The organism is Algoriphagus formosus (assembly GCF_002807035.1).
GTDB lineage: Bacteria > Bacteroidota > Bacteroidia > Cytophagales > Cyclobacteriaceae > Algoriphagus > Algoriphagus formosus.
This window is the reverse complement of record NZ_NIUC01000001.1, coordinates 807400-1268772: the sequence shown is the minus strand read 5'-3', so window position 1 is coordinate 1268772 and position 461373 is coordinate 807400. Positions and strand designations below refer to the sequence as shown.

Below are 461373 nucleotides of genomic sequence, written 5' to 3'. Positions count from 1 at the left end.
AACTCGTAATCTACTCCATAAACCTGAGTCAATAGGGTAGCAGGAGCATCCAAAGCTACAGCCGATTTTGGTGGAATAGGCGTCACAGGAGAGTGCTCAGCCAAATAGTTTTTTACCGCTTGATGGAGTGTGTACTCTGTGTTCTCGGTATCCATTACACCGGTAAAGCGACAAAGCATATCATCAGGATCCCCATCTCGCTCACAGGCACAGATGCTGTATACACGATCCATTTCCAAAGGTTTGTCATGTACAGTGACCTTTTGAACTCTATTTCCTTCCTCTCCAAAGGCTAGAAACTCTACTTCCATTCCTCGGAACTTAATTACCCAACCTCCAAATCGCTTCGAAGCTTCCTTCGCAAAAACATTGTTCAGTTCTTTTTCCAGCCAAGCAGCAATCTGAGAGCCTTTAACCTTTCCTGTTCGGATAAGTGAATCGACCGGTAGCATATCGAAGATATAACCATTTGTGATTGGGATATTTCCGGTTTCGTCCGGAGTAGTCCGTGGAGGACAGAATCGAAAACCATTGGAAAGAACAATGTCGATTTCCGGAACTTGCCAGCTAATGGCGTCCAAAATCATCGTATCGATGGGGTTTTCAATTACAAAATATCGATAAAGTGGCACGGTACTGTATCCTGCTATTTTGTAAATGTCCTCTTCAAATGGGTCTTCATTTTGATCAACGATTTCTGTTACCACTGGGCAAGGCGTAATCTTATCTGAGGTGACTTCCAGGAGCTCATAATCATCTTGGACTACCTTACCATCTTCGATAGTGAGTTCAAGCTTTCCTACAAAAGAGCCAAAAGCTCCCGGTTCCACTACTTTAGCATACGTACCTTGGATAGGTTTCCTTACGCGCTCGTGGGTGTCACCACCCAAAATGTAATCAACACCCTCACACTCGGGAAGATTTGCCAAGTTGATTTGTTGGGAGAGACCCAAGTGGGCAATGATACAAACGAAGGCACATTTTTCTTGATTTCGCAGTACATCTACATAGTGAGCCAAGTTTTCCTCAGGCTTGGTATATAGAATTCCCTTTGAATAATTGGGTGATTGCCTTTTTGGAACCAAGTGATCCGTGTATCCCAAAAATCCAATCTTTACCCCATTTACCGACCAAATATGATAAGGGTTGAAGATCAATTCACCTCTTTTGCCTTCTCCTAAATCATGGTACATATTCGCGCAGATTTTAGGAGCATGTAGTGATCCCAGAAGGTGCTGCATGGCCTGCTTGTAATACACTACCTCCCAGTTTCCAGGAAGGTAAAGGTCGTATCCAATTTCATTCAGGATGGGCACCATCGCCTCACCGGTGGTTCTTACGGAAAGCTCCGAACCTTGAAACATGTCTCCTGTATCCATGACTAGGCAATGCTCGGCTTTTTCTCTTTCTTGGTCCAAAAAGGCCTTCAGATGCGCATATCCACCCGTTTTGCGATATACAGCTTTTCCATTTTCCCAGAAAAGCTCATCATGCGGATGAATCTGACAATGGACATCAGTAGTTTGTAGAATGGTAAGCTTAAATGATTTTGGCTTAAGTTTTTTTGCTTCTGCTTGGGCCACTTGAGGAGAAAGGCTCAAAAGCCCTGTTCCAGCACCTAGCGCACCAAGTTGAGACATAAATTTCCTTCGAGAATACTTCATGAATAGATGGGTTTATTGCAATTAATATTTGGCAAGTTTCTGATTTTGAGAAAGAAAATTCTCTTCCATTATGCCATGAAGATACTTATTGGAAAAAAAATAAATTGGTGACAGTGGTCACAAAAGAAAAATCACTCAAAAAAAATCTGTGAGAGGAACAAGCCTCAGAATCAAAATTAGCTGCAGGTTTTGTGTCTGACTCGAATTAGGCTTATTTTTCATAACAATATCAAATCGAAAAAACCAAAATTAAATCCACCTTAAATGAAGAAGCTCATTCTTTTCTTAATTACACTGATTCCAGTATTGGTCTTAGCTCAGGAGTCATCAGTGATTCAAGAACTTGATTCAAAAACTGATCAATACACTAAAATTGCCATGCAGATCTGGGAAAACCCAGAATTGGGATACCTCGAGAGCGAAAGCTCTGCTTTACATCAAAAAACACTTTCCGAAGCTGGATTTGAAGTTAAGGCTGGGGTAGCCGGAATACCTACTGCATTTGTGGCTGAGTTTGGTTCGGGAAAGCCAGTCATTGGAATTATGGCTGAATTCGACGCGCTACCAGGGGTATCGCAGAAAGCATCTCCTTTTCGCGAAGCAGTAGTTGAGGGTGGAGCGGGTCATGCATGTGGACACCATTTGTTTGGTACTGCCTCAGTAGCTGCTGGGATTGCTGTCAAAAACTGGTTAGACGCTAACGGAGGTCAAGGAACTATCCGAGTTTATGGAACACCAGCTGAAGAAGGTGGTGGAGGCAAGGTCTACATGGCCCGAGCTGGATTGATGGATGATGTAGATATCATGCTTCATTGGCACCCAAGTTCCAGAAATAATGCCGGAGCTAATTCCTCCCTGGCAAATATTTCCACAAAATTTCGATTCTATGGAGTAGCTTCTCATGCCGCAGCCGCTCCGGAGCGCGGAAAGTCTGCACTGGACGGAGTAGAGGCGATGAATTTCATGGTCAATCTCATGCGTGAGCATGTGCCTCAGGAGACTCGAATGCACTATGTGATCACCCGCGGAGGTGAAGCACCTAACGTTGTTCCTGCCTTTGCAGAATCCTATCATTACGTCCGTCATCCAGATGTAAAAGTGGTGAAGGATATTTTCCAAAAAATGGTGGCAGCAGCTGAGGGAGCTGCAAAAGGAACACAGACTACCATGGAGTATGAAATCATTAATGGTGTTTATAACCTTTTACCCAATGAAACCCTTGCTCGGGTGATGCATAAGAATTTGGAAATCATTGGTGGTGTCCAATACAGTGAAGAGGATAAGAAGTTTGCAGAAGAACTGATCAAAAGCTACCCTGACCTATCAATCAATCCGGCAGAGGATGCGATGAAAATTGATCCGTTTATGGTGCGGGAAACTGGAACCGGAGGATCAACCGATGTCGGGGATGTAAGTTGGTTGGTTCCCACAGCCGGGTTGGGAGTAGCTACTTGGGTACCTGGTACAAGTGCCCACACTTGGCAAGCAGTAGCTGCCGGTGGAACCCCAATCGGTGCGAAGGGTATGATGGTTGCTGCAAAAACATTGGCCTTGACAGCTTTGGATGTAATTAAAAATCCAGAAATCGCTACCAAGGCAAATGAAGAATTGAACCGACGCAGAGGTGCAGGTTTCAATTATGAGGCTTTGGTTGGAGATAGAGAGGCACCGTTAGATTATAGAAAGTGATCTCTTCTAGGATTTCTCTACCGATAATTTTTCTGATAGGCATCCTTGCGGGGATGCCTTTGTCTTCATTTTGCCAAGAATCAGATGAAGAGAGAATCAAAATAGGCCTCGTATTAAGTGGTGGAGGAGCAAAAGGAATAGCTCATGTAGGAATCATCCGAGCGATGGAAGAGGCAGGTATCAGGCCAGACTATGTGGTTGGTACCAGTATGGGTTCAGTCGTAGGCGGTCTTTACGCTTTAGGTTACAGTGCTGACCAATTGGAGGAAATCATTCGATCTATTGACTGGGATTTGATTATTTCAAACCGGGTTGATTTCAAGGATATTTCCTTCGAAGAGAAAGAATACTATAATCGGTACTTGTTAGAAATCCCCCTAGAAAACTGGAAGCCGTCAGTTCCATCCGGCCTAATTGAAGGTCAAGTGCTTTCTGAAGTCCTTCATTATTATTCTTGGCCCTCCAATGCCTATGACTCATTTGATGAGTTTCCGATACCTTTTAGGTGTATTGCCACTGATATCAAGGGGGGGCGCCCCGTGATTTTTAAGGATGGATATTTGCATGATGCTATACGATCCAGCATTGCAATCCCGACGGCTTTTACAGCATTCGAATTTGATACGACCGCTGTGGTAGATGGTGGTATAGTTGATAATTTTCCGGTGGATGTGGTCAGGGAAATGGGAGCAGACTTTGTGATTGGAGTCAATGTAAGTGATGAAGATTTTCTAGATTATGAGGACTTAAATGGATTTGCAGCGATACTCACTCAGCTCGCTATGGCCGAATCTCTAAGACTGACCAAAGAGAATATCGACCAAACAGATCTTTACATTAAACCAGATTTGGGGCCTTATTCCACCGGGAGTTTTGGAGCCTATGAAGCTATTTTAAAACTTGGTGACGAAACAGGTCAGTTGTACTTGGCTGATTTTCAGGGTGTGGCTGATAGTTTGAATTTGCCTCCAATAGAAAAGTATTCAACTCCGGATAATCGTTCTGTTCGGTTGAGCGAGATTGAAATAAAAGGAAATAGCCTTTTTTCGGATTCCTTTATCAAATCAAAACTAGACTTAGATCCTGGAGATACGATCACTCCATCCATGGCTAAAGAGTCGATTAGACATGTATTTGGAATCAATGGATTTTACAAAGTAGACTACTCCCTCAATAAGGCTCAAAATGGAGACTACAAAATGGTCGTTCGTACCAAAGAGAAACCCTCCCATACACTTTCGACCTCACTCCATTACGATAATATTTTTTCAGCAGGCCTGCTATTCAATCTTACCATTAGAAATTGGATAGGGAATTCCTCAAGGGCAGTCATCCTTACTGATATTTCAAAAAATCCAAAAATCAGGTTTGACTACTACAAATACCTTGGCCAAGAAAAAAAGGTCCTTTTTAACTTTCGGTCTGATTATATCAGGCAAGAATTTCCCAGCTATGAAAATGGCAGGCCCAGTCAGCTAAACATCATTCGTAATTCACGTGTGGAAGCACAGTTGATGACTGTGAATTCTTTGAAAGAATCCTGGTCATTTGGAGCTGTTTATGATTTGGAAAGGTCCCGTATAAGGTTCAATTCTTCGATTCCAGAGGACATTAGGAACTCTACGGATTATTATTTTGGAATTAGAGGACGCTATTATAGAAATAGTCAGAATGACAGAAATTTCCCAACCAAAGGCGCGGAAGGCTTGCTTGAAGCGAATTTTAGATTTGAATCTAAGCTATCACTCAATCTTCGCTCTGGAGTTGATACGCTTTTTCTAAACACTGATTTTGGTGAGGATATTGGTATTCCAAAGGATGATTTAGAAGAGTTGATCAAAGGCTTTATCCCGAATCCGTATTTCTCAGTTTACGGAAGGTATTCCAGATTTTTTACAATTTCTAGAAATCTTCAACTACTTCCACAAGGTGCTGTAGGATTGGTCTTGTCAAATGAAGAAGCAAGCAAGTTTTTCCGAGAGTATCTTGTTGGTGGATATCAGACCGTACGCTTTGGAGACACCCAGTTATATGGATTGAATTATGGTGAAATTTCAACTCCAAACTTTGCCAAGCTTGGGCTGGCCTTGCAATATTTGCCGGTCAAAAAGCTATACCTGCGTTCGGGATTGAATTTTCTCGGCTATTCAGAACATGTTCCACTCACTGATTGGGGAAATATGAAAGGGCAGTCGCTATGGGGTTATGGGGTCGATGCCTCCTACCAGTCTATTTTGGGGCCGATCACAATAGGTGTTGGGTCTAATTCCTTAGATGAAAAAATCAGATTCCATCTATCCTTGGGGCTATCCTTCAATTTTACAGACCGATGATGGATTTTTTGAAATTCTCCGAGGAAGGGTCGTGAAAAAACTCTAATTTATCCCAAAATAGAAGCCCATGGACCGTAGGAAATCGCTAAAAATATTAGGTGCCGGAGGAATAGGCATCGCAGGGTTGATCCTAGCTGATTGGAAATGGCAGTTGGCAGACCAACTCACCCATCAAGGTTTTTTTAGCTACAAGCAAGAGAAATTAATGAGCGCAGTAGCGGATACCATCATACCTGAAGGCATTCCGTCGATTGCTCCTGAAAATGCACAGCCGATAGGTGCGCTCAGTACGGGAACTGATAAGTTTTTATTGCGTCTTTTTGAGCATTGCTACGAAAGTGAAGATCAGGAGATAATCAAAAGAGGACTTGACCATTTAGGAAAGTTGGACTTCCTGAGCTCGGATCAACAAACAAGAGAAGAGCTTCTCCTCAGTATGTCTAATTCGGACAACGAGAAGGATCAGCGATTCTTTCAACTGATGAAATCACAAACGATCTATGGATTTACCACCGTGAGAGAAGTTATGGTGGATTATCATGGGTACAAGGTAGCTGCTGGAGGTTTCAAAGGTTGTGTACCTGCCAAAGAAGGATTAGTTTAATTTACACGATATGAAATCGAGCATTTAGCAATCGGTATAGGATAGTATGATTGTAAATGCGACCTGCCTACCGCAGGCAGGGATTCCATGTGACCTTTAAGAAAAAATTATAAACACATGAAATTCTGGAAATATTTCTATGGCTTTTGGATAGTGGCTTTTGCATTATTCTCCTATTGGCAGTTCAACGATCCTGACCCTGAGGTTTGGGTGAGTGTGTATGCAGTCGCGATTATTTTCTGTTTGATGGGCATTAGAGGGATCTTCCCTAGGTATCCTTTGACTATCGTTGTCATAGCGTGTTTTGTTGGAGCTATTTACTTTTGGCCTGAGTCCGTATCGGGTTGGATTGGTCAAGAAATCGAACAAGGAGACCTTACCATGAAAACTCCCGAAATGGAAGAAGGGCGAGAGTCTTTTGGATTATTGATTGTAGCATTGGTGATGCTTCCGGGATTAATCTGGTCTTGGAAGAAATAAAACATAAAAGCTGGCCAGATTTTAATTGGCCAGCTTTTTTTATAAGTTTTTAAGCTCTGCTATCAGCTTTTCAAGCGAATCTTTTGCATCTCCAAATAGCATTCGGTTTTTCGGGTGGAAGAATAGTTCGTTTTCAATCCCCGCATAGCCCTTACCCATGGAGCGTTTCAGTACAATGATATTTTTAGCATTCCAGACTTTGACAACTGGCATTCCATAAATAGGACTGGAAGGATCATTTTCAGCAGCCGGGTTGACCACATCATTGGCTCCAATGACCAAGACCACATCAGTACTTCCCATATCTTCATTGGCATCCTCCATTTCCAAAAGCTTAGGATAGGGGACATCTGCTTCGGCTAGAAGTACATTCATGTGGCCAGGCATTCTACCTGCTACCGGGTGGATTGCATAGTTTAAGTCAACTCCCTTGTCTTCCAGTATTTTTTCCAGATTATGAACCGTATGTTGAGCCTGTGCTACTGCCAAACCATAGCCAGGTACAACACTTACTTTATTGGCATAGGCAAGTAGAATCGCTGCATCTGTTACGCTGATTTCTTTGATGGTTCCCTGCTCACCAGATTTGGTGCTTGCAGCCCCACCACCTCCAAATGACCCAATAATCACATTTGTAAGGGATCTGTTCATGGCAGTACACATCAACACAGTTAAGATCGTTCCAGCTGATCCCACCAAAATACCACCGGTAAGCATGGCCTGATTTCCATAAAGAAAGCCTCCAAAGGCAGCGGCCATTCCTGTGAAACTATTCAATAGGGAGATCACAACCGGCATATCTGCACCGCCAATTGGCATCACAAATAATACTCCGTACAATAAGGAAAGGATAAGCAGTGTGTACATCAGCGGCATGCTCAAGTGTCCTGAAAAAGCTAAATATCCAGCCAATCCAAAAATTGCGACTAGCAAACCTATGTTGATGATTTGACCTGCTGGAAGTGCTTTATCTGCTATTTTTCCTTCAAGTTTCCCATAGGCGATCATAGAACCTGAGAAGGATACCGAGCCAATAATCAATCCAAGTAAAATCACGATCAGCATTCCTGCTGAGATTTCCCCTCCGTGCCGCAGTTGATCAAATTCCACCAAGGAAATTACCCCCGCACAGGCACCACCCATTCCGTTGAAGAAGGAGACCATTTGAGGCATGGCGGTCATCTTCACTTTGATGGCCATGCGCATTCCGATTACTGTCCCAATTACCAATCCCGCTAAAATCAAGCTGTAATTCAGCCATTTATCGGCGGAAAATTCTTCTTTGAATAAGATGGTCGCTGCAATGGCAAGTCCCATTCCGTATCCGGCAATCAGATTGCCTTTACGTGCTTTATCTGGGCTGGAGAGCATCTTGAGTCCCAAGATAAAAGTGACCGATGCAACAATATATGATAGCTCCAGAATGCTAAGTCCAAGTATAGTTGTATTCATATTACTTGGCTTTTTTCTTAAACATTTCCAACATTCGATTGGTGACCACAAAACCACCAACTACATTCAAGGTCCCCAGAATCACAGCTAGAAACCCTAAAATCAATGCATAATAATTGCTAGGGTCGGCCTGAAGCATAATGATAATGGAGCCGATAATGACTACGCCGTGGATGGCGTTAGCCCCGGACATCAGCGGAGTGTGCAATACCGCGGGGACATTGGAAATCACCTCGATACCGAGGAAAATCGAAACGATGATCAGAAAGATAAACTCTCTGTTTTCATAAAATAAACTCAGTATTTCTTCCATTTATCAATTGATTTCGGATGGGTAAAGGATTTTTTTAACGCGTTCGCTTCGGATTTCTCCTTGATGTGTCACGCAGGTATTTTGTACGATGTCATCTTCCCAATTCAGCATGAGTTCGCCTTCCTTACCGATGATGAGTTTAAGGAAATTTACCATGTTTTTGCCATACATCTTACTGGCATCCATGGGCATAGTTCCCGGTAAATTCGAGTCACCGATAATGGTAACCCCATGTTTTTCGATGATTTGATTATTCTCGGTAAGTTCACAATTCCCCCCTGTGGAGGCAGCAAGATCTACAATCACTGATCCAGGAGCCATTTCCGCTACGGTCTCCTTGGTGATTAATACAGGGGCCTTTCTTCCGGGTATTTGAGCAGTGCAAATGATGATGTTTGATTTCTTAGCATGCTCTTGAATGAGAGCCTGCTGCTTGGCTTTATATTCCTCACTTTGCTCCACAGCATATCCCCCTGCACTTGCTTCATCCTTGGCACCTTCCACTTTGACGAATTTAGCGCCGAGACTTTTCACTTCTTCTTCCGCTGCTGCCCGCACATCGAAGGCCTCTACCACTGCACCCAATCTTCGTGCGGAGGCTATCGCTTGAAGCCCAGCCACTCCTGCTCCGAGTATCAAGACTTTGGAAGGAATAATGCTACCTGCAGCAGTCATAAACATGGGAAAAAATCTAGGCGAATGGCTAGCTGCCATCAGCACTGCCTTGTAGCCTGCTACCGTAGCCATGGACGAGAGGACATCCATCGCCTGGGCTCTGGTGGTACGAGGTACATTGTCCATTGAGAAGCTGGTGATTTTTTTGTCCAAAAAGCGTTCTACGAGCTCCTTATTGGATAAAGGCTGAAAAAGGCAGACAAGGACCTGTCTATCTTTGAGGGAAAGTTGTTCCTCCTCAGAGGGGGGTTGGATTCCTAGAATCAAGTCTGCTTGAAGTACTTCAGCGCGGGAATGGATACTTGCTCCTATCGCTTCATAATCTTTGTCTGAGGCGAAAGCTTTTTCGCCGGCACGACTTTCTACGATTATTTGAACTTGTAGCTGAATGAGGGCTTTGGCACTTTCTGGCAGAAGTGCGACCCGATTTTCCCCCTCGGGTTCTTTCAAAAGGCCAATGGTCATGGACAGGTGGTTAAAACTGAATTATCTAAAGTTAAAAGTTTATTTGGCAAATGAAAATCATCAGAATAAGCAAATCGTTTAAGAATGGCTAACTTGACTATTAATGACTTATTCTCTGATATGTATACATACATCAGCAATATGTATAATTTGATTAATCGGGTATATCAGAACTTTGTATCTATCAAAAAATACTGAAATGGAAAATATAGATAAAAGTAAACCTGTATTGGTGACAGGAGCCACGGGATATGTTGCGGGCTGGATTGTCAAAAAACTGCTAGATGAGGGATTGATTGTGCATGCAGCCGTCAGAAACCCCGATAATAAATCTAAAATTGGTCATTTGGAGAAGCTTGCAGCAGATAGTCCTGGGAGTATCCGTTTTTTTAAGGCAGACCTTTTAGATGAAGGTAGCTATGCGGAAGCAATGGAAAACTGCGAATTGGTCTATCATACCGCATCTCCCTTTACCTTGGATGTCAAAGATCCCCAGAAAGAATTAATAGACCCGGCCTTGAAAGGAACTAGAAATGTGCTGAACCAAGCCACGAAAACCCTTTCAGTAAAGCGAGTTGTAGTGACTAGTAGCTGTGCTGCTATCTACACAGATGCAAGTGATGTTCACCAAACGCCAAATGGAATTCTTACAGAAGAGATTTGGAATACCACAGCTACGCTTGAGTACCAGCCTTATTCTTATTCTAAAACTTTGGCAGAAAAAGAGGCTTGGAAGATTGCTGAATCGCAAAATCAATGGGATTTAGTCACGCTCAACCCTTGTTTGGTTTTGGGACCCGCTACCAATCCTAAGACTGCGACCTCAGAGAGCTTCACAATCCTCAAGCAATTGGGTGATGGTACCTTAAAAATGGGCGTGCCAAACCTAGGACTTGGGGTGGTTGATGTTCGGGATTTGGCTCAAGCTCATTTCAATGCGGGCTTTTTGCCGGAGGCAAATGGAAGAAATATCATCTGTGCGCATAGTTCGTCCATGCTTGAAATGGCGAAAATTCTTCATCAAGAATACGGAGACAAATACAAGGTCCCCAGCGGTGCGCTTCCAAAGTGGCTTTTGATGCTCATCGGTCCGCTTGTGAATAAAAGCATCACCAGGAAATTTATCCGAAACAATGTCAATATTACTTGGAAAGTAGATAATTCTAAGGGAAGGAAAGAACTGAATATGAGCTACAGACCGCTTCAGGAGACTTTGCATGATTCCTTCCAGGATATGATTGATCACCAGCTAATCTGATATGAAAGATATTCTAGTTTTGGATTCAGTGGCAGACGCCCACGAGTTCTTAGGTCTTCCCAAGCCTAGCCACCCATTGGTCTCGGTGATTCGTACGACTGATATCCAGTTTAAGGAGCTGACTGAAAGTGTGAGATTACGAATCGACCTATTCCAAATTTGGATGAAGGAAGGGGCTGATTGTGAATTTGGGTATGGCAGAAGTACCTATGATTTCAAGGAAGGAACTTTGGCTTTTATCAAGGCAGGGCAGGTGATTACAGCAGATAATCATGAATTCAACCCCAAGCCGGATAATTACCTGCTTTTGTTTCATCCTGACCTTATTCGAAAAAGCGCTCTAAGTGAGAATATCCAAGAGTATGGCTTTTTTGACTATGAAACTGATGAAGCGCTTCATGTCTCGGAGGCAGAGCGGAAGGCTCTTTTGGATATTATTCAAAAAATCGAATGGGAAATCCAGCATCCGATCGACCGTCATAGTCAGCGATTAATCGTCAATAGTATTGAGCTATTTTTGGATTATGCTTTGCGGTACTACGACCGACAGTTTTTTGTTCGGACCAATAGGAATCAGGAAGTTGTCGGAAAGGTGGAAAAACTGCTCCAAAAGTTTTTTGAGTCCGATGATTTGATAGGAAAAGGGTTGCCGACAGTCAAGTATTTAGGGGAAAACCTGAATATGTCACCAAGCTATTTGAGTGATATGCTACGAAAAGAGACTGGCCGAAATGCACAGGAGTTTATCCATCATGCCCTTTTGGAAAAAGCCAAAAATCAGCTACTTGGATCGACTGATCCGGTATCTCAGATAGCATACGATCTTGGATTCGAATATCCTCAGCATTTTAGTAAGTTATTTAAGAGTAAAACAGGATTGACTCCTCTGGAGTATAGAAATCAAAATTAAGAATATGCCCTTTCATCAATTTGGCGGTAAAGTGACCCCCGACTTAGTAGATCACTACAGTAAATCTGAAAACTGGAAAAACGGGAGGTTTCAAAACTTGCAGGCAACTAGTATGAATATAGATCTGAAGGACTTTCCCAAGGTTCTCGTCCAACAGTTCAAAGGAAGATCCTCAAGACAGCCCAACCGTCAGATTCCGATGGAATCTTTTGATCAAGGAAAGTTTTTGGAGGGAAGTTCTAGCGCTAAGTTTTCCTGGTACGGACATTCCGCCATCTTACTCCGAATGAGCGGAATGACGATTTTTATAGATCCGATGATGGGACCGGATGCTTCACCGATTGCTCCATTTCAGACCAAGCGATTTTCGGATGGAACCTTGGACATGATCGATGATCTGCCGGAGATAGACTTGCTGATGATGACGCATGACCACTATGATCATTTGGATCTGGAGAGCATTCGGAAACTCAAAGCTAAGACCAAGCGCTATGCGGTGGCTTTGGGAGTGAAAAGGCACTTGGTGAAATGGGGAGTAGATGCCGATTTGATCGATGAATTTGACTGGTGGCAGGATCGGATGATTGGTCCAATCCAAGTTACTTTTACCCCAACCAGACATTTTTCCGGAAGAGGACTGACGGATCGGGCTCAGACGCTCTGGGGTGGTTGGGTTTTTCAGAGTTCTGGAGAATCTATTTGGTTTAGTGGGGACGGAGGCTTTGGTGATCATTTTGAAGAGATCGGTCGACGATTTGGCGGCTTTGATTTTGCCTTTATGGAATGTGGCCAATACAATGAGCATTGGCGACAACTGCATTTGTTTCCTGATGAATCGGTCATCGCATCACAGAAAGGCCTCGCTAAAAAGATCATGCCTGTTCACTGGGCCGGCTTTACGCTAGCACCTCATCATTGGAAAGAACCCGTAGAGCATTTTGTCCAGAAAGCTAGGGAGTTGGAAGTGGATTTTATCATTCCTCAGATAGGTCAGGTGAGATCGGTCTCAGATATAGATTGGGAAGAATGGTGGCTTGAATATTGAATCCTAACAAGCGCATTCTTATCTTCAATCAAAAAACATGGATAGCTGCTTTACTGGCAGTAATTACCTAGTACGCTCTTAGAGTTTTAAAATCCGGAAGCTTCGTTCTTCGGGCTTCCGACTTTCAGCCGGTTAAGCAATGAAAAAAGGTAAAGGCATTATTATGGATATTTAGATCGAATTACTTCACTTATGACCCTTTCCTACCTCCGCGACTTTTGCCTTTCCAAGCCTGGAACTTCAGAAGATACTCCTTTTGATGCCAATACGCTTTGTTTTCGAGTGGGAGGAAAAATATTTGCAATCAAAGATTTGGAAGTTTTCGAATATATCAATTTGAAGTGTGACCCGGAGCGATCCGCTGAATTGAGGGAGAAGTTTGAGGGGATCACGCCAGGCTATCATATGAATAAAAAATGGTGGAATTCAGTTTCGGTACTCGGAAATGTACCCGATCAGCTGATTTTGGATTTGGTAGATCATTCCTATGAACTGATCTTTGCCTCACTTCCCAAAAAGCTTCAAACCGAAATCCGTCCATGAGTTTTTTCACTATCCAGCAAATCCGGAAAACTTATCCCGATCAAGTCGCTCTTCATGATTTTTCTCTCAATATCCAAAAGGGTTCGCTTTTATCCATCGTAGGAGAGAGTGGTTCTGGGAAATCCACCTTACTTCGGATTTTGGCGGGGTTGGAAAAGCAAGATTCTGGATCGGTCTATTTGAAAGGGGAGAAAATCCTCAATCCCAGTGAAAAATTGGTGGCAGGGTATGACGAGATTAAGCTGATTCATCAGGATTATCATTTGTATCCCAATAGCACTGTGGAGGAGAATATTGCTCGACCGCTCCTGCTTTATGATAAAAAATACGCCCAAGAGCGCGTTAAGACCTTACTTAAGCAGTTTCGGCTAAATAAACTAGCAGATCGATTTCCAAGGCAACTTTCTGGAGGGCAGCAGCAAAAAGTAGCTATTGCCGCAGCTTTGGCTATCGAACCTGAGGTTTTGCTTTTGGACGAGCCTTTTTCCTCCCTGGATACGATTCAGACTCATCAGCTGATAGGAGAATTGGCTGATAGTTTTAAAGAAGCTCAAACTACCGTGATTTTTGTGACCCATGATTTGGATGATGCGCTACGCTTGACAGATGACTTGTTGATTTTGCAAAAAGGAAAAATCGTGCAGCAAGGAAGCTCTCGGGAGCTTTGTGAACATCCAAAAAGCCGATATATCGCCCGGCTTTTTTCTCCAATCAATGCCATTCCCAATACTGATAACTGTTTTATTCGCCCGACGGATGTCAAACTTCGGACAAAAGGAGGACTACTTGCCCATGTAGTCGATTCCCGGTATTTGGTTCATTTCAATTCACTTCAAATCAGACTAAAAGAAAGCGGATTGATTTGGGAAGTCGATGATCCCCAGCGGAGATTCGAAAAAGGGGATCGAGTCTATTTGAGTTGGGATACTGAAAAAGAACTTCAATTAGCTAGATAAAATAAGAGGCTTCCTGATTCAGAAAGCCTCTTATAGTTTTAACCCGAAATATGCATTAGACTTCTTATTACTAGTCCAAACCACTTCAAAATCAATCGCTTTGCTGCATTTAGCTCAATCACCGTAGCGGTGCTATGCCTCATTCGCTAAATGCTTGATTTTATTGCGGTTTGATCTCTCACTACAGATTCTAATGCATAATCCGGGTTTAATCGTGTGATTCGCCGTCAGCGCCATGCACATGCCCGTGGTCCAGTTCTTCCTGGGTTGCTTCCCGAACTTCAAGAACCTTTCCTTCAAAATGTAAGTCAAATCCCACCAATGGATGATTGAAGTCAAGCAACAAACTATCCCCAAAATCCTTCAAAACTTTTGCCTGCATAGGATAGCCATTTTCATCCATCAAGGGTAGAAACTCACCTTCTTTTAGCATATTCTCTTCAAATCCTCGCTCCTTGGAGAATTGATCCTTAGGAAGGTTGATCAAAAGCTCGTCATCAGCCTCGCCATAGGCTTCAGCCACTTTGAGCACAAAGTCGAAGGAATCGCCTTCCTTTTTTCCGGTTAGCAGTTCTTCAAATTTTTCGGGAAGCCCACTTTGTCCAAACAAGAAATAAAAAGGATCGTCCTCATCCCGGACTTCTACACTGAATGGTACTGATTCGATTTCATCTTCGATTTTGCTGACTTTAAGTTCGTAAGTCAGCCCTACGACGGCTTGGTTTTCGATATTCATAGATTAATTGATTAAGCCGTATTTCAGGCGGATTCGAATTCGTTCTTTTAGTATGTCCCACTTGGATAGTGGAGTGGATTTTCCCAGTGGTTTGGAAGATCGGAAGACAAAATACTGGTAGTCTTTTTCAGCAAAAAAGATGGAATAGGTTTCCATTTTTTCCAAATAAAACCCCGCATTATTTAAGCTCTTGATAAGGTCTCCTGAGTCTAAAGGCTGGTCGATCACTTGTAGCTTCTCAGGCTCGTGGTCGATCATCCACTGTAGGTATCTCGGGGCGGGAATGTGTACAAAGACCACAGAGTCTTGATGTGCGTGTTTTTGGACTTTTTGAAACAGGGCCTGATGCTGATCAACGGGGATATGCTCCAGCACATCCGGAAATACAAAGAAATCGAATTGCTGATCGCCCTTGTCGAAGTCCGACATGTCTGATACCTCGAAACTTAGATTTTCCTGACTTTTCCAGATTTTCTTCGCCTTGCTGATGCTTTCGGGAGAAATATCCACTGCCAGCACTTTTCCTTTTGGTACCTGTCTGGCGAGGAGTGATGATACCGTACCTATCCCACAGCCAACCTCCAAGACATGATGGTCAGGACGCAATCCTGCTCCCATGACCTTGTCAAGTATGGATAGGTGGCGCGAATTGATGCCCGTCTTTTCCTGTTTGTCAGCGAATTGATCGTAAAAGCTGACTACTTTGTCTTCATCCTCTGGGTTCATTCTCTTGCTTGTAAGTGATGAAAATTCCTGCCAAAAGGGTGGCCAAAATCAAATATTGGAAAATGATCATGGGAGTCTTTGTGGCATAGTAGCTGGATGGCTCAAAGGTAAAAATTACTTCATGACTTCCTGTCGGTACTTCCAAGCCTCTCAGTAAGTAATTCACACGCAAAATTTCCTGCTCTGCTCCGTCAATCGTCGCCTTCCAGCCTTTGGGGTAGTGAATCTCCGAAAAAACCACCAAACCTGCATTTTCCATATTCACAGAATACCGGAGTTCGTTCGGACTTTGGGAGGTTAATGCAACATTTCCCGAGCCAGCGGAGATGTTACCAAATTCCTCCGTGTTGACCGTAGCTTGCGTCTTGGTGTCAATTTCTCCGATTTCGGTAATCTCTTCCTCATTGCTTTGTACGGGGACGATTTCCGATGGGATCCAGGCAGCACCATTTGCAGCTGGGTTTTCAAAAACCGAGTTGGCATCTTGTCCAGCGATCAGATATTTAGTATTCAGCATATTGATGACTGAAATGCCTTGCCAGTCAAAATTCCCTTCCTGCGCTTTACTGACAAAATCCTGGATTTCGGACTGAAGTTGAAAGTCGATCAGGTCTTGATAGCGTCGTAACTTTGCTCCATGATAGCCCCCAAGACTGTAAAAGCGGTAGCTTGTACGCGCACCCTGAGTTAAGCCTTCTGTCAAACTCAATACTCGGAAATAATCTGAGTCCTGAGCAATTTCCTTTTCTGCGGGAGTTTCGGTGAAGTATTGTCGGGATGGGTTTGCCTGAAATGACTCGGAATTGAGATACTGTCGATTGACAGAAATCAAATCCACCGCAATCAGCGCAATCAGTCCACCACCCAAAATCAAATCGGAGATTTTTCCCTTCAAATTCAAAAAGACCAATGCCGCTCCTGCGATGATAAAACCAAAACTTTTCCAGGCCGAAGCTGAAAGCATGGCTTTTCGATCTGTCTGCATGGCAGAGGCAAGCCATTCTGGAAGATTGGCATCAACAGGGGCCTCAAATCTGAAAAAGGCTCCCGAAGCAACAGCGAGAATCAACGTAAGACCTGCTACAATCCCACCTCCTAGAAATAGTGGTTTCAAATCATTTTTTTGAACCAATCGTTCCAAGGAAATCATTCCCAAAACCGGAATGGCGAAAAGCGTCACGCCCAAAGCCATGGAGACAGCGCGGAATTTATTGTATCCGGGTAAAATGTCGAAAAGCGCATAGTTGAACCAGGCTAGGTTTTTACCCCAACTCAGGAGAAGGGAAAAGATGATAATCGCTCCAAAGGTGTACAAACTCTCCTTTGGTGCTGCCCAGATTCCCAAAAAAGCCAGAAAAACCAAAATAGCTCCTCCGTAAATTGGTCCTCCCGTGAAGGTTTGATCTCCCCAATAAGTGGGAGCTTTTTTGACAAAACCATTGATTTGCGCGGCATCCACCCCATTTGCTCTAAGGGCTTTTTCTGAAGCAGAATTGTCTGGAAGTGGTGTTTGGCTGCCGCCACCGTAGAAATCGGGAATCAAGAGTGTCAGAGTTTCCAGTTTTCCGTTTGACCAGGAGAATGCATATTCCCGGTCCAGTCCGCTGGATTCTGTCTCCAAGGTAGCTTGCCCACGGGTAGAGTAGGGGCTGTATTCCAAGGCCGTGGCTAGCCTTCCAATATTTCCTCCCACTGCCAAGAGGGCTCCGAGGGTCAGAAAGGCTAAGCTTTTTCCTAATTCAGCTATTCCATCTTTTTTCCAATGGAAAATCAATCGTACCATCACATAAATCACTGAAACGATCAGCGTGTAATAGGTAATTTGCAGGTGATTGAATTTGAGTTGAAGGAGTAGACCCAAGGCCAAGAGTGCCGCTCCTAATATTCGCTTTCGCTCAAAAGCCAGATGAATTCCTGCCAAAATGATGGGAATCAGGCATACTGCCCAGATTTTGGCATTGTGGCCTGCTTCCAAAGAAAGCAAGTTGAAGGTGTTGAAAGCAAAGGCAATGGCTCCTGCAATCGCAAAGATGGGGCGCACTCGAAAACTCAATAGTAAAATATAAATGCCCACCATACCAAAAAAGAGCCCATTGATCGGATGTGGGAGTCCTACCGTCAATACCTTAATCAGAAAATTGGTAATGTCGCCAGGGAACTCCAAACTGATGAAATAGGCTGGCATTCCTCCAAACATGGAATTGGTCCAAAGCGCTTGCTCACCCGTACTTTCCCGATAGTCGAGCACTTCTTTGGCGGAGCCTTCCCATTGTAGGATATCACCTTGGAAGATGACTTTTCCGTCAAAAACCATCGGGGAAAAGTAAAAGACGATCAGGAGGTAGAAAACAAGAATTCCGAGGAGATGTGGAAGGATGTCTTTTTGAAAATTCAGCTTCATGCAGAAATTACGTTCGGGATTGAAACAAAGGCTGCAAATTAGGAATTAAACCCGAAATACGCATTAGACTTCCTATTACGAGCACAAACCGCTTCAAAATCAACCGCGTTGCTGCATTTAGCTCAATCGACGTAGCGGTGCTATGCCTCAATCGCAAAATGCTTGATTTTTTTGCGTTTTGAACTCTTCCCGATTTTCGGGACAGGCTATTAAGGACTCTAATGCATAATCCGGGTTAATAATCAAACCTTTGACCTGAATGAATGGTATTCGAGGCTTTTAAGCTTTCTTGCAGGCGCTAAAATCATTACTTTTGCAGCAAATCGAAAAAATCACATGTTTGATAATTTAAGTTCGAAACTAGACCGGGCCTTTAAAACGCTGAAAGGAACCGGGAAAATCACCGAAATCAACGTCGCCACTACCGTCAAGGAGATTCGCAGAGCTTTGATCGATGCCGACGTCAACTATAAAGTGGCCAAAGAAGTCACTGATAAAATCAAAACAGAAGCATTGGGACGGGATGTCCTGATCTCCGTTTCTCCAGGGCAGCTTTTGGTGAAAATCACCCAAGAAGAGCTCACCAAGCTTATGGGTGGGACCAAAGCCGATATCAAACTCAGCGGAGAGCCCGCAGTAGTTTTGATCTCAGGTTTGCAGGGTTCGGGTAAAACTACTTTCACCGGAAAATTGGGAAGCTACCTGAAGAAGCAAGGCCGTCAGGTGCTCTTGGTAGCCTGCGATATCTACCGCCCTGCTGCGATTGATCAGTTGAAAGTACTGGGCGAGCAGATCGGGGTGGAGGTCTATGCGGAGCCTGAGAATAAGAATGCGCTGGAGATTGCCAACAATGCGATCGCCTACGCCAAGAAGACAGGTAAGAAAACGGTCATTGTCGATACCGCAGGTCGATTGGCAGTGGATGAGCAAATGATGAATGAGATTGAGGCGCTGAAAAAGGCCCTGAATCCTTCTGAGACACTTTTTGTGGTGGATTCCATGACCGGTCAGGATGCGGTAAATACAGCCCGTACTTTCGATGAGCGATTGGATTTTGACGGAGTGGTCCTGACCAAGTTGGATGGGGATACCCGAGGTGGTGCGGCTATTTCGATTCGTCATGTAGTCGAGAAGCCGATCAAATTTATCTCCACGGGAGAGAAGATGGAGAATTTGGATGTCTTTCATCCCGATCGTATGGCTCAACGGATCCTCGGAATGGGCGATGTCATTTCCTTGGTGGAGCGTGCCCAGCAATCCTTCGATGAGGACGAAGCCAAGCGGATCAATGCAAAGATCCGAAAGAATAACTTTGACTTCGAAGACTTTCTTTCCCAACTGGAGCAAGTCAAAAAGATGGGAAATATCAAGGACCTGATGGGGATGATTCCCGGAATGGGAAAAGCCATGAAGGGATTGGATATCGATGATGATTCCTTTAAGCCAATCGAAGCCATCATCCAAAGTATGACCCCTTACGAGCGCCAAAATCCTGATGTTTTGGATGGAAGCCGTAGAAAGCGTATTGCGAATGGTTCAGGAAGATCAATCACCGAAGTGAACAATCTGATGAAGCAATTTGCCGATATGCGGAAGATGATGAAGCAGATGAATAAAATGGGCGGCGCTAAAGCTGCCATGGGTAAATTGATGCCCGGAATGGGAAGAAGGTAGTCGATTAAGAATGAAGAATTAGGAATTAAGAATGAGCCCGGTCCGAAAGGATCGGGTTTTTTCTTGCTTCTAGCCTCTCGCTTCTAATCTCTAATACACCTTCTTATCCTCTTTCTTTTTCCAAATCTCAAAGACTTTCTGAGAATCTTCCCGCATTCCATTGAGCATAGGTATTTTTCGATCGGCAGGTTCTATTTTGATTTCTTCATAAATAAAATCATCGTCGAATCCTGCATCAGCCGCATCTTCTTTGGTGCAGGCATAAAAAACTTTACTCGGCCTAGCCCAGAAAATAGCTCCCAAACACATGGGGCAGGGTTCACAGGAAGTATAAACTTCGCAGCCTTCGAGCTGAAAATGGTTGAGTGTTTTGCAGGCATCTCGGATCGCCACTACTTCTGCATGGGCTGTGGGGTCATTGTTCTTGAGCACATTGTTGGATCCCTTACCAATGATTTTCCCGTCTTTGACAATCACGCAGCCAAAAGGGCCGCCCTTTTCCGCTTCCATTCCTGCCTGGGCGAGCGTAATCGCCATTTTCATAAATTCTTTTTGCGAATCGGTCATCAAGTGAAGTTACAGTTTTTTGTTTGGAAGAATGTAGCTATAAACTTTTTAAGAAAAGAAGAATAAAGTTTTATAAAACTTGGTTTTCATTCTAAGATCTAAAAAAAATTTGAGGCTGTTCCAAAAGGTTTTTGACCTTGCGATCCTGACAAGGTTGGAACAAATAGTAAATCCTAATTTATTTTTAAATCAATATTGAGATCGCTTCACCCGACCTTGTCGGGCTCGCGATGACGGAACACCATACTTTTAGGATAGCCTTTTACTTCTAGTTTCTAATTTCTTTCAACTCATCCACCGACTCATAAATGCCAGAAAAGCCTCTTTGTAATTTTCTCCGATAGAGATTTCATGATTTCCGATATGGACGCTGTTTTTGGAAACAGATTCGATATGATCCAAGGAGATGATAAAAGAGCGATGAATTCGCATAAACTTACCCTCGGGAAGGAGTTCCTCCATGTTTTTCAGGGTGGTAAGGGAGAGTAGGGGACTACTTTTGGATCGCAGGTGTACCTTCACGTAGTCCTTGTAGGCTTCTACATGGGTGATATCATCGAGCATTACCTTGACAAGTTGGTATTCTACTTTCAGAAAAATGTAGTCTAATGGCTGCTCAGTCTTAGCAGACCCAATCACTTGTGATCGGCTTTTCCGCTCGAAATAATTATAGGCTTTGGTCGCTGCGTTCAAAAAATCCTCATAGCTGTAAGGCTTCAAAAGATAATCCAAGGCATCGACTTTATAACCTTCGATGGCAAACTGATGATAGGCGGTCGCAAAAATAATCCGAGTCTGATCTGAATCCTTTTTCCCATCCAAGACCCGGGCAAGTTCCATTCCGGAGAGGTCGGGCATCTGAATATCCATGAATATCAATTGTACATCATGCTGATTGATAAATCCCAAGGCTTCGATCGCGCTGGAAAACTGGCCAATCAGCTCCAAAAAGGAGGTTTGCTCGATGTACTTACAAACCAACTGAAGTGCCAGAGGCTCGTCATCTACGGCAATGCATTTGAGTTTCATTCCAGATTGAGGGTCAGGTTTACATAATATTCCTGATTATCGTCGGATTTGCCAAATTTCAGGCGATGTTTGCCCGGATATAAAAGACTCAGTCTTCGTTGTGTATTGACTAGCCCTATGCCATGCTCTTTGGCTTCGGGACTTTCGGTATTTACCGGGAAAATATGGTTTCGGGTCTCAAAAAAGACCGTTTTTCCCATGATTTCCAGTTTGACATGAATGCTGCTTTCGGCTTGAGAACTGATGCCATGCTTGAAGCAATTTTCTAAAAAGGGCAAAAGCAACATCGGTGATATGGTGTGATTATCTGTAGGTTCGTCCAATTGGATATGCAGCTTCACCTTATCTGTCAGTCGCATTTTCATCAACTCAATATAATCTCTAATAAAATCAACTTCCTTGCTTAGCAGCGTGGTTTCCTTTTGGTTTTCATAAAGCACATAGCGCATCATTCGCGAAAGCTTCAGCAAGGCTTCCTGTGCTTTTTTGATATCCAAATTGGTGAGGGAATAGATATTATTGAGCGTATTGAAGAAGAAGTGAGGGTTGATTTGAGCCTTTAGATAGGAAAGCTCGGTTTTGATCCGCTGCTTTTCCAGCTCTTGCCGATGTTCTTCATCGTTTTGCCATTTCTGCACCAGAGCCAAGGAGGTACTCAGTCCAATTGAGACCAAGTAAAGCATAGCCTGAAACATGTCACCATAAATCCATCTTCTTCCCGGATCGAAAGGTCTGTCCGGATTAAAAGTTTCATGCATTCGAAGCGGATATTGTATCAGCTGCTCAAAAGTGACTACGGTGTAAAAAAACAGAACTCCGCCTCCCAAGACCAAGAAAAGATAAATGTAGGTTTTACCCTTCAGTAAGATTCTAGGGACGATAAGGAATTGATTAGCATAAAAGATAGCGATAAGCGAAATCACCAAAAACACCTGTTTCCACCAATACTCTACCGGTAGGTCGATTTCTCCCATTCTCCAGGATAGGGGCGAGAGGAGCATCAAGACGACGCATAGCATGACCCATCCAAGGGTATGTATAAGGATTGAGAGATTTTTACGGGAGTTGTTTATTGCCATATCACTGATATTCAACGCAAACTAATAGAAAGTTTGGCTTTCCTAGCTCAATAATCTACCAAACCAAACTTTCTACCGATAAAAAGCTATTCAAAACCGATGAATCCTGAATAGGAAATTCATCTGATGTATTTAAGTCTTTGTCGATTATTACTTGGGTTTGGTCTATTGTACACTTTTATCAAGAACAAAGCTATTTGTTTTGGGGTATTGAATGAGTGACAGCTCTTTATTTGAAAACAAAACCATGAAAAAACTACTCAATTTATTATTTATTCTTCTTCTCCTTGCCGGCAATAATTTAGTGTTGGCTCAACAAGACGGAAAAGAACCCGCCAGGATCGTAGGGATCGCCAAGGATGCAAAAACTGGAGACCCTGTAGGCTATGCGACAGCTGCCCTTTACAAAAAAGGGATGAACGTCAGCATGGCAGGTGCCGTGGCTGATGGCGATGGCAAATTTTTTATCACAGGTTTTGAACTGGGAGAATATACGCTTCAACTCACCTTCATAGGATATGAAACACTTGTAGTAGATAATATTAATGTCGAAAGCTTAACCGGTGATATCAATTTAGGTGAATTGACTATGTCTGATGAAGGCCTCGCGCTAGAGGAAGTTACCGTTCAAGGGCAACGTGAATTGATCGAAGAGCGGGTAGATCGTACGATTTACAAAGCTGAAAACGATAAAACAGTAGCTGGTGGTGATGCAACAGATGTTCTTCGTCGGGTTCCGATGCTTTCCGTAGACTTGGATGGAAATGTTTCCATGCGAGGAAGTAGCAATATTACCGTATTGATAGACAATAGACCTTCTGCTATTGCTGCAAGCTCTATCACAGATGCCCTTCGTCAGATTCCAGCAGATGAGATCAAAGAGGTGGAAGTGATTACTTCTCCATCAGCCAGATTTGATGCAGAGGGTACCTCAGGTGTCATTAATATCGTCACCAAAAAGAATAACTTGGAAGGAATGACTCTTAGCATCAATAGCGGAGTGGGTCTTCGAGGATCAAACCTAGGATTGAATGGTGGAGCTAGAGTAGGTAAATTCGGTTTCTCTTTGGGTGGATTTGGTCGTGCCGGCTACAATACCTTCGGTAGTTTTGATAATACTCAGTTGCTTTTAAACTCAGATGGTTCTCAAACTCGTCTGACCCAATCGGCAGATACGGAGCGTAATTTCATGTTTGGCCGATACAACTTCGGAGTTGACTACGAAATTGACAAATACAACTTCATCACAGGTTCTGCCAATTTTGGTCTAAGAAACTCCGATAATCTTCAAAATGATTTCCTAACTCAGCGATTTGACGGACAAACGCTCTTGAGTTCAGCGCTTCGTGAGACCAACTCAGAAGATCGATCCAATTCACTTGATGTGAGTTTGAACTACACCAGAACTTTTGACAAAAAAGGAAAGGAAATCAGCCTCTTGACTTTGTATAGCCGTGACAATCGGGAAAACTTCTTCATCAATACGCTTTTTGAAGAGGACTTTCAGACTATCGATTCCAGACTAAAAAATGATAACCCAAGCAGAAATGAGGAATTCACCGCTCAGTTGGATTTCGTAACTCCGATGGGTGAAAATGGTGAGCAGATCCTAGAGTACGGAGCCAAGACAATTACACGTAGAGCTTTCTCTGACTTTGCTTATTTCAGAGGAGAAGGAGCTGATGGGGAATTTATCGAGTTGGTTGATCCTACTTTGAGTAATGAATTTAGCTATGATCAAAATGTGACAGCAGGATATATCTCCTATACTTTCAACTTCTTAAAGAATTACACCTTGAAGCCAGGGGTGAGATATGAGTATACTACGATTAATGCGGATTTCTCCAATGAATTTGACGTGGATATCCCTTCTTATGGATCGTTGGTTCCTAGCTTAAATGCAAGCCGGAAATTAAAAAATGGCAATTTGATCAAAGCTGCTTACAATCGTAGATTGGCACGTCCTTCTTTACGATTCCTGAATCCAAACATCGAAGCAGTCAACCCACAGCAGATTACCCAGGGTAACCCAGTATTGGATCCTGAGTTCACTGATAATTTTGAATTGGGATACAGCACCTTTATCAAAGGTACAATGCTAAACTTCACCGGGTTTTACCGAAATACAACCGGATCAATTCAGGCTGTACAAACCCTACAGGAAAATGATGTGATCTATACCACATTCGAAAACATCGGTCAAGAGCAGGCGGTCGGTACAAACATTTTCGCCAATGTGAATATTAGCAACAAATTCTCACTTAATGGAGGAATGGACCTCTTCTACAGCATGCTTGACAATGGGTTGTCCGATCCAATGACAGCTGCGAAGAATGAAGGATGGGTAATCAGTGGTCGGATGTTCGCAAACTATACCTTGCCGAAAGACTGGCAGGCCCAGCTTTTTACCTTCGCCAGAGGTAGAAGAGTGCAATTGCAAGGAACTAGTGGAGGTTTTGCGGCCTATGGACTTAGCTTTAACAAGCAATTCCAAGAAAAGCGAGGAAGCATTGGTTTTGGTGTTGAAAACTTTCTGGCACGTGAATTCATCATTCGAAATGAAACAATCACGCCTACCATCATTCAGAACAGTACGAATGCAATTCGAAACATGAACTTCAAGATCAACTTTAGCTACCGAATCGGAAAGCTATCAATGAACGATCGAAAAAGAAAGAAAAAGTCAATCAGCAATGATGACTTGAAAGGCGGCGATGACGGTGGTATGAATAATATGAATCAAAACCGTTAAGATAATCCAGAATCAAAATAATCGGGGCTGGCTCAATTTGAACCAGCCCTTTTTTTGTAGATAGATAGATTGGGTAACAAAAAACCCTGACTTGTAGGTCAGGGCTTTTTTATGCTTACTATTTTTTGATAGGATTAGTCCTTGTAAGTAACTTTTTTGATAGCTGCTATTGTTCGCTCTACATTTGGAATGGTCGCATCGATGTAGGTAGGTGCATAGCTAAGAGGAATGTCCATTGAATTCACTCGAATCACTGGAGAATCCAAGTAGTCAAATGCATAACGCTGGAAATGATAGGTCAATTCAGAAGAGATAGCGGCTACTGGATTGGCTTCCTCTACTACGACTGCTCTGTTTGTTTTCTTAAGTGATTCTACACAGGTAGCATAATCGATCGGACGTACACTTCTCAGGTCAATCACTTCGCAATCAACTCCTTCCTTGGCCATTTGCTCAGCAGCTTCTAGAGCCACTTTCATCATTTTACCAAAAGAAATCAAAGTTACGTCTTTTCCTTTTCGCTTGATATCTGCTACTCCGATAGGAAGAAGGTATTCTGACTCAGGTACTTCACCTTTGTCGGAATACATCAATTCAGATTCCATGAAAATCACTGGATCTGGGTCCCGAATTGCGGATTTGAGCAATCCTTTTGCGTCATGAGGGTTAGAAGGTACGACTACTTTCAAACCTGGAGTGTTAGCAAACCAGTTTTCGAAATTGGAAGAGTGGGTAGCACCTAGCTGACCGGCATTTCCGGTAGGACCTCGGAAGACAATCGGAACGGAGTAAGCTCCGCCAGACATGGCATACATCTTTGCAGCCGAGTTGATGATCTGATCGATGGCTACCAAAGAAAAGTTGAAGGTCATGAATTCGATGATCGGACGAAGGCCATTCATGGCTGCTCCGACACCGAGACCTGCAAATCCCAACTCAGAAATAGGAGTGTCATAAACGCGCTCAGGACCGAACTCGTCAAGCATTCCTTGAGACACTTTGTAGGCTCCGTTGTACTCTGCTACTTCCTCACCCATCAAAAAGACGTTTTTATCACGTCTCATCTCTTCAGACATGGCCTCTCTGAGGGCTTCTCGAAACTGTATTTCTCTCATTTTTTAGGTCAAAATTATGGCTCGTAAAAATAGGAAGGAATCCCTCAAAAGCAAAAATAGCTGAGGCTATTGTGGCATTAAATCAGCCAAGGAAGACGGTTTTTGCATTTACAAACTCCCGAATGCCTTCCTGACTTAATTCTCGCCCATATCCAGATTTTTTGACTCCTCCAAAAGGTAGGTGTGGGTTGGATGCGGTCATGGAATTAATAAAGACTGCTCCTGTCTCAATTTCTGCCGCCAAAAGCTCTGCCCGCTTGAGGTCTTGAGACCAGAGGGACCCGCCCAGGCCAAATTCGGAGTCATTGGCAAGTGCAATGGCTTCCTTTTCATTTTTCACCCTGAAAATTGTCGACACAGGCCCAAATAGCTCTTCTGAATAAGCGGGACAGTTTTTTGGGATGTCAATCAGAATGGTTGGTTCAAAGGCTGCTTTGCCCTCAGCCGGCTTGCCGCCACCCAAAATAATTTTCGCGCCGGCATCTTCACTTTTCTTGACTTGCTCGTAAAGTTCCTTCGCCAAATCAGGCCTTGCCATGCAGGCAAAGTCAGCATCATCGTCTTCAGGGTTTCCGGATTTGAGTTTTTTCATTTCTTCAGTAAAAGCTTCCAAAAAAGATTCAAAAACATCCTCGACGACGATAAATCGCTTAGCAGCAATGCAGCTTTGCCCAAAATTGATCATTCTTGCTTTGACGGCTGTTTTGGCAGCTTCCTCTACATTGGCATCTTCGAGCACTATAAATGGATCACTTCCCCCCAATTCAAGCAGTGATTTTTTGATGTGCATGCTTGCACTTGAGGCTACGGCCGCGCCTGCTTTTTCACTTCCAGTGAGCGTGACTGCTTTAATTCTAGGGTCTGCTATCAATTCATTAGTAGCTTTAGAATCGATCAGAAGGGACTGAAAAGTACCTTTTGGGAAGCCTGCATTTTCAAAAACCCGCTGGATTGCTAAAGCACATTGCGGTACATTGGATGCATGTTTCAAGATCCCTACGTTTCCTGCCATCAGGGTCGGTGCTGCGAATCTGAAAACTTGCCAAAACGGAAAATTCCAAGGCATAACCGCTAAGACTATTCCCAATGGCTGGTATAAAACCTTGGCTTTTTTGCCGTCAGGCAAGGAAATAGCTCTAGCTGATAAAAATTCTTCGGCTTTCTCGGCATAATACTCGCATACCCAAGCACACTTTTCGATTTCAGCTCGGGATTCCTGGATTACTTTGCCCATCTCCCTGGTGATCAAAAGCGCATATTCCTCCAGGTTTTCCCGAAGCTCAGCGGCTGCAGCAAGCATTAATTCTTTTCGCTTCTTGAATTCCTCTTTCCGCCAACCTTGAAAAGTTTCTTGGCCAAGGGATAAGGCTGTTTCTATTCGTTTTTCATCATATAAATCGTATTCCTTTAAAAGTTTTCCTGTGAAGGGATTGATAGATTGAATGCTCATTCTTTGACGGGTTTGTTTTCTTCTTTCCATGCCGTAATTCCGCCATCTAGCATGATGACCTTTTTGAATCCAGCTGCTTTCATTGCAGCTCCGGCTTTGGCAGTGCGCTTACCTGTTCGACAGTAGAGTAAGTAGGTCTTGGATTTGTCTAGTTCTTGAATTTTTTCATTAAAATCCTCGGCAAGAAAATCCACATTTCCAGCTCCTGGAATATGACCTTCTGCCATTTCCTCTGGTGTTCGAATATCAAGTAGCGTCGTTTTTTTCTTACTTATAAGTTTATCAAACTTTTCTACAGAGACAACTTTCGCTGAATCTTTGGCAGTTTGTGCCTGTGAGAAAAAGACGGTGCCCATGAATAAAAGGGCGATAAAAAGAGTTTTTTGATAAATTTTCATGGTGTTGAATTTTTGAGTGCGGTACTTTCCATACATATTCGAGGAGAATTTAATTCCTTTCTCCACAAATGTCCACTAAAATCGCGCTGATTTCTGATTCCCACAGTTACATTGATCACAAAACACTCCAATACTTGGAAAGTGTCGATGAAATATGGCACGCAGGAGATATTGGAGCCCTAGAGGTGATGGAGCAATTGCCTGAAGGGAAAAAGGTTCGAGCAGTCTATGGAAATATAGATGATGTAGACTGCCGGGCTCGCTATCCTGAGTGGGATGCTTTTGAGGTGGAAGGGGTAAAAGTGCTCATGACCCACATAGGGGGAAAACCACCCCGCTACGCAAAAGGGGTTCTACCTAGGATCAAAGCCGAAATGCCTCAGGTATTTATTTGCGGGCATTCTCACATTTGCAAGGTAGAGTTAGATCAAAAGCTTAATTGCCTGTATATGAACCCAGGAGCAATTGGTCAGCAGGGATTTCATCAGATGCGCACCATGTTGCTTTTTGAGCTGTCTGATGGGAAAATCAAAAACCTTCAAGTAGTGGAGCTCGGGAGGAGAGGAAGGTAGGTTTGGCGAATGCCAAAAATATTATCAATAATCAGGCTTTCTCTACTGATTTAGCTGGAAGCGTGAATACCGAAGTCTCCGGATTTTAATTATTGGCCTTACTCGTTTCTTTCTGGAAAAAATGGAGATAAAAAATGGATTTCCTCAGAAAATTTGATGCAAAAAAAAGCGGCAAAAAGCCGCTTTCAAAATGTGGTTTAGTTTTATTATTTGTCGAAAGACTTTTTCAATTCTTCCACGTCTACATTTTTGATGACAGGCTTCGCAGTCAGCTGCTTGATTTGAGCGACGCGTGTATTTTGACTCTGTCTTTTTCTTCGAAGTTTTCTTTTAAGAGTAGTAACTGCCATGACAATATATTTTAATGTGTTAGATCCGAATCGGACGGCAAAGGTAGAAAAACATTTCTTCAAAGCCTAAAACCCTAAAGGAAATAATTTGGGAATTCCTTGATTCGTCGGGTGTTTCCGTAATTTTTTGGGTAAATTTGGCTTTTCAATCACCAAAGAGTTCCATGCAGAAACCAACTTTGCCCAAAGGCACGCGAGATTTTGGCCCTGTTCAAATGGCCAAACGAAATTTTATTTTGGATACCATCAAGGAAACCTTCCGCCTATTTGGCTACGAACAATTGGAAACTCCGGCGATGGAAAATCTCAGCACCCTGACAGGAAAGTATGGTGATGAAGGAGATCAATTGCTATTTAAAATTCTAAACAGCGGGGATTTTCTCAAAAAAGTAACTCCACAAGATATTCAAGAGGGAGCGTCAGCCACCTTATCAAAAGTGGCTGAAAAAGGCCTTCGATATGATTTGACGGTTCCGTTTGCCCGTTATGTGGTGATGAATCGGCATGAATTGACATTTCCGTTCAAGCGCTTTCAGATTCAGCCTGTTTGGAGAGCAGATAGGCCACAGAAGGGACGGTACAGAGAGTTTTATCAGTGCGATGCCGATGTGATCGGAACCGACAGTCTGCTTTGCGAAGCAGAGATTATTTTGATGATTCGACGGGTTTTCGAAAAGTTGGGAATTCAGGACTACAGCATTAAGCTCAACAATCGAAAAGTGCTGACAGGAATCGCAGGGGTCATCGGTGAGGCTGGAAAAGAAGGACCGCTATGTGTGGCGATTGATAAATTGGATAAAATTGGCCGGGAGAAAGTAGAGGAGGAGTTATTAGAAAGAGGTTTTGGTCCGGCCGCGATTCAAAAGCTTGCGCCTTTATTTGAAAGCAATGCAGAGAGTATCTCTGAAGTACTGAACTTCTTGGAGGACTTTCTTCAAGCGAGTGAGATTGGGTTACAAGGGATCAAAGAGCTTCAAGAGATGCTTCAGCTACTAAATAGTCTTGGTGCAAATCAGGAGCATTTGGTATTGGATTTTCTTCTGGCAAGAGGGCTTTCCTACTACACGGGAGCTATTTTCGAAGTGAAAGCCCACGGAGTACAGATTGGTTCTGTGAGTGGAGGCGGACGCTACGATGATCTGACCGGGGTATTTGGGATGCCGAACATGTCAGGGGTAGGCTTTTCCTTTGGCGTTGACAGGATTTATGATGTCATGGAGGAATTGGGATTATTCCCGGATCAGACGCTGACAGGTTCTCAGGTTCTATTGGCACATTTCGATGGAAAGGCTTTTGGATATGCCTTGGGAGTTTTGAGTAAGTTCAGAGCTCAAGGAATCCGGGCAGAAGTATACCCGGACCTGACAAAAATGAAGAAACAGCTCGACTACGCAAGCAAAAAAGGAATACCATTCGTGGCGATTTGTGGTGACGATGAAATCAAAAATGAGACCATCGCTTTCAAAAATCTTGAAACTGGAGAGCAGGAATCCATGAAAGTGGAGGATGCGATTAATCGATTGATCTAATTATTCCACTCGAAGGATGGAGCGAATAGGTATTGTAACTCCTCCTTTAAGAACCACAAAGTCCGAACCTACAGCCCAAACGGTCGTATGGACTTCGTAAACTTGCTCGTCGATGGACCGAAAAGTCAATCGGACTTTCGTCTGAAGTAGATTGCCGAGCGTTTGGGAACGATGAAGGTCTGCCATTCTCAGTTTAATGGCTTGAGGGTCAGAAAGAACGTCCTGCTTGGCAAAATTGATCATGCTGACTTGCTCCTTTTCGATTTGTTCTATTGTTCTCATGATGGATAATTTGGTTACAAATAATAGAAACAGAGAAAATTAGGCTAGGGTTACAGAAAATTTACTTATAGGTTATATAAAAATCATTTTTATAGAATATTATTCTGTATTTAGAAATAAAAAAGAATTTAAATAGAAGAGCTATGTTTGATTTCATGAATATGATGAATAAGGTCAAGGAAGTACAGGCCAAGGTCAAAGAGGTACAGGGCCGATTGGTACACTTGACTGCCGAAGGAGAAGCAGGAGCAGGAATGGTAAAGGTGACCGTCAATGGAGATCGCAAAGTGGTCAAGATCGATATGGATGAATCATTGATTACTCCTCAGGACAAAGAGATGCTGAGTGATTTGATAGTAGCCGCTACCAACATCGCCATGGAGCAAATCGAAGGTAAAATCAAGGAAGAGATGAAATCGGCCACAGAAGGAATGATGCCAAATATTCCTGGAATGGACTTGGGAGGAATGTTTCGATGAAATCGAAACACTGAGGGATGCCCCGATGCATCGGGGTCACCATGCGAGATTCTTCCAGATAGCTATCAGGATGACCATTAAAAATCAAATTATAAACAGATGAAACATTGCGCCATTGTAATTCTCAACTACAATGGAGCTGAGATGCTCAAGCGATTCCTGCCGGGAGTTGTAGAGCATTCTACTTTTGATCTGTGGGTGATTGACAATGCCAGTCAGGACGACTCGATTGCCATCCTTGAGCAGGAATTTCCTCAGATTTCGGTAATTCGCCTTAGTCAGAACTTTGGCTATGCCGGTGGATACAATCAGGGCCTGGAGCAGCTGAAAGGTGACTATCAATATTATATTTTGCTCAATTCAGATGTGGAAGTTACTTCCCACTGGGATCAAGATTTAGTCCAATTTTTGGAGACCAATCGGCAGTTTGTTGCTGCCCAACCAAAAATTCTATCGGCGAAGGACAAGAGACTTTTCGACTATGCCGGTGCAGGGGGAGGTTTTTTAGACCACCTTTTTTACCCGTACTGCAGAGGTAGGATTTGGAACGAGGTAGAAGAAGATCAAGGTCAGTATGACGATGATTTGGAGGTTGACTGGACCTCAGGAGCCTGTTTTGTGATCAAAAGTGATCTATTTCATCAATTCCAGGGCTTTGATGAACACTTTTTTGCCCATATGGAAGAAATAGATCTTTGTGTGCGCATGAGACAGGAAGGCTTTAGAATGGGTTACACTGGAAAAGTTACAGTATATCATTTGGGAGGCGCGACCCTTGATAGAAGTAGTCCGCGAAAGTTGGAATTGAATATCAGAAATAACCTGGCCATGATCTACAAAAATGAAAGCAGATCAAGATTCTGGTGGATTTTTGGGCAAAAGGCCATTTTAGAAGGACTTGCTTCTCTTGGTTATTTGCTAAAAGGTCAAAGGGATTCTGCTCATGCAGTTTGGAAAGGGTACACTGGATTTTTTAAAATGAGGGATGAATTCCTCCAAAGAAGTGCTACAAAAAAAGCCCCATTCCTGGGGCCTTCTAAGTATGTTTTTCTGGATTTCTTTTTCAGAGGAAAAAAGAAATTCTCTGACCTTTAATCAAAAAGAACCGGGTTATTCATTTTTCTGAAGTACTTTCGAATCTTCATCATCATGGCCATCGACACGTAGATAATGATCGGTGAACCCATAGTGACGAAAGATGAATATATAAAGAAGAGTCTGATACTATCAATGGGAAAATTGAGTTTTTCACCCAATCGAGAGCAAACTCCGAATGCTCTTTCTTCGAAAAACAGTTTTAATTTTTCCATTTTTGTGTTGATTTAGTATTCGAATGTATAAAAAAATTATTTAGGAACTATAAAGCAAAATGCCTGCCCGATTGTTTCAAAACTGTAAAAAAATCATCTTTCTCCTCTTTTTTTTCTTAGGATGGTCAGCTTCTGCTCAAGAATACCGCTTTATCGAAGAAGTAAACCTAAGACCAGCTAAACTGGAATATTTTCGAGATTCAGTAAGGTTTCAACTCGAAGGGAATATTCCGATAGAATCTGTAGTCACGCCCCGAAATCCTAGGTTGACGCTTTCCCTGAAAGCTGCAGGAAATATTTTAGAATTGGGAGAAATATCCTTAGAAAAAAACCTCTCGAAATATACTTACAGCGAATCCTATCGGTTTGCTTTTGAGCCTTGGATGCAGGAGAGTTTTCTAGAGTTGTCGTTTTTTCAGGGAAAAAGAGAACAGTCCGAACCATTTGAAAAACGGGTATTGGCTAAAGGAATCATTACCACTCCCTTTTTAGCGAAAGTTGGTCGGTTTGCTCCCAGTGAAGAGATTCAAGATGTTGGACTATTCATTCCCGGAGGAGTCGCAGACCGAGGAAATGATCAGACGGTGACATACCTGATCCAGTTTCGGCCAGGATCTTCTGATTTTGAGGCTACTCGAGCGAATGAATTTCAGCTAAGCGAGTTGCGCGAGTTTGTAACAGCGAATCCTGACATAACTTCCATAAAAATTACTGGGATTCAATCTCCGGAAACTCAAGAGGGCAAATCAAGCCGGCTAGGAATGGAACGAGCGGAAGCAGTAAAGTCCGCGATTTTGAACAAGAACATCATTTTGAGGGACTCTCTGATAGACTTAGAAGCCAGGTGGAACGATTGGTTTGACTTTAGACTACTGCTGAGGGATTATGAACAAGTTTCAACCTCGGTCAAAGATCAGTTATATGATATTTTGATGAATGGAGAAGATTACCTGACTCAGCAGGAAAGCCTCAAAAGAGTCAGGGGATTTGATCAAGTATCGAGACAGTTATACCCTAAACTTAGAGCTGCCAAAATAGAAGTCAGAGCCAAACCCGGGAGGGGGATAGGCATGCAGAAGATGGCTATTTTAGAAAAAGAGCTGACCGGCAATTCATCAGTCAGTGAATTGAGTTTTGTGGATTGGGCTACCGCAGCAGAATCTTCTGCCAGGATGAACGAGAAGACTGAAATTTATACCAAAATGACAGAGCTTTTTCGCTCGGTATTACCTTATAATAATCTAGCGGTAATAAAAATGAGGGAAGCCCAGCGAACTTTTGATGAGGATATCAAAGAGAATCTATGGACGGAGGCAGAATGGCTTCTCAACCAAGCTATTCGATTGGAGCCTAATGGGTACTCTCTACATAATAAAGGTCAAATAGCAGCCTTGAGAGGAAACTTCTGGGAGGCTTACAGATTGCTTTCGGAGGCATCCACTCTCACGAAGAATGCAGACTTCTTAAAAAGGAATGAAGCTCTACGGGGAGCTCTGGATATTATTCGTGGAGATTACAAGCTTGCTACCTTACGATTTGATTATTCTTTTGATAATGCAAAAGACCTTTTCAATAAAGGACTGGCATTCTTTCTTGCTGGTGATTTTGCCCAGGCCTCGATCGCATTTGAAGAATCTGTGATTCAGAATAGATCCTTCGGGTATGGATACTATGGATTGGCGCTGCTGGCAATAAATGCCGGTCAAAAGGAAGTGGCCTTGATTCAATTGCAGCGGGCAGTTTCACTCAATGAAGAGCTCTATCGATGGATGCTTTACGATCCAAGCTTCGAGGAAATCCGGGAAATGGATGATTTTTTTGAACCTGAGCAAAAAACCCAATCCTAGGAAATTTTATATTCTAGAACTTCGATTTATTCAAAAATTGACACCTTTTTTTGTGAAAGGCACTGTTTTTCACTGAAATACTGAAAGAACAATGTCTAATTTTCAAAAATTGACGAATTAGGTTTCGTGCGGATAAAATTTTTCGATAGAATATTTATTAAAAGAAATTTGAATTTTGTTTTAGATTCTTTAACATTGATGATTAAGAACAGTCCTAAAACCTAATATTAGCCTATGGAAATTAAAACTTAGAGAAAAAACTTTACCCAAAGCATCTCATGATGCGCTCAAACCTTCAGGCTTTAAGCCTATTTGCAGGTATTCGTACCACGGTATAGCGGCAATAGACCTTCCAGAGTATTCGGAAATTATCTATTGCAATTATTTTAAGAATAATCGCAAACGATTGCACAATCAATTAACAGACAAGTTATTGAGATTAATCTTGTTACCCAATCTATCTATGTTTATGAAAAATGTTTACAAAAGTCTAAGTGCACTTCTTGTGCTCTTGGTATTAGCCAGTTCCGCAGCAATGGCGCAGCGGGTCGTAACTGGTACAGTGCTAGACGAATTTGATGTGGGCTTGCCGGGTGTTTCTGTTTTAGTAAAAGGAACCACCACGGGAACTGCCACAGACATTGACGGGAAATACTCCCTCAATGTACCCAATGACCAAGCAGTCTTGGTTTTCTCATTTATTGGTTATGGAACCATGGAGCAAGTTGTCGGAAACCGAAGTGTTGTCGACGTGAAATTGACTCCAGATGAGCAAACACTGACTGAGTTGGTTGTAACCGGTTATACAATTGATAGCCGAAGAGAAACGACTGGTGCGATTGCCACTGTAGATCCAAAGGATTTAACAGTCATTCCGACCGGTAATATTGAGCAAACTCTACAAGGACGTGTTTCCGGTGTGACCGTAATTACTAACGGACAGCCTGGTACCACATCCATTATCCGTGTTCGTGGTTTCGGTGCCTTCGGAGGTAACCAACCATTGTACATTGTAGATGGTGTGCCAGTTGGATCTACTGACTTCTTGAACCCAGATGATATCGAATCAACTACCGTATTGAAAGATGCCGCAGCTGCTTCTATCTATGGTGCTCGTGCGGCAAACGGGGTTATTATTTACACCACCAAGCGAGGAAGAAAAGGAAATCAGAAGCTTCGAGTAGATTACAATGGTATGTTTGGTGTTACTACACCAGGTCAAGGTCTGGATATGATGAACCCTGCGGATTTCGCAGAGTACACATGGTTGGCTGAAACTAATCAGGCTAGAATTGATGGAAGAGCTCCAAATTATGAGCATCCTCAGTTCGGAACAGGCTCTACTCCCGTACTTCCATACTACATCAACGTAGGTGGCCAAGCTGGCGTACCAGGACCATTTACTCCTGCTCAGATTGAAGAGCAAAGAGCCCTTTATAATGTAGATCCTACTAAGGGTCCTATCCATCAATTGGTAAGAGCCGCTACTGGAGAAGGAACGGACTGGTATGGTGCTGTTACCCGTAACGCACCTCTTAATAGACATTCCATCGGTTTGAGTGGTGGTTCTGAGACAAGTAGATTCTTTCTTGGACTAGGTATTCAGGACCAGGCCGGTATTTTGCTTAATAATGACTTCAGAAGAATTAGTTTCCGTGCTAATTCAGAGTTTGATGTAACCAAGCGTTTGAGAATCGGAGAGAACTTCCAAGCTACTTATAGAAGAGCTCTAGGAATTACTGGTGGCTCGGGTGGTGCAGGTAGTTCAGCTGAAGAAAATGATATTCTTTCTGCTTTCCGTATGCCTTCTATCATTCCTGTTTATGATGAGTTTGGTGGATATGCAGGTACTGCAGCTAGAGGATTTAATAACCCTAGAAACCCTGTAGCATCCCGTGATGGTTTAGTTGATAATAGAAACTTTAATGCCAATATTTTTGGTAATGTGTATGCTGAATACGATATCCTAGATGATTTAAGATTCAGAACATCCATTGGTGGTCAGTATAACAATTATTACTTCTACGGATACTCTAGACTTCAATACGAAAACTCTGAGAATAACTCAGCTTTTGGATATAACGAAGGAGCAGGTTATGTATTTGGATGGACTTTCACCAATACCCTTTCTTGGAAGCGTACCTTCGGAAAGAATGCATTTGATGTAATTGTAGGTCAGGAAGCTTTGAATACCGGAGCAGGTAGAAATATCTCTGCTTCTGGTCAGAATCCATTCTCTCAGGATCCAGACTTCATCAATATTTCTAATTTGCCTGTTTCTTCAAGGATTGTGAATTCAGACCTTTTCAGAGGGGTAAACTTTAGCTCTTATTTTGGTCGTGTGAATTATACATTCAATGATAAGTATCTATTCAGTGCAGTACTTCGTCGTGATGGATCTTCTCGATTTGGTGCGAATGCTCGATATGGTACTTTCCCTGCATTCTCTGCAGCTTGGAGAATTTCATCTGAAGACTTCCTTTCCAGCGCTACTTGGATTGATGACTTGAAAATCCGAGGTGGTTGGGGACAAATGGGTAACTCCAATAACGTAGACCCGAACAACCAGTTCTCACTATTCGGTGGTACTGTAGGAGCTTCTTCTTACGATATTACAGGTTCTAACTCTTCTGCACAGATTGGTTTTAGAAGAACTCGTATTGGTAACCCGAATGCACAGTGGGAAACTGCTGTAACTCAGAATATTGGATTTGACGGTACATTCTTCAACGGAAGATTAGATGTAATCTTTGACTGGTGGAAAAAAGATACCAAGGATCTATTGTTCCAAGTTCCAATTCCTTTGACTGCAGGTAGTAATGCTGCACCTCCTTCAGTAAATATCGGTCAAATGTTGAATAGAGGTCTAGATCTTTTGGTGACTACTAGAGGTAATCTTTCTTCAGAGTTTACTTACGAGTTGACAGTTACTGGTTCGACTTTGAAGAATGAGATTGTTTCTTTGGCTCCAGGCCTTGATTTCATTACTTCTATCAACCCTTCATTCAGAGGTATTCAGCCAATTCGTAACCAAGTAGGTCAGTCACTTTCTGCTTTCTTTGGATACAGACAGATTGGATTGTTCCAAAGCGATGAAGATGTAGCTTCTCACGCTACTCAGGTTGGTGCCGCTCCAGGTCGTTTGAAGTTTGAGGATATCAACGGTGATGGAGTTATTGATCCAGATGACCGTACATTCTTAGGTTCTCCAGTTCCTGATTTCACAGGTGGTGTCAATTTCACTGTAGGTTACAAAGGATTTGACCTTTCTGCTTACCTGTACACTTCTATCGGAAATGAGGTATGGAACCAGTCTAGATGGTTTACTGATTTCTTCCAAACCTTTGAAGGCGCTGCTATTTCTGAGCGTTTGAAGAACTCTTGGTCTCCACAGAATCCAAATGGTACTGTGCCGATTGTAGAAAGAACAACTAACTTCTCTACTTCAGAGCAAGCTAACTCTTACTACATGGAAGATGGATCTTATTTGAGACTTCAGAACGTAACTTTCGGATATACCCTTCCTCAAAATCTTCTTGAGAAGTGGAATCTTCAAAGATTGCGTGTATTCGCTTCTGCAAACAACCTATTTACTATTACAGGTTATGAGGGTCTAGATCCAGCAGTAGGTGGTGCAGCTGATACCAACTTTGGTATCGATGTGGGTAACTATCCAGTTACTAGAGGTTACACTTTCGGTCTGAATCTCAGCTTCTAAGCGTAACAAATCCATACGAATCGAGTTATAGAAATTATAATAGATTAACAAATGAAAAATTTTAAATTAAAAATCGGAGCCCTATCATTATCAGCAATGATGATGGTAGCAGTGAGTTGTAGCGACGAGTTCCTCGAGGTACCGCCTACAGGTTTGCTTGCAGAAGCCCAGCTGTCATCTTTGGCAGGTATTGAAGCTTCTCTTATCGCAGCCTATTCGCAGGTAAACGGTCGAGGTAACCGTCTTGGTTCTCCATCCAACTGGGTATGGGGAAGTATTAGAGGGGGAGAGGCTAATAAAGGTACTGACCCTGGAGATTTTGCGACAATTAACCCTATTCAACGTTTTGAGAACAATTCCGCCTCAGGAGAAATGGGATCAAAGTGGAATGTTGCTTATGAGGGAATTGCTCGTGCTAACAACGTGTTGAGATTATTGCAAAATCCAGGTCCGGATGTCACTGAATCTGATGCAGTAAGACTTGCAGCACAAGCACGTTTCTTGAGAGCACACTTTTACTTTGAGTTGAAGCGTGACTACGGAGATACTCCTTATGTGGATGAGAACATCGATTATGGTTCTGGTCTTGAGGAAGTAAGCAATAATCAGGATTTGTATCCATTCATTGAAGCTGATTTCCAGTATGCAGTGGATAACTTGCCGCCTACACAAGGTCAAGTTGGCCGTGTAAATTCATGGGCAGCAAAAACATATCTTGCTAAAGTATACCTCTATCAGAATAAGTACGCTCAAGCAAAAACATTGTTTGATGATGTGATTGCAAATGGTGTTACTTCTAATGGATTGAAATACGACTTGGTACCTTATTACGATGACATGTTCCGTGGAGCAAATGATAACCACCAAGAGTCTGTTTGGGCATACCAAGCGGCTGCTGGAACTGGTTCGGTATTGAATGCTAACCCTGAGTTTGACTTGAACTTCCCATACAATACTGGTCCTGCTGGTCCAGGTAACTGTTGCGGATTCTTCCAGCCAAGCTTTACATTTGTAAATGCTTTTAGAACGGATGCAAATGGTCTTCCTTTATTGGATAAGTCCTACAATGATCCTGCTAACAGAGTGAAGAATGATCAAGGGTTACAATCAGCAGATCCATTTACTCCTGATGCTGGAAATCTAGATCCACGTTTGGATCACACTGTAGGTCGTAGAGGTATTCCTTACCTAGATTGGCAAGATCATCCAGGTACTGCTTGGATTCGTAACCAACCTAATGGAGGCCCTTACTCTCCTAAGAAGTATGTATATGCTCGTTCTGAGCAAGGTTCCTTCCAGGATAACTCTTCTTGGACTCCAGGTTACACTGGTATTAACTTCATGATCATTCGATTTGCTGATGTCTTGTTGATGTCTGCAGAGGTTGATATCGAAACTGGAAACTTGGAAAGTGCTCGTGCTAAGGTAAACCGTGTACGAGAAAGAGCTATCAACTCTGAATTATTGAGAGAAGATGGTACTCCTGCCGCTAACTATGTGATTTCAACTTACGATCAGCCTTGGACAGACGCAAACGTTGCTAGAACTGCTGTTCAAATGGAGCGTATGCTAGAACTAGGAATGGAAGGTCATAGATTCTATGACTTAGTAAGATGGAACACTGTACAGGAAGAGCTAGACTTCTACTTTGCACTTGATGGAACTATCCTGACCGGTGCTTTGGGTGGAGCTAGATTTACTGATCAATACAGATTAGTTCCAATTCCACAAGATCAAATTGACTTGGTTGGAGCCGATATTTTGATTCAAAATCCTGGTTTCTAATCAACCGATTAAATACTTTAAAAGAGGCCCTAGAGGCCTCTTTTTTTTTGCTTTTTTTAAAAGGTATATTTTTCAAAGCATCAGTAAAATTGTAATTTCAAATCATCAATATACCCGCTAATCCCTATGAAAATCACCCAATATTTACTTCTGATTTTATCTTTTTACCTCCTGGTTTCTTGTCAAAAATCAGATACACTTTTTGAGTTAAAACCATCCAATCAAACGGGTATTGATTTCAATAATGAAATCATAGAAAGCGACTCATTTAATATTTTGACTGATGAATATATTTTCAATGGGGGAGGTGTAGCCGCTGCGGATTTTGATCAAAATGGCCTTGTTGATTTGTTTTTTACAGGGAATCAGGTTCCTAATAAGCTTTACCTAAATCAAGGCAATTTCAAGTTTACTGATGTGTCAGATGAGACTGGGATTTCAGCAACTGAAAAGTGGTGTACGGGGGTAACGGTAGCAGATGTCAATGGAGATGGCTGGATGGATATCTATGTGGTAGCAGCCATGAAAACGGGAGAAGGGGAGCGAAATAACTTGTTGTTTATCAATCAGGGGAAAGATGATCAAGGTAAGATTTCCTTCGTTGAAAAAGCTGGAGAATTCGGAATAGCAGATCCAGGAAACGGAATGGGAGCTGCCTTTGTGGACTATGACTTGGATGGCGATTTAGATTTATATGTGCTCAATAATGAGCAGAGTAAAATTGTTCCTTCCAACTATCGAGAAAAAATCACGAATGGTTCAGCTATCAACAATGATGCTTTTTACCGAAATAATGGTGATGGGACATTTACGAATGTTACTGTAGAAGCGGGAATTACTATCGAGGGCTTTGGTTTAGGCTTGTTGATTTCAGACTTGAATAATGACGGCTGGCCTGATATTCATGTTTCCAATGATTATGTCACAAATGATATTTTATATATCAATAATCAAGATGGCACTTTTTCCAATCAGATATCTCAGAAGCTCAAGCACCAAAGTCAATTTTCTATGGGCTCTGATATTGCGGATTTCAATAATGACATGATGCCTGATATTATCACTTTGGATATGTTGGGTGAGGATAACTATAGAAAGAAAACTACTATCGGCAAGAACTCCTATCAGGTCTACATCAGTAATGAACAATGGGGCTATGAGTATCAGCATGTGCGAAACATGTTGCATATGAACAATGGTCCGGAAGCTCCATTTAGTGAAATAGGCATGCTCGCAGGTATGTATCAAACTGATTGGTCTTGGTCTCCACTTTTTGGAGACGTCGATCATGATGGATGGAGAGACCTTTTGGTCACGAATGGATTTCCACGAGATATTACTGATAAAGACTTTGCTAATTACAGGGCAGACGTAGGAAGTATTGCCACCGTAAGGCAGCTTTTGGATTCTATTCCAATTGTCAAAATTCCAAATTATGCTTTCAAGAATGCAGGAGACCTGACTTTCAAAGATAGTGGTGAGGCATGGGGTTTGGATAGGCCTTCATTTTCCAATGGTGCAGTACTAGTCGATTTGGATAATGATGGGGATTTGGATTATGTAATTAACAATATCAATGATCCCGCTTTTGTCTTCGAAAATCATCTAGAAAAGCGGCAAGAGAAAGGATCATACCTTAGAATTGATCTTTCCGGACCTCAATCCAATCCACAAGGCCTGGGAGCTAAAGTGGTTTTGACACTGAATGATGGGCAAAAATTATTTCAAGAACAACAGCTAGTCAGAGGTTATATGTCAACCTTGGAACCTACCATGCATTTTGGTGTTGGACCAGGTAAAACTGTTGAAGATCTTTTGATCATTTGGCCAGATGGAAAGGAGAGTAAATTAGCAAACCCAGAACTTAATTCAACTTTTAAGGTGGCCTATTCGGAGGCAAATCAAGGCAAAAACGCACTGGCGATCTTGGATTTTGGTAGCTCCGAGCAATTATTTGAAAACGTTTCTGAAGCGGTAGGTCTCAACTTTGTGCATGAAGAGCAGGATAAAATCGATTATAACGTACAGCGGACTTTACCTCATAAATTGACCCAGTTTGGGCCTGCATTGGCTGTTGGGGATATAAATGGGGATCAAATGGAAGACTTGGTGATAGGTTCCTCTTCCGGTTTTATGCCTCAAGTATTTTTTCAAAATGCGGACGGTACGTTTAATCAAAGACAGCTATTGGATGATAATTCAGCCAATTTTGAGGAGATGGGAATTCTACTTTTTGATGTAGATAATGACGGAGACTTAGATATGTATTTGGTGGGAGGAAGCAATGAATTTTTACCTAATTCTCAAGAATATAATGATCGCTTGTATCTGAACGATGGAAGTGGGAATTTTCTGAAAGATGAGAGTTTTAATCAAGTAAAAGCCAGTGGAAGTGTAGTAAGAGCTGCTGATTTTAATCAGGATGGTTTTCTGGATCTTTTCGTTGGAGGGAGAACTCCTTTTGCACAATACCCCTATCCTGAGAAGAGTTTTCTTTTGATCAATGAGAACGGAAGTCTAAAAGATAAAACTGAGGAATTGGCTCCTGAGCTTCAGAAAATCGGGATGATAACTGATGCCATTTGGTCAGATGTAGATTTGGATGGGGATATGGATTTGGTAGTGGTAGGGGAATTGATGGCTATTCAGATATTCCAAAATAACTCTGGTAAACTGACTCCTATGAATGAAACGGGTCTTCAGCAACACTTAGGATGGTGGAATTCCATTGCTTCAGGAGACTTTGATCAAGATGGGGATGTCGACTTTGTAGTGGGGAATTTAGGAGCTAATAATCACTATCACCCTACGGCTGAAATGCCCTATAAAGTTTATGCAAAAGACTTTGATAAAAATGGAAGTGTAGACCCTGTGATATTTTCTTGGTATAAGGATCGGGCAGGGAATTTCAATTCATTTCCAAGCCATTTCTGGGATGATTTGTATGGGCAGAGCACGCTTTTTAGGAGGAAGTTTGAGCGGTATAAAACCTACGCAACGGCCACAGAGCAAACTCTTTTCACAGAGGAAGAACTTCAGGAAGCTTTGATCTTAGAAGGTAATTTTGATCGTTCGTCTTACGTGGAGAATTTAGGTGATGGAATGTTCAAGATTCATGAACTACCAATCGAGGCCCAGCTAGCTCCCGTAAATGGTTTGGTAGCTGATGATGTCAATGGAGATGGTATTCTGGATATTCTACTGGTAGGAAATGACTTTGGGAATGAGATATTCATCGGTAGATTGGATGCATTGAATGGTTTGATCCTTCTTGGAGATGGTAAAGGGAATTTTGATCCAATGAATGCTTCTGAGAGTGGATTTATTGTTCCAGGAGATGCCAAAGCATTGGTAAAGCTAGCTCGAAATTCAGGTAGTCCTTTGTATATAGCTTCGCAAAATAGAGGCGAGTTGAAAGCATTTCATTCCAATCAAACCGTCGAACAAACTATAGAGCCTGGTCAGGAAATAACTGCTATACTCATCGAAACGACCGATGGAAGATCTATCCGTCACGAACCTGTAATGGGTTCTGGTTTTCTCTCTCAAAGTTCGCGGGAAGTTCGACTTCCTGCTAACTTGAAATCGCTCAAAGTGATTGATTACAAAGGGGATAGTAAGGATATAGATTTAAGTATCTTGAACTAGCGGTAGAGCTCATCAGGTTTTGCTGCGCAGATATCTACCATAAGTTCGGCAACTTTGTCCGTCACTGCATCAAAATAGTGCTGTCCTTTTTCAGGGCTTGCTTTTTTGGGGTTTCCAATGCCAGTATCCTCAGTCACCTGAGACCATTTGCGTTCTGCCCAAGCCCATTTTTCCCGAATACCTTTAATGGTGGATTTCTTTTCGTGTCCGTCACCAGCTTCTTCAAGAGGTAAGACCAATTCGGGGTGAAGGTATTGGATTAATGCGGTTTCCATTTCGTCAGCATGATCTCCCGCTTCTTCGAAAAACTGGCTTTTATCCAAGGCCTGAAACCAATTGCAGGTGAAAAGAAGCATATTCGGAAACTTTAGGCCTAATTCCCGTAGCGCTGTTTTAAAGTCATTTCCTCCGTGCGAATTGAGAATCAAAAATTTGCGCACCCCTTGTCTATCCATCATTTCTAAGATGTCTCTAATGATGGCCATTTGTGTGCTTGGATTCATATTAATATCCAGATAAATGTCTGCTTGTCCTGTATTGACCCCAAATGGAATAGTCGGGAGTATCACCACATTGGCACCTTTGTCCCAAGCCTTTCTTCCAGCCTCTGCACCGATAGCATCTGCTTCATAGACATCCGTACCGTAAGGCATGTGATAATTGTGAGCCTCCGTCGCTCCCCAGGGCAATACGGCGAGTTCATAGCGATGCTTTTTTAAATATTTCCAGTTTGTTTCTTTAAGCAGATAAGGCTTCATAAAAATTTGGTAGGGTTTACTTTAATTTTTGATTAAATAGACCTGAAATTGATAATTTCAAGAATTAACCCAATTTAGTTTCCATGTCTCAAAGAAGAAAATTTATCAAGAAAACACTTTTAGGCTCGGCAGTTTTAATCCCGGGTGTGAACCAGGCTTTGCCGATTTTTCAATCATCATCAAAACCTGCAGATGGCCCACTTATTCTATCCACTTGGAATCATGGAATTCCCGCCAACGCCGCTGCTATCAGTGCATACAAGCAGACGGGGAGCATAGTTGATGCAGTGGAGATTGGTGTAAAAGACACAGAGCTTGATATGGAAAATCTATCAGTGGGTCTTCAAGGACTTCCTGACCGCGAAGGTATCACCACGCTCGATGCTTCGATTATGACTGGTGATGGATCTTGTGGGTCAGTTGCTTTTGTCAGGCAGGTGAAGCATCCGATCTCGCTTGCAAGGGCAGTGATGGAAAAGACTCCCCACGTGATGCTGGCAGGGGAAGGAGCGAGACAATTTGCCATTTCGCAAGGTTTTCCCATCGAGGAGGAAAAACTCAGTCCAAAGGCTCAAAAAGCTTACGATGAATGGAAAAAAACCAGTAAATACAAGCCTGTCATCAATATTGAGAATCATGATACCATTGGAATGATTGGAATGGATGATAAAGGGAATTTTGCAGGAAGCTGTACGACAAGTGGCTTAGCCTACAAGATGCACGGGAGAGTGGGAGATAGCCCGATTATCGGGGCAGGTCTCTATGTAGACAATGAAGTTGGTGCAGCAACTGCCACCGGTTTGGGTGAGTCTATTATTCGTATCTGTGGTAGCTTTTTGATTGTTGAGTTGATGCGCCAAGGCAGAACTCCTCAGGAAGCATGCGAAGAGGCTGTAAGAAGATTGATTTCCAAAAACAGGAAGGATATTGCTGGTATTCAAGCAGGCTTTCTCGCTATCAATAAAGAGGGGCAAGTCGGAGCTTTTGCCGTGCAACCCGGATTCAACTTTGCCCAAGCTACTCTTTCCAATAATGAATTGATTGACTCCAAAAGTCACTTTTGATGTCCATATTACTAGAAGCACCCGTTTTTAATATACAATCAGCTCTAGATGCAGCCCGATTTGGGGTACATCGCTTGGAGTTATGTGCTAATTTTCCCGAGGGGGGTGAAACACCGAGCGTAGGAATGCTGGAAGTTCTGAAAAGTGAGCTGGATATTCCAGTTTTTGTAATGATACGCCCCCGAGGAGGAGATTTTTGCTATTCGCCAAAAGAACTCTTGGTGATGAAGCGTGATATCGAGGCCCTTGGAAAAGCTGGTGCCGATGGCTTTGTATTTGGAGTATTGGACCCGAAAGGTGCTATTCAAAATGATGCATGTGAGAGCCTGCTTCGAGCAGCTTCAGGCAAGCCCTGTACCTTTCACCGAGCCTTCGATGCATGCCAAGATCCTGAAAGAAGTCTTGAGGCCATTATTCAGCTAGGTTTTCAACGTATTTTGACCTCGGGTGCTCGAAATTCCGTCACGGAAGGAATGGATTTGATCGAGAAGCTGATGCAAATGGCGGGTGATCGAATTATCATCATGCCTGGTGGTGGGTCAAAGCCTGAGCATGTAAGTCATCTTCAGAAGTATTCAAACTTTCAAGAGATTCATGCTTCATGCAAAACAAAAGTACTTTCCCCCAATCAATTTATAAATCCTGAGGTTAGTTTTACGAGTAATCCAGATGATTTCAAATACCATCTGGGAATAGACGCTAATTTGGTAAAGGAATTTTTGGAGGCAGGGAAATGAAGGGAAGATTAATAGTTTTATTTTTTCTAGTACTTAACTGGGCTTGTGAGCCTATTTCTGAGCGAAAGCAACCTGTCCCTAGTCTTTATCAGCTTTCTCAAATGGATCTGAATTTGGACGGGGAAAAATTAGCCGAATTGTACTGTGGTAATTGCCATTTGATGCCAGATCCATCCATTTTGGATAAGGTAACCTGGAAAGAAAGTGTGCTGCCGGATATGCGAATGCGAATGGGGCTATACCTAGAGGAGGATTTTGGGGTTACGCTACCTCAAGACCGAGGAGTTCCTTCAGGGATTTATTCTGACATTCCACTTATTAAGAAGGATGATTGGGAGAAGTTGCGGGATTATTATCTCTCCAAAGCACCGGATTTTCCTCTTCCACAGAAAGAAAAGATAGCACCTGAATTGGGAATTCCTGGCTTTGAGGTGTTGATGCCAGCCTTTGATTTTGTTTATCCTGATTTGACCACGATGATTCATGTGGACAGCGATTCGAGGATTTGGCTAGGACATCGATTCAAAAAACTCTTTCATTTGGAAGTTTCAGAAAACCCTACGCTTCTTGACTCCTTGAATACCGGCATTGCCCCAGTCTCGATATCAAAGAGTGGGAATTCTTTCGAGCTCTTGACTATGGGTTTGATGGACCCATCAAATGACTCGCTGGGTAATATTGTTCGATTTGATCCCAATGAGGGAGAATGGATGAAGGATATTATTCAGGAAAAATTAATGCGTCCGGTTCATGTTTCCTGGGGGGATTTAAATGGGGATGGCCTTCAAGATCGTGTGATTTCGCAATTTGGAAATCACCTGGGAAAGCTTAGTGTGTTTTTCGGTGGGGATGAAGAAAACGAGGAAGTAGTATTGAAGGCACTGCCTGGTGCCCGAAAGACAGAGTTGGTTGATTGGGACGGGGATGGAGATTTGGACATTGTAGGGATGATGACACAGGCGGCTGAAGGTATTTTTCTTTGGGAAAATCAAGGAGAAGGAAGGTTTTTCGAAAGGATTTTGCTCCAGTTCCAGCCTGCCTTCGGCTCCAGTGATTTTCAGCTCCTCGATATGAATAATGATGGGAAACTGGATCTTGTCCTCGTCAATGGCGACAATGCAGACCAATCCCAGATTTTGAAAAACTATCATGGTGTGCGAATTTTCATTAATCTTGGTGAAAATGAATTTGAGGAAAGTTGGTTTTATCCCATGTATGGTGCAAGTGGAGTGGAAGTCGCTGATTTTGATCAAGATGGGGACTTGGATATCGTAGCGATTTCCTTTTTTCCGGATAAAAGTCAAAAACCAAAAGAGGATCTGATTTTCTTTGAAAATAAGGGCAAGAATCAGTTTAAACCCTATTTACCAAAAGTTCAATTTGATACCAATTATCTGATTCTTTCAAAAGGAGATGTTGATGCGGATGGAGATTTGGATATTTTGGTAGGTAGTTTTGATTTTAATGACCTTTACAAAGGACCTTCTGAAAAGTGGCGACCAATTTTATTGATAAAGAATAAAATTTTTAATTAATCAATTATATCAAAATAAAAGTCTGAAAATATATATTTTTTAGTTTAATGATTGGATTTCAAGCTTAAATTCAGTAGTTTATAAGTTCGCTTTAAAAAAATCTCAATCATGGTTAAAAGTTTTCAAGGAGTAAGACTAGCGGAGCCAAAAAGAAATACTCCGGCTCCCATTTTGGTCAGAGATCACATGAGTACCAATTTGGTGACTTTTCATCCGGAAGACACCATTGACCAGGTACTTGAGGTGCTGACAAAAAGAAAAATATCCGGAGCCCCGGTGGTGGATGAATCAGGGGGCTTGGTAGGAATCATTTCCGAGGTAGATTGTCTGAAAGAAATCATCAAAGGGAAATACACCAATACACCGAAGTTTCCTGCAAAGGTAAAAGAGCACATGAGCACAGATGTGATGACTTTATCACCGGATCTATCGCTTTTTGATGCAGCAGGAAAGTTTTTAGAGCTTAAGATACGTCGTTTTCCAGTTTTGAAGGATAATAGATTAGTAGGGCAAATCAGTCTCAGTGATATTATTCGGGCCTTTCCTAAACTCAAGCATACGACTTGGTGAAATTTTAAGCGACTCTAAGTCGCTTTTTTATTTGGATCCTTCCAAGGCTCGTTCCACATCCTTTACAATATCCTCAGGATGTTCTAATCCAACTGAAAGCCTGATAAGTCCAGGGTGAATGCCTACTTTTTCCCGCTCCTCTTCAGTAAGCTTGCTATGTGTGGTAGAGGCAGGGTGCGTAATGATACTTCGGCTATCTCCAAGATTTGCAGTGATAGAGATCATTTGTAGTTGATCAATGAATCGTTGTGCCCGACTGATGCCACCCTCGAGATTTAAGGTTACTATTCCTCCTCCCTGACTCATTTGTTTTTGAGCAAGGTGATGTTGAGGGTGAGATTTTAGGAATGGGTACTTTACTTCATTTATGCCCGATTTCCCCTCAAAGTAGCTGGCAATTTTTAATGCGCTTTCACAATGCCTGTCCATACGAACAGCCAGTGTTTCCATGCTCTTTGATAGCATCCAAGCATTGAAAGGTGAGATAGCAGGACCCGTATGTCGGGTAAAAAACTGAACCTCTTTGATCAGGTCTTTTTTGCCTAAAATCAGTCCACCTAAGACGCGTCCTTGCCCATCGATGTATTTCGTAGCACTGTGCGTGACGATATGGGCACCCCATTTGGCAGGCTGCTGCAAATAGGGAGTCGCAAAGCAATTGTCCACTACCAAAATCAGATTGTGTGCAGCGGCGAACTTTCCTGCCCACTCCAGGTCGATGATTTCCAGACCTGGGTTGGAAGGGGTTTCCAAAAAGAGCATTTTCGTATTCGGCTGTAAAAGCTTTTCCCAGTTTTGATAGTCCGAAATATCTCCATAAGTGGAGGTGATTCCCCATTTTGGAAAGACTCGAGTGAGTAATTGATGAGTAGAGCCAAAAAGTGAGCGTGCCGCCAAGACATGGTCTCCTTGCTGGAGGAGAGAGGCTATACTTCCAAACATCGCTGCCATTCCGGAGGCAGTAGCTACCCCATCTTCAGTTCCCTCTGCTCGACAGACCTTTTCGATCAATTCTGAGGAATTGGGATTAGCGTATCGGGAATAAATATTTCCTGGGGTTTCATCAGCAAAAGTCGCTCTAGCTTCTTCAGCAGAATCGAATGTAAAGCTTGATGTCAGAAAAATAGGGGCTGAGTGTTCCCGCTCGTTGGTTCGGGATTGGGTTCGGATTGACTCTGTTTCGAAATGTGCCATAGATTAATTTTTTTGGAAAAATCAGGCTATGCGACTGATAAAGATTTTCCCAAAAATTCACACCGAACCAGAAATAGGGGTAGATTTTACGCCAACTTATAGTTCCCAATTTGGGTAGGATTTGGCACCTTTCCCGAAGAAATTTCGGGATGGTTGCCAGAGGGTCATGGAGCCTATTCTCTCGCCTCTTCTTTATAAATCAGTTGCCTGAAGTGATACAAATAAAGAGGGAGATTTGGTCATTTCCAAATCTCCCTTTTAAATCAGTCATTAAATTGGGTCATAGTTTGGGATATGCCTATGGTACAGAACCCAAAAATCATTTCTATGGCTTTGTCCATCATAATGGGTAACTCATCAAACTCATTTTGAGTAAATCTACCTAAGACATAATCTACCTGTCGCCCTTTTGGGAAGTCATCTCCAATCCCCATTCTTAGTCTCGGATAGTCTTGCCCTCCGCACAGCGCTTCAATGTTTTTTAGTCCATTATGACCGGCAGAGCTCCCTTTGGCACGCATTCGTAATTTGCCGAATGGAATAGCAACGTCATCGACTAGAACGAGTATATTTTCCTTCGATACGTTGAGCTCTTTCATCCAATAGTTGACAGCCTTACCACTGAGATTCATGTAAGTGGTAGGTTTGATTAAATGTAGTGTTCGCCCTTTATGCTTGATTTCAGTTTTGAAGGCTAAGCGGTCACTTTTCCAGTCTGCACCTGTTTTTTCAGCTAGTCTATCCAAAGTCAGAAACCCAATATTATGCCTTGTGAGCTCGTATTCCGGTCCAATATTACCTAGTCCTACTATTAGATATTTCATGCTTATGCTGTCCTGTATGAAAATAAAAAAATCCTGCCCTTTGGAGGCAGGATTTGATCAAGATTCTAATTGATTATTCCTCATCGCCACCTTTTTTGCCACGAAGTGCTCTTGGAATTCCGATAGTCACGATGGATACATTTGGACTCGTTAGAATTTCAAAGTTCTCAGGCTTCAATTCGCCTACTTTGAAAGACTTTCCAAGATCAAGCTTAGAAATATCAACCTCAATGAAATCAGGGAAATCCTTTGCAAGTCCCTTTACTTTCAATGATCTGGTTTTCAATTCTAGTTTACCACCTTTTGTGATACCAGGAGAGTTACCTACTACTTTCACTGGAATCTCAAACTTGATAGGTCTGTCTTCAGTGTAAGCCATGAAGTCCACGTGAAGTAAAACTTCACTGACTGGATGGAACTGCGCATCTTTCAACACAGCCTTGATGTGAGTTCCTTCAACGTTAAGGTCTACCAAGTGAACCTCAGGAGTGTAGATCAAGTCTCTGAAAAGGATAGCAGGACTGTGGAAGTGAATCTGCTCAGGGATACCTGGTCCGTACACTACGCAAGGTACGCTACCTGATTCTCTGATTTCTTTCAAACTCGCACTGTCGAGATTTGCTCTTTTAAACCCTATAATCTCTAGTGTTTTCATGTGTATTTGTATTTAAAATTGGTTTTTAGATAAATAAGGAGCTGATAGAAGTATTACCTGTCACAGCGTGGATTGCCTTTGAAAAAAGGTCCGCTACAGTGAGTACATGTATTTTGGATGATTTCTGTTTTAGTGGAATCGTGTCTGTAATGACTAATTCTGCTAAAGCGGAGTTTTCGATATTTTCATAAGCCTTTCCAGAAAGAACTCCGTGCGTTGCAATTGCTCTGACTGATTTAGCTCCTTTGTCCATGATTATTTGGGCAGCTTTGCAAAGTGTACCTGCTGTGTCTACCAAATCATCTACTAAAACCACATCCTTTCCTTCTACATCTCCAATCACCTGCATAGAGGCGATTTCGTTGGCTCTTTTTCTATGCTTATCACAGACGACCATTTCTACTTCAAAATGCTTTGCGTAAGCCCTTGCTCTAGCTACACCACCCACATCAGGAGAGGCGAAAATGAGATCCGGCAGGTTCAGCATTTGCAAATAGGGCACAAAGATAGCTGATCCATTCAAATGATCCAATGGTATGTCAAAAAATCCTTGAATTTGACCAGCATGTAGATCACAGGTCATGATTCTGTCCGCACCAGCTGAAGTGAGCATATTGGCTATTAATTTTGCCGCGATAGATACCCGAGGTCGATCTTTACGGTCTTGTCGGGCATATCCAAAGTAAGGGATAACTGCACAGACCTTGTAAGCACTGGCGCGCTTGGCCGCATCGATCATGAGGCAAAGTTCCAGAATATTATCACTAGGAGGATTGGTTCCTTGGATAATAAAAACATTGCATCCACGAATGGATTCATTGTAGCTTGGAGACATTTCCCCATCGCTGAATCTCGATAGGGTTAAATCGCCAAGATTTTTTCCAAAATTCTTTGAAATTTTCTTGGCAAGATCTGTACTGTTTGATCCTGCAAATATTTTGACCTCGGACATGAATGGGTTGATTTAGAAGGAAGCGGTTTTGTTTTGATTTGAAACAAAAGTAAGAATTTTTGATGGGGATGGGAAAGGACAAAGATTTTCTAAATGGTTTGTTGATTTTCCGGATGTTTAAAAAAAATGCTCAGGTTTTTTTATGAACCTTAATGAATCTGTATCTTTAAGAATATCAGCTTTTTAAAACTCTTTTTGACATGAATCATTCAAAACCTCTTCACTTAACTATAAGTCTAAATGACGCTGATGGGAATCCTGTCCCTATAGAAACAATTGAAATCAATGGGAAAATTTTTTCGGCTGAGTTTTCAGATAAAAAGGAAACTCAGGAGGAAAAAGTGATTGAAGATGCGGTCGTGGTACCGATTGTGACTGACGTTGTAGAAGATGAAAAAAATACACCAAAAGAAAAGGATAAGATAGGAATCCAAGAAATCAAACCAGTTGACTCTTCTGATGAATTTGATACTCTAGAAAAATTTGGAGGGAACGCCTTCCATCGGATGTTTTGGGGTACTCTGAAATATGAGACTCAAGACAACAATCGCTGCAAAGTTACTTATCAAGGAGAAGAGGGCGTTTTTTCATCCGAATATATCGGAATGTGGTTAGAGCCTTCCCGCGTACATAGGAGTAGTTTTGAATATCCAGAGAGAGGGCGAAATTATTTTCCAGGTGCCCTTACGGTTGTTTACTCACGAGTTTTGGAAGTTTTGGATGATAAAAATCTACTCGTTGATTTCCCTTACAATGGAGGGGACCTTGAAAGCCCCAAGGTGATGGAAAAGCAAGATGGAATCTTCTTTTTTGACAATCGATTTGCTATTGAGTCATGGGCGTCCTCAATCAATAGAAAATCCACCCTCAAAGCTAGGGCGGGACAAGTTTATGGAGTATTGGGGATGCCGAAAATAGTGGTGCCTCCCGATAGTACGTGGAACTTTGAAACTCTAGGGGAAGGACCTTCAGCAGCTATTCATTTAATGTGGTCTGACGCTTTCAATGGTGATAAATTTGGGAGAGGTTTGGAGCAGCCGGGCAGTTTTAGTGAAACCTTTGGCGAAAATGGAGCGCTATTCCATTTACCGGACATGGGAAAAGTGGATATAAATTTTGAATGGCAATTTTTGCCTTCTAATTATTCACAGCGAGTAGTGCAATTTGGGTCTCCTAATGGCTTGATTTTTTCTGATTCTTCCGCATTCAGTTATCAATACGGGCTTAAAAGGTTTAGAAACACAGATCAATATCGTATTCGAAAGGCAATGGAAGATGCTTTGGGATTCGTTCGGCCGGGTACTTCCTTTTCAATGCCCAACCAAGGATATTGTAATGGTGGAGGTATTCATGACGAAAGAGATGTCAAGGAGTTTTGCACCTATCGCTTTGAAGGGGACTGGTTTTCGAAAGATTTAAATAATATGAAAGCCAGGCAAAGCGGTGGACTACGTATAGAGTGGGAAGGAGTTAGCCCTGTTCAGCGAGGGAGATTCATAGAATTGGAATCCCTAAAACCCTTTAGGTTTGAAGGAATCAGGCTTAGAATGCTTGATCATCAAACTATCGAACTTGATGATCCGAATTTTAGCTGGTATCATTTGGCATGTCAGGAATGGACAGGAGGAACAAGTACAAGTTCGGAAACTGTCCATTTAATTGTAGATGGATTTAGAGTTGGATTGAACTCTAATGGGGATCATTGGTTGGTTCACGGAGATGAAGACTTGTCAGGTGTCTCCTTTTCTGCAAGGCAGGTCAAGACCTTTGATAAAATTCCTACAAAAGGCGATATAATTTCCCAAGATCTAGATGACTTTTCAAAAAATGGAATCATAGGTAAAAAAGGCCCTAATGTCTTAGAAATCTGGGGGTGGAGCGTCCAAAAGGGAGATGTATTCACGTTTGCAGGCCAAAAGTTTGAAATAATCAAAACCAATCGGAAATGGAAGACTTGGGCACAATTTGCCGAGCAGTATTCTTCTCCTCCTTCTAGGTTAAAAAGAGGAGATCGAAGAGTGACTTATACTGAAATTGAATTGGATAAGCCTATAGATGATCCGGTTTCGTCAATTGAGCTGAAAGTAGAAAAAAGTGCCCTAGAACACCTTCTGGATGGAAGAGTAATTGAAGGGTGCCAAGCCGTTTGGAACTTTGGTAATGACTCCCCGGGGCATTTGATGTATACTGACTACAATGTAAACATGGTCATGAAGAATGTGGAAATTCATGGAATGATCCGTAGTACGTCCCGGCCTCTTTGGACCGAAATAAGTGAAGAGCTATCTGGAACTGTAAAGTCCCTTTCGGTTGGAAGTTTGGGAAGCGATAGTTGGAAAAAAGGAATGTCTGTAGTTCTCTTCGATCCCCATTCAGGGATAAAAGAAGAGCTTGTTTTGTCAAAAAGCTATTCTGGTAAGGCAGAGAGAATTTATGTGGAGCCTAAAGAGTTATCTAGGACTTTTCCCAAAGGTTCTATTTTAACTTGTATGTATTCATTATGCTCTGAAGCCCGTTTTGAGAATGTGTTTTTTGTAAATGAGGATTTAAGTCCATGCTATTCAGAGCGTATTGATTATCGACCACAGGGGCTTCGACTTCGCCAATTATTGACAGATAATGATAGTTTTCGAGTTAAAATAAAAGGGGGTAGAATAAGTTGGTATAGCAATTTGGATAATTTGTTTGAGCCAGAAGTGGAGCTTTCGAATCATCCTCATTTGGTCAATCCAAAATCTGTGGTACCTGTAATCCTTAACCCAATTTTTATAGATAAAAAAGGTGCCCGGTTTGGCTTTCAACAAAAAGGAACTAAAATACAGGAGCTTTATTTTCCCAATAGAGTAGTTGTACGGGATCAGTTTGAGGTTGATTTGAGCAATTCTGAGATTCAGGCAGACCTTTGGATAGAGGGGAATGGGAAGATTATTCTGGATGGATTCAAATCACTCAATTTTGAAGAAAATAATCAAGAAATGGCCTACGGATTCAATCTGACAATTCAAGAGAGATTCTCTAAAATTCAGAAATTGATATTAAAAGGTAAAGAAGGATCATCGGCCTTAAACGTTGCTTCAAAAATACCTATAGGAGCTCTCGAGATAGATTTAAAAGATTGGGAGCTTCAACCAGGGATTTTTAATGCAGGCGGTTTTCAGACTCAGCAGAATAAAAATGATCCTGATTATAAAAAGTATATTAAAATCGAATCCTAATTTTTCCGATCCTGTAAAAATTCCGATAAAGAGGTTACTTACTACAAGGACCTCTTTTTTTTAGTTTATTTTAGAGAAATGATCAATCGCAAATCACGCTTATGACAAAAAATTTATTAAAACTGTTTCTAGTCGTTTTACTCTTCTCAGGGATAAAACTTCAAGCCCAGCAAGTGCCCACACCTCAATCTCATTTTGGGTTTGAAATAGGGGATGATTATATGCTGGCAAACTTTACCCAAGCTGAGGCTTACTTCAAGAAGGTATCAGAGGCCTCTGATCGAGTCATGTTGACCAGTATTGGCAAGACTGAATTTGGGCGGGATCAACCCATGATGATAGTTACAGCACCTGAGAATTTTGCAGAACTGGATCGCTACAAAGAAATTTCTCAAAAACTCGCTCGGGCTGAAATGACGAGGGAGGAAGCAGAGGAACTCATCAAACAAGGGAAGCCTGTGGTTTGGATTGACGGTGGCCTTCATGCGAATGAAGTGGTAGGAGCACATCAACTCATCCAAACACTGTATGAACTCGCATCTGGAAATGATGAGGAGACGCTTAAAATTCTTGACAATGTCATCATTCTATTAGTTCATGCTAACCCAGATGGAATGGAGATCATGTCGGATTGGTATATGAGAAAGGAAGACCCGACAAAAAGAGATCAAAACATCCCAGTTCTTTATCAAAAGTATGTTGGGCATGATAATAACCGGGATTTTTACATGAACAATATGTCTGAGGCTACCAATATTTCGCTTCAGCAATATGTAGAGTGGATCCCACAGATTATCTACAATCACCATCAGTCAGGCCCTCCAGGATCTGTAGTGGCAGGCCCTCCATACCGAGATCCATTTAATCATGTTTTTGACCCATTGATCATCACCAGCCTAGATGCAGTAGGTGCTGCGATGATCAACCGAATGCATCAGGAAGACAAGCCTGGATACACCCGCTTAGATGGCTCAGTTTTTTCTACTTGGTGGAACGGTGGACTTCGTACAACACCATATTATCACAATCAGATAGGTATTCTTACCGAAATTATCGGGAATCCCACACCATCTCAGGTGCCTTTGGTTCCAGAGCGATTGATTCCGAATAATGGTACTCCATACCCTGTCACACCAAGAGATTGGCACTTCAAGACTTCTATTGATTATTCTGTGTCGCTGAATTATGCGATTCTCAATCACGCGGTTCGGCATGGGGATGAATTGCTGAGGAATATCTATCTCATGGGTAGAAGATCCATAGAGAAAGGCCAAAAGGATACTTGGACTCCTTATCCAAAATATGCGCAAGCTGTAGAAGATGCTTATGAGAAAGCTCGTGATGAAGGAAAGGTGCAGGCTTCCAGAAATTGGCGTTCAGGTTTGCCTCGTGAATTTTATGAGGAGGTTTACCAAGATCAGGAACGCAAGGATCCCTATGGCTATATTTTGCCTGCAGATCAGGCAGATTTTCCTACTGCGATTAAGTTTTTAAATGCTTTGATCAAATCAGGGATAAAAGTTCACAAAGCCACACAAGATTTCAACGTCAATGGAAAGTCATATCCAGCTGGTTCATACATTGTGAAAACGGCACAAGCATTTCGTCCACATGTGATTGATATGTTTGAACCCCAAGATCACCCCAATGATTTCTTGTACCCTGGAGGACCTCCAATTCGCCCTTATGATGCTGCAGGATGGACACTTGCCTTTCAGATGGGTTCAGAAATTGATCGGATTATGGAAGATTTTGATGGGCCTTTTGAGGCAGTTCCTTATGGTGAAATACAGACTCCACCAGCCAAGTCTTTAGCTAATGGCTCAGGATACCTGATTGATATTCGAGGAAATAATGCCTTCATGGCTGTAAATGATCTATTGAAAGCGAAAGTGAAGGTTTTCAGAACTACCGATACTGTGGATGGTTTACCAGCAGGGTCGTTTTATGTGGGATCAGCTGGTAAGACTATTTTGCAGAAGGCTGCCCAAGAGTATGGTGTCTATGGCAAGCCTAGCTCCAAGCCACGAGAACTGAAAGAAATAAGCCCCGCAAGAATAGGTTTGTATGATTATTATGGTGGATCTATGCCGTCAGGTTGGGTAAGATGGATGCTAGAGCAGTTTCATTTTGATTTTAAGCAGGTGTTTGCACAAGAAATCAATGCGGGCAACCTGAATGAAAACTATGACGTGCTGCTCTTCATCGGGCCTGGAATCCCATCAGTCGGAAGTCGTGGGGGAGGTCGTTCTCAGCCAGATGCTTCTGAAATCGATGAGCAGTATCATCATATGCTTGGTAATTTCACCGCTCAAGAGTCAGTTCCTGCAGTCAGAGAGTTTATTGAGAATGGAGGGCAAGTGATCACTGTCGGGTCAGCTACAGAGTTAGCTTTTCACTTGAATCTACCAGTCAAAGATGCGCTCGTAGAAATGAATTCTGATGGAGAAGAGCGTCCGCTTAGTGGAGAGAAATACTATATACCGGGGTCAGTTTTGGAAATGAATGTAGATAACACCCAGCCTATCAATTATGGAATGGGATCAACATCCTATATCATGTTCAACCGATCTCCAGTATTCAAGCTTACTCCTGAAGCAAGTAATAAAGGAGTAAAAGCGATCGCTTGGTTTGGTGAAGAAGAGCCGCTTCGAAGTGGCTGGGCTTGGGGTCAATCTTATCTTAGAAACGGAGTGACAGCTTTTGAAGCAGGCTTAGGAAAGGGTAAATTCTATGCCTTTGGACCTGAAATCACCTTCCGTGCACAGTCTCATGGGACATTCAAAATGTTGTTTAACGGGCTCTATAAGTAATAATTAAGATTCCGAATTGAAAGGCCATATTCTAATTAGGATATGGCTTTTTTTTTCAGCAAAGTTTAAACTCCTCTCATCAATTTCGTTTATTGAGGTATGGATACTTATCAGCACTATGTTCAAGCAGAACTTACATCATGGCTATATATGATGAAAAAACCACCTTCCATAGGAGGTAGGCTGACTCACGGTGTGCAGCGAAAAATTAATCAGATTATCCCGGACAAAATTCACAAGGTAGTTACTGCTGCCATTGAGAATATAGTCAAAGCGGTCATTACGGGATCCTCTTGGATTGTACCGAAAGCTTCTGAAAGCCTTTCTTTGAAAGAGCGTGAAATGAAAGTGCGAACCCGAATCAAATGGTACCGGAATTCGGCTTCTGCAGAGGGGGCTATCACGGGGGCAGGAGGGATTTTAATGGGTTTTGCGGATTTTCCAGCTTTTCTGGCGATCAAGATGAAAATGCTCTTCGATATAGCTGCTCTCTATGGATTTGATACCAAGAATTATCAGGAGAGGCTTTTTTTGCTCTATGTTTTTCAGCTAAGCTTCTCCTCCCAAAAACGTCGGAACGAACTGATCGAGCGTATAGAAAATTGGGATTCGTTTAAAGAGAATCTTCCTAAGACTTATGATGAGTTTGATTGGCGTACTTTTCAGCTAGACTATCGCGATTATATTGACCTAGCTAAGCTTGCCCAGCTCATTCCTCTCGTAGGAGCACCTGTCGGAGCATTGGCTAATTATAAGCTAAGTGAGCAGCTTGGAAGGAATGCGATGAATGCTTATCGCCTGAGGATGCTAGAAGCAAAAAAGCCCTAAATCTCTCGAAATAGGGCTTTTTGTTGGTCTACTAGGGCTCGAACCTAGACTCTTCTGAACCAAAATCAGACGTGTTGCCAGTTACACCATAGACCAGTTTGGGATGGAAGTCCTTGCGACCTCCCTTAAAGTGACACAAAGGTAGAATTCTGTATTTTTTTTTCCAAGCTAGACATGAAAGATTTTTCAATTATTTATTTAAACTAAAGACTTTTTCATTACGTCAATAAAAAAATTATGAAAAAAAATCGCTTAATTTTTTCTTCGCAATCGATTGAAAAATTACAATACTGTTAATATTCAGTTACTTATGTTGATAAAATGAAAATATTTACCTTGTTTTGCTTCGAATTTTAAGAAAACACAACTCGAAAGCTATGAAAGTAGAAAAAATGGAAAAGACTGTAATCGAAACAGTCAACAAGCTTGAGAAGCTGAAGGTGGGAGAATCTTTGGCTGCTGAATTGTCTTGGTGCTGGTTTAGCTACAAGAATGACCAAAATCCAGTGGGACTTGTAGAGAAGTCTGAGAAAGCCTTAGAATTGTTTAAGGCAGCCCGTGAGAAAAACAGCCGTGCTGTTTCCAAGAAATTGGTAGAGGATCTCGAGAAGATCTTGGTACTTAACTAAACAAAAAAAGGGCTGATTATTCAGCCCTTTTTTATTGATGCCTAGTCGAGATTATTCAGCGACTACTACGAATTTTACGTCAGTTTTTACTTCTCTGTGAAGGTCAACCTCTGCTACAAATTCACCAGCACCGTCGACAGGAGTATTGATAGCGATCTTCTTTCGATCAATATCAAATCCTTGTGCTGCCAAGGCGTCAGAAATTTGAAGTGTGGTTACTTTTCCGAAGATTTTTCCAGTTTCACCGATTTTAGCTTTGATTTCAAGCGTTACGCCAGAAAGCTTGCTTGCGATCTCCTCAGCATCTGCTTTGATTTTCTCAGCTTTGTGAGCGGCTTGCTTGATGTTTTCAGCTAGGATCTTCTTATTAGAAGAAGTGGCCAAAACGGCATATCCTTGAGGGATGAGGTAATTGCGTCCATATCCAGGCTTCACACTTACCAAATCATTTTTATAGCCGAGACCTTTGATGTCTGTTTTTAGTATAATTTCCATTTCTGTTTAGCTTTTAGAATGATAGGATGATGTGAATTACTTCAATCCGTCAGTTACAAATGGTAGTAAAGCTAAGTGTCTAGCTTTTTTCACTGCTTGTGCAACTTTACGCTGATACTTTGCAGAGTTACCAGTCAATCTTCTTGGAAGGATCTTTCCTTGCTCATTGACAAATTTTAAAAGGAAGTTAGGGTCTTTGTAATCGATATACTTGATCCCGTGCTTCTTGAATCGGCAGTATTTTTTCTTTACTTCGCCTCTGTTGATTGGTTCGTTGAATAGTGTCATTGGGCAGCTTCCTCCTTAGCTTCGGATTTTTTGTTAAACTCTCCTTTTCTTCTTCTGTCGCCGTAAGCGATCGCATGCTTGTCCAATACGGTAGTCAAGAATCGCATTACTTTCTCGTCGCGTCGGAATTCAGTCTCCAACTTTTTGATCACTGTAGGATCCGCCTTGTACTCAACCAATACGTAAAAACCGGTTGTCTTCTTCTGAATAGCGTAAGCCATCTTCTTAAGACCCCAATTTTCCACATTGATCACATCTGCCCCCTCTTCTTTTAACAAGTTTACAAACTTGTCGACAGTATCCTTCATCTGAACATCAGACAAAACGGGAGTTAAAATGAATACCGTCTCGTAATTTCTTTGGAACATTTTGAATGTGTTTGTGTGAAATTTATTAAACAGACCGCAAAAGTAGGTTGATTTTAGGTTTTATCCAAATAACCTTTGTTAACTATTTTTCTCACCCAATAAAAAAAGCCTCTCTGATTTTGAGAGGCTTAAAAGACATGTCTGTGATGATTTACTTCACTGAGAATGTTCTGGACCCAATCTGATAATCATCCACAAAGATACGGACTTCATGATCTCCTGAGACATAGTCAGAACCCTTTTCGTAGTAGAAGGTCAGCGGTTCTCCGGTATTATCAAAAAGGACGTCCTGCTTGACAGTGTAGAACTGCTCGGCTCCATTCACAGTGAATGTGCCTGATCCTTTGGCCACATCAAAGATCGGTTGCTCATTTGGAGCAAGAATCTGAACATAAACGTTTCTAGGGCCTGGCTGAGCTACCTTGTTATCAGAGAAATTGAAACTGATTTTGATCCGTTCGATCTGTCGGTTTCTAAAGTCTTTGGTGGTCTCTACCCGTTCTTTACCTCTTCTGTTGATAGCTGCAATAGTGATATTTTCTGCTTTCAGCATGGAGGCAACGTTGACCTTGGCCTGAAGATCTTCTTTTTGAAGGTTCAGTTGAGCAACTTCTTCTTCGATTTCAGCTTGGGTCGTTTTGAGATCTTGATTCTCAGCATAGAGCTGCTGATTCATCGCTCTCAATTCTAGGATTTCCTGATCCTTTTCCTGAAGCATACCATTGTATGACTGAATTCGACGATTGAGTTCGGCGATTTCATTGGCTGTGCGCTGTCTATTGGAGTTTCGCTCGGCTATCAATTGGTCGCGTACTTCTTCAAGCGCGGCGATATCTCCACCCAACTTCTCGATTTCCTGAATACGCAGATTCAACTGATAAGTCACGGAGTCTAGGCGTTGATTCAGCTGATTGTTTTCGGTAGATAAGAGTAGGATTTCTTCCGTCTTTTTGGTCCTGTCCACGTAATCAGTGTAAAGCTTGATCCCACTGATGATTACAAGTAGCACCAAGACAATGATGATGATATTTTTGCCTTGGTCTTTTTTTGGTTGAGAATCTTTTTCAAAATTTGAGTCCATAAATCTTAGGGCTTGATGAATTATTTGGATGAGAGCTACTGGACCCAGCGCTATGAACAAGGTGCCACGGGCTGGGATATCGGTTACGCTTCTACACCGCTAGTACAATATTTAGACCAAATTGAGAATCGGGATATCAAAGTCTTGATACCAGGCGGAGGGAATGGGCATGAAGCTGCTTATGCATTTGAAAAAGGCTTCCAGAATACTTTTTTGCTGGATTTCGCCAAAATCCCTTTAACAAAATTTAGTAAGTCCAACCCTCAATTTCCAGATGAAAACTTATTAAACGAAGATTTTTTCACCCACGAAGGAGTTTATGACCTGATTTTAGAACAGACTTTCTTTTGTGCTTTGCATCCGGACCAGCGGGAGGCCTATTGTAAAAAAATGAAAACCCTATTGAAACCAAATGGAAAGATTGTCGGAGTGTTATTTTCTATAGAATTTGAAAAGCAAGGTCCGCCATTTGGAGGGAATATCAGTGACTATGAAAAGTTATTCTCTAAATACTTCCATATAATAAAAATGGAGCCCTGCTACAATTCCATTCCTCCGAGAAGGGGGGCAGAGTTTTTTGTTATGCTTCAAAATCAATAATCCAAGATCAAGTGAGTTTTCTCTCCGGGATAATCAAAAATCAAAATCCCACATTCATAAAAGTCCAGACTCAATTGGACTTCTTTTCGTGATTTCAGCTCCTGCCAAGCTCGATTCATCCCCTTGGACCAATAGATATCAGCTATCGCCAAAATACTTTTTGAGTCACAATGCTTTATCAGTAAATCTGTAAATTCTATTGTTTTTTGATAAGTATGTGATGAATCTACCAAAGCAAAGTCCACTTGATTATTTTCCGACAAATATCTTGGCAGGGTATCGCTAATATCTCCAAGAATAAATTCTACTTGGCTGCTTTCCAGGCCTCTTTTAGCAGTGTTTTGGATAGCTTCTGAGCCTTCGAAGGTAGCTAACTTTCCCTTCGCAACCCGGTGTAGGTATCGGGTAGTGAGACCCATGCAGGTTCCCAGTTCCAAAAGGTGATTAGCTGGTGTGAGTGAGGCAAAGTATTGGTAGAGTTGGGCGAATTTTCTTCCCGATGTAGAGTATTTTGTGATTGCGGAGATTTTTCGTCGATTAGACGGTACTTTTTTAGAACCTGCTCCCAGATCTAAGACCTCAATAGTTTGATGATTTTGAAGTAACTGAGCCCGCCAATCTTCAATGTCAAGATCCAAGTGTTTTCTTTCCTCAAGAAAAATTTCCAACTCAGAAACTAAAGAAACAAGATGAGGGTTTTGTAAAGAGGCTTTGTTTTTTTTTTCAAGCCAATGTTGAAAATACCCTTTTAATGGAAATAGACTCTTGATCAAGAAATCTTAATTGTGAAAAATATTAGCAATCATTTGAAATTCAGGAACTTCTACATCAAACTCCTTCTCATTATAGACTTTTCGCATGGTGTAGCTTCCCTTCATTTTACCCAAGCCAGAACGAAGATTACATCCTGATACATAGCTATGACTTTGTCCGGGTTCTAGTGTGGGCTGCTGTCCGACCACGCCATCACCTTCCACAATTTTTCGGTTTTCCGCTGCATCAGAAATTTCCCATCTCCTTCGCAACAATTGAACGGTAATGTCACTTTTATTATGAATGGTTACCTTGTAGGTGAAAACATAATGATGTTGTAGAGGGCTAGAAAATTCGGCCTGATAGGTGACTTCTATACTGACTTCTATTCCCTGAGTGATTGCTGTGACCATTCTTAATAATATTAAAAGTTTCCAAATATACAATGAAGCCTTTGAAAATCAATACTTTTACCTATGAAAGTAAAAATTGAAAATTCCTGGAATAATGTTTTGAACGACATTTTTGATGAAGAGTTTTTCAAAAAACTAGTGACATTTGTAAAGTCTGAATACGAGAAAGGGCCAGTTTTTCCACCAGGAAAATTTATTTTCAACGCGTTTGACCAGTGTCCTTTTGATCAAGTGAAAGTCGTCATACTAGGACAAGATCCATATCATGGCCCGGGTCAGGCGCATGGGCTTTCCTTTTCGGTAAAGCCCGGAGTTCCTTTTCCTCCAAGTCTTCTAAATATTTTCAAAGAAATCCAGTCTGACATAGGAAAAGCTATGCCTCCAAATGGAGATTTAACCCGTTGGGCTCAACAAGGTGTTTTCCTGCTGAATGCCACACTTACTGTCAGAGCGCGAGAGGCGGGTTCTCATCAAAAACAAGGTTGGGAGGAATTTACAGATCGGGTGATCCAACGGATCAGCGATGGCAAATCAAATGTGGTATTCTTGCTGTGGGGAGCCTATGCGGGGAAAAAGGCTGATTTGATCGATCAGTCAAAGCATCTGGTATTGAAAGCTCCTCACCCGAGCCCGCTTTCGGCCCATCGTGGGTTTTTAGGTTGTCGCCATTTCTCACAGGCGAATGAATATTTAGAAAAGCAAGGATTGAAAACAATCGACTGGTGAAATAAACAGCAAAAGAAAAAGGCCCTCAAAGGGCCTTTTCTTTATTCGATACTTTTAAATATTCTGCTCCAACGGATTTTGTTGAAGAATGACTCGAACTCATCCAGTGAAAGCCAAAGGAACCAGGCTTTTCCTACCACGTGATCCTCAGGAACAAAACCCCAATAGCGTGAATCAAGCGAATCATGACGATTGTCTCCCATCATGAAGTAATAGTTTTGTTTGAAGGTATAGCTATCAACTTTTTGTCCATTGATCAAAAGTTCATCTTCTCTTATCTCTACCTGCTCGTGGCCTTCATAGTTTTTGATGGTGGAGCCATATCGCAAGATATTATCTGCATTCAATTCGATCGTTGTACCTTCTCCTGGAATGGTCAATGGTCCATATTGGTCTCTGTTCCAACCCATCTTCATTCCATCAGGGAAAATTCTGTCTTCGCCTCTTGGTGACATGATTCGCTTTCTTACTGTTGTGACCAGAGGAGATTCCTTTAGTCTGTCAATTACCAAATCAGTAGCAAACACAATATACCCTGAGCCATCTGATAAAGCCATGAAGCTTGCCGGGTTAATTCCATAATCAGCGAAAAAATCTGCATTTAGCATTCTACTAGTCAGGACATCGTAGGAAAATTGCATTTCTTCGGGTTTCATGGCCAGTTCGCCATTGATGTAGAGATCCCCATCTTTGATTTCCAATTCATCACCCGGAACAGCGACTGCCCGTTTAATATAATTGGTCTTCAGGTCATTTGGATATTCAAATTCGACAGGGTAGTTAAACACCACTACATCATTTCGCTCCACATCTGCAAAGCCCGGAAGCCTATAATAGGGGAGTTGGATGGCATCAGAGTAGGATGGAATTTCCGTTCCCCAAATCTTTTGATGAGTAAGGGGTACCTGCAGTGGGGTTTTGGGAATACGGGTCCCATAGTGCATTTTACTTACAAAAAGGAAGTCTCCCACCAATAGGGACTTTTCCATAGAAGCTGTAGGAATGGTAAAAGGCTCCAGCAATAACCAGCGGATCAAACTGGCCGCTACTACTGCAAAAACTAAGGCATCGAGCCATTCCCTCGCAGCAGATTTTTTCTTTTTATTCTTCGAACTCATACTTTAATATTCAAAAAGACAGAAAATCATTCATATTCAATACTCCACTTTTTCCAGGTATCCATTCGGCAACTAAAACCGCGCCAAGCGCAAATCCCTGTCTACTGTGAGCCGTGTGTTTAATCTCAATATCATCGATTTCAGATTGATAGCGTATGATATGTGTACCAGGTGCCGGATCAATGCGCTTAGAAATGATCGGAAGTTTTTGTCCATTTTCGGGCGCTTCCCCGGACAGGTACCAGTCCTTCAGGTCACTCTGGGCGTCCAAGATTGCTTCAGCTAAGGTGATGGCTGTGCCAGACGGTGCATCTTTTTTAGCTGTGTGATGAATTTCTTCTATTTCTACTTGATAGCCAGCTGTTTCACCCATCAGTTTGGCAAGATACTGATTGACTTTAAAAAATATGTTTACACCGATACTAAAATTTGAGGCATAGAAAAAGGGAGTACCTTTCTCGATTGCTAATTTCTCTATGTTTGGCTTGTGTTCCAACCAGCCAGTGGTACCTGATACAATTGGGATTCCATTCTCTAGACACCAAGTTATATTGGTGACGGCAGCTTCAGGTTGGCTGAACTCGATCGCTACATCGACTTTGGATAGATCCAAGTCATTGAGCGTTTCTCGGTTGTTTTCGTCAATTTTTGCAAGGATAGAATGGCCTCGGGATTCGGCTATTTCACCGATTATTTTTCCCATTTTCCCATATCCTAGAATAATAATGTTCATTTATTTGAATTTCAATTTTACACTTAGGCCCAAGGCTTGGTTTTGGGCTGCGAATTGTTGCATGCTTGGTTCAATAGCAAGACTGAGCTCGTCTGAGATATCAAAGCCGGAAAGGTGAGCATCGACATTGGCATCGATGATATTCAAAGCGTAAATGACTCCAAGAAGCAAGATAGTCAAGTCTCTATTTCGTCTCCAGTAATCTACATTTCGGACTAAAGCATCCCGATTCAGACTAGGGAATAAATTGGGTTCTCCATCATCAAAGGCAAATAGCGCTTCTCTGAAAACTTGGTATCTTCTATTATTATAGCCAATGAAATAAATATCAGCCATGAATCCTGCATAAAGGATTGGTACCTTCCATGCTTTACCATTGTAAACCTGTCCAGCTCCAGGTAAAATAGCCGATAGCCTAGTGGCTTTTCTTGGGTTTTTTGGTAGTGAAGAGTAATCAGGTTTTTCCTTTTTACTTTTTCGCTCTTCTACTCGTATGGTATCCTGCTGTGCGAAGGCTGCGGAATAGGCCAAAAGCCAAAAGAGAACCCCCATCGCTCCAATGCGACTTAAGTTGGAGAGGATTCTTTTACAAAGTAGATGGCTACGCAAAATCAAATGATTTCAAGAATTTCGAGAATTCTATTGAGGTCAGATGCTGAATGAAAAGGGATTTTGATTTCTCCCCGGTTTTTTGGGTCAGATTTGAGGGCCACTTTCGTCCCAAAATGAGATGCTAATCGCTGCTGAAGCTTGTTCAACTCATATTTTTTGACAGGATCTAATTCGGGCTTTTCCTTTTTACTTGGTTGTGCCTCATTCAATGCTTTGACAAGGGCTTCTACTTTTCTTACACTTAGCTCTTCATCAATTGCCTTCTTAAAGATCGCCAATTGCTTATCAATGTCTTCCACATTAATAAGTGCCCGGGCATGGCCCATTGATAGTTTTTGATCTCGAATAGCTGCTTGAATCGATGGAGGAAGTTTCAGTAATCGTAGATAATTATTGACAGTAGTCCTGTTTTTTCCTACCCGGTCGCCTAGTTCTTCTTGCTTGAGATTGCACTCAGCTAAAAGTCGCTGATAGGATTGTGCGATTTCTAGCGCATTAAGATTTTCCCGCTGAATATTTTCGATCAAGGCCATTTCCAGCATTTGCTGATCATTGGCTGTCCTTACGTATGCAGGTATCTTTTCCAAGCCGGCAAGCTTGGATGCTTGAAATCTCCGCTCACCTGAGATCAGTTGATACTCGTTCTGATCCAGTTTTCGAACTGTGATTGGCTGGATAATTCCCTGGACGCGAATGGATTCTGCAAGTTCTTCAAGCGCTTCTTTGTCGAAGTGGGTTCGAGGTTGAAAAGGATTGACTTGAATTTGAGAAAGCTCCAATTCAAAGATACCGGTCTTCTGAACTTCAGGAAGGATCTCTTCCCCTTTATTTTTGGCAGGACTATCCTGAAGAAGGGCTCCTAGGCCGCGACCAAGTGCACTTTTCTTTCGGTTGGGTTTATTATCAGCCATGAGCTTGTTCTGGTTTTTTTAGTCCGTTTTTCTCAGCAATCTCATTAGCCAAGTTGAGGTAAGCAATGGATCCTTTTCCTTCTGCATCAAAAGCAATAGCCGGTAATCCAAAGCTTGGTGCCTCGCCCAATCGCACATTTCTTGGAATGATGGTTTCGAATACCATGTTTTTGAAATGGAGGCGAACTTCCTCTACAACCTGATTGGATAGGCGGAGTCTCACATCATACATGGTCAAAAGAATTCCTTCGATCTCCAAGTCAGGGTTGAGTCTGGTTTGGATGATCTTGATCGTATTCAAAAGCTTACCTAAACCTTCCAATGCGAAATATTCACATTGCACAGGGATAATTACCGAATTGGCCGCAGTCAGTGCATTAATCGTTATCAAACCTAAGGAAGGAGAGCAGTCGATGATGATAAAGTCATATTTCTCTCTCAAACCAGAGATGACTTCCTTCATCTTTTCCTCACGGTTTTCCATATTGATCATTTCCACTTCTGCACCGACCAAGTCTATGTGAGAAGGGACAAGATCTAAGTATTCGATTTCGGTATGGATGATGATTTCCTCGACGGGAATTCCATCCACCATGCACTCATAGATGCTGGTACTGATGGATTTTGGGTCTTGCCCGAGGCCTGAAGTTGTATTTGCCTGTGGATCAGCATCAATCACCAAGGTTTTGTACTCCAAAACCGCCAAACTGGCAGCAAGATTCATCGCGGTAGTAGTTTTTCCTACTCCACCTTTTTGGTTGGCGATTGCAATGATTTTTCCCATGATGATACAATAAATTTAACCTCAATATTAAACAAAATCCCGGCTCTGCCGACTCATTTTTTTCTTTTTTCTAGGAAGCAGTCCAAATAATTACTTGGTTTTTTGAATGCTGTTCTAGGCTAGATTATTTGTTTTGATTGAAGATCAAGAAGATAACAAAGTTAGCGGAGAATGGTATGCCTGATTGTTAAAGTTTCTCAAGTGATACTCAATTTGATTCGAAACACGAATCAGCCTAATCCACAAAAAAAGGGCCGAAGCCCTTTCTTATTTATTTTTTCCGATTTGCATCGGCAGCCTTCATGGCATCTTCTAGTCTTTGTTGGAACTTGGACTTCTTCTTATTTGCGTTTTTGACCTTATTGGCTTCTACTTTTTGGCGAATCTTTTCATCGTCTACAAACAGCTTGATCAATGCCTGCTGACCAAAAGTCACCATATTGGAAACAAAGTAGTAAAAGCTCAAGCCTGCTGGATATGAGTTCAAGATAAACATGAACATTACTGGCATGATGTATCCTAAATTTTTCATCGGGCCAGTGGCCGTAGTCAGCTGATTGTTGAAGTGGGTGTAAACAATCTGCGAAATGGTCATCAGCAAAGTAAATAAACTGACGTGAGAACCATAAAATGGGATAGTAAATGGCAGTTTGATAAACTCATCGTAGGTAGAAAGATCATTGGCCCACAGGAAGGATTCCTGTCTAAGTTCGATTGAGTTCGGGAAAAAGAAGAACATCGCGAATAGAAAGGGCATCTGGAAGAGTAAAGGAAGACAACCCGCTACTGGCGAAACGCCAAGTTGCGAAAATAGCTTCATTTGCTCTTGCTGCATCTTGGTAGGATCTTCTCCGTATTTTTCCTTAAGCTCGTCGATTTCAGGCTTTATCACCCTCATCTTCGCCATTCCGATGTAGGACTTATAGGTTAGAGGAGATAAGGCCAACTTAATAATCAATACGATCAAAATGATGATTACTCCGTAATTGCTGAAGTATTTCTCAAGAAATGCGAATAGATTAACAATGATGTACTTATTCACCCAGCTGACAAAGAAGTACCCCATGTCAACGTTTTTCTCAAACCCTTCTGTTACTTGCTTAAGTACTTTGTATCGATCTGGTCCAAAGTAAAAGGTGTAATCAGCCTTTCCCTCTGTCAAAGGAACGTCAAAGCTCGCTTCCATTTGTCTGACAAAGGCACTGTCAGTAGGGGTGCTTTGAGCTACATTAACATTGGAGAAATTTTGGTCAGCTATAATCCCTGCCGTGAAAAAGCGCTGGCTAAAACCTATCCACTTTACAGCTTCGGTTGGGCTCTCGGCCTCTGGAGAATCTCCTACGCCAAGGTTTTCATAGGAACCTTCAGCTGTATAGTAGTTGACTTCTGTTTTTCTACGAGACTCAGCCAAATCCTGCTCATGGGCTCTCGCCACATCATTCCAAGAAATGCTCAAGTGGTTTTGGGTAAACACCCCTTGATAATAGTCAATTTCAAAGGACTTTTTGACTTGATATGAACCTTCTTCTAATTGAAATCGGTGTAATAATGTACCACTTTCCGTCCCGGCTTGTAGTGTGAGAACTTGAATCTGCTTGCCATCCTCTGAAGTCTCTGAAGTCAGTTCGGGAAAGAAATAGAAATCTTCCAAAAGGACAGGCCCTTTGGTAGTCTCTAGCTGTTGAGACATGGAGGAGGACTCTTCATCCAAAAGAAGGAGGGGCTTACCTTCCCATGTTTTGTACTCCTTTAGCTCTACATTTTTGATGGTACCGCCTTTGGTAGATACATCGACTTTGATGACATCATTTTCCAAAGTGACTATTTCCTCCTTACCGAGAGTAAGTGTGGCTAAGACACCGTATCTGTTGATTTTGTCCTCTGATAGGGAGTCAGTTTCCTCTTTTTGGATCGGCGGAAATTCTTCAACACTTCCCTGATTGGGAGTTTCAGTATTTTCTACTGCGATGCTTTCTTCACTTGGATCAATTTCAGGCCCTGAGGCAAAGAAAATCGAGTAAATAAGGATGACTGCTGCAAATAATATCAGTCCTGTCGCTTGATTTCTATCCATAAATGCTATTGCCCGGAATTACCGGGACTACTTACTTATATTTTTTATTTTCTATCGCCGCTTCAATAAATTTCACGAAAAGTGGCTGTGGGTTCAAGACGGTGCTTCGGTACTCGGGATGAAATTGAACGCCTACAAACCAAGGATGGTTTTTGATCTCCATAATTTCTACAAGACCGGTGTCAGGATTTTTACCCGTAGCAAGCATTCCTGCTCTTTCTATCTGCTCTAAGTATTTGTTGTTAAACTCATAGCGATGTCTATGTCGTTCTTGAATTTTTTTGGTTCCGTAGGCCTGATAGGCCTTACTTCCTCTTTTGAGTTCGCAAGTATACGCACCTAATCGCATTGTTCCACCCATTTGCTCGATCTGTTTCTGCTCTTCCATCAAATCTATGACAGGATGCGGGGTGTTTTCGTCCATTTCCGTACTGTTTGCATTTGGTAGCTGTAGGACATTTCTTGCAAATTCTATCACTGCCACCTGCATGCCCAGGCAGATTCCAAAAAATGGAATTTTCTCTTCCCGTGCATAGCGGACCGTTTCGATTTTGCCTTCAAATCCTCTTTCACCAAATCCGGGTGCTACCAAAATCCCATCCAAGTCACTGAGCTTTGATTTGAAATTGTCCAGATTGATTTCTTCGGATGAGATCAGCTTTAAGTTTACATGACATTCTACGGAGGCCCCTGCATGTGTGAAGGCTTCGATAATGGATTTATAGGAATCGGGTAAGGAAACATATTTTCCTATAAGCCCGATAGTGACTTCTTGCGTTGGGTTTTTGAGTTTGCCCAAAAAGTCCTTCCATTCATCCAAGTCTGTATTTTGTTTGGACGAAAGCTTAAGCTTTGACAATACGCGTTCGTCTAGCTTTTCTTTCTTCATCAAAAGCGGCACATCATAAATAGTATCAGCGTCCATCGCTTCAATGACACTATTTAGCTGTACGTTGCAGAAAAGCGCCAATTTCTTCTTCACTTCAGCAGGAAGATGATATTCGGTTCGGCATACCAAGATGTCAGGTTGAATACCAGCCTCTAGGAGTTGTTTTACGGAGTGCTGAGTCGGTTTTGTCTTGAGCTCTTTCGCAGCCTTCAGGTAGGGGATGAGCGTCAAATGAATAACCAAGAAATTATTGGGTCCAAGATCCCATCGAGCTTGTCGAACTGCCTCAATGAATGGCAATGATTCAATATCGCCGACGCATCCTCCGATTTCGGTGATGATCACATCATACTTCCCCTCTTGGCCAAGCTTGTAAAAGTTGTTTTTGATTTCGTCGGTAATATGAGGAATGACCTGGACGGTTTTTCCCAAAAACTCCCCTTTACGTTCTTTGGTAATGACATTGTTGTAAATCCTCCCTGTAGTGACATTATTGCTTTGGGAAGTAGAGGTGTTTAGAAATCGCTCATAGTGGCCAAGGTCCAAATCAGTTTCCGCTCCATCGTCTGTCACATAGCATTCTCCATGTTCGTATGGGTTGAGAGTGCCTGGATCAATGTTTAGATAGGGGTCGAATTTCTGGATAGTGACAGAAAAGCCACGGGACTGGAGTAATTTACCTAGAGAAGCGGCAATAATACCCTTTCCTAATGAGGAGGTTACTCCTCCGGTGATGAAAATGTATTTGGTTGATGAGGCCATAAGAATGGGGTGAGCGTGTTGTTTCTATTTGGATTCTTATGGGGCTCAAAATTACGGAAAATATCCGAGAAAGAACTGAATGGAGATTTTTTCTGAGCTAAAAAATCCAACTACGATTGCCTAATCTTTTCTTTTGTTTCGTGATTGGTCAAACAGTATTTTTAGCTTTAGATATAAAATGTAATTCAACGAATTTGTAATATAAGCCAACCTATCTATGTTAAAACTTTTTAATTTTATCCTTTAGAGTAAACTTTTTGGTTTAGCATTTTACCTCTTTTGTTGTTCAATGATTAGTGCTAATACTCTATTAAGAAATAAATAGTAAATATTTTTAATTATTTTTATATAAAATATCAGAAAGCTTTTTCATTCTCATTATGAAATAATATATTGCTCCATCATTTTTACCTAAAAACAAAAACGATTATGAGAGAACTTATTAAAGAGGCAATTGCAGATCTTAAAAAGAATGATGGTTTTATTTATGTAACTTCTGAGGGTAAAAGAGTAGATCTTCACGAAGCTGCTGCCAGAGGTATTGCAGTTACTCCTGTAAACCCAAAAGATGATGTTATTAAAAAATTGGAGAATGCAGGATTGCATCTAACAGACGGACGTTTTTTAAATGACCTAAATGAACTAATTGGTTTAATTACAGGACAGTCAAGTGCTAAAACATCCAAAAGAAGAACTTTCTCTGATCAAGAAAAATCAAAAATTCTTGAAGAGTGGAAGAAGGTAGAAGCTACAGGTAAAAAGACTAAAGCTGCCTTTGCTAGAGAGATCGGTATTGGTTATCAGACATTTATCAACTGGCTAAGAGGTTAAATATCACCTGTTTATTTTAATAAAAGCGGACTAGTTCCGCTTTTTTTATTACTTCATTTTCGTTTATTTTCATGTGTTTAGGAACATTTCTCTTTTTCTAATCGGGTAATTTATTCTTTTTAAGGAGTACATTTTTTCTATTAATCTGTAAGCTCTCAGATATCTGATTAATTTTGCAAAAAATCAATAGAAATTGGATTACAAACCATTACTCGAAACATTAAAAACCAAGGGCAGTCTTTTCATCAAGGAAGGAAATGGAAGCCTCATTCATTTCCAATATGCAGACACTTGGCAGGAGGATTTGGGGTCTGACTGGGTATTTCTTTTGTTTGATGTTTTTCAGATTAGATCGGTAGCAGAGCAGTTTTCGGAGGTATCTTTAGATATCGTAGATTATGCTTCCAAACCAACCATCTATCACAGCCCGGCATCTGACTTACTTCCCAAAGGCTTGCCTGAAAATGGAAAGATTCGCTTTGCATTGATCAGGGATAAGGCCTGGAATGGTTTTTTGTTTCAAGCTAGTAAACTCCTCATGGCTAGATGGGAGAATGTAAAAAGCCCTGTGGACTTTCAGGTGAAGGAGCTTTTTCCGCTATTTAGTCCTAATTTGAAAGAGCTATTTTTGAGCCCAGAAGGGGATGTGAAAATCATCAAGGGATGAATTTTAAAGAGAAATTAGATCAAAATTCAATTTTCAAAATTGTAGGAGAGGCAGGTCAAAGACTGGGGCTTCCTACTTACGTAGTAGGCGGATACGTTCGTGATCTACTTTTGGAAAGAGAAAATAAAGATATCGATTTTACCTGCGTGGGTAGTGGAATTGCACTTGCCAAAGAAGTTTCAAAGGCTTTGGGAAAAGATGTTCCTGTATCAATCTTCAAGAATTTTGGTACTGCGATGATCAATTGGGAGGACTATGAACTCGAGTTTGTGGGAGCCCGGAAGGAATCTTATCGATCCGAAAGCAGAAAGCCAATCGTAGAAGATGGTACACTGATGGAAGACTTGGAGCGGAGGGACTTCACGATTAACGCGATGGCTATTTCCCTCAATCAAGAGGATTTTGGGGAGTTATTGGACCCTTTCAACGGACAAAAAGACCTGAAAAGAAAAAACATTCAAACACCCTTAGAGCCCAATGTAACTTTCTCGGATGATCCTCTTCGAATGATGCGGGCGGTACGATTTGCAGCTCAACTTAATTTCGATATCGAAGCAGATACCTTTTTTGCTATTCAAGACAATGCAGCCCGCCTTAAGATTGTATCCGCTGAAAGAATCATTACCGAGCTAAATAAAATCATTGAAACGTCTACTCCTTCCTACGGCTTTAAATTGCTTTTTGCAGGTAAATTGATCCATGAGTTTTTTCCTGAGATGGTCGAGCTTCAAGGTGTAGATACTGTTGACGATAAGTCTCACAAGGATAATTTCTATCATACACTTCAAGTACTCGACAACGTAGCGAAAGTGAGTGATGATCTTTGGCTGAGATGGGCGGCTATTTTGCATGATATTGCCAAGCCTGCCACTAAGCGGTTTAATCCTAAAGTTGGCTGGACCTTTCATGGGCATGAAGATAAAGGCGCACGGATGGTGCCGGGGATATTTAAGCGTCTCAAATTGCCGATGGATGAGCGAATGAAGTTTGTCCAGAAATTGGTGCGCCTTCACCTTCGGCCGATAGCTTTGGTCAAGGATGAAGTCACAGATTCTGCCTTGCGACGCCTACTCTTTGATGCGGGAGATGCGATCGACGAATTGATGATGCTTTGCCGGGCAGATATCACATCTAAGAATGATAAAAAGGTAAAACGCTACCTGGAAAACTTCGATAAAGTAGAGCGTAAATTGCAAGAGGTAGAAGAGAAAGATCAAGTTAGAAACTTTCAGCCACCGATTAGTGGGGAGGAAATTATGTCAACCTTCCATCTGAAGCCTTCCAAAATAGTAGGTGATATTAAAGAGGAGATCAAAGAAGCTATATTAGAGGGCAAAATCAAAAATAATCCTGAAGAAGCTAGGGGCCTGATGCACGACATCGCAAAACGGATGGGGATTTCCGATAAATAAAAGATCTTAAAATCTGTTTAAGTCAAATCAAAAGAATAAATAGAATTAGAAAAAAGCATTTACTTTCCGACTTAATTCAAAGAAATATACCACAACAGAAAGTTTAATAATATGAAACGTTTACTCACCCTATTTGCCTTTGTCCTCTCAATAGGATACGCACAAGCACAAAGTGCTGACTCCACAGTACAAATGGATCCCAAAGACAAAATTGCTCTTAATATTCAGGATCAGGCTTCCTACCAGCTAGCAATGCGATACAATGATCCTGAACTTGCTAAATCTGCTTTATACAGATTAATCGTTAGAAATCCGGAAAACTTGAGATATCAAGAGCTTTTGGGATCATTATATTTCGAATTGGGCCAATCCACCTCTGCAGCCCTCGTTGCAATGGATATATTAGAAGTGAATGACCGAAATATTGGCGCATTAGAAATAGCCGCCTATTCTTTGGAGCAGGTAGGGGCTCTTGATAGAGCACTCCCGCATTATGAGAGTTTACACCTTTTGACGGGAGATAACTTCAGCCTATATAAGTCAGCATTTTTACAATATTCCTTAAAGAGATACGAGGAAGCACTCAATTCTACCAATATGCTGATCAAGAATGCTAAAGCGGATGAAAAAATTGGATTTCCAAAGTCTCAGACAGAAACTCAGGAAGTCAGTATCAAGGCAGCAGCACTTAATTTAAAAGGAATGATCTATTTGGATCAGGGATCTAAATCTGAGGCAACTACCGCTTTTCAAGAAGCAATCGAATTGGATCCTGCCTTTGATCTAGCGAAAGAAAATTTGAAGAAGGCACAATCATAATAAGGTCAGGCCGCATTGAAGAACAGCTCTCTTTTAGGGAGCTGTTTTTTTTTAGATAAAAAGGTAGTAAGCGAGAGCGGTGGTTAAAAGAGCCAATAGGAAGCTGACGGCTAGGATTTTCCCGTAATTGACGGGTACTCTAACCATTTCTCGGGAATTCTTTCTAAAGTTGATGTACTTCGGATTGGAGACTTCTTGAACGATGGCCAATATTCCCAGGAAGTATACCGCCAAAATCAAGACAAAGCTAGCGATCTCTTGCATAGGCTCGAAATAACTTAAAATTAAGCGCTTTTGAAACCGTGGATTCAAATGTTAACGATTTGATAATAAAGCAAAAAAGCAAGCTCAAGGAGCTTGCTTCTGATTCGGAGGTTTAAAAATTTTATATTATTCAAACTTGATGTTTTCGATCATTCGTCCAGTTCTGACTTTATGATCTAATGTACTTCCCAAGTCCGATCTGGAAAGCTTTTGAATACGGCCAGATGGAGACTGTCCGGTTATTTCTGAAATGGCTGTTCTTAGTAGCTGTTCGTTGATATCTCCGAAAGGCCTTAAGCGCTCTTCCACTTCCCGTGCCGAAATATTGGGTGTAAATCCATTTGTATAATCAGACTCATCCTGGCTATTGGCACTTTGGGTGACGATGGGTAGGATGCCGTAAGTATTTTGTGGGTTTTCCTCATCCTCGAAAGGTATAGAACCTACATTTTTTCCTGTAGTCACATCACCAATTAGAAACACATCCATGTAAGGACGAAGCCCATTTATTATTAATTCTGAAGCCGAAGCCGTACGACTTGAGGTTAAAATATATACCCGATTTCCGCTCAAGATATTTCCTAGATTTTGTGCTTTGGTTCGGAATGGTGTCTGTACATTTTGGAAATCGTCGAAGCCACTCAGGAAACTATTGTATTTTGTCTTCGAGAAAATATCATTCTGAGTGACTCCAGGGGCGATAAGACTCGCTAGATTAACAGCAGATGAAACAAAGCCACCACCGTTATATCGAAAGTCCACAATCAGGTGATTGATTGATTCTGCCTTGAATTTTGCAAAGATTGCATCCATTTCTTGATCATATGCAGTACTGCCACTCCCAGGACCTGGAGCGAAGAAATGATAAACTACATATCCTATTTTCTGATTATCGATTGTATAGATCGTGTCAAGGAAATTAGGATCTTCTGCTAGCTGTACTGCATTTAGCTCTACATCTCCCTGGTCTTCAAAGGCCTCAGTTTCTTCATTGAATCGGAGAAAATTGACTGTGTGAGTGGAGGATATATCTTCCAAAACATCTCGGAAATTTTCCACAGTCATTTGTTGACCATTTATCGTCCGGATGATGTCACCACGTCTTAATCCCGCCGATGCAGCTGGACTATTCTTCTTGATATAAGTTATCTCGGCGATGACGTTGTCAGAGTTTTGACTTTCTCTAAAGAGAATAAATTCATAGCCTGACTCTAAAGTCACCCCATTGAGTGAATTGATAAGCTCTTGGTAATCAGGATAAATAGCTGAAAATCGATCGGTCGGTCTGAAAAGCAGAGATTCGAAGTAATCTTCGGGTGCCGATGTCTCAGCGACAGGAGTACGCATATCATCAAGCCAAAAGTAAACTTGATCCATAACCTCTTGAATCCATCGGTTCACAGCTACCTCACTTCCCGGATCCACCGGTGGAGGATTTTGATCTTCACTATTACAAGCACCTAGTGCAATGAAAGCTATCAGATAGATAGCTTTCTGGATTCTTATTTTTTTCATACTCAAGTGATATATAACTATCTGGGTCTTGGGACTCGAATCTCCATAAAATTACCCCTTCTCAAGAGATAAAAGTCTAAAGATCGAAATCTTCCGAAATTGTTTCTTTACGGAAACTTAGAACGGCAAATAGTTCTTTTGGTATTAAAGCGAATATATTTATCTGATAACGTAACAGAGCTAGGCCTTGTTATAATTAGTAACTCGATCCGAAAGAAACGTCGTGTGTCTGACTATCAAGTAGTTTGCCTTTTTCGCATTTGAGTACTCGATAGGGGTACTTACGTAGCAAGTCGTGATTATGGGTTGCCATCAAAATAGCTGTTCCTTTTTTATTGATCTCTTGGAAGAGTTTGAAAATGCCATCTGCCACATCTGGATCTAGGTTTCCTGTAGGTTCATCTGCAAGCAGAATAGAAGGCTCATTTAGCAAAGCTCTTGCAATCACCACACGCTGCTGTTCTCCGCCACTGAGTTGATGAGGCATTTTGCTCGAGGAATTATGCAACCCCACAAGTAATAATACCTCGGCCATTCGCTCTTTGATCTTCACTTTGTCTTTCCAGCCGGTAGCCTTCATGACAAAGGCCAAATTCTCTGCGACTGTTCTATCATTGAAGAGTTGAAAATCTTGGAAAATAATTCCAAGTTTTCTTCTCAAGAAAGGAACTTCATTGGATTTTATCTTATTCAGGTCGAATCCTGCAATCTCAACCGAGCCTGACTTCAAAGGCAAATCAGCATAGAGTGTTTTGAGAAGGGAACTTTTACCACTTCCTGTCTGCCCGATTAGAAATACAAATTCATGTTGCTCGACAGCAAATGTGACATCAGAGAGGACTGGGTCAACTCCCTGAAAAACAGTCACATGGTCTACTTTGAGTACAGGGTCTTTGCTAAAATCCATTGATTACAAATCCAGTTTTTGAAGTTTTCCAAAAGGCAACTCATCAATCAACTTTTGAAGAGCATCTTCCTTCCCTTCTAATCCAAATTTCTCTGGATTTTTCATAGGTCTATCAGCACGGAAGTAGGCCACTAGAACGAAATTTTCATCCCGAATTTGTATATAATCCGGAATCTTGGCCTTGCCTTTTACTTTGATGATGTACATGGATCGCTTCCTTGGTTGTTCAATTTATTTTCCGGCTGCCTTTGCATGGTCTGCCAGAAACTGTGCCAGACCCTTATCCGTCAATGGGTGATTTAATAGACCGGTGATTACCTTCAGGGGACAAGTGACTACATCTGCACCGATTTCAGCACATTTGATCAAGTGCATTGTGTGGCGGATACTTGCTGCAAGCACTTCAGTCTGAAAATCATAGGTTCGATAGATGTGAACGATTTGCTGGATAAGCTCCAGTCCATCAAAGGAGATATCATCCAGGCGCCCGATGAAGGGAGAAAGGTAAGATGCTCCTGCCTTGGCAGCTAAAAGTGCCTGACCAGCTGAGAAAACCAAGGTGCAATTGGTTCTGATTCCTTCACTGTGAAAGTATTTGATGGCTTTGACCCCTTCTTTGATCATAGGGATTTTCACCACGATTTTGTCATCGATTTTAGCTAGCTCTTTTCCTTCACGAATCATTCCGTCAAAATCGGTAGCAATCACTTCTGCACTTACTTTATCATCTACGATATTGCAGATTGCTTTGTAATGAGCTTTTACGGCTTCATCCCCAGATATGCCTTCTTTGGCCATCAGTGAGGGATTGGTGGTGACACCGTCTAATACACCAAGGTCATAAGCTTCTTGAATTTCGGAAAGATTGGCGGTATCAATAAAGAATTTCATAGGATAATGGTTTTCGAATTAGTTTTAGGCTATCTGACAAAGTTAAAATTTAAATCAGGATAAGGAACTGAAATCCTAAAATCTACAGCCAAAAAAGGGCAAAAAAAGAAGCGGCATCGCACCGCTACAACCGCCTACCCTTGCTTCCTTCCGGACCTGGGGGATTTGGCAGGAGCTGGTCGTGCCGCTAGGGCGCAAAGATACGGCAAATTCCACTCAATCCAATATTTTCTTCTAAGATTATCCCTGAAAAACCTGAACAGGAATCTAGTAAGCTGAGGCTCTTTATGTTGGGGATAAATGAAATCTTCGTGTTTATGAAATTGAATTTTTTTGAATCGAAAATTCAGGTAATCTCAGCTTTTCTAACTGAATATATCTGATCAAGTTGAAATGAAAGCAGTGATATGACTAAGCCGATTAATGAGAGTGCTAAGCCAATCCATATTTGGTGAAAAGACACCGAAATAGCCAAAAATTGAAGAACTAAGCCTAAAAACCATATAGCGTCTCCAAATAGGGTTTTATTTCTATTAAAGCGAAGTCTTTTATCCCCATTACCTTCATGTAAAAGTACATTCCAAAAATCTCGGTAGTGCCAAAGGATAAGACCATTTAAAAAAAGAAGAAAGCCCAATACATAAGGAGTGCCTCTCCATTCAAGCGAAATCGTAATCATTAATATATTCAAAAGCATAGGAACCAGCATGACTGCCCCAATCAATTTGTATCGGGTAGTGATCAGCATATAGCCAATGATTACCTGTGAGTAGGCTATGAACTTCCCATAAAAACCCAATCCGTACTCTTCGAGGCGCTCCACCAGCCAAGTCGGACCTATCCAGCCGATAAACTTATGATCAGCAAAAAGCTTACTCATACCTGCACCGAAAAAGGTAAAGCCTAGAAGAATAGCAATTAGATTGAGCAGAATTCTTTTTTGTCTGGGCTTCATAAATCTGTTTTTCCAAGAAATGATTGAGATTCCAAAATGTTACTTATTGAAGGTAAACTTGATATTAGAAAACCAATTTATTTCTATTTTAGTCCACTTCAAACACAATAATCTAAGATATGTCCACCAGTGAACTCGCTCCAGGAAGCAAATTACGACATCCTAAGTTTGGACTTGGGATGATTTTATCAGCGGATGAAAGCTATTACAAGATCTATTTTTACAATACGGAGGAAATAAAAACACTCGCAAGGGATTACGATGGCTTTGAAATCGAAGAGGCCAAAAAACCGGATTTTCCAATGTTGACACAAAAAGATGTCGAAAAAGCCATCAGAGAGGCACTGATTCAGACTTCAGAGCGAATGCCTATCGTGCCATTGGGAGGAAAATGGATTGGAGGCAAAGTGGTGATTCTTCCGGGTGATGAAGATTTGCAGAATAAGGAAATTCCTATTGATACTTTTTTCCATAAGGTAGTCATGGTCCGGGAAAAGCTTCGGGTTTTAGAGCAAAACATCAATAATCACCCTAAACTAGACGATGAAGATCGGGTTCATTTACAGCAATACATTACTCGATGCTATGGCTCATTGACTACTTTCAATGTGCTTTTTGCCTACAAGGAAGATCAATTTAAAGGAAGTGGAGGTAAGGAATCTTGAGGACTTAAGGCTTTCCAAATACCCGTTGGATGATAAAACGAATCAGAAAAATAACGGTCAGGATGATGCCGCCTACGATTATGAATTCCATGATTTGACTTTCCGGTTTAACTCTGCTATTCATTAATAGTTTGAGAAGGGATGCGAATCTTTACAAGCGGTATAAAATCCGTAATTTGCAGTCCGATTCCTCAAACCTATCTTATGAAGTCTTTATTGCGTCGCCGCATTGCTTTAGGCAGCATGTTTTTCTTCTTGGGCCTCTGTTTTGCCAGCTGGGCAGCCCGTATTCCTGATATTCAGGCAAAGTTTGATCTTTCCGAAGGACAGCTAGGAAGTATTTTGCTTTTTCTGCCCATAGGGTCCATGATAGGTTTACCGATTGCGGGATGGGTGGTCCATCACTATGGGAGCCGTTCGGTTATTCTTTGGGGTAGTTTTTTATATGCATTCAGTTTGCCCCTGATAGGGCTTAGTCCTTCACTCTGGATGCTGATTGTCGTTTTGGTATTCTTTGGTATGCTTGGGAATATCATGAACATTGCCCTTAACACCCAAGCACTAGATTTCGAAGATGAAATGGGTAGAAGTATTTTGGCTTCTTTTCATGGACTTTGGAGTACAGCAGGATTTGTAGGGGCAGGGATTGGAGCGGTGATGATTGGCCTAGGCTGGATTCCTTTTTACCATTATTTGTTTGTGGCATTTATATCTGCTGCTATCATTTTGAGTACTCGACCATACATCAAGGAGGAAAAATCCAGAGGAGATGGTGGAGGACTTGTATTGAAAAGACCGGATGCGCTATTGCTAAGAGTGGGCCTGATTTCATTTCTAGGAATGATGACAGAGGGATGCATGTTTGATTGGAGTGGGGTGTACTTCAAAAAAGTAGTGGAAGCGCCTGCCGAATGGATCACTTTAGGATATGTTGCCTTTATGGGAACGATGGCATCTGGGCGTTTTATTTCTGATCGGATTATTCAGCGTTATGGAAAAGTACCCGTTTTGAGATTCAGCGGTGTTTTGATTTTCTCGGGTCTTTTGATTTCGGTGTTAGCACCGGTATTGCTTTGGGCTACGATAGGTTTTTTATTGGTTGGTTTTGGAGTCGCTTCCATAGTCCCTATTTCCTACAGCGTCGCCGGAAGATCAACTCTTTATTCACCTGGAGTGGCTTTGGCAATAGTGTCGACGCTTTCATTTTTCGGCTTTTTGATAGGTCCTCCTTTGATTGGATTTATTGCCGATCTTTTCAATTTAAAGACATCCTTTTCATTAATAGCGGTTAATGGATTGGGAATCGCACTTTTATCAACGATCAGAACCGAGGTTTTTAATCCAAAACCATTTATGCATGAGTAGCAAGTCCGAGTCATTTCAGTTTAGTAAAGTGTTCGAAATCGGGTCATTCCAAGTCAACCCCGATGGAAAGCTTCGATGGAAGGATTTGGCGGATCTCTTTCAGGAAGTAGCGTGGAGGCATGCTGATTCAGCTGATTTTGGTAGAATACTTCAAGAAGCTAATCAGATGTGGGTTCTTTCCCGCTTTGAAATCAAATGTGAAGATTTACCGAGTTGGGGAGATCAGGTAGAAATTTTCACGGCTGGTCGGGGAGTGGAAGGGCTCTTTGCTTTTCGGGAGTTTTTGATGCTAGGGGATAAAGGAAAACCACTAGCCGCAGGGATGAGTAGTTGGCTTTTGCTGGATAGTCAAAGCAAAAAAATCATTGCTCCTGAAAAGGCTTTGCCTGATCATCTTTTCAAAATCAATTCGAAACCCGCATGGATTCCTGAGCGACATCGGTTGAAATCTCTTGAGAAGTCTGCAATCGGAGTCAAGGTACGTGCATCAGATTTAGACTTGCAAAATCACGTCAATAACACAAGCTATATCAGGTGGGTGGAGGATTTCATACAGGAAGAAGGTTTAAAAATTGAATCACTATCCATCAACTATTTAGCGGAATGCTTTCTGGGAGATCAAGTTGATTTTTTCATCAAAAGGCTGGATTCTGAGCTTCAGATTTTGGGGCAGGTATGCGAAAAGAAGGTGTTTTCAGCTGTAGTTAAGATTTGATTTTATGATATCTATCTGATCATGTGATCCAAGTCACAGCACCAATAGGGAATGATTCTCGATTTTTGTTTTTAGATTAGAAATGAAAATGGATCAACTCGGCAAAACATTCATAAAATTAATCGGCCTGATGGTCGGATTATTGGCTTTGATTACTTCCCTTGTGGGAGTTATTGGCTTAGTTATTTATTTATCCTATGCTGGTGTGCAATTGCCTGAATTTGGAACAGGGGATGAGCAAATTTTAGCAGCAGCAGTAGCTCCAGAGCCCAAAAGTAAAGCTCTGATGGATCCTGTCGGAATGTGGACAGCTCCTGATTGGTCAACTGTTGATGCGGAAGCTAATGCGGCGGATATCAAATATGGTCGGGAATTGATTGCAAATACAGCAGCTTACTTGGGGCCAAATGGAAGTGTACGGAAGATATCCAATGGTCTTAATTGCCAAAACTGTCATCTCAATGCAGGGACCGCTCCATTAGGAAATAACTATGGGGCAGTATTAGCCACATATCCCAAAGTAAGAGCTCGATCAGGGAAATCTGAAGATATTCCGAAGCGAATCAATGATTGCTTTGAGCGGAGCTTGAATGGTCAAGGCCTTGAGCGTAATTCCAAAGAAATGATCGCCATGGTAGCTTATATGGAATGGCTGGGACAGGGTGTGCCTAAGGGTGAAAAGCCGAAAGGAGCCGGAATCTATGCATTACCGCTCTTGGATCGGGCCGCTGATCCTGTGAGAGGTAAAACCGTCTATGACAGTCAATGCCAAAGCTGCCATCAAGCGGATGGTCAGGGAATCGCAAAGGCTGATGGAAGTGGTTATATCTATCCTCCGCTTTGGGGTCCAAATAGCTACAATCAAGGCGCCGGGCTTTACAGATTATCCAGATTTGCGGGCTATGTCAAGGCCAATATGCCACTTGGAGCGACTTATGAAAATCCCTTGATGTCAGATGAGGATGCTTGGGATGTGGCTGCTTATGTCAATAGCCTTGAGCGACCTAGTAAAGATTTGACTGGTGATTGGCCCGATATCTCCAAAAAACCCATGGATCATCCGTTTGGGCCATACAGCGATCCGTTCTCAGAGCAGCAGCACAAATACGGTCCATTTAAACCTATTCAAGAAGCAAAAGCTTCCACTCAATGAGGTTTAACGCTTACCTGATTTTATTCTTCCTTCCTTTTTTATCCTACAGTCAAGTCAAAGAAAATAAGCTGGATATTCAGCCGACAGTTCATTGGCGGACTTTTTGGATGAGTACTTCGTATTCCAGTGAGTTCAAGGATGACTATGCCTTAGGTTCTTCCCTTTCTGTAGGAATCAAAGGGACATTTTCAGGTCGATGGAAGTTTCAAGCCGCGTATCGTGGTTTTGCCAATATTTGGAGTTCGGATATTTGGGAGGTCGATCCTATTTCCGGCCAATCTAATCGCTACGAAACAGGTCTTTTCAATTATTTGGAGCCTGGACAGGATCTTTTTGGGACCTTAGAACTTTTAAATGTAAGCTACCAAACTGAGAAGTGGCATTTAGCTATTGGGCGGATGGGGATTAATACCGCTTGGGTCAATCCTGCTGATGGACGATTGGCTCCTACACTGATGGAAGGGGCTTCGGCCAGTTTTACGCCCAATTCCAAATGGAAATTCTCCGGCTGGTATATCAATCGTTTTCTCGTCAGGGGTACAAACCGGTATCTTCCCATCGGAGAGTCAATCGGGATCTATGGAAGTGGTCGCGGCCTGAATGGATCCCCCTCACAATATGTAGGAAACACCCAAAGTGATTTTGTCAGCGTTTTCCAGGTGGACTTTCATACGAAAGGCCACAAGCTTAGCTTGTCACAAACATTAGCTCAAAATATCTCCTCTACTTTTTGGGCTGAGTGGAATTATAATTTGACTAATTCTTCAAAGGAGCTAAATTGGATATTGGGTGCTCAGGCAGGTTTTCAACATGGAATAGGGGAGGGAGGAAATCCTGATCCGATCCTGAGGTATAAAGATCCATTGGATCAAAATTGGGCATTTTCTGCTCAGGGAGGTTTGAAAATCAAAAAATGGAAACTGATTTCGGCTTTCACAAAAACTGGTGGAAATGGCAGGTGGCTAAGTCCTAGAGAGTGGGGTAAAGACGCTTGGTTTACCTTTATTCCAAGGGAGCGAAACGAAGGCTTTGAAAGTTTGACTGCGACCACCTTGTTAGCTGAGTTTTACCCTTCGGCTAATTGGACGGTTTATGGCCATTTGGGATTTCATTGGTTGCCTGAAGTTCAGAATGCAGCGGAAAATAAATATGCTTTACCCTCTTATCGGCAGATTAATCTTGGTGTGAAATACAGACCATCAAGCAAACCAAAGATGGATTTCCATTTGCTCATGATGAATAAGGAAGCCTTGAATGCTGATGGTTTGACAGCGGGTCAGCGATACAATAAAGTGGGCTTACTTCATGTCAACTTAATCGCAAATTTTAGAATTCAATAAACACTGAATCTTTTGTCTTTCAGGGAGTTTGGGAAAAATTAGATTTTTTTAAAAATTAGGAAAAACAAAAACTTCTGCTGACATTTGAAATCAGAAGTTCCGCCAAGATAGGACCTTCACGTTGAAATAGTTTAGTAATTGGTTTTTAAACCTGCCTGAGTAGTATCCCTCGGCGTAAGTGCCCCCAAGGTTTTCGCTTTCTGATCTACTTTTTCTGTATCAGAATAAACAGTGCCCTCTTAAATTCCCGTTTCTTGTTATTCAATTTGAAAAGTCTGGAGCTTCTGCCTTGACCAGATGGTTAATGGCTCTTTCTGTAACCTAAAACTAATACATGTCAAAAAATCAGAACACCTTTATCAAAAAGCAAAAAGCTGAACTGAAAAGACGAAAAAAGAAAGAAAAGAAAGAAAAAATGCAAGCCCGAAAGGATCAGCCGAAAAGTGGAAAGCTTGAGGACATGATTATGTATGTAGATGAGTTCGGCAATTTCTCCGAAACTCCTCCCGATCCCGAAGATCCAAAAGGCAAAAAAAGTAATCAACAAAACTCCAATAAATCACAGTAAACAGTAGTAATCATGAATGAAGGAACAGTAAAATTCTTTAACACAACCAAAGGCTTTGGTTTTATTACACCAGCTGACAATGGCGATGATGTATTTGTACATCACACTGGCTTGGTACATGAGATCAGAGAAAATGACAAGGTTACCTTTGATGTCATCGAAGGGAAAAAAGGAATGAATGCCGTCAATGTAAAGGTGGTAAGATAATTTCCAATACAATGAGCGAAGCCTTGGACTTTCTAGTTCAGGGCTTTTTTTATGCTTTTACCTCATTTACAAGCTCGGAGTCTGAAGCAAAAGCGGCTATATTTTCGAGGGTGGTGAAGGCGATTTGATTAAGGGCTTCCTTGGTCAAAAAGGCCTGATGACCTGTAATTAATACATTGGGAAAAGTCATAAGGCGGGAAATCTGATCGTCTTTAAGAATCTGTTCGGATAGATTTTGAAAAAAGAGGTCCTCCTCCTGCTCATAGACATCGATTCCCAAAAAGCCCACTTTGCCGTGCTTTAGAGCTGAAATGACTGCCTTCGTATCAATAAGTGCACCTCTTGAAGTATTGATCAGCATGGTGCCGTCCTTCATTTTTTCCATCGCCTTCTTATTGATAATGTGATGGGTGTCAGGAGTCAAGGGGCAATGTAGGGATATGATTTGGGAGCGGGCAAATAGCTCGTCCAACGAACAATATTGAACACCGATTTTTTTCATTTCGGCATTTTCCATGACATCGAAGGCCAATACTTTGCAGCCAAATCCTAGTGCGATTTTACAAAATGCTCTACCAATTGCTCCTGTACCGATGACTCCGACGGTTTTTTGAAAAATATTAAATCCTGTCAACCCTTCTAGGGAAAAGTTTGATTCTCGGACTCGGTTATAGGCTTTATGAGTTTTGCGACTCAGGGTCAGGATGAGTGCAAAAGTATGCTCGGCGACTGCCTCGGGACTGTAGGCAGGTACTCTGACTATTCGGATTCCCAGTTCCTTCGCTTTTTCTAGATCCACCTGATTATATCCTGCACATCGAAGCGCAATCAATTTGACTCCTTCCTTCGAGAGTATTTCTAGCGTTTTGGAATCGATTTGATCATTGACAAATGCACATACTACATCATGTCCTTGTGCTAGTATAGCTGATTGATGATCGAGTTTTGCCTCCAGAAAATCGATCTGAAAACCATAATCTTTGACCAAAGAGGAGAAGCTGTCCCTGTCGTATTTTTTGGTGCTAAAGAAGGCTATACGCATGATTATGAACTTTTGATTTGATAGATTGAAAAGCGGGTTTTTTCTTCCTCTACTTCTTGATTTTCAGGTTCCTGAACCAAAAACTTGCCATCGCCCAGACCAAATAAAATACTTCCTGCAATTCCTGAAAGCTCCTGACTTACTTGCTCACCATTTTTGATGATCAATATGGCCTGCTCTTCAGGGTCAGAGCTAGGAATATAAGTAGCATCATTCGCAATTCTAGTTTGATATTCAGCTTCGGATACTCCTGTAAAATATTTGATCAGGTAAGTATCGGAGTCTACTTTGATCAAACTTTGATTTCGCCCTGCCATGAAGCGTAGCGGTTTGATTCGGTCATCATTTCCCATGGTTCCTAATGGCACAGGGGAATATTCAACAAATTCTGAGTGGGTAATTGGTATGCTTCGGGAAAAATCCAAGTCAGGTAAGTTGTAGACTTCTATTTCCTTCGAGAGAGCATGTAGGATAAGTAGTTCCTGCCTTTCATGATCGACCAGAAAGCTTTTAGTCATCAATTCTTGATAGACATCCTGAGTCTGTCGGTAGGGACTTGATTCACGATAGGGGATGATGGATTTCATATCCCCTGATTGGATGTGGATTTTGTAAAAGTTCTTCAAGGTGTCTCGACCTTCTTCATTTTGAATCAAGTAATGGGAAGAAAGATAATTGCTAGGCCCAACTAGGTAAAAGGTGCTGTCAGAATTTTGGAAGTATTCCGTTCGGCCCATAGGACCAAAGGTTCGAATCGGCAGCGGTGACTGGATGCGCTGACTATGAATCACAGAGTACGTAGAATCATAGGAAAGAATCTGAAATGGCAGCTCTACGATTCGTTCTTGCTCTGGTCCAAAACTGATTCCAATTGGATTCCAGTTACCATAAAGGCCAGGACCGTCACCTTTTTTATGAGTTCGTTTGATGATTTCACCCTCACGAGAAATCTCCAAAAGATCATCTTCGACCATGGCATAGCCAAAATACCTGTCTAGTTCTGCTGAGTAATCCCGAATAAATACTCGGGTTAAATTATTTACTTCGAACGAATCAATTTTTGTAATTGAATACTCGGAAATACTCGTTTCGGTTTCCTTTGTCTCATTTTGGCCGCAAGAAGCTAAAAAAATCAAAGACAAGAAGCAGAGGAGGGTGTTTTTCATATGTTTTTATCGGTTTTAGTCAGACTTAACCTCTCCCTGATAGGAGGGAGGTTTTAACTTATATCTATTTATAAAATAGTTTTACTATTTAAATTTAATTTAAGGTAATTAGACTTACTTCAAAAACCAAGATGGCGGATTAATATTTTTGATTAATTTGATCTTGCTTTTGCTCACAATACCTGAATTATTAAAATGTTTGGGGGTGAGTTTGAAACCTATCCATGAAAAACCTAACAAAGAAAACCCCATAAAATGAAGAATCTTGGATTAATTGCCTTTCTGCTATTAGCTTTTGCTTGTCAAAACCCTGAAAACAATTCCGATCAAATGAGTGAAAATCAAGTTACCGTTCAAAATGAACCGGATTCTGTATTAAGACATGCGGTTTACTTTTCATTTAAAGACTCTTCTTCTGCAGAAGATGTCCAAATGGTAATTGATGCTTTTCGAAATCTTCAAAATGAGATTCCTGGTATCCAATCCTTTGAATGGGGAGAAAATTCAAGTCCTGAGGGGTTGAACAGAGGATTGACGCATGCCTTTACGCTCACTTTTCACTCCAACGAAGACAGAGATGCCTACTTACCGCATCCTGCGCATCAGAAGTTTGGTGAAATACTAGGTCCGCACCTAAAGGAGGTTTTGGTAGTAGACTACTGGACTCGGCCTTGATTTATTGATCGAAAGGTACCCCTGAGGTAGAGGCCTTGCCTGACTCTTTTATGTCCAGCACTTCTGTGACGACAAAATTACTGGCTCCTCTCCAGGGTAGCGTTCCGTTGTATTCTTTGTATCTGAGTTCCACGAATTTTCCGGAGGAGCGCTCAAGCTGTAGTGCTACCTCTTCGTCAATCACGGAAAACCGAAACTCATTACTTTGTAATGCGCCTGCGGTTGGGCTTTGAAAGCCCTCTTGTACTACTCTGCCCTCATAAGTTTTGAAAACCACTCCTTTCTTTACGAAATAATTTAGAGATCCGGCTTTGACACCTTCTCCAAAAACGAAAAAGTATTTCCACCACATGAATACAGAAAGGAAAACGATGAGGAAAATTCCTACAATCCAGCCAAATTTCTTCATAACACTGATTTTTATCAAATATAATCAGTCTGTCGAAAAATTATTTTCTGAAGGTATTTTTAAACAGGCTAATTGATATCGAGTTTGAGCATTATGATGGCCAACTTGTTTCCTTTTGATACAAAAAACTTATTACCTCACAGTGGGGAAGCGCTTTACTTTGATAGTCTTTTTGAATTAAAAAAAGCTGATGAGTATTTCAAAATCCTCAGAGATGATATTTCCTGGAAGCATGAGGCCATTTGGATGTTTGGAAAGAAAGTGATGCAGCCTCGGTTAACAGCCCTCTATGGTGACAAGGGTATTTCTTACAGCTATTCAGGGATTACGATGGAGCCGATTCCTTGGTCCAAAACTCTTCTTGAAATCAAAGGTAAAGTAGAGGAAGTGGCTGAAGCGAGATTTTCTCATGTCTTGCTGAATTTCTACCGCGATGGTCAAGATTCCATGGGATGGCATCGAGATAACGAAGCAAGTCTAGGGCCTGAGCCTGTAATCGCTTCGGTAAGCTTTGGGGTTTCCCGCAGATTTCAATTTCGAAACTATGTGGACAAAAAAGAAAAGCGACAAATTGAGCTTGGACATGGAAGTCTTTTGCTCATGAAGGGGGCTTGTCAGGATCATTGGGAGCATCAAATCCCCAAATCAAAAAAAGTATCAGGCGAAAGAATTAATCTGACCTTCCGCCTGATTCGTTAATTAGAATAGGAATTGATTTTTCAGCATTCGAAGGTAATCTTCGACAAGTGGCTTTTCAATATATTCGATTACACTTACATAATCCATGGCCTTGACTTTATCACTCTTATTGACCGAAGATGTGATTAAGATAACCTTGATTGATTCAGGTTTTTTGAGCTCTTCGATATAGTCTAGCACTGCCCAACCATCCACTACTGGCATAAAGATGTCAAGAAGGAGGAGTTTGTTGCCGCTGGGATTAGACTCTAGGTATTCTATTGTTGTTTGGCCATTTTCTAGTAGAACAGGGGCATCATGGAATTCTGAACGTCTAACGAGTGCTTCGTGGATTTTTCGAAAAGCAGGATCATCGTCGACGATCAAGAGGTCAAAATTTGTCATGTGTGGGTATTAAAATTCTGCACTATTTACCAAAATCGAATTAAAAAAAATAAAATTGAAAGATTTTTTATAAAATAAAACTAGGAAAAGATAAGAGTGAAAAAATTTGTTCATAATACAAAAAAGGGTGATGACCACCCTTTTCTGTGTTGTGCCTAGTAACCCGAAGCTCTAATCTACCAACCAAAGATATTCCCCATATCCAGCTGATTCCATTTCTGATTTAGGGATGAATTTCATGGCTGCTGAATTCATGCAGTAACGCAAACCAGTTGGGGCAGGACCGTCGTAAAACACATGTCCCACGTGGCTATTTCCCAGTTTACTTCTGACTTCTACACGAGTCATCCCTAGGCTTTTGTCAATTGGTTTATCAATAAGGCGAGCATCGATTGGCTTTGTAAAACTTGGCCAACCCGAGCCAGATTCATATTTATCCTTGGAACTGAAAAGCGGAGCACCGGATACTATACAAACGTAAATTCCTTCCTCCTTATTCCCATTGTATTCATTTTGGAAAGCATATTCGGTAGCGTCTTCCATAGTTACCTCATACTGAAGAGGAGTGAGTTTTTCTTTCAGCTCAACTTTCGGAGTGGCAGGATATTTCTCTGCGCTTAATTCAGGCCAATGCTTTTTGATAAAAGCATCTCTTCCACTTCCTTTTCGATAGGCGTAGTAATCAGCCGGATTCTTTTTGTAGTAATCCTGATGGTACTCTTCTGCTGGGTAGAAATTGGTGTATTTGATTATTGGGGTAGCAATTGGCTTTTCGAATCTCCCTGATTCATCCAATAGCTTTTTGGAGTCTTCAGCTACTCTTTTTTGCTCGGCAGAGTGAAAGAAAATAGCGGACTCGTATTGAGATCCCCGATCATAAAAAGAGCCCCCTACATCTGTAGGATCGAAAGTTTGCCAAAAGATATCCACTAATTCGGAATAGCTGATGACTTCGGGGTCATAGGTAATCTGGACTGATTCGCGGTGGGAAGTTTTACCGCTACTTACTTCTCCGTAGGTAGGGTTCTTTTCCTTACCTCCTGCATACCCTGAGATCACGGTGATGACTCCGTCCAGATCTTCAAATGGCGCTTCCACGCACCAAAAGCAACCACCTGCGAAAGTAGCTAACTCTGTTTTACCTGAAAATTGGGCTAGTTTTTGGCTGTCTTCTTCTGTGAGCTCTTGAATTTCGGTAGACTCTTGTGGGCTGCTGCAAGCCATAAAGAGTCCTAAAATGAAAGTAAGCATAATGCTGTATTTGGATTTTAAGTGATACATTCTGATGGATTTATTCTGTTCGGTTCGGTTTTTGTAATTCTAAGTCTTGAACCAACTCTAAAACCAAACAATCTGGTTTCTGTTTTGATTCATTGATCTCAGATACGTAAAAAAATCCTAAAAAGGATTGTCTGACAAATTACAAAAAGAGATTCTGTACCGACTTCTTACAAAACCTTCTAGCCATGGCAAAGCTGAATTATCTATTTATCCTCGTATTTGTTTTCATAGCTCCACTCCAATTGCATGCTCAGCAAGGTTCAGGTCTAGGCTTGAAGTTTGGTACTAATTACAATACCTCTGGTAAATATTTTAAAGATGCCGGACAGGTTTGGAAAGAGCCTTTTGGAAATGTAGGCTATCATGCGGGGCTTTTTTACACCATGAACTCCTATGATATCTATTTGCGACCTGAGGCGGTATTTACTGAGACTCGATTCCAAACGGTCAATGGAGAGGCATTTACCCAACGGATAGATGTGCCTGTTTTGGTGGGGATTCGCTTATTTAAGCTCCTGACTGCTTTTGGAGGACCTTCAGTGCATTATACCTTAGAGGATAATTTTTTACCCTCCCAATCAGCAGAATTCAATAAGCGACTTAGACTTGGATATCAGTTTGGCTTCGGAGTAGCGATAGGCCCTGTTGGTCTGGATCTTCGCTATGAGCGGGAATTCAATGACCAGCGAATCAATCTGGATAGGATTCTGGGCGCAGACAAAAGCTTTCGTTCAGAGCAGATTGTTTTGGCACTTTCCCTACGTGTTTTTGGGCCGTAATTACTGGGGAGTTTCTTCAGGGAAATATTTTGCAAAAATTTCTCTCCAAATATCATATCCAGTCTTATTCATATGAAGTTGATCCTGTAGAAATATGTCGGATTTAGGATTCCCGTCTTCGTCAAGCATAGGAGTCCAAACATCTACAAAACCTACATTTTCTTTTTTTTCGGTGTAGGACTTCATAGCTTCATTCAGTGCCAAGTATTGTTCTTTTTTGTCCCATCTCGAAGGGCTTGGTTTTGCACTGATTAGGTAGACCTGGCAATTTGGATCCACAACTTGAATCCGCATTACGATCTGCTCGAGGTCAGACATGATTTCATCGATCGGTGTACCATTGTTGATGTCATTGTCTCCCTCGTAAATAAATACTCGTGCGGGTCGCAATTGTAAAACCAAGGGGTATAAATGCCTCTTTAGATCTGCTGCAGTAGATCCGCCAAAGCCCGTATTGATGATGGGTTTTTGAGGGAAATCTTCCTGGAGGCTGACCCACATCCGTATCGAAGAGCTTCCAGTGAAAAGCGTGCTTCCCACCTGATAACCATCGCGTTTTAGTCTGTCGGTAATTAGTTTGACTTCCTTCTCAAAAGGGACAGTCTGAGATTGGACTTCTCCAATGAAAAAGCCGATCAAAAGGAAAAGGGAGACTAAGGTCGTTTTCATTTTCCAAACATAATTCAAAAAAGCCCTGATCCAAAACCGATCATCCCCTGAACGTAATCGAACAATTCGCGCACTTTTCAAGATTGTCCATTTTTAGGGTTTTGACACCAAAATCAAGCTTTCTACCCCCATTCTAGGCATTTCGGCCCAAAGAGATTGCAGTGTATCTGTTTTGCATGCATTTTGGCGTTAGGTATAAGACAGATCACCAAATCCCTTTCTTATGAATCAATTGACTAGATTTTTTTGGTTTTGCAGCGGAGCCAATTTTTCCATTTTGAAGCGAACTCCCACCGAATGCAATAAGTACTTTGGTATTGGAGCGACTGTGTTTTTTACCGGGGTTTTGGCAGCTTTGGCCGCGGGCTATGCACTACACACGGTATTTCAAAGTCTTTTGCCTGCTGTTTTATTCGGGATGCTTTGGGGTTTGATGATTTTCAACCTCGATCGATTTATCGTATCAAGTATGCGTAAAAAAGAGCGTGCTTGGGAAGAATGGAGGCTGGCAATTCCAAGATTGGTCTTGGCCGTTTTATTGGCCTTAGTTATTTCTAAGCCTTTGGAATTGAAAATGTTTGAGCGGGAAATCAACCGGAAATTAGACGAAAGGAAAACTGAATTCATCGCTCAATCCAAAGCTAATTTGGCTAAAGGTTTTCCTGAAATTCAAGAATTGGAATCTAGGATAGAGGCGCTAAAAGCAGAGGTTTCTGAGGCGGAGGCTTTTCGCGATCAACTTCAGAAAGAATATGATGCAGAACGATTCGGCGAAAAGACCTCAGGCACAAGTGGGATTGTAGGGCTTGGTACAAATGCCAAGAAAAAGGAACAGCAGCTGGATGCAGCGCAACTTGCTTTGAATACTTTGCGAAGTAGAAACCAAGTTCGAATTGACACGCTAGAGGCCCAGATTCGGGAGTTTATGGCTTTGCGTCAGGTAGAGTTTGAAAAGCAGCAACCGGGTATCGAGGGCTTTGATGGACTAGCCGCACGGATGGATGGGCTCTCAGGTTTGACTAGCGAAAGTTCGGCTATGGCTTTAGCCAACATTTTCATTATGCTGCTTTTCATCGCGATCGAGACGGCACCTATTTTTGTCAAATTAATCTCACCTCGTGGGCCTTATGACGAACTTCTAGAACTTCATGAGGAAAAGGTAAAGCTATTCAAAGGAGAAAAATGGGTCATTGCCAAAGGTGAATCCGATGCTCGGGTTGGTTATTTTCAGGACACGCATTTCTACGCTACTGACCTAAAAAAGGAAAAAACCAACCGGAAAAACCGTGCTGAAACTGATCGGGAATTGGCAAATTGGGATTGAAAAGCGAAGAAAATCAGGGATTTGCTTTGGATTACGTGTAAATTTAATTTTTTTTACGGCAAGGTTTAGATATAAGGAGCCATGGATACTAAAATCACTTTGTCTTTTAATAAAGATATTATAGACCGAGCCAAGGATTTTGCCGACCAAAATAACATCAGTCTTTCCAGACTGACGGAGTTTCTTTATGCTCAGATGACTTCCAAAAATTACCAATCGTTGGAGGAGCTTCCGATTGCTGATTGGGTAAATATGGTGTCTGAGGGTGAGGTAGAATACAAGCGCACGTCATCGAGTAGAAAGGAAATGAAAGATGAGTTTTTTGGTAGCAAAAAATGAAGGTTTTTCTCGATGCGAATGTTCTGGTTTCTGTGTTAAATAAGGAATATCCGCTTTTTCCGCATTCGGCGCGAATATTAAGTTTGGCTGATAAGCGAGGATTTCAACTTTACACCACACCTATTTGCTTGGCTATTGCATTCTATTTTTCAGAGAAGAAGAGTGGCGCAGGCCTTGCTAAACGAAAAATGGAAGTCCTTTCTTCCAAGCTATATATTGCTTCAGTCGATTCGATAGTGGTTTCTCGAGCAGTTTCTGATCCAAGTGTGGTGGATTTCGAGGATGGCTTGGAGTATTATTCGGCTTTGCAACATGAATGTCAAGCCATCATCACCGAGGACTCGGAAGGTTTTTATTTTTCGGAGATTCCAGTTTATGATTGTAAGAAATTCCTGGATGAAGTTGTATTTTAAACCTTCTACTGGTTCAAATTTTTTTTAGGGTTTCAGCTGCTACTTGATCCAACTGATCCATCGTTTTACTTACCGACTTCCATTCTGCGAATCCCACGATTTTGATGAGAAATCCAAGGAATTTTCCCGGATTGATTAGCTTTTTTGCGAGAGCAGCAATGTTTTTATCTCGGTTCTGAATCTGATAGTTTTTATTTGGATCAATGTGATATTCTCCAGCATACTTCCAGGCACCATCTCTGGCAATTTGAATCGAAAAGTTAAGAAGCATCTCATCCCGACCTTTCGCCAAGGGGATCAACCAACCAAAAATTGGAGAAACCTTACTGATGTTAGCTTTCACGTCGTCAACCAGCTCTGAAAGAATGAAATTGATTTGGTCAAAATCACTTTTGATCGCTTGAAGCTCTTTCCCTTTCATAGTTTCAGAGGCAGCGATCCCAAGGTCCAAATTGATGTGAGCATTGATCCCTAAGAGTAAATGTTGCAATACGAGATGATTGGTGTTTTTGCTGGCCTCAAAAGCCAATCTCCAGCTTTCAGTGATGGCTTGACTTTGTACCCAATCTTCATACGCGTCGATAAATCGCTTGGCAAAAAGCACATCTAGGACTTCCATTCGTGGATTGTCTTCAAATTCTCCTGCTAGAATTCCATCTCTGACCCTGCGCGTGACTTGCCTGTAAAGAATCGCAAAATATCCTATCCGGCTTTGCTTGGAACGGCATTCAGAAATGATTTGATCCAATTTTTCAAGAACCTCTTCGATTTTTGTCATTTACCTATTTGATAAAAAATCCTTCTAATAAATCACCCACATAAAAGGCAACCATTGCGGCCAATAAACCTAGGGCTAGTGTTTCGAAAATACTTCTTCCAACTGCAGTCTGATTAACCCAGCTTTTCATCCAGCCTATGATCATAAAGGCCACACCGGTAAGAATACTGGTGTATAAAAATAGATGTTTTTCGATGGGGCTAAAGAAATCAATCAAATATACCAATAGGGGTATAAACCCGACAAGAATGAACGAAATCAAGGTGGCTAGTCCGATCTTAAAAGGACTTTTGTTCTCTTCCATCATTTCGAGCTCATCCTTCATCATCTCGGCTACCCAAAGATCCTTGTCCGAGCAGATTTGGTCTACGACTTTTTCTAATAGCTCACCTTTGAAACCTTTTGCCTCATAGATTTCGCGGATTTCTTCCCGTTCCTTTTCAGGTATATTCTCTACCTCCCAATATTCGATTTTCTCATGTTTTTTGAAATTCTCCCGGTCGGTTTTGGCAGAAAGATAGGCCCCTACAGACATAGAGAAACCATCAGCAAGAAGATTTGCAAAGCCAAGAATTATGATGATTCCTGTGTCTAGATTGGCTCCAAAGCCTCCTGCTACTACTGCAAAAGTGGTAACTGCTCCGTCTATACCTCCGTAGACAAACTCTCGCATGTATTCCTGAAGTTTGCCAAAGCGTTCAGATTCCTGATGTAATACTTTCTCATTCATGATTAGCGGAGATTTTTTAAGAGAAACTGCTTGACATTCTCCCCCATTACAGCCCGTATTTCAGATTCGGAAAATCCTGCCTCTAGAAGTCCTTCCACGATCAGCGGTAATCCTGTAATATCAAATGGAACAGCAACCGAGCCATCGTAATCAGAACCTAAGGCCACATACTCAATTCCTACCAAATCCCGCACGTGTTTGATAGAGGCGATAATGTTGGGGATCTCTGGAGTGCCGACTGCCATATCAAAAAAAGCAATCCCGATGATTCCTCCATTTTTTGCAATTCTTTGAATTTGCTCATCGCTAAGGTTTCGCTGGGAGTCCAATACCCCCCTGACTCCCGTATGGGAAACAATCACAGGTTCATTACTTAGATTAAGCACATCTTCGACAATTGCAGGGGATGAATGGGCAAGGTCAATGAAGATACCCAATTCATTCATTCGCTTGACGGCAGCTTTTCCAAAGTCTGAGAGACCTTCTCCGCTTTCTCCATGAGCCGAACCCCCCAATTCATTGTCAAAAAAGTGCGTAGGTCCAATCATCCGGATTCCTGCTTCGTACACGGCATCAATATTTTCGAGATTACCCTCCAAGGCATGTCCGCCTTCGATTCCGAGCATACCACCAATTACTTTTGGGTTGGATTCGCGCATTTGTAGAAGTTTCTCAAAGTCAGCCTTTGTCTTAATCAGGATGGCATTTTCACCTTCTTTGGAAATAAAGCCATCCAAGGCCTGAGCCTGGGAAAGGGTGCGATTGATCAGACTAAACCAGTTCGATGGGCTTTCACCTTTTGCAATGGTAAGCGGGGTAATATTGTCAAAAGCGTCGGCACTATTTTCCTGCATGTTTTGCCCAGCCGGAGATTTAGATACGATTGTAAACATCTCAAAAGCCACATTTCCTTCCCGCATTCGAGGGAAGTCTACATGACCTCGATCTCCTCGCTTGGTCAGGTCTCTTCCCCAAAGCAATGCATCACAATGAAGATCAGCGATAAAATCCAGTCGGTCATATAGCTCTTGAGCTTCTGCTGAGACGACATAAGGACCAGGGATTTTTACTGGATTTCTCTGCGCTTCGATGTAAGAAGGCACGGTGTTGATCCCGATCAGATAGATCAAAAATAGGGATAAAAGGAAAATCAGAATTTTCTTCATAAGCTGGGTAAATTCTGATTAAGATAGTAAAAGAATGAGTATTTAGAAATGAGGCTGCTAAGCAAAGTTTCCTTTCCAAATGGATGGAATCAGGAAATTTAGAAAAAAGAGCTTTGTTCGAGTTTCTGAGAGAATCGTATTTCATGGAGAGCCTTAGAGGTCTGAAACCATACAGGCTTATCAAGCTTCCTGTTCCAAATACTCTTCTCCGGTTAGGATAGGTTCCAGGTTTTCAAGCTCTTCCATGGTGAATATCCTGGATCGAATGATGAATCGGATTCCCATGGGAATTTCGATCGAGAAGCTACTGCCTCGACCTGGAGTAATGTCTAAAGTTAATTGGGTGTGTTTCCAGTACTCAAACTGATCGGCTGACATAAAAAAGTCACATCCATAGACTTTCCCCATCCAAACATCTTGAGAGCCTACCTTAAAATCTCCCTTTTCGAAGCACATGGGAGAAGAGCCATCACAGCAACCTCCGCTTTGGTGAAACATCAATTCGTTACCAAATCGCTTTCGTAGGGTATCGATGGTTTCTTTCGCCGCATCAGTGATCAAGATTCTTTTGGTTTGAGGCATGGTTTTTTGGGTTTAGGTTTAAAGCAAATAAAGGCGGGGAAAAGTTCTCCCCGCCTTTGAATCATAGAAATCGTTAATTCTAGAAGAATCCTAATTTCTGCTTGCTGTAGGAGATCAACATGTTTTTGGTCTGGCGATAATGATTGAGCATCATCGCATGGTTTTCACGTCCAAATCCTGATTTTTTGTACCCTCCAAACGGCGCATGCGCTGGATAGGCGTGGTAGCAATTGACCCAAACTCGTCCAGCCTTGATGGCACGCGGTACTTGATAAAGCTCATGAGCATCTCTAGACCAAAGGCCTGCACCTAGTCCGTACATGGTGTCATTGGCGATTTCAATTGCCTCTTCGGTAGTTTTGAACGTAGTCACACAAGTGACCGGCCCAAATATTTCCTCTTGGAAGACACGCATCTTGTTGTGTCCCTTTAGGATAGTTGGTTGAATGTAATAGCCAGTTTCCAAACCGGAATTCAATCCTGCTTTGGCGCCTCCAGTGAGGACTGATGCTCCTTCTTGTTTCCCGATTTCGATATAAGAAAGAATTTTTTCATACTGATCGTTGGAAGCCTGAGCACCCATCATGGTGTCTTCGGCCAAAGGATGTCCCATTTTGATAGCCTTGGTCCGAGCAATGACTCGCTCCATGAATACGTCATAGATGTCTTCATGAACCAAAATTCGAGAAGGACAGGTACAAACTTCACCTTGGTTGAGCGCAAACATCACAGCACCTTCCACACACTTGTCAAAGAAATCATCATCGGCATCTGCGATTGACTTCATGAAGATATTTGGAGATTTTCCTCCCAGTTCCATGGTGACTGGAATAAGGTTTTCAGAAGCATATTGCATGATCAGTCTACCCGTGGTGGTCTCTCCGGTGAAGGCTACTTTAGCTACTCTTGGAGAAGTCGCTAATGGCTTTCCAGCTTCCGGTCCAAATCCAGAAACTACGTTTAGGACACCTGCAGGTAAAATGTCTCCGATCAATTCCATCAATACCATGATGCTTGTTGGAGTTTGCTCAGCTGGCTTTACCACAGTGCAGCAGCCTGCAGCTAGTGCCGGTGCGATTTTCCAGGTAGCCATCAGAAGCGGGAAGTTCCAAGGAATGATTTGTCCTACTACACCAAGTGGCTCATGAAGGGCGATGCTTACAGTATGCTCATCATGTTCTGAGATAGTACTTTCATCAGCACGGATGACCCCGGCAAAATATCTGAAGTGATCCACACAAAGTGGAAGATCGGCAGCTCTTGTTTCTCGTAGTGCCTTACCATTGTCCATGGTTTCGATTCTTGCTAGCATTTCGAGATTTTCCTCGATGACGTCAGCGATCTTGTTTAGGATTCTTGATCGCTCAGTAGGGGAGGTTTTGGACCAAGAGGGAAATGCTGCGTGCGCTGCATCGAGAGCCATGTCTATATCCTGCTTATTTCCTCGGGCTGCTTTTGCAATCGGCTTTCCATCTATTGGAGAAATATTCTCGAAATATTCTCCTGAGCTCGGAGCTACCCACTTGCCTCCTATGAAGTGGTCGTATTTTTCTTTCAGTTGAGGTCTTTCTACAGGCTGAGCCTGTGATAATGTCAGATTTTCCATTTGTTAAAAGGTTATTTTTGGTTTATTCTCAAAATTCTTATTTATTCAAAATAAAAAATTGCACAGAATGATCACATCATGCACTTATATTGATATTTTGAAATAAAAAAGAAATTTCATTTGTTATTATAAGTTAATATTTTTTTTTAATTTATTGATTATTAGAAAATTACCGAATGTCCCAAAATAACTTCATTGCCGGTGTCCCTTGGAGAAATCCAAGAGATCTAAAGACCCTGGTTGAAAATCGAACTACCTATACACTCGACAGCTGCGAGCTAAATATTTTTGAAACGCATCAGGAAGCTTCTGATGTCAATCTTGTTTTTGGGGATTTGGTCTTGACTACCATGCTGAAAGGCAAGAAGGTTATGCATTTATTTGACCGGCCTGGATTTGATTACTTGCCAGGGGAGTCTGTGATAGTTCCTCCCAATGAAGTGATGAAGATTGATTTTCCGGAAGCACAATGGGATAATCCTACCCAGTGTATTGCTTTATCAATCTCCAAGGAGATGATAGAAAACACCTTCAATATGCTGAATGAGCGTTTGCCGGATAAGGTGTTGTCTCAAGAATGGGGCTTGGACCTGAGCTATTTCCATTTGATTAATACGCAAGATCTCTCTGAAATAATCAATCGTTTCATCAAAATTGGAGTAAAAGAGCGATCAAAAGAAAAGGATTTAATCGCCTCCCTTGCGCTCAAAGAGCTTTTGATTCGATTAAATCAAACGCAAGCCCGTGAAATGCTTCAAAAGACTTACAAGGAGCTTTCATCTGGAAACAGGCTAGCACATGTCGTGGATTTTATCAAAAAAAATATTAGAGAAAATCTCACGCTGGAGCAATTGGCTTCCCAAGCCTGTATGAGTAAAGCACACTTTGTACGAACCTTTAAGCAAGAACTTGGACAGACCCCAGTGGAATTCATCCTTTCTGAAAGGCTCAAGCTAGCACGATACTATTTACAGATTGGGGGATTTCAGGTAAAAGAAGTAGCAGTCATGTCTGGATTCAATTCTATCGGGTATTTCATTCGAGCATTTAAGCAAGAATACGGTGCCACTCCGAAATCTTTTCAAAAACAGTGATTATATTTTCTCCTGTATTTGGTTATTTGTCAGCAATTTTTGTATGTTTAAGAAATTTTGGTGATTCAAAATTTAATCTTATTGCCCAATCGCCGAAGTTTATTTGGTTTTACTTAATCAACAATAGACCCATGAAAGAAGCCTGTTTTTAGAAACAGGCTTTCTTTTTTACTAGATATTGTATTTTATTTTGTTTGATTTATAAATACTGGTTTAAAATTCTACTCATTTTTTAAAATATTTTGTAGAAATAATAAATATAGGTTTATAAACATACTATGAATATTATTTTAATTTCTGAAGCTATTAATTCCCAAAACCAAAAAAACCTCTCCGAAAGCTCAGAGAGGTTTTATCATCAATTAACCCTTTAATCCAAAAAATCTTAGTCTTTTGGCAGATCTTTCTTAGCTAAATAAAAATCTACCATTTCATAGTCACTTGCTTCTCGCTCTTGCATTTCAGCTACAGTCTTTGGTGGAGGGACGATTGCTTTTTCTCCAGGGGTCCAGTTCAATGGAAGCGCCACTTTATGCTTGTCGGCCGTTTGCAAAGCAATCAATGCTCTTTTGATCTCATCCATATTTCTTCCCACATTGAGTGGATAGTACATGATCAACCTGATCTTTCCGGCAGGATCGATAAAGAAGACTGCACGAACTGCCGCAGTCTCGCTCTCACCAGGCTGAAGCATACCGTATAGCTTCGAAACACTCATGTCGATATCTGCGATGATCGGAAACTCGAAAAGGACGCCAGTATTCTTTTTTACATTATTCACCCAAGCAATGTGGGCGTGGATGGAATCAATACTCAATCCCACCAATTTGGTCTGATGCTCATCAAAGAATTTTTGGTCCAATGCAAATCCACTCATTTCAGTAGTACAAACCGGCGTAAAATCCGCTGGGTGAGAGAATAGAATGGTCCAGCTGTCTTTGATATATTCGGAAAACTTCATTTTTCCGGTAGTGGTCATCGCTTCAAAATCAGGAGCTAAATCTCCTATTCTTGGCATAGTTGGAATTTGATTTTCTGTATCCATTATTAAATCGTTTTTGTTATTTGATAGAACAAATCTAACTCACTCCTTCCGCTCAGGACGTGACCTTGGTCACCTCAAGCCGCCTGATTTATTTTTTTTCTGATTGTCTTTTTCTATGTGCCATGCGGGATTTTCGATTTCATTAGCGTAGATGTAGCTTACTATTTTTTGTAGATCTTCATTGGACACTGCGGGTTTTGGCATCAATCCGAAACGCTTGATTGGTCCCTTCATAAGTGCCTTCTCCTCAGTTGGATTTTGAATGAAATTCATCATAGCTTTTTCGAATTCAGCCTTTTCTGGATAAGCTTCTAAGTAATGTTTTTTCATTCCCCAAAGTGGAGGAGCTATTATTTCATCATGAGATTTTGACTTGGGATTATGGCAGGCGTAACAGTGTTTTTGAAGTAAAACCAAGCCTTCATCCGATATTAATTCTTCTCGAATGTCAATAGGAGAGCTGGTGAACTCTAAATCTTTGGCTGGTACTTCTGGAGAGTTGACCAGTAATTGTAGAAGAAATAGTATAGAGATCATAAATTAGTTGGGTTGACAAGTGGTGTTGCTGGAGTTTACAATGCGATCAAATTCTTCTATGCTGATATAGCTGGGATTATAGGTTACCCCTAGAGAATTGGCTTGATTATAGAAGGCTCGCATATGATTTTCTGAACCACATTTGAGCTTTTCGTAGAGTTGAATCAACTCTGGCTTTTGAGTAGATGCAATAGCAAGTTGCAGGTCCAAAATATCCATATCCTCTATCAAAAGTCCGACTTTAGTAGCCTCTTCCAATGAAATATCAACTTTGGATGTAAGCTCAGAATAAAGGTTTTGAAGTGTGGGATCGGTGAACTCTCCAAGTGAGATGCTTCCATCCAAAGGGTCTGATAGCTGATAAGATTCCATCACTTGGAGGACAGAATTGGTATGCTGGGTTTCGCTTCTGGATATATTTTGGAATATCGATACTCCATACTTTTCAAATGCATAAGTATATACATCGTGGGCCAGTTTTTCTTCCTCCCGAGTAAAGAGAAGATCAGATAATTCGGCTTCAGAAAGACTTGTTTTTACGGCAGGATTTATTTCTTCTTGGCATCCTACAATTGGCAGGATCAAAAAACCAAGGGCGTAGAGTAGCTTTTTCATTTCCTCTTTTTTTAAGGTGTATGAAAATTCGCTATATCCTCAGCTAAAAACAGTGATATTTCTCACCTAGACAAGTTATCTTATCATAGCTTAAAGCTTCGGATTATTCCCACGCTGAATCGGTTTTGATTTTGAATCTGATTTCCGTTTAGAGTTTGAAAAACCGGACTCTGAACCAATACGGAAAAAGTGGTCTGTACCCAATTGATATCCAAGCCAAGCTGGGCAAAGCCAACCTTTCCACCGGTCAGTTCCTGAAGCTCTCCCTGATACAGGTCCATTTCAGATCGCTCGTAGTAAAATCCGGCATTGGGTACGAGTAGAAGTCCGCTTTTCAGTTCAAACTGGCGAAAATACAGCGCATAGGCATTGAAGCTGTTTCCAAACTCGTAAGTCTGCTCTCCTTCAGTGCTCCATTGGTAGCTGAGCCCTACATTGACTCCCTGATTGTCGAGAAACCATTGATAATTCAATCGCGGGGTAAAGGAAAAAGCACCTTTTCCGGGCTGAATGATCGGATCAAATAGATCCTGATTTTCATTGTTCGAAGTTACCAAAGCCTGCCCGGTCGGTAATGTCAGGGCCAAGCCGGGTCGCAAGGTGTGCCGGGACTTGGTATTGTAGATAAGGTGAATATATTCTGCAGTCACAGTCAGGTCTCCCCAGCCCTGCACGTACAGGGTGGTGTCCCGTGTAGGATTTGGCAGGTCCAGGTATTTTTCATAGTAGACTCTATTAAACTCGTAAGGCAGAAGAAAAGTAAAATTCCATTTGTTGTCCAGCGTGAAATTCCCTCGAGCTTCTATTGTTTGATAGGTTTCAAAATCTTGCTTGGTTTTTTGGACAAAGAGTCCATTTCCTTCCGGTTCGTGCATAACTGAAGGCCCGTCCCAAGGCCTTAGATTGGTGCTGAGCTGAGCGGGGAAATTCCTGATTTGCGAAGTAGTAGAGCTAGAGTAGGATTTGTAATCGTCAAACCCGCGGAACCGATAGAAAAGACCAAAGTAACTTTTGTTTTCCAAAAGGCTGTATTCGAAGAAATTACAACTATCGCAGGCCATTCCTCGGTTGGAAAAGGCTAGCGAAAAGAGAATTAGGAAGACTATTTTTTTCATTTTTCTGAATCTTGAATATGGGACAGGACAAAGGCATCATCCTGTAGGGTTTTGAGAAAAGATAAAAGCGCCTTTCGTTCATCTGGGGATAAATTGATTCCTTCTTTGAGTTGAGGAGCTAATGAATAATTGACTTGAATTCCGGACTGATAGTGATCCAAAACCTCCTCCAAACTCTCAAATCGCCCATCGTGCATGTAAGGAGCAGTGAGTGTGACATTCCGAAGGCTGGGAGTTTTGTAAGCACCCAAATCCAGAGAATCAAAGCTGATTCTGAACCGACCAAGAAAGAGTCCTTCCAAAGCAGGAGGGTCAGGGTAAATCAAGTCCAGGCCATTGTTGTGATAATCCAAATCGGTAAATAGACCTTCTTGATGACAGCTTGAGCAATGGTTCTGGTAGAGCTGATAGCCTTGCAGTTCCAATGAATTCAAGGTAGCCTCGCCTCTTTTCCAATCATCATACTTTGAGGTCTGGGAAATCAATGTCCGCGTGTATTGGGAAAGGGCACGGGAGATGGTTGCGCTTTGGATGGGATTTTTTGGAAAAGCTTGGGCAAAGAGCTCTGGGTAGGTTTTGTCCTGAATCAGATAGGCTACAATTTCCTCCAGGTCTGCTGCCATTTCATCAGGATGGGTAAGCGGGCCGAAATTCAGGGACTCCAGGTCATTGGCTCCGCCATCCCAAAACAGGCCGGTGGTATGCCAAGCCAAATTGAAAAGTGGGGAAGAGTGCCGGTGCAAGGCATTGCCGGACACGCCTTTTTTGCTCAAGGCCACCCCATCGGTAAATGCCTTGGAGGGCAGGTGACAGGATGCACAAGAGATCTTGCCGTTGGCGGAAAGCTTGGGGTCGAAGAAGAGTCTTTTGCCCAGCTTCACACCTTCCTTGGATAGGGGATTGCGTTCAGGCTGAGGAAAATCTCCCACCTGAAGGCTGGAAGACAATTCGGGAATGAAGGTCTCCGGTACTACTTCCACGGGAGATTCGGGAAGCAGATTCTCATCCTGACAGCTCCAAAAGCTCCAAACCAAGGCCAATACAAGCAATCGCGATGTTTTCATGGGAAAAAGGGGCCGCCTCCAAAGGTTTATTTTCAGGGGAAATGGGGTCGAAACTTTGGATCTCACCAAAAATGGGTTTCAACTTTTCTCCAATCCCGTTGAGGCAAATCTTCGAGGCGGCCTTTTTAGGTTTTATTCAATCGTAATAAATCCGTTGGCGTAGTTTTCGCCGATCTTATCTGCGAGTTCGCCTCCCATGATGGTCGTACTTGGCAATTCACTTGCATTAAGCGCATTAGGGCTTAAGAAAAGCTGATCTACCACAGTTTTGAGCTGGATTTGAGCAGCCCTTCCGGCACGGATTCCTGTCAGCGACTGAGTGACGGTTTTGTAGTTTTGGTTTCTCCCAATGTGGAGTACCAGTCCTGTCCGCTCTCCCGTGGTTTTGTGAGTAAATTCTCCCTCCAGCACCACAAACTTGTATCCAGAATTCCAGTTCCAAGCCATGTCATTATTAGGGTCTAAGTCACCGGTTTGGTCGGTTTTAGCATTGGCTTCTGCATCCACTCCGATCGAAAAGGTAATTTGATCATAATTGGCCGATGGGATCATTCCCAATTCCACGGTTGACTTGAAGTCTTCACCTAGTAGGTGATAACTGTTTGGCACGTTGTAGATAGCTCCACTTTGTGTATCAGTCAGGACTACATTGGAGATGTAGTACTTCAGTTTTTTGGCAATGAAGGGTTCTCCTGAAGGAAGGGTAAAGGTTTCTGAATTCAGCTGCAAGGGTTTTCCGTTGAGCGTGTTTTCAAAGTTGAGTTCCACGGTCATTTGTGCCGGGATTTCTTCTTCGGAACAGGAACTGAAAATCAGAACAAAAGCCAAGAATAGATATGCGATATTTTTCATTGTGTTTTTTACTTAAATGGATTTGAAAATTTGGGATTGGTGACAAACTCCTGATCGGTAAGCGTATTCAGAAAGGCGATAATGGCTTTCTTTTCCTGCTCCGAAAGGTGGAGTTTGACGGGGTCATTTGGGTTTTGGGGTTCATTGCTCGCCTCCAGAATGAGGACATCCAGCGTTTCACTGTTTTGGATGTGATCATTGTAGTGATCCAGCACTTCCTCTAGGCTGGAGAATCTGCCATCGTGCATGTAGGGTGCAGTCAGAGCAATATTCCGTAGCCCAGGTGCTTTGAATTTTCCTCGGTCAAAAGCATTTCCTGTGACGGACTGAAGTCCACTTTTTAGCCTTTCATCGGGATCTAGGCCGTTGTTGTGAAAGCCTGAAAAGCCATTGGGATCTCCTGCAGTGAGAAAACCCAGGTGGCAATCCCCACAATTTCCTCCTCTGAGCTGAATGGACGGTTCGGGATGGGTAAAGAAAAGCTCCAAACCCAACTGCTCCTCGGGAGTAAGTTCTACTTCACCCCGTATCCATCTGTCAAACTTAGAATTGGCAGAGATAAGTGTCCGTTCAAACTGCGCCAAAGCTTTTCCGATCCGCTCTGCAGTGACTTCTTCAGTGCCGAAAGCTGCCGAAAACAGCTTGGGATAATCCGAGTCATTTTGGAGCCTGCTGATCGCTTCTTGGATAGGGAGGTTCATTTCCATAGGATCCTCAATGGGAATGATGGCCTGTTCCTCCAGAGTAACCGAACGTCCGTTCCAGAAGAAACGGGTTTGCCAGTGAAGATTGGCCAAGGACATGGCATTCATGGTACCCTGAGCACCGCCAACGCCCGGACTGACACGTAATCCATCACTGAAGCCTTTTTCCTGTTGATGACAGGATGCACAGGAAATTGTCCCGTCTTTGGAAAGCTTTTTTTCATAGAAAAGCATTCTTCCAAGACGGACTCCTTCCTCGGTCAAGGGATTAGCTGCGGGCATAGGTTGCTCTGCCGGGAAATAATCCGGCTTTTCCAAAGAAATCAGCGTAGGTCCTTCTTGAATTGGACTTTCCTCTGCTCCACAGGAGAAAAGCAACACTCCGCACAGGCATATCCCTGACCCTAGGATCAGAAATCGCATGATTAGAATTTTAAGTGAGAGAAATTAAACCGAGTGAAAAATCATCCCTTTGGAGGGTGCTCGATGGTGAAAAATACGTTTTGGCCAAAACGATTAAAGTACATACTCGAATGCATCAGATAAGGATTGAAGCTTAGTGCTACTTCCGAAATTTCAAAAGAAGGGGAAATAAATACACCAAAATCCTTATTGAAAGTGAATGCAGGAAGTGATTCCTGTCTTTCTTTCTCCTCGTTTATTTTCTGCATCAAAAAGCACTTTCCATCACAAGCAAGTTCTGGTTTGTCTTTGTTGATACAGAAATTTTCGATGATGTATTTGCGGTTGATCGAAAAGTTTACTTTGATCACCGAATACACCATGCTATTCAATACCATAGTCCAGGCAAGTGTGATATAGATAAGGCTTCTAAGCATTACGTTGCAAAGATATTTTATTCCATTTTGTTTTTATAGAAAAAACTGAAATAATGTTGCATTTAATAGCTGCTCTCATCCAACCTTACTTTTCCCCGGTAGGTCCAGTAAATAATAATGGTGTAGGAGGCGACAAAAGGAAGCCCAAAAGCTGCCAAAATAGCCATGGTCTTGAGTGTGTACCCCGAAGATGCAGCATTGTAAATGTCCAGATTGAATGCAGGGTCTAGATTGGACACCATCAGATTGGGGAAAATTCCAAGTGCAAAAAGCATCACGATTGCTGCAATCATGCTACCAGAAGAAATAAAGGCCCATCCCTCACGACCTTTGGCCATCATCCGTGGGATATTCATGATGGCAAGAATATTCAGAAGTACAATGGTCCAAGCAAAAACAGAGATTAAGATCTGATGATTTTCTACCAATTCATGTTTGTTGCCCGGAAGCTCTATTTGTCCAAAAGAGAAATTGGCAATCATCTCCGGCTTCAGGTAAAGAGTAAATCCTGAAAACACGAGATAAAACAATACAAAAATCCAATAGTTGACTTTGATCCAGCCTTGGATTTGCTTCTGCAAATCTCCTTCGGTTTTCATATTTAGGTAGATGCCTCCGTGCAGTGCAAACATAGACAGGGAGAAAAAACCAGCCATCAGGGAGTAAGGATTGAGTAGGTCAAAGAAATTACCCTGATACTCCATGTCACTTCCTATCGGAAAGCCAATCACCACATTGCCGATGGCTATTCCGAAAAGTAAAGCTGCTACAATAGATCCAAGGCTGAATCCCCAATCCCAGAAATTTCGCCAGCGGGGATTTTCTTCTTTAGAGCGAAACTCGATGGAAACGGCCCGAAAAATCAAGGCAATAAGCAACAACATAAAAGGTAGATAAAAACCCGAAAATGCAGTCGCATATACATTTGGGAAGGCAGCAAACAAAGCCCCTCCTGCAGTGATCAGCCAAACTTCATTTCCATCCCAAACTGGGCCGATGGCATTCATCATAATTCGACGGTTGTAGTCTCCTTTGCTTCGCAAGTGAAGAATCCCAACGCCCAGATCGAATCCATCCAAAATCGCATAACCGATTAACAGTACGCCAACAAGTATGTACCAAACAATATTGTAATCCATGATCAATGAGGTTTTAGAGCGTCCATTCTTTCTGATTTCTTTTTGTAGCCAGCTTCTACTGTTGCCACGTGGTCTGGGCCATGCTTGATTTCCCTGTCTAAGACGTAGAGCCAAACAAAGAATAAGAGAATGTAAACTAGGACGAAAAGAATTAATGATATCATGACTTCCGGTGCGGAAATAGATTTGGAGACTCCTTCACTTGTCCTCAGCAGCCCTTGCACAATCCACGGTTGGCGACCTCGCTCAGCTGAGACCCAACCCAATTGATTGGCCATTACCGGGAGTGCTACGGCAGGAATGTAAAGTTTGATTAGCCAGGACCAACTAGGGGTAAAGAGCTTTTTCTTCCAAAGCAGAAACAAACTCAGTATGGTCGCAGCGATAAAAAGCATCCCTAATGCTACCATTAAGTGATAACTCTGGAAAACTCCGTTTACTGCAGGCCAGTCTTCTTCGGGAAATTCTTCCAAGCCTTTGACTTCCCCCTCAAAATCTCCATGAACCAAGAAACTTAGCATTCCGGGAATGGCAATTCCTGAGGTCTCACGAGTTTCGGGATCTGTCCAGCCTATCAGGTAAAGCGGAGCATTCGATTGGGTTTCGTAAAGTCCTTCAAAGGCGGCGAGTTTCGCAGGTTGCCATTCATTAACGATTTTGGCGTGTTCGTGGCCGACAAAAGGCTGTGCCAAAGAGGCAATGGCTGCTAATCCCAAAGCAATGGCGAAGGATTTTTTGGCAAATTCAACGTATTTATTTTTGATCAGGTAGTAAGCGGAGACACTCAAAACCAAAAAGGCTCCCTGAATCCAAGCTCCCAAGATCACATGCGTAAAACGAACCATGGCAGAAGGATTGAAGACCATTTCCCAGAAATCCGTGATCACTGCTCGCCGAATTCCATAATCCACGACGATTTCATAAGCCACAGGTGTTTGTTGCCAGCTATTAGCAACTACGATCCAGAAGCCGGATAGCATACTGCCTACAGCCACCATGATGGTAGCAAAGAGGTGCATTCCAGGCTTCACCCGGTTCCAACCAAAAAGTAGAATAGCCAAGAAGCCTGACTCTAGGAAAAAGGCAAAAATCCCCTCAGCAGCCAATGGCGAACCGAAAATATCCCCGACAAATCTAGAATAGGTGGACCAATTGGTGCCAAACTCAAATTCCATCACGATTCCGGATGCTACCCCTACCGAAAAATTAGCTGCGAAAATCTTGATCCAAAATCGCGTGATTTTTTCATAGATTTTCTTTTTGGTGATTAAGTAAAGCGATTCATATATCACCAATAGCAATCCCAGACCAATACTGAAAGGTGGGAAGATATAATGAAACATGATGGTGAAAGCAAACTGTATCCGCGAAAGCGTCTCTACATCCCAGGTCATGATACTTGGTTTTTAGATTTCTTATAGATGAGAAAAGTCGTCACTATAAATACCAGGCCGACTATAATTTTTAAAAGTTTGCCTCCATCAAAACCTGCAATTTCACCTTCGAAAAAAGGGATTTTTGAAATTATTCTAAAAGCCACCATCAAGCCCAGTCCAAGCAGAAAAATTAATTGGCTTTTTGACTTCATGATTTTTTAATTTTTTGTTTTGGAACAAACTTTCTCAAAAGTACCTTTCGTAAAATACAAAAAGGTGATTGATGTCACCTTTTCAATTAACAAAAAATTTCGTTTATGAAGAAGGAGATCGGTAATTATTTGGATTTTTGTTTTAAGGATTTTGAGCCGGAATTGAAAGAGGAAATTCTCGACTGTGCGGACTTGCTGGTACTTCCTGCCGATGATTTGATGATGGATATTGGCCAAAAAGTGGAGGTTATTCCTTTGATCGTTTCAGGTCAGGTCAAGGTATTTCGGGAAGATGAGGATGATCATGAGTTATTTATGTACTACCTCGGCCCTGGAGAGGCTTGTGCCATTACCATGATCTGTTCCGCTCGTGAAGGCTATTCAAAGATTAAGGCTATTCCAGAGGAAGAAACTACCGTGATTGTGGTACCGATCTCTAAGCTCGACGAGTGGATGCCAAAGTACAAGTCTTGGTACTATTTTGTGATGGATACCTATCAGGATCGTTTTGAAGAGTTACTGAAAGTGGTCGATGGTATTGCTTTTCATCGCATGGATGAGCGATTAATCGAGTACTTGGAGAAAAATGCCGAAGCCAGCCAAAGTAACTCCATTCACAAAACCCATCAGCAAATTGCACAGGAGCTGAACTCCAGCAGGGAGGTCATTACCCGGTTGCTCAAAAAACTGGAGCAGCGGGGAGTAGTGAAGGTGAATCGGAATCAGATTCAACTACTCAGCTGACCAAATCCAAGGCCTTCAAAAGGGCCTTTTTTCTTTTTTCAAAGTTGAAAAGTTGCTGGATTCTTTTTGAGGCTGCCTCTGAAAAGTGGTTCAGGTCCAACTTGGCAAAATCTTGAATTGCTGATTCAAGCAGATCTAGATTCTTTTCTTTCAAAATCAAACCAGAATTTCCGACAATTTCCGGAATCGCCCCAACTGCCGAACCAATCGGAATGCAGCCAGAGGACATAGCTTCCCCAAGGGCATTTGGGAAGCCTTCGGAAGTCGAGAGCTGAAGGTAGAACTGATGGGAATTGTAGAGTTCCAGAAGTTCTTTTGGATGCATTTTTCCCAAAACCTGTACGTTTGGATTAAGTGAGATGTATTCGGAGTCACCTACCAAAGTGAAGGTCCAATTGGGATGAATGCTGGCTAATTCCTCAATTAAATCATAGCCTTTGACAATTGCTCTTGAGGGATTTGAGGTTCCAGTGGCGACAGAAATAAAGCTGAAAGACTTCTGGGTATTGCCCAAATTTTTCCAAAAATCGGTGTCAAAGCCGTTGGGAATGACTTCAATTGGAGTGGCCAAATCAGGGATCAAATTCAAAAGTCCCTGTTTGGAGGAGATCCTCGAATCGTAGGAATAGTCCTGCTTTATCAGAGCTTCGGCCACGGGCAAAATGAGTGAACAGTTTTTAAATGAATAGACCGTAGCTTTTCGAAGCCATTTCTTTCGGAAGTTTCCATATCCGATTTCAGGCATATTGATGCAGTCTGTGCCGCCGGCTTGGATGGTGCATTTTTTTCCAAATACTTTCCCAAACCAAACAGGTAAGACACTATGATAGCCTCCAAAGAAACAGAGGTATTGGGTGGTTTTGGGTAAGTACCAAAGCAATTGAAAAAACTGAAGAATAAAGTAAAATGGAAGTTTGACCGGGCTTTGGGTAAATTCCAGGGGTTTGATTTCAGCCATCGGTTGGATCATTTCCAAGTCGCGGTCAATAAAGGAGGTGTGGACGGGAAAGGTATAGAGGATCATTTTTAGATTCCAAAATCCGAAGTAAGGTATATCAGAAAAAGAAAAAGGGGAAGCAAAGCCTCCCCTTATTTTTTTATTTCGTCGTAATTAAACCACCAAGTTTACAATCTTTCCTGGAACCACAATCACCTTCTTAGGCGCTTTGCCTTCCAGCCATTTTTGAACGTTTGAGTCAGCCAAAGCTGCCTTTTCGATCTCATCCTTTCCTAGATCCAGGGGAAGTGAAATTTTCGAACGTATCTTGCCATTGATCATGACCGGATACTCGAAATCGCTTTCTACCAAATATTCCTCCTTGAATTCGGGGAAAGTGGCGTTGGTGATTGACTCCGCATGACCTAAAAGCGACCAGAGTTCCTCAGCAATATGGGGTGCGTATGGAGAGATCAAAACCGCCAAAGGCTCCAATACCTCCCGCTTGTTGCACTTCAATGCAGTCAACTCATTGACGCAAATCATAAAGCTGGACACAGAGGTGTTGAAGGAGTAATTCTCCATATCCTCTTCCATCTTTTTGATGGCTTTATGCAATGCCTTCAATTCCTCTTTGCTTGCTTTTTCGTCTGAAACCGCGAATTCTCCGGATGCATTATGATACAGGTTCCAAAGCTTTCTTAGGAATTTAAAAACTCCATCGATACCATTCGTATTCCAAGGTTTGAATTGCTCCAAAGGACCCAAGAACATCTCATAAAGTCGAAGGGTATCGGCCCCGTAGCGCTCGATGATATCATCCGGATTGACGACGTTGTATTTGGATTTGGACATTTTTTCTACCTCAGCTCCGCAGAGGTACTTCCCATCTTCGAGGATAAATTCCGCATCCGCCAAATCCGGTCTCCAAGCCTTAAACTTGTCCAAATTCAGCTGGTCATTGTAAACGATATTCACGTCAACATGCATGGCTGAGGTATCGTATTGATCCTTCAATCCGTAACTGACGAATTGATTTGTTCCTTTGATTCTATACACAAAATTTGATCTCCCTTGGATCATTCCTTGATTGATCATCTTTTGGAAAGGTTCGTCAATGCTCACCACGCCCAGGTCAAACAAGAATTTGGTCCAAAAACGGGAATATAGCAAGTGGCCTGTAGCATGTTCGGAACCTCCGATATATAAATCCACGGCTCCCCAGTAGTCTGTTTTGGCTTTATCTGCGAAAACTTCCTCGTTTTTCGGATCCATGTAGCGGAAAAAGTACCAGCTGGATCCCGCCCAACCCGGCATGGTTGAGAGTTCCAGTGGATATTCTCCATCAGCCGTTTTATACGTCCAATCTTTTGCTCTACCAAGTGGCGGCTCACCGTCTTCAGTTGGGAGGTATTTATCCACCTCAGGAAGTACCAAAGGCAGGTCTTTCTCCTCAATCAAATAGGGAAGACCATCCTTGAAATAAACCGGTAATGGTTCCCCCCAGTATCGCTGACGAGTGAAAATCGCATCCCTCATTCGGTACTGAATCTTGCCTTTTCCGATTCCTTTTTCTTCCAAAAACTCAATAGCTTTCTCCATGGCCTCCTTCATGTATAGCCCTGAAAGAAATCCTGAATTAATGATTAGACCACCTTTGCCGGGGAAAGAGCCATTTTCCATTGATCCTTCGATGACCTGGCGGATTTCCAACCCGAAATGCTTCGCAAAGTTGTAGTCCCGCTCATCATGTGCAGGGACGGCCATCACAGCACCAGTTCCATAGCCTGCCAAAACGTAGTCTGCTACCCAAATTTGGATTTCCTCACCGTTGAATGGATTGATGGCATAGGAACCTGTGAAGGCTCCGGAAATGGTTTTGACATCACTCATGCGCTCACGCTCTGAGCGGTTTTTGGCGACTTGGATATAGGCTTCTGCAGTTTCCCGTTGATCTTCAGTGATGAGTTCAGCAGCTAGATCAGATTCTGGAGCCAAAGCCAAATAGGTCACACCATAAATCGTATCTACACGGGTGGTGAAAACCTTAATTTTTTTATCAGAATCTTTGACCTGAAAGACCATTTCTGCACCAATGGACTTTCCGATCCAGTTTCTTTGCATTTCTTTGATCGGTTCGGACCAATCTACTTTGTCTAGGCCTTTCAACAATCTATCAGCATAAGCAGTGATTCGCATGGACCACTGCATCATTTTCTTGCGCTCTACAGGATGTCCACCTCTTTCCGAGAATCCATCCTTCACCTCGTCATTAGAAAGAACAGTTCCTAATGCTGGACACCAATTGACGGTCGTCTCAGCTAGGAAAGTCAATCGATACCTTAGGAGCATTTCCTGCTTTTCTTTTTCCGAAAAGCCATTCCAGTCCGAGCTGCTAAAAGTTGGTGTTTCCTCATCGCAGACAGCTTTTACTGAAGCATTACCTTCTTTTTCAAATCGGGAAACCAAAGAATCAATGGAAACTGCTTTGTCTGCATCCAAATCATAGTAGCTATTGAAAAGCTGCATGAAAATCCACTGTGTCCACTTATAATATGATGGGTCAGAAGTACGGACTTCCCGATCCCAATCGAAGGCAAAGCCAATATTTTTTAGCTGCTCTGTATAGCGGGCGATGTTTTGCTCAGTAGTGATAGCGGGATGCTGTCCAGTCTGAATGGCATATTGCTCTGCTGGCAATCCAAAGGAGTCGTAACCCATTGGGTGAAGGACATTGAATCCTTTGAGCATTTTAAACCTTGAGACAATGTCAGAAGCAATATATCCCAGCGGATGGCCTACGTGCAAACCTGCACCAGATGGATAAGGAAACATGTCCAGAGAATAAAACTTAGGACGATTAGGGTCCACCTCTGCTTTGAAGGTTCCCTTTTCTTTCCAGTACCCTTGCCACTTTTGCTCGATATCCCTGAACTTGTAATCCGCCATGATTATGTTTTCTTGAAATTTTAGCTAAACGCCTGCAAAAATAGAAAAATAAGGCGGCTTTGGTAGGCTAATTTCCAAAACCTCTGAATACTCATATTTTCCCATTGGTCAATTTTTTGTCTTAGTTTTTATGCTTTTCTGTAAATTCCAAAAAATCAACCACCAACACACATGCGAAAATCAATTGGAATTGGGCTCCTCATGCTACTCGGGAGTAGTTTGGGAAGCTTGGCACAGCAAAAATTTTCCCCCAAAAAGATCCAAGCACTTAAAGAAGAAGCGGCACAAATCGTAGAAGCCAATCACAAACAAAGTCAAGTGATGGTAGACAAGATCTTTTCCTTTGCCGAACTGGGTTTTCAGGAAATCGAGTCTTCTAACTATTTAACAGGAATTTTGGAAGCAAATGGTTTTACTATTGAAACCGGAATCTCAGGAATCCCCACAGCTTGGTGGGCTACTTGGTCCAATGGAGAGGGGCCTGTGATTGCATTAGGATCAGATGTAGATAATATCCCTAAAGCATCTCAATATCCGGGAGTGGCGTATCACAAGCCTATGGTCGAGGGTGCCCCCGGTCATGGAGAAGGTCACAATGCTGGGATTCCTTTGAATATCACAGCTGCCTTGGCTGTCAAGCAGATTATGGAAAGAGAAAATATCGGAGGCACGCTCATTTTATGGCCCGGTATTGCGGAGGAATTGGTAGCTGCAAAGGCTTGGTACACACGGGACGGTATTTTTGACGGAGTAGATCTCTGTATTTTCACGCATGTGGCCAATAACCTCGGGGTAAGTTGGGGTCAGGCGAATGGAACTGGCTTGATTTCGGTAGAATATAGTTTCGAAGGCGAAGCAGCACATGGAGCAGGAGCGCCCTGGAGAGGCAGATCAGCAGCTGATGCCGTGGAATTGATGAATATCGGATGGAATTATAAAAGAGAGCATCTCCATCCGCTTAAGCGCTCACATTCAGTAATCACGGATGGGGGAGATCAGCCGAATGTAGTTCCTTCCAAAGCTTCGATCTGGTACTATTTCCGGGATGTGAAGTATGACGGTATCATGGAAATGTATGAGCAGGCGACTAATATCGCAAAGGGTGCAGCCTTGATGACAGAGACTGAAATGAGCTATAAAGTGCTTGGCACCGCTTGGCCGAGACACTTTAATAAAGTGATAGCTGAGACGATGTATGAAAACATCCAAAAAGTGGGTCTCCCCGAATGGGATGAAAAAGACCAAACCTTAGCTAAAGCAGTTCAAAAGGAAATGGGTTCGGAAGAAAGGGGACTTGCAACCGAATTAAGTGAATTAGGGAAACCGACTGAAGAAATAAGAAGTGGGGGTTCGGATGATATTGGAGATGTGTCTTGGGTGGTGCCGACGGTGACGCTTAGATTTCCATCCAACATTCCCGGACTTCCCGGTCACCACTGGGCGAATGCGATCGCTATGGCCACACCGATTGCCCATAAAGGGGTAACTGCCGGTGCCAAAGCTGAAGCCATGACTATTTTGGACTTTTTGCTTCAGCCCGAACTAGTTGATCAGGCATGGGATTACTTTAATAATGTGCAGACAAAGGAAGAAACCTACAAGCCTATGATTACCGCTGATGATGCACCTCCGATTTACCTGAATGAAGGGATTATGAAGCAGTTCCGTCCTCAGCTGGAGAAATTCTATTACGACGAGACGAAGTACGATACCTATTTGGAGCAATTGGGAGTGACGTATCCGACGGTGAAGAAGTAATGTGAAAAACTTGCAAAGTGGAAAGGTCTGGCAACTCAACCTTCCATCTTTTCCACTTTGCAACCTTCCAACTTTCGTCCTACCTTTGCACCTTCATTCAGCGGTGGAATCACCCGCTTTACCAAAAATTCACAATGACTACCCAAGAACTCGTAGCCGAAGGGTTGCAGCTTCCTGTCATGGAGGCGTTTTATACTATACAAGGTGAAGGTAAATTCACTGGACACCCCGCCTATTTTATCCGTCTAGGAGGCTGTGATGTGGGATGCGTTTGGTGCGATGTAAAAGAATCCTGGGAAGCTGGAAAGTGGCCGGTTTTGTCCATAGAAAAAATTGTGGAGGAAGCTTGCTCATTCCCTGGACGACTGGTGGTCATCACAGGAGGAGAGCCTTTGATGTACAATCTGAATCCATTGACCAAGCTTTTAAAGGAAAAAGGATTCACTACTAATATCGAAACATCAGGAGCTTATCCCTATTCCGGAGATTTCGACTGGGTTTGCTTTTCACCGAAAAAATTCAAAAAACCGCATCCTTCGATCTATAATGAAGCGGATGAACTGAAGGTGGTTATTTTTCATCCAAGTGATTTTGCTTTTGCAGAGAAACACGCTGAATTGGTCAGAAAGGACTGTGAACTGCGTCTTCAACCCGAGTGGAGCAAGGCTGAAAAATTCACTCCGGAGATCATAAACTATGTGAAAAATCATCCAACTTGGAATATTTCGCTGCAAACCCATAAATTTATGGACATTCCTTAAGTCCATGCGCCCTCTTCTTATCCTTTTTGCAATGTTTATGATTAATGCTACTGCCTTTGGTCAGGAGTTTTCGATCATTGACGGAAGGGCGATTAAATTTTACAAAGAAGGAGAGCAACTGATATTGGAGAGAAAATATCCTGAAGCCATAGCCCGATTTCAGGATGCCATCAATCGGGAAGGATCTTTTTTGGAGGCCTATGTCAAGCTTTCGCAGCTCTACATTACTTTGGGGGATTTAGAGTTGGCAGAACAAACTGCAGCAAAAGGAAAGAGTAGACTGGCTGGTAAAAACGCCAAACCTAAGCATGCTGCTGATATCGGTTGGGTCTATTCAAACATTTATTTGAAGAAAGGTGAGTTCCAGAAAGCATACGATCAATTCATGGAGGTTGACCCTTTGCTGGATGATTCATTCCGGTCTCATATGTACTATAAGGAAATGAAAGCCCAGATGGAATTTCTCAAGGGGCAACTCGGGAAAGAAATGTCCATTGGCAAAGAGATGCTTTCAGACCCGTTGAATCGGTTTAAACTGCAATATTTCCCTGTACTCACTGCCGATGGGAAGCAAATTTTATTTACCAAGCGAGACGGTACTGGCAATTTTGACAAGGAAGATATTTTTACCTCTTTTTTAAATGAAAGTGGAGAGTGGTCCCTACCAGTAGGAATTTCAGATAATATCAACTCAGGCTTTAATGAAGGGACTTGCTCGGTCACTGCCGATGGAAATATATTAATTTACACTTCCTGTGATGCGCCAGACTCTCAGGGAAGCTGTGATTTATATGTGGCCTACAAAGTCAATGATCGATGGCAGCGTCCTCAAAACATGGGTAAAAATGTCAACTCCCGATCCTGGGACTCTCAACCTTCCCTTTCGGCTGATGGTCGGGTCTTGTTTTTTTCTTCGAATAGGAGAGGAGGCTTTGGAGGAAATGATATTTGGTACTCGGTAAGAATGAGCGATGGATCTTGGTCGGAGGCCAAAAATCTAGGGGAAGTGATCAATACTCCCAAAGATGAGATATCGCCTTTTATGTTTTTTAATAATGAGATCCTATTCTTTGCATCCAATGGCCATCAAGGATTTGGTGGGATGGATATTTTTCTTTCGAGAGTTAAGGATGGAGAATTTTCAGAGCCAGAAAATCTTGGTTTACCCATCAACGATCAATTGGAGCAAGTTGCCTTATTTATCACGGCTCAGAAAGACTATGCCTACTTTACAGAGTTGACTTCAAAAGAAAGTGATAATGACAGGGCATTGCTTTACCGCTTTAATTTCCCAAAAGAGATTTATCTGGGTGATAATCTCACCGTAACGGGCGGAAAAGTCTTTAATTCCAAAACAGGCGAGCCTATCGATGCGACTTTGTCTTTGGTCTCATTGACTAATGATAGTACGCTTTACGAGTTTCGCGCCGATGGTAAAACCGGGGAATTCATGATGCTTTATCCTGAGAAGTCTATTTCAGGTCTTTATGTAGAAAAAAAGGGCTATTTGCCCAAAATATATAATGTGCAGCGAGATAGTCTTCAGAATGTAGAGGATATGGAAATTTCCCTCACACCGGTCGAATCAGGAGAAGAGTTTGTTTTCGAAAACATATTTTTTGACTTCGATAAATTTGATCTCAAACCCGAATCTTTGAGTTCCTTACGTCGATTGGTGAAGTTTTTAGATGAGAACCCTAATGTAAACATCATGATCACAGGGCACACGGATAATGTCGGAAGCTCCGCCTATAATCAGAAGCTAAGTTTGCAAAGGGCAGAGAGTGTTCGAGATTACCTTGTAGAGCATGGTGTATTGTCAGGAAGGGCGATGGTAGAGGGAAAAGGAGATCGTGAGCCGATGGTTCCAAATACCAATTCAAAAAATCAGGCACTAAACCGTAGGATTACAATACGGATTCTATAGTTTTCTTACGAGTTATTCCTAGAATTTTATTTTGTAATAAATAAAAAAACCTATTTTACATTTTTAGAGTATTAAAATACATTTTTAAAAGTTTTATAAAAGTGTATAAAAACATGAGTAAAAAGATATAATTACCAATATTTTATAATAAAATTCTGTAAAATAATTCTTTTGAAGAATAAAGAATTGATGAGCTGGTTTTTCAAAGATTTTTTAAACTTTTTTAGCAGGCTGATTTGGGAAATTAACTTTTGTTAACATGAGGATAACAAAAACAATATTTTGATCACCTGTTAATATCAACGGTAATTTAAAATTTTATTCTGGTTTAAGGAGTCTTGACCATATTTACCATTGGTCTTTTTACTAAAACAATTATGATTTTTCTAAGTAATGCTCTTGGGATATTCAAAGATATCGAATATCATTGAGTCTATTTTAAACCATAATCAAACCAAATATGAGGAAAGTTTTACTTCTAGGACTCATGCTATTCTTGGGCAGCGCTGTGGTGTTTGCTCAAAATCGCGTGATCACTGGTACGGTTACCTCTTCGGAGGATAACTTAGGAGTACCAGGTGCGACTGTTCTGGTGAAGGGAACGACAATCGGTACAGCTACCGATTTAGATGGTAATTTCTCCATCTCCGTCCCTGCCGGAAGCAATGTATTGGTCTTTAGCTTTGTAGGCTTAAGACAACAGGAAGTGACCATTGGAAACCAAACCACTATCAATGTGGTGATGGATCCAGATGTTCAGGCCCTATCAGAGTTTGTGATCACCTCTTATGGTGACCAATCTAAAAGAGAAATTACCGGTGCGATTGCCTCTGTAAAAGGAGAGGTATTCGAAAACCTTCCGGTACAATCATTCGACCGTGCGATGCAAGGTCGTATCGCTGGTGTACAGGTAACATCAACTTCTGGAGCTCCAGGTAGTACACTTAACGTACGTATTCGTGGTGTTGGATCAGTGAACGCTGGTAACGAGCCGCTTTACATCGTTGATGGTGTGCAATTAGGAACTGGTTCACTTTCAGGACAAGGATCTCAAAACGCATTGGCATCTATTAACCCTAATGACATCGAGTCTATTGAGGTATTGAAGGATGCAGCAGCAGCTTCCATTTATGGAGCTCAAGCAGCAAACGGTGTAGTTTTGATTACTACCAAAAAAGGTAAAAGAGGAGCTACACAAACCAAAGTAACAGTACAGGAAGGTATTGTGCAGCCATTGAACCTTTATGAAGTAATGGACGCAAGACAACTTGCAGGCATCAAAAGACAAGCCTTTATCAATGCTGGTTTGAACCCTGCTAGTGCAGCTGCTACTTTCGGTGATCCTGAGGATCCAAATTTGCAATCATACGATTGGGTAGACGAATTGTATAGAAATGCTCGTCTGTCTGTTTATGACCTAGCGGTTTCAGGTGGTGACGAAAAGACTCAATTCTATCTTTCTGGATCATACACTGATCAAGAAGGACAAATTATCCAGTCTGACTATCAAAGAGCTACTGGTCGTTTGAATGTGACTCACAGACCAAACAAGAAGTTGACAATCGCAGCAAACTTGTCTTTGGCATACCAGAGAACATTCGGTACGATTGCCAATGGTAACTTCGTAAACGGTCCATTCTCAGCTGGTTTCACCATGCGTCCAAATGTTCCGATTTACAATGAAGATGGATCTTTCAAAGCTGATTATCCTTCAAACCACAACTTCGGATATAACATCGTTCAAGGTGTTTATGAAGAATTGAGAAGAGGTACTTCCGTTCAGACTGTTTCTAATTTGCAGTTGAACTATCAAATCACTCCTTGGTTGTCTTGGACTTCTTACTTCGGTATTGACTTTGCTGATAACAGAGACGAAAACAACCGTCCATCTACTATCCCAGTATTCTCTTCTTACGGAGGTCAGTCTTTCTATGCGGATAGAAGAACCAACAACTTCAACACAAACCATAACTTGAACTTCAACAAGAAATTCAATGATGTGCACACTGTTACAGGTTTGTTAGGTTACGAATACAAAGGATTCCAAACTGAAGAGACTACAGCTACAGGTCGTGGATTTGCTAATCCTACCTTGAGATATCTTCAAAATGCTGCAACTCCATTTGGAGTAGGTGGCTTCTTCACTGAATTTAAGCGTGTTGGTTTCTTTGGTCAGGTTAAGTATGACTACGATGACAGATATACTGCTGACTTTACAGTACGTAGAGATGGTCACTCTCGATTCGGTGCTCAGAATCAGTGGGGTACTTTCGGTGCGGCTTCTGTTGGATGGAGAATTTCATCTGAGAGCTTTATGCAAGACTTGACTTGGTTGGATAACTTGAGACTACGTGCATCATTTGGTGTGACTGGTAACTCAAACATTGCCAACTTTGCATCCAGAACTCTAGTTGGAAATACTGGACAGTATCTTGGATTTGGTACTTTAGGTCTTTCTCAGTTGGGTAACGACTTGTTGACATGGGAAGAGTCAGTAACTACCAATATTGGTTTGGATTGGACATTGTTCAATGGCCGAATCATTGGTACTGTTGACTTCTGGAGAAGAGATTCTGAAGCCCTTCTTTTCAACACGCCACTTCCAATTGACTCTGGATTTGGAGGAATTACCAGAAACACTGGTAAGTTGAGAAACCAAGGTATCGATATTGACTTGCAGACTGTAAACGTCGTAGCAGGTAAGTTCCAGTGGAGCACGGCATTCAACATTACTTTCTTGGAGAACGAACTTCTTGAACTTTATGATGGGCTAGACAGACTTGGAAATAACCTTATTGTAGGCAGACCAATCTCTTTCTGGTATACTCATCAGTATTTAGGTGTAAACCCGGCAAATGGTCGTGCTATGTATGACGACGGAAATGGTGGATACACTTACATCGTAGGTGAATCAACACTAGGTTACAGAGGAAGTGGATTCCCAGGTAGCTACGGTGGTTTGGCCAATACCTTCTCTTACGGTCCGCTTTCATTGGAAGTATTCTTCCAAGGACAGTTTGGAAACTTGGCAGGTAACCAAGATATGTTCAATCTTGAAGACTGGGGTGCTTCTCAAGGTAACTTGAGAGTTAACCAACTGGATTACTGGAGACAGCCAGGGGATATCACTACAGTAGGTCGTCCATATGAAGGTGGTCAGGCTCCAGGTGAGTCAAACATTGACACTTTCTCTACTCGATTCTTGAGTGATGGTAGCTATGTGAGATTGAAGCAGGTTACATTGAACTATGTACTTCCTTCTTCTGCAGCTCAGAAGATCGGTATGCAAGGTTTGAGCGCATTCGTTCAAGGATTGAACTTGGCAACATTTACTAAGTACACTGGACAGGATCCAGAAGCGGTAGGTATTGCAGAGAACGTTTCTATCGGACGTTTCCCAAATGCTAGACAGTTTTCGGCAGGTGTAACGCTAACCTTCTAATTCGAAATCAGATATGAAAAATATAGTAAAAACAATGGTATTGGGTGGGGCTATTTTAGCAGCATCCTGTACAGATCTAGAAACACAGCCAAGGCAAAGTTTGACACCAGAGACTGCCTTTGCTGATGTAGATGGAATGGAGGCTTTAGGGTTAACAGCTTATGGTACCCTAAGGGACTTCAATAGATACGGACAGCAATTAATTATTGCTCCCGAAATCATGGCAGATAATCTTAGAATCATCGCCAATACAGGTCGATATATCGGTCAGGAACAAAATACAGACCGAGCTCACATGGGAATCTGGAATGGTGGTATGTGGTCAGGAATTAATACCACGAATATCGTTCTTTCACAGATTGATGATGAAGAAGCGATCCCAGGAGATGCTGCTCAGCGTCAGCGGGTAAAAGGTGAAGCTCACTTCCTCCGTGCTTTGATGTATTTCGACATGGCTCGAATTTACGGATATGAGCCAGGTAAAGAGGTGAATGGCTGGGATAAGGCAGTTATCTTGAGAACAGAGCCTACCCTAGGTTTCTCAAATGCAGATTTCAGAGCTCGTGCTACAAACCGTCAGGTTTACGATCAAGTAATCGCGGATTTACAGGCAGCTATTAATCTATTACCTAATGCCTCTTTGGGTTCTGCAAATGTATACCGTGCTAACCGTGGTGCAGCTCAAGCCTTATTGGCAAGAGTTTATTTGTATGACTCCAAGTTTGCTGAGGCAGCTGCATCTGCTTCCGCAGCTATGGCTTCCTTTGGCCTAGCGGATGATGGTACTGGCCTTGCGACTCCTGAAAATTACATCGCAGGTTTCTCCACAGCTCCAAATCCAGAATCTCTTTTCGAAGTAGAAATCAGAGCAAATGACTGGTCTACAGTGGATGGTGTTAACAACTCAGTATCTTCTTTGACAGCAAATGTGTTTGCCTCAGCTCAGTTCATCGCAACTGCGACTGATGAATTAATCGAATCTTATGATGAGAATGATGTAAGAAGAGACGCATGGGTAGAGACTACTCGTACAGGTTCTGATGAGACTGTTTATCGTTCTGCTAAGTGGTTGGGGCACAAAGGAGATTTCTTAGAGAACCTACCTCTAATTCGTGCAGCAGAAATGTACTTGATTCGTGCAGAGGCTCGATACAGAACTGGTGATGAGGCAGGTGCAAGAGCTGATCTAAATGCACTTCGAGCAAATCGTGGTCTCGAGGAATTTCCGATTTCAGCATCTGGACAGGCTTTGTTTGAAGCAATTATGTTAGAGCGTAGGCAAGAATTTGCATTGGAAGGTCACAGATGGTTTGATCTTAAGCGTAATGGTTTGCCAATTACAAAAGCTGGTCGATTTGAGACTATTCCTTACGAAGACTACAGATTGTTGCCGCCGCTCCCAACAGGTGAACTATTGTTGAATGATCAGTTGGAGCAGAACCCTGGTTATAACTAAAAAACAGAAATCAATCATGAGAAAGATATATAACTATCTAGCAGTTGTCCTTGCCGCAGTGGTAATGACTTCCTGCTTCGACGATCCGGGGAGAGATGTATTCTTTTCAGGCAATGAGGTGGAATTCAATGCTGGTAATCTACCAAATGGTCTAACCACCACTCAGGTGAGAAGAAATGCAGAGCAAACCGATCAATTTGATATTCAAGTCAATCGTGTTTCCACTGATGCATCTAGTGCAATCAACATCACCATTGGTGTTGACCCTGCTTCTACTGCAGTACAAGGTGTACATGTAGATTTTACTGGTACTACCGTGACTATCCCTGCCGGGGAGTTTATAGCGACTTTCCCAGTCACCATTCTTACTGGAAACATAGATCCTTCTGAATCACCAGTATTAGGATTGGTTATGGAGTCAGCTACAGGTGCTGAGGTTTCAGATAACTATGGAACATTGGATTTAAATATTAATGTAATATGTGAGTCTAATATTTCCACAGCTGCTGATACTTGGACTGCTACTAGTGATTCACGATTTGGTACATTTACTTCAACCGTGACTGTAACTCCTGTAGATGGAGCGATTGGCGAGTATGTGGTTTCTGATATTTCTGCTGGTCTTTACGCAGCCTTTGGCTTCGGTACCGTTCAGCAGGCGATCTACGGAGACAACTGTAATGCCTTGACCTTCTTAAGACCTGGTCAGAGAGAATTCAATATTTCTGCGCCAAGAGTAGAGCCTTTAGTTGGAGCATTTGATCCAGCTACTAACACGATGACAGTTTATTGGAGTGATCCAAACAACAACATCGATGGTACTACGGTCTTGGTGAAAGATTAATTCACAACCTTTAACATGAAAAAGGAGGGGAAACCCTCCTTTTTTTGTTTTAAAAGTGCAATTCATCAAAAGTTTTAAGACTTATTGATGACTATGTTTTATTTTTAGCTAATTATTTTCAAAAAAATAATTGAGAATTAAACCCAAGTGTAAGAGTGGAAGTTTGAATAAGTATGAGGAGAAAAATTACCCTATTAACCTGTGCCTTTGTAATAGCACTTGGTTCGCAGATTAGCGCTCAAGACAATAAGAGCAAAGAAGCCCTACTTCAAAAAGCAAGAGAAACTGTAAAATCCAGTCTTCAACAAAGACTAGATAAACTGCGCTATATACCGCAACCTAATATTTCTCAAAAGTTCAGCTACCTGAATGCAGATGGAATGCTTGTTCTTGAGGATGGTTTTACTTCTAAGATTCAATATTTGGATGAATCAGGGGCTCCAGTGCTATATGCCCCACATAATACAAATGCAGCCATAACCACGGGTGCTGTTCACCTTCAACCCGGTGGAGATTTGGGTTTAAATCTGACAGGAAAAGGGCTGACGGTCGGTGTTTTTGATCAGACACGACCAAAGCCTGACCATGTTGAATTTGGAGGTAGATTAACACAAATTGATGGATCCTCAGAAGATCTCAGTACGCATGCAACTCACGTAAGTGGTACGGTAATGGGAGGGGGAGCTAACTCTCAAGCAAAGGGAATGGCCTATGAAGCCACAGGATGGTCTTTTAACTGGGACGCAGACATTTCCAAGATGAATGCAAATGCTTATGACCCTGCCACCAAGCCCAATGGAATGCTGATTTCTAATCATTCCTATGGTATTGTCCTTGGCTGGAGAAGTAATGGAGGGTCTTGGACTTGGTTTGGCAACGCTAATGTTGATCCTGACAAGGATTGGAGATTTGGATTTTATTCCACCAAGAGTCAGGCAATAGATGAATTACTTTTTACTAAACCTTACTACTCTGTAGTTTGGTCAGCAGGAAATGATAGAGATGACGTAGGAGACGGTACCCGTGATCCAGACGGCCCAGATGATACTATCGGTCCTGAAGGTGTCGCAAAGAATAATTTTGCGATTGGGGCGGTAGAGCGAGTACTCGATTACAAGTCTCCTCAAGATGTACAAATGAGTGGATTTTCTTCTTGGGGTCCTGTAGATGATGGTAGGATTAAGCCAGACTTGGTGGCCATGGGCGTCAATGTATTTAGTGCTTCCATCGGTCCTCAAGGAGGGGATAGTTATGCAAGCCAAAGCGGAACGTCTATGGCTGCACCTAATGCAACTGGGTCAATGTTTTTGCTTCAGCAATTGTACTCAGAGCGAAACTCAGGGAGATTTATGCTCTCTTCTGCCTTGAAAGCTTTGGCTATTCATACCGCAAAGGAGGCTGGTCCAGCTCCAGGGCCAGATTATATGTTTGGCTGGGGGCTCCTGGATGTAAATGCTGCAGCTAAAATTGTTTTAAACGAAGACGGTTCTTCACAATTTATCAGGGAAGAACTTCTTGCTGATGGAGAGGTACAGGAATTTGATTTTATCTCTGATGGTGTCACCCCCATTCGAGTGACTATAGCTTGGACTGATCCTGCGGGCTCACCTCCTGGACAGTCCAATAATCCAACCGATTTGATGCTCGTTAACGACTTGGATCTTAGGATTTTTGATGAGGATGGAAAAGAGTTTTTTCCTTGGTCTTTGGATCCCTCATTGCGTGCAGGAGCACGAGGAGATAGAACGAAAGATAATTTCAGGGATAATGTTGAACAAGTCTTGATCGATGCTCCTGAGGCAAAACGCTACACTGTACGGGTAAGTCATAAGAATTCACTTGAGTTTGGAGTACAGCAGTATTCCATGGTATTTACAGCCGGAACTATTGATGGAGCTGAAGAAACGCTTTATTGGATAGGTGGGACGGAAGGTTCTTGGAATGAGGGTAATAACTGGTCTTTGACTCCTCAGGGAAGTCCAGCCGGAAAGATTCCTTCAAATGGAACTCGTGTGGTATTTGAAGGTACTGAAGGAGGAAACACCGCCGTCAATCTTTCTGCTTCGGTAAATGCCTTCAGTGTGAATTTATTCGGAGATCAGGTCGTGACTTTTGATCTGGGAGGAAATAATATCAATGTGACCAACGGATTCCGCGTTAGCAATCAAATCACAGAGATCCGAAACGGTACATTGACCTTTGAAAATGACCTTTCTAATGCACAGATTATTGAATTTGGTCAAACAGCGTTTGAAAATGTAGGACTTAATTTCAATACAGGAAATTGGAGATTAATTGCAGCGGAAAAGCTAGGAGATGTCCGGATCGATGAGGCCAATCTTGAGGTAGCATTAGAGTCATTGGAGGTGAATTTGTTAGAGATGGTAGGTGCTGGTTCTATTGACGGTAGCTTTACCTCAATCACCTTTGAGGAAGATTTTATTGCTGAACCACAAGCAAGCATCAAATCAGATATCAAAGCAATATTTACGGGAGAGAACGGGCTGTTTAATCAACTTGCATCTGAGAATATTACCGAATTGGACGTTCAATCGGGCGAGTTGACCTTGTTAAGTGCAGGAGTAGACAAAATCACTGCATCTAACTCTACTGTTCTTTTAGATCGAGAAGTTTTGACAATATCTGAATTGGCCTTGGGAGAAGCTTCCGTCTTTGACTTAGGTCCTTCCGGAAAATTGACAATTTTGGAGAATATTTCTGCTAATGCCACTTCTGACTTAGGGGCGAAGATTCAAGCAGGGAATAAAGGACAAATCATACATAATGTCTACCGAAAGTACTGCTTTGAAAATCTAAGCGTTGAAAATGTTGATCTAGAAGGAGATGCAATTATCAATCTTGGTACGGATGCTGAGATTACTAATTCGGATGGATGGTTGACTCAAAATTGTGAGGATGTGCTTTTCGCAAACTTCACGGTACAATATCCTTGTGCAGGTGCTGCAGTTACATTTGACAACCTGAGTGAAGGTGCTATTTCTAACTTTAGCTGGGACTTCGGTGGTTTAGGCGAATCAGAGTTGGAAAATCCATTCTTTGTATTTGATACTCCGGGGTCTTACACAGTTACTTTAACGATATCAAATGATGATGGATCTACTGTTTTTGAGCAGGCTGTTGAAATTGGAAGCAATGATTTGACAAAACCGGAGATCGTAGCAAATGGGACGACCTTAACCTCTCAGCAACCCGGAAATGCATACCAGTGGTATCTAAATGGAGTCGCAATATCAGGCGCAACTTCCAGGTCTATCAATGCTGAGTCAGATGGGTCTTACCAGGTGGCAATATTTAATGATATTTGCAACCGTGTTTCCGATCCGGTGGTGATTTCTTCGATACCAAACCAAGAGCAAGATCTAGCTCGATTTGGAATATTCGTAGGACCTATTCCATCAGATGATAAAGTCAAAGTTTATGTTTCCAATACCTATCGTGGTCCGCTGACTCTTTCCCTAGTTGATATGGCAGGAAGAGAATATCGTAGGACTGAGGTCGGTAAAAACACTGATGAACTTGAAATCGTAATGAACCTTCCTGCTAGACAGGGACTTTACATATTGAAAATCAATACCAACAATTTAACCTTACACAAAAAAGTAATTAAACAATGAGAAAACTATTAGTAGTTCTGTTCCTTTTTTTAGCCAATTCAAGCTTTGCGCAGATTGCAAACTTTGATTTGAATGGAGCACCGGCACGAATATCAGGATATGACGGTGTTGAGGGTTCTCCCTACCTATTTGCTGATTGGTCTAGAGCAGATTTATCGCTTAGTAATGCAGGATTAAAAGAGAATGTCGCTTATCGATTCAATATTTATGAAAATGAACTTGAGGTAATCAATGAAGCTGGAAATAAGATTTATTTGAATAAGTCTTATGTGGAGTACGCCATGCTGGAAAGACCTTCTATCGTGATAGCAAATAATACTGAAGAAGGGCTTTTGACAAGATTGCTTTTCAAGAAAGGCTATGATATGATTAATGGAGTGAAAGCTACTGATCTTGTCAATGTGATTGCTGAGGGAGAAAAGTATACCTTGGTTCGTAAATTTGTTACCGATTTAGTAACACCACCTAAGAATAGCTATGCTCCCACAGCTGGTCGAATGTTTGTTTTTGAGGAGAACTTCTATCTGATTGATGCAAATAACAATGTCAACTCTGTTCGAAACAAGACAAATAACATCATCAAATCTTTGAATGAAAAGGATCAGGATTTAGCGAAGCAAATTGTAAAAGACAACAAATTGAATCTCTCCAGAGAGGATCACTTGGTGCTCTTTTTCCAAAAGCTTAACGAAGCCTAATCGATTTGAAATCAACCTAGAAGCCCCGGGTAAAACCGGGGCTTTTGTGTTTTTGAGGATTTTCTATCTCTGATCTTTTGGCTACCTTTGCAGCGAATTTTATTTCAGATGATTTACGTTTGTAGAAAAGAGCATTTCAACGCCGCACATAAACTTTGGAATCCAAACTGGTCCGAAGAGAAAAATTTTGAGGTTTTTGGTCCCTGTGCCAATGTGAACTGGCATGGACATAACTTTGAGTTGATTGTGACGGTAAAAGGAATTCCTGATCCAGAAACCGGTTTTGTGGTAGATTTGAAGGATTTGAGTAGTTTGATCAAAAAGCTGGTTATCGATAAAGTAGATCATAAAAACCTAAATATGGACGTGGATTTCATGCAAGGAAAAATGGCTTCATGCGAAATCCTAGTCATGGAGTTTTGGAAGATATTAGAACCTGCAATCAAAGAAATCACTCCCAAGGGAGGTTTACATAAATTGACACTTTACGAAACCCCGAGGAACTTCGTGGAGTATCGAGGAGAGTAAGGTTTCTACTTTGGTTTTACCACAGAGAATTTGTTGATTTTTTGTAAGTAGTTAGTGGTGAATAGTGAGTGGTTCTACCCGTTTTTCAATTCTACTTGGTATTTTTGATGTTTTTACTGATTTTAAGGTTTCCTTCAATCAATTTTTGTAAAAGTGGGCTTTGTTAAAAACTACTATGAACTTGATGTTTATAAACCGTCAAGAGAGCTTGCAAGAGATGTTTTCCTCATTTCTAAAAAAATTTCCAATTGAAGAGCGATTTTCACTTACAGATCAAATTCGAAGGTCATCTAGGTCCGTTGGTGCACAGATTGCGGAATCATGGGGTAAAAGAAGATACGTAAATCACTTTATTTCAAAATTAACAGATAGCAATGCCGAGCAGTATGAAACTAGACATTGGATTGAAGTAGCATCAGATTGTGGTTTAGTTTCTGATAAAGAAGTTCAAGATATTCTTGAGAAATGCGAAGCAATAAACATCAAGTTAAATGCAATGATTGCAAAAGCTGATCAATTTTGTTTCATTAAGAAATAATCGATTAACTCAGACTACTTACCTTTTACAATTTACTATTTACAGCTATTGAGAAAAGTCTATATCATTTCCGGTGAGCGCTCAGGCGACTTACATGCCTCGAATTTGGTCCGGGCCATGCACAAGCTCGATACAACTATTCAGTTTAGAGGAATGGGCGGGACTTATTCCCAAGAGGCTGGAGTAGATTTAGCTGTTAACTATTCAGAAGTAGCCTTAATGGGGTTTTTGGAAGTAGTATTAGGCTTTCGGAAAGTACTCAAGTACCTTAAACTAGTGAAGGATGATCTGAATGCTTTTCAACCTGATGCCTTGATTCTAGTTGACTATGGGGGCTTTAATATGAAAATTGCAGCCTTTGCTAAGGAAAAAGGTATTCCCGTTCATTATTATATCCCTCCTAAAGTATGGGCTTGGAACCAAAAGCGGGCCCTGAAATTGAAGGCAATCACCGATCAGATTTACAGCATTCTGCCTTTTGAACCTGACTTTTTTAAGCGTTTCGAAATGGATGTGGAATACGTAGGGAATCCCCTTTTTGATGAAATAAAGAAGTTTACTCCGCATGAGTTCTTTTTTCAAAAAAATGAATTGAGCTATGTACCGATTATTGCACTTCTTCCAGGAAGTAGAAAACAGGAAATAAGTGCGATGCTTCAAGAAATGGTAAACCTGGTTAGCAAGTTTCCAAATGCTCAATGGGTAGTGGCAGGTGTTGATAGCTTGGATTCTGAGTTATATGAACCTGCAAGAAAGGCCGGAATCAAGGTGATTTTCAAACAGACCTATGATTTGCTATCCCATGCGACCGCAGCAGTAGTAACCTCTGGTACTGCTACACTGGAAACAGCTCTTTTTCGCGTTCCGCAAGTTGTCGTTTACCGAACATCACCCATATCCTATGCCATCGGAAAAAAATTGATCCGTGTTCCATTCATTTCCTTGGTCAACCTTATAGCCGAAAGAGAGGTAGTGAAAGAGTTGATTCAGGGCGAGTTTTCGGCTGAAAATATTCAAGCCGAGCTTCAGAGGATTCTTTATAACCCTGTTTATAAAGGGCAGATGCTACAGGGATACGATGAAATCTTAGAAAGGCTAGGGAATAAATCTGCCTCGGAGACGGTTGCGGAGCATATTTCAAAATCTCTTCTTTCAAAATAGAAGAATCCTTCGAGAAATTTATTTCAAGGTTCTTCAAAATGCAGTTTGGTCAACAAGTATTAAGTTCTAGTTTTATTGGAGAAGAATAAATCTGATGTTGGTTATTTTTCTTGAGGTGTATTGATCAAAAACGGTGCTTTTCCATCCGTAATGATGATTTTTGTATTTGGAGAATTCGCTAACTCTCGAAAGGCTTCTATGCTTCTAAGTTCGATAATTTCTCTTACCAGACCTTCTGCTAGGATAATTTGTGCAGCCCGGGTACCTTCTGCTTCAATCCTTCTTCTTTCAGCCTCCTTGCGTTCTCGCTCCAGAATGAACTCCATTTGCTGAGCCTCTTGCTCTGCTTGTAATTTTCGCTCGATAGCACGGCTTAATTCTTCGGGCAGCTGAATGCTCTTCATCAAAACTCTTTCCACCACAAAACCTCGATCCCTTAAAGATTCGTGCATTCTATCCTGAATCTTGTTTTCTATCTCTGACCGCATGCCTGAATGCATATCTTTGGCCATATACTGAGATGTTATATCTGCTGCCGCCGAGCGAAACACGTTCATAATTAACACTCGCTCATAGTTTTGACCGACATCCTCTAGGATGAAAGGAACCTTATTTTTTTCGATGCTATATAGAATAGAAATCTCTGAATCTATTGTCAATCCTTCCTTACTGGGAAGGCTAAGCTGCATTTCCTGATTGACTGTGCGGATTGGTACCTTGATGATTCGAGTAGTAAAAGGATTAAATCCTGTCATTCCGGCTTCCAGAATCGCTGGATTTAATTTCCCAAATTTACTTTTCACCCCTACTTCCCCTTGTCTAATTACAGCACAGGAGGAAAGCATAAGTGTAACTAAGGATGCTACAATAACAGGATTTTTCATATAAATTTTATTTAGTCCCAGAAATCATTAATCTTATTACGTAATTATCTTTGGGATAGGTTGCTCTTTATTATTTCTTTTTTTTCGAATTCACCAAGATTTGATCATATATTGAGCATGGATAGATCAGATATGGTTTTGGGCCTTTGGGGGCTAAGGGAAGAATATTTTATCCACAAGTCACTCAAATGCCTTATGTTAATATTGACTTTCTGCTATCGGTGCGGGATAAGTTCTGAGCATTGAAATAAAAAATAAACACATGAAGAATTTCACGCTTTTTCTTTTTGCCTTCTTTTCGAGTTTACTGGTTTTCTCCCAATCAGTTCCTCGAATCTTAAACGATAGGGTCCAAAAACTGGATGCCATGCTGGATGATGCGATTGCCAATCAGAAAGTTCCAGGATTAGTAGCTATGGTTTTAAAGGATGGGGAGCTTGTCTATCATGAGGCAAAAGGATACGCTGACGTGGCTTCCAAAACTATGATGGAAAAAGATCATATTTTTCGTATAGCTTCTCAAACCAAAGCGATTACCGCCACAGCAGTGATGATTTTATGGGAAGAAGGTAAGTTTAGGCTAGATGATCCTATTTCCAACTATATCCCTGAATTCAAAAATCCACAGGTTTTGGCGGGTTTTCGATATAGCGATACTACTTTTTCTACAAGGCCTGCGGACAAGGAGATCACGATCAGACATCTACTCACCCACACTTCAGGTTTGGGTTATGGAGTGATAGACGGAGATGAACGGATGAAAATGATCTATCATGAAGCAGGTGTAACTGACCTGTTCACTACTGAAAATATTAGCATTGAAGAGAGTGTCAAGCGCCTAGCCAAACTTCCACTACATCATGACCCTGGGACAAAATATACTTATAGCGAAGGCCTGGATGTACTTGGCTATTTTGTGGAGATTATCAGCGGTCAGCCTTTTGATGTTTTTCTTAAAGAGCGGATTTTTGATCCTTTGGGAATGGATGATACCCGATTTTATCTGAATGATGCTCAGGGAGAGCGCTTAGTTACCGTTCATACTTATCAAGATGGAAAATGGCAGCCTTTCCCGGTTACCTTTTACGATCCTGATTACCCTAGGAAAGGAGCAAAACGATTTTTCTCAGGCGGAGCGGGTCTATCGAGCACCACGGCTGATTATGCAAAGTTTCTTCAGATGTATTTAAATCAGGGGGAATTGAATGGTAATCGGATTCTGAGTTCAAAGACCATCGAAACTATCATGAAAAACCAAGTAGGGGACTTGTGGTCGGGGGATAAATACTATGGACTGGCTTTTGGAGTGGTCACTGAGGATGGAGTTGCTCGAGGAGGGCTGGGGAGTGAAGGAACGTTTGATTGGGGTGGTTACTTTAATACCCAATATTTTGCCGATCCAGAGGAGCAAGTAATCGGTCTCATTTTCAAGCAAACAAGTGGTGCAGGCAATGGAGATGATACGAATTGGAAGTTTAGACAGATGGTTTTCACTTTGATAGAATAAGTGGGCTTTTTATTGAGCCGGTTTTAGGTTGTCACCATCTCTTACATGAAGTCTTCCAAATACAAAGGCTGAAACCATTGTCATTCCTCCAATTACCAAAAAGGTATAGCGGAATGCATTGTGGATTTCATTCTGAATCAGGCTTGTATCTCCTTCGAAAAGCTTTAAAATCACTAAGCCAAAAGCTACTCCAAATCCAATTGCCAATTGTTGATTGACAGAGAGGAGAGAATTACCGCTACTCGTATGGTAAGGGCGCAAATCTGCAATGGCTATAGAGTTCATCGCAGTAAATTGGATAGAATTGAAAAATCCCAATACTGCAATAATGGGTATATGCCAATACAGAGAATGCTTCACATCAGGAATAGCTAAGCTGCATATCAATGCTCCAATAATCAGCGTATTGATCATCAGGGTTTGCCGATAGCCAAGTCTATTCAGAATTCCCATCACGACAGACTTTCCCAACATAGCAGTGACAGCCATAGGAGCCACCATCCAGCCTGAGATGACTGCAGATTTCCCATATCCAATTTGGATCATCAAAGGAAGTAAAAGAGGGATTGAGCTGATTCCCAATCTAGTAATTAGATTTCCTACGATCCCAACCCGAAAAGTCCTTACCTGAAATAAGTCCAGTGGAAAAATGGGTTCTACCCGTTTCCGTGCATGCCTGTAGTAGAAATAGAGTAGCAGGAATCCCAATACTAATCCCAAAAGAAGTGGAGTGGTCAGGACTGCATTTCCCATCAGTTCTAGAGAGACAGATAAAGTAAAAGTCGCTCCGGCAAATATTAAGAATCCCTTTAAGTCAAAACCTGAATTTTCTGAATGATAATCCGGTAAATAAACCAAACTGAGAATTAGTCCTATAAAGGCAATGGGGAGATTGATCAGAAAAATCCATTGCCAGGAAAAATAATCAACCATGTATCCACCCACCAAAGGGCCTAAAATGGGACCAATTAAAGCAGGTACGATGGCAAAATTCATGGCTCTTACTACCTCATTTCGTGGGAAGGTTTTTATCAATGTCAGTCTCCCCACCGGAGTCATCATGCTGCCTCCCACACCTTGGATGACTCTTGAAATGACTAGTTGGTTGAGGTTTTGTGAAAGGGAACAAAAAAGTGATCCCAAAGCAAAAACAGCCAATGCGCCGATAAATACTTTTTTTGTCCCAAATCGGTCTGCCATAAAACCACTAATCGGCATCAGCAAAGCCACAGTCAGCACGTAGCTGATAATGGCACTTTGCATATTCAGTGGAGACTCATTGAGATCCTCAGCTATGGCTGGCAATGAGGTATTCAAAATGGTAGAATCTAGCATCAACATGAAAATAGCTGTAGCTAGGATGATGGGGAGGATTCTTTTTTCTTGTGAACTGGAAGAATTAGAATTCATGCGAATTACTAGATAAAAATTTTGATGTTCGTTCGAATAGAGAAGCAAATATTTCAAGATTCAGTTCATTCAAACCTAGCCTTGGATCCATTATTCCCCTGATATTTTGCGATGGAGGATTTCGGCTAATTCTAAAGCACAGCCCCATGCTACAGTAAATCCAGCACCTCCATGACCATAATTGTGAAAAATCTGAGGGAATTCTTCATCAAACTCAAAACGCACTGCTTTTCTTTTCGGCCTTAGTCCGACTAGTGTTTCGATTACTTGGGGACTTGATTGGATGCCAAAGCTTTTCAATCGTCCCAAAATTAATTGAGTGTCTTTAGGGTCTTGCTCTTCGTTCCAGTCGTCTTCATAATCAGTTCCTCCAATGATGGAATCTTGGCTTCTATTGATAATGTATGTTAAAGCTCCTTTTCGGATAGGGTCAGCAAAGGAAGGAATATTCATTTTTTCGGCACGTAAAATCTGTCCGCGCATGGGATGTAGATTTTGGTCTCTGCAGAGCTCTCTGGCACCAAGGCCAGTGCAATTGATCACCCAGTTATCCAGCGAAGCTAGGTCCTCGAGGGTTTTGAATTCTTTCAATTCAAATTCACCTCCATTTTCTAAAAACTTTCGGAATAAATACGGAAGGTAGCGGGGAGGTTCGGCTAAAGGTACATCAGCGATCAGACCTTTTTCCATGCCATTGGGCAGCTCCGATAAGGCGGCTTCTCGTACAGTTCCAGGCGGCAAATGCTTTACCCATTCTTCCTCGCTTAGGTCTTTATAGGAATTTAAAAATGGAATCATAGAGACGCCCTCAGCATAGGCAGACTCTTCCTTATAGCGTTCGTAGCTGACAGCTGCCCATTGATCGGTTTTCTTTTTTGGTTCGATGGTGTATGGAAACCAAACAGCTCCCACTTTATGGGAAAGTGTGTGTCCAAATTTCTCCTTGGCGTAAAGCTGTACCCTAAATCCCGCCTCCTGCAATGCAATGGCCGAAGTCAAACCGATAATTCCAGATCCAATGACGGTTATCGACTGTTTTCTAGTTTGTTCGGGTGATTTTGAGATGGAGCTTTTCAACTGCTTCTTAGAATCTTTTCCATTTTTTTGCCTTTGGCTAATTCATCTACCAATTTGTCAAGGTACCTGACTTTTTGGGTCAAAGGATTTTCTATTTCTTCGACTATGTATCCACAGATCACACCCTTGATTTGGTTGGCATTAGGATGGAGTTGCGCCTCTTTGAAAAACTTAGTAAAAGTGACCTTTTTATCAATCAGCTCCTGAATTTTTGAAGAAGAAAAGCCAGTAAGCCATGATATCACTTGATTCAATTCATCTTGAGTGCGTCCCTTCTTTTCAACCTTATTTACATAGTGAGGATAGACCGAACCAAAAGTCATTTTAGCTATTCTTTCGTCGGGATTCATTGGTTTTTAGTTTTGGTTAAACATACGGATCCAATCCTGTTCAGCTGCAATGTAGCCGAAGGAAGCGAAGGAATTCGTCTCTAAGAGACCTTCCATCATGTTTTTGGCCCGTGAAGTGTCCCCATTGTAGAGATACCAATTGGCTACTCCATACCGAACCGCATCATTGGATGGATTGCCACCAGGTCCTTGCTGTATGAGTGAATCTACCGGAACCCAACCTTTGTATAGTTTGCAGAGGTCAGCATAGCTTTGATTCTCGATGACTGTGGAGTCAGCATGGATGGGTGCCAAAAGTGAATCGGCTTTAGCAGGATTTCCCATTCGCTGCTGAATCATATATAGCCAATGGGTACTGGAGACAATATTGTCGTAATGGGATCCACTTTCCCTGCATTTCAAATAGGCATCGTAGGCCTTTTCATATTCCCCTATTAAATAATAAGCTAGGCCTAAGTGATAGTAGATGTTCCCATGAAGAGAGCTCACTGGAATATTAAGCGCATTAGGCATACCGTCCGGTTCGATTTCATTAGGAGTTCCTTGGATGAGTTCTGAAGCTTTTTCTAGATCGGCGATAGCTTTATCAAATTCCCTTATGGAAATATAGCGGTGTCCGCGATGACGGTAGAGTTTTGGTTCTTTTGGGAAGGTCTCAATTCCTTGAGAAAAAATATCAATAGCCTGATTGTACTGCCCAAGGTAGGCGGTCCGCCTTCCATACCAAATGAGCGACTCTACATCCTCTGGATTAGCCTCAAAATTAGCTTTAGCTTCCTCATATTGGCTAATCAGCTTTTCAGAGGGCTCGGCTAGTTGATAAGTTTTTCCCAGTTGGGTGGTGAAAAATGAGTCAAAAGACTCTTTTTCCATTTCGCCTGAGCCTTCTTGCTCCTGATTACAGGAGGAAAGGAATGTGAAAAGGAAAATAATGGGAAAGATGTTACGCATAGGCCCTAGCCAGATAAGTTTCATAGGATTGAATCTACAATAAAAATAGAATATTCGCTTTTGAATATGTTTATGCCTTGAGTTTTTGGAAAGTATAAACCAAAAAAACACCCAAAATTTGCTCCAAAGCTAATTTTTGGGTGTTTTCTATTTTGTCTCTTTTCGATTTTGGAAATGCTAGACTCTACATTTTTAGATTTTGCATTTCCAATTGAGGTGCAAAAGGCTGATCGTAATAGCGCTTTCCCGTGGCCTTATAAAGTGAATTAGCCAAAGCTGCAAAAACAGGAGGGAAGAAGGGTTCTCCCAGCCCGGTCGGGTCTTCCTTGCTATCCACGAAGTGCACTTCGATGGATTTGGGAGATTCTTTTTGCCGGATCATCCGATACCGATCAAAATTGGTCTTATTCGGAACCCCATTTTCAAAGCTTAATTCTCCGAAAAAGGCATTACCGATTCCATCGATGATTGCACCCTCACCCATATTGATGGCTGCATCCGGATTGATTACAATCCCACAATCCACTGCGGCGAAGACTTTTTCGACAACAGGTTTAGAATCTTTGATCACGGTATCCACCACCTCAGCCACATAAGAATTATGGCAGAAATAAGCCGAAACCCCACGATGAACTCCTGGCGCAGGCGTATTCCAATTCGATTTTTCCCTTACGAGCTCTAAAACTCCCGCATAGCGTTTAGGGTCATAGTCATTGTTTTGTCCGACAGGATTGGTTTCGGCTCGTTTGAGCAATTCCAATCTATATTCAATAGGATCCTTACCCATGACCTCGGCGAGTTCGTCCAAGAAACTCTGCTCCGCTGCCGCAATAAAATTGGATCTGGGAGCTCGGAAAGCACCTATGGTAATGTTGGAAGGGATATCCCAAGCCTCAGCCATATAATTGTCGATGGCACCCGCGGGGAATCGGTTTGCATGGAGAGGAGTTTCAGGAATTCCCCCTGCTTTGACATGAAGAGCCAATAGATTATTGTTTTCATCCAAAGCTGCGCGATAAGTCGCTGAATACGTGGGGCGATAGACTCCTGCAGTCATATCATCTTCCCGTGTATACACCATTTTGACTGGAGCTTGGATTTTTTGAGAAATCAAAGCAGCTTCTACCATGTGGTGAGAATAGGCCCTTCTTCCAAAACCTCCCCCCATTCGGGCCAGATTGATCTGTATTTTTTCCTTGGGCATTTCTAAGCTACTCGAAAGCGTATTCATTATAAATTCTGGTGCTTGAGTAGGTCCGTAAATCATGGCTTGATCTGCTTTGACATCAGCAAAGCAATTCATAGGCTCCATGGTATTGTGAGCCAGAAATGGAGCTGTGTAGGTTTTTTCAAGGATTTTTGCAGCTTTCTTAAAGGCTCCTTCTGGGTCTCCATCCTTTCGGACAACTGTTCCGGGTTTTTGGATGTACTCAGCCATTCGTTCTTTATGGCTGCTTGTGTTTTCCAATCCTGCAGGAACGGTCATTTTGGAGCTTCCACGTCCTCCAAATCCAGCCATCTCGAAGGAAGATTCGGGCGCATTTTCCCATTCTACTGCTAGGTTTTTCTTGGCTTGCATTACCTCCCAGGTGGAGTTTCCTACGATGGCTACGATTTCAGGGAAAGTCGTTGTGTCAAAAAAGTTTCGCTGATAATCGTCCTTGAATACCTTTACTTCGAAAACATCCAAGATTCCAGGCATTCCACTTACGGAGCTTTTATCAAAGGATTTTAGCCGCATCCCAAAAGCCGGAGGGTGGACGATTGCTGCATATTTCATTCCCTCTACTTTGTGGTCAATACCAAAAAGCGGCTTTCCACTCACGATTTTTTCTACATCTACATTTCGCTTCGAATTTCCGATAATGGTGAAGTCTTTGATGTCTTTCAAGGAGACTTCCTCAGGGACTTCCAAGGTGGCAGCAAGACTTGCCATTTCCCCATAATGAGCCTTCTTACCACTGTTTTTGTGCTCAATCATTCCAGCTGAAGTGGTGATTTCGGAAACAGGGACATTCCAGGTTTGTGCGGCAGCAGCAATCAATATAGCTCTGGCAGTTGCACCTGCTGTGCGCAGTGGAGTCCAACCTTGTCGGATTCCCTGACTTCCACCGGTGAATTGTCTGTCAAATCTTTCAGGATAAAAGTCAGCCTGCTCTACAAAGACATTTTTCCAATCGGTATCCAATTCCTCAGCCAAAATCATCGGCATGGAGGTTTTGACATTGGAACCAAATTCTGGATTGGGAGAGAAGAGCGTTACAGCCCCATTTTCTCCGATTTTGATATAGCTGTTCAGTTCAAACCACTCCTTGGGTAAGCCCATTGCTTCCTCTGCTGTTGGCTTACACCCCGCCAACCAGCTAAAGCTGAGCATCATCCCGCCACCTGCTAGGGCAGAGACTTTCAAAAAGGATCTTCGGTCTAATTTTTTATCTAAAGTTGCCATGGCGATTCAGGATTAAAGGTTTTGTGCGGCAGTTTTCACGGCAGCTTTGATTCTGAGATAAGTTCCGCAGCGGCAGATATTACCGTTCATGGCATTTTCGATCTCATCGTCGGAAGGGTTAGGATTTTGCTGAAGCAAAGCAGCGGCTGTCATAATCTGTCCTGCCTGACAATAGCCGCATTGTGGTACATCATGCTCCATCCAAGCCTGTTGGACTGGATGATCTCCCTTTTCAGAAAGACCTTCGATGGTGGTAATCGATGCCCCTTCTGCTGCAGAAACAGGCAATTGGCAAGAGCGAACTGCATTTCCGTCCAAATGGATGGTACAGGCTCCACACTGTGCGATGCCGCAGCCAAATTTGGTGCCTACCAAATCCAAATGGTCTCGCAAAACCCAAAGAATGGGAGTGCTTGGGTCCACATCTACTTGCTTGGATATTCCGTTGATTGTCAGGTTGAATAAAGCCATAATTCTAAAATTTGATACTCAAGTTAATGATTTATTGTGGGCTAGTTCTTACTGAATTCAAATAAACTGTTCGCCTACTTCTCAATTTGATGAGTATCCCGTACACTGCTAAAGGTCAATGCGAGCATTTTCCAGTCACTGTCTTGCTTTTGGTATACTTCAGTAACGGTGAACTCGGTAATTACATCACTACCTCGGACAAAGGCCGTGAGGGTAATTCTATTCCAAACCACAGCAGTGTTTCCAAACAATTCAACTGCTGAATCATGCACCTCTGCATTTTTGTACCATATGCTTCCCGATTCGATTATTTCTAATTCTCTTGGAGTAGTCCAGGTGCCACTCATGTGCACAAATTTAGCCTGGGGATCAAAGAGCTTTTCCAACTGGTCCACATCCTTTTCAGCCATCCATTTCCATTTGAGCATGGATAGCTCGAGAACTTCATTTTCAGTTTGTGAAGACTGTCCGTAAGTGAAGTTTATGAACGAAATAAGAACGAGGAGAAATAGTGTGGCTTTTTTCATGGTCAAAATGATTTTGGGAGAATTAGAATACAAAAATCAACTGATAATTGCTGAAAAAGATACATTTTTCAAACCAATACCTATAAAAATCAAACAGCATAAAAAAAGCCAACTTATCCGAGTCGGCTTTCTGATCATTTTGGATTCTATGAGTTTACTCTGGTAGAAGTACAGTGTCGATCACGTGTACCACACCGTTTGTTCCTGCAAGGTCAGCGGCTACAACAGTTGCTCCTCCGATCATTACTTTTCCATCTTGGATAGAGACAGTTAGCGTTTGACCGTTAAGTGTTGTTACTTCTTGTCCATCGCTTAGATCACCAGACATTACATTACCTGATACTACATGGTAGGTAAGGATTCCAGTTAAGGCTTCTTTGCTCTCTGGCTCCAATAATCCTTCAACAGTTCCAGCAGGAAGTGCTTCGAAAGCAGCGTTAGTAGGAGCAAATACCGTAAACGGTCCTTCTCCACTAAGTGTCTCCACCAAACCAGCGGCCTGTACTGCGGCTACTAAAGTCGTGTGATCAGGAGAACCAATGGCGATATCTACTACGGTATTGGATGGAGCTGGCGCTTCTTCTACAGTTTCCATCACTGTTTCTTCTGTGGTCTCTTCTTTTGGTGCACTACAGGCTGTCCATAGGCCCAAAGCAAGGAAGGTGGCGGCAAATGCCGTAATTTTGTTCATTTTCATTACGTAAGGGGTTTAATTTCATAATACAAAACATGAATTCCTTACTAATGTTTTGAAAGCTTTCCAAATGATAGGTAATAATTCAAAGAAGATTAATACTACCCCTTTCTGTTTTGGTTTAGGTTTTTTTTGATTTCAAGAATTGGTGAAAATTCTTTTTCTATAATTGTTTGAATTACATAAGTTTTGATTTGAAATTAGTTGTTATGCTAGGTGCCTAAACCGAGATATTTGTAGCTTGATTTTACTTATTTACTTATAGTCAATTCCATTATTTTTATTAAAAATTAATGATATCTTGGAGTCCTTAAGTATTGATTATCAATTACTTAATATTTAATTTATCTTCAGTTTGAAAAATCATTATGCTAAATCAAATTACTCAAGTACTTCGAATATTATTTAATTGGGTACTTGAGTCTATTGTATAAGTTTAGCAATTCATTTTCAGCCAAAAAGTAACCCGATGGACAACAACGAAAGCCTGGAAGAATTTTATAAGCGAAAATTTAATTGGATTCCGGAAAGTCTTGCTTCGGAAATAGGTCATTTTAATATTTTCCGGCTTGAACCCTACTTAGAAGGGAAAATGAAGGCTGTTCCTTACAGAAAGCGGGATTTTTACAAGATCATGCTTGTTAAAGGGCCAGGCACTGTCCATTACGCTGACCGTGTCTATGAAGTTAAAAAGCAGGCCCTTTCCTTTTCTAACCCCTTGGTCCCCTATAAATGGGATAACCTAGCCCGAGATACTCAAGGAATCTACTGCATTTTTAATCCTCATTTCTTGATGAACTTTGGGCAAATTCAGCAGTACGAGGTGTTTCATCCAAATGGAATTCACGTATTTGAACTTGAAGATGAGGAAGTGATAGAAGTGGAGCGAATTTTTGAAAAGATGGAAGCTGAATTCAATTCCGAATACAAATACAAATACGATGCCCTTCGGGCTCTGATTTTTGAGCTAATCCATTTTGGAATGAAACTCCAGCCCGCAGAAATCCAAAAAACCCAGCATGGAAACGCTTCTCTGAGAATCGCTTCAATCTTTTTGGAACTGCTGGAAAGACAATTCCCCATCGATGAAACCCACCAGTCCATAGGCATTAGAAGCCCTTCAGATTTTGCTGAACAACTCAATATTCATGTCAATCACCTCAATCGGGCTGTTAAAGAAATGACCGGGAAAACGACCTCTCAGCTGATAGCAGATCGGGTCCTTCAGGAATCCAAAATTCTATTGAAGCAAAGTAGCTGGAATGTATCCGAAATTGCCTATGGGTTAGGTTTTACTGAAGTCACTCATTTCAACAATTTCTTCAAAAAGCATGTATCTTTAACTCCTACGCAGTATCGAAAAGGGTGAAATCTCATTGAAACCATTTAACCTTTTTAAGTTTTCTACTGATAAAAAATTACCTAATCTAGCAAAATGCTTCAAGACAGTTTTGGACGAGTTCACGATTACCTGAGGATTTCCCTCACAGACCATTGCAACTTCCGCTGCACCTATTGTATGCCGCAGGAGGAGATGGAGTGGATGCCTCAGTCCAAACTGATGAGCAAGGAGGAGATTTTGACCTTGGCTCAGACTTTTGTAGGACTTGGGGTCAAAAAGATTCGATTGACAGGAGGAGAACCTTTGGTGAGGAAAGAGTTTCCAGAGATTTTAGAGCGATTGGCTGATTTCCCAGTCGAGCTTACCCTTACCACCAATGGGGTTTTGATTCACAAGCATATCGAAGTGTTGAAAAAAGCTGGTGTTCGATCAGTCAACGTCAGCTTGGATACCCTCAACCGGGAAAAATTTTTGAAACTGACCCGTAGAGATCAATTTGATCTGGTTTGGGAAAATATGCTCCTGCTCCTTCGAGAAGGCTTTCGTGTCAAAGTCAATGCAGTTGCCCTTCATGGATTGATTGAAGAGGAAATTTGTGATTTTGTGGCGATAACGGAGAAACTTCCTATTCACATGCGTTTTATTGAGTTTATGCCTTTTGCAGGAAATCACTGGCAGAGTAAAAAAGTGGTCACTGCTGCGCAGATGCTGGATTTGGTGAAGGAAAAGTACGAGATCGTCAAGCTCGAAGATAAGAAGCACGATACCGCAAAGAAATACAAGGTTCCGGGTTTTGAAGGGACATTTGCCTTTATCACCACCATGAGTGAAAACTTCTGCGCTGGCTGCAATCGAATCCGCTTGACTGCCGATGGCAAGATTAAAAATTGTCTTTTTGGAAAGGAAGAGCTAGACCTTTTGGGAGCCTTGAGAAGGGGAGAGGACGTGGAGGAAATCATCCGGCTTTCCATTTCCCGAAAGCACAAAGCCTTGGGCGGTCAGTTTGACCCGGATTACCTCAAGGCCAATCCAGAGGCTATTGAAAACCGAAGTATGATCAAAATCGGAGGCTAAATGATTTCAGTAAACGAAGCGAAGGCGATTCTTCAGAAGCTTGAACTGTCGCAAAATGTCCAAGTTTTACCCATTTCATCAGCTCAGGGATTTTTCTTAGCCAAACCCATCTCCTCCCAATTAGACGTTCCTTCTTTCGACAATTCAGCCATGGATGGCTATGCGTTTTCTTGGGAAGAGGGAGTAAGTCAATTGGAATTGGTCGGAGAAGCTGCTGCCGGTGCTGCCGAACCTCCAAAATTTGAGAAAGGACAGGCGATTCGCATTTTCACAGGTGCTCCCATGCCTTCAGGTGCTGATTCGGTAATCATGCAGGAAAAAGTAGAGCGAAATGGAAACAGCATCCGCTTCAATCCCGAAGATGCGGTGCAAGGAAATCATGTTCGCTACAGAGGTACACAGTGCAAAAAAGGAGATATCATCGCCGAGGCTGGCGCAAAAATCACCTCTGGCCTAGTCAGTCTTTTGGCTTCGGTGGGAGTAAAAGAGGTTCCTGTCTATCAGGCTCCAAAAGTTGCCATTATCATCACTGGCAATGAGATTCAGGACTTGGGAAATGAGCTTCAAGCCGGTCAAATCTACAATGCCAACGGACCTGCTTTAGAATCCTGGCTTAGAAAGCTGCAGGTGGATGAAGTCCAAGCGATCAAAGTCCCTGATCAGAAAGAAGCTGTAGTTGAGACTCTTGCTCAAGCTTTGGATCAAAATGATTTGATCATTTTCACGGGAGGGATTTCTGTTGGCGACTATGATTTTGTCAAAAATGCCGTGGAAGAAAATCAGGTGGAGCAACTTTTCTACAAGCTAAAGCAAAGACCTGGAAAGCCCTTGTATGCCGGACAAAAGGATGGTAAAATGGTTTTCGCACTTCCGGGAAATCCCGGTTCGGTGCTCTCCTGCTTTTTGCAGTACGCCAAACCAGTGATTCAGGCCTGGAAAGGAGATGAAGAGGCTTGGAATCATTTTCAAGAGCTTCCTTTGGCTCATGATTTCGAAAAGAAAATCACGCTCACCCAGTTTTTAAAAGCAAGAATCCAAAATGGAAAAGTGGAGGTGCTTCAAGGGCAAGAATCCTTCAATTTGATAGCTTTTGGCCTTGCTGATGGATTTGTAGAAATCCCGGAAGAGTCATTTGTTGTTGAATCTGGTACACTTTTGAAATTTTATCCTTGGTAATGGATGATCTGATTTATTACGGACTATTTTTCCTGATGCCTTTTGCGGCTTTCCTTTATGCTTCGGTCGGGCATGGAGGGGCAAGCTCCTATTTGATGATTTTGGCTTTGTTGGGTTTCGCCCCTGAGGAGATTCGCCCCACTGCCTTGATCCTTAATATGATGGTGTCCATGGCTTCCTTTCTGAATTACCGCAAGGCAGGGGAGTTTCCGACGAGTTTGTTTTGGTCGCTTATTCTGTTTTCCATTCCTGCAGCGTATTTGGGGGGAACCATCCTGTTGGATGCCTCTATTTATAAAAAAGTCTTAGGAGCACTCTTGATTTTCCCCGCGCTTAAGTTTGCTGGAGTCTTCCCGATTGCTGATAAGGTTAAGATCGAGCGGGCTTGGTGGATGGGGCCGCTATTGGGGATTTTGATCGGCTTTCTTTCTGGAATGATCGGGATTGGTGGAGGAATCATTCTTACGCCGATTGTCTTGATGTTGGGTTGGGCCGGAGTAAAAGAGACGGCTGCGCTGAGTGCCTTATTTATCTTTTTGAATTCAGTGGCAGGCTTTTTAGGAGCTAGTATTTATGAGCTTCCGCTCAAGGAAGAATTGTGGGTATTGGTTCCTCTGACTGTTGCAGGGGGGATTTTGGGGGCTTATTTGGGTGCAAAGCGATTTTCTGTTAAGTCCTTGAAGTACCTTTTGGCCTTTGTCCTCCTATTTGCATCGATTAAATTGATGCTGTCCTAATTGGGGATTTCATAAGTAAAACCCAATTTTTCCAAACCTTGCTGAATTTCAGGTGCATTCATAACCAACTTCCAACCCAAACCTGAGCGATAGTTTTCGATCATAGTCACCATAGGTCCCTGATCAATAGCCAAATAACGTTGTGGAAAATAGTCGTGATGAGGACTCATGGCATCGTAAAATCCATAGGGTCCGAAGGCCTTGCTTCCATAGTTTTCATACAGATTCCGCATCACTTTCATAGATTCCTCCGGGGTGTAGACAATTGAGGAAATGGCAGCAGTGGGGGAGATTACTCCCACATCATCCCCGGGTCGATGTGCATGATAGAAATTGACCGAATAGGAAGCAGTAAGGCCCCAGAGATTCGCTCCATAGCCCTTGAATTTTTTAGGATTCTCCATGCACCAAGCCCGATTGATCAGGGTTTGGTTTCTGTTTTCCTCCCAATAGTCCGCATATTGATCTTTGAGGCCTTTGGGATTAATGCTCAGGTAAGAATAGTGGGCCCAAAAAAGTGGACCTCCCAATTCCTCTGCCCCATTATGCTTTAGCTGCAAGGGAAAACCATACGGAGTTTCTTTTGGCGAACGAATACCTTCTGACCTTGCCCAGCCTTGATGGTACACTTCCGGATCGATAGGATGGGTGGGAGAGGCTGCTGCCAAAATATAGGTCGCCAAAGCTTCATTGTAGCCTACCAAAGCAAAATTCATCTCCCAGCCAAAATTGGGTGACCAATGCCAGTAAAGTACTTTTTGACCGTTTTGCGTGTGCCAGTTCCAGTCCATTTCCTCCCAGAGGGTTTGGATTCGCTGAGATATTTGTTTTTCGGCCTCATTTCCTTCTTTGAAATACTCTCTGACTGCCAGAAGTCCCTGCATCAGAAAGGCAGATTCAACCAAGTCAGCTCCATCATCTTTTGGGCTAAAAGGCTTGGTTTTTCCGGTTTTCCCATCCAGCCAATGCGGCCAAATCCCATGAAATCGATCGGCTTTTTCCAGAAAGGAAAGCATCTTTTCGAATCGAGCCACTGCCTCCTCCCGACTAATCCAACCCCGCTCAATAGCTCCAAGTATCCCAATTAATCCCATTCCAGTTCCTCCCGTGGTGATAATATGCTGGTCTTGGTCAGAATAATTTCCATCGATATGAATTCGCTCCGGTGCCATGCCTGAATTGGGCTCTGCCCCATCCCAGAAATATTGAAAGGTATAGTACTGTACCGTATCCAGTAGCTGTTTGTCGCTTAGATTTGGGTATGAACTGAGATTGTCTTTTTCAAGATCGGACTCTAGGTTGGTATTGTCACAACTGAGAAATAGACAGGGTATTAAAAGAAAGAAATTCAGCTTCCAATAGTTCTTTAGCATAGGTAGGTCGGTGGTTTGTAGGACTTGATGTAATGATCTATTCTCCTGGCTCCAGATCAAATATCAAACGCAATCTCAATAATCAAATTGATTTCTAAGAAATTTGATCAATTATCCCATTGGTTAGTTTAATAAAATGATGAAGTGTAATTTAGTAATCTCAATCCAAACGACATGGAAAATCAGATAAAGGTCAAAGCTTTTGGGATGGCGGCGGAAAAACTGGGTAAACAGGAACTGTTTCTTGAAAATCCAGGAAATTCGGAACGCTTGCTTGAGCATTTGAATGAGAATTACCCGGATTTGAAGGGGATTAAGTTTAGCCTTGCCGTAAATAAAAAACTTTGTACTGAGCCTTCCATCATTCCCATTGGAGCCGAGGTAGCCATTTTACCGCCTTTTTCAGGAGGATGAATTTATGAATCGATTTGAACGACAAATTATATTGCCCGGGTTTGGTACTGAAGGCCAAGAAAAACTGAGAAATTCCTCTGTGGCAGTGATTGGTGCAGGAGGCTTGGGTTCGCCTATTTTACTTTATTTGGCTGCTGCTGGGGTAGGTAAAATCACCGTGGTAGACGGAGATGAAGTGAGCCTATCCAATCTAAATCGGCAAGTCATTTTTGGAGAGAAGGATCTTGGAAAGAAAAAGGCTGAAGCGGCTGTAGAATATTTTAAATCCAAGTATTCCGATATTGAATGGACTGCGATCTCCGAATTTATCAGCACTGACAATGCTAAAGAAATTCTAAGTCCGCATCACCTTATAATCGACGGCTCTGACAATTTTCCCACTCGCTATCTAGTCAATGATGCCTGCGTTTTGCTTAAAAAGCCTTTGGTTTTTGGGGCGATTTATCAGCATGAGGGGCAGGTTTCTGTCTTTAATCTGAATCGTAATTCCTGTCAATACCGGGATCTTTTCCCCGATATGCCTTCGGCCGCAGAAATCCCAAATTGCTCCGAAACGGGTGTGCTGGGAGTTTTGCCTGGGGTCATCGGAAACTTGATGGCCTTAGAAGCAATCAAAGTACTCTCTGGATTGGGTGAGGTTTTGGAAAATCGGGTTTTGTATTTCAATAGCTTGACGTCCGAAACTTACGATTTGCAAATCAGCCCTAGTTTTAAGGCAAGAGCTGCTGCGCCCGCTGATTGGGAATCCTTGCAGGCGATCAATTACGAATTGGCTTGTGAGGGCATAGAAACTTTGGACTGGGACGATGCATTTAGAAGGGCAGGGCACGGAACCATGTTGGTCGATGTGCGTGAGTTGGAAGAAGAGCCACCGCTCGTATGCTCAGCTTTGACCAAAATCCCTATGTCTGTCTTGCCTCAGCAATTAGAAAAATTGGAAGACGCCGAATCCATCTTTTTCTTTTGCCAAACCGGAATCCGAAGTCAAAAAGCAGCGCTATTGATCAAATCACATTTTCCAGACAAGGCTACTTATTCCATAAAGGGCGGGATCAGTGCGCTAAAAACAAACTCAAGAAGTAATGGATAAAGTCAGAAAACCGAAGAATATTTTTGTGAAGGGAACTATTTCTCCTGAGAAAATTGCCAACTCAATCGCAAACCATGCAAGCAAAACTGATATCGGAGGACACTCGATTTTTCTAGGTCAAGTACGTGCTGATCAAAAGGATGAGGGTCAAGTGATTGGGATAGATTATACAGCCTATGAAGAAATGGCGCTTGAAAAGGCTTTTGAGATTCGAGAAGCAATTTTTGCGAAATACCCATTAACGTGCATGCATATTTATCATAGTTTGGGAGAAGTGAAGGTAGGGGAGATTTGCCTGTTTGTGTTCACCTCCTCCAAACACCGCAAAGCAGCGATGGATGCATGTGAAGAATTGGTGGAGCGGATCAAAGAAGAATTACCCATTTGGGGCAAAGAATTGTTGGATACCGAAGGGCATGTTTGGAAGGTGAATCGATAGTTTTTTGGAGGATTGGAATCCTTTGGATAGTATTAAATAGCTAAACCCTAACCTGATCTAGTTGGGCAAGTATATTTTTTATCACCAAGATTCCTGATTCCCTATCTTTAATCTTAATTTTCGGCTATGAAATTCAAAGACAAAGTCGTTCTAATCACCGGTGCCACTTCAGGAATCGGCGAGGCCTGCGCTGAGGTATTTGGCCGAGAAGGCGCCAAACTCGCCATCACAGGCCGTAACCCTGAAAAGCTGGAAAATACTGCATTGAAACTCCGTTCACAGGGTTTCGAGGTTCTTCCCATTCTCGCTGACGCCGGTTCGGAGGCTGACAATCAACGAATGGCGGAGGAGACGCTTTCCCATTTTGGACAGATTGATATTCTGATCAATAATGCCGGAATCTCCATGCGGGCACTCTTTCAGGACTTGGATTTGGATGTTTTTCGCAAGGTGATGGATACGAATTTCTGGGGAACAGTCTATGCGACCAAGTTTTGTCTCCCGGCTATTTTGAAGTCCAAAGGCTCAATCATCGGCATTTCATCTATCAATGGTTATCGGGGTACGCCTGCACGAACAGCCTACACAGCCAGTAAGTACGCGATGAATGGCTTTTTTGAAGCACTTCGCACAGAGGTGATGAAAAAGGGCGTTCATGTCTTGGTCGTAGCTCCAGGGTTTACAGCTTCCAATATTCGAAATACCGCACTCACAGCTGATGGTTCTTCTCAGGGCGAATCCCCTCGGGATGAGGCTAAAATGATGACTTCCGAGGAAGTGGCGCAACATATCTTGAAGGCGACGATCAAGCGAAAGCGTGATATTGTCTTGACATCTCAGGGTAAGTTGGCCGTGTTTCTGAATAAGTGGATGCCGGGAATTCTCGATGGAATTGTCTATAATCAGATGGCTAAAGAAAAAGACTCGCCTTTTAAATAGGGCTCACTGAAAAAGTTTCAGGTATGCCAGCTTCAAGGCGGTCGAGTGTAGCTGTATTCCTATACTTCAAGCGAAGGCCAACGAGGAAGATGGTATGCCTGAGGCTAGCTTAATAATTTCAAAATTGCTACTTTACTTATATAACCTTGCGCAGGCTAAAAAAACTCAATAAAAAATGAGATCATCTGGTAGCTTTTCAACTATTATAGCGTTTTTCAGCAAGCCCTAAGTAAATGCCCGATTCTATCTTCCAAACCTACCTAAATCGGCTCACAGACCTATCCACCAAAAATAGGTCCTTGTATTTACCGAAATTGGAAGGGTACGGGATGTTGGACCTTCGGGAGTTTGATTTTTTGAACGGCGATCCTGCCTTTGAGATTCTCAGAAAGTCTATCGAAGGCAAAAAGAAGATTATCCTCTCTCCAGATATAGATCCTCGATCTGCGGATGCCAATCAAGTTTCAAAGGGGCTTTCCCGAATGGCTTTTCGAGACCAGTTGACTCAGGAGGAAACCGGGGAGCAGAGTCTCTATTTGGCTTGGATTTTTGTGGAAGGAAAACTCATTAACGGGCAGCTCGTCCGAAGTCCCTTGTTGTTGAAACCGGTTCAACTTAGCAAGGAAAATGGGTCTTGGTCCTTGATTTCAGAGGATAATTGGCAGTGGAATCCAGCTTTCCAGCTTGCCTGGAGACATACCACCGATCAGCACTTGCCAGAGAGCTTTTCGGATGAATTGCTGGAAAATCTACCAAAGGATGCACTGGAGTTCCGGACAGCCCTGGCCAAAATGATTCCTGAGTACTTTGCCATTCAGGTACAATCCAACTTGCTGGAAGACCAGATTATTCCTTTCCCAATTTCCCAGATTTCGCTCGATCAGGAGCGTTTTTCCGAAGGAAAAGTGAGCCTAAAACCTTTTGCGGTTTTAGGTCAATTTGCTCAAAAGGGGAGTTTTCTTTTTTCTGATTATGAAATCTTGAAGGAGCATTATTCCGAAAGTTCACTGGAAGATTTGTTTCAGCATCTTTTCCTTTCGAAGGAAAAGGAAACTCAAATCAGGGAGGAAAACCTATTTCCGGTTTTTCCGCTTGATGCTTCTCAAGAAAGTGCTTTGATCAAAGTTCGGCAAGGAAAAAGCCTAGTGATCCAAGGTCCTCCGGGTACAGGCAAGTCTCAATTGATCGCTAATCTGGTGTCGGATTACATCGCCAGAGGGAAAAAGGTACTGGTTGTTTCCCAAAAGCGAGCGGCTTTAGACGTGGTTTTTGAACGATTAGAAAAGGCCGGTTTCGGTTCGTTTTTGGCTTTGGTTCATGATTTTCGTGGTGATCAGAAAGCTCTTTTTCAAAAGATCAAAAACCAAATTGAAGCTATTGAGGATTACCAAAGCCAAAACAGGGGTATTGATGCGATCCAATTGGAGCGGGAACTCAGCATGCTTTCCAAGACCATTTCCAGACTTTCTGAGAAGTTTGAGGAGTTGCGATCAGCTTTGTATGATGATATGCCAGCAGGGATTCCGATCAAAGCGCTTTATCTGCAAGCGGATTTGAATCGAGCCACTTTTTCCCATCCTCATTTGCTTCAACTAGACCTGGAAAAAGCCAAAAGTTTTGAGCAGGATTTAAGTATATTTTCGCGATATCAGAAGCGATTCTCCGGAGGCTTTTGGGATGATCGAATCTCTTTTTCGGCGGTTCAGCCAACAGATTTCGCTCAGATTTCTCATACACTTGATGGAATTGAAAATCATCGAAAACAGCTTCCTGAAGTTCTGAAGGATGAAAATGGTAAGAGTGTCCTTCAAGCCATCTGGTCTGAGCCTAAGTTTTTGGATAAGATTCAAAAGACCCAAAATTCTCTCACGGGGTTGGCAGATCCTGAGACGAACTTTAACCTTGTTTTCAATCCTAAGGAACAAAAAATCCTAGCTAAAATCCGTCAATTTCTGATTGGTGCCCTCGCAACTTCACAAAACTGGAAATTGGAGTTGGGTGCGGATTTGACTGGATTGAGAATGGAATTGGATACTTTGATTCCGCTTTCTCAAAGCTTTTTCGGAAAGCTTCAGATCAAATTTTCGAAGTCTAAATTTCCTCTAGTTTTTCAGCTTTTAAAGCAAAATGAGATAGTCTTTAATACAGAAAACCTCCTCACCATCAAGCAAGAGTGTGAATCAAAAATACAAGTTCAAGGCGAGTTTAAGGATTTACGCAAAACATCATTTTTTGAGTCTAAAGCTGATTTTTATGCTGATTTGACTGAAGTTGAAAAACTCCTGGCCTGGAAGAACAGCTGGGAAGCGGTTTCTGAGATTCATGAATTGCTGGATTGGGAAGAACTGTCCTTTACAGAATTTAGAGCAGCCTTAGACCAAATCCTAAATTGGTCTGAAAGCTTGATTCCAGAATTGGCTTCGTATCGACTTTGGGTAAGTGATTCGCAGTTTTTGGAGATAATGGATAAGGGTTTAGAAAAGGTATTTCCAGAGAATCCACTGAATTGGCCTTCCGTTTTTGCGGAATTGAAGGGATTTGATCAGTTTTTGGAGGATTGGCAATTCAGAGAATTAGGAATGGATTTGCTTGAGGAATTTTCAGATTTCGGCTTAAATGAACTCATCGCGGTCTTCTGGAATAGTTGGCGACTGGCATGGATCGGGGAGATCGAGCGACGATATCCGGTTTTGAGTGAAATAGGCTCCTTGCGTCTCAGCCATGAGATGGGTGAACTCAAAACTGCCATTCTCGAAAAGCGAAAAAATGCCCGGCATTTGGCCTTACTTAGGCTTCGAGAACAGTTGGCTGAGAATCTGGAATACAATCGCTTGGGTAATCGCCTGACTTATCGGGAATTGCTTCATCAAGTGAATAAAAAGCGCCAAAAATGGCCCATTCGCAAGTTGGTGGAGGAATTGGGAGATGAAGTGTTTCGGGTACTTCCTTGCTGGTTGGGTAGTCCGGAGACGGTTTCGGCTGTTTTTCCAACAAGTCAGGTCTTTGATTTGGTCATATTTGACGAAGCTTCCCAATGTCCCGTCGAAAGGGGTTTACCGGCTATGCTGAGAGGAAAACAGGTAGTCGTGGCCGGAGACTCCAAGCAATTGAGACCTTCGGATTTTTACCAGGTGAAGTGGGATACTGAGGAGGACGGGATGGAGTACGAAGCTGAGTCTTTACTGGAACTGGCAGGTCATTTCTTTGAGAATTTACAGTTGAGAGGGCATTATCGCTCCGCTGATCCGGCTTTGATTCACTTTTCTAATGAACAATTCTATGGAAATCGATTGGAGACTTTGCCGAATTACACTACTGTCAAGGCTGGAAAGACTCCTTTTTCATGGGAGAAGGTTGAAGGGATCTGGGAAAATCAGATCAATCGAACGGAGGCAGAGGCTGTCGTGAAACGTGCGCAGTTGATTTTTAGAGATAAGCCTCAGGACTCAATTGGAATTGTGACTGGCAATTATTTTCAGATGGAGTTGATTCGTGAACTGTTATGGAAAGAAGGTTTACAGGATGCATCCATTAAAGTTAGGAATATCGAAAATGTCCAAGGGGATGAGTTTGATCAGGTGATTTTGTCTTTGGGCTATGCACCTAATCGGGAGGGGAAATTGGTGACCAATTTTGGACTTTTGGGTAAGTCTGGATCAGAAAATCGACTGAATGTCGCCATCACTCGGGCTAGGAAAATGCTGCATGTGATTTCTTCCATCGAGCCGGAGGATTTCCGTCCCGGTCAACTCAATAACCCGGGTTTGGACTTGCTCCGTGAGTTTTTAGCTTGGGTGAAGATACAAAGCAAGGAGCGAAATATTCCTGCCCCTGAGGTGAAAGTGCCCGGTTTTGAAATGGACTGGAGTCTAAAAAATCCGCTTTTGAGGCAAGATAATGCCTATACCAAAGAAATTCCTTCTTCGGTGATGGATCTGATTCGGACTGATCAGTCTGGGGAACAAACGGCGATTTTGACTGATGATCAGCGGTTTTTTGATGCGTCGACCGCCAAAGCTGCGATGGCCTATCATCCGATTCTACTGGAGGAAAAAGGCTGGAAGTGGCAGTGGGAGTGGAGCAGGAATTTTTGAATTATGAAGGATCAAGTTTTAGAGACAAGAAGTTAGAGATTAGAGTCGAGATATAGGATTCTAGACTTTTTGGATTTAAAAAATAAGACTCATTTTTTATTTATAATGAATGATAAATCACTCAAAATAATCTTTTTTTAGTATAGTGAATGAAAATTCATTAATAAAAAGATATCCTAAAATCTTGATTTTATTGGCTAGCATCTGTATTCTAAAATTTGATTGAAAAATCATTCATTAACTTGTAAAATTTGATTTAATGTATGATATTTAATGCATGGATATTGCGCAGCTTTCAGATATGGCCATACTCCGGATGATTGGAGACTTCATCAAAAAGAAGCGAATGGCCCTCAATAAGACTCAGGACGAGTTGGCTAAGGAGGCGGGGATGAGTCGTTCCACCCTTAGTCTACTTGAGCGTGGGGAGAAGGTTCATTTGCTGACTTTGATTCAGGCGCTTCGAGTTTTGGATGAGTTGCAGTTGCTGGAGGCTTTCGAGGTGCGTCAGCAGATTAGTCCACTCGAATATATTAAGCTCCAAAAGAAAAATCAGCGGCAGCGGGTGAGGCATTCGGATATCGCTGCAGAGGATGATCGTCCTTCAGAATGGTAGTTGCAGCAGAAGTTTGGCTTTGGGATCGACTGGCAGGAGCGATCCTTTGGGATGAATCCCAGCAGCTGGCAAGCTTTGAGTTTGATCAGAGCTTTCTTCGCTCGGGCTGGGATATTGCACCTATAAAAATGCCGCTTATGCAGGGGAAGCGTTTGTATTCTTTCCCGGAGATCCGTAGAGGAAGAAATGATGCTTTTGATACCTTCAAGGGACTGCCTGGACTTTTGGCGGATATGCTTCCCGACAAATACGGTAATCAGCTCATCAATGCCTGGCTGGTGCAAAACGGTCGTCCAACAGACAGTCTCAACCCGGTGGAATTGCTTTGTTTTATCGGAAAAAGAGGAGTGGGTGCCTTGGAGATTAAGCCTTCACTTCGTACAGAGGCAAGCAAATCAACTAGCCTTGAGCTGGATAGCTTGGTATCCATTGCCAATAAAATCCTAAATACTCGGGAGAGCTTTCAAACCGATCTTTCTCAAGAAGAGGAAGAAGCCATGGCGGACATTCTCAAAATTGGGACTTCAGCCGGTGGGGCAAGGGCTAAGGCCGTTATTGCTTTCAATCCCAAAACCGGAGAAGTGAAGAGTGGTCAGGTTAAAGCACCCAATGGATTTACCTATTGGTTGATCAAATTTGATGGGGTCCATGACTCTCAATTTGGAGCTTCGGTGGGCTATGGTAGGGTCGAAATGGCTTATTACCTGATGGCAAAGGAAGCAGGGATTGAAATGAATGAATCTCGGCTTTTGGAGGAAAATGGGCGGGCTCACTTTATGACCAAGCGTTTTGATCGAACGGATAGTGGGGAGAAAATCCATATGCAAAGTCTCTGCGGTATGCGTCATTTTGATTTCAATCAAGTGGGAGTCTACAGTTACGAGCAGGTATTTGAGACCATGCGAATGCTGAGACTAAGCTACCCCGAAGCTGAGCAGCTATTTATCCGAATGGTCTTCAATGTGCTTGCCCGCAATTGTGATGATCATACCAAAAACTTCGCATTTCTGATGGATCAAAGCGGAAAGTGGAAGCTTTCACCAGCTTATGATATTTGCCATGCCTATCGTCCAGGAAGTCTTTGGGTAAGTAGTCAGTCTCTTCAAGTCAATGGAAAAAGGGAAGGAATCACTGATTCTGACTTTCTGGAAATTGCCCGAAAAATGAATATCAAAAAACCGGATGAAAAGATCGATCAGGTTAGAAAGGTAGTAAAGCGATGGAATGAATTTGCAGATGAAGTGGGGGTGGGTGAAAGACTACGTGATGCGATTCAAAAAACGTTGTTAGTTTAACGTGAGTGGATGCACTCACGTTGGCTAGAGACTCTGTTAAGTTGATGCTAAGCATCTTTTGGAGAGAAATCATCATGTACAAGATGATTATAGTTTCGCCATCCATCTTGCCAGTTGAACTTCGTGTACCAAATAATTTCCTTCGTCTTTGATCACCAGTTCTAATTTTTCCAAGGCTTTCAAACTAGTGCTTACAGTACTAGCCGCGCCAAGATTGTGCTTTTGAAGAAAGTCTTTACTTAGTGGGTTTTTAAGCGGTTCCTCTTTGGCTACAGCCCGAAATACATTCCATTGTGTCCGAGTAAGCATTTTTTGGAAATTGGCATAAATCGCTTGCTGTTGAACTAGAATTTGGTTAAGCACAGTATCAACATCTTTTTTTGTTACTTTCTTGTAGTTAGCAAAAAGGTGATTGCAAACTAACTGTATTGTATACGTTTGACCGCGACTCCATGTGTATATCTTCTCAATGGTATCTAAATCGATTACTTTTTTGGCAGCTTGAAATTGCTGGGTTATGAATTGAGAATAAGCTTCTAAAGATATGGGCTGTAAAGATTCAAGCATCGAACTCTGATAGAATGGCCTCTTCTTCTCTGTGAACATAGCTTCCATCAGCGTGCGGTGGCTTCCACTGAATATAAACCGTACATCAGGAATTTGCTGCACCCATGATCGAAATATCGCTTCGGCTTTTGTTCCCTCGTAATCGTTAATTTGCTGAAACTCATCGATAGCTATAACAATTCTTTTTTTTCTTGCAATCAGAAATTCGCCCAAAGAAGCTAAAGATTGGTGTGGTTGCTTGGATTTGTTTATTCCAAGCGTTAGTTCTGGAGTTCCTGATATAGGATTGAAGCTTATTGTCGCTCCTATCGAAGCAAGCAGTTTCTGAATACTTGCGCTGATTCCCTTGCTTGTTTTCCCATACTTTTCATATATCGCAGCTGATATGCTTTGAATAGCTTCGTCTATATTTTGCGTCGCGAGTAGGTCAATGTAGAGTGTCTCGTAATTATTTGAAGACTCTAATTCATCAAAAAGTCTATGAATAAGTGCTGATTTTCCTAATCTTCTCCATGCGTAAAGCACCACATTTCTGTCATTTTCTATATGAGAAATAAGTTTTTTTAGATCGTTTTCTCGATCACAGAAATACTCTTTTCCCTGATAGGTGTTGATTACGAATGGATTGAATGGTTCTTTCATGCTTTCTAAATTTCCTTATTACGTACTTTGCGTTATGTGCTTTGCGTTACGTAAAGTACGTATTAAATTAAAAGAAATTACAATTCCATTTCACAATTTTTACTTACATATAGCCTACCAGTTTGTAAACGATGATTCCAATCCACTCTTTGAAAAGCTTCGTCCAATATTCCAAAGAATATGGGTCTGGGAAAAGCAAGGACGGTATGTCGTACTTGATATCATGCGAATAGTAATCTGTTGGAAAAGTCACCGTATTCAAACCTACTTGATCAAAGCAACCTTTAGCTCGGTACATGTGAAAGGCTGAAGTGATCAATACAAACTCCTGACTAGTGGAGATTCCATTTTTCTCCAAAAAAGTCTTCGTGAACTGGGCGTTTTGGGCGGTATTTTTACTTTGATCTTCGATTAAAATATCGGATTCGGGCATGCCAGTCATCAGCAAAAAGCGTTTTAGCAATTCAGCCTCAGATTGGGGGTTAACTGGATTGAGACCCTGTCCACCGGTGATCAGGATCTTTTTGATCTTGCCCATGCGGTAGAGTTGGAGGGCATGAGTGATTCGGTCAGCGCCTTTGTTGAAAAAGGTACGATCGTAGGCTGTCTTGCTCAGATTGGTGACGCCAGTAAGGACGATGCCGATTTCACGGTTTTCAATTTCCTCAAAAGACTTGAAATCAGGCTCCCAAGCCAATAAAGCTAAATTGGATAGGAAGGGATTGGTGAAAAAGAGTAAAAGCCCGATTCCTGCCCAAAGCAACTTTTTACCCCATTTTCTTTTGATAAATATTACTCCTCCAACGATCAGAATTATCACAATTGTCAGCGGCATGGCTAGAAAACTGAGAAACTGGGAGAGGTAGAAGAACATGGGCTCTATGGTTTGCAACAAAGAAAAGCTAAAAAATACTGAATTTGAAAAACCCGAAAGCTTTTAATGTGAATGGGCTTGCTCCCATATGAGCATTCAATTTTTTCTATCCTGATTTTTAATAAATTGTGCTCTTCTACCACCCTATTTTGCTATGAGTTATCGAACTGTCTTTTTTGGTCTTCTGATTAGTATTTTATTCTCTTGTAACGAAAAGCAAAAAGAAGACTCTTCTGAGCTTGCTAGGCCCAATATCGTGATCATTTATTTCGACGATTTGGGCTATGGTGATGTCAGTGCCTATGAATCAGGGACACTCTCCACACCCAATTTGGATCGGCTGGTAAATGGCGGGGTAAAGTTTACCAATGGCTACGCATCTTCTGCTACTTGTACACCCAGTCGCTATGCTTTACTCACCGGAGTATATCCCTGGAGAAATCAAAATGCCAAAATACTCCCCGGGACTGCACCTCTCTTAATTGATACAGCTCAGTACACGCTGCCAAAAATGCTTCAAGATCAGGGATATCAAACAGGTATAGTGGGCAAATGGCATTTGGGTCTTGGTTCTGGATCGGTAGATTGGAATAAAAAAATTAGCCCGGGACCAAACGAGGTAGGCTTTGATTATTCATACATTCTTGCTGCCACGCAGGATCGCGTTCCCACGGTTTATATTGAGAATGGAAATGTAGTGAACCTTGATCCGAATGATCCGATTGAGGTGAGTTATGAGGAAAATTTTCCTGGAGAACCGACAGCCTTGACCCATCCAGAACTGGTTGAAATGAAATGGCATCATGGGCATAATAACAGTATTGTGAATGGTGTCCCCCGGATTGGTTTTATGAAAGGTGGTGAAGCTGCCAAATGGAGTGATGTGGACATGGCAGACCATTTCTTGGAGAAGGCTAAGGAATTTGTCGATCAAGGATCTAAGCTAGATCAGCCCTTCTTTTTATACTATGCACTACAACAACCTCATGTGCCACGGACACCTCATCCTCGTTTTGTAGGGGCATCCAGCATGGGTCCTAGAGGCGATGCGATTTTGGAAGCAGATTGGATGGTGGGAGAGTTTATAGACCACTTGGAGGAAATGGGAATTCTAGAAAACACCTTAATCGTTTTGAGCAGTGATAATGGGCCTGTCTTGAATGACGGGTATTATGATGATGCTGTGGAGAAAATCGGCGATCATACTCCCGCAGGTCCCCTCAGAGGCGGGAAGTATAGTCTCTTTGAGGCAGGAACACGGGTGCCTTTTGCGGTCTATTGGAAAGGAAAGATAGAACCTAAAACTTCTTCCGCTCTTGTGACTCAAATTGACTTGATGGCATCCCTAGGAACCTTAGTCGGTGCTGAAAATTTTGGACAGGATAGTGAGAATCTGCTGGATGTTTTTTTGGGGAAAACAGATCGGGGAAGGGATGAATTTGTATTGGAAGCTACCAGTAGGACTGCTTTTCGAAAAGGGAATTGGGTCATGATTCCACCTTATTCCGGACCTGCAGTCCAAAATCAAGTCAATATAGAACTTGGGAATTCTCCTGAATACCAGCTTTACAATCTAGCGGAGGATTTATCTCAAGAGCGAAATCTTGCTGAATCAAATCCTGAAAAGCTCCAAGAAATGATCAATCGATTCGAACAAATCCGTGGAATAGAATCTACGAATGTGGAGGAATTGGAATTGAAATAGAGGCTTTCAGTAAAATTCTTATTTCTCAAACACCTCCTGAATGGCTTCCAAATAATCAAACCCATGTCCTTCGGTTGGCTCGATATAGTTGCCTTCCAGATATTCATTCCAGCAGCAAATCATGATGGTTTTACCATTTGAAGCACGATATTTTTGGGATACTGCTACGGCTTCTTTTAGCTTATCTCGGAAAGTGCTTTTGGTGCTGTGAACACGATCCTTGTAAGGTTCGGATGGGAAGCCTGTCTGCTGTGGCCAAGTTCCACCTGCCGGACGCATATCCCATCCCATGGCCACCGGAACTTGATACTCGAAATTCGAGTCTGATTTGAATTTTTCACTCCACATATTCCAATGACCTCGGTAAGTCTCGCGCATATCGGCGTAGGATCGGTTGTCCTTTTCCAAAAAGTTGTGGTAGACATAAGCAGTCATCCCCTCAAAGCCCATGGATTTTAGCCTTGGGACGTACTCCTGAAGAAGCATCTTTTTTTGGTATTCCCCGCCTTCCCATGGTCTGTTTGGATTTTTAGCTTTCCACTGTGTAGGTAATCCATAGGCTCTCTCGCGCTCCAGCATCGGGCCAGCTGTGACGGCAATAAACTTTATGCCGGGAAGTTTTGCTTTTTTTGCAATAGCCTGAGAGCGATCTAAGAGGTCTTTTAAGCTTAAGCCATAAAATGCTGCTCTCGATTCGGCATCCTGCGGAAAATAAAAATAGACTACCGGTCTACCATCTTCAGCACGCAGGTAGTCACCCCGGCCAAAATACTGATCGATCCAAAGCTGGGTGATTTTGTCATGCACTTGGAGATAAAGCTCCCGATCGGGCTTTTCGCCTTCGTAGTTTGCCTTCCGGGCAAGTTCATCCGGCGAGCCGATTTTCAACCAAGCCATCCAGCGCTCATGACTATCATCGCACCAATTGACCGCCCATTTCATCTGTTTTTCTTTAGGAAGCTTGGCATTCTCGGCGAGAAGGACCTCAAGCTGATCGCCCCATTCTACCAAGCCCGGTACGGCGACGCGGCCATCCCGATTTGGGTCTATTTTCCAGCCCTCAGGGTAGTAAATCTTTGACTGCGGACCGAAATAAAGATGGTAATAGTAGTTTCTTCCAAAGAACCAATCATAGGCAAAAAAGTCAATCCCGTATTCTTTCATGTATTGAAGTTGCTTTCGAGCTACTTCGGGATCAGTTCGTTTGTAAAAGCCTTTGAGTTCTTTGATAGGTTTGCGGTCAAGATAAGGTCCCTCGTAAGGATATCTGGTATTGTAGATTCTGCCTTTGGGTCCCCAAATCCCCGGGTTTTGCAGGCTCGCACAGTTTTTCGGGTCTTGGATGCAAGACCAAAAGCTATCCCGGTCCACATTGGGATCCGGTGAGGTATTCCAAGAAGGCATAAAATAGACACCTACCAATTCTTCACCAGCTAATTCTTCTTGGCGAGGGTTAAAATCAAAATGTACAAAGCCTGCCTTTTGTGAAATAATTGTGTTTGATTTTTCATTTTGACAGGCACAAAAAAATAGGGCTAGTGAGCAGGAAAACAAGGTTTGCAATAAACTTTTCATTAGCTGCGTATTTCAGATAAAAGAGAAATGGATAATCAATTTAAATAATTAATTGGTAAGCTTTTTTCGCATTATCAGAATCTCCCGAAATTCCGGGTAGATTCTTTCAAAGTCCAACTGGTATGAATGTACCACTTCAAAGCCGCATTTTTCATAAAAGCGCTTTGCCTGAGGCTGACAGCTCATTGCCTCAAGCCATATATTTTCAAGTTTGTTTCCCCTTGCGATCTTTTCTGCATAATCCATCAGAAGCTTGGCTAAGCCAGTCCCGTGATATCGGGAATCCAAGTACAATCGATGTATTTTCATAGCGCTTGGGATGGGTGTTTCTCTTGGGGAAAAGGGAAAGTCGTATTTGAAAACTCCCGCTCTTTGTCCTTCTACTTCAATAAAAAAATAATGGGATCGCTCTCTTTTAAGCTCTTTTTCCAAAGTCTCCCTTCCGTAAATGAGGTCCACATACCAAGCTCCTCCATCTGTCCAAATCGGTTGATAGGCATCCCGATAGACTTTCCCCATCAATTCATATAGCTTTCCTTGATCAGAAATCTGAATAGGAGCAAGATGAATCTGCCCAAGGGAAGGGAGGTGAAGGGATTTTTCTCCAATCATTGAAGTTTTTTAATCATGTCGGCTGTAAGATCATCAGCGTAAGTGCCATATGAATTGATCAAAACTCCTTTGATTTTTCCGTCCTTTGAAGAAATGGTGTAAAGAATAGCTTCATCAGCGGGATTGCTTTGACCTTCGAAACGATAGGTTTTATCTACTTCAAATTCCTGTGGTAAAAGACAAACATCACCACAAATAATGCTATCAAAGCGAATATTGAAGTCTTCCGTATAACCTTCTTTTCGGACTTTTTGTAGCGTTTCGACTAGTGTGGCTTCGTAGTTTGGCATAGTTTAGATTTTTTGGTGTCTACCTAAGATACAATTTTTTTTATGGAATCTGAATTGAGAATGAGAGTGACCGGAATGTTAGAAATCATAAAGAATTTCGATGGGTTATCCCTTTCAGAAAGCATGAGTTGGTGAAAATAAAAAATCCTGCTTCGTAAGAAGCAGGATAATTGATAGACCGAACTTTGGGATTTTTAGTAACTCCGATGGTCTTGAAATTGATTAATAAACATTCGAGTACGCCACGGCGCACTCAAATGTTTGTTGTTATTTCCTCGCCAAAGCTCTTTTCGCAGCCTTCACGATGTTTTCCGCATTCAAGCCATATTTTTCAAGTAACTGAGTAGGAGTGCCTGACTCTCCAAAGCTGTCGTTCACGCCCACATATTCCAAAGGAGCAGGATTGTGTCGGCTTAAGGTCTGAGCGATACTGTCACCTAAGCCTCCGTTGATTTGATGCTCTTCGGCGGATACTGCGCAACCGGTCTTTTTCACCGATTCCAAGATGGCTTCTTCATCCAAAGGCTTGATCGTGTGAATATTGATGACTTCAGCGTGGATTCCTTCTTCTCGAAGCATCGCCTCTGCTACAACTGCCTCCCAGACCAAGTGTCCTGTGGCGAAAATGGTCACATCTTTTCCATCGATCATTTTCCAGGCCTTTCCGATCTCAAACTTCTGATCTGCTGGAGTAAAGATTGGCCAGCTTGGTCGTCCAAATCTCAGGTAAACCGGTCCCTCATGCTCAGCAATCGCCAAGGTCGCTGCCTTGGTTTGATTGTAGTCGCAAGGGTTGATCACAGTCATGTGAGGAAGCATTTTCATCATGCCCAAATCTTCCAAAATCTGATGGGTAGCTCCATCTTCTCCCAAGGTCAAACCTGCGTGCGAGGCACAGATCTTGACATTTTTGTCTGAATAGGCTACGGATTGACGGATTTGATCGTAGACACGCCCGGTGGCAAAGTTGGCGAATGTCCCAGCAAAAGGAATCTTCCCGCCAATAGTCATACCTGCTGCCAGGCCAATCATATTTGCTTCAGCAATACCAGTTTGGAAAAACCGATCTGGAAATTCTTTTTGAAAAGCGCCCATCTTAAGTGAACCGATGAGGTCAGCACAAAGACCAACTATATTAGGGTTTTTTCTTCCTGCTTCTAGAAAACCGTCACCAAAACCGGAACGCGTATCTTTTTTTTCTGTATAAGTGAATTTTAAATCTAAGCTCATTTTCTTCAAGTTTGGGAGTGTTTAATAATCACCGAGGGTTTCCTCGAGTTGGCCTAAGGCATCAGCAAGCTGCTCATCACTTGGTGGTGAACCGTGCCACTTGTGCGTGCCTACCATAAAGTCCACTCCATAGCCCATTTCGGTGTAGAGGAGGTTCATGACTGGCTTGCCTTTCCCACTGAGGGATTTGGCTTTTTTCAGGCCTTCTAAAACCGCTTCAAGATTATTTCCATCTTTGATCTCATTCACTTCCCAACCAAAAGCTTCCCATTTGGCCTTGAGGTTTTTGAGATCCATGACTTTCTCCGTAGGTCCGTCGATTTGCTGCCCATTGTAATCAATCGTGGCAATCAAATTATCGACTCCGTAATGTGCTGCATACATGGCAGCCTCCCATACTTGACCTTCCTGCAATTCCCCGTCTCCTAAAAGAATATACACTAGCTTATCATCTCCGTTCAGCTTTTTTGCTTGTGCTGCACCAAGAGCTACTGAAAGCCCCTGGCCTAGTGAGCCTGAAGCTACTCGAATCCCAGGTAGACCTTCCTCTGTAGCGGGGTGACCTTGGAGTCGGGAGTTGATTTTCCGGAAGGTTTTCAGCTCCTCTACCGGGAAATATCCACTTCTAGCCAGCACAGAATACCAACCTGCCGACAGGTGTCCATTGGATAAGAAGAAAAGGTCTTCATCTTTTCCATCCATGTTGAAATTAGGATCATGTCTCAGGATATCGAAATAGAGAGAGACAAAGAATTCCGCACATCCAAGAGGTGCACCGGGGTGCCCGGATTGTACTGCATGGACCATACGAAGTACATCTCTTCGTAGTTGGGTACAGATTTTTTGGAGTTGTTCGATTGATTGTTTTTCCATTAGGCTGGGTTATAGGTTATTTAATGATTTGAGCCGTGTGATCTTTGGTTTTTACTTTTTCGATGATTTCTTCGATTTTTCCTTCTTCATCGATGACAAAAGTGGTTCGGGCAGTACCCATATATTTTCTGCCGTACATGGACTTTTCTACCCATGTTCCGTAAAGTTCATGAACTGTTTTGTCTTCATCTGCGATGAGTGAGAAAGGCAAAGATTGCTTCTCGATGAACTTCTGATGTGATTTTTCAGAATCCGAACTGATTCCCAAAACTACGTAGCCGGCTTTTTGCAAAGCTTCATAATTATCTCGAAGGTTGCAGGCTTGAGCAGTACAGCCGGGGGTGTTGTCTTTGGGATAAAAATAAAGGATGACTTTTTTACCCTTGAAATCAGAAAGTTTGATGGTTTCTCCACTTTCAATTTTCGCTTCAAAATCTGGTGCCATTTGGCCTACTTCTAGTAACATAGTCTCAATAGTTAAAGTAAAACATTTATGAAATGGTCCCTTTCCATTCGCTGACATTTCCAGCCTGATCGGTGACCCTCAGTATAACTGCTCCTTGGAGCGGTTGTTTGTCTAAAGTTTCTGACCAAATCAGGGACTTTTTGTGCTCATATCGCATCAAAACCCATTCTCCGTTTACCTTGGCTTCAAAGCTGGCAATTCCCGAGAGATCATCTCGAATGGTAAACCGAATTTCATCCCGACTTATTCGTACCGGGCGAATGCTCGGGCCTGTTTGATCTTCAGCAAGGGTAAAAGTACCAAAATTTCTTGTTCTAAATCGAATGGATGAATCTTCCCAAGAACCACCCACAAAAGACTTTCGCCCGCTGCTGCTTATTTGATAGACATGAGTTCGCTTTTTGTCCCAATTCCCACCTGAAATATTCCACAGCACTTCCATCGAATTCCAGAGATACTCATCCCCATCGTTAATTTGTAATTGAGGATTGGTGGAGGAAGCGTTTTGGCTGATTCGCAGATACAAATCTTCGAGTAGGGTATTTCTATCAAAAGCTATCTGAATAGATTTTTCTGCAAAAAGCTTTTCTTCCCCAACTGGAATTTGCGCTTTGACTTCAGGTTTGATCAATTCGGAGCAAATATCGATTTCATCAGGAATGCCAAAACGCATATCCCATAGATAAACCCGCGTCTGTTCATCCTGATAGGCAGGCAACATTTCAAAGATTCGATTTCCCACGTAGAATTGGGCTAATCCGCCCAAATTACTCACAGGAGCAGTTATTTTGAGCATTTTACCTATGTAATCTACTTGCGCTCGGGAGGGAGGGGAAGGGAGGTCAACGATGAATTCTTGATCTTTTCCCAGCAGGGTGAAATCAATATTGCGCTGATTGCCTAAAGCATCTCTCAATCGAATTTGGTAGGATGCACGCTCTCCAATTTTTGGTTCTAGATAGCCTGCAGTGGGAAGTTTCGGATAGATGTAATCATATTTCAGGTCAGGCTGAAAATAGAGTTTGGTAAAGCGATTTTGATGAGTGTGAAGTAAAAATTGCCGGGTGAAGTTGAAATCAACCTTATCCACAGTCAGGGCTAGTTCTAGGGAATCCTCCTTCCAGATTTCAAAATGAGGAAATCCATTTCGGTTGCTTGCTCCGTCAAGTTGGTCATAGCTTCTGATTTCCACTCCGATACTTCCTGTTACTGCTATCGGTTCAGGAATAGTAAAATTCCCTACACGGTTGACTAGCGAAAACTCTTTTCTTTCATACTTTCCATTGATTCGAGAGTCGATTCCCAAGGGTACTAAGGCTAGGGTCTGCGCAGTAGGTGGAATTCGATCGATGATTTCTGGAAATCCAAACAGTAGCGGATCCATCGCCCGGTCTAAGCTGTCCCTGATCTCAAAATGCAGGTGAGGACCTCCCGAACTACCTGTATTTCCACCATTGGCGATCTGTTCGCCTTTTTTCACCGGGAGTTCTCCGGGTTCTAAGTAAAGCTCCAGCTCGTTCACCTGCTGCTCGTACATTTTTCCTATGATAAAGCGATGAAGCTTATCATTGAAGTTTCGCAAGTGCCCATAAAGGGTAATGTGCCCGGTTGGGTGCTTCAGGTAAATCACATTTCCATAGCCATAGGTGGATATTTTGATCCGATGTACCCAGCCATCTGCAGCTGCATAGATGGGTTCTCCCTCTACACCACCAAACTTATAATCCAATCCTGTGTGGAAATGATTGGGACGAAGCTCTGCGAAATTACCGGAAAGATAGTTTCTCCCACCGGGCTTGACCGGTGAGCGAAAATAGTCCCGAATGACTCCTTGGGACCAAGAATCCGAAAGCGGGAAAAGAAATAAAAAGACGAGAAAAAGCGCGGCTTTATTTGACTTCAAAGTCCAGTAGTTTTTGTTCTCCAAGATATCCTTCCAATCGATCTCCAATTTTCACCGGGCCTACTCCTGCGGGCGTTCCTGTGTAGATGAGATCACCTTTCTTCAACGTGAAAAACTGAGAAATATATTCGATGATTGTACCAAAATCAAAAAGCATCATGGATGTATTTCCTTCTTGTCTGACTTCACCATTTATCGTCAGGTGAAATGAAATATCATTCAAATCAGCAATATTTTCTACCGAGACAAAATCTCCAATCGGAGCCGATCCATTAAATGCTTTGGCAATTTCCCAAGGCAGTCCTTTCGACTTACACTGCTCCTGAAGGTCTCTAGCAGTAAAATCAATTCCTAATCCAATTTCCTCAAAATATCGATGTGCAAATTTTTTCTGGATATACTTTCCTTCTTTCGAAATTTTCAAGACCAACTCGGCTTCGTGATGGATATTTTTCGAAAAATCCGGATAGTAAAAAGGAGCTCCATTTTTCAATAAAGCAGTATCAGGCTTGAGAAAAACGACAGGGTTTCCCGGTTTTTCATTCTTGAGTTCTTCGATATGAGCCGCATAGTTTCGGCCGATGCAGATGATTTTCATGGGTTTTTTGAGCTTTTGGCAATGGTGATTTAAAAATAATGAAAGCCACCGGCTTTGCACAAAACAGTTGCAAAATGTGAGGAGCGGGGTTTTATCCCTTTTCTGCCAGAATGAGATTTTTTCGGCTAATCAACGGCTAAAAGCTTCATCAAAATTTCATCCGCTTCATTCATTAAATGAAGTTCACGGTTTTCGATTTTGTATTTTCTTGTGTCAATCAGGGCTTTGCTGATAGCATTTTCTACACTCATATCCGGACAGGCCATCATGGTGCTTGCTCCCGGTCCTAAGGTGAGGTTTTCTCCATCATTCTCTTTGATTTGGCCTCTCACGGAATTACAACCCATATTACCAAAATAGGTCTTTGCGGAAGCATTAAATTCAAAGGTTAAAGCTTCCTCATTTTTAAAGCCTTTCGGTTTTTGGAAATCTCCTACTTCTATGACTTTCCAAATATTGGTTATTCGCAATGCAGGGTCCATTTCCTTGCTCATGATTTCTAGCAGTTTGAAGTTTTTAGAAGATGCATCGGCTGGGATAGGTTCTGCCTTATCGCTGATTTCAACCCTAATCCTGTAAATGAAACCCGGCTCATATTCAAATCCCTCGATTGAAGAATAGAATAGCTGCCAGCTATCCCGATCTAGCGCTTCTTCTTTGGATATTTGTAAGCAGCTCATGGGACCAACACCCATGCATTCAACTTTAGCAGAATTAATCCACCAAGTTTCTACCTGACCTTCGGGTTGATTTTGGCAGGCAGAAAGTATTGTAATAAAAGCAGCTAGTGCAAGAAGCTTCATCATGGGGCAGGATAAATGGTTTTTACTTGCTCAAATAGCAAATCAGTCCAACGCGTGTAAATCTCTCCGCTAGGGTGCAGATTGTCTTCAGCGAGCATTTCTGGCTGATCACCCACAGCTCTATAATCCTCGGTAATATCGATGAATTTAATCCCGTATTTTCCACAAATAGAGCGTTTTGCAGCATTATAAGCATCGATTTCTGCCGCTACTTTAGCCTTGTCTGTCCCTCGGTTGGTAGCAAATGGCGTGATTCCCCAATCTGGAATGGAAAGGACGATTACATGGTTGGGCAGATTGCCGGCATACCCAATGGCTCTGAGAAGCATCTGCTCAAACTCTACCCGATATTCATCGACTGATCTTCCCCGGTATTGATTATTGACTCCAATCAATAATGTAACCAAGTCGTAAGGCTCTCCTGTCGGGCCTGCTTCATCTATTCCCTTGTCCAATTCATCTACGGTCCAACCTGTTTTGGCAATGATCTCAGCCTCGAGCCATTGATGAGCAGTTTCCTGATTGAGTTTTTTGACCAATTGATTTGGGTATCGGTCTGCTTCATCTACTCCTTCGCCAATGGTATAACTGTCTCCCAGTGCCAGGTAGGTTTTAATTGGTGTTCTCATAGGGGCAAAATCATTTTCGTTACTTTTTGGACCTGAGGGATTACAGGCTGCAAAAGCTAGAATCAAACCTGTGAGCAATGCGATTTTCATGATGCATCAAATATATTTTCGATCAGCTTAAAGGTACCCAAATCTGCGTTCATTTCTACCTTGGCACCATGAGGGACGATAAATTGCTTGGCTACGTGTCCAATCATCGCTCCTGAATAGGAAGGGATATTCAGAGGCAAAACATAATCGTCCAAGACTTGGTCAACTGTCAGGCTTCCATACCCTCCGCTGGGTTCACAATCGCTGCATTGACCGAAAATAAATCCTTTGATCTTCTGCAGGGTGCCATTCAGTTTCAGGGTGCTCATCATCCGGTCAATTCTGTATGGATCTTCTCCAATATCTTCGATAAATAAAATAGCATCCTCGAAATCTGTATAATAAGGGGTGCCTGAAAGGGCTGTCAGGACGGTTAAATTTCCTCCAAGAATTTTTCCCTGAACGATTCCTGATTGAAGCGTTTGGATTCGGTTGGATTTGATGACTAAATCATCCCCCTGCACTTGTTGGTTTTCAAAAAGCATTTGCTCTTGCTGGAAAAAAAGCCGCTCAAACTGCTCCACATTAAAGCTGTTCCAAGATCCTGTTCCATTGGGTCCGTGAAAGGTAATCAGGCCTGTCTGGGCGTAAATTGCTTGATGCAGAGCGGTAATATCCGAGTAGCCAAGAAGTATTTTTGGGTTTTTGCGGATCAGATCATAGTCTATCAGAGGTAAGATTCTGGCAGCACCCGAACCACCTCGGATACAAATAATTGCTTTGATTTCAGGGTCAGCAAACATCGAATTTAAGTCGCTAGCGCGTTCCGCATCACTTCCTGCCAGATGGCCCCTTCTGTTTTTCAGATTCTCTCCCAATTTGACTTGTAATCCTAAAGCTTCCATGGCTTCTTTTGCAAAAGTAAATTGCATGCGGTCAGAAGTGGCAGCTGATGGACTGATTAGTCCCACCGTGTCACCCTTGGACAAGGCTTTGGGAAGAATCATTTTTTGCCTGGATTTTGAATCAAAGCCCAGGAAAGGCATACTTGCCGCCGTCAGAAAGGCGGTTTTTAAAAAAGATCTTTTGTTCATTGTATATATCGTGAAATTGAATCTAGCGAATATTCATCAGTAACTCAAAGCATGTCCCTAAGGCTACTGAGTACCTTTTCCATTTCCCTTCTGACAAGGGAAGCCTTCCAAGGATAATTTGAATTCATAAAAGCAAAAGCAAAATATCTTCCACTTTTTCCGCGGATAAGCCCTACAAGGCTATGATTATTGCTCATCGTTCCAGTTTTGGCGAAGATATATGGGGTTTCTGCCTTGTATTCATTCTCGATGGTGCCCGATACTCCGCCTGTCGGCAAAAGCTCGAAAAGCATTTGATCCGGGACGACCCGATAGAGTTTTTCGAAAAGCCCGACCATCGTCCTAGGCGTGAATAGATTATATCGGCTTAGCCCACTTCCATCCACCCAAATGGGTTCATCCGGAAGGTCTGTTAGGAAGCTTTCAGTTATATATTCGATAGCCCTTTCGGTATCGATTTCTCCAAAAAGTCGATCAGAGACCATAAACATCAACTGTTCGGCGAGGAAATTATCACTTTCCAGCATCATCTCTTTTAGAATAGGGAAAAGTGCTGCTCCACGCCAAAGCTGATGATTTTCGGGTAGACTGTCAGGGCTATAAATCCAGGTTTTGCCAGTGGCATCACTTGCTAATGACACAAAAAGTTCGGGAGAGGTAAGAAGTGGAAGGTAATCTTCCCGACCTCGGTAGGATTTTGGATTGTAATAAAATTGGTTGCTGTGAAAGTCCCTTTCCAAATCCCTGATATCCCGATTGGTCGTGGACACCATTGACTGAAAACGTGACGGAAAAACGCGAGGGTTGGATCTTCCGGGAAATACTTTTAGCAAGTTTCCATGGATGGGCAAGCTGCTTCGCTCTGCGGAGAAATAATACAGATAATCATCCCATTGCCAGCCCGCACCGAAGGGAGTGGATCGGAGATTAGCATCTGAAAAGGCTATAGCAGCGTATGGCTCAAAAAAGGAATCAAAGTCAGGCTGGGGAAGATCTAAATAATCCCAACTTGGATCGCCCGCTCCCCAAATCTGCAGGGTATCACCTTTGCTCACATATCGAAATGTCTGAGTAGAGTCATTCAGGACCAGAATGCTCGCAAATAGCGTGAAAAGCTTGGTGGTGGAGGCGGGAGTAAAATGGATTTGGGAGTTTTTTTCGTAGAGGACTTGCTGAGAGTCTAGATCATAGAGCATAAATCCTGTCAAATGCCCTCCAAAGAAGCTGGTTTGTCCTAAGGATTGCTCTAATTTTTCGTATTCCTCTCTGGATAATTGCCCAAATGAGAAATGGGAGAAAAGGAGCGATCCAATGAGTAAAAAGGTCAAAAAGTAACTCTTCGTCATCAGTTTTTATTTTTGGTCATGGCCCAAAATAAACCCAGCCAGCCACTTATAAAAGCAACTCCTCCGATAGGGGTAATCGCCCCCAGCCAGGTGATTCCCGTGATGGATAATAAATAGAGCGAACCGGAGAAAATTAGTATTCCTATACTCAGATTGATGGCAGAGAAGCTTAGCCCACGCCAATCAGGCTTGATCAGGGCCAAAATCCCCACCAGGAAAACGCCTAATGAGTGATAGAAATGATACTTTACAGCTGTTTCAAAGGTGTCAAGTCTGCCATTTTCTATTAGTCTGGCCTCCAAGCCATGCGCTCCAAAGGCGCCGATTCCTACGGCTAATGCACCCAAAATGGCTGCTAATTGAATGATTTGTTTTCCGTTCATATCAATGCGTGTTTCTTGCTCCAAAAATTGCCGAACCTATTCGCACCATGGTGCTGCCTTCCTCCTGAGCGATCTGATAGTCTCCACTCATTCCCATGGAAAGCTCCTGCATTTCCACAAAATCAGGGAGTGCTTTTTCCTTCAATTCTTCGAAAAGAGATTTTAATGACCTGAATTCCTTTCGAACTTGATCAGAGTTCTCCGTAAAAGTCGCCATCCCCATTAATCCGAGGATGTGTACGTGCTGAAACTTTTTGAAATCCTCATTTTCTAGCATTTCAAACAGCTCTTCCCTGTCAAAACCAAACTTGCTTTCTTCTTCTGCAATGTGGATTTGTAGCAAAACTGGGATTTTTCGGTTTACTTTTTTGCCTTGTTTTTCGATCTCTCTCAGAAGGCGGAACGAATCCACGCCATGAATCAGATGGACAAATTCAGCGATGTATTTTACCTTATTTCTCTGCAAATGTCCAATCATGTGCCAACGCACGTCTGAGGGCATCTGAGGTTGTTTTTCTTGGATTTCCTGGACCTTATTTTCTCCAAAATCCCTCACCCCGGCATCGTAGGCCTCCATGAGCAATTCTACCGGCTTGGTTTTGCTGACAGAGACCAGCTGGCAATCTGGATTTATGAATGAATTTTTTACTACTTCTAGATTTGCTTTGATATCCATTTTCTATTTTTAGATCAGTTTTTTAAGAAAATCAGCCCAGACAAAGATATGGCGATCATCAGTACTTTACTAAAAAAAGGCATAAGGCTTAGGGAAAGTTTAGAACAGGAATATTCCCGGCCGATGGAGCTTCAGCGAAGGGAGTTGAAGAAACTTCTGATTCAAGGTACTCGAACAGCCATAGGCGAAAGGTATGATTTTGCCGCGATTCTTCGAAGGTTTCGGCAGCATAATGACGAGTACTATGATCGATACAAAGCGCAAGTTCCCATCTATGACTATGACAAGATCTACGAGGAATGGTGGTTTGAGTTATTAGAAGGAAAGAAAAACGTCACCTGGCCTGGTAAGGTCAAATATTTTGCGCTTAGTTCAGGTACTTCAGGTGCTACGTCTAAGTACATTCCGATTACGAAGGAAATGGTCAAAGCTATCCGTAGAACAGGGGTGAGGCAGATCTTGACCTTATCCAAATATGATCTTCCAAACTCATTGCTTACGAAAGGTATATTGATGCTTGGGGGGAGTACCGATTTGGAATTTAACGGAACCTACTTTTCCGGAGATTTGAGTGGGATTACTGCAGGTAAATTGCCGATTTGGTTTCAGCGCTTTTACAAGCCCGGCAAGAAAATATCCAAAAATCGAAATTGGGGAGACAAGCTTGATCAGATCGTGGAAAAGGCCCCGAATTGGGATATAGGAATTATTGTAGGGGTTCCGGCTTGGCTGCAGATTTTGATTGAAAAAATAATTGCCCAATACCAAGTAGAGACCATTCATGACATTTGGCCTAATCTCCAGATTTTCGTTCATGGAGGTGTTTCCTTTGAGCCATACAAAAAAGGCTTTGAAAAATTACTTGGCAAACCACTTACTTACATCGAAACCTATTTGGCCTCCGAGGGCTTTTTAGCTTTTCAAGCATTGCCTGGACGAAAGTCCATGCGATTGGTATTGAATAATGGGATCTTTTATGAGTTTGTCCCATTCAATGAGGAAAATTTCGATGAAGACGGCCATATCCGAGCCACTGCTCAAACCTTTAAAATTGATCAGATTCAGGAGGGAATTGATTATGCCTTGCTTATTTCTACCTGTGCGGGTGCTTGGAGATATTTGATAGGGGATACTGTGCGATTTGTTTCCAAAGAGGAGAGTGAAATTATTATCACGGGTAGAACCAAACATTTTTTAAGTCTTTGTGGAGAGCACCTTTCTGTGGATAATATGAATCGTGCGGTAGAAATGACCGCCTCAGAGCTCGATATTCGAGTAAAGGAATTTACAGTTTTGGGTCAGCCTCATGGAAGTCTTTTCGCCCATCATTGGTATATAGGGACTGATGATCAGGTGGACGAGCAAAAGCTTACATCCCTGCTTGACCGCTTTTTGAAAGAGCTTAATGATGACTATGCCGTAGAGCGGAATCATGCCTTGCGAGAAGTGATTGTCAAAATATTGCCAAGTGAGACTTTTTATGAATGGATGCGCCTTCAGGGTAAAGAGGGTGGTCAGAATAAATTTCCGAGAGTTTTGAAAGGTGAGAAATCGGAGGCCTGGCAGCAATTCATCCATGAGAAAGGAGATAAGCTTTGAATGCAGCGCTGATTGAGGGAATAAGCATGGGCTTGGTTCTATCCGCAATGATAGGACCTGTTTTTTTTACCCTGATTCAGAATAGCTTGGAGCATGGCTTTAGGCGAACGGCAGTACTTGCTTTGGGAATTTTGGCAAGTGACTCGATTTATGTGATTGTTACCTATTTTGGAATTCGTTTTTTGGCTGATACGACGCTATTTGAGCAAGTTCTTGGCTATGTGGGAGGATTGATATTGATTGGTTTTGGGCTGATTTCTCTCGTGAAAAAACGAGCAGATCGACCCAGTACAGGTGGGCTCAGTATTTCTAAAATCAAAAAACGAACTGCCTTTGCCAAGGGCTTTAGCATCAATGGGGTCAATCCCTTTGTTCTACTTTTTTGGATTTCGATTGCGAGCTTGGTCTATCTAAAATCAACTTGGGGCACATCGGACATCCTTTTATATTATTCTGGCATCTTAATTACGGTTTTTAGTATTGATTTGCTGAAAGCATTTATAGCCAAAAAGCTCGCTCATTTAGTCACTCCTCGATTAATGCAAATTTTAAATAAGGTAGTCGGACTCATCATGATAGGTTTTGGTATCCGCCTGATTTGGTGGGCAAGTATGAATTGATTTTTGGAGTCTGATTCTATTTTGATTTTTTGTATCTTCCTGAATGTTAATTCTTTGAAATCTTTTAAATCAAAAGCATTATGGAATCAAAGTATGGATTTTTGAAAATGACCATTGGCGAGTTTGAGGCGTGGATGAATAGTAAGCACATCGCGCGAACTATTTTGAGTGTGCAGCAGCACCATACCTGGGTGCCTAATTATGATCACTTCGATGGGAGTAATCATTTTGAGCGGCAGCTCGCTATGAAAAATCATCACGTGGGGGCCAATGGATGGAGTGATATCGGTCAGCATTTCACCATTTTCCCAGATGGTACTATCCTAACTGGCAGATCGCTCGAAGCTACTCCAGCCTGTATTTATGGTGCCAATCAGCATTCAATCTGTTTTGAACATTTGGGGGATTTTGATCAGGGAGGCGATCAAATGCGCCTAGAACAGCGCAATGCCATCATTCGTGCTACTGCAGTCATTTGTCGGAAATTCAATCTTCCAATCAATCCTTTTAGTATTGTTTATCATCATTGGTATGAATTGGGTACAGGCAGGCGAACCAATGGTAGTGGCTCTACCAAATCTTGCCCAGGGACCAATTTTTTCGGAGGTAATAAGGTGGAAGATTTTCAAAAGTATTTTGCTCCCTTGGTACAGGCAGAGCTTACGGGGGGTGCTTTGCCGCCAATTCCCCCAAGTATGAAATATGCAGTAGTTACTGCAAATATTTTGAATGTGAGAACCGCGCCTAAAGGAAGTGCTTCGAAGGCCTCAGATAGACCACCCGTGGAGCGGGGGGCAGTTTTACGAATTTATGATGAGTCCAATGGATGGCTGAAAATTTCCAAAAGTCAGTCCCATTGGGTTTATGGCCGATATACTGAGTCGGTAGATCGAGCCACGGTCAATGCATCCGTTTTGAGAGTAAGAAGTGGGCCGGGGACAAACTTCTCTATTGTTGGTACCCTTCCCAAATCAGAGGAGGTATTTATAGCAGAGGAAAAGTCAGGCTGGTGTAAGCTAGCACTGGAAGAAAAATGGCTCAGTAAACAGTATTTAGATTTTGTAGCCTGAATTGGAAATAAAAAAATCCCCGAGACCTGAGTTTCGGGGATTTTCGTTCAGTCTAATTTTTCTTAAAGATACTTCTCTACCGGAACGTAGTTCATTCCGAATGCCTCAGCTACAGCTTTGTAGACAATATCTCCGTTGATGACATTCAATCCCGGGATTAATTCGGCATTTTCCTGAGCAGCTTTTTTCCAACCCTTATCAGCTAGTTGAATAGCATAAGGTAGGGTCGCGTTGGTCAAGGCTAAGGTAGAAGTATAAGGTACAGCCCCTGGCATATTTGCAACGCAGTAGTGTACGACATCATCAATAATGAAAGTAGGGTTCTCGTGAGTAGTTGGCTTACATGTCTCAATACATCCACCTTGATCTACCGCTACATCGACAAGTACGGTACCAGGTCTCATATCTTTTAGCATATCTCGAGTGATCAGGTGAGGGGCTTTTGCTCCTGGAATCAATACTGCCCCGATGATCAAGTCTGCAGATTTGATCATTTTGCGAATATTATATTCATTGGACATCATGGTATTGACATTTGCAGGCATCACGTCTTCCAGATATCTCATTCTCTGAAGTGAAACATCCATGATGGTCACATCAGCTCCTAATCCAGCAGCCATCCATGCGGCTTGCGTTCCCACGATACCGCCTCCTAGGATTAAGACTTTTGCAGGAAGTACTCCTGGCACACCGCCCAAAAGAATTCCTCGTCCTTTCAATGGCTTTTCAAGGTAGTTGGCACCTTTTTGTACAGACATTCTACCAGCCACTTCTGACATCGGGATCAATAGTGGAAGACTTCGGTCAGACTTCTCTACTGTTTCATAGGCAAGACAAACTGCCTTGCTATCTACCATGGCCTTGGTCAAAGGCTCATGCGAAGCAAAGTGAAAATAAGTGAAAAGAAGTTGGTCCTCTTTGATCAGTGCATACTCAGGCTCAATTGGCTCTTTTACCTTGATGATCATCTCGGCAATCTCGTAGGTGTCCTCGATGGTAGGGAGTATTTTTGCTCCTGCAGTTTCGTATTCGCTGTCAGAAAAGCCACTGCCTTCTCCGGCTGTGTGCTGTACATAGACCGTATGGCCTCTTTTGACCAATTCCTTGGCTCCCGCAGGAGTCAATGCTACTCGGTTCTCGTTGTTTTTGATTTCCTTGGGAACGCCTATAATCATAGCTAGTTTTATTTGGATTTACAGAGGCGCAAAGATAATCAGGAGGAAGCTTTTGAGAGCAATTTTTAGAATAGTATTTGGTCTGATTTTGAAAATTCTTCGAAATCAGAATTTTATTCTTTTTTTAAAATTATGAATCGATTTAATTTCAAAATTTAAATTTTTGAAGTGAAATATTCTGAGAATAATTATTGGTAAAAACAGGTGAGTATAAAAGATTATGAAGGTTTCATTTTTAGATTTTTATATCAGTAAAATCGATTACTCAGAATAAAATTCTGTTTTTGTCGTATTAAAATCCTTTTATCAAAATTTTTGATTGATATTTTATTCTAAAGATATTTGCAAAACAGATCGATTTGGTTATTTTTGGTAATTGAGAAAAATACCTTAAAAACCCAAAGTAACTCTAGATTAATAATTGAATGGCAACAGCAGAGAAAAGTGTAAAAAAGACTCAAGATTCGACTGCAGACCGCGAGGCAGTATTAAATGATTTTCGAATCGCACTCATTAGTAGGCATGCTTCCCTTATGGGCAGAAAAGAAGTCTTTATGGGGAAAGCTAAATTCGGAATCTTTGGAGACGGTAAAGAACTCGCACAGATTGCCATGGCTAGAGCCTTTCAAAAGGGTGACTTTAGAGCTGGTTATTATCGAGATCAAACTTTTATGTTCGCATTGGGCGAGTTGACTGTTCAGCAATATTTTGCTCAACTCTATGCGCACACCAATGTAGAAGCCGAGCCTGCATCTGCGGGCAGATTGATGAATGGTCACTTTGCTACTCGTTCTTTAAACGATGACGGATCTTGGAAATCCCTCACTGACCGATATAATTCAGCGGCAGATATTTCCCCGACTGCCGCTCAAATGCCAAAACTTCTCGGACTTGCTTTTGCTTCAAAATTGTACCGAGAGAATAAAGGATTAAAAGGATTTAAGGATTTTTCGATCAATGGGAATGAAGTGGCATGGGGCACTATAGGAAATGCCTCTACTTCTGAAGGGATGTTTTTCGAATCCATCAATGCTGCCGGAGTTTTGCAGGTTCCAATGGTTACGGCTATTTGGGATGATGGGTATGGAATATCAGTACCTCAGGAATATCACACGACTAAAGGAAGTATTTCTGAAGTATTGGAAGGTTTTCAGAGAAATGATGAGCAAAAAGGCTTTGAAATCATCCGGGTAAAAGGATGGGATTATGAAGCGCTTTTCAATGCTTTTCAAAAAGCTGGGAATATCGCTCGATCAGAACATGCGCCAGTGCTCATTCATGTGCAGGAAATGACCCAGCCGCAAGGGCATAGTACCTCAGGTTCCCATGAGCGTTACAAGTCCAAAGAACGATTGGATTGGGAAAAGGAATGGGATTGTATCAAGCAGTTTAGAGAATATATTCTTTCCCGGGAACTTGCCTCAGCCGACGAATTGGATAAGATCGATGCGGAAGCAAAAGCGCAAGTCAAAAAAGAGAAGGAAGCTGCTTGGAATGACTTTTTAGGAGAAATCAAAGATGAGCTAAAAGAAGCAGTGTCTTTGATTCGTGATGCTGCCCAAACTAGCAATCGAAAGGTAGTTTTGGAGCAATTAGTCCAAGATCTATCAAAAACAATCAACCCTATCCGTAAAGATGTAATCTCCACGGTTAGAAAGGCACTTTTGAATCTTCGATTTGATCAAAGCGAAGCAAAGAACAAGTTGCAAACTTGGTATCAGCAGCAGCAAGAAAAGAATTTTGACCGCTACAGCAGTCATCTTTACTCGCAATCAGAATGGTCTGCTTTGAAAGTGGCAGAAAGGTTACCTGAGTTTTCCGAAGATTCCTCCATTGTGGATGGAAGAGAGGTTTTGCAGGCATTTTTTGATTACAAACTTGAAAATGATCCGAGGTTTTTTGCCTTTGGAGAAGACGTCGGAAAAATCGGAGACGTCAATCAAGCTTTTGCAGGCCTGCAAGCTAAATATGGAGATCTTCGTGTCTCGGATACGGGGATTAGAGAGTGTACCATCGTAGGACAGGGAATTGGAGCTGCTTTAAGAGGTCTAAGACCAGTAGCAGAAATTCAGTATTTGGACTATCTCCTATATGGAATTCAGATGCTTTCGGATGATTTGGCTTCACTTCAATACAGAACCAAAGGAGGTCAGAAGGCACCACTTATTGTGAGGACTAGAGGTCATAGACTGGAAGGTGTATGGCATGCGGGCTCACCGATGGGGATGATTCTTTCGGCTCTTCGTGGCATGCTTATATGTGTACCTCGGAATATGACTCAAGCTGCAGGCATGTATAATACCTTGCTGCAGTCAGATGACCCTGCACTCGTGATCGAATGTCTGAATGGATATAGGCTTAAAGAAAAAATGCCTGAAAATATGGGAGAATATACGGTTCCCATGGGCAAGCCAGAGGTTTTGCGTTCCGGTAAGGATATCACTTTGGTGACCTATGGTTCCATGTGTCGAATCGTACTGGAAGCCGCTGAGGAATTATCCGAAATGGATATTGATGTAGAGGTAATCGATGTACAAACCCTAATTCCATTTGATAGATTTGGAGTTATTGGAGAGTCTGTCAAAAAGACCAACCGGGTGATTTTTGCTGATGAAGATGTACCGGGTGGAGCATCGGCGTACATGCTACAGCAGGCTATTGAAGAACAACAACTGTTTAAGTTTTTGGACTCTGAGCCGCAGACACTTTCTGCTAAAGCTCATAGACCTGCCTACTCTTCCGATGGAGATTATTTCTCCAAGCCTAGTACAGAGGATGTGATTGAGAAAGTTTACCTACTTATGCATGAGGTCAATCCCAAGAAGTTTCCAAAGTTCTAAAATCAATGAATAAAAATAAAAAGGGAGGTTTTTGAAAACCTCCCTTTTTTTATGGATTTCTAGTGATTTGCCTCAGCGTAAATTCGCTTGTGGATACCTCGTTGCTTCTGTTTAGCTGCCGATCCTGTACCTGTACGTCAATTCTTACCGTATCATTTCTGAAAATGGATTCCCAACCTGAGGAAAGCATCGCGTATTTAATATTTCCTTCTACAGCTTGTCCATCTTCTGAAGTTAGGATTCTCGGGAATCGCCCATTGAAAGTGGTGAAAAACGGAGGATCTTCCCACCTAAACTCGGTGAATTGACCGTTTCGCTTGATGAAGAATTTTACAAAGATATTGTACTGATTGGGGTTTTGCTCCACCCAAATCGTGTCTTTCACGGTTTGATTATTGACAATCGGATCAATCACCCAATCAATTGGATTGTAGGTAGGGGCTTCCGGTGGCCGATTAGAATAAGTAATCAAATTACCAGCAGCATCTCTTTTATAATTTAATGCATTGAAAGGCGGATTGATGTCTGTGGCTGATAAACCCAAGTCGCCTTCAGCGTCCTGAAAGTCTATTCCAACTATCAGGGAATCAGGTCCTGCGGTGGAGACATATTCTACAGATTCGAAACTGATAGAAGGCACGGAAGGAAAGTTGTCTGGAGGGTTGACGCAACTGGCTGCTAAAAAAGCCAAAAAGAAAACTCCCGATATTCTGTGTAAACGCATGAGGCGAATTAATTTTGTTGCGGAATGGTTTTTAATTCCGAATTGATGCAAATTATAAAACGATGCAGGATTTTAAAAGTTTTTCGGAAAAGCTGAAAGAATTTGTACCTAAAGACTTTGAAAGTCTGGCATTGGAGATTTTTCAGTTTCAGGCAATTCAAAATCCCGTCTACAATAAGTATCTAAATGCACTTGGCGTGATTCCATCTGATATCAATAAGGTGGAGAATATTCCTTTTTTACCGATCCGTTTTTTTAAGGATCATCCAGTGGTTTCTGCGGATTTAGACAATTTTGAAGCTTTCTTTTCAAGTTCGGGTACCACCGGAATGATTACCAGTAAGCATTATTACTGGTCCGAAAAGTGGTACTTGGATCACTCGCTGAGGCTTTTTGAAAGAGAGTATGGATCCATCGAGGACTTTCATGTTTTGGCTTTGTTACCAGCTTATTTAGAGCGAAAGGGAAGTAGTCTGGTGGCGATGGCAGATCATTTTATCAAAAAATCCCAATCTGTTCATTCTGGATTTTACCTGTATAATCAGGAGGATTTGATGCAAAAGCTTCAGGTACTGAGGTCAGATAAAAGAAGAGTTTTACTACTCGGGGTCACATTTGCACTTTTGGATTTGGTAGATTCGGGAAGGGATTTTGAGGAGATAGAGAATTTGATAGTGATGGAAACAGGGGGGATGAAGGGACGCCGGAAGGAAATGATCCGGGAAGAAGTTCATGATAGGCTAAAGCAATTTTTTCGGCTTGATGCGATCCATTCAGAATATGGGATGACTGAATTAATGTCTCAAGCCTATTCGAAAGGAGAGGGGAAATATAACATGCCGGCTACCATGCGCGTTATGATACGGGATATAAATGATCCCTTTGCCTGGTCAGGCCGATCGCAAGGCGGGATTAATATAATTGACCTTGCTAATTTTCATTCCTGCGCATTTATTGAAACGCAAGATTTGGGAAGGATTGGAAAAGACGGAATGCTGGAGGTGCTTGGTCGCATTGACAATTCAGAAATCCGCGGGTGTAATTTATTGGTGCAGTAATTGTAAGAAAAGAATTAATTAAACATATTTGATTTCAAAATTATCAGATTGATGAAAAGATTAGCCACAATTGTAACCTTGATTGGTATTCTAGCTTTGGGAGCCTGTGCTTCCAGTAAGCCATGTCCTGCTTATGCAAAAGCAGATGTAGTTGAAAAATCCAACGGATAAAAAAATGCTGACCTTAATAGTCAGCATATTTTTTTATGTCTTCGAGGCTTATTGTGTCCTCGCCTAGAATTACGAGTCTTTCTACCACGTTACGCAGTTCTCGAATATTTCCTGTCCAAGGATAAGTTTTGAGTTTCTCGAGCGCTTCTTTGCTTATTTTTCTTTTTGCATCCCCGCTTTCTTGAGCGATATCATTAAGGAACTTATCTACGAGTAAAGGAATATCGTCCACTCGATCTTTCAGAGCAGGCACCTGCACCACAATCACGCTTAGGCGATGGTACAAATCTTCTCTGAAATTTCCCTCCTCGATTTCCTTTTTTAAGTCTTTGTTGGTTGCTGCCAAAACGCGAACATCCACCTTGATGTCTTTATCGCTTCCTACGCGATTGATGAGGTTTTCCTGAAGTGCACGCAAGACCTTTGACTGTGCTGACAAAGACATATCCCCAATCTCATCAAGAAATAAAGTGCCTCCTTGCGCTTGCTCAAATTTACCTGCTCGTTGCTTGTGAGCAGAGGTAAATGCCCCTTTTTCATGGCCGAAAAGCTCGGACTCGATCAGTTCAGAAGGAATAGCCGCGCAATTTACGGCGACAAAAGGTTCTTTCGCCCGACTGCTTTTTTGATGAAGCCAATGAGCGACCAATTCTTTTCCTGTACCATTTGGTCCAGTGATCAAAACTCTGGCTTCGGTCGGAGCTACTTTTTCGATTGTTTCTTTCACCTGAACAATAGCCGGTGATTCACCCACCATATCAAATTTCTTGGAAAGCTTCTTTTTCAAAACTTTCGTTTCGGTAACCAAATTCTTTTTATCCAGCGCATTTCGCACTGTGAGAAGTAATCGGTTCAGATCGGGGGGTTTTGGTATAAAGTCAAAGGCCCCTTTTTTTGTTGCTTCGACTGCTGTCTCAATGCTTCCATGGGCGGAGATCATGATGAATTGTGGAGCTTTATCCAAGTCCTTGGCATGGCTAAGAACCTCGATTCCATCCATTTTTGGCATTTTGACATCGCAAAGTACCAGATCAAAGTCTTCGGACTGAATTTTTTTGAGTCCTTCCTCGCCATCACTGGCTTCGGATACTTCAAACTTTTCGTACTCGAGGATCTCTCGTAGCGTAGCTCTGATGACTTTTTCGTCATCGATGATCAGGATTTTTGACATAGGGCGAAGATAAAAAGAAAATGTGCAAGTCTGTAAGCCGGGTTCTGTACTCTTGATTTGGAATTCATCCTTTTCAATAGTGTCTGCCATTTATCTAGCCCTGACCTCACGATCAGGGTCCATCGATCTACCCACCCCGGAACCCTGCCTAAGCAGAGATCGAACGAGCAGCTCTTTGCCCGGGGCCTATTTGATCTTTCAACCCATAAGGTTTGCCTTGCACCCGATGTCACCATCGGGACGGTGGGCTCTTACCCCACCTTTTCACCCTTACCCCATTCCAATAATGGTTGAGGCGGTATATTTTCTGCGGCACTTTCTGTAGACTGACCGTCACCAATCAGCCCCCTTCCCGTTAGGAAGTATGGCGCTCTATGTTGCCCGGACTTTCCTCCTTTCTGATTCCGATATCAATCGGGACAGATCGGCGACAGACCGACTTGCACACAGCAAATAACGCCAAATTCTATGATTTGATTCTTACTAAGCTTAAAATGAAATTTTCTCTTCAATAAATTATCTTGATTCTGGGCTTTGAAATGGACTTTTCAATCTTTTTTTAAAAAAAATCATAAAAATTTTATCTGAGCTAAAAACCTTTTGATCAGACGGCTGTTTGTTATATCAAAGGCTAAAAATAGCTTTTCTTCATAGTGCTGGGTTGAGCCGCTCCTTTACGGAGCGGTTCTTTTTTGTGCCCTTTCGGAAGGCCTTTTCCTGTATGCTCCTTACCTTTGAAAAAAAAAGATCATGATCCTTGTAGGCAACGCGGTACTTTCTGACGATATCAAAGAGAATTTTTTTGTCTGTGACCTTGAAGCATGCAAAGGTGCCTGCTGTGTGGAGGGAGACGCAGGAGCCCCTCTGGAAGATGAAGAGACAGCTATCCTGGAGAAGATTTATCCTCAAGTCAAAGACTATCTGACGGATGAAGGTCGCAGGGTCATCGAGGAGCAAGGTACCTGGGTGATAGATAAGGATGGAGACAAGGGCACACCAACCATCGGTGATAATCGAGAGTGTGCTTATGCTATTTATGACGAGCGTGGAGTGCTGAAGTGTGGAATTGAGCAGGCTTATCTCGATGGTAAAACGGACTTCAAAAAACCCATTTCATGCCACCTCTATCCAATCCGAGTTACGAAGTACGATCAGTTTGATGCTTTGAATTATGATAGATGGCATATTTGTGATCCTGCTTGTACGCTAGGCCAAAGCTTAAAAGTCCCCCTCTACCGTTTCCTCAAGGATGCACTTGTGAGGAAGTACGGGGAGTTTTGGTATGAAGAATTAATTAAGGAAATCGAGGGAGAAGGAAATAATCAGCCAGCTGATTCATAAGCCTTTTTGAGCCAATCAATTACTTCTGAGCTAAGATCCTCTATCGATTGTAATTCGATTCGATGACTTACCATCCCGCTCGTTTTGGTATCCAATGCCAAAACGCCTGCGGCTTCTTGTCCTTTTAAGTTGATGCCGATATCAAACCTTGTCTTGGTAGCCGGAATCAGCATAGCAAATTGCTTTTTTCGCTTGACACTGATATAAGCCTTTTTTGGTATCAACTCCACATCCTTGCCAAATAGGCTGATTTCATTTTTTAGCTTATCGAGGACGGGTAAAAAATGCTCCTTTCGCTTTGTATTGCGATTGGATTAGCTCGTCATGGTCAGAGGCAGAACCTGCATCAGACTTAAGCGTTTTATGGGCTAACAAGTTGGCAAATCCATGGGTGAAACTATGGGTCTCCTTAAGCCATTTGACGATTTGGCCATGTTTTTCAAGCTTCTCTTTTTTCACCAGATCAATCCACTCTTCCAGGCTTTTACCTGTGTTTTTATGAAGATTCTCGATCATGGTTTGTGCTTGGTCATCCATTTTTTATTGGGTTAAAGTAAATGAAACCGGAAAATGATCAGAAGCTTTGATCAGGGGAAATTTGACCGACTGGATCAGAGGGTCGTCTTTCTCCGTATATGGATTCCATACCTTTCCATTCTTGAAAGGAAGTCCTTGACTGACAAGAATATGATCAATTAATACATTGAACTCATCTCCTGTGATGCGATCTCGATATCTGGAGGAGTTTGGACTCCAGCCGTAGGCATTCAGCTTAGGTCTTGGAAGTACAGATTTGAGAATAAACTCCGGAATCCAAGGGTCACCCATTAGCAGTTCTACCGCGCTTTTGCTGAATTTATTTTCATAAAAATCCAGCTCAAAACCATCATTGATGTCCCCCATGACCATGGTTTGCTCACCTTTTTCTAAATAACCATCTACGCGCTCTCGGATATGCATGCATTCTGCAAAAAGTCGAAGTCTATCCCGCTTGGAAAGTTGTTCGTATCTGGCAAAGTCCACCTTATCGAAAATCCCTTTAGACTTGGTATGTGCTACGATCACTCTCGATATAAAGGAATCATCGGTATCTAAAATACTCAACTCTAAAGGAGGTCGGTAATGCTTATACTGCTCCTTGATCAGGCGATCAGTAGTATCCATCAAAAATGGCTCGTCAAATCGCTTTCCAGCCTCTGTTTCTGGAGTAAAAAGAACTTTCAACCGATCGGCTTTATAGATCGCGCATAGTTCTTGCTGGCCAGGAGAAGGAAAGCCATGCACGCCTTTATAATTGCTTCCTGGCAAAAACTCCTGCGTCCAAAGTTCCAATTGTGCACTGGCAGTTTTGGTTTGGCTGACCAAGGTATTTGGTCCTTCCACGATTCCCAAAAAATCCGGGTCCATCGCTAAAATGATTTCTGCGATCCATTCACTTCGAAGTTTTTCTTCTCCGCTTGTTTTGGGGTTACCATCTTTGTCAAAAAGATCGCGCATCCAATAGATATTGTAAACTCCAATTTGATAGTCCATGGTAAAAGAGTTTGATGAAATCTGAACTAAGCTTGACTTAAACTTTGATATAAATTTTACGTCGATCCATCCACCATCCAATCAGCCAAATCAGAAGCATGTAACTGATTGCAAATAGAAAGGAAGCGTTTTTTGGGCCTAGCCAACTAGTGTAGGCATTTGCATAAATAAAACCCTTCAGGCTACTATCTCCGACAGGAATCATACTGAAGATAGAAATCACCACGCCTGAGAGTACATAGAGAATGAGTGGATTTCTCCCAAAAACCTGAAAGAAATATGTCCAAGAAATCTTGTTTTTGATTTCAATAAGAAAGATTAGTCCCGCTAAGAGGATCAAATCCCATCCTACGGTCAAAAGAACATAGGGACTGGTCCATATCTTCTTATTGATAGGAAAGGCTAAATCCCACAAATAGCTGGCAGCGATCAAAATCACACCAAAGATTAGCAATGTCCTGACAGAAGTAAGAGTATTTCCCTTTTTTTGGATCATTTTGCCCACTATATAGCCAGCGATGACATTGACAATGGAAGTAAGTGTACTGAGAATCCCTTCAGGGTCAAATGGAATGCCTTCACCCATGTACATTCGATCTGCTCCAATGGTCGCCAAATCTAGTTTGATTGCTGCATTTCCGGTAAGGCCATAAGGGTCAGCTGGGTCGCCAAAGAAGTATAAAATAGGCCAATATAAAACCAAGGCCCCAATCGAATATATCCACCCGCCTCGGATACCTCCAAAATAAAGGATCAAGGCGGCGAAGAAATATGCAAGTGCAATCCGCTGCAATACCCCAAAGAATCGAACTTCAGTGAGCGTGATAAATTCGATCCCCCCAGATTCATTGTAATCGAAAAAAGGAAAGGCGTTTAGCAACCATCCAATCAGGAAAATTAAGAATGCTCGCTTGCCAACTTTCCTGAAAAAGGCTCCCTTTGACATTTCGGATAGCTTTTTCATAGAAAAGCTCATAGCATTTCCTACTACAAATAGAAATGTAGGAAAAACAAGGTCTGTGGGTGTAAAGCCATGCCAATCTGCATGAGCCAAAGGGGCATAGAGGTGAGACCAACTGCCTGGAGTATTTACAATAATCATAAAAGCAATGGTCATTCCACGTAGAACATCCAAAGCTAGATAGCGCTGTCCGAGACCCGTACGAATAGGAATTTCAGTCATAGTGATTTTGGGCGAATTTTTGGTTGATTGATTTTCATTCCAAGTTAAAATATTATCTTGTTTTTCACTTAAAATCAAACTTTTATTACTTCTATTTAAGCCCATGAAGAATATTCCTATTAAAAATTTGCTGGCAGGGTCTGATTTTCAATTAGCTAACTACCCGACTTTTATAGATCTCGAAACCTCCGAAGCTAAAAAGAAAAAGAAGCTGAATGATCTCCGTGAAGATCTTAGCAAGCATCAGGATATTATGTATGCCCATGGAAAATATGGGGTTCTCATCTGCCTTCAGGGAATGGATACAGCTGGAAAGGATAGCCTAATCAGAGAGGTGTTTCAGGAATTTAACCCGCGGGGAGTGGTCGTTCATAGTTTCAAAACGCCTTCATCAAAGGAATTAAGACATGATTACCTTTGGAGGCATTATTTGGCTCTTCCTGAGCGTGGAAAATATGCAGTATTCAATCGTACTCACTATGAAAATGTCTTAGTGACAAGGGTTCATCCAGAGTATATTCTAGCCGAAAATATTCCTGGTATCGAAAAGGTGGAGGACATTACCGATGATTTTTGGGTAAAACGATTTGAGCAAATCCGGAATTTTGAAAAGCATGTGGTCGAAAATGGAACCATCATTTTGAAGTTTTTTCTAAACCTTAGCAAGGAGGAGCAGCGAAAGCGATTACTCAGGAGGCTTGAAAAAGAAAAACACAACTGGAAGTTTTCGCCGGGAGATCTGGAAGAGCGAGCGCTGTGGGATAAGTATCAAGCTTGCTATGAGGAAGCTATCCGGGAAACCTCACTTCCTCATGCGCCATGGTATGTGATTCCGGCTGATAATAAGGAGACGGCAAGAGTTTTGGTCGCAAAGGTGATACATGAGACAGTCAAACAACTGAAAGGAATCGCAGAGCCTGAATTGGATGATGCAATCAAGGCTAAGCTTGAGGAATACAGAGCTATGCTAAAGCATCCTGATTGATAAATTAATCGATTGATTTTATTTTAGATTTATTGAATTTTTTTTATACATTGATCCTGTAATGACCTGATTTTTAACCTGTAAACTTTTAATGAAATGAGAAACCTAATTTTAATTTCAGTCCTTTTCTTGGGCTTTTCCTGCCAGAATGAAAAAGATCCACTTGTTGAATCTAAAACACTGGAAGAAAACAGTTATGAAATTGTTTTCAACGAAGATTCTGGAATAACTCCTTTAGCAGATAGGCAGGGAATACTTGATTTAGATTCGGTTGAGTTTGAAAAGGTTTTAACATCCTTGGAAGATTCGATTCGCCAAATAATTATTGACATTGAACCGAATATTCCACAGGATGATATTTATGTTAGAGTCTATGACGAGATTTCAGTCCATCTGGAAAATTTGACAGATCGGCAGGTCAAAAGCTTCCAATCGGAGGCTTCAGCCCAAAATTTCGAGGTGGAAGTGGATATTAATCTACAGGGAAGACGCCCCATGATGCAGTCTGCTTTGATTCCACAGGGAAGGCGTCCCATGATGCAAGATCAAATGCGATACGATGCAACGGCTCAGACTAGTATTTTTATTGAAGAAATAGGTGGTGGACAGGACGTTACCCCAATTCCTACAACGAGGGTATGGATAATTGACTCGGGAATAGACTCATCTCACCAGGATATAAGATTCAGACAACGGGATATTAACCTTTCCAGGGATTTCTCAAGAAAAGACACAACAAAACAAAATCCATTTTTAGATAAGCATGGCCATGGAACTCAGATAGCAGGGATTATCGGTGCGAAGTCTTCATCTTCGACTGACAATTATGGAATGAATGGGGTTTTCCCAAGAGCGCGGATGGTTAGCGTAAAAATATTTAATGGAAGAGGTAATTCTTCTTTTGCTAAATTATTTAATGCCCTAGAGCATGTATCTAATAAAGCTAAGCCAGGGGATATTGCCAATTTAAGCCTAGGTTTTTCTATTGATGATTCCATGGCTAATCAATCGTCTGTGCAAAGAAAATTAGCAAGACTTGAAAGGAAGATAAATAGAATTCTAAACAGGAACATCCACGTTGTCATGTCTGCTGGAAATGATGCTGAATTATCAACCAGAAACCTCCCTGGAGGCTTAATCATAACCAGTGATTTAGCTCATACCATTGCCTCCTACGGTTATTATTATAATCCGACTAATGGGCAGAATGAGCGGTTATTTTCATTCTTTTCCAATTATAATATTCCTACCGTCGATTATATCGAACCGGGAGAATACATTTTTACCACAGCGCCGAAGTCCTCTTATGCAGTGGTATCGGGTACGTCCTTTTCAGCGGCGATTTTCTCTGGAATATTATATCATGGAAGCAGTTTTGATACCTTGGGAACAGTGCTTAGGGGACCGGACGCTTCAGGTAATAATCCACCGTATCCTATTGCGAAGGTTAGGTAGTGTTACAAAATTTTGTTTTAAATTTTTTGGTCAGATAAAATTTCCTATGTTAGAACTGTAAAAAATGCAATGCGAAATGAAAAAAGTGATTTTTGTAATCTTTTTGGTATTCTTCTCCACTTGGAGTTATGGCCAAGGCAAGCGATACATAGTTGTATTGAAAGATAGTTTCGAGCAACCCGTGCGAAAAGTGCAAACAAGGGATACCGATCGGGAGCGTCAGGAGAGGAGAAATGAGACAGTTCGGTCTGCCAAACTCGAAAAGCTCCGTGGATACATGGATAGAAAGGGAGTAGGGTCACGGGGAAATGCCAAAAGATTTGTGGATGGAGCGGTCGGGTTTATTGCTGATTTGAGTAGTGAAGAGGTTCGCGAGCTAGAGTCTGACGAGTCTGTGGCTCAGGTTATTGAGGACTTTCAGATGCAGGGCCGCCCTCGGATGCAAGGTCGTCCCCGAATGCAGGGAGAGTCATTTGGGTCAGATTGGTTTTACGACCCTGCTGCCAAAGCTAGTATAGCTGTTGGTTTGATGGGCGGATCTGAAAGAGGAACCAACAATCGTAGCTCTATTTGGATATTGGACTCAGGAATTGATGCTCGGCATAGAGATCTTCGTGTGACTAGAAATCCAAGAGTAGCAGTTTCATTTATAGATGGAGAAAGCCCGTTTGAGGATTTTGCAGGACACGGAACCCACGTAGCTGGTCTAGCGGCTGGTTTTGGCAGGGGGAATCCCGGAATTACCGGAATGTCTGCCGGAGCTGAAGTGATCCCTGTAAAGGTTTTAGATCGAAACGGTGTCGGATCATGGTCCAATCTCGTCTTGGCTCTGAATCATATCGAAAAGTTTGCCGTACCAGGCGATGTGGTGATGATGAGTCTAGGAGAATCGGGGGTGGTGAATTGTCAAAATTCAGAACCATTCCTTCGCGATATCATTTTGGATCTAGGCGAAAAAGGAATCTTTGTGGTAATGTCTGCTGGAAATGAAGGTCAAAGTGCCGGATCCAATCTACCGGGTTGTATAAGTGGGAAAAATGTCTTCACTGTAGGTTCGGTGGACTTTTCTGAGACAGGGTTTTTGTCTTGCTCAGGCTTTTCGAATGCTGGAGCACCACCGATTGACTGGCTTGCTCCTGGTGCCAATTTAGTATCTACCTTTCCGGGAAATGCATACAACGTAATGTCTGGAACTTCCATGGCTTGCGCTTTGGTAGCGGGTTTGATTCATTCCAATGGAGGTCCGCCAAGAGCTATTCAACAGATTAATTGCGGTGGGGCTACCTACTCCGTAGCAGGTCGTTAGACTGCAGCTCTTGATTGGCTTGAATTCGTGACTTGTCAATTTTAGATAATACTGAAAGGATAGTCGGGTCTTTCAGATACCTTTTGAAAATGGGATTGTGAGTGATGTAAAAATCATCTCGCATTCCCTTTTCTTCTGCCAAGGCGAGATAAGCAACTGACTCCGATTTGCTGCCCTTAATCGCATAAAGTTGGGCTAAATCCAAAAATAAATTAAAGTCATCCCCATAGTTTTCAATTGCATCTTCGCGGATTTGGATACCCTGCTCTACTAAAGTATTTGACTCCAGCCGCTCGCCTGATTGTGCCAAAATGTAAGCAAGAAGAATAGGAGAGGTGAAATACTCATCCTGAAGAGATGCAGGTGTTTTTTCAATGCTTTTCTCCAAATACATTCGTGCGATCTCATCGCTTTCAGCAAAAAAGGCAATCGTCCCTGCTACGGTATAGTCTAGTGCAGTACTATCTTTTTGATTTTCGAAAATATCACTGATAAGCGACAAAGCTTTTTCATTATCTCCTTTTTCGATCTCTATAAAGGCAAGTTGCTCAATAGTCACAGGGTCAGGAAGTATGTCTAGAGATCGATTCAACCAAACTTCAGATTCCTCAAATTGGTCTAATACCCGATAAATCCAGCCTGAAATCTGATAGGGAAGGAAGTTTGTTGGATTTAAAGTTGCCGATTTAAGCTGAAGTTTGAGTGCTTCCGGAAGGTTTCCGCTGACAAAGTAAACCGTCGCTAAGTTACCAATGGCTGAACTCAAATTTGGATTTAAAACAATGGCTTTTTCAAAGGAGATCTTTGCGTATTCACTTTGTCCTTTGTAGTAATATACATTTCCTTGGGCTTTGAAGCCTTCAGCAAGATAAGGGTCAAGGGCTAAAGCCTTTGCGCTTGCTTCCATGCTTGAATCTAGCCACTGATCTCCTTCACTGAAATAAATCAGTTGGGCATAACTATCAGCAAGGCTTGCGTAGGCAAGTGCATAATTTGGGTCAATTTCAATGGCTTGTTTGTAGTAATCGATAGCCTCCCATATGGATTCCCGGCTATAGTTAGAATAGAGTTCACGGCCCTTCAAGTGAAGTTCATAGGCGTCAAAACTGCTTGTCTGAGTTTTGGAAAGTTGACTTCGTTCTTCCGAGCTAAGGCTACTGTTGAGAACCCGGGCTATTTCGGTGGCGATATCCGCTTGCACTTTGAATATGTCCGATGCATCCCTGTTATAGGTTTCAGCCCAAAGATTTCGGTTCTCGGCGGGGTCAATCAATTGAACATTGATCCGGATTTTATCAGCAATCCATTGGACACTTCCTTTTAGTACAGTGGTGACGTCAAGTACTTTTGCTACAGAGTCCAAGGGTAATTTATCTCCTTTGAATCCTTCTACAGCATCCTTACTGATGACCTTGATACTTTCAATTTTCGATACTTGGCTGATAATATCTTCTGTAAGGCCTTCGGCAAAAAACTCTTGGTCTGAATTAACGGTGATATTGGTAAAAGGGAGCACTGCAACAGATTTCTCTTTCTCCCAGACCGAAGTATTATTGAGAAATGAATAGATCAAAGTGATTGTCAATGCTACAATGATTGCTACCGCTGCCCAAAGTTTCCAAGGGCTACGCTCTTGATAGCGGATATTTTTGATGATTTCCGCGCGCTTCGGTACTACTACAGGAGGATTACTCAGTGCATAGAGTTCGACCGAATTTTTAACATTTTTAAGCGAAAACCCACCTAGTTTTACCCATGAAAAGCTTGTGTCGGCAGGTATTTGCTCAAGTACTTTGGAGGAAAATAGGACGCAGGTAGGCATACCAATTCCCTGAATACGTGCGGCAATATTGACTGCATCACCGAATACATCCCCTTGATCAAAGATGATTTCTCCGCAATGAAGGCCTATTCTAATCTTGATTGCAGCTTCACTTTCCAAACGGGATTGAATCGCCAAACTTGCATTCAGTGCCTCCTCCACAGTCTGGAAAGTAGCTAAGATTCCATCGCCTAATTCTTTGATTATCTGACCATTGTATCGGCTTAAGATGTCTTGATGAATCTCAAGATTCTGCTTCATGAGCTCAAAGGCCCGATCTTCATCTTCGCCCATGAGACGTGTATAGCCTACGATATCAGAAAAAAATACTACTGACTGCTGTCGGGAAGGATGGCTACGCATATAAAAAGAATAGACTTATCAGGCTAATTTTCATTGACAATCTAGTCAATTTTACCTGTTTTGGAAAAGTAAAAATAGAGCTTTAAGCAAAAAAGTGTCTTAAAAAAATCAAAATATGAGATGGAAAAATTCAATGGTCAATAGGATAAATTTTCAGATAACTTAAAACGGTTCATTAATCTTCAATCACGTAATATCCTTGGGTCTAGACTCAATGGATATGTTTTTGATTCAATTAGGTGAAAATCTTTCGAAAGGGGGTTGATTACAAAATTCAATGATGAGGGATCTAAAATCGAAGGAATGGAAAAACAGAGCTTGGGTGAATTCAGAAGTGAGGAACCCAGATCTTTTGTTGATTTTGGCGCTGGTATTTGATGCCAGTTTTCTGGTAAGTCCTTTCGATTTACATGATAAATTAATTTTTCCGGTAGATGGATTTCCATTACACTATACAATTTGTAGCGCTCCGATGTAAATAATTCGGAGTCAATGGTTAGCCTTTCTAAAAGAGACACTGAAATACTTCCTCCTGCATAGATTGCCGGTGTACCCACGTGATTCCATCTGCCTCCGTATCTTTTGGCACCCTCTCCGCTTAGGTCGCAGTACTCATTTAGTGCTATTCTATAGACATTCATTGACTAGATAGCGATGCCATGTTGAAGTCGCTTGATCTCTGTCTTGAGGAGCTCTATTCCTTCGGACACATCGATCAAATCTCGAGGGATTCGGTTGTTCAGTGTGAAAAGTGGCTGCTCCATCCACCGACGGAACCCGTCTCTGCCGAAGTAATTGATTCCGGTCGCGTACAGGTCAGCCAGCTGATAGAGCCTTTCTGACTGCCCCGTATCAAATACTTCTTTGCGCTGCAGGGTCTTGGCTGAGACACCCAATGCATCTGCCAAAGTCTCATAGTCAAGACCGGAAAGTACCTTGAAGCTTTCGAAGGAGCTTTTGTTTAGGCCGTTGCGGAAAGTTTCTAGTCGGGTGAGTGGCTCGTCTAAATCAGCCAAATCGAGCCGGAGAATGTCTTCAACGTTCATTTTTGCTTTTTCATAAAATGCCATTGCCGGCTCGCTTACTTTGGATTTTTTCTTAGGCATCTCATTTATCGGTAATTTGTCCTTTAATATACGGTAATTTGTCTGAATTTGATTCTAGTTTTCCAATTTTTTCTAAAATTTAGAAGGAAATATATCGCTGTCACCGATACGCTTAAATTTTGGGTTCTATTTAAGCGTATAAATTCCAACTTGAAATTTAATCAGCAGCATTCCAGTAAGCCATCCGCTCTAGTTTCTCCACTTCGATGGAGTAGAAGCCAAATTCTTCCACGACTTTTCCTTTGATTCGGTAGATCGCCCGGCCTTTGAAGGGATGTTTTTTCACCACAGGAGGGAAGTGCACCGTATCGATCCAGTCTCCGTCCCGGTCCAGAAAAGTCCCGAAGTTCATCACCTCCCCCTTCACCGTTCGAGTATACTTGACCGTGACCAAATAGCCCAAAATCATCACTCGCTTGCCCAAGTACTGAGCCATTTCTCGGGCTTTGATCCCTCGAACACTTTGGTCTTTGACCAGATGAAAAGGCGAGTCCAATGGGAATTCCAGAATATCGATTTGATCCAATATATCCTGCCGGATATCCGTCTCGTCTAAGTCCGGAACCTGAGGTGGCTTTTTGCCAAAGCTGATTTCTGATGAGTTGGATCGAAACAGGTCCGTACTGCTCACAATCGCTTTTCGCTTATGCTGAAGAAAATGTGCCTCCCACAAGAGTTCCTGCTTGGTCTTTCCTGTAAAGCGAAAGCAAGTCATCCGAATCAGAATCAAGAGCTGCTCCAGTCCGATCTCCACCCGAGCCACGAAGTCTGCCAATCCCAGAAAAGGGCCGTTTGTTCTTCGCTCAGCCAATAGCTTTTCTACAGTAGCTTTTTCAAGATATTTCATGTGAATGAAACCAAGAAACACCTTTTTTCCAGTGATTCGGGTCAGATATTCACTTTCGTTCAGATGCGGAGCTTGGATATTGGCTCCGTTCATTCGGAGTTCGTGGACATAAAACTCCGTGTGGTAAAAGCCCCCGAAATTATTGATCACCCCGACCATAAACTCCAGTGGAAAGTAGGCCTTGAGGTATAGGCTCTGATAGCTCTCGACGGCAAAGGACGCTGAGTGTCCCTTGGCAAAGGAGTAGCCCGCAAAGCTTTCGATCTGATGCCAGACTTCTTTGGCGACCTGATCCGCTCTTCCTAGTTTTTTGCAGTTTTTGAAAAATTGATCTTTCACCCGCTGAAATTCATCCTTGGACCGGGACTTTCCGCTCATGCCACGCCGGAGTACATCCGCTTCGGCCAGACTCAGCCCGGCAAAGTAATGCGCGACTTTGATCACGTCTTCTTGGTAAACCATGATTCCGTAAGTTTCGGGCATGATATCCCACATGACCGGATGCGCTTGTTTCCTTCGTTCTTCACTGATATGACGTAGGATGTATTCCCGCATCATTCCGGATCGAGCCACACCCGGTCGGATAATAGAGCTGGCAGCGACGAGTTCTAGATAGGTATCGGCTTTCATTTTAGCCAAAAGCATCCGCATGGCAGGAGATTCTACATAGAAAGCGCCGATCGTATGTCCGGTGCGGAGATGCTCCTTGATTTTGGGGTCTTTTTTAAACTTTTCCACTTCCCTGATATCGACCTTGACGCCTTGGTTTTGGTAGATGATTTCGAGTGCAGATTTGATGTGACCCAATCCCCGCTGACTCAGGATGTCAAACTTGTGCAATCCAATATCCTCAGCGATATGCATGTCGATATGGGCAAGTGGGAAGCCTTTAGGAGGCATGTCCGTGGCGGTATAGTAGTGGATAGGCTTGTGTGAAATTAAAATCCCGCAGGCATGAATAGTCAGGTGCGAAGGCATGTCATGCAGTACTTGGGAGTACTTGATGATCAATTTCCCAAACTGATCGGGTTGGTAGCCCGCCTTGTCGGCATGGTGGATGAGGGACTCGATATCCGTTTTGGGAAGACCAAATACCTTTCCCAATTCCCGCAGCATAGAGTTGTATTGAAAAGTGCTGTAGGAACCCAAAAGGGCCACATGTTCATTGTCTTTGCCGTTATATTTTCGGAAAATATAATCCGTCACCTCGTCACGATCTGTCCAGCTGAAATCGATGTCAAAGTCAGGGGGATTTTCTCGGTAGAGATTGATAAATCGCTCAAAGTACAAGTCTAGCTCGATCGGGTCGACATCTGTGATGCCCAGACAATAGGCGACGATACTGTTGGCACCGGAGCCCCGGCCCACGTGGTAGAAGTTGCGGTGCTGTGCAAAGGTCACGATATCATAGTTGATCAGGAAGTAGGAGACGAAGCCCTTCTGCTGTATGAGCTCGAGTTCCTTTTCGATTCGTTGGCTGATCTCCGGGCTTAGATTGGGGTAGCGACGGATGGCTCCCTTGAAAGTTTCCTGCCGGAGAAAATCAAAGTCCTCCCAGTCTGAGCCCAAGATGTCCCGACGGTTTTTTACTGCTTGGAAATAGAAGGAAAACTGGCACTGTTCGAGTAGCTTTTGAGCATTGACCAGAAGGTAGCTGTGACTTTCACAGCGAGCGATCAGGTCGGCATAAGAGTAAAATTGATCCGTCAGGTCGGCCTGCTCGCTTAAGGGAAGCTTGCTTAGCAGTGTGTTGAGGTCCATGCTGCGCAAAAGACGATGGGCGTTGAACTCTAGCTTGGAGCTGAAGGTGGCTGGCTGCAAAAGGACAAGCTTTTCTTTGCGTCGATACCAAGGAGAGGTGAGAAGTTTGTTGAGTTGGTTGGGATGTATACCCACAAATTCATTTTCCCGCAGGGGAAAAGCTTTCTCCGAAAAGGGGTAGATCACAAAGCTATTTTCGAACTTGGGAGCTCTTGTTTTAAATTCCCACTTATGGGTGAGATGCTCGGAAAGGTGCTTATTTAGCTCGAAGAAGCCCTCTTGATTTTTGGCTAATCCAATATATTGTTGCTGTATTCCGTTCCGAAAGTCAATCCCAATGACGGGATGGATTCCGGCCTTTTGCGCAGCCCGTATAAAAGGGAATGCTCCGGCTGTGCAGTTGATATCCGTGAGAGCGAGCGCATCAAGTTTTTTGCCCTTCGCCTCAGCGATCAGCGCTTCCACAGACATCGTCCCATATTTGAAGCTGAAGTGAGAATGGCAATTTATAAACATGTATGATTTGCGATTTTGACCTGTTGTACACCTTTGAGTTTTTTGGGCCTCAAAGATCATTTGGTGTTAATGTCAATATTATTAACATTTACTTGTTTATAAATTAAACAAAAAGTATCAGATCAAACCAAGAGGTTGGTGGGTTTTTAGTGGTAAAAGGAGATAAGTCTGTCAACAGCAGTCTAGAATTATTATACTAGAGTTGATTGATGAGCTATATGAAAAAGATTAAAAAAAGAAACCCCGAATACTCGAAGTAAACGGGGTTAGTGGGCCCAACTGGGCTCTTCCGAATTATCGGGACAGCGACCTCCTGCCCCGATGTGTCGGGGGAGTCAGAAGCTTTGGATTTCTGGGTGTCTGTAAAAAAGAAACCCCGAATACTCGAAGTAAACGGGGTTAGTGGGCCCACCTGGGCTCGAACCAGGGACTTTCTGATTATGAGTCAGATACTCTAACCAGCTGAGTTATAGGCCCAATTTTTTATACTGAACTTTGATCAATTTAAAGATTCAAGTACTTGATTCAGCATTTTCCGATCCTTATCGAAAATGCCTCAAATCCATGATTAAAGCGACCTATTGACTTTAACTCTTGGTTTTGGGATTGCAATGTTACATATTTGAAAGCATATTCACAACCATACTACTGGATGAAAAAAACACCTGATGCCGACTTTTTGATCTTTGACTTGGGCAATGTGATCATTGATATTGATTATAACCGTCCGCTATCACTTCTTCGTCAGCAACTTCCAGAAGAAAGACACTATTTGGTGGATGAATTTTATCATACGGATTTTCACAAATCTTATGAAAAAGGACAGATCAATTCTGCCATTTTCAGAGATGAAGTCAGAGCATATTTTGAAAAAGATTGGTCTGATGAGGAGATAGATAAGCTATGGAATTCACTTTTGGGCAAAATTCCTGCTGAGCGCTTGAAACTGGTTCATGAGGTGAAAAAACATTTCCAAGTGGGGGTTTTAAGTAATACAAACCTCATTCATATTCTGGCGGTCAACGATATTCTAAGCCAGGATCATGGTGTTGCCAACTTTGATCCGATTTTTGACTGGGTTTTCTTAAGTCACGAAATGGGCCTCGCCAAACCTGATGCAGCTATCTATGAAAGAATGCTTACAGATCTACGAACAGCCCCAGAGCGGGTGGTGTTTTTTGATGATTTGAAAGAAAATGTGGAGGGAGCAGCTGCACTTGGTATTCAAGCTGTACACGTAACCGGACCGGAAGTGATTTTTGATTATTTAAAGCATGTATAGTAGAAAAGAGTACCTCCGACACGGAGTTCTGTTTTTTCTTACTTTGATAGCTGCTACTCTTGCAGGAGGGGAGTGGGTTTATGGAAAGTCTGTTTTTGGCTCAGAAGAATCAGCACTTACTTGGGAGTACTTTTTTAAGTCATTTTCTTACTCTATTCCTTTTGTAGGAATTTTACTCATTCATGAATTGGGGCATTTATTCACCTCAATTTATCATCGTGTCAAATGCTCGCTTCCATTTTTTATCCCTGCTTGGTTTGGCTTTTTGGGAGCACCTTCTTTGGGTACACTAGGTGCTGTCATCCGAATGAAGGGCTTTGTTAATTCCCGAAAGAAGTTTTTCGATATCGGGGTAGCGGGTCCTTTAGCAGGATTTGTCGTTGCATTAGGAGTCTTGTTTTATGGATTCTTGAATTTGCCTCCTGCTGATTACATCTACGAAGTTCATCCCGAATATTTAGACCCCAATTTTGAAGGCTACGAAGGGGCAATTGAATTTGAATTGGGTCAAAATCTCCTTTTTTGGATGATGACTGAGACTTTAGCAGACCCTGAGCGAATGCCAGCAATGTCTGAATTAATCCATTATCCTTACCTTTTTGCGGGCTATTTGGCTCTCTTTTTCACCGCACTTAATCTACTGCCGATCGGGCAATTAGATGGCGGTCATGTTATTTTTGGGCTTTTTCCCAGACATCATGAAAAGATTTCATTGGTCGCCTTCACTGCATTTATTTTCTATGCCGGTCTTGGGGTAATTAGTCCCTATCTATCAGCTAGCGAACTCATTTTCAGAATTCCTCTCTACGTTGGGTTTCTATTTATCTGCTATTTCAAGTCTGGTCTTTCGATTCAAAATAGGATTACCATTGCACTCAGTATTGCGGCAGTTCAGTATTTGATGGTCTTTTTCCAGCCCACACTGGAAGGCTATCAAGGCTGGCTCTTGTTTGCTTTTTTATTGGGAAGAATCATGGGGACTAGACATCCTGAAGTTTCAGGATTTAAGCCTTTAGATCCCAAAAGACAATGGGTTGGATGGCTGGCTATTTTGATCTTTGCCCTTTGCTTTTCTCCTCAGCCATTCATTTTCAGCTAAACAAAAAACCCAGCTAATGCCGGGTTTATACTGATCTTACTTAAATCTTTTTAAAGCTCGCGATAGGCCATAATGCCTCCAAGAACATTACGGGCTTTCGAAAAGCCCTTTGTCTCTAAAAACTTTTTGGCATTGCCACTTCTGGCTCCGCTTCTGCAATGAATGATGATTTCCTCATCTTTTTTTCCTTCCAATTCATCAAGACGATGAGGTAGTTCTCCTAGCGGGATATTGATCGCTCCCAAGTTATCATCTTCGTATTCCCATTCTTCACGAACATCCAAAAAGACAAATTTATCTCCCTTGTCTAGTCGTTCTTTGAGTTCTTTGACTGTGATATCTTCCATATTATTTGACTAAAATTCTAAATGATTGAGGGCCTGCCGAAGTCAATGCTCGAATCACATAAACTCCCGGTAGCTGATCCGTAAAGTTAATGATTTCTTCATCAGCTCCCTGATACCGATCGGGGAAAATCTCCCTGCCAAAGGAATCGAAAATTCTCATTTCGGAATACTTCCCCACCAAGTGAAGTTGATTTTCTACAGGATTTGGATAGTAGCGTAGATTTTCGCCAGGAATCTCAGATTCTGCGAATGGCGCATTAAAACTTATGTGAGGTCTAATTAGTAATGAACCTCTTACTTCTTCATTTTGGGCCCAAGCACCATTGACATTGTAGAAAATTTTATCTGCCTGATCATTTTCTTTGTTGAGTCCCACGTAGATGAAGTCATTGCTAAACTGTGAGAAACCTACAAAAAACTCTCCTTGAACCTGAATATTGGTATCAATAGGGAAGTAAATCAACTCCTCGTCAGCCTCTTTCAATGGAATCAGAAGTTCCTCTCTGTAAATCGGCGTCTCCTCAAGGTCCTGCCAAACCAAAATATCAATGGGCTGGTCTGCCTGATCCGGATTGGTGAAATCTATAGATACTCCAGTAAGAAAAACTGGACTATCAACTTCATATTTGACGGCCAAAAGCCCTGAACGCTGATTGATCCCTGCTGCATAATCTGCTTGCCCTCCATCATAAGCAAAGAAATCTCGTATGGGGATGACGGATCTTACCGTATCATTGATTCGGTAGTCTACTGATGCAAAAAAGGTCGTGTCTCCATTCTCTACACTGAATAAATTTTGATCCCCAGTGGTCAAGTACGTTAAAATCTCAATATCGCTTTCTGTGCTTAAAGCTGGCAATTCAGTGATAGCATTACTTTCAAAAACCCTCCTCTCTTGTGAATTGGGTACAGGATTGAAAGGTGTGTTTAGATTTACAACAGTGCTTGATTCCCCTTCTAAGCGAATGGAGTATTCCATTGCACGGAAACGATCCTCCAGATTTTTAAACTCATTTGTGACTGGCAAAAGCTCTTCTGCAAGAAGGTCTTGATAAATCCCAAGTGGGACAGCGGTATAGTCTCCTAGAAAAAGTCTGCTTTCACGAGTAAGAGCCCGATCCAAATAGGATAGATCCTGAGCATCTCGATCAAAGCTTAAGAATACATAATCTAAAAGCCATGTATCGAAGGGACCTGCTAATCTGCCAAAATTAACGAATCGAAATTGGAACTTGTCATGGAGAAACTCTTCTGATACCTGGACTATTTCCTGAATGAATTCTTCGGGGTTTTTGTCTGCACCTCCATTAATCGTCCAAACGGTATTCCAGACACTATCCGCATCTAAAAGCTGCAAAGTGAGCCGATCATTTTCGTCGGGCATTTCTGCCTGTCCTCCTGCCTGCCAAAAAAAACTGAGATAGAGGCTTTCCTGATTTTCTTGGCTCAGCTGCGCCAAATCAAAAGGATTGGATGTCAAATAATCTCCAGCCCCTTGTTCTCTTATTTCTCTCGAATAGGGTCTACCGGTCGCATCCACACCATCAAATACGATCACTCCTAGTGAAGGAGCATTGTTTCCCATACTGTTGCTGAAAGTACTGCCCTGAAATTCCCATTTAAGGGTGTCCATTCCCTGCGAAAAGTCATCCCAAAAAGGAAGCGAATTAGTGCTGGCCAATCGACTAGAATTTACAGATTGGGGATAGGACTTGTACTTCAATTTTGGCACGGGTCCAAACTCCACAAACTGTGCCTCTACTCCCAAACTTGCTAGGGTAAAAAGTGTACACAGAACTATTTTGTGAAGAATCCGCATTCTTTTAATTTTCTTTTCTGGAAATCCAAAGATCTATGGTTTCTCCGGTTTTGACCTGGGTTTGAGCAGGAGGGGCTTGACGGAAGACATATCCCGGAGGTACGGTGTCATTTTGATAGTAAACTTTTTCACCAACTCGAAGACCGGAACCCAAAATCAAAAACTCTGCATCTATCTCATCCATTCCCGTCAGCGTAGGCACTTCCAAAATCTGATTTCCCAAACCATCTCCTACTACCAAATCGATCTTTTCTCCCTTGGGTATCTCAAAACCTTCAGCGATCGGTTGACCTTTGTATTGGAGCTCCAGAACGACATTGATCGCGATATCAGGTACGTAAATCAACTCTCCTCGTTCCAATCCTAAGTTTGCCAATATTTCCTGAACGTTTTTGAGCTGAAGATTGACCAAATTCGGCAATTTGATCATCGGAGCGTTCTGAGCGTTGAGCGTCAGATAGATTTTTCTTCCATCTTTTACTTGGTCTTCAGCTGGAGGAATTTGCTTCAATACGGCGAGGGCAGGGGCATCTACACTGTATCCAGAGTCTTGAGAGACTTCATAGTTTAAGCCTGATTTTTCAAGGATGTTTACCGCCTCATCGAATGTGTAGCCAGAAAGATCCGGTACCGAAACTGTTTCACCGTGATTAGTGTGAGTTGGTAAATAGATTTTCAGGAAAAGAAAGCCTAAAAGAATCGAGGCCGAAATAATCAAGAGTAAATGGATGAATATTTTTTTCAAGGATTGCTAAGTCTAAAATTACTGTTTGAATTAGGGCTAAAGATAAATGGGAAATTGGTAGGATGGAAATTCTTTCTTGGTAGAACCAAATCATACAAGTTAAAACGACAAAATATGGACTTTAAGTCTTTTACACGGAGTTTTATATCCTACTAATACCAATTTATTTAGGTCGCACAAAGGCAAAAAAAAGGCCGAAATTTTAATTTCGACCTGATTTAAGATTATTTGATGAAAACCCGCTGCATATCCTGCAGTGTAGGACTCACCATTCTAACGATGTAAAGTCCCGGTGAAAATATTTCTCGAGGGAAAGTATAGGTTTGGTTCAGCGTCTGTGGATAATCGACCTCGTGGACAATAGCTCCTGTCGAAGAGATAATCTGGATCGTCACATTTTCGTAGCGCGCTAGATTGAAAGCGATGTTGAAATAAGCTGTAGCTGGATTGGGGTATATCAAAGCTCTTCCGTCCGCAGGAATTACCGGGTTAGGGTTGGCACTGAGGAAAAGCTCCAAATTATCCAAAAACACAGGGGTATTGGTTCCTTCACCGGCAGTAAGCACAGCTGCAAGCCTAATTTCACTGTTCCCATTTCCTGTAAAATCAGTCAGATTTACATAATTTCTCTGGAAATGCTCCCGGTTGCTGATACTGGCCGTACCAGGAACTGTTGAAAGTTCATCTCCTACAGCTTCAAAAACAACTTCGTAAGTGTCTCCGGCATCTTTACTGGCAAGGATTTGGAAACTTGTCTCGGGTGATACATCTCCAGCCGCCAAATCAAAGAATAAGGATGCTTGGGTATTTCTAGATAGATTGAATACCGGTGATCCCAACCAATAGCTTTGACCTGCTTCTGGATTTTCAACTACACTCACATTTCCAGCCTCGCCACTTGATGGAAGAGATCGCCAGGATCCTTCATCATTTTGAGGATTGAGGCTAGTCCATGGTTCGATAGCAGTAGCAAAATTGAAGTTTTGTCTCCATGGAACAGGAGTTACTTCATTGTCTTCAATGATATACCGTTCGAGTGTACTTTCGCTTCCTTCGTTTTGGTCAAAGTTTGGAAACAGTATTTCATAGTTTAGACGATTCTTTCCACTTCCTGTACTATTTCCACCTGTCAAAGTGAAAGTCTCTCCAGGAGCAACGGGATCTCCGCTCGCTAAGAATCCTTGAGGGGAACTTCCATTTACACTTTTTACAAACACAAAGTTGGAAATTGGAAGGTTTCCAGTATTGGTTACCTGAAGACTTTCATTTTGATACCTTCCATCAGAGATAGGGTTGGGGCTGATCAATTCCTCCATTTCCAGGGAATACCTAAAGTCTTCCTGCTCCAGAATCCGGATATTTTTTAAGTAGACATTATTTCCGAATGCATTGACGGCAATAAATGCTATTCGTATTTTTCCTAGATCAGCAAATGGACTCAAGTTTACCAGTTCAGTTCTAAACTGAGATGAGTTTGTCGGGATAAATTCATTCAAGGTAGCTGCAGAGGTTGCCAATGATGCCCCGGATTTTTCATAGGTAGCATTCGCTATCTCAAAGGTATTTCCACAGTCGGTGGATACGGCCACTATCAGGTCATCTTGGAAGCCTTGCTGATTGTAAGGAGCATGGGCCATTTCAAAAACTAGTTGAGCGTTTGGAGTATTACTCAAATCAATCACCGGAGAGATGAAGTAATCCAGTTCTCCCGGAGCGTCATATTCATAGTTTCGAATAAATAATAGGTCTTCTTCCTCACCCGATATTGTTAAACTTGTTTGCTCCCAAGTAAACCCACCATCACCATTTTGGATAGTCCATGAAGGAGGGATATTTCCCAAATCTAAGGATAAAGGAAGCGTCACTGCCTCCTGCACCACTGGATTAGATCGGGCTATGTTATTTTCAATATTTTCGTCTGAGTTATTGTTGACCGCAACGATTTCGAATGCCACCTCATTTTCACCTCCTTGAAGTTCGAAGCTATCAAAAGTAACTATGTCACTTTCACCCGTTGAAAGGTTTAAGGTAAAGGTCCTGTTTTGCACTTGCTGACCATTCACTTGCAGAGTGATTCTTGCAGAGGTAATTGTATTTTGTCCTGCATTTAAAACCTCTATTTGAGGTGTGACAAGCGCATCACAAGCAAAGTCACCGGGCTCGATTAGGCGAGAGATGGCCAAGTCACGATCAAATAACTCCGGGTCCTGCGTAGCACGATTATTTACAAGGGTATTTCTTCTGGGACTGTTTGCCAATACTGCATTGAATCGTTCTACTTGACCTTGGGTAAATAGATTCATACAAGCATCAGGAGTATAGTCCATGTAATTTTGGATCATATCCTGAGAATCGCAGCTGAATCTAGAAGGGTTTGCATTACAAGTAGAATTGGAATTGTCCTGCAGAGGAGTGTCTTCGACAAAATCATCCACACCACAACCTCCGTCACCCCAAATATGTCTCAAGCCGAAATAATGACCTACTTCGTGTGTGGCAGTCCGACCAAGGGATGCATTAATGGCATTTCCACCTGAGCCAAAAAACCGATAATCCACTGTAACTCCATCCGTGATAGCCGGAGCAGGTGAGAAATTTAATCCCGGTAGGTCAGAAACAGGAAATGAAGCATAACCAATAAAGGGCGAGGTAAGTGGAAGTACCCAGATGTTGAGATATTCATCTGGATTCCATTGTGAAAGCTGGCCGATTAAGGTAGCATCCTCTGGCAAATAGGAATTATTAGGTCCTTGTACTCTGACCACCCCATTGGTTGGTAAGCCGTTTGGATCTTGTTTGGCTAGTACAAATTCAATATTCGCATCTGCTGCAACCGGTAAAAACTGAGCCGGAGTTTGGTCTGCGTCTGGATTTAATCTTCTGAAATCTTCATTTAAGATTCTGATTTGGGCCTCAATTTGAGAAAATGGAATATTACTTCCCTGACCAATTTCGGTTCCATTGTGGATGACGTGAACAACTACTGGAATTAATCGACGTTCTTCTTGGGTTTTGGCTAATATTTGAGGTTGGTTTCGCTGAGCTTCTATTTTTTGGTCGATCCAGTCTTCAAAAAAATCGCGAGTACCGAAATAGCCCATTTCCTTGACCAATAATTCTTCCAATGCGCTGTGTCCGCATTTTTCGTTATGCTGGTGTGAAGATTTGGAGCCGTTCGCTCCAAACTGATCTAATGGGCTAATAGTAAATTGTTGACCAAACGAAACTCTAGCCAAAAAAACTAATAAAGCTACTAAGAGCAGATTTGACCAAATCTTAAAAAGAGACCTCCTCATCAAAGTGTACTTAAGCTGTCGTCAAATTCACAGCTTCCACTCGAACGATCTCGGGAATGGCTCGCTTGATAGCTTCCTCTACTCCAGCTTTAAGTGTCATGGATGACATAGGGCAAGAACTACAGGAGCCTGTCATTTCAATCTTGAGCACCATTTCATCTGTAAGTTCTACGATACGAACATTCCCTCCGTCGGCTTCCAAATATGGTCTGATGGCATCAAGCGCAAATTCAATTTGTTCTCTTAACTCTGGCTGCATTATTTATGCTTTAATTTCTACGATTTCAGTTTTTTTCTTTTCAGCATTTCTGATGGCTACTTGACGGGCTACAGACTCTGCTAACTCTTTGTACGCTTTCTGAGTAATTCCGTTTTTCAATACTGCGGGATAGCCTGTATCTCCACTTTCACGGATACTCTGTACGATAGGGATTTCACCTAAGAATTCCACTTGATATTTTTCAGCTAATTTTTTACCTCCTTCTTTTCCAAATAGGTAATATTTGTTGTCAGGGAGTTCTTCAGGTGTAAAGTAAGCCATATTTTCAATAACACCTAAAACAGGTACATTTATTTGTGGCTGCTTGAACATCGTTAATCCCTTCGTAGCATCCGCTAATGCGACTTTTTGAGGAGTAGTGACGATCACTGCTCCAGTCACAGGGACAGTTTGTACCATGGTCAAATGTATGTCGGAGGTCCCCGGAGGTAGGTCGATTAATAGATAATCCAATTCACCCCATTCTACATCTGAAATAAACTGTCTAAGGGCAGAACTTGCCATAGGGCCTCTCCATACTACTGCCGAATCTGCTGGGGTCAGAAAACCAATTGAAATTAACTTGACACCGTATTGCTCGATCGGAAGGATCACATTTTTGTCTCCGACTTTTTTCACCGAAGGCTGCTCGCCTTCTACATTGAACATGGTCGGAATCGATGGTCCTGAAATATCAGCATCGATCAAGCCTACTTTTGCGCCGGATTCGGCGAGTGCAACAGCTAAATTGGAAGCGGTAGTAGATTTTCCCACTCCTCCTTTTCCGGAAGCAATGGCAATGATGTTTTTCACATCAGGCAAAATTGGAGTAGCCTCGCGTACTGTAGTGACTTGGGAAGTCATGTGGATATCCCACTCAAAATCTTGTCCAAAATCTTCTTCCAATGCCTCAATACAGTTGTTTTTGATCACTTCTTTGAGAGGACAGGCTGGAGTAGTTAATACGACACTGAAACTTACTTTTTTGCCTTCAATATGAATTTTTTGAATCATTCCTAGACTCACCAAGTCGCGCTTGAGGTCAGGATCTTCTACTCGTGAAAGACTTTTTAATATGGCTTCTTTAGAAAGTTGCATTGTGGAAAATTTTGTCGCAAGATAGTTTCAAATAATGGCTTTGGGAAGCTTTATGATATAATCGCAGTTGATAAACTACGATGTTTCCCAATTAGTTCTCAGAAAAGGCCATCAATTCCACGCACTGGATTAACTTTGTCAATCTAGATTTATGGGAATTAGCAAGCATACCACCGATAAGGTCAAGGACAGAATGGACATCGAGGAGGTGATCTCTGATTATGTCCCACTTAAGCGCAAAGGTCAGAATCTCTGGGCCTGCTGTCCTTTCCATGGTGAAAAGACCCCGTCTTTTTCTGTTTCACCTGCCAAGCAAATCTACAAATGCTTTGGATGTGGGAAGGCTGGTGACCCCATCCAATTTGTCATGGATATTGAAGGCTTAGGTTTTCAGGAGGCTGTTAGGCATTTGGCTGGGAAATATGGTATCGAGGTAGAGGAAGAGGAAGCTCAGACACCAGAGCAGGAGCAGGCCCAAAGTGAAAGAGAAAGCTTACTGATTGCACTCGGTTTTGCCCGGGACTTTTTTGTCAAAAATCTAGAAACTGCAGAAGGCCGATCCATCGGGCTGAGTTACTTCAAGGAGCGGGGTTTTGGACCTGAGATTATCCAAAAGTTTGATTTAGGGTACGCATTGGATGGATGGGATAATCTTCTGAATGCAGCTAAAAAAGCTGGTTTTCAGGAAGATATTTTATTGAAAGCTGGTCTCATCCTCGAAAAGGACGGGGATCCGTCTCGCAGATATGATCGTTTCCGTAATCGGGTCACTTTCACTATTCACAATATCAGCGGAAAGCCGATCGCTTTCGGAGCCAGGATTCTGACCAAGGATAAAAACCAGCCCAAATACATCAATTCACCCGAAACGCCTGTCTACCACAAAAGCGATGTGCTCTATGGCATGTTTCAGGCAAAGAAATCCATCAGGGAAAAAGACAATTGCTTTTTGGTGGAGGGATATACAGATGTGATATCGATGCATCTTTCGGGGATCGAAAATGTCGTGGCTTCGTCAGGTACCTCCCTCACCGAAGGTCAAATAAAACTGATCAAACGCTTCACCGATCAGGTTACCGTATTATACGATGGGGATGCCGCCGGTATTAAAGCTTCACTCCGCGGTATAGATTTACTTTTGGAAGGTGGCTTGATTGTCAAGGCTGTCGTTTTTCCAGATGGAGAAGATCCGGATAGCTACTCTCGAAAGGTAGGATCTCAGGCATTTCAAGATTACTTGGCTGCAAACGCCAAAGACTTTATCGGTTTCAAGATCAACTTGTATCGGGATGAATACGAGCGGGATCCAATACGCAAGGCAGAGGTGATCCGGGAGGTCGTCCAAAGTATTGCCAAAATACCAGATCCGATCATCCGATCAGTTTATTCCAAAGAAGCTGCCTCGCTATTGGATATTGAGGAAGGAATCATCTATGCAGAGGTCAATAAAATCCTGCTCAAGGTACAACGGGATTATCATCGAAAATCAGAAGAAGTAGCGCAACAAGAAGCTGCGGTTGAAGACTTACTTTCAGTAGAGCAGGAGGGTTTTTCGGTTTCTGAGGCTCTTCAAATCCAAGAAAGGGAATTGATTCGTCTTCTATTGAATTATGGACTAAAAGAACTCGATGGGGAATCTTTGAATCTTTGCCAGTACCTACTTGCTGAAACAGAAGACCTTACCATCCACCATCCGCTTTATGCTAAAATTTTGGACCTTTTCAGACAGAATTTAGTAAATGGTCAGGTAGTGGATTCGGATTATTTCTTGACTTTGGATGATGTAGAAATTCGAAATGAGGTCATCGATTTGATTACTCCACGCAGAGAAGCATCGGTGCATTGGACTGATAAATTCCAGATTTTTATCCCAAAAGAAGAAGATGATCTTACATTGACGAGTTATAAGTCCATCCTGAGGCATAAACGCAAGTTCGTTCTGAAAATGATGGACGAGGCACTACAGAAAATCAAAAATGCTCACTCGGAGCAGTACACAGACGAGCAAATTACCGAGCTTCAGGAGATTTATATGGGATTGAAGCAAGTACATATACAGATTGACCGGGAACTGGGGATAGTTATTGGGTAAACCAAACTTTCTTTGGCAATGGTCTGTTTTAGAATCGAAAGGACGTAAATTTGTCCACTCATTTATTCAAAAAATTATCCGTGGAAAATTATCAATTGGACTCCATTGAGGAAGCCATCGAAGACATAAAGGATGGAAAGGTCATTATCGTAGTAGATGATGAGGACCGTGAAAACGAAGGTGATTTCGTATGCGCTGCAGAAAAAGTTACCCCTGAAATCATCAACTTCATGGCAAAGCATGGCCGTGGTCTTATCTGCGCGCCTCTGGTGGAGGATCGTTGTGAGAAACTTGGCCTGGAGCTCATGGTTGGTCATAATACAGCAGCCTTTGAGACACCTTTTACCGTTTCAGTCGATTTGATTGGGCATGGATGTACCACAGGTATTTCAGCATCGGACCGGGCAAAAACCATTCAGGCTTTGGTGGATGATGCGATTGACCCTAGTGAATTAGGGAAGCCAGGACATATTTTTCCACTGAAAGCCAAGCGAGGCGGAGTACTTCGTCGTGCAGGACATACAGAGGCAGCTATCGATTTTGCACGTTTGGCAGGTCTCAAGCCAGCAGGTGTCCTTGTGGAGATTATGAATGAGGATGGTACCATGGCTAGACTGCCTGATTTGGTCGAGGTTGCTAAGCAATTCGATTTGAAATTAGTATCGATCAAGGATTTGATTGCGTATCGAATCAAACATGAATCCCTGATTAAGCGAGAAATAGGTGTTGAAATGCCTACCACTTGGGGAAACTTTGATTTGATTGCATTTAGACAAACAAATACGCAAGAAATCCATCTTGCGCTAATCAAAGGAACTTGGACGAAGGATGAGCCAATCATGGTTAGAGTGCATTCTTCCTGTGTGACAGGGGATATATTTGGAAGTTGTAGATGTGATTGTGGTCCTCAACTTCACGCAGCTATGGAAATGGTAGAAAAAGAAGGAAAGGGGCTGATTCTCTATATGAACCAAGAAGGCCGTGGTATTGGTTTGATCAATAAACTGAAAGCCTACAAGCTTCAGGAGGAAGGCATGGACACTGTGCAGGCCAATTTAGCATTGGGTCTTCCTATGGACAGCAGGGACTATGGAGTAGGTGCCCAGATTCTCAGAGACTTGGGTGTGGGAAAAATCCGATTGATTTCGAATAATCCGCAAAAACGGGTAGGTCTGATTGGATATGGTTTAGAGATTGTGGAGCAGGTACCCATCGAAATCGCTCCAAATCCTCACAATGAGAATTATTTGAGAACCAAACGAGATAAAATGGGACATAATATTCTCAAGTAGTTCAAAAAATTCTTTGAGAAAGATCATAAACTGAACACGATCAAAATCGTATCTTAAGATATGAATAAGATAATTAAATCATATATCCTTACTCTAGCACTCATACTTATGAGTGGTAGCTTACTGATTGCCCAAAATCAATTTCCCTCCCAGATTTGGCATAAAGGAAATATTCATACTACCGATGGTCAAGTCTATTCAGGCTTGGTGAAATATGACTTGGATAATAATCTCGTGCAGTTGCAGGTAGAGACCATCGCGACTTTCACGGCTTCCAACGTGACTTATTTTGAAATCTTGGATGATATCTACGGTGGACTTCGAAAATTTTACAGCCTTCCATATTCACTGAATGGCGACTATGAGACGCCTATATTCTTTGAGGTGCTTACAGAAGGAGAGGAAATCGCACTCTTATGTAGAGAATATATTGCCACGGACTCAAGAAACATGAATGCCTGGGGACCCGTGGGAATGAATCCATTCTGGGGACCACAAAATATGATTGGTTATCGTTTAGCCTTCAATTATTATTTTTTCAAAGACAATCAAATCCAACGTTACAGCATGAAGAAAAAGGATCTTTTTGCGATGCTTCCAGGTCATGACGATGAAATAAGTCTTTTTATGAGGAAAAATCGTCTGGAGCACGATAAGCGAGGAGATTTGCTTCGAATTGCTGCTTATTACAACGAATTGAACAAAAACTAATGTCAAGACCGCTTATTCTCGTCTCAAATGACGATGGAATTACCTCAAAGGGGATTCGAGTTCTCGTATCAGTAATGAAAAAATTGGGTGAAGTGGTAGTTGTCGCGCCAGATAGCCCTCAGTCTGGAATGGGACATGCCATCACGATTGGAGAAACTCTGCGTCTCTATGAGGAGGAGATTTTTGAAGGTGTAAAAGCCTACAGTGCCAGTGGAACTCCTGCTGATTGTGTGAAGCTCGCCAAGCATTATGTGCTCAAAGACCGTACTCCAGATTTGGTTGTCAGTGGGATCAATCACGGCTCCAATACTTCCATTTCAGTGCTATACTCTGGCACGATGTCGGCTGCTATCGAAGGAGCATTGGAAGGGTATCCCTCCATTGGTTTTTCTCTTTGCGATTATTCATCTAAAGCAGATTTTTCGCATGTGGAGGCCTGGGTTGAGAAAATTGCTACTCAGGTTTTGGAAAGAGGGCTTTCAAAAGGAGTTGCTTTGAATGTGAACTTTCCTCCAAAGCAAAATGAAGAAATCAAGGGTATCAAGCTTTGTAGACAGGCTGATGCAAAGTGGCAAGAGGAGTTCTCGGAACGTTTCGATCCTAATGGAAGAAAGTATTTCTGGATGGCAGGTAATTTTGTGAATTTTGACAAAGGAGAAGATAATGATGAATGGGCTATTGCCAATAATTATGTTTCGATAGTTCCTTGTCAATATGATTTGACAGCCCATCATGCCATCAGCAGAATGAACAAAGATTGGGACTGGGAATATTTAAAAAAGTAAAGTCCATTATACTTAAATCCTATAAAAGAGATTTTCGCGCTGGCTGAAAAAAGAATTTCACATTTATTGGATATCAGTATCTTTATAAGCAAAATCCATTGTTTGTGAGTTATAAGCTTTACAAAAAACTCCTATCTCTTTGTTTTCTGGTCTTTGCAAGCATTCCACTTGGACTGGCCCAGCAAGTTAATGTAGATAGTTTAAGAAATCTTTTGCCTTCTCTCAATTCAGAGAGCCGAGTTGATGTGCTTAATCAATTGGGAACGGAGCTCCGGGAGCGGTCACAGCAAGAGGCTATGGACTATTCCTTTGAGGCCGATTCGATTGCAAAGGAAATTCAATATTTATCAGGAGAAGCTAGAGCCAAGGAAAATATAGGATGGATAAATTATCGTCGTGGAAAATGGCAAACTGCTTTTGAATATTCTGAAACTGCTTTTGGTCTTGCCACTCAAATCAACGATTCGCTCCAGATTGCCAGGATCCTAAATAACATTGGAGCTCTTTACTTCGAGCAGCAAAATTTCAAAATGGCCCTTCTCCAATTTCAAAATGCCTATGACGCAGTAGAGGGCAAGGATGATCTTTACACACAGATTAGGAGCTTAAACAACTTGGCTTATATCTACAGTCAATTAGGCAATTATGACTCAGCTTTATTTTTTGCAAAAAAGGCTATAAACATCAATGAAGCTTCCGGATCGCCTTATCTCACATCTTTTTCCAACCGGGTGATAGGGGATGTCTACCTTTCCCAAGGATACCTAGACAGTGCTTCGATCATTTTTGAGAATTCACTAGATATGGCACGCAGACAGGGTTTGAGTACAACTCTAGCAAGTGTCATGCATAGGCTGGGAGATACGTATTTGCGAAAAGGGGAACTAGACAAAGCGGAAGCAATCCTACTAGAGGGAGTTGAAGTCTCAAAAGCTAATAATTTCAGGGATGAGCTTGCAAAGTCTCATAAATATTTGGCAGAGCTCTATGAGCAAAAAGGAAATTTAAGAATGTCATTGCAGCATCTTAATTCCTATGTAAGCATCAATGATTCGCTTACCAATAAAATGAATCAGGATCGGATTTCATTGATGCAGGGGATGTTTCAGGATAATCTTGAAAAATCAGAAGTGGAGTTGCTAAAAGCTCAAAATCAAAATCAGGCGGACAGGCTTGCCTTTATCAATCGGATCGTTTGGATCATGAGTATTGCAGCCATAATTGTATTGGTTCTTGGTTTTTGGGTGGTAAAGTTCAATTTGGATATACGGAAAATCAATGCAGACTTAGTAGCTCAGCAGCAAAAGATAGCCTCACAAAATGCTGACCTGGAAAGGAAATCCGAACAGCTTCAAACGATTAATGAAACAAAAAATAAGTTGTTTTCTATATTAAGTCATGATTTGAAAGGTCCTATCGCTTCCGTGAAAGGCTTGATCGATATGACAGTGGGTGGTGATATTTCCCAGGAAGAATTTTTTGAAATATTAAACACCTTGAAAAAGGATGTGGACTCTGTCCATTTCACACTTTCCAACACACTGAATTGGTCGCTTTCACAGATGGAAGGGTTTAAGTTAAATCCAGTCAAAGTGAACCTTAACTCACTATTTAAAAATACAGAGCACTTACTGTCTAGACAGATACAATCCAAGTCCTTACATATCAAAAATGAACTTCCTGAAGATCTTGACTTGATGATTGATCAGGATTTAATCGAAGTCGTGATGAGGAATATCTTAAGCAATGCGATCAAATATTCCCCAGAAAATGGAGTGATTCGTTCCTTTATCAAGGAAAATCAAAGCTCGCTAATTTGGTGTGTCGAAGATGAAGGAAAAGGAGTGAACCCTGAGCAAATCAGTCAGATTTTGAGGGAGGACTATTCAATAACCCAATCTAAGCCCGGTACTCAAAAAGAGAAGGGATCTGGTTTAGGACTACAGGTTTGTAAAGAATTTGTGAGGATGGTGGATGGAAATCTTTCTATTGAAAACATCTCCGGTAAAGGTGCTCGGGTATGTGTTCATTTTCCTGCCTCACTTTTAATTAGTGAGACGAATTCGGTCTTTAGCTAAAAAGGCTTTCGGGTTAATTTTTTCCGTAAAAATTCCCAATTCTACCATTTCCTCCATCGCTTGATTTAAGGTATTGGTATCAATAATTGATTCGGTTTCCCATTCGGTTTGTACCAGCCATTCAGAGACTTGTTCTTTGTCCAAATGATATAAACTGGAGATTTCTTCTGCTAAATTAGGGGCTTTTTGTAGGGAATTGGATAGCTGGTAAACTTGGTCGCGTAGGTCAAATATCAAATCTCCATACTGGTCAATGACTTCCTGCCTGCAACTTATTCCAAAACAAGGCCATGGACTGGGCACTTCTCCGATTCTTCTAAGTTGACCGGACTCTACCCAAGGCATGGTGGTATATTTTTCCCAAAGAAACATCGCATCAGGATCTGACTTGTATCGACTCAGTGCCCCATCAAGGTTATCTACTATCTCAAATTGCAGATCTTTGGAATTCCAATTTTCCCGTTTCGCCAAAACGTAGGCCATAAGGTTTGATCCTGAACCGAGTCGGCTAATATAAAATCTTGGATTTTGAATATCCTGAAGGCTTTTATACTTGCTTTGGCTTCCAACGTGGATTCCCCAGATGAGGGGAGATTTGACATGAAAGCCAATTAGTTTCGAAGAGTTGCCTTGTTGATGGTCTTTAAGGAAGCTCTCTGTAAGCACTATAGCAATGTCCGTTTCACCATTTCGGAGTGCTTGGTTCATTTGGCCGGATCCACGAGACTCATCTATCCACTCCAATCGGACCTGCCTTTCAAGGAAGGGTTGCTGATTTACGATTTTTCTCCAGGGAAGATTGAAATGCTCGGGTACACCTGTAATCCGAATGATGTTTTCTTTAGTCATGAATAGCCTTCTTGTCTGTAATCAGAAGATTGGAAAATCCAGCCAAAATTAACATAGTTCCCGCCAAAAGCATGGTATTGATCACAGCTTCTCCAAAGAAGAATTTGTAGAGGAAATTCACTCCGCCTAAAGCGGCTATGATCTGCGGAATCACAATAAACATATTGAAAATCCCCATGTATACTCCCATTTTTCGTGGGTTTACAGAACTAGACAGCATCGCGTAAGGCATTGACAGGATACTGGCCCATGCTATTCCCACCAGAGAAAAACTAATATGAAGCATCCATGGCTCTGAAATAAAATAAATCAGAATAAATCCCATCCCGCCTGCTATCAAGCTACCTAGGTGAAGTAAGCGACGATTTATCCTTATTCTGCTAGCTACAAAGGCCAAAATCAAAGCATAAATCATAGAAACCAACCCATAGGTTCCCAGATAATTTCCTACGCTGTCAGCAGCATCATTGTAAGCTGCTGAGGTGGTGTCTGTCGCACCAAAAACATGCTCCGTGATAGCAGGAGTAGCAAAGCTCCACATCGTGAAAAAAGCAAACCACGAAAAAAACTGAACCACGCCCAGCTTTTTCATCACAGAAGGCATTCCGGCGATATTTTTAAATATTTCCTTTACACCAGCCATGAAACCGCTACTGTCAGCTTTTTCCTTTTCAAATTCCTCCATATTCTCAGGAGGATATTCTTCCGTAGTCAGAATGGTATACAAAATGGAAGTAAAAAGTACCAATGCACCAATTCCGAAAGCATATTTTACAGAATCAGGGACCACTCCCTCAGGAGCAGTGTTTGGAACGCCCATTTGGGTCATCATCCATGGAAGATTGGATGCCACCCATGTTCCAATGCCGATGATCAAGGTTTGGACTACGAAGCCATAAGATCGCTGAGAGTCGGGAAGCTTGTCAGCAACAAGAGCTCGGAAAGGCTCCATGCTGATGTTGATGGAAGCATCCAAGATCCAAAGTGCTCCTGCTGCCATCCAAAGTGCCGAAGAATAAGGTGCAAAGAAAAGCGCTACGGTACTTAGAACAGCTCCGATGAAAAAGAAAGGTTTTCTTCTTCCAAATTTCGGATGCCAGGTTCGATCACTTAAATAGCCAACGATTGGCTGCACCAATAAACCTGTCAAAGGAGCAGCAATCCAAAGAAAAGGAATGGTGTCCTTATCAGCCCCAAGAGTTTGAAATATGCGGGACATAAACCCGCCCTGGAGGGCAAAGCCAAATTGGATACCCAAAAATCCGAAACTCATGTTCCAGATTTGCCAGAAACTTAGGCGTTTTTTTTGTTCGGTCATGCTGGGTTTATTTATGAATCAAAAAAGTCCTGAGATTTTAATTTCCTCTTTATCGTTTTTGATTTTAATGGTCTTGAGATTTTTGATTTCGTGGTATGGGTGTTCTTGCTCCGGTAGAGGGTCAAACTCAGTCAGCTTGCCAATAAAGGCAAAGTCTTTTTCTTCGACCTTGTGAGACTTTTCATTTACTGTGACCGTTTCCAACTGAAATCCATGGAAGTAGAATTCAATTTCTGAATAAGCTGAGCCTAAGTTTCCACTTGGCTTACCGAGATTCAATTCCATTTTCTCTGGATCATAGCTCATTTTTCTTTCCAAAAATTCACCACTTTGATAGTTGGTAGAAAGCCCGTCATCTTCGTAGTGAATAAACTCACTTCCCAATCCGCCTTTGTAAATGTGTACCCTTAGCACTCCATCATTAATTTGACTGGTATTAGACACTACATTTTGCATGGTGAAAATACTTCCGGCTTTTACTAACACTGGGAGGTAATTTAGAGGGCAGTCAAGATATATTTCTTTCTTTCCAGCGTAAAATTCGTCGGTATATAGATAGTACCAGTCATCTTCCGGGAGATATACTTTAGTGATCTCTTTGGTGCTTTCCACTGGTGCCACCAAGAATGAATCACAGAATAGGTATTCGTTTTCGTACGCCGAATGATATACTTTTTGATCAAGTGGGTAGTCGATAGCGAGACTTGCACAAATGGGTAAACCCGTTTGAGTGCTAGAATAGAATTTGGAGTAAATCGTAGGCAACAAAGCATATCGAAGCTTCATGTAGTTCCTGGATATCTCTTCCACCTCTTCGCCAAAAGCCCAAGGTTCGGCATCGCTACTATTGATCATGGAATGAGCCCGATAGAAAGGAGAGAATGCACCTATACTCATCCATCTTGCGAATAAAGATTTACTGGCTTCTCCTGCAAAACCTCCCACATCATATCCTGCAAATGACACACCGCTAATTCCTAGGCTATTCACCAACCGGACTCCGGCAAGCATGTGTTCTTCACTTGCGACATTATCACCTGTCCAAGCAGCTGCATAGCGCTGTATTCCGGCAAATCCAGAGCGAGTTAAGACAAAAGGTCTCTCTTCTGGGGAATTAAACTTTGAGCCTTCTTGTGCACTTCGAGCCATCTGCATCCCGTAGATATTTCTTGCCTTCCGATGGGAAGCGCCTTCACCCTCAAAATCAAATTCGATCAGATTGGGAGTAAATTGACCCCAAGAGGCTGGCTCATTCATATCTGTCCAGAAGCCATCCACTCCGGCATCAGTGTAAAAAGCCATTTTCTCTGCCCACCATTCCCGAGTTTCACTTTTGGTAAAATCAGGGAAGGCGCACCAGCCCGGCCATACTTGACCTTGGTACTCGGCCCCATCCGGGTATTTGACAAAAAGGCCTTTCGACTGTCCCTCCTGATAGGGTAGATAGTTTTCTTCGGCTTTGATTCCGGGATCCATGATGACAATCACTCGGAAACCAAGACTTTTGAGGTGCTTGATGAGGCTTTTAGGGTCAGGAAATTTTTCTCCATCAAATGTAAAAACCTTATAAGCTTCCATGTGATGGATGTCAAGGTAGATCACATCTGCGGGCATGTCCTTGTCTCGGAAGGTTTTTGCCAAAGTCAGGACTTCAGAATCAGGGTAATAGCTATATCTACACTGCTGAAAGCCCAAAGACCAAATCGGCGGAAGTTCCATTCGACCTGTAAGATTGGTAAATTCTGAAATGATCCCTGATACTGATGCTTGGTGGATGAAGTAATAATCCATGTCTCCATCTTCAGCGCCAAAGTACATGAAGCGATTGGTGCTTGCCCCAAAATTGAAAACGGACTTGTGCGTATTATCAAAGAAAATTCCGTATTGACCTTTGGAATGAATTCCTACATAGAAAGGGATACTCATGTAAAGTGGATCATCTCCCACACCATAAGCGAAGTAATCCGTATTCCAATTGGTGAAGGCTTTACCGCTTCGGTCTAGACCGCCAGTTTTTTCTCCTAAGCCAATGAATCGCTCACCTTCTTGTACTTTCTTGTAGCAATTCACCTCAGTACCTATCCAAGCTGTTCCCAAAGTATCATTCTCATTGAGGAGATGGCCTTGGCTGTCATAAAATTTTATTACTCCATTGACTTTATTTAGCTGGACCTTTAGGGTTTCAGTTTGGAGATGTAGATATTTTTCTTCCTCTTCTATATCAAAAGCATAAAATGGGTCGCTTTTGATCACGGAATAGGGGTTCTCTTCAAAGGATTCGGATTGGCTAATTTGAATTCTAGCGATTGCTTCGTTGGAAAAAGTAATGCGGAAGAATCCTCGCTGAAAACTCCCTTTTATTCCTTCTTCGATTTGCTCCCAAGAAATTACAGAACCACATCCTTGGTGTTTGGAAGAAGAACTGAAGATTTGTTTTTGAGTTTGCTCTTGTTGCATGTACGGTAATTGACTGATTCTGCTAAAACGCTAATTTATAAACCTTACCGATAGGAAAAATGAAATCAAAGAAGTGGCAAAGAGGCGTTTAAACTCAATCAAGTTGGAAATGCTGCATAACGATTAAAATATCCCTATTCAATCGATTGCACATTTTTTTCTAAAATTTTTAAAAAAAATCAGCGAACAGATGATTTTCGGATCAAAAGTTCGGTAGGAAGTGTAATCGACTCTTTTATATCTTCTGGATTGATCTTTTTCTCAATTAAGTCAAGAAGTAATTGGGTAGCTTTTGCACCCATTTGAAACCCAGGTTGGGCTACAGAAGAAAGCCCTGGATCAATCATCGAACAAAACTGCCAATTCGAAAAGCCAACCACACCAATGTCCTCAGGTACTCTCAATCCCAAATCCTTACAGGCCAACATCGCCCCGACTGCGGCCATATCATTGTTTCCAAAAAAAGCATCGGGTCGTTCTTCCATCGATTCAAGCAGCTGTCTGGTTGTTTTCCTGCTTTCATCATCAGTCCCGAGTGGACATTCTACAATAAGTGCATCATTGATTTCAATTCCATGTGCGAGCAATGCATCCTTATATCCTCGTATCCTTTCGGTGCTGATGGTTAGGTTTTTTGGTCCTGATAGGTGGACAATGCGTTTGTATCCTTGTTGAATCAGGTGACTGACTGCATCAAATGACCCCTTATAATCATCCACGGTGACATTGACAGCATGGGGGATTTGCGGTACTCGATCAAAAAACACAATGGGATAGCCTTGATCCAATAACTTAGAAAAATGCTCAAAATCCTCTGTTTCTTTCGAATGGCTGACCAGAAATCCATCGATTTGATTGGATAGCATGGTGTCAATGCTGGATTTTTCCCGGTCCAGTTTTTCATTGGTTTGGGTCAGAATCACATTGTACCCTCTAGAATTGGCCTCCTCCTCAATTCCGGAAATCACTGTGGAAAAGAAAAAATGAACCACCTCAGGAATAATAACCCCTATCGTAAAAGAGCGACTCTTTCGAAGGGATAGGGCAATGGCATTGGGTCGGTAGTTAAGCTTTTCTGCAAGCTCCTTGACCTTTCGCTTGGTTTCGTCACTGATCCCGGGATAATCTTTCAATGCTCTCGAAACCGTGGAAGAGGAAACATTCAGTTCCCGAGCAATATCCTTGATGGTAGCTTGTCCTATTTTCATAAATTATATTATTCCGAGAATCTAAGTTAAAACAAAATCGGACTTAAATGAATAAGTCCAAAAAAGGTTTTACACTCTAATCTTTGATTTTTCTTAATTCCACCAAATTTTAATTCAAAAAATTGCGGATTATGCAAACGTTAACGCAACCGATTGCATCGAAAATAGTCCCAATATTTTTTCAAAACCTATTGCTTTGTGTATAGCCTCAAATTATCTTTTCATAAGATTATCTAGATCGGACTTGGTCTGAGAAGCTTAGAGAGGATTCTAAATTGTACTTTTCCAAGTCTGCGGTAAAATCGAAATCAAAATCAATTAACAATTCCAATTACTATGAAAATTTTAAAAAAACTAGGTTGGATGGTTGCAGTAATTCCTGCGATGTGGGCTTGTGAAAACTATGAAATGCCCCCCATTATTCCACAAACTGGTTCAACTTTGTCAAGCCCAAGCTCTGGTACTAGTCTAAGCTTGAGTGTTGATAATCCAGAAGAGTTGATTCCTTTTACTGTTACTGCCGCAGACTTCGGTATGACAGGTTCTGTGACTTACGAACTGGAGATGGATCTAGCTGGATCTAATTTCGCAAATCCAGTTTCCCTAGGTTCCTCGACTTCAAATATCATTGAAGTAATGGCGCAAGACTTAAACGATGAAGTACTTGCAAAGGGAGCTATGTTCGATACCCCTACTGAGGTAGATTTTCGGGTGAAGGCTTCAATTTCACAGCCATTATCACCAATTTTTGGTGAGTCTGTAAGACTTACCGTGACCCCTTACAATGCTGATGTAGCATTTCCAGTAATGTATGTTCCTGGTGACTATCAAGGATGGAATCCAGAAAACGAAATGACGGTGTTGAAGTCAGTTAATTTTGACAATGTATTTGAAGGATATGTACATATTCTACCTGGTGGTACTGGCGAGTTCAAGGTCAATGAAACCAATAGCTGGGATGTGAATTACGGCGATAATGGTGCAGATGGCACACTTGATCAAGATGGAGACAATATCAAAGTGACCGAATTCGGTACTTACCTGATGAAAGTAGATTTAGAAGCAAAAACTTATGAACTGAGTGATCCTTTATATTGGGGAATCATCGGTAATGCAACGCCCGGTGGATGGGATTCTGAAACGAAGATGGGCTTTAACAGAGATGAGAATGTCTTGACCATCACAGCAGACCTTGTAGAAGGGGAAATGAAGTTTAGAGCTAATCAGGACTGGGCATTCAATTTCGGAGGTGCCGATGGTGTGCTTGAGGCAGACGGAGCAAATATTGCAGTATCTGAAGCAGGAAATTATACCATCACTCTTGACTTCCGTACTCCAGGTGAAGTTCTTTACACTATGACTAAAAATTAATTCCAATCAAGATTTTTACTTACCGACTCCAAGCAAAATTTGGTTTGGAGTCGGTTTATCATTTATCAAATTCCCAAAAATGAAACCAATCAAGTGCGTCTTCACCTTCTTTCTTTTTACCCTTTTTTGGTTTCCATCTTTGGCACAGGTCACAACAGATCCTTCTGTTCCGAATGCTGCTGAGAAAATCAAAATAATCTACGATGCGTCTAAAGGAACTACTGGTCTAGCCAATTGTAACTGCGACATTTATATTCATATCGGAGCCGTCACTGAGGGACCAAATTCGACGACTTGGTCCATTGTTCCTTTTCAATGGGGGACAGCTGATCCCAATGCCAAAATGACCAAGGTGGAGGGAGAAGCCAATATCTACACCTTTGAACTCACACCCAATGACTTTTTTGACAATCCAAACGATTTAACCATTTACCGATTGGGAGCCGTTTTTAGAAATGCAGCCGGTACTCTGGAAGGAAAAACCTCCTCAAATGGAGACTTTTTTATTGACTTGGCGCAGGGATTTACTGTAAATATTACAGACCCAGCCACAAATGAGATTTCACTCGAAGTAGGAGAATCCTATACTTTCAAAGCTGAGACTTCTGCTACTTCGGATATTAGTTTTGAACTGGATGGAACTGAGGTTGCTGAAGCACAAAGCGTTAATTCGCTTTCCTACCCGTTTTCTGCCACCGAGGCGGGAACTTTTACATTGACAGCTAAAGCCGTTTTGGGTGATGAAACAGATTCTGAAGCAGTCACCATCAATGTCTTTACAGAATCAGAGCAGGCCCCACTTCCGCAAGGAACCCAGCTTGGAATCAATTATATCTCTGATACCGAAGTGATTTTAGCCTTGCAGGCTCCCGGAAAGCGAATTGCGCATGTGATTGGAGATTTTAATGATTGGAAGGTGCTGCCTGATTATCAAATGAAGAGAACTCCGGATGGAGAAATTTTTTGGTTGAAAATTTCAGGTCTTACACCACAGCAAGAATATATTTTCCAATATCTAGTCGATGCAACCATTCGAATAGGTGACCCTTATGCCGATAAAATTTCCGACCCATTTTTGGATCAGGAAATTATCGATCAAGGGCGCTATCCAGGACTCAAACCCTACCCAAGCGGTAAAACGGAGTTTCAGGCTTCTTTTCTCCAAACTGCACAAACCCCTTATGCTTGGAAAAATGTCAATTACGAAAAGGTTGACTCGGAGGAATTGGTGATTTATGAGTTGTTGGTTCGGGATTTTGATGATCGAAGAACCTACAAGGCAGTGATTGAGCGACTTGACTACTTAGAGAAATTGGGAGTGAATGCCATTCAGCTCATGCCAATTGGTGAGTTTGAAGGAAACTTATCTTGGGGATACAATCCATCCTTCTTTTTTGCGCCTGATAAGTTTTATGGTACCAAAAATGACCTCAAGCAGCTGATTGATGAGGCCCATGGTAGGGGAATCATGGTGATTTTGGATATGGTGCTGAATCATGCCTTTGGTCAGAACCCTTTTGTCCGTCTGTACAATGATGGTGACTATGGAGCTCCAACTGAGGACAATCCATGGCTCAATCGGGTGGCAAAGCATCCATTTAATGTGGGGTATGACTTCAACCACGAGAGCCCATACACGGCAGCATTTGTTGATTCGGTTAATAATTACTGGTTGACTGAATATAAATTCGATGGCTTTCGATTTGATTTGAGCAAAGGCTTTACTCAGGTCAACACAGGAGATAATGTAGGTCTTTGGTCTCAGTATGACCCTAGTCGGATAAAAATCTGGAAAGGAATTTATGATCGAATCAAGGCTAATCATCCGGATGCCTACGTTATTTTGGAGCATCTCTCTGCCAATGACGAAGAAAAAGAATTGGCCGATTACGGGATGATGTTTTGGGGTAACATGAATTTCGATTTCCGGGAAATGGCAAAAGGTGAAAATAAAGACTTTGGCTGGGCCTATCATGGAAATAGAGGTTGGAATGACCCGAATCTGGTAGCCTACCAAGAATCTCACGACGAAGAACGGGTCATGTGGGAGTCCTTAAATTTTGGAAAGACCTCGCCGGTCAATTTGAGACAGTTAGAAAATGCAGTCAACCGGAATCAGCTATTGACAGCCTTTTATTTTAGTGTGCCCGGACCTAAGATGCTCTGGCAGTTTGGAGAATTTGGCTATGATGAAGAGCTCAATAATGATCGTCTTGGCATCAAACCAACACGCTGGGAATATTTGAATGACCCTCAACGTATTCGCTTGTTCAAACTTTATCAAGAAATGATCAAGCTGAAAAAGTCGCATGAAGCATTCAATGAACCAGAAAAAACCACACTTAACCTGAGTGGGGGAGTGAAATCAATTATTTTGGAGCACCCTGATATGGATGTGGTGATCCACGGGAACTTCGGACTTGGGACTGCCGGCAATGTCCCCTTGTCATTCCCATCGACGGGGACATGGTATAACTATTTCACAGGAGAGGAATTGACTATCACTTCGACCACAGTCAATTTCAACCTTCGCGCTTCTGAATTCTTGCTCTTTACCAGCGAGCCTCTGCCAAAGCCAGAGGATGGGATTTTGCAGGAGGATTTCGTCACTTCGATTCCGGATGAAATTATTCCCGAAGGTCAATTCAATATTTATCCCAATCCGACTACCGGAAAGCTTACTGTAGAGCTTCCAGAAGAGATGAATGCTGCCAATTATCGAATTATCGACATGAGTGGAAGGGTGTTTGTGTCCGGTCAGTCACAAGACATCCGACAGAAATTAGAATTTGATTTGGGGAATATTCAAAATGGGATTTATATCTTTGAAGCGTTTGATACCAGACGAGTGCTGCATCAGCGCTTTATTAAGAGATAACCAAACCTATTAATACATGAAATTTAAACCAGGAGTAAAATACGGGGCAGAGCTTAGTGATCTTTATGCTTATGCCAAAGAAAATGAGTTTGCCTTTCCGGCAGTGAATGTGATTGGAACTAATTCGGTGAACGCCGTTTTGGAAACAGCCAAAAAGGTGAATTCTCCAGTCATTATTCAGTTTTCAAATGGTGGGGCTCAATTTTTCGCAGGAAAGAGTCTTGCAAATGACAAGCAGCAGGCTAGCATCGCTGGAGCTATCTCAGGTGCTCACCACGTTCATCAAATGGCTGAAGCATATGGCGTTCCCGTTATTTTGCACACCGACCACGCTGCAAAGAAATTATTGCCATGGATTGATGGCTTGATCGAAGCAGGGGAAGCGCATTTCGCTGCTCATGGCAAGCCGCTATTCAGTTCTCACATGCTTGACCTTTCAGAAGAGCCTTTGGAAGAAAACGTCGAAATCTCGGTGGATTACTTCAAGAAGCTGGCAAAATTGGAAATGGCGATTGAAATCGAGCTTGGGGTGACAGGTGGAGAAGAAGATGGGGTTGATAATACTGATGTCGATTCATCGAAGCTGTACACTCAGCCTGAGGAAGTCGCCTACGCCTATGAGCATCTGAAAAAAGTAAGCGATCTTTTCACCATCGCTGCAGCGTTTGGTAATGTCCATGGAGTATACAAGCCAGGAAATGTAAGCTTGAAGCCAATTATTCTCAAGAATTCTCAGGATTATATCAATGAGAAATTTGGTACAAGTGGCAAGCCATTAAATTTTGTTTTCCACGGTGGGTCAGGATCCTCTGTAGAAGAGATTCGGGAAGCCAATTCCTATGGTTCAATCAAAATGAATATCGATACAGATATGCAATGGGCTACTTGGGAAGGCGTCTTGAATTACTACAAGAAAAATGAAGGCTACCTTCAAACTCAGTTGGGTAACCCAGATGGTCCGGATAGTCCAAATAAGAAATTCTACGATCCACGTGCTTGGCTACGCAAAGGGGAGGAGAATTTTGTGAAGCGTCTGGAAATGGCCTTCGATATGCTCAATGCTATCAATAGAAACTAAATCAGTTTAAGTTCTGAAAAGTCACCTTCAAAAGTGACTTTTCTTTTTTCCCAAAAGCTCACTCATCATGAAAGCTAAATCTACTCTAATCGCACTCATTTTGTCTTTGTTCTATTTCTCTTGTAATCAGGAAAAAGAGCCGGAGGTGAAAAACTACTGGCCAAATGCAGGGGTTACCTACGAAATTTTTGTGCAGTCTTTCTATGACTCTGATGGGGATGGAATAGGAGACTTCAATGGAGTCACCGAGAAGCTGGATTATGTGCAGGAATTGGGAGCAAATGCCATCTGGTTTATGCCTATTATGCCGTCACCGACCTATCATAAATATGATGTGACGGATTATAAGGCGGTACATCCAGACTATGGGACCATGGAGGATTTCAAGCGCCTTTTAGAGGAAGCTCATCAGCGAGATATCAAAATCGTGATTGACATGATTATCAATCATACCTCTACAGAACATCCTTGGTTTCAGGAAAGCAAAAAGGGTAGAGATAACCCTTACAGAGATTATTACGTCTGGGCTCAAAAAGATACGATTGCCGATTTTTTGGATAAGAAAGTGATTACACTGGACTCCGACAATATTCGTCAATGGCATGATCCAGGATCAGGAGAGGACTACTACTATGGTTTCTTTTGGGGAGGAATGCCTGATTTGAATTTTGATAATCCCAAGGTACGGGAGGAAATCTATGAAATTGGTCGGTTTTGGCTAGAGGAGGTTGGAGTTGACGGCTTTAGACTGGATGCTGCAAAGCATATTTTCCCGGATGATAGACCTTTGGATAATCATGAGTTTTGGAAAGAGTTTCGTGCTAAAATGGAGGCCATAAAACCAGATGTTTATTTAGTAGGGGAAGTTTATGACAAGAAAGAGATTGTAGCCCCATATCTGCCAGGTCTTCCGGCCCTTTTCAACTTTGATTTCCATTACACGCTTTTGGAAGCATTCAATACCGCTGACGGAATGCTGCTGCCCAAGAAGCAAAAAGAGATTTTGGATTTCTATCAAAATATCACTCCTGAGTTTATCGATGCGACCATTTCATCTAACCATGACCAACCTAGGCTTTTGAATGAATTGGGTGAGGACGTAGACAAGTACAAGCAGGCTATTGCAGTGATGCTTACGATGCCCGGAGCTCCTTACTTATACTATGGAGAGGAAATAGGGATGAAAGGGTTGAAGCCAGATGAACATATTCGGGAGCCATTCCTTTGGGATGTGAAAGCAAAGGATGAAGGTAGGGCTACTTGGATAGAGCCAAAATACAGTATCGATAGTGAAGTGACTCCTTTGGCTTTGCAGCGCAATGATCCTAATAGTATTTTCAATCATTACAAAAGCCTGATCAATCTAAGGAATACCTATCCAGCTTTAGCCTTAGGAAAATTGAGTCTTCCTTCAAGCGAATATCCAAAACCCATCATGGCTTACTCCAGAGTTCATGAGGGTCAAGAGATTTTCGCTGTTCACAACCTAGGAGATGAGGAAATAAGTATTGAGTTGCCGGCCGGCTTTGACAAAGTGATATTTGGGATGGGAGATGGTGTCAATCTCAACGGGACACTTACTCTTCAAAAAAATGCCTCAAGGGTTTATGTTAAATAATTCTTCTGTTTAAAATAAAAAATGTTTTATCTATTCTTTTTATACTGTTTAAAATCATAAAAAATGCATTTCAAGTCGACATAAAAACACTTTATAATTTTATTCCATTTTGTAGACTAGGTAGTATATTAATCATTTCATTATCTTTTTATTAATGAATTGGATTTTAAGTTGTTAAATCTGTACTTTTGAAAAGTGAAATACTCTATTTTATGTTATTTTTATTTGTAATTCTTACATCCCTTGCAATCGGTTTTTTAGTGATGCCAATCATTATCAAAGTGCTTTGGCGAGCCAAGATTGGAGATCAACCCGGCGGGAGGAAAATCCACAAAAAGTTCGTTCCATCTATGGGTGGTATTGGATTTTTTGTCGCTGCCTCTGCTGCTATGGCTATATGGGGTTGGCAATTCCCCCTTCCTGACATACGATATCTTTTGGGAGCAATCGGTTTAATGTTTATTGTGGGATTGCGGGATGATTTGGTGGAATTGAAGGCATCAAGGAAGCTTTTGGGTCAGCTTGTTGCGGTGGCCATGGTTGTCGTGATGGGCGATATTCGAATCAGGGACCTACATGGATTCCTTGGAATAGGTGAACTTCACCTTTTTGTCTCTTATGGATTCTCGGCGTTTGTCCTTTTGGCTTTGACCAATGCTTTCAACCTGATTGACGGTTTAGACGGCCTTGCGGGAAGCACAGGTCTGGTTGTTTCAGGGCTTTTAGGTGCTTGGTTTGCTTTTCAAGGATTGGAAAGTTATGCTGTTTTATCCTTTAGTTTTTTTGGAGGCATACTAGGTTTCTTAATCTTCAACTGGCATCCAGCTAAGATTTTCATGGGAGATACTGGTTCTTTGACCCTTGGTTTTACACTAGGAGCACTTGTTGTTGCTTTCATGGAATCCAATGCAGCACTTCCTGAAGGAGCAAGCTGGCGTTTTAGCCCAGTTTTTTCATCAGGTATAGCGCTGATGATATATCCTCTTTATGATATGGCAAGGGTATTTACTAGGAGAATCCGCAGAGGTCAAGGCCCGATGACGCCGGATAAAAGTCATGTACATCACTTTTTGATGCGTATGGGATTGAAGCACAATCATGTAGCGCTTACCTTGGTTTTTGTGCAATTGCTAATTGTAGGGTCTGTTGTTCTTATGAAAGATCTTTCTGATCATATCGTACTACCGGTAATTTCAGCGATTACTCTGGGGCTTGGTTTCAGGCTAGATCAGATAGCAGTTAAATATGTGAAAAAGAAAGTTTCCAAAGAGCCAAATATTTTGGCCAATGGTAAGAATAGCAATGGCTCAAAGAAGGGGAATCAAAAGTCAAAAGTTTCTATAAAAGATTTTGAAAACACCCCCATTAATTATAATTAACTTTCATTTTCTTTTTAGTATTAATTATTTTTTATAGCACTTGGTTGGATTTTTGTTGGATTAGTAATATGTTTCCATCAGATTCACCCCTAAGTCATTAAATGTCAAATGCTATCAAGCTTTCAGTTCCTACTTTTGGAGGAAATGAAGAGGTATATACTAAAATGGCCATAGGCTCAGGTCAACTTGCGACCAATGGAGATTTTATTGACTCATTTGAAGAAAAATTCTCAAATAAGTTATCCTCTCATGAAATCGTAGCCTTAAACTCTGGCACTAGTTCCCTACACCTTTCTATGGTTCTTTTAGGGATTGGTAAAGGGGATGAGGTTATCTGTCAGACATTTACATTCTGTGCTTCAGCAAACCCGATAATTTATCTTGGTGCCACCCCCGTTTTTGTTGATAGCGAACCTGAAACATGGAATATCTCACCAGAACTTTTAGAAGATGCGATTCTAGATCGAATAGCAAACGGAAAGAAGCCTAAAGCGATTGTAATAGTGCATCTGTTTGGAATGCCTGCCAAAATTCAGGAAATCATGTCTATTGCATCTCGATATCAAATTCCCATCATAGAGGATGCTGCTGAAGCTGTGGGTAGTACCTACCGAGGTGATTACTGTGGGACATTTGGAGATGTCGGGATCTATTCATTCAACGGTAATAAAATTCTCTCAGCCGGAGGTGGAGGGGCTTTAGTTAGTAGTAAAATTAACTTGATCCAAAGAGCAAAATACCTTTCAACTCAAGCTAGAGAGGATTTGCCTTACTATCAACATTTGGAAATTGGTTTCAATTACCGAATGAATAATCTATGCGCCTCTGTAGCTTTGGCACAATTGGAACAGCTCGACGAATTTGTGGAGAAGAGACGAGAGATTAATGCTAATTACAGAAAACTTCTTGAAGGATTTGTTGGGATTTCTTTCCAGCCTGAAGCAAATGAGTCAAAGTCAAATTTTTGGCTGACAGCCATTTTGATTGATGAAGAGGTTACCGGCTTTTCAAATGATCAGGTTCGAGTAGCTTTGATGAAGAATGACATTGAAACTCGATTTCTTTGGAAACCCCTACATCTACAACCTGTCTTTAAAGAAATCAAATACTTCGGAGGGAATGTAGCGAAAAGCTTTTTTCACAAAGGTATCTGTCTTCCTAGTTCAGTAAATTTGACTTTTGAAGATCAGGAAAGAATTGTTGACATTTTCAAGAAGGAGCTTGCTAAAACCTTTTAGCTGTGTGGTATAGGAAATTTGGGAAACGAGCTTTGGATATAATCCTAGCAGGGCTATTATTTCTAGTTCTTTCTCCCGTCTTTTTGTTTCTTTTGATTCTTTTATCAATCACGCATAAGGGTGATCCCTTTTTTAAGCAACCAAGACCAGGTAAGGGTGAGAGAATTTTTAATATTCTCAAATTTAAAACGATGACCGACTCTTGCGATGAGAGTGGGAACCTGTTATCTGATCAAGAGCGGCTTACTTCCCTGGGAAAATTTATCCGAAGGAGCTCTTTGGATGAGATTCCACAACTTCTTAATGTTCTTGCAGGCCAAATGAGTTTGGTTGGTCCCAGACCACTTTTGGTTGATTATTTAGAACTCTACAATGAAAATCAAAGAAAGAGACATCTTGTGCTTCCCGGTGTAAGTGGCTGGGCACAGATTAATGGCAGAAATACCATTTCTTGGGAAGAAAAATTCGACTTTGATGTCTGGTATGTTGAGAACTTCGGCCTATTCCTAGACCTTAAAATTTTATTTATTACTTTTTTTAATGTGCTTCAGGGAAAGGGTGTTTCACAAACGGGCCATGTAAGCATGGGAAGGTTTGAGGGTACAAGAAGCGTAAAAGCTAAAATAAGTGCCTAGAATAGAATTCAAATGCAATTTTTTCCTTCTTCGATCTAAACCGTTAATGTTTTCCGTATATCCTATTTCAATTAAGAAATATTGGAAAAGTGCAAAATAAAATTGGATCGATTTTGAAAAAACATAAGGATGTTTTGTGGTAATGAGTAAAATGACTTATTTTGAGCAAGTTTTATTTGGTCATCAGTTAAAACAGATTATTTGAATAAATATCTACTATGAATTTTTTAGCAAGGTTAAAAATCCTCCCAAGGTGGATCATAGCCACTCTTGACTCTGTAATTCTTTTTCATTGCGCCTTATTTGGTTATTTGGTTCGTTTCAACTTTGAATTAGCCGTAATCGAGCAGAATGATGCCGTTGCTGGAAGTTTCACATTCATGATCGGTGGATTGCTCGTCATGCAAAATACCCGATCCTATGAAGGCATTGTACGACATACTGGATTTAAGGACGGATCAAATATTTTCAAGACCGTATTTATCAATTTTGTTCTATTTCTCTTTCTTAACTTCTTCCATGGCAATTTCCTGAATGATAGGTTTTTATTACCTACTTCGGTTCTTATCATCGCCAGCCTTTCTTCCTTATTCATGCTGATTTTTTACCGATTACTGGTAAAAGAACTATTCGTGTACTTGAAGAATGGATTTATCGTCAAGGAACAAAAAAGTGGAGTGATCTTCGGTGCCGGTGAATCTGGGCTGATTGCTCAGGAAGCTATCAAACGAGACAGCAATAGTAATTTCAATACCATCGCGTTTTTGGATGATGACCCTAAAAAGGAGGGTAAAAACATTGCAGGGATTAGAATCTTTCATGGTATCAAATCATTGGCAAAGCTCAAAGATCAATATGGGGTCACGGAGCTGATAATTGCCGTTCGAGATTTGGACGTCCTTCGGAAACGTGAGATCATTGACGAATGCTTGAAACTTGGGATTTCTGTTTCTATCGTCCCTCCTGTGGACCAATGGATCAATGGTGGTTTAACTGCCGGTGCTATACGTGAAATTAAAATTGAGGATCTTCTTTCCAGAGAGCAGATCATTTTGGATAATCCCCAGATTCATGAGGATTTGATCGATAAAACAGTTTTGGTCACTGGTGCTGCAGGTTCTATCGGTAGTGAGCTTTGCAGACAGATAGCACATTACCAGCCCAAATTATTGATCTTACTGGATATTGCGGAGTCTGCACTCTATGATATCGAAAATGAGTTTAAGGAAAATTATTCCTATTGCCCCATTAAAATAGTATTAGGAGATGTAAGGAATAAAAAGAAGATGAAAGAGATCTTCAAAACCTTTAAGCCTCAAGTGGTTTTCCATGCGGCAGCGTACAAGCATGTGCCTATGATGGAAAATTATCCAGAGGAGGCAATTCATTCCAATGTGATTGGAACGAAGGTTTTGGCAGATCTGTCTGTGCTTTCTCAAGTTGATAAGTTTGTGTTTGTCTCCACTGACAAAGCAGTGAATCCTACGAATGTAATGGGGGCTAGCAAGCGTGCAGCAGAAATGTATGTGCAGGCTTTGAATGAGTATTTGGAGGTAAATCATAAAAAATATCACACCAAGTTTATCACCACTCGATTTGGAAACGTATTAGGTTCGAATGGTTCGGTCATTCCGCTTTTCAAAAAGCAAATCCTACATGGAGGTCCTTTGACAGTGACTCATCCGGAAATTACCCGCTACTTTATGACCATTCCTGAGGCATGTCAGTTGGTGTTAGAGGCCGCAGTAATGGGTAATGGAGGAGAGATCTACGTGTTTGATATGGGAGAGCCTGTGAAAATTCTAGACCTCGCCAAGAAGATGATTCAGCTTTCTGGTAAAAAAGAGGATGAGGATATCAAAATTATCTTCACTGGACTAAGGGAAGGTGAAAAACTTTATGAGGAACTATTGAATGATTTTGAAACGGTCAAGATAACTCACCATCCAAAAATTAAGATCGCTCAGGTGATGCCGGCGGCTTATCATAAAATTGATGGTCAGATTGACTTGTTCCAGGATTTGATCCTGAAAAACTCCGAAAATGAACTGGTAGGACATCTTAAAACGATTGTCCCAGAATTCATTTCCAATTCTTCAAGATTCGAAGTCCTAGATAGATTGAATTAGTGTTCAATCGGCATAAGATAAGTTTGGCTACCTCGGGGTAGCCTTTTTTATTTTCTGAAGTTTTCGACTTTTTTCTGTGTAATTTTGCCATGATTTAAGGATAGAACCCTTACCATGAAAAAAACACTCCAATTGCAATTGGACCCTTCAGAGGCATACGATGAGGTTCAATTTAAAAAAGCGGCTTTACAAAAAGCTGGAATCAGACCCTCTGAAGATGAGGTCTTTGTCAGACAAAATCGTCGATCCATTGATGCTCGGGGGAGAAAGGTCCGCGTAAATGTAGAAGCAGAGATTTTCCTCAAAGAAAGCCCGGATTCCCGCCTTCAAATTGACATTGATTACCCCCATGTTGGAAATGCTGAACGAATAATAATTGTTGGGGCAGGTCCAGCCGGTATGTTTGCAGCACTCCGCGCGATAGAGCTTGGCGTGAAGCCAATCATCATTGAAAGAGGAAAGGATGTCAGAGCTCGGAGAAGAGATCTTGCAGCGATTAATAAGGAGCATATTGTCAATCCTGATTCTAATTATTGCTTTGGAGAAGGAGGAGCTGGAACCTATTCGGATGGTAAGCTTTATACTCGATCCAAAAAACGGGGAGACATCCGGCGGATTTTGGAAATCCTGGTGAGGCATGGGGCTACTGAAGAGATCCTTGTCGATGCTCACCCCCATATCGGTACCAACAAGCTTCCTGTAGTCGTGACTAAGCTCCGGGAAACGATATTAGCATCTGGTGGAGAGATTCATTTTGAAACCCGAGTCGAGGATTTTGTCATTGATCAGTCTGAAATCAAAGGTGTCATCACACAGCATGGAGATAGAATTTTAGGGGAGGGAGTTATTTTAGCAACTGGGCATTCGGCGAGGGATATTTTTGAATTGCTTTATACAAAAAAAGTGCTGATTGAGCCAAAACCTTTTGCCTTGGGTGTTCGGATTGAGCACTCTCAAAATCTAATCGATAGAATTCAATACCACTGCGAAGTCGACCGAGGACCTTATTTACCAGCATCTTCCTATTCATTGGTGCATCAAACCCATTATAAGGGTAAACAGCGAGGGGTTTTCAGTTTCTGCATGTGTCCAGGTGGGTTTATTGTTCCAGCTGCTACTTCTCCGGGAGAGTTGGTGGTCAATGGAATGAGTCCAAGCCGTAGGGATAGCCGCTTTGCCAATTCAGGAATGGTTGTCGCAGTGGAGTTGGAGGATTTACCCGAGTTTCAAAAGTTCGGACCTTTGGCAGCGATGCATTTTCAAGCCAGTGTGGAAAGAAAAGCTTGGGAAATGGGGGGTAAAACTCAGGTTGCACCCGCTCAGAGAATGGTAGATTTCGTAAATAAAAAGATAAGTAATTCCTTATTGGAAACATCCTATCAGCCTGGTCTTGAGGCAGTAGATATGAGCGAAGTTTTACCCGATTTTATTTCTCGCAGATTAGCTGATGCATTCAAAGCTTTTGGGCAAAAGATGAGAGGCTATTACACGAATGAAGCTCAACTCATTGGTGTTGAAAGCCGGACTTCCTCTCCTGTAAGAATCCCACGAGACCGGGAAAGCCTAGAACACCCTGAGATCAAGGGACTCTATCCCTGTGGCGAGGGCGCAGGATATGCAGGAGGGATTGTTTCTGCCGCCATGGATGGGGAGCGATGTGCCGAAAGATTGATTACAAGCCATATCAAACGAGCAAGCATCTGACCTTTTGTGTCACGATTGTCGAGGAGCTCTGAGTAATTGCTAACTTACAGCGTGGAGTTTGCCATAGTAGATATCGAGACCACAGGAGGTAATAGCAAGTTTGGAGGAATTACTGAAATTGCCATCCTGATTCATGATGGAACAGAAATCAAGGAAACTTTTCAAACACTTCTGAATCCTCAACAGCGAATTCCGGATTACATTACGGGACTTACAGGTATTGATAATGCGATGGTCCAAGATGCTCCACTCTTCGAGGAGGTAGCTGAGCAGATTTGGGAAATGCTAGCGGGGAGAGTTTTCGTAGCCCATCAGGTGAATTTTGATTTTTCATTTATTCGAGAGGCTTTTTTAGCTTTGGATAGAGATTTTTCTCCATCAAAACTTTGTACCGTACGTCTTTCTCGGAAGGCTTTTCCCGGCCTACGATCTTATGGATTGGGAAGAATTTGCGAACATCTTCGGATACCTATCGAAGCAAGACACCGGGCGATGGGGGATGCCAAAGCCACGGCGATTCTTTTTGACCAGGTGATCAAAAAGCAACCCGAGGTAGTTTATGAATTGGTCAAAGGCAAAAAGGCACTCCGGTTTTTACCCCCGAATTTTCCCAGTCACCGCTTCGAACAGATTCCTGCAGAATGCGGTGTCTATTACATGCTAGACTCCAATTCCCGTGTGGTTTATGTGGGAAAAGCAATAAACATTCAGGAGCGGTTTCGGTCTCATTTTTCGGGCGAATCTTCTTTGGTACAAAAACAGGCTCTTAAAGCTGTGGTCGCCGACCTCAAATGGGAATTGACAGGAACGGAATTTATGGCGCTCTTGCTGGAAACGCTTGAAATCAAACGTATTTGGCCAAAATTCAATGCTGCAATCAAAAGACCTTCCCAACTTTGGGGTTTGTATTCTTACCAAGATGGGAATGGCTTTACCCGCTTTCAAATAGCCAAAGTGAGGAAAAATAATCCTCCTTTAGAGTTTTTCTTTAACCAGGAAGAGGCTAGGCTTTTTCTCAAGGATGCAGTTGATAATTACCAGCTTTGTTCCAAACTGACAGGTATTCGCTCCGTTCCATGTGCCACTGTCCAAGATGATCGTTGTGAAGGAGCTTGTCGAAGTGCAATTAGTCCAGGTAGCTACAATGCCAAAGCCCAATCATTTATTGAGAATATTCAAGCGAGCAAAAAGGGAATTCAAATCTGTACCCCTGGCAGAACTCCCGATGAAGTAGCAGCATGTGTTTTCGAAGGAGGTATATTGAAGTACTACGGGTATTTTGAATCGGAAGAATCGGTGGATTTTTCCCAGATGAAAGCAGTTCCATCTCATCCTGAAACTGCCTACGTCTTGAGACAGTTTTTACCCAAGTTTTCTACTGAGCAAATTAAAATCATTGCCCAAACTGTTTCCCCATCCTACGAATTACCGCTTGGGTTCTAAATTTCGTTAACCTTATTTTCCCGTATAGCTTACTCGATAAATGCAGTTGGCTACATCATCAGAAATCAAAATGCTGCCATCAGGTAATTCCTGAACATCTACGGGTCTTCCCCAGACTTCTTGAGTAGCATCATCTAGCCATCCACTAGCAAAAGGCTCAACCTCTGTCACTTCTCCTGAAGAGTTGATTTTTGCCAAAACCACATCGTATCCTGACTTTTTGCTTCGGTTCCAGGAGCCATGCTTCGCGATGATGGCCTGGTTTTGATAGCTATCGGGGAACATCTCTCCCTCATAAAAACGAATGCCGAGAGGAGCAGTATGGGCTCCGAGCTTTGCTTTTGGGGCTTGATAGGCATCTTTGGCTTTACCTTTTGAGCCAAACTCAGGGTCCTTCACATCACCGGCATGCCAGTAAGGATAGCCAAAATGTTGGCCGGCGGTGGTGGCAACATTCAATTCGCAATCTGGAATATCATCACCCATCATATCTCTACCATTATCGGTAAACCATAGATTGCCTGTCTCAGGATGCCAATCAAATCCAACCGAGTTTCGAACTCCATGTGCATAGACTTCGGGTTGAGGATTAGGAGAGTTGACATCAATTCGGGTGATCGAGGCAAAAATCTCATCTTCTGATTCGCAAATATTACAAGGCGCTCCGACTGGGACGTAGAGCATTCCATCGGGACCAAAAGCAATAAACTTCCATCCATGATGGCGTTCTGTGGGATATCCGTCAAAAATCACCTCATATTTTGGATTGGTGAGGTTGTCAAGAATATCTGGAAACTTAAGAATCTTACTGACTTCTGCTACGTAGAGATCTCCATCTTTGTAAGCGACGCCATTAGGCATTCGGAGACCCTCTACCAAGATGAATTTGCTGTCTGCTTTGCCATCTCCATCTTCATCCAGTATCGCATAGACATTTTTTTCCTGCCTGTTTCCGACAAAGACCACTCCATTTTCCGACATAGAAAGTGATCTTGCATTTGGGATATCTGCAGCCCAGACTTCAATTTGAAAGCCTTCCGGCAACTTGATTCTGTCAAGCTTTACATCTGCCTGAGCATCCTTGATTGATCGCTTATTGCTGGAATTCGGTGTGCTAAAACTAGTCTGATTACCAGTTTTTTGCTGGCAGCTAGCTTGAGTAATAATCAGTAGAAATATAAATAAATTCGAAAACAGGGTGGAAGTTCTCATTTCTTTATTCTTTTTGTTTGGTATACTAAATTAATTCTTTTTGGATTGTTTTAATACTAGGCCTCTATAAACGGTCGAATCCTTATTTTTGCCCCATGCTTTCGATTAACAATCTTTCTTACTTCATCGGTGGACGACCGCTTTATGAAAATGCCAGTCTTCATATCAAGCCCAAGGACAAAATTGGATTGGTAGGGCAAAATGGTACCGGTAAGTCCACACTTCTCAAAATCATAGCAGGGGAGTACCTGCCCTCAAGTGGTGAAGTCCAAAAGGCAAAAGATTGTTCCATTGGATTTTTGAATCAGGATCTGCTATCCTATCAATCGGAAGAGAGCATCCTTCAAGTTGCATTGGCAGCATTCAAGGAGACTTTGGCCTTGCAAGATGAGATAGATCAGGTGCTGAAAAAGATGGAGACGGATTATTCCGAAGAAGTGATCAATCGCCTGGCAAGTCTTCAGGAAAGATTTGAAGCAAATGAAGGCTATACCATCAAAGCGAAAGCCGAGGAAGTACTAGAGGGTATTGGATTCAAAACGGAGGACCTTACCAAGCCCCTTAGGACCTTCTCCGGAGGATGGCGAATGCGGGTGATGCTTGCAAAATTGCTATTGGAGCGGCCTGCACTTCTTCTCTTGGATGAGCCTACTAACCACTTGGATCTTCCGTCGATTCAGTGGGTAGAAAATTATCTGAAAACCTATGAAGGTGCTGTAGTCGTAGTCTCTCACGATCAGACTTTTTTGGATAATTGCGTTTCTACCATCGTGGAAGTATCGAGTCATACGCTGACAACTTATGCGGGAAATTATTCCTTCTACAAGGAGGAGAAAAAGGAGCGGATGGAGATCCAGCAAAATGCCTACGAGAATCAGCAACAAATGATCAAGCAAACCGAGCGCTTCATCGAGCGATTTCGTGCCAAAGCATCTAAATCAAATCAGGTTCAATCCCGGGTTAAGGCTTTGGAACGTATGGATCTTGTGCAGGAAGTGGTCAATGATGAGGCTTTTGTGAATTTTAATTTCAAATTTTCTCAAAAATCCGGAAGGCATGTTGTCACCTTGGATCATATCGGCAAAAGCTATGGAGACCTGGTGATTTTGCAAAATACCACAGCTCGAATTGAGCGAGGAGATAAAATTGCTCTGATCGGTGCGAATGGAAAAGGAAAGTCTACACTTTTGCGAATCATCGATGGCTCAGAAAAAATATCCGGTGAGCGATCAGAAGGGCATAATGTCATTAAGGCGTTTTATGCGCAGCATCAGCTTGAGGCTCTCACCCTTGACAATGAAATCATTCAGGAAATGGTACAGGCTGGCTCCAACAAAACTGAAACTGAGCTTAGAAATGTCCTAGGCTGTTTCCTTTTCTCCAGCGAGGATGTTTTCAAGAAGATAAAAGTGCTTTCAGGAGGGGAAAAATCCAGAGTTGCTCTTGCAAAAACCTTGATTTCCGAAGCTAACTTTCTATTGCTCGATGAACCGACCAACCACCTAGATTTCCAATCGGTCAATATTCTGATTCAAGCCTTGCAGCAGTATGAGGGGACCTTTATCACGGTGTCTCACGACCGGCATTTTATCCGGGGTGTTGCCAATAAAATCTGGTACATCGAGGACCATCAAATCAAGGAATATCCCGGAACCTATGAGGAGTATGAGTTTTGGAAAAGTCAGCAGGATGAAGTAGAAAAGCAAGAGGAAAAAGCTGCCCCAAAGAAAGAAAAGGTCAAGGCACCCATTGCAAATTCTGAGCTGAATGAGGCAAAAAAGAGTTTGAGGAAATTAGAATATGAACTCGAGCAAGTGGAAAAGGAATTGGAGCGATGGGAAGAGAAAAGCAAATCACTGGAGGAAAAGTTAGCAGACCCAAAACTCTACGAAGACCTTGAATCAGCCGAAAAGGTGCAAAAGGAGTTTGAGGAGGTGAAATCTCACTTGGATAAGAGTAATTCTTCTTGGGAAAAATTGGTAGAGGATATTTCCAAGTTGCAGGAGGTCATAAGCTGATTTTTCATTAAGAACTTATTTGTCTAATTTTTCAAAATGAAGCAACTACTGACAGTACTTTTTTTATCCATGTTCTTGATTCATTCAAGCTATGCACAGCTTGATGATAAGGTCTTCAAGGATCACATTCAATCGGTTCGGATTTTTCCGCTAGGAGCTGCCTTCGATAGTCAGTTGGATGCGCCAAGTGTAAGCATTTCTGATTCGAGACCCTTGATCTTGTTGTTTGATGACATTGCCTATGACCCTGAACTCTACACGGCCAAACTGATCCATTGTGATGCGAATTGGCAGCAATCCCAGCTCAAGGACAATGATTTTTTAGCGAGCTTCAATGAATTCAATGTGCAAGATTATGATTATTCGGTGAATACCCGTTTGCCATACATTCATTATCGCTTTGCTTTGCCAAGGGTCACCAAGTCGGGGAATTACATTGTGAAAGTATTCAAAGGTCGCGACGAATCCGATGTGATTTTGACCAAGCGATTTATGGTTTATGAGGAGCTTTTTACCGTAGGGGCCAGCATCGTACCACCTGCGCGAACCCAAGACCGGAGATCAGGTCAGCAGGTAGATGTGATCGTCAACTATTCGAAAGGGGAGGTGATGGATCCGCTCAATCAGGTTAAGGTCGTCATTAGACAAAATCAGCGCTGGGGCCAAGCAAGACTATTGGGAGAGCCTACCTTCTTGAATGAAAGCTCTAAGGTAATTCGCTATCAGAACTTTGACGGGAGTAATACATTTTCGGCAGGAAATGAATTCAGGTTTATCGACCTGCGGTTTATCAGAGCGACGGGTGTAAATGTAGCCTCAATCGAAGTGCAACCTGACGTGATCTATGCGGATGCTTTGGTAGATAAGCCCCGTCAGTCAGAGGTGTATTCGCAATATCTGGATCTAAATGGACAATATCTGGTCAATACGAATGACCGACCTGGTGGCGATCCAGAAGTGGAGAGTGAATATATTCTGACCACTTTCCGGTTTTTTGCTCCTGAAAACTCTCAACCCATCTACTTGGTCGGATCATTTACCAACTGGGGTACAATTCCAGAAGCAAAGCTAGAATGGAATCCAGAGCTGAAGGTATTTGAAACAACGCTACTGCTAAAGCAAGGCTGGTACGATTACCAATATGCTTATTTGAGAGATCAGCAGTTTGACTCAGAGGAATTTGAAGGCAGCTTTTTTGAGACGGAAAACGAATACGAGGTGTTTGTGTACTTCAGAGCTTTGGGTTCCCGCTATGATCAATTGGTAGGATATGTCTATTTGCATCCCAACCGCAGAAGGCTTTAATTCTTGATTGGTTCTAAATGCTTTTTCCAGAATTGGTCGAGCATTTCTGCAAAAAGGGCTGGAGACTTTTCGTCAAAGCGGAAATACAGGCAGGGCTCTATCAACTCTAGTTCCATCAATGCAAAGCTATTCGAGGCCGTTCTGACCAAGTCTACCCGAGCATAAAAAGGCGTTTCCGGTAAGCTTTGCATCGCCTTGTCTGCTGCCGAAAGTAGTTCAGGTTCTGGCTTTTCGATCGGAATGACACCGCCTCCATGCTCCTCCTGAACTCGGAAATCACCTTCGCCCACCGTTTTAAGAATCGTATGGCTTAGCGAACCTTGAAAATACATCAGGGAGAATTCACCTTCTTCTACAATCGCATGCATAAAAGGCTGGATCATCCCTTCTTTGTTTGAAAAAACGGTAAGTGCTTTTTCCCAAGACTCTGCTTGATCTCTGCGAATCCAGAAAGTATCATCGGCATTGGCTCCAATAAGAGGCTTGATGATGAGTTGATCGGATTTTAAGGTTTCAAAGGCTTGTTTAATAGCCTCTTTTTCCAAAGTAAAGAAGCGAATAGTAGGTACTAGCTCCACACCTTTGCCTTGGAGTTCAAAAAGATATCCTTTGTGAATATTCCATTGCATCAGTTCAAGGGAGTTCAATAGAATAGCCTTTGAATTTTGAATTTGAGAGAGGACTTTTTGAAACTCCTGCAGATGCTGCTGATAGTCCCAAGGGCTACGCACTACAACCAAGTCAAATTCGTCCCAGTCTCTAGCTTGATTCCAAGGAATATTTTCAACCTGCCAGCCAAGTGCTTCAAGCTGCGGATGAACCAAGTCATCATCGATAAACCAACCTTCAGTATTGGCAATGGAAAGGAAAGCACATTTTGGCATGTATATCTAGGTTAAAGTTTCATAGGACACTTGTCCGCGATGTCGGATCTGACATCGGACATCGGACATCGGTCAATCAACATGTTAATTCCAATCCTCCTCTGCCTCGCTAGGATCAAAAGTCTTGGATGAATCTGCTATCAGGACATTCAATTCTGCTAATTCCTTTTCGGTCAAATCCCGCCATTTTCCGATAGGAAGGTCCAGAGAAATATTCATAATTCGCACTCTTTTGAGTTTGGTAACGGAGTATCCCAGGTAGGTACACATTCTACGAATTTGTCTGTTGAGTCCCTGAGTCAAAATAATTCGAAATTGATTTCGACTCATCTTTTCGACATGGCATTTTCGAGTCACTGTATCCAAGATAGGAACTCCGGATCCCATTTTTTTGATAAACTCTGGAGTGATCGGCCGATTGACCGTGACGATGTATTCCTTTTCGTGGTTGTTTTTGGCTCGGAGGATTTTATTAACAATGTCTCCATCATTGGTTAGCAGGATGAGGCCTTCACTAGGCTTATCGAGCCTTCCAATAGGAAAGATGCGACTGGGGTAATTGATGTAATCGATGATATTGTCTTTTTCAACCCGTGTGTCTGTGGTACAGACTATACCCACCGGCTTGTTGAAAGCTAAATAAACCGGTTTTTCTCCCGAATCATCTATTCGCTTCCCATCCACTCGGATGATGTCTCCCTTTTGAACCTTGGTGCCCATCTCGGGCTTTTCCCCGTTGATGGTGATGCGTCCAGCTTCTATCAACTTGTCGGCCGCACGCCTGGAACAGTAGCCCAATTCGCTGAGGTATTTATTGATTCGAGTAGCTTCTGCATCCGACATACTAGTGATTGAAATTTTTTGGACTGGCAATATCGCAAGGAGCTTCGAATTGGAAAAAGGACGTGGCTTTTTTCCGGTTCATTTTCAAAAAAAACAGGTAGAGAAAGCTGTTTTATTAGAATCGATAAGTTATCAAAAACCCTTTCGCCATCAGTCAGTTATCTTCTCATGAATGACTACGCCACCATCGATGAATCAGAGTTTCCGCTGATACGGATTCGCTTTACAGGCGAAAAAAGTACGGATGAGAATTTCCAACGTTACCTATCCCAAACTCGGGATTGCTATCGTCATAAAAAAAAACTGGCCATAATTTTTGATGCACGGGAGGCAGGGATCCCCGCCTTGTCGCATCAGCGAATGCAGGCTGATTGGCTCCGGGAAAATCGTGGTTTAATGCAGGATTATTGTCAAGGGACGGCTTATGTGATTCCGAATAAAGTCATTCGTGCGGTATTGCGAGTTATATTTTCCCTCCAAAAACAGCCCGTCCCTTATAAAATTTTTGAGAAAGAAGCAGAAGCTGAAAAATGGGTAAGGGGGTTGGATTTGTAGAAATTGAGATTGGTACATTATTTACTGGATTCTTTAAAATCTATGTCCATTCCACTCAAAGGTTAATTTCTTTGTTTCAATCCATGGATCAAATTGATCGCTTTGAGGGCTTATTTCATATTCGATTTGATTCGATTTTCCAGGATTCAGATTGTAACTAGTATTAATCGAGATCTTTTCTTCTTTCAGGCCATCAGGAAGATTGTTTTTCAAAAACACTGGTTTACCATAAGAATCTATAATCCTTCGGAGTAGTCAGGATTAATACAGGTGACACTTTTAATATCTCCTTCTTTCACAAACTTTCCGACTTGCATATCTATTCTCCATAAATTGTATATTTCAGTCAACTTTTCTTGCCGTTGGTCTTTGAATTCTATTAAAAAAATCTTGCTACTTATTGCTCCACCTACCATACATGTTGTCCAACTAAAATATTTTTCAGGGAATTTTATGTCAATATTAATTTCATCAATCACTTCAAAAATGGCTCTACCATTCTTTCTATAAAGAAGTTTTTTAAGAACTACCTTCCCTTTTCCATTCATACATTCATTTTGTGATTTTGCAAATTGAGAAACAGCATAGTTTATGCTGCTATCCGGAGAATCTATTACTGAACCCTTACAATTAAACCAACCTATCTGTTCTATATCAAGAGTATTTTTGCCAATTAAACTTTTAGAAAAAACTTCTTTTTTACTATTCAGGGGTATTATTTTAGATTCTTCTTTAATACTATAACTTTCTGGATCTTTATTTACCAAACTATCAGAAACTGTTTTAACCTCATTACTGCATGAATAAAACAAATAAGCAATAAACAATGCAGTATTTAATTTCCTCATATTTTTCTCCAGATTATCAACTAATTTTAGTTTGAATTTGTTAATTCCACGATAAACACATGATTAACTCAACTTTCTCACTTTTTATTTTTTTTCAGCACCATCATCGTTCGATTTGGAAGGTATAGGCTTACTTCCTGGTTTTTATCCGTCTGATAGATTACTTGCTGATCCAGCCGTGCAAAACCTCCATATTCCTGCTGGTCTGAATCAAGAATAATCTGATAGCTGCCAGGCTCGGGAAATCGAATCTTCTGCCCAAAATAGGACTCGGTCGGGTGGAAGGAGTACACAAAAACCAAGTCACCCCGCTTATAGGCTAGAATCTTTTTATCAGGCTCTAGATAGAGTTGCGTGGCGGGACCTGACTGGAGTAAATGGTGGTCTTTGATCAGTTGGATGATGACTTGATCCCAAGCGTAGAGTTGGGCATAGCGAAGATGGGGAGTGTCGGCCAGCGACCATTGTCTTCTCGCGTATTGGTAGCTCCAGTTATTTCCTTCCCGTGGGAAGTCCACCCACTCCGGATGACCGAATTCATTTCCGATAAAATTCAAATAACCTTCACCACCCAGGGAAAGGGTAATCATGCGGATCATTTTGTGCAAGGCTATTCCCCGATCCACGACTAGGTTTTGCTCCAATACCGACATGGAAGTGTACATTTCCTTGTCCATAAGCCAGAATGCTATGCTTTTATCCCCCACCAGTGCCTGATCGTGGCTCTCTGCATAGGCTATGGATTTTTCTTTTTTGGGCCGGTTGGTAAGCTCATGCCAAAGCTCAAATAGATCCCATTGTTCGTCGGTTTTGTGTTTGAGCGTCTTGATCCAGAAGTCGGGAATTCCCATCGCTAGCCGGAAGTCGAAGCCAATTCCTCCGTCTTCGACTTTTCGGCAGAGTCCAGGCATCCCACTGACTTCCTCTGCGATTGATATTGCTCGATTTTTCAGTAAGTGGATGAGAGTATTGGCAAGCTGAAAGTAAAGAAGCGCATCCTGATCGACACCCTCATCGAAATATTTTTCTCCCGAATCAAAACTCACATGTCCATGATGATGATAAAGCATAGAGGTCGCCCCATCAAAGCGGAACCCGTCAAAGTGAAACTCCTCCATCCAATAGCGGATATTGGAGAGGAGAAACTGCTGCACTTCCCACTTGCCATAGTCAAAAAGCTTGGAATCCCATCCTTCATGATAGCCTCTGCTACCGGGGTGAAAATACTGATGGTCGCTTCCGTCAAACTCATTCAGGCCTTCATTCACATTTTTGACCGCATGAGAGTGTACGATGTCCATGATCACCGCGATGCCCATTTCGTGCGCGGTATTAATCAGGGACTTGAGTTCCTCCGGAGTGCCAAATCGAGACGAGGGCGCAAAGAAGTTGGAGACATGATAGCCAAAGGAACCGTAATAGGGATGCTCCATGATGGCCATCATCTGAATGGCATTATATCCCGACGCTTTTATTCTGGGCAGGGTATGCTCTTCAAATTCTCGATAAGTACCAACTCCCGCCTTTTCTTGAGCCATTCCTACGTGGCATTCATAGATCAGGGGCATACCAGCAGCTTCATCGAGGTGGAAGTTTTCATCTGTCCAGCGGAATTCCTTCTCCGGAAACCAAAGTTGGGCTGTGAAGTCATGCGTCTCGGTATCCTGCACGACTCGACGCGTATAGGCAGGAATTCGATCCAAGTCCCGGCCTTTGGCATCGATGACACGTACTTTTATTTTACTCTGATGCACGAAAGTGTGCTTGTATTGCTCAAAAGGCAGGAAAATCTCCCAATCGCCACGGTGATTGCGCTTCATGGGGTGAGACTCTCGATCCCACCAGTTGAAGTCACCCATCAGAAACAATTGTCTGGCAGCTGGAGCCCATTCCCGGTATACCCAACCTCTGCGGACGGGTTCCCAGTGGACGCCATAGTATTGGTGGAAATTGGCAAACTCGAGTATGCTACCCATGGCCTGCTCGATTTCATGAATTGCTTTATAAAAGCGGTCAGTTCGCTCCTGAATCTTATCTGCAAAAGGCTCAAGCCAGGATTCGTCTTGGATTAATGCTAAGGTGTTTTTGCTCACAAAAAGTAGGGTTTTATTGATCTCAAATTAGGGAATTTTGAATGGAAAGGAAGCGAATTAAGTAAAAGTTGAAATCAAAATTCGGAATTATTTTTTGACTCTAAGAATAGAGATAGGGTTGAGTTTTACTTTCGAATAGCCTTAGCTTCCTTCCTAAGGGATGTGGGTGGTCGGTTACTGAGCTTTTCGATTATCCTGACCATTTTGAATCAATGTCGGAAAATCGATGAATCATAAATATTGGGCTTTAGGAATAAAAGGAATTTTGTATTTTTAATATGTTATGGAAAATTTAACTATTCGAAAAGAGTTGCACCATTTGATCGACGGCGCAGATGAGGATTTGCTGAGACTCGTTTATTCCATTTTGTTGCCAAAGGATCAAGTTTCAGATTTTTCTAGAGAGCAATTAGATCAATTGGAAGAACGCTACCAAAATCATCTAAATAATCCTGAAGAAGGAAAAACATGGCATGAAGTAAAAGCAAAATTAAAAAAGTAAGGGGATGAAGTACCAGGTTCTAATTAAACCTGAGGCCTAAGGGGACCTGGAAAAAATATTTTTTTGGTATGAAGAAAAAGTTTTGGGTTTGGGAGATAAGTTTATTGAGGATTTTGAAAATAAATTAGGTCTAATTATACAAGCACCGTTTTCCTACTAAGTACATTATAAAAACTTCAGGGTCGCTTTTTTGTCTATATTTCCAGTCTCAATCCATTTTGTCGTAGAAGGTTACCAAATCATAGTTTTGGGAGTTTTTCCTACCGCTGGGGATCCACAATCTTGGCTTTAACTTTTCTTGAGGCTTTAATGCTTCTCATAAACCATCTCTGGCTCCAATACCTCGACATTACCGGCATCATTGATGTAATCAAGCGTTACTAGCTTGGTCTCATTGATAAGCATCGGATCGTACTTTGCTGCTACGCGAATGTAATTTTCGGTGAAGCCATGCATTTTTCCTCTGTCAATATCCTCTTCGAAAAGCACTGTAAAGGTTTTTCCTAGATTTTCTTCGTAGAACTTCCTTCTTTTCTTTTCTGATAAAATTCGGAGCATTTTTGACCGCTCGTTTCGCTTTTTCATCGGAACCACGCCATCCATTTCAACTGCACGGGTATTAGCACGCTCGGAATAGGTGAACACATGGAGGTAGGAGATATCCAAATCGTTCAGGAAATTGTAGGTTTCGAGGAAAAGCTCATCAGTCTCGCCCGGAAATCCGACGATCACATCGACTCCGATACATGCATGCGGCATGAGCGTCTTGATTTTGCTGACACGGTCTTCATAAAGTTCCCGTAAATAACGTCTTCCCATTTTCCGAAGAATGGTATTGGACCCGGATTGCAGTGGAATATGGAAATGAGGAACAAAGCGCTCGGATCTGGAAACAAACTCAATGATCTCATTCGTTAGCAGGTTGGGCTCAATGGATGAGATTCGGAAACGGTCAATTCCATCGACTTGATCCAAGGCAAAAACCAAATCTGCAAAGCGTTCCTGTCGCTTGCCTTCCACGATTCCGAAATCCCCGATATTAACCCCAGTTAAAACCACTTCCTTTACATCTGTCGAGGCAATCTCTCGCGCAGACTCCAATACCGAGGCGATGGTGTTGCTTCGGCTTTTGCCACGTGCGAGGGGAATGGTGCAAAATGCGCAACCATAATTGCAGCCATCTTGAACTTTCAAGAAAGTCCGGGTGCGATCATTGATCGAGTAGGCATTATTGAATGATTTAGCCTCAGTGATTTCGCTTGCAAGTACTTTTGCTTCCTGCTCCTTGGCAAAGTCGCCGAGCAATTCGTGAAGTCGGAATTTCTCAGCTGCTCCCAAGACAGCATCCACACCTTTAATCTCTGAGATTTCACGAGGCTTTAATTGGGCATAGCATCCGATGATAGCCACATAGGAATCAGGGGAAATCTTTTTGGCTTCCTTGACAATCTTTTTACACTTCTTGTCCGCATTCTCGGTGACAGAGCAAGTGTTGATGATGAAAATGTCCGGATTCTCCTGGAAATCCACCTTTTGAAAGCCTCGATCTTCAAACTGACGGCTAATAGTGGAAGTCTCTGAGAAATTCAGCTTACATCCTAATGTATAAAAGGCTACCTTTTTCACAATTTTCCCCTTGATAATGAAGCTGCAAAGGTAAGTAATCTTACCTTCTTTTCAATTTTGGTAAAAAAGTCTCCAAAATTCATGATTTTTCAGGATTTGGGTGTTTAAAAAGCTTATTTCCTTGAAAAAAGTATAAATTTTTCAAAAATCTAGATGAAAAATAGGCCGAAAGCTTTTTCAAGTCAGTATTTTCCTATTTTTGTTGGTGTAAATTTAAACCACATACTTGTAGATATGGCAACATTAAGACAACAAGCATTGGCAATGGTTCAGTCCAGGCCAAGAGTGAAAGTTGAAGCTCCAGCTTTAAAAATCTCTGACTTTTTTGGTACAAACGTTTTTGGTTTGAACCAAATGAAGCAATCCCTTGCACCTTCTGTATATAAGAAAGTAATGGAGGCGGTTGATAAAGGTTCCAAAATTGACTCCGCAACAGCCGAGGAGGTTGCATCAGCAGTCAAAACTTGGGCTCTTTCTAAAGGAGTCACACACTACACTCACTGGTTCCAGCCATTGACCGGATCTACCGCTGAAAAGCATGATTCGTTTTTTGATGCTCATGCCGGTCTTGAAAAATTTAAAGGTTCAGCGCTTGTTCAGCAAGAGCCGGATGCCTCTTCATTCCCAAATGGTGGTATTAGATCTACTTTCGAAGCACGAGGGTATACAGCATGGGACCCTTCTTCTCCGATTTTCATCTTTGAGAAGACGCTTTGTATTCCAACCATCTTTGTGTCTTACACAGGAGAAGCGCTAGATTACAAGACTCCTCTTCTTAAGTCACTCGAGGCGGTGAATGATGCAGCCGTTGCTATTTGCCAGTTATTTGATAGAAATGTTCGAAAAGTGTCTCCATCTTTGGGGGTAGAGCAGGAGTATTTTGTGATCGATAAGGCTCTTTTCTCAGCAAGACCTGATTTGGTAATGGCAGGCCGAACCGTATTTGGCCATAATCCTGCTAGAGGTCAGCAATTGGAAGATCATTATTTCGGTTCGATTCCTACCCGCGTGAAAGACTTCATGGTGGATTTTGAAATCGAAGCGCACAAATTGGGTATTCCGGTTTCTACCAGACACAATGAGGTAGCTCCAGGTCAATTCGAAGTAGCACCAGTATTCGAAGAAATCAACAAGGCCGTAGATCACAATCAATTGTTGATGGATCTAATGGATAAAGTAGCTGAGAAGCATGGCTTGAAAGTACTTTTCCATGAGAAGCCTTTCGCAGGAGTAAATGGATCCGGTAAGCACAATAACTGGTCTCTAATTACAGATACCGGTGTGAATCTTTTCCAGCCTAGCAACTCAGCAAGAGAGAATCTCCAGTTTTTGACTTTCTTGGTGGCTACAGTGAAAGCAGTTTACGATCATTCGGATTTGCTAAGAGCTAGCATTGCATCGGCAGGAAACGATTTCCGTTTGGGTGCCAATGAAGCTCCTCCGGCAATTATTTCTGTATTCTTGGGTGAGACCCTGACATCTGTATTGGATGAGCTTGAGAAAAACGGAAATATCAAAATCGAGAAGGGTGATAACATGTACATGAAGTTGGGTATCTCCAAGATTCCTGAAATCATCCTTGACAATACCGATAGAAACAGAACTTCTCCATTTGCATTTACAGGAAATAAGTTTGAGTTCCGTGCAGTAGGTTCAAGTGCCAACTCCGCAGGCCCAATGGCTACCTTGAACGTGATTGTGGCTGAAGTACTTCGTCAGATGATGAAAGACATTGAGAAGGAGATCGCATCCGGAAAAGAAAAGAAGATCGCAATCGTCAATGTGCTTCGTAAATACATCAAGGATTCCAAGAAAATCCGATTCGAAGGTGATGGATATTCTGAAGAGTGGGAGAAAGAAGCTGCAAAGCGCGGACTATCTAACTTGAAAAATACAGCTGATGCATTGGACGTCTACATGAAAAAAGAGACAAAAGAGCTCTACTCAAGACACAATGTGATGAATGAGTTGGAAATTCATGCACGCCATGAGATTATGCTTGAAGACTTCATCAAGAAGGTGCAGATCGAAAGTCGTGTAATGGGTGATTTGGCATTGAATCACGTGATTCCTACTGCAATTTTGTATCAAAATAAGCTCATCGAAAATGCGAATGGAATGAAGGGCCTTGGACTTGACAACTCCGCTGCTATCGAGACTATCAAAGATGTGTCCCGTCATATCGAAGCTGTGAAGTCAAATGTAAATGCCATGATCGATGCCCGTCGAAAACTCAACAAGGAAGAGGATATCGTGAAGCGGGCAAAAGGATATCAGAAAGAGGTAAAAGAGGCCTTCTTTGATCAAATCCGCTATGCGGTCGATAAACTTGAACTTCTTGTGGATGATGAAAGCTGGCCATTGGTGAAATACCGTGAGATGCTATTCATCAGATAATTGATCGAATCCAAATAAATTAAAAGGTCATTTCTTCGGAAATGGCCTTTTTTTATTTCAGAATAAACTTAAACCTTTCATTCAGATATTCGCTGCGCACAAAAAAATATTCGGATAATCCTTAAAATGCTTAAACAAAATTTTATTTCACTCTATTTTTTCTTGGATAATTTTTAATGAATCCAAGGCGTGAATTTCAAAATGTTGATTAAGATGTTTTTATTCGAATAAAAAATTAACCCTTAAAGATTAACTTTTAAAAAAAAATTAAAAAAGTTTTGCTATTTTTCATAATAAAATAATAATATTGTTTTTCTAAATATTTCGAATTACCTAGATTTACTTAAGTCTTAATAAGGTCTATGTTCTTTAATCAGTAGAAAAGTCGGTTTTTATGACTTTTGATCAAATAAGATTTTAACAAAACTGTTTCGCTTATGAAGCATTCCTCACAATTAACCCAGTTTAAAACCAAGTCCGGGCAGCCGGCAAATCAATTTCAATTATTTCTAACTTCTTATTACCAGCTATGAGAAAAATTTTATCAATCTCGTATGGGTTGGCTTTTATGCTCTTATTTAGCATACAAGCTTATTCCCAGACACGCATCCTGACAGGTACTGTTGTGGGTGAAGCGGATGGTTTACCTATCCCTGGTGTGACGGTCCTTGACAAGACCAACCAGACCGGTACGACCACAGATGTGGACGGAAAGTATTCGATCAGTGTAAGTGATAATTCTGTTTTGGTTTTTTCCTTTATTGGATATGCTTCGCAGGAATTCACCGTAGGAAACCAGTCAATTATCAATGTAACCCTTGCTGAGGATATCTCTGAGCTGGGCGAATTTGTCGTTACATCCTTTGGTATGGAGCGAAATCAAAAGGCGCTCGGTTATTCCGTTACTCAGTTGGGAGGGGATAAGTTTACTGAATCTCGTACCGTAAACGTGGGTAATGCCCTGACCGGTAAAGTGGCTGGTGTGAATGTAACACCTCCGGCAACTGGTGCGGCGGGATCTACTCGCGTCGTGATTCGAGGTGGTTCCTCTTTGACGGGAAATGATCAGCCCTTGTATGTGGTCAATGGTGTTCCGATTGAGTCTGGAAACCTTGGTTCCGCAGGTATATGGGGTGGAAATGACGGTGGTGATGGTCTTGCAGCTATCAACCCGGATGATATTGAGAGTTTAACTGTACTAAAAGGTAATACAGCTGCCGCGCTTTATGGAGCACGTGCAGCAAATGGTGTTATTTTGATCACTACCAAATCAGGTAGCGCTCGAAAAGGGATTGGTATCTCTTTCAACTCCAACTTTACCATGGAGTCTGTGGTTGATGAAACCAATTTCCAGCGGATCTATGGTCCAGGTGAAAATGGAAGAAAGCCTTTAACTCAAGACGAGGCTATCAACAATGCCATTAATGGATGGGGTGCTCCTTACGATGGTTCTCAGACTGTGCAGTTCGATGGCGTTCAGCGTCCTTATTCTTATTTAGGTGAAGATTTCAATGATTTCTATAGAAATGGAATGACTTGGAACAATTCCATCGCCTTGTCCGGTGGAAATGAGAATACAACCTACCGTTTTGCCTTCTCTAATTTGACTAACAACGATGTAGTGCCAAATGCTGGTTTCGACCGAAATGTGGCTAATATCAATGTAAACAGTAAGCAGGGTAAATTCACGCTTGCAGTGACCGGTCAGTATTCCAAGCAAACTGCTACTAATCGTCCAAGACTTTCTGACTCTCCAGGAAATGCCAACTTCTCCATGGTGGTGAAGCCAGGTAATATTCCATTATCAGTCATTAAAGGTGATCCAAATAAGCCAGGTGCATTGCCAGATGGAAACGAGCTTCGCTATCAGTCAAATGTTTTCCAGACTAACCCTTACTGGGCAGTCTATCAGTGGGGAAGAGAAGACGTGACCGATCGTATCATGGGTAACATGTCTCTTAGATATGACTTCACTGATTGGTTGTATGCACAGGGTCGATTCGGAACAGACTTCCAAATCCGTGACGAGTATGCTTTCGAAGCTTATGGTACAGCCTTCAAGCCACGTGGAAGTTACAATACTACTATGAGAACCATCCAAGAAACAAATGCTGACTTCTTGATTGGTTTTGATAAAACATTCGGTGATTTCAGTGTGGATGGATTCCTTGGTTCTAATATCATGCGTAGAACTATTGAAAGTCAGCGAGGTGGTGGTAACGACCTAGTTGTACCATTCTTCCACTCCGTGACCAACGTAGCTGCACCAACTTTCGGATATGGATTCTCTGAATTGGGAATCAACTCCTACTTCGCTGCTGCAAACGTGGGTTACAAGAATGTGATTTTCTTGAACTTGACTGGTCGTCAAGATCAATTCTCTACACTTTCTCCAGCAAACAGCAAGTTGTTCTATCCTTCTGTAGGTTTGTCTGCTGTCATTTCAGATATGATTGTTCTTCCTGAGTTTGTCACCTTTGCTAAGATTCGTGGTAACTGGGGACAAGTAGGTGGAGGTGCTCCAAACCCTTATGCACTTAACTTGCAATATGGATTGGTAGGCGCAGGACATCTTGGTGCTAACCTTGGACAGATCAATAATGGTTCTATTCCAAACTCTGGTCTATCACCTTATACTTCTACAGAATATGAAATTGGTGCAGATTTAAGATTCTTCGAAAACCGATTAGGTATTGATGTCGCTTACTACAGAAGAAGAACTACCGATGATATCTTGAATCAGGGTATTTCTGCTACTTCTGGATTTGGCTCTACAACCGTTAACATCGGTGAACTGGAAAACAGAGGTATTGAGCTTTTGATCAATGCAACGCCAGTTATCGCAGGAGATTTCCAGTGGAATATATCCTTCAACTTTGCAAACAACGTTTCCGAAGTACTTAGCTTGGGAACCAACGCCGCTGGCGACCCTGTAGAATTCATCAACTTGGATGAAGCAAGAACAAGAAGAGAGCGAATCCGACACATTGTAGGTCAGCCATTGGGTATGATTACCGGATTCAAGCATTTGGAAATTGACGGTCAGAAAGTATACGATGACAATGGATTCCCGGTAACAACTCCTGGATTTGAGACTATCGCAGAAGGTCGTCACCCTATCTCAGGTGGTATTACCAATACCTTTACTTGGAAAGGTTTCCGCTTGATGACTTTGATTGACTTCAGAAGTGGTGGTTCTGTGATGTCAGGTACCAACTACTTTGCCTATCAGTTTGGATTGCATCAGAATACCCTTCAGGGAAGAGATGGCAATTTGACTGTGTCCGGTGTGACTCCTGAAGGAACCCCTGGAACATGGACTATTCCTGCTGACCCAAGTGATCCTAACAACTATTTGATCGATCAATATTGGCAGCGATATGCTCAAGTGACTGAAAATGTGGTTTATGATGCTTCATTCGGTAAGCTTCGTGAGCTTTCATTCGGCTATACTTTCCCACGTACGTTTGTAGAAAAGACTCCATTCCAGTCCCTTTCACTTTCATTCGTAGGAAGAAACTTGGCGATCCTTTGGTCTAAAGTACCAAACATCGATCCTGAAGCAGCTTATACCGTTTCCGGAAATTCTCAGGGTCTGGAATACTTTGCTGTACCAGCTAACAGAAGCTTCGGTTTTAATCTTTCTGCAAACTTCTAAGTCGGCTCAACCCTAAACTATTTAAACAATGAGAATATCAAATAAAATAACAGGTCTGATGTTGGCTTCCATGCTATTTGCTACTTCTTGTAGCGAGCAGGATCTTTTGGACTTGAATATAAATCAGAATGCGGTCGAAGATATCGACATGCAGTACCTGTTTTCCCTGGGTACACTTCGTATAGGAGGGGAGTATGAAAATACCCGTGCAAATATGCTCTATGCTGCTACGATGATTCAGCATACTGCATCTACTGCTGGATACTTCAGCGGTGATAAGTATTTCTACAATGCACAATATTCTGGTGCCTACATGGAGCGTCATTTTACTGATGTAATTCGGCTTTTCTCAGAGGTAATCAGAAAAACAGCTGATGATCCAGATGAGGCTAATGTCAATGCTGCAGCGACTATCCTTCGGGTATTTGACTTACACAGAATGACAGATATGTACGGAGATATCCCTTACTCTCAGGCCGGTTATGGTCTGGAGGCTGAGGAAAACTGGTTCCCTACTTATGAGCCTCAGCAAGAGGTGTATAACAAAATGATTGATGATCTAAGAGCAGCTCGCGATCGTTTCTCTGCTTCAGCGAGACCTTTGGGAGCTCAGGATTTCATCTACTTTGGAGACACCGATAAGTGGAAGAAGTTTGCTAACTCTCTTCTTATGAGAATGGCAATGAGAATCAGCAATGTAGACCCTGCTAAAGCTCAGGAAGTATTTACTGAAGCGAATAACAGCGGTGCTTTTACCAGCAACGATGATATCGCCTATATCCACTATGCTCCGGGACCTCAAGGAGTCAACCGAAATGGTCTGAACGATGGATATTGGAATACTTACAAGTACTCTAGAGACTGTAAGATTTCTGATACTTTCATGAGTTGGATGGATGCCAATAATGATCCTCGTAAAATGATCATTTCTGGAGGTATTGGAAATCCTGAGGATCCTTCTACCTGGATTACTGAGCCTGAAGCACAAGTTGGGTTGCCTAATGGATACAATTCTACCAATTTGGTGGAAGCAGTTCCTCCAGGGACTTTGGATGGATTCAGTGTAGTGCAGCAAAACTTCTCTATGCTCAACCTGAAGTATCTTGATTGGGAAGATCCTTACTATTTGATCTCCTATGCAGAAGTTGAGCTAATGAGAGCTGAAGCTGCTTTGAAAGGTTGGATTGGCGGAAGTGCAGAATCTCACTTCAATGCAGGTGTTGCAGCTGCCATTAATGCTTGGACTTTGTTTGATCCTTCCTTCGCGGTTCCTGCAGAAGATATCGATGCTTACATAGCTGGAAGAGGTTTCGGTGCGGCTTCCGATGAAGATAAAATGCGTCTTATCGGAGAAGAGTACTGGGCTGCTACCTATCTGAATGATATCGAATCTTGGTCTAACTGGAGACGTACAGGGTATCCTGAATTGACTCCGACTCAGGATCCTAATGCTTGGGAAGGTAATTTCATTCCAAGAAGATTAATCTACTGGGAGACCGAAATCGGCGCTAACCCTGATAACTACCAGGCTGCAGTATCAAGAATGGGTGGAGATCTATTCGCGACACGTATCTGGTGGGATGGAGGAAATTAATTTTCTGTTAATTTGATCTGTTTGCAGAGGTTTTGATTCATTTCAAAACCTCTGTCTTTTTTAACTTGCCTCAAAAAAACTCACACATGCGAATTCTTACCTTAGGCCTACTCCTTTTTGTAATATCCTGCAGCAATCCGAAACCTGAATCGGATGAAAATCTGACGGATAAAAACTACCACATCGTTGGCTATGTAGCTGGCTGGAAAACCGTAAAAGCAAATCGAATTCCTGCCGAAAAGCTTACCCATCTCAATTATGCATTTGCAGATGTGAGAGAGGGGTTGGTGCAAAATATGGAAGGAAAAAGCGAGCGAGACAGCTTGAACTTTTTGGAGCTCCATAAGCTGAAAACCATTAACCCTGACTTGAAAATCTTAGTTTCTATCGGAGGATGGACCCATTCCAAAGGCTTTTCCGAGGCTGTATCCACTCCGGAAGGAATCAAGAACTTGACCAAGTCTGGAATAGATTTTTTGATTAAGTACGACTTGGATGGTCTGGATTATGATTGGGAATATCCAGGTCTTCCGGGTGATAATAATCCCTACAAGCCCGAGGATAAGGAAAACTTTGTGGCTATGCTCAAGAGCTTTCGGGAAGCATTGGATTCCCTTGGTTCTGTAACAGGCAAAAAGTACCTAAGCACCATTGCTTCCGGTGGATTCCGTAGTTATCTGGAAGTAAATGACCTGGCGGCGGCACAGGAATACCTAGACTTCATTAATATTATGGCTTACGATTTCTACGGAGCAGGGGATGCGGAGACTGGTCATCATGCAAACCTTTATCCTAATGGAGCAAAAGGACGATCGGCTCAAACTACCGTTGAGGAGCATATCGAATTTGGTGTTCCCGCTGAGAAACTGGTACTAGGTGTTCCTTTTTATGGAAAAATGTGGAAAAATGTTTCACCCGATGAAAATGGACTTTTTCAGTCTGGAGATTTTGAAATGGGCTTACCATATCATCAAATTTTTGCCCTTTCGAAGACCTCACATTATGTGAGATTCTGGGACGAAAAAGCAAGCGTTCCGTATTTATATTCTGCAAAGGATTCAGCCTGGATTACCTATGAGGACCCGGAGACTTTAGCTGAAAAAATGAAATTTATCAAAGAAAATAAGCTGGCAGGTGCAATGTTCTGGGAGATGAGCGAGGATAATACACGCAGCTTACTCAATGCTGTATATGATGGATTAAACCCAAAAGCCAATACACCCACAAATTAACCCACACTATGTTCAAAAAAACCTGTTTTCTTTTTGCCGCTTTTTTTATCTCCATTGTTTCTTTTGCTCAAAACTATGATGTAATCATCATCGGGGGAGGGGCAAGTGGAACTGCTGCAGGACTTGCATCGGCTCGCAATGGAGCCAATACGCTAATCATCGAGGAAGGACCCTGGTTGGGGGGAATGCTCACTGCTGCTGGTGTCTCCGCCATCGATGGAAATCATCGCCTTCCTTCAGGTATTTGGGGAGAGTTTCGAGCAAAATTGATCGAACATTATGGCTCCCAACAGGCATTGTCTACCGGATGGGTCAGTAATACCCTTTTTGAACCTAAAGTAGGGAATCAGATTTTCCAGCAAATGGTAGCTGAAACCAAAGGACTCGAGGTCAACTTCAACACCAATTGGAAAAGCGCTGATTACATCAATGGCCTTTGGAAAGTTAAAGCAGAGAAAAAAGGCCAAAGTCTGGAGTTTTGGGCTCCAATCTTGATTGATGCTACCGAGTTGGGAGATGTCGCTGCAAGTTTGGGGGTTGAATACCGTCTTGGAATGGATGCCCAGGATGAGATCGGAGAGGCTTTTGCACCGGAGCAGGCCAATGATATCGTTCAGGACCTTACCTATGTTGTGACCTTGAAGGATTTTGGACAGGGTTCTGATAAAACTATTCCTAAGCCGGCTAATTATGATCCAGCCGAATTTGCCTGTGCCTGTGCCCATGCGGATCCAATAACGGATGAAGATCCTACGCTCGACTGTCAAAAGATGCTGGACTATGGCAAGCTTCCCAATGGAAAATACATGATAAACTGGCCAAACTGTGGAAATGATCACTATGTCAATCTGGTCGAATTATCTCCTGAGGAGCGTGAAAAGGAACTCGAAAAAGCTAAGCAGACCAGCTTACGCTTTATCTATTACATTCAGCATGAATTAGGTTTCAAACATTTAGGGATTGCAGCGGATGAATACCCTACTGAGGATGGTTTACCCATGATTCCTTATCATCGTGAATCACGTCGATTCCGAGGAATGGTGGATTTTACACTGCCTTTTGTCCGGACTCCTTATGATGCACCTAGTCCCTTATATCGCACAGGAATTGCCGTAGGCGACTACACCATTGACCATCACCATAAAAAGAATCTGGATGCGCCAGCCATTGACTTTATCAAAATCCGTGTTCCATCCTATAATGTTCCTCTTGGCGCTTTGGTACCAAAATCCCAATCAGCATTAATTCTTGCTGAGAAGAGTATCTCCGTTTCTAATATTGTCAATGGGGCTTCTAGGCTTCAGCCGGTCGTTTTGGGAATTGGCCATGCTGCTGGGGTACTAGCATCAATAGCTGCTGAGCAGCAGAAAAGTCTGCAGGAAATTTCCATCCGGGAAGTTCAACAGGCTCTTCTGGATCAAAATGCCTATATCATGCCCTTTTTGGATATGAATCCCGAGGACCCACATTTTCAGGCAATGCAACGAATCGGTGCTTCGGGCATTCTGAAAGGGGAGGGGGTTCCGTATCTGTGGGCTAACCAAACCTGGTTTTACCCTGATAGAAGGGTGACAGAATTTGAGTTAATTCAGGGCTTGAGACCTTTTTCTGATTCTTTAGAGGCTTTTTGGGGTGCTAGTGGCGCCTACCTGACTGGTGAACGCTTCCAGGTACTTTTAAACCTGGTGTCTGAGATATCCTTGAAAGATTTGGCTGATGCTTGGACCGATGCCGGATTGCCGGAAAGTTTTACCACTGAGAAGGAATTGAACCGAAGAGAAGTATCTGTCTTGCTGGATAGGACGATTAATCCTTTCGAAAGAGAAGTCGATTGGAATGGGGACTTGAAATAATTTTTCTTTCCTTGTAGCGTAATTCTCAAAACATCCGTTCCTAAATAAACGGATGTTTTTTTTGATTTTGATAGGCTTCAGTTGAAAATCAACAGCCTTGAAAATCGAAAGAGCAGAATTAAATCAAGAAGTGAAATAGGTAAAAAATCGACGGAGATAGACCTTGTGGTATGGTGATTTCTCCAAATAGAATTACGCATTGAATTGGTCAGACCAAGAGTTGATTGACGGTTGCAAACGTCGCTCAGCAAAAAGTGAGGAATTATTTTTTAAGAAATACTATGGCTATGTCATGGGTATCAGTCTTTCCTATGCCAAAGATCGGGACTTAGCCCAAGAAATTGTCAATGATTCTTTTCTGAAGTTTTTTGGATCAATTGAATCTCTCACAGATCATCAGGCCGTCAAGCCCTGGCTTCGTCGAATTACCGTGAATACAGCGATTGATTGGTACCGGAAAAATAAAAAGTACAGTCAACAGCAGGAAATTAATGAGCAAAATGAGGTCTTTCATGAGGTCCATGCTATAAGTGATATGGCTTATGAAGACTTGGTGAAACTGCTCCATCAGCTTCCCGAAGACCACTATTTGGTGTTCAGTCTCTATGAGGTGGAAGGCTACAGTCATCGGGAAATCGGTGAAAAAATGGGGATTACAGAAAGCTCTTCTAGGGTTTATCTGGCTAGAGCGAAAGCTCGATTAAGAGAATTAGTAGAAATGCACCTGAAGGAATATGCAGGAAGATAAAATATCAAAAGAAATAGCCGATTCTCTTCGAAAGCATCAAGAGAATCATCCTCAAGCTTATGAGGCAGGAGCTTGGGAGGCTTTTGAAAAAAGTAGGAAATCGGGTGGTTTTCCATGGCTGCCTGTCTTTATAAGTGGAATCGCAGCATGTCTTCTGCTTGGGCTGGGGTATACCTGGATCTCTCAGGATTTTCAGTCAGATAGTATTGATCAAAATGAGGTGATTACGAGCATAGAGTCTGAATCTCAGCTCCCAACTACTCCCTCTCAAGTTGATTCTATTGTAAAAGAGGAATTAGAAATCCCGAATGATCCAGCAGCTCCGGAAAATTTGATTGCTGAATCTTCCAAAGGAAGCTCCATAGAGCCTGTTAAATCAGAAAATACAGAACAGTCTATTTCAAATTTTCAAAGCAAAGAGCTAGTCGAAGATCCTGGGGTTCCAAAAGAAAAAACGATTGATATTCCATTCAAATCATTGTCTGAAGCGGAGTTCAAACAAAAACTTCTTGCAGGAGACTGGTCGAATTCGAGTAACTCAGAAGCCAAAAACTCATACTATCGAAATAGAGATTTGGCTGATTCTTCTGAAATAAGCGATAAGATTGATGAAGCTTCATGGAATATGGCTTTAGCAGAGGAAGAAAAAAGGTCAAAAAATTCTAAAGCTATCGCTTGGGAAGTTGGGGTGGCTCCTGCATTTGGTGGAGGTACAGGCGATGGAGGTGGACAGGTATCTAGCAGCAGTCTGGGCTTGGGAATGGCATTGGCAGTTCCTGTGACAGAGAAAATTAGATTGGGAACCGGTTTGGCTTTGAATACTCTTAGCCAGCAAAGTGAAGTGGTATTTTCACCAGCAAATGCTCTTGCAAGTTCTATCGCACCTTCTGAAGATAGAATTACCGTCAATCAGGCTCAAGTGGAGCTTCCGCTGTTTGTTCAATATCCAATCAATCCAAGTAATACTATTTCCATAAGAGCTGGGTTTTCTTCTATCTATGCCATCAATCAGCAAGCTGATTTGGAGTCTTCTTTCACAAGGCAGGTGGTTGTGGCAAATGATGCGGCGAATTCGAGTATCAATGATTCTAGAATCATTCAGGAGTCAGTGATACAAAATACTTCCTTGGAACCCGCCAATCAGCGGTTTTACCCTTTTGCAACAGCAAATTTTGGATTGAATATTCAGCTGCTGGAAAGCAAAAATGTGAATTATGTTCTAATGCCATTTTATAATCTCCCTTTGACAGATTTCACAGGTTTTGGTGAAAATCCCGGTCTAATCGGCGCGTCTTTCAAAGTGAATTTTGGGAAGTAAAGGTTTTTGAACTGGTGTTGAGAAATGGGAGATTAAAGTCTCATGAATTTTATTTTTGATCGGTTTCCACCTTGCTGGCATCCGATTCTCATTCCCCTTTTAAAATTGTGCGTCATCGCTGGGATGCTGAGGTATCTTTTTTACCCAGCATTTCGCTCATCGTATTTCTTCGCTTAAACTGGCCTGCCTACCTCTGGTAGGACTGTTACAAGTCGCGCCTTCAGCACTTTTTAATTCGTTTTGTGCTTAACTAAAATATTTCACCAAATGAAGTGAGTTTTATTTCGCAAAGCATATTTCGCCGAAGGTGTAATTCTTTTTTTTCTTCGCGGGAGAAAAATCTTCTCACTGTTTTATGGTTGTTTATATCAAAAAAAACCGGAGCAATTTTGCCCCGGTCTTCATTCATTGTGATGGGATTTTTAGATCCCGAAATAGTTGGTAATAAGTTGAAGGTCCAGCTCCTTGGATGTTTCATTGGCACCTTCATTTCCTTTCAGAATAAGAGTGTAAACAAACCTATCCCTGATTTCGACACCATCGATCTGAAGAAGTGATTCTCCGTTTTCGACGGATTTTACATCAATGTCATAAATCCCTGGCGCTAGCTCCGCAAAATCTGTGATATCCTGGAACTTTACATTTGGAGTGATTGGCGTAGTTAATCCTGAAAACTCGACATAGATCTCTCCCAGTTCTGAGGAAAGATGTGCAAATCGAAGTTGGGCTAAATCTGCCACGGGGTCTTCCCATACATCTTCGACTAGGGTAGATTCGAGCTGATCATCTTTACTGCTAAGGAAAATCGAATAGACTTTATCCACTTCAAGAGTGACATTTTGCTCCAAAAGGCTGCTGGTACTCGATGCACTGGTGTAGCGCATCAGACGCTCACCGATGAAAAAAGGGCTATAGGCGATGAATTCAGAAAACCCTAAGGGTTGCTGTGTTACCTGATTGTTGTCGGCAAAAATATTAAGGTCAGGAGCCGTAGCAGATCCCTGATAGATGGAGACATAAGCTGCTGGTGTAGGATCAGGAATGTCAATGTCATCCAAACAGGAAGTTGCAAGAAAAGCCAAGCCACCGAAAGCTAAGGACTTCATGGTAATTGATTTGAACTTGGATACTGGGTTTTTAATCATAATTGTGCTAGTAATTGGTTTTTCTCCTAGACGCAAAAAAGCCGTGATTCGCTTCAACCACGGCTTAATTTTTTATCATTTTTTGTCTTTATTCCTCAGGATAAGGGATGTAGACAAAACTGGTAAAGGCTCCGTCCATCACAAATAGACAGCAGAACTCATCAGGGTCTTTGAATGCTTTCTTAAAGTCCTCAAGAGCGTCCTCGGCTATCAGCTTTCGCTGCACAAATTCATCGACGTAGGTGATGAAATAATTCCACTCTAGGTTTTTCTCTACCTTCCCCAAAAACAACTTTCCGATGGGTTGCATTTCCTTGGAAATGGGAAAAATAGGAAAATCTGAAAATCCTCTTGACTTGACCTGATAGGCAGCCTCTTTGAGTACATCTGAGATTTTTACAAAATCACTGCTGATTGTACCCAAGTATTTTCCGTTGAGTTCGGGATCGTTAAAGTCAGAAATCATGGCTTTAAGGTTAATCGTACAACATTTTCTACATGATAGGTCTGAGGAAACATATCTACAGGCTGAATTCGTTCCACTTGGTATTTTTCAGCTAGCAAAGCTACGTCTCTAGCCTGTGTGGCTGGGTTACAAGAGACATAAACGATCGTAGGGGCAGAAAGGCGAAGCAGCATTTTTACTACATCTTCGTGCATCCCTGCTCGTGGAGGATCAGTGATAATCACATCCGGAGCTGCATGCTGCGCAATAAATTCTTCATTGAGGACATCTTTCATGTCACCTGCATAGAATTGCGTGTTTGTGATTCCATTGATTTCGGAATTCAATTTCGCATCCTCGATTGCAGCCTCCACATACTCGACACCGATTACTTGTTTGGCTTGTTTGGCTACAAAATTGGCAATGGTACCTGTCCCCGTGTAAAGGTCATAGACTATTTCATCACCTTTTAGCTCTGCAAAATCCCTCGCAACTTTGTACAGTTCGTATGCCTGATCGGAGTTGGTCTGATAAAATGACTTCGGACCAATTCTAAACTTGAGCCCTTCCATTTCCTCTTCGATGTAAGGTAAGCCTGCGAAGGTTACCAATTCTAAATCGTGGAAGGTTTCGTTTCCTTTAGTATTGATGACATAGAGGAGGGAAGTGATTTCCGGGAATCTTGACTTCAAAAACTCCATCACAAGCTGGATATTCTCCGCATCATCTTCACCAAACTGGACAATAACCATGGTTTGACCCGTAGAAGTAGTTCGGATGATAAGATTTCGAAGCAAACCTACCTGATTTCGAATGTCGTAGAAGCTCAGTCGGTTTTGGAGGGCAAATTCTCGAAGGCTATTTCTCACATCATTTGAAGGACCGCCCTGCAGGTAGCAATGATCAATGTCGATGATTTTATCAAACATCTTTGGGATATGAAAACCCAAAGCATTGCGCTCAAACTCCTCGCCGGATCTAATCTGCTCGATGGTCAGCCATTTTTTATTCGAGAAAGTGAAATCCAATTTATTGCGGTAGTAGCGGGTATTTGCAGATCCTAAAATTGGTAAGACCTCGGGGATAGGAACCTTGGCAATTCGCTCAAATTGATCCACTACTTGCTGTCTTTTGTAGGTCTTTTGCAGATCATAGTTGATATGCTGCCATTTGCAGCCGCCGCAGGTCCCGAAATGCGCACAAAATGGCTCAACTCTATCTTTGGAATATTGGTGGAAATGTACGGCTTCCCCCTCCATAAAGGAGCTTTTTCCCTTGGTGATCCGTACGTCTACAATGTCTCCCGGGGCGACATTCCCCACAAAAACCACCTTGCCATCATGATGCCCGATGCATTTCCCTTCGGAGGCAATGCGCTCAATGGATACCTCAGTGATGATCTTGTTTTTCATTTTTCTCGACATGGCTGCAAAATTAGATAAAATGAGGGAGAAAGAGATTTTGTGAAAACTCTTTGATTGAGCTCAAGAGCAAAAAAGCCAAGACAGTCAGATTTAAAAGTGAAATTTAGCCTTGTCAAAATTATCAACCGTTTGCATTAAATTTTTCTTTTATTTCTCTCTTAATGCTTCTTTTTGACAAAGAAAATTTGGTATGTTGAGCAGGTTTTTTTCCTATGAAAAGAATCAAGTCTTCCACAAACCCAAAATAAATCGGTTTTTAATGAGAAAACCTACTTTGTCTTTTTCGCAGATCATCAATATGAATGTCGGGTTTTTTGGCATTCAGTACAGTTTTGGTCTACAGCAGAGTGCAGTCAATCCCATCTACGACATGTTGGGTGCTGCTCCTGACGAAATCCCCATTCTCAACTTGGCTGGTCCTATGACCGGGCTTTTGATTCAACCCATAATTGGAGCACTAAGCGACAATACTTGGAGTCCAAAGTATGGTAGGAGAAAGCCTTTTTTCTTTATCGGGGCTTTGTTCTGTAGCATCACGCTCTTTTTGTATCCCTTCAGTAGCTCGCTATGGATGGCAGCAGGTTTACTTTGGGTGCTAGACGCTGCGAATAATACAGCAATGGAACCTTATCGAGCCCTCATTGCAGACAAGCTTCCGGATGAGCAGTATAGTACCGGGTTTTTGACGCAGAGTTTCTTCACCGGCTTGGGGATTACCTTAGCGAATGTTTCTCTTTTTGTATTTCAAAAATACATTCCTGGCACCTGGGGTTCCTTGCCTTATTGGGTTTATGCGTCCTTTTTCCTAGGCACTGTTTGTTCCATCGGGTCGGTGATGTGGAGTATTTCCAAGACGCCTGAGATTCCACCCAGTGAGGAAGAGTTGAAAGCCTTGAAAAAGCGAACGGAGGGCATGCCTCACCCAGCCATTCAGTTTTTCCTTTCGATTCTAACCTCTCTGATAGCCTATTTAGTTTTTCTGCTCGTGCTCATTCCAGCTTTATTTTCAAAAGGATTGCTACACAGGCTACTTGAAAAAACAAAGTCGAACCCAAAAACACGGATTCTTTTTGCCCAAAATATCGAAATCATTGAATCGATCATGGTCATGCCATCCGTTATGTGGAAGCTTGCCTTAGTTTATCTTTTTCAGTGGTACGCACTTTTTTGTTATTGGCAAAATGCCGCTAAGAGTGTCGCCCAGTCGGTTTGGAATACCAGTCCAAGCGGTGATCCCAAGCTCTATGAAGAGGCGGTGGGTTGGACCGGCCTGGTCAACGGCTGGTACAATGTGGTGACCTTTCTTTCAGCTTTTTACCTGGCCCGAATGGCTACTAAGTTTGGTCCAAAGAAGGTTCATTTCATCTGTCTAATTATTGCCGGTTTAGGATTGATGGTTTTTCCCCAATTGACGAATAAATATGCTCTTTTTATCCCAATGGCAGGATTTGGGATTGCCTGGGCCAGTATGATGGGTGTGCCTTATCTACTCGTTGTTAATGAAATTCCAAAGGAACGCTACGGGGTTTACATGGGGATTATCAACATGATGATTGTGATTCCTATGATTTTGCAGACACTGACTTTCGGCTTTATCTCCAAAAACTTTTTGGGAAATGATCCAGGATTGGCCATCGTTTTTGGTGGAGTATTGTTGATAGTGGCTGCAGCTGCAGTATTGCTAATTAAAGAAAATAAAAATATCGTAACAGATCAGCCCATCGCAGGCAGTGGACATTAAGGATGATTATTGAAGTGGGAAATAAGGATTACAAATCAATTGCAGGTGAGTTTGGCATCAGTAGTTCTGGAAAGCATGCTGAATTTTGGAAAAGGTTGGAATTGGGATATGAGAATCTCCGACAGCTTTATTTTTCCATTTATGGACATCTTGAAGATGCAGAAGTCAAATTCGAAGACCTTCTTCGATCAATAATTTCGGCATATCTGAGTAGATCAGCCGATCTCAAGAAGCGGGATTTGTCCAAAAAGCCTGACTGGTTTCTTTCCAATGACTTAGTAGGCATGAGCTTGTATGTGGACCGTTTTGCAGGTTCCATTGCTCAAATGGAAGGCAAGCTGGCTTATCTGGACGAACTTGGAGTTAATTTCCTTCATTTGATGCCACTATTCGAAAGTCCTCAGGGGGAAAGTGACGGCGGTTATGCAGTGTCTGATTTCCGTAAAGTCGATGAGCGCTTTGGGACGCTGGAAGAACTTTCCTCTCTCCGCAAAAAAATGCATGATGAGGGGATGTACTTGATGTTGGATATCGTACTCAATCATACTTCCCATCGACATGAATGGGCCGAAAAGGCAAAATCCGGTGAAATGAAATATCAGGATTATTTCTACATGTATGATAATCGCTGGATTCCCAATCAGTTTGAGGCGGCAATGCCCGAGATATTTCCAGAAAGTTCGCCCGGAAACTTCACTTGGTCCGAAGACTGTCAAAAATGGGTGATGACCGTCTTTCACAATTATCAATGGGACCTGAATTACCGAAATCCGGAAGTTCTGCGGGAGATGCTGGATAATATTCTTTTCTATGCCAATTTGGGAGTTGATTTGATTCGAATCGACGCTCCTGCATTTATCTGGAAAGAAACAGGAACAAGCTGTCAGAACCTGTCTCAGGCTCACTCACTTCTCCAGCTGATCAAGCAAGCTGTCCAGATTGCCAGCCCAGGTATGGCAATTTTGGGAGAGGCCATTGTTGCCCCCAATTTTATCATGGAGTACTTTGGAAAGGATGATCGAGCAGGGAAGGAGTGCGACTTTGCCTACAATGCCACACAAATGGCTCTGCAGTGGGATATGCTTGCCTCGGGCGACACTAGAGTCATGCTGGAAGCACAGCATATTTTACAGCAAAAGCCACCAGGAACAAGTTGGATATCTTATACCCGCTGTCATGATGATATAGGACTGGGCTATGATGATTGGATGATCTCAAAGGCAGGAAAGGATCCTTACATGCATCGAAGCTTTTTGAAAAATTACTTTTCAGGTTCTTTCCCGGGAAGTCCATCTCGCGGGGCTTTGTTTTCTAGTAATCCCAAGACTGGAGATGCACGGATTTCTGGATCACTGGCCTCCTTATGCGGTTTGGAGGCAGCATTGTATGCGAAGGATGCGTATCAAGTAGCGCTTTCTATCCAAAAAATACTTTTGATGCAGGCTTTTTCTATTTTCCAGGGAGGCTTACCCATGCTTTATTATGGAGATGAATTAGGGTATCTGAATGATTATACCTTTCAGCATGATCCAGCGAAAAGCTATGATAATCGATGGATGCATAGACCTATAATTGATTGGGAAAAGGCAGCTGAGCGTCATACAGAAGGAACTGTGGAGGAACGGGTGTTTTCTGGCTTAAAGCAGTTGATACAGATCCGGAAAAGTCTTCCTGCTATTTCAGATAATAGCAATATTCGATGGATGAATCCTCATAACATCCATGTAGCGGGTTTCCTTCGGGAAATAGAAGATCAGCGAATTTTTGTAGTCGGAAATTACTCAGATAAGGCATCTTTCTTGACTTGGTATGCATTCAGAGAGTTTGGCTTCAGTCCCAAAAAGCTTTGGGATCATGTCTCGAAGGAAGAAATTTCTGTCGCTAGCGATGATCAATATTTGATCCTTGAACCTTATGGATTTAGGATCTTGGAAGTGCTTTCCTAAAACTATTTCTGAGTGGACTCCCGAATGATCAGGTCACTCTTGATTTCAGTGAATTGGTTTGTTGATTCTTCATTTGGGTTTTGGGTAGCCTTGAGCAGGATCTCAGCAGCCATCTTACCTACCTCAAACCCATGCTGTTCTACCGTACTAAGGGAAGGGTTCATGACTTCAGAGATTTTCCAATTGCTAAAGCCCATTACGCCAACCTCGTCGGGAACCTTTATTTTAGCTTGCTTCAGGTAGTTCATTGCGCCTAATGCAACGGAGTCTGTAATGCAAAAGATAGCATCAGGAGGATTGCTACTTTCCATCAGCTGCTTGGCAAAAGCAAATCCCTCTTCTTCCGTGATGTCCTTACAATGCGGAATCCAATTGGGGTCAAAATCCAATCCATGCTCCTTTAAGGCTTTATGATAGCCTGCGAGGCGGTCCTTAGAGTTTCGAACATTTGCCAGACCATTTATATGGGCAATTTTCCGATATCCTTTTTCTATCAAATGAGTAACTGCCCGGTAGGCGCTTTCCAAGTCATCACTCGTCACAATAGGGCTTTTGAGCTTCTCAGAATACTTGTCAAACTGAACGACTGCTTTACCTTCATCCAAAAAATCCTGAATGTGATCCACTTCTTCTGTTTCATTGGAAATAGAGATCAAAATCCCGTCTACATTTCCAGCAAGCATATTATGACAGGCATGGATTTCATTTTCGAGTTTTTCATCCGTTTGGCTGATCAGGACTCGGTAACCCTGTTTTTTAGCAGCATGAAGTGCTCCGCTGATAATGGATGAAAAATAATAATGCACCACCTCAGGCACGATCATCCCAATCGTCATCGTCCTATTTTTCCGAAAATTGACCGCTATTGAATTTGGGATATAATGATGCTTTTCTGCATAATCCTTGACCAACTTGATGGTCTCTTCCGAAATTCCCTGATAGGAATTAAGCGCTCTTGAGGCTGTGGACACTGAGATACCAAGCTCTCGAGCAATGTCCTTCAGTGTAACACGTTTTTTCTCGGTCATAATTATTTGACTGATTTCAAAAGATGAATAATTGCTTAATCCTCCGAAATGACTCTTCCTTCTTGATCTAGGATCAGATTCTTCACTTGATCAGAAGATTTCAAAGTGACTCGGATGCGAGGATTTCCTTCCTCTTCATAAAATCGCACTTGCTCTACACTATATCCAGGGTATTCCTTGAGAAGGTTTTCTTCCATCAATCCCGGAAGCTGATCAACATAAGGGATGGTATTGTCAAAACGGAATTCAGGATCAAGATTTTGCTTGTATTCAATAAATTGATTGATCCCATCTCCATTCTTAACTAAGTCAAATTTGTCGTAAAGCTCTCCTATGGCTGTATAGGACTCAAATTCTAATTTGTTGTCTTCGATGCTTACCACCTGAAAAAGCTGGGTGTTTTCGGCAGCACGATCTCTTACCGCACCCCACTCATCCCATCCATCGGGTTTTATATTATACATTTTGCCACCACTGACCGATACTACGTAGACTGTTCCTGTTGCATCTTGCATATTCAGTCCATCCATTACATTTTCCCCGGGAGCTACACGGCCTCTGCCATAGCTATGATCATGTCCCTGAAGTGCAAGATCGACCTGATATTTATCAAAAATAGGCTTCCAAAGCTTTCTAAGGGCTTCATTATCTCTTCCAGCGGATGCAGAAAACAGCGGATGGTGATAGGTAACGATCACCCATTTTTTAGTGTTTTTCTTCAAAACCTCCTCCAGCCATTGAGCTTGGATTTCCTGGTCTCTATTACTGTCCAAAAAGATGAACTTGGCATTTGGATAGTCCATGTAGTAGACCGTTTCTTCCAGTCCTTTAAGACCGTTTAGGGGTAAATTGAACTGTGGTCTCCATTGGACGGATAAGCTGCGCTGTCGTTTTTCGCGGTCTGCCTGATTCAAATAATTGTATTCATGATTTCCCGGTACAGGCATGGTTGGCAGCATACTGTGAATAAATCCACCTGCTGTGAACCATTCATGCCATTCCTGCTCCCGGTGGGCATAATTGATCAAGTCTCCCGCATGAATGATGAATTCTGCTTCAGGAGCCTTTTTAAAGCCTTCCCGAATTAATCTTGACCAAAGTTCAAGTACGTAGTTTTGAGCGTCACCTACATAAAGGAAGGAAAATCTATCAGCTGGGTTTGCACTTGCTGTTTTGAATTGGAACCATTCAGACCAGCGTTCGCCATCACCTACACGGTAGGCATAGACTGTGTTGGGTTCAAGGCCGGAAAAGCTAGCCTGATGATAATGAGCGACCGTTTCTGCTTGTGCAACGTTTCTGGAGTCCAAAACTTCCGTTTCAGCCTTCTGAGTAGTCGCATTTCTCCAAAACTTAGGAGCAGCGGTGGCCGGGGCTAGTTCTGCATAAGCCTCTGTAATTTCGGTATTGGTTCGCCAATTAATTCGTATTTCCTGACTTGGGTCTTCTCCAAATGATATAACGATGCGATCAGGATAGACGGAAGGTTGACTCCAATCAAAACCGAATTTAGGCTCCTTGTAAACTCGAATTTCCTGCGCCAAAATCAGGTTGGAGAAAAAAAGAAAAAGAGCGAGAAGTAAAGTAGATTTTTTCATTTCAATGCTTTTTGACAAAATACCACTTTTTAGTTTCTAAATTTTGGTATGATGGCCATTTGAATAATTAATAACAGGCAATTAACACCATATTTATTTCGAGACTTCCAGAAGCTTTTCCTTAATCCATTTTTGGTAAAATGAATAGCAATCAAGGCTGAATTTACTTAACTCCTCAGGGCTAGCCGATTCTTCGATTAGGTAAATATCCTTCTTGATCCAATTTCCTTGAACTTGGTTCAATTCCGCTTTCAGCTTAGGAAAAAGCTCTTTCCAGTTTCGTTCTATGATCGTATGTAGCTTCTTTGCCTGCCACCAGAGAGAATTATCTTCGAGATAGGAAGGATAGGTTAAAAAACTGGTTTCTGTCCCAAAATAAAAGGGGATGTATAAACTTTGGCAGGGGTGAGGGCTGGGGCAGAGCCAAATAGTGTGTGGTTGATCGTTTCTAATTTCTGCAACCATACTTCCAGTGGTTTCCGAGGGGTTGGTCAGACCGGTTGCATGCATACAAACTGAAGCTGCACTCGCCTTTTTGGGATGAAAGTCTTCGCCTGTGGGATGGTGAGACTTTAATATTTCCATCATTTGTTTGGGGCCAATTTGGCCTTTTTGATTGTTGAGGGATTTCTCAGTAAAAGACTTTCGATCTTTGGCTTTGGAGAAATAGGTGTACAGAAAATCTGAAAAACGACTTTTAAAACCTTTTTTGGAATTGAAAATGGAGCTCAAATACTTGTCTTCCTCTGTAATTTTCCATTCTTCAAAGTCATCCTCCAAACTCAGACAATTGGAGATGCTTGCGTAGTCCTTTACCCTTTTCCAAGCCCAGGATTTCCCAGCTGTTTCCAATATCAAAGCATCCTTTTGATCGGCGATTAGGAAGCTGTTGTGATAGTAAAAGTTTTTGTTTTCATAGCCTCCACAGGCATTTTGACCATATCTTTCTAAAAGTTCTATGATCAGATCTTTCGCAGCCATAGCAGTCTTGGAGCGCTCTAAGGCTAGTCTCAGCAAATCCATTCCTGTTAATCCCGGTTTGGATTTATCAAACTTTACCTGGGTAAAAACCGCTTCATTTCCTATGGCTAGTCCCCATTCATTGACGCCCATTTCTGCCCCCCACATCTGAAAGGGCTTAGATAGCCATACTTCCCAGGTTGAACTGGCCTGAGGGATTTGGATATAGGTGCAGTTTAGTGTTTTTTCCGAATGCGTTATCCGTGGGATATGAACCTGTTCCTGCGCTTCTAAAGGCTCTCGGTCAGAGTTCTTCGCAAAAATTAAATTCCCTTTCTCCGAAATAATTCCTTTGGCCAGTAGGGTGTCGCACATGATTCTAGTAGTTCAGTGACCAAATTCCAGCTCGTGCTGCTGCTGTAGGCTTTAGTGCCTGACCATTCAGTATTGCTAATGGTTGACCATCTGCGCCCATTTCCCAAAGTTTTCCCCTGAGAAATACATTCATGCCCACATCAGCTGAGGTTTTTGTGATTTTTCCGGGAAGAGCATATTTATTCCAGGCTTCCCATTCGGTTATTTTTTGGATATCACTAAGGTCAGTTTCTGCAGGAGCCTCCGAACCATTGTAGCCCTGCCAAGGGTTTTCCATGGTGTTTTCTCCTGTGAGATAGGAGGGCACAAGGATAATCTCAGCTTTTTCTTTTTCAGCTTTTGTGTATGGCTCAGGGTACCAGCTATCCGCACAGATCAGTAGGGCCGCTTTTCCCATGGGCAGTTTGAAGACAGTTAATTCTTCCACAGATTGACTTTGGACAAAGGGGAGCTCAGCATCGATTGGGAAGGCTTTTAAAATCGGTTTTCCGATGATTTTTCCATCCGGCCCAAAGATGAAGGAACTGTTATAAAGCGGCTCACTGGAATCAATAATTAGCTCACCTTCTACGACTTGAGGCTTTGGTAGGACAATACTTCCTGCGGCAATAAAGCAATTGAAGTCATTGGAAAGCTTGCTGAATGTATCAAAATAATCCTCAGCCATCTCAAGCGATTTCATTCGGAAAATGGTTGCTGTTACTTTATCCTCTTCATTTGATCGGATGAGGTTAATGGAAAAATCCACAATGTTTGATAGAATCAAAGTAGTCATTGCTTCTTCAACCGTCTCTTTTTCAGCCAAATTATGCTTCTCGCCCGATAGTACTAGCCATGTCCCCAAATATTCAGGAAGTAGGACAATGGTATTGGGTCGAATAAGACCTGACTTTCTCGATTCATGCAGATAAAGCTCCAACTTCCGATAAAAGGTTTCCTGATCCAGGTAGTCGCTCGCCTCCATGTAAGGCTGAATCCCTACAATATTTCTGTTTAAAGTGTCTGAGGGATTGATTTCTTCTACCAGATCCAAATATAATTCAGGCTCCTGTAGCGGATAGCTTCTGCCAGAAAATGACCAAATAAGCCAAATAAAGATGATTAATAGAACTGAAGATATCAGGATTCTCCTCATGAAGTTAATTGGGTTGATTTTTTATGATTTTGGAGGCGGCTGCTTCTCCTGCCAATACGGCACCTTCAATGTATCCATGCCAGCGCGTAGCAGCTTCCGTTCCTGCAAAATGCAGTCTATCCTCTGATTTTCTATAATTATCCTGGAATTTGGACCAGGAATTGACAGGCATTAGACCTGCATAGCAGCCTTTGGACCAGGCTTCATCGCTCATAGTAAAATCGAGGTACTGAATGGCAGTTTCTGCTTTTTCACCAAAATACTGCTTCAAAGATCGCATCATTCTGTTTTTTCGTTGTTCCTCAGACAGGCTAAAATATTCCTCAGCTCGGTTTCCGATTACAAATCCCATCAAGATCCCGAAACTTCCATCGGCAGGTGAGCAATCAAAAACAGTCTGATGGGTCAAAGGGTCATCACTCACCACCTGCCCGCTGTAGTCTAATGTTCTCCAGAAAGGCTTCTCATAGATCATAAAACACTTCCCTACGCGTCCCATGGGGTAGTTTTGAAAGAGCTCCTGTTTTTCCTTAGAAAGTCCTGGTTCGAATTGAATCTGGTTCAAAAGCGGTGGAGGAATGGCAATAATGGCTTCTTGGGCTTCTATTGACTGATCACCAAAGTCCACCGAAATCGAATCTGCGCCTTGAATTACTCTTTCTACAGGTGATTCGAAAATGATTTTATCATAAAAGGGTTTGGCCATTTCTTCTATGATGCGTTGCATGCCACCCTCAATTCGGTGCTGTTGAGCTCCATTCTTGATATTGATTAGACAATCTAATGAAGTTCCTGAGCGAATGTAAAAGAGAGCATGTAACAGGGATATCTCGGATAGTTCGCATGCGAAGATGGTCTCACATCCAATCTTGATCACTTCATAGCAGGATTTGGTTTTCGAGTATTTCTTTAAAAAGTCATCCAAAGTCATTCCATCCCATTTTCCAGCTTTTGGGTGAGTCCAAGGTGAGTGGATGTCAATCTGCTTTGCCATTCGCTCCAGCCTTCGCATCAATATGTCCAAGTTGATCAGCGATAGGGGATCCATCTTGGGAATGATGCCTTGATAGGTCCGGATTTTCCCACGGAGATTTAAGATATTTTTACCCTCATCGTAAGTCTCAAAGTAGGGGATGTTGAGCTCTTGACAGAGCGCATACATTCGATCTTGAGTAGGTCCGATCCATTGTCCACCTAGATCGACATAGAGATTTTCGGATAAATGCTTGGTGAAAACCCGACCGCCGATTCGCTCTCTCGCTTCCAAAATCAAAAAAGGAATCTTGGCTTCATGAAGTTTTTTTGCTGCAGCTATTCCTGAGAAACCGGCGCCGATGATGACTACTTCCGTCTGCTGGATATTCATGCTGGAATATAGGCAGATTTTTGATTTTGCACTTTCGAAAGCTCTGTCGTTTGGGAATTCTGGTTTAAAAAATTTCAGCTGAAAAAAGTGGAAGCGTCACTATTTTTGATTAAGATTTTTACTTGAATTAAAATACATAAAAAATTGATTGATAATATAATATAGACTTTGTTGAAAAGTTTTACTTTAGGATAGTTTTGAATATTGTATCTCCAAATTAAATTTGGTTTAGTAAAAATCTGGCTACTGGCTCACCAGAAAATCCCGGAACTCATCAGTGTTGAAGTTACTCATTCCTTCTTGGTAAAAGACCACTTTTCCTTTGGGGTTTACGACCAAGGTGGTGGGGATAGATTGACTTTGTAAACTTCTATTCAGGCCATAGCTTGCATGCATTGCTGGGAAAGCCCAACTCTTACTTTCGATGAGACTCTTACTTTTTTCAAATTCATTGTCCAGGCCTATCATCAAAAACTCAATGTCTTTTTTATCTTCTATTGATTTATAAAGTTCTGAGATGTGTGGCATTTCGGCCCGGCATGGTCCGCACCAAGAAGCCCAAAGATTGATGAAAAGAGTTTTGCCTCGGTAATCTGAAAGCTGAATGGTATTACCCTCAAAATCCTGGAAGCTTCCCGAGTAGTCGAAACTCTCATCAGTTCGATCTACCCGCTCTAGGTTTGGTTTGATGAGCCCGGTGGAAAGCAAAACAGATTGGACGGCTCCTTGTACCACAGGAAGTAGACCCGTGAAGTACAGAAATGCGAAAAAGGCCAAAATCAAGCCCCAGGATTTTACTTCTTTAAGTATGGTTTCTTTTTTCATTGATTAATTACTCATCTAGCTTTTTGAAAAGCTGCCTTTTACAAAGCCAATATAAAACAACATTGAAGGAATAGTTGAAGAAGGCTTTATGCCTCTCACTTCCACTCTCTAGTTAAAGGATAAGAAGAAATTTCAGGATTGTGCCCAACAAGCTTCGAAGCTTCCCACTTTTCAACCATTTCAAGTCAATTCAAAATTACTTTCTTATCCTCAGCGGATTAGTGACAATCGATACAATTCTCTCTTTTTGTCTCGAAAAGGACTCCTATCTTGCGGGAAATTTCTGCAGTTTTTAATTAAAAATATGAGTTATCAGTTCAAAATCGCCGAAGAATTAAATGTCAAAGCCACACAAGTTCAAGCTACCATTGAGCTCTTGGATGGAGGAGCGACCGTCCCATTTATCTCCAGATACCGAAAGGAAGCAACGGGAAGCCTAGATGAAGTTCAGGTTGCGGCAGTTCGGGATCGTTTACAGCAATTACGAGATCTGGACAAGCGGAAGGAAGCAGTCCTAAAATCCATCGAGGAGCAGGGAAAACTTACGGATTCCCTCAAGAAGTCCATCGAAGAAGCTGAAACCATGGCTCGCTTGGAAGATATTTATTTGCCATACAAACCCAAACGACGTACCAAGGCGACTATCGCCAGAGAAAAGGGGCTGGAGCCTTTGGCGGAATTGATTTTTTCCCAAGAAAGCATAGAACTTGAAGAAGAGGCCTCTAAGTATATCGATGTGGAAAAAGAGGTCACTACGGTGGAAGATGCCTTGCAGGGAGCACGTGATATCATTGCTGAGTGGATTAATGAGAATGCCTCACTACGGGAAAAAATGCGTAACCTTTTTCTGAAAGAAGGTGTATTTCGATCTCGCGTCATTCCTGGCAAAGAGCAAGAAGCTATCAAGTATAAGGACTATTTTGAATGGTCGGAGCCCATTGCTACGGCGCCATCGCATCGGGTTTTAGCGATGAGGAGAGGGGAAAAAGAATTGTTTTTGATGCTGGATGCTACACCCGAAGAGTCAGACGCCTTGAATCTAATGGAAAGCGAGATCATCTCCGATGCTGAAAATACTTCGGTTGAGGAGGTGCGACTCGCTATCAAAGATGCTTATAAGCGCTTGCTGAAGCCAAGTATGGAAACGGAGATTCGGCTGCTTACTAAAAGAAAAGCTGATGAGGAAGCGATCAAGGTTTTTGCAGAGAATGTACGACAGTTGTTGTTGGGAGCTCCCTTGGGCGAAAAAACCGTCATGGCTATTGATCCGGGATTTCGAACAGGCTGTAAATTGGTTTGTCTTGGGCCGCAGGGGCAATTACTCCACTATGAGGCTATTTTTCCGCATGAACCACAGCGAAGAACGGCTGAGGCAGGTCTATCGGTGAGAGGTTTGGTTGAGAAATTCGATATTCAAGCGATCGCCATCGGAAACGGTACTGCAGGTAGGGAGACGGAGGAGTTTGTTCGCTCCCTCGGATTACCCAAATCTGTCATCATCACCCTTGTCAATGAAGCTGGAGCTTCTATTTATTCTGCCTCAGAAGTAGCTCGGGAAGAATTCCCCGATTTGGATCTGACCGTTCGAGGGGCTGTTTCCATTGGGAGAAGATTGATGGATCCATTGGCAGAATTAGTGAAAATTGACCCGAAGTCAATTGGTGTGGGGCAGTATCAGCATGATGTGGATCAGTCGGCTTTGAAGAATTCGCTGGACGACACGGTGGTCTCTGCTGTAAACGCCGTAGGGGTAGAGGTAAATACTGCCTCGAAGCAATTACTAGCCTACGTATCCGGGCTTGGACCTGTCTTAGCACAAAATATTGTCAACTTCCGGAATGAAAATGGTCCCTTCACGAGCCGTGCCCAACTCCTAAAAGTACCTCGATTGGGTGACAAAGCCTACGAACAGGCAGCTGGTTTCCTACGAATTCGTCAGGCAGCTAATCCGCTTGATCGCTCTGCAGTCCACCCCGAGCGCTACGAATTGGTGGAAAAAATGGCTAAAGACTTGGGAGTGGCAGTTCGTGAGTTGATGCTTTCAGAGGACCTGCGACAGCAAATCAACTTGAAGAATTACCTGTCTGATACGGTGGGAATGCCCACCTTGCAGGATATTCTGGACGAGTTGGCCAAGCCAGGTCGAGATCCTCGAGAGCAGTTTGAGGTATTTGAATTTGAAAAAGGTGTCAATGCCATTTCGGATCTAAAAACAGGCATGAAGCTTCCCGGAGTCGTCACCAACATTACCGCCTTTGGTGCATTCGTAGATGTAGGGGTGCATCAGGATGGATTGGTACATTTAAGTCATTTGGCAGATCGATTTGTGAAAGATCCCAATGAGATCGTGACGGTCAATCAAAAGGTGCAGGTGACGGTGCTTGATGTAGATGTGGCACGAAAGCGGATAGGTTTGAGTATGAAGGCTGATCCTTTTGCAGAAAGAGGGAAATCAGACCGAAAGCCTTCCCCAAAACCAAAGCAAAAAGAAGAACCCCAAGGCAGTATGGCAGAGAAATTGGCCATGCTAAAGGGGAAGTTTAGGTGATTGGTAAATGGAATTGAGACACCTAAAGTCAAATTACAGTAAAATAAAACAGCCCAAGCTTTAAAAACTTGGGCTGTTTTGTTCTGGTTGGTGGGGTTTATCTATCAATTCCAGTTTCCTCTTCTGCGGTCGCCACCTCGATCACCGCCATCTTCCATCAGATCCTGATAGTCTTCCATACTTGTGCCTTTTGCGAAGCGACGGATATTATAGCTGAAGGTCAGCATAAAATAGCGCTGCAGTACATTGGTCTGCACATCTTCGATAAAGGTATCGGTGATGTTTCGTCGGATATTATTGTTTTGACGGAAGAGGTCATAGACGCTTAGGCTGATCTCTCCGCGCTGATTGCCAAAAATCTTTTTACCCAAACTCATATTCACCAAGGTAAAATTCTGGTCAAATCCTTCGGAAAGGCCTCGGTTTGCTTGATAGTTGATGTCAGTTCGGAATACAAAACCTTCCCAGAAGATCCAGTTGAAGTTGACTCTTGCCCGCTGATTGAAGAAATTATCATTCAGATTTGGGTTCAGAGAGTTTTCCACTCGGCTGAATGACAATCGAGTCCAGATATTAAAGTCAATCTGATCGGAGATATTACTACTCAATGAAAGCCCTGTACTGAGTCTTCGGGAGAAGTTTGTTCCATTCTCTCCATTGACAAAGGTTGGGCGGTTTGTGATACCTGCTCCGGCATTGATATTCAGATTAGACTTTAGAAAATCCACCGGCATTCCATAGCTGGCCCAAGAGCGAAGATCCCAATAGCCATTGAGGTTGACTGGACTGAAAAGCTGCGACCCGGGCTCAAGGACAATTCCAGGTTGGATTTCTGTAGCTTCCTCTGCGATAAAGGAACTGTTGGCAATGATATTATTGACAAAGGAGGTCTGAGCAAAGAGAAACCAGCTTTGATCAGTTTCCGGATTGTTGCTTCGGAATCGCATACGAAGTCGATTGGAGTAGGACTGGTCCAAATCTGGATTCCCTACATAGAGTTGAAGCGGGTTTGTATTATCGACTACTGGCTGAAGCTGTCGCAGATCAGGCTCTTGGACGCGAGTATCGTAATCAAATTGGAGATTGGTATTATCTGTGATTTGATAATTGAATCTGACGGTTGGCTGTAAACTCTGGAAGGTTCGCTGCAGCTCAAAAGCCTGCGGGAAACCTTGTGTATTGTCTAATCTGGCATTTTGGTATTGAAGTTCCGTTTGGATTCGGATTTTTTCAGTTTTGTACTGATAGCCTAGCTCAGTTTCCTGAGTTAGGAATTTGCTTTCGAAAGTATTGCTAAGTGCGGTATCCAATTCCAAAATAGGCTCATCAATCGCTTCATCAATGACATCGAAGATCAACTGGTCCGAGTCGTTCAGGCGGTTACCAATTTCGTATTCAAGCTCAAGTTGGCTTCGCTCGCTGAGAGCCTCTGTAAATGAAATTCCGGTCTCCCAAGAACTTCCGCTACGATCTCGATTAATCTGCTGATTGATGATTTCTGTCCTGGAATCGGGGACGAAATATTCATTTCTGGCGATTCGATTAGCGCGATCCTTGTTCCAGTTTTCACTCATTCTTCCCCGGAAAGTCAGCGTTCGGCCCGGCTTGTCAAATTTATGGCTGTAGAAAATCCGATTGAAAATGTCATAATCTTCATTTTCTGCATTTCTGATATTTTCCACCGTGTTGATCGGGTCAAATCCGTTGGAAGTTTCTCCATTAAAACCAGAGTTTTCTGTTTCAAAACGTGCTGAAAAACGTGGAATGAATACGATTCGGTTTTTTTCATCGATGTCATATTCAAAACGCATGTCGAACTGATGTCGGTTGTTTACGCGAGTTTCAGTGCTGACTTCATCGTAGAGCTGATCGCTTTCACCGGAGGTGATAAATTCCCGAAAACGTGTGGAACGCTCAAAATTTTCTCTGCTACTGAAGACATAGCTTCCTGACACCTTGATTTTTTCACCCCATTTATCGGAGTAGTTCAGTCCGAGGATGTGCGTTTGAATAATCCCGCTTTGTGGACGTGCATTATTCTGAGCATTGGGATCGGATGAAAAATCGGTGACATTGATATTGTTGGAAAGACCGGTGAAGGTGATTCTTCGATCATTGTCAAAGTCATTGATACTAGCTCCTACCAAATACCGATCATCAGTTCCGTATCCAGCGCTGGTTCGGCCAAATTGCCCTTTTCGTCGATTGGGCTTGGTGATAATATTGATTGTTTTCAATCGCTCTCCATCGTCAAATCCACTTAACCGGGCTTTTTCACTCAACTGATCATAGATTTCAATACTTTGAATAACCTCTGCCGGCAGGTTTTGTAGGGCTGTTCGTACATCTGTTCCGAAGAATGGCTCCCCATCCACGAGGATTTGTGCGATTGACTCACCTTGAGCTTGCAGTGAACCGTCCTCAGAAGTTACTCCGGGTAGCTTTTCGATCAAAGTCTGCGCACTGGCATCCCGCATGGTCTTGAATGCATCGGCATTGAACATGGTCGTGTCAGACTTGTTTTGGCTGGTAGCTCTGCGAGCCTCAATGGTTACTTCTTGGAGGTCTGTAGCTTCTTGGCTTATCGAAATGGTTCCCAAATCCAAGTCTCCGAGCAGTTGGATGGTGCGGAAATAGTTTTCATATCCGAGGTACTGAATTTTCAACAAGTAGTCGCCTTCCTTGATGGACTCTATTTCGAAATTTCCATCCAGGTCTGAGATAATTCCATCTACCTGAGCAGAATCCGTTACGTTCAGTAATAGTACAGTCGCATTGGGAATCGTTTCTTGGTTTTTAGCATCGCGGATTTTTCCCTTGAGGGTATAATTCTGCGCCATGCTGAATGAGGAAATGACTAAAAATAAGATTGTTAATAATTTGGGTTTCATGTAGTTGGTTGGTAATCAATATGTACAAAGGTAACTTCGAATTCTGAGGAGGGTTTGAATTATTGGCTGAGCGGTCAAAACCTTAAATGAATTGCTGCCGACCGTGTAAATAATTTGTGACAAAATATGTCATAGAATGATGTTAATTTTTTGCACAAGTGAATGTTTATAAAAATGACATTTGTATCTTGCTGATGTAAAACTCATTGATCATGGAACAAGTCGATAAAATCAACATTAGCACCAAGGCTCTTTCTTCAGGGAATTTGCAGGTAAAGTTTTTTGTGGAGGGTAGCCCCAAGCAGGAGTATGGCTATCTATTAGTCAATGAACCTAAGCCTGTTGGGGAGATTATTGCTGAGATTCAGAATAGGTTGGCACGTCGGAGAGCCGCAGAGCAACGAATAGACCCGCTTTTTCCCATTGCCCCTCAGACAGATGATTTAGACTTTTATTTATTTTCAGCATGAGCTACTTAGCAGGAAATATTCGCTTTTTGCGCAAGCAGAAAGGATTTACGCAGCAGGACATGGCCGATCAGCTTAATATTCAGCGTACCATGATTTCGGCCTACGAGGATGGGAGGTCTGAGCCAAAACTTGTAACGCTTCTTCAAATTGCTGAGATCTTGGAGTCAGGAGTGGAGGAGCTATTGGAGCATGATATCGAAAAGGAGGGAAGAAAGGCCCTGCAGAAGCGAAAGATCAATATTCTTACCATTGCCGCTGATGAATCAGATCGGGAAAATATCACTTTGGTTCCCCAAAAAGCATCTGCCGGCTATCTCAATGGATTTGCTGACCCGGAGTATATGGAGCAGTTGCCCCAGTTTCACCTTCCCAATCTTCCCAGGCAGGCTACCTATCGGGCCTTTGAGCTGGCAGGGGATTCCATGCTTCCTCTGATATCGGGCACAATTATCATCGGTGCTTATGTGGATCAGCTTTCGCAAATAAAAAGCGGACGAACTTATGTATTGGTGACTGCCTCAGAGGGAGTCGTATATAAGCGAGTTTTCAATTATTTGGCAGAAAATGGTAAGCTTTTCCTAGTATCTGACAATGAGCATTACAAGCCATACGAGGTTCGGGGAGAGGACGTGTTGGAGGTTTGGGAGGCCAAAGCTTTTATCAGTACTGATTTTCCCAATCCAGGAGATAAGAAGAAATCGCTCAGCCTAGCCGATCTAGGTGATATGTTGAAGGATATTCAGGAAGACTTGAGAAAGTTAAAAGATTAATTTCTAGTCAAAGTGATTGGTAGAATTATCTGGGTCCTTGGGAAGTATGCTTCTCCGGACCATCCATTTCCATTTGGGAATAAACTTACTTCTCCAGAAATCCCAGTTAGACTATTGTAGTAATCGGCATAATAATCTCCATCTTCAATTAGTCCTGAACCAGAACCTACCTGCACATCCAAGAGGTTGTATTCAGCAAACTCAATCATTTCTCCTCGCTGTGAAAATACCCAAATAGCTTCACTACCATCCTGAGCTCTTAAAATCCAACGGCCTGACAAGCTAGCAGCAGAACTTACAGGTTCTTGTGGTGGGGTATTATCATAAATTGGTTGATCTACTAGTTCCTCGGTAGGATCAATATAATCCATTGTGTCGTCATATTCCTCAACGTCCATCATAAGCCCTATGACAGAAATTAGAATAAAGCCACCCAAAAGCCACAGATAGTTACGCTCAATCCAAGATTTTTTGCGGAAAACAGGTTTTGGTTTTGGAGGTGGCGAGGGAAAAGGTTTGGGTTCAGGCACGGGTTTGGGAGCTTTTCCCACAATTTTCTCCAAAACCTCTGTCAGTTGCTCGCAATCGTACTTCCACCGACTGCTACTGATCTCATGGGCATGTCGACGTGTCAAGGGCTTCAAGTCTTCAGGAAGCTGATCCGCAGAAGGCATGACAGCGCCGTTGACCAAGACTGGAATCACGCGAATTTCCCGCTTTAGAGCTGCAGCTATTTCTAATCGGATAAAGTCATCTTCCTTAAAAAGTCGAGGGTTTCCCTCCGAATCTTTAATATTGACCCAATGGGGGCCAATCATGGCAATCAGAACTTTGCAGGAGTTTAATGCACGATCGATGGCTTCTACAAAATCAAGCCCCGCTTCAATCGTCTCTACATCTAAAAAAACTGAGTTTTCACCAAAAACTTCCTGCAAATGATCCACCAATCGTCCTGCTTCTCCTGAAGCATCCTGTCGGCGGTAGCTGACAAAAATCTTGTTGTTTGACATAGCTCTTCATTTTTCTTACTTAAATGTAAGAAAATCAAAGCTTTAAATGCAATAGCAAAAATGATAAATCAGTTGGAGGTCAATTTGCGCATGTGCTCCTCGATTTGCGCAACGGCATCAAATTCCGGGTCGATATTTAAAACACCCTTTCCGAGTTCGTGCCAAAGACCATCTCCGCAATCAAGATAAATTCCTCTTTTTGTACCTGGCTTTTCCTTGGCAATATCGTAGTCATAATCCGGAGTGAAAATCAATTTCATCAGTTGAAATGCATATTCCCAATTGAGTTGGCTGGTTTTCCCATTCAACTCAAGCAGGACATTCCGATCGGAAAAATGTAGGGTCACGGATCCTCTGTCGGTTTTTTCTTTTTCTACTACCTGGAAGTTGATTTGAAGAGGAAGTTCTTTTTTGGCAGTCTCATAAATGGCCTGAATCAAGTCCTGTGCGAGCAGCTGCCAGGTCTCTTGATTGGTTGGACTTTTGGCCGGACTAGTTTTGGTATGCTCCATAGTTGCTACGGTGATTTCTCCTTCTCCATGTACCTGAGAGGCGTAGCGGGTTTCTTGAAGCAGTTCTTCAATCGACTTTACCCAAACTGGATTGAGGCTGCCATCATATTGATAATCATCTGAAAGCGTAAATCCTTCATCCAAAATTTCTTCCTCCGAAAGTTCTTCTCGGTCGGTATAATGCAAATCAAGCTTGGCACGAAGTGATCCATCCGACCAATTCAATTCTAAGCGAAAAACGTGACTGAATGGGGGAGGTACAATTCCAGAATGATATTCTAAGATGATTCCTGAAATGGCTTGATTTTTCTTACTCATGGAAAAGTTTTTTGCAAAAGTAGGCTTTTTTAAATAATCGATGGGAAACCAAAGTGAACGCCAATCTTTAGCGCAAATCAATCACCTGAATGTGGCTTTGTCCCTCTTTGATTTCAAAAAGACATTTTTCGAAGGTAGGGGCTGAGAAAAGGATTTTGGGGTTATTGGAAAAGCCAAATCGGTCGGTCGGATAGCCAAAGGGGTTTTTGGACATTTTGCCATCGCCATCTTCATCGTGATAAGCAGTGATTGCATATTTTCCCGCGGGTAGGTTTGAAATATTGAAAACGGCCCGTTTATTCTCCAATTTGGTACTGAGAGCTTTGAATGCTTTTGTGTAGTCACCCGGAAATCCTTCCGAACCATTGAAAATTAAAACCCGAACCAAACCATTATCTGATTTCCCGTTGTTGATAATGAGCTCTAATTGGGTGTTTTGATGGGAGTTCATCGCCAAAATGGTACTTAAAAAAAGGCTAAGAATCAGATTGAGCATTCGCAAGGGTTTTCAGTCGGTCGATTTTTCCGCTCCCTGTCTCTGAGAATTTATCCAAGATTATGATCTCTTTGGGTTGGGAAAATCGATCCAAATATTTCGAAAGTTCTTCTCGCAAATTCCCTGCCTTTTCTGAGTTTTTTGCCTTAGACTCAATCAATAAGACCAGTTTCTGTCCTAAATGCTCATCGGGGAGTCCACCTAAAATGAAGCGGGAATCAGGGAAAAACTTTTGAATGGTCATTTCAACTTTTCGTTCTAATAATTCAGGGTGAATTTTGATCCCTCCTGAGTTTATGACGAAATCCAAGCGTCCCTGCCACTGAAAACTTCCATCTGATTGGAAATGGACGAGGTCATTTGTTTGAATAGTTTCAGTGCCACTCATTGGGCTTTCCACCCATAGGGCACCACGCTCATCCGTTCCCAGTTTTACCCCCGGAAGTGCTTGGTAGCAGAGTGTTTGTTCCGTGATTTTAGCCAAAGCGATGTGCGAGACGGTTTCAGTCATTCCAAAGCTTTGCCAGGCATTATCCAATTCTGAAGCTATTTTCACTTGCAAGGATTCTGAAAGGGGCGCTCCTCCAATCAAAAGCGTTTTGAGTTTTTTCAACTTTCTTTTCCCTGAATCATTTTCCAGTGTTTTTTCCACTTGAAGAGGGACCATGGCCACAAAGTCAGGTAGATAGGCGTCAGGAATGCTTGAAAGAGGCTCTGAACTCGGTATCACCAGTCTAATCTCACATTGCCAAACCATGGCACGCAGAAGCATCATTTTTCCGGCGATGTATCCAGGATGAAGACAGCAGAGGAGTTTGAGTTTGGAGTTTGTTCCAAAAAATTTCCCTGTTGCCTCTGCACTTGCTTTCAGCCGATCTCGGGCCAAATTAATTTCTTTGGGAGCACCGGTAGACCCTGAGGTTTTCTGAGAAAAAACAGTTTTTCCAGACAGCCAGTCCCCGCAAAAAGAGAGCGCGGAATTCAGAATTTCATTTTCTCCCTGTGTTTGGAAGTCCTCGATTTTCTGAAAAACCTGATTTTCAAATAAAAGCCTAAACATAGATTTCAAATCTAAGAACTACCAATGACTTTCTGTTCAACATATTTTCACGAAGGTGGTTATCTTGCAGAAAAATCGAATTTTAGACAAAATACAAACTCATGGAGTGGATTACTGCCAAAGAATACGAAGATATCACTTACAAAAAGTGTCAGGGTGTAGCCAGAATAGCATTTAATAGACCGGAAGTACGGAATGCTTTTAGGCCTAAGACGACTGCTGAATTATACGATGCTTTCTATGACGCGCAGGAAGATACTTCCATTGGCGTGGTGCTACTAAGCGGCGAAGGTCCCTCTCCAAAAGATGGGAAATGGGCCTTTTGCTCAGGAGGCGATCAGCGTGCGCGCGGTCATCAAGGATATGTGGGGGATGATGGCTATCATCGCTTGAATATTTTGGAGGTGCAGCGTCTCATTCGTTTTATGCCGAAGGTGGTGATTGCAGTCGTGCCAGGGTGGGCTGTTGGGGGTGGACATAGTCTTCATGTGGTCTGTGATATGACCTTGGCCAGCAAGGAGCATGCGATTTTCAAACAAACTGATGCCGACGTGACCAGTTTTGACGGAGGATATGGATCGGCCTACTTAGCAAAAATGGTAGGTCAGAAGAAAGCCCGAGAGATTTTCTTTTTGGGCAGAAACTACTCTGCGCAGGAAGCTTATGAAATGGGAATGGTCAACGCAGTGATCCCACATGATGAATTGGAGGATACGGCTTTCCAATGGGCTCAGGAAATTCTAGCTAAGTCCCCAACCTCAATCAAGATGCTGAAGTTTGCTATGAATTTGACAGATGACGGAATGGTTGGTCAGCAGGTTTTTGCAGGAGAAGCTACACGACTTGCCTACATGACGGAGGAGGCACAAGAAGGACGGAATGCTTTTCTGGAAAAGCGAAAGCCTGATTTCAGCAAAATCAAGTGGATTCCATAAGGAATTCGAAAAGTTGTAAGCTGATTTAGAATAATCTTGAATACCCTCTTTTAGAGAAAAAGGAGTCGAAGGTCATTTCAAAAGAAAACCTTCGACTTCTTTTCAATTAAAATTTGTCAGTTCTAGCGGAGGAGATAACTTTTCAATAATGAAGCTCTTGAAAGGAACGTTAATTTTTATTGGACCCTTCCTACTTCCCGCTGCCCGGTTCCTTGGCTGTCGGTAAGCGCATCACCCATGTCCTTCCGCGCCTGATCAGCCATTTCATTTAGTTTTTGGACGATATCTGGATGCTTTGATGCTAAGTCAATTTGCTCAAAAGGATCAAGCGAAAGGTCGTACAGCTCCATTTTTTCTAAATTGATGTGCTCGTATTTGACCGGAATTCCATCATTTCTAGGTTCGGCGTCCTTTGGGAGCGTTCGGTATCGATGTGGAAAAACGAGTTTCCAGTTTTCATAAAAAACCGCCTGTAATTCATTTCGATTGTAATAAGCAAAGTAAGGTCTTGCTTTTGCTTTTCCCTCCGTTAAAAGTGGCCAAATACTCTCTCCGTCAATTAGCTTTTCAGGTAGGGGACTTTCAGTAATTTCCGCAATAGTAGGAAGTACATCGATGGTCATGGCAGGATTTTCTATCGTTTTTCCCTCAGGAATTTTACCCGTCCACTTAAAAATAGCCGGAACGCGAATGCCCCCATCCCATGACGTACCTTTTCCTTCTCTCAAACCAGCCGTGAGCCCTGCATGTCCCCCGTAAGAAAGCCATGGACCATTGTCGGAGGTGAAAATAATCATCGTATTCTCTTCCAGTCCGAGATCCTTGATTTTTTGGTGAACCTGACCGACTGACCAGTCAATTTCCATGATCACATCGCCATAAAGTCCTTGCTCGGATTGTCCTGCAAACTTTTCGCTCACATAAAGTGGAACATGAGGCATGCTGTGAGCTAGGTACAAGAAAAAGGGCCGATCAGAATTCTGATCAATGAATTCCAGTGCTTTTTCTGTATAAAGAGTGGTCAATTGGGATTGCTCATCGAGGGTATCGATAAGCTCTTCATTTTGGATCAAAGGCAAAGGAGGGTAGTAATCCTTGACTTCCGGGTGATGCGGCCACATGTCATTGGAATAGGGAAGTCCATAATAGCTGTCAAATCCCTGTCGAGTAGGTAAAAACTCTGGCAGGTGTCCCAAATGCCACTTTCCTACCATTCCAGTCGCATAGCCTTGCGCTTTAAGGATTTCTGCAATGGTTTCTTCATCTGGATGAAGTCCTTGTTTAGCAGTATGGTCATACGCTCCATAGATTCCTAGTCTATTTGCATATGTACCGGTAAGGAGGGCTGCCCGAGAAGCCGAACATACTGCATGAGGCACGTAGAAACGGTTCATTTGTGTGCCTTCCTGTGCAAGTTGATTCAAATGGGGGGTGGTCCACTGGGTAGCTCCGTAGCTTTCTAGATCACCGTAGCCTAGATCATCAGCAAAAATGAGAATGATATTGGGCTTTTTTGGGCTGGGATTTTCGGGGTTTTGAGTGTTTTTCTGACAGGCTAAAAATAGAACTAGAAAGCCAAGGGCGAGAGTGATTTTCTTCATGATTATTGATTTTGGCTGGTCAGCAGCTCTTTTTCTGTGATTTCTTGCCAGATCATTTTTCCGATTTTTTCTCCCTGGCGAACTCCCTCTTCAATAGCGTCTCTGAAGTGAATGCCCCCGTAAAGCCTGGAAATGGCAGCCTCTTCTGAAGCTTGTAAAAATGAATCAAATGCACGCTCAGGAAGACCAAAATAAGTTTCTGAGTCATCAATGTAGGAGAATTTATCTCCAAAGTAACCCGTCAAAACAATGGCCGCTGCCCTTGAAATCACCGAATGGCCTGAAGTGTACTCAGGGAAAGGGGGAGTCTGAAGAAGTGGTCGCCACCGTTGGTCAATGGTTTTGTTGATGATGGTCTCAGGGCGAATCCGATCGGTTTCGTATTTGGTTTTCCAGCAAGAAATAAATGCATCGTGTAGCGTCATCCCGACAAGGGCATGGATATAAGCAGTTTCTGCCAAATTCAATTCTGCTTTTTCAGCAGCAATTCCGGTAATCCCTATCCAGTGTCCACCGGGTGAAATTTTCTTTACCCCGATAGCCATATGACCCGAAAACTCCACCATAAATGGATTGCAATCCCAGAAATTGGCAATCAGTTTTTGCTCTTCATCCAAGGACTTAGTAGTCTCGTAAACCTCTATCATTTGCTGATGAAATGAACTTTCCGGTTCCATGCTGAAAGGTGCCATCGGGTTGGGATCATAATCATCGAGGGAGGCTAGGAAAAAGGGTTGAATGGTACGCCATTCAGGTTCTATCGCCTCGATGTAGGCTGGAGGAGTAGGATACCAGCGACCTTCTGCCTCTGTGGGACTGTATCGGGTCAAGGCTGGTAATTCGCGGTAGCCATCCGTACTCGCTAATTTCATGACTTGACTCACGACTTTTTCTGCTTCCTGAATGTGCAAATCAACTTTAGACTTTTTGATGAGTTTTGATTTGACGGCTTGATCTATCCAGTTTTGCTGCTTTTCTTTTAAAAGATAGCCGGAAGGCATTACATTTTCCCCAACACGAAGCATGGCATAGATTGCAGCAAATTCGGGAGAGCTCAACTCTTGGTTAGAATCAAGTTCTGGAAAGTCAAGAATGGAAGCTTGCGTAAAGTCCTTTTCTCTAAATTCAGCTCCATGTTGCTTCATGACCAAATAGCTGGCAAGACAGGAATAGGCATAGATTCTAGCTGCGACAGGTGGGCTGGCAACATCTGTCACCATGACCTCTGTAATGTGAAAAAGTTGAGATTTATAGATACTACTCCAAGGCTCTTGTTTTTCAGCAGCAAAGGAAGCCGTACCCACAACGAGCGTACAAAGAAGTAGTAGAAACTTACTATTCATATTCATAAAGTTCTAAGGCTTGCCCATGAATCCCAACCAGCATGTACTTTTTCTCTTTCCATTCTAAAGGAAGAAAGGATTTGATATCACCTTTGATAGAAAGTCCGGATTGGGAAGGATAGCTAACTTTAAAGTTTCCACTTCCATCCCCATTCAATACCAATCCCAACCCAGCATCCAAATTTCCAATCCGGATTCGGCTTTGTCTTTGATTTCCTCCCAAAAGAATGTCCATATTTCCATCGCCGTCAAAATCTCCTGTTTGGATAGCGTAGATTGGGAAAGATTGAGCCATTCTAGGTAATTCGTGAGGAATAAAGCCATTTGGCGTATTTTCCAGATAGTAAGATTTTAAAGTATTCGCGGTCAGAGTAAGGGCATTTTCCAACTTATCTTGATCGAAAAGATCATCGATTTTAGCCCCTGCATAGGATTCGTAGGTGGTGAATTTGCTCCGCATTTCCACCATTTGACTGAGAAGTTCGTCCCGGCTAGGGAAGGGGTACGCTTCTTCTCCGATGTAGCATTCTAATATGGGATCGATGGAACCGTTTTGGTCAAAATCGTCTGCGATCAATCGAATCAATTTTTTATCAGAAACCTCGAATTGGGAGTTTTCACCAAAATTACCCGCAATTAAATCGAGGTCTCCATCTCCATCCATATCAGCTTGTGCAAGGGATGACCACCATCCGAGCATGGGAGAAGAAAGGAATTTGTCACTTTGATTCTCAAAAGATCCACCTGATTGGTTTACCAAGAAAATTAAATTGGTGAATTCCCCTGCTAAGATCAAATCCTCCAATCCGTCTTGGTTTAGGTCTTGAACCAAGGCACTACTCACCATTCCTAATTTTCCATTTTCAGGTAAATAGGATTCTGACTGATCGGTAAAATTGCCATTGCCGTCATTAATCAAGATTTTGCTTTCTGGACTCAAAGGGTATCTACCGGGTATGATTTTCCCTCCCACAAAAAGGTCCAACTGGCCATCTCCATTCACATCAAGAGAGACTGCTGGTCCGGTACTGGTTAAGTAGTTCGGAAAGTTGCTTTGCATTTCCAGTTTTCCTTGACCATTATTCAAGTAAAGCCGGTCTTGTAAGCTTTCATCCGATCGGATATAGTCATGATATCCACCACTTCCAAGAAAGAGATCCATCCATCCATCACCATTGAAATCTTCAAAAAGTGCCACGGCATCCGTGTAATAGGAGGGAGATTGGAAGCCAGTATAGATGGTCCAATTTTCGCCATCCCAGCTAAATATTTGAGCAGCTTGGCCTTTGGTTCCTCCTATAAATACCTCGGGCTTACCATCTTTATTTAAATCGCTGGTAGCTAAACTAGGAGAAATGGCACTCGGCATGGTGAGCATCAAGGGTTGCCTTTTAAAATCATTGAAGCCACTCTCTGCTGAAACAAAATCTGGTTTGTTTTCAGTTTTTTGGAAAATGGGACTATCAGCAGCAACTAATTCATTTTTCTCGGTGGCATTTGAGTAATCCAATTCCAGAATCTGATTGCTTGGTTGATCGGTTAATACCTGTTTTTTGCCATCAGGCCAGATAATTTCAATTTGATCAACTTGTTCCGAACTCCCCAATCCAAAATGCATTCGGAAAGTAGAGGAGGATTGAAAGCCTCGGACCACCTGATGCTCCTGAACCTGTGTTTCATCACCTACCGTAAGTTTGACCTTGGTGCCAATGCCAAAATTATTTCCCTCAGGCCCTTTTAGCTTGATTTGAAGATGCTTGCCTTTTTCACTTTGATTTTCAAATATTCCCGCAAATTCATTCAGATTGTTGACGATCAGGTCCAAATCACCATCATTATCCAAGTCTGCAAAGGCTGATCCACTTGAAAACCCTTCTTCTTCAAAACCCCACTCTAAAGAACGGTTTGAAAATTGCAAGTCTCCCTGATTTTCAAAGAAATAATTATGAACTGGTGTGGAACTCATGCTGGTAACGAGGTGGAGCGTGTCCGCCTGTTGGTTAGCGACTGCCTGTTTGAAATAATAGTCACCTTTGTATTTCAGAAAATCCCGGTTGGTATAATCCCTGTAGTATCCATTGCTGACGAAAAGGTCTTTCTGACCGGAATTTGTAGCATCAAAGAATAGTGCTGCCCAAGACCAGTCTGTATTGGAAATACCTGCAAGTTGGCCCATTTCAGAAAATTTTCCCTCCCCTAAATTCACCTGAAGCATATTTCGCATGTTCTGATGAAAGAAGCCCTTTCGGATCATCAGGGCATATTGCTCGTAATTTTCTGGACCGTAAAGCAATTTTTGGCGCTTATTGTCCTCTGGAAGCATGTCCAAAGTGAAAATGTCAAGAAGCCCATCATTATTGATGTCTGCGATATCAGCGCCCATGGAAAAATGGGAAATATGCTGGAAATAATCCGTCATAGCATCCCTGAAGGTTCCGTCTTTTTGATTGATGTACAGATAGTCGGGCTCGATGTAATCATTGGTGACAAGAATATCCGGCCAGCCATCCTCATTAATATCAGAAGCAACTACCCCCAGACCAAAACCTAATGGAGATCCTTTGATTCCAGCACTTTCGCTGATGTCTGTAAATACATTTCCATCATTTCGATAGAGTTTATCTCCGGAGTAGGGGTGACGGATATTTTTTACCTCATCAAATTCCAATTCGTTGATGACTTGAATGTGATGATTGAGTAGGTAAAGGTCTAGATCCCCATCCCGATCAAAGTCAAAAAACAAAGACTGGGTGCTATTGGAAGGGTCAGCTATTCCATATTCTTCGGCCTGGTTTTCAAAAGTGAAATCACCCTGATTGATCCATAATTCATTCTTCCTGCTTTCAGGTGATCCCTTACCCGAATAGCAAACATAAATATCCAAAAGACCATCTCCATTCACATCCGCCATACTCACCCCAGTGGACCAATTTGGGTTTTTGGTAATGCCAGCCTCCTTGGTTCTGTCTTCAAATTTCCAATCTCCCAGATTCTTATAAAGGGTGTTTTGAACCATATTTCCTGTGAAAAAAATATCATCCCAGCCGTCATTGTCCAGGTCTCCTACGGCAACTCCTCCGCCATTGTAGAAATATTCGTACCGAAGAATATTATTCTCTCGGTCTTCAGTTAATTGATTCTTAAAAGAAATTCCAATTTTTTTTGACTTCAGCCGAACGAAATTTGATTCGAAATTTTCCTGAGCAAAAAGTGATTCCGGGATGCTCAGAAGCATCACAATCAAAAGAGATAGATTGTGGATTCGAATCCTAAAATGCGAAAACATGATTTTAATTTTAACTCAGCTTTTTAAGTACGTCTTCAAACAGCTGTTCGTTTACAACGGCAACTCCACCCATGAGTCCTACATCCTTTCCAAGCTGATAAAGTGCCAATTCAGATTTTTCTCTAGACTTGGCCATACTGTAAATATTCAAGGCCTGCTGAATGGGTGTGATTAGGTATTGATTTGCTTCGGCTACAGAGCCACCGATGATGATTAAATCCGGATTGAGAAGCTGAATCAAAATTGAAATTCCTCTTCCCAGATCCAATCCGGCTTCCGAGAGAATCGTGATAGCTCGCTGATCTCCTGCCAATGCAGCTTCTACTACCAAACCAGGTTCGAGTTCACCTTGATGGTCCCGAACCATCCGGGCAAGAATACTATCCGAGTCAATTTTGATGGCTTCCTCTGCCATTCGAACTATTGCCGTTCCCGAAGCCACTGCTTCTAAACACCCTTTTTTACCGCAGGAGCAGGTCACATTTCTATTTTCAAAGATTGGAGAATGAGAGAATTCACCCGCAAAGCCCGAAGCACCTCGATAGATCTTTCCATCTATAATGATTCCTAGACCTATTCCCCAACCGACAAAGACTCCCAACACGTTTTTGTGAGTGTGATCAGGACCAAATTTAAATTCGGCCAGTGTCATTGCTCTAGCGTCATTTTCAAGGAATACTTTCTTTTGAAATCGCTCCTCGAATGAATCTAAAAGAGTCTTTCTTCCAAAACGCAGATAAGTGTAATTCACACCCCCTACAGCATCCACCAATCCAGGCATAGAAATACCGATGGCAATGATTTTTTCTGAAGGGATTCCTGATTTTTGAAGATAGGCCTCGATTAAATCAGCAATCCGGTCAAAAGTTTCTCTTTCGTTATTCAGGACAAGTTTATGGCATTCTTTTTCTGTGATGGGCTGATTATGACAGCTATAGAGGCAGAGGTTGATGGTGAACTTGGAAAGGTCGACAGATAGCACATAGAATGCATCTTCTGCCAGGCGATACAAATCCGGTTTGCGACCGCCTTGGGATTCAGCTCTTCCTTGCTTGATGACTTCTCCAGAACTCATCAGATCGCTGAGGAGGGAGTTTACTGTGGGAAGGGATATTCCTACTTCCGTGCATATTTCACTGGCTGTATTGGCACCTTTGAGGTAAAGGTTTTTGATAATCTTGATTTTATTCAGGTAGCTCTTTATTTCTACTACCCCGTCCATCTGATCGATGACGGCTTGAGGATTAATTAGGTTCATGGTCTGAAAGGTATGCCTGAATTAAGTGATTTTTTATATTCTGAAAAAACACTTTCTTAAAAAAATCAAAAAACAAGGCGGTTTTATTTCAAATTAATTGAATTTATTTTTCATAAGCAGCTAAGGCTAGGAAAAGATTTCGCTTTTTGATGAAAAAGAGGAGGGCAGAAGCAAAAAAAACCGGCCAATGAAGGCCGGCAAAAAGTTTTTCAATTATTTGTCCGTAGCTCAATCACCCTTAAAATTTACTCAATCAAGATTAAACAATTCACTAGCGGACTAGCTCAAAAACTTGATTAAATGTACGGTGAATAATTTGAAATTCAAAATTATGGGTGTAAAATCACATAATTTATTTTCAAAATACTTTTTATTGTATGTTGTCCATTTTCTTGGCGATCTCTTCTGCCTCTGCCATGAGCTTATCTGCAGCAGTGCGGTCGCTGTGAGAAAGTTTGTGTGCTTTTTCAAGAGTCTTTTTGTAAAGCTCTTGCAATTTTTCCTTTTCTGATTTCTTCTTGAATAGTCCGAACATGGTTTGTTTTTTATTTAACAACAGAAATCTAACCAAGAAGTTTATTGATTTATTCGAAGAGTATTTTCCCTGTCTGCTACTATCTCATCATCCTGATAGTTGATCAAGTCGATTAATCGTCCTGAAGCACTGTAGTACCGCCAAGGGCCTTCTTTTTTACCGTCTTTCATGGTTCCTTCGGAAGCTTTTCTGCCATTTTCGTGATAAAAAGTCCATACACCCTCTGCTTTTCCGGATACAAAATTTCCTTCTGATTCTTTCTTACCATTCACATAGTAGGTGATTCGGGTTCCGTTCCCATCCTTCAATGTTCCTTTATCATAGGTGCTAGTTCCATCGTAGCTTCGATATTCGGATACGTTCATCAGTCTTCCATTGTCCCAAGTCTCCTCTTGAGTCAATTGCTTGTTGTCGTAGAAAAGTCCCCAAATACCATCTTCGAATCCAAGTTTGTAGGTACCGATAGATTTGAGCTGTCCTCCGTCATAATAATAGACCCACTGACCATTTTCCATTCCAAGCTCGTACTCTCCTTCTGCGATCAATATGCCGATTTTGTTGAAGTACTTCCAGAGCCCCGTTTTGGTGTCATTTCGATATTCTCCGATAGAATAGAGTACTCCGTCTGGAAAGTAGCTTTTCCAGATTCCAGTTTTCATTCCATTCTCATATTGGCCTTCTACAGATACTTCACCACTCTCAAAGTACTCCTCGTATTTGCCTACAGGGACGCCAAGCTCATAAGTTTTGCGCTTCGCCAATTTCTTGTTTGGATAGTATTCCTCCCAGGTGCCAACCGCGATTCCACTCTCGTATTTTTCAACTCGGGCTAAGCGGCGATTATCGTAATAGTACTTCCAAGTTCCTATTCGATTCCCTTGGTCATCATAAGTCTCTTCCGCTTCTACTTGCTTGGTGTCAGGAAAGTAATAAGTCCATTTTCCGACTTTATTACCGTTTTTGTATTCTCCTTCCTCCATCACCTGACCTGCATAGGAGTATCGCTTGAAAGTGCCTTCGAGCTTTCCTTCTTTGTATACCCCTTCGGTCATTAAGTTGCCCTCTTGGTCATACTCTAGATAGGGACCCTGGCGAAGACCATTTTCATAAAATTCTCGGATATAAACCTCACCAAAAGGGTGATAGGTAATCCATTGACCAATTTTTTTCCCCTTTTCGTATTGTCCTTCTGTAAGTACTCGTTTAGGTTCGATGTAGGAGGGTTGGCCGGTTTTTCCGTAGTATTCGACGAAGTTGCCAATCAATACGCTATCCTGAAAAATTAAATCCCGCTTCAGATATCCATCAGCATCGTAGATCTTGGCAGGGCCAAAAAGCTTTCCATTTTTGTACTCCAATTCCATTCTTTTCTTACCGTCCGGATGATAAGTTGTCCACTTTCCATCCTGAACGTTGTCTTCAAACATCCCCTCAGTAATCAGCTTATTTGTTTTTGCGTCAAAGTATTTCCAAAGTCCCTGCCGCTGCTGATTGCTTACAACTCCGGTGCTGACTACAGTCGAATCTTTGTTGTAAAGCTTAACTAGTTGATTGTCTTGCGCTAAAAGTGGACTGGAAAGGAAGAGTAAAATGATCAGAAGATACCTCATATATGTTTTTCGGGAGATTATTTGGTTTAGTCTGATGACTGTCATACCAATTTAAAATATTACTACGGTGAATCGGGAAATCAGGTTAAAAATAATTTAAATCTGGCTTTTTGCCGAATGGGCTTTTAGGTGTTCAAAAACCTCTCTTACTTCTTTTTGCCATTCATTTTTATTCCTTTCTATGGAAGATTCTACCTTCAATTCTTTAAACCATTGATTGAAATCTCGATTCTCGGCTTGTTTCTCATTGGGTTTCCCCAAAAGTATTTCCTGATAATCCCATGGACTCTCGGATTGACATAGTTGAAAGTTTGCAGGAGCAAGCTGGAGTTTTGGGTAAGAGCTTTTTCCAGCAAGGACAAATAGAAATAGGCCTTTTCCGAACCAGTTAAGCAGGCGAATATTCAAGCCCGTTTCAAAATCAAAATCACGGATCAGGTCTAATACTTGATATGGAAGACCTCCCAAATCCTGTCCTTGCGAAAGTTTTTTTCCTTTCGAATTTGAATGTACTTGAACCAGATCTTCTTGAGGGAATAGATCTCCAATTTCACCCAAAAGCTCCCAAAATTGATATTTGAGTTGATTTTGTCTGCGAATTAGATTCTCATCTTGCCAAAGATCTAGGTCGAGCGTATTCATCCTACCAATGTAAAAGTGCCGATGCCCAGGTAAATCCTGATCCAAAGGCAGCCAGGCAAATGAGGTCGCCCTCTTTGATTTTACCCTGCTCCCAAGCTTCACTCAATGCAATGGGAATTGTGGCCGCAGTGGTGTTTCCCATATGCATGATGTTATTAAAGACCTTTTCATCAGGAAGTCCAAGCTTTTGCTGTATATATTGACTAATTCGGAGATTGGCCTGATGAGGGATAAGCAAATCAATGGCTGACTGTTCCAGCTGATTGTGATCCAAAGCTTCCTGAATCACTTCCATAAATCGGAGTACTGCATGCTTAAAAACAGCATTTCCGTTCATTTTCAAAAAAGTGCTTCCTGATTCCAGCATTTCCGGAGAAAGTCTGACTTCTCGACTACTCCCAGGATCTTTGCAATACAACTCTTCCGCGTATTCTCCTTGAGAATGAAGGTGGGTAGAAAGAATTCCGGATTGATCAGATGAAGATGGACCCAAAACTACTGCACCGGCACCATCAGCAAAAATCACTGAGCTGGATCGACCTTCGTCGCTTTTGTCCAAGGCAGAAGACTGAATTTCGGCTCCTACGACTAATATCCGGTCGTACATGCCCGTTTTAATAAATTGATCGGCGACAGATAGGGCGTAAATAAAACCAGAACAGGCATTTCGAATATCTAATGCTCCGATATTATCAAATCCCAATTCTCGTTGAAGCAATACACCATTTCCAGGGATAAAATAATCAGGGGTGATAGTAGCAAAAACAATAAAATCGATGTCCTTAGCCGTCAGATTAGCTCGCTCAAGAGCCATTTCTGTAGCTTTTTTAGAAAGTGAAGTCAAGGTGTCAATGCCAGGGGTAAACCAATGACGTGATTGAATTCCTGTTCGCTCTACAATCCATTCATTGCTCGTGTCCATCATTTGGGACAATTCCTCATTGGTCACTACTCGCTCGGGCACATAATGTCCCACACCTAGAATTTTGGACTTTCTCATTTGTTATTTTGGGTTAGTTGGAAAAGTTTACTCGCAAATATCCGAACCTAGGTTCGGAAATCAAAAACATCAAAACGACGGACGGCTATTAACCAAACAAGGTATAATTGCCATGCTGGTCCATCGGGTCGGTTTTCCGGATGAGTGCCGGACTGTCATTTTCCACAGAGTTGACCAGGGTGCTCACCGGATAGCTCAGCATTTCATTAGCTGAAAACGGTTTGAGGATTTCCAGAAGTTCTTCTTCGCTGCTGTAATTGTTGAGCCATTTTTTTTCAGTCTCCGGCGTCAAAACCACAGGCATCCGATCATGAACTTCTGACACCAATTCATTGGGCTCTGTAGTCAGGATCAAGAAAGTGTGCTGATTTTCACCATCGACGGTTTCATATTCATCCCAAATTCCAGCAAAAGAAAAAAGTCCCCCTTCCCGAAGTGTGAATCGGTGTGGAATTGAGGTTTTCTTTCCCAGTTTTTTCCATTCATAAAAACCATCTGCCGGGATGATACACCTTCTTTGCTTGAAAGAACTTTTAAAGGTCATTTTTTGATGAACAGATTCCGCTTTAGCATTGATTAGCTTTTGAGAGACAGGTTTATTTCTTCCGAATTCTGGAGTAATCCCCCAATAGAAAAAGGAAAAACCTTTTGGGCTTTGGGAAGTGACAACGGGTACAAGCTGCGTCGGTGCAATGTTGTACCGTGGTTTGAAGTCGGTGAGCATTTCAGCCTGGAATCGCTCTTCTAATTCTATCTTACTCTTGCTCAGGGAATATCGTCCACACATGTATCGGGAGTTTAGGCTGGGAAGTTAGAAATCCCCGCTTACAAATTCAAATGCTCTTTTTTCAGAGAAATATGGTTTACTGGAATCTGAGGATGTGAAGCCCACATGGCCTCCCTGTTTTGGGAATTCAAAATAGACGGGATCGAGTTCCTTGGCCAGTTTCACAGGGAAACAAAGATCAGAAAGAAAGGGGTCATTTTGTGCGTTTAGGATAAGTGTAGGGATTTTTATCTTCTCTAGAAAGAAAAGAGATGAATTCACCTGGTAGTATTCCTTTGCATCGCTAAACCCATGAAGCGGCCCGGTGAAAAAATCATCAAAATCACTAAGCTTATTGATCCTTTCCAGAAAATGAATCGGGATTTGATCGGGATGGTTTTTTGCCTTTCGAAGTACTTTTTCCCTCAGAGTCTTCAAAAATCTGTCTGAATAGAGCTTGTTTGAGCCAGAAGATATTTTCTCACTGCTACTTGCTAGATGCAAGGGGACAGAGATTGCCACCCCTTTTTCGATGGGTTTATCATTCGAAAGATTTTCCCCGAGATATTTTAAAGTCAGATTGCCTCCCAAACTGAAGCCAATCAAAGAAATGGCTTCATATTTTTCCGCAGCATGACTGACCACCGTATCCAAGTCGTAAGTAGCACCAGAATGATAAAAAATGGGTTGGTTATTTAATTCCTCACCACAGCCACGGTAATTCCAACAGAGCACATCGTAACCATTTTGTAGGAAAATTTTAGCCATTCCAAGAATGTACGGTCTTCGGCTATTTCCTTCCAATCCATGAGAAATGATGACCAACTTTTCATTGTCCATTCTGTACCAGTCCAAATCCAAAAAGTCTCCATCCGGAGTATCGATTCGCTCAGTCTGCGGGCTTCGAAGCGGGACCTTTCTGAATAGTGCAGGGAAAACCGTTTCCAAGTGTCGGTTAAACAGCCACTTAGGTCTTTGATATTTACTATGGGAGATTAAAGGCATTTTTTTTCAAAAGACGAGTTCGAAATCGCTTTCTCGAAAATACAAGAGTAAATTTGAATAAAGACTTTTTAAAAACTATTTTTGGACACTTTAATTCACGATAAGCGCGCAAAAACCTATGGCCGAAGTAATCAGAATGCCTAAAATGAGTGACACCATGGAAGAAGGAGTAATCGCTTCTTGGTTGAAGAAAGTTGGGGATACCGTGAAGCCTGGAGACATCCTAGCCGAGGTCGAGACTGACAAAGCAACCATGGAGCTGGAATCCTACGATGAAGGTGTCCTACTACATATTGGAGTAAAAGAGAAAGAAGCAGTCCCTGTCAATGGGATCATTGCTGTGATTGGAGAGAAGGGTGAAGATTTCGAGCATCTGCTTTCTGATAATGGAGCAGCAGCTGAAGTAAAAGAAGAGACTCAAGAAAAAGAAGAGCCTAAGAAGGAGGCTGAAAAGCCAAAATCAAAGGAGAAGATCGATACTTCTTCTATCAATGCAACTATCATCACCATGCCTAAGATGTCCGATACCATGCAGGAAGGGACTATTTCGGCTTGGTTGAAGAAAGTGGGAGATGATATTAAGTCTGGTGAAATCATCGCGGAAGTAGAAACTGACAAGGCGACGATGGAGCTAGAATCCTATGAAGACGGGAACTTACTTTATATAGGTATTGAAGAGGGGAATAGCGTCCCTGTAGACGGTGTGATAGCCGTAATCGGTGAGAAAGGAGCAGATTACGAAACGCTTCTCAAGGCTCATGAGCAAGAAATGGCCGGAGAAAGTGAAGAGGAGGAAGCGCCTAAGCAGGAATCTAAACCTAGTCCTCAGCCTGAGAAAAAAGAATCTCAAACAGCCTCTACACCAAGTCCTGCTCCAGTTTTGGCAGATGGTGAGCGTGTGAAAGCCTCTCCTTTGGCAAAGAAAATAGCAGAGGAAAGAGGAATCGATATCCGACAGGTAGCCGGATCTGGAGATGGTGGCCGAATCATCAAGAGAGATGTCGAAAACTTTGTTCCGACTGCAGCACCAGCAGCTTCAAGCTCAGCATCTGCAGTAATGCCGGCAGTAGGGCAGGAGAGTTTCCGCGAAGAGAATGTCTCTCAAATGCGTAAAGTCATCGCGAAGCGATTGGCCGAAAGTAAATTCGGTGCTCCTCATTTCTACCTTACCATGGAAATCAACATGGATAAGGCTATTGAAGCGAGAAAGAGCATGAACGAAATTGCTCCAGTCAAAATCTCCTTTAATGATATGGTGATCAAAGCTACTGCAGCAGCTTTGAGACAGCATCCGAAAGTAAACTCAAGCTGGTTAGGAGACAAGATACGTTACAACGACCATATCCATATCGGTATGGCAGTAGCTGTAGAGGAAGGACTATTAGTTCCTGTGATTCGTTTCGCAGATAGCAAGTCTCTTTCTCAAATCTCCAACGAGGCTAAAACGCTTGGCGGAAAGGCTAAAAACAAAGAATTGCAACCAAAGGATTGGGAGGGAAATACCTTTACTATCTCCAATTTGGGAATGTTCGGTATCGAAGAATTCACAGCTATCATTAATCCACCGGATGCTTGTATCTTGGCAGTAGGCGGTATCAAGGAAACTGTCATCGTCAAAAACGGCGAAATGAAGGTTGGAAATGTGATGAAGGTGACGCTTTCTTGCGATCACCGAGTAGTGGATGGAGCAGTTGGATCTGCTTTCCTTCTCACACTCAAAGGCCTCTTAGAAGACCCGGTCAGAATTCTCATCTAATTAGAAAATCTGTCAAAAAGTCCTGTTTTCGCAGGACTTTTTGCTTTAGAACAGTTATTGGTAATACAATCCGGAATCTTAATGTTCTAGAGAATATTTACTCAATAAAACTTTTGAAATGGAAAGAATAAAATCAACTACCGTCGTTGCAATCAAGCATAATGGAGAAACTGTGATAGGAGCAGATGGTCAAGCGACCCTGGGAAATACCGTAGCTAAAAGCAGTGTAAAGAAAATCCGTGTTTTGCAAGGCGGTAAAATTGTCACAGGTTTTGCAGGATCGACTGCTGATGCCTTCACCTTATTGGAGAAGTTTGAGGAGAAATTGGGTGCCTTTGGCAATAATATGAAGCGTGCAGCTGTGGAGTTGGCAAAAGAATGGCGAATGGACCGCATGCTGAGTAAGCTTGAAGCGATGATGATTGTAGCTGATCAGGATGATATTTTGATTATATCTGGAACAGGAGATGTAATCGAGCCGGATTTGGAAATCGCGACGATTGGTTCGGGTAGTATGTACGCCCAATCAGCAGCAAGAGCTTTGAAAAAGTATGCGACACACCTCACGGCAGAAGAGATGGTGAGGGAAAGTCTTCACATCGCAGCAGACGTCTGTATCTATACCAATCATAATTTGGTGATCGAAAAAGTCAGCGGTTAAAACCTACTTAGCTAGCCGAGTCGAAGGATTCGGCTTTTTTTATCTAAAATTCAAACCTAGCCAAGCTTTCCTGTGTTTACTACATGAATCAGTAAACCATACATGGAAACGACGACCAAAAAGAAATCCGCTAAAAAGGATTACAGAAAAATTATCCTCGAATCTTACATGCATCATGTTCTTGAGCATGGGCATGAACCAGTATCTATTTTCAAGTTTTCCAAAGAATTGAAAATGACTGAGGGTGAGTTTTACACCTATTTCACCTCTTTCGATTCAATCAAATCAGCCATTTGGGTTGAGCTATTTGACGAAACAGTCTCCCAGCTCGAATCTCAGGAAGTTTACAAGGAATATTCAGTAAGAGAGAAATTTCTAGGCTTCTTGTTCACCTGGATCGAGGTTTTAAAAAATAACAGATCGTATTTGTTGAGTCTCTATGGTGGAAAGCCAAAGGCAATGTCTCCGCTACCTGCAGAAATGAAGATTTTCCGCGAGAGATTTAAAGATTTTGCAAGTGAGATCATCCTAGAAGGTAAAGAGACGCAGGAGATAGCCAATCGTCCGATTATCTCAGACAGGTACGATGAGGCACTGTGGCTTCAAGTTCTTTTTGTATTCAATTATTGGTTATCCGACCAGACTCCTGGATTCGAAAAGACCGATGCAGCTATCGAAAAGTCTGTCAACTTAGCCTTCGATCTCATGGGGAAAAGTGCACTAGACAGCTTTTTGGATTTCGCTAAGTTTCTCTACCAAACAAAATAATCATGCCTGAAAAATTAAGAGAACAGGAATCCATTCCGGTTTCTAAAGTACAGCGAGCTGCAAAATTCATCTCTACCGGTGCAAAGGTGGGCGGCAACTATGTCAGGCATTATGCCAAGAAGATGGTAAATCCAGCCTTGGATAAGGAGGGTTTGCATCAAAGCAATGCGGAAGATATTTATAAATCGCTTAGCCAGCTGAAAGGTTCTGCCTTGAAAGTAGCTCAGATGATGTCAATGGACAAAAATCTCCTACCAAGAGCCTATCAGGACAAATTCACCATGGCACAGTATTCTGCGCCGCCTCTTTCGTATCCTTTGGTAGTGAAAACTTTCCAAAAATACTTCTTCAAAGGTCCAGAGCAGCTATTCGATACCTTTACCCGATCGGCGGTCAATGCAGCATCGATTGGCCAGGTGCATCAAGCTACCAAGGGTGACAAGGTTTTAGCAGTTAAAATTCAATATCCGGGAGTAGCAGATTCTGTAAGTTCTGATCTCAAATTGGTTCGTCCTTTTGCGCTTAGACTACTCAATATGAATGAGAAGGAGTTGGATCATTACATGGAAGAAGTAGAGGAAAAGCTCCTGGAGGAAACAGACTATCAATTGGAGATTCAGCGTTCCAGAGAGATTTCTGGTGCTTGTTCACATATTGCTAATTTGAATTTCCCAAACTACTATGATGAATTTAGCTCGGAGCGAATCATCACGATGGATTGGATTCAGGGAAATCATATCAAAGAGTGGTTAGAAACAAACCCTACTCAAGAAGCCAAAAATCAAATTGGACAGGCGCTTTGGGATTTCTATCACCATCAGGTTCATAACCTCATGCAAGTCCATGCAGACCCTCATCCTGGTAATTTCATCGTTCAGGAAGGTGATGTATTGGGAATAATAGATTTTGGTTGTGTGAAAGTAATTCCGGAGGACTTTTATCATGGGTATTTCTCCTTGATCAAAAAGGATCTCTTGATCAAGGAAGAAGAGTTGAATCAAATCTTCTACAACCTAGAGTTCATTTCGGATAAAGATACAGATCAAGAAAAGGTCTATTTCAAGGGAGTTTTCAAAGAAATGATTTCCCTTTTAGGTAAGCCATTTCATGTGGATCGCTTTGACTTCGCTGATGATGGATTCTTTGAGCAGATTTTCGAACTCGGAGACCGAATTTCCAATGACAAGATGTTTAAAAAATCCCGTCAAGCACGGGGTTCTAGACATGGATTATATATCAACCGAACTTACTTTGGACTTTACAATCTGTTGAATCAGCTGGGTGCAACAGTAGACACTACTAAGCCAGATTGGCTTGCTTCCTAAAACTTTATTTTGGGAAAGGTTAAGTTTAAAAATGACTCCTCTCGGGGTCATTTTTTTTTGAGCAATTCCCATTCTTCTGACAAGACGCTGTAGTAAATGGTATTTCTCCTACGGCCTGTCGAAAGTAGCGTATGGCTTCGGAGTACACCTTCTTCTACAAAACCCATTTTTTCTACTGCTCTGCGCGCAGGAATGTTCAGTACATCGGTTTTGATTTCTACCCGTTGCATTCCCAAATTCTCGAAGGCATGGGAAAGCATCAAATATTTCATTTGGCGATTGATTCCCTTTCCATGAAAGTCTCTTCCCAGCCAAGTCCAGCCAATTTCTATCCGCTGGTCTCTTGCTGAATAATTCCCAAATGCAGTCGAACCCATCAATACACCGCTTTTTTTATCAACTACCACAAACTGCAGTCTTTCTCCATTCATGGCGGGTTGAGCCCAATCTCTGATTCCAGTCAAGGTGGAAAGATCGTATGTGAAATACTCCCAAAGTCCCTTGTCCTGGGTCTGTGCCAGAAGCAAAGAAAAATCCTGCTCAAGAATTGGTCTGAGCAGGATTTGGTCATTTTCCAAATGAACCGGTTGTGTCATGTCAATATTTCCTTCAAATGTTTATTGAATAACGCGACCTCTTCAGGTGTGCCTGTAGATATTCTACACCAATCATTCAAGGGCGGAAAAGGTCTGCCGATAATCATACCCCGGTCAGCAAATGCTTTGTTGAGTTCTTTGATGTCTTTTCCAGATTGGAAAAAGACAAAATTCGCATGACTATCTAAATAGGGTCTTTTTAATTCCTCAAGTGTTTGAATGATGGCATTTTTGGCTTCAGTTGTTTTCTCCAAAGAGAATTTGTAAAAATCAGGATCTTGAAGGGCTGCTTTTCCAGCCTCGATTGCCATAATATTGGTGTTGGCAACGACTCTTTCGCGTAGTTTCTGAGCCAAGGCCGGTCTTGCAATCAAATAGCCCAGTCTGATTCCTGCAAGTCCATAGACCTTGGAAAAGGTTCTGGAGACGATCACATCCATTCCTTTTTTGACCAATTCAACCATAGAGGGATAGTTGGGCTCTGTGATGTAGTCATAATATGCTTCATCACTGAAAACCACGGTCTTTTTACTTACAGTTTCACAGAAATCCATCACGCGATCAGCAGGAAGGAGTTTTCCGGTTGGATTGTTTGGATTACAAAGGAAAACAAGCCTTGTCTGGTAAGAAACTCTCTTTTCAATTTCATCGAGGTCAAAATCGAGATCCTTATTGAGAGGAACCCAGTTGATGTCGGTGCCCCACAGTTCGGCATAATCCATCATCGAAAGAAAAGTTGGAGCACAGGAAATAATTTCTCCGCCTTGACCAAAAGTGATTCCTGTGATCTTAAGGCCCTCTGTCGAACCAGCCACTAAGACGATGTGATCCTCGGGTACACCTTCTTTTTCGGAAATCATTTTGACCAAGTCCGAATTGTAGCTCCATGGATAGCGACATCCCAAGTCAAAATTATTGATCATTGCTTCCCGCATTTTCTCGGAAGGGCCATAAGGATTCTCGTTTGAGCCCAATCTGATAGGCCCTTCGAGAGGTCTTGGGTTATATTTTTTGATCTCTTCCGCACTTAATGGACTTAAAAGTCCTCCGCTCATCAAGGTTACACCACCTCCAAGACCGATTTTTTTCAGCCAGCTCCTTCTTGAAATTCCGTTCATATTTTCCTCAGTTTCTTGTCAAATTACCAATAATTCCGATATCAAATTAAAAAAAATGTGCATTTGTCTGTGGAAAATCTTTCTAAATACATTGGGGGATCAAGTGTTTTTTAAAATTTTATTTCAAAATTTTGATAAATGGCAGAATAATTTTTTTAAATTATAGGAAATGCAATGAACCCCTAAAAGCCCAAATTATGAAAAAGTCTATTTTACTTCTTTTGACATGTATGATTTTGGCCTTCACTGCTGAGGCGCAAAAGGAACGTTTCATGGTACTTGAATTTATAAATGTGGAAAGCGATCAGCTTTTTGAATACATAGAATTCAAGGATTTGATGGAGAAGGTCTACCGGCAGGCCCGCAATGATGATCAAATCGCAGGTTGGGACTTTTGGTCCTTACATTCAGGTGCTGATCATTCTGATTTTCAGTATATTATGATTACGTACTATGATGATCCAGTCAAAATGATGAGTGGATTGGATGAAACAAGAATGATAGATTATACCAAGATTGCTTATCCTCATCTGAATGATGCCCAAGTGGTCAAGCTCTTTGAAAACTCACTGTCCATGCGAGAAATGCCTATGCGGCTATACATGAAAGAGATTGTTTGTACTGATGATAATTTCCAAATGAAGCCGGGAGTTTTAGCGTCTTTTGATCTGATGAAAGCTCGGGAAGGTAATTTTACAGCATACGAAAAAGCAGAAGAAGAGGTCTTCAAGCCTATTCACCAGAAGCGAATAGAACAAGGCCTGATGGGACATTGGAGCTTGCTACGAACAGCCCTTCCCCTCGGTTCCGAGGCTAAATCCACTCATTTAACCATGAATGTTTACAAGGATTACATGCAGTTTTTCAATGCTCAAGCCTATGAAGACATGGAGCAATCCGACGCTCAGCGAAGAGCGGTCAATGAAGGTTTGAACTCTCGTGACCAAAAATGGGTTTATTTAGCAACGTTAGAAAATGTAGTTAGGTAGTGATAGTCCGGTTTGAAACTACCTGGAGAGGCCTCGAGACAGGGCCTCTTTTTTTTGAAATTTTTTAAATAGAAAAATCCCTAGCATAGGGCCAATACTCAATAATCCCATGGCAGTTTGAATGCCTAGTACTGCGATTAACCATTCGGTCCATTGAATGGACAGGATAGTCAGCCCGAATCCCAGGCAATTGACTAAGGTAAGAGCAGTCCCTCGGTACTCTGCGGGAGTGGCTTGGGCAACTAAAGTTGAGAACTGTGGCGAATCTGCAGTGACAAGAATCCCCCAAATGAAAAGAAAAACTACACCTAGGCCTCCGGCGTTTTGAGGCAAAATCCATAAGTAAAGACAACAAATTCCTGATCCTATCAAGGAAAATAAAGCGACAGAACGGCTTCCTACTTTCTCTGCAATGAATCCTCCGAGAGCACAGGAAAGTGCACCTATACCGATGATTGAGAATGAGAAGATGGCATTTTGACCTGTCCCGGGTGCATATTGCATTTGCCAATAAATCAAAGCAGGTACAAACGCCCAAAAGGTATAGAGTTCCCACATATGTCCAAAATAGCCAGAAGCAGCACTTTTTAGTGAGTTGATTTGACTGAGACGTGGGAGGAGATTCCAGTCAAATTTGGGACTTTTCCTGCGATGGGGTCCGTCAGGCACACCAAATCCTACCAAGATACTTCCCAGTAAGGCTAGTCCGGATGTTGTCCAAAAAATCGATTGATACGAAAGCTGATACCCCAAGGCCTTCACTAAATAAGGAGAGGCCGTTCCAAATACTAGCGCCCCTACCAAAAGTCCCAATGCTTTTCCAAGTCCCTTCTCGTAGTAATCTGAGGCGATTTTCATTCCCACTGGATAAATTCCAGCCAGAAAAAAGCCAATTAAAAAGCGAAGGACTAAAAGGCTTTCATAATGTAAGGGAAGTACGGTGATGAGAAAATTGAAAGTGGATGCTAGAAGTCCGCTTGCTAGAAATACCTTGCTGGGTGAAAATCGATCTGGAATCGACAGAAGAGCAAATACAAGGGTGCCGGAAATAAACCCGAACTGAACGGCCGAGGTAACGGCACCTGTCAGTTCGGATCTACCAAGGATCTCCCCAAGTTCAGGAATTACAGCATTACCTGCAAACCAAAGGGAAGTACCCAAAAATTGTGCAATCACAATCAAGGTGAGTGCTTTTCCGGGCTTCATTTGCTTCATTTAGCTCCGATAAGAGATTTGATTTTTGTGATTTCTTCTACACTAAACTCGCTGTTTCCAATTGCGGAAACGTTATCATCCAATTGTTCGGGTTTAGAGACTCCAACAAGCACGGAGGTGATTCTTGAGTCTTTCAGTAGCCAAGCAATGGCCATTTGAGCAAGTGTTTGTCCTCTGCCAATAGCTATCTCATTGAGTTGTTTGATCATTTCGATTTTATCCTCGCTGATTTGCTCTGGCTTAAGATACCTTCCATCCTTGGCAGCTCTTGAGTCTTCAGGAATCCCTTTTAGATACTTATCGGTCAAAAGACCCTGCTCTAAGGGAGAAAAAGCGATACTTCCCACTCCTTTGTCTCCTAAGACGTCCAAAAGTCCATCTTCTACCCAACGATCCAGCATGCTATATCTAGGTTGATGAATTAGCAAGGGGGTTCCCATATCTTTCAAGATTTGATAGGCTTTGGCAGTGTCTTCTGCGCTGTATTGGGAAATGCCTACATAAAGGGCTTTTCCTTGCCTTACCAATTGGTCAAGTGCTCCCATGGTTTCTTCCAAAGGCGTGTGCGGATCTGGTCTATGATGGTAGAAAATATCCACGTAGTCCAAGCCCATTCGTTTTAAACTCTGGTCGCAGCTTGCGATGAGGTATTTCCTCGAACCCCAGTTTCCGTAGGGACCAGGCCACATGTCCCAACCTGCTTTAGAAGAGATAATCAATTCATCCCGGTAAGCACTAAAGTCTTTCTGAATTATTCTTCCAAAATTCTCCTCTGCCGATCCAAAAGGAGGGCCGTAATTATTCGCCAAATCAAAGTGCGTGATTCCTAGGTCAAAAGCTCTTCTGAGGATTTTTCGTCCCAAGGTGAAATCCGCATTGTGGCCGAAATTATGCCAAAGCCCTAAGCTTATCTCGGGCAAAAGTAATCCGCTTCGTCCCGTTCTTCGATACTTCATTCCTGAGTATCTGCTTGAATCAGGATGATAAGGTGGAAGTGGGTTATGGTCGTTGATTTGCATATTGATAGGTTTTTAGGTTTACTGAAACCAAATTAAGGCGATAATTAAGGATAACAAACAGACAGCTGCAACGAAAAGCCAGCTTTTTATCACAAACCGAATCCAATCATTGTATTTTACACCAGCGGCGGCTATTACTGCCATCATTCCTCCATTAGTAGGAGATAAAATATCCATTAAACCTGAGGCATATTGAGTAGCCAAAACTGCTAATTGCCTCGAAATACCCAAAAGGTCCATCAAAGGCACTGCCAACGGAATTGTTAATACATTTTGTCCTGATGTACTGGGGACAGGGATATGAATCAGAGCTTGAGATACGAAAAGCCCAACAACAGCAAATTGCTCTGGAAGTGCTTCTAAGGGAGAAAAAAGCCCGTATATCACGGTGTCGATGATTTGACCTTTTTCCAATACCAAGTAAACACTTCGGGCAAGACCTACAATTACACCCGCAAAAATCATCTCGCTAAAGCCCGCTGCATAGGTTCTTGCCGTCCCGTTGATTCCTAGTTTCCCGATCAGTCCACAGCTAACTCCGATTACAAAGAAAAGGGCCGACATTTCATTATATCCCCAATCAAATTGAGTGATTCCATATCCCATGAGCACTATTCCGCCTAAAGAAAGAATCAAAATCAAGCCTTTTCTCCATCCAATCGCTTGACCTGGTACGACCTCAAGTTCCTGCTGCTGAACTTTTGGGCGACCACTTCGAATCATCAACCAAGTCCATAAAACAAATCCAAGGAAAAAGAAGATCATCCTGTAAAGCAGCCCTTCGGAAAGTTCTAACTCGGCAAGTTGCTGGCCAATAAGTGAGTTAAAAGGATTGATGGGAGAGAAGCCAGAACCGAGTAGTGAGGAGCCTAGCGTGAGTCCAATGATAGCTTTGATGTCGAATTTTAAATTCCGGGCTAAAACCACCAAAACAGGCACCATGGCAATGATCTCCTCTTGCATGGCAATGGTCGCTCCAGCAAAAGCGAAGCCTAATGAGAGAAAAATTAATAGAAGCTGTTTTTGATTTCGGAATTTATAAATAAGGGATTCTACACCGGCTTGAAGGGCTCCTGTTTTTTCCACTACATAAAAAGCTCCTCCCAGCAATAAAATCAAGACCAAGATGTCACTCCCCAAAATGAGCCCTTCCGGAATGGAAACCACCATCTCTTGTAGCGAAATGTTCTCCTTTTCAATTTGCTCATAGCTCCCTTGAAGTACCACTTCTCTTCCCGTTTTTGGGTCGAGCTCTCTAGAATAGGTCCCTGAAGGAATCAGAAAAGATGCTATCCAAGATAAAACAACAAAAGCCAATAAAATGACCATGGGATGCGGAAAGGATAGTTTCTTCATACTTCTAGGATTTTAATGATCTTTCTGGCTAGGTCTATTCGGAAATTTCCTTTGTCCCGAGTATTGGATAGGATGATAATTCCAAATTCTTTTTCGGGGTCGAAGATTAGCAAAGAGCTATAGCCCGCTTGACCACCAAAGTGTCCCATCCAATTACTCTCCGGCCCAACTGCAATCTGCTGAAATCCTGCCCAACTTTCCTTTCCGTTTACCTCAAGAGCCTGAACATTGGATTTCAACATACCTAGGTCAGCACGGATAAGTTGAGTCGTGACTTTAATCAAATCATCGAGCGTGCTGATCATTCCGGAGGAAGGGTAGGGGCTTACCTGATAGGTGAATGGATGTGGCTTGAGACGCTTCCATATATAAGTTTTCCGATACCCCATTACTACCGGATTCTCCTCTTGCGAATTACCTTTGAAATAACTGTTTTGCAAATCTAAATCTTCGCTTAGCCATCGGTTGAGCAGATTATCATAGGAGAGGCCGGAGTCTTTTTCCAACAGATATCCCAAAAGTTCGTAATTGAAATCTGCATAATTGTAGGATAGATCTCCCTTTCCATTTACTTGTTTTGGAAGCTGACTCCAGACAAAATCCTGCAAGTTTGGCGTGTTCTTTTTTCTGAAGAAACCTGAAAAGAAACTTGCATCTCGCAGACCGGATTGATGTCGCAAGATTTGGGAAAAGCTTAATTCCCCAATTTCGGGATATTTTGAGTTTAACTCAGGAGAAAGGCTTTTTATTGAATCAAGGATGTTAAGCCCTTTTTCCTGAAGGTAATTGGAAAGATAAAGCGCCAAAAAAATCTTAGAAATGGAAGCTACATGGATTTTTGACTGCGATGTGAGGCTGTCTTTTTTTTCCAGACTTTCATACCCGAGGGTGTTTTTATAAAGCACCTGTGAGTTGGAGATAACTCCCACAGCCAAGCCTGCCAGATGATGCTCGTTTATTGTTTGAATTAAAATGGAATCAAGCTGATCTTGCTGATTCTTGACACTGATAGGAGGAGCTAAGTTGACTCTTGGAAAACTTTGCCACCATTCTTTTGCCAGAAACAAGGCAAAAATAGTGGCAAGTCCAATAAGAATCCACTTTAGTGACTGCATCAGGTCTCTTGGTTTTGTTCAACCGAAAGCGCCTCTGTAGTGGGCATTTTGGAGACGTAGTTTTTGGGAAGTTGCTTTTTCAAGTCTTTCACAAATCGGTGAAAGTCAACAGTAATGGTGTGTCGGGGTGAATTGATTTGCTTGAAATCAGGGTTTTTGACCTCTTTTTCACAAAGTTCTTCCAAGTCCTCCGGACGTTTCCAATTGCCAATTAGCTCTTGTGCCATTAGCTTGCTTTGAAGCTCTGCGCCAGGCCAGATACAGCCGAGTGGTTGGAACATACCGATGAAGTGAAGATTGGTGATTTTAGGATGAAACATTTTAAGGTAAAGAGGCACAGGTCCTGAGCTGTAATCAATAAAGTCTTTGTCAAAGAAAGGATGACTCAGCCAATAACCTGTACATGCAATGATGGTGTCGTACTCTTCTTCTTTTCCATCTTCAAAAACCACCTTTTTACCTTCAAATTTTTTGATGTCCATCCGCGGCTTGACTTTTCCATGTCGGATTTTGTGTAGCAATTCATCATTGATAGTGGGGTGCGTCGCTCCAAAGTGCTCAGTGGGTGGGCGAAGTCCGTAAGCTTCATTTTTACCGATGATGATTCGAAGGAGGATGGAATTCAAAAACATTCGAAGTCTTGGTGGAATCCATTTAGACTGTTCTGCAACTTTATCCGAAGGCTTGCCAAAAATGAATTTAGGAACAATTCGATAGCCTCTTCTCCATGAAATGGCTGTTTTCTTTGATACCCTACTCGTCTCCACAGCTACGTCACAGGCGGAATTTCCTCCTCCAATGACCAGCACCCGCTTGTCTTTGAATGGGGCAGCTTTTTTATAGTTATGGGAGTGTAGAAATTCTCCTGAAAATTCACCCGGGTAATTTGGGTACCGAGGTTTCCAGTGATGTCCATTTGCTACTGCCAGATGGGTGAAAAGCTCTTTTTCCTCTATTCCATCTTTCTCAGTGGTAATTTCCCAAGTCTCCTCATCAATCCACCGACAATGCTTGACCATTATGCCAAAACGAATATGAGGATAGAGATTAAAGTGAGCTGCATAGGCCTGAAAATAGCGCCTTAGCTCATCATGTGAAGGATAGTCGGCCGTCTCCGGATCAAAATCGTCGAAGGTGAAGTCCTCGTATTGCGAGAGCGTTTTAGAAGAAATGATATGTGTAGTTTCAAATACACTTGAATGACTTTCGTCTTCAGAGTAGATCCAATTACCCCCGACATCGTGATTTCTATCAAAGGCAACCGCCTCGATTCCCTGATCTAGAAGGTTTTTGAGGGCAGTGATACCTGATGGCCCAGCTCCGATGACAGCTACTTTCTTCTTCATATGGTAATATTGGAGTTTTTCTTTTCTAAAGATGAGAAGTCACAATCTAATTGATTTCTATCCCAACTCCCCACTTCAGTGGCTGCTTTATAAGTTGATTCCAAGAAGTCCAGTAATTTTTTGGTGGGATTAGCAGCTTTTTGAACAGCCTCATAGGGTAGAATAAACTCTCCTAAATCATCACTCCAATAGGCTTCTTCAGGTTGGACTTTTTTGTTTTTAAAATCCGGATGGTTTGGATAGCAATAGGCATAGAAAACTGCCTGTGGAAATTGCTCTCCTCCTGGCCAAAAACCCACACTGAATACTTCATGCGAATAAGCTTCCTGCATGACTTCTTTGGCTAGATTGGGTACTTCTCCTTCGAATTCTGGGGCAGTAGCTCCAGAGAAACGCGTATATGCCAGATCAAATGATCCCCAAAAGAAATGGATGGGACTGTTTTTCCCTCTGAACTTTGAGCGAAATACCGTCATCACATTATGGATTTGAATCAACGCTTTCCAGATATTTTTGGCTTCGTTTGGAAGGTAGGGGATTCTTTTTGTGTTTTGGTCGAAGGGAATGGCATCAGGGATTTCATTCGGGGTTTTTGTGATTTTTACCTTTATCCCGATAAAGTCTAATTTTTCCCGAAGTTGTTCATAAAAACTTGCAACCGTCTGGTTACCTAGGGAAAATCTGTCGCGAGTACCGTTGGAAGATCGAACTTTCAGCTCGTGCTGGGTAAAGTCAAATTTGATTTCAAAAATACCTCCTTCATAGGGAATTGGTCCGGTAGTCATGCCTTGAGCATCCAAATAAAGCGCTACATGCCAAGAGTGGTTTTGCCAAGGTGATTTTCTGAGCCGGACTTTGCCTACCATCTGCGACCATTGATGTAAAAGGTAAGTGGTGTCCTTGTAGGCACTATAATCTAAAATGGGCCATTTTGCTTTCATACTCACAACAGAAAAGTTTCCTTCAATTTAAATCATTTATTCAAAGCATTACAATAATTAGGGTTTCAAAAGGATTTTTTTAAGATTTTCCAATCCCTGAGTGGCAGGTAGGACGAGGTGCTTCGCTCGGTGATGTAGCTTGGAGGATGGGATATTGGGGTCAACAACAAAGATCTCTGCCTGATCCGGCACATAGGAAACCAAGCTTGCTGCTGGATAAACCTCCAATGAAGTACCTACAATCACAAAAATATCGGCTTGTTGTGCCAGTTTGATAGCATCTAGCATTTTGGGTACAGGCTCTCCAAACCAAACCACATGAGGTCTAAGCTGACTCCCTTTCGCACATTTGTCTCCTTTTTTTATTTCCCAATGATCCAAGTCATAGACCAATTTAGGGTCGAGTGAACTCTGCGCTTTTCTTAATTCACCATGGAGGTGTAATACTTGAGATGATCCGGCTCTTTCGTGCAGATCATCGACATTTTGGGTGATGATTTGAACTTCATAATGTTCTTCCAATTCCGCTAATATCCGGTGTGCCAGGTTAGGCTGGCACTCGTACATTTGCTTTCTCCGGAGGTTATAAAACTCTTGGACTAAATCCTGATTTCTGCGCCAGCCTTCTGGAGAGGCCACTTCCATAACATCATGACCTTCCCATAGTCCACCTGAGTCCCTAAAAGTTTTGATCCCGCTTTCTGCAGAAATACCAGCCCCGCTGAGTACTACCAATCTTTTCATTTTAACTCCCAAATAATTTCTTTGAATTTAATAAGTATTCAAGAAATCTAATTTGTCAAATCGGTTTGACGCTTGCAATCAAAAAATGTAGAAGGTCTGTTGATTGTTAGACAAAAAAAAACCGATCCTCAGGAACGGTTTTTTGACTTATTTTTTCTTCGAAAATCTCCCTCCCCGCTTTTTGGGCTCTGGCTGATTTTCGATGATTTCTATCGTCTCAGCATAGCTTAGCTTCTCTGCTTCCTTATCCTTGGGGATTTTGAAGTTATTCTTTCCAAACTTGATATAAGGGCCCCAGCGTCCATTGAGGATCTGGATATCGGGATTCTCATCAAAGGATTTGATGTGTTTTTTGGCATCAGCTTCCCGCTTATCCTTGATCAATTGGATAGCCTCTTCTTCGGTGATGCTAAGTGGGTCTTGTTCCTTTTTCAAGGAAACAAAGTTGCCATCATGTCGGATGTATGGTCCGAATCTTCCAATGGCAGCCACCATTTTTTTGTCCTCAAACATTCCTACATCACGTGGCAGTTTGAATAGCTCCAGGGCATCTTCTAAACTGATATTCTCAATAAACTGCCCTTTTTTGAGGCTTGCATATTTTTTATCCTCGTCTTCACTGTCACCGATTTGTACTAGCGGACCAAATTTTCCAAGTCTTGCCGTAATTGGTTTTCCATTTTCAGGATGATTGCCAAGGAATCGACTGGAATTGACATCTTGACGCGATACTTGCTCGGTTTCCTCGACACTATGATGGAAGTTACCGTAGAATGCATCAATCATATCTTGCCAATCTTGTCCTCCTGCGGCGATGTCGTCGAATTCCTTCTCCACTTTTGCGGTGAAATTGAAGTCAATAACATTTGGAAAGTGCTCGACTAAGAAATCATTCACGACCATAGCAATATTGGTTGGGAATAATTTCTGTTTTTCAGCGCCTGTAATTTCTGTCTTGGTGCTTTCCTGAAACTTTCCATCTGAAATAATCATCTCCTGATATTCCCGTGGATTACCATCCCGACTCTCTTTGATGACATATTCTCGCTTCTGAATAGTCGAGATCGTAGGCGCATAAGTAGATGGACGTCCAATTCCCAGTTCTTCCAGCTTCTTCACCAGACTTGCTTCCGTATATCTCGGTGCAGCACGGGTAAAAGACTCTCTCCCTTTCATTTCTTTCAAGTCCAGAGCCTGTCCAATTTGCATGGTTGGAAGGAGGGATTTGTTTTGAGTATCCTCTTCCTCATCATCATCCGTAGATTCTAAATATACTTTCAGGAATCCATCAAACTTAATTACTTCCCCATGAGCTGAAAGGGTTAAGTCTGAGTTGGAAATATTGATGGATACATTGGTTTTTTCCAGTTGAGCATCGGCCATTTGAGAAGCAATTGCACGCTTCCAGATAAGTTCGTAGAGTCGTTGCTCGTTTCTGTCCCCGTCTACTTGTGCTCTAGAAAAGTCTGTCGGTCTGATAGCCTCGTGAGCTTCCTGCGCACCTTCGGACTTGGTAGTAAATTTCCGTGCTTTGTGATAATCGTTTCCGTACTCTCCTTTGATAGCAGATTCCGCAGAATTCATCGCCTCATCAGATAGGTTGACACTATCTGTACGCATGTAGGTGATTTTACCTGCCTCATAGAGTTTCTGGGCCACTGACATGGTTTGGGCTACAGAGAAATACAGCTTGCGCGAAGCTTCCTGCTGTAAAGTGGATGTGGTAAAAGGAGGTGCCGGTGACTTTTTTGCCGGTTTTTTCTCGAGATTTCCAACAGAAAAGTCCGCGTCAAGGCATGCTTTTAGGAAGTCTTCCGCCTCTTGCTTGGTTTCAAATTTTCTGGGTAATTCAGCTTGAAAGGACTTGCCATCCACTTCAAATTGAGCTGTAATTCGGAAAGTAGATTTCGCTTTGTGTGCTTCGATTTCACGCTCCCGCTCGACGATCAATCGAACAGCCACAGACTGTACACGACCTGCTGAAAGTCCTGTTTTGATCTTTTTCCATAAAACCGGTGAAAGTTCAAACCCTACCAATCGGTCCAAAATTCTTCGAGCCTGCTGTGCATTCACCAAGTCATAATCGATTCCTCTTGGGGTTTCGATAGCCCGCTGAATGGCATTTTTGGTAATTTCTCGAAAGACAATTCGCTTGGTGTTTTCATCTTTCAGTTTGAGTACTTCTTTCAGATGCCAAGAAATAGCCTCTCCCTCCCGGTCATCATCACTTGCGAGGTAAATGGTGTCTGCATCCTTGATAAGGTTTTTGAGGTTTTTGATGACCTCCTTTTTGTCTGGAGAAACCTCATAGGTTGGCTTGAAACGATTTTTAATATCGATGGCCTTGTCTCCTTTGGGCAGATCTCGGATATGTCCGTAACTGGACGCAACTTTAAAATCCTTCCCCAAATAGCCTTCAATGGTTTTGGCTTTAGCAGGTGACTCGACGATTACTACGTTTTTGGACATAAAAATTTTAAAATTAGGCTCGAGGGCTTGTTTTGAAAAGCTAAAAATAGAGGGCATTGTTTTCACCTGCAACTATTAATAATTAAGTTGATTGAATGGCAGGGTGATTGTGCACTGATATGTATGTAGGGAGCTAATCAAAAATTTTATCCAAAATGAAGCATTTATTTTTAATGAGGCATGGGGAGGCCAGTTTTTCAGCAGATTCAGATTTTGAAAGAACTCTTACTTCAAGAGGTCGGGAAAAAATAGCGCGTATTGCAAAAAGCTTCAATGAAAACACCCCTGAAATAGACTTTATGTATTGTTCTAGTGCTAATAGGACGCAAGAAACAGCGAAGATTTTTTCTGAAACGGTACTGATCAAGAAGCAAGAATTTACCCGAATCATCTACGATGGCGATATGCGGGACTTAATGGATTTGGTGGAAAATTGTTCGGATGAGTTTGACCGACTTCTAATTGTGGGACATAATCCAGTGATAAGTATGCTCGCCTCCAGTCTCTGCGATGGGATCTATCGAAATATGCAACCGGGGGACTTGATTTCTATACAGATTCCGCTTGAATCTTGGAATTCTGTAACTTTTGGTAGCGGAATCTTACTCGAAATTATGAGTTAAAAAAATATTATTATCCGCAATGATGCCAGTAACCTGATTTTTTTTGCTATTCTAGGCGGATGTCCGATCCGCCACCGCCGACAGGTGTCCGATGACGGAAGCTGCAAAAATTGATCATTTTCGCAGAATTTTATCCGCACAATTTCGGTACTGTTTATAATGCTGATATACATTTAAAAAAAATAAGGCCGGGAAATCCAGCCTTATTTTATCATGAGAATGGGCATTTCCAATAGAATGAAAGGTATTCAGTCTAAAATCAATGTAGAGTTAAAATTGGGAAGCTTCGATCTTCATTCTTCCGATTTCCAGTCCCCATCATTCAAGAATTTAGACTGCTTGCAGAATTCCGCATATTCAAATTCTGATTTATCAAAAGATTCAATCCATTTGGTTTCCAAAGAAAATCGCATTTAAGAAGAGCTTATTGGTTCCAAACCAAGCCCCTCGGAAATTAGGGTTGTCGAAGAAATGAACGACCCTTCCACGTCCCGATGGAGAAATGAGGACACTGGCGCTTTGCTTGAGTCTCTCAAGGTTTTGGTCGGAAATATAGCCGCCTAGGTGTGGATTCTCGGTGTATCGGATAGGCGTGAGGTATTTGTTTTTGCTAGGTTGGATGAAAATATTGCTGTTTCTGTAGACAGGGATATTTTTCATTTGGTATCCGTAAGCAATAGGATGAGTCAAGTCCAGCTCTGCCATATAAATACTACCTCCTACAGCTTTCGCCCCTTCGAAATCACGGCTACTTGCAAAAGGAAGAGATTCAGGTTCTGCTTTTTCTTCAAGTTCTACTGCAGATTCATTGGTGATTCCCTGCCGGTTGAGCCAAAGGCTTGCACTTTTGAGTGAAACAACGGTTCCTCCTCGCTGAATCCAATCTTTGAGGTGCTCAACAGCCGAATTAGAAAGGCTGTTGTAATTACCGGATGCCAGTATCAGCGTATTGTAATCAAATAGGTTTACCCTTCCAAAATCATCTGTATTTACTTTGGTAATAGGCATTCCAACCTTTGAGTCTAGCAAATGCCAAATTTCACCGGCTTCATAGCTAGAAACACCCGGTCCCACCAGCATAATGACTTTTGGCTGCTGCACAGCTCCCACCGAATTGGAGCCTAAGTCAATGCCTGAAAGGTTTAGCCCCGTTTCTACCTTATATACTTTCTGCTGATTTTTATTGGCGATGTTTTTCAGCTGTTCGATCAATTCTGTATCCTCGATTTTTTGGAAACCCATCGGAATCATTAGCGTCCCTGCTGCAAAATCTACCGCACCTTCTTGAGTTTGCGATCGAAGTGGTCGGTTGACTACCTCTACATGAATGCCTGCTTTTTGTAGCTCATAAAGTGCCTTCGGCGCAAAGTAATCTGACCAGTCAATGAGATAGGCATAAGCTTTTCCTTCAGGAAACTCGAAAGAAGGTTTTGCTACCTCTTTTACTTCCTCACCTACTTGAGCAGATGGTGCAGCGGCGAAAGGCATCCCATAAGCTGCCGCCATGGTCCAGGCTGATGCGTCGTAAAAAACCGAATCAGCAAATTCTTTTACATATTCAAACATGGTGCGAACCATGCGGTATTGAGGTTGTGCGGTAGGGACTACCCATGATTTTCCTTTTTTGAAGGTGTTATTTCCAACCTTCAAATCAGCATTATTTTCATAGACATCAATCTGATGATCAAGTAGAAACTGAACAAAGAGTCTATTTCTACTTTCGTCATACTCATCTCCAAACACATAGTTTTTAGCAGGGTCTTTTTTTCCTTCAGCAACTGCCGTTTCGAAAAATTCCCGGAGATAATCATGCATGTATTCCCGGTTATCAATAGCAGCTTCTAAGGTAGCTAGGGAGTTGACCACATGATTTCGAATGGTGAATGCAAAAGAGATGTCGCCTCGCTGACTAGCTTGAAGATGGCCCCGGCTACTGGCCGTCTCGAATACCAAGCCCAAGCCACCATGAATATCAGGGTAAGTGGATCCATAGCCGGGATAGCTATTGTCAAAAACCTCCTTTGTCCAATAAAGACTGCCGATTTCATCCATGTATTTCGCAAAGTAGTTGGCGAAAATGGGGTTGATTTCATCGTAGTTTTTTCTTGGAACTACAGGGTTTTCGGATCCATAGGGTTTGGTTGGTTCGAAGAAATAAGTGCTATTCGTACCCATTTCATGAAAGTCAGTGGTGACATTGGGATACCACTGATGATACCATTGGACTTTGGTCTGTGATTCAGGGTGGGCAAGTGGAAGCCAGTCTCTGTTAAGATCATACCAATAATGGTTAGTTCGCCCTCCGGGCCAAGCCTCATTGTGCTCCCTGTCCAAAGGATCTGCGACCGGTGGAAAGCCCTTATTAGAATTAGCCCAAAGACTGTGTCTGTCCCTTCCATCTGGGTTGAGGGTGGGATCGATGAGTACTACAGATTCTTCTCTGACTCTCTGAGCGAGTTCAGATTGACCTGCTACAATCCAATAAGCGGTCAAGAGTGCTGCTTCTGCTGAAGAAGGTTCATTTCCATGCACCCCATAGCCTAAATGGACGATAGATGGCATTTGGCTGACATCTGGTTTGGGTTGAGTTGGGTCTGCCAATTGTACCTGAGTTTGTCGGATCGCTTCAAGGTTGGCCATGTTGCTTTCGTTGGCAATGGTCAGGATGACCTTTGGCCGGTGTTCGTGTGTATAGCCGATCGTTTCTAGCTTGACCATATCACTGAGCTCATCCAATTTTTCATAGTATTTGACGATGAGATCATAGCGAGTATGCCAGTCTCCTACAGGATAGCCCAAGAATTCCTCAGGTGAAGGAATTTCCGGATTAAATTTTTCCCCTGGGAAATAATACTCAGTTTGACTAAAAGCGAATTGAGCTGTGAAAAACAGACTTAAAATAGAGAGGTAGATCTTCTTCATAAGGTGAAATTTTCAGAAAATTAGGAAAGCTTCTGGCGCTTACAATCAAAAATCCATCAATGGTTTTTTGATTGAGCGCATTTGGACTTAATTTATCCTGTGAAATTATAAACCTTAAAATAATCTACGGTATGAACATTCGATTTAAATCACTTTTATTCCTTTTCCTTTCGGCAGGTTTAAGTTTGTCCTTGTATGGTCAAGAGAAAACTCCACCGCCTATGCCTCCTCAAGCTACTGAGTTCTATACACCTGTCCCTCCAAAAATTACTCCCGGAGCTGAAAACAACCTTCCTCCATCGGATGCCATCGTACTTTTCGATGGAAGTAGCTTGAATAGTTTTGTTTCTGCCCGAGATGGGTCTAGTCCCGCTGAGTGGATTATAGAAAATGGTGAACTAGTTGTGACTCCAGGTAAAGGGGATATCCAGTCAAAAATGGCCTTTGGAGATGCACAATATCACATCGAATGGTCAGCTCCTACAGAGATCAAAGGAGAGGGACAAGGTCGCGGAAACTCCGGTTTTTTCCTGATGGGACTGTATGAGGTGCAGATTTTGGATAGCTACGAAAGCAAGACCTACACCAATGGTCAGGCTGGAAGTATCTACAAGCAGTTTCCGCCACTAGTCAATCCACTTCGTGCTCCGGGAGAATGGAATTATTACGATATCATTTTCAAAGCTCCTCGTTTTGATAAAAATGGAGTGCTTACATCTCCTGCTACTGTGACTGTTTTGATCAATGGTGTTTTGGTTCAAAATCATGTCATCCTTCGCGGACCTACTGAGTACATCGGCATCCCTAATTACAAAGCTCACGCAGAGGCTCTTCCAATTAAGCTTCAGGATCATAGCAATCCGGTGAGATTTAGAAATATTTGGGTAAGACCACTTTAAGTAGAAAGTACTTAGTATCAAGTATCTAGAATATCTATGCTAGCTACTGAAAACCAGATTAGAACCTTTTACATAAACCCTTGACAAAAATGTCCTCTCGAAGAAAATTTCTACAAAATACCATGCTCTTAGGAGCTGGACTCAGCATGCCATCAGTATTAACTGCGGCAGATTTTGGTGCTTTTACCCGCAAAATCAAGCCTTCAGATCAACTCAATTATGGAGTCATCGGCTGCAAAGGTATGGGCTGGTCCAATATGAACGCACATCTCAAAATGGCTAACGTCAACTGTGTTGCTTTAGCAGATGTAGATCAATCTGTTTTGGACCAACGAACTGAGGATGTTTTTAAGCAGCGAGGTACTCGTCCAAAGCAGTATAAAGACTACCGGAAGATGCTGGAAGATCCGGATATTGATGTGGTGATCATCGGTACGCCTGACCATTGGCATTGCCTAAACATGGTCGATGCGGTATCTGCAGGCAAGCACGTGTATGTAGAGAAACCCATAGCCAATACGATCGAGGAATGTCAAATCATGGTGAAGGCCCAAGAGCGATATGGAAAAGTCGTCCAAGTGGGGCAATGGCAGCGATCCGGAAGTCAATATGACCAAGCTATCAATTATGTCAAATCCGGGAAGTTGGGACAGATTCGACTAGTCAAATGTTGGGCATATCAAGGTTGGATGAAGCCCGTGCCTGTGCTCCCCAATGGTCCGGCACCTGCAGGGGTAGATTACGATATGTGGTTGGGTCCTGCACCGAAAAGAGAGTTCAACCCCAATCGTTTTCATTTCAACTTCCGTTGGTTTTGGGATTATGCGGGTGGCTTGATGACAGACTGGGGAGTTCATGAGATTGATATTGCACTTTATGCGATGGGAGTAAGCGCTCCTAAATCAGTCATGGCTTCAGGAGGGAAATTTGCCTATCCTGACGATGCTTCTGAGACCCCAGATACACTTCAAACTGTCTATGAATACGATGGATTCAACATGCTTTGGGAGCATGCGACCGGCATCGACGGAGGAAATTATGGCACGACTGAAGGAATCGCATTTATCGGAAATAATGCCACCCTTGTGGTCAATCGTGGAGGCTGGAAAGTAATCCCGGAAACAGAAAATGTGGATGGTGAGCGAAAGCCAAAAGTGGAAGAGGTTCCCCATACAAGACCTGAAGGTAGTGCACTGGATTTGCATGCAGTCAATTTTGTTGATTCTGTGATGGCAAATGACCCGGGCATGTTGAAATGTGCCATTCAGACTGGTTCGGTAGCGGCTATTAATGCTCAGATGGGAAATATAGCCTACAAAACAGGCAAGAAAGTTTATTGGGACGCAGGTAAAAATCAGTTTAGTGATAGCGAGGCAAATGACTTAATGAAAGCTCATTATCATAACGGCTGGCAGGTTCCTAAAGTCTGATACTAGCATGGGGCTAAATCTTTTTTTGTAAATTCAAGAATGAAGTATTTAGCCCCCATTGTATTTTTTATCTTTTTCATGGCCTGCAAACCTACACAGCAGTGGTCAGGTCAAGGCCCTATCAATGTGGTTCCCACCGAGGATAAACCGATCGAAACCCAAGTCTATAGGGATTTTGATTTGGGTGACGGTTTTTTTATTTCTAATAAAATGGAAGGTGGAAGACTGAATGATGCCAAGAGGGTCAACGACACTCTGATCGAGGTGATGATTTTGCCAGAGAATCAACCCATCAACCCGAGTCCATGGTATGCATTCAAAATGTGGTCAGAAGAGGAAAAGCAACTATGGATTCGGCTGACATATCCTCAAAATGGCTTTCACCGCTATTACCCCAAAATCAATAAGCGAGGGCTTTATTATAAGAAGTTAGATTCTGCGGCTTTTCACCCACACTATAAAACATTGGAGGATGGACGAAGGCAGATTGAATTTGCTGAAGCGAAGGTTTGGGTAGGTCCAGATACGCTTTGGATAGCGGCACAGGATTTTGCAGGGACTGCCTATGTGGAGAGGTGGAAAGGGAAAATCCTTGAGAATGATTTTGTTGAAAAAATTGAAATTGGCCAAAGTAAAGAAGGAAGACCTCTGGAGGTTTTGAAAATAGGGGAGGCTGATGATCAAAAAATGCTGATGGCTATTTCCTTACAGCATCCACCGGAAATCCCTGGTTTCCTTGCATTAAAAAGCTTTGTCGAGACACTTTGTGAGGATAGTCCTCAGGCTAAAAAATTCCGAAGTAAATATAACCTGTATGTCATGCCTCTGATGAACCCTGATGGAGTGGCCAGAGGTCATTGGCGGCATAATGTAGGAGGGGTAGATACTAATCGAGATTGGATCAATTTCAATCAGCCTGAGCCAAAAGCCTTGGCCGAATTTATGGAGTCCAAAGTGCGCGAAACAGGGGGTGAATTCGTGTTTGCTGCAGATTTTCATGCTACTTGGGAAGATATTTTTTACACAATCAATGAGGATTTGGATGGGAATCATCCTGGTCTCATTCCCAAATTAATAAAGCGATCATCTCGAAAAATCCCGGGTTATGACCCCAATATTCGACCATCGGAAGGTATGGAGCGAGGAGTCACTTCTAGTTCATACTTCTTCTTTGTGCACGGTGCAGAGGCGATGACCTTTGAGGTGGGAGATAATACACCTCGAAGACTGATTCGTCAAAAGGGAGAAACCACGGCCAGAGAACTGATGCGAATTTTGAATAGGAAGTAAAAGTTACGAGGTAATTTTGAAAAATGTTCACTTACCAAACCCAGGTTCCAGTTGCTCCAGGATTTAGATTGGTGCTGAATTGAGTCTTGCCTTCCTTTACTTGGAAAGCTACAGGAGCCGAACTGTCATTTAGCACAATTAGGACCTTTTTTCCTGACGGTGTTTGATAGGCTACATTAGGCAAGCCTTCGATTGAATTGGATTCGATTCTGACCGAACCGTCATCTACAAATTTGCTGGCATGAGCGATGACATAATAGGCTGGATTTCGCGTAACTTGATCTCCATCTATTGTCACTGCGCCCAAGCAACGGTCACAGCCTCCTCGGTCAGTATGAGGTGTCAGGCTAGGATTGGAGCTTAGATTCCATTCCAAAACCGTTTTTGCCCAATTCCTAGGCGCTCCGATCAGTAGATTTTTCACATGCCATGGAATATCTCCTTCCAAATTACCGGGAGCACCTACCCATTGCTCTGTGAAGTAGATGTTTTTGTTGGGAAAGGCTCGATGTACTTCTGAAAGTGCTTCAATTTCTCCTCCATACAGATGAAATGCCGAACCGTCAATAAATGGATTAGCTAAACTGTCACTCATGACTGAAATCGGGTAGTCGGGTCGATCCGCATTGTGATCATAAACCACAATTTTGGTTTCGATACCTGATTCCAAGAAAGCCGGCCCCAAGTACTTCCCGATGAAGCGGGCTTGCTGCTCCGGAAGCATTAGAAGTGAAGGGTTATTTCCAGGATGTAAGGGCTCGTTTTGAATGGTCAGGGCGTCTATGTTGATGCCTTCAGCTTTCATCGCCTGGATATACTTGACCAGGTATTGTGCATAGGCAGGCTCGAATTCTTCCAAAAGGGATCCTCCTCGTGAGTCCTTATTGTCTTTCATCCACTTTGGTGGAGACCAAGGAGAGGCCATTAATTTGATTTTGGGGTTGATAGCCAAAATCATTTTCAAAACAGGAATCACATCCAGGGTATCGTAGCTAAGGCTAAAATTTTCTAGTTCGGGATCTACTGCCATTGAATCTTCCAGATCATTGTAAGAAAAGGGGAATTCATTCAAGTCAGAGGCAGCTACAGAAAGTCTGAGATAATTGATTCGGATGCTGTTTTCCTCATTCCCAAAAAGCTCAAGAAGGAGTGAATTGCGTGCCGAATCGCTCATCTGAAGGATGTGCTGAGCAGAGCCTTGACTCAAGGTGAATCCAAAGCCATCCATAGACTGGAAGCGGGACTCGATGTCAATAGTAATGGTTTGAGATTCTTGTCCAAGTTTAAGCGTTTCGGGGTTTTTCTCGAAAAGAAGTCCAGACTTCGGATCTGTCAACCAAAAGTTGACTTTTGGATCCTGAACCTGGCAAGAGACTAGGAGAATACATCCAAACAGAAAGGGAAAGAGATTTTTCATATGTAATAAAAAAGCCTCGGATGACCGAGGCTGTGAAGTTAAGCAATTAGCGCTAGAAGGCTAGGGCAGCTAGCCCCAGTTTCGATTTGAGTGGGTTAATTCCTTTCAGTATTTGACCCGAATATTTTCTAAATAAATCACTCCCCATGAGGTCTGTCAAGAACTTGGTTCTTTTATTTTTCAAACCAAGGAAACTTGCCTTTTTATCCTCATCGGATGCATTGCTTCCACTTATTTTCATCAATTCATCCACAAAGCTCTTATTGTCTTTTTTGAGTTTTGATTCTTGATCAGCATTTAAGCCAAGGCCTTTGGTATTATCCAGAATTCCTAAAACTTGAGAGCTTAAATCCATTTTTGGGATTTTAAGACCCTGCGCTTGAGCATTGGAGGCAAGGAATATAAAAATTCCAATGAACGCCATCATCGTTAGTTTTTTCATTTGTTCGGAGTTTATGTTGATGAAATTATTTAAAAAGACCTTTACCCATATTCATAAGCCCACCGAGGTCCATACCTCCTTTTCCTCCACCACCTAATAGTGAACCTAGGATATCAGCTCCTCCGGCACCCGGACCACCTTGTAAGGCTTTGGCTACAGAATTCATGATGTCATTATTGTCTTGGGGAGCGTCATTGACGCGCTGATTGAAAAAGTTCATCAGCATGGGAAGGGCTGCTGTTGCAAGGCTCATTGCCTGCTGGCTATTTAGCCCCAACTTTTCCATAAGTCCGGAAGCAAAATCTCCTGAGAGCCCTTGAATTGCAGGACTATCTGCTGGGGTGTCAGCACCTGAAAACATTTCTTTCACAGCGGAGAGATCTCCAGATTGGGCCTTCTTTTGCAAAAGAGAACCAAGAACTTCCTCGATTGCGGAAGCATCTCCGGGACCTGCATCCACATTTGAATTTGCTAGAAATTCTTTCAAAGGGCCATCGGCCATTTTTAATAATTGATCTATCATGATTATAAAAGTTTAATTTATTTAAAGATTCGAAAAACTTAATTCCGATCCTAAAACATAAAGGTTTTATTTGTTCAGGAAAATAAATCTGAGCATTTTTTCCTCTGAATATCTTGTTATTTAGGATCTTTCAAAGAATATTTTTCACCAAAAAAACTCCAATTTTTTTCAAACTTTCAAAAAAAGAAATACCCAGAACTGATTCCATAACTCAGAATCAGCTGCTGGGTATTGATGGTGTAAGGAGTAATTAAATTAGGCGTTTGCTAGCAATTAATTTCCTTTTGGTCTGAAATATCGAATAGGAGGTGCTGGTTCTGGTTTGAGTTCTACCCCTTCAGTTTCGAGTAGCTTCAATGCCTCAGTGACTGCTCGTTCCAATTGAGGATCCCTTCCATTGATCACGTCTTTCGGCATCTGCTCTACCGGAATATCCGGGGAAATTCCAACTCCTTCCACAGCCCATTCTCCATTTACGTCATAGAAACCTCCTCTTGGTGCGACCATTCGCCCGCCGTCTATGAAAGGAGGCGTATCCCAAGTGCCTACTAAGCCTCCCCAAGTTTTGGTGCCGATGAGAGGGCCTATTTCCATTTTGTTGAAAAGGTAAGGCAGCAGATCTCCTCCCGAACCTGCTCGTTCATTGATCAGCATGACTTTTGGTCCCCATATTCCAGACATGGGAGTGGTAAAGGGTCTATGATCATTGGCTCGGGAGTTAAAATAGCCGTGAAGTTCTCTCGCCATGATGTCCACCATGTAATCTGCGGCAGAACCACCACCGTTATTTCTTTCATCGATCACTGCACCTTTTTTATCCTGCTGGGAGAAGTAGTATCGATTGAAATAGGTGTATCCTGGCTGACCGGTGTTTGGAAGATAGACGTAAGCGAGCTTTCCATCCGATAGTTCATCGACTTTTCTTCTATTACCTTCCACCCAATCCATCATTCGTAATTGGGATTCATTGGCTACGGGTTTGGTAGCGATCATTCTTGCTCCGTCCAAGCCTGGCTTTGAGTTGAGGTGAATGGTCGTGTATTGATTGGCAGTTCCTTCCAAGTATTCATACAGGTTAGTATTGGCTTGGATTTCTTTTCCGTTTATTCCTACTAGGTATTCCCCGACTTTCGCTTCATTGCCTGGATGAGCTAATGGTGCAGTCAGATTTGGATTCCAGCTTTCTCCATTATAAATCTTGCTGATACGATAATGTCCATTTACCATTTCAAAATCAGCTCCTAAAAGTCCAATTGGTACACGGTCGATATCAGGAAAATCACCACCTCGGGTATAGGAATGGCCTACCGCTACTTCACCACCAATAATATCGATGATGTAATTCATATCCGTACGGTGACGCACATGGTCTACCCACGGCTTATACCATTCATAGATATCGTCCCATGGTGCGCCATGCACATTGTCAACATAAAGGAAGTCTCGCTGATAGCGCCAGCCTTCTCTGTAAATCTGCTGCCACTCTTCCTGTGGATTGACTTTGACTTTCATGGAGGAAATTGCTTTAAGCGCTCCATCTCCTACTTTCTTGTTTGATCCGGAAGTTTCGATGATTCCCCAAGTTGACCCTGATTGGTAGAGCATGGACTTTCTGTCTTTAGAGACTACCACTTGATTTACTCGAGGTAAAAATTCTTCCGACTTTTGCTTTTTAAGGTCATATTTTCGGAGGACTGTCCCTTGATTGGGAATTGCTTCCATGTAGAAAACCGTTCCTTCAGGTCCAGAGGCAAGGCCAGTATAATTTCGATCAGGAATATCTACTGCTACAATTCTTCTTGCAATATTCTCTGGATCAATTTTTACAGTGACGGCTCCATTTTCATCTTTCTTTTCCCCATTGGCTTCTTTGGCTTTTTCTTCGTCACTTTTTGGGAGAAGTGGAGATTTTTCATTTGCATCCAGAATGGCAAAATACAGATGTCTGGTCACAGGCCTATCGTAGCTACTCATATCCAGCCAGCCTGTATTTAGCCCAAAATTGGTAGAAGCTAAGAAGTAAAGATACTTTCCACTTTCATCCCAAACTGGGGATATGGCGTCTGCTAATTGATCGCTGATTTGGATCTTTTCGTTGGTGTCTACATTGAGGACAAAAATAGATTTGAACTGATTATCCATCAGTCTGGAATAGGCTATCCATTTTCCATCAGGAGACCAAACTGGATTCATGGAGCGATTAGGATGTGCAAATCGGTCGGTTTCGACTATTCGTGCATTTCCACTTTCAATTTCAACAAGCCAAATATTGTAGTCCGTATCTGTGAACGCCAGGTGTCTTCCGTCCGGAGCCCATTCTGGCTCAAAGAAAAAGCTTGGATCTGGAATTTTGATAGTTTTCTCAATGGTACTGCCTGTTTGATCGGCAATGATTAATTGATATTCTCCGGATTGATCAGAGAAGTAGGCGATCTTTTGGCCATCAGGTGACCAAGCTGGGGCTCGCTCTGCAGAACTTGAGGTATTGGTGATATTTCTGCCCGATCCGTTTTCTTTTGGAACGGTAATGATCTCACCTCGAAATTCAAATAATGCGCGCTGCCCGGTAGGAGAGAGGTAGGGATTCTGAAGTTGACTGGCAGAAACATCCACCCATCGCTCTCTAGCCCAGTGAAAATCGCCCTTAACCTCAATCTCTACCTGTGTCAAAGAGCCATTCCCAGGGTCAAATAAGTGTAGATACCCTCCTTGCTCGATAATGATTGCATCTGGCCCGGCATCAATGCTTTTGATATCAAAATCCTTCAAGAAGGTTTCTTGTTTTTCCTGACCCGTTGCAGGATCGAAGGACCAAAGATTGGCAAGGAAATCCCGCTCTGAGATGTAATACACTTTATTTCCAAGCCAAACAGGATCAGTATGCCGCTCATTGTCCAATTGCGGAGTCATTTGAAGAGAATAGTCTTTCATATCGACTATCCAAATGGGTTTGGCTTGTCCACCGCGATGATTTCTCCATTCTGGATCCCAAAATGAAATTTGCTGATAAGCAATGTGTGAAGCATCAGGGGAAAGTTCTCCATTCACAGCCCTTGGAATGGCCAATGATTCGGGCATTCCTCCATTCTTGGAAATTTTAAAAAATTTAGATTCCTCTGTCGCATGTCCTTCTCTGCCAGAGGTAAATAAAACGTGCTGTCCATCAGGAGTCCATCCTGTGACATTATCTGCACCTGGATGCCAGGTCAGTCGTTGTGGTTCACCACCTTCTGATGGAATCAGGTAGACATCCGTATTGCCATCATATTGTGCCGTAAATGCGATATGTGTACCGTCTGGAGAGAAATGCGGAAGTGACTCTTCTCCCTCATTACTTGTTAGTCGGGTTGCCTGACCTCCAGCTCGAGACACTTTCCAAAGGTCATTGGCATAGACAAATACAATTTCGGATTGGCTAAGCGTAGGCTGTCGAAGCAGCTGGGTTCCTTGCCCCAAAGCTGACTGGCTGAGCACACCACAGATCAATAATGTGATGAGGTTTTTCATAATTGATTCAATTTGGGTTTTTATAAAAATAGATGAATTGTGAGTAAATCCGAAAAGTACCCGCACTATTCTGATAAGTGGCTTTAGGGATGCCTAAAAATGGAAAAATCCGTCCTCCTTCTATTTAAGTACCATTAGAAGGGGACGGATTTTTAGGGAGAAAAGATTTCTAGCGATTAGCTAGCAAGGAGTTGATCTGTGATTTGATTGTTTCCATGACGGAAGCTTTCAATTTCTTCTTTTTGAAAATTGCTTCCATACTTTTCATCAATTGCACAGCGGCTTTTTCATCCCCCTCTTTAAGCATACCATCAGCCAATTGCCTGTAAGCCCAATTCAGTGTGATATTATCTATGCCTTTATCTCCTGCAGATTCAGAGAAGACCTTGTCCAAGTGACTTGTCGCTTGCCCGAGGTCTCTTTTTCTCACCTGTAGTTTTTGACTTTCGGGATCGACGATTTTATAAGTCATAGATTCATTGATACCCAAGATGAAGTCAGCATAAATACTCAGTGAATTTTTGGCATGTTTTTCTGATACTTCTTTCAAAAGATCATTCCCATTTTTAAGGCTTGGACTATCTGATCCCATTAAGTAGAAAAGCATCCCTACGTCATCATGGAAATAGCTATCTGCAATAGCATCTTCCTGCGCATTGAGAGGTGATTTTACCCTGATTTTCACATCCTCACTTTGAATGACAGAACCATCTGGCGTTCTGTAAGCACCTTTGATCTTGTAAATCCCTGGTGCATCAAAATAAAATCCATCTCTTCCGTAGCCTATATAAGCACTGGCGTAGAGCGTGTCTTTTTCGTCAGTCAGCACGGCATCCTTGACCGCTACGCAGTTATGTCCAACGGGCTCATAATTCATTACCTGTCCATTAGGCTTCATGATACCGATCCGAACTTGCTCATATTTTGGATGTACATGAGCATTTACCCGTTGATCATCTTTGAGTCGCGACCGAAGTTTGATCTCCACGACCACCGGTTCGCCTAAAGCGTAAGAGCTTTTAATTGGAACGATTTCAAGCCTGAGGCCACTGTTGTCATCGTGGATATCAGCGGTGAGGTCCTCTATATGGCGGTGGGGAGCCTCTAAACCTGCGCCTTGTGCCCAATCATTTCCACCCATGACTACACTATTGTAGTATCCATGTCTGAGATGTTCTAGCTCTCCAGTGTCGAAGGCAAAGGTGAAATTGGCCCAAAATTGTCCACTTCCGTTGCGGTTGTCATAGCCCCAAGGATAGTTCATCCAGCTTAAGCTATCGGGTCTGCTTTTATCCCAACTATGAAGGAGATTGAAGGCATGTCCCAATTCGTGGACATAGGTGAAGAGTTGATTTCTAGTATAATTATTCCCGCTGAAATAGCTTGCTAGCGTGTCCTGAAATACAGCGGCTCCTTGTCTATGAGGTTTGTTCGAACTCTTATAATCGAACATAATTCCCAAAAGCGTATTGCTGACAGCTCTTCGAGCGGCAAATAACCAAACGGCCCACTGAGGAGAATTTTTGTACACACTGAAGTGCCTGACCATACTGGCATGCATCTCGCTTTCGGTCCAGCGGGAGTCACTTCCAGCCTCACTGGTATTGATGTAGTTGTTGCTTCCCGTATAATTCATTTGAATTCCGGCCTCTTGGAAAGCAGACACCAAGTTTAGAGTCCGTGTAGGGCCTGGGTTTGAGTAGGTACCAGTATTGTAGCTACCAAACAGAGTCGTGCCTTGCTCCACATCAGTCTCTAGTTGCAGGGTTCTGAAATATTGAGATTTGAAAGCGCAGGTATAAATAGCACCTGAGGTAGAGTTTTGCATCATGGTCACCTTGGCTGAGGCCCTGGTAGAAAAGATGTAATTTCGAGAGATTTCAATTTTTGCCCGATTGGCCCACATAGACTTGGTACCTGTGAAGGAACCCGAAACAGTTACTTTGGTTGACCCATAAACCACCGTAGGATTTCTCATAATAAATGAACCCCAATAGCTAGTTGTGCTTCCTACTCGAAAAAAATCAAAGCTCGCCATTCGAAGGTTGCCTGTACCATCGACATCTACTCTCAAAATTAGTTGCCAGCCTGATTGAACTGTCTCATAACTTCCTGATACCTGGTGTCGGGCAATTGGAATCGGCTTCCATTTCCAATCAATGATTTTCTTATCAATTGGCTGTAATGTTTTGATGTTTTGAATGTTTGCATCAGGACTTGACTCCTCCAATGCATCCAATTCCGCCTGGTCAATCTCGAGTCCCTCTTCTTGAAAAGGATTTTGCTGGAACTCTTCTTCGAACTGATTTTCGGGGCTATTTTCTACAAAAGAACCCATCCCCGGATCGTTAAAACTTGTCATAGCATTAAAATTTATAGTTGAACAAAAAGAAAATTCAAAATGGGGGGTAATAAACAATAGAAATACGCTATAAACATGCGGAATATAGATTATAAATACCTAAAAATCAAGCAAATAAGTAAAAATATAAAAGTGGGCTTGTCCACTAATTTCTCAATCAAAAAGCTAAGATTTTGTGTATTTATCGTAAAAACCTAAACGAAAAACATAAAAACACAAACACAGTAAAAATTGAGTTTAATGACGTCTTTTTTGGGGTTTTTAAGACTGAAAAAAGTATCAATACACTACCTTGAGGTTTTATTAAAATGTTAATTATCAGATTTTTAAGTAAAAAAATAAAATTAATTAGAGAGTAAAACTAGTTCTTATTCCATCAATCTATTGACAACTTTAAACTCATTCATGACACGATAGGCTGCTCTGGTGATGTCAGCTTGAAAAGTAGGAGAAGCTTCATCAAAATTTGCTGCTGTGTACCCTTGCCAGATAGTATTTCCCCGTTTTGTGTCGATCACGTAGATGACCAGCATCCCATTGTTTTCCTTGTACTTGATTTGATTGTACGTTTCGTCTTTTTCTCTTTCTTTCTCTTCTTCATCTTCATCCTCCTCGACTACTTCCGCGCCTCGGCTTTTAAGCCAGTAATCAAACTCCGGTTGTACGTATCCACGATAGCGGATCGAATCCATGAAAATCTTGTACGAAACCAACATATCAGGTTTTTCTGGCTTTTCTCTGAAACCTTGAGACCCTAGACGTGCTCCAATGGTTGCATTCAAAACTGGTCGGATCAGACTGGTATCCACTTCTGTCGGCTCCACAAAAGCAAATGTCTTATACCTTTTAAAAGATGCTTGATAATTGTAGTCATATTCGGTCACATAGTCTTTTTGAGTGAAACACCCGCTAGCTATCATGACGATCATTCCAAATAATATAATCGAGCTTCTCATGATTTGATTGGTTGTTGGTATTCAGGAAAATGTAAAACTTCAGAATCAGATGTTTGTTCCAAAGTATTGACATCCAGTATGATGAAATTTAAAAATTCTTTTCCAGAAAAGATAATCTGCGATATTATCTTATTTTGAAATCAATAATTTGTCATTCTTCTGACACTGGCAAGTTTGATTTTTAACGACTTTAACATGCTATCTGAGAAACGCGAATTCGAAAACCATATTCATCAGATTAAGGATTGTAAAATCTGCGAAAAATACCTGCCGCTAGGAGCGAATCCGGTTTTCTCAGTGCATCAGAAAAGTAAAATCCTAATCATAGGTCAAGCACCGGGCACACGAGTGCATGCAACAGGCATTCCTTGGAATGATCCCAGTGGTGATAATTTGAGAAATTGGCTGGAAATGGAAAAAGAGGTTTTTTACGATCCGGAAATTGTGGGTATCATGCCGATGGGATTTTGCTATCCGGGTAGGGGAAAGGGCGGTGATTTACCACCTCGGCCCGAATGCGCTCCTCAGTGGCATGCATCGCTTCTAGACTGGATGCCTAATATTCAGCTTACACTTCTGATAGGGGCCTATGCTCAGAAGTATTATTTGGGTGCAAGCCGAAAAAAGACACTGACTGAGACTGTCAAAAGCTTTGAAGCGTACAGTCCAGACTTTTTTCCTTTAGTCCATCCTTCTCCTCGAAATCGTTTATGGATGCGAAATAACCCTTGGTTTGAATCTGAGGTAGTTCCTCAATTGCGAGAAAGGGTTTGGCGAATTTTGGGCTAGGCTTCAAGACATTTTTTAAGTCCATCTTCCATGGGTGTGGCTTTCCAGCCAAAGGCCTTTTCAAATTTGCTGCTATCGAAGCAATAGTCTTCTTCGAGCTGATAGCTCAGTTCTTTTACTTCTTTCAAAGGTTGAATGAACAGACCTAATAGCGAAATAGCCCAGGATGGAAGTACCTGAAGTTTGAAATCCTTATTTAGATGTGTATTTAGAATTCGGGTAATTTCCTCTACAGAGTAAAAAGCTTGATCAGTAGGTAGATTCCAGGTCTGATTCCAAGTGTTTGGGCTTAATGCCAATTCCACAGTTGCTTTGCCGGCATCAGGAATATAGATAAAGGAATGCTTACTTTTAGCATTGAACAGCCATTGAGGATTTTTGCCTGATTTCATTCTGCTGATGACTAGCTCATGCAAAAGGCTGTTTTTGGCATTGGGTCCATAAAAATCAGGAGCCCTCGCAACAATTGCTTCCAGACTTTTTTCTTCAACCTCTCGCCAGAGCATTTTCAAAATATGCAATCTGACCTTGCCTTTGGTACTTTCGGGGTTCAGGGCTGTGCTTTCGGTCAGGTTCCCGATTTTTGTCGGGTCACAGGCATACATATTGTCAAAAAAGACCAATTTGGCTTGCTGTGCTTTACAGGCTTCCAGCGTGTTTTCCATGATGATAGGCCATTCTTTTTCCCAGACCTTTTTGTCGTATTGAATACCTGCTACTAAAAAAACCACATCAACGCCTTCAGCTGCCTGTAGGACATCATCGGCATGAAGAAGGTTGCCGATGATTAATTCGTCATTGGGGTTGACTTTCTTTGGATTTCTACTAAATAATTTAATCGGTACTCCCTTGTCAGCCAATTCCTTAGCAATGATTTGCCCGATGTTGCCATTTGCGCCGAGAATTAATGCCTTTTTCATAATTCAGAATTATTATAACCCAGCCAAGTCCCATTTTGCAATGGTTTCTTCGATCAAAGCAAGGACTTTTTCATTGACTTTTTGAAAGTATTCCTCTGCTTGTTCTTGGTTAAAATTAGGGTACCCTTGGCCTTCTTGATAGAGACCGATTGAGGATGGGAAAGGCACGGCAGACCACGACTTATCTTTTGGGTAGGCAGTAGCTTGGTTGGAGTTGTAGCGCTCCTGATGAACAAGGGTGGGATCGATGGCTTGGATATAAGCTGTTTCATTGAGCCCCGCATGACCTCCGTCTTCTTTGAATACTTCCAAAGTCACATCTGAAGCATAGCTCCACCAGTTGATTACCAAAGTTCGGACTTGTAATTCGTTCGCTACTTCGCCTGCTACCTTTTGTAGAACGGCAGTTTGCCCTCCTCCATGACCATTCAGAATGATGATATTTTTAAAACCATTTCTAGCGAGTCCTTTAAGAATATCCCTGATAAAAAGTGAGTAGGCTTCCTCAGAAATCTCAAAGGCTCCAGGGTAATTGGCCATGCTACCTGTCATGCCATAGTTCAATGTAGGGGCAATCAACGCATTGAGCTCATCAGCAATATCCTTAGCCATAGCAAAAGGAGCGGTATTGTCTGCGCCATTATTGATGACTCCGTGTGGTTCTAGAGTTCCAGTAGGAAGTAATACTGTCTGAATCTTTTCAGGGACAAACTCCGCAAATTCCATCCAATTGATCCGGTCCATTTCTCTTGTCGTAAGGGTCTGGGCTATAGATGAGAGTACAAAAAAATTAAGGACAAGGAATGGAATAAACTTTCTCATAGGGATTAGGTGGTTTTGCTTTTGGGAAGACTGATTAGGATCTCGGTGCCTTCATCAAGTTCGCTTTTTATTTCCAATGAACCTTCGTTTTTCTCAATAAACTCTCTCACAAGCAGTAGTCCAAGGCCTGTTCCTTTCTCCTTATGCGTTCCTGGAGAAGATTGCACTCTGACCATCTTGTTGTTGATTTCATCCAACTTTTCGGGAGATATCCCTACGCCTTGATCTTTGACGGAGAGAAGGACATTATTTTTTTTCTCTGAAAGCTGAATTGAAATTTGTCCCTCAGGCTTTGAAAACTTAATGGCATTCTGCAGGCAATTTTGAAGGATGATTTTGAGTTGCTGAGGATCTGCCATAGCAAAAACTGGAGAGGTTGGCGGATCAAATTTAAAGCTGAGGCTTTTTGCCATCGCTTGATAAGAGAGGTGATTTAATTGCTTTTGAATGGTTTCTACTAAGTTTACTTCGATTGGCTTGGTGATGATACCGTCAAGTTGAGCATGTGACCAATCAAGCAATTCCTCTAGAAGTTGATGAGTCTGATTGACTTGATTTGTAAGTAGGTCTTGTACACTCTTTCGTTCTTCTTCCCCTTTGAAAAATCCTGCCTTACTCAATTCTAAGAGTTGCTTGATGGAAGTAACAGGTCCTTTTAAATCATGCGAAAGGATAGAAAAGAGCTTGTTTTTTTCTTCATTTATAGAGGTGAGCTTTTCGTTTTTGGCCTCAATTTCATCTTGTTTGACTTTGAGCTGCTCAGCAAACTTATTTTTCTTCACCAAAAGTCTCGAGTACAAGATTAGCCCGGATATCGTCACTGCCAGTGCGATCAACAAAAGAATCAAGTATTTTCTGTTGAGACGTAATTCGTTTTGGGCACTTTCCTGCTCTTGCTTCAGTACCTCATTCTCTGCATCGCTCAGCTGCAATTGCAGAAAACTGATCTCTGAATTTTTGTTTTGATTGTAAAGGCTATCAGAATAGGATTTGTTGATTCTGCTGTACTCCAATGCTTGCTGGTAGGCTCCTGCTTTCTCGTAAGCTGTTGAAAGAATTGCCGAAGCCCGCTCCTTATCCCAAAGCGCATTGACTCGCTCAGCATAGTTGAGAGCTAGTTTTCCGTATTCGATTGCACTCGGATAATCATTTCTTTCGCATTGGATTTCGGCCAGACCCGCATAGGCAAAAGTCAATTCCCAGTTTGAGGTTTTGGGATATTCATTCAAAACTTGCTGATAGGTCTGTTCAGACTTTGAAAAGTCCCCCATTTCAAAATAGACCTTAGCCTGTCTATTGATTATCATGGGCATAAGCGGCTCATCGGGATAATTACTCAAAAAATTCAGGCCTGTTTTGAGTGAAACCATGGCCTCCTCGTAATTCCCCAATTCAGATTCAGAAATGCCTTTGTTAAAATAATTCTTTCCTAGTCCAACACTGTCTTGCAGTTCTTGATTGATTTTAATGCATTCATCCAAGACCTTGATTGAATTTTCATACTCATGCTGACTCAGATAAATGAGCGCTCTACCATTGAGAGCATAGACGTAATCTTTTTTACTGTTTTGGTCTTTTAGTATTGCAATTGCATTAGAAAAATGCCTTAAAGAACTGGCATAATCGCCATTAACATAGTAAAGGGTGCCGGACTGGTTTTCAAGCTTTCCTAGAAGTATGGGATCCTTTGGGAAATACTCATTTCTAATCTTCTCTGCCTGATTTAGAAAGTACCATGCACTGTCTAGTCTGATGTATCGGGCTGTAATAGACCGATCCAACAAGCTATCAAAAGTGTCCCGTTGAGCGAACAGTGCTAAGGGAGTTATCAAGACGAAAATCCAAACTAGGACAAATCTCACTACCAAGGTTTGAAAGGGTATTTGAAATAAGAATTGCTAAATTATAGAATATTCCTGCTTGAAGAAAGCTTAATTAGACCATATGGATTTTCATTGTAAATATTTCGAGAATTTTACCAATTTGGCTTGATGCCGGGAGCAAAAGGAAACCTTAAGCTCTTGTAATATTCGAGATCGCCTTGCGGTTTTTCAATCTCGTCGGGAAATGGTTTTCCAGAAAAAGTCTGGAAGTACAAAAGGCAGGCATTTCGCCACCATCGAGCCTCTTCTATTTGGACAGAAAGTAATTGATTGACGTGATGAAATCGCTCTTCATCCAATTGCCCTTCAAGTTTTTGCCAATTTTCCTTCATTTCAAGAGCGGTTTTTACACCCGAGTCGTAGTGAAGGGCCATTTCTTCCCAGAGTGTTTTTCCCGATTTCATTTGAAAGTCCCAAGGGATGTGATGAAACCAAAGCAGGTATTTCTCTGGAATTTGGGTTGGGTCAGACCATTCCTTGACTATTTCAGGAGCATATTGGCCAAGGGCATTGCTACCCGAGGAAGTCCGATCAAAACCGATTCCCTGGCTATCAGCTTTATGATAATAAAGAGAAGTCCAATCGGCTCTTCCTCCTTCTACCCAAGGCCCGGGACCATAATGGTGGCTTCTACCCATAAGGTGATGCAATCCCAGCGGAGTCATATAATTGACTGCTGCTTCATGTGATTCCATCATGATATTTTGGACGGAAGAGAGCAATGTCTGTTCATGGCCAAAGGTTAGTTTGATCCATTCTGAAGCTATGCTTTCCGCATCTTGATAGGGGTTCCAGGCCATTTTGCCAAAGGCATACCAATTAGCCTGTCCGAATAGGTGGCCTGTCCAGTTTCTGTCTGTCCCAATATTAGAGACTCCCGCCATTAAAGTCAGTTTTTGGCCGGAGTCCGAACCGTCAATGATGCTTGCAACGGTGGTAGATGGACCAGGTCGATAGGTTTTAGTATTCAAAATCTCCTCCCACATGGGGCCCAAATACACCAATTGGGTAGCCTGGCCCAGGTATTCTTGAGTGATTTGAAATTCCATGCCCAGATTGGTCTCATCCACTGCTCCAAATAGCGGATGAAATGGCTCTCTGGGTTGAAAATCGATGGCTCCGTTTTTGACCTGAATAATTACATTTTCCAAAAACTTCCCATCCAAAGGTTCAAATTCGAGATTTGCCTGCTTGTGTCGGTCTTCGTCGATTTCATGCGAATAAACAAATGCTCTCCAAATCACATTTCCGCCAAATGGAGCCAAAGCTTCCGCCAGCATATTAGCACCCTCTGCATGATTTCTTCCGTACTCGTGAGGACCGGGTTGACCCTCTGAATTAGCCTTAACCAGAAATCCACCAAAATCAGGGATATGCTGGTAAATCATCTGGACTCTTTCCTTCCAGAATGCCCGGACATCCGAATCTAGCGGATCGGCTGTTTCTAGGTTTCCCATTTCGATAGGAGCTGAAAAACGGGCAGTGAGATAAACCTTGATGCCATAAGGTCGGAAAAGGTCTGCAAGAACCTTCACTTTTTCGATAAAGTCTTCCCGTAGAATCCAAGCATTTGCATTGACATTGGTCAGGGATACCGCATTGATTCCAAGACTTGCATTGGCTCTTGCATAGTCAATATACCTTGGGTCAATATAGCCGGGAAGCTTATGCCAATCCCAAATCGAAAATCCCGCATAGCCTCGTTCCACCGTTCGATCCAAATTGTCCCAATGATTCAACATCCGCAATTGAACCTTGGGTTGGTCTGAATTTTCCGCATTTGAATCGAACTCGCCGATTTGGATACTTTTCAAAAAGTCAAAACTTCCATACAAAACCCCAACTGGAGAATTTCCGGTGATGATGTAGGTCTTCTTTCCGTTGATTTCCAGCGGTCCACGCCAGTATCCTTCTTCGCCTAGATTTTTGATTTCAGCCTGCTGAGAAAGTCCGAGATACTGGGATAGTTCAGATCGAGTACCTACAAGGAGTTTGAAATCCCCGTCCCTTGTGGAAAGGAATTTGGCTTTTTGGTCTAAAAACCCCTCAGCACTTCGAGTAAATTCCTCTTTGATGATATCATAAGTAGGATTTTGAGTAAAAAAATAGATTCCCGAAAAGAGCTGATCCACCTCCTGTCGGAGTTTACTTTCTTCAATCTTTTCGTAAGAAAGCCAAAGCTGGTAACCGTCTTTTGCTTGTAGCTTTGGTACTAGGCAAAAGGTAATTAGAAATGCGAATAATAGGTTTTTCATGTGTTTATATGTCTCTCCCTAAAATTGTAAAAAAATAAGTGGCTTTGCCAATCAAATAGGAGGAGTGGTCAAAATCTGAAAACCTCATCCTTGACAATTCACGTCAAAGAATGCCGATCACTGCCTAAATAGTGAAGAGCTTTTTTATCTTCGCTTTCTGACTTTTGAGATATGGCTGAGCAATCCAAACCTTTTATCATCTACAAATCCTCGGCGGGTTCGGGTAAAACCTACACGCTGACCTTGGAATACCTCAAACTTGCCCTTCAAAATCCACAAACTGCTTTTAAGCAGATTTTGGCTGTAACCTTTACCAATAAGGCCACGCAGGAGATGAAGGAGCGGATTTTGAAGGTTTTGGGTCAGCTAAGTCGAAGGGAAATTTCTGGCTCAGAATTAGAAAAAGTCCTGATGGAGTCTTTGGGTTTGAGTCCCGAGGAACTTCAATCCAGAGCCAAGCAAACACTCCTTCATATCCTTCACGGCTATGGGTATTTTGCTGTCAGCACCATCGATTCATTTTTCCAGCGGGTGATTCGATCTTTTGCCAGGGAAATGGACCTTCAAGCCAAATTTGATCTCGAAATGGATACAGATGCCGTTTTGGAGCGATTGGTGGACCGACTTGTAGAGAAGGTTAGTCAGGATAAAAACTTGAGAACTTGGCTGGTAGACTATGCCAAGGAGCAGATTGAAAATGAGAAATCCTGGGATATCCGATCCGGGATCAAAAGTTTGGGTTCTGAGATTTTCAAGGAGGGTTTCAAGGCCTACAGACTGCTTTTTCAACAAAGTGTAGCCCAAGAAGGCTTTCTGGGTGAATTCCGTCAATACATCCGATCTGAGCGGGCCAAATTGAAAGCCGAAGCTGAGTCCATGAAGCAAAAAGCAGAGGAAATTCGTGTCGCTCATGGTTTGGAATGGACGGATTTTAAAGGAGGGACTAGAAGTTTTGCTCTAAACTTTGGAAGACTTGGAGACTCTGAAAAACCTTTTACGAAATTAGAATCTTCGAGAATAGAAAAGTTGAATGATCTCTCTGAATGGGCTTCAAAAACTTCAAAACTTATATCTCAAATCGAAAATTCATACTCGAATGGTTTGTTGGAAATATTAAATCAAATTCCCGTCAAACAGATTCAATGGAACACATTCGAAGCCTTACACAGAAATCTCAATGCCTTTGGTGTTTTTAGAGATTTGATTTTGGAATTGCGTGAGCTGAAAGATGAAGAAAGCATCCTTCTGATTTCGGATGTGAATGACTTTTTGCAGGAAATTACCAAAGACAATGACGCGCCATTTATTTATGAAAAAATAGGCAATCAATACCGCAACTTCCTGATTGATGAGTTTCAGGATACCTCTGATTTTCAGTGGTCAAGCTTTAAGCCTTTGCTCGAAAACTCACTTGCCTCGGGCAATACCAATTTACTGGTTGGGGATGTCAAGCAATCTATCTATCGCTGGAGAGGAGGGAAACTGGAGTTGCTGCTGTCTGAAGTTCAAAAGCAGATTCCTAGCTCTTACATTCAAGAGGAAAATTTGGATACCAATTATCGAAGCCTACCTGGAATTATTCAGTTTAATAATGCTTTGTTTCAAGCGCTTCCTCCATTGATGGAAGATGGCATCGAAAGTGAATTTGGAATTGATTCGGAAGCCTTGCTCAGTAGTGCCTTCCAAGAAGCTAACCAAAAAATTCCTGAAAAGAAGCTTGAATTGGATTTTCAGGGCAAAATACGAATTGAGTTTACCCAAAAGCCGGCGCGCTCAGGCTATCAAGCTGATGAAGAAGAGGAGGAAGAAGATGATGGTGTTTTGGAAAAATTACCACAACTCGTCAAAGACCTGCAGGACAGAGGTTATCAGTTAAAAGATATAGCCTTCTTGGTTCGAAAAAATGCACAAGGGGTAGAAATCGCTGATTACCTGATGGCTTACGACCGAGACCATCCTGATTCTTCCTATCGCTTTGATGTGCTTTCTGAGGAATCCCTTTTTTTGGATAAGTCGGCCGCGGTCAAATGTTTACTCGCTTTTTGGCAATATCTCAGCAATCCGTCTGACCGGGTTGCACTCAAAACTGCCTGGTACTATTATGCTTTGCTACATGAGATTCCTTTTTCTCATGAACTCTTCCATAAGTTCAAGCAAGTACCTGAGCTAAAATCCAAGGATGAAGAATTGCAGGCGCGAACCAATGAATTTCTTCAGTTGCCTTTGTTGGAATTGATTGAGGAAAGCATTGCTTTCTTGGATTTGATGCAGCTTCGGGCTGATTTGGCCTATATCTCTGGTTTCAAAGAGGCTGTTTTTGATTTTGTGAAAAACAATCGTGCTGATTTAGTCGGATTTCTGGATTGGTGGGAGCTGAATAAGCGGAAGCGTACCGTCAAAATTCCAGAGGATCATGATGCCATGCGTATTTTGACGATTCATAAATCCAAAGGGCTGCAATTCAAGGTGGTGATTATGCCTTTCTTGGATTGGAGGATTGTCGCTTCGGGACTGCAAGCTCCTGTGATTTGGTCTCCATTTGAATCCGAAAGTGGGCTAAAAACCATTGTTCCTTTGACGCATGGAAGCACCTTGAAGGATTCCTTTTTTGCCAAGGCCTACGAAGATGAAGTCAAACTAGCTTATCTGGATTCATTGAATATGCTCTATGTGGCCTTTACCCGGGCTGAGGAGGTGGTTTGGGGCTATTCGAATTTTACCAATAGCAAATCCAATGGCGTTTCCCAAAAATCAACAGGAAATGTCCTTTACAAGCTCTTTTCTTCAGATTTTCAGATTTCTGAATTTGGCTCAAATCAACACTGGGATGAGGAAAATTTGGTTTTTGAAGCTGGCGAATGGGCTGCTCTTAAGCAAGGGGAAACCCAGCCCGGTTTTGTTCCAAAGCAATTACGATGGGAAACTCAAGACTGGCGATCCAAGCTTAAAACGAAAACCATTGCCTGGGATTTTTCGGAAAATGGCTTGCAAGCTCGGGCGCAGCGCAAACTGGGTGTCATCGTCCACGAACTCTTGGCTGCTTCCCAAACCCAAGAAGAGGCTATTCGACTCCTTCAGCAATATACTTTTGAGGGAAGAATCGATCAAGAAACAGCCAAGGATGTAACGGATCAATTGAAGAAGCTATTCGAAATACCCCAGTTTCAAAGCTGGTTTGGAGGGGATTATCTGACTTTGGCAGAGCAGGGAATTCTTTTACCGGGTGGAAATCAAAAACGACCGGATCGGGTCTTGATCGGGGAGCGAGAAGTCATTGTAGTGGATTTTAAAACAGGTGAAAAATATGCCTCTCATCCCAAGCAAGTCAAAGAATACATGGTATTGGTTCATCAGCTGAGTCAGAAACCTGTCAAAGGATTTTTATGCTATTTGGAACCCACAGAAATTATTGAAGTATGATCCCATTTTTGAAAGAAACTGCCCAAAAACTTTTGGATTCGAACCATCGCATGGAAGAATTGGTGGTGGTCTTGCCTAACCGGAGAGCAGGCCTGTTTTTTACCCGATATCTGGGTGAGTTGATTGATCAGCCCGTATGGATGCCGGAAGTCAAAACGATTGAGCAGGTATTTTATGGTTTGGCTGGAAATACGCCAGCGGATGATCTGACTTTGATCTTTGAGTTGTATGAGCTTTACCGGCAAATTCAGGAGGAACCAGAAGATTTTGATCGCTTTTATTTTTGGGGGGAGTTGATTTTGAAAGACTTCAATGATCTGGACCAATTTCTTGCTCCGGCTAAAACCTTGTATCAAAACCTCGCCGAAATCAAGGCCTTTGAGTCCGATTTAAGTTTCCTCACCCCGGAGCAACGTGACTTGATCTCTCAGTTTTGGTTAGCATTTGCCAAGCAAAATGATCAGGAAAAACAGAAGTTTCTTCGATTTTGGCAGATTTTGGGCCGCTTGTATGAGGACTTTCAGCATAGACTAAAAACAGCTGGATTAGCCTATTCAGGCCAATTATATAGAAAAGTAGCAGAGAATCTGCATGCAATCCCAAGACCGGAAAAGCAGCATATCTTTGTAGGTTTCAATGCCTTTACATTGTCTGAGGAAAGATTGATTGGGCATTTCGTCAAGGAGTTTGGTGCGGAGATTTTCTGGGATCTAGACCAATATTACCTGAATGATAAATTGCAGGAAGCGGGTTTGTTCTTCAGAGATTATCATCGGGATTCCATTTTTGGAAAGACTTTTCCGGAGGAAATACCAGATCGAATTCGGCATCAGCGAGAAAACATTCATGTTCATTCCATTCCATTGAAAACCAACCAGGCCAATTTGGTAGGGAAGCTTTTGGAAGAGATTCCTGCGGAAGAGGCCTTGGAAGAGACGGTGATCATTTTGCCGGATGAGCAGCTGCTTTTTCCGGTACTGCATTATTTGCCGCCGCAGATCGATAAGTTGAATGTGACCATGGGCTATCCGGTCAGGAATGCGCCTGTCTATGCCTTTTTGGATGCGGTCTTGGATTTGCAGCGTTATGTGAAATTTAGGGAAGAAGGGGTGAGTTTTTATCACAAGCCAGTGACGGATTTATTGTCATTTCCCTATCTGCTGCAGGAAGATCCAACTCATTTTCAGGGATTGCTGGATAAAATTAAGGGCGAAAATCTCCTAGAAATTCCTGCTGATCTTTTGGTCGGCCAATCCGAATTAGCTGCGCTAGTTTTCAAACAGGTAGACCCTTCAGAGATTTTTGATTACTTGACGGATTTGATCACCCACCTGGCCTTGATGCTTCAGGAGGATGAGGTTCAGCGTTCTTATCTCTTTCAGGCTTTCAAGCAACTGAACCGAATCAAAGAGATTTTCCAGGGCAATCATTCCAAAGCTTTAAAAATTGATTTTGTACTCAAACTCTTTCGGCAGATTTTCAGAGAGTTAAAGCTTCCTTTTGAGGGTGAACCACTTCAGGGCTTGCAAATGATGGGGGTACTGGAGTCCAGAAACCTGGACTTTCGAAGAGTAATCATTTGCGATCTGAATGAAGGGAGTTTTCCTCCCGGAGGTGGCATCAATTCCATGATCCCATTCAATCTTCGCAGAGCATTTGGTTTGCCTGTTCAGGAGCAAAATGACGCTATTTACGCCTATACTTTTTATCGACTTTTGCATCGTGCAGAAGAAGTTCATTTGATCTATACGACGGCGGCGGATCAAGGTAAAGCAGGGGAGATGAGCCGCTTTCTTCAGCAGATGCAGGCGGAATTGGGCGTAGCTGCTCCGGAGATTTCCATGGTACCGGTCGGGTTGACTCCTTCAAAAGTCATTGAAGTGGCAAAAAGCCCACAAGTTCTGAATGACATGGAGGCTTTTCTGGCCAAGAGTAATCCAGAGGAAAAAAACCGACCACTTTCCGCTTCTGCACTGAATATGTATTTGGATTGCAGACTCAAATTTTATTTCCGCTATGTGGCTGGTTTGAAAGAACGGGAAGAAGTGGTCACAGAGATCGATCCCTCTACTTTTGGAACTATTTTGCATAATGCCGTGGAGATTATCTATGGGCTGGGGGAAGGAGAAGATTCAAGAAAAATTGATCCGCATGAAATCAAGCGCTTAAGACCTCAAGTGCAGACTGCGGTGGATCAGGCGATTCGAAATTTCTATCAACTGGAGGAAGGGAAGAAGATGGACTATTCCGGGCAGCTGCAGATAGCGAGGGAGATTTTTGTCAAATACCTGGAAGCTATTTTGGATTACGATCAGGAGAATGGGGAATTCACGATTTTGGGTGTGGAGAAAAATGTCCCAGCTAGTATTCCTGTGGAAACGAAAGAGGGGACAGTTCATTTTGCTCTTCAGGGAGTCATAGACCGGGTTGATGAGAAGGATGGAGTGGTGCGATTGATTGACTACAAGACCGGGAAAGACGATAAGAAAGTGCTATCTATCGCCTCTTTATTTGACCGAGATGAGAAGAAGCGAAATAAGGCAGCGATGCAAACCCTATTGTATGCGTATTTTTATCAATTTGAGCATCCGAAAAATCGAAAAGCCCTGAAGCCGGGAATTTTTAATATTCGGGAAATTTACAATCCTAACTTCAATCCATTCCTTCAGATGAATGGGCAGGAAATTCATGACTATCGGGAAGTGGAAGAAGAATTTGTATCAGGCCTATCGGCTATGCTTGGGGAGATCTTAAATCCGGAAGTTCCTTTCTCTCAAACCGAGGACGAGGAAAAATGTAAATACTGTGCTTACAAGGAGATTTGTGGGAGGTGATAGGAGTATCAAGTACGAAGATTCAAGTATCAAGTAGAGGATATGAATTGATGCCTTTTCCAGGTGTAGCAGGAATATGATTAGGTCTAAGTCTAGGTGTAGTTTGAAGCTATCCCAACGATGATTTAACTACACTCAAAAGGGGGCGTACTAAACTAATAAAAATATGAAGATTCGTTATTGGAGTGTTATTTTGATGTTAATAATGATTTTTATTATAACGATAGTTGTCCTTTTTAATAAAAGGACTTCTAATATCTGTGAGTTACATAAAGAGCTTTACTTTGATTCAATAAAAAACGGAGTTGTGATTGATAAATTTATTGATTATTCCAATCATTCGTTTGAGACAATTATCATAAAAGATGGAGATAAAACATATAGGCTTCTTGTAGTCCCAGACAAAAATGATAAGGATTTTGAATTTTTAAATATCAATGATAGAATTCAAAAACATTCAAATTCTTTCAATTTTACTGTAAATAAGAGTTATCAGTTTGAATTAATGATAGACTGTGAGTTTGATATAATTTAAACTCTTCTGGGAGTAGCAGGAATATGATTAGGACTAGGTGTAGTTTGAAGCTATTCCTCCCAACGATGATTTGACTAAACTCAAAATGGGGGTACAAAAGAAATTATCGCTACACTTATACATTTGATTTGAAACGATTTGTCTTAGGAAAATGATGAAAAGAAAATTTGAGGTGCTGATTGGGGTGTTGGTCTTTTTGGTGTTCGTGACTTTAATTTTCACAGGGAAAATAGACCTCCATTCTGGAGATTGGCAAAAAATTAGATGTGAAGCGAAAGACAGAGCAATTAATGAAGAGATTAGTGGAGTTGTCATTAAATCTTACAGGGATATGGATAATCATAATAGTAAAACTGTTGAATTTGAAAGCTTTGGAAAAATGAAAAAAACCTTGATTCTTCACCTTGAAGTGAGTGGGATACATGAAGAATTGGTTGAAGGGGATTCTATTTTAAAACCAAAGGGGCAACTCAAGTTTTTTTTAATCAGGGATGGCAATATCAGGGAATTGATGTTAGACTTTGACTGTGATCAGCCATAATGGAAGGTTTCTCTTCTGGGAGTAGCAGGAATATGATTAGGACTAGGTGTAGTTTGAAGCTATCCCAACGATGATTTGACTACACTAATAAGGGGGTTACAAAAGAAATTATTGCTACACTTATACATTTGATTTAAAGCGATTTGTCTTAGGAAAATGATGAAAAGAAAACTTAAGGTTCTAATTAGTGTATTGATTTTTTTGGTGTTCGTGACTTTAATTTTCAAAGGGAAAATAGACATCTATCCAAAAGACTGGAGAAATAAAGCAAGGTGCAAAGCAAGGGATCGTGCTTCCAAAGACATTATTAGTGGAATATTTGTTAAATCCTACAGAGATGGTGGTAACCATAACATAAAGACCTTAGAATATGAAAGCTTAGGAAAAATAAAAAAAAGTTTGATTCTTGACTTTGAAGTTAGTGGTGTTTATGAAGAACTGGTTGAAGGGGATTCTATTTTTAAACCAAAGGGTCAACTCAAGTTTTTTTTAATCAGGGATGGCAATACCAGGGAATTGATGTTAGACTTTGACTGTGATCAGCCATAATGGAAGGTTTTTCAATTATATCAATCTTTGCCTTAATTGTCTTAGCGTTGATAGGTAATATCCTATTTTACAAGTTGAAAGGAATCCTTGTAAAGCATGGAATAGACAGCCATCTTCTTTATGGTCATTTTTCTGATATTATCGATTTTGTCTCGCTCATTAACAGGACCGAAGACCCTGAAAGGAAGAAAAAATTCATAATTCTTCTGGTCTCACTACTGATTTCACTGATTGCTTTTATTGTGGTCGCTTATTTTCAGATAATCAACCGGTAATGGTTGAAGAAATATACTATCTGGTAGAACACTTGCAAAACCTTGCTGCTTCCCCCTTGGGAGTAGCAGGAATATGATTAGGACTAGGAGTAGGTACTATCACCCGGTCGCCACAATGATTTGACTACACTCGGATGGGTATCCGGTAAACTGAGTCTTTGATGGTCATAATCATCCAAAATATCCAAAGCAGTGGAGAATTCGGATAAAACTTCAAATATCCCTTTTGTTTGATCGTCTGAACCAAGATTCTGTATTGTTCTATTTACAAGTTTAATTGTTTTCTGGAGTTCCAGTAGCCTCTTTTCGTTAATCGTGTAGCCTTTTACCAGGTGATCTTTAATGATCTTGTTGGCCCAAATTCTAAAAGCTGTACCCTGTTTGGAATTAACCCGGTAACCCACAGAAATAATCAGATCCAAATTATAGATTTTTTTCTGTCTCTTTACTTTTCTTTCTCCTTCCTGTTGAACTTGTGTAATTTTTGCACAAGTTGCTTTTTCATTTAATTCAGAGGTTTTGTAAATATTTCGGATATGCCTCACTATTGATGTCCGATCTGTATCAAATAATTCAGAAATCTGATATTGATCCAACCAAAGAGTGTCATTTTCAAGAAGTACTTGAATAGTAGGTTCATCTTGTCCTGACTGATAAATCACTATTTCACCTGAGTGTTTCATGAGCTAACCTTTGATTGTTGGTCTTCAAGGTACTTACCTTTGGCTTTTTTGAGTTCTTGAGTCTCTTCATATTCCAAATTTAATCCTAGGTAGGTAGTAGAGAGATCAATTCGGTCATGAAAAAAAAGCAACCGTATCATTCTTCTTAGTTCAACTTTGTGTGAAGGGGTTTCCAATTGAAAAAAAACTTTCACTTTCTTATCGTCAACCATAAACTCAATGAAGTTATTCACACCTTGAGAATAAGCTGGTCCACCGTAGTATCTTTCAATCGGATACGTTTCAGTCCATAATATTTCATCAACTACTTGAAAAATTCTAAACTCAAATTTTTCTATTTCAGTCCAAGAATACGAATAGTCATTTATTCTGATTCTTTCTACACATATTTCAAGTTCACCCTCTAATTTCCCATATTTCTGTTCCTTTTCCTGGGAACCCCAATACGCAGAATAAAAAATCAATCCTAGTATAGAAAAAAGCAAAGTCCTAATTGAAAAATCATTGTTTGAAGATAAATTCACTTGGCTGGCTATTAAACCAATCGTCAAGAATAAAAAATAACCTCCATACATTAATTTTGAAGAATTGATCCTCCAATCGATTCCTTTAAACGGTACAAAAATTTTTGCTTTAAATGCAGGAGGCTTCATTTTGTTCTCAAAATTGCCCATAACTCACTTTTTTGTCTACTTTTTGTTGATTTATCCCTCCAATCCAAAGGTATTTTTTTGTTCCATATTTCAACACGGACTCCAATAATGAAACTCAATCAGCTTTTCTTCTTTAAAAAAAGAGAAAATTAAAGCAAAATTAAGCCAGGTCATTGATCTTCCAATTCCACAATTATCTCAATTTCCACCGCAATATTATTGGGTAAAGCAGCAACTCCCACAGCCGATCGGGCATGTTTTCCTTTTTCTCCAAATACTTCCACCATCAAGTCTGAAAAGCCATTGATCACCGCAGGATGCCCCGTGAAATCAGGTGCGGAGTTGACCATTCCCAGTACTTTGACAAATTGCTTGATGCGACTCAAGTCTCCTGTAGCGGCTTTAAGGACAGCGATAATTTCCAAGCCGGTTTCTCGGGCAGCTTGATAGCCTTCCTCGGGAGTAAGATCACTTCCGACTTTTCCAAAGACATCCGGACCATTGCCAGCGAGATACAACACATTGCCAACTTGCCTCCATTTCACGTAGTTGGCCATCGGCTGACTGATCTCAGGAATAGAAAGACCCATTTGCTGGATTTTTTCTTCAGGCGTTTGGGCATGGCTAAAAGAGTAAAAAGCAAAAATTGAGAATAATAAAAGGCAGTATTTTTTCATGATCAAATTGATTAAATCACTTCAATCTAGGAGAAATTCCTGAAATTTAGCTTCTCAAACTTCCTTTTTAATGCAAAACCTTCAAATCATCCCCTTTCAGGCCAAGCTGCAGCCTGAATTTGAAGCCATCAATCGAGAATGGGTCGAGGAGCTATTCTCGCTAGAGCCTTTTGATATTGCTCAGCTCCAATCACCTCAGGAAACCATCATAGAAAAAGGTGGAGCTATTTATTTTGCCAAAATGGATGATCAAATTCTAGGGACTGTTGGACTATCCAAAGTCGACAAGCATACCTTTGAATTGATCAAAATGGGAGTCAAGAAATCGGCTCAAGGTAAAGGAGTGGGTATGTTCTTAGGACAGCAGGCTTTGAATAAGGCCAAAGAAATGGGGGCGAAAAAAGTGGTTTTGTATACTCATACCAAACTCCAAGCTGCCTTAAAAATCTACCAGAAATTGGGTTTCAAAGAGGTGCCTGTAAGAGATGGTAAATATTGCCGATGTGATCTGATGATGGAAGTTGATGTTTAAAAAACTGATTAACTGACAATTATCATTTTTTTGCTTGATATCCATCAAAGTCAAGGCCACTTATTTTTTGGAAATTTGAGAAGAATCAAAATCCAAAAGCTATGAAAACCATTGTCGTTCCCTTTGATTTTTCTACCTATTCACTAGAGGCTCTGAAAACTGCACAAAAAATAAGTGTGAAGTCTGGAGCACAGATAGTCTGTGTGACTGTCATTCCTTCTGAGATTGACTTTGAAAAACTCTCCGAGGAAGCTAAAATGAAATATACAGACCTGATCGAACAAAAGACCGAGGCGGAGGAGATATTGCCTGAATACATTCAGCAAATAGCACCTGCCAAGGCTCCAATCGAACAGGTGGTGAAAATTGGGGTGCCACATGAGCAAATCCTTCGAGAAGCTAATCGCTCCGGGGCCGATATGATCGTGATGGGAGCCTATGGAAAGGGCTATACCGAAGGGAAATTCATAGGTTCTAATCTTCAAAAGATTCTAAGAATGGCGGATATGCCGGTATTGGCTGTCAAGGTGGCTTTGGATGGAAATGATCTTCGGAAAATCGCCTTTGCTTCTACCTTCCAGCAAGATACCCCAAAGGCTTTCGCTAAAATCAAACCTTTCGTAAAAGCTTTCAAGGCATCTGTTCACCAGCTTTTTGTCAATACTCCAGGCAATTTCCATACTTCAGAAAAAATCCAGGATGGAATGAAACTGTTCCAAGCTGGTAATGAGGAAATAGTATTTCACCAACATACCTACAGCGCCGAGGAGGTAGAAAAAGGAATCGTTGCCTTCTGCGAGGAAGAGGGGCTTCATTTGGTAGCTCTTGTTTCAGGAGATCATAAGCTAAGTCCAGCTTATCAGGTTGGAGTGACTGAAACTGTCCTCTTTCAAGGCGATTTAGGTGTCTTGAGTGTCAAAGCCTGACTTCTAGCATCCTCAGATGGGTCAAAAACTTCATTGATTGGGTGTCGCCAATGCAATACAGCGGCACCCAAATTATAAAGCCCTCTAGAAAACTCCCTGGCGACATTTGTAAAGGTTGAAAAGGGGATGTCAGTTTTATGACTTTTTGCTTCTTGAAATAATTTTTCAACCAATTGGCTGGAGTCTAATTCCGATTCACGCATCCATGATGGGACTTGAATCTCAGTTTGTTCAACTTTGGCCAGTTGATCAATTTCAAGAATTCGCTCTTCGAATTTTACTTTTAATTCTTCCAAGAAATCCTTCGGAAGATTTCGCGATGAGTTTCTTAACTCCTTGATATTGTGATGTATGTCCTTAAAATCCTTGGCTGAGAAGATCATCAATCTCACGGAAAGCATCAGTGAGGTGAGTGTTTTAGCCTCTTTCTCATTTATACTGGCTTTTTGAAGTTTGAGATGATAGGCAGTAATTTCATCCTCGACGAGCTTCAAGCTTTGATATAACCCTAGGTATTCAACGGGTCTACTTAGTATTTTCTTGAATATTCCTTGTTTGGGAGATGAAATACCTTCCTCAATGATAGTAAGAGAAATGAACTTTTTTGTTTTCACAAAAAGCTCCTCGATTTCCTTTTCCAATGCTTGGATTGCCGCATCTGGAACAGCCACGTCCACGTTCTGAATGTAGAGAGTATGGGGTTTTTCTTTTGTGAGAAAACGGCCTTTAAGCCATTTGGTGATTGGTTTGATAAATGGAAGGAAAAGCAGAACTCCAAATGCATTCAAAACAGTATTAAAAAGTGCCAAATCCAAAAGAGGATCTTTTCCAATGGGTAGGCTGCTTATCCATTGAATAATCAATGGTATAAAAAACAAGACAATCAGTCCGGTAACTACATTAAAAAGAAAATGAAGTGAAGCCAGTCTTTTTTTATCAGGGGTACCTCCAAGAGCTCCCAAACTGACGGTGACTGTGGTACCGATATTGGCCCCAACGGTAGCTGCTGCAGCTTGATCCAGTCCTAAAATCCCTGAGCTGATCGCACTAAGTAGGATTACTAAGGTCGCCGAACTTGACTGAATGATGGCAGTAAGGATAAGTCCAATCAAAGCAAAAACAACTAAACCCCAGTCCGCATACAGGCTAAAATCAAAGTTTTCTGCCAAGGATTCAATCGACCCTTTCATCAAATCAATACCAAAGAATAAAAGTCCAAATCCCAATAAAAAGGAACCTAGATTTTTCAGAATAAAGTAACGGGATGCTAAAATGAAAAGTAAAGCCCCAACGCCGATCAGAGGTAAAGAAAAGGAGGCGATATCTACTTTGAATCCAAGGCTATAAACCAGCCAAGCGGTAACAGTGGTACCTAGGTTGGCCCCTAAAATGACTCCTGCGGCATGGCTGAATCTAATTATTCCGGCGCCTAGGAAAGCTAAAACCATCAAAGTGACCAAAGAACTACTTTGTAAAAGTGCAGTCACGAGGGTTCCGCTGATAATCCCTTTGATAGGAGTATCAGTAAATTTTTGTAGCAAGCGACGAAAAGTCTTTCCGCTAAACTCATTAAGACCAGCCTCCATCTGATGCATGCCCAGAAGGAAGATTCCCAGCCCAGCCAGAAAGTCCCAAATTTGAAATGTCAAAACTTGAAATGATTAATTCTCGACAGTTGTCAGAGAATAGTGTACAGCAAGAGTGAATTTAGGTAAATCTCTACCAATTCAGAAAAAAGATTTTGGATACCAATAAAAGTTTTGGATAAAACCTGGGGTAGTGGGGAAAGGATAAAGATTACCAGAATCTGAATCGCTTCTCGTTGATTCGGTTTCTGAAAATCCAGTTGTCGAAAATATCCCTGGACCAATGAATCTCCAGGCCAACATTCACTGTCATGTATCCATCGAATCGGTGTGTGAGCCCAGATCCTCTGCGAACACGGCCATTGTTTCTTAAAATTTTGTCCACATCCGGCATTCCATTATCATCCAAAAAATCGGGATTTCGGATAGCTAATCGGAGTCGGTCCGGATTTCTACCCGATACATAATCATCCACTAAATCCAAGTAAAATTCCGACACATTGAAAGCCGAAATATCATCCATGTAGTCGGTCAAAGTGAAGCGATAATTCCCTTCGAAAGTCAGATCCATGTACACATTTAGTTTGTACTTGAAGCCAAGTCCCATGGGGAAGACGGTGATGAAGCGATCATAGGGGTTGTTTTCCAAGGCTAGTGGCCTTAGATCCACCCATTCTCCATCGAGTTGAGCCTGAGGATTGTTGGTGGACATTCCTATACCTACGAAAATGTATGGGTTCCAAAGTGGACGGTGGATATTCGGAACTTTGACGGGGTGCCAAAAATATTGGATTACTCCTGAAACTTCCCAGTTTCGAGCTCGGAAATGAAGGTTTCTAGGGGTACGAAAAGCCCTTGGATCGGAGGGAGGGTCTTGGCCGGACATTTTGATGTAGGAGAATTCTCCTTTAGCCCTGAGATTTGTTCCTATAGTTCTATGAAAGGCAATATTTGCATTCCAGTCTGGCTGAACTCCTTCATTGTATTTCCAGAAGGAATATAGCTCTCCAAAATACTGGGTAGGACCTATACTGGCAGAGATCGACCATGGCTCCTCGAACCGATAGCGGTAAAAGCTTTGCGCACTGGCTTGAAAACTCCAGCCTATCAAAAATACAACTATAAAGCCTAGCTTTCTCATTATCAGGCCTGCTCGGTCCATTTCTTCCAATGGGCGAAAATTACCCTAATTTTTTAAATTTTCAAATCCTGATCGTAAGTGTAGATCGCGCTGTGGGAATGGAATTTCGACTCCTTGCTCCTTAAACCGTTTGAAAATTTCATATAAAAGCTGGCTTTTTAGCACTTTTGGTCGATTGACATACTCTGAGGTCCATACCCTGAGGTTGAAATTGATGCTGTTGTCCCCATATTCTTCAAAAAGGACATCTGACTCAGGGCTTTCTAAGACTCCTTTATTGTCTTTGGCTACCTCCAGCAAAATCCTTCTTACTTTTTCCGGATCTTCACGATAAGCTACACCCACTGGAAAATTAAATCGGACCATTCGGTCAGAGTGAGACCAGTTGATCACTTGATTATCAATAAATTGACTATTTGGTACAACGATGGTGATATTATCATTGGTGACGACCATGGTGGATCGGGCTGAGATTTTGATTACATCTCCATTGACATCTCCCACTTCGATTCGGTCTCCCACTTTGATAGGCTGCTCAAAAAGAATGATAAGCCCACTGATGAAGTTGTTTGTGATGTTTTGAAGACCAAAACCGATACCAACACCAATCGCTCCTGCCAAGACCCCAAAAGCACTTAAATCAATCCCATTCGTCTGAAGAATCGAAAAAACACCAGCTAGGATCAAGACATATTTGACTATCGTTCCAATCGAAAGTCGCGTACCTTCAGTGATACTATATTTTTTCAAAATCCGATTGACCAGTAGTCTTCTGATCCATTCAGATCCCACAAAAAGAACGAGAAAGGAAAAAATAAGCGTCAGGACGAGCCCAATCGTTAATTTAGAATCACCCAAGTTGAAAAGACTCAGGTTCATGATTTGATCTATCCACTCCAGCAAATCGAAGTTGCTCGAATTGGAATTAGAAACAGTTGATGAGTCTGATTGCATAGATTTCGAAATATTAGTCGAATTTTGTAAGCAAAATATCAATAATTATCGACCCTGAAGTCAGAATTTACATTCATTCTTAAAAATCAAAATAAAATTCTGAAAATTGTCTGGTTAGCATTGTGATTTAAAATTTTTGATCGAAAATCCTTAATTTTGAACTATGAGTAAACAACGAGAAGAGCTCGAACATCGATTAAAACTTCGGAATATCAAGCTTTCGGATTTTGATGATATCCGAGAGATTATGGTATCCATCTACCGAAACAAAGGAATGGCCTGGACAAGGGAGGAGTTAAAAAATCAACTTAAGGTTTTTCCGGAAGGGCAGATTTGTATCGAAGATAATGGAAAAGTAGTTGCCGCTGCTTTAAGTATTATTGTCGACTACGGAAGGTTTGGAGATAATCACACCTACGATCAGATTACAGGATTTGGGAAATTTGATACTCACGATCATGATGGAGATACCCTCTATGGGACGGATGTATTTGTACATTACGAATACCGAGGCATGCGTCTTGGAAGACGTTTGTATGATGCGAGGAAAGAGCTTTGTGAGAATTTGAATCTTCGATCGATTATTGCCGGTGGTCGTATTCCTGGTTATTCCAAACATGCCGAGGAGATGACTCCAAGGAAGTATATCGAGTTGGTAAAAAATAAGGAGATTTTTGATCCGGTACTTTCATTTCAGCTTGCAAATGAATTTCACGTCCGAAAAGTAATTACCAAGTATCTTCCTGAGGATAAGGACTCTAGGGCCTACGCTACCTTGCTGGAGTGGATTAATATTTATTACGAAAAGGATGAGAAGCTTATCGGTAATAAGAAATCCATTGTCCGCCTAGGGCTTGTTCAATGGAAAATGCGGCGATTTTCAAATGTGGATGACCTGATGCAGCAAGTCGAGTTTTTTGTCGATACGGTTTCGGGATATAAATCGGATTTTTGTCTGCTTCCCGAGTTTTTCAATGCTCCACTTCTGGCCGAATTCAACGATATGGATGCATCTGAGGCGATTCGAAACCTAGCAGATTACACGGACGAAATTGTCGGCCGGATGAGCGATCTAGCAGTTTCATACAATGTCAATATTATTGCGGGTTCTATGCCTGAGTATGATGGTAAAAAGCTTCGAAATGTAAGCTATCTCTGCCGAAGAGATGGTACGCAGGCCAAGCAATACAAATTGCATATCACACCCGATGAAGCGGCCTATTGGGGACTTCAGGGAGGAAATGGAATTCACGTTTTCGATACCGATGCCGGAAGGATAGGAATATTGATTTGTTATGATGTGGAATTCCCCGAGTTGGGAAGAATCCTGGCTGAGCAAGAAATGGACATTCTTTTTGTACCATTCTGGACAGATACCAAAAACGCATTCCTTCGGGTCAATACCTGTGCTCGGTCTAGAGCCATTGAGAATGAGTGCTACGTGGCTATCACCGGGTCTGTCGGTAACCTTCCGAAGGTTGAAAACATGGATATTCAGTATTCCCAGGCTGCAATTTACAGCCCATCCGATTTTTCTTTCCCACATGATTCCATCGTCGCTCAGGCATCAGAGAATGCCGAAACGACCATTGTAGCGGATGTAGATTTGGATTTATTGACCAAGCAGCGGAAAGCAGGAAGTGTTAGGAACTTGGAACAACGTAGACTTGACTTATATTCGATCCAATGGAAGCAGAAAAAATAATCCAAGACTACTTTAGCCATATTCCTGCGGAGATTTTGGAGAAAGCCAAAAACATCAAGCTTTTAATCACCGATATTGATGGTGTATTGACTGATGGTGGGATTATTTATGATGATAATGGGCTGGAATTCAAAAAGTTTCAGGTAAAAGATGGTTTGATAGTCAAGCATCTCCGTAAAAATCGGATTTTGATTGGAGCGATTACAGGACGGAAGTCCAAAGTGGTTGAAAATCGCTGTGAGGAGCTTCGCTTTGATTTCCACTATCATGGAATAAAAGACAAGGGTAAAAAGCTGAATGACCTTCTTGAGACACTTGAACTTTCTCATCATGAAGTGGCCTACATCGGGGATGATTTGATCGATTTGCCAATTTTGAAAAAAGTCGGCCTTTCTTGTAGTCCTTCTGATGCCTTGCCTTACGTGAGCGCTCAGGTGGATTGGGTCAGTCGCTATGCAGGCGGCAGGGGAGTCTTCCGAGAAGTGGGCGACCTGCTTCTCTTTGCTAAGGGAAAGCTGAGCTCAATAATTGATTCATACAACGAAATAGAAAATGAAGAGAACTGATAGTCAAATGAAAATCACAGATTCTGTGGTTTTAGGGGGAGAAAAGCCTGTACTTTTTGCGGGACCCTGTGCCGTGGAAAGCTACGATATCTGCCTGGAAATCGGTACGAAAGTTAAAGAATGGGCTGAAGAGAACGGTTTTTCCTACGTTTTCAAAGCATCTTTTGATAAGGCTAACCGGACTTCTTCGGGATCTTTTCGGAGTATCGGAATGGATAAATCCTTGGAGGTCCTTCAGCGTGTAGGTCAAGCTTTGAATATTCCTTTGGTGACTGATATCCATGAAAGCTATCAGGCTAAGGAAGTTGCTGAAGTAGTAGATGTGCTTCAGATTCCGGCATTTTTATGTAGACAGACCGATTTGCTGATAGCTGCTGCAGAGACTGGAAGGGCTGTGAAGATCAAAAGAGGGCAGTTTATGGCGCCTGAGGATATGCAGTTTGCGGTTAAAAAAGTAAGATCTGCCGGTAATGAAAATGTCTGTCTTACTGAGCGCGGATTTTCTTTGGGTTACCACAATTTGGTAGTCGATATGCGTGGCTTGCCAATCATGAGGCAGTTTGCACCGGTAGTGTTTGACATTACTCATTCGGTACAGCAGCCAGGTGGTCAGGGAGGAACTAGTGGTGGACAGCGTGAGTTTGCACCTTTTTTGGCAAGAGCAGCCGCTTCTACCGGCATAGATGGATTTTTTATTGAGACACATCCTGAGCCAGCTAAAGCGCTTAGCGATGGCCCCAATTTGATTCCCCTTCATCGAATGGGAGATTTCCTGTCCATGCTGAAGGATTCATGGACTTTGGGCCGAAAGTATCAGGATTTTAAGATTGAATAGCCACAATGAGATTCAGCCTGCTTTGTTACTTTTTTCTTTTTGGGTTTATCAGCTTTGGGCAAGAGACTGATTTGCTTCGGCAACGCTTAGAAAATACGGATGCCAGTGTTGGTTTAGAGGTAAGAGGGCGGACCATTCAGAATTTTGGAGAACTCTTTAAGTTTTATTCTTCGAGAGACTTTCAATTTATCTGGAGCAAAGAAGCTAGGATAGGGGAGTTGGCTTACGAAGGGCGATATGAATTAGAACAGGCTCAATTTGATGGTTTACAGCCTTCGGATTACCATTGGGACTTGATCAATACACTGATTGAAAATTACGAATCCAACAGAAAGATCGGTGAGAAAAGTGATTGGACAGATCTGGTAGACTTGGAGTTGCTTCTGAGTGATGGATTAATTCAGTTGGCAAAACACCTGCATGTAGGCAAGGTGGATCCTTCGGAGCTTCAATGGGGATGGGAAATAATCCAAACAAAAGAATCCTTTGACCCAATAGCTTTTCTCAATCAAATCGACCAATCCCAGCGGGTAAGATCAAATATTTTTCAGTATTACCCAGAGTTTAGAATCTATCTGCGTGGGCGGGAGATTCTTCGTAATCTATCCGAGCTTTCTAAAGTAGACAGTTTGGACTGGTCTGCACTCAGTGTCAATAAATCAATCAAAGTAGGCGATAGCCATTCTCTGATTCCTGAGATCCGTGAACGACTTCAGTTCTGGGGTTATGCCGGAGGAAATGATTTGACGGAGCGGATATATGATTCTCTTTTGATGAAATCCGTCCAAGCTTATCAATCCTTTCATGGGATGACTAGTGATGGGATCATTGGGAAAAACACCTTAGCTTCTTTAAGTCAATCCCCAAAAGATATGATGGATAAGGTAGCTGTGAATTTGGAAAGGCTTCGATGGCTTGATGGTAAAAAGAATGGGAGTAAGGCTATCTTAGTGAATATTGCAGATTATAAGTTAGTCCTTTTGGATAAGGAGGATACTATTTTTCAATCCAAAGTAATCGTAGGCAAATCCTATCACCAATCGCCGGTTTTTGAGGCGAAAATGAGTTATCTGGTCTTTAGTCCTTATTGGAATATTCCTGAGTCGATTGTTAGAAATGAGATCATTCCCTCGGTAAGGAAAAACCCAAATTACCTTACTCAAAAGAATATGGAGGTTTTGACTTACAATAGAGAAGTCGTGGATCCAAGTACAATTGATTGGAAAAAGCGTTCCATTCCCTATTTGGTAAGGCAAAAACCCGGCCCACAAAACTCACTGGGATTAGTCAAATTCATGTTTCCAAATAAACATAGCGTTTACATTCATGACACTCCTGCCAAGTCGCTGTTTGGACGAGAAGAGAGAGCATTGAGTCACGGGTGCATTCGATTAGAAAAGCCAAGAGAGCTTGCTCAGCTTCTTCTTCAGGATCAAAAAGAATGGGATGATGAGAAAATTTGGGATGCGATGAACAGTCATGAAGAACAGACCGTCAATCTGAAGGAAAAAATACCTGTTTATCTGATCTATTTGACGTTTTGGGCTGATGCCACAGGAAAGCCAAATTATCGACCAGATATCTATGGAAGGGATGCAGAGGTATTAACCTTGCTTAGAAACTGAAGCAGAAATAAGCTTTGAATTGCTGAGATAGTCTTGATCTTCTCCATAAATAAAGAGCAGTGAACCTTCCTTGATTAGCTCTATGACCTCTTTGGATAGCTCGCTAGGTAAGGCTGGGCAACCCAAACTTCTTCCGAGCCGGCCTGCTGCTGAAATAAACTCTTCCCTGGCATAGTCGGCACCGTGAATTACAATCGCTCTTGGTCTGGCTAAGTCATTGAAACCTTTCTCCAAGCCATCCAAACGAAGGGATAGTCCATGCTTGCCGTGATAAGTTTCAGCCGTTTTATAGAATCCCAAGCTGCTTTTATAGGAAGAAGGTTTATTGGAAAAGTTCTTGGCATAGAGCTCTCCAGAATTTCTGCCATGGGAAACTACCGAATTCACGAGTACGAGTTTATTGACTGGATCGATGACCCAGAGTCTTTTTTCCGTAGAAGGAAGACTAAAATCGATGATGGTGATAAGGTGATTTGAAATGTTGGACTCCAATTGTTCCCAGCCTTTGAATGCATATTCAAATACTTCTTGTTGGGGTAGGTTTGGGGAATTGGAGGCTATTTCCTCATATAGATTTTCTATTGGAGAGCTGTATGTTGAAGATAAATCTTCGCTTTTGATTTCTTTTTCTGCGTGAAAATTGAGCAATAAAGAGAATAAGGCAATGTGGAATAGGTGCATAGGCTTGGGTTTTGCTTCAGGTTATTTTGATAATCATCAAATTCAAGCATAAGTTCCAAATAATCTTTTGATCAAGGTCAAAAAAGATTAATCGTACCATGAACTATTTTCAGAAAAGCAAACGTTTAATTCGTGGTGTTAGTACGTTTCACCAAAAAAATAGAAATAGCATAAGCCAACACTTAAAATTTAAATAGCAGAAATTCAACGACTTAAATAATTTGTTTAAAGAAATAATAGAAATATTAAACAAAATTTAAAAAACTGCTGTTTCCCAATTGCATGAAAGTAACAGTAATCCGCAAAGAACACTTCAACGCCGCTCACCGGCTTCACAATCCAAATTGGTCAGATGAAAAAAATGCTGACATCTTTGGAAAGTGTAATAATCCCAATTTTCACGGACATAACTATGACCTGCACGTAAGTCTACGTGGAGATATCGATCCCGATACAGGTTATGTGTATGACATGAAGGTGTTGAGTGATCTTATCAAAGAACATGTATTAAATAAATTTGATCATAAAAACCTAAACTTGGATACCGATGAATTCAAAAATCTCAACCCAACTGCAGAAAACATTGCAGTGGTTATTTGGAATATTTTGAGGGAGAAAATTGATCGGAAATTCGAATTAAGCATTCGACTCTATGAAACAGAAAGAAACTATGTTGACTTCGATGGGAATTGATATTGCCCGTGCATCTTATGAAGAACTTGGTGAGGAGCATTTGGCTTCTTCAGTCGAGACTCCGCTTCGTGAAGATGCCTTTGAAATGGATGACGACCTCAAGGTCGAATTGATCGAGAAGCATTTCAAAGAAATCATGAATATTCTTGGACTTGATCTTACTGACGACAGTCTCAAAGGAACACCCCATCGAGTGGCTAAAATGTACGTCAAGGAAGTTTTTGCAGGACTTAATCCCAAGAATAAGCCGGTTGCAAAGCTTTTTGAAAACAAATTTCAATACAACCAAATGCTTGTGGAGAAAGACATTACTTTCTTTTCACACTGCGAACACCATTTCGTGCCGATTTATGGTCGAGCTCATGTAGCTTACATTTCAAATGGAAATGTGATCGGGCTTTCTAAGATCAATCGGATTGTACAGTACTACTCCAAAAGACCTCAGGTTCAGGAAAGGTTGACCATGCAGATAGGAAACGATCTCAAAGAGGCATTGGGAACTGATGATGTGGCGGTTATCATGGACGCATATCACATGTGCGTAAGTTCAAGAGGTATCAATGACACCAACAGTTCTACAGTCACTTCATTCTACAGTGGCAAATTTGACACAGACGAACAAACAAGAAACGAGTTTCTGAAATATATCAGTCTCGAAAAGTAATAAATAGCTAAACCAACTTAGAGACCGGGCTATTGTCCGGTTTTTTTTGTGACTTATTCAAAACAAATCTTAGAAAAAAAGATTTTTAAAATAGAAACAAAACAACAGTATGAACGGAAAAAATATAGTCCTAATCGGAGGAAACTCAGGAATCGGAAAAGAACTCGCAGAAGCCTTGAAGGCGAAGGGAGCAAATTTATTTTTGTATTCAAAAAGTGGTGAAGGCACCACAGCCTTGGATACGACTGAAGACTTTTCAGACATTCCCGATCTACCTGAGGTGATTGATGGACTTGTATATGCTCCGGGCACGATCAATTTGAAGCCTTTTCACCGGATTTCCATTTCAGAATTCCAAAAGGAACTTGATATCAACTTCCTGGGTGCTGTGAGAGTGCTTCAAGCATGTATGAAAAGCCTAAAGAAATCTGAAAGTGCATCAGTTGTTTTGTTCAGTACAGTTGCTGTGCAGACAGGAATGGGCTTCCACGCGAGTATAGCTGCTGCGAAAGGTGCTATCGAAGGACTAACCCGTTCACTCGCAGCAGAGTGGGCGCCTAATAAAATTAGAGTAAATGCTATCGCACCCTCTTTGACGGATACTCCGTTAGGTTCTGCTTTGCTATCAAGTGATGATAAGCGGGAAGCAAGCAATAAGCGTCATCCTATCGGAAGATTCGGAACACCAGCTGACATAGCCAAGGCGGCTGAATACCTGCTATCAGATGATGCATCTTGGATGACGGGTCAGATTCTTCATGTAGATGGAGGAATGTCTAATTTGAAGTGATTTTAAACATTTTCATCCCTGAATTTGTCATTAATACGGGTACGGTCCCGAGATGAACGAGCTGTGAATATGAAGACACCACCTGAATCATTCCTACTTTTTAAGGAAGAGTTGAGGAAAGCCCAATTAGAAAAAGAAAGGCTACAAAAAGAATACGAGTCCAAGCTTTCAGAAGTCAATCAGGAGCTTTCAAGATTGAAAGAGCAAATCCGCTCTCAGCAAGAGATGATGCGGACTACCCTAGAGTATGCCTCAAATCTTGAGGTACGCCTGGAGCAATTTAAAGATGAAGTTAACCGCACTGAAGAAGCGCGAAAAAAATCTGTTTACTAATCCCGATCTATTGCCATGAACGACACCTTGCATACCTCCGAGACGCAGGATTTTGAACTGGCCTTTGAACAAAAATATGTTCGCGTGCTGATCAGTCCAGAATTAAAAATTGTTATTTGCGAACTTCTTGCCGACTACATTCCAATCGAAGACTTCAAAGAAGCTTTTCATCAGATCGGTGAAATAGTCAAAGCAGGAAATTATGAGAAATTCATTTTTGATAAGCGATCGCTGAGAGCTTTTCATCAACCTACCATGGAATGGTATTTCATCTATTGGAAAAAGGAAATGCTGGAATATGGGGTGAAAACTCACCGTAAAATCCTTCCTGATGAAAAGTGGTTTGAGAAAATGGTTCAAATCGCCAAAGCTCAAATCCTTCAAAATTACCCAGACAACATTATTGATCAATTGGATATCAAATATTGTGATACCATTGAGGAAGCTATTGCCAAATGATCAAGCACTTTACTAAAGATGAAATATTAGAATCAGATTCTTTCTTTCGGAGGAATCTGATTAATTGTCTTTCTGGATATAAAAGTCTGAATCTCATCGGTACCAAAAGCTCTGAGGGGATATCCAACTTGGCTCCTTTTTCCCAAGTTTTTCATATCGGGGCTAGCCCACCTCTTGTGGGAATCCTCTTTCGACCTCATACAGTGAAAAGAGATACTTTGGAAAATATTTTAGAGACAGGCTATTTTACAATGAACCAAGTTACTCCCTCCTTTTACAAAGAAGCCCACTGGACTTCAGCAAGATGGGAGGGGAGTGAGTTTCTTCACACAGGTTTGGAAGAACTCTATCTTGATGATTTTTCAGCTCCTTATGTCAAGGGAAGTCCTCTCCAGCTAGGCTGTCAACTGGTCGAAACTCAAACGCTAAAAGTAAATCAAACCGTCTTTGTGATCGGTAGTATTGAGCATATTTATGTAGAGGAAAAAGGTCTGCGAACCGATGGATCATTGGATTTAAATGTATTGGAAAGCGTTACAGTTTCCGGTTTGGATGAGTATCATGTGGGCAAGAAGCTCGCACGACTTAGCTATGCAAAACCGGATCGGGAAGTGGAAGAGATTTAAATTGTTTTCATAAATCAATTTATGTGAATCTCCTCGAACTCACCGACTCAGGACTTTACTGTCCTCCCGCAGGAATTTTTATCGATCCCTGGCGTCCTGTTGACATGGCGGTGATTACCCATGCCCATTCCGATCATTCTCGCTGGGGAATGAAACATTACTTGGCCCATCATGATTCTGCCGAGGTGATGAAGCTCCGTTTGGGGCAGGAAATCAGTCTCGAAACCGTGGATTATGGTCAAGAGATTTTGATGAATGGAGTGAAGATTTCCCTCCATCCAGCAGGACATATTCCTGGCTCCTCACAGATTAGATTGGAGTACAAGGGTCGAATAGCTGTTGTAAGTGGAGACTACAAGGTGGAGGATGATGGACTTTCCACTCCCTTTGAACCGGTAAAATGTCATGAATTCGTCTCTGAATGCACTTTTGGTTTACCTATATACAAATGGGAATCACAGGAGGAAATTTTCAATCAAATCAATTCATGGTGGAAGGCTAATGCCTCTGAGGGTCGAAATTCCGTTCTATTTGCGTATTCGCTAGGCAAAGCTCAGCGAATTTTAAAACATCTGGATATGTCCATCGGGAAAGTCTTTACTCATGGAGCTGTCTGGAACACAAATCAAGCCTTACTAAATAGCGGAGTTGATATCCCTGATGTACCCAAGGTTACCCAAGACATTCCCAAGTCTGAATTTAAAGGAAGTCTGATAATTGCTCCACCTTCTGCGATGGGAACTCCTTGGATGCGGAAATTTTCGCCCTACCGGACGGGGATCTGTTCAGGTTGGATGGCTATTCGGGGGACGAGAAGAAGAAGAGCCGCCGATAGGGGGTTTGTTTTGTCTGACCATGCCGATTGGGAGGGTCTGATCAGTGCCATAGAAGGTACTGAAGCAGAAAAAGTCTACCTGACACATGGTAGCACCGCATCTTTTGGAAAGTTCCTTCAGGAGGAGAAGGGGATTGATGCCGCAGAGCTACAGACTCTTTTTGGAGAGGAAGAGGTGGAGTAGGGAAATTAAGTCAGTATTGAAAAATTAGAAGATTGTAAAATTGAAAAATTGACTTCCTACCAATATCTTGAGCATAGAATCATATCGCCTCCTTATGTCTAAGTTCTTGAATTTCATATTCATAACCATTTTTTTTATTTCCTGTCAAAATCATCCTTCAAACAATTTTGATAATTACATAAATACTGTCGCCGGACCCATTTCTATTGACTCCATGGGTTTGACGCTGATTCATGAGCACATGTTGGTGGACTTTATCGGAGCCGATTCCATCAATTCCGGTCGTTGGAATCGTGATTCTGTCGAACAGAAAGTCCTTCCATTTCTTTTGGAAATAAAGCAATATGGCGTCCAAAGCATTCTCGACTGTACCCCTAGCTATTTGGCCAAGGATCCTTTGTTGCTCAAATCCCTTAGCGAAAAGTCAGGAATCCAAATCTTGACTAATACCGGATTTTATGGTGCAGTGGGAGGGAAGTATTTGCCCGATTTTGTTCAAACGGAATCTGCAGAGCAGTTGGCAGATCGGTGGATAGCTGAATTTGAAAATGGAATTGAAGGGACTAGTATTAAACCAGGATTTATTAAAATTTCGGTGAATGAAGCCGATACCCTTTCGCTCATTGATCAGAAGCTAGTCAAAGCAGCAGGGATTACCCATCAAAAAACAGGATTGACCATCGCTTCTCATACAGGAACTTGGAGAACTGCTGTGCAGGAGGTGAGAATACTTCAAGAAATGGGCGTAAACCCATCCGAATTTGTGTGGGTTCATGCTCAAAATGAACCGGATTTTGAAAATTATAAAGTTGCGGCAGAAATGGGTGTTTGGATTAGCCTGGACGGAATCGGCTGGGCAATTGACCCCTATGTGGATCGCCTGATTTTCGCCAAAGAAAATGGAATTTTGGGCAATGTGCTGATTTCTCATGATGCCGGCTGGTATGATCCAGCCAAAGCAGGAGGCGGAGATTTCCAGCCTTTCACCAATATTTTCGAAAAGCTGATTCCGATCCTAAATGGAAAGGGGTTCACCGAAAAGGATTGGGATTTATTGTTAAAGGAAAATCCTAAATCAGCTTTTTCAATTTATAAATAGTTGATTATGAGAATTTTTCAATTTTTCAAATTTCTATTTTTCCGATCCACTCCCAAATTTTCTTTGCCAACCTTTATCAATCGGTCTGACCTGCTTACCTTTGCGCATGGCAGAACAAATCCTCATCCTCGATTTCGGTTCTCAGTACACCCAACTCATCGCTCGAAGAGTCAGAGAACTGAACGTTTATTGCGAAATCCATCCTTTCAACAACCTTCCTGAAATCACCTCCGACATCAAAGGCGTGATTCTTTCGGGCTCTCCTTGCAGTGTCCGGGACGAAGGGGCTCCTGATTTGGATTTAGACAATCTTAGAGGAAAGCTTCCGATTCTAGGCGTTTGCTATGGTTCTCAGCTTCTTGCTCAGAAGTATGGTGGTGAAGTTTTGCCTTCCACAATTCGGGAATATGGCCGAGCAAATCTAGATCACATCGATTTGCATCATGACTTACTAAAAGAAATGACTCATGGTTCCCAGGTTTGGATGTCCCATGGAGATACCATCAAGAAATTACCTGAGGGCTTTGAGGTGATTGCAAGTACTTCCTCGGTGGAAGTTGCTGCATTCAAAGTCGAGGGAGAAAAAACTTACGGAATCCAATTCCATCCGGAGGTTACCCATTCAACCGAGGGCAAAAACCTTCTCAGAAACTTTGTAGTAACGATTTGTGGCTGCGCTCAGGATTGGACTTCGGATGTCTTCATTGATGCCACCGTGGCGGAGCTGAAAGAAAAAATCGGTTCGGATAAGGTAGTTATGGGACTTTCAGGTGGAGTGGACTCTTCGGTAGCCGCTACTTTGATTCACCGTGCCATTGGAGATCAGTTGACCTGCGTTTTTGTAGACAATGGTTTGCTTCGGAAAGATGAATTCGAAGAGGTGCTACATTCCTACAAGGATATGGGATTGAATGTCATTGGAGTAGATTCCAAGCAGCGATTCTATGATGCCCTAGCTGGAATTTCAGACCCTGAGGCTAAAAGAAAGGCAATAGGCAGGGTCTTTATCGAAGTATTTGATGATGAGGCGCATAAAATAGATGGCGTAAAATGGCTGGGTCAAGGGACTATTTATCCCGATGTGATTGAATCAGTTTCTGTAAAAGGTCCTTCAGCCACCATCAAATCCCATCATAATGTGGGAGGCTTGCCTGATTTTATGAAGCTTTCTGTGGTGGAGCCTTTGAATACCTTGTTCAAAGACGAGGTACGCGAAGTAGGACGAGCATTGGAGATTCCTGAGACCATTATCGGACGGCATCCATTCCCGGGTCCGGGTTTAGCTATTCGGATTTTGGGAGACATCACACCAGAAAAAGTACAAACTCTACAGGAAGTTGATCATATTTTTATCCAAGGATTGAAAAATCATGGGCTTTATGACCAAGTCTGGCAGGCAGGAGCCATTTTGCTTCCCATTCAGTCGGTAGGAGTCATGGGGGATGAGCGTACCTATGAGCGGGTTGTAGCTTTGAGAGCGGTAGGATCCGTAGATGGAATGACGGCTGATTGGATTCATCTACCTTATGAGTTTCTTGGTAAAATGTCCAATGAAATCATCAATCGCGTGAAAGGTGTAAACCGAGTGGTTTATGATATTTCCTCCAAGCCACCAGCAACCATTGAGTGGGAATAAATTGAAAGTTAATTGATTGAAAAAATTCCTTAAATCTTGATTTTCTAGATTATTGGTTTGGAAATTGTGAGAGGGATGCTTAAAAAATGCTTAAATCGAAATACTGATTGGAGTTCATTTGTTGATATTTCATCCATTAGCTTTCTTAAAAATCTTAAAAACCCGGAGTGTTTCCTTCGGGTTTTCTTTTGGAATGGGTTTTCGGCCTAAACTTTGGGTTTGGAAATAATGATTTAAATTTGTCCATAAGCTTATCTAACTGATCGGAATGCAAAAATCACTTCTTTTTTTAGCCCTTCTTTTTTTAGTGCTTACCGTAAATGCCCAAAACGCACCTGAGGGTTATTTACAAGCCAAAAGACAATTGGCTTCAGGCTCTTACTGGGATGCCATGAATAGCTTTCGAGCTTTTCAGGATGAATCAAAATATGGAAAATTGGCTTTGTATGCTTCCTATCATGCAGGAGAGTCAGCATTAAAGGCCAATCAGGCAGAAACGGCTATCGGTTTACTGAAGCCACTAGCAAGTCGAAATTGGGAAAACCAAAATGAGACAAAAATTCTGCTAGCAGAATCCTATTTATTGAATAGGAATATTAACGAAGGTTTGGACTTACTGAAAAGCCTCCCTCAATCATTTACTGAGCAGGCAAATGATCTTGCCTATAAGTATCTGGTTCAGCAGAGCCCTGATTTTTTGGTGAGAAACCTGAAAGAATATCAGGATATTCCAGCTTTCACCGCTGCGCTCAGTACAGTGCTTAACAAGAAGACCGTGCTTTCAGCAGATGAAAAATCGCTTTACTACGAGCTTCGAGGTCAGGGAGAAAATTGGTCAACCGGGAATAATGTTAAAAATGACATTTTGGACCTGGTGGTGATTTTACCTTTTTCATCAGGTACTCAGTCTCCAGATCCGGAGAGTTTTATTTTTGAATTATATGAGGGTATTCTATTGGGTATCGACCAATTGAAGTCAGAGGGAATGCGTGTCAGTATCAGTACCTTCAATTCAAAGCGCTCAGTTGATAATCTCCGGTCTATTCTTTCGGATGAAAAGGTGAAATCTGCCGATGTGATTATTGGTCCGATTTACCCGGAAGAAACAGATTTGGTTAGTGCCTTCGCTGAATCCACACAGATTCCTTTTATTCACCCACTTTCCAACTTGGGGGATCGATTTGAGGACAAGAATTATAGCTTCCTTTTCCGGCCTTCTGCCGATAATATATCCGAGGGAGTTTTTAGAGCGGTCAAAGGTCAGAGTTGGGGTAGTCGGATTGCAATTGGCTATGGAGGAAGCTCTAAAGACCTACGAAGTGCCAACGAATTGAAAGAACGTATTGAATCAGATGGATTTCAATTGGTTGATTTTAAAGAATTGAACCCCAGAAATGCAGCCTCTTTTTTGACAGATTTAGGTATCAGACCCACGCTCGATAGTGTAGAGGCGAATGTAGATCAGGTTATTATTCTTTCCGATGATCCGAATATTGCAAGCCCGATTTTATCTTTTTCAGAATCAGTAGCGACAGAAATTCCAATTTTAGTCTTGGACTCATGGCTTAGCTTCAATTTCGCTAATTATGAAATGCTTCCTCATGAGAATTACTATTTTATCGCTAATAATACCCCCAATTACGAATCCGAGACAATGAAACTATTCAGGAACGAATACTATCAAACACACTCTACGCTTCCTAGCCTAAACGCTATCCTTGGTTTTGAGTTAGTATACTGGGTGGCGATGAATGCCCGTCCTGATCTGGGATATGATTTCCGTGCAAGTTTGGATCAGCGGGTTTTTGCTCCGGGAAAGTTGACATGGGGATTCAACTTCCAAAACAGTAATTCTAATCGATACGTGCCTGTATTTTCTCTATCAGCAGGCGAATTGAAACCTTTAAATTATTAATGAATATTTCAGAAAGTAAGCGGCTTTTTGCGAAAGCCCAAGATTTTATTCCCGGTGGAGTAAACTCCCCTGTGCGCGCATTCCGTGCAGTAGGCGGAGATCCGATTTTCATCAAAAAGGCCTCTGGTGCTTTCATTTACGATGAAAATGATAATGCCTACATCGAAATGATCAATAGCTGGGGTCCGATGATTTTGGGGCATAACCATCCCATCATTCGAGAATCGGTGATTCAGGCTATGGAGTCAGGCACATCCTTTGGGGCTCCAACAGCTCGGGAGATTGAAATTGCGGAATTAATCATTTCCATGGTGCCCTCTGTAGAAAAGGTCAGGATGGTTAACTCCGGTACGGAGGCTACGATGTCAGCTATTCGCGTAGCCAGAGGCTATACAGGAAAGGATAAAATTATCAAAATGATCGGTCATTACCATGGTCATGGTGATTCATTTTTAATTGCAGCAGGATCAGGTGCGATGACTATGGGGCAGCCGGATTCGCCCGGTGTGACTGCTGGTACAGCCAAGGATACACTTTTGGCACCTTATAATGACTTGGAAGCAATTGAAGAGTTGGTGCGATTGAATAAAGGTGAAATCGCAGCATTGATACTCGAGCCCGTACCCGGAAATATGGGGCTAGCTATTCCAATGCCTGGGTATTTGGAAGGGTTACGTGAGATTTGTAACCGAGAAGGTATTGTCTTAATCTTCGACGAAGTGATGACCGGATTTAGGTTGGCTCCAGGCGGTGCACAGGAGCTTTATGGAGTCACTCCGGATATGACCACGCTTGGAAAAATAATCGGTGGCGGTATGCCTGTAGGAGCTTATGGAGGCCGAAGGGAGATCATGGACTTTGTGTCACCTTCCGGTCCGGTATATCAAGCAGGAACCCTTTCGGGAAATCCAATTGCTATGGCAGCAGGCTTGGCCATGCTGAAATATCTCCAAAGTCACCCGGAGACTTATGGTCAATTGCTGAATATTGGAAGAAAAGTCAGTGAAGGAATAAAGAAGATTAACCTGGAACTAGGTTATGATTATACTGTCAATCACGTAGGAAGTATGTATTCCTTGTTTTTCACGGATCAGCCCGTGACGGATTTTGAATCCGCCAAGCAGGCAGATACAGGTTTGTTTGGAAAATACTTTCAAGCTATGCTACAGCGGGGTGTCTATCTTGCACCATCTCAGTTTGAAAGTTTATTCTTGTCAACTGCTTTGACTGATGAGCTGATTGATAAGATTCTAGAAGCCCATCGAGAGAGTATGATTGAAATTCACAAAAACCAGTAAATGATATGAGTTTGAAAGTTTACGGAATCAAGAATTGTAACACAATGAAGAAAACCTTCGACTTCTTGGAAAGCAAGGGCGTCGAATATGAATTCATCGATTACAAAAAGCAAAAGCCATCGAAAGAATTGCTTACCGGTTTTATTGAAAAGGCAGGTTTGGATGCTGTGATTAATAGAAAAGGAATGACTTATCGAAAAATGGATGAGGGTCATAAGCAAAGCTTGGAAAAGGCAGAGTCAGCCATCCCTATTCTGATGGATAATTCCAGTATGGTCAAAAGGCCCATCATTTTGTATCCGGATGATAGTATTACTTTAGGGTTTGATCCCGATTTGATTTCAGGGAAAATTTAGGAAAGAGGCTTCGGCCTCTTTTTTTATTCCTTTTTTTTGACCGCGATAGGCTGGAAATCAGTATGGTTTCGAGCAGCTTCTTTTAAAAATTAAATTCAGGTATTGTCATAACACAACCTATACTAGAATATATTGATAGGGCTCTTGATGACTTTTTAATCTTATGGGACTCTTTTTTCAGCCTTTATAACGCGAGAACTCAGGCGTGTTTATCATATCTGATAATCAGATTTTCGTGCCTGAAAAGTGGCTGAACGTAATTGATCAAAATTTTTTTTGAACATTATAAACTGAATTTTTGAGTAAAATTACCCATTAACTTATTTTATAAACTGGCGGAAATTACCCATTGACACAACGGCTTTTAAACGCTACTTTTGAAATGAAATACAAAAAAGATATTCTGAAAAGCAGAATACTGTTCAAATTTTCTCAGCACTTTTAATCTGAACAAACAGACTATAACTTTAATTAATCAATTTCTAACAATTAACTATTTCAAATCATGAAAAAATCAATTTTATTCTTCGGTGCATTAGCTTTTACAGCTTCTGTTTCCTTCGCCCAAACTGGTGTCGGAAACACCTCAACAACTGATCAAACAGGCAATAACAACTCGGCTACTGTTGATCAGCTAGGTAATGATAATATTTCTACCCTTATTCAGGACGGAAATAGAAATATGGGTAGGGTACAGCAAGGAGGATTTGGTGGAGGAAGCGTTCAGTCAAATAATGCTGTAGCTTTTATGAATCAAATTGGAAATGATAATGAGGCGCTAATCCAGCAGAGACAAGGTTTTTCAGGTGGTACAGCTGCTAGTTATCATGAGATCATCCAAGATGGAAAAGAAAACGATGCAAGACTGAGAACTTTCAATGGAGGTAATGAAGGTTTTGTATTACAAGTAGGTAATAGAAATGATGCCGACGGAAGTCAATCCTCAAGTGGGCATCTTCTGATTATCGAACAATTTGGAAACGACAACGTTGCTGAAGTTGACCAATTAGGAGCCTCAAATAATTTTGCTTATATCGGTCAAGATGGAAACGATAATCGAGGTAAAACCTTCCAGAGAGGTGATGGTAATAGCGCGGATTTCATCCAAGTAGGTAACAGAAATCTTGCTGTAGATATTGTTCAGCTAGGTGATGGTAATTTCTTCTTCGGTACTCAAATCGGTAATGATAACGAGTCAATCCTACTACAGGATGGTTCTTTTAACGATTCATTTGTGTTCATTGACGGTAACAACAACTTCACTCAGCTAACTCAGACAGGTAGCTTTAACTTCTCTGAGCAAATCCAAGTTGGAAATGGAAACGTTTCAGTTGTAACTCAGAACTAATTTAAATTCAACAAATGCTTGGCTAACTAAGTTAGCCAAGCTTTTTTCTTATGAAAAAGCTCCTTGTATCTTCCTTATTTCTATTTAGTTCGATTGCTTTTGGACAAGGCTTTGGAAATATAGCTACCTCTGACCAGGAGGGTAATAGCAACAGTTCCACTCAAAACCAAACGGGAATAGAAAATCTATCAGATGTTGCTCAGCTTGGTAATGAAAATACTGTCAGGCTTCGTCAGCGGGGTTTTTCTAATTTTGCCTTTCAATCTCAAGATGGAAATCGAAACTTGGCGACTGTTCGTCAATTGGGTTTTGGATTGAATGTCGCAGACCAGCTTTCGGTAGGTAACAGAAATACTGCTCGGATCGGTCAGTTTGGTGCTGGCTTTAATTTAGCTATCCAAGATCAGGATGGAAATCGTAATCGTGCTCGAATTGTACAGAATAGCTTAAATGGAGGGCAAGTGATTGCTCCAAACTCAATCCAAGCTGCTGCTGTACTTCCAAGTGATTACTCTAATGAGGCATATCAGTTTCAAAATGGAAATCGTAACATCGCACGCTCACTTCAATTTGGAGACGAAAACTTGATGGATTCACAGCAGGATGGAAACAGAAATTCCCTAGGTACGCGTCAAATTGGAGAAGGAAATGAGATTGAGTCAATTCAAACTGGTAGAAGAAATTTCGCAGGATCTAATTTCCGTGCTGATGTAGGAATCATTCAGCGAGGTGAAAATAATTATGCACTTCTTATTCAGGATGGTGTAAGAAATACTCACTTCACTACTCAAAGAGGTTTTGACAACGAATCTAGTCAAGATGCCTTTGGTGATGATAACTATGGGGAGGCATTTCAGCGAGGTGAAGAAAATTTAGCAGACTTACTTCAGACTGGCGATTCCAATTCTGGAATTATTATCCAGCGGGGTATTTTGAATTCTTCAATCATAGAGCAAACGGGAATCGGAAATATTGCTACTTCTACCCAAACCGGGTTCCGTAATTCTTCGTATACAACACAAAACTAAATCAAGATCACATGAATAGGCCCAAATTATTTTTTCTCATATGTATGTGTTTCTTAATCAGTTCTATTTCTGCCTTTTCGCAAGAGAGTCAAAGTGAGCGGGAAGAGGAGTTAGTTTCCAATCAGATCATTTCACCGGATGTCATGCTTCAGAATAATAGTGCTATGGTAATGCAAGTTGGTAACAGGAATAGTGCAACTGTTTTTCAGCAAGGTCAAAATTTAGTTATGCTGAATCAAAATGGGAATAATAATATTGGCTATGTAGATCAAGCGGGAGGACAAAATCGTGCAATGTTGACCCAGACGGGTAACTCTAATGATGCAGGTCTATGGACAATCGGCCAAAACATCACTTTAAATGCAAATCAAGCTGGCAATAATAATACTATCAACGCATATATTGAGAATGATGGTATAGGGGCACGAATTGCAACCCTCAATCAACTGGGGAACAATAACCAGATCGATGTTGCACTTTTAGGTAATGGATTTATTGGTTCGGGAAATCAAACTTTTGAAGCTACCCAAATAGGTAATGGCTCTAGTTTAACTGCATTGATTGACCCATTTCAAGCACCCGTATCTGTAACTCAAACTTCTGGGATAGGAGGTGCAGGTATGACTCTTAATATTTCCACTACCACCTTTAATTTTCCAATGAGACAATAATTGTTGGAAAATTCGCTTTTAATTGATTTATTTATTCTAAATTTTAATAAAAGCGTATTGATGACAAGGCTTTGGATTTATTTTAGGATTTCTATTTTTATTTTTTGTTTTTCGACGAGTTTTGCTTGGGCTCAGTCAGATACTACTAGGATTGCTTTGGATACTGCCAAGAAGGAGTCCACGATACAAGAACTTCAAACTCTCCTAGAATCAATAAAAAAGCAGGAGGCTCAAAAAAGTAGTTCAGAGGTTGTTCTGGAGATAGATGGGCTTCTAATTGATGATACAAAAACAAAAAGTGGAAGAGACTTTTATGATTTCTTCTATAGAGATTGGGTTGCTCCACCGGAGGCAAGTAACTTTTCCATTTTCATAGTTGAGAAGCCATTCAGACTTAACACTACCACGATTGAAATATCCATTAATGAAATAACGGTCTTTCAATCTTTTCTACAACCAAGAACAGATATAGTGGAAGAGCTAGCAAAACAATCAATTGGGATTACTCAGCAGTATTTGATTCAATACGAAGAGTTAGTTAGGCAATTGGATGGAGAAGAAAGAAAAGGTACAGGAATATTTTAACTAAACTACCAAATGAAAAAAGTCATATTATTCGCTTTTGTATTTTCTTTGATTGGATTATCAGATTTATTCGCCCAACGATTAGTCTATACTCCCCAAAACCCTGCGTTTGGAGGAAATACATTTAACTACCAGTGGTTGTTGAGTTCAGCTCAAGCTCAGGATACTTTTGAAGATCCTGCTAGCAGAGATGATCGCCTTGGTTTTGGTCAGGACCCTTTAAACGATTTCTCCGAAAGCTTAAATCGGCAAATTTTAAGTAGACTTTCCAGAGAGATTATTGATCGGCAATTTGGAGAGGAGTCTTTAGAGTCAGGATCCTATAATTTAGGGGATTATCAAATAGATATTTCAAATTCAGGTTCAGGGCTCATTGTCACGATTATTGATAATGTGACCGGGGCTACCTCAATTATTGAGGTTCCATTTTTTTAATCAAAAAAGTTAAATGCAACTCAAATCTATTCACAGCTACAAAAGGTTTATTTTTGTAGTTTTATTGTTAGTTCTATGTTTCGGATACGGCTGTGCTCCATCTTTTTATCAACCTTTCAATGATAGAGATGCTCGTTTAGGTCCTGAAACACCTTTCAAATCGGAATTGCTTGGTTTGCCTGAGCCCGCTGAGCCTATTTTTGTAGCAGTCTACAAGTTTCGAGATCAAACAGGCCAATACAAAGAGTCAAATGTCGGTGCAAACTGGTCTACGGCAGTCACCCAAGGAGCTACCAATATCTTAATCAGAGCTTTGGAAGAATCTGGTTGGTTTGTTCCGATCGAGCGTGAGAATATCTCTAATCTATTGAATGAAAGAAAAATCATTCGCTCTAGTCGGGAGCAATATGAAGGAACGACTAATATTCTCCTACCGCCACTCCTTTTTGCAGGAGTTTTGTTAGAGGGAGGCATTATTTCTTATGAGACGAATATTTTCACTGGAGGTGCTGGCGTTCGTTACTTTGGAGCTGATGCATCATCTCAATATAGAGAAGATCGGGTAAGTATTTATCTAAGAGCTGTCTCCACAAATAATGGAAAGATTTTGAAGACGGTTTACACCACTAAATCTATTCTTTCCCAAGAAGTTTCAGCTGGGTTTTTCCGGTACGTCAAATTCAAAAGACTCTTGGAGGCTGAAACGGGATATACTTACAACGAACCTACTGAAATGGCTATTACAGAGGCTGTAGAAAAGGCGGTTCATAGTATGATTTTAGAAGGAGTGGTTGACGGTTTGTGGAATTTTAAATCAGAAAATGATACTACAGCCCAAGTCATGCAGGCCTATCAGTTAGAAAAAGAGGAGAATCAAAAAACTGATTATATAGGAAGACTACACCAAGGGGTGGATCGATCCAATATATTTTTATCCCTAAGTGGAAATTTCCAAACTTACGTAGGAGATTACTCTAGAACGGCATTCAGACCAGGTTTTACAGGTTCTCTAGCATTCAAGTTATCTAATTCACTTTATATGGAGGGAGGCTTTGGCTTTCATCAAATAGAGGTGCCTGAATTGTTTAGATCGGTTGATTACCACGGTGATTTAAGCCTTTTGTATATGGCTAATTCGACTGGTAAGCTATCGCCTTTTGTATCTGTTGGAGCGGGCTCCTTTTTTGATTTCACTGATCAGGTAGGTTTTTCTCAAAATACCTATTTACCATATGTAAAATATGGTGGAGGATTGGAGTATATGTTATCAGGGGGTACAGCACTTACTGGTAAGCTTTTTCTAAACCAAATGCTAAATGATCAATATGATGGCATTGAATCAGGAAGCTTTAATGATTTGATATGGGGAGTGAATTTAGGATTACGATTTTATATAGGAAATAATGCAAAATAAAAAAATAGGGGGCTTTTTGCTCGTTTTCTTTCTGATCTTTACTACGGCATGTGAAGAAGAAACTTTTGACATTGAGCGTTTCGGATCCATATCTGGGATAGTTGTGGATGGTGATACCTACGAGCCATTGCAAGGAGTACTTATTACGACTACTCCATCTAGCAATGCCGTATTGACTGACGAAGGTGGGACCTTTCAATTAGAAAAGATTAAGGATGGTGATGTTGTTATTACTGCTAGAAAAAAAGACTTTCTAAATGGAACGATTAACGTCGCTGTTTATGAGGAAGAGAATACTGCGGTCACCTTTTTTCTTTTAGAGGATGAAAATAATGTAGGAAGTGTAATACTCTCTGATCCAGTTCCAGGAAATGGAGCTGTCAATCAAGATCTGAGTTTTACTTTCTCTTGGAATGTGGATCAGGAGAATCCAGGTATTCCATTGGCTTATTCAGTATTTATTTTTGAGTCAAATAGTACTGTCCAGGATTTGGTGGGTGAGAACTTGCCTACTAATGAGGCCAATGTCACAGGTTTGAAACCAAATACTACCTACTTCTGGTATGTGGTTGCAAAGTATGAAGGAAGGAATGTAGCAAATAGCCCTACTTGGACTTTTGCTACTGGTGATCAATAAAAAAATTATTGAATGGTGGTGAGGGCTCTACTTATTGGTAAAAACCTGGTTCTAGAATCAAATTTGATTCAGGTTCTTGATGAGATTTCGTCCAAATTTATTTTAGATAAAATAATTTTGGATGAAGCCTTGCCTTCCTATGAGTATTTTGAAAAATTTGATTTCATTTTTTTTGACGATCATAGCTGTAAGCGGGAGTGGCTTAAATTCCATCGTAAGCTTAAACCTGTGTTTTTAGAAAATAACGTTGCTTTTTTTCTGGTTCTAGGAAAATCCTGTGGCAAAGAAGAAATCTATATTGCTCTTGAGGCGGGAGTGGAAAACATCTTATTTCTACCCTTGGATATTAGTAGTGCGATAAATAAGCTCAAGAATTCTCAAGATAAAAAAAGGTTTTTTAGTTTTTATAACTCTAAAGATTATAAACTATTTTTTGATAATTCGAGTAATCCCAAAATGTTTGTAAAAAGGGGTATTGTAGAGCGCGCAAATCATGCTTTTTTTAAAAGTGCCAACTTACTAAATGAGAAAAGTATTATCGGAAAAGAATTCTTTAAACTTTTTGATTTCGAATCACACGAGTCGAATTCTTTAAATATGCAAAGGTTTGAACACCAGTTAGTAAAGTCGGTCGAATTCTTAAATGTGAGATTGCGTCAAAACAATGAGTTATTCCATATTCGAACCATTAGTGTTTCTAATAGATCTTCCAGATTTATTGCTGAAATTCATCCGGTATCAAAGCCTCAAAAAGAGTCTTTCAAGGACCTTTATCTTTTAACAAACGAGAACTACCAGGGACATAACAACAATGGCTTTTCAAATGATTATGGAAAGCTTACAAAAAGGGAAAGGCAGGTTTTAGACCTTTCATCCAAAGGTCTACCACTCAAAGAGATCGCGCAAAGCCTTGGCTTATCAAAGCGAACTGTTGAAAGGCATCGTGCTAATATTATGCAAAAGGCTGATGCGCATAATATTTTGGAGGCAATTTTATTCTTTTCTGATTCTGAGGTTAGAGTTTGATTGGAAAAAATTTCGGTAAGTTCTCTAAAATATCTTTTGTCATTTCTTTCAGACTGTATGCTGGTTTCCAGCCCCAGTGATCTCTGGCAAAATGGTCATCGATGCTATCTGGCCATCCATCAGCGATCTGCTGACGGAAATCAGGTTCATAGTTGATTTTGAAATCAGGGTGGTGCTCCAAGATGCTTTCATAGATATCCTTTGGCGAAAAGCTCATCCCTGCCAAATTGTAGCTTGACCGTATTTTGACATTTTCAATTGGTGCTTCCATTAGGTCTATGGTGGCTTTGATAGCGTCAGGCATGTACATCATTGGCAGCATGGAGTCTTCCCTTAAGAAGCATGTGAATTTCTCTCCATTTAAGGCTTTGTGGTATATATCCACTGCGTAGTCAGTCGTGCCTCCGCCGGGTAGTGCCTTGTATCCAATAAGTCCAGGATATCTCAAGCTTCTAACGTCTACTCCATATTTTTGGAAGTAATATTCGCACCATCTTTCTCCCGCCTGCTTTGAAATGCCATAGACGGTATTGGGTTCTTTTACACAATATTGTGGTGTATTGATCTTTGGAGTATTGGGTCCGAATACAGCAATAGAAGAAGGCCAATAAATTTTATCTAGATTGAATTCCCGAGCCAATTCTAATACAAAAAGAAGACTATCCATATTAAGCTCCCATGCAAAAAGAGGCCGTTTTTCCCCTGTAGCCGAAAGCACAGCGGCAAGATGATAAATCTGTGTAATTTTTTCGTTTTTAACTAAGCTTCGGACACTCTCTTGATCCATGATATCCAAAACCTGAAATCTACAGAAGTCAAATTTTTCCTTTGCGTCAGCATTCAAGTCTGTAGCGATGACATGTTCCGAACCGAACCGGTCTGTAAGGGCTTTGGTAAGTTCAGATCCGAGCTGTCCTGCAGCTCCAATTACTAGGATTTTTTCCATGAGAAAGGAGTAAATTCTTCCCGGCTAGTGATGCCTGGCTTTTTGATTATATTTGGGTTTGCTTGCGCAAAAGTAATAAAAAACCGATGTCCCATGGCGTTTTTTGACGAATGGGAAATCAATAAAAAGAATAAGCTGATCAAAAACCAATCAACATGTATCAACAGATTAAACCCAAGTTTGAACAAGAAATTGCAGAGATTAAAGAAGCAGGTTTATTTAAAAAAGAAAGAGTAATTACCTCTCCACAGGGAGCTGAAATTACGATCGAAGGTGGAAAAAAAGTTTTGAATTTTTGTGCCAATAATTATTTGGGTCTTTCATCTCATCCCAAAATTATTGAAGCAGCAAAGGCAGCGATTGATTCTCATGGCTTTGGTCTTTCTTCAGTACGATTTATCTGTGGAACTCAAGATATCCATAAAGAGCTAGAGCGAAAGATATCCGAGTTTTTAGGCACGGAAGATACCATCTTATATGCAGCGGCTTTCGATGCGAATGGTGGTGTATTTGAGCCTCTACTAGGTCCTGAAGATGCGATTATTTCTGATGCTCTCAATCACGCTTCTATCATTGACGGTGTCCGTTTATGTAAGGCTATGCGCTTTCGCTACCTGCATAATGATATGAGCGATTTGGAAGAGAAACTAAAAGAAGCTCGTGAAGCAGGGGCAAAGCAAATTGTGATTGTGACCGATGGAGTATTCTCTATGGACGGTACAATCGCCCAGCTGGATAAAATCGTAGAATTGGCTGAAAAATATGAAGCCATGGTCATGTCCGATGAATGCCACTCCACCGGATTTATAGGAAAGTCAGGTCGGGGAGTTCACGAACATAGAGGCGTGATGGGTAAGCTTGATATCATTACCGGGACTCTGGGAAAGGCATTGGGAGGAGCTTCAGGTGGTTTTACTTCTGGTAAGAAAGAAATCATCGAATTACTTCGCCAGCGTTCGAGACCTTATCTGTTTTCTAATACCCTTGCACCTTCGATTACAGGAGCTTCCATTGCTGTTTTTGACTTGCTTTCGGAAACTACAGAACTACGAGATAAGCTAGAAGACAATACGAAGTACTTCCGAAGTAAAATGGAAGAAGCAGGCTTTGATATCAAGCCCGGCGAACACCCTATCGTACCTATCATGCTTTATGATGCGGTCTTGTCTCAAAAAATGGCCGAAAAATTATTGGAGAAGGATATTTATGTCATAGGATTCTATTATCCAGTGGTACCTAAGGGTCAGGCAAGAATTCGGGTGCAAATATCGGCAGCACATGATAAGAAGCATTTGGACCAAGCAATTCAAGCTTTTATTGAGGTAGGAAAAGAACTTGGTGTACTTTCTTAAAATTTCTTTTTGGAAATAAAATATCCCGATTTGAGCGATCAGATCGGGTTTTTTATTTGGCGTCATGAATGACGTAGAAATGACGTAAGCTAATTTTTGCCTTTATCTCATGGGGGCTTAGTTTTGAAAAAATGATTGAGCTAAAAAATGGAAAATAAACTAGGAAATCAACTGAGAAATCTTCGAACCAAAAGGGGAATATCTCAAGAGGAGTTGGCATTGCAAGCAGGTGTAAGTTTACGTACGGTGCAGCGGTTTGAAAATGCTGAAACAACCCCAAGGGGAGATACTGTTCAAAGGCTTTTTCAAATCTTTGGCAAAAGCCCGGAAGAGGTTCTTGATTGGTCTATTGAGGATAATAGGGGATTTTTAAGTACGATGGCTTTATCAGGGCTTACGTTTATATTTTCTCCATTTTTAGGGATTTTTATCCCATTGATTTTATGGCTAAACCGACGAGGAAAGGTTACAGGAGTTGAAGATTTGGGTAAGAAAATGATCAATTTCTTAATATTGATGGCTATTCCAATCTATCTACTTCGTGCCATTTCTTGGATTAAGCTTCTGCCAAGCACCAATGGTGACATTTCCTTAAATGGATTTCATGAATTATTTGAAATTATGATTTGGGTCAATGCGATTGCAGTCTCCCTAGCCGTTACTTTCTGTATTTGGAATGCGATCGCTTTGTTTAGAGGAAAAAGAACTTTTTGGCCCATTTCTATTCCGATCATCAGATGATTAAGATTTACTCGTCATGGCCATTTTTCTCCGTTTCTTCATTTCATATTCTTCGAGGTCTTCGAAGCGCTCATTGACATCATGGTTGGCTAGGTAATCATTGAGTGTTTCTCTCACTTCCTGAAAAGACATGTTGTGCAGAATCTTTCCATTTTTGGCCATGGAGATCTGTCCTGTCTCTTCCGAAACAATCAAGACTAGTGAATCGGTAGTTTCCGACATTCCGATCCCCGCTCGGTGCCTCAATCCAAACTGAGCAGGAACCTCTCGCTCGGTCACAGGAAGAATACAGCGTGCGGCTTTGATTTTACCGTTGTGAATGATGACAGCACCATCGTGTAGAGGACTGTACTTATTGAAAATCGAAATCAATAGTCTTTTAGAAAGCTCAGCATCCAAAATATCTCCACTTTCTGCATAAAACTTCAATTCGGTACTTTTCGAAATGACCATCAATGCACCTGTATTACTACCGGCAAGGGTTTTTGAAGCCTCAATGATTGGATTAATGTTGAAGGAGGTATCGTCTTTCTTTTTCCAGAAAAAGAGAATATCTCTCCACATATTATCGCTGGAAAGGAGGGAGGATCGTCCTATGAGAAGGAGAAATTTACGGATCTCAGGAGCGAAGATGATAATAGCAGCTAAAACACCGACTCCCATGAATTGACCCAAAATCGAGGATAACAATTCCATCCGTAGGGCCAATACCAATAAGTAAATCAGGTAAATCGACAGGAAACCAAGAAAAATCTTAATCGCTACGCTACCTTTCAAAAGCTTGTAGACCTGATACAATAGCATAGATACCAACGCAATATCAATCATATTGACGATGGATACATCTAGGAATCCTATTTTAAAAAGAAAGGTCAAGCGTAGAGTTGTTTAAATAGTTTTCGGGTTTCGTTTGCTTCTTTTACGTCATGTACTCTTAGTATGTTAGCTCCTTTCATTAAAGCCACCATATTCAATGCAGTGGTGCCGTTTAGGGCTTCAGAAGGTTCCACTTCCAGCAGTTTATAAATCATGGATTTTCGAGATAATCCTACCAAAATCGGAAGGTTGATCATATCAAAAAGCTCCAAATTTTTGAGCAGAAAGTAATTTTGCTCCAGTGTCTTTGCAAATCCAAACCCTGGATCAATAATCACATCTTTGATGCCAAACTCTCTTATAATATGTAGCTTTTCTGAGAAATAGTTCAAGATTTCCCGTAAAATATTTTCATAATCGGTTTTTCCCTGCATGTTTTGAGGTGTTCCCTGCATATGCATGATGATATAGGGTACTGATAATTCAGAAATGGTTTCATACATATTTGGATCGAGTGAGCCTCCTGAAATGTCATTGATCATATGAGCTCCTGCTTCTATTCCACGTCTTGCTACCTCTGACCTAAATGTATCCACAGAAATAATTATTTCAGGAAATTCTTCGCTGATCCAGTGTATAGGATCTTCGATTCGTTGGATTTCTTCTTCAATACTAATATTTGCGGCACCTGGTCTACTACTGTAGCCCCCAATGTCAAGTATGTCAGCGCCATCATTAATCATTTGTTGGGCTCTTCCCAAGACTTCCTCTTTATTTAATTTAAGCCTACTTCCCTCATAAAAAGAGTCCGGAGTGAGATTCATAACTCCCATTATTTGAGTTTCGTCCCATAGAATCAGTCTTCCTTTGATTTGTAGTGTAATCTTTTGAGGAAATAATTTATCTTCGATCGTCGAAGGAAAAGATATAAGGCTCATTAAAACAGCAAGAAATTGGAAACTAAAACCAATAGCGAATATACACAAGTAATCAGTCGATGTAAAGAACTCTTTCGTAAGAAAACGCTCGATTATGGGACTTCTTGGCGGATAATGCGTCTTGCATCTATTACAGATCAGATTTTCATCAAAGCTCAACGGATTCGTTCCGTACAGGAGAAGGGGAGTCAGAAAATAGATGATCCATTGGAAGATGATTTTATAGGGATTATCAATTATTCTCTCATCGCTTTAATACAGATATCCTTCAAAGATGATGAACGAATGGAACTCCCTTTTGAGGAGTTGGAAAAGCATTACGATCAGTGGGTAGATTTGACCAGGGGCTTATTGGAAAATAAAAATCATGACTATGGCGAAGCTTGGCGTGATATGAGAGTCAGTTCTATGACTGATATTATCCTGATGAAATTGCTTCGTCTGAAGCAAATCGAAGATAATCAGGGCAAAACACTGGTCTCTGAAGGAATTGAGGCAAATTATCAGGATATGATTAATTATGCAGTTTTTTGTTTAATCAAAATGGGATACCATCATGATAGCTAAAGGGATACTCTGGGTTTTAAGAATTTTGGTAGGAGGCTTATTTATTTTTTCAGGACTGATCAAAGTCAATGATCCGGTCGGAACAGCCATCAAATTGGAGGAGTATTTCGATGTTTTTTCCAATGATATTGCGGGCTTTTTTATTTATTTGAAGCCATTTGCTCTTTATTTAGCAGTTTTTCTAGTAGTACTTGAGGTAGTCCTTGGGGTAATGCTCATACTTGGGGTTCGAAGTAAGTTGACGGTCTGGTCTTTGACCGGAATGATCCTTTTCTTCACCTTTCTCACCTTCTTTTCTGCCTATTTTAATAAGGTGACTGACTGTGGATGTTTTGGAGATGCTATCAAGTTGACACCATGGGAGTCTTTTTATAAGGATATTATATTGCTGGTGATGATTTTGGGAATCCTGGCTTTAAAAAAGCATTTGCCCAAATCTTCCTCAGCTTGGCAGAAACGTGTTGTGTGGTTGGTTGGTGTCTTCTGTTTTGTCCTTTCACTGACCGCTATCAAGAATCTACCTTTTATAGATTTTCGTGCGTATAAAGTAGGGGTAAATATTCCCACCAATATGCAGCCGTCCGAACCATTGCAATATTCATATGTCATGAAAAAAGACGGAGAATTGCTCACCATGGATCAATACCCTACAGACAAGAGTTATGAATTTGTAGAGATGAATTTGAAAAACCCTGATGCTTTACCAAAGATTTCGGATTTCTCAGTTTGGAATGAGTCAGGAGATCAGTCTGATTTCATTTTTGCAGGCAATAAAGTTCTGATTTTGAGCCCTAACATGGGGAAATTTGACCAGGATAATTTGCCGGATATTCACGATTTGGTTAAAAACATGGAAGGAGCTCCGGTCGATGTGGTACTGATGGCGGCTGCACCTCAGGAAGAGATCGATGCTTTTATTTCAAAGAATGGCTGGAGTATTATTGGGATGCAGTCGGATGCAACTGTTGTAAAAACGATTATTAGATCCAACCCGGGTATTGTAATCATGAAGGATGGTACCGTTTTAGCTAAATATCACCACAACAATACGCCTACTGCTTCTGAAGCTCTAGATTTATTTATTCAATGATGGAGGCGCTCAAAGTTGTTCTTGTCGGACTTCCTGGATCAGGGAAAAGTACCTTTGGTAAGGTCTTGGCAAAAGAACTTCGAGTTGATTTTTTAGATCTGGATAGGCTGATTGAGCAGCAGTCTGGAAAAACCATTCCCATGATTTTTTCAGAAAAGGGAGAGGGGGCTTTCCGCGAATTAGAATCAAAAGAACTTGAAAGGGTGCTAAGCAATAAAGAGTCTTTTGTTTTGGCTTCAGGCGGTGGATGTCCATGTTTCAACGATAATATGGACCTCATCAATCAAAAGGGAATCTCAGTCTATCTGGATGTGCCCTTGAATGAAATTTCCTCTAGACTTCAACACTCCAGGGTATCTAATAGACCAATGTTTGAAGGTTTGGATGCCGGCGAAATCACCTTGAAGTTAAAAAATCTACTCGCTCAGCGTGGAAGGTTTTATGATCAGGCCAAAATAAAACTCAGCGGAAATGATTTCTCCGCTGAGTTTCTGATTATGGAATTGATAAGTATTTTAAAAAGTCAATCCGATAGTTAATACACCATTGATAATTGAATTTTCTACATCGGTAATTGGTCCGATATTATTATTTTGACTGTCTAGGACCTGATAAGACTGGTACAATGCACTAGATTGTTGGCTCACCAAAGCAAAGTCAATATTGAAGCTGTTGAGCCTTACTCCAAGACCTCCACTGATCTGAGTGGTACTTCTATCAATAAAATTATCTGCAAAAGGGTCCCCAAAATGAGCATAACCTCCTCTGATGTAAAACTTGTTAATTCTGCCCTCAGCACCGATTCGATAATTTATTGTACTAGTGTATAGGCTTTGAATGGCCTGGTTATCCGGTCCTTCATTGAAGCTATTGGAGTTGATTCTTGCTGCAGAATAATCAACCCAGTCCACATCGGCTGAGATAAAACCATTTTTCCCCAGGAAGAAAGTAGCTCCACCACCCAATCTCAATGGTGTGTTTAATCTAAAGTTGTTAATGAAAAGATCCGTCACGGCTTCTTGTCTACCTAAGGTGATATCCTCAGGTTCATAATAGAAGTTGTTATACTCAGCGACCATGGAAGCTTGATATTCTTCATTCAATCCATACCAAGTAGGACTCTGGAAGTTGAATCCTAAATTCAAGAAGTCGATCGGCTTATAGATTACTCCTACATTTAGATTGAATCCTGCCCCGTTGATAAACAAATCCTCACGAAGGGAGCTTGCAAAAAGAGGTTCATCAATGAACTCTTCGTTATAAACTTTCTGTGAGAAATAACTGAGCGATCTTATTCCCAAAGAACCTCCTATGAAAAGCTTATGGTCGAAGTTGGCTCCATATCCAAAGGTAATCTGGTTGGATGAGCCTTCCTGCAAAACGTTTTCATCCTGAAAGGGGAGCCCTAAAACAAAGGAATCATAAGTGTCTGGATTGGCAATGGGGTTGCCATCCTGATCAAATGCTACTGGATTTATCTGATAAGTTTGATATGCCATTCCGGTGATACCAAATGTTTCAATTTGGCTTTCAGGTATACCAAAAGCATCTTGGAGGTAAAAATCAATAATTGAGGTTTCTCCTAAAGCATCTGAAAAATATCCAAACTCAGAATTGAAATTTGCAATACGCTGGATACTTATTCCCCAAGACCCACCTTTGAATGAACCCCTCTCCATTACTCCTTTTGGGTTGGCAAATACGATGGATAGGTTAGGTGCAGAAAAATTAGAAGTGTTGTAGGATCTATTTTGTCCAAGATAATTTGTCTGAACTCCCCAATCACTATATCCCAAGCTAATTGAAGCTTCTGATTTTCTGAAAAAACCTAAGCCCGCAGGATTGCCGGCGATATTTGATACATCACCACCTAGAGACCACTGTGTACCCCCAATGGCCATGATTCGTGCTGAACCTGCTGGGAAGCTTTGACTGAATCGTAAGGCATCTTCAAAGTATCCGCTTTGTGCAGCAGCACCCAAAGAGAATATCGAAAAGACGATAGCGATTATATACCTCATAAATTTTAATGATAGTTTGAATTTAAAAACGAAAAAATGATTGAAACGGATAAATTTAATTCAAAAAAAAAGGGGAATTAATTTCCCCTTCCTCCTCTCGATCCTGATGAGGAACTACTTCTTGAGACACCACCACCTCCAGAAGATCTCATACCTCCACTAGATGAGCTTCTCGATGGAGTACTCATTCTACTTGGAGTGCTAGAGCTGCGGCTTGGTGTATATGTTCTGTTAGTTGTACCACGATTGTAAGAAGGACTAGAACTTCTATTAGGAATAGCACTTCTGTTATAAGAAGGGCTAGTGCTTCTTCTTGAATTGTAATTGTTCATAGATCTTGAAGGAGCGTATCCGCTTCTATCCATAGTTCTGGTAGAAGGTCTTGCAGTTGGCATAGCACTTCTAGAACGAGTCGCAGATGATCGGTTCATGGCTGCAGATCCTGTATTCCTAGGAGAAGAATTTGCTATCCTAGATCTATTAGAATTATAATAATCTGATTGACTATTTGAGAAGTCTCTGGCAGGGACCCTAGAGCGATCAGAAGAAACCAAACTTCTGTTGGACATTGCACTTCTACGTGCTTGAGCTCTCGATGTGTTTGGTAATACTGCACTGCTTCGGTCTCCTGAAACTCCAGCTAAGGATGCACCGCGAGTAGGTCTTGCCCCTCTCACGATTCTTCTATCTCCAAATTCGCCACCTGGCAATACATAAATCGGACGGTTACCATAGATTGGCATTCCCCATCCGGGACCCCATCCGCCTCCCCAGGCTAGGTTTGGACCCCAGAAAGGATCGTAAAATCCTCCCCATCCAGGTCGGTAAAATGGATTACCCCAAGGCGAACCCCAGAATGGACTACCGAAGCCAAATCCTATGTTGATAGAAAATCCAGGTCTGAAGCCCCATCCAGGACCCCATCCTCCTCCCCAGCCGAAGCTAGGTCCCCAGAATGGATCCCACATGCCAAATCCCCAAGGATTGAAGCCTGTCATGAATCCCATGCTGAATGCAAGTCCGGAGTTGAAGCCTGAATTGAAAGAATTATTATTGTTGTTTACAGAAAAATTATTGTAAGCGTCAATGTCTCCTTGAGTAGATTGAGTAGTAGTGTTGTCATCGAAGTACACCACTTCATCTCCTGTCTCCTCGGGAGTGGCAGAGTATTTTGCCAAATATTCCGGATTTACATTTCTACTACTGAAACTTTCATTCGGAACTGTTTGAGCTTGTTCAAATTGCTCAAAAGTCTCCGGAGTATTATTTGCTACGGCATAAGTACTCGAAATTTGAGCATCAGAAGCCATGAAATAGAGATTATCCGATGGGCTGGTACTCGCTATTTGAGATGTAGAGCAAGCACTCAAAGTCACTGCTCCGATGATTACTAATGATAAGATGCCTTTAAATTGCCTCATAGCTTTATTTAGTTGTTAGTACAGTATACGGCCTTAAGGGTGTAGGGTTATTCTTTTTGGCTATATTTGCGACGCTTAATTTAGCAAAATTATCTACAAATAACTTCCAAATCAACTATAATGAGTAAAGGACTTCCAAAACGAAGTGAGGATTATTCCCTTTGGTATAATGAATTAGTGAAAAGAGCCGATTTAGCTGAGAATTCGGCTGTTCGAGGCTGTATGGTCATTAAACCTTATGGGTATTCAATCTGGGAAAAAATGCAAGCCGAGTTAGATCGGATGTTCAAAGAAACAGGCCACACCAATGCTTATTTCCCACTCTTTATACCTAAGTCATATTTGAGCAAAGAAGCTTCTCATGTGGAGGGCTTTGCGAAAGAGTGTGCCGTAGTCACTCATTATCGATTAAAGAATGATGAGAATGGAAAGGGAGTTGTGGTAGATCCTGAAGCAAAGCTTGAGGAAGAGCTGATTGTTCGTCCTACCTCTGAGACGGTCATTTGGAGTACGTATAAAAACTGGATTCAATCCTATCGAGATCTTCCGTTGCTAGTCAATCAGTGGGCTAATGTAGTTCGATGGGAAATGCGAACTCGACTTTTCCTTCGCACAGCAGAGTTTCTTTGGCAAGAAGGTCACACAGCCCACGCCACCAAAGAGGAGGCTGAGGCTGAGACACTTCAAATGATGCAAGTGTATGCTCAGTTTGCGGAGGAATTCATGGCTTTACCGGTGGTGAGAGGAAGAAAGACCGAAAATGAGCGTTTTGCAGGTGCTGAAGATACTTTATGTATTGAAGCAATGATGCAAGATGGTAAGGCTCTCCAGGCTGGAACTTCTCATTTTTTGGGACAAAATTTTGCAAAAGCCTTTGATGTGAAATTTGCAACCAAAGAAGGTGGACTTGATTTTGTCTGGGGAACATCCTGGGGCGTAAGTACCCGTCTGATGGGAGCTTTGATCATGGCTCACTCTGATGACAATGGGTTAGTTTTACCTCCGAAACTTGCTCCGATGCAGGTAGTAATTGTTCCGATTTATCGTGGAGATGATGAATTTAAGGCCGTTAGTGCCAAAGCAAATGAGTTGGTTTCAGCACTGAGAAAAGCTGGTGTTTCTGTCAAATTTGATGATCGTGATACGCACAAGCCAGGTTGGAAGTTTGCAGAATATGAATTGAAGGGTGTGCCGCTTCGTATTGCGCTTGGTCCAAGAGATTTGGAAAATGGAACTGTCGAAATCGCTAGAAGGGATACCTTAACCAAAGAATCATTTGCATTAGATTCTATGCCAATCGAAGAGAAGGTTAAAACGCTTTTGGATGAGATTCAAACTTCCATCTACCAGAAAGCGAATGATTTCAAAGAGTCGCATACGACCGAGGTAAACTCATGGGAAGAGTTTCAAGAACTCCTAGAATCCAAGGGAGGTTTTCTTTCTGCTCATTGGGATGGAACTAGTGAGACTGAAGATAAAATCAAAGAATTGACCAAAGCCACTATCCGTTGTATCCCACTTGATCAAAAAGAAGAAAGTGGAAAATGCGTATTAACAGGAAAGCCTTCCAAAGGCAGAGTCCTTTTTGCGAAAGCTTATTAAATTCAAACCCGGTCAAACCGGGTTTTTTTATTGCCTTTAATTCTAAAACTAAATTGTTTTCGAAGTTTCTATTTCCATTATAATTCTTTGTCGTATCTTGGTTTTGAAGTAATCAAGGTTTCAAATGTCGATTTTGATTTTAGTAAGTCTTCTAGGTATTGGGCTGATTTTATTATTGGCTGAAATCCTATTCGTTCCAGGTACTACCGTAGTGGGTATATTTGGTCTAGTGATCAGTCTTGCAGGAGTAGCCTATGCCTTTCTTACGTTTAGTCCTGAAATAGCCTGGTGGATCACAACGGGCGCAGTCATAATCAATTTAGCCGCTGTAGTCTATGGTTTTCGATCAGGCGTTTGGGATAAGTTTTCCTTGAAGTCTTCCATGCAGGGTGGAGCCTTTGACGACCGCTTGGTAGGACTTCAGGTAGGGATGATGGGAAAAGCTGCGTCTGACATCAAACCTTACGGAAAGGCAGATTTCCAAGATCAAATCTATGAAGTCAAATCCGAATCTGGATTCATTCCGGTGGGTACGGAGATTACTGTTATTCGAATAGAAAATAATCTGATTTTAGTTAAATAATTATGGATCCAAATAGTTCAATGTTCATTTTAATCGCTGCTGTGGCGGGGATTATTCTTTTATTCATCTTCCTTTATTTCGTACCCGTCAATCTTTGGATTACGGCTCAATTTGCGAATGTACGCGTGGGAATCGGCGAACTCATCGGAATGAGAATCCGAAAAGTGCCGCCGAGTATTATTGTTAACTCGATGATTACTGCGACCAAGGCCGGTTTGCAACTCACGACAAATGATCTAGAAACGCACTACTTGGCAGGAGGAAACGTACCAAATGTAATTCGAGCGCTAATCTCCGCAGACAAGGCCAATATTAATCTTTCCTTCAAGCAGGCTACGGCAATTGATTTGGCAGGAAGGGACGTATTTGAAGCAGTTCAAATCAGTGTGAATCCAAAAGTGATCAATACACCTAGTGTCGCTGCAGTGGCTGCAGATGGTATTCAGTTAGTCGCAAAAGCTCGTGTGACTGTGAGAGCCAATATCGCCCAACTAGTCGGTGGTGCTGGTGAGGACACCATTTTAGCAAGGGTAGGAGAAGGGATTGTTACCTCCATTGGTTCTGCTGATACGCACAAGAGCGTACTCGAAAACCCAGATAAAATTTCCAAACTCGTGTTACAACGCGGTCTGGATGCAGGAACTGCTTTTGAGATCCTTTCAATCGATATTGCAGATATTGATGTGGGAACCAATATCGGAGCAAAACTTCAAATCGATCAGGCTTCTGCTGACCTTAAAGTAGCAGAGGCGAAGGCAGAAGAACGAAGAGCGATGGCAGTTGCCTTAGAACAAGAAATGCGTGCCAAGTCTGTTGAAATGCGTGCCAAAGTTATTGAAGCAGAAGCGGAAGTTCCTTTGGCTCTCGCAGAGGCTTTCCGATCTGGTCAACTTGGGGTGATGGATTACTATCGAATGGAGAATATCAAATCAGATACTTCCATGAGAGATTCTATAGCCAATTCTGACTCGGATAGTTCGGATTCGGGCAAGGGCAAAAACGAGAAAAAATAAGAAAAGGGCTTAACGCCCTTTTTTTCTTTTTTTAGAATCTTCTGGTTCCACTACAATGATCGGCTTGTAGGTACATTTGACCAGGATAGTATTTTTAAACTGATCAAAAATTATGTTCTCATAATCTATCGGAAGGACATTTTTTCCTGTTCTATCGAAAAGCCCGATTTTCCCCTCAGACTCAGCTGTCAGCCAGCGGCCATCTTGCACTAGAATACTATCAAAAAGGTTTTCTAATTTCGGATCTTGATTAGAAGAGTAAAAGCCTGCTTTCCCATCACGGATGGCAATAAATTCTCCTTCATCTAAGGGAATGATGTTTTCAAAGCTTTCAACTCCTTTGTACTCATTTTCAGCGCTTAGAATGAATTTCCCTGATGAATTTTCACCGATTGCTCTTCCATTCGATTGAATACTGACTCTATCCCAGTTTGCATCGGAAAGGATTTTTCCGCTTCTATCAATAATGCCCCAAAAACCCCCTTTTCTGAAGGCAGCAATTCCATTTTTGAAACTTCCCATTTCATCAAGGCTTGGACTAATTATCCACTGGCCATTGGAGTCTACGGCTCCCCATTTACCTAATTCATTACTAGCAGGGAAAAGTTTTTCATCACTACCACGGATAAAAGAAAGACTATCGCTTGGGCCTACCAGCCATCCATCTCTTCCCAATAGCCCCAGTTTATTGTCTCTAAATTTCACATTGTACAAATCCGGGCCGATCCGGTTTACCTCGGTCATTCCTACGGCATCTAGTAGAATGCCATCCTCTTTCATTACTCGACGAAGCTTGCCATGAATGTATTCTAGCATAAGATCATTTTCGAAAGAGATTCTGTGGAAACTATTGTATCGGACATTTGCCTGAATAGGATCTCCCTCCACCAAGAGATATTGGTTTTCATTGAATCCAAAGTAAAAGTTTCCTCGGGTATGCTCAAGCGAATCCAAAACAGCATCCAAGACCACTCGACCTTCCATATTGAGCAAGCCATATCCTTCGACATCTTTGATTAAAAGGTAGTCACTGTCATTATCCTCTAATAATTCATAATCCTTTGTGGGATTGATGGACAAGGGCAAATAGTACTTTCCGTTATCTTCTGCAATTACCTGTCCTCTACTGCTGATCCAAGCATGATCCAGCACTCCCAAAGACCGGGTTGTCCCTTTTCCTCTTTCATAGACAAAGTATTCCTGACCTTTTTTAGCAAGAAGAAGATTGAAAAAGACCTCTATTTGATCATATTTTAGGTCCAGAACTTTTTGACCATATTCGTGATAGGCTCCCAGTCCAGATTCGCCCTTTACCAAAATCCAGGGCGATAGATACTGATAGACTTCTTGGCCTTCGATTTGGACAGCAGGTTGATAGTCATTGGAGAGGAGAAAAAGACCCTCATCGGTTTCTGCAATTCTCACAGCTTCCCCGAGTACGAGGATTTCATTATACATCAACCTTGAAACAAGGCTCATTTCCGAGTTATAAACCTCCCAGGTTTGTGCATTTGATTTACCGATCAGGAAAAGAGCGAAAAAGATTAGAATGTAAAGTTTTTTGAGGTTTTCCATGTCCTAGAATAATAAAGACCAAAGAAAGCTACTTCTTTGGTCTTCATCTATGTTATTGAACCGAATTATTTATCTGATTTAATCTTGTCAAGATCGAATAGGTCTGAAATAATCTCGATCATTTCCTCTGCCTCGTCCCGCTTACAAGCATTCTTTAACTGAATTACCGGAACCTTGAGGATTTTTTGCATCATGCTTTTGGTAATCTTATCGATGATGGCCACTTCATCCTCAGATGCATTTTTGAGGAACCGGGACATTTCCTCTAAGCGAATTTGCTCCAGTGACTGCTTTAATTTATTGATGGTAGGAGAGACCATCATTTCCTTTTTCCAATTGTAGAATTCGTCAATTGATTCTGAAATCAGTTTTTCCACATCAGGAATCGAAGAAAGTCTTTTATCAAGAGCCTCAGAAGCTTTGCTTCGAATATTATCTACGTTGTATAGAATCACCCCAGGTACTTCTTCCACAGTAGTTTCAATGGATCTAGGGACAGAGAGATCAATCAGAAGTTTGTATGATTGGATTTTGAAACGACTGATGAGTTCCTTGGTGATAAAAGGGTCGTTTCTGTGAATGGAAGAAACAATCACATCTGCCTCATCCATTGCTTGATCTAATTGATCAAATGGAACCACCTCAAAACCCAACTCAGCAGCTATAATTTCTGCCTTCTCTTGTGTACGATTGGAAATCTTAACTTTCGCGTCAGGAAGGTAGACCATGTTTTTTGCTACATCTTCACCTATTTCCCCAAGACCAATCAATAAAATTCGAGGTTGATAGGTATTGGAAGTCAAACTTTCCATCAATTCGATGGTGGCATAGGAAAGCGAGGCTGCACCGTCTCTGAAAGCAGTCTCCTGCACCACACGCTTGTTGGTGAAGAAAACGGTGTGCATCAAACGATGCAAAAATGGACCTGCCATGTCTAGATCAACAGAGGTTTGATAGGCTCTTTTGACCTGATTAGCAATTTGGATATCTCCTACTACCTGAGCTTCCAGACCGACTGCCACTCGAAAAAGGTGAGATACAGAATCTTGATCATTTTTGTAGAGCTCGAAATATTCCAAATAATCAGTGACCTCAGGAATTCCTTTTTCCAGCCCGATCAATTTGATTATTTCAGAACTGAGATCCAGTTCATGTGAGTAGTAAACTTCCGTCCGATTGCAAGTTGAGAGTATGAGGGCATCTTGAAGACTGAAAAACTCCTTCAATTTGATCAGAATGGAATGAATAGATTGATCATCTAAAGCAATCAATTCACGGATCTGAACAGGAGCTGTCTTGTGGGATAAACTTATTGCACTGAACTTAAATTGCATAGTATTCTTCTTGCCTCGCAAATTTAATAGACACAGGTGGAGGAAATGTGATTTATGTCATTTATCAATCAATTTAGAAACCGTCTAAATAAATTGATAGCAAAGGTCTGAATTATTTGAATTGAATGCCAATATTCTTAACTTATCCGTTATTGATCAATTCTATTGAAGTATGAGACTTCGTTTTTTGTATTGGTTGAAAAGGGAAATTGGATTTAGCCGAAAAGAGTCCAGAGGATTTTTATTAGTAGTTCCTGTGCTGACTTTTTTAGCCTTCAGTCCTGAGCTTTTTTCATTGTTTTCGAGGCAAATTGATCCTGCCACGGAGAAGGATCTGTTAGAGGTCGCAGATTCGCTTCGATTGTTGGGTTTTGAGGAAGTTTCTTCACCTTTTCCGGTCCGGGTAGGATTGGACACTGTCAATAGATCCATGCAGGGGCTTCGAAAAATTCCATTCTCGGAAGCAGATTCCATTACACTTCAAGTTGTTCCGGGAGTAGGACCAACTTTAGCTGCTAGGATTATCAAATATGAAGTTTCAATGGGAGGCTTTTTCTCAAAAGATCAATTGAAAGATATTTACGGAGTACAGCCTGAAGTAGCAGATCGAATATGGGAATATTTTGAATTTGACGGAGAAATCAGAAATCGATTGGCAATCAATGATGCTGCTGTGGAGGATCTAGCAAAGCACCCCTATATCAGTTATGGGCAGGCAAAAGTTATTATAGCCTATCGCAATCAGCACGGAAATTTTCAGCAAGCAGATGACTTGCTTAAAATCCGGATTTTTGATCCGGAGTGGATCCAAAAAATAGCTCCTTATTTGACTTTTTAATCTGGTCAGCAAGCTCCATCTTTGGGGCATGAAAGAGGTACTCTTCAAAGAAAAATTTCCTCAACTCAACCTTCCCGAATGTAATCCTAGGATCACTGAAGAAGAAGGGAGATTACTGATTTTTGATTCGATCCGAAAGAAACATCTTGTGCTGACCCCGGAGGAATGGGTAAGGCAGCATTGGATTTATTTTTTGGTAGAGAAAAATCAATATCCGAAAGGTCTCCTTGTGTCTGAAAGAGGGTTGACCTATAATAAACTTCAAAAGCGTACGGATATACTTGTGCGTAATCAAGAAGGCGCCCCTTACTTATTGGTGGAGTGCAAGGCACCCAACGTCCCAATCAATCAAAAGACAGTGGACCAGGCTGTCCTCTATCACTTCAAGCTCAAGTCTAACTTTTTGATTCTCAGTAATGGATTCTCACACATATTTCTAAAATATGACTTCACAAGAAATCAATTTCTACAAGAAAAAAACCTACCCAAAGCACCATTTTCTCATTGAAATTTTATGATTTCAGTCATTTTTTTTACCTTTTAATCATTAATGAATACCCCACTATGTCTAATTCAGTAAAACAACTTCCTTGCGAACTTTGCGCCAGCAGAAAATATTCCTTGCTTTCTGATTTGTCAGAATCTCATATCTGCAGTATCTCTGAGAGTAAAAACTTGATTTCGCACCGAAAAGGGCAAATTCTATTCTATGAAGGCACCAAGCCTTTAGGAATATTCTGTATCAATGCTGGAGTGGTCAAAGTTTACAAAACAGCTTCAAATGGGAAAGATCAAATTATACATCTAGCTAAAGCTGGTGACTTCTTGGGCTATTCAGCACTTTTGGGGGAAGAAAATTATACTACTTCGGCGATGATTGTCGAGGATGCGAAAATATGCTTTATACCTAAAGAATCATTTTTAGAAACTCTTTTTGGAAACACACAATTCTTTAAGCGGGTGACGAAACAGCTAAGCCATGAACTCAATATCATGGAGGATAAACTGACAGATGCCACCCAAAAGAGTATTCGGGAGCGACTTGCTTACACGCTTCTTCTCTTGGCGAGCAGCTATGGTGTGGAAGGTGACGAAGCCCAAAAAATTGACCTGGTTCTCAGCCGGGAAGAGATAGCCGGAATCGTGGGTACGGCTACGGAGTCGGTGATTCGACTACTCTCCGAATTCAAAAAGGATAATCTAATTGAATTTGAAGGAAAGAAAATCATCATCAAGGATCGAAGAGGTCTCGCGCGGCTTTCAGATTTTTACGCCTGATAGAACCTCCCAAGCCAAATTGGGGTTTAGGCTTTATGATTTCAAAATGTTTATTGCCTTCTAAAGCTTTCATTATTTACTGTGCCATTTCATTTTTGGCCTTCTCCTCAAATGGTCAGTCCTTGGCTTATCGTACCATGCTGAATACGCTTTACGATTCAGATTTCCCTGTCATTTATCCCAATGAAATCGAAAGTCTGTCTAAGTACCAAATCTTGGATACCCGAGAAAAAGAGGAGTATGAGGTCAGCCATTTAGAGGGAGCAATTTGTGTTGGATATGATGATTTTTCAGAGGTGGTTTTTGAAAAGCTAGATCCTGATAAACCTGTATTGGTCTATTGTTCGGTTGGAGCCCGATCTCAGGATATTGGTAAAAAGTTGGTCCAAGAGGGCTTCAATGTCGTAAATCTTTACGGTGGGATCTTCCAATGGGTAAATGATGGATTGCCGGTTTATGACTCTTTGGGTCAGACCAAAAAAGTGCATGCTTATAACCGGGCCTGGGGAGTATGGCTCAACAAAGGAGAAAAGGTTTATTGAAACCTGTCTTTTTGACGACGGTTTACTTTTCTAATAGTCTTTACCTTTATTCAAACTTCAATTAGAAATAATGAATTTATGTATAATCTCATGATTGCTTTAGTGTTTTCACTTCTCAGCTGCGGAGCTTCTGATCTTGGAGGCATCAATACCGCTCCGCCAGATCACAGCGTCTGGAATGAACTCCTCGGTAAGCATGTGAAAGAGGATGGAATGGTCAACTACCGAGGTTTTATAAATGACCAGGAAAAGCTGGAAGCCTATCTCAATACCCTTAGCAATAATCCCCCTGACCGAGAAAAATGGTCTGAAGAAGAGCAACTTGCCTACTGGATCAATGCTTATAATGCCTTTACCGTTAAGCTGATTGTAGATAATTATCCTGTGGAAAGCATACGAGACCTGGGCCCCAAATTGAAAATCCCCCTTATCAAAGATGTTTGGCACTATAAGTTTTTCAAAATAGGGGGTCAGGAAAGTAGTCTAGATGAAATAGAACATGGTATTCTTCGCAAAGAATTTGAAGAACCAAGGATTCACTTTGCCATTAATTGTGCATCTTTTTCATGCCCGCCTCTGCTAAATGAAGCCTTTGTTCCGGAAAGAATTGATCAGCAATTAGATCAAGTAGCCATATCATTTATCAATGACCCTAAGCGAAATAAGATTTCAAAAGATAAGGCTGAAGTCTCATCCATATTTTCGTGGTTCAAGGGTGATTTTACCAAAAATGGAAGCTTGATTGATTTTTTAAACCAATATTCCAAAGTCAAACTCTCTTCCAATGCCAAAATCAGTCATCTGGACTATGACTGGAGTCTAAATGAATAGGCTATCTTTGATCATCAAGAAATCTTCATGAGTCCAAGCAAACATATTGTCATCTTAGGTAATGGAATAGCAGGGATCACCTGTGCGCGACATCTCCGAAAAGGTGATGATAAAATTCAAATAACCGTAATCTCCGGTGAAAGTAAATATTTCTTTTCCCGAACAGCCCTGATGTATGTGTACATGGGGCACATGAAATTCGAGCACACGCAACCATACGAGAATTGGTTTTGGGAGAAAAACCGGATTGACCTTGTTCAAGATTGGGTTGAGAAAGTGGATTTCGAAGGGAAAAAATTATACTGCCAAAGCGGAAAAACCATCACTTACGACCAATTGGTTTTAGCTACTGGATCAAAGCCTAATAAATTTGGCTGGCCTGGTCAGGATTTGACGGGTGTGCAGGGATTGTATTCCAAACAGGATTTGGAATTGATGGAAAAGAACACCGAATCGGGAGTGAAGCAAGCGGTGATTGTAGGGGGAGGGCTGATTGGAATTGAAATGGCTGAAATGTTAGCCTACAAAAATATTGAAGTGACTTTTTTGGTTCGCGAGTCTGGTTTTTGGAGAAATATTCTCCCTGAGGAGGAATCAGAAATGGTAGGGAGGCATATCCGAGAGCATCATTTTGATTTGAGGGTCAATACGGAGCTTGAGGAGATAATATCCGATGGAAGTGGAAAAGTCAAGGCGGTAAAAACAAAGTCTGGCGAGGAAATTCCCTGTCAATTTGTGGGTTTAACCGCAGGAGTAAGTCCAAATATAGATTTTCTGAAAGGCACAGAATTGGACGTGGATAGAGGAATTCTGGTTGATCAGTTATTTCAAACCAATCTCAAGGATGTATTTGCCATAGGGGACTGTGCACAGTTTCGAGAAAAACCCGATAAGAACCGAAATCTAATCGAACAAGTATGGTATACCGGGAGAATGCATGGGGAGACTTTGGCCCAAACTATTCTGGGTAAGCCTACACCCTATAAGCCTGGTGTTTGGTTCAATTCAGCTAAATTTTTGGATATTGAATACCAAACGTATGGACAGGTTCCCGCCGATTGGGATGAAAGTCAAGTCTTAAATTTCTATTGGGAGCACAGTTCTGGTAAAGTCTGTTTCCGCATGCTTTGTGATTCAGACGGAAGAATTTTGGGAGTGAATAATTTTGGGTTTAGGCTTAGACATGAGTTCTTTGATAAAGCTATCCGGGAACAGTGGTCTGGGCAAAAAGTGATTCAAAATTTGGATAAGGCTAATTTTGATCCAGAGTTTTTCGCACCCTATATCTCAGCAATCCAAAGAAAGTATGCTGAAGAAAATAATATTACCATGAAAATCTCTAAACCCTCATTCTTTAAAAGATTGATCGGAGCGAAGCTATGAAGTACATTCAACTAATCGGGCTTACCTTATTTCTGACAGGATTACTGGCTTTCACAGTCATTCCCTTTTTGGGTGAATACACCATTTCTGAGGCGATTGTGCTTGACAATACCAAGGATATTCATCAAGAAAAGATGAAGGAGTTATTGGCGCCCATGTATGGTAAGGAGTACTCAAGTTCATTCAGTTTCATTCGGGAGCTTAATCAAAAGGTAGATGACTACAATTCCGAGCTAAAAGCTGAATCCAAATGGGACCAAGTCATTTGGGATGATTACAGTTTTCCTTTGGCTAAAGCTTCTCTTTCAAGTCCCGTCCAAAACCATCCATGGCTTTTCCTTTTTGTCAGTATTGGCCTGACTGTACTCGGAGGGCTTTTTTACAATTTGCCAAAATTTAAAGGAGAGCCTGAAGGAATCAAGAACAATGGAATTTTTCATTCCAAAATGAAAAATAGAGGTTGGCTTGGCATGTTGACAGGAAGCTATTTGATCCTTTTTTATGTGATTTTGTATTGGTTCCCAGCTTATATGGTCAATCTGGTATGGATGGTGGAGCCTTTGAGTCTCATTCTTTCAGGGAATCCTGCAAGTCAGTGGTTTTTGTATGGGTTGATTTATACGCTTGCCATTTTGGTAATGGGAGTACGGATGTTTAGGAAATACAAGGGCAATCGCTACCAGCAAATCCGCACTGCTTCTGTAATGTTTTTCCAGACTGCATTCGCTTTTTTGATTCCTGAAATCCTTGTCCTGTTGAATAAGCCTTACTTTGACTTTAAGAATATTTGGCCGCTTGACTATTCATTTTTCTATGATTATCGAATAGAAACCTTGACTAGCTCAGGGGCAATCGGGATGTTTATGCTGATTTGGGGAATACTGTTGATTGTGGTTGGAGTGCCTTTATTCACTTATTTCTACGGAAAGCGATGGTACTGTTCGTGGGTTTGTGGATGCGGCGGATTGGCGGAGACTGTGGGAGATCCTTACCGGCAGCTTTCAGATAAATCCCTAAAATCCTGGAAAATCGAGCGCTATTTGATTCACGGAGTATTGGTTTTGGCGGTAGTGATGACCGCTCTTACGATTGCTAACTACTTTTCAGCATTCAGCTTTCTTGGAAATGTGACCAATCAGCTTCATTCATTTTATGGCTTTGCAATCGGATCTGCATTTGCAGGAGTAGTCGGGACAGGATTTTATCCTTTTATGGGTAATCGTGTATGGTGTCGATTTGGCTGTCCCTTGGCTGCTTACTTGGGTATGGTGCAGCGATTCAAGTCTAGATTTAGAATTACTACTAATGGAGGTCAATGTATCTCATGTGGAAACTGCTCGACCTATTGTGAGATGGGAATCGATGTGCGATGGTATGCTCAAAGAGGTCAAAATATAGTCCGTTCTTCCTGTGTGGGTTGCGGGGTTTGCTCTGCTGTCTGTCCGCGTGGCGTACTGAAACTCGAAAATGGTCCTGAGGAGGGCCGAATCAATGAAATGCCGATTTTGATTGGCAATGATTCTGTAAAACTCAATGCCTGATATTATTTCCTACTTCTTTCTAATGGTATATCTCCTAGGTATGCTGTTGATTTTGGGCTATGCTTTGGCACAGGGTCATCTGTTATTCAATTTTTGGAAAGCCAGAAAGAAAAATCCGAAACCTGATAACATCATTGAATTGCCTAGGGTAACAATACAATTACCCATTTTCAATGAACAGTATGTAGCCGAAAGGCTTATTGAAGCGATCACCAAGATCCAATACCCGCTAGACAAGCTTGAAGTACAAATTCTAGATGATAGTACGGATGAAACGCAGGATTTAATTCGTGAAAAAATCAAAGGTTTCCCTGATTTCCCTTTTGTATACATTCACAGGGAAAATCGGAAGGGATTTAAGGCAGGAGCCTTGAAAGAAGGATTGGAAAAAGCAAAAGGAGAATTCATTGCGATTTTCGACGCGGATTTTCTTCCAAGTCCAGATTTTTTGCAAAAGACCATCCCTCATTTTCAAAATCCAAAGGTCGGAATGGTTCAAACACGATGGACGCACATCAATGAGTCTTATTCGCTTTTGACCCGTCTCCAAGCTTTTGCTTTAGATGCCCATTTCCTGATTGAGCAGGTAGGTCGAAATACCTTAGGGGCCTTCATTAACTTCAATGGGACAGGCGGCGTTTGGAGAAAGGAATGTATTCTGGATGCCGGCAATTGGGAAGATGATACGCTGACGGAAGATTTGGATTTGAGCTATCGGGCACAAAAGAAGGGATGGAAGTTCATTTACAGACCTGAGATCGAATCGCCTGCCGAACTTCCACCAATCATGTCAGCCATCAAGTCTCAGCAGTTTCGCTGGAATAAGGGTGGAGCTGAGTGTGCCAAAAAGCATGCATCATCTGTACTCCAAGCTGATTTGCCGGTCAAAACCAAGTTGCACGCCATGGCGCATCTGTTTAATAGCAGTATTTTCTTGGTGATTTTGACTGTAAGCTTGGCGAGTATAGCAGTTTGGTGGATGGGTTTCCAGGGTTTCATTAGCACCAAATGGACTCAATTTGCCGGTATTTTCTTGATAGGTTTTGTGATTATCGCTTTGGTTTACCTGATCTCCTATTTTTATTCCAAAAAGGGATTCTTCAAATCCCTGCTAGAAGCTGTTTTTATTCTTCCGCTGTTTCTTTCCGTGTCTATGGGGATGGCAGTTCACAATTCCCAAGCAGTTTGGGAAGGCTTGACAGGCAAGAAATCTCCATTTATCAGGACTCCAAAGTTCAACCTAGAATCAAGAAAATCCAGCCTTCGAAATAACCTTTACTTGAAGTTTCCTATGCCTGCGACTACTTGGGCAGAAGGTTTTCTCGCATTAATCTTTTTGGTGATGGTCATTTTGGCTATACAGTCTGGTTACTATCTGTTTTTACCTTTTCATGCCATGCTCGCATTTGGATATGGCCTTGTTTTTTTTACCTCGTTTCGGTCCTATAGTTTGGGGAAATAACTTATGAAGAAGGATTTGATTGTGGATGTGGTCATCCCTGCGTACAATGAAGAGAAGTCTATTGGGAAAGTCATTCAGGAAATACCTTCGCTGGTACGAAATGTCGTAGTGGCCAATAATAATTCAAAAGATTCTACTGCTGAGGTATCCAAAAGTCATGGAGCTGTGGTCGTATTTGAACCCCAAAAAGGCTACGGAAAAGCTTGTTTGACGGCTATGGATTGGATTAGTAAACAAACTCAAGTCCCCGATGTGGTTGTATTTCTGGATGGAGATTACAGCGATTTCCCTGAAGAAATGATCTTACTCTTAGAGCCCATTGCCAAAGGAAAAGCCGATTTCGTGTTGGGATCGAGAGCAAATGGAGTGAGGGAATCCGGGTCAATGACATTTCCACAGGTTTTTGGAAATTGGTTGGCGACCCGCTTGATGCGGATTGTTCAGGGAGCCTATTTTTCTGATTTGGGACCTTTTCGGGCCATTCGATGGGATTCGTTGATGAGCTTAGGCATGCGGGATGAAAACTTTGGATGGACCATCGAGATGCAAATCAAGGCTCATCAAAAAGGTCTTCGTTATCTTGAAATCCCGGTTCGCTACAGAAAACGAATAGGTCAGTCTAAGGTCAGTGGGACGGTTAAAGGTGTGATTGGTGCGGGATATAAGATAATTTTGACCATTTTTAAGTATAGATCTCCTGAATGAAATAGAACTTATGCTTACCCGACTTTACGCGCTGTTGTTTTTTTCTGTCCTTCTGATCTCTTGTGGTACCGCTTCCAGAGAAAATGTGGATATGAATGCATTTGGAAAATATTGGTATCAGGGTCAAGCAGAATTGAATGTTTTTGATCTCAAGCAGTACCGATATGGGGAGCCTCGAGAAGGGAAGGCAGTGATGATTTTTGTGACTGAGGATTTTTCAAAATCCAAGCAGGTCAAACTTGATGATCCTCAGAATGCTGGAGCTGATGCTCGAAAGGTGCTAAAACTGAATATGACCCGAGATTTTGTCACGGGTGTTTACCCTTATCATACGATGCTAAGCGTCTTTACCCCAGTGGAGGAGGATCTTCCGGCCTACAAACTCACACAGACCATGATAGAATGGTGTGGACAGGCATTTATTCAGATGAATTGGAAAAATGCAGCCTACCAGGCAAAGCTCTTTTCCTATTTTGAGTCAGAGGGTGATCAAAACCTGAAAATCGATGCCCAAACCGAGGATGGGATCTTCAATTTAATTCGACTGAATCCTGATTTGGTCCCTCAAGGGGATCAACGACTGATACCTTCTCTGACTTATCAGCGGTTTTCTCATATCGAATTGAAAGCTTACAGAGCGAAGATTGAGTTGGAGGAACTCGGAAATCAAACTAATCAGTTTGTGGTTGAATACCCCGAATTGGGAAGAACTTTAAAAATCCAGTTTAAAGAATCTTTTCCATTCGAAATTGTCAGCTGGGAAGAAATTCAAGTTAAGGAAAATGGACAGCTTGAGAGTACCACGGCTACCCGGAGAAATCATCAAAAGCTTGACTATTGGACCAAAAATGGGCTGATTCACGAGTCTATTCGAAAAGAATTGGGATTGTGAAAGGTACTGGAAACCACTTTTTGACAGCAATCTTCTTGCTTGTCCTAGTTCTGGGTAATCTCCTGATGGGTTATCTGATCCCGCGGGAAAGTTTCACGATTTTATTCCTGACATTTTTATTAAGCTTTTTGGCTATGCTTGGTCTTTTTTGGCAATGGAGAAAGCTTAAAAACTGGATTTGGGTATTTTTCCTGGGTCTAGTACTTCGCTTGGGGATGTTGGGAGCTGTGCCTAGTTGGTCCGAGGATTATGTCCGATTTCTCTGGGATGGTGAGGTAGTTCTTTTGGGAGAGAACCCTTACCAATTTACCCCCACTCAATTGTTGGATTCTGTGGAAGTAGCAGAGAAAGATTATCAGTTTTTTCAAGCGGCATACCCACTACTCAATTCACCCGATTATTTTTCGGTTTACCCGCCTTTGAATCAATTGATATTTGGCATTTCGGCTAAAATCGCTGACAACAATCTATTCACAGGCATTCAGGTTCTCCGGTTGATTTTGATTGTCTTCGAAGTCGGAGTTCTTTTGCTTTTTCTCAGGCTTTTTAAGGCTTTCTCTGTCCCCCTTCGACGGATTATATTCTATTGGTTGAATCCTTTTATAATTCAAGAAATTACTGTCAACCTTCACTTTGAAGGGATTGTGCTTTTCTTATTGCTTGCGAGTATTTGGGCTCTTGTCAGACATCGAAAATTTATTTCAGGTCTCTTTTGGTCCTTAGCTGTAGGAGTCAAATTGGTTCCCTTGATTTTAGTACCCAGTCTTCTTTTTTTTAGGAGAACTCGTATTCACGCCTTTTTTTGGATAGGAGCTCTCTCAGGGATATTTATCGCTTTCTTGCCCTTGGTTTGGCAAGATGCCTGGGGAAATTTCCTGGATACATTGAGTCTCTATCAAGGGAAATTTGAATTCAATGCCTCGGTTTACTATCTCGCTAGAGAGGTGGGGTATTGGATAGAGGGATACAATACCATTGCGATCCTGACCAAAGTGCTTTCGGTCATTACGATCGGTTTAATTTTTTATCTCAGCTCAAGAATCAAAACCCAAAGGCTTTTACACTTTGTGGATTTTTGGAGCCTGATTTACTTAGTCTATTTGGTTTTGCAGCCAGTAGTTCATCCTTGGTACGCTATTCCCTTGGTTGGACTTTCCTTGTTCAATGGTCGAATTTTTGGGATAGTTTGGAGCTTTTCAATGATTTTCTCCTACGCAGCCTACCATCAAGAGCCGGTCAATGAGTCCTCCGGTCTGCTGTCTTTAGAATACGGTCTGCTTCTTGTGGCTTTAGCTTGGGATTTTATTCCTAAGTTTCGGGATCAATTGAATAAAAAAATGTACCTAAAAAAAGTCACATCCGGTCTTGTATTGGCTATTTTGACACTTTCCTTTTCCTGTGCTCCAAAGGAAAAAAGAGAAGCTAAAATCTTTCTCTCTGATAGCATCGAAGCACATGGAGGACAAGACAATTGGGATAATTTAGAGCAAGTATCCTTTAGAAAGTGGACAAAGCTGCTCCTCGAAGATGGAGGAGTCGAAAAGGAAACGGACCAGCAAATTGTCTTTCGATTTTATCCTTCCCTATCAGGAAGTATATCCTGGACTCAGGATTCGGTAGTGCATATTTTATCAATGAAAGATGATCAAATCTCTTATTCGATTGGTGGAAATGAGATCTCAAACAGGGATTTTCTAGAAAGCAAACGAAGTGATTTCGAAGCTGCCTTTTATGCATTTGCCCAGCCCTGGAATCTGATGAATGAGGAAGGTTCTGAATGGAGTTCTGAGGGAATTCGAGAGACACCCTTGGGTCAGGCCAAAACCCTTCGAGTTAATTATGGCCCAGATGGAGATATTTGGTGGTATTATTTGGATATCGAGACGAATTTGATCCTAGGAACCGAAATTCAACTGAAAGATCATCGAAGTCTCGTTGAAAATATCGGCTTTAATGAAATTGGACCTTTCAGGTTTTATAAAATTCGAAAAAGCTACCGGGTAGACTCAAGTGGAAAAAAGCTTTACTTGAGGGCGGATTACCTTTATGACAATTTTGAAATAAAAATGAAAGAATAATGAGACATAAGCTATTAGGACTGCTTGGATTAATTTTTACGCTTGCTGCCTGCGAGGTGAAAACAGAAGCCGAAAAAATCGTCGATAAGTCTATTGCTGCCCATGGGGGTGAATGCTATAAATCAGCTCGAATAGATTTCGATTTTCGGGATATTCACTATCAGATTTTTAAGAGTCCGGATCGTTTTGAATACACTCGGGAGTTTTCCGATTCCTTAGGTCAAGTCAAAGATTTATTGAATAATGAAGGGTTTACCCGATGGATAGAAGGAGTGGAGGTGGATACCTTAAGTGAAGAGCGCATAGGTGCCTTTTCCCGTTCAGTCAATTCCGTAGCTTACTTCGCATTTTTACCTTATGGACTGAATGACCCTGCGGCTATTAAATCCTATTTGGGGGAAACCACGCTCAATGGTGAAAACTACCATTTAGTAAAAGTGACCTTTCAGCAAGATGGCGGTGGAGAAGACTTTGATGATGAGTTTTTATATTGGATTGGGACGGAAGATTTTTATGTGGATTTTATGGCCTACAGCTATCATACCGATGGGGGTGGGGTTCGATTTAGAGAGGTGAGCTCTGTGGTAAATGTGGATGGAATCAGATTTCAAAACTACCTGAATTTCAAGCCAGAAGATAAAAATACTCCGGTCGAAAATATGCAAGAACTATATGAAAAGGGTAACTTGGAGTTATTATCTGAAATTAACTTGGAAAATATCCAGGTAGAATTTCTCAACTAAATTCACATGAACCCTAAGCGCGTCAAATTTCAAAATTCAAAAGGACTAGAGCTTTCAGGGGATCTTTATTTGCCTTTGGAAAGGCAACCGAAATTTTACGCCATTTTTGCTCATTGCTTTACTTGCTCCAAGAATTTTTCAGCGGTAACGCGAATCAGCAAATCGCTTTCAAATGAAGGGATTGCTGTGTTGAGTTTTGATTTTACTGGATTGGGTAGGAGTGAAGGAGAATTCGCGGAAAGTGATTTTTCCTCCAATATTTCAGACCTTCTGGTTGCTTCAGAATTTTTGGAGAAAAACTATGCTGCTCCGGCTATGCTGATAGGCCACTCCTTAGGAGGTGCAGCAGTACTCTACGCAGCTCAAAGTCTTCCTTCGGTGAATGCGCTTGCTACAATCGGTGCACCTGCTGATCCGCTTCATGTGCGTCATTTATTTCAAAATAAGCTTGAAGACATTCTAGAAAATGGACAGGCCAAAATAAGTATTGGAGGTAGGCCATTCATGATCAGCAAAGAGTTCTTGGACAATTTGGATCAGCAGCCAATCGAATCATTCCTTAAAGACCTGAAAAAGGCATTACTGATTTTCCATTCCCCTCAAGACGAAATTGTGGGAATTGAAAATGCTGAAAAGATTTATAAATCAGCTTGGCACCCCAAAAGCTTTGTTTCACTGGACGGAGCAAATCACTTGGTGTCCAATCAATCGGATGCAGAGTATATTGGTCAAGTCCTTTCTTCTTGGAGTTTACGCTATGTAGATCAGCAAGACAAGATTGAACATGATACCAAAGGCCATCCGGTGATGGTTCGACTAAGTGCGGATGCTGGTTTTACGACTGAGATCAAAACTCCTTTTCATCATTTAATTGCAGATGAGCCCCTAGAAGTAGGTGGGAAAAATCTGGGGCCTACACCATACGATTTGTTGATGGCCTCATTGGGAAGCTGTACGGTGATGACGCTTCGAATGTATGCTGAGCGCAAAAAATGGCCATTGGAAGAAGTAAGGGTATATCTTGAACACGAAAAAGTCCATCGGATAGATTCTGAGAAACCTGAAAAGGAGAGTTCTAAAGTCAGTCAATTTACTCGTAAGATCGAGCTGGAAGGTGATCTTGATTCCGATCAGCAGCAGCGGCTTTTGGAAATCGCCAATCGCTGTCCTGTCCATCGCACCTTAGAAGAAGAAATACTTATTCAAACGCTCTTGGTTTCGTGAGGCAAATCAAACCACCATATTATCTCAGTTTCTTCACAATCCTTGCGCTGGGACTGGGTTTATGGGTTTTGGAAGCTGAGCCAATCTTGCCTTCAGTAAATGAAAAATTAAAAGGAGTTTGTTGGGTTGGGAGTAGACAGCCTCTGCAAGGGGGTGAGCTCGCAGCCTTAAGGAACATTGGAGCCAATGCAATTTCTCAGACGCCATTTGGTTGGCAGGCTGATAAAAACAAACCCGAGATTCGCTGGTCTCTGGATGCAGACCGTCAGTGGTGGGGAGAGTCAGCTCGGGGAATTCGAGCCACTGCCGACTCATCGATCAATTTGGGGATTTCCAATATGCTTAAACCACATCTCTGGGCAAGAGGCAGTTGGCCTGGAGAGATTAAAATGAACTCAGAAGAAGATTGGGTTTTGTGGTTTGAAAATTATAAGAATTTCATTGTAGACTATGCAAAATTGGCAGCCGAATTGGATTTTCCCATTCTATGCATAGGCACTGAACTGGAAAAGACTGTTCACAGAAGGACGGAATGGCTAGTGATAATTTCATCAATTAGAGAAGTTTACAAGGGTAAGTTGATTTATGCTGCCAACTTCACAGAGTTTGAGCACGTGACTTTTTGGGATGAGTTGGACTACATCGGAATTCAAGCCTATTTTCCAATAAGCGAAGGTCAAGAGCCGGATTTGAACCAATTAAAAAAGGGGTGGAAAAACCCACTCGCTTCGATTGAAAAGTTAGTTAGGAACTATCAGTTGCCCGTTATTTTTACTGAAATTGGCTATTGCAATACTGCTGATGCAGCTGCTGAGCCATGGGTTTGGCCCAATGAAAGAAAGGAATCTCCGCTGTCCGAAGAAGTACAGGCGCGTTGCTATCAGGCATTTTTTGAAACCGCTTGGAAGAAGCCTTGGCTGGCAGGAGTGTATTTTTGGAAGTGGTATCCGGAAGGAAAAAGGCGTGACCCAGATTTTTCACCACAAGGTCTGAAAGCTCAGGAAATCCTAGAAGTAAATTTCTTGACAGTTGATTGAAAGTCAGCTTCATCTGTGACTTTTGTCATGGTAATTGATGTGGGCTTTTAGGATTTTTAGACAATGATTTTAATCAATTGACCTAAACCCGAAGAGTTATGAAAAAGAATATGGGAGTGACTGATAGAGCGATTCGCCTAGTGATTGCCGCAGTTTTGATTGGATTATATTTCTCCGGTACTGTGACTGGTACCTTGGGAGTGATTGCCTTGGTTGTCGGTGGTGTATTCACCTTGACCACACTCGTTGGATTTTGCCCTTTATACACGTTGGTAGGAATGAATACCTGCCCACGAGCAAAAGCATAGACTATAGATAATGCGTAATAGGTTTGGGAAAGCCGGGAATATTTTATTTCCGGTTTTTTTATTTGGCATATGAAAAGTCCATGTCGAGACAGACACATGGGGAATGCTTGTTTCTAGGATATGCTTCACTGAGTTTTGGTGCTGGACAGGCTCAGACCGTTTAAACAAATTATAATCTCATGAATTTAGACTTTGATCGATTTTTCCTTAATTAGACAAATCAATCAACCGATCAAAGCAATGAAATCCAATCGTAGAAGAGACTTTTTGAAATCTGCAGGAGCTCTAGGTATGGGCCTTTTTGGTGCAGGTCATGCATCTTCCAAATCAATTTTGCCTCTAGAGGCCCAATATGGCACGAGTAGAAATCAACAATTCAATATGTGTGGCTATGCTGCCCCTAAGTTGGAGACTGTACGAATTGGAATTGTAGGATTGGGGATGCGCGGGCCAGGTGCCGTAGATCGGCTTAGTAAGATCGAGGGAGTTGAGATCAAGGCACTTTGTGACCTGATTCCTGAACGCGCAGAAAAAGCTAAGAAATCTCTTGAAGGCACGGGACATAAGCCAGAATTATATTCAGGTAATGCCTATTCTTGGAAAAAGATGTGCGATCGGCCCGATTTGGATTTGATATATATCGCCACTCCATGGGAATGGCATACTCCTATGGCAGTCTATGCTATGGAAGCTGGAAAGCATGCCGCCGTAGAGGTACCTGCAGCGCGGACATTGGATGAATGCTGGCAATTGGTGGAGACATCGGAGAGGACCAAAAAGCATTGTATGCAGCTGGAGAATTGCTGCTATGATTTCTTTGAATTGATGACCTTGAAAATGGCTCGAGAGGGTTTCTTTGGTGAAGTTTTGCACGTGGAAGGAGCCTATATTCATGATTTGCTTTGGTTGAATTTTGACAAGGATACCGGCTATCAAAATATGTGGAGGCTAAGGGAAAATTACCGAAATGGAAATTTGTATTCGACTCATGGTCTTGGTCCCATTTGTCAGATTCTGAATGTCAATCGGGGAGATCAGATGGATTATTTGACTTCTCTGAGTTCGAATGATTTCCAAATGAAAAAGAAAGCCCAAGAATTGGCTCAGGAAGATGTTTTTTGGACAGAATTTGCTTCCAAGTCTTACCGAGGAAACATGAATACTACGGTTGTGAAGACGAAGCTAGGCAAATCCATTATGATTCAGCATGATGTGACTTCGCCTAGACCCTATAGCCGATTGCATGTAGTCAGTGGCACCGAGGGATTTGCTCAAAAATATCCTCAACCGAGAGTTTCCAAAGGTCATAGCTGGATGAAGGAGGAGGAAATGAAGGAGTTGGAAAAAAAGTATACGCCTGAAATTGTGCTAAAAGTAGGGGAACTGGCAAAGCAAATTGGAGGACATGGCGGAATGGATTTTATGATGGATTGGAGATTGGTAGATTGTCTGAGAAATGGCCTTCCTCTTGATCAGGATGTGTATGATGCTGCGCTTTGGAGCTGTATCAGTCCGTTAAGTGAATGGTCAGTAGCCAATCGGTCAAATTCCATCGATGTTCCTGATTTCACTGGAGGAAGCTGGAAAGAAAACCAGCCTGTTCCGATTACCTTGGCTGGTGGTGGAACGACCAATGTCCGGGTTTAATTCCCCAGGGAATCATTGAAAGGTTTCAATTAGGATCAATCTTGCTAAGCTCAAGAGCTTCTTTGATTAGCTTGGCCATCGCTTTCTTATCTGCTTTTAACATACTTAAATCGATCAGAGCAACTCTTCGGAAATCAATGGGATGACTTTCGCTTTGCAAAGCTATATAACCAGACTCTAACAATTTACCATCAATCTTGACTAAAGAATCAACTGGGCTGACCATTCCACCACCGATTTGGGGCTGATAGTAGCTTAGGACTGTATCCATTCCTATCAGATGATGCACTTCTTCGGCTCCCAATACTATGAAGTTAGCCTGAACCCACTGATCTCCGTGGAATGTCTTTGATTTAGAATTGATACAGTGGGGAGTGAATAGGGTATCTCCCATGACTACATTTGTTCCTGGTGTGCAGAGGTTGCAGGTACTTCGTTCATCTGTCCCATTTCCTCCAAGAAACTGGCCTTCAATTGAAATAGGGAAGTCTTGATCCTGAAGCATGGATTCGGGATTTTGAGAGTGAAGCATCGCACCACTATTTCTGTATGCCCAACCTTCACCGCCAGGTGCCTGATCACCTATAAATCGATACTCGACTTGTAAGAGGTAATAAGAAAACGGCTCCTTGTAGAAAATATGGCCGTACTGATTCCCAAAATCTTCATAGCCGTCATAGCGCACACTCAGATTTCCATCTTCGACTCGAAAGGTATTGGCGTAGTTCTCATTCAAAGGATGGTTTCGAATCTTGATTTGCCAATCCTGAATATCTTTCCCGTTAAATAACTCTTGCCATTTGATTTCAACTTCCTGTTCAGCTTTTTGACAGGAGAAAATGATGAATAAAAGTCCAAGGATCCAAAGTCTATTCGTCATGATTATTTGAATTTGAAAGTCGCTAATACCGGAAAATGGTCTGAGTAATTTACTTGGAATACTTGATATTCCACTAGTTCGAATTGATCAGATTCGAACCAGATGTAGTCTATCCGACCTGAATCATTTGATGAGGAATAGGTCGGCGAGTTATTGTTTGATAAACGGGCAGCATCAGACCATTTAGAGGGGATTTGGGAATATTCTGGATCGCTAGGTTTGAAATTGAGGTCGCCACCCCAAATGACTGGAATCTCTTTTTTGGAGGCAAATTCCAAGATTGCATTTACCTGAGCGGCCCGGTTGTCTTCAAATTGATGGCAAAGATGAGTGCCTCCTATGCCAATTTGCTTACCTGCTATTTCAATCTCAACCCAGGCCATAGCTCTAGGCTCTCCACCTGCAGGGGTTGGGAGTATTATAGATTCCGAAGAAATACCCTTTTTGAAAAGGATTCCTTCTCCATAGCCTCCCTCAGCATAATCCATAGCTTTCGCGAAGTAACTTTTCATCCCTGTTTTTGAGGCCAAAAGCTCCAATAAATCTGTTTTTACTCCATAGATTGAAGCAGATCGAGTGGTCATGCTGTCGACTTCTTGAAGTAAAACCAAATCAGGTCCGAGCTGATTGATAAAATCCGCTAATGAATCCAAATTGGAGTTTCCTGGATTTAGAGGGTCTTCACCATGATAAATATTATAAGACAGTATTTTCATGATGTTTTCTTGGGCCGAAACGGAAATAGGGTTTAAAATAGGCAAAGAAACTAGGGTGATCAGTGAAATTACCTGAAGAAAATTTTTCATCTTTCATAATTGAATGGATGATATAAATATCTCATTAATAATTGACTGTGAAAAAACCACTCTTGATAATTCTCGCACTTGCAGCCTTGCTTTTTGCAGCGAATTTTTTCTTGGTGAGAGTAATCAAAGAGCGACTACAAAGTACCATCAATACTAATCCTGAGCGCTCTTATGATTTGAATCTAGAGGATGTAGAAGTCAGTATTATTCGAGGACGAGTCGTCTTGTCTACCATCCAATTAAGCCCTGTGGCGGCTGATGCTCAGGTGGTTTTTAGAGGAACAATCAATCAAATTATCCTCGACGATTTTCAGGTTTGGGATTTTTTAATCTCGAGAGAGCTTATCATTGGGGATTTGATTTTGTTTAAACCTTCGTTTCGTCTGACTCTAACCGATCAAGAAACTCAGGGACAAGAGGGAACCAAAGCTTTTCAGAGCTTTTTTGAAGATATTATCACTAGAGGTACCATCCGGAATTTTCAATTAATGGATGGAACTGCGGAGGTATTTCTGAAAAAAGAAGAATTAAAACGGATCGGTGGATTTACGGATTTTAATATTAGAGCTCGGGGTTTAAGAACAGATCGGAGAATTATCACTCATATTGTTCCTTTCGAATTAGATGAAATCAACACTTCCTTCAGGAATTTGAAATTGACACTTCCTACAAAGCAAACCTTTGAATTGGGTTCGATAGATTTTGATTTGATAGGAAAGAAAATGAAGCTAGAGAATATTTCTGTCAGGTATGATGAAGGGCTTTTGGAATCCTCAAATGCATTGGAATACCAGCAAGATCTGATTGAAGTTGAATTGAAGCAACTCCAGATTATAGGAATAGATGCGAGCAGTGATCTCTATGGGAAGTGGTCAGCTTTTGCCGAAAAGATGGTCTTGGATAGCCTGGTTTTTGTTGACCTAAGAAATAAAAATAAACCTAGGCCAGTTGAAGAGAAGAAAAAGCTTTTTTCGGGACTTCTAAAAAGCATTCCATTTCCGGTGGATATGGATACACTGATTATTCAAAATAGCCATATCCAATATTTGGAAGTACCCAAAGGTGAGTCAACTCCTGGCTTGATTGACTTTCATAATTTGAATGCTCAAATCTTCGGTTTTGTGACGGTAGATTCTCTTCAAAAATCGCGTAAAATGACGATGGAGATTCAAGCTGAATTTCTTGGCGAAACCAAGCTAAATGCAAATTTCCAAGTACCCTATGATAGTGAAGCCTTTCAGTTGCAGTTAAGTCTTGAGGGAATTGAGTTGAATAAATTGAATAGAATTACAGAACCATTGGCAGGAGTTAAAGTCAATTCAGGACAGTTGCATCGCTTGGCCCTAGCTATGAATGCCAATGAATTTGGTTCTCAAAACGAATTGACTTTCGATTATGAAAATTTCACCATGGCTGTCCCTGCAAAAGGTGAAAATGATGGAAATAATGGTCTCAAAACTTTCGCAGGAAATCTTGCTCTGCGATCGACGAATCTTCCCGAAAAGAGCAATTATCGGGTTGCATCATACAGCTCAACGAGAAATATGTATAGAGGCCCTTTCAATTTTATTTGGGAGAGTACCAAGGGTGGTGTGATGGAGATTATGCCAGCTGGTGTGGTAAAGATTTTTATTCCCAGTCAATCAAAAAAGAAGAGGCCTAAAAAGGCCCCTTGAGATTTAAGTAAATAAACTTCCTAGCTTTTTGAAGCCTTCTTTGAAGGATTGAGATGCATCCCCAAGTTTATCTTTAAACTCATCCCACTTATCCTCCGAATCATCTTCGATTTCTTCCAGCTTGGCTTCCAATTCATCTTTCTTGGTTTTAAGCTGGGCCATTTTTTCATCAAACTCCTCCTTCAGGTCGTCTGAAAGAGATTCTCTTTTGGCTTCCAGTTCATCGAGTTTTTCCTTCGCTTCAGCGACGGCCTCTTTAAATTTTGCTTTAATTTCATCTAAAGTCATAATAAAAATATAGTTTTGATTTACTTAAAGTTAATAAAAATGTAGGAGGAGAGAAATGACTTTCAGGGATAATCTGCTTTAATTACTTCTGGTCACCAAAATAGATGGGGTTAAATTGGTCGAGTGCATTAAGAGTAGAAAACCCACAGAGATTGCTACCGCAAATAATCACATTTTATTTATAAATTAGTTTAATGAAAGAGGAATTAACGGATAAGCTATCCTTGGCCGCCCAATTTGTCAATAACACAGCGGCGCCTATTTTTTTGACTGGAAAAGCCGGTACTGGCAAAACGACTTTTCTTCGAAGTCTTGCTGATCAAACTTATAAAAACTACATCGTAGTCGCTCCGACTGGAATTGCCGCACTTCATGCGAAAGGAGTGACTATTCACTCACAGTTTTTGCTTCCATTGGGAAGTTTCCTCCCGGTTCGCGAACCAGAGGGGAATTTCACAGATAAATATGGATTTTTTACCCAGCATACTATTGCCAGAAAGCATCCTTTGAATCAGCCGAGAAAGAATGTACTTCGGTCTTTAGATTTGCTGGTGATCGATGAGGTTTCCATGCTGAGGGCAGATATACTGGACGCGATCGATTATCGGCTAAAAAGTGTCAAGGGTAATTTTCAGGAGCCTTTTGGAGGTGTACAGGTCTTGTTGATCGGTGATTTGTATCAGCTGCCGCCGATTGTCAGAGATGAAGAATGGCAGGTCTTGAGTCGGTTTTATAAATCCATGCATTTTTTTGAAGCCAAGGCTTTACAGCAGTCGGGAATGGTTTATTTGGAGTTGGATAAAATCTTCAGACAGCAAGACGAAACATTCATTCAAGTACTAAATCATCTGAGGGATAATCAGATGACCGCTGAGGATGTACGAATTCTCAATCAACATTTCAAAAGCGAAGCAGAAGCGAAGGAAATCAAGGACTGTATCACCATTACTACTCACAATTACAAAGCGGAACAAATCAATCAACGAGAACTGCAGGGTCTTTCTGGCCAATCTTATTTTTATGAGGCTGAAGTTGAGGGAGATTTCCCTGAATCACTTTTTCCCCTTCCGGCGCAGCTAGAACTTCGAGAAGGAGCAAGAATCATGTTTATTAAAAATGATTCTTCAGGTCTCTCACTCTATTTCAATGGTAAACTGGCTACAGTAAAAGAGCTTTCTGAGGATGAAATTCGAGTGGAAATGGATGGAGACGGATCTGATTTTTTACTTCGAAAAGAGACTTGGGAAAACAAGAAATACGTCGTCAACTCGCAGACCAATGAATTGGATGAGGAAGTTATAGGAACCTTCAGTCATTTTCCGGTCAAATTGGCTTGGGCAGTTACTGTGCACAAAAGCCAAGGCTTAACTTTTGATAAAGCAATCATCGATGTGGGAAGGGCTTTTGCCCCGGGTCAGGTGTATGTTGCTCTGAGCCGCTTGAGGAGTTTGGATGGTTTGATCTTGAGAAGTCGTATCCAATCTGATCTTATTTTTTCAGACAAATCTGTTGTAGACTTTTCTCATTCAGCAAAAGCTCAAAAGCGATTGGATGAATTACTCCATCTTCATCAAAATCACTTTATTCAAAAACTTGTCCGAGAAACATTTGATTTTGAACCGCTGCTGAAAGACTTAGCCTACTTTGCCAAGGACCAAGAGTCATCTTTTGAATTTGAAGATGAAACCATGCAGAGCGCGATCCCGGAGATTCAGGAACAATTCCGCTCTGAATTAGGTAATTCGGAGCGTTTTCGTCAACAGCTCTTGTACCTGCTTCAAAGCCAAGATCAAAAACTTCTTCATGAGCGAATCGCCAAGGGATCAGCTTATTACGAAAAGATTTTAATTAAAATTCTGGAGAAAATTCACCTTCAGGCTCAGATGGTATCCAATTTTTCCCGCACTAAGAAATATCTGGAGGGACTGGAAGGGATAGAGCAGTCAGTATTTCGGAAATTGCTTCAAATAAGAAAGGTCGGAGCTTTGACATCTAGTATTCTGGCAGGTGAAGTTTCTGGAAAAATGACAGCCCTTGAGAAAGACCTTGTCCAACTTAGGCAGCAACTTATCCAAAAGAATCGAGCAATTGCTGGCGAAAAAATTCACGAAATCAAGAATAAAACCGGTCGAAGAAAATCCAGTTCTGCAAAGCCTAAACGTCAGAAAGGAGACTCTGTAGAATTGACATTACAGTTGTTCGAGTCAGGAAAGAAAATCCCAGAAATAGTCCTAGAGCGCGGCCTAGCCGAGTCTACTATCAAGGGACATTTGGCAGAAGGAATCTCAGCTGGTAGGATAGAACTGGAAGATTGCCTGCCGGCTGAGGTAATTTTGGAAGTGATGGGAAGTTTGGATAAGTTTTCGGGGATGAAAGAACTTCGTGAGCACTTTAATGGGAAGTATGATTACGCTACTTTGAAAATGGTGCTAGCGGGAGTGAACAGGAGTTAGGGTATTTGATGCTTAACGATTTCCGTAGAAGCGGTCATGAAATTGATACCTTTTTTCGACATCAGAGCGCTCCATTTTTGTTTGCACGTCGATGTTGATAAAGGCCGGATTAGTCTCATTAGCTTTCATGTTTGGCCATTCTGGTAATGAATCCCCGTTTGGGTTTCCGGATTTGATGAAGTTTGCAAGGTAATTTTGAAAGAGTTCTGAAACCTGATAGTCCTCTGCCTCCCAAGCATAGTCCTCAACCAAGTGGAGATTCCCCATAGCATATTCTATTTCACAGGCGTGAGGAGCTCCTATTGCCTTGGGTGGTTCTTGACCTTCTCGCTCCATAGTTCCACCTGCTAATCCTGGTACTAGGTCTGGGTTTCTAAGTTCAGGCCTAAGTTTGCTATAAAGGTATCGATAGACCGCTTGGTCGGAATTTTTGGAGTGGAGGTCCAGCCACTTCCAAGTGCTGTAGGCGATGAATTGATCAGAGGCTAAATCCGTTGCTGAGCGCTCGACCTCCTCTGGTGTTTGGTGGGGGTGCAATTGTAGTACCTCCTCCCAATCATTTGGAAAGGATGCTTTCACTCTTTCGATGAAAGCTTCTTGGGTGTAAGGCTTTCCTTGCATAAAAGCCGCCCCTGGAATTTCAGCGGAATTCCACCCAGCCAATAATGGAACTTGTGCTTGTTCCTTGGCCTTGAAGATTTCTGGGAGTGTTTTGGGTAGAAAGTAACCGTCGATAACAACCGGAAACCCAAATCTTTCAGACTCTTGATAGATTTCGTAAAGGTCTTTCGTAGACATTGCTCTGAGTTCGGCCAGTGAGTAAACACCCGCATTTTCAGCAAATTCTTTCCCGGTTTTCTCCGCTTCTGATAAGGAAACTGGAGGAAGTGTGGGCTTGATTCCGGCACCGCTTTCCCCGATAGCTCCAGCAATTATATCTTTGGATAGGGGAGAAGCCATTTGATAACTTACGGAGATCGATCCAGCTGATTCGCCAGCTATGGTTACTCGGGAAGGATCACCACCAAAAGCTTCAATATTTTCATTTACCCATTTCAGCGCTAAATTCTGGTCTAGCAGCCCATAGTTTCCGGAGCCTTTATAAGAACTTTCTGCTGATAATTCGGGATGGGCAAAAAAACCAAAAAGTTCCAAACGATAGTTTACTGTCACTACTACTATTCCTTTTTGCGCCATACTTTCTCCATCATATCGAGGCTCACTTCCATCTCCTGCTACAAATCCTCCTCCGTAGAAATAAACCAATACGGGAAGATTCTCTTCAGTCTCTGTAGATGGACTCCACACGTTTAGATACAGGCAATCTTCGCTGATCCCATCCGAGCGGAAGTTCATATCTCCAAAAACAGGAGCTTGGACTGCTCTAGGACCAAATTTCCTTGTTTCCTTAACTCCGTTCCAAGGTTTGGCAGGAAGAGGAGCTTTCCATCGAAGGTTGCCTACAGGAGGCTGTCCATAAGGAATCCCTAAATATTTTTCTATTTCGGTTTTTGTATTGTACTCCCCTTCGATGATTCCAGTAGCAATGGTAGTTCTTACTGGGAATGAAAAGTTATCTTGTGCTAAAATCTGTTTTGACCCAATCATCAATGAAATCAAAATGAGTGAAGTGATCCAGCCTTTCCTCATTAGTTCTGGTTTTAATGTATCTGATTGAAACAATAGTAATTGGAAATTGACTGAAATCCTATTTATTTGAATAAATTTTCAGCAAAGAATGTCAACTTTGAAAAGAGAGGAATACATTCCTCATTTAGCATATGATTCTGTCATTTTTGGGTTTTCAGGTGAAAAGCTAAAAATACTTTTGATTGAATACCATAAAACAGGATGGTTGGCCTTACCGGGAGGCTTTGTTAAAATTCATGAACCACTAGATGAAGCAGTCAAGCGCGGTTTGCGAGAAAGAACCAGCCTTCATGATATTTACCTCGAGCAGTTTTACACATTTGGATCTTTGGAGCGTAATAAGCCGGAAGTCATGCGGAAAATCATGGCCTCTCAGGAAAAAGTAGTACCAGAAGATCATTGGCTTTTTGAGCGCTTTGTTTCAGTGGGTTACTACGCTTTGATTGACTATGAGAAAGTAGAACCAAGACCTGACGCGCTTTCTGATTCGATCAATTGGTATGATGTAGATTCAATTCCTGACCTGCTTTTTGACCACAATTTTATTGTCCAGAAGGCTTTGGAGCACCTTCGCACCCATTTGGATCAAAAGCTACTTTCAGTCAATCTATTGCCTGAAAGATTCACTATGAAAGAGCTCCAGCAGGTCTATGAAGCTATCCTTGGAGAAAAGCTCAATCGAGCTAATTTCCAACGCAAGATGCTGAGTTTAGGAATTCTGGAGCGTCACGAGAAGCTATATTCCGGAGGGTCTCATAAGGCTCCATACTTGTATAGCTTTCTGAAGTAATTATTTATTGCTGGGCTCCGTCAAAACACTCAAAATCGTCTGAATTCCTTCCCGGTAATTTCCAAGCCGGATATTTTCATTGGGGCTGTGCTGATTATTGTCTGCATTGACAGTAGGAATAGTAACAGCAGGAATCTTCAAGGCATCTACGAAAGGTGAAATCGGGATACTCCCTCCTGATATTCGGATCTGAATGGGTTCTTGACCAAAGGCTCTATCCATAGCTGACCGCAGCCAATCGCCGGCATAGGAATCTAGCGGAGTTCGAAATGCTTGATAGGAAATCTTACTTTCAAGCTTCACGATTTTTGGATACTGAAGTCTTTCTTCATCGCTTGGATCACTTTCTACAATGTGGAAGCCTTGGTCTTGAATATGCTTGCGAATCAGTGAGAAAAGTCGCTCTGGGTCTGACTCTGGAACTAAGCGTATGTCAACTTCAGCTAATGCAGTAGCAGGGACGATAGTTCTAGCTTCAGGGCCTACCCAGGCAGATCGCATCCCTCTAATATTGAGGGATGGATACTGAATACTTTCCTGATAAGTATTTCCCACTTGATCAGTTCTTCCAATCCCTAGACGCTTTTGGATCGCTTCATCATTATCAGGAACTGCCGCAAGGATTACTTTTTCTTGTTCGCTCAGTTCAATACCATCATAATATCCTGGAATACTGACCCGTCCATCCTCATCCTTCATACTTGCCAATAATTGAGAAAGTAGAAGGGCAGGGTTGGGAGCATAGTTTCCATAATGACCGCTATGTTGAGGTAATTTCGGGCCGAATGTTGTCAAGGTCATCTGGGCTATTCCTCTCGCCCCAAAAGTTAAAGTGGGAAGATTTGAGCTATGTCTAGGGCCGTCCATAATTAGCATTAGTTCGGCAGCAAGTTTGTCTTTGTATTTCACGACAGCATCCGGAAGATTTGGCGATCCTTGCTCTTCTTCAAAGTCCAAAATCACTTTGACAGAATAATCTGGTAAGTTTTCTTTTTCTCTTAGGATATCCCATGCTGTCAAAAACATAGCAAAAGGTCCCTTGTCATCTGAGGTGGATCGAGCAAAAACTCTCCAATCTGGATTGTATTCCGATTGCAGCCTTTGAAAATCTATCGTTTTCCAATTTCCAATGTCGTCTTTTTCCTTTAAGACCGGGATATAAGGATCCGGTTGATCCCATTGGCTTCTGTCTACTGCTTGTCCATCAATGTGAAAATAAAAAAGGATAGTAGTATTTGCATCTGGATTGATTTTTTGAGCTAAAAGAATTGGGATTCCTCCCGTAGAAAGCCGCTCATAGGACCAATCTCTTGCTTCAAATTGCTCCTCACACCATTGAATATTCGTTTCTATTTGCTCAGTATAGACTGCATCATTGGGCATTTTTACAATCTCAGTGAGCAAATTCAAACCGTGTTGCCAATACTCCTCTGTCCATGATTCCAGTTGAGATTGCTGAGGTGATTGTCCGAAGCTTTGAGCACAAACAAAAAGAAATATTAGCGTAAATAGTCTTTTCATGGGGTGATATTTTTTTGAAAAATAAAGATTGTCTGATTAGGATCAAATCTTGCCGCTAAATCAAAAAAAAATCCCGCCATTAAAAGCGGGATTTTGAAAGTATCAAACGATCTGTCTGAAATAGTCAATGGTTTTTACGAGTCCTTCTCTAAGTGGTACTGTTGGTTCCCATCCCAGTTCTTTTTTCGCTAGGTCAATGACTGGCTTTCGTTGCATGGGATCGTCTTGGGGAAGGGGCATGAAGACTAGCTTACTTTTGCTTTCTGTAAGTTCCAGAACCAAATTTGCCAACTCTAGCATCGTGAATTCTCCGGGGTTTCCAATATTCACAGGACCTGTGAATCCATCTCTCGAATTCATCAGACGATACATCCCTTCGATGTTATCATCCACATAGCAAAATGAGCGGGTTTGCTTTCCATCTCCGTAGATGGTGATATCCTGACCTTTCAATGCCTGTACGATGAAATTACTGACCACTCGTCCGTCATTTGGGTGCATTCTTGGTCCGTAGGTGTTGAAAATACGCATGACCTTGATATCTACTCCATGCTGGCGGTGATAGTCAAAAAAGAGCGTCTCCGCACATCGTTTTCCTTCATCGTAGCAAGCTCGTGGTCCCAGCGTGTTAACATTTCCTCTGTAAGACTCTGGTTGTGGGTGAACTTCTGGATCTCCGTAAACCTCAGAGGTTGAGGCTTGTAAGATCTTGATTTTTAATCTTTTTGCTAATCCAAGCATATTCATCGCTCCAATCACAGATGTTTTGGTAGTCTGTACCGGATCAAATTGATAATGAATGGGGGAAGCAGGACATGCCAAATTGTAAATTTCATCAACCTCTACATAGAGCGGGTGAGTGACATCATGTCTTAGAAGTTCAAAATTTTTATCATCGAGGAGGTGATGGATATTTCTTCTGTTTCCGGTGAAAAAATTGTCAACGCACAACACCTCATTTCCTTCTTTGAGCAAACGCTCACAAAGGTGGCTACCGAGAAATCCTCCACCACCACTTACTAAAACTCGTTTCATTTATATTCAAAATTTGGGTGAAAATAAAGAATTGTTTCTAAAGTCTATGAGAGAAATCCAAAATTCAATCAAAACCAATAGGAACGCATATTTACGGTAGGGTATGCATTTGAATGAAGGCGCTTGGCGATGGAATGGATTTTTGGTAGTTCATATTCCATGAAATAGCGAGCCGTCTCTATTTTCCCATGTAGAAATGCAGTATCAGCATTTTCTTTATCTATCATTTGACTTGCGACGTGAGTTTGTCTCAGCCACATCCAGCCTACACACAATACTCCACAAAGCTCCAAAAAGAGACTAGCATCTGCCAAGAAAATCTCTGGTCCTTCCTGGGCTTTTTGCAGTAATGTCCCAGCAGTATCCTGTGATTTTTTCCAAGCCTGATCAAAGAGTAACAATACATCTTCAGGGCCTTGGTAGGTTTTGATGTCTTTTTCGATGGCCTGGTACAGCATTTTCCAACCTAGCCCATCTTCAAGGAAAATTTTTCTTCCCAAAAGATCCAATCCATGAATACCTGTCGTCCCCTCATGAATGGGGTGAATTCGAGCCTCCCGGTAATATTGTTCCACCGGAAAGTCTTGTGTATACCCTGCTCCTCCAAGTACCTGCACCGCTGCCGAAGTACTTAAAACCCCCATTTCGGAAGGGTAGCTTTTTGCGATAGGCGTCAGCAATTCTAAGAGCAAATGCTTTTCCTTTTTTCGATCCGGAATAGTTTCGTGGATCGTTTCATCCATCAGTCTAGATGCATATAGCAAGAGTGCCAAAGAACCCTCCGAAATGCTCTTTTGGAATAAAAGCATCCGCTTCACATCTGCATGCTCAATGATCGGAACTTGAGGTTTGGAAAGATCCTTTTCTGTGATTTTTCTTCCTTGGGGACGCTCCTTGGCATAGGCCAAAGAAGCTTGATAAGCAGCCTGAGCAATCGCCACTGCATTCATCCCTACGCCTATTCTAGCCTCATTCATCATTTGGAACATATATTTCAGTCCCATATTTTCCTCCCCAACCAAAAACCCAATGGTCTTTTCATTGGATCCGATCATGAGGTGGGCAATCGGCGCGCCTTTGTAGCCCATTTTGTGGTAAAGACCTTCGGTGAGCACATCATTTGATTCACCTGTCTCGGGAATGATCTTGGGTACCACAAACAAAGAAATCCCTTTGGTGCCAGCGGGAGCACCTTCCACTCTCGCTAGCATCAGATGAATGATGTTTTCGCAGGCGTCATGATCACCACAGGAAATGTAAATTTTCTGACCTTTAATCCGATACTCTCCCGGGGTCTCGGTAGGGTAGGCGGTAGTGGAAATATCAGAAAGCGAACTTCCCGCATCAGGCTCAGTCAAGGCCATGGTTCCTTGCCAATCTCCGGCGTACATCTTTGGGGTGAAGCGTTCGACTAAAGCGCTTGATCCAAAAGTGCGAATCAAATTGGCCGCTCCTGTGGTCAAAAATGGGAAAACAGAAGCGGAATAATTCGCTGCCTGCAAAATGTACCCAGCAGCCAGATGAAGGGTCCAAGGAAGTTGCTGTCCACCTTCTTCATAGCTGAAAGTCGCATTAATCCATCCATCTTGACCAAATTGTTTCAAGATCGGTCTCATACCGGGGTGTATTTTGATGGATCCATTTTCAAGCTGGGGCTCTTGACGATCCATCTCCGTCAGTAGTGGCCGAAGTGATTTGGAGGCGATTTGGTCAGCGGCATCCAGAATCATTTCAAAGGTCTCCTTGCTGTGGTCTTGGAAATAAGCTAGTTGGCTCAGGTTCTCCACCTGTAAGTGATCAAAAAGCTGAAAGTTGAGGTCTTTTTTTGAGTAAAAATCTGACATGATCTATTCTTGTTTTAATTCCTTGATGATTCTTGCTGGATTTCCTCCTACGAGGGTATCGGGGGCCACATCCTTGGTCACGACGGCTCCTGCAGCGATTACCGCACGATCACCAATTTTTACGCCAGGGCAGATTATACTCCCGCCTCCAATCCAGACATCCGAACCGATATGGATTTCTGTTCCATACTCCCAAAGCTCGCCTCTGGTTTTGGCATCCAAAGGATGGGTAGCCGGGTAAAATTGAACATTGGGACCAACGAGAACACGATCTCCGAAGACTACGGGAACCACGTCCAGGATCACACAATTGAAATTGAAAAATACCTGATTTCCAACTTTGATATTATACCCATAATCGCAAAAAAAGGGAGGCTCGATCCAAAGTCCTTCCCCAATCTCACCAAGCAGATTTTCAAGTAGCATTTGGCGCTTGTCCTTATTCTCGGGGTCTGAATCGTTGAATTCTTTTAAAAGTTTTCGTGCATGAAGCCTTTCTGCTTCCAAAACAGGATCGCCGGCTTGATAGAGTTGGCCGGCGATCATTTTTTCTTTTTCAGTCATTTGCTTTTTTGGTAAATCAGAGCTTCCTCTAATCCCCTAATTTCAGCCAAACCTTTTAATCTTCCAATTGCAGAATAGCCCGGATTGGTCTTTTTTTCCAAATCATCGAGCATCTGATGACCGTGATCGGGTCGCATGGGGATGCTCTTTTGTCTTTTTTCTTGTACTTGTAGGAGTTCGTCTACGACTGCAGCCATTGGCACATCCCCGGTGAGATGATTGTCTTCCATAAAGTTTCCGTCTGCATCGCGTTTGGTGCTGCGTAAGTGAATAAAATTGATGTGGTCACCAAATTCACGGATCATCGCGATCAGATCATTGTCAGGTCGCACACCATAGCTACCTGTGCAAAAACAAAAGCCATTATGAGGACTTGGATTATCTTGGATAATCCTTCGGGCATCAGCGGCTGTGGATACTATTCTTGGAAGTCCATACAGGCTAAAAGGAGGGTCATCAGGATGGATCGTCAGGTATATTCCCACCTCCTCGGCTACAGGTACAATGGCATCCAAAAATAATCGTAAATGCTCCTGAAGTTTTTTCTCATCAATTCCATCATAGGTCTTCAGCATGTCTCTAAACTCATCCAAGGTATAGCCAATCTCTGAACCTGGCAGACCTTTCAGAATATTATCAATAATAAGCTGATGCTTTTCTGGGGAAAGGGAATGATAATATTTCTTGAGCTCTTCTATTTCTGCTGCCGAATATTCATTGAAGGCTTCCTCTCGCTCTAGGATAAACAGATCAAAAGCCTGAACTGCCTTTTTTTCGTAAAACAATGCCTTTGCACCGTTTGGAAGCTCTTTGTAAAGCTCCGTGCGAGTCCAATCCAAGATAGGCATGAAGTTGTAGCAAACCGTGTAAATTCCCTCTGATGCCAAATTTCGCAGCGTTTGCTGGTAATTCTCGATCAACTGGAGATAGTTTTCAGTTCGGGTTTTAATCCGTTCATGTACAGGCACGGATTCGACTACTGACCAAGTCAAGCCTGCATCCTCAATGATTCTTTTTCGCTTCTTGATTTCCTCAATCGACCAAACATCTCCGTTTGGAATGTGATGGAGAGCCGTGACAATGCCAGTAGCTCCGGCCTGTCGAATATAGCGAAGGCTGACAGGGTCATTAGGCCCATACCATCGCATGGTTTGTTCCATTCTAGGAATCATAGTTTGATTGTTTTGGGTTTAAGATTGAATTTACACTCCCGAGTAGGCACTAAATCCACCATCAACTGGTACAATGGTTCCTGTCACAAAGGCGGATGCATCTGAACAAAGCCATTGCAAAGTGCCTAACAAATCGTCCGGTTCACCGAATCGATTCATTGGAGTGTGAGTGATAATTTGATTGCCCCGGCTAGTCAAACTTCCGTCATTTTCAGTCAGAAGCGTGCGGTTTTGTTCTGTCAGGAAAAAACCTGGTGCGATTGCATTCACACGAAACTGGGGACCATGCTTAGTCGCTAACTCCACCGATAGCCATTTGGTCAAGTTGTCAATTGCAGCCTTTGCAGAAGCATAGCCCATGACACGAGTCATCGGGCGAGAAGCGGCCATAGAGCTGATATTCAATATGTTGCCTCGGTTGTTTTTGAGCATTAATGGAAGGAGTGCTTTGATAGGGAGTACTGTTCCCAAGTAGTTGAGATCCATTACCTTCCGAAGGGAAGGAAGGTCTAGGTCTAAGAAATTTTGGTCTGGTGTCACCACTGCTCCTGGCATATTTCCTCCTGCGGCATTTATGAGAATATCCAATGAGTCATGTTCACTCTCAATCTCTTTCGCAGCACTTTCTACACTTTCCCAATCCATGACATCACAGATGTAGGCCTTTGCTTTCCCTCCGTTATTTTCGATTTCCTTGACGAGTGCTTCTGTTTTTTCAGGATTTCTTCCCAAAATCAATAGTTCGGCACCTTGGTTTGCTAGGTGGAGGCTCATGCTTTTTCCCAGCACTCCGGTAGCTCCCGAAAACGCGATTTTCTTTCCTGCTAGGTCAAATAGGTTTTTTGTCATCCCTAAACTTGAAAATTATCCGGTGAAAAATCAAAGTAATTTTTAGCATTGTGATAGCAGATATCCACTACAATTTTTCCTAACCAAGCTTCATCTGCCGGAAGAAGACCTTTTTCTACATCAGTTCCGATGAGGTTACATAGAATTCTCCTGAAATATTCATGTCTGGGAAAAGAGAGAAAACTTCTAGAATCCGTCAGCATACCGATAAAGCAGGAGAGGAGACTCATGTTGGAAAGCGTGTTGAGTTGTTTTTCCATCCCATCAATCTGGTCGAGATACCACCAGCCAGAGCCAAATTGCAATTTGCCTTTGATCTTTCCATCATTGAAATTTCCCGTCATGGTAGCAAAGACTTCATTGTCTCTTGGATTGAGATTATAAAGGACGGTTTTCGAAAGTTGGTCTGTCTCATCAAGGGAATTTAAGAATCCTGCCAGAGCTTTTGCCTGTTCAAAATCCCCAATCGAATCAAAGCCAGTATCGGGCCCTAGGGTACTTAATTGACGGGTGTTTGTATTTCGCAAAGCCCCAAGATGAAACTGCTGCACCCAGCCTTTTGCATGGTACATTTTACAAAGAGCCTGAAGCGTTTTGAATTTGAAATACTGGATTTCTTTAGGTTGAATGCTTTGACCTGAACGAATGCTTTGAAATAGCTTTTCAATGTTAAATCTTTCAGTAGGAAAGAAGACCAAATGCTCCAGTCCATGGTCAGAAAGCCGACATCCATTTGCGTGGAAAAAGTCAATTCTGTTTTGAAGTGCAGCTAGAAGGTCTTCGTATGACTGAATTTTTAATCCCGCTTGCTTTTCCAGCTTCTCTAGGTACGTATTGTAAATTGAAGGATTTTCTACCGAATAGGCTTTATCAGGTCTGAAAGCTGGATACATCTGGATGGTAGAATCGGACTGTGAAAATTGTCTGTGGTTTTCTAGGCTATCCGTAGGGTCATCGGTCGTGCAAACCACCTCCACGTTCATCTTGGATAGCAGTCCTTGTGTTGTAAATCCAGGTTGTGCAAGTTGCTCATTACAGGTCTCATAGACTGATTTTGCATTCTCTTGAGATAATAATTCCTCCACTCCGAAGTAGCGCTGCAATTCCAGATGCGTCCAATGATATAATGGATTCCTGACTGTGTAAGGAACGGTGAAAGCCCATTTTTCAAATTTTTCCCAATCTGAGGCATTTCCAGTGATATAGTTTTCATTAATGCCGAGCGTACGCATGGCACGCCATTTATAGTGATCTCCGGCCAGCCAGATTTGACTCAGGTTTTCAAATTGCCGGTTGGATTGGATTTCAGCGGGGGGAAGGTGATTGTGATAATCTATGATTGGCTGATTAGCAGCAAATTGATGATATAGTCGTTGGGCAAATTCATTGTGGAGAAGAAAATGTTCATTGATGAACTTGTCGATAGTGAATGCCTGGCTCATATTGAATTCTAAATAAAAGATGATTCTAATTTATTGGGTTAAAGGCGCTTTTGATAATCAAACTACGCAAACGTTTTCGTATTTTGGGAGGGATCTGAAGAGAAGTTCACTTAAGAATTTCTAAATTTAGATCTACCCAAAATAACTAGATCATGAATTCCGGAATCAGCATCAAAGAGCTTGCTGCGGCTCTAAATCTTGCGCCCTCGACTGTATCGCGAGCCTTGAATGACAGCTATGAAATCTCTGAGGCTACCAAGCAAAAGGTAATTAGCATGGCCGAAAAGTTAAATTATCAGCCTAACCCTTTTGCCAGAAGTTTACGCGCAAATAAGAGCCGAACCATTGCCGTGGTGATTCCTGAGCGAATCAATAACTTTTTTGCTAAGGTAATTGATGGTATTGAAGAGATTGCACAAGAGCATGGGTATCATCTCTTAGTGTATAACACGCACGAAGATGTGGAAAAAGAAAAGAAAATCCTTTCACTTTTACAAAATGGCCGGGCTGACGCAATAGTCATGTCCGTGACCAGCCAAACGAGTGATACTTCACACCTTCAAAAAATCCATGAGCGTGGGCTGCCTTTGGTCTTTTTTGACCGAATATGTGGGGAAATACCTACCACTAAATTCATTACAAATGACTATGAAAGTGCCTATAAAGGCACCAATCATTTGATCCAGCAAGGCTGTAAGAAAATAGCCTTTCTGACTTTGTCCAAAGATCTTTCAATTACAAAAGAACGCTACCGAGGCTATTTGGATGCCTTGAAAATGGCTAACCTTACTCCCGAACCGACTTTCAGCCTTTATTGCAAGCATAGCGATGAAGATAATACCGAGTTGATATTGAAATTATTGCAATCTGAGAACCGCCCGGATGGAATTATCTCATCTGTTGAAAAATTGGCTATCTCCACCTATCAGGCCGTCAGAAAAACCAATTTGAAAATCCCTTATGACCTGAAAATCATCACGTTTTCAAATATGAGTATTGCAGGAATTTTGAACCCATCCCTGACCACTATCACTCAGCCTGCAGAGACAATCGGGCAGGAATGTGCCAAGCTTTTGATTAAGAAACTGACCCGTCCAAGACAACCTGATTTTTTAGATCAGATCATTGTCATCCCCAGCCAAATTCAGATTCGTGAGTCAACCATGGTTAGATAAACTGAAGATCGATAAACAAAAAACCGCAATCAAATTTTTGATTGCGGTTTTTCATTTACCACGGTTTTAATACCCTGGATTTTGTGGGAAAGCTGATTCTCCTCCCTGAGCTCGATCTATCTGGTTTTGAGGAATTGGTCTTAACACATGGAAATCCTGAATATTTGGTGCTCCTTGTGGGTTAAAGAGTCGGACTCTCTCGACAAGGTTGCCCCATCTTTTAAGATCTAACCATCGAGTTTGTTCGCCTGTAAGCTCTCTTGCTCTTTCCTCCATCAGAAACTCAAAAGTGAATTCATCTGGACTAATCTCCATCTCAGACTCTTTTCCAGGCCAAGCAGCCCTTCTTCTGACCATATTGATGGTCTCTGTTGCTTCAGCAATTTTTCCCTGACGGAACTGAGCTTCTGCAAGTAGGAGGTAGGTATCCGCAAGCCGCATTGCCAGGTAATTTCTTCCCCCTTGGAACTGCGTACGGTCCACTCTTCCCGGATCGAGATGCTTGGTTAGAGCTGGAAAGAGTTTCTCGTCATAGCGGCTAGGAACCAATACCTGATAAGGTCTTTTTGCCATTTCTTCCTCAGACATCTCAAATCCTGGGAGGAACATGGTTGTATCACCTTGTGTAAAGGTCAAACTACTTTTTGTCTGATCAAAAGTGGTATTGTAAGTTCCCGGTCGGTTAGAGAGGTAGGTGTCCTTGAAGGATTTTTTGTACCGGCTGTCATTTTCACGATTTTGGAATACAGTTTCCAAAGCATATACAGTAGGGCGGTATCTTTTGAATGGTCGCCCGTTCTCTGTATCGCGAATCATTCCTGGTTGTGTATCATATTCCATCAGGAAGAATACATGAGCATTATTTCCTCCACCGTTGGTAAGGGGACTTCTAGTATACTGAACAGACCAAATGATTTCATCATTGATCTCATTTCCAAAGGCATGGACCTCAGCAAAATCATCTAGTAGCCTTAGTCCAGAATTATTGATGACGTCTTTGAATAGATTTTCAGCTTTGGAATAATCGTCTCCGGCTGCGGAAGACGAGGTGGCTTTGGTCACATATACTCTTCCCAATAAGTGCTCTGCAGCATACTTAGTTGCTCTTCCGTAATCACTAGATGCACTTTTGTCCTCCAAGTTGGGAATAGCTTCTTCCAAATCTTGAATGATGGCCGCATAAATTTCCGATTCAGGTGTTCTGCTCACTTCATTTGTAGGAATGGTAGTCTCATTCATTCGAAGTTCTACCGGGCCAAATAATTGTACCAAAAGAAAATAATGGTGCGCACGAATAAATTTAGCCTCGGCGATTCGCTGGCTACGGATCCCCTCATTCAGTCCACTCACTTCAGGAGCACGGTCAATTACTGAATTGGCAGTATTGATTCCCCTGTAAAGCTCATCCCATAATTCCCGGACATGACCGTTTTGGGTGTCAAATTGGTTGGTGTAGGTATTCATAAATTTCCAGGCACCATCAGCACCGTTGGTATAGATGTCTGTACCAAATTCAGTCAGATTGTTCCCTCTCTCGGTGCCGTACCAGATTCTCATCGTACTGTAGGCTGCATTCACAGCATCCTCTATTCCTTTTGGAGTGTTTAGATATTCTGTTCCAATTTGAGATATAACATCCTCCTGCAAAGCATTTTCGCAAGAGCTTGCCAAAAGCAGGGAAGCACTGATCAGACTATAGGAAGCAGCTCTTTTTACTATATTTTTTATGTTCAAAGTTTCCATAATATTCTTCATTGTTGATTAAAACTTGGCGTTGATACCGAATGTAAACTGAACTACAGGAGGCGCGATATTGGCATTAATCACACCGCCTTCGACACCTTGTTCTCCATCGATAAAGGTCTCTGGGTCGATACCCTTATGTACACTTCGGTATTCTGAGAAAATGAATGGATTCTGAATACTGGAGAAGATTCGTAGACTGTTGAATCCGATCTTCTTCAATGCGGCATCATTCAAAGTGTAACCGATGTTGATATTTCGGACCTTGATGAATGTACCGTCAAAGTAAGACATGGAAGTGTTGTACTTTGGACGCTCTTGATTTTGATTGGGTCTTGGGTATAGATTGGTCGGGTTTGTTGGTGTCCAATAATCTACTGCTAAGTTGTTGTATCTACCAAAGAGGGTATTGAAATTATCATGGAAGGCTGAGCGAATGAGAGACCCAAATCTTCCGAAGATAAAGAAGGAGAAATCAAAGTCCTTAAAGGTGAACCGGTTTGTCATCCCCATAGAGAAATCAGGAACAGCCGAGCCTAAGAATTGACGGTCATTGGCATTGATTCTCCCATCTCCATTGAAATCTTCAATCTTGATTTCTCCCGGACGATCTCCAAAGGAGTTTGCCAAATCGGCTTCATCCAATTGCCAGATTCCAACTTTTCGCAAATCGTAAAAAACGGTAAGCGGTCTACCAATAAATCGTCCTGCAGCAATATCGTCACCATTTGGAAGCTCAAGAATTTCTTCTCTGTTTCGTGTGAAAATCAAGTCTGTTGACCAAGAAAAGTCTCCTTTCTCAATATTCAGAGTAGAAAGGCTGAGCTCTATACCTCGGTTTTGAGTTTTTCCGATGTTAGTGATAAAACCACCAAATCCTGTTGAATTAGGTAGTGGCTGTGGAGCCAATAGGTCAGAAGTATTAGTGACGTAATATTCAATTGCACCAAAGATCCTATTCTTGAAAATTGCGAAATCAATTCCGCTATTAAATGTCGTGGAGGTTTCCCATCTAAGATCTGGGTTTCCGATGGTATTGGGACGGTAACCAAATGCAGCCGAACCTCCACCTGCCCAAGCGTAGGAAGTTCTGCCTAGCAATGCCTGCGTCTGATAAGGCACAATCGCTTGGTTACCTATTGAACCATAACTTACTCGGAACTTCAACTGGTCTATCCAAGATGAATTTTTGATAAAATCCTCTTCATGCATATTCCAGCCAATAGCCATGGATGGGAAGTATCCAAAGCGGTTATTCTGCCCAAATCTAGAACTTCCATCAGCTCTCAGGGTAGCGGTCAATAGATACTTTCCTTTGTAGTCATAGTTGACTCTTCCCATGTAGGAAAGAAGTGCCCATTCTATCAGTTCCGTATTAGCTCCGGTGATTTGTGAGGCATCTCCTAAACGATGATACAATTGAGTTGGCGCAGGAATTCCGAGTACACTGATATCGCTTCGCTCAAAACGATCCTGCTGAAATGATTGAAGAAGAGTGACATTTAAGTTGTGGTCAGTCCCAAATTTTTTCTCATAGGTCAAGATATTCTCGACAGTATAATTGAGATTGAATCGATCGCTCACACTGGCTGTCGCATCTCCTCCTCGTCTTGCATTGGTTTGAGAGCCTGTGAATCTACCTGAGCGTCTGACTGTGTAATCCGGACCAAAATTGAATCTATAAGTAAGTCCTTTGGTGATTTCCCAGTTTAAATAAATACTGGAGAAAATTCGGGTTCTAAAGGTTTCATCGATTTGAGCACCGGGTACTATTTCTGCAAATGGATTGGTACGCAATCCATCTGAGGTAGGAAGGAAGATCAGGGTGCCATCATCCTCAAAGGGTTTACCCAGGGGGTTTTCTTGCAAAGCGCCACCCAGTGGGTTGAAGTTTTCGCCATTTCTTTTGCTGTAGGTTACTAGGGTAGAGGTGCCTATTCTCAGCTTATCATTGATTTGATGGTCTAGGTTTATTCTAAAAGTACCTCTGGTAAAGTCCTGATTTTTGATCACACCTACATCTCTAAAATAGTTTCCGGAGACAAAGAAGCTAGTCTTTTGATTTCCGCCACTGACACTTACTTGATGACTTTGAATGCTTCCTGTTCGCATCAAACCTGCGATGTAGTCCGTGCTTCTGCCTAAGGCTATGCTTTCAAGTTCTACAGGTTCAAATAGCGTAGCATCTGCATCAGGTGTTGCAGGTCCGTCAGGATAATTTCCCGTAGCTCTTCTTGACTCTCTTTTGTATTCGGCAAAGCCTGGGCCGTCAAAGACTTCAATTCTGCCTAATTCCTCGCTGATCCCATAATAGGAGTCAATTGAAACAACAGTTTTGCCCGTGCTGCCTCTTTTTGTCGTGATCAATACTACCCCATTTGCGCCTCGGGAGCCGTAGATAGCAGTAGCAGATGCATCTTTCAAAACCTCCATCGAAGTAATATCCTGGGGGTTAATATCTTCCAATCCACCCACTGTAGGAATTCCGTCAATTACATAAAGCGGTTCATTGGATGCATTGAAGGACCGTCTACCTCGGATTCTTACTTGAGGTGCAGTGCCTGGCTTGGATCCTGCCTGAGTCACATCAACCCCGGCGGCACGACCTTGCAAGGCTTGGCGTGCATCGGTGATAGGTAATTCTTGGATTTCCTTATTTCCAACAGATGAAATGGCACCCGTCAGCTGACTTTTTTTCTGAGTACCATATCCCACGACCACGACTTCCTCCAATTCTGAAAGATCTGGCTCGAGACGAACATCAATGATACTTCTATTTCCAACGGTTTCCTCTATAGTCGTGTATCCGATAAAAGAGAAAATCAACACTCCTGATGAAGGAGCTTCTATGGTATATTTTCCATCAAGATCTGTGGTTGTTCCTCGAGTGGTACCTTGAAGTAATACCGAAACTCCCGGTATGGGAGTGCCTGTCTCATCGACTACGGTGCCGTTCACCTGGCTTTCTTGAGCCACAGTGACTGTTACTGAAAATAAGAGTAACAGCACCATTAAGTACGGTCTGTAAATTTTAGCATGCATACTATTTTGGGTTTGGGTAAATTGATAGATAGATATTCTGTTAGAGTTACTAACTAAAGAATTTTAATTTACCCCCAATTCAAGCTAAAATCAATAGCAAAAAATTGCATCTTACGGAATCGATTTCGAATAGAAGCATTTGATATTCAGTTTATTGTACTTTAAAAACTAAAAAGTCTATCTGATTGCAAAAGCTATGTAGCTAATGCTCAGATAGACTTTAAATTCGACGAATTAATCGTGATTAAGTAATGGAGTATTTCGTCTTTTTAGAATGAAATCAAACCTTCGGTGGTTCCCATCCTTTTTCATATTCTCGGGACCAAAGCTCCATGGCTTTTTTGGAATTCTTGATGCGACCAGAATTGGTATCGCATTCTAGTGTCTCACCGGTCCGATAGGAAATATTAGCTAAATGACATAAAAGAGTACTGACAGCTCCTTCTTCAATATTGGAGTTTTGGGTTTCTGTACCGCGCACGGCATTGAAGAAATTGGCCACATGTCGAGTGCTCATGTCTCCACCACCTCCAAGGGCTGTTCCTGCTTCATTTCCAGCGGACGAACTGTCTTTTATCAGTTTACCACTTCTATCATAGTGTTTGTAGCCTCCTCGATTGACAAAAACACTACCCTCTGAGCCATAAATAATCGTACCTCTGTCCGAGCCATAGGTATTGTATCCGTTTCGGCTTTTTCCATCCCAGACGATTGTGCTATTATCCGAGAATTTGAAAGTAGCCTCCATGGTATCGTACATAGTCCAGCCATCATTGGGAAAGTGTAGCTTGGCGGCGTCGACCATTACTTTCTCCGGATAATTAACCTGCAAGGCCCATCTCGCTACATCCAATTCATGAGTGGCATTATTGCCTGTTTCTGCCGTGCCATAGTCCCATCCGTACCAGTGCCAGTTGTAGTTCCAGGTATCATGGGTATAAGGTTTTCTAGGTGCAGGTCCTTGGAACAATTCCCAGTCTAAACCTTCCGGAACGGGAGCTGGGGAGGGGTTGACTACCTCACCTCGTGCATTGCTGTAGAAAGCGATCGCCTTGTAGGCTTTTCCGATAGCACCATTATGTATGGCCTGAATGATCTCACGACTTTCGGGAGCAGACCGTTGCTGATTCCCCATCTGAACTACTTTTCCATATTTTTTCTGCAAAGCGATCAGGAGTTCTCCTTCTCTAGGGTTGTGAGAACAGGGCTTTTCGACATAGACATGCTTTCCATGCTCCAGAGCAATCCAGGTTCCCGGTGCGTGCCAATGATCAGGAGTAGCATTAATCAAGACGTCTAAATCCTTGTCTTCTAATACTTTCAGAATACTTTTTTCCTGCTTAGGTTGATAGTCAATCCGCTTGGAGAAGTTTTCAGCAGCTCTTGTGAGTTGACTATCCATCACATCACAGAGATACAAAAGATTGACATTGGAAGACTTCATGGCGATAGGTTCATAGAAAGCGCCCAACCTTCTGCCAAGTCCAGCGATGGCGACATTCAGTCTGTCATTGGCGCCTAGGATTCTTCCGTATGATTTTGCAGAAAAGCCTACAGCTCCCAAGGCGGATATGCCAAGACTTGCTGCTGTGCTTTTTTTGATGAAAGATCTTCTGGATTGCTTACTCATGATTTGATAGGTTAATTTAAGGTCTTGATTTTGATGTTTTTAAAGCTTACTTCGTCGCCATGGTCTTGAAGGAGTATATGCCCCTCGGTAGCTTCCCCGAAGTTTTCCCAAACTTTATATTTTGAAATGGCGACTAGATCCCGGTATTCTTGAGATCCTCGAACGTATTCCACTACCTTGACTCCATTTAGGAAGTGCTCTACTCGATTATCCGGATGTACTACGATTCTACCTTTATTCCATTCACCGATTGGTTTGACAAAGCGACTTTGCTTATCAGCTTTGATCAAATCATAAAGTGATGCTAAAGTCCGATTTCCATCTCTTCCCATTTTGGCATCGGGGTGTTTTTCATCATCCAAGATTTGGTATTCTAGGCCGATAGCTGAGCCAGAGTTGTTTTCAGAGAGTGTGACAAAATATTTAACACCGCTATTGGCACCTTCGGTGAGTTTGAACTCAAACCCCAAATCAAAAGCGCTGAATTTCTCTTCAGTCACAATATCACCGGCATTGGTAGATTCACCACCATCAGAAGCTGCTATAGTCAGGACTCCGTCCGAAACAGACCAACCAAAATCCGGAAAGGACTCTTTATAAGCGCCTACCCATCCTTCAGCGTTTTGTCCATTGAAAAGAAGTCTCCAACCTTGAGTAATTTCGTAATCAGTCAATTCATTTTTCCGGTTGTTCACCACAAAAATGTCTGAATCAAAAGGCTTAGGATCAAGATTTTCCGTTTTGATTCGAACGTTTCGGAAATAAGTTTTCCGTCCCGCATCTTCAGGGTTTCTAATGCTATGTACTTGCAAACCAACAAATCCCTTTGAATCCATATCATCGACGACATAAGCTACTTCTTGTCCATTGAGCCAAGTCTTGATTTCATCGCCGATAACCTCAATCCGGTATTTGTTATACTCTCCGAGTTTAAATGCTGATTTGGCTGAAGGATTTAGATCCAAAGGGTAAAGCCAGCCTCTTCTTGCTTCATCATAAACTCCCGCTGACCAGGCCCTTTCGGTAGGGTCAGCTTCGATCTGATAGCCATAAACCAAGCCGTTTCCCTCTCTTGCATTAGGATCAAATTGTCCTCTTGCCATCACTCCAGAATTGGACGACACATGCTCCACTTTCAGTTCTAACTCTAAAATGAAATCTCCAAATGTCTCCTCGGTGATCAGAAAAGTATTTGGAGACCCTTCCACTGCGGTACCTACTATTTCTCCATTCTCAACAGAAAATTCAGCGGTACCCGCGACAGCTTTCCAACCTGAGAGGTCTTGACCATTGAAAAGTTCTCTCCAGCCATCATCTGCTGATTCTTCTTGCTTTGTACAGGAAAATAATAGGGACTGAACAAGAATTACAGTGAAAATTGATCGTATTCGTATCATGTATTTTGGTGATTTTTGATATTCTAAATTGAAGAATTCAGGGCTTGTGCACAAATGAACAAGTACTCAAGTTACGCAATCGATTGCGAATTTTGGAAAGATATTTTACTCCCGGAAAATCTCGCTGAAGCATTCTCTTTCAAATTATCTACTTTTGTGCATGCTAGATTTTAATGAAAGACGGACGGTATTTGTGACTTGTAAAGATCGGTCCGTTGACTATTTGGAAAAGGAAATCCGTGAGTTGGGATTTTTTCCTGAGAAAGTGCACCGAACTGGAGTGGAGCTCAAAGCCTCTCTGGAGGATTGCATGGATTTGAACCTTCATCTCCGTACTGCTTCTCATGTTTTATTTGAGATTCGGAGTATTTATCTTCATCAAGCCTCTGATATCTACCGGAGAATCAAGGCATTGCCCTGGGAAGATTATTTGGACGTGGACGGCTATTTTTCAGTCAATTCGGTGGTAGAGAATGATACGGTTACCACCCCTTTAATTGTGAATGTAAAAGTAAAAGATGCAATCGTAGATCGTTTTCGGGAGAAATTTGGAAGGAGACCTGACTCGGGTTCAGAGTTTTCAGGTTTGGTCATTCAGGTGTACTGGAAAGGGACACAGGCGCAAATTTATCTCAATACGACAGGTGATACCCTTGCCAAGCATGGCTACAGGAAGATTCCCGGAAAAGCTCCAATGATGGAGGATCTAGCCGCAGCGACAATCATGGCTACCGAATGGAATACACGCGTTCCATTCATCAATCCCATGTGCGGCTCAGGTACTTTGGCCATTGAAGCGGCCTTGATGGCATGCAAGCGCTTTCCTGGTCTGTATCGTGACCATTACGCTTTCATGAGTATTTTGGGATATCCTGAGGAGGCTTATCAAGCAAAGATGAAAAAGCTCAGAGATAAGGTTATAGACAATCCCGGGGTGAAAATTATTGCTTCGGACATTTCGCTGCAGGCTATTTCTTTTGCAAAGGAAAATGCCGCTACTGCTGAGGTCGAGCATCTGATTGATTTCCAGGTATGTGATTTTGCAGAGACGGAAATCCCTGAAAAGCCCAAAGGTGTTATCATGTTCAACCCAGAATATGGAGAGCGATTGGGGGAAGAGGAAGAGTTGGCAGAAACCTACAGCCGAATCGGTGATTTTCTAAAACAGAAGTGTGCGGGTTACAGAGGCTACATTTTTACGGGGAATCTTAGCCTTGCCAAAAAAGTAGGTCTTCGGGCTAGTCGAAGAATTGAATTCTGGAATGGAACAATAGACTGTCGCTTATTAAAATACGATCTCTACGAGGGTAAAAAAGAAGAATAAATGAGGCTGTCTCATAAATAGTTTTTTTGTCAGCTTGAGCGGAGTCGAAAGCAATTTCTAGCACCCTTCAGTACATTTCGACTTCGCTCAATGTGACAAGTTTTACTTTTGAGACAGCATCATTTTTATTGATGCTCTTCTCGCAGTAAGTCATTCACGGTTTTGACAGGATTGAAAGTGATCAAAGGGACTTCCACAAAAAGGGTGTTCCATCCAGCCATTGAGCCATTCCAAAGTCCAGGAAGTTCCAATGCCTTCAATTCCCGGCCACTTTTGGATTTCTCTGTGATAAATCCTGTTTTCATGTCTCGGTATTGGATAAGATTAAATTTTTCACCCTTGTAATTTCTCGTTCCGCAAACCAAATCCACTGGATTGAAATGGGTAGCCGCCTGCAAATGCCGCTCGGAGTTTGGATCTTCCAAATTGATTTGGGCAGTTTCCAAAATTTGTAATGATTGGGAGCCATCTTCTTCGGCTATCCAGAATGGTCCTCCTCCGGGCTCTCCGGTATTTTTTACCATACCACAAACTCGGATTGGTCGATTCAGCTTTCCCTTGAGAAAACTAAACTGCTCCATGCGAGGCATTCCATCAAATCTTGCCGGAAGCTTTCCTCCCAAATCTTCCACGTAAACTTTCTTTGCCCGATCGATGGCCGCAGGAGATATTTCGGTTTCCAGTTCTTCCAGTGCTTCGAATACTTTTCCTTGTACTTCCAACAGGAGCCCACCAATTGCTTGTTTGTACTCTACCGTCGCTTGCTTGATTCGATCAGGCACCACGTTATCGATATTTTTGATAAAGATTAGATCTGCATCGATGTCATTTAGATTTTCGAGCAGTGCCCCGTGTCCTGCAGGTCGGAATAGAATACTCCCATCTTCCTCAAGGAAAGGCTCATTGTCCATGGTGACAGCAATGGTGTCTGTGCTCTTTTTCTGTTGTGAATAGCTGACCTCGAACTTAAGGCCTGTTTCCTTTTGAAGGTGAGGAACAATACTATCGATCTCAGCTCTAAACTTCTCCTCGTGTTCAGGAGAGACAGTAAAATGGATTTTTACGATTTTACCTTTCCCGACAGCGTACTGACTTCCCTCTATCAGGTGCTCAAAAGCTGGTGTTCGTGTCCCGGATTCATAGCTATGAAATTTCAAGAGACCCTTGGGAAGGCTTCCATATCCCAACCCATCGTCATTAAGCAATGCAGCTAAAATCTCCTTATAGTCTTTACGGTCCAAGCAGTCTGAAATGCTTGTTCCTTTGGATTTTAGGACTTCATCAAGATCTTGGTAGAAGGCAAATTTTTCGATTTTATCCATAAACTTCTTGACAAAACCGCTTTTGCTAATGTCACCGTCACCATCCAAAAAGGCGAAAAGATCTTTGAACATTCTGGATGCAGCTCCTGAGGCTGGGACGAATTTGACAACTTCGATTGCGGCAGCCTTTTCTGGATAAGTCTCCTGAAAATGGTCCAAATCTTCATCAGACATGATTCGAATACCATTATTTGGAGTGGCAGGTCCTGTGATTTCTAAAAAAGGAAAGCCCGTTTTGAAAATTTCGATTTGCTGAGAAACGGTCTCTGGGTCCATTCCCTGCTTTTTGACTAGTTCGATTAGTTCAGTGTTCATGAATTTCGGTTTTTGAAAAGTATCCTTTAAGATAGCAGTCTATCTTACTTTGCTCAAATATTTATTTCATTTTCCTGTATTTCTATTTTAAAAGCTTGAATTTGATTCTATTTCCAGATCTTTTTTGTGCCAATATTCGGATATCATCCTCGTGAATTTGAAGAATACGGGGATATCCACCCGTGACCTGTGCATCACTTAGCAAACAGATGATTTTTCCTCCTGGGGTGAGTTGAATCGTTCCTGGATAAACAGGAGCAGTGTAAATTTCTGAAAGCTGGTTTGGAAAAGGCTCCTCAAGTTGAATTGCCATGCTATTTTTTAAGGTTGAAATGGTGAATTCATAGCCGATGATTTTTTCCTTCTCCCTTTTAGGGAGTTGGGAAAACTCTGGTCCTGCATACACCCTTATCGCTGATTCCGAGAGGTATTTATAGTCCCAGTTTGCTTGACTAAATGTATGAATGGTAGTCGTTTCATGATTGGTGAAATAGGGGATTGAGTCACCTTTCTTGACAAAGTCTTGATCACTGATTCCGGTGGAATAGCTTCTCGAACCAAGCCAAGAGGGACTTTGGAAGCCCCACTTTATTCCCAAGTAAAGAATACTGCCTAATTCAAAGTTTCTAATTTCTAGCTTTGACCCTTCCAAAATGGGAATCAGACCAGATGAGCCAGCTTCCTTCCCATTCAAAACTACTTGAGCTTTAGCTCCAGCAAGGCAAATCAAAGTCGGAGCATCAAATCGAATGGAGAATCCTGGTTGGGTAATTTCCAGAACAGCTTCATTTTGGTGATTTCTCAGTAAATGATTTACCCACAAATAGGCTGACTGATCCAAAGGGCCTGCTTGAGCGATCCCATATTCAGCAAATCCAACCCGTCCAAGATCTCGGATTTTGGTGCCTGGGCCAGTCTTCAAAATGATGGCTGATGCAGGGTCTTTGATCATGACTGTCGCAGAGTTTTAGAGCTGGCTGATAAATCATCAAATTCTTCCTCAGATATCGGATAAAATCGAACGAAGTCTCCGGGTTGCGGATTCACCGGAGGGGTTTGGTCTTTGTCGAAGATTTTAATTGGAGTTTTTCCAATAACATGCCATCCTCCTGGGCTTTCTAGGGGATAGATACCCGTTTGTTTTCCTCCAATAGCTACTGATCCTGCTTCGACCTTTCGATCAGGAATGGATTTTCTAGCCGATATCAAATCTGGATGCAGACCTGACAAATACATGAATCCCGGCAAAAAGCCATAAAACTCCACTACATATTCACTCTGACTGTGAATTTGAATCAGGTTTTCTTTGCTAATGGCTTTCTCCGTACAAAGCTGATCCAAATCCTTTCCGAAATTTCCTCCATAGCAGACTGGAATTTCCCAAGTTTGGGGTTTTAAATCTTCTGAGTTAAAGTATTCGGGAAATGAAGTATAAAAATCCTCCGGGCCTTCATTTTTCCAAACAATACTGATAGTCTGATACCCCTGTCTGATTTCAAGGAGCTCTGAATGGTATTGATTCTCCAGCCAATTTTTTATGCTGATTCTATTGTTGCGAAGGCTGCTTGAGGGTTCTTCCTCCCAAAACAACTCCCATATTCTTGGGGTGATTTTCCTTAATTCTGGTCTTTTGACTACCATTTACTAAAGATTTTGGGAAGAAAATCAAGAATCCCGGGATTGTCTCCGTGAAAGCAGATCGTTTTTGCAGATACTTTAATCTCTTTGCCGCTTATGGTATGGACTTTTGACTCTTTTAAGATCGGAGAAATGTGTGCTTCAATTTCCTCAAAACTTGTTAGAAGTGCCCCTTTTTCAGTTCTTGGGAGCAACAGTAATTGATCCGTGTAAGCTCGGTCTCCAAATAGTTCTTTTCTGGTTTTTAGGCCTACAAATTCTGCAGCACGCTCCATTTCTGAAAAAGGAGGTACGAAGACGGGGATCTCCGGAAACTCAGAGTATAAAAATTCACTCAGCCAGTTGGCAAGCTCTGCCTGTGACGCTGCATCATTGTAGAGCGCCCCATGAAATTTGATATGGTCAAAATCCATTTCCTGAGCTTGAATTACTTCTTGAAATAAATGGATTTGCTCGAGCAAGGTATCCAGTAATTGCATCCGATGCATCCGGTAGGATTTCCTGCCGAAATTTTTCCGGTCAGGATAGGAGGGATGAGCTCCTACTTTTTTTCCCAATTCGCCACAGGCTATCACCGTCTCCCGAATACTGTCTCGATCACCGTAATGTCCACCGCAAGCCACAGATGCAGCGTGGAGGTATGGGATCAGTTTTTTTTCGTGAGGGACTCCCTCTCCTAGATCAATATTGATTTGTAGGCTTTTCTGCATGAGGGAAGTTAGGAAATTCAGAAATGATTTTTGCCTTCGATATTATCAATTGTCTCAAAATTGACTCGAATGGCTATGTTTTTTAATTTCACGTATGTGAAACAAAAACCTAAATTCTTATGGGAAAAGGAGATTTGAAATCTAAACGAGGAAAAATCAATCGTGGAACTTTCGGAGCAAGCAGACCCAAAAAAGAAGCTAATCGCCAAGCGAGGCGAGTGAAATTGGGTTTAGAAAAAAATGATTGATTGATGTACTAGGGGCTTCGGCCCTTTTTTTATCCTCTAGGCTGAATCATCAATACTTCCTTTGTTTTCTTGTCAATCAGGACGGTCAGAGGTCCCTTGATCAAATCTTCAAATGTTTTGAATGTTACTAAAAATTGATTCTCTGATTCTTTTACAACTGCATCTTCCCAAGACTCAGTCAGCGATTCTCTATCAACTGGCTCCAAGGCATTAAATGCTATTTTTCGGATTTTTTCAAAGGCTTTTTGATTCATGATTTCCTAAAGGTTATTGTAATGCTTGATCCATTCATTTAGCTGTTTGAAGTCCAGTTTCCCTTCGGCCACTTTGAGATGATGCAAGATGGCCAAAGACTTTTTCATTCGGCTTTCTGGATTTTTTACTTTGGTGACCAAATAGATTAATGATCGCTGCTTTCCTGGAGTAAGGGAGTCGAAATATTTTTGACCTTCTTCATCTTGATCCAAAAGTACTTCAAACTCTTCAGGGACTTCATGACCATACTCGCTTTGATCTTGCTCTAGTGAAATATTGCAGGGGCTATCTTCAATTAGCCCAAGCTTTTTTCTAAGATTTTTTGAAACTAGAATATACCAATATTCCTTGGCTTTCATCAACGCGACATGGAAAGGGCCCTCTTCTTCAATCCAAGCCAATACTCTCCGGTTATCATCACGAATCATTGCCTCAGCTACCTCATCCGGCACAGGGAAGTGGTATTGCCAATGATTGTAGTCAAAAGCGGTTAATGTACCTTGAAACTTTTGTCTCACTCTTTAATCAGTTTGACGGCGATCTCACCTTCATTAAGCTTGAGGGTCAAAATCAGCTCTTCGACCGTGACTTGAAAGCTGCCGATATTCTTCAATTCACCCGTCAGGGTGTTGAGTAGTTCCACTCGATAGGTTCCCGGAGGCACATTCAGCTTTAGGTAGCTGGACTGTTCTCCTGCCTCTACTACAAAGATTCCATACCCCTGATTTCCATTTTTCATGGCATAGGTTAAAAATCCAGGAGACCCGATTACCACATCCTGATCAGGAGTGAGGAATTTCAAGTCAAAGGAATGGAAGAAGTCATGGAGGATTTTCAACTGCTTTCTAATACTCACACTACCACCTCCAGGTGCTTCATTCACAAGTGTTCCATCTTCTTTTCCGGTGAAAAATGAATAATCTAAATTATTGAAAAGTCCTCCGCCAGAAAATAAAAATGCCCAAGCCTGTCTTCGGTAAACCATGTCAGAGTTTCCGGCAAATCCTGATTCATCAAAGCCAATTACCCGATCCCAATGATAATTCATGGTGGCAGATTGGGGCCAGTTGTAGTGAAAATTTAGAATAGAAATATGTTCAGATATTTTGGAAAGCGGTGCGTAGAAGTTTGAATAATTCTGGGCGATCAGGTGATTCTTGGGAAGGCCGTTTTCTGTTTCTACAATGGTTTTGACCATTTCATCTTGCCAAGCCAAGGAAAGTGAGTCTGCAATGTCGATTTTTTCTGTCCACTCAGCATCTAATGAATACTGATTTTTCAAATTTAGGATGGATCGGCCTCGGTCGGACCAAGGCTCATTTTGGATTTCAAAGAAGAAATTCGGGTATGGGTTGAGTTCAGTCACCAACTTGCTGACATAAGACTTTTGAAGTTCGAGTAAGGATCCGTTTTGAGTAGTGTGTACCAGTTTTCGCTCAAGTGGAGCTGCTGAATCTATTCTGTTTAAAGGGTTTTGAGGATTGATTTCCCAGTGTTCATCTGTATAAATGGAAGAAAAAAAAGTAACTTCTACAATGATGTCGAGCTCCTCAGCAAGCCTCATAAACTTATGTAATCTCTCAAAATAGGTGGGATTATAGCTTGACCAGTCGTACAAAATTCTTCCGTCACGCTCCACGGTTTTCCAGGGTGTGATTACCCGGTTTTTCTCTGGTGCTAGTGTATTGTATTTGATCCCAAAGCTGGTAGAAGCTATTTCAAAATAACTTCCCATAAAAATCCGGGTATAGTTCATGCCCTCTTGATGAAGTGTCTTCAAGTATTTCTCAAAGTCAAAATCCAGATTTACCAAGGCACCATAGTGTTCAGCCGAGGTAATTAGGGCCAATGGTTTTTCCTTGTATTCGAAATAGTGAGGGTTTTCCGGCAAGAGTTTGATTGGCTCTTGACAGTAGGCTATCGAATGGAGAGAAAGTAGTAAGAGGGTTAGAAAAATTGGAAAGGGTTTCATTGCTCGGTTATTTTTATCAAATTAAGAATTAATACTTACAAGTTAAATCTTCATTTTAGATGCTTTCTGTAGCATAAATTTAATTCATGCCGCTTCGATCAAAATTACCCCATGTAGGTACCACCATATTTACGGTCATGTCTCAAATGGCCAAAGATCATAATGCTATCAATTTATCTCAGGGCTTTCCTGGTTTTGATTCGGATCCAAAACTCCTGGAGTTGGTAGCTAAGTACACAAGAGAAGGGTTTAATCAATATGCCCCGATGTCGGGCGTTCCCGCCCTCCGAGATGTGCTATCAGCCAAAACAGCGCGTTGTCATGATTACGAGCCAGACCCGGAAACTGAAATCAGTATAGTTTCAGGGGCTACTGAGGCCATTTTTTGTGCGATCACAGCGGTGGTAAAGCCTGGAGACGAAGTCTTGATTTTGGAGCCTGCTTATGATAGCTATGAGCCCGCTATTCTCCTCAGTGGTGGCATTCCCATTCATATTCCTTTGAAAAAAGGCGATTTTTCAATCGATTGGGAAAGGGTTATTTCCTCTGTGACTTTTAAAACCAAGGCAATCGTAATCAACACTCCTCACAATCCTTCCGGCTATGTTTGGTCTTCGTCGGATTTGGATCACTTGGCCCAGCTGATAAGGGATCGAAATATCTTTGTGATCAGCGATGAAGTATATGAGCATATCACTTTTGACGAGAGGAAACATTTGTCTCTCATAGGGCATGAAGAGTTGAGGGAAAAGTCATTCGTATGCGGATCATTTGGCAAAACCTTTCATGTGACAGGATGGAAAGTAGGGTTTTGCATCGCCCCACCAGAACTGATGGAGGAGTTTCGGAAGATTCATCAATTTGTCACTTTCAGCACGGTGACGCCAATCCAATATGCCTTGGCAGAATACCTGAAGACTCCTTCCAATTATGAATTAGTTTCTGACTTCTATCAGAAAAAGCGGGATTTTTTCTGTCAGGGATTAAAATCAACAGGCTTGGAATTTAGTCCTGCGCAAGGAAGCTTCTTTCAGATGGCTTCGTATGGTCATCTATCGGATATTTCAGATAAGGAATTGGCAGAGCGTATGACAAAGGAACTCAAGGTTGCCTGTATTCCGGTTTCTGCTTTTTATCACAATGGACAGGACCATAAGTTTATTCGATTTTGCTTTGCAAAAGAAGATTCCGAGTTGCAGGAGGCACTAGGAAGATTGGAGGGTTTGAAACGAATTCTATAAAAAAAACCGGCAACGTTTCCGCTGCCGGCAGGCTGTGTTAAGTTCCTGTTTTTCAAGGAATCAGGCCAAAGACTTTCTACAGAATTCCAGGCATTTTTGTACTTCAGAGACAGGATCTGAATTTTCAGGAACTTGATATTCCAATTCGATCGTAGCTGGAAATTTGTATTTGTTTTTTTGCATCATTTTCAAGACGTCTCCAATCGGAGTGTCGCCAGTTCCCCAAGCTACATTTCCTTTACCATGCTCAGGTGTCTGCCTATCCTTGGTATGCATACTGAGTATGCGCTGATGGTTTTTTTCAATCAGTGGAAACAGATCTTGGTGTCCTGCAGCGATATAGTGACCCATATCTAGATTTAGCGCATTATTTGGGCTTTGAGCCAAGGCCGTATCCCAAAAGTCAAAGGTTTGCTGCTCATGACCATGATAGGCTACAGACATTTTATTTTGCTCGCCCATTTTGCCCAGCTTGAGTGTATTTGCATCATTAGATGGATGCTCTAGCGTGACATGAGAAGCACCCAAAGCTCTAGCTGCTTTCATTCCATAGGCGATTTCTGCATCGGTATTATTAGAGCCGAAAGCACTGGGCTTGAAGGCATAAATGCTTACACCTGCATCCTTGTACATCTTTCGAAGCTTTTCAAATGGAGCCATATCGGCACTTGCTCTCCAATCAGCCACAGCTTTTGAATAAGCGTCTGCCTCCGATTGGATATCCTTCAACTCTTTTTGCTCATCTTCGGTCAAACTTTCTCCACCTCTTGCTTTCCGGCCTAGCTGCCAAGCTCTCCTGCGATCAAAATTAGCCTGAGGCATTCCGGCAAAACTCTCTGCAGGATCACCCATTAGTTCGATTGCTGAAATTCCACTGTCAACGACATACTTTAGAGTAGCTTCTGCGCTTTGGTCAGGAAGAGATCGAAAGGAATAGGTAATGCAGCCGATTTGTACGCCATTGATTCGACTATCGGGCTTGTTCAAGCTTTTAATTATTGCTGGTGCACCCTTCAATAATCCCGGAGCTACCGCAAGTGAGGCCACTCCAATTGCAGATTTTACGAGAAATTCCCTTCTGTTTTTCATTTGCAATAATAGGTTTGAGAGCAAGGTTGGCTTTCTATTGTGTCAATTTAAATGAATAGAAACGAAATTCGGAATTTTCTTCTGAATTTTTTAATTTATTTTTCTAAATGAGCTATTAGTAGGGTTTGTTCAACAGGTTTTTTCTTAGCTAGACCTCCCAATTTCTGCGATTGAAAAGGTTTTTGGTTTTTGTTAATTGATTCTAATTAGATTAGTGCCTATAAAAAATAAACAGATGAAAAAAACTACTTTATCTCAATTCGTCCTAGTGTTTTTGCTAGTGACTTTCACAGGATTTACGGCAATGGGTCAGACTGACAAAAGTCTGCTTTGGAAGATTAGTGGGAATGGACTGGCTGAAGATTCCTTTCTGTTTGGTACCATTCATTTGATCTGTCCTGATCAGTTTATGATGGATGATAGAATCAAAGCCGCCTTTGAAAATACTGATCAGCTTGTGATGGAGCTCGACATGGATGATCCTACGATGCAGCAGAAAATGCAGCAACTTTCGCTAAATGCCGGAATGAAAAACCTCGAACCTCAGATCAAGGAAGAATATAAAGAGGCTCTGAATCAGTTTTTGATGGAAAATTATGGTGCTAGTATCTCCCAGTTTGGAGTGCTTAAGCCATTTGTCCTGTCGAGTATGATTATGCTGAAGCAGCTTCCCTGTGAGCAGGTTGAAAGCTATGAGCTGTTTTTTACCAATCTAGCAACTGAGCAGCAAAAGGAGATTTTGGGCTTAGAAACAGTTGAATTTCAGATGCAGGTTTTTGATCAGATTCCCATTGATTATCAGCTAGATGAGTTGGGTAAAATGGTCACTGAGGATTATACGCAAAAGGAGTTTGCCAAAATGATTGAAGCCTATCAGGCCGAAGATTTGGATCAGTTGTATAAAATGATCGCTGAATCAGGTACTATGACCGGGGATTTTGCAGAGATCATGCTAGATGACCGAAATGAAGAATGGATTGATGATATGGAAAATCTCATGAAGGAAGAAGCAACCTTTTTTGCGGTAGGTGCGGGTCATCTTGGTGGAGAAAATGGTGTGATAAGCTTACTTGAGAAAGCTGGTTACAAAGTAGAGGCTGTGAAGTAAAAGATAATTAGGCTTCAGGAATCGTCGAGGATATTCATGAAAATAGCCAAGCTTTGCTGGTGAACAAACCGAGTCATGAATTATTGGTTAAGTTTTTGAGGTTTGAAGTTTATAGAAAATGATAAGCAAACTTAATCAGAGAATAAATTCCGGGGTTTTTGAAAAGGAGTTTCAATTCAAGACTTCGAGAAGCTCGGGACCTGGCGGCCAAAATGTAAATAAGGTAGAAACGAAGGTTGAGTTGCTCTTTCCTGTCAATTCTTCAGAAGTGCTTACTGAGGAGGAAAAAGAAATTCTCTCCAAAAAAGCTGCAAATAAAATCGACCAAGAAGGAATTCTTCACCTGACAGCACAGGATAAGCGGTCCCAAATTCAAAATAAGGACTTGGTCATTCGAAAGTTTTATGACCTACTTCGCAAGTCCTTTGCAAAAAAGAAGGTTAGAAAAGCAACAAAACCGAGCAAGGCAGCTATCGAAAAACGACTAAAAGCCAAGAAGATTAAAGCTGAAAAGAAGTCGGGTAGGGGCTGGAATAGGGATTATTAGATCAATCAAAAATCCTGATCAGAAGTTTTTCGCACACTTTCTGACTGAGCGATTCCCGCTCCTTTTCACCATAAGCTACCGTCATACTCTGGTCAAAGGATTCTTTTGATAGAATCTTCAATTCTGTACCGAGACTCAGTTGGCGAGAATTAAGATAAGCTAAAAACTCAGCTGAAGAGTCAGATAGAGCAGCGATTACTGCTTCTTGGCCGGGTGCTGCTTCACTCAGACTTTTTAAATGCAGTTCTTGTATTCTTCCCTGCTTGTCTGGAATAGGAGAACCATGCGGGTCTACGGTCGGAAAGCCCATCATTTCGTCCATTCGCTCAAAGAATTTGGGTGCGTGAATATGCTCTACTTGTTCAGCAATTTCATGGACCTCTTCCCAGCCAAAGCCCATTTTATTGACCAAAAACATTTCCGTAAGCCGATGCTTTCGAATGATTAAGGCGGCAGCTTTTTTTCCCTGCTCGGTCAAAACCACAGGCTTGTACTTTTCATACTTGCATAAACCCTGTTTCTGAAGGGTCTTTACCATGCTATTAGCGGTAGGCATACTGACGCCCAGTTGATTAGCCAAATCAGAAATGCTTGCCTCTCCCTGATTATTAGATAAGTTGAATAGGGCTTTTAGATAGTTTTCCTCTGTGATAGATGCCATGGAATCTTATTTTCCTCAAATATTTTTAAAAATACTTTCAAATCAAATTTGTTAGAATAATCTAACAAAATATATTTGCATGTCTAATTACCGATTTAAAACGAAAAAGCCTTATAATTGCAACAAAGTTGCATTAATTATGAAAAAGCTATACAGTTTCTTAGTTCTTATGTTTTTTTCCTCATTTGGAGCTTTTGCCCAAGGGAGTCTTTCGGGGAGAGTAGTTCAAGCAGATAAGCCTCTCGAATTTGCTTCTGTCTATCTACCTGAGCTAGGCAAGGGAACTATGACTGATAGTGCTGGACATTTTTCAATAGAAGGACTGGTTTCTGGCACTTATCGGGTAGAGGTTTCGATGATGGGTTATCGTAAATCTGTGGAAGATTGGACAATTCCTTCCAAGGAAGAACTTGTGATTTCGCTTCAGGCATTAGATACAAGCCTAGAGGAAGTGGTAGTCAGCGGAATGCTTCAGGAAGTGTCAAGATCGAATAGTCCCGTTCCTATTGAGGTTTACAAGGATGGATTCTTCAAAGCCAATCCAACACCGTCCATATTTGAATCACTTCAAACCATTAATGGAGTTCGCCCTCAGATCAATTGTAATATTTGTAACACAGGAGACATTCATATCAATGGGCTTGAAGGTCCTTATACCATGGTTTTGATCGATGGGATGCCAATTGTAAGTGGTCTTGCGACTGTTTATGGGCTCACAGGAATACCGCAATCCCTTATTGATCGAATCGAGGTGGTCAAAGGCCCGGCATCGACGCTATACGGTTCAGAAGCTGTAGGTGGATTGATTAATATTATTACCAAGCGAGCGGAACTGGCGCCCATCGTTTCAGTAGATGCTTTTGGGACGAGTTGGGGAGAGGTCAATCTGGACCTGGGTCTAAAAACAAAGATTGGTGAACGTGTTCATTCTCTGACTGGGATTAATACTTTTCAGTATGACAATCCAATTGACAACAATGAGGACGGGATGACCGACGTGACTCTGTCAAAACGTATTTCACTTTTTCAAAAATTTCGAGTAGATCGAAAAAACAGCAAGGAGTTTAATGTAGCCTTTAGATACCTCTATGAGGATCGCTGGGGAGGAGAAATGAATTGGACCCCGGAATTCCGAGGTGGTGACGAGATCTACGGAGAAAGTATTTACACGAGTCGCTGGGAGCTTTTTGGAAATTATGAACTTCCAACCGTAGAAAATCTGAACTTTCAGTTTTCCGCCAATGGACATAATCAAAATTCGGTATACGGGGATATGCTTTACCTCGGAGATCAGAAAATTGCCTTTGGTCAATTGACTTGGACCAAGTCCCTAGGTAATCACCAACTCCTTTCAGGTCTTGCTTATCGCTACACCTTCTACGATGACAATACTCCCGCTACTGCAAGTGTAGGATTAGATCAGAATTTACCATCTGAAATTCATCTTCCGGGGGTATTTGTCCAGGATGAAATTCAGGTAGGTAAAAATAAAAGCCTTCTTTTAGGAGCCCGAGCTGATTACAATTCGGTTCATGGGCCTATCTTTTCTCCTCGCGCAAATTTCAAAGTGTCTTCCTCTGACCAAAGTTTAATATTTCGACTTTCGGCGGGGAATGGATTCCGCGTTGCAAATGTGTTTACAGAAGATCATGCAGCGTTGACTGGAGCAAGAGATGTGATTTTCGAAGAAGAGCTCCAGCCAGAGAGGTCCTGGAATACGAATGCGAATTTGGTAAAGAAGTTCTATACTAATTCGGGAGCCTTTTTCAGCCTAGATGCCTCGGCCTTTTACACTTATTTCACAAATCGGATTATCCCTGATTATGAAACCAATCCCAATCAGATCATTTACGCAAATCTTGATGGGTATTCGGTTTCCCAAGGAGTTTCCTTGACCACCAACTTCGCTTTGCCCAATGGGTTGGAGGGAAATATTGGTGCGACATTCTTGGACGTGACGCTCACCGAGGAAGGAATTACCGAGCGTCAGATTTTGGCAGAGCGGTTTTCCGGGGTGTGGAATATTGCATATAGTTTCTCAAGAATAGGTTTGAAAATTGATTACACCGGCAACGTGTACGGTCCGATGCGATTACCATTGTTGGGAGAATTGGACCCTCGTCCAGAGTATTCTCCTTGGTTTAGTATTCAAAACATCCAAGCCACAAAAACGATTGGAAAGCGATGGGAGATTTATGGTGGTGTAAAAAACCTTTTGAATTTTTTGCCTCCGGCCAACAGTATTGCCCGTGCATTTGATCCATTTGATAGGGGAGTGGACTTTGCAGAGGATGGAAGCGTGATTCCTACTCCAGGAAACCCTAATGCTTTGACATTTGATCCGTCTTACATGTTTGCTCCGAATCAAGGAATGAGAGGATTTCTGGGACTTCGCTTCACAATACTAGATTAAAAATTGAATCAGGTAGGCTTCAAAAACTAACTCCGGTCACCAAACCGGAGCCAGAATGAGCAGAAGTTATATGAAAAGGAAGGAATCAAAAGTACCAAACAGTCCTTCCTTTAAAAGTCGTTTCTTTCAAAAAGGAATAGCAAAAGTTGTTTATCACCCGGGACAAAACTAGTAAAAATATTTAAAAGAAAAACAATCTCTTATTGGTTTACAATAAAATTTTTATGATTTATAAAATAAAAAATTGTACTTTTTTATTTTAAATCGATTGCGAAGGGCCTCAGGCACTCCCAAGCCAATAAATTATCAAAGCGTTAATTTTTTTTGAACTCAGTTAAAGTTTTATTTCTCTATTTTTTCATAACTAGCCAAGACACCTCTTACCATGGCAGAACTGAATCCTTGATGCTCCATTTCATTTAACCCTACAATGGTACATCCCTTTGGTGTGGTGACCTTATCGATCGCTTCCTCGGGATGCATGTTTTTCTGAATCATCAGTTGGGCGGCCCCTTTTACAGTCTGATTTACGATTTGACTGGCTGTTTTAGCATCAAAACCGATTTGTATTCCACCTTGAATCATCGCTCGCATAAATCGTAGAACGTAGGCTATTCCGCATGCACCAAGGACAGTAGCTGCTTCCATGAGGCTTTCGTCGATCGTGATAGTCTGGCCGATAGAATCGAAAAGCTCTTTTACCAATTGTTCTTGCTGGGAGTTCGTATTCTTGGAGCAAATACAGGTAATGGATTCCTGAATATCGGCAGCGATATTAGGCATGGCTCGAAAAGTCGGGCTAGTTGGATTAATATTTTCGAGAATTTCATCTAAAGTCACTCCGGTTGCTAGGGATACAATCATTTGATTTTCTCCATCCAGTCCCGGTTTGATTTCCTGCAATATTGAAGGGATGTTGTAAGGTTTGACACCTAGGATTACAATGTGGCTGCCTTTAATTGCTTCTAAATTGTCCGATAAAGTATGTACACCCTGATTCTCAAATTCTTTTAAAGAGCTTGTATTTCGTTTGGTGAGCGTCAGATTATTCGCAGGAAAACCTGGTATGGATAGCAAGCCCCGTGCAATGGAGGTCCCAAGATTGCCACATCCTATGATTGTGATTTTTGTACTGCTGATCATAAAAACCTTAATTTTTTATCTGTTTGATTGAATAAAGGTAAAGAATTGTCCTCCTTTTTTTTAAAAAGCATAAATATTCAGCACTAATCTTATTTAAACTTCAATTTTTTAAAATTAGTAGGAAAGAAATTTTGACAAAAAGTAAAGTTTGTTTTACATTTGGTAAAAAATATTTGACTTATGAATAATAGATCTTTTCTCACTGTTCCGCTTTTGCCAACTGCCTGGAAAAAGTTTGCTTATTTCTTTTTCCCACTACCAATCCTTTTGGTGATAGGTTTGGCATTTTCTAATCCAGATACAGAGCCAAACGAGGCAGCTCAAATTATTTATGGGTTTTGGGCGATAGGCTTTGGGATTTTAAATCTCACCCGTGAAAAGGTAGAGGATGAAATGATTCAAAGCTTCCGATTGCAGGCCTTTCAGACGGGGTTTTTCTGGCTTATTTGGGGCTTGGGAGCACTGATGTTGATCAATTACCTGCGCTTTGATAGGCTGACATCCGAGATGTTTACTGCTTATTTGGTGCTTTTCCTTTTGAATTTATACATCTATGCTGCATTTCAGGTCCAAGTGTATCAATCCAAAAAGGAAAACTAATGGCTAGGCAGACTTCATCACTTCATGGATTTCCCAAACTCAATTGGATAGGAATATCCGCTTTCGCTGAATTAATAGTGTGTATTTTCAAATGTGAATTATGAAGAATACTATAAAAATTGAGCGAGCCCGCCATAATTTGACACAGCAAGACTTAGCTGATAAAGTGGCCGTCTCACGCCAAACTATTAATTCAATTGAAGCAGGTAAATATGTTCCTTCTACTGTTTTAGCGCTCAAGATCGCAAAGGTCTTTGAGTTGCCAGTGGAGGCGGTTTTTCAATTAGAGGATTTAGACTTTGAATGATTGTGACGTAATGAAATTTTAGATTTTTTCATTCGTTACTCTAAGATCGAATGCCATAAGAATGGCACTTTGGATCGCTTTATTTGTCGATTATCTTACATTTGCATTTTTATCAAACTTTTGGATATGCCCAAACTCATTCGGATTACAACTGTACCACTTTCACTCAAACTGCTCCTTCAAGGCCAAATGGCCTATATGAAGGAAAAGGGTTGGGAGGTGATTATGGTCAGTGCCGACGGGAAAGAAATTCCACATATTGAAAGGGCAGAGGGAGTTAGACATGAGGTTATTCCTTTTACCCGTAGAATCACACCTTTCGAGGACCTTTCTTGTATCTGGAAACTTTACAGGCTTTTCAAAAAAGAGCAACCTGATATCGTTCATACACATACTCCGAAAGCAGGTCTCCTTGGGATGATTGCAGCTAATCTGGCTGGAGTAAAAATTCGAATTCACACGCTCGCAGGAATTCCTGCCATGGCTGCCACTGGAAACAAAAAAAGCCTTTTGGAAAATGCCGAAAAGTGGACATATTCTAACGCTTCGGAGGTATGGGCCAATTCTTTGGGACTTAAGAAATTTGTGGAGGAGAATAATCTCTGTGAGTCAAAAAAGCTTCGGGTAATCGCTAAAGGCTCCTCCAATGGAGTTGATTTGGAAAAGTACAACCGGAATGTACTGAAAGAGAATCATTTGGTAGCCGCGACCATGCGAATTATGCCAGGCGAGGATGATTTTATCATCTTGGCTGTTGGTCGATTGGTCAAGGACAAAGGCATAGAGGAATTGGTGTCAGCATTCTTGGGTTCAAAGATTGTCAACCGTGCCAAACTGGTATTACTTGGTAGCTTTGAACAAGACCTCAATCCATTGAATCCTGATACTATTCAGCAGATCAATGATCATCCACGCATCACGCAGATTGACTGGTCGGATCATGTAGCTCATTATATGGCATTGGCAGATGTTTTGGTTCATCCTTCACATCGGGAAGGCTTTCCGAATGTACTTTTGGAAGCAGCAGCGATGCAACTTCCGATTATTTGCTCCGATATTATCGGTAATACCGATATAGTCAGTCAGCAAAAAACAGGCTTGATTTTTCCGGTAGGAAATATAGAAATTCTGAAAGAGGCGATGGAATTTGCCTTCGTAAAACGGGATAGAATGTTGGCTATGGCCGATGCTTTATATCAGGAGGTTACAGCAAACTTTGACAGGAGGAAGATCCATGCTGAGATTTTTTCTAACTATGAACGCCTAATCCAAGAGGCTGATAAGATGGAATAGTTTATATTTGATCGAAAGAGCCCTTTAAACTCAAGATTTTGGAATATTTGGTCAATCAGAAAATATCTTGAACCTGCAAGAATGCTTCAACCAAATGCAACCTTTGATTAGCAAGTGAATTTAAAATGAAATATTTAGTCACCGGTGCAGCCGGATTTGTTGGTTTTCATGTCTCTAAAGCCCTTGTGGAGCGTGGAGATACAGTTGTAGGCTTAGATATAATCAATGATTACTACGATATAAATCTGAAATTCGATCGATTGGATTTTTTGGGAATTCAAAAAAATAAGCTCGAAGCCAACCAAAAGTTAGAATCAGAGAAATTTTCAAATTTTAGTTTTGTCAGAATGGATTTGGCTCAGAAAGAGCCTTTGATGGATTTATTTGGCAGCGAAAAATTTGATGTCGTTATCCATCTAGCAGCACAAGCGGGAGTTAGATATTCCTTGACGCATCCTGAGGTATATGTGCAAAGTAATATTATCGCATTTTTGAATATCCTCGAATGCTGTAGATTTCATCCTGTCAAGCACTTAGTTTACGCATCTTCTAGCTCGGTCTATGGCTCGAATGAGAAAATGCCTTTTTCGACATCAGATCCAGTCGACCATCCAATTTCGCTTTACGCTGCTTCAAAAAAATCCAATGAATTGATGGCTCATACTTACAGTCATCTATTTGGAATTCCTACGACTGGACTGCGCTTTTTCACCGTATATGGGCCTTGGGGACGGCCGGATATGGCGCTGTTTCTTTTTACAAAAGCCATTCTGGAAGACAAGCCTATTCAGGTTTTCAACTATGGGAAGATGAAACGAGACTTCACCTATATAGATGATATCGTGGAGGGTGTACTCAAAGTAGCCGATCGGCCTGCCCGTCCAAATCCTGATTTTGACTCCCAAAACCCAGATCCGGGAAGCGGAAAAGCACCGTATAAGGTTTATAATATTGGGAACTCTTCACCTGTTCTACTGATGGATTACATTCATGCAATTGAAAAGGGACTTGGAAAGAAGGCAACCATGGAATTACTTCCACTGCAACCTGGAGATGTTCCAGCTTCTCACGCGGATGTGGAGGACTTAATCCGAGATACTGGCTATAAGCCCAATACTCCTATTGAAGATGGGGTGAAAGCCTTTACAGATTGGTATTTAGATTATTACAAGAAATAGAATTTATGAGTAAGAATATTTTAATCACAGGCGGAGCGGGTTTTATCGGTTCACATGTTGTCAAACTTTTTGTGGAAAATTATCCTGATTATCAAATCATTAATCTGGATGCTCTTACCTATGCAGGTAACCTTGAGAACCTGAAGGAAGTAGAAAATTCCCCCAATTATACTTTTGTAAAGGTGGATATTCAGGATGCAGAAAAACTCGACGAGGTTTTCAAAACGCATCAAATTACAGATGTCATTCACCTAGCAGCAGAGTCACACGTGGATCGCTCGATTTCAGATCCTTTGGCATTCGTGAAGACCAATGTTTTTGGAACGGTTAACTTGCTGAATGCTGCAAAAAAAGCATGGGCTGATAAGCTGGATGAACATCTCTTTTATCATGTATCTACTGATGAGGTTTATGGATCCTTGCATGACGGTGGGTTTTTCCTGGAAACTACCGCTTATGACCCTCAATCTCCCTATTCTGCCTCTAAAGCCGCCTCTGATCACTTTGTGAGGGCTTATGCAAATACCTATAAAATGCGGACCGTTATTTCCAATTGCTCCAACAACTACGGTCCCAATCATTTTCCAGAGAAGTTAATTCCACTTTGTATCAACAACATTAAAAACATGAAACCTTTGCCAGTTTATGGAATAGGAGAGAATGTACGGGATTGGCTTTTTGTCAAGGATCATGCACGTGCAATTGACACTGTTTTCCATAAAGGAAAGGCAGGGGAGACCTATAATATCGGTGGGTTTAACGAATGGAAAAACATTGATATCGTCCGATTGCTATGTCAAAAAATGGATGAAAAGCTGGGTCGTCCGAGCGGTACTTCAGAAAAGCTAATCACCTTTGTGAAAGATCGTGCAGGGCATGACCTTCGCTATGCGATTGATGCTACTAAAATCCAAAAAGAGTTGGGATGGGAGCCAAGCTTACAATTTGAAGAGGGGATCGAAATAACGATTGATTGGTATTTGGCCAATCAAGACTGGTTGGATCATGTCACTTCAGGTGCCTATCAGGATTATTACGCTTCTCACTATTCAGAATAATTAGTCTATTTCCTTCTTTTCCTCATCAAAGTAAAGATGATAATGCTTGCTGCATCCTGGGTTGAATGCCGATTGACATTTGGGACAGGTGTTGTTGGAGGACATATAGTCTTGGATGCTTAATTCTGTCCCGCATACTCCGCAGAGAATGGCTTTTTGATCATACTCACTTTTTGGCCAAACCTGATGTTCATGGTCAGCCTCTTCTTCATGACAACTGAAGCATGGGTAGTATTTATCGCAACACTTAAATTTGATGGCAATGATATCCAAATCCGAATGCCAGTGAATGCAGCGGGTTTGATTGTCTACAGGTTTTCCAAATACCTGAACTCCTCGGATAGAAGATTCGGGCAATACAGAAAGAACCTTTGACTGCCCAAAGCTGTAAATGGAGAAAAATAGAAAGCCGATCAATAGAAGTGTTCTGCTCATCAACGATTTGAATTGGAAAGGGAAAGTTTAATTTCGGTAAGTTGCTTTTACCTCGCCGCAAGTTAGCATGGAGGTTCCAAAATAAGGGTTTAAAATTTCTTTTTTCTCACTTAGCCAATAGGCTCCCTCATCACCAAAAGCCATTGGGCAATAGTCTTTGTAGACTACCCGATTAGCCAATCCATAGGTTTCATTGGCCTCTAGGATTAATTTAGAAAGACTATTGAAATTTACCCTTGCTTCTTTAATCCCGTTACTTTTTTTGAGATCATTTAAAACGCCAAGCCATACCGAAGATTGAATCGTGGTTTTCGCCTCATTTTCCATCAATTTCAACGAATTTCGAATTCCTACCCAAATTTTGTTATCGACCTTCAATTGATCGGATGCTAGTTGATTTTTGATCTCAAAATAATAATCAGCTAATTGGTTAAAACCTTTCGAAAAATTCTCCGAAACTTCAACTTGATTCGATGAGGTTCGATTCATCAAACTTGGTTTTCCTGCCAGTTGGGAGGCTGCATCAATTGTGAAAGCACCATTTACTACTATCTCCTCACCATTTTCCAATCCTGAAAGAACAGTATAATTATCACCTTGAAGTGCTCCGATTTCCACCTCTCGCATTTCAAAACCCGCAGGGCTTTGATTCGGAACCTTGACATATACTACGGATCTTTTTCCGGACCAAAGTACAGCGGTTCGGGGAATCGATAGGGTAGTCTGACCAGTTCTATTCTTTGAAATTTCAGCCTTTACAAACATCTCTGGAAGAAGTTTACCCTGGCCATTTGGAAGCTCTGCCCGTACAGCTGCAACGCGTGTTTCAGGGTTGATCACGGGATCCACAAAGCTAACCTTACTGCTAAACTTCGTGTTAGGAATCCCTGCGACAGTAAATTGAATCGGGGTCCCCACTTGGATTTGACCAAGATCACTTTCATAAGCATCTAGAATTACCCATACCTTATCCAGATTGACAATTTGAAATAAGGCTTGTCCTGTAGTGACATAGTCTCCTACAGCAACATTTCGTCCCATCACGATGCCCCCATGCTCCGCAAAGACATCGAATTGTTCTTGTATTTTTCCTGCTACTTCAATGGATGAAATTTGCTCTTCTGATAGTTTCCAAAGACGAAGCTTTTGCTTAGCAGCCTGATAAATCTCCGGAAAATCACTTTTGATTTTTGATGCCTCGATAAGTTCCTGTTGAGCGGAAAGTAGCTCTGGAGAATAAATGGAGGCTAATTTTTGACCTTTGACTACTTTTTCCCCAGTAAAGCTTACATAGAGCTTTTCGATTCGCCCAGGGAATTTTGCAGTGATAGAAGCAGATTCCCTTTCGTCAGCTTGAATTTTCCCCGTCAACTCTAATTTGCTCTCTCCTCCGGTTGATCCTACTTGGATGGTTTGAATCTGTGCTAATGCCATGGATGATTCGGTCATTTTCAGTACCGGTGACTCATTGTCCTCGTTTCCTTCAGAATTAGCGGGAATCAAGTCCATGCCGCAAATAGGGCAATCGCCTGGTTCTGTAAGTTGGACTTGCGGGTGCATGGAGCAGGTCCATAGGCTAATTGATTCCAACTCATGCGCGTGATCATGATTTTCAACAGAACCTGATTCAGTCGGTTTAATCCACCAACCTATGAAAGCACCTAATGTTAGCGTGGTTAAAACCAATATTATTTTATTGTTTAATAGCTTATTCATAACAGGGAGGTTAGGTATTGATTAAGTTAATTCCAGATAGTTTTTCCAATAAGGACAAGCTCTGGTATTGCAGGGTAATGGCTTCAATCCGCTTTATCTGATAATTCAAGATTTTCAGCTGCGATTTGAGCACAGAGGAAAACGGCACCAAGCCATTACTGAAAGAAGTCGTAAGTAAATTTATTTGTTGTTGAACCAACTCGATTTGCTGGTCATATAATTCAAGACTTCTAGTAGCATCTTCCCAGTTTTGAAAAGCTTCAGCCCATTGTATCGCTAAAAGGTTTTCTGTTTGAAGTTGGTTTTGGGTAGCTACCTCTTGTAAGTATTTAGCCTCATTGATTTTTCCTTCAGTCTTATTTCTGAAAATGGGTAATGAAAGAGTCACCATGGGCATCAACATATCCATGGAATGATCTGAATGATCAATACCATCATTTTCACGGGGAAGGAAGGGAGAATAGTTGATACCCAGACCAATCTTGGGGTTACCCTCTAGCCTCGCAATTTTAGCCCTTTGTTGGTATGCTAAAGCATCATTCTCATATTTGGATATCATCGGATTCTTTTCTTTGATGCTATCCAATAAACTATATTTATCAAGCTCAAGTAAGGGTGGTTGGAGCTTTTCGTTCAATTCAATTTTATCTTGAATATCCCGATTTATCAATTGGTTGAACTTGATGAAGAGAGAATTCTGATTGGAGGTCAAGAGTGCCAATTGATTTTCCAACTCCTTGATTTCAAGTCTTACTTGGATTACCTCCGCCATTCCATTTGTGCCTCCTGAGCTTGAGTTAATTTCGCTCATTTTTCCCTGTGTTATTTCTTCATTGGAATTTGAGGGATTCTGATTGGTTTGGCTAGATCTTGAACCAGTACTAGCTTTAAAATCTGTCAATGCAAGTTCTTCTAGTTTATGGAAGTAGGTAAGAATTTCTTTGGTGATATCTATCTCTCCTTGAATGCGATGTAAGTCAAACCATGTATACTTTATCTGGAAAAACAATTCATTTCTAACTTCCATGAAAAGTTGATATTGGGCTTGAGAAGAAAAATCCGCTTCACTTTTTTGAGCCTTGATAGTACCAAACCATGGAAAGGACTGCATGAGTCGATAATCTGCTAACTGCGTCCCCATATAACGCTCCATAGGCTGAAGAAATACACCGACTTGCAATTCGGGATCTGGTAATCCTGGTTGATCGATCCGTTCTTTACTGGCTAAGTATTGAGAATAACTGGCCTTTAACAGCGGACTGTTTTCTGTAGCATGAGTTAAATAATCGTCCAGGCTTTGTGCCATGGTTTTATTGCCGACTACTGCGAGTAAAATAGTCAGCAATAGGATGAGTTTTGGGTTTGGTATTCTCCAAACTCCAAAGTCCAAGTTCTTTTTAGTCCAATTCTTCATAATTTCAATTATTTGATTCATGGAAAAAAGCCGTGTTGTTTTGTTTTATTTTTCTTTCAGCCCATAAGCAATACAGCGTCGGCACAATAAAAACTGTCGTAAGCTCTAAGATCATCCCGCCTAGGGCTGGGATAGCCATTGGTACCATGATATCCGAGCCTTTACCCGTCGACGTGAAGATGGGTATCAATGCCAAAAGAGTGGTTGCAGTAGTCATCAGGCAAGGGAGCACTCTTCGTTGTCCTGCTTCGATGACTGCAGCCCTTATCTCATTGATATCTTTGGGTTGGTTACTTTCAAAACTCTGTTTCAGATAGGTCGCCATGACAACCCCATCATCTGTAGCTATTCCAAATAGGGCAATAAAACCTACCCAAACCGCTACAGAAAGATTGTAGCTTTTCATCTGAAATAGGTCTCTTA

Annotated in this window: 401 protein-coding genes, 2 tRNA genes, 2 other RNA genes and 1 riboswitch (2 of these 406 cut by a window edge); of the genes, 195 read left to right on the top strand and 210 right to left on the bottom strand. The window is 41.9% G+C overall.

The features are described 5' to 3' along the window. Nucleotides 1–1664, bottom strand: the 5' portion of a protein-coding gene (locus tag CDH51_RS05635; protein WP_100627673.1) for a bifunctional metallophosphatase/5'-nucleotidase. Its footprint begins 7 nt before the window's first position; only the first 1664 of its 1671 coding nucleotides appear in the window; it begins with the start codon at nucleotides 1662–1664; its stop codon lies off the left edge, out of view. 264 nt (nucleotides 1665–1928) lie between these two features. Here CDH51_RS05635 and CDH51_RS05630 point away from each other — a divergent pair, with 264 nt between their 5' ends. From CDH51_RS05630 to CDH51_RS05615, 4 genes are all read left to right on the top strand, one after another. Next, on the top strand, nucleotides 1929–3353 hold the full coding sequence (locus CDH51_RS05630; RefSeq protein WP_100627671.1) for an amidohydrolase: 1425 nt from the start codon (nucleotides 1929–1931) through the stop codon (nucleotides 3351–3353). Between the two features lie 53 nt (nucleotides 3354–3406). Further along, nucleotides 3407–5686, top strand: coding sequence for a patatin-like phospholipase family protein (locus CDH51_RS05625; RefSeq protein ID WP_232724754.1), 2280 nt, complete (start codon nucleotides 3407–3409; stop codon nucleotides 5684–5686). Between the two features lie 67 nt (nucleotides 5687–5753). Next, nucleotides 5754–6290, top strand: coding sequence for a gluconate 2-dehydrogenase subunit 3 family protein (locus tag CDH51_RS05620; protein ID WP_100627669.1), 537 nt, complete (start codon nucleotides 5754–5756; stop codon nucleotides 6288–6290). Nucleotides 6291–6407: 117 nt separating this feature from the next. Then, entirely contained in the window at nucleotides 6408–6770 is a 363-nt protein-coding gene (locus CDH51_RS05615; protein WP_100627667.1) for a transmembrane 220 family protein, read from the top strand. 39 nt (nucleotides 6771–6809) lie between these two features. On the opposite strand, the gene CDH51_RS05610 is transcribed toward CDH51_RS05615, so the two are convergent. From CDH51_RS05610 to CDH51_RS05600, 3 genes are read right to left on the bottom strand one after another with little or no spacing between them, the layout of a single operon-like run. After that, nucleotides 6810–8222, bottom strand: coding sequence for an NAD(P)(+) transhydrogenase (Re/Si-specific) subunit beta (locus CDH51_RS05610; protein ID WP_100627665.1), 1413 nt, complete (start codon nucleotides 8220–8222; stop codon nucleotides 6810–6812). 1 nt (nucleotide 8223) lies between these two features. After that, complete coding sequence (locus CDH51_RS05605) at nucleotides 8224–8535, bottom strand: NAD(P) transhydrogenase subunit alpha (RefSeq protein ID WP_024281668.1); 312 nt, start codon at nucleotides 8533–8535, stop codon at nucleotides 8224–8226. Between the two features lie 3 nt (nucleotides 8536–8538). Continuing rightward, on the bottom strand, nucleotides 8539–9675 hold the full coding sequence (locus CDH51_RS05600; protein WP_100627662.1) for a Re/Si-specific NAD(P)(+) transhydrogenase subunit alpha: 1137 nt from the start codon (nucleotides 9673–9675) through the stop codon (nucleotides 8539–8541). A gap of 199 nt (nucleotides 9676–9874) precedes the next feature. Between CDH51_RS05600 and CDH51_RS05595 the strand changes: the two genes are divergently transcribed. From CDH51_RS05595 to CDH51_RS05575, 5 genes are all read left to right on the top strand, one after another. Then, a complete protein-coding gene (locus CDH51_RS05595) occupies nucleotides 9875–10933 on the top strand; it encodes an NAD-dependent epimerase/dehydratase family protein (protein WP_100627660.1) in 1059 nt (352 codons plus the stop codon). 1 nt (nucleotide 10934) lies between these two features. Then, a complete protein-coding gene (locus CDH51_RS05590) occupies nucleotides 10935–11843 on the top strand; it encodes a helix-turn-helix domain-containing protein (protein ID WP_100627658.1) in 909 nt (302 codons plus the stop codon). Nucleotides 11844–11847: 4 nt separating this feature from the next. Then, complete coding sequence (locus tag CDH51_RS05585) at nucleotides 11848–12888, top strand: MBL fold metallo-hydrolase (protein ID WP_100627655.1); 1041 nt, start codon at nucleotides 11848–11850, stop codon at nucleotides 12886–12888. A 192-nt stretch (nucleotides 12889–13080) separates the two neighbouring features. Beyond that, entirely contained in the window at nucleotides 13081–13431 is a 351-nt protein-coding gene (locus tag CDH51_RS05580; RefSeq protein WP_100627652.1) for an MmcQ/YjbR family DNA-binding protein, read from the top strand. After that, a complete protein-coding gene (locus CDH51_RS05575) occupies nucleotides 13428–14387 on the top strand; it encodes an ABC transporter ATP-binding protein (protein ID WP_100627651.1) in 960 nt (319 codons plus the stop codon). Before CDH51_RS05580 ends, CDH51_RS05575 begins: the two co-directional genes overlap by 4 nt. 208 nt (nucleotides 14388–14595) lie before the next feature. Here the strand turns inward: CDH51_RS05575 and CDH51_RS05570 are convergent, their stop codons facing one another. The 3 genes from CDH51_RS05570 to CDH51_RS05560 are packed head-to-tail and all read right to left on the bottom strand — an operon-like array spanning nucleotide 14596 to nucleotide 18250. Continuing rightward, nucleotides 14596–15123 (bottom strand): FKBP-type peptidyl-prolyl cis-trans isomerase, encoded by a 528-nt coding sequence (locus CDH51_RS05570; RefSeq protein WP_100627649.1) that lies wholly within the window; start codon nucleotides 15121–15123, stop codon nucleotides 14596–14598. Between the two features lie 3 nt (nucleotides 15124–15126). Continuing rightward, nucleotides 15127–15849, bottom strand: a complete 723-nt coding sequence (locus CDH51_RS05565) for a class I SAM-dependent methyltransferase (protein WP_100627647.1) — start codon at nucleotides 15847–15849, stop codon at nucleotides 15127–15129. Next, entirely contained in the window at nucleotides 15833–18250 is a 2418-nt protein-coding gene (locus CDH51_RS05560; protein ID WP_100627645.1) for a YfhO family protein, read from the bottom strand. The genes CDH51_RS05565 and CDH51_RS05560 overlap by 17 nt, the downstream gene beginning before the upstream one ends. 336 nt (nucleotides 18251–18586) lie before the next feature. Between CDH51_RS05560 and ffh the strand changes: the two genes are divergently transcribed. Next, complete coding sequence (gene ffh, locus CDH51_RS05555; RefSeq protein ID WP_100627642.1) at nucleotides 18587–19924, top strand: signal recognition particle protein; 1338 nt, start codon at nucleotides 18587–18589, stop codon at nucleotides 19922–19924. 90 nt (nucleotides 19925–20014) lie between these two features. Here ffh and CDH51_RS05550 read toward each other — a convergent pair whose 3' ends face one another. The 3 genes from CDH51_RS05550 to CDH51_RS05540 all read right to left on the bottom strand — a co-directional run bounded on the left by CDH51_RS05550 (nucleotide 20015) and on the right by CDH51_RS05540 (nucleotide 22599). Beyond that, on the bottom strand, nucleotides 20015–20491 hold the full coding sequence (locus CDH51_RS05550) for a nucleoside deaminase (RefSeq protein ID WP_100627641.1): 477 nt from the start codon (nucleotides 20489–20491) through the stop codon (nucleotides 20015–20017). Nucleotides 20492–20776: 285 nt separating this feature from the next. Continuing rightward, the gene (locus tag CDH51_RS05545) at nucleotides 20777–21520 is read right to left on the bottom strand and encodes a LytR/AlgR family response regulator transcription factor (protein ID WP_100627639.1); all 744 of its coding nucleotides are present in this window, start codon (nucleotides 21518–21520) and stop codon (nucleotides 20777–20779) included. After that, a complete protein-coding gene (locus tag CDH51_RS05540; protein ID WP_100627637.1) occupies nucleotides 21517–22599 on the bottom strand; it encodes a sensor histidine kinase in 1083 nt (360 codons plus the stop codon). Before CDH51_RS05540 ends, CDH51_RS05545 begins: the two co-directional genes overlap by 4 nt. A 247-nt stretch (nucleotides 22600–22846) precedes the next feature. Here CDH51_RS05540 and CDH51_RS05535 point away from each other — a divergent pair, with 247 nt between their 5' ends. Beyond that, the gene (locus CDH51_RS05535) at nucleotides 22847–25351 is read left to right on the top strand and encodes a TonB-dependent receptor domain-containing protein (protein ID WP_100627829.1); all 2505 of its coding nucleotides are present in this window, start codon (nucleotides 22847–22849) and stop codon (nucleotides 25349–25351) included. Between the two features lie 134 nt (nucleotides 25352–25485). On the opposite strand, the gene CDH51_RS05530 is transcribed toward CDH51_RS05535, so the two are convergent. The 3 genes from CDH51_RS05530 to CDH51_RS05520 form a co-directional block, all read right to left on the bottom strand. After that, a complete protein-coding gene (locus CDH51_RS05530; protein WP_100627636.1) occupies nucleotides 25486–26466 on the bottom strand; it encodes a pyruvate dehydrogenase complex E1 component subunit beta in 981 nt (326 codons plus the stop codon). 82 nt (nucleotides 26467–26548) lie between these two features. After that, nucleotides 26549–27916 carry an NAD-dependent succinate-semialdehyde dehydrogenase gene (locus tag CDH51_RS05525; RefSeq protein WP_100627633.1) on the bottom strand — a complete coding sequence of 456 codons (1368 nt, stop codon included), beginning with the start codon at nucleotides 27914–27916 and terminating at the stop codon, nucleotides 26549–26551. Then, entirely contained in the window at nucleotides 27913–28314 is a 402-nt protein-coding gene (locus CDH51_RS05520) for a rhodanese-like domain-containing protein (protein ID WP_157807046.1), read from the bottom strand. Before CDH51_RS05520 ends, CDH51_RS05525 begins: the two co-directional genes overlap by 4 nt. Nucleotides 28315–28382: 68 nt before the next feature. Here CDH51_RS05520 and CDH51_RS05515 point away from each other — a divergent pair, with 68 nt between their 5' ends. Next, nucleotides 28383–28886, top strand: coding sequence for a metallophosphoesterase family protein (locus CDH51_RS05515; protein ID WP_100627628.1), 504 nt, complete (start codon nucleotides 28383–28385; stop codon nucleotides 28884–28886). A 206-nt stretch (nucleotides 28887–29092) separates the two neighbouring features. Here CDH51_RS05515 and CDH51_RS20175 read toward each other — a convergent pair whose 3' ends face one another. Continuing rightward, nucleotides 29093–29236, bottom strand: a complete 144-nt coding sequence (locus tag CDH51_RS20175; protein ID WP_165967632.1) for a hypothetical protein — start codon at nucleotides 29234–29236, stop codon at nucleotides 29093–29095. Between the two features lie 164 nt (nucleotides 29237–29400). On the opposite strand from CDH51_RS20175, the gene hisS reads away from it, so the two are divergent. Then, entirely contained in the window at nucleotides 29401–30765 is a 1365-nt protein-coding gene (gene hisS / locus CDH51_RS05510) for a histidine--tRNA ligase (RefSeq protein ID WP_100627626.1), read from the top strand. Here the strand turns inward: hisS and CDH51_RS05505 are convergent, their stop codons facing one another. Further along, nucleotides 30766–31047, bottom strand: coding sequence for a hypothetical protein (locus CDH51_RS05505; RefSeq protein ID WP_024281688.1), 282 nt, complete (start codon nucleotides 31045–31047; stop codon nucleotides 30766–30768). It abuts the gene before it with no gap. A gap of 143 nt (nucleotides 31048–31190) precedes the next feature. On the opposite strand from CDH51_RS05505, the gene CDH51_RS05500 reads away from it, so the two are divergent. Both CDH51_RS05500 and CDH51_RS05495 read left to right on the top strand, forming a co-directional pair. Beyond that, entirely contained in the window at nucleotides 31191–31526 is a 336-nt protein-coding gene (locus CDH51_RS05500; protein ID WP_024281689.1) for a YbaB/EbfC family nucleoid-associated protein, read from the top strand. A gap of 99 nt (nucleotides 31527–31625) precedes the next feature. Next, the gene (locus CDH51_RS05495) at nucleotides 31626–32621 is read left to right on the top strand and encodes a glycosyltransferase family 2 protein (RefSeq protein WP_100627624.1); all 996 of its coding nucleotides are present in this window, start codon (nucleotides 31626–31628) and stop codon (nucleotides 32619–32621) included. On the opposite strand, the gene CDH51_RS05490 is transcribed toward CDH51_RS05495, so the two are convergent. Next, nucleotides 32618–32836, bottom strand: a complete 219-nt coding sequence (locus tag CDH51_RS05490; RefSeq protein WP_024281691.1) for a PspC domain-containing protein — start codon at nucleotides 32834–32836, stop codon at nucleotides 32618–32620. The genes CDH51_RS05495 and CDH51_RS05490 overlap by 4 nt on opposite strands. A gap of 59 nt (nucleotides 32837–32895) precedes the next feature. Here CDH51_RS05490 and CDH51_RS05485 point away from each other — a divergent pair, with 59 nt between their 5' ends. The 4 genes from CDH51_RS05485 (at nucleotide 32896) to CDH51_RS05470 (ending at nucleotide 43834) form a co-directional block, all read left to right on the top strand. Next, nucleotides 32896–34683 (top strand): tetratricopeptide repeat protein, encoded by a 1788-nt coding sequence (locus tag CDH51_RS05485; protein ID WP_100627622.1) that lies wholly within the window; start codon nucleotides 32896–32898, stop codon nucleotides 34681–34683. 463 nt (nucleotides 34684–35146) lie between these two features. Continuing rightward, nucleotides 35147–38401, top strand: coding sequence for a SusC/RagA family TonB-linked outer membrane protein (locus tag CDH51_RS05480; RefSeq protein WP_100627620.1), 3255 nt, complete (start codon nucleotides 35147–35149; stop codon nucleotides 38399–38401). 51 nt (nucleotides 38402–38452) lie between these two features. Continuing rightward, nucleotides 38453–40186 (top strand): RagB/SusD family nutrient uptake outer membrane protein, encoded by a 1734-nt coding sequence (locus tag CDH51_RS05475; RefSeq protein WP_100627618.1) that lies wholly within the window; start codon nucleotides 38453–38455, stop codon nucleotides 40184–40186. 126 nt (nucleotides 40187–40312) lie between these two features. Then, the gene (locus CDH51_RS05470; protein WP_100627616.1) at nucleotides 40313–43834 is read left to right on the top strand and encodes a VCBS repeat-containing protein; all 3522 of its coding nucleotides are present in this window, start codon (nucleotides 40313–40315) and stop codon (nucleotides 43832–43834) included. On the opposite strand, the gene CDH51_RS05465 is transcribed toward CDH51_RS05470, so the two are convergent. Next, nucleotides 43831–44592 carry a creatininase family protein gene (locus tag CDH51_RS05465; protein WP_100627615.1) on the bottom strand — a complete coding sequence of 254 codons (762 nt, stop codon included), beginning with the start codon at nucleotides 44590–44592 and terminating at the stop codon, nucleotides 43831–43833. The genes CDH51_RS05470 and CDH51_RS05465 overlap by 4 nt on opposite strands. A gap of 83 nt (nucleotides 44593–44675) precedes the next feature. Here CDH51_RS05465 and CDH51_RS05460 point away from each other — a divergent pair, with 83 nt between their 5' ends. The 4 genes from CDH51_RS05460 (at nucleotide 44676) to CDH51_RS05445 (ending at nucleotide 48498) form a co-directional block, all read left to right on the top strand. Next, a complete protein-coding gene (locus CDH51_RS05460) occupies nucleotides 44676–45656 on the top strand; it encodes a N(4)-(beta-N-acetylglucosaminyl)-L-asparaginase (protein WP_100627612.1) in 981 nt (326 codons plus the stop codon). After that, nucleotides 45656–46393: a copper homeostasis protein CutC gene (locus CDH51_RS05455; protein WP_232724753.1), complete on the top strand. Its 738-nt coding sequence runs from the start codon at nucleotides 45656–45658 to the stop codon at nucleotides 46391–46393. Before CDH51_RS05460 ends, CDH51_RS05455 begins: the two co-directional genes overlap by 1 nt. Beyond that, nucleotides 46390–47928: an FG-GAP repeat domain-containing protein gene (locus CDH51_RS05450; protein WP_100627610.1), complete on the top strand. Its 1539-nt coding sequence runs from the start codon at nucleotides 46390–46392 to the stop codon at nucleotides 47926–47928. Before CDH51_RS05455 ends, CDH51_RS05450 begins: the two co-directional genes overlap by 4 nt. A 108-nt stretch (nucleotides 47929–48036) precedes the next feature. Beyond that, a complete protein-coding gene (locus CDH51_RS05445) occupies nucleotides 48037–48498 on the top strand; it encodes a CBS domain-containing protein (RefSeq protein WP_026944896.1) in 462 nt (153 codons plus the stop codon). A gap of 27 nt (nucleotides 48499–48525) precedes the next feature. Here the strand turns inward: CDH51_RS05445 and CDH51_RS05440 are convergent, their stop codons facing one another. The 4 genes from CDH51_RS05440 to CDH51_RS05425 all read right to left on the bottom strand — a co-directional run bounded on the left by CDH51_RS05440 (nucleotide 48526) and on the right by CDH51_RS05425 (nucleotide 52123). Then, nucleotides 48526–49692, bottom strand: a complete 1167-nt coding sequence (locus tag CDH51_RS05440; RefSeq protein WP_100627608.1) for a trans-sulfuration enzyme family protein — start codon at nucleotides 49690–49692, stop codon at nucleotides 48526–48528. A gap of 93 nt (nucleotides 49693–49785) precedes the next feature. After that, nucleotides 49786–49893: riboswitch (SAM riboswitch) on the bottom strand. Nucleotides 49894–49955: 62 nt separating this feature from the next. Continuing rightward, nucleotides 49956–50516 (bottom strand): aminoacyl-tRNA hydrolase, encoded by a 561-nt coding sequence (gene pth / locus CDH51_RS05435; protein ID WP_100627606.1) that lies wholly within the window; start codon nucleotides 50514–50516, stop codon nucleotides 49956–49958. Nucleotides 50517–50589: 73 nt separating this feature from the next. Beyond that, nucleotides 50590–51171, bottom strand: coding sequence for a 50S ribosomal protein L25/general stress protein Ctc (locus CDH51_RS05430; RefSeq protein WP_100627603.1), 582 nt, complete (start codon nucleotides 51169–51171; stop codon nucleotides 50590–50592). 25 nt (nucleotides 51172–51196) lie between these two features. Next, nucleotides 51197–52123 (bottom strand): ribose-phosphate pyrophosphokinase, encoded by a 927-nt coding sequence (locus CDH51_RS05425; RefSeq protein WP_100627601.1) that lies wholly within the window; start codon nucleotides 52121–52123, stop codon nucleotides 51197–51199. Nucleotides 52124–52323: 200 nt separating this feature from the next. Here CDH51_RS05425 and CDH51_RS05420 point away from each other — a divergent pair, with 200 nt between their 5' ends. The 3 genes from CDH51_RS05420 (at nucleotide 52324) to CDH51_RS05410 (ending at nucleotide 58979) form a co-directional block, all read left to right on the top strand. Continuing rightward, the gene (locus tag CDH51_RS05420; protein WP_100627599.1) at nucleotides 52324–55338 is read left to right on the top strand and encodes a hypothetical protein; all 3015 of its coding nucleotides are present in this window, start codon (nucleotides 52324–52326) and stop codon (nucleotides 55336–55338) included. A 101-nt stretch (nucleotides 55339–55439) separates the two neighbouring features. Further along, the gene (locus tag CDH51_RS05415) at nucleotides 55440–58151 is read left to right on the top strand and encodes a M14 family metallopeptidase (RefSeq protein WP_100627597.1); all 2712 of its coding nucleotides are present in this window, start codon (nucleotides 55440–55442) and stop codon (nucleotides 58149–58151) included. 99 nt (nucleotides 58152–58250) lie between these two features. Beyond that, nucleotides 58251–58979, top strand: coding sequence for an EcsC family protein (locus CDH51_RS05410; protein ID WP_100627596.1), 729 nt, complete (start codon nucleotides 58251–58253; stop codon nucleotides 58977–58979). A 23-nt stretch (nucleotides 58980–59002) separates the two neighbouring features. Here the strand turns inward: CDH51_RS05410 and CDH51_RS05405 are convergent. After that, nucleotides 59003–59075: transfer RNA gene (locus tag CDH51_RS05405), tRNA-Gln, on the bottom strand. A gap of 281 nt (nucleotides 59076–59356) precedes the next feature. Between CDH51_RS05405 and CDH51_RS05400 the strand changes: the two genes are divergently transcribed. Then, on the top strand, nucleotides 59357–59608 hold the full coding sequence (locus CDH51_RS05400; protein WP_024281710.1) for a hypothetical protein: 252 nt from the start codon (nucleotides 59357–59359) through the stop codon (nucleotides 59606–59608). A 51-nt stretch (nucleotides 59609–59659) separates the two neighbouring features. Here CDH51_RS05400 and rplI read toward each other — a convergent pair whose 3' ends face one another. From rplI to CDH51_RS05380, 4 genes are all read right to left on the bottom strand, one after another. Continuing rightward, nucleotides 59660–60103, bottom strand: coding sequence for a 50S ribosomal protein L9 (gene rplI, locus CDH51_RS05395; RefSeq protein WP_024281711.1), 444 nt, complete (start codon nucleotides 60101–60103; stop codon nucleotides 59660–59662). Between the two features lie 36 nt (nucleotides 60104–60139). Then, nucleotides 60140–60391, bottom strand: coding sequence for a 30S ribosomal protein S18 (gene rpsR / locus CDH51_RS05390; protein WP_024281712.1), 252 nt, complete (start codon nucleotides 60389–60391; stop codon nucleotides 60140–60142). Then, nucleotides 60388–60759 carry a 30S ribosomal protein S6 gene (rpsF, locus tag CDH51_RS05385; protein WP_024281713.1) on the bottom strand — a complete coding sequence of 124 codons (372 nt, stop codon included), beginning with the start codon at nucleotides 60757–60759 and terminating at the stop codon, nucleotides 60388–60390. Before rpsF ends, rpsR begins: the two co-directional genes overlap by 4 nt. A gap of 151 nt (nucleotides 60760–60910) precedes the next feature. Then, nucleotides 60911–61840 (bottom strand): hypothetical protein, encoded by a 930-nt coding sequence (locus CDH51_RS05380; protein ID WP_100627594.1) that lies wholly within the window; start codon nucleotides 61838–61840, stop codon nucleotides 60911–60913. Between the two features lie 15 nt (nucleotides 61841–61855). Between CDH51_RS05380 and CDH51_RS05375 the strand changes: the two genes are divergently transcribed. Beyond that, nucleotides 61856–62440 (top strand): class I SAM-dependent methyltransferase, encoded by a 585-nt coding sequence (locus CDH51_RS05375; RefSeq protein ID WP_100627592.1) that lies wholly within the window; start codon nucleotides 61856–61858, stop codon nucleotides 62438–62440. On the opposite strand, the gene CDH51_RS05370 is transcribed toward CDH51_RS05375, so the two are convergent. After that, entirely contained in the window at nucleotides 62434–63078 is a 645-nt protein-coding gene (locus tag CDH51_RS05370; protein WP_232724752.1) for an O-methyltransferase, read from the bottom strand. The genes CDH51_RS05375 and CDH51_RS05370 overlap by 7 nt on opposite strands. 141 nt (nucleotides 63079–63219) lie before the next feature. Then, complete coding sequence (gene apaG / locus CDH51_RS05365; RefSeq protein ID WP_024281717.1) at nucleotides 63220–63606, bottom strand: Co2+/Mg2+ efflux protein ApaG; 387 nt, start codon at nucleotides 63604–63606, stop codon at nucleotides 63220–63222. Nucleotides 63607–63669: 63 nt separating this feature from the next. Between apaG and ung the strand changes: the two genes are divergently transcribed. Continuing rightward, the gene (ung, locus tag CDH51_RS05360) at nucleotides 63670–64332 is read left to right on the top strand and encodes a uracil-DNA glycosylase (RefSeq protein WP_100627589.1); all 663 of its coding nucleotides are present in this window, start codon (nucleotides 63670–63672) and stop codon (nucleotides 64330–64332) included. A gap of 41 nt (nucleotides 64333–64373) precedes the next feature. Here the strand turns inward: ung and lepB are convergent, their stop codons facing one another. The 7 genes from lepB to CDH51_RS05325 all read right to left on the bottom strand — a co-directional run bounded on the left by lepB (nucleotide 64374) and on the right by CDH51_RS05325 (nucleotide 72215). Further along, on the bottom strand, nucleotides 64374–65450 hold the full coding sequence (lepB, locus tag CDH51_RS05355; RefSeq protein WP_100627587.1) for a signal peptidase I: 1077 nt from the start codon (nucleotides 65448–65450) through the stop codon (nucleotides 64374–64376). 10 nt (nucleotides 65451–65460) lie between these two features. After that, nucleotides 65461–66183, bottom strand: a complete 723-nt coding sequence (gene dapB, locus CDH51_RS05350) for a 4-hydroxy-tetrahydrodipicolinate reductase (protein ID WP_100627585.1) — start codon at nucleotides 66181–66183, stop codon at nucleotides 65461–65463. Further along, nucleotides 66184–66792: a DUF5683 domain-containing protein gene (locus CDH51_RS05345; protein ID WP_232724751.1), complete on the bottom strand. Its 609-nt coding sequence runs from the start codon at nucleotides 66790–66792 to the stop codon at nucleotides 66184–66186. A 2-nt stretch (nucleotides 66793–66794) separates the two neighbouring features. Next, complete coding sequence (locus CDH51_RS05340) at nucleotides 66795–67706, bottom strand: ParB/RepB/Spo0J family partition protein (RefSeq protein WP_100627581.1); 912 nt, start codon at nucleotides 67704–67706, stop codon at nucleotides 66795–66797. Beyond that, nucleotides 67699–68490 (bottom strand): ParA family protein, encoded by a 792-nt coding sequence (locus tag CDH51_RS05335; RefSeq protein WP_100627579.1) that lies wholly within the window; start codon nucleotides 68488–68490, stop codon nucleotides 67699–67701. The genes CDH51_RS05340 and CDH51_RS05335 overlap by 8 nt, the downstream gene beginning before the upstream one ends. Before the next feature lie 271 nt (nucleotides 68491–68761). Further along, nucleotides 68762–70564, bottom strand: a complete 1803-nt coding sequence (gene yidC / locus CDH51_RS05330; protein ID WP_100627577.1) for a membrane protein insertase YidC — start codon at nucleotides 70562–70564, stop codon at nucleotides 68762–68764. Between the two features lie 31 nt (nucleotides 70565–70595). Beyond that, complete coding sequence (locus tag CDH51_RS05325; protein WP_100627576.1) at nucleotides 70596–72215, bottom strand: CTP synthase; 1620 nt, start codon at nucleotides 72213–72215, stop codon at nucleotides 70596–70598. A gap of 429 nt (nucleotides 72216–72644) precedes the next feature. Between CDH51_RS05325 and CDH51_RS05320 the strand changes: the two genes are divergently transcribed. The 4 genes from CDH51_RS05320 to CDH51_RS05305 all read left to right on the top strand — a co-directional run bounded on the left by CDH51_RS05320 (nucleotide 72645) and on the right by CDH51_RS05305 (nucleotide 75944). Beyond that, the gene (locus CDH51_RS05320) at nucleotides 72645–73046 is read left to right on the top strand and encodes a hypothetical protein (RefSeq protein ID WP_100627574.1); all 402 of its coding nucleotides are present in this window, start codon (nucleotides 72645–72647) and stop codon (nucleotides 73044–73046) included. 193 nt (nucleotides 73047–73239) lie between these two features. Then, complete coding sequence (locus CDH51_RS05315) at nucleotides 73240–73713, top strand: hypothetical protein (protein ID WP_100627572.1); 474 nt, start codon at nucleotides 73240–73242, stop codon at nucleotides 73711–73713. Then, nucleotides 73710–75125, top strand: a complete 1416-nt coding sequence (locus CDH51_RS05310; RefSeq protein ID WP_100627570.1) for a CCA tRNA nucleotidyltransferase — start codon at nucleotides 73710–73712, stop codon at nucleotides 75123–75125. Before CDH51_RS05315 ends, CDH51_RS05310 begins: the two co-directional genes overlap by 4 nt. 111 nt (nucleotides 75126–75236) lie before the next feature. Further along, nucleotides 75237–75944: a tetratricopeptide repeat protein gene (locus CDH51_RS05305; RefSeq protein ID WP_026944920.1), complete on the top strand. Its 708-nt coding sequence runs from the start codon at nucleotides 75237–75239 to the stop codon at nucleotides 75942–75944. Nucleotides 75945–75995: 51 nt separating this feature from the next. Here CDH51_RS05305 and CDH51_RS05300 read toward each other — a convergent pair whose 3' ends face one another. The 7 genes from CDH51_RS05300 to CDH51_RS05270 all read right to left on the bottom strand — a co-directional run bounded on the left by CDH51_RS05300 (nucleotide 75996) and on the right by CDH51_RS05270 (nucleotide 80476). Further along, nucleotides 75996–76208, bottom strand: coding sequence for a hypothetical protein (locus tag CDH51_RS05300; RefSeq protein ID WP_100627568.1), 213 nt, complete (start codon nucleotides 76206–76208; stop codon nucleotides 75996–75998). Nucleotides 76209–76334: 126 nt separating this feature from the next. Beyond that, the gene (locus tag CDH51_RS05295) at nucleotides 76335–77723 is read right to left on the bottom strand and encodes a S41 family peptidase (RefSeq protein ID WP_100627567.1); all 1389 of its coding nucleotides are present in this window, start codon (nucleotides 77721–77723) and stop codon (nucleotides 76335–76337) included. 196 nt (nucleotides 77724–77919) lie between these two features. Continuing rightward, nucleotides 77920–78630, bottom strand: a complete 711-nt coding sequence (locus tag CDH51_RS05290) for a cell division ATP-binding protein FtsE (RefSeq protein WP_100627566.1) — start codon at nucleotides 78628–78630, stop codon at nucleotides 77920–77922. Between the two features lie 3 nt (nucleotides 78631–78633). Next, nucleotides 78634–78837, bottom strand: coding sequence for a hypothetical protein (locus CDH51_RS05285; protein ID WP_024281733.1), 204 nt, complete (start codon nucleotides 78835–78837; stop codon nucleotides 78634–78636). 24 nt (nucleotides 78838–78861) lie between these two features. Beyond that, on the bottom strand, nucleotides 78862–79521 hold the full coding sequence (gene fsa / locus CDH51_RS05280; RefSeq protein ID WP_024281734.1) for a fructose-6-phosphate aldolase: 660 nt from the start codon (nucleotides 79519–79521) through the stop codon (nucleotides 78862–78864). Nucleotides 79522–79625: 104 nt separating this feature from the next. Next, nucleotides 79626–79712: signal recognition particle sRNA small type (gene ffs, locus CDH51_RS05275), an RNA gene on the bottom strand. Nucleotides 79713–79867: 155 nt separating this feature from the next. After that, nucleotides 79868–80476 (bottom strand): hypothetical protein, encoded by a 609-nt coding sequence (locus CDH51_RS05270; protein ID WP_100627564.1) that lies wholly within the window; start codon nucleotides 80474–80476, stop codon nucleotides 79868–79870. Nucleotides 80477–80595: 119 nt separating this feature from the next. Here CDH51_RS05270 and CDH51_RS05265 point away from each other — a divergent pair, with 119 nt between their 5' ends. The 7 genes from CDH51_RS05265 to CDH51_RS05235 all read left to right on the top strand — a co-directional run bounded on the left by CDH51_RS05265 (nucleotide 80596) and on the right by CDH51_RS05235 (nucleotide 86489). Further along, entirely contained in the window at nucleotides 80596–81141 is a 546-nt protein-coding gene (locus tag CDH51_RS05265; RefSeq protein WP_024281736.1) for a hypothetical protein, read from the top strand. A gap of 204 nt (nucleotides 81142–81345) precedes the next feature. After that, a complete protein-coding gene (locus CDH51_RS05260) occupies nucleotides 81346–82506 on the top strand; it encodes an MFS transporter (protein WP_100627563.1) in 1161 nt (386 codons plus the stop codon). Then, nucleotides 82499–83221, top strand: coding sequence for an acyl-[acyl-carrier-protein] thioesterase (locus tag CDH51_RS05255; RefSeq protein ID WP_157807045.1), 723 nt, complete (start codon nucleotides 82499–82501; stop codon nucleotides 83219–83221). The genes CDH51_RS05260 and CDH51_RS05255 overlap by 8 nt, the downstream gene beginning before the upstream one ends. Before the next feature lie 130 nt (nucleotides 83222–83351). Further along, nucleotides 83352–84374 (top strand): c-type cytochrome, encoded by a 1023-nt coding sequence (locus CDH51_RS05250; protein WP_232724750.1) that lies wholly within the window; start codon nucleotides 83352–83354, stop codon nucleotides 84372–84374. Further along, on the top strand, nucleotides 84371–85714 hold the full coding sequence (locus CDH51_RS05245) for a hypothetical protein (RefSeq protein ID WP_100627559.1): 1344 nt from the start codon (nucleotides 84371–84373) through the stop codon (nucleotides 85712–85714). Before CDH51_RS05250 ends, CDH51_RS05245 begins: the two co-directional genes overlap by 4 nt. A gap of 334 nt (nucleotides 85715–86048) precedes the next feature. After that, nucleotides 86049–86282: a cold-shock protein gene (locus CDH51_RS05240; protein ID WP_100627557.1), complete on the top strand. Its 234-nt coding sequence runs from the start codon at nucleotides 86049–86051 to the stop codon at nucleotides 86280–86282. Nucleotides 86283–86294: 12 nt separating this feature from the next. Further along, nucleotides 86295–86489: a cold-shock protein gene (locus CDH51_RS05235; RefSeq protein ID WP_026944932.1), complete on the top strand. Its 195-nt coding sequence runs from the start codon at nucleotides 86295–86297 to the stop codon at nucleotides 86487–86489. 49 nt (nucleotides 86490–86538) lie between these two features. Here CDH51_RS05235 and CDH51_RS05230 read toward each other — a convergent pair whose 3' ends face one another. Further along, nucleotides 86539–87531: a 2-hydroxyacid dehydrogenase gene (locus tag CDH51_RS05230; protein ID WP_100627555.1), complete on the bottom strand. Its 993-nt coding sequence runs from the start codon at nucleotides 87529–87531 to the stop codon at nucleotides 86539–86541. Nucleotides 87532–87533: 2 nt separating this feature from the next. Continuing rightward, nucleotides 87534–88697 (bottom strand): hypothetical protein, encoded by a 1164-nt coding sequence (locus CDH51_RS05225; RefSeq protein ID WP_157807044.1) that lies wholly within the window; start codon nucleotides 88695–88697, stop codon nucleotides 87534–87536. 255 nt (nucleotides 88698–88952) lie between these two features. On the opposite strand from CDH51_RS05225, the gene CDH51_RS05220 reads away from it, so the two are divergent. Beyond that, entirely contained in the window at nucleotides 88953–89372 is a 420-nt protein-coding gene (locus CDH51_RS05220) for a Dabb family protein (protein ID WP_100627553.1), read from the top strand. Nucleotide 89373: 1 nt separating this feature from the next. Here CDH51_RS05220 and CDH51_RS05215 read toward each other — a convergent pair whose 3' ends face one another. Beyond that, entirely contained in the window at nucleotides 89374–89781 is a 408-nt protein-coding gene (locus CDH51_RS05215) for a hypothetical protein (RefSeq protein ID WP_100627552.1), read from the bottom strand. Between the two features lie 93 nt (nucleotides 89782–89874). Here CDH51_RS05215 and CDH51_RS05210 point away from each other — a divergent pair, with 93 nt between their 5' ends. Continuing rightward, a complete protein-coding gene (locus CDH51_RS05210; protein WP_100627551.1) occupies nucleotides 89875–90480 on the top strand; it encodes an alpha-ketoglutarate-dependent dioxygenase AlkB family protein in 606 nt (201 codons plus the stop codon). Here the strand turns inward: CDH51_RS05210 and CDH51_RS05205 are convergent, their stop codons facing one another. After that, nucleotides 90481–90864, bottom strand: a complete 384-nt coding sequence (locus tag CDH51_RS05205) for a response regulator (RefSeq protein ID WP_051260659.1) — start codon at nucleotides 90862–90864, stop codon at nucleotides 90481–90483. 171 nt (nucleotides 90865–91035) lie between these two features. Continuing rightward, on the bottom strand, nucleotides 91036–92145 hold the full coding sequence (gene msrA / locus CDH51_RS05200) for a peptide-methionine (S)-S-oxide reductase MsrA (RefSeq protein WP_232724749.1): 1110 nt from the start codon (nucleotides 92143–92145) through the stop codon (nucleotides 91036–91038). Nucleotides 92146–92330: 185 nt separating this feature from the next. Here msrA and CDH51_RS05195 point away from each other — a divergent pair, with 185 nt between their 5' ends. Next, nucleotides 92331–92924, top strand: coding sequence for a hypothetical protein (locus CDH51_RS05195; RefSeq protein WP_100627550.1), 594 nt, complete (start codon nucleotides 92331–92333; stop codon nucleotides 92922–92924). On the opposite strand, the gene CDH51_RS05190 is transcribed toward CDH51_RS05195, so the two are convergent. Further along, a complete protein-coding gene (locus CDH51_RS05190) occupies nucleotides 92925–93593 on the bottom strand; it encodes a GDSL-type esterase/lipase family protein (protein WP_133391749.1) in 669 nt (222 codons plus the stop codon). A gap of 223 nt (nucleotides 93594–93816) precedes the next feature. On the opposite strand from CDH51_RS05190, the gene CDH51_RS05185 reads away from it, so the two are divergent. From CDH51_RS05185 to CDH51_RS05175, 3 genes are all read left to right on the top strand, one after another. Continuing rightward, complete coding sequence (locus CDH51_RS05185) at nucleotides 93817–94917, top strand: DUF4407 domain-containing protein (protein WP_100627548.1); 1101 nt, start codon at nucleotides 93817–93819, stop codon at nucleotides 94915–94917. 81 nt (nucleotides 94918–94998) lie between these two features. After that, nucleotides 94999–95256 (top strand): DUF6364 family protein, encoded by a 258-nt coding sequence (locus tag CDH51_RS05180; RefSeq protein ID WP_100627547.1) that lies wholly within the window; start codon nucleotides 94999–95001, stop codon nucleotides 95254–95256. Beyond that, the gene (locus tag CDH51_RS05175) at nucleotides 95253–95669 is read left to right on the top strand and encodes a type II toxin-antitoxin system VapC family toxin (RefSeq protein WP_100627546.1); all 417 of its coding nucleotides are present in this window, start codon (nucleotides 95253–95255) and stop codon (nucleotides 95667–95669) included. The genes CDH51_RS05180 and CDH51_RS05175 overlap by 4 nt, the downstream gene beginning before the upstream one ends. A gap of 13 nt (nucleotides 95670–95682) precedes the next feature. Here CDH51_RS05175 and CDH51_RS05170 read toward each other — a convergent pair whose 3' ends face one another. The 5 genes from CDH51_RS05170 to CDH51_RS05150 form a co-directional block, all read right to left on the bottom strand. Beyond that, complete coding sequence (locus CDH51_RS05170) at nucleotides 95683–96447, bottom strand: DUF5995 family protein (protein WP_100627545.1); 765 nt, start codon at nucleotides 96445–96447, stop codon at nucleotides 95683–95685. A 4-nt stretch (nucleotides 96448–96451) separates the two neighbouring features. After that, a complete protein-coding gene (locus CDH51_RS05165; protein ID WP_100627544.1) occupies nucleotides 96452–97177 on the bottom strand; it encodes a VIT1/CCC1 transporter family protein in 726 nt (241 codons plus the stop codon). A gap of 2 nt (nucleotides 97178–97179) precedes the next feature. Beyond that, nucleotides 97180–98343, bottom strand: a complete 1164-nt coding sequence (locus tag CDH51_RS05160) for a dipeptidase (RefSeq protein WP_100627543.1) — start codon at nucleotides 98341–98343, stop codon at nucleotides 97180–97182. A 180-nt stretch (nucleotides 98344–98523) separates the two neighbouring features. Further along, nucleotides 98524–98925 carry a DUF779 domain-containing protein gene (locus CDH51_RS05155; RefSeq protein ID WP_100627542.1) on the bottom strand — a complete coding sequence of 134 codons (402 nt, stop codon included), beginning with the start codon at nucleotides 98923–98925 and terminating at the stop codon, nucleotides 98524–98526. Nucleotides 98926–99004: 79 nt separating this feature from the next. After that, entirely contained in the window at nucleotides 99005–100531 is a 1527-nt protein-coding gene (locus CDH51_RS05150; protein WP_100627541.1) for an aldehyde dehydrogenase family protein, read from the bottom strand. Nucleotides 100532–100707: 176 nt separating this feature from the next. Here CDH51_RS05150 and CDH51_RS05145 point away from each other — a divergent pair, with 176 nt between their 5' ends. Next, nucleotides 100708–101625, top strand: a complete 918-nt coding sequence (locus tag CDH51_RS05145; protein WP_100627540.1) for an AraC family transcriptional regulator — start codon at nucleotides 100708–100710, stop codon at nucleotides 101623–101625. A 385-nt stretch (nucleotides 101626–102010) separates the two neighbouring features. Here CDH51_RS05145 and CDH51_RS05140 read toward each other — a convergent pair whose 3' ends face one another. The 10 genes from CDH51_RS05140 to CDH51_RS05095 all read right to left on the bottom strand — a co-directional run bounded on the left by CDH51_RS05140 (nucleotide 102011) and on the right by CDH51_RS05095 (nucleotide 110929). Beyond that, nucleotides 102011–102670, bottom strand: coding sequence for a peroxiredoxin (locus CDH51_RS05140; protein ID WP_100627539.1), 660 nt, complete (start codon nucleotides 102668–102670; stop codon nucleotides 102011–102013). Between the two features lie 69 nt (nucleotides 102671–102739). Then, nucleotides 102740–103207: a c-type cytochrome gene (locus CDH51_RS05135; RefSeq protein ID WP_100627538.1), complete on the bottom strand. Its 468-nt coding sequence runs from the start codon at nucleotides 103205–103207 to the stop codon at nucleotides 102740–102742. A gap of 3 nt (nucleotides 103208–103210) precedes the next feature. Beyond that, entirely contained in the window at nucleotides 103211–103822 is a 612-nt protein-coding gene (locus CDH51_RS05130; protein ID WP_100627537.1) for a DUF2202 domain-containing protein, read from the bottom strand. A gap of 83 nt (nucleotides 103823–103905) precedes the next feature. Beyond that, the gene (locus tag CDH51_RS05125) at nucleotides 103906–104937 is read right to left on the bottom strand and encodes a transporter family protein (RefSeq protein ID WP_100627536.1); all 1032 of its coding nucleotides are present in this window, start codon (nucleotides 104935–104937) and stop codon (nucleotides 103906–103908) included. Continuing rightward, a complete protein-coding gene (locus CDH51_RS05120) occupies nucleotides 104934–106001 on the bottom strand; it encodes a cytochrome-c peroxidase (RefSeq protein ID WP_100627535.1) in 1068 nt (355 codons plus the stop codon). The genes CDH51_RS05125 and CDH51_RS05120 overlap by 4 nt, the downstream gene beginning before the upstream one ends. Nucleotides 106002–106133: 132 nt before the next feature. After that, nucleotides 106134–106853 (bottom strand): MbnP family protein, encoded by a 720-nt coding sequence (locus CDH51_RS05115; protein WP_100627534.1) that lies wholly within the window; start codon nucleotides 106851–106853, stop codon nucleotides 106134–106136. Nucleotides 106854–106861: 8 nt separating this feature from the next. Then, on the bottom strand, nucleotides 106862–107980 hold the full coding sequence (locus tag CDH51_RS05110) for a cytochrome-c peroxidase (protein WP_100627533.1): 1119 nt from the start codon (nucleotides 107978–107980) through the stop codon (nucleotides 106862–106864). 41 nt (nucleotides 107981–108021) lie between these two features. Further along, a complete protein-coding gene (locus CDH51_RS05105; protein WP_100627532.1) occupies nucleotides 108022–108396 on the bottom strand; it encodes a hypothetical protein in 375 nt (124 codons plus the stop codon). A gap of 62 nt (nucleotides 108397–108458) precedes the next feature. Then, nucleotides 108459–109535 carry a cytochrome d ubiquinol oxidase subunit II gene (gene cydB, locus CDH51_RS05100; protein ID WP_100627531.1) on the bottom strand — a complete coding sequence of 359 codons (1077 nt, stop codon included), beginning with the start codon at nucleotides 109533–109535 and terminating at the stop codon, nucleotides 108459–108461. Between the two features lie 2 nt (nucleotides 109536–109537). Continuing rightward, nucleotides 109538–110929, bottom strand: a complete 1392-nt coding sequence (locus CDH51_RS05095; protein WP_100627530.1) for a cytochrome ubiquinol oxidase subunit I — start codon at nucleotides 110927–110929, stop codon at nucleotides 109538–109540. Between the two features lie 299 nt (nucleotides 110930–111228). Between CDH51_RS05095 and CDH51_RS05085 the strand changes: the two genes are divergently transcribed. Next, nucleotides 111229–111867: a Crp/Fnr family transcriptional regulator gene (locus CDH51_RS05085; protein WP_100627528.1), complete on the top strand. Its 639-nt coding sequence runs from the start codon at nucleotides 111229–111231 to the stop codon at nucleotides 111865–111867. Here CDH51_RS05085 and CDH51_RS05080 read toward each other — a convergent pair. Together CDH51_RS05080 and leuS are read right to left on the bottom strand one after the other, a co-directional pair. After that, nucleotides 111860–112891 (bottom strand): glycosyltransferase family 4 protein, encoded by a 1032-nt coding sequence (locus CDH51_RS05080; protein WP_100627527.1) that lies wholly within the window; start codon nucleotides 112889–112891, stop codon nucleotides 111860–111862. The genes CDH51_RS05085 and CDH51_RS05080 overlap by 8 nt on opposite strands. Before the next feature lie 87 nt (nucleotides 112892–112978). Further along, on the bottom strand, nucleotides 112979–115753 hold the full coding sequence (leuS, locus tag CDH51_RS05075; RefSeq protein WP_100627526.1) for a leucine--tRNA ligase: 2775 nt from the start codon (nucleotides 115751–115753) through the stop codon (nucleotides 112979–112981). Between the two features lie 171 nt (nucleotides 115754–115924). Here leuS and CDH51_RS05070 point away from each other — a divergent pair, with 171 nt between their 5' ends. The 11 genes from CDH51_RS05070 to lpxB all read left to right on the top strand — a co-directional run bounded on the left by CDH51_RS05070 (nucleotide 115925) and on the right by lpxB (nucleotide 132501). Beyond that, nucleotides 115925–117511, top strand: a complete 1587-nt coding sequence (locus CDH51_RS05070; protein WP_100627525.1) for a peptidase dimerization domain-containing protein — start codon at nucleotides 115925–115927, stop codon at nucleotides 117509–117511. 134 nt (nucleotides 117512–117645) lie between these two features. Continuing rightward, nucleotides 117646–118272, top strand: coding sequence for a 7-carboxy-7-deazaguanine synthase QueE (locus CDH51_RS05065; RefSeq protein ID WP_100627524.1), 627 nt, complete (start codon nucleotides 117646–117648; stop codon nucleotides 118270–118272). A gap of 4 nt (nucleotides 118273–118276) precedes the next feature. Further along, on the top strand, nucleotides 118277–120199 hold the full coding sequence (locus CDH51_RS05060) for an OmpA family protein (protein ID WP_100627523.1): 1923 nt from the start codon (nucleotides 118277–118279) through the stop codon (nucleotides 120197–120199). 460 nt (nucleotides 120200–120659) lie between these two features. After that, complete coding sequence (locus tag CDH51_RS05055; protein ID WP_100627522.1) at nucleotides 120660–123641, top strand: SusC/RagA family TonB-linked outer membrane protein; 2982 nt, start codon at nucleotides 120660–120662, stop codon at nucleotides 123639–123641. A gap of 13 nt (nucleotides 123642–123654) precedes the next feature. Beyond that, on the top strand, nucleotides 123655–125097 hold the full coding sequence (locus tag CDH51_RS05050; protein WP_100627521.1) for a RagB/SusD family nutrient uptake outer membrane protein: 1443 nt from the start codon (nucleotides 123655–123657) through the stop codon (nucleotides 125095–125097). Between the two features lie 16 nt (nucleotides 125098–125113). Next, nucleotides 125114–125941, top strand: coding sequence for a hypothetical protein (locus CDH51_RS05045; protein WP_157807043.1), 828 nt, complete (start codon nucleotides 125114–125116; stop codon nucleotides 125939–125941). A 173-nt stretch (nucleotides 125942–126114) separates the two neighbouring features. Further along, on the top strand, nucleotides 126115–129576 hold the full coding sequence (locus CDH51_RS05040; protein ID WP_100627519.1) for a S8 family serine peptidase: 3462 nt from the start codon (nucleotides 126115–126117) through the stop codon (nucleotides 129574–129576). Next, nucleotides 129573–130274, top strand: a complete 702-nt coding sequence (locus CDH51_RS05035; protein WP_100627518.1) for a hypothetical protein — start codon at nucleotides 129573–129575, stop codon at nucleotides 130272–130274. The genes CDH51_RS05040 and CDH51_RS05035 overlap by 4 nt, the downstream gene beginning before the upstream one ends. 108 nt (nucleotides 130275–130382) lie before the next feature. After that, nucleotides 130383–130802, top strand: a complete 420-nt coding sequence (locus CDH51_RS05030) for a 6-pyruvoyl trahydropterin synthase family protein (protein ID WP_024281785.1) — start codon at nucleotides 130383–130385, stop codon at nucleotides 130800–130802. Nucleotides 130803–130977: 175 nt separating this feature from the next. Further along, nucleotides 130978–131340, top strand: a complete 363-nt coding sequence (locus CDH51_RS05025; RefSeq protein WP_232724748.1) for a four helix bundle protein — start codon at nucleotides 130978–130980, stop codon at nucleotides 131338–131340. A gap of 48 nt (nucleotides 131341–131388) precedes the next feature. Further along, nucleotides 131389–132501: a lipid-A-disaccharide synthase gene (lpxB, locus tag CDH51_RS05020; RefSeq protein ID WP_100627517.1), complete on the top strand. Its 1113-nt coding sequence runs from the start codon at nucleotides 131389–131391 to the stop codon at nucleotides 132499–132501. Between the two features lie 101 nt (nucleotides 132502–132602). Here the strand turns inward: lpxB and CDH51_RS05015 are convergent, their stop codons facing one another. Further along, complete coding sequence (locus tag CDH51_RS05015) at nucleotides 132603–133385, bottom strand: prohibitin family protein (RefSeq protein WP_100627516.1); 783 nt, start codon at nucleotides 133383–133385, stop codon at nucleotides 132603–132605. A gap of 262 nt (nucleotides 133386–133647) precedes the next feature. Between CDH51_RS05015 and CDH51_RS05010 the strand changes: the two genes are divergently transcribed. Then, the gene (locus CDH51_RS05010; RefSeq protein WP_100627515.1) at nucleotides 133648–134892 is read left to right on the top strand and encodes a serine hydrolase domain-containing protein; all 1245 of its coding nucleotides are present in this window, start codon (nucleotides 133648–133650) and stop codon (nucleotides 134890–134892) included. 9 nt (nucleotides 134893–134901) lie between these two features. Here the strand turns inward: CDH51_RS05010 and CDH51_RS05005 are convergent, their stop codons facing one another. The 8 genes from CDH51_RS05005 to CDH51_RS04970 all read right to left on the bottom strand — a co-directional run bounded on the left by CDH51_RS05005 (nucleotide 134902) and on the right by CDH51_RS04970 (nucleotide 142824). Next, nucleotides 134902–136302: an MFS transporter gene (locus CDH51_RS05005; RefSeq protein WP_100627514.1), complete on the bottom strand. Its 1401-nt coding sequence runs from the start codon at nucleotides 136300–136302 to the stop codon at nucleotides 134902–134904. A gap of 90 nt (nucleotides 136303–136392) precedes the next feature. Continuing rightward, nucleotides 136393–137379, bottom strand: coding sequence for an FAD-dependent oxidoreductase (locus CDH51_RS05000; protein WP_232724747.1), 987 nt, complete (start codon nucleotides 137377–137379; stop codon nucleotides 136393–136395). Further along, nucleotides 137376–137729, bottom strand: a complete 354-nt coding sequence (locus tag CDH51_RS04995; RefSeq protein ID WP_100627513.1) for a DUF2200 domain-containing protein — start codon at nucleotides 137727–137729, stop codon at nucleotides 137376–137378. The genes CDH51_RS05000 and CDH51_RS04995 overlap by 4 nt, the downstream gene beginning before the upstream one ends. A 6-nt stretch (nucleotides 137730–137735) precedes the next feature. After that, nucleotides 137736–138704, bottom strand: coding sequence for a tetratricopeptide repeat protein (locus CDH51_RS04990; RefSeq protein ID WP_100627512.1), 969 nt, complete (start codon nucleotides 138702–138704; stop codon nucleotides 137736–137738). Between the two features lie 160 nt (nucleotides 138705–138864). After that, nucleotides 138865–141129: a xanthine dehydrogenase family protein molybdopterin-binding subunit gene (locus CDH51_RS04985; RefSeq protein ID WP_100627511.1), complete on the bottom strand. Its 2265-nt coding sequence runs from the start codon at nucleotides 141127–141129 to the stop codon at nucleotides 138865–138867. Nucleotides 141130–141141: 12 nt separating this feature from the next. Next, complete coding sequence (locus CDH51_RS04980) at nucleotides 141142–141600, bottom strand: (2Fe-2S)-binding protein (RefSeq protein WP_100627510.1); 459 nt, start codon at nucleotides 141598–141600, stop codon at nucleotides 141142–141144. 74 nt (nucleotides 141601–141674) lie between these two features. Further along, on the bottom strand, nucleotides 141675–142127 hold the full coding sequence (locus CDH51_RS04975) for a nuclear transport factor 2 family protein (protein WP_100627509.1): 453 nt from the start codon (nucleotides 142125–142127) through the stop codon (nucleotides 141675–141677). 154 nt (nucleotides 142128–142281) lie between these two features. Beyond that, nucleotides 142282–142824 carry a fasciclin domain-containing protein gene (locus tag CDH51_RS04970; RefSeq protein ID WP_198514261.1) on the bottom strand — a complete coding sequence of 181 codons (543 nt, stop codon included), beginning with the start codon at nucleotides 142822–142824 and terminating at the stop codon, nucleotides 142282–142284. Nucleotides 142825–143290: 466 nt separating this feature from the next. On the opposite strand from CDH51_RS04970, the gene CDH51_RS04965 reads away from it, so the two are divergent. The 4 genes from CDH51_RS04965 to CDH51_RS04950 all read left to right on the top strand — a co-directional run bounded on the left by CDH51_RS04965 (nucleotide 143291) and on the right by CDH51_RS04950 (nucleotide 147150). Continuing rightward, complete coding sequence (locus CDH51_RS04965) at nucleotides 143291–144190, top strand: helix-turn-helix domain-containing protein (RefSeq protein WP_100627508.1); 900 nt, start codon at nucleotides 143291–143293, stop codon at nucleotides 144188–144190. 66 nt (nucleotides 144191–144256) lie between these two features. Further along, nucleotides 144257–145237, top strand: coding sequence for a GTP 3',8-cyclase MoaA (gene moaA, locus CDH51_RS04960; RefSeq protein ID WP_100627507.1), 981 nt, complete (start codon nucleotides 144257–144259; stop codon nucleotides 145235–145237). Next, nucleotides 145238–146413, top strand: a complete 1176-nt coding sequence (locus tag CDH51_RS04955) for a molybdopterin molybdotransferase MoeA (RefSeq protein WP_100627506.1) — start codon at nucleotides 145238–145240, stop codon at nucleotides 146411–146413. It begins immediately after the preceding gene. After that, nucleotides 146413–147150 (top strand): sulfite exporter TauE/SafE family protein, encoded by a 738-nt coding sequence (locus CDH51_RS04950; RefSeq protein ID WP_100627505.1) that lies wholly within the window; start codon nucleotides 146413–146415, stop codon nucleotides 147148–147150. The genes CDH51_RS04955 and CDH51_RS04950 overlap by 1 nt, the downstream gene beginning before the upstream one ends. Here the strand turns inward: CDH51_RS04950 and CDH51_RS04945 are convergent. Next, nucleotides 147147–148523 (bottom strand): glucoamylase family protein, encoded by a 1377-nt coding sequence (locus tag CDH51_RS04945; protein WP_100627824.1) that lies wholly within the window; start codon nucleotides 148521–148523, stop codon nucleotides 147147–147149. The two genes, CDH51_RS04950 and CDH51_RS04945, sit on opposite strands and share 4 nt — an antisense overlap. A 174-nt stretch (nucleotides 148524–148697) precedes the next feature. On the opposite strand from CDH51_RS04945, the gene CDH51_RS04940 reads away from it, so the two are divergent. The 7 genes from CDH51_RS04940 to CDH51_RS04910 all read left to right on the top strand — a co-directional run bounded on the left by CDH51_RS04940 (nucleotide 148698) and on the right by CDH51_RS04910 (nucleotide 157410). Beyond that, on the top strand, nucleotides 148698–148937 hold the full coding sequence (locus tag CDH51_RS04940; protein ID WP_232724746.1) for a MoaD/ThiS family protein: 240 nt from the start codon (nucleotides 148698–148700) through the stop codon (nucleotides 148935–148937). A gap of 4 nt (nucleotides 148938–148941) precedes the next feature. After that, nucleotides 148942–150027 carry a HesA/MoeB/ThiF family protein gene (locus CDH51_RS04935; RefSeq protein ID WP_100627504.1) on the top strand — a complete coding sequence of 362 codons (1086 nt, stop codon included), beginning with the start codon at nucleotides 148942–148944 and terminating at the stop codon, nucleotides 150025–150027. Then, nucleotides 150020–150466, top strand: coding sequence for a molybdenum cofactor biosynthesis protein MoaE (locus tag CDH51_RS04930; protein ID WP_100627503.1), 447 nt, complete (start codon nucleotides 150020–150022; stop codon nucleotides 150464–150466). The genes CDH51_RS04935 and CDH51_RS04930 overlap by 8 nt, the downstream gene beginning before the upstream one ends. 126 nt (nucleotides 150467–150592) lie before the next feature. Next, complete coding sequence (locus tag CDH51_RS04925; protein WP_100627502.1) at nucleotides 150593–151405, top strand: SDR family oxidoreductase; 813 nt, start codon at nucleotides 150593–150595, stop codon at nucleotides 151403–151405. A gap of 233 nt (nucleotides 151406–151638) precedes the next feature. Further along, nucleotides 151639–155499: an AAA domain-containing protein gene (locus CDH51_RS04920; protein WP_100627501.1), complete on the top strand. Its 3861-nt coding sequence runs from the start codon at nucleotides 151639–151641 to the stop codon at nucleotides 155497–155499. A gap of 277 nt (nucleotides 155500–155776) precedes the next feature. Further along, nucleotides 155777–156115, top strand: coding sequence for a helix-turn-helix domain-containing protein (locus CDH51_RS04915; protein ID WP_100627500.1), 339 nt, complete (start codon nucleotides 155777–155779; stop codon nucleotides 156113–156115). Beyond that, the gene (locus CDH51_RS04910) at nucleotides 156109–157410 is read left to right on the top strand and encodes a type II toxin-antitoxin system HipA family toxin (RefSeq protein ID WP_100627499.1); all 1302 of its coding nucleotides are present in this window, start codon (nucleotides 156109–156111) and stop codon (nucleotides 157408–157410) included. The genes CDH51_RS04915 and CDH51_RS04910 overlap by 7 nt, the downstream gene beginning before the upstream one ends. Before the next feature lie 87 nt (nucleotides 157411–157497). Here CDH51_RS04910 and CDH51_RS04905 read toward each other — a convergent pair whose 3' ends face one another. Together CDH51_RS04905 and CDH51_RS04900 are read right to left on the bottom strand one after the other, a co-directional pair. Continuing rightward, nucleotides 157498–158619, bottom strand: a complete 1122-nt coding sequence (locus tag CDH51_RS04905) for an AAA family ATPase (RefSeq protein WP_100627498.1) — start codon at nucleotides 158617–158619, stop codon at nucleotides 157498–157500. A gap of 103 nt (nucleotides 158620–158722) precedes the next feature. Next, on the bottom strand, nucleotides 158723–159493 hold the full coding sequence (locus tag CDH51_RS04900) for a YdcF family protein (RefSeq protein ID WP_100627497.1): 771 nt from the start codon (nucleotides 159491–159493) through the stop codon (nucleotides 158723–158725). A gap of 154 nt (nucleotides 159494–159647) precedes the next feature. Between CDH51_RS04900 and CDH51_RS04895 the strand changes: the two genes are divergently transcribed. Next, entirely contained in the window at nucleotides 159648–161198 is a 1551-nt protein-coding gene (locus CDH51_RS04895) for a sulfatase family protein (protein WP_100627496.1), read from the top strand. An 18-nt stretch (nucleotides 161199–161216) separates the two neighbouring features. Here the strand turns inward: CDH51_RS04895 and CDH51_RS04890 are convergent, their stop codons facing one another. The 14 genes from CDH51_RS04890 to CDH51_RS04825 all read right to left on the bottom strand — a co-directional run bounded on the left by CDH51_RS04890 (nucleotide 161217) and on the right by CDH51_RS04825 (nucleotide 173706). Continuing rightward, on the bottom strand, nucleotides 161217–162773 hold the full coding sequence (locus CDH51_RS04890; RefSeq protein WP_100627495.1) for a glycoside hydrolase family 99-like domain-containing protein: 1557 nt from the start codon (nucleotides 162771–162773) through the stop codon (nucleotides 161217–161219). A 48-nt stretch (nucleotides 162774–162821) separates the two neighbouring features. Beyond that, entirely contained in the window at nucleotides 162822–163385 is a 564-nt protein-coding gene (locus CDH51_RS04885; protein WP_100627494.1) for a GNAT family N-acetyltransferase, read from the bottom strand. After that, nucleotides 163382–163675, bottom strand: coding sequence for a phosphoribosylpyrophosphate synthetase (locus CDH51_RS04880; protein ID WP_100627493.1), 294 nt, complete (start codon nucleotides 163673–163675; stop codon nucleotides 163382–163384). Before CDH51_RS04880 ends, CDH51_RS04885 begins: the two co-directional genes overlap by 4 nt. Before the next feature lie 267 nt (nucleotides 163676–163942). After that, nucleotides 163943–164905, bottom strand: coding sequence for a transketolase family protein (locus CDH51_RS04875; RefSeq protein ID WP_100627492.1), 963 nt, complete (start codon nucleotides 164903–164905; stop codon nucleotides 163943–163945). A 21-nt stretch (nucleotides 164906–164926) separates the two neighbouring features. Next, nucleotides 164927–165778 (bottom strand): transketolase, encoded by an 852-nt coding sequence (locus tag CDH51_RS04870; RefSeq protein WP_024281809.1) that lies wholly within the window; start codon nucleotides 165776–165778, stop codon nucleotides 164927–164929. Nucleotides 165779–165794: 16 nt separating this feature from the next. Continuing rightward, nucleotides 165795–166244 carry a thioredoxin-dependent thiol peroxidase gene (gene bcp, locus CDH51_RS04865; protein WP_100627491.1) on the bottom strand — a complete coding sequence of 150 codons (450 nt, stop codon included), beginning with the start codon at nucleotides 166242–166244 and terminating at the stop codon, nucleotides 165795–165797. Nucleotides 166245–166269: 25 nt separating this feature from the next. Then, on the bottom strand, nucleotides 166270–168147 hold the full coding sequence (locus CDH51_RS04860; RefSeq protein ID WP_232724745.1) for a M23 family metallopeptidase: 1878 nt from the start codon (nucleotides 168145–168147) through the stop codon (nucleotides 166270–166272). Beyond that, complete coding sequence (locus CDH51_RS04855) at nucleotides 168134–168745, bottom strand: fumarylacetoacetate hydrolase family protein (RefSeq protein ID WP_100627490.1); 612 nt, start codon at nucleotides 168743–168745, stop codon at nucleotides 168134–168136. Before CDH51_RS04855 ends, CDH51_RS04860 begins: the two co-directional genes overlap by 14 nt. Before the next feature lie 125 nt (nucleotides 168746–168870). Further along, a complete protein-coding gene (locus tag CDH51_RS04850) occupies nucleotides 168871–169551 on the bottom strand; it encodes a DUF4377 domain-containing protein (protein WP_100627489.1) in 681 nt (226 codons plus the stop codon). Beyond that, nucleotides 169548–170267, bottom strand: coding sequence for an SGNH/GDSL hydrolase family protein (locus tag CDH51_RS04845; protein WP_232724744.1), 720 nt, complete (start codon nucleotides 170265–170267; stop codon nucleotides 169548–169550). The genes CDH51_RS04850 and CDH51_RS04845 overlap by 4 nt, the downstream gene beginning before the upstream one ends. Then, nucleotides 170264–171301: a S66 peptidase family protein gene (locus CDH51_RS04840; protein WP_100627488.1), complete on the bottom strand. Its 1038-nt coding sequence runs from the start codon at nucleotides 171299–171301 to the stop codon at nucleotides 170264–170266. Before CDH51_RS04840 ends, CDH51_RS04845 begins: the two co-directional genes overlap by 4 nt. A 44-nt stretch (nucleotides 171302–171345) precedes the next feature. Beyond that, a complete protein-coding gene (locus tag CDH51_RS04835) occupies nucleotides 171346–172647 on the bottom strand; it encodes a D-alanyl-D-alanine carboxypeptidase (RefSeq protein WP_100627487.1) in 1302 nt (433 codons plus the stop codon). After that, nucleotides 172647–173030 (bottom strand): DUF423 domain-containing protein, encoded by a 384-nt coding sequence (locus CDH51_RS04830; RefSeq protein WP_035482954.1) that lies wholly within the window; start codon nucleotides 173028–173030, stop codon nucleotides 172647–172649. The genes CDH51_RS04835 and CDH51_RS04830 overlap by 1 nt, the downstream gene beginning before the upstream one ends. Nucleotide 173031: 1 nt before the next feature. Further along, complete coding sequence (locus CDH51_RS04825; RefSeq protein WP_100627486.1) at nucleotides 173032–173706, bottom strand: YggS family pyridoxal phosphate-dependent enzyme; 675 nt, start codon at nucleotides 173704–173706, stop codon at nucleotides 173032–173034. 48 nt (nucleotides 173707–173754) lie between these two features. Here CDH51_RS04825 and CDH51_RS04820 point away from each other — a divergent pair, with 48 nt between their 5' ends. The 3 genes from CDH51_RS04820 (at nucleotide 173755) to CDH51_RS04810 (ending at nucleotide 176995) form a co-directional block, all read left to right on the top strand. Further along, entirely contained in the window at nucleotides 173755–175305 is a 1551-nt protein-coding gene (locus CDH51_RS04820; RefSeq protein WP_100627485.1) for a GH3 family domain-containing protein, read from the top strand. Further along, on the top strand, nucleotides 175302–175925 hold the full coding sequence (locus CDH51_RS04815) for a LysE family translocator (RefSeq protein WP_100627484.1): 624 nt from the start codon (nucleotides 175302–175304) through the stop codon (nucleotides 175923–175925). The genes CDH51_RS04820 and CDH51_RS04815 overlap by 4 nt, the downstream gene beginning before the upstream one ends. Before the next feature lie 80 nt (nucleotides 175926–176005). Further along, nucleotides 176006–176995, top strand: coding sequence for an SH3 domain-containing protein (locus CDH51_RS04810; protein WP_100627483.1), 990 nt, complete (start codon nucleotides 176006–176008; stop codon nucleotides 176993–176995). Between the two features lie 62 nt (nucleotides 176996–177057). Here the strand turns inward: CDH51_RS04810 and ald are convergent, their stop codons facing one another. Beyond that, complete coding sequence (gene ald, locus CDH51_RS04805) at nucleotides 177058–178170, bottom strand: alanine dehydrogenase (RefSeq protein ID WP_100627482.1); 1113 nt, start codon at nucleotides 178168–178170, stop codon at nucleotides 177058–177060. Between the two features lie 425 nt (nucleotides 178171–178595). On the opposite strand from ald, the gene CDH51_RS04800 reads away from it, so the two are divergent. Continuing rightward, on the top strand, nucleotides 178596–181010 hold the full coding sequence (locus CDH51_RS04800; RefSeq protein WP_100627481.1) for an alpha-ketoacid dehydrogenase subunit alpha/beta: 2415 nt from the start codon (nucleotides 178596–178598) through the stop codon (nucleotides 181008–181010). 49 nt (nucleotides 181011–181059) lie between these two features. Here CDH51_RS04800 and CDH51_RS04795 read toward each other — a convergent pair whose 3' ends face one another. Then, a complete protein-coding gene (locus CDH51_RS04795; protein WP_100627820.1) occupies nucleotides 181060–181734 on the bottom strand; it encodes a hypothetical protein in 675 nt (224 codons plus the stop codon). A gap of 62 nt (nucleotides 181735–181796) precedes the next feature. Here CDH51_RS04795 and CDH51_RS04790 point away from each other — a divergent pair, with 62 nt between their 5' ends. After that, nucleotides 181797–182792, top strand: a complete 996-nt coding sequence (locus CDH51_RS04790; RefSeq protein WP_100627480.1) for an acyl transferase — start codon at nucleotides 181797–181799, stop codon at nucleotides 182790–182792. A 184-nt stretch (nucleotides 182793–182976) separates the two neighbouring features. On the opposite strand, the gene CDH51_RS04785 is transcribed toward CDH51_RS04790, so the two are convergent. Both CDH51_RS04785 and rnpB read right to left on the bottom strand, forming a co-directional pair. Beyond that, entirely contained in the window at nucleotides 182977–184134 is a 1158-nt protein-coding gene (locus tag CDH51_RS04785) for a sigma-54-dependent transcriptional regulator (RefSeq protein WP_024281826.1), read from the bottom strand. A 17-nt stretch (nucleotides 184135–184151) separates the two neighbouring features. After that, nucleotides 184152–184581: RNase P RNA component class A (gene rnpB, locus CDH51_RS04780), an RNA gene on the bottom strand. A 303-nt stretch (nucleotides 184582–184884) separates the two neighbouring features. On the opposite strand from rnpB, the gene CDH51_RS04775 reads away from it, so the two are divergent. Next, nucleotides 184885–185475: a DUF3109 family protein gene (locus CDH51_RS04775; RefSeq protein WP_100627479.1), complete on the top strand. Its 591-nt coding sequence runs from the start codon at nucleotides 184885–184887 to the stop codon at nucleotides 185473–185475. Here CDH51_RS04775 and CDH51_RS20280 read toward each other — a convergent pair. Genes CDH51_RS20280 through CDH51_RS04760 form a run of 4 tightly spaced genes read right to left on the bottom strand, consistent with a single transcriptional unit; the run spans nucleotide 185457 to nucleotide 188191 of the window. Beyond that, a complete protein-coding gene (locus CDH51_RS20280; protein ID WP_232724762.1) occupies nucleotides 185457–185726 on the bottom strand; it encodes a DUF5655 domain-containing protein in 270 nt (89 codons plus the stop codon). The genes CDH51_RS04775 and CDH51_RS20280 overlap by 19 nt on opposite strands. A gap of 13 nt (nucleotides 185727–185739) precedes the next feature. Further along, nucleotides 185740–186012: a DUF4287 domain-containing protein gene (locus CDH51_RS20275; RefSeq protein WP_232724743.1), complete on the bottom strand. Its 273-nt coding sequence runs from the start codon at nucleotides 186010–186012 to the stop codon at nucleotides 185740–185742. Between the two features lie 3 nt (nucleotides 186013–186015). After that, nucleotides 186016–187008, bottom strand: coding sequence for an endonuclease/exonuclease/phosphatase family protein (locus CDH51_RS04765; RefSeq protein ID WP_100627478.1), 993 nt, complete (start codon nucleotides 187006–187008; stop codon nucleotides 186016–186018). A gap of 37 nt (nucleotides 187009–187045) precedes the next feature. Further along, a complete protein-coding gene (locus tag CDH51_RS04760; protein WP_100627819.1) occupies nucleotides 187046–188191 on the bottom strand; it encodes an acyltransferase family protein in 1146 nt (381 codons plus the stop codon). 103 nt (nucleotides 188192–188294) lie between these two features. Between CDH51_RS04760 and CDH51_RS04755 the strand changes: the two genes are divergently transcribed. From CDH51_RS04755 to CDH51_RS04745, 3 genes are all read left to right on the top strand, one after another. Continuing rightward, nucleotides 188295–189176 (top strand): PPK2 family polyphosphate kinase, encoded by an 882-nt coding sequence (locus CDH51_RS04755; RefSeq protein WP_100627477.1) that lies wholly within the window; start codon nucleotides 188295–188297, stop codon nucleotides 189174–189176. Between the two features lie 96 nt (nucleotides 189177–189272). Next, complete coding sequence (locus CDH51_RS04750; protein WP_100627476.1) at nucleotides 189273–190631, top strand: S8 family peptidase; 1359 nt, start codon at nucleotides 189273–189275, stop codon at nucleotides 190629–190631. Nucleotides 190632–190707: 76 nt separating this feature from the next. Then, complete coding sequence (locus tag CDH51_RS04745) at nucleotides 190708–191937, top strand: S8 family peptidase (RefSeq protein ID WP_198514260.1); 1230 nt, start codon at nucleotides 190708–190710, stop codon at nucleotides 191935–191937. On the opposite strand, the gene CDH51_RS04740 is transcribed toward CDH51_RS04745, so the two are convergent. The 5 genes from CDH51_RS04740 to CDH51_RS04720 all read right to left on the bottom strand — a co-directional run bounded on the left by CDH51_RS04740 (nucleotide 191912) and on the right by CDH51_RS04720 (nucleotide 198829). Then, a complete protein-coding gene (locus CDH51_RS04740; protein WP_100627474.1) occupies nucleotides 191912–194122 on the bottom strand; it encodes an adenylate/guanylate cyclase domain-containing protein in 2211 nt (736 codons plus the stop codon). The two genes, CDH51_RS04745 and CDH51_RS04740, sit on opposite strands and share 26 nt — an antisense overlap. Nucleotides 194123–194304: 182 nt before the next feature. After that, complete coding sequence (locus CDH51_RS04735) at nucleotides 194305–194763, bottom strand: RES family NAD+ phosphorylase (protein ID WP_100627473.1); 459 nt, start codon at nucleotides 194761–194763, stop codon at nucleotides 194305–194307. Between the two features lie 3 nt (nucleotides 194764–194766). Then, entirely contained in the window at nucleotides 194767–195228 is a 462-nt protein-coding gene (locus CDH51_RS04730; RefSeq protein WP_100627472.1) for an antitoxin Xre-like helix-turn-helix domain-containing protein, read from the bottom strand. Nucleotides 195229–195385: 157 nt separating this feature from the next. Beyond that, entirely contained in the window at nucleotides 195386–198352 is a 2967-nt protein-coding gene (locus tag CDH51_RS04725) for a DNA polymerase III subunit alpha (RefSeq protein WP_100627818.1), read from the bottom strand. A 403-nt stretch (nucleotides 198353–198755) separates the two neighbouring features. Next, nucleotides 198756–198829 (bottom strand) — tRNA-Ile (locus CDH51_RS04720). A 175-nt stretch (nucleotides 198830–199004) separates the two neighbouring features. On the opposite strand from CDH51_RS04720, the gene CDH51_RS04715 reads away from it, so the two are divergent. Then, nucleotides 199005–199634, top strand: coding sequence for an HAD family hydrolase (locus CDH51_RS04715; RefSeq protein ID WP_100627471.1), 630 nt, complete (start codon nucleotides 199005–199007; stop codon nucleotides 199632–199634). After that, nucleotides 199627–200733 (top strand): site-2 protease family protein, encoded by a 1107-nt coding sequence (locus CDH51_RS04710; RefSeq protein ID WP_100627470.1) that lies wholly within the window; start codon nucleotides 199627–199629, stop codon nucleotides 200731–200733. Before CDH51_RS04715 ends, CDH51_RS04710 begins: the two co-directional genes overlap by 8 nt. 50 nt (nucleotides 200734–200783) lie before the next feature. On the opposite strand, the gene CDH51_RS04705 is transcribed toward CDH51_RS04710, so the two are convergent. From CDH51_RS04705 to CDH51_RS04680, 6 genes are all read right to left on the bottom strand, one after another. Then, nucleotides 200784–201080, bottom strand: coding sequence for a rhodanese-like domain-containing protein (locus CDH51_RS04705; RefSeq protein WP_026945021.1), 297 nt, complete (start codon nucleotides 201078–201080; stop codon nucleotides 200784–200786). Between the two features lies 1 nt (nucleotide 201081). Further along, nucleotides 201082–202899 (bottom strand): T9SS type A sorting domain-containing protein, encoded by a 1818-nt coding sequence (locus tag CDH51_RS04700; protein ID WP_100627469.1) that lies wholly within the window; start codon nucleotides 202897–202899, stop codon nucleotides 201082–201084. A gap of 4 nt (nucleotides 202900–202903) precedes the next feature. Continuing rightward, nucleotides 202904–203644, bottom strand: a complete 741-nt coding sequence (locus CDH51_RS04695; protein WP_024281842.1) for a PASTA domain-containing protein — start codon at nucleotides 203642–203644, stop codon at nucleotides 202904–202906. Between the two features lie 224 nt (nucleotides 203645–203868). Continuing rightward, entirely contained in the window at nucleotides 203869–206769 is a 2901-nt protein-coding gene (locus tag CDH51_RS04690) for a T9SS-dependent choice-of-anchor J family protein (RefSeq protein ID WP_232724742.1), read from the bottom strand. Nucleotides 206770–206950: 181 nt separating this feature from the next. Then, complete coding sequence (locus CDH51_RS04685; protein ID WP_024281844.1) at nucleotides 206951–207199, bottom strand: NifU family protein; 249 nt, start codon at nucleotides 207197–207199, stop codon at nucleotides 206951–206953. A gap of 3 nt (nucleotides 207200–207202) precedes the next feature. Continuing rightward, the gene (locus CDH51_RS04680) at nucleotides 207203–208297 is read right to left on the bottom strand and encodes an Mrp/NBP35 family ATP-binding protein (RefSeq protein ID WP_100627467.1); all 1095 of its coding nucleotides are present in this window, start codon (nucleotides 208295–208297) and stop codon (nucleotides 207203–207205) included. A gap of 151 nt (nucleotides 208298–208448) precedes the next feature. Here CDH51_RS04680 and dnaG point away from each other — a divergent pair, with 151 nt between their 5' ends. From dnaG to CDH51_RS04655, 5 genes are all read left to right on the top strand, one after another. Further along, nucleotides 208449–210389 carry a DNA primase gene (gene dnaG, locus CDH51_RS04675; RefSeq protein WP_100627466.1) on the top strand — a complete coding sequence of 647 codons (1941 nt, stop codon included), beginning with the start codon at nucleotides 208449–208451 and terminating at the stop codon, nucleotides 210387–210389. Nucleotides 210390–210469: 80 nt separating this feature from the next. Next, nucleotides 210470–211681, top strand: a complete 1212-nt coding sequence (locus tag CDH51_RS04670) for a bifunctional 3,4-dihydroxy-2-butanone-4-phosphate synthase/GTP cyclohydrolase II (RefSeq protein WP_198514259.1) — start codon at nucleotides 210470–210472, stop codon at nucleotides 211679–211681. A 60-nt stretch (nucleotides 211682–211741) separates the two neighbouring features. Then, nucleotides 211742–212392, top strand: a complete 651-nt coding sequence (locus tag CDH51_RS04665; protein WP_100627464.1) for a hypothetical protein — start codon at nucleotides 211742–211744, stop codon at nucleotides 212390–212392. Continuing rightward, a complete protein-coding gene (gene surE, locus CDH51_RS04660; protein ID WP_100627463.1) occupies nucleotides 212392–213177 on the top strand; it encodes a 5'/3'-nucleotidase SurE in 786 nt (261 codons plus the stop codon). The genes CDH51_RS04665 and surE overlap by 1 nt, the downstream gene beginning before the upstream one ends. 104 nt (nucleotides 213178–213281) lie before the next feature. Continuing rightward, nucleotides 213282–215255, top strand: a complete 1974-nt coding sequence (locus CDH51_RS04655) for a tetratricopeptide repeat-containing sensor histidine kinase (protein ID WP_157807042.1) — start codon at nucleotides 213282–213284, stop codon at nucleotides 215253–215255. Here CDH51_RS04655 and CDH51_RS04650 read toward each other — a convergent pair. The 4 genes from CDH51_RS04650 to CDH51_RS04635 all read right to left on the bottom strand — a co-directional run bounded on the left by CDH51_RS04650 (nucleotide 215223) and on the right by CDH51_RS04635 (nucleotide 221087). Next, complete coding sequence (locus tag CDH51_RS04650; protein ID WP_100627461.1) at nucleotides 215223–216104, bottom strand: type 2 periplasmic-binding domain-containing protein; 882 nt, start codon at nucleotides 216102–216104, stop codon at nucleotides 215223–215225. The genes CDH51_RS04655 and CDH51_RS04650 overlap by 33 nt on opposite strands. Further along, nucleotides 216097–217422, bottom strand: a complete 1326-nt coding sequence (locus tag CDH51_RS04645; RefSeq protein WP_232724741.1) for an MFS transporter — start codon at nucleotides 217420–217422, stop codon at nucleotides 216097–216099. Before CDH51_RS04645 ends, CDH51_RS04650 begins: the two co-directional genes overlap by 8 nt. Nucleotides 217423–217440: 18 nt before the next feature. Then, a complete protein-coding gene (locus CDH51_RS04640) occupies nucleotides 217441–219879 on the bottom strand; it encodes a glycoside hydrolase family 31 protein (protein WP_100627460.1) in 2439 nt (812 codons plus the stop codon). Nucleotides 219880–220058: 179 nt separating this feature from the next. Then, a complete protein-coding gene (locus CDH51_RS04635; protein ID WP_100627459.1) occupies nucleotides 220059–221087 on the bottom strand; it encodes a LacI family DNA-binding transcriptional regulator in 1029 nt (342 codons plus the stop codon). Nucleotides 221088–221423: 336 nt separating this feature from the next. Between CDH51_RS04635 and CDH51_RS04630 the strand changes: the two genes are divergently transcribed. From CDH51_RS04630 to CDH51_RS04585, 10 genes are all read left to right on the top strand, one after another. Continuing rightward, entirely contained in the window at nucleotides 221424–222458 is a 1035-nt protein-coding gene (locus tag CDH51_RS04630; protein ID WP_232724740.1) for a SusE domain-containing protein, read from the top strand. 79 nt (nucleotides 222459–222537) lie between these two features. Next, nucleotides 222538–225336 carry an alpha-amylase family glycosyl hydrolase gene (locus CDH51_RS04625; RefSeq protein WP_100627458.1) on the top strand — a complete coding sequence of 933 codons (2799 nt, stop codon included), beginning with the start codon at nucleotides 222538–222540 and terminating at the stop codon, nucleotides 225334–225336. Between the two features lie 16 nt (nucleotides 225337–225352). Continuing rightward, complete coding sequence (gene fbaA, locus CDH51_RS04620; RefSeq protein ID WP_100627457.1) at nucleotides 225353–226414, top strand: class II fructose-bisphosphate aldolase; 1062 nt, start codon at nucleotides 225353–225355, stop codon at nucleotides 226412–226414. A gap of 67 nt (nucleotides 226415–226481) precedes the next feature. After that, the gene (locus tag CDH51_RS04615) at nucleotides 226482–228032 is read left to right on the top strand and encodes an alpha-amylase family glycosyl hydrolase (protein ID WP_100627456.1); all 1551 of its coding nucleotides are present in this window, start codon (nucleotides 226482–226484) and stop codon (nucleotides 228030–228032) included. A gap of 212 nt (nucleotides 228033–228244) precedes the next feature. Next, nucleotides 228245–229411 (top strand): glycosyltransferase family 4 protein, encoded by a 1167-nt coding sequence (locus CDH51_RS04610; protein ID WP_100627455.1) that lies wholly within the window; start codon nucleotides 228245–228247, stop codon nucleotides 229409–229411. Nucleotides 229412–229512: 101 nt separating this feature from the next. Continuing rightward, nucleotides 229513–230649: a DegT/DnrJ/EryC1/StrS family aminotransferase gene (locus CDH51_RS04605; RefSeq protein WP_100627454.1), complete on the top strand. Its 1137-nt coding sequence runs from the start codon at nucleotides 229513–229515 to the stop codon at nucleotides 230647–230649. A gap of 2 nt (nucleotides 230650–230651) precedes the next feature. Further along, nucleotides 230652–231284, top strand: a complete 633-nt coding sequence (locus CDH51_RS04600; protein ID WP_100627453.1) for a sugar transferase — start codon at nucleotides 230652–230654, stop codon at nucleotides 231282–231284. A gap of 218 nt (nucleotides 231285–231502) precedes the next feature. Continuing rightward, entirely contained in the window at nucleotides 231503–233413 is a 1911-nt protein-coding gene (locus CDH51_RS04595) for a polysaccharide biosynthesis protein (RefSeq protein WP_026945040.1), read from the top strand. Between the two features lie 114 nt (nucleotides 233414–233527). Continuing rightward, nucleotides 233528–235117, top strand: coding sequence for an NAD(P)/FAD-dependent oxidoreductase (locus CDH51_RS04590; RefSeq protein WP_100627452.1), 1590 nt, complete (start codon nucleotides 233528–233530; stop codon nucleotides 235115–235117). 51 nt (nucleotides 235118–235168) lie between these two features. Next, nucleotides 235169–236560 carry an exonuclease domain-containing protein gene (locus tag CDH51_RS04585; RefSeq protein ID WP_100627815.1) on the top strand — a complete coding sequence of 464 codons (1392 nt, stop codon included), beginning with the start codon at nucleotides 235169–235171 and terminating at the stop codon, nucleotides 236558–236560. Between the two features lie 12 nt (nucleotides 236561–236572). Here the strand turns inward: CDH51_RS04585 and CDH51_RS04580 are convergent, their stop codons facing one another. Next, nucleotides 236573–237772 (bottom strand): PQQ-dependent sugar dehydrogenase, encoded by a 1200-nt coding sequence (locus tag CDH51_RS04580; protein ID WP_100627451.1) that lies wholly within the window; start codon nucleotides 237770–237772, stop codon nucleotides 236573–236575. A 95-nt stretch (nucleotides 237773–237867) separates the two neighbouring features. Here CDH51_RS04580 and CDH51_RS04575 point away from each other — a divergent pair, with 95 nt between their 5' ends. Together CDH51_RS04575 and CDH51_RS04570 are read left to right on the top strand one after the other, a co-directional pair. Then, nucleotides 237868–239790, top strand: coding sequence for an ABC-F family ATP-binding cassette domain-containing protein (locus CDH51_RS04575; protein WP_100627450.1), 1923 nt, complete (start codon nucleotides 237868–237870; stop codon nucleotides 239788–239790). Between the two features lie 36 nt (nucleotides 239791–239826). Next, entirely contained in the window at nucleotides 239827–241095 is a 1269-nt protein-coding gene (locus tag CDH51_RS04570) for a type IX secretion system plug protein (RefSeq protein ID WP_100627449.1), read from the top strand. On the opposite strand, the gene CDH51_RS04565 is transcribed toward CDH51_RS04570, so the two are convergent. Beyond that, nucleotides 241092–241979, bottom strand: a complete 888-nt coding sequence (locus tag CDH51_RS04565) for an ATP-grasp domain-containing protein (protein WP_198514258.1) — start codon at nucleotides 241977–241979, stop codon at nucleotides 241092–241094. The genes CDH51_RS04570 and CDH51_RS04565 overlap by 4 nt on opposite strands. A gap of 84 nt (nucleotides 241980–242063) precedes the next feature. Further along, nucleotides 242064–242822: a 23S rRNA pseudouridine(2604) synthase RluF gene (rluF, locus tag CDH51_RS04560; RefSeq protein WP_100627448.1), complete on the bottom strand. Its 759-nt coding sequence runs from the start codon at nucleotides 242820–242822 to the stop codon at nucleotides 242064–242066. A 168-nt stretch (nucleotides 242823–242990) separates the two neighbouring features. On the opposite strand from rluF, the gene CDH51_RS04555 reads away from it, so the two are divergent. Beyond that, nucleotides 242991–243377, top strand: a complete 387-nt coding sequence (locus CDH51_RS04555) for an STAS/SEC14 domain-containing protein (protein ID WP_100627447.1) — start codon at nucleotides 242991–242993, stop codon at nucleotides 243375–243377. A gap of 33 nt (nucleotides 243378–243410) precedes the next feature. Here CDH51_RS04555 and CDH51_RS20170 read toward each other — a convergent pair whose 3' ends face one another. The 3 genes from CDH51_RS20170 to CDH51_RS04540 all read right to left on the bottom strand — a co-directional run bounded on the left by CDH51_RS20170 (nucleotide 243411) and on the right by CDH51_RS04540 (nucleotide 246318). After that, a complete protein-coding gene (locus CDH51_RS20170; protein WP_198514257.1) occupies nucleotides 243411–243590 on the bottom strand; it encodes a hypothetical protein in 180 nt (59 codons plus the stop codon). A 23-nt stretch (nucleotides 243591–243613) separates the two neighbouring features. Then, on the bottom strand, nucleotides 243614–244225 hold the full coding sequence (locus CDH51_RS04545; protein WP_100627445.1) for a hypothetical protein: 612 nt from the start codon (nucleotides 244223–244225) through the stop codon (nucleotides 243614–243616). 77 nt (nucleotides 244226–244302) lie between these two features. Beyond that, nucleotides 244303–246318, bottom strand: a complete 2016-nt coding sequence (locus tag CDH51_RS04540) for an alpha-amylase family glycosyl hydrolase (RefSeq protein ID WP_100627444.1) — start codon at nucleotides 246316–246318, stop codon at nucleotides 244303–244305. 283 nt (nucleotides 246319–246601) lie between these two features. On the opposite strand from CDH51_RS04540, the gene CDH51_RS04535 reads away from it, so the two are divergent. Next, nucleotides 246602–246820, top strand: coding sequence for a hypothetical protein (locus CDH51_RS04535; RefSeq protein WP_100627443.1), 219 nt, complete (start codon nucleotides 246602–246604; stop codon nucleotides 246818–246820). A gap of 306 nt (nucleotides 246821–247126) precedes the next feature. On the opposite strand, the gene mtaB is transcribed toward CDH51_RS04535, so the two are convergent. Beyond that, complete coding sequence (gene mtaB, locus CDH51_RS04530) at nucleotides 247127–248446, bottom strand: tRNA (N(6)-L-threonylcarbamoyladenosine(37)-C(2))-methylthiotransferase MtaB (protein ID WP_100627442.1); 1320 nt, start codon at nucleotides 248444–248446, stop codon at nucleotides 247127–247129. 234 nt (nucleotides 248447–248680) lie between these two features. On the opposite strand from mtaB, the gene CDH51_RS04525 reads away from it, so the two are divergent. The 7 genes from CDH51_RS04525 (at nucleotide 248681) to CDH51_RS04495 (ending at nucleotide 261246) form a co-directional block, all read left to right on the top strand. Next, on the top strand, nucleotides 248681–250843 hold the full coding sequence (locus CDH51_RS04525; RefSeq protein ID WP_100627441.1) for a glutamine synthetase III family protein: 2163 nt from the start codon (nucleotides 248681–248683) through the stop codon (nucleotides 250841–250843). 529 nt (nucleotides 250844–251372) lie between these two features. Continuing rightward, entirely contained in the window at nucleotides 251373–254501 is a 3129-nt protein-coding gene (locus CDH51_RS04520; RefSeq protein WP_100627440.1) for a SusC/RagA family TonB-linked outer membrane protein, read from the top strand. A gap of 28 nt (nucleotides 254502–254529) precedes the next feature. Further along, a complete protein-coding gene (locus CDH51_RS04515) occupies nucleotides 254530–256095 on the top strand; it encodes a SusD/RagB family nutrient-binding outer membrane lipoprotein (protein ID WP_100627439.1) in 1566 nt (521 codons plus the stop codon). Between the two features lie 86 nt (nucleotides 256096–256181). Further along, complete coding sequence (locus CDH51_RS04510) at nucleotides 256182–257327, top strand: glycoside hydrolase family 18 protein (protein ID WP_100627438.1); 1146 nt, start codon at nucleotides 256182–256184, stop codon at nucleotides 257325–257327. Nucleotides 257328–257335: 8 nt separating this feature from the next. Beyond that, nucleotides 257336–259180, top strand: a complete 1845-nt coding sequence (locus tag CDH51_RS04505) for an FAD-dependent oxidoreductase (protein ID WP_100627437.1) — start codon at nucleotides 257336–257338, stop codon at nucleotides 259178–259180. A gap of 199 nt (nucleotides 259181–259379) precedes the next feature. Continuing rightward, nucleotides 259380–259928 (top strand): RNA polymerase sigma factor, encoded by a 549-nt coding sequence (locus CDH51_RS04500; protein WP_100627436.1) that lies wholly within the window; start codon nucleotides 259380–259382, stop codon nucleotides 259926–259928. Next, nucleotides 259915–261246, top strand: coding sequence for a hypothetical protein (locus tag CDH51_RS04495; RefSeq protein WP_100627435.1), 1332 nt, complete (start codon nucleotides 259915–259917; stop codon nucleotides 261244–261246). Before CDH51_RS04500 ends, CDH51_RS04495 begins: the two co-directional genes overlap by 14 nt. A 250-nt stretch (nucleotides 261247–261496) precedes the next feature. Here the strand turns inward: CDH51_RS04495 and CDH51_RS20165 are convergent, their stop codons facing one another. The 4 genes from CDH51_RS20165 to rlmD form a co-directional block, all read right to left on the bottom strand. Further along, entirely contained in the window at nucleotides 261497–261655 is a 159-nt protein-coding gene (locus tag CDH51_RS20165; RefSeq protein WP_198514256.1) for a hypothetical protein, read from the bottom strand. Nucleotides 261656–261668: 13 nt separating this feature from the next. Beyond that, nucleotides 261669–262352 (bottom strand): DUF4397 domain-containing protein, encoded by a 684-nt coding sequence (locus CDH51_RS04490; protein WP_157807041.1) that lies wholly within the window; start codon nucleotides 262350–262352, stop codon nucleotides 261669–261671. 127 nt (nucleotides 262353–262479) lie between these two features. Then, nucleotides 262480–262857, bottom strand: a complete 378-nt coding sequence (locus CDH51_RS04485) for a hypothetical protein (RefSeq protein WP_026945060.1) — start codon at nucleotides 262855–262857, stop codon at nucleotides 262480–262482. Then, nucleotides 262854–264260, bottom strand: coding sequence for a 23S rRNA (uracil(1939)-C(5))-methyltransferase RlmD (rlmD, locus tag CDH51_RS04480; RefSeq protein WP_100627433.1), 1407 nt, complete (start codon nucleotides 264258–264260; stop codon nucleotides 262854–262856). Before rlmD ends, CDH51_RS04485 begins: the two co-directional genes overlap by 4 nt. A gap of 259 nt (nucleotides 264261–264519) precedes the next feature. Between rlmD and CDH51_RS04475 the strand changes: the two genes are divergently transcribed. Together CDH51_RS04475 and CDH51_RS04470 are read left to right on the top strand one after the other, a co-directional pair. Next, complete coding sequence (locus tag CDH51_RS04475; protein WP_100627814.1) at nucleotides 264520–266001, top strand: MFS transporter; 1482 nt, start codon at nucleotides 264520–264522, stop codon at nucleotides 265999–266001. A gap of 2 nt (nucleotides 266002–266003) precedes the next feature. Further along, nucleotides 266004–267947 carry an alpha-amylase family glycosyl hydrolase gene (locus CDH51_RS04470; RefSeq protein WP_100627432.1) on the top strand — a complete coding sequence of 648 codons (1944 nt, stop codon included), beginning with the start codon at nucleotides 266004–266006 and terminating at the stop codon, nucleotides 267945–267947. Between the two features lie 2 nt (nucleotides 267948–267949). Here CDH51_RS04470 and CDH51_RS04465 read toward each other — a convergent pair whose 3' ends face one another. From CDH51_RS04465 to CDH51_RS04440, 6 genes are all read right to left on the bottom strand, one after another. After that, nucleotides 267950–268975 (bottom strand): LacI family DNA-binding transcriptional regulator, encoded by a 1026-nt coding sequence (locus CDH51_RS04465; protein ID WP_100627431.1) that lies wholly within the window; start codon nucleotides 268973–268975, stop codon nucleotides 267950–267952. 35 nt (nucleotides 268976–269010) lie between these two features. Then, on the bottom strand, nucleotides 269011–270573 hold the full coding sequence (locus CDH51_RS04460; protein WP_100627430.1) for a purple acid phosphatase family protein: 1563 nt from the start codon (nucleotides 270571–270573) through the stop codon (nucleotides 269011–269013). A gap of 93 nt (nucleotides 270574–270666) precedes the next feature. Further along, on the bottom strand, nucleotides 270667–271908 hold the full coding sequence (locus CDH51_RS04455; RefSeq protein WP_100627429.1) for a peptidase C69 family protein: 1242 nt from the start codon (nucleotides 271906–271908) through the stop codon (nucleotides 270667–270669). Nucleotides 271909–271912: 4 nt separating this feature from the next. Continuing rightward, a complete protein-coding gene (locus tag CDH51_RS04450) occupies nucleotides 271913–273043 on the bottom strand; it encodes a nitrilase-related carbon-nitrogen hydrolase (RefSeq protein WP_100627428.1) in 1131 nt (376 codons plus the stop codon). Between the two features lie 4 nt (nucleotides 273044–273047). Next, nucleotides 273048–274409 (bottom strand): flavin monoamine oxidase family protein, encoded by a 1362-nt coding sequence (locus tag CDH51_RS04445; RefSeq protein WP_100627427.1) that lies wholly within the window; start codon nucleotides 274407–274409, stop codon nucleotides 273048–273050. Between the two features lie 243 nt (nucleotides 274410–274652). Further along, complete coding sequence (locus CDH51_RS04440; RefSeq protein ID WP_100627426.1) at nucleotides 274653–275234, bottom strand: TlpA family protein disulfide reductase; 582 nt, start codon at nucleotides 275232–275234, stop codon at nucleotides 274653–274655. Nucleotides 275235–275538: 304 nt separating this feature from the next. On the opposite strand from CDH51_RS04440, the gene CDH51_RS04435 reads away from it, so the two are divergent. After that, nucleotides 275539–277782, top strand: coding sequence for a Tex family protein (locus CDH51_RS04435; RefSeq protein ID WP_100627425.1), 2244 nt, complete (start codon nucleotides 275539–275541; stop codon nucleotides 277780–277782). Between the two features lie 104 nt (nucleotides 277783–277886). Here the strand turns inward: CDH51_RS04435 and CDH51_RS04430 are convergent, their stop codons facing one another. Further along, nucleotides 277887–280673 carry an outer membrane beta-barrel protein gene (locus CDH51_RS04430; RefSeq protein WP_100627424.1) on the bottom strand — a complete coding sequence of 929 codons (2787 nt, stop codon included), beginning with the start codon at nucleotides 280671–280673 and terminating at the stop codon, nucleotides 277887–277889. Between the two features lie 212 nt (nucleotides 280674–280885). On the opposite strand from CDH51_RS04430, the gene CDH51_RS04425 reads away from it, so the two are divergent. Then, complete coding sequence (locus tag CDH51_RS04425; protein ID WP_026945071.1) at nucleotides 280886–281143, top strand: hypothetical protein; 258 nt, start codon at nucleotides 280886–280888, stop codon at nucleotides 281141–281143. Continuing rightward, nucleotides 281140–281913, top strand: coding sequence for an XRE family transcriptional regulator (locus tag CDH51_RS04420; RefSeq protein ID WP_100627423.1), 774 nt, complete (start codon nucleotides 281140–281142; stop codon nucleotides 281911–281913). The genes CDH51_RS04425 and CDH51_RS04420 overlap by 4 nt, the downstream gene beginning before the upstream one ends. On the opposite strand, the gene CDH51_RS04415 is transcribed toward CDH51_RS04420, so the two are convergent. From CDH51_RS04415 to CDH51_RS04400, 4 genes are all read right to left on the bottom strand, one after another. Beyond that, nucleotides 281910–282923, bottom strand: a complete 1014-nt coding sequence (locus CDH51_RS04415) for a toll/interleukin-1 receptor domain-containing protein (protein WP_100627422.1) — start codon at nucleotides 282921–282923, stop codon at nucleotides 281910–281912. The two genes, CDH51_RS04420 and CDH51_RS04415, sit on opposite strands and share 4 nt — an antisense overlap. 68 nt (nucleotides 282924–282991) lie before the next feature. Then, the gene (locus tag CDH51_RS04410) at nucleotides 282992–283753 is read right to left on the bottom strand and encodes a hypothetical protein (RefSeq protein ID WP_157807040.1); all 762 of its coding nucleotides are present in this window, start codon (nucleotides 283751–283753) and stop codon (nucleotides 282992–282994) included. A gap of 67 nt (nucleotides 283754–283820) precedes the next feature. Further along, a complete protein-coding gene (locus CDH51_RS04405; protein WP_100627420.1) occupies nucleotides 283821–284249 on the bottom strand; it encodes a DUF2141 domain-containing protein in 429 nt (142 codons plus the stop codon). After that, on the bottom strand, nucleotides 284230–285309 hold the full coding sequence (locus tag CDH51_RS04400; protein ID WP_100627419.1) for an AMP-binding protein: 1080 nt from the start codon (nucleotides 285307–285309) through the stop codon (nucleotides 284230–284232). Before CDH51_RS04400 ends, CDH51_RS04405 begins: the two co-directional genes overlap by 20 nt. Nucleotides 285310–285410: 101 nt before the next feature. On the opposite strand from CDH51_RS04400, the gene CDH51_RS04395 reads away from it, so the two are divergent. Then, nucleotides 285411–286244: a 1,4-dihydroxy-2-naphthoyl-CoA synthase gene (locus CDH51_RS04395; RefSeq protein ID WP_026945076.1), complete on the top strand. Its 834-nt coding sequence runs from the start codon at nucleotides 285411–285413 to the stop codon at nucleotides 286242–286244. 176 nt (nucleotides 286245–286420) lie between these two features. Here CDH51_RS04395 and CDH51_RS04390 read toward each other — a convergent pair whose 3' ends face one another. From CDH51_RS04390 to CDH51_RS04350, 10 genes are all read right to left on the bottom strand, one after another. Further along, the gene (locus tag CDH51_RS04390) at nucleotides 286421–287845 is read right to left on the bottom strand and encodes a sulfatase family protein (RefSeq protein WP_100627418.1); all 1425 of its coding nucleotides are present in this window, start codon (nucleotides 287843–287845) and stop codon (nucleotides 286421–286423) included. A gap of 2 nt (nucleotides 287846–287847) precedes the next feature. Further along, nucleotides 287848–289188, bottom strand: a complete 1341-nt coding sequence (locus CDH51_RS04385) for a vanadium-dependent haloperoxidase (protein ID WP_232724739.1) — start codon at nucleotides 289186–289188, stop codon at nucleotides 287848–287850. Next, nucleotides 289181–292474 carry a VCBS repeat-containing protein gene (locus CDH51_RS04380; protein WP_100627416.1) on the bottom strand — a complete coding sequence of 1098 codons (3294 nt, stop codon included), beginning with the start codon at nucleotides 292472–292474 and terminating at the stop codon, nucleotides 289181–289183. Before CDH51_RS04380 ends, CDH51_RS04385 begins: the two co-directional genes overlap by 8 nt. A gap of 10 nt (nucleotides 292475–292484) precedes the next feature. Then, nucleotides 292485–293732, bottom strand: coding sequence for an ROK family transcriptional regulator (locus tag CDH51_RS04375; protein WP_100627415.1), 1248 nt, complete (start codon nucleotides 293730–293732; stop codon nucleotides 292485–292487). Nucleotides 293733–294102: 370 nt separating this feature from the next. Beyond that, the gene (locus tag CDH51_RS20030) at nucleotides 294103–294267 is read right to left on the bottom strand and encodes a Lacal_2735 family protein (protein WP_035482974.1); all 165 of its coding nucleotides are present in this window, start codon (nucleotides 294265–294267) and stop codon (nucleotides 294103–294105) included. Nucleotides 294268–294308: 41 nt separating this feature from the next. Then, the gene (locus CDH51_RS04370; protein ID WP_100627813.1) at nucleotides 294309–295877 is read right to left on the bottom strand and encodes a toxin-antitoxin system YwqK family antitoxin; all 1569 of its coding nucleotides are present in this window, start codon (nucleotides 295875–295877) and stop codon (nucleotides 294309–294311) included. 96 nt (nucleotides 295878–295973) lie between these two features. Further along, nucleotides 295974–296519: a hypothetical protein gene (locus CDH51_RS04365; protein WP_100627414.1), complete on the bottom strand. Its 546-nt coding sequence runs from the start codon at nucleotides 296517–296519 to the stop codon at nucleotides 295974–295976. 1 nt (nucleotide 296520) lies between these two features. Beyond that, on the bottom strand, nucleotides 296521–297519 hold the full coding sequence (locus CDH51_RS04360; protein WP_100627413.1) for a 3-oxoacyl-ACP synthase III family protein: 999 nt from the start codon (nucleotides 297517–297519) through the stop codon (nucleotides 296521–296523). A gap of 88 nt (nucleotides 297520–297607) precedes the next feature. Further along, entirely contained in the window at nucleotides 297608–298306 is a 699-nt protein-coding gene (locus CDH51_RS04355) for an SOS response-associated peptidase (protein WP_100627412.1), read from the bottom strand. A 24-nt stretch (nucleotides 298307–298330) separates the two neighbouring features. Further along, on the bottom strand, nucleotides 298331–299290 hold the full coding sequence (locus CDH51_RS04350) for a YheT family hydrolase (protein ID WP_100627411.1): 960 nt from the start codon (nucleotides 299288–299290) through the stop codon (nucleotides 298331–298333). A gap of 118 nt (nucleotides 299291–299408) precedes the next feature. Here CDH51_RS04350 and CDH51_RS04345 point away from each other — a divergent pair, with 118 nt between their 5' ends. The 4 genes from CDH51_RS04345 to CDH51_RS04330 all read left to right on the top strand — a co-directional run bounded on the left by CDH51_RS04345 (nucleotide 299409) and on the right by CDH51_RS04330 (nucleotide 303800). Continuing rightward, entirely contained in the window at nucleotides 299409–301046 is a 1638-nt protein-coding gene (locus tag CDH51_RS04345) for a pyruvate dehydrogenase complex dihydrolipoamide acetyltransferase (protein WP_100627410.1), read from the top strand. A gap of 118 nt (nucleotides 301047–301164) precedes the next feature. Next, complete coding sequence (hslV, locus tag CDH51_RS04340; RefSeq protein ID WP_024281934.1) at nucleotides 301165–301707, top strand: ATP-dependent protease subunit HslV; 543 nt, start codon at nucleotides 301165–301167, stop codon at nucleotides 301705–301707. 102 nt (nucleotides 301708–301809) lie between these two features. Next, on the top strand, nucleotides 301810–302475 hold the full coding sequence (locus CDH51_RS04335) for a TetR family transcriptional regulator C-terminal domain-containing protein (RefSeq protein WP_026945088.1): 666 nt from the start codon (nucleotides 301810–301812) through the stop codon (nucleotides 302473–302475). 2 nt (nucleotides 302476–302477) lie between these two features. After that, the gene (locus tag CDH51_RS04330; protein ID WP_100627409.1) at nucleotides 302478–303800 is read left to right on the top strand and encodes an ABC1 kinase family protein; all 1323 of its coding nucleotides are present in this window, start codon (nucleotides 302478–302480) and stop codon (nucleotides 303798–303800) included. Between the two features lie 47 nt (nucleotides 303801–303847). Here the strand turns inward: CDH51_RS04330 and CDH51_RS04325 are convergent, their stop codons facing one another. Continuing rightward, nucleotides 303848–304396 carry a GNAT family N-acetyltransferase gene (locus CDH51_RS04325; RefSeq protein ID WP_100627408.1) on the bottom strand — a complete coding sequence of 183 codons (549 nt, stop codon included), beginning with the start codon at nucleotides 304394–304396 and terminating at the stop codon, nucleotides 303848–303850. Continuing rightward, complete coding sequence (locus CDH51_RS04320) at nucleotides 304393–305514, bottom strand: pyridoxal phosphate-dependent aminotransferase (RefSeq protein WP_100627407.1); 1122 nt, start codon at nucleotides 305512–305514, stop codon at nucleotides 304393–304395. Before CDH51_RS04320 ends, CDH51_RS04325 begins: the two co-directional genes overlap by 4 nt. 197 nt (nucleotides 305515–305711) lie before the next feature. Here CDH51_RS04320 and CDH51_RS04315 point away from each other — a divergent pair, with 197 nt between their 5' ends. Continuing rightward, complete coding sequence (locus CDH51_RS04315; protein ID WP_100627406.1) at nucleotides 305712–306503, top strand: hypothetical protein; 792 nt, start codon at nucleotides 305712–305714, stop codon at nucleotides 306501–306503. Between the two features lie 18 nt (nucleotides 306504–306521). On the opposite strand, the gene CDH51_RS04310 is transcribed toward CDH51_RS04315, so the two are convergent. From CDH51_RS04310 to topA, 8 genes are all read right to left on the bottom strand, one after another. After that, on the bottom strand, nucleotides 306522–307709 hold the full coding sequence (locus CDH51_RS04310) for an MFS transporter (RefSeq protein ID WP_100627812.1): 1188 nt from the start codon (nucleotides 307707–307709) through the stop codon (nucleotides 306522–306524). A gap of 5 nt (nucleotides 307710–307714) precedes the next feature. Continuing rightward, a complete protein-coding gene (gene mgrA, locus CDH51_RS04305) occupies nucleotides 307715–308737 on the bottom strand; it encodes an L-glyceraldehyde 3-phosphate reductase (RefSeq protein ID WP_100627405.1) in 1023 nt (340 codons plus the stop codon). Nucleotides 308738–308755: 18 nt separating this feature from the next. After that, a complete protein-coding gene (locus tag CDH51_RS04300) occupies nucleotides 308756–310093 on the bottom strand; it encodes a YfcC family protein (RefSeq protein ID WP_100627404.1) in 1338 nt (445 codons plus the stop codon). Beyond that, the gene (locus CDH51_RS04295; RefSeq protein WP_100627403.1) at nucleotides 310090–311208 is read right to left on the bottom strand and encodes a serine hydrolase domain-containing protein; all 1119 of its coding nucleotides are present in this window, start codon (nucleotides 311206–311208) and stop codon (nucleotides 310090–310092) included. Before CDH51_RS04295 ends, CDH51_RS04300 begins: the two co-directional genes overlap by 4 nt. Continuing rightward, nucleotides 311208–312554: a flavin-containing monooxygenase gene (locus CDH51_RS04290; RefSeq protein ID WP_100627402.1), complete on the bottom strand. Its 1347-nt coding sequence runs from the start codon at nucleotides 312552–312554 to the stop codon at nucleotides 311208–311210. Before CDH51_RS04290 ends, CDH51_RS04295 begins: the two co-directional genes overlap by 1 nt. Beyond that, entirely contained in the window at nucleotides 312551–313495 is a 945-nt protein-coding gene (locus CDH51_RS04285; protein WP_100627401.1) for a DUF5996 family protein, read from the bottom strand. The genes CDH51_RS04290 and CDH51_RS04285 overlap by 4 nt, the downstream gene beginning before the upstream one ends. A gap of 57 nt (nucleotides 313496–313552) precedes the next feature. Continuing rightward, on the bottom strand, nucleotides 313553–314239 hold the full coding sequence (locus CDH51_RS04280; protein ID WP_100627400.1) for an SIR2 family NAD-dependent protein deacylase: 687 nt from the start codon (nucleotides 314237–314239) through the stop codon (nucleotides 313553–313555). 147 nt (nucleotides 314240–314386) lie between these two features. Then, on the bottom strand, nucleotides 314387–316708 hold the full coding sequence (topA, locus tag CDH51_RS04275) for a type I DNA topoisomerase (protein WP_100627399.1): 2322 nt from the start codon (nucleotides 316706–316708) through the stop codon (nucleotides 314387–314389). A 155-nt stretch (nucleotides 316709–316863) separates the two neighbouring features. Here topA and CDH51_RS04270 point away from each other — a divergent pair, with 155 nt between their 5' ends. Next, nucleotides 316864–317331, top strand: coding sequence for a SixA phosphatase family protein (locus CDH51_RS04270; protein WP_100627398.1), 468 nt, complete (start codon nucleotides 316864–316866; stop codon nucleotides 317329–317331). 381 nt (nucleotides 317332–317712) lie between these two features. Here the strand turns inward: CDH51_RS04270 and CDH51_RS04260 are convergent, their stop codons facing one another. Continuing rightward, nucleotides 317713–320253 (bottom strand): M14 metallopeptidase family protein, encoded by a 2541-nt coding sequence (locus CDH51_RS04260; protein WP_100627396.1) that lies wholly within the window; start codon nucleotides 320251–320253, stop codon nucleotides 317713–317715. 131 nt (nucleotides 320254–320384) lie between these two features. Here CDH51_RS04260 and CDH51_RS04255 point away from each other — a divergent pair, with 131 nt between their 5' ends. The 3 genes from CDH51_RS04255 (at nucleotide 320385) to CDH51_RS04245 (ending at nucleotide 323872) form a co-directional block, all read left to right on the top strand. Beyond that, nucleotides 320385–321152, top strand: coding sequence for a 3-keto-disaccharide hydrolase (locus CDH51_RS04255; RefSeq protein WP_100627395.1), 768 nt, complete (start codon nucleotides 320385–320387; stop codon nucleotides 321150–321152). Nucleotides 321153–321241: 89 nt separating this feature from the next. Then, nucleotides 321242–322582: a Gfo/Idh/MocA family protein gene (locus CDH51_RS04250; RefSeq protein WP_100627394.1), complete on the top strand. Its 1341-nt coding sequence runs from the start codon at nucleotides 321242–321244 to the stop codon at nucleotides 322580–322582. A gap of 39 nt (nucleotides 322583–322621) precedes the next feature. After that, on the top strand, nucleotides 322622–323872 hold the full coding sequence (locus CDH51_RS04245; RefSeq protein ID WP_100627393.1) for a M14 family metallopeptidase: 1251 nt from the start codon (nucleotides 322622–322624) through the stop codon (nucleotides 323870–323872). Nucleotides 323873–323903: 31 nt separating this feature from the next. On the opposite strand, the gene CDH51_RS04240 is transcribed toward CDH51_RS04245, so the two are convergent. The 6 genes from CDH51_RS04240 to CDH51_RS04215 all read right to left on the bottom strand — a co-directional run bounded on the left by CDH51_RS04240 (nucleotide 323904) and on the right by CDH51_RS04215 (nucleotide 333079). Continuing rightward, entirely contained in the window at nucleotides 323904–325289 is a 1386-nt protein-coding gene (locus tag CDH51_RS04240; RefSeq protein WP_100627392.1) for a glycoside hydrolase family 30 protein, read from the bottom strand. 52 nt (nucleotides 325290–325341) lie between these two features. Then, complete coding sequence (locus CDH51_RS04235; protein ID WP_100627391.1) at nucleotides 325342–325731, bottom strand: hypothetical protein; 390 nt, start codon at nucleotides 325729–325731, stop codon at nucleotides 325342–325344. 25 nt (nucleotides 325732–325756) lie between these two features. Continuing rightward, the gene (locus tag CDH51_RS04230) at nucleotides 325757–326254 is read right to left on the bottom strand and encodes a DUF937 domain-containing protein (RefSeq protein WP_100627390.1); all 498 of its coding nucleotides are present in this window, start codon (nucleotides 326252–326254) and stop codon (nucleotides 325757–325759) included. A 273-nt stretch (nucleotides 326255–326527) separates the two neighbouring features. Next, nucleotides 326528–329761 (bottom strand): S41 family peptidase, encoded by a 3234-nt coding sequence (locus CDH51_RS04225; protein ID WP_100627389.1) that lies wholly within the window; start codon nucleotides 329759–329761, stop codon nucleotides 326528–326530. A 169-nt stretch (nucleotides 329762–329930) separates the two neighbouring features. After that, entirely contained in the window at nucleotides 329931–332123 is a 2193-nt protein-coding gene (locus tag CDH51_RS04220) for a zinc metalloprotease (RefSeq protein ID WP_157807039.1), read from the bottom strand. 368 nt (nucleotides 332124–332491) lie between these two features. Beyond that, nucleotides 332492–333079: a DUF4136 domain-containing protein gene (locus CDH51_RS04215; RefSeq protein WP_100627387.1), complete on the bottom strand. Its 588-nt coding sequence runs from the start codon at nucleotides 333077–333079 to the stop codon at nucleotides 332492–332494. Between the two features lie 195 nt (nucleotides 333080–333274). On the opposite strand from CDH51_RS04215, the gene CDH51_RS04210 reads away from it, so the two are divergent. After that, nucleotides 333275–333868, top strand: coding sequence for a uracil-DNA glycosylase family protein (locus tag CDH51_RS04210; protein ID WP_100627386.1), 594 nt, complete (start codon nucleotides 333275–333277; stop codon nucleotides 333866–333868). Here the strand turns inward: CDH51_RS04210 and CDH51_RS04205 are convergent. From CDH51_RS04205 to CDH51_RS04190, 4 genes are all read right to left on the bottom strand, one after another. Then, on the bottom strand, nucleotides 333865–334788 hold the full coding sequence (locus CDH51_RS04205; protein ID WP_100627385.1) for an NAD-dependent epimerase/dehydratase family protein: 924 nt from the start codon (nucleotides 334786–334788) through the stop codon (nucleotides 333865–333867). The two genes, CDH51_RS04210 and CDH51_RS04205, sit on opposite strands and share 4 nt — an antisense overlap. Before the next feature lie 12 nt (nucleotides 334789–334800). Further along, on the bottom strand, nucleotides 334801–335610 hold the full coding sequence (locus CDH51_RS04200; protein ID WP_100627384.1) for a creatininase family protein: 810 nt from the start codon (nucleotides 335608–335610) through the stop codon (nucleotides 334801–334803). Between the two features lie 5 nt (nucleotides 335611–335615). Beyond that, nucleotides 335616–337472 carry a tetratricopeptide repeat-containing sensor histidine kinase gene (locus CDH51_RS04195; RefSeq protein ID WP_157807038.1) on the bottom strand — a complete coding sequence of 619 codons (1857 nt, stop codon included), beginning with the start codon at nucleotides 337470–337472 and terminating at the stop codon, nucleotides 335616–335618. A 113-nt stretch (nucleotides 337473–337585) separates the two neighbouring features. Beyond that, the gene (locus CDH51_RS04190) at nucleotides 337586–339748 is read right to left on the bottom strand and encodes an alpha-glucuronidase family glycosyl hydrolase (RefSeq protein ID WP_100627382.1); all 2163 of its coding nucleotides are present in this window, start codon (nucleotides 339746–339748) and stop codon (nucleotides 337586–337588) included. A gap of 171 nt (nucleotides 339749–339919) precedes the next feature. Here CDH51_RS04190 and CDH51_RS04185 point away from each other — a divergent pair, with 171 nt between their 5' ends. The 5 genes from CDH51_RS04185 (at nucleotide 339920) to CDH51_RS04165 (ending at nucleotide 347627) form a co-directional block, all read left to right on the top strand. Continuing rightward, complete coding sequence (locus CDH51_RS04185) at nucleotides 339920–343168, top strand: UvrD-helicase domain-containing protein (protein WP_100627381.1); 3249 nt, start codon at nucleotides 339920–339922, stop codon at nucleotides 343166–343168. After that, a complete protein-coding gene (locus CDH51_RS04180; protein WP_100627380.1) occupies nucleotides 343165–346002 on the top strand; it encodes a PD-(D/E)XK nuclease family protein in 2838 nt (945 codons plus the stop codon). The genes CDH51_RS04185 and CDH51_RS04180 overlap by 4 nt, the downstream gene beginning before the upstream one ends. A 166-nt stretch (nucleotides 346003–346168) precedes the next feature. Continuing rightward, a complete protein-coding gene (locus CDH51_RS04175; protein ID WP_157807037.1) occupies nucleotides 346169–346537 on the top strand; it encodes a hypothetical protein in 369 nt (122 codons plus the stop codon). Nucleotides 346538–346688: 151 nt separating this feature from the next. Continuing rightward, on the top strand, nucleotides 346689–347078 hold the full coding sequence (locus CDH51_RS04170; protein ID WP_100627378.1) for a hypothetical protein: 390 nt from the start codon (nucleotides 346689–346691) through the stop codon (nucleotides 347076–347078). Nucleotides 347079–347234: 156 nt separating this feature from the next. Next, nucleotides 347235–347627, top strand: a complete 393-nt coding sequence (locus tag CDH51_RS04165) for a hypothetical protein (protein ID WP_100627377.1) — start codon at nucleotides 347235–347237, stop codon at nucleotides 347625–347627. A gap of 358 nt (nucleotides 347628–347985) precedes the next feature. Here CDH51_RS04165 and CDH51_RS04155 read toward each other — a convergent pair whose 3' ends face one another. The 3 genes from CDH51_RS04155 to CDH51_RS04145 all read right to left on the bottom strand — a co-directional run bounded on the left by CDH51_RS04155 (nucleotide 347986) and on the right by CDH51_RS04145 (nucleotide 349915). Further along, a complete protein-coding gene (locus tag CDH51_RS04155) occupies nucleotides 347986–348585 on the bottom strand; it encodes a virulence RhuM family protein (RefSeq protein ID WP_232724738.1) in 600 nt (199 codons plus the stop codon). Further along, nucleotides 348582–349238: a hypothetical protein gene (locus tag CDH51_RS04150; RefSeq protein ID WP_100627375.1), complete on the bottom strand. Its 657-nt coding sequence runs from the start codon at nucleotides 349236–349238 to the stop codon at nucleotides 348582–348584. The genes CDH51_RS04155 and CDH51_RS04150 overlap by 4 nt, the downstream gene beginning before the upstream one ends. A 170-nt stretch (nucleotides 349239–349408) precedes the next feature. Further along, complete coding sequence (locus tag CDH51_RS04145; protein ID WP_100627374.1) at nucleotides 349409–349915, bottom strand: RidA family protein; 507 nt, start codon at nucleotides 349913–349915, stop codon at nucleotides 349409–349411. A gap of 70 nt (nucleotides 349916–349985) precedes the next feature. On the opposite strand from CDH51_RS04145, the gene CDH51_RS04140 reads away from it, so the two are divergent. Beyond that, entirely contained in the window at nucleotides 349986–350447 is a 462-nt protein-coding gene (locus CDH51_RS04140; RefSeq protein WP_100627373.1) for a GNAT family N-acetyltransferase, read from the top strand. A gap of 101 nt (nucleotides 350448–350548) precedes the next feature. Further along, entirely contained in the window at nucleotides 350549–351373 is an 825-nt protein-coding gene (locus CDH51_RS04135; protein ID WP_100627372.1) for a universal stress protein, read from the top strand. On the opposite strand, the gene CDH51_RS04130 is transcribed toward CDH51_RS04135, so the two are convergent. The 3 genes from CDH51_RS04130 to CDH51_RS04120 form a co-directional block, all read right to left on the bottom strand. After that, the gene (locus tag CDH51_RS04130) at nucleotides 351337–353022 is read right to left on the bottom strand and encodes a Na/Pi cotransporter family protein (RefSeq protein ID WP_100627371.1); all 1686 of its coding nucleotides are present in this window, start codon (nucleotides 353020–353022) and stop codon (nucleotides 351337–351339) included. The two genes, CDH51_RS04135 and CDH51_RS04130, sit on opposite strands and share 37 nt — an antisense overlap. Before the next feature lie 148 nt (nucleotides 353023–353170). Further along, nucleotides 353171–354100, bottom strand: coding sequence for a hypothetical protein (locus CDH51_RS04125; protein WP_100627811.1), 930 nt, complete (start codon nucleotides 354098–354100; stop codon nucleotides 353171–353173). A 45-nt stretch (nucleotides 354101–354145) separates the two neighbouring features. After that, nucleotides 354146–355054 carry a mechanosensitive ion channel family protein gene (locus CDH51_RS04120; RefSeq protein ID WP_100627370.1) on the bottom strand — a complete coding sequence of 303 codons (909 nt, stop codon included), beginning with the start codon at nucleotides 355052–355054 and terminating at the stop codon, nucleotides 354146–354148. Between the two features lie 163 nt (nucleotides 355055–355217). On the opposite strand from CDH51_RS04120, the gene CDH51_RS04115 reads away from it, so the two are divergent. The 4 genes from CDH51_RS04115 to CDH51_RS04100 are packed head-to-tail and all read left to right on the top strand — an operon-like array spanning nucleotide 355218 to nucleotide 359785. Then, nucleotides 355218–356759, top strand: coding sequence for a bifunctional GNAT family N-acetyltransferase/carbon-nitrogen hydrolase family protein (locus tag CDH51_RS04115; RefSeq protein WP_100627369.1), 1542 nt, complete (start codon nucleotides 355218–355220; stop codon nucleotides 356757–356759). Continuing rightward, a complete protein-coding gene (locus tag CDH51_RS04110; protein WP_198514255.1) occupies nucleotides 356741–357325 on the top strand; it encodes a KdsC family phosphatase in 585 nt (194 codons plus the stop codon). Before CDH51_RS04115 ends, CDH51_RS04110 begins: the two co-directional genes overlap by 19 nt. Before the next feature lie 7 nt (nucleotides 357326–357332). Beyond that, the gene (gene kdsA / locus CDH51_RS04105; RefSeq protein WP_232724737.1) at nucleotides 357333–358160 is read left to right on the top strand and encodes a 3-deoxy-8-phosphooctulonate synthase; all 828 of its coding nucleotides are present in this window, start codon (nucleotides 357333–357335) and stop codon (nucleotides 358158–358160) included. A gap of 5 nt (nucleotides 358161–358165) precedes the next feature. Next, nucleotides 358166–359785, top strand: a complete 1620-nt coding sequence (locus CDH51_RS04100; protein WP_100627367.1) for a L,D-transpeptidase family protein — start codon at nucleotides 358166–358168, stop codon at nucleotides 359783–359785. On the opposite strand, the gene CDH51_RS04095 is transcribed toward CDH51_RS04100, so the two are convergent. After that, nucleotides 359765–360466, bottom strand: coding sequence for a murein L,D-transpeptidase catalytic domain family protein (locus tag CDH51_RS04095; protein ID WP_100627366.1), 702 nt, complete (start codon nucleotides 360464–360466; stop codon nucleotides 359765–359767). The two genes, CDH51_RS04100 and CDH51_RS04095, sit on opposite strands and share 21 nt — an antisense overlap. 282 nt (nucleotides 360467–360748) lie before the next feature. On the opposite strand from CDH51_RS04095, the gene CDH51_RS04090 reads away from it, so the two are divergent. The 20 genes from CDH51_RS04090 to CDH51_RS03995 all read left to right on the top strand — a co-directional run bounded on the left by CDH51_RS04090 (nucleotide 360749) and on the right by CDH51_RS03995 (nucleotide 378498). Further along, entirely contained in the window at nucleotides 360749–361159 is a 411-nt protein-coding gene (locus CDH51_RS04090; RefSeq protein ID WP_024281987.1) for a 6-pyruvoyl trahydropterin synthase family protein, read from the top strand. Next, nucleotides 361119–361823 carry a GTP cyclohydrolase I FolE gene (folE, locus tag CDH51_RS04085; protein ID WP_026945131.1) on the top strand — a complete coding sequence of 235 codons (705 nt, stop codon included), beginning with the start codon at nucleotides 361119–361121 and terminating at the stop codon, nucleotides 361821–361823. The genes CDH51_RS04090 and folE overlap by 41 nt, the downstream gene beginning before the upstream one ends. 109 nt (nucleotides 361824–361932) lie before the next feature. Next, nucleotides 361933–362613, top strand: coding sequence for an SDR family NAD(P)-dependent oxidoreductase (locus tag CDH51_RS04080; protein WP_100627365.1), 681 nt, complete (start codon nucleotides 361933–361935; stop codon nucleotides 362611–362613). Between the two features lie 69 nt (nucleotides 362614–362682). Continuing rightward, nucleotides 362683–362946: a hypothetical protein gene (locus CDH51_RS04075; protein WP_026945133.1), complete on the top strand. Its 264-nt coding sequence runs from the start codon at nucleotides 362683–362685 to the stop codon at nucleotides 362944–362946. 15 nt (nucleotides 362947–362961) lie between these two features. Further along, a complete protein-coding gene (locus CDH51_RS04070) occupies nucleotides 362962–363405 on the top strand; it encodes a hypothetical protein (RefSeq protein WP_026945134.1) in 444 nt (147 codons plus the stop codon). Then, nucleotides 363402–364031: a flavin reductase family protein gene (locus CDH51_RS04065; RefSeq protein WP_100627364.1), complete on the top strand. Its 630-nt coding sequence runs from the start codon at nucleotides 363402–363404 to the stop codon at nucleotides 364029–364031. The genes CDH51_RS04070 and CDH51_RS04065 overlap by 4 nt, the downstream gene beginning before the upstream one ends. Nucleotides 364032–364054: 23 nt before the next feature. Then, complete coding sequence (locus CDH51_RS04060; RefSeq protein ID WP_100627363.1) at nucleotides 364055–365050, top strand: ligase-associated DNA damage response exonuclease; 996 nt, start codon at nucleotides 364055–364057, stop codon at nucleotides 365048–365050. Nucleotides 365051–365144: 94 nt separating this feature from the next. Next, nucleotides 365145–366149 (top strand): phosphotriesterase family protein, encoded by a 1005-nt coding sequence (locus CDH51_RS04055; protein WP_100627362.1) that lies wholly within the window; start codon nucleotides 365145–365147, stop codon nucleotides 366147–366149. Nucleotides 366150–366255: 106 nt separating this feature from the next. Next, a complete protein-coding gene (gene guaA / locus CDH51_RS04050; protein WP_024281995.1) occupies nucleotides 366256–367785 on the top strand; it encodes a glutamine-hydrolyzing GMP synthase in 1530 nt (509 codons plus the stop codon). 268 nt (nucleotides 367786–368053) lie between these two features. Further along, a complete protein-coding gene (locus CDH51_RS04045; protein WP_100627361.1) occupies nucleotides 368054–369700 on the top strand; it encodes an ABC transporter substrate-binding protein in 1647 nt (548 codons plus the stop codon). After that, nucleotides 369700–370998, top strand: a complete 1299-nt coding sequence (gene hemL, locus CDH51_RS04040; protein ID WP_100627360.1) for a glutamate-1-semialdehyde 2,1-aminomutase — start codon at nucleotides 369700–369702, stop codon at nucleotides 370996–370998. Before CDH51_RS04045 ends, hemL begins: the two co-directional genes overlap by 1 nt. Nucleotides 370999–371003: 5 nt before the next feature. Then, on the top strand, nucleotides 371004–371354 hold the full coding sequence (locus CDH51_RS04035) for a Spx/MgsR family RNA polymerase-binding regulatory protein (RefSeq protein ID WP_100627359.1): 351 nt from the start codon (nucleotides 371004–371006) through the stop codon (nucleotides 371352–371354). A 505-nt stretch (nucleotides 371355–371859) separates the two neighbouring features. Continuing rightward, a complete protein-coding gene (locus tag CDH51_RS04030) occupies nucleotides 371860–372702 on the top strand; it encodes a hypothetical protein (protein ID WP_100627358.1) in 843 nt (280 codons plus the stop codon). Nucleotides 372703–372752: 50 nt separating this feature from the next. Continuing rightward, nucleotides 372753–373730 carry a hypothetical protein gene (locus tag CDH51_RS04025; RefSeq protein ID WP_100627357.1) on the top strand — a complete coding sequence of 326 codons (978 nt, stop codon included), beginning with the start codon at nucleotides 372753–372755 and terminating at the stop codon, nucleotides 373728–373730. A gap of 11 nt (nucleotides 373731–373741) precedes the next feature. Next, on the top strand, nucleotides 373742–374401 hold the full coding sequence (locus CDH51_RS04020) for a hypothetical protein (protein ID WP_100627356.1): 660 nt from the start codon (nucleotides 373742–373744) through the stop codon (nucleotides 374399–374401). Nucleotides 374402–374557: 156 nt separating this feature from the next. After that, nucleotides 374558–374986 (top strand): CsgE family curli-type amyloid fiber assembly protein, encoded by a 429-nt coding sequence (locus CDH51_RS04015; protein ID WP_157807036.1) that lies wholly within the window; start codon nucleotides 374558–374560, stop codon nucleotides 374984–374986. Between the two features lie 12 nt (nucleotides 374987–374998). Then, nucleotides 374999–375421 carry a curli production assembly/transport component CsgF gene (locus CDH51_RS04010; protein WP_100627354.1) on the top strand — a complete coding sequence of 141 codons (423 nt, stop codon included), beginning with the start codon at nucleotides 374999–375001 and terminating at the stop codon, nucleotides 375419–375421. Nucleotides 375422–375434: 13 nt separating this feature from the next. Next, nucleotides 375435–376835, top strand: coding sequence for a CsgG/HfaB family protein (locus CDH51_RS04005; RefSeq protein WP_100627353.1), 1401 nt, complete (start codon nucleotides 375435–375437; stop codon nucleotides 376833–376835). Then, a complete protein-coding gene (locus tag CDH51_RS04000; RefSeq protein WP_100627352.1) occupies nucleotides 376825–377472 on the top strand; it encodes a carboxypeptidase-like regulatory domain-containing protein in 648 nt (215 codons plus the stop codon). The genes CDH51_RS04005 and CDH51_RS04000 overlap by 11 nt, the downstream gene beginning before the upstream one ends. 12 nt (nucleotides 377473–377484) lie before the next feature. Continuing rightward, nucleotides 377485–378498 (top strand): LuxR C-terminal-related transcriptional regulator, encoded by a 1014-nt coding sequence (locus tag CDH51_RS03995; protein WP_100627351.1) that lies wholly within the window; start codon nucleotides 377485–377487, stop codon nucleotides 378496–378498. Here the strand turns inward: CDH51_RS03995 and CDH51_RS03990 are convergent. Continuing rightward, nucleotides 378488–379444, bottom strand: coding sequence for an NAD-dependent epimerase/dehydratase family protein (locus CDH51_RS03990; protein ID WP_100627350.1), 957 nt, complete (start codon nucleotides 379442–379444; stop codon nucleotides 378488–378490). The two genes, CDH51_RS03995 and CDH51_RS03990, sit on opposite strands and share 11 nt — an antisense overlap. A gap of 155 nt (nucleotides 379445–379599) precedes the next feature. Here CDH51_RS03990 and kbl point away from each other — a divergent pair, with 155 nt between their 5' ends. Together kbl and CDH51_RS03975 are read left to right on the top strand one after the other, a co-directional pair. Continuing rightward, nucleotides 379600–380796, top strand: coding sequence for a glycine C-acetyltransferase (gene kbl, locus CDH51_RS03980; protein WP_100627348.1), 1197 nt, complete (start codon nucleotides 379600–379602; stop codon nucleotides 380794–380796). A 147-nt stretch (nucleotides 380797–380943) separates the two neighbouring features. Next, nucleotides 380944–381537, top strand: coding sequence for a helix-turn-helix domain-containing protein (locus CDH51_RS03975; RefSeq protein ID WP_100627347.1), 594 nt, complete (start codon nucleotides 380944–380946; stop codon nucleotides 381535–381537). Here the strand turns inward: CDH51_RS03975 and cdaA are convergent, their stop codons facing one another. Continuing rightward, complete coding sequence (gene cdaA, locus CDH51_RS03970) at nucleotides 381538–382413, bottom strand: diadenylate cyclase CdaA (RefSeq protein WP_026946054.1); 876 nt, start codon at nucleotides 382411–382413, stop codon at nucleotides 381538–381540. Further along, complete coding sequence (gene folP, locus CDH51_RS03965) at nucleotides 382410–383291, bottom strand: dihydropteroate synthase (protein WP_198514254.1); 882 nt, start codon at nucleotides 383289–383291, stop codon at nucleotides 382410–382412. Before folP ends, cdaA begins: the two co-directional genes overlap by 4 nt. 15 nt (nucleotides 383292–383306) lie before the next feature. On the opposite strand from folP, the gene CDH51_RS03960 reads away from it, so the two are divergent. Genes CDH51_RS03960 through CDH51_RS03950 form a run of 3 tightly spaced genes read left to right on the top strand, consistent with a single transcriptional unit; the run spans nucleotide 383307 to nucleotide 385487 of the window. After that, nucleotides 383307–383858: a DUF1599 domain-containing protein gene (locus tag CDH51_RS03960; RefSeq protein WP_100627346.1), complete on the top strand. Its 552-nt coding sequence runs from the start codon at nucleotides 383307–383309 to the stop codon at nucleotides 383856–383858. Beyond that, a complete protein-coding gene (locus CDH51_RS03955; RefSeq protein WP_100627345.1) occupies nucleotides 383848–384948 on the top strand; it encodes a BT_3928 family protein in 1101 nt (366 codons plus the stop codon). Before CDH51_RS03960 ends, CDH51_RS03955 begins: the two co-directional genes overlap by 11 nt. Beyond that, nucleotides 384945–385487: a shikimate kinase gene (locus CDH51_RS03950; protein ID WP_035483433.1), complete on the top strand. Its 543-nt coding sequence runs from the start codon at nucleotides 384945–384947 to the stop codon at nucleotides 385485–385487. The genes CDH51_RS03955 and CDH51_RS03950 overlap by 4 nt, the downstream gene beginning before the upstream one ends. Here CDH51_RS03950 and CDH51_RS03945 read toward each other — a convergent pair. Continuing rightward, nucleotides 385464–386969: an OmpP1/FadL family transporter gene (locus CDH51_RS03945; RefSeq protein ID WP_026946049.1), complete on the bottom strand. Its 1506-nt coding sequence runs from the start codon at nucleotides 386967–386969 to the stop codon at nucleotides 385464–385466. The two genes, CDH51_RS03950 and CDH51_RS03945, sit on opposite strands and share 24 nt — an antisense overlap. Before the next feature lie 77 nt (nucleotides 386970–387046). Beyond that, nucleotides 387047–388390, bottom strand: a complete 1344-nt coding sequence (locus CDH51_RS03940) for a hypothetical protein (protein ID WP_100627344.1) — start codon at nucleotides 388388–388390, stop codon at nucleotides 387047–387049. Between the two features lie 120 nt (nucleotides 388391–388510). Here CDH51_RS03940 and proS point away from each other — a divergent pair, with 120 nt between their 5' ends. The 3 genes from proS (at nucleotide 388511) to floA (ending at nucleotide 391588) form a co-directional block, all read left to right on the top strand. Continuing rightward, on the top strand, nucleotides 388511–389992 hold the full coding sequence (proS, locus tag CDH51_RS03935) for a proline--tRNA ligase (RefSeq protein WP_100627343.1): 1482 nt from the start codon (nucleotides 388511–388513) through the stop codon (nucleotides 389990–389992). 124 nt (nucleotides 389993–390116) lie between these two features. Then, nucleotides 390117–390575, top strand: coding sequence for an NfeD family protein (locus tag CDH51_RS03930; protein ID WP_100627342.1), 459 nt, complete (start codon nucleotides 390117–390119; stop codon nucleotides 390573–390575). A gap of 20 nt (nucleotides 390576–390595) precedes the next feature. Further along, the gene (floA, locus tag CDH51_RS03925) at nucleotides 390596–391588 is read left to right on the top strand and encodes a flotillin-like protein FloA (RefSeq protein WP_394335565.1); all 993 of its coding nucleotides are present in this window, start codon (nucleotides 390596–390598) and stop codon (nucleotides 391586–391588) included. Between the two features lie 9 nt (nucleotides 391589–391597). On the opposite strand, the gene CDH51_RS03920 is transcribed toward floA, so the two are convergent. Continuing rightward, nucleotides 391598–393163, bottom strand: coding sequence for a WG repeat-containing protein (locus CDH51_RS03920; RefSeq protein WP_100627340.1), 1566 nt, complete (start codon nucleotides 393161–393163; stop codon nucleotides 391598–391600). Nucleotides 393164–393228: 65 nt separating this feature from the next. Then, the gene (gene hemA, locus CDH51_RS03915; protein WP_100627339.1) at nucleotides 393229–394497 is read right to left on the bottom strand and encodes a glutamyl-tRNA reductase; all 1269 of its coding nucleotides are present in this window, start codon (nucleotides 394495–394497) and stop codon (nucleotides 393229–393231) included. A gap of 172 nt (nucleotides 394498–394669) precedes the next feature. Here hemA and CDH51_RS03910 point away from each other — a divergent pair, with 172 nt between their 5' ends. From CDH51_RS03910 to CDH51_RS03835, 16 genes are all read left to right on the top strand, one after another. Next, nucleotides 394670–395335: a ComEA family DNA-binding protein gene (locus CDH51_RS03910; RefSeq protein WP_100627338.1), complete on the top strand. Its 666-nt coding sequence runs from the start codon at nucleotides 394670–394672 to the stop codon at nucleotides 395333–395335. Nucleotides 395336–395363: 28 nt separating this feature from the next. Then, nucleotides 395364–395843, top strand: coding sequence for a type I restriction enzyme HsdR N-terminal domain-containing protein (locus CDH51_RS03905; RefSeq protein WP_100627337.1), 480 nt, complete (start codon nucleotides 395364–395366; stop codon nucleotides 395841–395843). Between the two features lie 56 nt (nucleotides 395844–395899). Beyond that, on the top strand, nucleotides 395900–396613 hold the full coding sequence (locus tag CDH51_RS03900; RefSeq protein WP_100627808.1) for a Crp/Fnr family transcriptional regulator: 714 nt from the start codon (nucleotides 395900–395902) through the stop codon (nucleotides 396611–396613). Between the two features lie 35 nt (nucleotides 396614–396648). After that, nucleotides 396649–397155, top strand: a complete 507-nt coding sequence (locus CDH51_RS03895; RefSeq protein ID WP_100627336.1) for a rhodanese-like domain-containing protein — start codon at nucleotides 396649–396651, stop codon at nucleotides 397153–397155. 78 nt (nucleotides 397156–397233) lie between these two features. Continuing rightward, complete coding sequence (locus CDH51_RS03890; RefSeq protein ID WP_100627335.1) at nucleotides 397234–397986, top strand: DUF547 domain-containing protein; 753 nt, start codon at nucleotides 397234–397236, stop codon at nucleotides 397984–397986. Nucleotides 397987–398013: 27 nt separating this feature from the next. Continuing rightward, nucleotides 398014–399369, top strand: a complete 1356-nt coding sequence (locus tag CDH51_RS03885; protein ID WP_100627334.1) for an NAD(P)/FAD-dependent oxidoreductase — start codon at nucleotides 398014–398016, stop codon at nucleotides 399367–399369. Next, nucleotides 399366–400910, top strand: coding sequence for a 4Fe-4S binding protein (locus CDH51_RS03880; protein ID WP_100627333.1), 1545 nt, complete (start codon nucleotides 399366–399368; stop codon nucleotides 400908–400910). Before CDH51_RS03885 ends, CDH51_RS03880 begins: the two co-directional genes overlap by 4 nt. Continuing rightward, complete coding sequence (locus tag CDH51_RS03875) at nucleotides 400903–402372, top strand: cellulose synthase family protein (protein ID WP_100627332.1); 1470 nt, start codon at nucleotides 400903–400905, stop codon at nucleotides 402370–402372. Before CDH51_RS03880 ends, CDH51_RS03875 begins: the two co-directional genes overlap by 8 nt. 3 nt (nucleotides 402373–402375) lie before the next feature. Continuing rightward, nucleotides 402376–403077, top strand: a complete 702-nt coding sequence (locus CDH51_RS03870) for a glycosyltransferase family 2 protein (protein WP_100627331.1) — start codon at nucleotides 402376–402378, stop codon at nucleotides 403075–403077. 10 nt (nucleotides 403078–403087) lie between these two features. Then, nucleotides 403088–403969 (top strand): hypothetical protein, encoded by an 882-nt coding sequence (locus CDH51_RS03865; RefSeq protein WP_100627330.1) that lies wholly within the window; start codon nucleotides 403088–403090, stop codon nucleotides 403967–403969. 20 nt (nucleotides 403970–403989) lie between these two features. Then, on the top strand, nucleotides 403990–406047 hold the full coding sequence (locus CDH51_RS03860) for a glycosyltransferase family 87 protein (RefSeq protein WP_157807035.1): 2058 nt from the start codon (nucleotides 403990–403992) through the stop codon (nucleotides 406045–406047). Then, entirely contained in the window at nucleotides 406047–406790 is a 744-nt protein-coding gene (locus tag CDH51_RS03855) for a DUF6503 family protein (protein WP_100627328.1), read from the top strand. Before CDH51_RS03860 ends, CDH51_RS03855 begins: the two co-directional genes overlap by 1 nt. 6 nt (nucleotides 406791–406796) lie before the next feature. After that, the gene (locus CDH51_RS03850) at nucleotides 406797–408014 is read left to right on the top strand and encodes a bifunctional alpha/beta hydrolase/OsmC family protein (protein WP_100627327.1); all 1218 of its coding nucleotides are present in this window, start codon (nucleotides 406797–406799) and stop codon (nucleotides 408012–408014) included. Further along, the gene (locus CDH51_RS03845; RefSeq protein WP_232724735.1) at nucleotides 408011–409051 is read left to right on the top strand and encodes a glycoside hydrolase family 113; all 1041 of its coding nucleotides are present in this window, start codon (nucleotides 408011–408013) and stop codon (nucleotides 409049–409051) included. Before CDH51_RS03850 ends, CDH51_RS03845 begins: the two co-directional genes overlap by 4 nt. A gap of 98 nt (nucleotides 409052–409149) precedes the next feature. Next, entirely contained in the window at nucleotides 409150–409359 is a 210-nt protein-coding gene (locus CDH51_RS03840) for a YgaP family membrane protein (RefSeq protein ID WP_026946028.1), read from the top strand. Nucleotides 409360–409599: 240 nt separating this feature from the next. Then, nucleotides 409600–411006, top strand: coding sequence for a Gfo/Idh/MocA family protein (locus CDH51_RS03835; RefSeq protein ID WP_100627806.1), 1407 nt, complete (start codon nucleotides 409600–409602; stop codon nucleotides 411004–411006). Between the two features lie 25 nt (nucleotides 411007–411031). On the opposite strand, the gene CDH51_RS03830 is transcribed toward CDH51_RS03835, so the two are convergent. Both CDH51_RS03830 and CDH51_RS03825 read right to left on the bottom strand, forming a co-directional pair. After that, on the bottom strand, nucleotides 411032–411886 hold the full coding sequence (locus CDH51_RS03830) for a 3-keto-disaccharide hydrolase (protein ID WP_100627326.1): 855 nt from the start codon (nucleotides 411884–411886) through the stop codon (nucleotides 411032–411034). 2 nt (nucleotides 411887–411888) lie between these two features. Further along, on the bottom strand, nucleotides 411889–412692 hold the full coding sequence (locus CDH51_RS03825; protein WP_100627325.1) for an endonuclease/exonuclease/phosphatase family protein: 804 nt from the start codon (nucleotides 412690–412692) through the stop codon (nucleotides 411889–411891). Between the two features lie 47 nt (nucleotides 412693–412739). Here CDH51_RS03825 and CDH51_RS03820 point away from each other — a divergent pair, with 47 nt between their 5' ends. Then, nucleotides 412740–414368, top strand: coding sequence for a DUF748 domain-containing protein (locus CDH51_RS03820; protein ID WP_157807034.1), 1629 nt, complete (start codon nucleotides 412740–412742; stop codon nucleotides 414366–414368). A 3-nt stretch (nucleotides 414369–414371) separates the two neighbouring features. On the opposite strand, the gene CDH51_RS03815 is transcribed toward CDH51_RS03820, so the two are convergent. Continuing rightward, nucleotides 414372–414656 carry a sll1863 family stress response protein gene (locus tag CDH51_RS03815; protein WP_100627323.1) on the bottom strand — a complete coding sequence of 95 codons (285 nt, stop codon included), beginning with the start codon at nucleotides 414654–414656 and terminating at the stop codon, nucleotides 414372–414374. Nucleotides 414657–414850: 194 nt separating this feature from the next. Here CDH51_RS03815 and CDH51_RS03810 point away from each other — a divergent pair, with 194 nt between their 5' ends. Then, nucleotides 414851–417109, top strand: coding sequence for a helix-turn-helix domain-containing protein (locus CDH51_RS03810; RefSeq protein WP_100627322.1), 2259 nt, complete (start codon nucleotides 414851–414853; stop codon nucleotides 417107–417109). Nucleotides 417110–417121: 12 nt separating this feature from the next. Here the strand turns inward: CDH51_RS03810 and CDH51_RS03805 are convergent, their stop codons facing one another. Next, nucleotides 417122–418759 carry a carboxylesterase/lipase family protein gene (locus CDH51_RS03805; RefSeq protein ID WP_100627321.1) on the bottom strand — a complete coding sequence of 546 codons (1638 nt, stop codon included), beginning with the start codon at nucleotides 418757–418759 and terminating at the stop codon, nucleotides 417122–417124. A gap of 88 nt (nucleotides 418760–418847) precedes the next feature. Between CDH51_RS03805 and CDH51_RS03800 the strand changes: the two genes are divergently transcribed. Next, on the top strand, nucleotides 418848–419549 hold the full coding sequence (locus CDH51_RS03800; RefSeq protein WP_100627320.1) for an NUDIX hydrolase: 702 nt from the start codon (nucleotides 418848–418850) through the stop codon (nucleotides 419547–419549). Here the strand turns inward: CDH51_RS03800 and CDH51_RS03795 are convergent, their stop codons facing one another. The 7 genes from CDH51_RS03795 to uxaC all read right to left on the bottom strand — a co-directional run bounded on the left by CDH51_RS03795 (nucleotide 419550) and on the right by uxaC (nucleotide 427976). Then, on the bottom strand, nucleotides 419550–421070 hold the full coding sequence (locus CDH51_RS03795; RefSeq protein WP_100627319.1) for a M20/M25/M40 family metallo-hydrolase: 1521 nt from the start codon (nucleotides 421068–421070) through the stop codon (nucleotides 419550–419552). Nucleotides 421071–421172: 102 nt separating this feature from the next. Beyond that, a complete protein-coding gene (locus tag CDH51_RS03790; protein WP_100627318.1) occupies nucleotides 421173–422105 on the bottom strand; it encodes a UDP-glucuronic acid decarboxylase family protein in 933 nt (310 codons plus the stop codon). Nucleotides 422106–422173: 68 nt separating this feature from the next. Beyond that, nucleotides 422174–423949, bottom strand: coding sequence for an acyl-CoA dehydrogenase (locus tag CDH51_RS03785; protein ID WP_100627317.1), 1776 nt, complete (start codon nucleotides 423947–423949; stop codon nucleotides 422174–422176). A 3-nt stretch (nucleotides 423950–423952) separates the two neighbouring features. Continuing rightward, nucleotides 423953–424513 (bottom strand): sugar O-acetyltransferase, encoded by a 561-nt coding sequence (locus CDH51_RS03780; RefSeq protein ID WP_100627316.1) that lies wholly within the window; start codon nucleotides 424511–424513, stop codon nucleotides 423953–423955. Beyond that, complete coding sequence (gene uxuA / locus CDH51_RS03775) at nucleotides 424510–425685, bottom strand: mannonate dehydratase (protein ID WP_100627315.1); 1176 nt, start codon at nucleotides 425683–425685, stop codon at nucleotides 424510–424512. The genes CDH51_RS03780 and uxuA overlap by 4 nt, the downstream gene beginning before the upstream one ends. 30 nt (nucleotides 425686–425715) lie before the next feature. Further along, nucleotides 425716–426534, bottom strand: coding sequence for an SDR family oxidoreductase (locus tag CDH51_RS03770; RefSeq protein ID WP_100627314.1), 819 nt, complete (start codon nucleotides 426532–426534; stop codon nucleotides 425716–425718). A 2-nt stretch (nucleotides 426535–426536) separates the two neighbouring features. Beyond that, on the bottom strand, nucleotides 426537–427976 hold the full coding sequence (uxaC, locus tag CDH51_RS03765; RefSeq protein WP_100627313.1) for a glucuronate isomerase: 1440 nt from the start codon (nucleotides 427974–427976) through the stop codon (nucleotides 426537–426539). Between the two features lie 152 nt (nucleotides 427977–428128). On the opposite strand from uxaC, the gene CDH51_RS03760 reads away from it, so the two are divergent. Then, nucleotides 428129–429151 carry a LacI family DNA-binding transcriptional regulator gene (locus tag CDH51_RS03760; protein WP_100627312.1) on the top strand — a complete coding sequence of 341 codons (1023 nt, stop codon included), beginning with the start codon at nucleotides 428129–428131 and terminating at the stop codon, nucleotides 429149–429151. Nucleotides 429152–429217: 66 nt separating this feature from the next. Here the strand turns inward: CDH51_RS03760 and CDH51_RS03755 are convergent, their stop codons facing one another. From CDH51_RS03755 to CDH51_RS03740, 4 genes are all read right to left on the bottom strand, one after another. Then, nucleotides 429218–430894 (bottom strand): RagB/SusD family nutrient uptake outer membrane protein, encoded by a 1677-nt coding sequence (locus CDH51_RS03755; RefSeq protein ID WP_232724761.1) that lies wholly within the window; start codon nucleotides 430892–430894, stop codon nucleotides 429218–429220. Between the two features lie 18 nt (nucleotides 430895–430912). Further along, nucleotides 430913–433936: a SusC/RagA family TonB-linked outer membrane protein gene (locus tag CDH51_RS03750; protein WP_100627310.1), complete on the bottom strand. Its 3024-nt coding sequence runs from the start codon at nucleotides 433934–433936 to the stop codon at nucleotides 430913–430915. 280 nt (nucleotides 433937–434216) lie between these two features. Next, on the bottom strand, nucleotides 434217–435566 hold the full coding sequence (locus CDH51_RS03745; RefSeq protein WP_100627309.1) for a Gfo/Idh/MocA family protein: 1350 nt from the start codon (nucleotides 435564–435566) through the stop codon (nucleotides 434217–434219). Between the two features lie 11 nt (nucleotides 435567–435577). Further along, nucleotides 435578–436963, bottom strand: a complete 1386-nt coding sequence (locus CDH51_RS03740) for a 3-keto-disaccharide hydrolase (RefSeq protein ID WP_100627308.1) — start codon at nucleotides 436961–436963, stop codon at nucleotides 435578–435580. 160 nt (nucleotides 436964–437123) lie between these two features. On the opposite strand from CDH51_RS03740, the gene CDH51_RS03735 reads away from it, so the two are divergent. Next, nucleotides 437124–438287 (top strand): THUMP domain-containing class I SAM-dependent RNA methyltransferase, encoded by a 1164-nt coding sequence (locus CDH51_RS03735; protein WP_026946008.1) that lies wholly within the window; start codon nucleotides 437124–437126, stop codon nucleotides 438285–438287. A gap of 125 nt (nucleotides 438288–438412) precedes the next feature. Here the strand turns inward: CDH51_RS03735 and CDH51_RS03730 are convergent, their stop codons facing one another. The 4 genes from CDH51_RS03730 to CDH51_RS03715 form a co-directional block, all read right to left on the bottom strand. Next, complete coding sequence (locus tag CDH51_RS03730; RefSeq protein ID WP_100627307.1) at nucleotides 438413–439924, bottom strand: DUF4301 family protein; 1512 nt, start codon at nucleotides 439922–439924, stop codon at nucleotides 438413–438415. Nucleotides 439925–440006: 82 nt separating this feature from the next. Further along, nucleotides 440007–440876, bottom strand: a complete 870-nt coding sequence (locus tag CDH51_RS03725; protein ID WP_100627306.1) for a 5-oxoprolinase subunit C family protein — start codon at nucleotides 440874–440876, stop codon at nucleotides 440007–440009. Beyond that, complete coding sequence (gene pxpB, locus CDH51_RS03720; protein ID WP_100627305.1) at nucleotides 440873–441565, bottom strand: 5-oxoprolinase subunit PxpB; 693 nt, start codon at nucleotides 441563–441565, stop codon at nucleotides 440873–440875. Before pxpB ends, CDH51_RS03725 begins: the two co-directional genes overlap by 4 nt. Beyond that, the gene (locus tag CDH51_RS03715; RefSeq protein ID WP_100627304.1) at nucleotides 441559–442272 is read right to left on the bottom strand and encodes a LamB/YcsF family protein; all 714 of its coding nucleotides are present in this window, start codon (nucleotides 442270–442272) and stop codon (nucleotides 441559–441561) included. Before CDH51_RS03715 ends, pxpB begins: the two co-directional genes overlap by 7 nt. 119 nt (nucleotides 442273–442391) lie before the next feature. On the opposite strand from CDH51_RS03715, the gene CDH51_RS20405 reads away from it, so the two are divergent. Continuing rightward, complete coding sequence (locus CDH51_RS20405; RefSeq protein WP_100627303.1) at nucleotides 442392–442520, top strand: 30S ribosomal protein THX; 129 nt, start codon at nucleotides 442392–442394, stop codon at nucleotides 442518–442520. A 29-nt stretch (nucleotides 442521–442549) separates the two neighbouring features. Here the strand turns inward: CDH51_RS20405 and CDH51_RS03705 are convergent, their stop codons facing one another. The 3 genes from CDH51_RS03705 to CDH51_RS03695 are packed head-to-tail and all read right to left on the bottom strand — an operon-like array spanning nucleotide 442550 to nucleotide 444747. Next, entirely contained in the window at nucleotides 442550–442774 is a 225-nt protein-coding gene (locus CDH51_RS03705; RefSeq protein ID WP_100627302.1) for a hypothetical protein, read from the bottom strand. Nucleotides 442775–442780: 6 nt separating this feature from the next. Continuing rightward, nucleotides 442781–443293 carry a YdeI/OmpD-associated family protein gene (locus CDH51_RS03700; RefSeq protein WP_232724734.1) on the bottom strand — a complete coding sequence of 171 codons (513 nt, stop codon included), beginning with the start codon at nucleotides 443291–443293 and terminating at the stop codon, nucleotides 442781–442783. Continuing rightward, the gene (locus CDH51_RS03695; protein ID WP_100627301.1) at nucleotides 443290–444747 is read right to left on the bottom strand and encodes a hypothetical protein; all 1458 of its coding nucleotides are present in this window, start codon (nucleotides 444745–444747) and stop codon (nucleotides 443290–443292) included. The genes CDH51_RS03700 and CDH51_RS03695 overlap by 4 nt, the downstream gene beginning before the upstream one ends. Before the next feature lie 86 nt (nucleotides 444748–444833). Between CDH51_RS03695 and CDH51_RS03690 the strand changes: the two genes are divergently transcribed. Further along, nucleotides 444834–445988, top strand: a complete 1155-nt coding sequence (locus tag CDH51_RS03690; RefSeq protein WP_100627300.1) for a methionine aminotransferase — start codon at nucleotides 444834–444836, stop codon at nucleotides 445986–445988. Nucleotides 445989–446048: 60 nt separating this feature from the next. Here CDH51_RS03690 and CDH51_RS03685 read toward each other — a convergent pair whose 3' ends face one another. Continuing rightward, nucleotides 446049–447077 (bottom strand): sugar phosphate isomerase/epimerase family protein, encoded by a 1029-nt coding sequence (locus tag CDH51_RS03685; protein ID WP_100627299.1) that lies wholly within the window; start codon nucleotides 447075–447077, stop codon nucleotides 446049–446051. A gap of 235 nt (nucleotides 447078–447312) precedes the next feature. On the opposite strand from CDH51_RS03685, the gene CDH51_RS03680 reads away from it, so the two are divergent. Together CDH51_RS03680 and arfB are read left to right on the top strand one after the other, a co-directional pair. Beyond that, nucleotides 447313–448185, top strand: coding sequence for a TraB/GumN family protein (locus tag CDH51_RS03680; RefSeq protein WP_100627298.1), 873 nt, complete (start codon nucleotides 447313–447315; stop codon nucleotides 448183–448185). 118 nt (nucleotides 448186–448303) lie between these two features. Then, nucleotides 448304–448732 carry an alternative ribosome rescue aminoacyl-tRNA hydrolase ArfB gene (gene arfB, locus CDH51_RS03675; RefSeq protein WP_100627297.1) on the top strand — a complete coding sequence of 143 codons (429 nt, stop codon included), beginning with the start codon at nucleotides 448304–448306 and terminating at the stop codon, nucleotides 448730–448732. A gap of 1 nt (nucleotide 448733) precedes the next feature. Here arfB and CDH51_RS03670 read toward each other — a convergent pair whose 3' ends face one another. Further along, nucleotides 448734–449393, bottom strand: a complete 660-nt coding sequence (locus tag CDH51_RS03670; protein ID WP_100627296.1) for a metal-dependent transcriptional regulator — start codon at nucleotides 449391–449393, stop codon at nucleotides 448734–448736. Between the two features lie 139 nt (nucleotides 449394–449532). Here CDH51_RS03670 and CDH51_RS03665 point away from each other — a divergent pair, with 139 nt between their 5' ends. Beyond that, a complete protein-coding gene (locus CDH51_RS03665; RefSeq protein ID WP_100627804.1) occupies nucleotides 449533–451806 on the top strand; it encodes a TonB-dependent receptor in 2274 nt (757 codons plus the stop codon). Between the two features lie 342 nt (nucleotides 451807–452148). Here CDH51_RS03665 and proC read toward each other — a convergent pair whose 3' ends face one another. Beyond that, nucleotides 452149–452949 carry a pyrroline-5-carboxylate reductase gene (gene proC / locus CDH51_RS03660; RefSeq protein ID WP_100627295.1) on the bottom strand — a complete coding sequence of 267 codons (801 nt, stop codon included), beginning with the start codon at nucleotides 452947–452949 and terminating at the stop codon, nucleotides 452149–452151. Between the two features lie 180 nt (nucleotides 452950–453129). Here proC and CDH51_RS03655 point away from each other — a divergent pair, with 180 nt between their 5' ends. The 5 genes from CDH51_RS03655 (at nucleotide 453130) to rfbB (ending at nucleotide 457385) form a co-directional block, all read left to right on the top strand. Continuing rightward, nucleotides 453130–453549: a hypothetical protein gene (locus CDH51_RS03655; RefSeq protein WP_100627294.1), complete on the top strand. Its 420-nt coding sequence runs from the start codon at nucleotides 453130–453132 to the stop codon at nucleotides 453547–453549. Nucleotides 453550–453649: 100 nt separating this feature from the next. Continuing rightward, nucleotides 453650–453856, top strand: a complete 207-nt coding sequence (locus tag CDH51_RS03650; protein WP_026945985.1) for a helix-turn-helix transcriptional regulator — start codon at nucleotides 453650–453652, stop codon at nucleotides 453854–453856. Nucleotides 453857–453982: 126 nt separating this feature from the next. Further along, nucleotides 453983–455149 (top strand): glycosyltransferase family 4 protein, encoded by a 1167-nt coding sequence (locus CDH51_RS03645; protein WP_100627293.1) that lies wholly within the window; start codon nucleotides 453983–453985, stop codon nucleotides 455147–455149. A 125-nt stretch (nucleotides 455150–455274) separates the two neighbouring features. After that, the gene (locus CDH51_RS03640) at nucleotides 455275–456327 is read left to right on the top strand and encodes an NAD-dependent epimerase (protein WP_100627292.1); all 1053 of its coding nucleotides are present in this window, start codon (nucleotides 455275–455277) and stop codon (nucleotides 456325–456327) included. A 5-nt stretch (nucleotides 456328–456332) separates the two neighbouring features. Continuing rightward, the gene (rfbB, locus tag CDH51_RS03635; protein WP_100627291.1) at nucleotides 456333–457385 is read left to right on the top strand and encodes a dTDP-glucose 4,6-dehydratase; all 1053 of its coding nucleotides are present in this window, start codon (nucleotides 456333–456335) and stop codon (nucleotides 457383–457385) included. On the opposite strand, the gene CDH51_RS03630 is transcribed toward rfbB, so the two are convergent. The 4 genes in view from CDH51_RS03630 to CDH51_RS03615 are tightly spaced (at most 27 nt apart) and all read right to left on the bottom strand, a layout consistent with a single transcriptional unit that may run on beyond the window. After that, nucleotides 457386–457820, bottom strand: coding sequence for a CHY zinc finger protein (locus CDH51_RS03630; protein ID WP_100627290.1), 435 nt, complete (start codon nucleotides 457818–457820; stop codon nucleotides 457386–457388). A gap of 27 nt (nucleotides 457821–457847) precedes the next feature. Continuing rightward, nucleotides 457848–459536 (bottom strand): efflux RND transporter periplasmic adaptor subunit, encoded by a 1689-nt coding sequence (locus CDH51_RS03625; protein ID WP_100627289.1) that lies wholly within the window; start codon nucleotides 459534–459536, stop codon nucleotides 457848–457850. 10 nt (nucleotides 459537–459546) lie between these two features. Continuing rightward, the gene (locus tag CDH51_RS03620; protein WP_198514253.1) at nucleotides 459547–460950 is read right to left on the bottom strand and encodes a TolC family protein; all 1404 of its coding nucleotides are present in this window, start codon (nucleotides 460948–460950) and stop codon (nucleotides 459547–459549) included. 4 nt (nucleotides 460951–460954) lie between these two features. Further along, nucleotides 460955–461373, bottom strand: the 3' end of a protein-coding gene (locus CDH51_RS03615; RefSeq protein ID WP_100627287.1) for an efflux RND transporter permease subunit. The gene runs 3415 nt beyond the window's last position; 419 of the gene's 3834 nt are visible here — the last part of the coding sequence; its start codon lies beyond the right edge, outside the window — the gene reads right to left on this strand; its stop codon occupies nucleotides 460955–460957.

What these genes read in the sequence shown, in the direction of transcription:
- CDH51_RS05630 (WP_100627671.1), top strand. Translation starts at nt 1,929, where the DNA reads ATGAAGAAGCTCATTCTTTTCTTAATTACACTGATTCCAGTATTGGTC.
- CDH51_RS05625 (WP_232724754.1), top strand. Translation starts at nt 3,407, where the DNA reads ATGCCTTTGTCTTCATTTTGCCAAGAATCAGATGAAGAGAGAATCAAA.
- CDH51_RS05620 (WP_100627669.1), top strand. Translation starts at nt 5,754, where the DNA reads ATGGACCGTAGGAAATCGCTAAAAATATTAGGTGCCGGAGGAATAGGC.
- CDH51_RS05615 (WP_100627667.1), top strand. Translation starts at nt 6,408, where the DNA reads ATGAAATTCTGGAAATATTTCTATGGCTTTTGGATAGTGGCTTTTGCA.
- CDH51_RS05610 (WP_100627665.1), bottom strand. Translation starts at nt 8,222, where the DNA reads ATGAATACAACTATACTTGGACTTAGCATTCTGGAGCTATCATATATT.
- CDH51_RS05605 (WP_024281668.1), bottom strand. Translation starts at nt 8,535, where the DNA reads ATGGAAGAAATACTGAGTTTATTTTATGAAAACAGAGAGTTTATCTTT.
- CDH51_RS05600 (WP_100627662.1), bottom strand. Translation starts at nt 9,675, where the DNA reads ATGACCATTGGCCTTTTGAAAGAACCCGAGGGGGAAAATCGGGTCGCA.
- CDH51_RS05595 (WP_100627660.1), top strand. Translation starts at nt 9,875, where the DNA reads ATGGAAAATATAGATAAAAGTAAACCTGTATTGGTGACAGGAGCCACG.
- CDH51_RS05590 (WP_100627658.1), top strand. Translation starts at nt 10,935, where the DNA reads ATGAAAGATATTCTAGTTTTGGATTCAGTGGCAGACGCCCACGAGTTC.
- CDH51_RS05585 (WP_100627655.1), top strand. Translation starts at nt 11,848, where the DNA reads ATGCCCTTTCATCAATTTGGCGGTAAAGTGACCCCCGACTTAGTAGAT.
- CDH51_RS05580 (WP_100627652.1), top strand. Translation starts at nt 13,081, where the DNA reads ATGACCCTTTCCTACCTCCGCGACTTTTGCCTTTCCAAGCCTGGAACT.
- CDH51_RS05575 (WP_100627651.1), top strand. Translation starts at nt 13,428, where the DNA reads ATGAGTTTTTTCACTATCCAGCAAATCCGGAAAACTTATCCCGATCAA.
- CDH51_RS05570 (WP_100627649.1), bottom strand. Translation starts at nt 15,123, where the DNA reads ATGAATATCGAAAACCAAGCCGTCGTAGGGCTGACTTACGAACTTAAA.
- CDH51_RS05565 (WP_100627647.1), bottom strand. Translation starts at nt 15,849, where the DNA reads ATGAACCCAGAGGATGAAGACAAAGTAGTCAGCTTTTACGATCAATTC.
- CDH51_RS05560 (WP_100627645.1), bottom strand. Translation starts at nt 18,250, where the DNA reads ATGAAGCTGAATTTTCAAAAAGACATCCTTCCACATCTCCTCGGAATT.
- ffh (WP_100627642.1), top strand. Translation starts at nt 18,587, where the DNA reads ATGTTTGATAATTTAAGTTCGAAACTAGACCGGGCCTTTAAAACGCTG.
- CDH51_RS05550 (WP_100627641.1), bottom strand. Translation starts at nt 20,491, where the DNA reads ATGACCGATTCGCAAAAAGAATTTATGAAAATGGCGATTACGCTCGCC.
- CDH51_RS05545 (WP_100627639.1), bottom strand. Translation starts at nt 21,520, where the DNA reads ATGAAACTCAAATGCATTGCCGTAGATGACGAGCCTCTGGCACTTCAG.
- CDH51_RS05540 (WP_100627637.1), bottom strand. Translation starts at nt 22,599, where the DNA reads ATGGCAATAAACAACTCCCGTAAAAATCTCTCAATCCTTATACATACC.
- CDH51_RS05535 (WP_100627829.1), top strand. Translation starts at nt 22,847, where the DNA reads ATGAAAAAACTACTCAATTTATTATTTATTCTTCTTCTCCTTGCCGGC.
- CDH51_RS05530 (WP_100627636.1), bottom strand. Translation starts at nt 26,466, where the DNA reads ATGAGAGAAATACAGTTTCGAGAAGCCCTCAGAGAGGCCATGTCTGAA.
- CDH51_RS05525 (WP_100627633.1), bottom strand. Translation starts at nt 27,916, where the DNA reads ATGAGCATTCAATCTATCAATCCCTTCACAGGAAAACTTTTAAAGGAA.
- CDH51_RS05520 (WP_157807046.1), bottom strand. Translation starts at nt 28,314, where the DNA reads ATGAAAATTTATCAAAAAACTCTTTTTATCGCCCTTTTATTCATGGGC.
- CDH51_RS05515 (WP_100627628.1), top strand. Translation starts at nt 28,383, where the DNA reads ATGTCCACTAAAATCGCGCTGATTTCTGATTCCCACAGTTACATTGAT.
- CDH51_RS20175 (WP_165967632.1), bottom strand. Translation starts at nt 29,236, where the DNA reads ATGGCAGTTACTACTCTTAAAAGAAAACTTCGAAGAAAAAGACAGAGT.
- hisS (WP_100627626.1), top strand. Translation starts at nt 29,401, where the DNA reads ATGCAGAAACCAACTTTGCCCAAAGGCACGCGAGATTTTGGCCCTGTT.
- CDH51_RS05505 (WP_024281688.1), bottom strand. Translation starts at nt 31,047, where the DNA reads ATGAGAACAATAGAACAAATCGAAAAGGAGCAAGTCAGCATGATCAAT.
- CDH51_RS05500 (WP_024281689.1), top strand. Translation starts at nt 31,191, where the DNA reads ATGTTTGATTTCATGAATATGATGAATAAGGTCAAGGAAGTACAGGCC.
- CDH51_RS05495 (WP_100627624.1), top strand. Translation starts at nt 31,626, where the DNA reads ATGAAACATTGCGCCATTGTAATTCTCAACTACAATGGAGCTGAGATG.
- CDH51_RS05490 (WP_024281691.1), bottom strand. Translation starts at nt 32,836, where the DNA reads ATGGAAAAATTAAAACTGTTTTTCGAAGAAAGAGCATTCGGAGTTTGC.
- CDH51_RS05485 (WP_100627622.1), top strand. Translation starts at nt 32,896, where the DNA reads ATGCCTGCCCGATTGTTTCAAAACTGTAAAAAAATCATCTTTCTCCTC.
- CDH51_RS05480 (WP_100627620.1), top strand. Translation starts at nt 35,147, where the DNA reads ATGTTTATGAAAAATGTTTACAAAAGTCTAAGTGCACTTCTTGTGCTC.
- CDH51_RS05475 (WP_100627618.1), top strand. Translation starts at nt 38,453, where the DNA reads ATGAAAAATTTTAAATTAAAAATCGGAGCCCTATCATTATCAGCAATG.
- CDH51_RS05470 (WP_100627616.1), top strand. Translation starts at nt 40,313, where the DNA reads ATGAAAATCACCCAATATTTACTTCTGATTTTATCTTTTTACCTCCTG.
- CDH51_RS05465 (WP_100627615.1), bottom strand. Translation starts at nt 44,592, where the DNA reads ATGAAGCCTTATCTGCTTAAAGAAACAAACTGGAAATATTTAAAAAAG.
- CDH51_RS05460 (WP_100627612.1), top strand. Translation starts at nt 44,676, where the DNA reads ATGTCTCAAAGAAGAAAATTTATCAAGAAAACACTTTTAGGCTCGGCA.
- CDH51_RS05455 (WP_232724753.1), top strand. Translation starts at nt 45,656, where the DNA reads ATGTCCATATTACTAGAAGCACCCGTTTTTAATATACAATCAGCTCTA.
- CDH51_RS05450 (WP_100627610.1), top strand. Translation starts at nt 46,390, where the DNA reads ATGAAGGGAAGATTAATAGTTTTATTTTTTCTAGTACTTAACTGGGCT.
- CDH51_RS05445 (WP_026944896.1), top strand. Translation starts at nt 48,037, where the DNA reads ATGGTTAAAAGTTTTCAAGGAGTAAGACTAGCGGAGCCAAAAAGAAAT.
- CDH51_RS05440 (WP_100627608.1), bottom strand. Translation starts at nt 49,692, where the DNA reads ATGGCACATTTCGAAACAGAGTCAATCCGAACCCAATCCCGAACCAAC.
- pth (WP_100627606.1), bottom strand. Translation starts at nt 50,516, where the DNA reads ATGAAATATCTAATAGTAGGACTAGGTAATATTGGACCGGAATACGAG.
- CDH51_RS05430 (WP_100627603.1), bottom strand. Translation starts at nt 51,171, where the DNA reads ATGAAAACACTAGAGATTATAGGGTTTAAAAGAGCAAATCTCGACAGT.
- CDH51_RS05425 (WP_100627601.1), bottom strand. Translation starts at nt 52,123, where the DNA reads ATGTCCGAGGTCAAAATATTTGCAGGATCAAACAGTACAGATCTTGCC.
- CDH51_RS05420 (WP_100627599.1), top strand. Translation starts at nt 52,324, where the DNA reads ATGAATCATTCAAAACCTCTTCACTTAACTATAAGTCTAAATGACGCT.
- CDH51_RS05415 (WP_100627597.1), top strand. Translation starts at nt 55,440, where the DNA reads ATGACAAAAAATTTATTAAAACTGTTTCTAGTCGTTTTACTCTTCTCA.
- CDH51_RS05410 (WP_100627596.1), top strand. Translation starts at nt 58,251, where the DNA reads ATGGATACTTATCAGCACTATGTTCAAGCAGAACTTACATCATGGCTA.
- CDH51_RS05400 (WP_024281710.1), top strand. Translation starts at nt 59,357, where the DNA reads ATGAAAGTAGAAAAAATGGAAAAGACTGTAATCGAAACAGTCAACAAG.
- rplI (WP_024281711.1), bottom strand. Translation starts at nt 60,103, where the DNA reads ATGGAAATTATACTAAAAACAGACATCAAAGGTCTCGGCTATAAAAAT.
- rpsR (WP_024281712.1), bottom strand. Translation starts at nt 60,391, where the DNA reads ATGACACTATTCAACGAACCAATCAACAGAGGCGAAGTAAAGAAAAAA.
- rpsF (WP_024281713.1), bottom strand. Translation starts at nt 60,759, where the DNA reads ATGTTCCAAAGAAATTACGAGACGGTATTCATTTTAACTCCCGTTTTG.
- CDH51_RS05380 (WP_100627594.1), bottom strand. Translation starts at nt 61,840, where the DNA reads ATGGACTCAAATTTTGAAAAAGATTCTCAACCAAAAAAAGACCAAGGC.
- CDH51_RS05375 (WP_100627592.1), top strand. Translation starts at nt 61,856, where the DNA reads ATGAATTATTTGGATGAGAGCTACTGGACCCAGCGCTATGAACAAGGT.
- apaG (WP_024281717.1), bottom strand. Translation starts at nt 63,606, where the DNA reads ATGGTCACAGCAATCACTCAGGGAATAGAAGTCAGTATAGAAGTCACC.
- ung (WP_100627589.1), top strand. Translation starts at nt 63,670, where the DNA reads ATGAAAGTAAAAATTGAAAATTCCTGGAATAATGTTTTGAACGACATT.
- lepB (WP_100627587.1), bottom strand. Translation starts at nt 65,450, where the DNA reads ATGAGTTCGAAGAATAAAAAGAAAAAATCTGCTGCGAGGGAATGGCTC.
- dapB (WP_100627585.1), bottom strand. Translation starts at nt 66,183, where the DNA reads ATGAACATTATTATTCTAGGATATGGGAAAATGGGAAAAATAATCGGT.
- CDH51_RS05340 (WP_100627581.1), bottom strand. Translation starts at nt 67,706, where the DNA reads ATGGCTGATAATAAACCCAACCGAAAGAAAAGTGCACTTGGTCGCGGC.
- CDH51_RS05335 (WP_100627579.1), bottom strand. Translation starts at nt 68,490, where the DNA reads ATGGGAAAAATCATTGCAATCGCCAACCAAAAAGGTGGAGTAGGAAAA.
- yidC (WP_100627577.1), bottom strand. Translation starts at nt 70,564, where the DNA reads ATGGATAGAAATCAAGCGACAGGACTGATATTATTTGCAGCAGTCATC.
- CDH51_RS05325 (WP_100627576.1), bottom strand. Translation starts at nt 72,215, where the DNA reads ATGGCCTCATCAACCAAATACATTTTCATCACCGGAGGAGTAACCTCC.
- CDH51_RS05320 (WP_100627574.1), top strand. Translation starts at nt 72,645, where the DNA reads ATGAGAGAACTTATTAAAGAGGCAATTGCAGATCTTAAAAAGAATGAT.
- CDH51_RS05310 (WP_100627570.1), top strand. Translation starts at nt 73,710, where the DNA reads ATGAATTTTAAAGAGAAATTAGATCAAAATTCAATTTTCAAAATTGTA.
- CDH51_RS05305 (WP_026944920.1), top strand. Translation starts at nt 75,237, where the DNA reads ATGAAACGTTTACTCACCCTATTTGCCTTTGTCCTCTCAATAGGATAC.
- CDH51_RS05300 (WP_100627568.1), bottom strand. Translation starts at nt 76,208, where the DNA reads ATGCAAGAGATCGCTAGCTTTGTCTTGATTTTGGCGGTATACTTCCTG.
- CDH51_RS05295 (WP_100627567.1), bottom strand. Translation starts at nt 77,723, where the DNA reads ATGAAAAAAATAAGAATCCAGAAAGCTATCTATCTGATAGCTTTCATT.
- CDH51_RS05290 (WP_100627566.1), bottom strand. Translation starts at nt 78,630, where the DNA reads ATGGATTTTAGCAAAGACCCTGTACTCAAAGTAGACCATGTGACTGTT.
- CDH51_RS05285 (WP_024281733.1), bottom strand. Translation starts at nt 78,837, where the DNA reads ATGTACATCATCAAAGTAAAAGGCAAGGCCAAGATTCCGGATTATATA.
- fsa (WP_024281734.1), bottom strand. Translation starts at nt 79,521, where the DNA reads ATGAAATTCTTTATTGATACCGCCAATCTTTCCGAAATTCAAGAAGCT.
- CDH51_RS05270 (WP_100627564.1), bottom strand. Translation starts at nt 80,476, where the DNA reads ATGAAGCCCAGACAAAAAAGAATTCTGCTCAATCTAATTGCTATTCTT.
- CDH51_RS05265 (WP_024281736.1), top strand. Translation starts at nt 80,596, where the DNA reads ATGTCCACCAGTGAACTCGCTCCAGGAAGCAAATTACGACATCCTAAG.
- CDH51_RS05260 (WP_100627563.1), top strand. Translation starts at nt 81,346, where the DNA reads ATGAAGTCTTTATTGCGTCGCCGCATTGCTTTAGGCAGCATGTTTTTC.
- CDH51_RS05255 (WP_157807045.1), top strand. Translation starts at nt 82,499, where the DNA reads ATGAGTAGCAAGTCCGAGTCATTTCAGTTTAGTAAAGTGTTCGAAATC.
- CDH51_RS05250 (WP_232724750.1), top strand. Translation starts at nt 83,352, where the DNA reads ATGGTCGGATTATTGGCTTTGATTACTTCCCTTGTGGGAGTTATTGGC.
- CDH51_RS05245 (WP_100627559.1), top strand. Translation starts at nt 84,371, where the DNA reads ATGAGGTTTAACGCTTACCTGATTTTATTCTTCCTTCCTTTTTTATCC.
- CDH51_RS05240 (WP_100627557.1), top strand. Translation starts at nt 86,049, where the DNA reads ATGTCAAAAAATCAGAACACCTTTATCAAAAAGCAAAAAGCTGAACTG.
- CDH51_RS05235 (WP_026944932.1), top strand. Translation starts at nt 86,295, where the DNA reads ATGAATGAAGGAACAGTAAAATTCTTTAACACAACCAAAGGCTTTGGT.
- CDH51_RS05230 (WP_100627555.1), bottom strand. Translation starts at nt 87,531, where the DNA reads ATGCGTATAGCCTTCTTTAGCACCAAAAAATACGACAGGGACAGCTTC.
- CDH51_RS05225 (WP_157807044.1), bottom strand. Translation starts at nt 88,697, where the DNA reads ATGAAAAACACCCTCCTCTGCTTCTTGTCTTTGATTTTTTTAGCTTCT.
- CDH51_RS05220 (WP_100627553.1), top strand. Translation starts at nt 88,953, where the DNA reads ATGAAGAATCTTGGATTAATTGCCTTTCTGCTATTAGCTTTTGCTTGT.
- CDH51_RS05215 (WP_100627552.1), bottom strand. Translation starts at nt 89,781, where the DNA reads ATGAAGAAATTTGGCTGGATTGTAGGAATTTTCCTCATCGTTTTCCTT.
- CDH51_RS05210 (WP_100627551.1), top strand. Translation starts at nt 89,875, where the DNA reads ATGATGGCCAACTTGTTTCCTTTTGATACAAAAAACTTATTACCTCAC.
- CDH51_RS05205 (WP_051260659.1), bottom strand. Translation starts at nt 90,864, where the DNA reads ATGACAAATTTTGACCTCTTGATCGTCGACGATGATCCTGCTTTTCGA.
- msrA (WP_232724749.1), bottom strand. Translation starts at nt 92,145, where the DNA reads ATGTATCACTTAAAATCCAAATACAGCATTATGCTTACTTTCATTTTA.
- CDH51_RS05195 (WP_100627550.1), top strand. Translation starts at nt 92,331, where the DNA reads ATGGCAAAGCTGAATTATCTATTTATCCTCGTATTTGTTTTCATAGCT.
- CDH51_RS05190 (WP_133391749.1), bottom strand. Translation starts at nt 93,593, where the DNA reads ATGAAAACGACCTTAGTCTCCCTTTTCCTTTTGATCGGCTTTTTCATT.
- CDH51_RS05185 (WP_100627548.1), top strand. Translation starts at nt 93,817, where the DNA reads ATGAATCAATTGACTAGATTTTTTTGGTTTTGCAGCGGAGCCAATTTT.
- CDH51_RS05180 (WP_100627547.1), top strand. Translation starts at nt 94,999, where the DNA reads ATGGATACTAAAATCACTTTGTCTTTTAATAAAGATATTATAGACCGA.
- CDH51_RS05175 (WP_100627546.1), top strand. Translation starts at nt 95,253, where the DNA reads ATGAAGGTTTTTCTCGATGCGAATGTTCTGGTTTCTGTGTTAAATAAG.
- CDH51_RS05170 (WP_100627545.1), bottom strand. Translation starts at nt 96,447, where the DNA reads ATGACAAAAATCGAAGAGGTTCTTGAAAAATTGGATCAAATCATTTCT.
- CDH51_RS05165 (WP_100627544.1), bottom strand. Translation starts at nt 97,177, where the DNA reads ATGAATGAGAAAGTATTACATCAGGAATCTGAACGCTTTGGCAAACTT.
- CDH51_RS05160 (WP_100627543.1), bottom strand. Translation starts at nt 98,343, where the DNA reads ATGAAGAAAATTCTGATTTTCCTTTTATCCCTATTTTTGATCTATCTG.
- CDH51_RS05155 (WP_100627542.1), bottom strand. Translation starts at nt 98,925, where the DNA reads ATGCCTCAAACCAAAAGAATCTTGATCACTGATGCGGCGAAAGAAACC.
- CDH51_RS05150 (WP_100627541.1), bottom strand. Translation starts at nt 100,531, where the DNA reads ATGGAAAATCTGACATTATCACAGGCTCAGCCTGTAGAAAGACCTCAA.
- CDH51_RS05145 (WP_100627540.1), top strand. Translation starts at nt 100,708, where the DNA reads ATGTCCCAAAATAACTTCATTGCCGGTGTCCCTTGGAGAAATCCAAGA.
- CDH51_RS05140 (WP_100627539.1), bottom strand. Translation starts at nt 102,670, where the DNA reads ATGGATACAGAAAATCAAATTCCAACTATGCCAAGAATAGGAGATTTA.
- CDH51_RS05135 (WP_100627538.1), bottom strand. Translation starts at nt 103,207, where the DNA reads ATGATCTCTATACTATTTCTTCTACAATTACTGGTCAACTCTCCAGAA.
- CDH51_RS05130 (WP_100627537.1), bottom strand. Translation starts at nt 103,822, where the DNA reads ATGAAAAAGCTACTCTACGCCCTTGGTTTTTTGATCCTGCCAATTGTA.
- CDH51_RS05125 (WP_100627536.1), bottom strand. Translation starts at nt 104,937, where the DNA reads ATGAAAAAAATAGTCTTCCTAATTCTCTTTTCGCTAGCCTTTTCCAAC.
- CDH51_RS05120 (WP_100627535.1), bottom strand. Translation starts at nt 106,001, where the DNA reads ATGAAAACATCGCGATTGCTTGTATTGGCCTTGGTTTGGAGCTTTTGG.
- CDH51_RS05115 (WP_100627534.1), bottom strand. Translation starts at nt 106,853, where the DNA reads ATGAAAAATATCGCATATCTATTCTTGGCTTTTGTTCTGATTTTCAGT.
- CDH51_RS05110 (WP_100627533.1), bottom strand. Translation starts at nt 107,980, where the DNA reads ATGCGATTTCTGATCCTAGGGTCAGGGATATGCCTGTGCGGAGTGTTG.
- CDH51_RS05105 (WP_100627532.1), bottom strand. Translation starts at nt 108,396, where the DNA reads ATGCTTAGAAGCCTTATCTATATCACACTTGCCTGGACTATGGTATTG.
- cydB (WP_100627531.1), bottom strand. Translation starts at nt 109,535, where the DNA reads ATGGATTACAATATTGTTTGGTACATACTTGTTGGCGTACTGTTAATC.
- CDH51_RS05095 (WP_100627530.1), bottom strand. Translation starts at nt 110,929, where the DNA reads ATGACCTGGGATGTAGAGACGCTTTCGCGGATACAGTTTGCTTTCACC.
- CDH51_RS05085 (WP_100627528.1), top strand. Translation starts at nt 111,229, where the DNA reads ATGAAGAAGGAGATCGGTAATTATTTGGATTTTTGTTTTAAGGATTTT.
- CDH51_RS05080 (WP_100627527.1), bottom strand. Translation starts at nt 112,891, where the DNA reads ATGATCCTCTATACCTTTCCCGTCCACACCTCCTTTATTGACCGCGAC.
- leuS (WP_100627526.1), bottom strand. Translation starts at nt 115,753, where the DNA reads ATGGCGGATTACAAGTTCAGGGATATCGAGCAAAAGTGGCAAGGGTAC.
- CDH51_RS05070 (WP_100627525.1), top strand. Translation starts at nt 115,925, where the DNA reads ATGCGAAAATCAATTGGAATTGGGCTCCTCATGCTACTCGGGAGTAGT.
- CDH51_RS05065 (WP_100627524.1), top strand. Translation starts at nt 117,646, where the DNA reads ATGACTACCCAAGAACTCGTAGCCGAAGGGTTGCAGCTTCCTGTCATG.
- CDH51_RS05060 (WP_100627523.1), top strand. Translation starts at nt 118,277, where the DNA reads ATGCGCCCTCTTCTTATCCTTTTTGCAATGTTTATGATTAATGCTACT.
- CDH51_RS05055 (WP_100627522.1), top strand. Translation starts at nt 120,660, where the DNA reads ATGAGGAAAGTTTTACTTCTAGGACTCATGCTATTCTTGGGCAGCGCT.
- CDH51_RS05050 (WP_100627521.1), top strand. Translation starts at nt 123,655, where the DNA reads ATGAAAAATATAGTAAAAACAATGGTATTGGGTGGGGCTATTTTAGCA.
- CDH51_RS05045 (WP_157807043.1), top strand. Translation starts at nt 125,114, where the DNA reads ATGAGAAAGATATATAACTATCTAGCAGTTGTCCTTGCCGCAGTGGTA.
- CDH51_RS05040 (WP_100627519.1), top strand. Translation starts at nt 126,115, where the DNA reads ATGAGGAGAAAAATTACCCTATTAACCTGTGCCTTTGTAATAGCACTT.
- CDH51_RS05035 (WP_100627518.1), top strand. Translation starts at nt 129,573, where the DNA reads ATGAGAAAACTATTAGTAGTTCTGTTCCTTTTTTTAGCCAATTCAAGC.
- CDH51_RS05030 (WP_024281785.1), top strand. Translation starts at nt 130,383, where the DNA reads ATGATTTACGTTTGTAGAAAAGAGCATTTCAACGCCGCACATAAACTT.
- CDH51_RS05025 (WP_232724748.1), top strand. Translation starts at nt 130,978, where the DNA reads ATGAACTTGATGTTTATAAACCGTCAAGAGAGCTTGCAAGAGATGTTT.
- CDH51_RS05015 (WP_100627516.1), bottom strand. Translation starts at nt 133,385, where the DNA reads ATGAAAAATCCTGTTATTGTAGCATCCTTAGTTACACTTATGCTTTCC.
- CDH51_RS05010 (WP_100627515.1), top strand. Translation starts at nt 133,648, where the DNA reads ATGAAGAATTTCACGCTTTTTCTTTTTGCCTTCTTTTCGAGTTTACTG.
- CDH51_RS05005 (WP_100627514.1), bottom strand. Translation starts at nt 136,302, where the DNA reads ATGAATTCTAATTCTTCCAGTTCACAAGAAAAAAGAATCCTCCCCATC.
- CDH51_RS04995 (WP_100627513.1), bottom strand. Translation starts at nt 137,729, where the DNA reads ATGAATCCCGACGAAAGAATAGCTAAAATGACTTTTGGTTCGGTCTAT.
- CDH51_RS04990 (WP_100627512.1), bottom strand. Translation starts at nt 138,704, where the DNA reads ATGAAACTTATCTGGCTAGGGCCTATGCGTAACATCTTTCCCATTATT.
- CDH51_RS04985 (WP_100627511.1), bottom strand. Translation starts at nt 141,129, where the DNA reads ATGGCAACTTTAGATAAAAAATTAGACCGAAGATCCTTTTTGAAAGTC.
- CDH51_RS04980 (WP_100627510.1), bottom strand. Translation starts at nt 141,600, where the DNA reads ATGGCTTTATTCAACCTGACAATCAACGGAATATCCAAGCAAGTAGAT.
- CDH51_RS04975 (WP_100627509.1), bottom strand. Translation starts at nt 142,127, where the DNA reads ATGAAAAAAGCCACACTATTTCTCCTCGTTCTTATTTCGTTCATAAAC.
- CDH51_RS04970 (WP_198514261.1), bottom strand. Translation starts at nt 142,824, where the DNA reads ATGAAAATGAACAAAATTACGGCATTTGCCGCCACCTTCCTTGCTTTG.
- CDH51_RS04965 (WP_100627508.1), top strand. Translation starts at nt 143,291, where the DNA reads ATGGACAACAACGAAAGCCTGGAAGAATTTTATAAGCGAAAATTTAAT.
- moaA (WP_100627507.1), top strand. Translation starts at nt 144,257, where the DNA reads ATGCTTCAAGACAGTTTTGGACGAGTTCACGATTACCTGAGGATTTCC.
- CDH51_RS04955 (WP_100627506.1), top strand. Translation starts at nt 145,238, where the DNA reads ATGATTTCAGTAAACGAAGCGAAGGCGATTCTTCAGAAGCTTGAACTG.
- CDH51_RS04950 (WP_100627505.1), top strand. Translation starts at nt 146,413, where the DNA reads ATGGATGATCTGATTTATTACGGACTATTTTTCCTGATGCCTTTTGCG.
- CDH51_RS04945 (WP_100627824.1), bottom strand. Translation starts at nt 148,523, where the DNA reads ATGCTAAAGAACTATTGGAAGCTGAATTTCTTTCTTTTAATACCCTGT.
- CDH51_RS04940 (WP_232724746.1), top strand. Translation starts at nt 148,698, where the DNA reads ATGGAAAATCAGATAAAGGTCAAAGCTTTTGGGATGGCGGCGGAAAAA.
- CDH51_RS04935 (WP_100627504.1), top strand. Translation starts at nt 148,942, where the DNA reads ATGAATCGATTTGAACGACAAATTATATTGCCCGGGTTTGGTACTGAA.
- CDH51_RS04930 (WP_100627503.1), top strand. Translation starts at nt 150,020, where the DNA reads ATGGATAAAGTCAGAAAACCGAAGAATATTTTTGTGAAGGGAACTATT.
- CDH51_RS04925 (WP_100627502.1), top strand. Translation starts at nt 150,593, where the DNA reads ATGAAATTCAAAGACAAAGTCGTTCTAATCACCGGTGCCACTTCAGGA.
- CDH51_RS04920 (WP_100627501.1), top strand. Translation starts at nt 151,639, where the DNA reads ATGCCCGATTCTATCTTCCAAACCTACCTAAATCGGCTCACAGACCTA.
- CDH51_RS04915 (WP_100627500.1), top strand. Translation starts at nt 155,777, where the DNA reads ATGGATATTGCGCAGCTTTCAGATATGGCCATACTCCGGATGATTGGA.
- CDH51_RS04910 (WP_100627499.1), top strand. Translation starts at nt 156,109, where the DNA reads ATGGTAGTTGCAGCAGAAGTTTGGCTTTGGGATCGACTGGCAGGAGCG.
- CDH51_RS04905 (WP_100627498.1), bottom strand. Translation starts at nt 158,619, where the DNA reads ATGAAAGAACCATTCAATCCATTCGTAATCAACACCTATCAGGGAAAA.
- CDH51_RS04900 (WP_100627497.1), bottom strand. Translation starts at nt 159,493, where the DNA reads ATGTTCTTCTACCTCTCCCAGTTTCTCAGTTTTCTAGCCATGCCGCTG.
- CDH51_RS04895 (WP_100627496.1), top strand. Translation starts at nt 159,648, where the DNA reads ATGAGTTATCGAACTGTCTTTTTTGGTCTTCTGATTAGTATTTTATTC.
- CDH51_RS04890 (WP_100627495.1), bottom strand. Translation starts at nt 162,773, where the DNA reads ATGAAAAGTTTATTGCAAACCTTGTTTTCCTGCTCACTAGCCCTATTT.
- CDH51_RS04885 (WP_100627494.1), bottom strand. Translation starts at nt 163,385, where the DNA reads ATGATTGGAGAAAAATCCCTTCACCTCCCTTCCCTTGGGCAGATTCAT.
- CDH51_RS04880 (WP_100627493.1), bottom strand. Translation starts at nt 163,675, where the DNA reads ATGCCAAACTACGAAGCCACACTAGTCGAAACGCTACAAAAAGTCCGA.
- CDH51_RS04875 (WP_100627492.1), bottom strand. Translation starts at nt 164,905, where the DNA reads ATGAGCTTAGATTTAAAATTCACTTATACAGAAAAAAAAGATACGCGT.
- CDH51_RS04870 (WP_024281809.1), bottom strand. Translation starts at nt 165,778, where the DNA reads ATGGAAAAACAATCAATCGAACAACTCCAAAAAATCTGTACCCAACTA.
- bcp (WP_100627491.1), bottom strand. Translation starts at nt 166,244, where the DNA reads ATGTTACTAGAAGTAGGCCAAATGGCACCAGATTTTGAAGCGAAAATT.
- CDH51_RS04855 (WP_100627490.1), bottom strand. Translation starts at nt 168,745, where the DNA reads ATGAAAATCATCTGCATCGGCCGAAACTATGCGGCTCATATCGAAGAA.
- CDH51_RS04850 (WP_100627489.1), bottom strand. Translation starts at nt 169,551, where the DNA reads ATGATGAAGCTTCTTGCACTAGCTGCTTTTATTACAATACTTTCTGCC.
- CDH51_RS04845 (WP_232724744.1), bottom strand. Translation starts at nt 170,267, where the DNA reads ATGAAAATCGCATTGCTCACAGGTTTGATTCTAGCTTTTGCAGCCTGT.
- CDH51_RS04840 (WP_100627488.1), bottom strand. Translation starts at nt 171,301, where the DNA reads ATGAACAAAAGATCTTTTTTAAAAACCGCCTTTCTGACGGCGGCAAGT.
- CDH51_RS04835 (WP_100627487.1), bottom strand. Translation starts at nt 172,647, where the DNA reads ATGACGAAGAGTTACTTTTTGACCTTTTTACTCATTGGATCGCTCCTT.
- CDH51_RS04830 (WP_035482954.1), bottom strand. Translation starts at nt 173,030, where the DNA reads ATGAACGGAAAACAAATCATTCAATTAGCAGCCATTTTGGGTGCATTA.
- CDH51_RS04825 (WP_100627486.1), bottom strand. Translation starts at nt 173,706, where the DNA reads ATGGATATCAAAGCAAATCTAGAAGTAGTAAAAAATTCATTCATAAAT.
- CDH51_RS04820 (WP_100627485.1), top strand. Translation starts at nt 173,755, where the DNA reads ATGGCGATCATCAGTACTTTACTAAAAAAAGGCATAAGGCTTAGGGAA.
- CDH51_RS04810 (WP_100627483.1), top strand. Translation starts at nt 176,006, where the DNA reads ATGGAATCAAAGTATGGATTTTTGAAAATGACCATTGGCGAGTTTGAG.
- ald (WP_100627482.1), bottom strand. Translation starts at nt 178,170, where the DNA reads ATGATTATAGGCGTTCCCAAGGAAATCAAAAACAACGAGAACCGAGTA.
- CDH51_RS04800 (WP_100627481.1), top strand. Translation starts at nt 178,596, where the DNA reads ATGGCAACAGCAGAGAAAAGTGTAAAAAAGACTCAAGATTCGACTGCA.
- CDH51_RS04795 (WP_100627820.1), bottom strand. Translation starts at nt 181,734, where the DNA reads ATGCGTTTACACAGAATATCGGGAGTTTTCTTTTTGGCTTTTTTAGCA.
- CDH51_RS04790 (WP_100627480.1), top strand. Translation starts at nt 181,797, where the DNA reads ATGCAGGATTTTAAAAGTTTTTCGGAAAAGCTGAAAGAATTTGTACCT.
- CDH51_RS04785 (WP_024281826.1), bottom strand. Translation starts at nt 184,134, where the DNA reads ATGTCAAAAATCCTGATCATCGATGACGAAAAAGTCATCAGAGCTACG.
- CDH51_RS04775 (WP_100627479.1), top strand. Translation starts at nt 184,885, where the DNA reads ATGATCCTTGTAGGCAACGCGGTACTTTCTGACGATATCAAAGAGAAT.
- CDH51_RS20275 (WP_232724743.1), bottom strand. Translation starts at nt 186,012, where the DNA reads ATGGATGACCAAGCACAAACCATGATCGAGAATCTTCATAAAAACACA.
- CDH51_RS04765 (WP_100627478.1), bottom strand. Translation starts at nt 187,008, where the DNA reads ATGGACTATCAAATTGGAGTTTACAATATCTATTGGATGCGCGATCTT.
- CDH51_RS04760 (WP_100627819.1), bottom strand. Translation starts at nt 188,191, where the DNA reads ATGACTGAAATTCCTATTCGTACGGGTCTCGGACAGCGCTATCTAGCT.
- CDH51_RS04755 (WP_100627477.1), top strand. Translation starts at nt 188,295, where the DNA reads ATGAAGAATATTCCTATTAAAAATTTGCTGGCAGGGTCTGATTTTCAA.
- CDH51_RS04750 (WP_100627476.1), top strand. Translation starts at nt 189,273, where the DNA reads ATGAGAAACCTAATTTTAATTTCAGTCCTTTTCTTGGGCTTTTCCTGC.
- CDH51_RS04745 (WP_198514260.1), top strand. Translation starts at nt 190,708, where the DNA reads ATGAAAAAAGTGATTTTTGTAATCTTTTTGGTATTCTTCTCCACTTGG.
- CDH51_RS04740 (WP_100627474.1), bottom strand. Translation starts at nt 194,122, where the DNA reads ATGCGTAGCCATCCTTCCCGACAGCAGTCAGTAGTATTTTTTTCTGAT.
- CDH51_RS04735 (WP_100627473.1), bottom strand. Translation starts at nt 194,763, where the DNA reads ATGAATGTCTATAGAATAGCACTAAATGAGTACTGCGACCTAAGCGGA.
- CDH51_RS04730 (WP_100627472.1), bottom strand. Translation starts at nt 195,228, where the DNA reads ATGCCTAAGAAAAAATCCAAAGTAAGCGAGCCGGCAATGGCATTTTAT.
- CDH51_RS04725 (WP_100627818.1), bottom strand. Translation starts at nt 198,352, where the DNA reads ATGTTTATAAATTGCCATTCTCACTTCAGCTTCAAATATGGGACGATG.
- CDH51_RS04715 (WP_100627471.1), top strand. Translation starts at nt 199,005, where the DNA reads ATGAAAAAAACACCTGATGCCGACTTTTTGATCTTTGACTTGGGCAAT.
- CDH51_RS04710 (WP_100627470.1), top strand. Translation starts at nt 199,627, where the DNA reads ATGTATAGTAGAAAAGAGTACCTCCGACACGGAGTTCTGTTTTTTCTT.
- CDH51_RS04705 (WP_026945021.1), bottom strand. Translation starts at nt 201,080, where the DNA reads ATGGAAGATATCACAGTCAAAGAACTCAAAGAACGACTAGACAAGGGA.
- CDH51_RS04700 (WP_100627469.1), bottom strand. Translation starts at nt 202,899, where the DNA reads ATGCGGATTCTTCACAAAATAGTTCTGTGTACACTTTTTACCCTAGCA.
- CDH51_RS04685 (WP_024281844.1), bottom strand. Translation starts at nt 207,199, where the DNA reads ATGCAGCCAGAGTTAAGAGAACAAATTGAATTTGCGCTTGATGCCATC.
- CDH51_RS04680 (WP_100627467.1), bottom strand. Translation starts at nt 208,297, where the DNA reads ATGCAACTTTCTAAAGAAGCCATATTAAAAAGTCTTTCACGAGTAGAA.
- dnaG (WP_100627466.1), top strand. Translation starts at nt 208,449, where the DNA reads ATGGGAATTAGCAAGCATACCACCGATAAGGTCAAGGACAGAATGGAC.
- CDH51_RS04665 (WP_100627464.1), top strand. Translation starts at nt 211,742, where the DNA reads ATGAATAAGATAATTAAATCATATATCCTTACTCTAGCACTCATACTT.
- surE (WP_100627463.1), top strand. Translation starts at nt 212,392, where the DNA reads ATGTCAAGACCGCTTATTCTCGTCTCAAATGACGATGGAATTACCTCA.
- CDH51_RS04650 (WP_100627461.1), bottom strand. Translation starts at nt 216,104, where the DNA reads ATGACTAAAGAAAACATCATTCGGATTACAGGTGTACCCGAGCATTTC.
- CDH51_RS04645 (WP_232724741.1), bottom strand. Translation starts at nt 217,422, where the DNA reads ATGACCGAACAAAAAAAACGCCTAAGTTTCTGGCAAATCTGGAACATG.
- CDH51_RS04640 (WP_100627460.1), bottom strand. Translation starts at nt 219,879, where the DNA reads ATGCAACAAGAGCAAACTCAAAAACAAATCTTCAGTTCTTCTTCCAAA.
- CDH51_RS04635 (WP_100627459.1), bottom strand. Translation starts at nt 221,087, where the DNA reads ATGAAAATAGGACAAGCTACCATCAAGGATATTGCTCGGGAACTGAAT.
- CDH51_RS04630 (WP_232724740.1), top strand. Translation starts at nt 221,424, where the DNA reads ATGAAAATTTTAAAAAAACTAGGTTGGATGGTTGCAGTAATTCCTGCG.
- CDH51_RS04625 (WP_100627458.1), top strand. Translation starts at nt 222,538, where the DNA reads ATGAAACCAATCAAGTGCGTCTTCACCTTCTTTCTTTTTACCCTTTTT.
- fbaA (WP_100627457.1), top strand. Translation starts at nt 225,353, where the DNA reads ATGAAATTTAAACCAGGAGTAAAATACGGGGCAGAGCTTAGTGATCTT.
- CDH51_RS04615 (WP_100627456.1), top strand. Translation starts at nt 226,482, where the DNA reads ATGAAAGCTAAATCTACTCTAATCGCACTCATTTTGTCTTTGTTCTAT.
- CDH51_RS04610 (WP_100627455.1), top strand. Translation starts at nt 228,245, where the DNA reads ATGTTATTTTTATTTGTAATTCTTACATCCCTTGCAATCGGTTTTTTA.
- CDH51_RS04605 (WP_100627454.1), top strand. Translation starts at nt 229,513, where the DNA reads ATGTCAAATGCTATCAAGCTTTCAGTTCCTACTTTTGGAGGAAATGAA.
- CDH51_RS04595 (WP_026945040.1), top strand. Translation starts at nt 231,503, where the DNA reads ATGAATTTTTTAGCAAGGTTAAAAATCCTCCCAAGGTGGATCATAGCC.
- CDH51_RS04590 (WP_100627452.1), top strand. Translation starts at nt 233,528, where the DNA reads ATGAAAAAAACACTCCAATTGCAATTGGACCCTTCAGAGGCATACGAT.
- CDH51_RS04580 (WP_100627451.1), bottom strand. Translation starts at nt 237,772, where the DNA reads ATGAGAACTTCCACCCTGTTTTCGAATTTATTTATATTTCTACTGATT.
- CDH51_RS04575 (WP_100627450.1), top strand. Translation starts at nt 237,868, where the DNA reads ATGCTTTCGATTAACAATCTTTCTTACTTCATCGGTGGACGACCGCTT.
- CDH51_RS04570 (WP_100627449.1), top strand. Translation starts at nt 239,827, where the DNA reads ATGAAGCAACTACTGACAGTACTTTTTTTATCCATGTTCTTGATTCAT.
- CDH51_RS04565 (WP_198514258.1), bottom strand. Translation starts at nt 241,979, where the DNA reads ATGCCAAAATGTGCTTTCCTTTCCATTGCCAATACTGAAGGTTGGTTT.
- rluF (WP_100627448.1), bottom strand. Translation starts at nt 242,822, where the DNA reads ATGTCGGATGCAGAAGCTACTCGAATCAATAAATACCTCAGCGAATTG.
- CDH51_RS04555 (WP_100627447.1), top strand. Translation starts at nt 242,991, where the DNA reads ATGAATGACTACGCCACCATCGATGAATCAGAGTTTCCGCTGATACGG.
- CDH51_RS04545 (WP_100627445.1), bottom strand. Translation starts at nt 244,225, where the DNA reads ATGAGGAAATTAAATACTGCATTGTTTATTGCTTATTTGTTTTATTCA.
- CDH51_RS04535 (WP_100627443.1), top strand. Translation starts at nt 246,602, where the DNA reads ATGGAAAATTTAACTATTCGAAAAGAGTTGCACCATTTGATCGACGGC.
- CDH51_RS04525 (WP_100627441.1), top strand. Translation starts at nt 248,681, where the DNA reads ATGGCAACATTAAGACAACAAGCATTGGCAATGGTTCAGTCCAGGCCA.
- CDH51_RS04520 (WP_100627440.1), top strand. Translation starts at nt 251,373, where the DNA reads ATGAGAAAAATTTTATCAATCTCGTATGGGTTGGCTTTTATGCTCTTA.
- CDH51_RS04515 (WP_100627439.1), top strand. Translation starts at nt 254,530, where the DNA reads ATGAGAATATCAAATAAAATAACAGGTCTGATGTTGGCTTCCATGCTA.
- CDH51_RS04510 (WP_100627438.1), top strand. Translation starts at nt 256,182, where the DNA reads ATGCGAATTCTTACCTTAGGCCTACTCCTTTTTGTAATATCCTGCAGC.
- CDH51_RS04505 (WP_100627437.1), top strand. Translation starts at nt 257,336, where the DNA reads ATGTTCAAAAAAACCTGTTTTCTTTTTGCCGCTTTTTTTATCTCCATT.
- CDH51_RS04495 (WP_100627435.1), top strand. Translation starts at nt 259,915, where the DNA reads ATGCAGGAAGATAAAATATCAAAAGAAATAGCCGATTCTCTTCGAAAG.
- CDH51_RS20165 (WP_198514256.1), bottom strand. Translation starts at nt 261,655, where the DNA reads ATGAATGAAGACCGGGGCAAAATTGCTCCGGTTTTTTTTGATATAAAC.
- CDH51_RS04490 (WP_157807041.1), bottom strand. Translation starts at nt 262,352, where the DNA reads ATGAAGTCCTTAGCTTTCGGTGGCTTGGCTTTTCTTGCAACTTCCTGT.
- CDH51_RS04485 (WP_026945060.1), bottom strand. Translation starts at nt 262,857, where the DNA reads ATGATTTCTGACTTTAACGATCCCGAACTCAACGGAAAATACTTGGGT.
- rlmD (WP_100627433.1), bottom strand. Translation starts at nt 264,260, where the DNA reads ATGTCGAGAAAAATGAAAAACAAGATCATCACTGAGGTATCCATTGAG.
- CDH51_RS04475 (WP_100627814.1), top strand. Translation starts at nt 264,520, where the DNA reads ATGAGAAAACCTACTTTGTCTTTTTCGCAGATCATCAATATGAATGTC.
- CDH51_RS04470 (WP_100627432.1), top strand. Translation starts at nt 266,004, where the DNA reads ATGATTATTGAAGTGGGAAATAAGGATTACAAATCAATTGCAGGTGAG.
- CDH51_RS04465 (WP_100627431.1), bottom strand. Translation starts at nt 268,975, where the DNA reads ATGACCGAGAAAAAACGTGTTACACTGAAGGACATTGCTCGAGAGCTT.
- CDH51_RS04460 (WP_100627430.1), bottom strand. Translation starts at nt 270,573, where the DNA reads ATGAAAAAATCTACTTTACTTCTCGCTCTTTTTCTTTTTTTCTCCAAC.
- CDH51_RS04455 (WP_100627429.1), bottom strand. Translation starts at nt 271,908, where the DNA reads ATGTGCGACACCCTACTGGCCAAAGGAATTATTTCGGAGAAAGGGAAT.
- CDH51_RS04450 (WP_100627428.1), bottom strand. Translation starts at nt 273,043, where the DNA reads ATGAGGAGAATCCTGATATCTTCAGTTCTATTAATCATCTTTATTTGG.
- CDH51_RS04445 (WP_100627427.1), bottom strand. Translation starts at nt 274,409, where the DNA reads ATGAATATCCAGCAGACGGAAGTAGTCATCATCGGCGCCGGTTTCTCA.
- CDH51_RS04440 (WP_100627426.1), bottom strand. Translation starts at nt 275,234, where the DNA reads ATGAAAAAAGAAACCATACTTAAAGAAGTAAAATCCTGGGGCTTGATT.
- CDH51_RS04435 (WP_100627425.1), top strand. Translation starts at nt 275,539, where the DNA reads ATGAGTTATCAGTTCAAAATCGCCGAAGAATTAAATGTCAAAGCCACA.
- CDH51_RS04430 (WP_100627424.1), bottom strand. Translation starts at nt 280,673, where the DNA reads ATGAAACCCAAATTATTAACAATCTTATTTTTAGTCATTTCCTCATTC.
- CDH51_RS04425 (WP_026945071.1), top strand. Translation starts at nt 280,886, where the DNA reads ATGGAACAAGTCGATAAAATCAACATTAGCACCAAGGCTCTTTCTTCA.
- CDH51_RS04420 (WP_100627423.1), top strand. Translation starts at nt 281,140, where the DNA reads ATGAGCTACTTAGCAGGAAATATTCGCTTTTTGCGCAAGCAGAAAGGA.
- CDH51_RS04415 (WP_100627422.1), bottom strand. Translation starts at nt 282,923, where the DNA reads ATGTCAAACAACAAGATTTTTGTCAGCTACCGCCGACAGGATGCTTCA.
- CDH51_RS04410 (WP_157807040.1), bottom strand. Translation starts at nt 283,753, where the DNA reads ATGAGTAAGAAAAATCAAGCCATTTCAGGAATCATCTTAGAATATCAT.
- CDH51_RS04405 (WP_100627420.1), bottom strand. Translation starts at nt 284,249, where the DNA reads ATGCTCAATCTGATTCTTAGCCTTTTTTTAAGTACCATTTTGGCGATG.
- CDH51_RS04400 (WP_100627419.1), bottom strand. Translation starts at nt 285,309, where the DNA reads ATGTTTAGGCTTTTATTTGAAAATCAGGTTTTTCAGAAAATCGAGGAC.
- CDH51_RS04395 (WP_026945076.1), top strand. Translation starts at nt 285,411, where the DNA reads ATGGAGTGGATTACTGCCAAAGAATACGAAGATATCACTTACAAAAAG.
- CDH51_RS04390 (WP_100627418.1), bottom strand. Translation starts at nt 287,845, where the DNA reads ATGAAGAAAATCACTCTCGCCCTTGGCTTTCTAGTTCTATTTTTAGCC.
- CDH51_RS04385 (WP_232724739.1), bottom strand. Translation starts at nt 289,188, where the DNA reads ATGAATAGTAAGTTTCTACTACTTCTTTGTACGCTCGTTGTGGGTACG.
- CDH51_RS04380 (WP_100627416.1), bottom strand. Translation starts at nt 292,474, where the DNA reads ATGTTTTCGCATTTTAGGATTCGAATCCACAATCTATCTCTTTTGATT.
- CDH51_RS04375 (WP_100627415.1), bottom strand. Translation starts at nt 293,732, where the DNA reads ATGAACCTAATTAATCCTCAAGCCGTCATCGATCAGATGGACGGGGTA.
- CDH51_RS20030 (WP_035482974.1), bottom strand. Translation starts at nt 294,267, where the DNA reads ATGTTCGGACTATTCAAGAAGAAATCAGAAAAGGAAAAATTGCAAGAG.
- CDH51_RS04370 (WP_100627813.1), bottom strand. Translation starts at nt 295,877, where the DNA reads ATGAGGTATCTTCTGATCATTTTACTCTTCCTTTCCAGTCCACTTTTA.
- CDH51_RS04365 (WP_100627414.1), bottom strand. Translation starts at nt 296,519, where the DNA reads ATGAATACGCTCGACCTAGATCTTTGGCAAGATGAGAATCTAATTCGC.
- CDH51_RS04360 (WP_100627413.1), bottom strand. Translation starts at nt 297,519, where the DNA reads ATGAGAAAGTCCAAAATTCTAGGTGTGGGACATTATGTGCCCGAGCGA.
- CDH51_RS04355 (WP_100627412.1), bottom strand. Translation starts at nt 298,306, where the DNA reads ATGTGTGGACGATATTCCCTGAGCAAGAGTAAGATAGAATTAGAAGAG.
- CDH51_RS04350 (WP_100627411.1), bottom strand. Translation starts at nt 299,290, where the DNA reads ATGCCTTTAATCTCCCATAGTAAATATCAAAGACCTAAGTGGCTGTTT.
- CDH51_RS04345 (WP_100627410.1), top strand. Translation starts at nt 299,409, where the DNA reads ATGGCCGAAGTAATCAGAATGCCTAAAATGAGTGACACCATGGAAGAA.
- hslV (WP_024281934.1), top strand. Translation starts at nt 301,165, where the DNA reads ATGGAAAGAATAAAATCAACTACCGTCGTTGCAATCAAGCATAATGGA.
- CDH51_RS04335 (WP_026945088.1), top strand. Translation starts at nt 301,810, where the DNA reads ATGGAAACGACGACCAAAAAGAAATCCGCTAAAAAGGATTACAGAAAA.
- CDH51_RS04330 (WP_100627409.1), top strand. Translation starts at nt 302,478, where the DNA reads ATGCCTGAAAAATTAAGAGAACAGGAATCCATTCCGGTTTCTAAAGTA.
- CDH51_RS04325 (WP_100627408.1), bottom strand. Translation starts at nt 304,396, where the DNA reads ATGACACAACCGGTTCATTTGGAAAATGACCAAATCCTGCTCAGACCA.
- CDH51_RS04320 (WP_100627407.1), bottom strand. Translation starts at nt 305,514, where the DNA reads ATGAACGGAATTTCAAGAAGGAGCTGGCTGAAAAAAATCGGTCTTGGA.
- CDH51_RS04315 (WP_100627406.1), top strand. Translation starts at nt 305,712, where the DNA reads ATGAAAAAGTCTATTTTACTTCTTTTGACATGTATGATTTTGGCCTTC.
- CDH51_RS04310 (WP_100627812.1), bottom strand. Translation starts at nt 307,709, where the DNA reads ATGAAGCCCGGAAAAGCACTCACCTTGATTGTGATTGCACAATTTTTG.
- mgrA (WP_100627405.1), bottom strand. Translation starts at nt 308,737, where the DNA reads ATGCAAATCAACGACCATAACCCACTTCCACCTTATCATCCTGATTCA.
- CDH51_RS04300 (WP_100627404.1), bottom strand. Translation starts at nt 310,093, where the DNA reads ATGAAGAAACTATCCTTTCCGCATCCCATGGTCATTTTATTGGCTTTT.
- CDH51_RS04295 (WP_100627403.1), bottom strand. Translation starts at nt 311,208, where the DNA reads ATGCAGTCACTAAAGTGGATTCTTATTGGACTTGCCACTATTTTTGCC.
- CDH51_RS04290 (WP_100627402.1), bottom strand. Translation starts at nt 312,554, where the DNA reads ATGAAGAAGAAAGTAGCTGTCATCGGAGCTGGGCCATCAGGTATCACT.
- CDH51_RS04285 (WP_100627401.1), bottom strand. Translation starts at nt 313,495, where the DNA reads ATGAAAGCAAAATGGCCCATTTTAGATTATAGTGCCTACAAGGACACC.
- CDH51_RS04280 (WP_100627400.1), bottom strand. Translation starts at nt 314,239, where the DNA reads ATGAAAAGATTGGTAGTACTCAGCGGGGCTGGTATTTCTGCAGAAAGC.
- topA (WP_100627399.1), bottom strand. Translation starts at nt 316,708, where the DNA reads ATGTCCAAAAACGTAGTAATCGTCGAGTCACCTGCTAAAGCCAAAACC.
- CDH51_RS04270 (WP_100627398.1), top strand. Translation starts at nt 316,864, where the DNA reads ATGAAGCATTTATTTTTAATGAGGCATGGGGAGGCCAGTTTTTCAGCA.
- CDH51_RS04260 (WP_100627396.1), bottom strand. Translation starts at nt 320,253, where the DNA reads ATGAAGAAGATCTACCTCTCTATTTTAAGTCTGTTTTTCACAGCTCAA.
- CDH51_RS04255 (WP_100627395.1), top strand. Translation starts at nt 320,385, where the DNA reads ATGAACATTCGATTTAAATCACTTTTATTCCTTTTCCTTTCGGCAGGT.
- CDH51_RS04250 (WP_100627394.1), top strand. Translation starts at nt 321,242, where the DNA reads ATGTCCTCTCGAAGAAAATTTCTACAAAATACCATGCTCTTAGGAGCT.
- CDH51_RS04245 (WP_100627393.1), top strand. Translation starts at nt 322,622, where the DNA reads ATGAAGTATTTAGCCCCCATTGTATTTTTTATCTTTTTCATGGCCTGC.
- CDH51_RS04240 (WP_100627392.1), bottom strand. Translation starts at nt 325,289, where the DNA reads ATGAAAAATCTCTTTCCCTTTCTGTTTGGATGTATTCTCCTAGTCTCT.
- CDH51_RS04235 (WP_100627391.1), bottom strand. Translation starts at nt 325,731, where the DNA reads ATGAAAAAACTAACGATGATGGCGTTCATTGGAATTTTTATATTCCTT.
- CDH51_RS04230 (WP_100627390.1), bottom strand. Translation starts at nt 326,254, where the DNA reads ATGATAGATCAATTATTAAAAATGGCCGATGGCCCTTTGAAAGAATTT.
- CDH51_RS04225 (WP_100627389.1), bottom strand. Translation starts at nt 329,761, where the DNA reads ATGAAAAACCTCATCACATTATTGATCTGTGGTGTGCTCAGCCAGTCA.
- CDH51_RS04220 (WP_157807039.1), bottom strand. Translation starts at nt 332,123, where the DNA reads ATGACAAGTTTTAACGATCCGGGGATGGGTTCTTTTGTAGAAAATAGC.
- CDH51_RS04215 (WP_100627387.1), bottom strand. Translation starts at nt 333,079, where the DNA reads ATGAGAAGCTCGATTATATTATTTGGAATGATCGTCATGATAGCTAGC.
- CDH51_RS04210 (WP_100627386.1), top strand. Translation starts at nt 333,275, where the DNA reads ATGCTATCTGAGAAACGCGAATTCGAAAACCATATTCATCAGATTAAG.
- CDH51_RS04205 (WP_100627385.1), bottom strand. Translation starts at nt 334,788, where the DNA reads ATGAAAAAGGCATTAATTCTCGGCGCAAATGGCAACATCGGGCAAATC.
- CDH51_RS04200 (WP_100627384.1), bottom strand. Translation starts at nt 335,610, where the DNA reads ATGAGAAAGTTTATTCCATTCCTTGTCCTTAATTTTTTTGTACTCTCA.
- CDH51_RS04190 (WP_100627382.1), bottom strand. Translation starts at nt 339,748, where the DNA reads ATGAAAAACCTATTATTCGCATTTCTAATTACCTTTTGCCTAGTACCA.
- CDH51_RS04185 (WP_100627381.1), top strand. Translation starts at nt 339,920, where the DNA reads ATGGCTGAGCAATCCAAACCTTTTATCATCTACAAATCCTCGGCGGGT.
- CDH51_RS04180 (WP_100627380.1), top strand. Translation starts at nt 343,165, where the DNA reads ATGATCCCATTTTTGAAAGAAACTGCCCAAAAACTTTTGGATTCGAAC.
- CDH51_RS04175 (WP_157807037.1), top strand. Translation starts at nt 346,169, where the DNA reads ATGAAGATTCGTTATTGGAGTGTTATTTTGATGTTAATAATGATTTTT.
- CDH51_RS04170 (WP_100627378.1), top strand. Translation starts at nt 346,689, where the DNA reads ATGATGAAAAGAAAATTTGAGGTGCTGATTGGGGTGTTGGTCTTTTTG.
- CDH51_RS04165 (WP_100627377.1), top strand. Translation starts at nt 347,235, where the DNA reads ATGATGAAAAGAAAACTTAAGGTTCTAATTAGTGTATTGATTTTTTTG.
- CDH51_RS04155 (WP_232724738.1), bottom strand. Translation starts at nt 348,585, where the DNA reads ATGAAACACTCAGGTGAAATAGTGATTTATCAGTCAGGACAAGATGAA.
- CDH51_RS04150 (WP_100627375.1), bottom strand. Translation starts at nt 349,238, where the DNA reads ATGAAGCCTCCTGCATTTAAAGCAAAAATTTTTGTACCGTTTAAAGGA.
- CDH51_RS04145 (WP_100627374.1), bottom strand. Translation starts at nt 349,915, where the DNA reads ATGAAAAAATACTGCCTTTTATTATTCTCAATTTTTGCTTTTTACTCT.
- CDH51_RS04140 (WP_100627373.1), top strand. Translation starts at nt 349,986, where the DNA reads ATGCAAAACCTTCAAATCATCCCCTTTCAGGCCAAGCTGCAGCCTGAA.
- CDH51_RS04135 (WP_100627372.1), top strand. Translation starts at nt 350,549, where the DNA reads ATGAAAACCATTGTCGTTCCCTTTGATTTTTCTACCTATTCACTAGAG.
- CDH51_RS04125 (WP_100627811.1), bottom strand. Translation starts at nt 354,100, where the DNA reads ATGAGAAAGCTAGGCTTTATAGTTGTATTTTTGATAGGCTGGAGTTTT.
- CDH51_RS04120 (WP_100627370.1), bottom strand. Translation starts at nt 355,054, where the DNA reads ATGCAATCAGACTCATCAACTGTTTCTAATTCCAATTCGAGCAACTTC.
- CDH51_RS04115 (WP_100627369.1), top strand. Translation starts at nt 355,218, where the DNA reads ATGAGTAAACAACGAGAAGAGCTCGAACATCGATTAAAACTTCGGAAT.
- CDH51_RS04110 (WP_198514255.1), top strand. Translation starts at nt 356,741, where the DNA reads ATGGAAGCAGAAAAAATAATCCAAGACTACTTTAGCCATATTCCTGCG.
- kdsA (WP_232724737.1), top strand. Translation starts at nt 357,333, where the DNA reads ATGAAAATCACAGATTCTGTGGTTTTAGGGGGAGAAAAGCCTGTACTT.
- CDH51_RS04100 (WP_100627367.1), top strand. Translation starts at nt 358,166, where the DNA reads ATGAGATTCAGCCTGCTTTGTTACTTTTTTCTTTTTGGGTTTATCAGC.
- CDH51_RS04095 (WP_100627366.1), bottom strand. Translation starts at nt 360,466, where the DNA reads ATGCACCTATTCCACATTGCCTTATTCTCTTTATTGCTCAATTTTCAC.
- CDH51_RS04090 (WP_024281987.1), top strand. Translation starts at nt 360,749, where the DNA reads ATGAAAGTAACAGTAATCCGCAAAGAACACTTCAACGCCGCTCACCGG.
- folE (WP_026945131.1), top strand. Translation starts at nt 361,119, where the DNA reads ATGAAACAGAAAGAAACTATGTTGACTTCGATGGGAATTGATATTGCC.
- CDH51_RS04080 (WP_100627365.1), top strand. Translation starts at nt 361,933, where the DNA reads ATGAACGGAAAAAATATAGTCCTAATCGGAGGAAACTCAGGAATCGGA.
- CDH51_RS04075 (WP_026945133.1), top strand. Translation starts at nt 362,683, where the DNA reads ATGAAGACACCACCTGAATCATTCCTACTTTTTAAGGAAGAGTTGAGG.
- CDH51_RS04070 (WP_026945134.1), top strand. Translation starts at nt 362,962, where the DNA reads ATGAACGACACCTTGCATACCTCCGAGACGCAGGATTTTGAACTGGCC.
- CDH51_RS04065 (WP_100627364.1), top strand. Translation starts at nt 363,402, where the DNA reads ATGATCAAGCACTTTACTAAAGATGAAATATTAGAATCAGATTCTTTC.
- CDH51_RS04055 (WP_100627362.1), top strand. Translation starts at nt 365,145, where the DNA reads ATGTCTAAGTTCTTGAATTTCATATTCATAACCATTTTTTTTATTTCC.
- guaA (WP_024281995.1), top strand. Translation starts at nt 366,256, where the DNA reads ATGGCAGAACAAATCCTCATCCTCGATTTCGGTTCTCAGTACACCCAA.
- CDH51_RS04045 (WP_100627361.1), top strand. Translation starts at nt 368,054, where the DNA reads ATGCAAAAATCACTTCTTTTTTTAGCCCTTCTTTTTTTAGTGCTTACC.
- hemL (WP_100627360.1), top strand. Translation starts at nt 369,700, where the DNA reads ATGAATATTTCAGAAAGTAAGCGGCTTTTTGCGAAAGCCCAAGATTTT.
- CDH51_RS04035 (WP_100627359.1), top strand. Translation starts at nt 371,004, where the DNA reads ATGAGTTTGAAAGTTTACGGAATCAAGAATTGTAACACAATGAAGAAA.
- CDH51_RS04030 (WP_100627358.1), top strand. Translation starts at nt 371,860, where the DNA reads ATGAAAAAATCAATTTTATTCTTCGGTGCATTAGCTTTTACAGCTTCT.
- CDH51_RS04025 (WP_100627357.1), top strand. Translation starts at nt 372,753, where the DNA reads ATGAAAAAGCTCCTTGTATCTTCCTTATTTCTATTTAGTTCGATTGCT.
- CDH51_RS04020 (WP_100627356.1), top strand. Translation starts at nt 373,742, where the DNA reads ATGAATAGGCCCAAATTATTTTTTCTCATATGTATGTGTTTCTTAATC.
- CDH51_RS04010 (WP_100627354.1), top strand. Translation starts at nt 374,999, where the DNA reads ATGAAAAAAGTCATATTATTCGCTTTTGTATTTTCTTTGATTGGATTA.
- CDH51_RS04005 (WP_100627353.1), top strand. Translation starts at nt 375,435, where the DNA reads ATGCAACTCAAATCTATTCACAGCTACAAAAGGTTTATTTTTGTAGTT.
- CDH51_RS04000 (WP_100627352.1), top strand. Translation starts at nt 376,825, where the DNA reads ATGCAAAATAAAAAAATAGGGGGCTTTTTGCTCGTTTTCTTTCTGATC.
- CDH51_RS03995 (WP_100627351.1), top strand. Translation starts at nt 377,485, where the DNA reads ATGGTGGTGAGGGCTCTACTTATTGGTAAAAACCTGGTTCTAGAATCA.
- CDH51_RS03990 (WP_100627350.1), bottom strand. Translation starts at nt 379,444, where the DNA reads ATGGAAAAAATCCTAGTAATTGGAGCTGCAGGACAGCTCGGATCTGAA.
- kbl (WP_100627348.1), top strand. Translation starts at nt 379,600, where the DNA reads ATGTATCAACAGATTAAACCCAAGTTTGAACAAGAAATTGCAGAGATT.
- CDH51_RS03975 (WP_100627347.1), top strand. Translation starts at nt 380,944, where the DNA reads ATGGAAAATAAACTAGGAAATCAACTGAGAAATCTTCGAACCAAAAGG.
- folP (WP_198514254.1), bottom strand. Translation starts at nt 383,291, where the DNA reads ATGAGCCTTATATCTTTTCCTTCGACGATCGAAGATAAATTATTTCCT.
- CDH51_RS03955 (WP_100627345.1), top strand. Translation starts at nt 383,848, where the DNA reads ATGATAGCTAAAGGGATACTCTGGGTTTTAAGAATTTTGGTAGGAGGC.
- CDH51_RS03950 (WP_035483433.1), top strand. Translation starts at nt 384,945, where the DNA reads ATGATGGAGGCGCTCAAAGTTGTTCTTGTCGGACTTCCTGGATCAGGG.
- CDH51_RS03945 (WP_026946049.1), bottom strand. Translation starts at nt 386,969, where the DNA reads ATGAGGTATATAATCGCTATCGTCTTTTCGATATTCTCTTTGGGTGCT.
- CDH51_RS03940 (WP_100627344.1), bottom strand. Translation starts at nt 388,390, where the DNA reads ATGAGGCAATTTAAAGGCATCTTATCATTAGTAATCATCGGAGCAGTG.
- proS (WP_100627343.1), top strand. Translation starts at nt 388,511, where the DNA reads ATGAGTAAAGGACTTCCAAAACGAAGTGAGGATTATTCCCTTTGGTAT.
- CDH51_RS03930 (WP_100627342.1), top strand. Translation starts at nt 390,117, where the DNA reads ATGTCGATTTTGATTTTAGTAAGTCTTCTAGGTATTGGGCTGATTTTA.
- floA (WP_394335565.1), top strand. Translation starts at nt 390,596, where the DNA reads ATGTTCATTTTAATCGCTGCTGTGGCGGGGATTATTCTTTTATTCATC.
- CDH51_RS03920 (WP_100627340.1), bottom strand. Translation starts at nt 393,163, where the DNA reads ATGGAAAACCTCAAAAAACTTTACATTCTAATCTTTTTCGCTCTTTTC.
- hemA (WP_100627339.1), bottom strand. Translation starts at nt 394,497, where the DNA reads ATGCAATTTAAGTTCAGTGCAATAAGTTTATCCCACAAGACAGCTCCT.
- CDH51_RS03910 (WP_100627338.1), top strand. Translation starts at nt 394,670, where the DNA reads ATGAGACTTCGTTTTTTGTATTGGTTGAAAAGGGAAATTGGATTTAGC.
- CDH51_RS03905 (WP_100627337.1), top strand. Translation starts at nt 395,364, where the DNA reads ATGAAAGAGGTACTCTTCAAAGAAAAATTTCCTCAACTCAACCTTCCC.
- CDH51_RS03900 (WP_100627808.1), top strand. Translation starts at nt 395,900, where the DNA reads ATGTCTAATTCAGTAAAACAACTTCCTTGCGAACTTTGCGCCAGCAGA.
- CDH51_RS03895 (WP_100627336.1), top strand. Translation starts at nt 396,649, where the DNA reads ATGATTTCAAAATGTTTATTGCCTTCTAAAGCTTTCATTATTTACTGT.
- CDH51_RS03890 (WP_100627335.1), top strand. Translation starts at nt 397,234, where the DNA reads ATGTATAATCTCATGATTGCTTTAGTGTTTTCACTTCTCAGCTGCGGA.
- CDH51_RS03885 (WP_100627334.1), top strand. Translation starts at nt 398,014, where the DNA reads ATGAGTCCAAGCAAACATATTGTCATCTTAGGTAATGGAATAGCAGGG.
- CDH51_RS03880 (WP_100627333.1), top strand. Translation starts at nt 399,366, where the DNA reads ATGAAGTACATTCAACTAATCGGGCTTACCTTATTTCTGACAGGATTA.
- CDH51_RS03875 (WP_100627332.1), top strand. Translation starts at nt 400,903, where the DNA reads ATGCCTGATATTATTTCCTACTTCTTTCTAATGGTATATCTCCTAGGT.
- CDH51_RS03870 (WP_100627331.1), top strand. Translation starts at nt 402,376, where the DNA reads ATGAAGAAGGATTTGATTGTGGATGTGGTCATCCCTGCGTACAATGAA.
- CDH51_RS03865 (WP_100627330.1), top strand. Translation starts at nt 403,088, where the DNA reads ATGCTTACCCGACTTTACGCGCTGTTGTTTTTTTCTGTCCTTCTGATC.
- CDH51_RS03855 (WP_100627328.1), top strand. Translation starts at nt 406,047, where the DNA reads ATGAGACATAAGCTATTAGGACTGCTTGGATTAATTTTTACGCTTGCT.
- CDH51_RS03850 (WP_100627327.1), top strand. Translation starts at nt 406,797, where the DNA reads ATGAACCCTAAGCGCGTCAAATTTCAAAATTCAAAAGGACTAGAGCTT.
- CDH51_RS03840 (WP_026946028.1), top strand. Translation starts at nt 409,150, where the DNA reads ATGAAAAAGAATATGGGAGTGACTGATAGAGCGATTCGCCTAGTGATT.
- CDH51_RS03835 (WP_100627806.1), top strand. Translation starts at nt 409,600, where the DNA reads ATGAAATCCAATCGTAGAAGAGACTTTTTGAAATCTGCAGGAGCTCTA.
- CDH51_RS03830 (WP_100627326.1), bottom strand. Translation starts at nt 411,886, where the DNA reads ATGACGAATAGACTTTGGATCCTTGGACTTTTATTCATCATTTTCTCC.
- CDH51_RS03825 (WP_100627325.1), bottom strand. Translation starts at nt 412,692, where the DNA reads ATGAAAAATTTTCTTCAGGTAATTTCACTGATCACCCTAGTTTCTTTG.
- CDH51_RS03815 (WP_100627323.1), bottom strand. Translation starts at nt 414,656, where the DNA reads ATGACTTTAGATGAAATTAAAGCAAAATTTAAAGAGGCCGTCGCTGAA.
- CDH51_RS03810 (WP_100627322.1), top strand. Translation starts at nt 414,851, where the DNA reads ATGAAAGAGGAATTAACGGATAAGCTATCCTTGGCCGCCCAATTTGTC.
- CDH51_RS03805 (WP_100627321.1), bottom strand. Translation starts at nt 418,759, where the DNA reads ATGAGGAAAGGCTGGATCACTTCACTCATTTTGATTTCATTGATGATT.
- CDH51_RS03800 (WP_100627320.1), top strand. Translation starts at nt 418,848, where the DNA reads ATGTCAACTTTGAAAAGAGAGGAATACATTCCTCATTTAGCATATGAT.
- CDH51_RS03795 (WP_100627319.1), bottom strand. Translation starts at nt 421,070, where the DNA reads ATGAAAAGACTATTTACGCTAATATTTCTTTTTGTTTGTGCTCAAAGC.
- CDH51_RS03790 (WP_100627318.1), bottom strand. Translation starts at nt 422,105, where the DNA reads ATGAAACGAGTTTTAGTAAGTGGTGGTGGAGGATTTCTCGGTAGCCAC.
- CDH51_RS03785 (WP_100627317.1), bottom strand. Translation starts at nt 423,949, where the DNA reads ATGTCAGATTTTTACTCAAAAAAAGACCTCAACTTTCAGCTTTTTGAT.
- CDH51_RS03780 (WP_100627316.1), bottom strand. Translation starts at nt 424,513, where the DNA reads ATGACTGAAAAAGAAAAAATGATCGCCGGCCAACTCTATCAAGCCGGC.
- uxuA (WP_100627315.1), bottom strand. Translation starts at nt 425,685, where the DNA reads ATGATTCCTAGAATGGAACAAACCATGCGATGGTATGGGCCTAATGAC.
- CDH51_RS03770 (WP_100627314.1), bottom strand. Translation starts at nt 426,534, where the DNA reads ATGACAAAAAACCTATTTGACCTAGCAGGAAAGAAAATCGCGTTTTCG.
- uxaC (WP_100627313.1), bottom strand. Translation starts at nt 427,976, where the DNA reads ATGAGCCAGGCATTCACTATCGACAAGTTCATCAATGAACATTTTCTT.
- CDH51_RS03760 (WP_100627312.1), top strand. Translation starts at nt 428,129, where the DNA reads ATGAATTCCGGAATCAGCATCAAAGAGCTTGCTGCGGCTCTAAATCTT.
- CDH51_RS03755 (WP_232724761.1), bottom strand. Translation starts at nt 430,894, where the DNA reads ATGGAAACTTTGAACATAAAAAATATAGTAAAAAGAGCTGCTTCCTAT.
- CDH51_RS03750 (WP_100627310.1), bottom strand. Translation starts at nt 433,936, where the DNA reads ATGCATGCTAAAATTTACAGACCGTACTTAATGGTGCTGTTACTCTTA.
- CDH51_RS03745 (WP_100627309.1), bottom strand. Translation starts at nt 435,566, where the DNA reads ATGAGTAAGCAATCCAGAAGATCTTTCATCAAAAAAAGCACAGCAGCA.
- CDH51_RS03740 (WP_100627308.1), bottom strand. Translation starts at nt 436,963, where the DNA reads ATGATACGAATACGATCAATTTTCACTGTAATTCTTGTTCAGTCCCTA.
- CDH51_RS03735 (WP_026946008.1), top strand. Translation starts at nt 437,124, where the DNA reads ATGCTAGATTTTAATGAAAGACGGACGGTATTTGTGACTTGTAAAGAT.
- CDH51_RS03730 (WP_100627307.1), bottom strand. Translation starts at nt 439,924, where the DNA reads ATGAACACTGAACTAATCGAACTAGTCAAAAAGCAGGGAATGGACCCA.
- CDH51_RS03725 (WP_100627306.1), bottom strand. Translation starts at nt 440,876, where the DNA reads ATGATCAAAGACCCTGCATCAGCCATCATTTTGAAGACTGGCCCAGGC.
- pxpB (WP_100627305.1), bottom strand. Translation starts at nt 441,565, where the DNA reads ATGGTAGTCAAAAGACCAGAATTAAGGAAAATCACCCCAAGAATATGG.
- CDH51_RS03715 (WP_100627304.1), bottom strand. Translation starts at nt 442,272, where the DNA reads ATGCAGAAAAGCCTACAAATCAATATTGATCTAGGAGAGGGAGTCCCT.
- CDH51_RS20405 (WP_100627303.1), top strand. Translation starts at nt 442,392, where the DNA reads ATGGGAAAAGGAGATTTGAAATCTAAACGAGGAAAAATCAATCGTGGA.
- CDH51_RS03705 (WP_100627302.1), bottom strand. Translation starts at nt 442,774, where the DNA reads ATGAATCAAAAAGCCTTTGAAAAAATCCGAAAAATAGCATTTAATGCC.
- CDH51_RS03695 (WP_100627301.1), bottom strand. Translation starts at nt 444,747, where the DNA reads ATGAAACCCTTTCCAATTTTTCTAACCCTCTTACTACTTTCTCTCCAT.
- CDH51_RS03690 (WP_100627300.1), top strand. Translation starts at nt 444,834, where the DNA reads ATGCCGCTTCGATCAAAATTACCCCATGTAGGTACCACCATATTTACG.
- CDH51_RS03685 (WP_100627299.1), bottom strand. Translation starts at nt 447,077, where the DNA reads ATGAAAAACAGAAGGGAATTTCTCGTAAAATCTGCAATTGGAGTGGCC.
- CDH51_RS03680 (WP_100627298.1), top strand. Translation starts at nt 447,313, where the DNA reads ATGAAAAAAACTACTTTATCTCAATTCGTCCTAGTGTTTTTGCTAGTG.
- arfB (WP_100627297.1), top strand. Translation starts at nt 448,304, where the DNA reads ATGATAAGCAAACTTAATCAGAGAATAAATTCCGGGGTTTTTGAAAAG.
- CDH51_RS03670 (WP_100627296.1), bottom strand. Translation starts at nt 449,393, where the DNA reads ATGGCATCTATCACAGAGGAAAACTATCTAAAAGCCCTATTCAACTTA.
- CDH51_RS03665 (WP_100627804.1), top strand. Translation starts at nt 449,533, where the DNA reads ATGAAAAAGCTATACAGTTTCTTAGTTCTTATGTTTTTTTCCTCATTT.
- proC (WP_100627295.1), bottom strand. Translation starts at nt 452,949, where the DNA reads ATGATCAGCAGTACAAAAATCACAATCATAGGATGTGGCAATCTTGGG.
- CDH51_RS03655 (WP_100627294.1), top strand. Translation starts at nt 453,130, where the DNA reads ATGAATAATAGATCTTTTCTCACTGTTCCGCTTTTGCCAACTGCCTGG.
- CDH51_RS03650 (WP_026945985.1), top strand. Translation starts at nt 453,650, where the DNA reads ATGAAGAATACTATAAAAATTGAGCGAGCCCGCCATAATTTGACACAG.
- CDH51_RS03645 (WP_100627293.1), top strand. Translation starts at nt 453,983, where the DNA reads ATGCCCAAACTCATTCGGATTACAACTGTACCACTTTCACTCAAACTG.
- CDH51_RS03640 (WP_100627292.1), top strand. Translation starts at nt 455,275, where the DNA reads ATGAAATATTTAGTCACCGGTGCAGCCGGATTTGTTGGTTTTCATGTC.
- rfbB (WP_100627291.1), top strand. Translation starts at nt 456,333, where the DNA reads ATGAGTAAGAATATTTTAATCACAGGCGGAGCGGGTTTTATCGGTTCA.
- CDH51_RS03630 (WP_100627290.1), bottom strand. Translation starts at nt 457,820, where the DNA reads ATGAGCAGAACACTTCTATTGATCGGCTTTCTATTTTTCTCCATTTAC.
- CDH51_RS03625 (WP_100627289.1), bottom strand. Translation starts at nt 459,536, where the DNA reads ATGAATAAGCTATTAAACAATAAAATAATATTGGTTTTAACCACGCTA.
- CDH51_RS03620 (WP_198514253.1), bottom strand. Translation starts at nt 460,950, where the DNA reads ATGAAGAATTGGACTAAAAAGAACTTGGACTTTGGAGTTTGGAGAATA.